Source organism: Pseudomonas capsici (genome assembly GCF_017165765.1).
GTDB classification, from domain to species: domain Bacteria; phylum Pseudomonadota; class Gammaproteobacteria; order Pseudomonadales; family Pseudomonadaceae; genus Aquipseudomonas; species Aquipseudomonas capsici.
This window is the reverse complement of sequence record NZ_JAFGZD010000004.1, coordinates 1-400,312: the sequence shown is the minus strand read 5'-3', so window position 1 is coordinate 400,312 and position 400,312 is coordinate 1. Positions and strand designations below refer to the sequence as shown.

Genomic DNA, 400,312 nt, shown 5'->3' with positions numbered 1-400,312 from the left:
TTTGAGAAAACCCTAAACTTGGCTCAGCAATCGTTGGTTACATCTTTGATTTCTCGCGGAGTAACTTGCGTTGCTGACAATCTGTTGACCTCAGTCTTACGCCACAAGCACCCACACGAATTGCTTGATTCAGTTGTTAAAGAGCGTTGGCTGAACCTTTCGTCTCAACCGAGGCGCGCATTCTACAGCGACCTCTGAATCTGTCAAGCGGTTATTTCAACAAGTTTCAAAGTTTCCTTTGCAACTTCAACCACTTGCGCTTCGATCAACTTCGCGCTGCTCGTCAGCGGGAGGCGAATTCTACAGCACCCGGAGGTGGTGTCAAACCCTTTCTCGTACCGCTGTCGATCCAACCGCGACCGAAGCCCTTCCAGACTGACTCAATGAACCGTTAAACACTTGCAAACTATTGATTTACAAGGCTTTTTCAGTTCCGTCTGCGCCGAAAGTGGGGCGAATTATAGAGAGATTAAATCGTCCGTCAACACTTAATTTCAAAACACTGTCATAAAACTCTGCTACCCCCAATAAACACTGGGGACCGTCCAATAAAGAAGACGATCCCCAGCGCTCATTATTTACAGACTCGGGAAAGCAAACTGCGATGCTTCATGACTGGCCCGCTGCGGCCAGCGCTGGGTGATGGCCTTGCGGCGGGTATAGAAGCGCACGCCATCCGGGCCATAGGCATGCAGATCACCAAACAGTGAGCGCTTCCAGCCACCGAAGCTGTGATAGGCGACCGGCACCGGCAGCGGCACATTGACCCCGACCATACCGACTTCAATTTCATCGCAGAACAAACGGGCCGCTTCACCATCGCGTGTGAAGATGCAAGTACCGTTGCCGTATTCATGCTCGTTGATCAGTTGCATCGCCTGCTCAAGACTATCGACGCGCACGATGCACAGTACAGGCCCGAAGATCTCCTCTTTATAGATACGCATCTGCGGCGTCACGCGATCAAACAGGCAACCGCCCATGAAGAAACCTTCTTCATGACCCGCAATGCGGATATCACGCCCATCGACAACCAGCGTTGCGCCGGACTGAATACCGTCTTCTATATAGCCACTGACTTTATCGCGATGCTGCCCGGTTACCAGAGGCCCCATATCCAGGCCGCAACTGGTGCCAGCACCGATTTTCAGGCTCTTGATCTGCGGGACCAGCTTGGCCACCAGGGCATCGGCAATCTGATCGCCCACACAGACCGCAACCGAAATTGCCATGCAGCGCTCGCCGCACGAACCGTAGGCTGCGCCCATCAGAGCACTGACCGCATTATCCAGATCGGCATCGGGCATCAATACCGCATGGTTCTTTGCACCACCCAACGCCTGGACACGCTTGCCTCGTGCAGCGCCTTCCTTATAGATGTACTCGGCAATCGGTGTGGAGCCCACGAAACTCAGCGCCTTGACCTCCGGAGCCTCGATCAGCGCATCGACGGCCACCTTGTCGCCATGCACCACGTTGAGAACACCCTTGGGCAAACCGGCTTCATGCAGTAACTGTGCAATCAGTAAGGTCGAACTCGGATCACGCTCCGAAGGTTTGAGAATGAAGCAGTTACCGCAGGCAATGGCCAGAGGGTACATCCACAGCGGAACCATGGCCGGGAAGTTGAACGGCGTGATACCGGCAACGATCCCCAGTGGCTGGAAGTCCGACCAGGCATCGATGTTCGGCCCGACATTACGGCTGTATTCGCCCTTGAGGATTTCCGGCGCGGCACTGGCGTATTCGACGTTTTCGATTCCGCGCTTCAACTCACCTGATGCATCTTCCAGCGTCTTGCCGTGTTCTTCGCTGATGAGCTGGGCAATACGCGCCTCGTTCTGCTCCAGCAATTGCTTGAAACGAAACATGATCTGGGCGCGCTTGGCTGCCGGCGTATTGCGCCAGGCCGGGAAAGCGGCCTTGGCCGAGTCGATGGCTTGCTGCACGGTTTCACGACTGGCCAGGGCGACTTTATGAATAGCCTGACCTGTAGACGGGTTGAAAACATCGGCGGTACGTCCGTTATCGGAAGTGAGCTCACCGTGAATCAAGTGTTGGATGCTGCTCATGCAAAATGGCTCCAGAAAACTCGTGTCTATCGGCGGTATGAAACCCGACGATCAGTCAATCAGGTTAAGCGCTTCACCTACGGCATCGAACAACCGATCCAGGTCTTGCGTCTTGCAATTGAAGGTTGGCCCGAACTGCAGGGTGTCGCCACCAAAGCGCACATAGAACCCGGCCTGCCACAACTTCATCGCGGCCTCGAACGGACGAACGATGGCATCGCCATCCCGAGGCGCGATCTGAATGGCACCCGCCAGACCGTAGTTACGGATATCGACGACGTTCTTCGTGCCTTTGATACCGTGCAGCAGGTTTTCAAAGTGCGGAGCGGTTTCAGCGACCTGCTGGACCAGATTCTCACGCTGCAACAACTCCAGCGCCGCCAGGCCAGCAGCACAGGCGACCGGGTGAGCGGAGTAGGTATAGCCATGGGGAAACTCCACGGCATACTCCGGCGTGGCCTGATTCATGAAGGTTTGATAGATTTCGCTGCTGGCAATCACGGCGCCCATGGGAATGGCCCCATTGGTAACCTGCTTGGCAATGCACATCAGGTCAGGCGTAACGCCGAAACTGTCGGCACCAAACATGGAGCCTGTGCGCCCGAAGCCGGTAATGACTTCGTCGAAGATCAGCAGGATATTGTGCTGGTCGCATATTTCACGCAGGCGCTTGAGATACCCCTGGGGAGGAACGATAACACCGGCCGAACCGGCCATCGGCTCAACGATGACAGCGGCAATATTAGAGGCATCGTGCAGTTCGATCAGCTTGAGCATTTCATCGGCCAGCGCAATACCTCCGGCCTCGGGCATTCCTCTGGAAAATGCGTTGCTGGCCAGCAGGGTGTGCGGCAGGTGATCGACATCCAGCAACTGACCAAACATCTTGCGGTTACCGTTAACGCCCCCAAGGCTGGTACCTGCGATATTCACGCCGTGATAGCCACGAGCACGACCGATCATTTTGGTCTTGGTCGACTGACCTTTGAGGCGCCAGTAGGCACGTACCATTTTCACGGCGGTATCGGCGCACTCGGAGCCGGAGTTGGTATAGAAAACGTGATTCAGATTGCCCGGCGTCAAATCGGTGATCTTTTCCGCAAGCTGGAACGACAGCGGATGGCCGAACTGAAAACCGGGTGAGTAATCCAGCACGCTCAGTTGCCTGGAAACAGCTTCCTGTATTTCCGTGCGGGTATGTCCGGCGCCACAGGTCCAAAGCCCGGAAAGCCCGTCGTATATCGTGCGTCCCTTGTCGTCAATCAGATGGCTGCCATGAGCTGCAACGATCATTCGCGGATCGCGTTGAAAATTGCGGTTGGCGGTATAAGGCATCCAATGAGCATCTAGCTTCAATTGGGTGGCCGAAGGCACATCAGACACTTCGAACGCGTTCATGCAACGAGCCTCGTAAGGTGTGTTATTGGAGCAATTACAGTCAAGGTGACACGGCAATAAGGTTTGAAAAATCCAACTTTTACAATCTTTAGTTAAGCGATTACTAAACAATGAGCATTCGCCGCCCCGATCCCTTGGCACAAGTCAGTGACTTCGATATCCGCCTGTTGCGTATCTTCAAAAGCGTAGTAGAAGCCGGAGGTTTCTCAGCTGCCGAAAGCGTACTCGGCATTGGCCGTTCGGCCATAAGTCAACAAATGAGCGACCTCGAACAGCGCCTTGGTTTGCGCCTGTGTCAGCGAGGCCGAGCCGGCTTTTCGGTAACGGATGAAGGCCGGGAGGTCTATCAGTCGTCCTTGCAGTTGCTCAGTGCGCTTGAGAGTTTTCGCACCGAGGTCAACGGCCTGCACCAGCACCTGCGCGGAGAGCTGAATATCGGCGTGACGGATAACCTGGTGACCCTGCCGCACATGCGTATCACCAATGCCCTGTCGCAATTGAAAGAGCGCGGCCCGGACGTGCATATCAACATCCGCATGCTCTCCCCCTCCGAAGTGGAGCAAGGTGTGCTCGATGGCAGCCTGCATGTCGGCGTCGTACCTCAGACCAATGCCCTGCCCGGTCTTGAATACCAGCCTTTATATAGCGAGCGCTCCCTGCTGTACTGCGCGGTCGGTCATCCCCTGTTTTATGCAAACGATACCGAACTCGAAGATGAACGCATTGCCGTTCAGGAAGCCATTGCCCCCACCTTCCGCTTGCCGGTCGATATACAGCCTCATTATCAGGCACTCAGGTTTACCGCCAGCGCATCGGATCGCGAAGGCATGGCCTTTCTGATCCTGACCGGCCGCTATATAGGCTATCTGCCGGATCACTACGCCAATGTCTGGGTTCAACAAGGCAGGCTGCGCACCTTGAAGCCCGAATCGAGGTTTTATGACCTGAGTCTGGTTTCCGTCACCCGCAAGGGGCGTCGCCCTCATTTGGTGCTGGAGAGCTTTCTGAAGAGCCTGGCTGCCACGCGATAACGCATCAGGAGAGACGAAAACGGTTGAGTCGGCTGGACTCAACCGCCCTTTAAACGGCCTATCTCCTTGAAATGAATACGAATGCATCACGGAAATAAAAAATAATCTGAGCAAGTGGACAGGTTTTTGCAATGTGCTTGGCTAAGACGTGACCACACCTCATTCCGAGCGCTCGACATGCAGCCTGATACCTCCGATAACAATGACCTGCTCTACGGCCTCGATGATCGCCCCAGACCCGTAACGGCCATACTCGCTGCTCTGCAACACGTGCTCGCCAGTTTCGTCGGCATCATTACCCCGCCCTTGATTATCGGTTCGGCACTGGGACTGGGCGCTTACATGCCGTACCTGATCAGCATGGCCCTGATGGTTTCCGGCGTCGGAACCTTTATTCAGGCCCGTCGCCCGTTCGGCATCGGCGCAGGCATGATCTGCCTGCAAGGTACCAGCTTCGCCTTTCTCGGCGCCGTGCTGTCCGCCGGCTTTATCGTCAAGCAACGCGGCGGCAGCCCGGAAGACATCATGGCGATGATCTTCGGCGTCTGCTTCTTCGGTGCCCTGGTGCAGGTAGTGCTCAGCCGCTTCATTGGCCAGTTGCGGCGCGTCATTACGCCCCTCGTTACCGGTATTGTCATTACCCTGATCGGCATCAGCCTGATCAAGGTCGGCGTCACGGATCTGGGAGGCGGCTTCAACGCACCGGACTTCGGGGCCCCCATCAATCTGGCTCTGGGCATCTTCGTGCTCGCCATCATCATTGCACTCAACCGATCCCGCACGCCCTGGGTTCGTCTGTCCGCGATCATCATTGGCCTGGCGGTGGGCAGCGTCGCTGCGTGGATGAGCGGCAAACTGGTTCCACACCCCATTCTCGACCTGCCACTGATCAGTGTGCCGGTCCCGTTCAAATTCGGCTTCAGCTTCGACTGGACAGCTTTCCTGCCCGTCGCGCTGATCTATCTGATCAGCAGCATCGAAACCGTGGGCGACCTGACCGCCAACTGCATGCTGGCCCGCCAGCCCATCAGCGGCCCGAGTTATGTATCGCGGCTAAAGGGCGGCGTGCTGGGCGATGGTGTCAGTTGCATGATTGCCGCCACGTTCAGCGCCTTCCCCAACACCACCTTTGCCCAGAACAACGGCGTGATCCAGTTGACCGGTGTCGCCAGTCGCTATGTCGGTCTCTATATAGGCGTGGTGCTGTTCATGCTTGGCCTGTTCCCGACCATCGGCGCAGTGGTGCAACAGATCCCCAAGCCCGTGCTTGGCGGCGCGACACTGGTGATGTTCGGCAGCGTCGCGGCAGCGGGCGTGCGCATTCTTGCCCAGGCACCACTGGACCGACGCAGCATGCTGATCATTGCCACTTCGTTCGGTGTCGGTCTGGGCATTGCTGCACAGCCCACGCTGCTGCATCACATGCCACAACTGGTACAGAACCTGTTCGACTCGGCAATCACCAGCGGCGGAATCACGGCCATCGTCATGTGCCTGTTGATACCGGAGGAAAAGACGATCGCCATCAAGGAAAACCTCGAGCGCCCAGCCAAGGCCCTTGAGCCCCAGGAATAATTTTCCTGCATGAGCGCTTGTCGGATTCACGCGGGTGCGTTATCTGTTCACCCGTTGCACCCCATGACCCTGTCCGGACCTGCACATGACCCTTGAAGTCCCAGCCCACAGCACTCACGGCACCAAGCCTGCAAGCCGTATTCGCCAGAAAAACGAAGAAGCCATCATCAAGGCCGCCGAAGACGAATTTGCCCGCCATGGTTTCAAGGGCACCAGCATGAACACCATTGCACTCAAGGCCGGGCTGCCGAAAGCCAACCTGCATTATTACTTCACCAACAAGCTTGGGCTGTACGCCGCCGTGCTGAGCAACATCATCGAGCAGTGGGACAGCACCTTCAACAATCTGACGGTCGAAGACGATCCGGCAGAAGCGCTGGCCCGCTACATTCGCGCCAAGATGGAGTTCTCGCGCCGCAACCCGCAGGCCTCGCGGATTTTCGCCATGGAAATCATCAGCGGCGGCGAGTGCATGAGCGAGTATTTCAGTCAGGACTATCGCACCTGGTTCCAGGGGCGCGCCGCCGTTTTCCAGGCCTGGATCGATGCCGGAAAAATGGACCCGGTGGATCCGGTCAACCTGATTTTCCTGCTCTGGGGCAGCACTCAGCATTACGCCGACTTTGCCACCCAGATCTGCCGGGTAACCGGTCGTACCCGGCAAACCCGGCAGGACATGGACGATGCCAGCGCCAACCTGATCCAGATCATTCTCAAAGGGTGTGGGCTTACGCCACCGGTCTTGTAATATTCGGGCCTTGTCGTCTGCTGGAAACCTCCATGCCTTTTACCATTACCGGCCCTTGCGAATATCGGGAAGAAATTCGCAAAAGCCGCTTCATCACCCTCGCAGCCCCGATTGCCAGCCCGGCCGAAGCACAGGCATTCATCGAGCAGCACAGCGACCTGAATGCGACGCACAATTGCTGGGCCTGGAAACTGGGCGCTCAATACCGCAGCAGCGACGACGGCGAACCCGGTGGTACGGCTGGCAGGCCGATACTGGCAGCCATCGAAGCCCAGGAGTTCGATCAGGTCGTGGTGCTGGTGATTCGCTGGTATGGTGGCATCCAGTTGGGTACCGGTGGACTGGCCCGGGCTTATGGCGGCGGTGCCAACAAATGCCTGCAACAGGCCGTACGTCTGCCACTGATCAACCGCGAGCACTTCAACCTGGAATGCAGCTTCAGCGAACTGGCTCTGGTGAAAGTGCGTCTGGGCGAATGCAACGGTCTGGTGGAGGCGGAAAACTTCACCGCCAATGGCGTGGAAATGTCGATTGCCATCGGTCCGGAACACTTCGCCTCGTTGCAACGGCAACTGGCGGATCTGAGCCGTGGCAGAATCATTCTGCACCCGGCACATGATCAGTAATCCGACGTTCCCCGATGTTAGGCAAACTTGCCCACATCTACTGTGCATCCGGCTGTGGATAAGCTGAGCACATCGGGCTGCACGCCTTGCCGGACGTACGGCACAGGCATGTGATCATTTTTTGCACAACAGCAATACAGCCGGATAAAAACAATGCCAAAACAGCGTCTTAACGTTGTTTAGCACCTTTGGAAGCTAGCGCAGATTCCTTTATTACCCGGCCTTCGGCTTTCACACAGTTACTGTGGAACAACCTGTGGATAACAGGTGCAAGGGTCGCGCAATCGCTTGGGGTATCGCCCTCAAGGCCTGCTGTACATTTTTTGTACAACCCGATGAGCCATAATTGCACCTTTGCTGTCGAGCGACGCCCCGAAGTGGTGCCAAAGCGCTTGCAGCCTGCTCACCTCTGCCCCGAAAACACCCTGCATACGCCCACCTGACAACATTCGCCGCAAACCTGACTCACTGGCCAGGATTTTGCTTTATCCCCGGCGACCCACTCCATGATCCGAGCCTGTCATGCCAAACCACGCGCCGCCCCCGCGCCTGCAACTGCGCCATATCACCAAGCAATATCCCGGCTGTCTGGCCAACGACGCTATCGACCTGAGCATCCAGCCCGGCGAAATCCACGCCTTGCTGGGTGAAAACGGTGCCGGCAAAAGCACGCTGATGAAGATTATCTACGGCGTAACCCAGCCTGATTCGGGCTCGATCATCTGGCAAGGCGAGACACTGCAGATGCGCAACCCGGCACAGGCCAGAGGCCTGGGGATCGGCATGGTGTTTCAGCACTTTTCTCTGTTCGAAACCCTGACCGTGGCGCAGAACATTGCCTTGGCCATGGGGCGCTCGGCGGGCACGCCCAAACAACTGGAACCGCGCATTCGCGAGGTGTCGCAACGCTACGGCATGGCGCTTGAGCCACAACGACTTGTCCACAGCCTGTCGATTGGCGAACGCCAGAAAGTCGAAATCATCCGCTGCCTGATGCAGGACATTCGCCTGCTGATTCTGGACGAGCCCACTTCAGTGCTCACACCTCAGGAGGTCGATGAGCTTTTTGTCACCTTGCGACGTCTGGCCGAGGAAGGCTGCAGCATTCTGTTCATCAGTCACAAGCTGGGCGAGGTCAGGGCCTTGTGCCACAGCGCGACAGTGCTGCGTGGCGGCAAGGTTTCCGGGCACTGCATTCCCGCGCAATGCACCGACCTGGAACTGGCGCGCCTGATGGTCGGCGATGCCCAGGGACTGACCGCGCAATACCAGAAGACAAATGGCTCAGCGCCCTTCCTGCGAGTCGAAAAACTTTCCTGGCACAACCCCGATCCCTTTGGCTGTTCACTGCAGGACCTGGAGCTTGAAGTGCGCAGCGGCGAAATCGTCGGGATTGCGGGTGTTGCGGGTAATGGCCAGGACGAACTGCTGGCCTTGCTCAGCGGTGAACGGACACTGAACAGCGCACAGGCCGCGACTATCCGCTTTGCCGATGAAAAGGTCGGCAACCTGCGCCCGGATGCCCGTCGCAAACTCGGCCTGGCCTTTGTTCCCGCCGAGCGCCTGGGCCATGGCGCGGTACCGGAACTGAGCCTGACCGACAACGCTCTGCTGACAGCGTTTCAACAAGGCCTGGTCAACAACGGGCTGATCCAGCGCAGCAAAGTCCGGGCGCTGGCCGACGAAATCATTCGCCGCTTTGCGGTCAAGACACCCGGCGCCCAGACCGCGGCACGCAGCCTGTCGGGCGGCAACTTGCAGAAATTCATTCTGGGCCGCGAGATTCTGCAAAACCCGAAACTGCTGGTGGCCGCTCACCCGACCTGGGGTGTGGATGTCGGCGCGGCAGCAGCGATCCATCGTGCCCTGATTGCCTTGCGTGATGCCGGAGCGGCGATTCTGGTGATTTCAGAAGATCTGGATGAACTGTTCCAGATCAGCGACCGGCTTGCGGCCCTGAGCAGCGGCAAGCTTTCGGAACTGGTCCCCACCGGGCAGACCAACGCCGTACAGATCGGCGGCTGGATGGCAGGACAGTTCGATCATTCTCACCCCCAAGCCGTCGCGCTAGGTTAACGGAGCCAAACATGCTGCTTTCCCTGGAACCACGCGGCCAGCAATCGCGCGCCATGTTGTGGTGCTCGCCCTTGCTGGCTGCCGCCTTGACGCTGATCTGCGGCTCACTGCTGTTCATCGGCCTGAAGCTCGACCCGTGGGTGACACTGCATACCCTGCTGATTGCGCCGATCAGTGACTGGTATGGCGTGTCGGAACTGATGGTCAAGACTCTGCCGATCCTGCTCTGCGCCCTTGGACTGGCGGTCGCCTATCAGGCCCGCATCTGGAACATTGGCGCAGAAGGCCAGTTGCTGCTGGGCGCATTGGCCGGCAGCGCCGTGGCGGTCAACGTGATCGATGTACAAAGCCGCTGGGCGCTGGTGATGATTCTGGTCGCCGGTACTCTGGCCGGAGCTGCATGGGCTGGCGTTACTGCGTGGCTGCGTACCCGCTTCAATGCCAATGAAATCCTCACCAGCATCATGCTCAACTACATCGCCCTGAACCTGCTGCTGTTCTTCGTCCACGGGCCACTCAAGGATCCGGCGGGCATGAACTTTCCGGAGTCGGCCACCTTCGGCGATGCCAGCCGCTTGCCGCTGCTGACGGAAGATGGCCGCGCCCACATCGGGGTGTACTTTGCTCTGCTGGCGCTGGTGGCGGTCTGGGTGCTGCTACAGCGCAGCTTTGTCGGCTTCCAGATAAAAGTCCTAGGGCTGGACAAGCGGGCAGCGGGGTTCGTGGGCTTTCGCGAAAAACATCTGGTCTGGCTGGCGCTGTTGATCAGTGGCGCACTGGCCGGTCTGGCAGGCGTCAGCGAAGTGACCGGCCCCATCGGCCAACTGGTTCCGCAAGTCTCACCCGGTTATGGCTATGCGGCAATCACCGTGGCCTTTCTCGGACGCCTGAACCCTGTCGGCATTCTGTTTTCCAGCCTGTTGATTGCCCTGCTGTACCTGGGCGGTGAACAAGCGCAGATGACCCTCAACCTGCCGCTGGCCATTACGCAATTGTTCCAGGGGATGATGCTGTTCTTCCTGCTGGCCTGTGATGTGCTGATCCTTTATCGCCCGCGCCTCAAACTGCGCTGGGCCAAACGCCAGATGGCGCCTGTCGCGGGAGCCGCATGATGGATATCGACCTGCTGAGCAATATTTTCTACGCCATGATCCGCTGCGGCACCCCCCTGTTGCTGGTGGCTCTGGGCGAACTGATCTGCGAAAAGAGCGGCGTCATCAACCTGGGTCAGGAAGGCATGATGCTGATCGGTGCGGTGATCGGTTTCATCATCGCCCTGAGCACAGGCAATCTGTGGCTCGGCGTACTGCTGGCCATGCTGGCTGGCATGCTGCTGTCGGCGTTGTTTGCCGTTGTTGCGCTGGTATTCAATGCCAATCAGGTTGCCACCGGACTGGCACTGACCATTTTTGGCGTGGGCCTTTCGAGCTTCGTGGGTGCAGCCTGGGTGGGCAAACCCCTGCTGGGCTTCGAGCCGGTAGCGATTCCCTTTCTGAGCGATATCCCGCTGATCGGCCGCATGCTGTTTGCCCAGGATCTGCTGGTGTATCTGTCCTTCGCACTGTTTGCGCTGGTGGCCTGGACACTGCTCAAAAGCCGCATCGGCCTGATTATCCAGGCCGTCGGCGAAAACCCCGATGCTGCCAGCGCCATGGGCCTGCCGGTATTGCGAGTGCGAACCCTGGCCGTGCTGTTCGGCGGCGCAATGGCCGGACTGGCCGGTGCCTATCTGTCGCTGGCCTACACACCGATGTGGGCCGAAAACATGAGCGCCGGCCGCGGCTGGATCGCGCTGGCCCTGGTGGTGTTCGCCAGCTGGAGAGTCTGGCGCCTGCTGCTGGGTGCCTACCTCTTCGGCCTCGCCAGCATCCTGCATCTGGTTGCACAGGGCGTCGGCCTGGCGATCCCCTCCAACCTGCTGGCGATGCTGCCCTATGTCGCGACCATCATCGTGCTGGTCCTGCTGTCACGGGATGCGCTGAGAACCAAATTGTATGCACCGGTTTCGTTGGGGCAGCCCTGGCAGGCGGGGCATTGATAAATGCTGTATTTTGCGACTGAAGTCGGCTCCTAAGTCGAGCCGGCAGGAGTGACTTCAGTCGCGAAGGCATCTACTGGCCACAACTGCAAGACCGCCCAGACCAGCTCCATCACCAGAATCCCGATCAGCAGGCTGCTTGCCCCCTGCATCAGCGCATAACCTTGCCAGGTTGCAAAAAGCACTCGCCCCATCGCGTCATAGCGCCCTAATACCGGTTGCGGATCACGGATTCGCAGTACGGACCAGACGCAGACAATCGAGCCCAGCAAATTCGCCATCAGCATGTGCAGAGGCCCGAATGCTGGCAGATCCCCCGACAGGTTCCAGTGCTGGCTCAACGTCGATAACGCGTCGTGCAGCGCCATGAACGTCCAGGGTGTAACGAAAGCGGCGGTGACTATGAGGTCATACCAGGCGCTGGCCCGGACCACTTGACGGTATTGTCTGATTTGCCACATGGAACATGTCCTGTCGATTGAGATTTCCACAGGCTAAAGGGTGGAGTACGCTCCAGGGTCAAGCCCTCAAGGATGGAATTGCATGCGCATTGGTGAACTGGCTCAAGCCACCGCCGTCAGTCGCGACACGCTGCGTTTTTATGAACAACGCGGACTGATCAGTGCCCGGCGCACCGGCAACGGCTATCGTCATTACCCTGTGGAGACGGTGCAACTGGTGCAATTCATCAAGGTTGCGCAACGTCTGGGCTTCAGCCTGAACGAAATAGGTAATAACGTGGCCGAATTGTGGAAGGCACCCGCACCGGATATCGCCATTGCCCGACTGCTGGGGGAGAAGCTGACGCTGATCGACAAGCGTATTGCCGAATTGGGCGAGCTGCGCAGCGAACTGCAGGAACGCCTGCGCCAGACCTGTCCACTGAGCCCCTGAGATGTTTTCCTTTCAACTGCCAAGGAGTTTTTCATGACCGCTACCAAAACCGCTCTGATCATCGGCGCATCCCGTGGCTTGGGGCTCGGACTGGTCCAGCGTCTGAGCGAACAGGGCTGGAATGTGATCGCGACTGTTCGCGATCCCCTAAAGGCCGACGCACTCAGGACCATCGCCAATACCCGCGTTGAAACCCTGGATATCGATGAAGTCGCTTCGCTGGAGGTGCTGGTCCAGAAGCTCAAGGGCGAAGTCTTCGATGTGCTGTTCGTCAACGCTGGCGTCATGGGCCCCAGACATCAGAGCGCTGCGCAGTCCACCGCCGCCGAACTGGGCCAGTTGTTCCTGACCAACGCGGTCGCGCCCATTCGTCTGGCCGAGCGTCTGGTCGGGCAGATTCGTCCCGGAACCGGCGTACTGGCGTTCATGAGTTCGTGGCTGGGCAGTGTCGCCTGCCCGGACGGAGCGGAAATAGGGCTCTACAAAGCCAGCAAGGCTGCGCTCAACTCCATGACCAATACCTTCGTCAGCCAACTGGGCGACAACCGCCCCACCGTTCTTTCCCTGCATCCGGGCTGGGTCAAGACCGACATGGGTGGCGAAGGTGCCGACATCGACGTCCTGACCAGCACCACCGGACTGGTCAAACAGCTCGAAGCCTATGCGGGCAAGGGCGGGCACTACTTCATCAACTACAAGGGCGAGACGATTGCCTGGTGAAGCAAAACGCTGATGGCTGAACGAGTCCTGCTCTGGCTTTCAGAGCAGAACTGTTCATTTATGGCGATGACTCACAATCCTCTCAGCTTTTTCCTGCACACAACAGAAACAGTACTGCTAGAATCAGTTATCGATTTCGATAACACTCGCTTCCTTTCCAGATTGGAAGCGAAGCATGAAACCACTCAAATTTCTTGGTGACTCTCTCGACCAATTACGTGGATTCCCGCAGGCAGCACAATCGATGGCAGGCTTCCAACTCGATTGCATACAGCGTGGTATTGAACCTGATGACTGGAAACCAATGAAAATCATTGGCCCGGGTGTTAGAGAGATTCGTGTGCGTGAAGCGTCAGGAGCCTTTCGGGTCATTTATCTGGCGACCTTGCCAAGTGCCGTGTACGTCCTGCATGCATTTCGCAAGAAGACGCAGAAGACCGAGAAGCAGGATATTGATCTTGCAGCCAAAAGGCTGCGTGACTTGATGAGAGGTTAACCATGACCGAAGAGCAAACATTTTCCAGTGTCTGGGATGCCCTGGCAGATACCGCCCAGGAAGCAGCCCACCTGAAGGTACGCTCAGTACTCATGATCGAGCTGAATGAATCCATCAAGAAGTGGCCGGGCACTGATACCGAGAAGGCTGCTCGTCTGGGGATTACCAAACCCCGTTTTTCCAACCTGAAGTCCGGGCGAGTGGATCTGTTCAGCCTTGATGCACTGGTCGATCTGGCGGCAACCGCTGGGCTTGTTGTCTCCATAAATCTGGACGCCGCCTGAGGCTCGGGTTTGATTGTGAGGTGAGCGAGTAATACACTCATTCGCCTTGCCTATGCATCGCTCACAATCACCGGCAACCCTGGATCAGCAGACAGGGCAAAACTGAGCTGGCTAACCTGAACCCACTTTCAGAGGAGCCGGCTCATGCCCGCGACCCGTATCTGGTTGAAAAATCCCCTTGCCGTTTTCACTGCTAATGACCTGGACGCCCGTGGCGGGCTGGTGGTCGAAGATGGCGTGATCGTTGAGCTACTGGCTGTCGGTCAGCGTCCTTCCCGCCCGTGCGATCAAGTGTTCGATGCCCGCGAACATGTGCTGTTGCCGGGGCTGATCAACACGCATCATCACTTCTATCAGACCCTGACCCGAGCCTGGGCACCGGTGGTCAATCAACCTTTGTTTCCATGGCTCAAGACGCTGTACCCGGTATGGGCGCGGCTGACACCGGAAAAACTCGCCCTGGCCAGTCAGGTGGCGCTAGTAGAGTTGCTGCTGTCGGGCTGTACCACTGCGGCAGATCATCACTATCTGTTTCCCGACGGGCTGGAGCAGGCCATCGATATTCAGGTGCAAAGCGTTCGCGAACTGGGCATGCGCGCCATGCTGACCCGCGGTTCCATGAGCCTGGGCGAAGCCGATGGTGGCTTGCCGCCGCAACAGACGGTGCAACAAGGCGAGGTGATCCTGGCAGACAGTCAGCGCCTGATCGAGACCTACCATGAGCGCGGCGACGGCGCGCAGATCCAGATTGCCCTGGCACCCTGCTCGCCGTTTTCGGTGACGCCGCAGATCATGGCCGAGAGCGCTGCGCTGGCGCAGAAATTCGATGTGCGCCTGCATACCCATCTGGCCGAAACCCTGGATGAAGAGGACTTCTGCCTGCAGCGCTTCGGGCTGCGCACGGTGGATTATCTGGACAGCGTCGGCTGGCTCGGGCCTCGCACCTGGCTGGCCCACGGTATTCATTTCAACCCGGATGAAATTGCCCGTCTTGGTGCAGCAGGCACCGGGATCTGTCATTGTCCCAGCTCCAACATGCGTCTGGCTTCCGGCATCTGCCCGACACTGGAGCTCACCGCCGCCGGTGCGCCATTGGGTCTTGGCGTCGATGGCTCGGCCTCCAACGATGCCTCCAACATGATCCTCGAAGCGCGGCAGGCGCTCTATCTTCAGCGGCTGCGCTACGGCGCGCAGGACATCACCCCGGAGCGGGTGCTGGGCTGGGCAACCAAGGGCTCGGCACAGTTGTTGGGGCGTACCGATATCGGCGAACTGGCCGTGGGCAAGCAGGCAGACCTGGCCTTGTTCAAGCTCGATGAACTGCGCTTCTCCGGCAGTCATGACCCGCTTTCGGCGCTGTTGCTGTGCGGCGCGGACCGGGCCGACCGGGTGATGATCGCGGGCCACTGGCGGGTAACGGATGGGCAGGTCGAAGGCCTGGACCTGAAGAAGCTGATCGCCGATCACCGCCAGGCCGCACACCAACTGTTGCACGCGATGTAGGAGCGCGCTTGCCCGCGACGAGGCCGGCGTGGGTATTGAAAAACCGCGCGCCTACAGCCCCAGACAAGAGAGCATGATGAAGGTCGCGAACAGCACGAAATGCGTCATGCCCTCGATGGCATTGGTTTCACCATCGTTGAGGTTGATCGCGCAGACCAGAAGCGTGATGAACACCATGACGGTCTGCACGGGGGTCATGGCCATCTGGAATGGTTGCCCGCTGTAGAGCGCCATCGCTTCCATCGCAGGAACCGTCAGGATCACGGTGGACAGCGAGGCCCCCAAGGCAATGTTGACCACTGACTGCATGCGGTTGGCCAGCGCAGCGCGCAAGGCGGTCAGAATCTCCGGTGCTGCGGAAATCGCCGCCACCAGAATCGCCGTCAGTACAGGCGGGGCTCCCGTGCCTTCCAGCCCCAGATCGATGGTCTTGGACATCACTTCCGCCAGGGCCCCGATCACCACCACGCCCAGTACCAGCGTCACGATGGAGCGCGTCAGGTTGATCGATTCGCTCTGCTCTTCAGGCTGATCCTTGCGCCTGTTTTTCTCGGGATAGCTGTAACTGAAGAAATAACTGTGCGGCCCGACCTGCATGCGCAGGAACAGGGTGTAGAGCACAATCATCGCGCCGATGGTAAAGGCCGAATACAGCTTCCAGTCAGCCTTGGGAATGAATTCGGGTACCACCATCGACACGCCCATGGCGGTCAGGATCATCACGCTGTAGGTGCGCGCCGAATTATCGTTGTAGGCCTGCTCGCCATGCTTGAGGCCACCCATCAGGGCGGCCAGCCCGAGGATACCGTTGATATCCAGCATCACCGCAGCGTAGATCGTGTCCCGCACCAGCGTCGCCGACGGCTCGTTGCTCATCATGATCGCCAGGATCACCACTTCGACCAGCACCGCCGAAAGCGTCAGGATCATCGTGCCGTAAGGGTCGCCGACCTTCTCGGCCAGCAACTCGGCATGATGAGCCACACGCATCGAAGCACAGATGATGAACCCGACCAGCGCCAGCCCGGCCAGCAATGCAACCGTCTGGCCATTCCCCAGCAACCAATGCTCCAGGGGATAGGCGATAAAGGTTGCAATGATCGCCAGCAACAGAAACTTTTCTTGCCTGAGTAATGAGTCCATTCCGCGTCTCATGCCCTTGCGTCACATTCGCACGGCTACCGGCCGGGTGCCGCGATGAAGTGCTTGAGAGTACGGTCTGTGACAAAAGGTTTCATGAATCGGCCGAGCCGGAACACTACTCTTGCAGGTCGCGCATCACGACAGTTGCAGTTGGGAAAGCCACTCGGCTACCGAATCGCCACTGCCCATGTTCGGCTGTATCAGTCCGTCGATCATGAACGTCGGGGAAACGTGAATGCCGTTCTGCCGCGAGTATTTGCTGTGCCACTTGATGACGTGCTCAAGTTCCGGGAGGGCAAAGGCTTGCGCCAGCGGAACACCGCTGTGACCTTCCAGACGGGCAATGATGTCATTCGGGGTTGCATCCAGATTCGGGCCGCCGGCATGCTGCTCGAACTCGAACTCTGCCCGATGCGCAGCCACCGCCGCCATGACTTTCCTGGCCGTGTCCTTGCCACCTTCCAGCGTGGAGGCCGCCAGGATGCAGCGCACGACCACGGGCGAAAACATGTGCCACGGCTGGGATTGCAGGCGGATTCTGATCGTGAGGCGATCTTCGCCTGCCAGCGCCAGCAACTCGTCGAGCTTGTTGAAAGCCCTCACCGAAAACGGACATGTCGGTTCGAGAAACACTTCGAAGATGCGCGGACCGTGTCCCCAGGACAAGGCATCGGCGTGGACATTGGACTTTTTCATAGTGCCTCCTGATAACGTGTCAGAGCATTGACCCTCACACGGACCACATTACTTCATGGTGAAGTGTCGATCGGTACGTTCTGCCAGATGCAAATGACTTTTGATCCTGCCGCCTCGATATGAAATAGTGCCCGCCGTTTTCTTCGTGCCCTCTGGCACGACTGTTTCCGCTACAAAGGTATTGCCCATGCGTACTTCCCGCCTTTCTCGCCTGCTGGCTTGCGGCCTGCTGGCTCTCTCGGCCAGCATCGCTCAGGCTGCGCCCATCGATATCGATGACGGCCAACACAAGGTCCATCTGCCAGACGCCCCCAAGCGCGTGGTGGTGCTGGAGTTTTCCTTTCTCGACGGACTGGCCTCGGTGGGCGTGACACCGGTCGGTGCTGCCGACGATGGCGATGCCAACCGCGTGCTGCCCAAGGTGCGCAAGGCCGTGGGTGAATGGCAGTCGGTAGGCCTGCGCTCACAGCCCAATATCGAAGTGATTGCCCGCCTCAAGCCGGACCTGATCATTGCCGACCTTGGCCGTCATCAGGCGCTTTACAACGATCTGGCCAGCCTCGCGCCGACGCTGATGCTGCCGTCGCGTGGCGAAGATTATGAAGGCAGTCTGAAATCCGCCGAGCTGATCGGCGTCGCTCTGGGCAAAGCTCCGCAGATGCAGGCGCGGATTGCCGAAAACCGCAAACACCTCAAAGAGGTCGCGGCGCAGGTCCCGGCCAATACCAAGGCGCTGTTCGGGGTTGCCCGTGAGGACAGCTTCTCGGTCCATGGCCCGCACTCCTATGCCGGTAGCGTGTTGCAGGCCATCGGTCTGCAAGTTCCGGAAGTACGCAAGAACGCCGCCCCGACCGAGTTCGTCAGCCTCGAACAGTTGCTGGCCCTGGACCCGGGCTGGCTGCTGGTGGGCCATTATCGTCGCCCCAGCATTGTCGACACCTGGAGCAAGCAGCCGCTCTGGCAGGTGCTGAGTGCCGTGCGTAACAAACAGGTCGCCGAAGTCGATGGCGACAGCTGGGCGCGCAATCGCGGCATCATGGCTTCCGAGCAGATTGCCGATGACACACTGGCCATTCTCAAGGGCGGCAAGGCCGTACTGAATCCATAAATGCGTCGCTGGCTGATGGCGGCAGTGATTGCCGTGACGTGCCTGGGCCTGTTCTGGGTGTCGCTGTTCGCGCTATCGCCTTTCAGCATCCGGCAGATCGATGCGTGGAACGGCCTGTTCACCCTGGGGCGCGAGGGCGGCAACATCGCTTATATCGTGGCCCAGTTGCGGGTGCCACGAGCAGTGTGTGCCGCGCTGGTCGGTGCCTGTCTTGGAGTTGCCGGAGCCTTGATGCAGGGCATCACCCGTAACCGGCTGGCCTCCCCTTCCCTGTTTGGTGTAACGGCAGGCGCGGCTCTGGGGCTGGCGCTGTTTTCCACCGGGCTTGTCACGCCGCCCTTCCCTGGCGGTGCCTTGCTGATGACAGCCATTGGCGGCGCGCTGGCGTGGATCACGGTATTCAGTCTTGGCGGCGCATGGTCGCCGGCCACCGCTCAGGGACGGCTGGTACTGGCCGGAGTGGCAGTGGCTGCGCTGTGTGCGGCGCTGACCCGGCTGACCGTGATTCTGGTGGAAGCCCAGGCGCAAAGCGTCCTCAACTGGCTGGCCGGCTCGCTGGCCAATGTGGGCGCAGAGCAATTGCAGTTGCTCTGGCCTTGCACCTTGATCGGCCTGGTGCTGGCCGTTGCCTGTGCGCCGCGCCTGAACCTCATCAACCTGGGCGAAGATGCCGCACGCTCGCTGGGCGTGCGAATCGGCGCGCTGCGCTTTCTGGTGTTCGTGGTCAGTCTGTTACTGGTAGGAGCCAGTGTCTGTGCCGTGGGACCGATTGCCTTTGTCGGCCTGATTGCGCCAAACATTGCCCGCCAATGGCTGGGTAACGATTACCGCTGGCTGATCCCCGTCAGCGCCGGTCTGGGTGCGGCGATTGTGCTGGCGTCCGACCTGATCAGCCGCGCAGTGGCCTTTCCGGTAGAAACGCCAGCCGGTGTGGTCACGGCGCTGATCGGTGCGCCATTCTTTCTGTTTCTGGCAAGGCGCACGCTATGAATCGGCCACGTTCGAGATTGCTGATTCTGCTCGCGCTGTTACTGCTGGCTCTGCTGCTCAGCCTGAGCGCAGGCACGGTCTGGCTGACGCCCGGCGCGGTGCTCGATCACTTGATCGCGCACGACAGCAAGGACTTCGAAGTCTGGAACCATCGTCTGCCACGCGGCCTGATCGCGATTCTGACCGGCAGCGCCTTCGGGCTGGCCGGTGCCATCGTCCAAGGCGTGATCCGCAACCCGCTGGCCTCGCCGGAAATTCTCGGCGTCACTCAGGGTGCCGGGCTGGCATTGACCATCGCCATCATCGGTTTCCCACAGATGCCGGTGGCCTGGTTGCCGCTGGTGGCGTGCCTGGGCGGCGCGACCGGTGCCTTGCTGCTGGCGCTGTACAACACCGGCGTGCAGTTTTCCGGCGTACGTTTCGCACTGTCCGGGGTGGCGATTGCGGTGACGCTGTCGAGCATCACCGAGTTTCTGATCCTGTCCAATCCGCTGGATATCAACACCGCTCTGCTGGCCCTGACCGGCAGCCTGTGGAGTCGCAACTGGCATCATGTCTGGCTGGCCTCACCGTTTCTGCTGTTGATCCCGGCCTGCCTGTTGCTGGCCAAGTCCCTGAATCTGATCGGTCTGGGTGACGAAGCAGCCCAGAGCCTTGGCACCGGCTTGAAGCGCATCCGCTGGCTGGCCATGGGCGGGGCGGTGCTGCTGACCAGCGCAGGCGTCGGGATCATCGGGCCGGTGGGTTTCGTGGGGCTGGTCGCTCCACACATGGCAAGGCGTCTGGTGGGCGGTCATCATCAATACCTGTTGCCGGCTTCGATGCTATTGGGCTCGCTGTTGCTGGTGCTGGCCGACACGCTGGGGCGCACCCTGATTGCGCCCAGCGAGATTCCTGCCGGTATCCTCACGGCGGTAATCGGTGCCCCGTATTTCCTCTGGCTGCTGGCACGATTCAAAGGTTGATTCCATGAGCATTCTCCAGGCACAGCAACTCGACATCGGCTACGGCGATACGCGTATCGTGCAGGCACTGTCGTTCAGCCCGCCGCCCGGCAAGGTCACGGCATTGATCGGCCCCAACGGCTGCGGAAAGTCCACCCTGCTCAAGGCCTTTGCGCGGATTCTCACTCCGCAGTCAGGCACCCTGAGCCTTGACGGTCAGGCCTATGCGCAGCTTTCGCCACGGGAGCTGGCGCGCAAGATTGCCTTTCTGCCACAGGTGCTGCCAATTCCTGAAGGCGTCAGCGTGCGGCAACTCGTGGCTTACGGGCGCAGCCCCCATAACAGCCTGTGGGGACGCCTGAGCGGCGCAGACCGCAGCAGTGTCGATCAGGCTCTGCAGCGCATGGAGCTGGAAGCACTGGCCGAACGTCCGCTGAGCGACCTGTCCGGCGGGCAGCGCCAACGGGCCTGGCTGGCGATGGTTCTGGCGCAGGATGCCGCCATCGTTCTGCTGGATGAGCCCACCACTTATCTGGACATCAGCCACCAGGTGGAACTGCTGGACCTGATGCGTCAGCTCAGCGCCGAGGGCAAGACCGTCATCACCGTGCTGCACGACATCAACCAGGCCTGCCGCTATGCCGACCATCTGGCGGTGATGCAGGCCGGACGTCTGGTGGCCAGCGGAACGCCCGAGGCAGTGCTGGATGCCGAACTGGTCGGCAGGGTTTTCGATGTGCAGGTGCAGATCATGCGTGAGCCGGTGGCGGGCACGCCGATGTGCATTGTCGAGCGCAGCACGCGCTGCACCAGTTAGAAGCGCGGCGAGCGCTTCTGCACCGTCGGGCTGCATGCCGCGACCGACCTTGAAGCAGGGAAACGGCGGCCCGTAACAAGCTGTCTTTGTGGTCAGTTTTTTGCATTGGCTGGAGGTATACCCGCTCAGTCGGCATACCAACAAGATTGCAAGGAATCAGACCCGATGCACCTGACCAACCCACGTCGTCCTCTGAAAAAACTGCTGTGTGCCATGGCTGCCGTTGTCGGCCTGGGTTCCAGTCTGCTCGCTTCGGCTGCCGATCCCCTGAAAGTCGGCTTCGTCTACATCGGCCCCATCGGTGATCACGGCTGGACCTATCAACACGAGCAGGGCCGCAAGGCGATGGTCGCGGCGCTTGGCGACAAGGTCAGCAGCAGCTACGTCGAGAACGTGCCGGAAGGTGCGGACGCCGAGCGCGTGATTCGCAATATGGCCAAAGGTGGCTTCGACCTGATTTTCAGCACCTCTTTCGGATACATGAACCCGACGCTGAAAGTCGCCAAGCAGTTTCCGAACGTGAAGTTCGAGCACGCCACCGGCTACAAGCAGGACAAGAACATGGGCACTTATCTGGCCCGCACCTATGAAGGTCGCTATGTAGGCGGCTTCCTGGCGGCGAAGATGACCAAGACCAAGAAGGTCGGTTATGTCGCCTCGTTCCCGATCCCGGAAGTGCTGCGCGATATCGACGCCATCCAGCTGGCGCTGAACAAGTACAACCCCGGCACTGAAATCAAGGTGGTGTGGGTCAACTCCTGGTTCGATCCGGGCAAGGAAGCCGATGCCGCCAATGCGCTGATCGACCAGGGCGTGGACGTGGTGTTCCAGCACACCGACAGCCCGGCCCCGATCCAGACCGCCGAGCGCCGTGGTGTCTACGCGGTCGGTTACGCCTCGGACATGGCTCATTTCGGACCCAAGGCGGTCCTGACCTCCATCGTCAACAACTGGGGCCCGCATTACATCCAGGCCACCGAAGGGGTGATTGCCGGAACCTGGAAACCTCAGGACTACTGGGGCGGCCTGAAGGAAGGCACGGTTGAACTGCCGATCAGCGATCTGGTTCCGGCCGATGTGAAAGCCGAAGCACAGAAGATCATCGCCAGCATCGAAAGCGGTGAATTCCATCCCTTCACCGGCCCGATCAAGGACCAGACCGGTGCCGTGAAGATCCCCGAAGGCAAGGTCGCCACCAATGCCGAACTGGCCTCGATGAACTACTACGTTGAAGGGATTACAGCAGAACTGCCGAAGTAACCTGTCCGCGAGCAGGCCGGAACAAACCCGCCTGCTCGCCCCCATTCAGGCAACACAACGAACACTCAGGAATGGTTCATGAACCAGCTTCCCATCATCGATATCGCCCCGCTCTACACCCCCGACGAACAAGCCTGGCAGGCGGTTGCCAGCCAGATCGATCAGGCCTGCCGCGAGTGGGGCTTTTTCTACATCAAGGGCCACCCGATCACGGCCCGGCGCATCGAACAGGTACTGGACGCCGGGAAGCGATTCTTTGCCAGGCCCCAGGCTGAAAAGCTCAGCATCGATATCACCCAAAGCTCGCACCACCGCGGCTATGGCGCGATTGCCACCGAGCAACTGGACCCGAACCTGCCCAGCGACCTCAAGGAAACCTTCGACATGGGCCTGCACATGGATGCCGGCCATCCCGATGTGCTGGCCGGCAAACCCTTGCGCGGACCAAACCGCCACCCGGACATACCGGGCTGGGAAAGCCTGATGGAACAGCATTATCTGGACATGCAGGCGCTGGCCCAGACCCTGCTGAGAGCCATGACCTTGGCACTGGGTATCGAATCCGACTTTTTCGATCGGCGCTTCAAGGACCCGGTCAGCGTCTTTCGCATGATCCATTACCCGCCACGCCATACCGCAACTTCCACGGAACAGCAGGGTGCCGGAGCCCATACCGATTACGGCTGCATCACGTTGCTGTATCAGGATGCCGCCGGTGGCCTGCAGGTACGCGACGTTCGCGGCGAGTGGATCGACGCACCGCCGCTTGAAGGCACGTTTGTGGTCAATATCGGCGACATGATGGCGCGCTGGAGCAACGACCGTTATGTGTCTACACCGCACCGGGTCATCAGCCCACTGGGTGTCGACCGCTACTCCATGCCATTCTTCGCGGAACCGCATCCCGATACCCGTATCGAATGCCTGCCAGGCTGCCAGAGCGAAACCGCTCCGGCACGCTACCCTGCAACCACCTGCGCGGAATTTCTGCTGTCACGCTTTGCCGACACCTATGCGTATCGCCGCGAACAGGAGGCCATTACCTGAACTGACGGTCAGGTTTTACCCTGCCGGTGCGCTGCATCTGTAGAATGCCGCCATCTGCACCTGATGAGAAAAGAACATGTACGACTGGTTGAATGCCCTGCCCAAGGCAGAATTGCACCTGCATCTGGAAGGCTCTCTGGAGCCTGAGTTGCTGTTCGCTCTGGCCGAGCGCAACAAAATCGCGCTGCCCTGGAACGATGTCGAAACCTTACGCGGAGCGTATGCCTTCAACAATCTGCAAGAGTTTCTGGATCTCTACTATCAGGGCGCGGATGTACTGCGCACCGAGCAGGATTTCTACGACCTGACCTGGGCTTACCTGCAGCGCTGCAAGGCGCAGAACGTGATTCATACCGAACCCTTCTTCGATCCGCAGACCCACACCGACCGCGGCATTGCCTTTGAAGTGGTTCTGGCCGGCATCACCGCAGCCCTGAAAGACGGCCAGTCGCAACTGGGCGTCAGCAACGGCCTGATCCTGAGTTTCCTGCGCCACCTGAGCGAAGAAGAAGCCGAAAAGACCCTCGATCAGGCGTTGCCGTTTCGCGATGCATTCGTGGCAGTCGGCCTGGACAGCTCGGAAATGGGCCATCCGCCGAGCAAGTTCCAGCGGATTTTCGACCGCGCCCGCAACGAAGGCTTCCTGACCGTGGCCCATGCCGGCGAAGAAGGTCCGCCCGAGTACATCTGGGAGGCACTGGACCTGCTGAAGATCCAGCGAATCGACCATGGTGTGCGCGCCATCGAAGACGAGCGCCTGATGCAGCGGATCATCGACGAACAGATTCCGTTGACCGTCTGCCCGCTGTCCAACACCAAGCTGTGCGTGTTCGACCATATGTCGCAACACAACATTCTCGACATGCTGGAGCGCGGTGTGAAAGTCACCGTGAACTCGGATGATCCGGCCTACTTCGGCGGTTATGTCACCGAGAACTTCCATGCTCTGCACACCCACCTGGGCATGACCCAGGATCAGGCAAGGCGTCTGGCGCAAAACAGTCTGGATGCGCGTCTGGTCAAGCCCTGATCAAACGCATCGCGGGCAGGGCCACAAGGCGCTGCCCGCCATTGCGCCGCATCAGGCCGCTGACGCTATCTTGCCGATTTCACGCTGCCCGTTGGACGAGACCTGCAATGTGCTGGACTCCTCGGTGGGGCGCAGCCATCCCATCTGAATGAACAACTGCAAGAGCCCGGCTCCCAACGCACCGCCAAGATGCGGGCTGCGCTCGCTCCAGTCCGGGCAGACACAGACCGTCTCCCGTTGCCGCTGCGCCAGCGCCGGCACATAAATGCCGCGCTCGGCAAACTTGGCCATGCCCTTGCTGGTCACCTCGACCCGCTGCTCCATCTGTTCGATCCAGCCAGCCCCCAGCAAACGCTGGTACAACTCGGCGGCCATTTCCCCTCCCAGGTGATCGGAACAGATGCGTGCGCGACGTATAGGCAACGGCGGCATGGGCTGCGCCACATTGCGGCTGATCTGGTCGGCACTCACCATCGAAGCATTGGCCAGCGCCTCCACGGCGGCCCCGATTTCAGGCGCTGCCAACCGGAAGAAACGTGTGCGCCCACGTGCCTCCTGTTTCAACAGCCCGCCATTGGCCAGTCGCGCCAGATGCGCACCTGCAGAAGACGTCGAGAGCCCCGCCATTAATGCCAACTCGTTGGCAGGACGAGCGGTACCATCCATCAATGCCCAAATCATTGCGCTACGCTTGGGGTCGGCCAGCAGTGTCGCAATCTGACTGATGCAAGGTGCATATTCCATGTATTCACTCCCTGTTGAAACATTCGTCTATAGCGATGGCATATTGATAACAATCCCGCTCCCGTAAAGTTGAACGTGGATTCAACCTGAAATGACACGTATAAACTCCATGAGCGGCTACCCGATCAGGTAAAAGTTACATCAGCCGGATCAATATCGGAGACATTTGCAACCTAATGCCCGAAGTTTGCAGGACCTCATTAAATATGAAAACCCTAATATTTCCGCGCGGACGTTGCCATTCAAGGCATCCCGTTCTCCGGTCTCCCGGACACATCGCATAAAACCGCCAGGAGCAGCGGCCAAGGCACCGGAAACGCTAGGTCAAAGCCGTTTCAACGCCTGTCCTTATGTTGGCACTTTGAAATTGAAAACTGTATTTATCTCTTATATTTTCCGAAGTATCCGTCAGTCTTTTCCGCGAATTCCTTAGTCCCCCAAACAACTAACAAGCACTGAGCGCAGATTGTCGGGCGCATCGAACTCGCAGCATTTCCAGCAATAGATTCACGGGTTTGTTCAGTTGTACTCGATGAGCACATAACAGGTTCAGCGGCACGGCCTCACCACGTAAATGCGGCATCAATACTTTCAGGCGTCCGGCATGGACATCGGCGGCGATATCCAGCCATGAGCGATACGCCACACCGGCCCCCGCCAGGGCCCAGCGACGCACCACATCGCCATCGGGGCTGAAACGGTTGCCGCCCACGGTCAGGCTTACCTCCCGCTTGCCATCGTGAAAGGTCCAGTGGTCGTGAATCCGGTCACCGAGCATGAGCAACAGGCAATTATGCTGAGCCAGTTCGCCCACCTGCTGCGGTTCGCCATGACGAGCCAGATAATCGGGGGATGCGCACAGCACCCGTCGGTTGTCTGGCGCTACAGGTCGGGCCACCAGACTCGAATCCCCCGGCTCTCCATAGCGCAGGGCAACATCCACGGGCTGACGGAACAGATCGTCGACCCGGTCGCCCACCAGCAGGCGCACGGACAATTGCGGGTGTTGCTGCTGAAACTCGTCGAGCCAGGGCAACAGCACATTGCGACCAAAATCCGAGGGTGCCGAAAGTTGCAGGACGCCATTGCAGCTTTCCTGATTGCTGGCCAGCAAGCGTCGACCATCTTCCAGACTGCCAAGAGCTGCACGGGCATATTCCAGAAAGCCTTCGCCATCGGCGGTCAGACGTAAACTGCGCGTGGAGCGCGCCAGCAGACGTACGCCAAGCTGCTGCTCGATGCGCTTGAGCGCCGCACTGGCCACTGCCGCCGACAGGTCCATGCCCCGTGCCGCCGCAGACAGACTGCCCAGATCAGCCGCCCGCACAAACAACTGCAAGTCATCGAAACGCAGCATTCCAGCCTCGGATTATCAAAATAAAATTGAAAGAGAGTGCCGTTTTAGCGGGTTTTATCTTTAATGGAAATGGCGAATGATCTGTTCATCAACTTTCCGCCCTCAAGGAGCCTTGCATGAAAGCCATCGCCTATTACCAGTCACTGCCCATTAGTCATGCCGACTCGCTGCAGAACGTCGATCTGCCGGAACCGGTCGCGGGTGCCCGCGATGTACTGGTGGAGGTCAAAGCGATTTCCGTGAACCCCGTGGACACCAAGGTTCGGCAGAACGTCCAGCCAGAAGCCGGCGCTGCCAAGGTTCTGGGTTGGGATGTGGCGGGCGTGGTGAAAGCGGTCGGCAGCGAAGTGACGCTGTTCCAGCCGGGCGACAAGGTGTTTTATGCGGGTTCCCTGACTCGTGCCGGTGCCAACAGCGAATTGCATGTAGTGGATGAGCGGATTGTCGGGCACATGCCCAAGTCCCTGAGCTTTGCCCACGCGGCAGCGCTGCCGCTGACGGCGATTACCGCCTGGGAATTGCTGTTCGAACGTTTGCAGATCGCAGAGGGCCTGGCTGAAAAAGAGCAAAGCCTGTTGATCGTCGGTGCAGCGGGCGGTGTCGGCTCGATCCTGACCCAACTGGCCCGCCAGCTGACTTCACTGAAAGTCATTGGCACGGCATCCCGCCCGGAAACCACAAGCTGGGTGCGCGACCTGGGCGCTCATGAAGTCATAGATCACAGCCAACCGCTGAGTGAAGAACTCAAGCGTATCGGCCAGAATCAGGTCACTCATGTCGCCAGCCTGACCCAGACCGATCTGCATCTGGACCAGTTGGTGGAAGCGCTCCAGCCTCAGGGCAAGCTGGCCTTGATCGACGACCCCAAGACGCTGGATGTTTCCAAGCTCAAGCGCAAGAGCCTGTCGCTGCACTGGGAGTTCATGTACACCCGCTCGATGTTCGAGACGCCGGACATGATCGAACAGCACAACCTGCTCAACCGGGTCGCCGAACTGATCGACGCCGGAACCCTGAAAACCACATTCGGGGAGCACTTCGGCACCATCAATGCCGAAAACCTGCGTCGTGCCCATGAGCTGCTGGAAAGCGGCAAGGCCAAGGGCAAGATCGTGCTTGAAGGTTTCTGATCGGCAACGACCAGCCATCGCGGATCAACCGCGATGGCTCATCCTCGATTATCTGGCCTGCGCATCCCGACGCGCCTGCAGGCGACGGGTATACAGCGCCACAACCGTTGCCAGCACACCACACAGACTGATCACGGCCGCCATCGGCGTTGCCGTGCCGTCATGCAGCACACCCACCAGACTCGCCGCACCTGCCGCGACACTGAACTGCAAACAGCCCATCAACGCCGAAGCACTGCCGGCCCGGGCCCACTGGCCGTTCATGGCACAAGCCGAAGCATTGGGAATGATGCAACCCAGGCTGGCGATGCAGATGAACAGCGGGACCAGCAGCGGCCAGAGCTGCTCGGTGCGCAGGCTGGCAATGCCCAGCAGAGTCAGGGCTGCTGCCAGATAGATCCAGATGGTACGCATCAACAGAAAAGCCGGGCTGCTCTTGCGCAACAGCCGTGCATTGACCTGTGCCACCAGAATGAACGCTGCCGCATTCATGCCGAACAGCCAGCCGTAATGCTCCGCAGGAACGCCATACAACTTGATGAACACGAAAGGCGAACCGGCGATGTAGGAGAACATCCCGGCCATGACAATCCCACCCGTCAGGGCATGGCCGATGAAAACCTGATCCTTGAGCAGATTGCCGTACTGCTTAAGCGCACCGCTCAGCGGCTGACGTGGAACGCTGGCCGGCATGCTTTCCGGCAAGCCGATGGCCACGGCGGCAAGGCACAGCGCACTGAAGATCGTCAGGCACAGGAAAATCGATTGCCACCCAGCGGTATTGACCAGTAAACCACCCAGCATCGGTGCCAGAATCGGCGCAAGGCCCATGACCAGCATCAGTTGCGAGAAGACCTTGGCCGACTCCACGGCATCGCATTTGTCACTGACAATGGCCCGCGCCAGCACCATGCCCGCACAACCACCGAGGGCCTGAACGAAACGAGCCGCGATCAGCCAGTCCAGGCTCGGCGCGAAGGTACAGGCCAGCGAAGCCAGCGTGAAGAGCGTGACACCGACCAGCAACGGCATGCGTCGACCAAAGCGGTCAGCCACAGGTCCATAGGCCAGTTGCCCGATGGACAGGCCCAGGAAATAGGCTGCCAGGGTCAGTTGCACATGCTTTTCGTCGGTCCCGAAATACGCCGCCATGGCGGGAAAACCGGGAAGATAGAAGTCGATGGCCAACGGGCCAAAGGCGCTCAGGGCACCCAGAATAAGGATGGTCTTGAAATTCATTGAAAGTCCGGACATGTGCAAGGCAGCTGACTAGTCTAACCGGCCTGCCCTGCCGATAACGCCGGACAAGGAAAAATTAATTCAGGACTTTTCAGAAACCGGCCTCGTACGAACAGTCGGAGTCGCGCCGACTGTTCGTAATCCGGGCCTGTCAGACCGGCTGAGCCTGATACCCCTCTTCACCGATCAGTTCGACGAGCCGCTCTGTGGATAACGAACTCTGCACACGCACTTGCGAACTGGCCAGGTCGACCTGCACCTCTGCCGCCGGGTCATCGTTCTTGATGACCTGGGTCACTGCACGGACACAATGCCCGCACGTCATGCCTTGTACCTTGAATAACTGCATGCCGATGCTCCTTGAGTGATGGATGCCAGGCATCTTCAACCTTGTCATCGTGGCAAGGTCAAGTTTCTGTTTTTCCTGCCGGGCTGGTATTAGTTGCAGGCCTGAGCCAAGCTTCGTCATCGACGTCTACAGCAGGAGTATCAGCCATGCGCTGGTCAGTATTGAGCCTCTTCGGCATTCTCGGTCTTCTGGCAGCTTCGCCCGGCGCACAGGCCGCTCAGGATTACGGCATTCTGATCATTTCCCGAGAGCGTCTGGAAGTCGCGACCTCCTGCGAAATCGGCATCTACATTCAGGATCAACTGGCCGGACGCCTGTTCCAGGAAGATTCCGTATCGTTCAACCTGCCGCCGGGCGACGTTTCGGTGCGCCTGCGCAGGCTGCCTGGCAACGTGGTTGGCTGCGCTCCCGGAATGGAGGCCCAGAGCAGCACAAAAATCAAACTGCGCGCCGGGGATATTCTCAAGTACCGCATCGCCGCCGACCTGAACGGCATGTACCTGAAGAAAGCCGACCTCAACTATTGATTCGCGCTTGACCTTGCCCATGTGGCAAGGTTGACCCTTGCAGGCATCAAGCCTTCAGGGAGTGAAAAGATGCAAGAACCCACCACCTTCGACCTGCCGATCACCGGCATGACCTGCGCAAGCTGCGCAGGTCGGGTCGAGCGTGCCCTGGCCAAAGTCCCCGGGGTCACCAGCGTCACGGTCAATCTGGCCAGTGAACGCGCCCATGTACAAACCGATAACGGAACCGACCCGCAGACGTTGATCGCCGCCGTCAGCCAGGCAGGCTATGGCGCGACCCTGCTGCAGAACGAGCAGGCCGATGCCGCAGGCAGGATCCGTCATCTGAACCGCGAACGCTGGGCCTTGATACTGGCGCTGGTCCTGGCACTGCCACTGGTTGCGCCCATGTTGCTGAGCCCTTTTGGCGTGCACTGGATGTTGCCCGCCTGGATTCAGGTCGCACTGGCTACCCCTGTGCAATTCATTCTCGGCGCACGCTTTTATATCGCCGCCTGGAAAGCCGTGCGGGCGGGCGCTGGCAATATGGACCTGCTGGTTGCCATCGGCACCAGTGCCGGATACGGCCTGAGCCTCTACCAATGGATCACCGCCACACCCGGCAAGATGCCGCATCTGTATTTCGAGGCCTCGGCCGTGGTCATCGCCCTGGTGCTGCTGGGCAAATATCTGGAAAGCCGCGCCAAGCGCCAGACTGCCAGCGCCATCCGCGCCCTGGAAGCCTTGCGCCCGGAGCGCGCCCTGCAAGTGATCGATGGCGAGGAACACGATGTCGCCATCAGCGCCTTGCGACTCGATGATCTGGTGCTGGTCAAACCCGGTGAACGCTTCCCGGTGGACGGTCAGGTCATGGAAGGTCGCAGTCATGCCGATGAAGCCCTGATCAGCGGCGAGAGCCTGCCGGTGGTCAAACAGCCCGGCGACAACGTCACCGGCGGTGCCATCAACGGCGAAGGCCGGTTACTGATCAGAACCACGGCCCTGGGCACCCAGACCGTGCTGGCGCGCATTATCAAGCTGGTCGAGGATGCTCAGGCGGGAAAGGCACCGATCCAGAGACTGGTGGATAAGGTCAGCCAGGTATTCGTGCCTGCGGTGCTGGTCATCGCGCTTTTTACCCTGACAGGCTGGATGCTGGCCGGGGCATCGCTGGAAGTCGCCCTGATCAATGCCGTCGCGGTGCTGGTCATCGCCTGCCCTTGCGCCCTTGGCCTGGCCACACCCGCCGCGATCATGGCCGGAACGGGTGTGGCTGCGCGCTACGGCATTCTGATCAAGGACGCCGAAGCACTGGAGCGCGCCCATGAAGTGAATGCCGTGGTGTTCGACAAGACCGGCACCCTGACCTGCGGCACACCACGGATCACCAACATGATTGCCGTGGAAGGCAACGAAGAACAATTGCTGGAACGGGCAGGAGCCCTGCAACGCGGCAGCGAACATCCGCTGGCCAAGGCGGTGCTGGATGTGTGTCGCGAGTGGCAACTGAAACTGGACAGCACCGAACACAGCCAGGCCCTCACCGGGCGCGGCATCGCCGGTGACGTCGAAGGGCATCAACTGGCACTGGGCAACCGGCGTCTGCTGGAAGAAAACAACTTGCAGATGGGCGAACTGGCCGAGTCCGCCAGAACCTGGGAAGCCGAAGGCAGAACCCTGTCCTGGCTGATCGAGCTGGGGCCTCAACCGGTGGTGCTGGGCATGTTCGCGTTTGGCGACACCCTCAAGCCCGGCGCGGAACAGGCCATGCAGCAACTGAGCGCACGGGGCATCGGTTGCCACTTGCTGACTGGCGACAATCCCGGCAGCGCCAGAGCGGTCGCCGAGGCGCTGGGTATCCGCAATGTGCACGCCGAAGTGCTGCCCGACGAAAAAGCCTCGATCGTGGAAGTTCTGAAAAGGGATCATGTGGTGGCGATGGTCGGTGACGGCATCAACGATGCCCCTGCCTTGGCGGCAGCCGATATTGGCATCGCCATGGGTGGCGGTACCGATGTGGCGATGCATGCCGCCGGCATCACCCTGATGCGCGGCGATCCGCGCCTGGTGCCCGCGGCACTGGAAATCAGCCGCAAGACCTACGCCAAGATCCGCCAGAATCTGTTCTGGGCCTTTGTCTATAACCTGATCGGTATTCCGCTGGCAGCCCTGGGCTATCTCAACCCGGTACTGGCAGGCGCCGCCATGGCCTTGTCCAGCGTCAGCGTGGTGAGCAACGCCCTGCTGTTGAAGACCTGGAAACCGGATGACGTGGGAGACGCACAATGAACATCGGCCAGGCGGCCAGCAAAAGCGGTCTGAGTGCCAAGATGATTCGCTATTACGAGTCCATCGGCCTGTTGCAGGCAGCCACCCGCAGCGACAGTGGCTACCGGCTGTACAGCGCAGAGGACCTGCACACTCTGGCCTTCATCAAGCGCTCGCGGGATCTGGGGTTTTCGCTGGAGGAAGTCGGCAGGCTGCTGACCCTCTGGCAGGATCGTCAGCGTGCCAGTGCCGATGTGAAGGCGCTGGCCCACAAGCATATCGTCGAGCTGAATCAGAAGATCGAGGAACTGGCGAGCCTGCGCGATACCCTGCAGGAACTGGTGGAACACTGCCACGGCGACGACCGCCCCGATTGCCCGATCCTCAAGGATCTGGCTTCGGGCGGCTGCTGTGGCTGAAAAACAATCCGTGGGAGGCAGCTTGCTGGCGACAGATAGTGAAGCCAGTATCTATTCAACATGCTGTCAGTGATCCGTCGCCAGCAAGCTGCTTCCCACTTGTGTATTACTGCATCCAGGGCGGTGGCGGTTCTTCGTTGGGTTTGCCCGGTGGCGCATCGTCGGCGGCACGGGCAGCCTGACGACGGGCTTCATCCAGACGCGCCGCTTCGATCTCGCGCAGCACACCCCTGACGTCAGCTGCCTGCTCCGAGTCCTTGAACTGGCCTGTCAGCACCGTGGACGGTGACAACGTGCCGGCCTCGTAATGCGACCACATTTCCTTGGCATATCGGGTGGCCTTGAGCTCCGGCGCAAAGCGTCCGAAGTAGGAAGCCATGTTGCCCACATCCCGCTCCAGCATGCTGAAGGCGTGGTTGTTGCCAGCCGCATCCACCGCCTGAGGCAAGTCGATGATCACCGGCCCGCTCGGCCCCAGCAGCACGTTGAACTCGGACAGGTCACCGTGCACCAGACCGGCACACAGCATCAGCACGATCTGCTCGATCAGGAAGGCGTGGTATTCACGTGCCTGATCCGGCTCCAGGACCACATCGTTCAGACGCGGTGCCGCATCGCCGTACTCGTCGGCCACCAGCTCCATGAGCAGCACGCCTTCCAGAAAATCGAAAGGCTTGGGGACCCTGACACCGGCACTGGCCAGGCGGAACAAGGCCGCCACCTCGGCGTTCTGCCATGCGTCTTCTGCTTCTTTACGACCGAACTTGGAACCCTTGGCCATGGCCCGGGCCTGCCGGCTGTTGCGTACCTTGCGGCCTTCCTGATACTCGGCCGCCTGACGGAAACTGCGTTTGTTCGCCTCCTTGTAAACCTTGGCACACCGCAGCTCCTTGCCACAGCGCACCACATAAACAGCTGCCTCTTTCCCGCTCATGAGCGGGCGCAGCACCTCGTCGACCAGACCGTCTTCGATCAGGGGTTCAATGCGTTTAGGAGTTTTCATCAGCTTTTATTGTGGGTCCTTTGTTGCCAGATACGCGATTGTTGCCGTTATACGGCAATCCTCCGCCAGCGAGTAGGGGTAATGGCTGTCGGGATTGAATAGTTTTCGTGGAAAACGGCCTCAACTCCTTGATTCAAGCACCTTTCGTGCCGCATAAGAGATGAAAGATATTACGAACTCAAAAACTCTTGCTGTAGGAAAAGGCAGCAATCAGGCGTTGTTTCATGCCGAAATCTACTTGAACAGTTCCCCAGGCGTGTAGCCGAACAGCCCTTTGAAAGCCGCAATAAAAGCTGAAGTGGAATCATAGCCACAGGCCAGGGCCGTGTTGGTCACGCTGTCGCCGTCTTCCAGTGCGCTGAGCGACGACAATAGCCTCGCCCGCTGACGCCAGCCTCGAAAGCTCAGGCCGGTTTCGCGCTGAAACAGGCGCATCAGGGTCTTCTCCGAAGTGCCGAGGCGTGCGGCCCAGTCATGCAGCGTGATCAATCGGGCAGGGTTTTCGATCAGCTCATTGCACAGGCCCAGTAGCCGCGGGTGCCGAGGCAACGGCAGGGAAAACCCCACTTCCGGCAGTTGCGCCAACTGGTCCAGCAGCACCTGGACCAGCCGCGCCTCAGGGCTGTCATCCTCCGGGTAAGTCACAGGCAGCAGGCAGAACGTCTTGATCAGTTCCCGGGCCAGAGGCGTCACTTCCAGCACCCGGCAACGCTGCGGTGCCCAACCGGAATCCTGGGTTCGTACATACAGGCTGCGCATCTCGGCCTGCATGGAAGTCACCACCTGATGCTCAAGCCCGGCAGGAATCCACACGCCCCACTGCGGCGGCGCGAAGAAGCTGCCCTCTGCGGTATGCACGCCCAACACGCCACTGATTGCATAGGAAAACTGCACCCAGTCATGACGATGGGGCGGCGTCCATGACCCGGCAATCAGGCTTTCGGCACGGGCATACAGCGGACGCGGCAAATCCTGCAGGACCGGTATCTGCCGCTCGCCGGTAGAAGGATGAGAAGTGATTTGTCCGTTAGTCGGCATCTAATGGCCTTATGTCGCAAGACGGCTACAAGGCAACAGAGTAGCCTGCGGACATTCACTTTGACAAAGAATGCGCGAGCCATCCCATGCAAGCACTCAAACACCTCAAGCGCGTCGTGACCGACTGGTTCCTCTGTGGAATGGTCCTGGCGACGGTTCTGGCCTACTTCTTCCCGCACTTCGGCGCCACGGGCGGTGGCATGCATGCCGAATACGTCATCAATGTCGGCGTATTCGTGGTGTTCTTCCTGCATGGCGTCAACCTGTCCAGCGAGCAGATCAGGAACGGCCTCAGGAACTGGCGCCTGCACATCATGATCCAGGCCTTCACCTTTGTGGTGTTCCCGGTTCTCTGGCTGATCGGCAACAAGCTGCTGAGCGCGTATGTGCCTGCCCTGTTGATGCTGGGCTTCCTCTACCTGTGCGCCCTGCCCTCCACCATTTCGTCGTCGGTCGCACTGACCGGCAGCGCCAAAGGCAACGTACCGGCGGCAATTCTCAACGCCAGCCTGTCCAGCGTGCTGGGGATTTTCATCACGCCCTGGCTGGTCAGCCTGGTAGTGGGCACCGGCTCTGGCGGTATCGATCTGGGTTCGACGCTGCTGGATCTGTGCGGCATGTTGCTGCTGCCTCTGATCATCGGCCAGTTACTGCGTCCGCTGGTGGGCAAGTTCTTTGCCCGGCACAAGAAGTACACCAACCTGATCGACAAGATCGTGATTCTGTTGCTGGTGTATGCCGCGTTCTGCAACTCGATGATTTCGGGCATGTGGCAGGCCCAGGGCAACAGCGTGATTCTGACCGCCTTTATCGGCACCGCCGTGCTGCTGGCCGTGATTCTGTTCATGACCACACGCACCGCGCGCGCCTTGAAGTTCGATCATGGCGACCGCGTCGCGGCCGTGTTCTGCGCCACCAAGAAATCCCTGGCCGCCGGTGCGCCCATGGCAGCCTTGATCTTCGGTGCCAATCCGGGTCTTGGCCTGATCCTGCTGCCGATCATGATCTACCACCCCATGCAGTTGATCGTCTGCTCGGTCATGGCCGAGAACTACGCCAACCGCCACAACCAGCAACTGTCCGCCGAAGCCCTGGAAGAAGCCCGGGCTGCATGAACAAAAACGCGGTGCCGCCTCAAGGCAGACACCGCGTTTCACTTCAAGCCTGTAGCTTACCGCCTGAAGCTCACCCCCCTGCCGTCTGCTCGGCCAGAGCAACGGCCCGGAACATCGCCCGGCGCTTGTTGATGGTTTCTTCCCACTCCAGCGCCGGCACCGAGTCGGCAACGATACCGCCGCCCGCCTGCACATGCAGTTCGCCGTTCTTGATGACCGCAGTACGAATGGCAATCGCAGTGTCCATATTGCCGTTCCAGGCCATGTAACCCACCGCACCGCCATAGACGCCACGCTTCACGGGCTCCAGCTCGTCGATGATTTCCATGGCGCGGATCTTGGGCGCACCGGACAAGGTGCCAGCCGGCAGGATGGCGCGCAGGGCGTCCATGGCCGTCAGCCCGCTCTTCAGCTGACCGGTGACGTTGGAAACGATGTGCATCACGTTGGAATAACGCTCGATGACCATCTTCTCGGTCAGCTTGACCGAGCCGATTTCCGAGACGCGGCCCGTGTCGTTACGACCAAGATCGATCAGCATCAGGTGCTCGGCGATTTCCTTGTCGTCGGACAGCAGATCCTCTTCCAGAGCGCGGTCGGCCTCTTCGGTCGCTCCACGCGGGCGTGTACCGGCAATCGGGCGGACGGTCACCAGATTGTCCTCGACCCGCACCAGCACTTCCGGCGAACTGCCGACCACATGGAAGTCACCGAAGTTGAAGAAGTACATGTAAGGCGTCGGGTTGAAGCAGCGCAGCGCCCGGTACAGGTCGATAGGCGCGGCCTTGAAGTCGATGGACATGCGTTGCGACGGCACGACCTGCATCACATCCCCGGCCAGGATATATTGCTTGATGGTGTCGACAGCCTTTTCGTAATCGTTCTGGGTGAAGCTGGAGCGGAACACCGGCTCGGCGGCTGGCGGCCTGTCCAGTGCCAGACCACGACGCGGCGTGATCGGCTGACGGAGTTTGTCCATCAGTTCATCGAGACGCGCCCGACCGCTTTCATAAGCATCCTCCTGGGCCGGGTCGATCAATACGATGGCGTGCATCTTGCCCGCCAGGTTATCGAATACCACGACCGCATCGGACACCATCAGCAGGATATCCGGCACACCCAGCGGGTCCGGATTCGGGCAGTTGGCCAGACGTTTTTCCACATAGCGCACACAGTCATAACCGAAGTAGCCCACCAGACCACCATTGAAGCGTGGCAGACCGGCAATGGTCGGAACGTTGTAGCGCGCCTTGAACTCTTCGACGAAGGCCAGCGGGTCTTCGACGTCATGACTTTCGACTTCCACGCCCTCATGGGTCACGCTGACATGATGGCCATGAACACGCATCACGGTACTGCAAGGCAGGCCGATGATCGAGTAGCGCCCCCATTTCTCGCCGCCCTGTACCGACTCCAGCAGGTAGGAGTTCGGCTGATCGGCCAGTTTCAGGTAGATCGACAGCGGCGTGTCGAAGTCGGCCAGGGTTTCGTGGGCAAGCGGGATGCGGTTATAGCCGGCAGCAGCCAAACGCAGGAATTCTTCACGGTTCATGAACAGCCTCGTGGTTTGAGGATAAAAACGGTCAGTCAGGCAAACGTGCCGCACAGGCGGCCGGGATCAAGTCAGGCGCGCCAACGCCAACGGGCCAGGGCCTTGATGACTTTCATCCAGAGTTTGCGAGTGACCACCACGATGGATTCTCTGAGGGAGGGGCGTTGAATATCGGGCAACAGTATCTCAGCGTCCTGATCCAGGCAACCGGGAATCAGCTTGCGCAGATCATCGATCACCAGCGCCGGGGATTCCTCAGCGATGGGCCTGCCATGGTTGTAGCCATAGGTCAGGCCGACACAGGCCACGCCAGCCGCCCTGGCCGCCAGCACGTCGGAACGTGAATCGCCGACGAACAGCGACTGGGACGCAGGAATACCGGTCATTTTCATCACAAAGAACAGGGCCGCAGGGTCCGGTTTCTTCTGTGGCATGGTGTCGCCACCAATGATCCAGCGGAAGAAACGCCCAAGCTTCATTTCATCCAGCAGCGGAGCGACGAAGCGCTCCGGCTTGTTGGTGATAAGGGCCATTTCGACCCCCATCTTCTGCAACCACTTCAGGGTTTCACGAACGCCGGGATAGACCACGGTGAATTCGTGTTTTTCGGCATAAGCCTGCATGAAGATTTCCAGCGCCTGCTCGGCCAGGGCGTCGTCGACGCCACTGTGGTCGATGTCATTGGCCAGCGCACGACGCACCAGTACCGGCGCACCATTGCCGATCCATTGCCGGACCGACTCGAGGCCAGCAGGCGGGCGACCGAGTTCGAGCAGCATCTTGTCAACGGCCACGGCCAGATCGGGCCCGGAATCTACCAGGGTCCCGTCGAGATCGAACATGATCAGCCTGGGCAGCTTGCCCGCAAACAGTTGCTCGAAGCCGCTCATGCGCGGGCTGACGCCAGTTCGTTGCGCATTTTCTCGATCACTTCCTTGTAGTCGGGGGCATTGAAGATGGCCGAGCCGGCAACAAAGGTATCCGCGCCTGCAGCCGCGATCTCACGGATGTTTGCGACGTTGACGCCACCATCGATTTCCAGACGGATGTCACGCCCTGAAGCATCGATCAAGGCCCGCGCTTCGCGCAGCTTGTTCAGCGTACCGGGAATGAACTTCTGACCGCCAAAGCCCGGGTTGACGCTCATGAGCAGGATCATGTCGACCTTGTCCATGACGTACTCCAGCAGGTTCAGGGGCGTGGCCGGGTTGAACACCAGACCCGACTTGCAGCCGCCCTCGCGGATCAGTTGCAACGAGCGGTCGATATGCTGGGTCGCTTCAGGATGGAAGGTGATGTAGGTGGCACCGGCTTCAATGAAATCGCCGATGATGCGGTCCACAGGGCTGACCATCAGATGCACGTCGATGGGTGCAGTGACGCCGTATTTGCGCAGCGCGCTGCACACCATCGGACCGATGGTCAGGTTCGGGACATAGTGATTGTCCATGACATCGAAGTGAACGAAGTCGGCGCCAGCGGCCAGTACAGAGTCGACGTCCTCGCCCAGACGGGCGAAGTCGGCGGAAAGGATCGATGGGGCAATAACGAAGGGCTGCATGGCGCACCTGTTTGAGCGGAATCACGGTGGCGCGCATTGTAAGCGAAGGGGGAACAAGAGGAGAAGCTGCAAGCTACAAGCTACAAGCTACAAGCTACAAGCTACAAGCTACAAGCTACAAGCTTTTGACTTGAGGCTTACAGCTTGAAGCTTGCCGCTCTCCCCTATTCCGCCTTAGTCCTCAATTTCTCGCTGCGCCCGCGCAACCATTCCAGCACCAGCAGCAAGGCTACCGAGAAGGCGATCAGCAAGGTCGCGGCGGCGGCGATGGTCGGGCTGAGGTTTTCGCGGATGCCGCTGAACATCTGGCGCGGCAGGGTCGCTTGTTCGGGGCCGGCGAGGAAGAGAGTGACCACCACTTCATCGAACGAGGTGGCGAAGGCGAACAGCGCACCGGAGATCACGCCCGGCGCGATCAGCGGCAGGGTCACCCGACGGAACGCCGTCAGCGGCGAAGCGCCGAGGTTGGCGGCGGCGCGCACCAGGTTGTAATTGAAGCCCTGCAAGGTGGCCGAAACAGTGATGATCACGAACGGCACGCCCAGCACCGCGTGAACCAGGATCAGCGAGGTGTAGCTGTTGCCCAGTCCCAGCGGTGCAAAGAACAGATAGCTGGCGACACCGACAATCACCATCGGTACGACCATCGGCGAGATCACCAGCGCCATGACCAGCGGCTTGCCGGGGAAGTCGCCACGGGTCAGGCCGATGGCGGCCAGGGTGCCGAAGATCATCGCCAGCAGCGTGGAAGCCGGAGCAACGATCATGCTGTTCTTCAGCGAGCGCATCCACTCGGCGGAGCCGAAGAAGTCCTGATACCACTGCAATGAAAAGCCTTGCAGCGGATAGACCAGAAAGCTGCCCGAGTTGAACGACAGCGGCACGATGACCAGCACCGGCAACACCAGGAACAACAGGATCAGTGCGCAAATAATGCGCAGTGCGTAATACCAGATGCGCTCGATAGGCGACGAATACGAATTCAGCATGATGGCTTCCTCAGCTCAAACGCAGGCGGCTGGCGCCGACCAGCCAGCTATAGATCAGGTACAGCACGACAGTCGCCAACAGCAGCAGGCCGCCCAGTGCCGTCGCCATGCCCCAGTTGATGCTGGTGTTGGTATAGAAAGCCACGAAATAGCTGACCATCTGGTCGTTCGGGCTGCCCAGCAAGGCCGGGGTGATGTAGTAGCCGATCGACAGAATGAAGACCAGCAGGCAACCGGCACCGATCCCGGCATAGGTCTGCGGGAAGTACACGCGCCAGAAACTGGTGAACGGATGGCAGCCCAGGGAAATGGCCGCACGCATGTAGGTCGGGGAAATGTTTTTCATCACGCTGTAGATCGGCAGGATCATGAACGGCAGCATGATATGCACCATCGCGATATAGACACCGATCCGGTTGAAGACCAGTTCGATGGGCTTGTCGATGATGCCCATGGCCATCAGTGCCCCGTTGATCAGGCCACTCGATTGCAACAGCACGATCCAGGCCGCGACCCGCACCAAAATCGAGGTCCAGAACGGCAACAGAACCAGAATCATCAGCAGGTTGCTCTGGCGCGCCGGGAGGCTGGCCAGCAGGTAGGCCAGCGGATAGGCCAGCACCAGGCAGATGGAGGTAATGACCAGCCCCATCCAGAACGTGCGGGTGAAGATATCCAGGTAAATGGCCTGGTCCGGGGTTGCTACAGCCACTTCGCCGACATCGTCGATACGGTGGTCAACGGCCGCCAGCAGGTAATAAGGGGTAAGGCTGCTGGTATTGCGACGAATCGCCTGCCAATAGGCGGGATCGCCCCAACGTTCGTCCAGCGCTTCCAGTGCATCTTTGTAAGAGGCAGGCTCGGTCTTGAAGGGCAGCGCGCGAGCGGTCTTGCTCAGCAGGCTGCGATAACCGGCCAGTTCCATGTTCAGACGCTTGGACAACTCGCCCAGGGTCGAATTCTTGCGGGTTTCAGCCAGGTCCAGGCTCAGTGCCTTGTAGGCCGACTCGGGCGGAAGCCCTTTGCCGTCCCATTTATCGACTTCAATCACGGTGCTCGGCAGTGCGGCAACGACTTCCGGGTTGCTGACGCTCTTGTAGAGCAGCGCAGCGATGGGCACCAGAAAGACCAGCAGCAGAAAGATGACCAACGGAGCGATCAGGGCCTGTGCTTTCCAGCGGTTGACCCGCTCGGCACGAGCCAGGCGTTGCTTCAGGTTGGGGCTGGCGCCTTCAGTCAGGGGCACGGCGGTGGCCATATCGAACTCCGAAATCTACGAACGAGGGGAGCGTTTCCTGAACCGGAAACGCTCCTGGATCTAACTCAGGTTGACGCGATTACTTGGCTGCCCAAGCGGTGAAACGCTGCTCCAGCGACTCGCCGTTGTCAGTCCAGAACGTCACGTCCATCTGCACCTGATCCTTGATGTTTTCAGGAGTGGTCGGCATGTTCTGCAGGGTTTCCTTGTCCAGCAGCGCAACCGCCTGGGTGTTGGCCGGGCCGTAGGCAATGTTCTGCGAATAGGTCTTCTGCTGCTCCGGGCTCAGCACGTAAGCGATGAACTTCTTCGCCGCTTCGACGTTTTTCGAGCCCTTTGGAATGGCCCATGCGTCGAAGTCATACACGCCGCCGGTCCAGACCACTTTCAGGTTGCTCTCTTTCTGCACGGCAGCGATACGACCGTTGTAGGCCGAGCTCATGACCACGTCGCCGGAAGCGAGGTACTGAGGCGGCTGAGCGCCTGCTTCCCACCATTGAATGTTTGGCTTGAGCTCATCGAGCTTCTTGAAGGCACGGTCCTGACCGTCCTTGCTGGCCAGTACCTTGTAGACGTCCTTCGGCGCGACACCGTCAGCCATCAGAGCGAATTCCAGGGTGTACTTGGCGCCCTTGCGCAGGCCACGCTTGCCCGGGAATTTCTTGGTGTCCCAGAAATCAACCCAACTGGTCGGAGCCGTGCTGACCTTGTCGGCGTTGTAAGCCAACACGGTGGACCACACGAAGAAGCCCGCGCCGCAAGTGGTCAGCGCGCCCGGTACGTAGTTCTCGGCCTTGCCGAACAGCGCAGGGTCCAGCTCTTCGAACATGTCTTCGTCACAACCGCGAGACAGTTCCGGCGACTCGACCTCTACCAGATCCCAGGAAACGCTCTTGGTGTCGACCATGGTCTTGATCTTGGCCATTTCACCGTTGTACTCGCCCGCGATGATCTTGCCGTTGCCTGCTTTCTCCCAAGGCGCATAGAAAGCCTTTTCCTGGGCGGCCTTGTTGGCGCCACCGAAGGAAATGACGGTCAGATCGGCGGCCATGGCTTGCGACGCGCACATCATGCCCAACGTGATAGCGGTGAACTTCAATGATTTCAGCATTTATTCTTATCTCCACGAGCAGTGTTGGTAAGCGATTGGGATGGGCGATCGTTCGCCTCTGTTGTTGCTTTTATCGATAGATCAATGCACTTGCTGCAAGGGATCGAGCGCGCGAGCGTGCTCGACTTGCCACCCAAGGGGCACGACATCGCCAACGCTCAAGGCCGCATCCAGTTCGGCGATAGGCTGCTTGACGAAAAAGTCGGTCTTGCCTGCCACTTCCAGGCGCACACGAACGTGGTCGCCCAGATAGATGAACTCGGCAACACGGCCCGAGAAACGGTTTACACAACTTTCGCTACGGCCATTGAGGCTGATGCGTTCCGGACGGATCGACAAGGTGACCGGCTCGCCGGTCTGGCCGACATTGATTGCCAGCGCCTCGACCTTCTCTCCCCGCTCCAGCTCGACGACACAACGGTCGCCGTTCTGGCTGAGCAGGCGCCCGTTGAGACGATTGTTCTCGCCAATGAAGTTGGCGACGAAGGTGTTGCTGGGTTCTTCATAAAGCGTGCGGGGCGGTGCGATCTGCTGGATTTCGCCCTGATGGAATACCGCAACCCGATCGGACATGGTCAGGGCTTCGCCCTGGTCGTGGGTCACATAGACCACCGTCACGCCCAGACGCTGATGCAGATGCTTGATTTCCATCTGCATGTGTTCGCGCAACTGCTTGTCGAGAGCGCCGAGAGGCTCGTCCATCAGCACCAGTTGCGGCTCGAAAACCAGCGCACGGGCCAGGGCCACACGCTGCTGCTGACCACCGGACAACTGCGCCGGATAACGATGCGCGAAGGTATCCAGCTGGACCATGCCCAGTGCGCGTTTGACCTTCTCGGCGATATCGGTCTTGCTCATGCCGCGCACCGACAGCGGGAACGCCAGGTTCTCGGCAACCGTCATGTGCGGAAACAATGCGTAGTTCTGGAACACCATGCCGATGTCGCGCTTGTGCGGCGGCACGTTGTTGATGGCACGGCCGCCCAGCAGGATTTCGCCCGCGGTCGGCGTCTCGAAACCGGCCAGCATCATCAGACTGGTGGTCTTGCCGGAACCCGACGGTCCGAGCAGGGTGAGGAATTCGCCTTTGCGAATATCCAGGTTCAGGTCTTTGACGATGAGTGCTTCGCCGTCGTAGCTCTTCTGCACACCACGAAAGCTGACCAGAACATCATTTGCCCCAGCGCTTGAATCGACGTCGCTCATTACCCACACCTTTGTTTTGTCTGCGTGTTTCAAGACTAGAACAGCCCATATGACACGCAAATCGGGGGCAAGGAGAGATTAGCCTAAGCAGGCTGGAAGCTCCTTTGTAGGGATTGCCCTACAAGGATGGCGGGATTGGATAAGTGAGGATTCGGCATTTTTTACAGGTTTGTAGCCGTGGGACCGAATTCATTCGGGAAAGCGCCCTGTCTGATACTACAGTGCAACCTCCTTTCACGAATGAATTCGCTTGTACGTTGTCGTTTTTGGATCAGAGCAGCTTGTGCTCCATAGCATATTTCACCAGGTCCGCCAGTGAGTGCAGGTTCATCTTCTGCATCAGGCGTGCCTTGTGAGTACTGATGGTCTTGCTGCTCAGGGCCAGTTGCTGAGCGATGTCATTGACGTTGGCGCCCTGAGCCAGGCGCTCGAAGACCGAAAACTCGCGCTCCGACAACAGCGAATGCAGCGGGCGACTGTCGGTCAGACCGACCTCGAAAACCATGCGATCCGCCAGGTCCGGATCGATATAACGCCCACCGGCCGCAACCCGACGAATGGCTGTCAGCAGCAAGGCCGGATCGCTGTCCTTGGTGGCATAACCTGCTGCCCCGATCTTCAGGGCGCGGGCAGCCATTTGCGCTTCGTCGTGCATCGACAGCACCAGAATCACCGGCGGGTTATTCAACGCCCGGATCCTGGGGATCGCTTCGAGCCCGTTGACGCCCGGCATGGAAATATCCAGCAGCACCACTTCGCAGGGCACGTTGCGCAGGGTTTCGAGCAACTGTTCGCCATTGCTGGCCTCGCCCACGACGAGCAGGTCCTTCGCCAGGCCGATAAGCTGCTTTATGCCCTCACGCACGATGGTGTGGTCTTCAGCGACCAGTACACGAATCAATGTTCTCGCTCCTGCCCAACGGGGTCCAACGGAATGTATGCGCGCAAGGTTGTGCCTTCTCCGACCTCGCTGTCCAGTTCCAGTCTGCCGCCGAGCATCAGGACACGCTCGCGCATGCCCACCAGACCGAACGAAACAGGCCCCTGAGACTGCATCACAAAACCCTGCCCGTCATCGGCAATGCTCATGCACATCACATCGTCTTCCAGCGTCAGACTGACTTCGACCGTATGCGCCTGAGCGTGGCGCATGACGTTGGTCAGCGCCTCCTGAAGAATGCGAAACATACCGGTGGCCCGGGCATCACTGAGCGTCGGCAGATTGTCCGGCACCTGCACCAGACAAGGGATCTGCGTGCGGGCTTCGAAACGCCGGGCCTGCCATTCGATAGCCGAAGCAATACCGGCATCGAGAATCGGCGGACGCAGGGCCGTGGCGACGTCACGGATCAACTGGAATAGCTGAGCGATCAGACGCTTCATACTGTTCAGTCGCTCGCTCAAGCCAGGGTCGAGATCGGCATAGGCCAGCTCGCACATGGACGTTTCCAGCTTCAGCACCGTCAGCATCTGCCCCAATTCATCGTGAACCTCGCGAGCGATACGGGCCTTTTCCTCTTCGCGGACGCTTTCCAGGTGCGCCGACAACTCGCGCAACTGGTCGTGGACCCGCCGACGCTCAGTGACGTCACTGAGGAATACCACCAGATATTCCGCCTCGCGAAAACGCAGAAAACTCAGGGATACATCGGCAGGCAACACGCTGCCATCGGCGCGGATGCAGTTGGTCTCGAACACCTGCGGGCTGTCTTCCATCGAACGGGCGTTCTTCCACAGGTTCAGCCAGCGATCCATGTGCAGACCGGGCTCGAAATCGATCAGCGGGCGGTCCACCACCCCGCCCGGCCCATAACCGAGCATCGATTCTGCCGCATGGTTGGCATAGCGCACCCGGCTGTCCCAGTTGACCCAGAGAATGCCCACCGTGCTCTGATCGATGGAAAACTGCGCCAGCCGCAGACCTTCCTCGCCTTCGACACGCCGGGCAATGTCTTCCCGCGCATCGAACAGTTCCTGCTCCAGGGCCTGCTGCTGGCGGCGTTGCCAGAGCACAATCGCAAGACAGGCCAGCAGCATCACCAGCAACAGCAGGCAGAGGTTCTGCCACAGCCCGGGCGACTCACTGAACCGCGAAGATTTGAGCGGCATCCAGCGCGTATGCAGTTGATCCAGCTCCTTGGCCGGAATCACATGCAAGCCTTCGCTGACGATAGCGGCCAGTTGCGGCAGGTCCCGACGTGTCGCCACCCGCAGCAGTTGCGGCAGGCCGATGTCGCCCACCACGGCCAGCCCGGCGAACTCCGGCTCGCGGAACAGGCGGCTGAGCTGCGCTTCGTCCACCACGGCATAGCGCGCCTGCTGACTCAGCAACAATTGCAGGGCCTGACGCTCCAGAGGTACGCCTTGCAGATTCAGGTGGGGGTAATTGCTGCGCAGGTAATCGGCAGTCGGGCTCGGCATGCGCACGACCACTCGCGAACGCTCGTCGACCTTTTCCATATCCACCCCGGAGCTGCCATCGCGCTCTCCGATCACCAGTTGCGAAACCCGCAGATAAGGATCGGAAAACATCCAGGTGCGCAGCCCGGACGGGGTTTGCATCAACCCGGGTGCCAGGTCCACCTGCCCCGCCGCAACGGCCTTTTCCAGCGCAGCCTGATCGGGAAAGTTGCGCCACAGCAACTCCACCTGCAACGCCGCTGCCAGCGCGTTCATCAAATCGACGTTGGCGCCGGAGAGTTGCTGCAGACGCTGATCGAACTGGGCATAAGGCGCGTGCATTACCAGACCGACACGCAACGGGCCATGCTGATCCAGCCAGGTGCGCTGCTCCTGACTCAACAATGCGTGCACGGCAGGTTCTGATTCATCAGCCCGTGCATTCGCCACCTGGGCCATCAAGAGCAAAGCCAGGCAGCCGATAAAACCGATGCGCAGAAGACCCGTCATGTCATTCTCGTGTGTTTTCGTTTGGTGGCCATGCACCGTCCCGGGACCTGACAAATACCGATCAACGCATTAGGCTGCCAGAATAGTTTCTGGCCTGGAATATTCGATGCCCCATACCTTTCGCGCAACGCTTCCTGCATTGCTCCTGTCGCTGATAGTACCTTGTGCGCTGCCGGTGGTGGCTGCCGATCCTGCACCGGCCAAGGATGCCGCCTCCGCCGAAGCCCCCGTGGAACGCGCGTCGCTGCTGACCCGGGCACAGGAAGATGCCATCGCCCTCGAACGTCAACTGCCGCCTCAGGATCTGCAGCAACTGCAGGCCGGTGACGAGAGCTTCCTGGCACTCTGGAAACCGGCCAACAGCGCCGAACCGAAAGGCGCGGTGATTCTGCTGCCGGGTGCAGGCGAGTCGGCGGACTGGCCGGATATCGTCGGCCCGCTGCGTCGCAAGTTTCCGGATACCGGCTGGGCCACGCTGAGCATCACCCTGCCCGACGTGCAGGACGAAGCCCTCATGCCACGCGAGCCGGATGCACCTGCCACGGAAGAAAAATCCAAGGATGCGCCCAAAGATGATGCCGCCAAGGCCGCCGATACCCAGGCGCAGGCCGGTGACGAGGTCGCAAAAGCCGCAGAGGCCGAGGAGCGCGCCAAGGCAGACGCCGAACACATCTTTGCCCGCATCGAAAGCGCGATCGCTTTCGCCCAGCAGAACAAGGCACGCAGTATCGTGCTGGTCGGCCATAGCAGCGGTGCCTATTGGGCAGCACGCTTCCTGAACGAACGGCAATCTCCGCTGGTGCAAAAATTCGCAATGGTTGCGGCCCGGGAGCCGGTCAATGCCAAGCCTTCACTGCTGGAACTGGTGCCGACACTGAAAATGAAGACCGCAGATTTCATCTACAGGAATCAGTCTCCTCAGGCAGCCAGCTCCCGCCTGCAAGCCAGCAAGCGAGCCAAGGGCGCAGGCTTTACTCAGGTTGCGCTGGTCAACATTGTGGGTAATGAAGACGCCGAACAGGAACAGATCTTTCGTCGCATCCGGGGCTGGGTAGAGGCTGAGTGAAGGCATCTGTCACTGGTGGGAGGGGCCTTGGCCGCGACAGCCAGCTTTTCAGGCGCTGGAAATGTGTTTCCTGTAAGCAAGTCGTCGCGGCCAAGGCCCCTCCTACTTAACGAAACCCGCGACGCGCCTTGATCACCCTGTAGGCGCTGTGCAGCTCGCTGGTCTTTTCGGTGGCAACACGCACTTGCAACGTATTGGCACCGCCACCTGCGATCTTGTCCGGATGATGTCGGCTGAGCAGACGACGGTAGGCACGCTTGATGCTCGCCGGGTCGGTATCGGCCTGCACACCCAGCAGTGACAACGCCCCGCTGTATTCGTCAGAGCTGCTGACCGGCGGCCTCTTCATCGGGTCATGCTCGGCAGCCAGTGCCTCGACTTTCAGCTCCGACCAGCCCAGCCACATTCCCCAGGCCCCGATCAGTTCACGCTCGATGCGGGTCACCTTGCCGTCGGCCCAGGCCATGCGCCAGCAAGCCCGCAGCAGGCCCTCGGCCATATCCGACTGACCGCGCAGACGGCGCAGATAACCGCGCAATCCATCAGCACCGTCCTTGCCACGATTGAAAGCGGCAATGGCAAGACGCTGTGCAGCCTCATCCATGTTCAAGCGACGCATTTCCGCCCGCGCCTGATGAATATGGCTGGCCATGACCCGCCCGCCACTTTTGGCCAGACGTCCCAGCAGCACGAACAGCAGATCCTCGTCACGTACCGCCGAACGTCCACCCAGGCGCTCACGCACATGCGCCCAGGTGTGCAGTTGCAACCGGCGATCAAGCGCCTGCCCCAGCAAGGCACCGAGCATCGCGCCCGGAATATCGGCAATGGCATATCCGGCTCCGGCGCCGAGCAGTGTGCCTGGCCACAGCATCTAGCGGTTCCCCGCCAGCAATCGCTCGACTTCGCCAAGACGCTCATGAGTACCGACGTCAATCCAGGTACCCCGGAAGTGCTCCCCCGTCACCAGCCCGCGAGCCATTGCCTGACGCAGCAACGGAGCCAGCTTGAACGCACCGGCTTCGCAGCCCTCGAACAGACGGGGATGCAAGACAGCAATGCCGCTGTAGGTCAGGCGCGGTGCGTCTTCGGAAGGATCCTGCAACAAACCGTCGACCAGGGCGAAATCGCCTGTCGGATGGTGCGCGGGGTTATCGATCATCAGCAGATGGGCAAGCCCGGCCAGGGGCTTGCGCAGTTCGGCAAAGCTGTAATCGGTCCAGATATCGCCATTGACCACAACAAAAGGCTTATCCCCCAGCAGTGGCAATGCACGAAAGATACCGCCACCGGTTTCCAGTGGCTCGCCTTCGGGGGAGTAGCGAATGTTCACGCCCCAGCGCTGACCATCCTCAAGATAGTCTTCGATCTGCTGCCCCAGCCAGGCATGGTTGATGACCAGGTCGTGAAACCCGGCCTCCTGCAATGCCTTGAGGTGGTATTCGATCAAGGGAACGCCACCGGCACGCACCAGAGGTTTTGGTGTGTGCAAGGTCAATGGTCGCATCCGCTCGCCTTTACCGGCGGCGAGAATCATCGCTTTCATGCAGGCCTCTTCAACACAATCGATCCTTCCTCAAAATAATCCTGCCTCACGTCGCCGGGCGCAGGCTGGTCAGCAGTTGCCCCAGTTCTGCCAGTTCGGGACGTCGCGACACCACAGCCTCTATATACGAGAAGAAGCGCGGTACATCGCCCAGATAGCGCGGTTTGCCATCACGGTGACAGATACGCGCGAAAATCCCGATGACCTTCAAGTGTCGCTGAACACCCATCAGATCACTGGCCCGCGAAAACGCGGCGAAGTCTTCATGAACGGCAATACCCAAGGCCCGCGCCTTGTTCCAGTACGTGTTCAGCCAACCGGCAACGCGCTCTTCAGGCCAGCTCAGGAACGCATCCTTGAACAGGCAGGTAATGTCATAAGTGACCGGCCCGTAGACCGCATCCTGGAAATCCAGCACGCCCGGATTGGGCTCACTGATCATCAGGTTGCGCGGCATATAGTCGCGATGCACCAGCACTTTGGGCTGCGCCAGGGCGCTCTCGATCAACAGGTCGCTGACATGCTGCCAACTGGCCAGTTGCGCGGAGTCCATTTCGATACCCAGGTGCCGCTTTACATACCACTCGGGGAAAAGCTCCAGCTCACGACGCAACAAGGCTACGTCATAGCTGGGCAATGGCGCATCCATCGGCAGTTGCTGATAGGTCAGCAACGCTTCGATGGCATCGGCAAACAACGCATCGGCGTTGTCCGCATCGATGACATCCAGATAAGTCTGACGCCCCAGATCACTGAGCAGCAAAAAACCCTGCGTCAGGTCTTCGGCATGAATTTTCGGAACATTAATACCCGAGCTGGCCAATAAATGAGCGATATCCACGAAGGGTTTGCAGTTTTCCTGCGGTGGAGGCGCATCCATGACAATAAAAGTTTTATCACCGCCTTCCCAGCGGAAGTAGCGACGAAAACTTGCGTCACTACTGGCCGCAGTCAACGTGGCCGGGGGTACGGCGCCCCATTGCTGTCTGGCAAAGAGCGCTGGCAACTGCTCATCGAGCCAAACTTTCAGGGATTGAAGGCGTATATCTTGGTCTGACATTACAAGGGTCTCCGACGGCGCTAGCCGTCAAGCGGGTCATGCTTTATTATCCGGGATCTTTTTCAGCCCATCGAGAGGCGTGCGGCCCCCCCGCGGGCAGATGGCGCGCAGGAAGCCCGGACTAATAAGATGGCATTGAAATCCCCCGCGTTTCGTAAAAAATTTCCGTTGCTCGTAACCGGCAGTCTGCTGGCGATGCAACCCCTGGCCACTCAGTTCGTGGTTGCCGCGGAACAGTATGACTGCTCAGTCTCTGCTTCGGGTGCCTGGAACTGTGCGCCGAAATCGAATACGGCTGCTGCAGCGCTGCCTCCACGTCCCGTGCACAACGCGACAGAGGTCAGCTCCAACGGCACCGTGACTTCCCAAGGCACCACGACTGGCAAGACGGTCGACACGACCAGGCTGGTCAGCGAAGCCAAGGGCAAAGGCCTGGCGTCGCGTAGTGCTGACTACAGCCACCTTGACTGGGTTCCCCGTGAAAAGCTCACTGCTGCGCAATTGGCCGAAACCGGTCCTTATTGCTCGGGTGCCTATGTCGAGCCGATCCGTCCAGGCATGGATGACAAGACGCCCAAGAGCGATGCTCCCCTGTTCGTCGGTGCCAAGGCATCGCGCTACGAGCAGGAACAGCAGATCGCGACCCTGGCTGGCGATGTCGTCCTGCGTCAGGGCAGCATGCAGGCCCAGGCTCAGGAAGCAGCTCTGTATCAGGCCGAGAACCGTGGCGAACTCAACGGCGATGTCCGTTTGCGCGACAACGGTGCCCTGATCGTCGGCGACCGTGCCGAACTGCAACTCGACACCGGCGAAGCCCAGGTCGACAACGCGGAATACGTCCTGCACAAGTCGAACATTCGCGGTAACGCACGCTACGCAAAACGTGCAGAGAACGCGATCATCCGCCTCAAGGACGGTACCTATACCTCCTGCGAACCGGGCAGCAATGCCTGGACGCTCAAGGGCAACAACATCACGCTGAACCCGGCTACCGGTTTCGGCACCGCGACCAACGTCACGCTGCGGGTCAAGGACATACCGGTACTCTACACGCCGTATATCTACTTCCCGATCGACGACCGTCGCCAGTCCGGCTTCCTGCCGCCGACCATTGCAGCCGGTGGCGACAACGGCTTCACCCTGGTCACGCCTTACTACTTCAACCTGGCGCCCAACTACGACGCCACGTTGTATCCACGCTACATGGCCGACCGTGGTCTGTTGATGGAAGGCGAGTTCCGTTATCTCACCAAGAGCAGCGAAGGCCAGTTCGGCGGCGCTTACCTCAATGACGAAGATGACGAGCGCAGACTGCAGTCCGAGTACGAGAAAAAGCGCTGGATGCTCAACTGGCAGCACACCGGTGGTCTTGACTCCCGCTGGCTGACCAAGGTCGACTACACCGACATCAGCGACCCGTACTACTTCCAGGATCTGGACACCGACCAGATCGGCGTGAAGACCCCCGAGTTCCTCAACCAGCAAGGGTCCCTGACCTATCGCGGTGACAGCTACCGGGCAATGCTCAACGTCCATGCCTACAAGCTGGCATCGATCGCCAACATCACCCCGTATGACCGAGTGCCACAGCTCACGCTCAACGGCACGCTGCCATACAACCCGGCCGGCCTGCGTTTCGATTATGAAACCGAAGCCGTGCGTTTCGAGCGCGACCTGCAGACCGGTACCTACTTCGACAAGGACGGCAACCCGGAGGCCCGTCTGGACACCAACGTCGGCGGCCTGGCCCGCGCCAACGGCGATCGTCTGAACCTGGCACCGTCGGTCAGCCTGCCGATGAACTGGACCTATGGTTTCCTGACGCCGAAGCTGAAGTATGTCTATACCCAGTACGACCTGGATCTGGACAGCCGCGGCAGAGCCGCCGTGCCTGACTTCGAAAGCAAGCAGACCCGCAGCCTGCCTATCGTGAGCGTAGACAGCGGCCTGTACTTCGACCGCAATACCCAGTGGTTCGGCAAGGATTATCGCCAGACGCTGGAACCACGCATGTTCTATCTCTACGTGCCGGAAGAGAACCAGGACGACATTCCGGTTTTCGATACCAGTGAAAGCACGTTCAACTACTCGTCCCTGTTCCGCGACAACCGCTTTACCGGTTACGACCGCATCGGTGACGAGAACAAGCTTTCCTTCGGTGTCACCAACCGCTGGATCGAAGAGAACGGCTTCGAGCGTCAGCGCTTCAGCATTGGTCAGGCGGTTTACTTCAAGGACCGCAAGGTTCAACTGCCAGGCATCACCTTTGCCGACCGCGACGATGCCAAGGCCAAGGTTTCGCCTTATGCGCTGGAGCACGAATATCGCTTCAACCGCGACTTCCGTATCAATTCCGACTTCAACTGGGATCCGGACAGCCGCAGCACGCGTTCGGGCAGCACCATGCTGCATTACCAGCCTGAAGATAATCCGGGCAAGATCATCAACGCCGGTTATCGCTATCGCAACGACCAGGTCCGCTACGACGAGAACACCGGTCGCTGGACAGTGGGCGGCGGTGACTATGGCACTCCTGGTCAACCCGGCTACGTGAAGGACTACTACAAGATCCAGCAACACGATTTCTCGGTCATCTGGCCGATCGTGCCGCAATGGAGCCTTATCAGCCGCTGGCAGTATGACTACAACCGCGACCGTACCCTTGAAGCCTTTGGTGGTTTCGAGTACGACAACTGCTGTTGGAAACTGCGTCTGATCAATCGCTACTGGGTCGACTACGACGAATACAGCCAGGCTGCTCCTCAGAACGAGAAAGGCGACCGCGGCGTATTCCTACAAATTGTGTTGAAGGGACTGGGCGGCGTTACCGGCGCCAAAGTAGAGAGCTTCCTCGACAAAGGCATTCAAGGTTATCGTGAACGTGAAGACCAAGCTTTCTGATTGTCTGCGCCCGCTGATGCTGGGCGCATTACTCCTGAGCGGCGCTGTTCATGCAGCGGTTCAACCTCTGGACAGCGTAGTGGCCATCGTCGACAACGACGTGATCATGAAAAGCCAGATGGACCAGCGTGTTCGCGAAGTCCAGCAGACCATAGCCAAGCGCGGAGCCGGCACACCACCGGCCGAAGCGCTGCAGTCGCAGGTACTCGAGCGCCTGATCCTGGAAAACCTTCAGTTGCAGATCGGCGAACGCTCCGGCATTCGCATCACCGATGAAGAGCTGAACCAGGCCATCGAAACCATCGCCCAGCGCAACAACATGAGCGTCCAGCAGTTCCGTGCTGCCTTGGCTCATGACGGCCTGTCCTACAACGATGCCCGCGAGCAGGTTCGTCGCGAGATGATCATCAGCCGTGTGCGCCAGCGTCGTGTGGCCGAGCGTATCCAGGTCTCCGAGCAGGAAGTGAAGAACTTCCTGGCTTCCGATCTGGGCAAGGCTCAGTTGTCCGAAGAGTTCCATCTGGCCAACATCCTGATCGCGACACCGGACAGCGCTTCTTCGGATGCGATCCAGGCGGCGGCCCGTCAGGCTCAGGATATCTACGGCCAACTGCAGAAAGGTGCCGACTTCGCTCAACTGGCCGTTGCACGGTCCGCAAGCGAAAGCGCCCTGGAAGGCGGCGACATGGGCTGGCGCAAGGCCGCTCAGTTGCCACCACCTTTCGGTGACATGCTCAGCTCCATGCGTCCGGGTGAAGTAACGCCTCCGGCACGTACACCGGGCGGCTTCATCATCCTCAAACTGCTGGAAAAACGCGGCGGCGAAGGCCAGACCCAGATGCGCGACGAAGTGCATGTGCGTCACATCCTGATCAAGCCAAGCGAAATCCGCAGCGAAGAAGAGACACGTCGTCTGGCGACCAAGCTTTACGATCGCATCGAAGCGGGCGAGAACTTCAGCGAACTGGCGAAGAGCTTCTCGGAAGATCCGGGCTCGGCGCTCAACGGCGGCGACCTGAACTGGGTTGATCCCAACTCTCTGGTTCCAGAGTTCCGCGCAGCCATGAACGACACGCCGCAAGGCACCCTGTCCAAGCCGTTCAAGACAGCCTACGGCTGGCACATCCTGGAAGTGCTTGGCCGCCGCGCCACGGACGCCACCAGCCAGGCCCGCGACCAGCAAGCCCTGCTCGTCCTGCGTAACCGCAAGTACGACGAAGAGCTGCAAACCTGGCTGCGTCAGATCCGTGACGAAGCCTACGTCGAGATCAAGCTTCCCGGCGCGGCCCAGGCTGCACAGTGAAGCCAAAGCGTTTCGCACTGACACCCGGCGAGCCGGCCGGCATTGGTCCTGACCTTTGCCTGCTGCTCGCCACGCAGCCTCAGCCACACCCCCTGATCGCCATTACCAACCGTGACCTGCTCCTGGAGCGGGCCACGCAACTGGGCGTGGCCGTCAACCTGATTGCCGTCACTCCCGATGCCTTTCCCGAGCAACCGGCCCCTGCTGGCAGCCTGTATGTCTGGGATACCCCGTTGCAGGCCAGGGTGGTCGCCGGGGTACTGGACAAGGCCAACGCGGCCTTCGTGCTGCAGACCCTGACCCGCGCCGCCCAGGGCTGTGTCGACGGTCTGTTCGCCGGGATGATCACCGCCCCGGTCCACAAGGGCGTGATCAACGAAGGCGGCATCGCCTTTTCCGGGCACACCGAATTCCTTGCCGAACTGACTCACACCGAACAGGTCGTGATGATGCTGGCGACGGGCGATCTGCGCGTGGCACTGGTGACCACTCACCTTCCGTTGCGTGACATTGCCGATGCCATCACACCGGAACGCCTGGAACGCGTGACACGCATCCTGCATGCCGATCTGGTCAACAAGTTCGGTATTGCCCGGCCACGCATCCTGGTCTGCGGCCTCAACCCCCATGCCGGCGAAGGCGGCCACCTGGGCCGCGAAGAGATCGACATCATCGAACCAACCCTGGAGCGTCTGCGCAGCGAAGGCATCGACCTGCGAGGCCCGCTGCCTGCCGACACTCTGTTTACCCCCAAATATCTGGAGCACTGCGACGCAGTGCTGGCGATGTATCACGACCAGGGCCTGCCCGTGCTGAAATACAAAGGTTTCGGCGCAGCAGTCAACATCACGCTCGGTCTGCCGATCATCCGCACCTCCGTCGATCATGGCACTGCGCTGGATCTGGCAGGCAGCGGCAAGATCGACACCGGCAGCCTGCAAGTAGCCCTGCAAACCGCCTACCAGATGGCCGAGACTCATTCATGACCGAGCAATACCAACACCGGGCGCGCAAGCGCTTCGGGCAGAACTTCCTGCACGATGCAGGCGTCATCGACAAGATCCTGCGCGCCATTCGCGCCAGGCCTGAAGACCGCCTGCTGGAAATCGGCCCGGGCCAGGGTGCCCTGACCGAAGGCCTGCTCAACAGCGGCGCACGCCTGGACGTGGTCGAACTGGACAAGGACCTGATCCCGATCCTCAACGGCCAGTTCGCAGGCAAGCCGAACTTCAATCTGCATCAGGGCGATGCGCTGAAGTTCGATTTCAACAGCCTGGGTGCTGCGCCCAACAGTCTGCGTGTAGTGGGCAACCTGCCCTATAACATCTCCACGCCGCTGATCTTTCATCTGCTGCAGAACGCCGCGCTGATCCGCGACATGCACTTCATGCTGCAGAAGGAAGTGGTCGAGCGCCTCGCAGCCGGACCGGGCGGCGGAGACTGGGGCCGTCTGTCGATCATGGTTCAGTATCATTGCCGCGTGGAACACCTGTTCAACGTAGGCCCGGGAGCCTTCAACCCGCCTCCGAAAGTGGACTCGGCCATCGTCCGCCTGGTGCCCCATGAAACACTGCCTCATCCAGCCAGGGATCACCGCCTGCTGGAGCGTTTGGTGCGCGAAGCCTTCAACCAGCGCCGCAAGACCCTGCGCAACACTCTCAAGCTGCTGCTGAGTGCCGATGAGATTGCAGCCGCCGGTGTCGATGGCAGCCTGCGTCCCGAACAGCTGGATCTTGCTGCATTCGTCCGTCTGGCGGACAAACTCAGCGAAAAGACAGGGGTGGAATAACCTGAAAGGACAAGTAAACGGCTATGTGCCATTAGTCATTTTCCGCTTACTTGTCCTAAACTGACCTGTCTACCGAACGCTCCAGTTTTTTCCGCTATAGCTTTCAAGGTCTACCGCATGCCCGATTCCCGTTATCAGGTCGACGTCAGCGTCGTCACGCGCTTCCTCGCAGAACAGTCTCAACCCGAGCAGAATCGCTTTGCCTTCGCTTACACCGTCACCGTCCAGAATAACGGCGAGTTGCCGGCCAGACTGCTGTCACGGCACTGGGTCATCACCGACGGTGACGGCCATGTCGAGGAAGTGCGTGGCGAAGGCGTCGTGGGTCAGCAGCCATTGATCAAGGCCGGGCAGAGTCATACCTACAGCAGCGGCACGGTGATGACGACGAAAGTCGGCAACATGCAAGGCTCGTATCAGATGCTCGCCGAGGACGGCAAACGCTTTGACGCGGTGATTGCCCCCTTCCGTCTCGCCGTACCCGGCTCTCTTCACTGATGGCTGTATATGCAGTTGGCGACCTGCAAGGCTGCCTCGAACCCCTGAAATGCCTGCTGGGCGATGTCCGGTTCGATCCGGCACAGGATCAGCTGTGGCTGGTAGGCGATCTGGTCAACCGCGGCCCACAGTCGCTGGAGACACTGCGTTTTCTCTACAGCATCCGCGAATCCGTGGTCTGCGTGCTGGGCAACCATGACCTGCACCTGCTGGCAGCCTCCCGGAACATAGAACGCCTGAAGAAAGCCGACACCCTGCGCGAGATCATCGAAGCGCCCGACGGCAACGACCTGCTGGACTGGGTGCGTCGACAAAAGCTGATGCACTACGATGAACAGCGCAATGTCGCCATGACCCATGCGGGCATTCCCCCGCAGTGGTCACTGAAAAAAGCCCTCAAGTACGCCAGTGAAGTCGAACAGGCCCTGCAGGACGACAATCTGTACGAACCCTTTCTCGATGGCATGTACGGCAATGAGCCCGTCAAGTGGGACAACGACCTGCAAGGCGTGACGCGGCTGCGCGTGATCACCAACTACTTTACCCGCATGCGTTTCTGCACCCGCGAAGGCAAGCTCGACCTCAAGAGCAAGGAAGGCATCGAAACCGCCCTTCCAGGCTACGAGCCCTGGTTCAAGCACCCGAACCGCAAGACCCGGGACCTGAAGATCATCTTCGGCCACTGGGCGGCCCTTGAAGGCAAATGCGATGAACCTGGCGTTTATGCGCTGGACAGCGGATGTGTATGGGGAGGTGCCATGACCCTGATGAACGTTGATACCCTTGAACGTCACATCTGCGATTGCGATGCTGTCGGCAATGCCGCCACGCGGTCGGAAACATCCCCCATTTCCCCGCCCGAGGCCAGCGAGGCCGGGCGTTAAAAGATCAGCTCAGGAGTCCAGCCATGACCGAATTCAAACGCATTCCCCCGGAACAGGCCCAAGCCCTTCGCGAACAGGGTGCCGTACTGGTAGACATTCGCGATCCGCAGGCTTTCGCCAGCAATCACATCACCGATTCGCAACACCTGGACAATCACTCGATCGCCGACTTCATCGCCAAGGCCGATCTGGACAAGCCGCTGGTAGTGGTCTGCTACCACGGCAACTCCAGCCAGAGTGCCGCCGCCTACCTCGTGGGCCAGGGCTTCTCCGACGTGTACAGCCTCGACGGCGGGTTCGAGTTGTGGCGCAACACCTTCCCAAACGAAACGGCGCAGGGTTAACGACGGAACGGATGCTGGTGCAGACACGCAGAAACACCCGGCACACTCTGAAAAATATTTTTATCCAGCCGATCCCGCGTCCTGCGCGGGTTCGCGCCCAAACTGACGAACGGTCAGCCCCACTTCTTGCTCATCCCTTCTTTATCTTTCCGAATCCGAACTATCCTTAGCCTCAGGCCATCCGTAATCAGGGGAGAGCCGGTACACCGGCGCGTGGGTCATCGGTAGTTACTTTTATGGTGTTCTGGGGGGTAAACGGCATCTGGATACTCAGCTGCTGCCAGCATCGACTGACGATCCGCCGCCGGCTCAACGTATCGAGCGAGGTGACGTCATGAGTATTTTTAGCCACTTCCAACAACGCTTTGAAACCACACGTCAGGAAGAGCTCTCCTTACAGGAGTATCTTGAGCTCTGCAAACAGGATCGCAGCGCCTACGCCTCTGCCGCAGAACGTCTTCTGATGGCAATTGGCGAGCCGGAGCTTGTGGACACCTCCACCAACTCCCGGTTGTCGCGGATCTTTTCCAACAAGGTGATCCGGCGTTATCCGGCCTTTGCCGACTTCCATGGCATGGAAGAATGCATCGACCAGATCGTGTCGTATTTCCGCCATGCAGCCCAAGGCCTGGAAGAGAAGAAACAGATTCTCTACCTCCTCGGCCCGGTGGGTGGCGGTAAATCGTCCCTGGCTGAAAAGCTCAAGCAACTGATCGAAAAGGTCCCCTTCTACGCCATCAAGGGGTCGCCGGTATTCGAGTCGCCACTGGGGTTGTTTAATGCAACCGAAGACGGCGCGATTCTCGAAGAAGACTTCGGTATCCCGCGGCGTTACCTCAACACCATCATGTCGCCATGGGCGACCAAACGTCTGGCTGAGTTCGGGGGCGACATCAGCCAGTTCAAGGTGGTGAAACTCTATCCATCGGTTCTCAACCAGATCGGCGTGGCGAAAACCGAGCCGGGTGACGAGAACAACCAGGACATCTCCGCTCTGGTGGGTAAGGTCGATATCCGCAAGCTGGAAGAATTCCCGCAGAACGACGCCGACGCCTACAGCTACTCGGGTGCTCTGTGCCGGGCCAACCAGGGCCTGATGGAATTCGTCGAGATGTTCAAGGCGCCGATCAAGGTTCTGCACCCGCTGCTGACTGCGACCCAGGAAGGCAACTACAACAGTACCGAAGGTCTGGGCGCGATTCCGTTCACCGGTATCCTGCTGGCCCACTCCAACGAATCGGAATGGCACAGCTTCCGCAACAACAAGAACAACGAAGCGTTCATCGACCGGATCTACATCGTGAAGGTGCCGTACTGCCTGCGCGTCAGCGACGAGATCAAGATCTACGACAAACTGCTGTTCAACAGCTCGCTGGCCAAGGCGCACTGCGCGCCGGACACCCTGAAGATGCTGGCGCAGTTCACCACCCTGTCGCGCCTCAAGGAGCCGGAAAACTCCAACATCTACTCCAAGATGCGCGTCTATGACGGCGAAAACCTGAAAGATACCGATCCCAAGGCCAAGTCGATCCAGGAATACCGTGACAGCGCGGGCGTCGACGAGGGCATGAACGGCCTTTCAACCCGTTTCGCGTTCAAGATCCTGTCCAAGGTCTTCAACTTCGACCCCCACGAGATCGCTGCCAACCCGGTGCACCTGCTCTACGTGCTCGAACAGCAGATCGAACAGGAACAGTTCCCGGCCGAAACCCGTGAGCGCTACCTGCGCTTCATCAAGGAATACCTGGCACCGCGCTACATCGAGTTCATCGGCAAGGAAATCCAGACCGCCTACCTGGAGTCCTACAGCGAATACGGCCAGAACATCTTCGACCGCTACGTGCTTTATGCAGATTTCTGGATTCAGGACCAGGAATACCGCGATCCGGAAACCGGCGAGATTCTCAACCGCGTGGCCCTGAACGAAGAACTGGAAAAGATCGAGAAACCTGCCGGCATCAGCAACCCGAAAGACTTCCGCAACGAAATCGTCAACTTCGTGTTGCGTGCCCGTGCCAACAATAACGGCAAGAACCCGACCTGGCTCAGCTACGAGAAATTGCGCGTGGTGATCGAGAAGAAAATGTTCTCCAACACCGAGGACCTGTTGCCAGTCATCAGTTTCAACGCCAAAGCCAGCAAAGAGGATCAACAGAAACACAACGACTTCGTTACCCGAATGGTCGAGCGGGGCTATACCGACAAACAGGTGCGTCTACTCTCCGAGTGGTATCTGCGCGTGCGCAAGTCGCAGTAAGGCAGCCACAAGCGGCAAGCTTCAAACGGCAAGTCAGCGTGCTGCCCGCATCGGTATTCCATGCAGGGCATGCACGCAGACCAGTTGCCGCGTGAAGCCGAGGTTCCGACAATCAAAACTTGCAGCTTGTAGCTTGGAGCTCGCAGCTCCCCGAAGGGGCCCGTATGAGTTATGTGATCGACCGACGCCTCAATGGCAAGAACAAGAGCACGGTAAATCGCCAGCGTTTTCTGCGGCGTTATCGTGATCACATCAAAAAAGCAGTGGAAGAAGCTGTCAGCCGCCGCTCCATCACCGATATGGAGCATGGCGAACAGATCAGCATTCCCGGTCGCGATATCGACGAGCCGGTGCTTCATCATGGTCGCGGTGGCAAACAGACTGTGGTGCATCCCGGCAACAAGGAATTCACCAGCGGCGAGCATATCGCCCGCCCTCAGGGAGGCGGCGGTGGCAAGGGGCCAGGCAAGGCCAGCAACTCCGGCGAGGGCATGGATGAGTTCGTCTTCCAGATCACTCAGGAAGAATTTCTCGAATTCATGTTCGAGGACCTGGAGCTGCCCAATCTGGTCAAACGCAATCTGACCGGTACTGACACCTTCAAGACCGTGCGCGCAGGTATCAGTAACGAAGGTAATCCCTCGCGCATCAATATCATCCGGACCCTGCGCTCGGCCCATGCACGCCGTATCGCCCTGTCCGGCAGCAGCCGCGCCAAGCTCAAGGAAGCGGTCAACGAGCTGGAGCGCCTGAAACGCGAAGAACCGGACAACTTCGGCGATATCCAGGAACTGGAAGTAGAAATCGACCGCCTCAAAGCACGCATCCGTCGCGTGCCCTATCTGGACACCTTCGACCTCAAGTACAACCTGCTGGTCAAGCAACCCAACCCGAGCTCCAAGGCCGTGATGTTCTGTCTGATGGACGTCTCCGGCTCCATGACCCAGGCCACCAAGGATGTCGCCAAGCGTTTCTTCATCCTGCTGTACCTGTTCCTCAAGCGAAACTACGACAAGATCGAAGTTGTATTCATTCGCCATCACACCAGCGCCCGGGAAGTGGACGAAGAAGAGTTCTTCTATTCACGGGAAACCGGCGGCACCATCGTTTCCAGCGCCCTGAAACTGATGCAGGAAATCATGGCCGAGCGCTATCCGAGCAACGAATGGAACATCTATGCCGCCCAGGCTTCCGATGGCGACAACTGGAACGACGACTCACCGATCTGCCGCGAAATCCTGACCAAGCAGATCATGCCGTTCGTGCAGTACTACACCTATGTGGAGATCACGCCCCGCGAGCATCAGGCCCTATGGTTCGAATACGAACGCATCGGTGAAGAATTTGCCGACACCTTTGCCCAGCAACAGCTGGTCTCTGCCGGCGATATCTACCCGGTATTCCGTGAACTCTTCCAGCGCAGGTTAGTGACATGACCGCTAGAGAGCAGAAGCGCCAACCCCTTTCCACAGGGTCCGAGTGGACATTTGAACTGATCCAGGCCTACGACCGCGAAATCAGCCGTATCGCCGAGCGTTATGCCCTGGATACCTATCCCAACCAGATCGAGGTGATCACGGCCGAGCAGATGATGGATGCCTATGCCTCGGTGGGCATGCCGCTGGGCTATCACCACTGGTCATACGGCAAGCATTTCCTGAGCACAGAAAAATCCTACTCTCGTGGACAGATGGGTCTGGCCTACGAGATCGTGATCAACTCGGACCCGTGCATTGCCTACCTGATGGAAGAAAACACCATCTGCATGCAGGCACTGGTGGTCGCCCACGCCTGCTATGGGCACAACAGCTTTTTCAAGGGCAACTACCTGTTCCGCACCTGGACCGACGCAAGCTCGATCATCGATTACCTGGTCTTCGCCAAGCAGTACATCATGCAATGCGAAGAGCGCCACGGCATCGACGCGGTGGAAGACCTGCTCGACTCCTGCCATGCCCTGATGAACTACGGCGTCGACCGTTACAAGCGGCCTTACCCGATTTCCGCCGAAGAAGAACGACGCCGACAGAAGGATCGCGAAGAGCACCTGCAACGGCAGATCAACGACCTGTGGCGCACCATTCCGAAAAGCGCCGACAAGAGCAGCAAGGAAGACAACGCCCGCTTCCCGGCCGAACCGCAGGAAAACATCCTGTACTTCATCGAGAAACATGCGCCACTGCTGGAGCCATGGCAGCGCGAAGTGGTGCGCATCGTGCGCAAGATTGCCCAGTATTTCTACCCGCAACGCCAGACCCAGGTGATGAACGAAGGCTGGGCGACGTTCTGGCACTACACGCTGATGAACGATCTGTACGACGAAGGCCTGGTCACCGACGGTTTCATGCTGGAGTTCCTGCAGTCGCACACCAGCGTGATCTATCAGCCCGGTTTCGACAGTCCCTATTACAGCGGCATCAACCCGTACACGCTGGGCTTTGCCATGTATCAGGACATTCGCCGGATGTGCGAACACCCGACCGAAGAGGATCGCCGCTGGTTCCCGGAACTGGCCGGCACAGACTGGCTGACGGCCGTCAAATTCGCCATGTCCAGCTTCAAGGACGAGAGCTTCATCCTCCAGTACCTGTCGCCCAAGGTCATTCGTGATCTCAAGCTGTTCAGCATCATGGATGATGATCAGAAGGACGATCTGCTGGTGCCCGCCATCCATGACGAAGCCGGCTATCGGACCATTCGGGAGACCCTGGCCGCGCAATACAACCTGGGCAACCGCGAACCCAACGTGCAGATCTACAGCATCGACCGCCGTGGCGACCGTTCGCTGACGCTGCGCCATCAACAACACAACCGCAAACCGCTGGGCGACTCCACGGACGAAGTACTCAAGCATCTGCACCGCTTGTGGGGCTTCGATATTCACCTCGAAACCCTGCAAGGCGATCAGGTGATGAAAACCCACCATGTACCGCCACGCGGAGAGCATGCCGAGGGCGATTACCCGAGACTCGACATGGCCGTTGTTCATCTCTGAAGAACGCAATCGGCAAGGATGTTTTTAACTTTTAACTTCCTTAAGCACGACTCAGGTTTATCCTGTCGTGCTTACGGAGGTTCTTATGCAGATTTATAAAGTTGGTGGCGCTGTACGCGACCGCCTGCTGGGTCAACCCGTTACCGACACCGACTGGGTCGTCGTAGGTGCCAGCGCCGATGAGATGCTGGTCAAAGGCTATCGTCCGGTGGGCACCGATTTTCCGGTCTTTCTCCATCCGCTGACGGGTGAGGAATACGCACTGGCTCGCACCGAGCGCAAAAGTGGCGTTGGCTACGGCGGCTTCGTCTTTCACGCCAGTCCTGATGTCACACTCGAACAGGACCTGATCCGTCGCGACCTGACCATCAACGCCATGGCCGAAGACAAGGACGGCAATCTGACCGATCCCTATGGCGGACAGCACGACATCGAAGCCAGAATCTTGCGCCACGTTTCACCCGCGTTCGCCGAAGATCCCCTCAGAGTATTACGTGTCGCCCGCTTTGCCGCCCGTTATGCCTCACTGGGTTTCAGCATCGCGCCAGAGACCATGGGATTGATGCGCCAGCTCAGCGAATCCGGCGAACTCAAGGCCCTGACACCCGAGCGTAGCTGGAAGGAAATCTCTCGGGCACTGATGGAAGATCAGCCTCAGGTGTTCATTCAGGTATTGCATAACTGTGGCGCTCTCAAGGAGCTGATCCCTGAAGTCGAGGCACTGTTCGGCGTACCGCAGCCTGCCGCCCACCACCCGGAAATCGATACAGGCAAGCATGTGCTCAGTGTGCTGGGGCAAGCGGCCCTTCATGAACAGCCGTTGAGCGTACGCTGGGCGTGCCTGCTGCATGACCTGGGCAAAGGGCTGACACCCGAATCCGAATGGCCCAGGCATATCGCCCATGAGCACAGAGGACTGCGCCTGATAAAAGCCGTCAACGAACGCTTCCGGGTGCCGAAGGAATGCCAGGAACTGGCGCTGCTGGTCGGCCAGTACCACACCCACGGACATCGTGCTCTGGAGCTGAAACCCTCGACCCTGCTGGAGTTACTGCACAGCTTCGACGTCTACCGCCGCCCGCAACGTTTTGAAGAGTTCATCGTCGCTTGCGAGATGGACGCTCGTGGGCGCGACGGCTTCGAGGAGCGCAGTTATCCACAGGCCGACTACCTGCGCGGCGCGGCTCAGGCAGCCCGGACCGTGGCGGTCCAGCCGCTGGTGGAAAAGGGTCTGAAGGGACAGGACCTGGGCAATGCCCTGAAAGACGAAAGGCTGGATGCGCTCAAGGTGTACAAGGCAGAGTGCGCCGCGCTTCGCGAATAGGTTCTGCAGAAGCTCATCCTGTGGGAGGCAGCTTGCTGGCGACTGGAACCAGTACGCTGCCAGACTTGCAATACTTGACGCATACCGGCCAATTTATTCGCGAGATTTAATTTGCCGATACATCTTCTGGCGTCAGCTGCTTGCCACGCCACTCGAATGCCACAGGCCAGAGCTGCTGATCGATCTGTGCTTCGGCCCAGAGCGTGGCGAAAGGCACGCCCACGCCCGGATGCAAACGATCCCCCGCGATCAGTGACAAGGGCCACAACACAAAGGCGTTCTTGAGTATTTCTGCACGCGGCAGGATCAGGCCATCAAAATTCCCGACCTGATCGCCATACAGAAGCACATCGATATCCAGCGGCAAACCTTTGCGATCCGGAGCATAACGACCGCTATCGGCTTCGATCATCTTCAAACGACGATCCAGCTCCATCAGTGGCAGATCGGTCAGGGCCGAGACGACCAGATTGAAGAACGGACCGCTCTTGATCCCTACTGGCTGGCTTTCGAAGACCGGTGAGCAGGTCATGTCGCTCAGGAATGAATCGAGCGCATCCAGCCCGGCATGCAAATGCCTTTCGCGCTCGATATTACTGCCGAGCCCCAGAAAAACCCGAGTCAGGGACATCCGCGCTCGATCTCCACACCCACGCCCTTGGCAGCGGCGACGGCCCCCGGCTTGGTCAGCCTCAGGCGCAGCCAGGGAATCTGAAACTCACTCATCAACACTTCGGCCAGACGCTCGGCAAAAGTCTCCACCAGTTGGAACTGCGCCTGCTCGGCAAACGCCTGGATACGAGCGGAAACACTCGCATAGTCCAACGCCTTGCTCAGGTCGTCACCCGCAGCGGCAGGCCGGTTATCCCAGGCAAAACTCAGGTCCAGCCGCAAGCACTGGCGAATGCCACGTTCCCAGTCATAAGCGCCGATCACCGTATCGACCTCAAGACCGTCAATGAAAACTCTGTCCAAGCACTACTCTCCACTGCACGACAAGGGCGCGATGCGCCGTTAGAATCAGGGCATCCTCGCCCGGAATGGTTAGCATGTTTTGGTTACTGGCTATTTTCGCCTACCTGCTCGGCTCACTGTCCTTCGCCATCCTGCTCAGCCGCCTCAATGGCAGCCCGGACCCGCGCGTCAGTGGCTCGGGCAATGCAGGCGCGACCAACATGCTGCGTCTGGCCGGTAAAAAAGCAGCCGTCCTGACGCTGATCGGCGACCTCTGCAAAGGCCTGCTCCCCGTACTGCTCGCCAGCCTTGGCGGTCTTGACCCGCGAGACCAGGCCTGGATAGGCGTTTGCGCCGTACTGGGCCATCTGTTTCCGCTGTACTTCCGCTTCAAGGGCGGCAAAGGCGTTGCAACCGCCGCCGGCATGCTGCTGGGGCTCTACCCTCCTGCCGCAGCACTGGCCATCACGACCTGGCTGCTGACGTTCTACCTGACCCGCACCAGCTCACTCGCCGCGCTGATCGCCACACCATTGACCCTGCCACTGCTGGCCTGGCAGGAACCCCGGGCCTTGTTGCCCATGAGCGTCCTGACCCTGCTGATCGTCTGGCGTCATCGCGGCAATCTACGCGACCTGCTCGCCGGGCGCGAACGGCATTTCTGAGGGAGCGCATGAAAACGGCTCACCTCCGCCATGCCGCCCCTCAGATACCCGACAACTGCTCCATCGGCCAGCGTGCCTGCACACTGATACTCAAATCTTCCTTCTGGCCCGCTTGCAGACGCTGACAACCGGCAAATGCGATCATCGCGCCGTTATCGGTGCAGAACTCGGGACGAGCGTAGTAAACATGACCGCGCAGGTCCGCCAGCATGCTCTCCAGCGACTCTCGCAACGCCTTGTTGGCGCTGACGCCACCGGCGATGACCAGGCTCTTGAGACCGGTCTGCTTGAGCGCACGCTTGCACTTGATGGTCAAAGTCTCCACTACCGCCTGCTGGAAGGCCAGAGCGATGTCGCAACGGGTTTGCTCGCTGTCGTCCCCAGCGCTCTGGCACTGCTGCCAGGCATTGAGGGCAGAGGTTTTCAGACCGCTGAAACTGAATTCCAGACCCGGACGATCGGTCATCGGACGCGGAAATGCAAAACGCCCTGCGACACCACGAGTCGCCAGACGGGAAATCTCGGGGCCGCCGGGGTATTGCAGTCCCATCATCTTGGCCGTCTTGTCGAAAGCCTCGCCTGCGGCGTCATCCAGGGTTTCACCCAACAGCTCATAGCGACCGATACCATCGACCCGGACCAGTTGCGTATGCCCGCCGGACACCAGCAAGGCGACGAACGGAAACTGTGGCGGCTGCTCTTCGAGCATCGGAGCCAGCAGATGGCCTTCCATATGATGAACGCCCAGGGCCGGAATATCCCAGGCAAATGCCAGGGCCTGAGCGCATGAGGCACCCACCAGCAAGGCACCGACCAGACCCGGCCCGGCCGTGTAGGCAATGGCATCGATGTCGGTCGCCACACAGTCCGCTTCGGCCAGAGTCTGGCGAATGAGCGGCAGCATGCGCTTGACGTGATCACGCGACGCCAGCTCCGGCACCACGCCACCATAGACGCGATGCAGGTCGATCTGACTGAACAATGCATCAGCCAGCAAACCGCGCTCGCTGTCGTAGAGAGCGACGCCGGTTTCGTCGCAGGAAGTTTCTAATCCCAGTACTAACATGGGTTTGCGCCTTGTAGGGGGCAGATTTGAAGGCGCGCATGATAGTCGTCACCAAAGACGCCGACCAGCGGTTTTCGATCAGAGGCTTTGCATTCCTCTCAATGAGGGGTTAACATCCGCAACCCTTAAAAACCGACGTACTTTTGTGCAGTGTTTGCACGAGGCGTTGACCCCGGTAATGAATGAAGGTAGCTCTGGATGCCAGCCGTCAAAGTTAAAGAGAACGAACCCTTCGACGTAGCTCTGCGTCGTTTCAAGCGCTCCTGCGAAAAAGCCGGTGTTCTGGCTGAAGTTCGTAGCCGCGAATTTTACGAGAAGCCGACTTCCGAGCGTAAGCGTAAGGCAGCTGCTGCTGTCAAACGTCACGCCAAGAAAGTCCAGCGCGAACAGCGCCGCGCCGTTCGTCTGTATTAATTTACAGCCTTACGTCGCAAGCTTCTGCCTTGCCCGGCCTTAGAACGCCGGGCTGTCGGCAGTTGGAGCACCAGCTTCACGCATCATTGACAGAAGCAGTCGAAGCCGCACATGCGACCAAGACAAATCCGTCAAAGCACGTCCAGCCTGCTTCAGGCAACGTTGATTGATCTGTCCTTCGGGCAGGCTTGATCAATGAGCATGACGAGCATGCCTTGATGACTTCGCAAGAAGCTCAGCCAAGGCAGCGTCTCTTGCGATCACTCAGTGAACACCAAGGCTACAGGCTGAAGTCGAATTCACATGAAATCGCTACGCACTTATTTCCTTTCAAGGCTGCAGGCCCGATTATCGGATGCCGATACCCGTCCGCATGTCGCTATTCTTGCTGACAGAGGCGGCTGAAATGTTCGCGTACGCTGACAGATTCGCCACGATAATTTCGTAATACGCCTGATGACGAGAACGCAATGGCAGGGCTGATTCCCCAAAGCTTCATTGACGACCTTCTGAACCGCACCGACATCGTCGATGTGGTCAGCTCGCGCGTGCAACTGAAGAAAACCGGGAAGAACTTCAGCGCCTGCTGCCCGTTCCACAAAGAGAAAACCCCCTCTTTCAGCGTCAGCCCGGACAAACAGTTCTATTACTGCTTCGGCTGTGGCGCCGGCGGTAACGCGCTGGGCTTTGTCATGGACCACGACAACCTGGACTTTCCCCAGGCGGTCGAGGAGCTTGCCAAAGCGGCAGGCATGGAAGTCCCCCGCGAACAGAACGTCAAAGGCCAGAAGCCACGTCAGCCGACCGACTCCCCGCTGTACCCGCTGCTGGCAGCCGCCGCCGAGTTCTATCGTCAGGCCCTGAAAAGCCACCCGATGCGCAAGGCCGCCGTGGACTACCTCAAGGGGCGCGGCCTGTCCGGCGAAATCGCCCGGGACTTCGGCATGGGGTTCGCCCCTCCTGGCTGGGACAACCTCTACAAGCACCTGAGCAGCGACGCACTTCAGCAGAAGGTCATGATCGATGCCGGCCTGCTGATCGAGAACGCGGAGACCGGCAAACGCTACGACCGCTTCCGCGACCGGGTCATGTTTCCGATCCGCGACTCACGAGGCCGCGTCATCGCCTTTGGCGGCCGGGTACTGGGCGACGACAAGCCCAAGTACCTGAACTCACCTGAAACTCCTGTCTTTCACAAGGGCCAGGAGCTGTACGGCCTGTTCGAGGCTCGCAAACACAATCGCAATCTCGACGAGATCATCGTCGTCGAAGGCTACATGGACGTCATTGCCCTGGCTCAGCAAGGCCTGCGCAATGCCGTCGCCACTCTGGGCACCGCAACCAGCGAAGAACACCTGAAACGACTGTTCAGGGTCGTGCCCAACGTGCTGTTCTGTTTCGACGGCGACCAGGCCGGCCGCAATGCCGCATGGCGGGCATTGGAAGCCACCCTGTCGAGCCTGCAGGACGGACGCCGCGCCCGCTTTCTGTTTCTGCCCGAAGGCGAAGACCCGGACAGTCTGGTGCGCTCCGAAGGCACCGATGCGTTCAAGGCGCGCATCAATCAGCATGCCCAGCCGCTGGCCGACTATTTTTTCGAGCAGCTGACCAAGGAATCCGACCCGCGCTCCCTCGAAGGCAAGGCCCATATGGCCACCCTCGCAGCACCGCTGATCGACAAGGTTCCCGGCACCAATCTGCGGGCACTGATGCGTCAGCGCCTGAGCGAAATCACCGGCCTCAACAACGAAGCCGTCAGCCAGTTGGTACAAAGTGCACCTGCAGATGTGCCTCCCAGCTACGATCCGTACGTCGATTACGACGCCATGCCGGATTTCGCGGATTACCAGCAGCACGGTGGCTACGAAGAGCAGCCACAATGGACGCCCAAGAAAGCCGGTGGTCAGAATCAGAAAAAATGGGACAAGAAGCCTTGGGACAAAAAGGGCAAGCGTCAGGAGTTCGAACCTCGTGCACCACGCGTACCAACGGCCGTCGAACCGCCGATGCAGGCAGCGCTGAGAACCCTGCTGCATCACCCGGAACTGGCCGAGAAAGTCGAAAATGCGAGCCATTTCGCCGCAGAAAACCAAATGCAGGCGCAACTGCTGGTCGCCCTGATAGAGGCCAGACAAAAGAATCCGAATCTTCGGTCGTTACAATTGATAGCGCGTTGGCATGGCACAGAGCAGGGCCGATTGCTGCGCGCATTGGCAGAAAAGGAATGGTTGATCGAGGCCGACAACCTTGAACAACAGTTTTTCGACACTATAACTAGGCTATCAGATAGACAACGTGTGCGACGCATTGATGAACTGGTCGACAAAAGTAGCAAAGTCGGCCTATCCGCAGAGGAAAAAACCCTGCTAGTCCAGCTGTATAATCGCAATGTTTCTGCACAAAACCCGACCTCAACTGGCGCGTGAGGTCACAGCTCGGGTATAATCCTCGGCTTGTTTTTTGCCCGCCAAGACCTTCAGTGGATAGGGTGTTATGTCCGGAAAAGCGCAACAGCAGTCTCGTATCAAAGAGTTGATCACTCTGGGTCGTGAGCAGAAGTATCTGACTTACGCAGAGGTCAACGACCACTTGCCTGAGGATATTTCAGATCCTGAGCAGGTGGAAGACATCATCCGCATGATCAACGACATGGGGATCCCGGTACACGAGAGTGCTCCGGACGCAGACGCCCTGATGCTGGCCGATGCCGATACCGATGAAGCCGCCGCAGAAGAAGCGGCCGCAGCATTGGCAGCGGTTGAAACCGACATCGGTCGTACTACCGACCCCGTGCGTATGTACATGCGCGAAATGGGTACCGTTGAACTCCTGACCCGTGAAGGCGAAATCGAAATCGCCAAACGTATCGAGGAAGGCATCCGTGAAGTGATGAGCGCCATCGCGCACTTCCCTGGCACGGTTGAGCATATTCTCTCCGAATACGATCGCGTCACGAGCGAAGGCGGCCGCCTGTCCGACGTTCTGAGCGGCTACATCGACCCGGATGACGGCATCGCGCCGCCGGCCGAAGTCCCGCCACCTCTCGACACCAAGACAGCCAAGGCTGACGAAAGCGACGATGACGAGGACGAATCGGGCGACGCTTCCGACGATGAAGAAGAAGCCGAAAGCGGTCCGGACCCGGTCATTGCCCAACAGCGCTTCGGTGCCGTTGCCGAGCAGATGGAAATCACCCGCAAGGCGCTGAAGAAATTCGGTCGTGAAGACAAGAATGCCATCGCCGAGCTGGTTGCCCTGGCCGAACTGTTCATGCCGATCAAACTGGTTCCAAAACAGTTTGAAGGCCTGGTAGAACGCGTTCGCAGCGCCCTTGATCGCCTCCGCGCCCAGGAGCGCGCGATCATGCAGCTCTGCGTTCGTGATGCGCGCATGCCGCGTGCCGACTTCCTGCGCCAGTTCCCGGGCAATGAAGTTGACGAAAGCTGGACCGACGCACTGGCCAAGGGCAAGAGCAAATACGCCGAAGCCATTGCCCGTCTGCAGCCGGACATCCAGCGTTGCCAGCAGAAGCTGACCGCGCTCGAAGAAGAAACCGGCCTGAAGATTGCCGAGATCAAGGACATCAACCGTCGCATGTCGATCGGTGAGGCCAAGGCCCGCCGCGCGAAGAAAGAGATGGTCGAAGCGAACCTGCGTCTGGTTATCTCCATCGCCAAGAAGTACACCAACCGCGGCCTGCAATTCCTCGACCTGATCCAGGAAGGCAACATCGGCCTGATGAAAGCGGTGGACAAGTTCGAATACCGTCGCGGCTACAAGTTCTCGACTTATGCAACCTGGTGGATCCGTCAGGCGATCACTCGCTCGATTGCCGACCAGGCACGCACCATCCGTATTCCGGTGCACATGATCGAGACGATCAACAAGCTCAACCGTATTTCCCGCCAGATGCTGCAGGAAATGGGTCGCGAACCGACTCCGGAAGAGCTGGGCGAACGCATGGAAATGCCTGAGGACAAGATCCGCAAGGTACTGAAGATCGCCAAAGAGCCGATCTCCATGGAAACCCCGATCGGTGACGACGAAGATTCGCATCTGGGTGACTTCATCGAAGACTCGACCATGCAGTCGCCAATCGATGTCGCCACGGTTGAAAGTCTGAAAGAAGCCACACGCGAAGTGCTGTCGGGTCTTACCGCCCGCGAAGCCAAGGTTCTGCGTATGCGTTTCGGCATCGACATGAACACCGACCACACGCTGGAAGAGGTTGGTAAGCAGTTCGACGTAACCCGCGAGCGGATTCGTCAGATCGAAGCCAAGGCACTGCGCAAACTGCGTCACCCGACAAGAAGCGAGCACCTGCGCTCGTTCCTTGACGAGTAACAGCACAAGCAAGTCAAAAACCCCCGGCCCGCCGGGGGTTTTGCTTTTCCGGGATAACACTTTCCGGTTAGTAGTTTTTTCACCCCTTTCCCAACGCCGTCTACACTCGTCTCATTACTATCCGCCGCTATGAGGCTGCCATGTTACGACTGTCGGCCATCACACTCTTTTGTCTGATCGGCTCCATAGCAAACGCCAACACCCCGGACTTACCGGCCCGGCCATATCACACACAGAACCCCGACTCCTGGCTCGCCCAGCAGGATTCGAAAGCCTTGCTACTCGCGTCGGACAGCACGCCGACCAGCCTGCAACAGCCCGAAACCCACAACTGGGAAAACAAAGAGCCGGTGCATTGGGAAAATTTTCTACTTTATGGCCTGCCAGGCTTATTACTACTTTCAGCAGCGCTTGCAGCGGTTATTCGTAATAACCGAAAGCTCAGCCTGGAGATTTCCCGCGGCATCGAACTGGAACAAAAACTTCGTGGCAGCGAACATCACTACCGGGGGCTGGTAGAAAGCCTTTCCGCCGTGGCCTGGGAAGCCAACCCGGAAAAGATGACCTACAACTACGTCTCGCCTCAGGCGGAAAGCCTGCTGGGTTATCCCCTGTCGAAATGGCTGCAACCTGGCTTCTGGCGCAGCATCGTGCACCCTGAAGACGTGGATGCAGCCGAAACCTTCTGCAAGCAACAGGCCCTGAGCGGCAACGATCACAGCCTCGACTACCGGGTCCGCAATGCCGAAGGACGGATACTCTGGATCAGAGACATCGTCAGCCTTATCAAGCGCGGCCCCGACCCCATCATTCGTGGCCTGATGATCGATATCAGCGACAGCAAACAGACCGAGGAGGCCCTGCGTCTGTCCGAGGGCAAATTCGCCTCGGTGTTTGCCCAGTGCCCGGACATCCTGATCATCGCTCGCCTGTCCGACGGCATCATCCTTGAAGTCAACAAGGCCTTCGAAACTCAGATCGGCATGAGCAGCGAAGACGTCATCGGTAAAACCGCCACGCAAATCAATCTGTGGGCCGTGCCGGGAGTCGGCCCGAGCTTGCTGGAGCGCCTGCAGCAAGGCCGGATCCGCAATCTGGAAATGCCTCTGCGTCGCAGGGATGGAAGTACCTTTTCCTGCCTGATGTCAGCCGAGCCCTTCGAGATGAGCACCACGCCTGCTGTATTGCTCACCGTCAGCGACATCACTCCTCTCAAGCAGGCTCAGCAGCAGTTGCAGCTCTCCGAAGAGAAATTCGCCAAGGCTTTCCACTCCTCTCCCGACGGCCTGCTTATCGCCCGCACCAGCGACGGCCTGCTGCTGGAGGTCAATGAAGGTTTCTGTCGACTGACCGGCTACAGCGAAAGCCAGTGCCTGGAACGCTCAGGCCTCGATCTGCAGATATGGGTCGACCCGAACGAACGCCAGCAACTGATCAAGCAATTGCAGCAGAATGGCGTGGTACGGGACTTTCGCGGCCAGATCCGCCGCTTGGACGGCCAGGTCCGGCTTTGCGAAATGTCATCCCACCCTCTGCTCATCGGCGGGGAAGAATGCATCATGACCCTGGCCCGGGACATTACCGAACGCCAGCAGATGCAGGAAAAACTGCACCTGGCCGCCACGGTCTTCGAGAGCACTGCCGAAGGGGTGCTGATCACCGATACGCGTCAGCGCATCAACGCCGTCAACCGGGCCTTCAGCGAAATCACCGGCTACGGTGAGGAAGAAGCCTTGGGCCAGACACCCCGCCTGCTCGCCTCGGGCCAGCATGACAGCGCATTCTATGCGGCCATGTGGCATCAACTGGGGGCCGAAGGACACTGGCAGGGAGAAATCTGCAACCGCCGCAAGAATGGCGAGCTTTACCCCTGCTGGCTGACGATCAGCGCCGTGCGCAACAAGGATCGATTCATCACCCACTTCGTCGCCGTCTTTGCCGACATCTCCAGCCTCAAGCACGCCCAGGCGCGCCTGGACTATCAGGCCCACCACGACCCCTTGACCGGCCTGCCCAACCGCACCCTGTTCGAAAGCCGCCTGCACTCCGCCCTGCTGCACAGCGAAGAGTCGGGCAGCCTCGGTGCCGTGCTGTTTATCGACCTGGATCGCTTCAAACACATCAACGACAGCCTCGGGCACCCTGTGGGCGATCTGCTCCTCAAAGGCATCGCACAGCGCCTCAAGGAGACGCTGCGCGACATCGACACCGTAGCGCGCCTGGGCGGCGATGAATTCATCGTCCTGCTGCCCGGCCTGCTGCAACCCGGCGATGCACAAACCATCGGCAGCAAGCTCCTGGCCTGCTTTACCGCACCCTTCCAGGCTGGCGAGCACGAGTTCTTCATGAGTGCCAGCATCGGCAGTTGCCTGTTCCCCACCGACGGCACCGACGTCGCCACACTGGTCAAGAACGCCGATGCGGCGATGTACCGCTCCAAAGCCAAGGGACGCAACCGGATCGAAAGCTACACCCGCGACCTGACCTCCCAGGCCAGCGAACGAATCGCCCTCGAGCAGGAACTGCGCAGAGCCCTGGAACGCAACGAACTGAGCCTCTCCTACCAACCCAAGACCAGCCTGCTGACCAACAGACTGGTGGGTGCCGAAGCCCTGATTCGCTGGAGCCACCCGACCTTCGGCGAAGTACCGCCCGAGCACTTCATCCCGCTGGCGGAAGAGAACGGCATGATCCTGCAGATCGGCGACTGGGTGCTGGAACATGCCTGCCGCCAGATGTGCGAATGGCGCAAGATCTACGCGCCCTTCGGCCCGCTCTCGGTCAATCTGGCCGGTGCACAACTGCGCCAGCCCAACCTGCTCAAACGCATCGAACAACTGCTTGCCGACAACGGCCTGGAGCCCGGCTGCCTGCAACTGGAAATCACCGAAAACTTCATCATGAGCCAGACGGAAGAAGCCCTGTCGGTGCTGCACAAACTGAAAAAACTCGGCGTCCAGCTGGCCATCGACGACTTTGGCACCGGCTACTCATCCCTGAGCTACCTCAAACGCCTGCCGCTGGACATCCTGAAAATCGACCAGTCCTTCGTCCGCGGCCTCCCGGAAGACACCCACGACGCAGCCATCGTCCGCGCCATCATCGCCCTTGGCCGCAGCATGCAACTGACCATCATCGCGGAAGGCGTGGAGACCCCCGAACAACAGAAATTCCTCACCGAACAAGGCTGCGAACAGATCCAGGGCTACATCGTCAGCCTGCCCTTGCCACCCGAGGAATTCTGCTCCAGATTTCTTCTTATGAATCTTTCGGATTTTTCGGATAGCACAGCCGCGAAACCGCCGTTATAATCCGCGGCCTACTGAGGGCCCATAGCTCAGTTGGTTAGAGCAGAGGACTCATAATCCTTTGGTCCACGGTTCGAGTCCGTGTGGGCCCACCATGTTTTAGGAAGCCGCGCTTTGCGCGGCTTTTGTCGTTTTGGGTTTGTGGCAGCCGGATCAGCCCTATGGTCCGAAGGTACAAATACAGTGCGGCTTCGCTTGCACGCCTTTGGAGTCCTTCAGATGGCCACAATCGTCAACCCCCCTGCCGGCAACTGGAAGGCCGTCATCCACAAGACCGGATGGCCGACCAACGCCAAAACCTTCCGCACCAAACGCGACGCCGAGGACTGGTCACGACGTACCGAAGACAATGGTGCGCGGCGTGTATATCCAATGCAGCGGGTCTGAGCGACTGGCACTCGAAAATGCGCTGCAGCGATATCTGCGCGAAGTCAGCCATACCAAAAAGCCCACCACGCAGAAGGCCGAGGCGACCAAGGCTCAGTAGTTGATCCAGCATCTGGGGAAATACTCGCTCGCAGCTCTGTCATCCGAGATTATTGCCAATTATCGCGATTCACCTCGGTGCAAATCGCTGGATTGCTTACTGCGCTAGCCGTGGCAAAACCCCAGAAACCGCCCTAAAGGAAGCCATTGAACATCAGCTAGTAGATTTAGCTGCCGATAAAGTACGTACAACCTATAAGCAAGTAGAGGGCGTTAAAGAAAAAAGCAACGCTTCGAAATCATGTTGACAGCTCCGAGCTAGCAGCTATCAGAGAGCGTGCCAATTCTGAGTGCTGTTCTTCGCGACGCTGGATTGTAGATCCCATTCGCATAGGCTTACCCACGAGCCCCAGCTAGGCATGTCCGAAATCGAAGCTTTAGGTGAATACAACTACCAACTGCTGGCACTAGGCCGGAACCTTAATCAAATTTCTCGGCGTTTGAATGAAGGTAACTACGAACCAATAGCAATCGAGCGATTTGAGGCGCTCAGTGGTCTTGTAGACAGGCATACAGATGTCATGAGCAGTATGATCAGAGGCCGCTTGGAACGGTGGAGCATTATTCAGATACGTTAGGGTGCGTTCTGAGCCCCTTTAGGGAGTCAGATATCACTCTGGCTATTTTAAAATTTAGCCTCCCTGATAGGCAGATTTCGGTTTAAATAAGGAGAACTCAAAGGATAATGCGCATACTGACAAAGATCATAGCTTCTGCTTCGTCTGGCTCCTTCAAAAACCCGGAGCGGTTGATATCTCTGGCCGCGCTTGCGGTTGCTATTGCCGCTCTATTCGTGTCGCTAAGCCAACTCAATATAGCTAGGAAACACAATGTCCTTTCCGTACGACCATTCCTTATGGTTACCCCTCACTTAGCAGGCGTGGGAGGCAAAAATGGCCTATACCTTACCAATGAAGGAATCGGCCTTGGAATACTGACTTCGATGAAAATTTCAGTAGCAGGAAAATCATACAATGGGCTCGGACTAAACCAATGGCCAAAAATTTTGCGCGATATCGGCTTAAATCCATATTGTTTCTCTATTGCATGGCCAACAACCCATGCAGCCGTTAAACCCGGTGCTGAAATCGAAATCTTGGGTCTTTCGAAAATAGTACAACCTGGATGCGAGTCCGCGATGTTTAATTTTCTAATACGAAAAGACATATCCATCGAAGTTCGCTACATTTCACTGTACAAAGAAGAGCATATATTTAGAGGAGATGCGTTCATGAACCTTTAAGCGCCGACGCTTTCACTGAAGCAAACTCACGCCGTCATACTTGTTACAATAATCCATAATTTGGTGGCCTGAGACTTCAGGGCTAGAAATCCTGCGACGCGCGGTGAGGGGCGTAGGGGGCGAGATACGACTTTCACGATGCAAATAACATCTATGCAAACGTAGACCGACCGCCCCCTCTATAGCAGGCTGCGCGCCTACCCCTCTGCCCTTTTCATCGTCCATCAAGACAAATACGGATACCTATCAAGTTTCGTTACTCGACAAATCACGACCTCCGCTGTAGGTTTCACCGCGCCGCCACTTCCTCCTAAACTAGAATAAAGGCAAGAAATCTCAGGATAGTTCATCGCGGCTAGGATAGATGCTAGCGCATGTGGTTTCGGCCCAAACGGCACCATTACGATACCCGCACTACCAAGATATGGATAGAACATTTCTCGCAGGATAGTATAGGATTGATCAACGCTATGAATTGGAGCATAAACTACTCTAGATGAAAAATTCTCCAGGAAGAATTTATTGCTCTGCAATGTTTTTTCTGTATAGTCCTCTAAAGCACCTGGACGCGCGACCAAAGAGAATGTCTGATCCGGCTCGATCTTATGATGCAGGCAAACCGGCCCCCCCTCATTAAAACCTAAACTAAAAATCCCGACAGTCTCTTTATTGTACGTAGACACTGCAGCACAACCAGGCAAAACTATAGGATCGCTAAGTTGCTTTGGAGCCGCCACCCCGTAGTGTTCACCTACTGAATACACAAAGTCACAAAAAACTGTAACTCCAAAATCATAATTCTTTACAAAATTCAATATCTCTGAGTACCAAAATCTAGGCATAGACGAATAATCAATCAGTATTTTGAACTCCTGCGCACCTTCTTTTTTTGCACCAGAGACAGCGCTAAACAAGTTTGTAAATATTTTGTCTGAATCCGTATACTCCAAGGTTAATGGCACAGTTTTGTATCTTGAGTTACGAGCATAGAAATTGGAGTTCTGCTGATAGTCCGAATCATCATTTCCAGAAAACCCGAACACCAGTACTTTATCGTATCCGCCTTCAAACATGCCTGGAAAAAATATAGCGCGCTCCTCATATCCGCACGCAAAAATCGCCAAATTATAATTAGAGAAACACACCTCATCCAAAGAAATATCTTTAACACCTAAATAAGTCATTACAACAACTCCATTTGCTGGGCAGCTATATGCCTGTCAATCCCTCGATCTGCACCGAAAGTCAGAATACCACTAAGCGATATATCACTACCACGACGGGGAAGCAAATTGAAGTGAGGCGAAAGTATATAGGAAAGCCTAAATATCCCACTCTTTACTGGTAAGTTGTCATAGCCTGAACGCTCAGCTATAGGCCGAACCAAGCCCAGCCCGACTGCATCTGATATAACGCTCCAAACAGCATCATTATCGACGTTAAACTTAAACGACAGTAAGAGGTCGGTTGACAGCTTCTGATTGTGGAGACAGTAATGGAAATACTTACCGATCAAAGATAGAATATCATGGACTTTTTGCCCCTGATTTGGTTCATATACCATTCGTCTGTACTCATCGTAAGAGTACGAGCGTAGAATTTTATCTTGGACGGCTGGAGAAATTGGTTTGAAACCTCCAATTTCTCCTCCTGTATTATAAAAAGCGTTAAGGAGGCTTATGAACCGCCTAGGATTCCCATCTGAACAGCGTATTACCATTTCATAGCCAGAGTAGGCTATCGAACTAGAATTTCCTCGATGAAAGCTACGAAGCTCGCGCAAAAGGAGCGCACCCTTCAGTTTGCGCCCAATTTCATCATTAAACTTTTGAGTTGAAACTAGCTCTGAAGCTCGACGTATGGTTTTCTCATTACAATGCTTTTTCACCAGCGACAGCAACTGAAGTTGATCAAGCTTTTCGTCGTTAGACAACAAATAGGAGCTACCAAGTAGAGACTTTAGCGTTACACCGCTATCCTCCCATACACTGTTCTTTAACCTTTTGCTAAAAAGATCCTCACAAAACTTCTCCAACGCTTCGAACTCATTAGCTTTAGACTTGCGCGAAGACACATCGAGATTATCTAAATAAATATAGGAAAAGTCATCTTTTCTATTCAGTGGTACTTTTGTATTAGTTTCCAGAGTATAGTGCTTATAGGGCATCGTTGTTATTTTAAATACAAGCCCATCAGCGTATGTTCGCAGATGTGAGTTCAATATTATCTGATGAAACTCACTGAGATATTCTGCCTCATCTAGACAAATCGCCCAAGCAGCATCAGCAGGGAAAGCAATATGTTGCTTGGTAATTTCAATCGCCCGCTTTAAAGGATCGAAAAGCCCTAACTCGAATGCCATACCTACTGATGCGGCACTCACAGAACTGTCCACACGGGCACGCTGCTCAGCCATAAGCTTTGCATACTCAAGTTCTGAAAGCTTATCTCTCAGTTCCCGTAGGCTCTTTAAATCTCCAATTTCGAACCAGGCCCTACCTATTTTTTCAGATAAAGAGCGCTCAAGTAGAATTCGATCAGGCACATCCTTTGAGTAGCTATCGATGCAGCTTCGTAAAGTATTCAAATAGGAGGCACAGCACGCAGCATTCAAACGCCACTTGAAATGTAACTCCTGCGCTGCGTGGGTCAGCCATGTTGAACTTTTCAATTCGCCAACCCAAGAAAGACGCATAGGAACGTAGACCCCGACAAACCGTCGCGAGCTTATAACTTCTTTCGCATTTGGATGATCTAATCGAGAAAGATACTCATGAGAAAGCATTTTAACTATTGCGGTTTTCCCCGAGCCCCGAGCCCCCAAAATTATGTGATTTTTTGGGGAAATCAATCTGCTGAAGATTTTAGTCCAGACGAACTGCCGTGGGAGGTCTTCGACAGTGCTGTTTCGAGCGTTGTCGTTCTCAAATGGATTGACAGCTTTTGCCACTGTTGAAATTGTCATATTTCACCCCTTGAGAATAACCAACTGATCAAGGCTGAGAGCGTCGATCTCATGCAGTATCAAGCCCATTGACTCAGACACCTGCTTGAGTGACGCCCGGAGATTTTCATTAGTAAAGTAACGAAACTCCGGATACTTATCCAAGAACCCTGACCATTGTATAAACTGAGCGCCTGAAAACTCAGCCTCAAAAGACCGAGTTAGCTTATTTACGAGCTGCGGCCGAGGTAGGAAAGCGCCAAAATTTTGCTTACGCTCAACCCCTGCCCGCCGCAAACTAGGTGTCCATCCTCGACCTGAAAAATGCGTCCAACTTCGTACAGACCCCCTTACATACTTACTATCAGGACACCGATCATGAAAATCAACAAGATGGAAATTATTACCTACCGCTTCAAAATATTTATGATCAAGACTAGCGCTAAAGCTTCCTGCACATAATATATTTAGTGGGTGACCATCATCCTTAATCTCCATCTTGAAGCGGGGAATATGCTTATGACCGTGAATAACAAAATCGAATTGATGCTTAGATATCACGTCAAGCAACCCAGCCGCGTTGGACATAATACTAAAGTCAGGGGCATTGAATGTTACATCTAAATACTGAATAGGATGATGGTGAAAAATGAAGATTTTGAGCTTTTCATTTCGGCCTATAACACCCAGCTTTCGATCAATCTCTGCAAGTTGCTCCGGGCGAACTTCTCCACAGTGAGGCTTTTTATCTGGACCATCAAAAACTGATGTATTCAGAGCACAAACCAAAACCTCATCAAATTCCCAAACAACTAGATAAGGCGCTTCGTCAAATCGTCCTTTGGCTGCTGCTAGATTTTTTCTGAAAATCCCTGCCTCCATAAAGTTTAGGTACTTAGACTTTATCAAATGGCTTTCAGGATGTTTTAGCCCTTCAAACGCTTTAATAATAGCCCAGTCAACATCATGGTTACCAGGACAGAACAATATTTTCCTTTCAGGCACTCTCAGGATATTCGCGACATCAGAAATCCGCTCGGAAGCCAAGTCGAATTCTGGCTGACAGGCTGAGTTAGTAATATCTCCCGGAACCAGTAAATAGTCTGCATTGATAGCTTCTTCAGCTACAAACTTTCTAAACTCGGCAAGGTAATCATCAATGACAGCATCAGTGCCGACCAGCGAAAAATCCTTCGCCTTAGCACCACTTCCAATGTGCAGATCGCTAATCACAGCCACACTGACATTCATTTATAGGCCCACCCAAAACTTGGTCATCAATGATAATTACTAACTATCAACTCATCTACCACTTTTCTGTGAGCACTAAATCCAGCAACGTGACGTCTCACGCTAACTTTTTCTGTGCGCCAAGTGTGGCGTAACTCCTGCCTTATGATATCGCAATCGCTGTATGACAAAATAAACGAGGCACCCGCCCCATCAATTCTGTCCAGAGCTTTTACAAGCCGATCTATATCTGAAAAGTGAAAAGAGCCCAATCCATACTCACCTCTTTCACGTGCCTCTGGCTTAGAATAAGGAGGATCTAAATATACTAGATCGCCAGCCTGAACATTCTCTATTATGCTCTCGAAATCACTATCAATTAGATGGACATTCCTTAATGCAAGTGAGTACCTCAAAAGGTCTACTTTTTCAGGCATCCTTCCTGTTTTTGTCCCCATAGGCACATTAAAAAGCCCAGACTTATTAGTTCTATAGACACCATTGAAACACAACTTATTCAAGTATATAAATCGAGCTGCCCTTAACGGAGCGGATAGATCGTTAGGAACGAGCGCTCTAATCGCATAATAATGCTCCTTAGATATCTCAAAAGACGCTAGCTCCTTATATACGTTCTCCGGACTCGATTGAATTTCTCTGTAAGCCAGCATCAGGTCCTCATTGAGGTCTGAAAGAACAGCTGACCTAGGCAGGAGGTCAAAAAATAGGCAAGCGGAGCCACAGAATGGTTCGTGATAGGTGCCGAATCCCTGAGGAAACCGAGCTCTAATGTGAGGCAGAAGCTTTTTTTTGCTACCAGCCCATCGAAATAGTGGATCCACCACTTACCTACTCATATTATTTGGATGCTATCGCCAGACGACATCAGGCTAGATGAGGCACAGCTAAGAGATGCCTCCACCCCTATGCTCCGCGCGTGCTTTCGTTCCGAATCGGTACGTTACAGCTACAGTACCAAGCTTGGTAGCGTTTCGCTAGAATACGCTACAGCGCCCAGTCCACAGGCTTAGCTCTCTGTACCTACGGTCGGCTACGTTAGCTTTGTCTAGGTTTTAGGATGTGGGCGAAATCATAATCCTTTGGTCCACGTTTCGAGTCCGTGTGGGCCCACCATGTTTTAGGAAGCCGCGCTTTGCGCGGCTTTTTTATTTTTGTGCCCCTGAGCAAACCGTGTGTCCACAAAGTGTCCACAACACCTTTCGGGCTATCGGGATACCAAATACGAAATCTATTTCAACGTCCGCAAAGACGCGAACAAGAAAAATACCCTGAAGCTGTTCGTCGAAAGTGCCTATGTCCGAGACGAAGACGCGGACAATGAGCCAGTCAATTTCAAAAAAGCTGACAAGATGCAGGCTTGGAAGCTGTTTCTGAAAAAAGTCAGAGGGGAGCCCGTGCGGGGACATCGTGGGAACAATCTACAACTCGGAAGATCCCGGTCATAGAAAAAGCCCCCCCGTAAGGGGGGTTCGCGGATGCCCTTAGGGCGAACCCATCAACCGGCACGGCCGGAACCAATGGCGGCATCTGAACACGCATAATTCACGATAGATCAAGAGATATCTCTCAAGCCTACTGAATACGCGCTCCGTATATATCCAGACCACGTAAGGCTACTCAAATTTGAGCAAGGGTTCAACGAACTCGGGCATTTCAAGATCATCGGTAACAGCCTCCAGCTATTTAGCGCACCCATGCAGTCCATCAGTGCCCACTCAAAAAATGGGCATTGCCCCCGTTACCTAGAAGCCAAAACAGGAAACATACTTCCTGTTAAAACCCCCCCCATCCAGCTAGCCTTGAACCTCTGGTATCTGCCCAGCGACATCAATCTATCGATGCTGCCCAAAGAGCTGCACGACAGAAACCGCTTACCAAGGAAGCATGCATGAACACCACAAGGAGCCAAACCATCCTCACCCACCTCTCCCCCCGCCCCGAAAACGCCGCCGATTACACCGGCAAGCGACGTGGAAAGATGACCGCAATTGCCTGGTATCGTCCAAGCCGCTCGGGCAAGGGCACCCTCTGGTGGTGTCGTTGTGATTGCGGGGTCTTTGAATACCGTCGCCCCGGCACCTGGGAAAGCCGACCGTTTCCGGATGACATGTGCAACTCTTGCCTCAAGGCCAAGGGGCCCAATGCAAGGTATACGGCTGCGGAGCGTCTGCAACGCTGGGTTGATGGCCTGCGCAGCCTGGGTTTGAACGATGCGGATATTGCCCGGATTCGGACATCGGGCACGATGGTGAGACCAAGGGCAAGACGGCCACTGAGATACGCCAACAGATGGTTAACGTGCCCATGTGATCTTAGCAAGGGCCAGTGCCGATAAGCCTCCGATCAGGACGCTCCGGTGTCACAACCTGCAGCATGGTCGCCATCACTCAAACATCTCCTCGATTTCATCAAGCACAGGCATGACTGCTGGTATAACCGAAAACTCACAGTCCAGCGCTCCCAGCACTCGTGCGTAGGCCGTCATGCCGACTGAAAGATCGCCTCATGGAAGCCTCTCGACCTCCAGGAAAGGGGGATTTCTCCATACAGATGATGAGCTTGCAATGATTTTGAATAAAAGCCGCACGCCCTTTTCCCCGCCGACGTGTAAGCTACCGGCTCCGGTCAAGTCAAGGATGGCTGGTTTGTTCAGGGATGGAGCACCGCAGGTCTGCTATACAGACGGTAGCGCTCAGTGCGGAAACATGCCGCTACAGGGCTTATACCGACATAGGTCAGACATATTGGGTAGATGCTTGAATTTTTTTGACGCAACACTACAGCCCACCGTTTTCAGGAACACCAACCCAAGACAGCCCGCAAGATACCCCTGATAAATCAGTGGTGTATCCCATACAATTACAGGGTTTATTTAGATGGGCACGAAAAATGTCAGTTGATGTGTCAGCAGAAAGTAGAAACCAACGTTTGGGCAATTTGATCGATAAGTACTTACTACCGCTAGGCTGGCTGATTACCCTGACAGGGATTTTCTGGATCTGGGATCGAGCGCTCTATCACAAGCTTTTTTATATTTTCCTGGCCTTCCCCACCTTTCTGACGCTGGTCCTGCAGCCACGCTTGCTGAAGGCCCTCATCTGCAATCCGCTATTCATCGCATTCAGTGTCTTCAGTATCTATATCCTCATCAGCATTGCCTGGGCCGTGACGGAGGATGATCTGCCAGGCCTGCTCAAACGTCCGATGTACGTCATGTTGCTGCTGTTTTCTACCGGCATCATTGCCTTGCAGTACCCCGCACGACTGGAGCAGTACACACGTCTTTCGGCCCTCTTTGCTGCATTGGTGGCCTGCGTGTCACTGGCCTACTTCATGATTTTCGAGCTGCCTGCCGGCGAAAGCCGTCTGAATGGTTACGGCGTGCTCGAAAACCCGTTGCTCACTGCCCATGTACTGGGCGCATTCGCTGCGTTCTGGCTGGCCACATGGTTTCAGGCGCGCAAGGCCTGGAATCCGGTACCGATCATCTGTCTGGCGTTTCTGGGTGCAGCCATCATGGCAACCGGATCAAGGACGCCGCTGATCGGGCTGACGGCAGCTCTGGGATGGCTGTTACTGGTGGGTGACCGACGCCGCAGCCTGTTGGCCGTAGGGGTCGCCATTGCTGTTCTGATCACTGTTCTGCTGATTCATCCCGACGCAATCACACAACGCGGTCTGTCCTACCGGCCCGCGATATGGATGGAGTCGCTGCGCCAGATCGGCGAACACCCGTGGCTGGGCCACGGTTTCGGCACATCGATGACAGTGGTCATTCCGGGCCTGGACTTCACTCTTGCCGACCCGCACAACATGGAGCTGGGCGTGCTCTATTCGGGCGGCATTCTGGGATTGGCGCTGTGGATGACGCTGTATGGCCTGGCGATCCGCTTCTGCTGGGTCTACCGCAGCCATACCGCCGTGACCATTGCGGCGGCCTGGCTTGTTTTCGGGTTCGCTTCCGGGCTGACTGAAGGCAATGCCTTCATGTCACGCCCGAAGGAGCACTGGTACCTGATCTGGATACCGATGGCACTGGTCTACGCGCAGTCGCTGATTATCTGGCGGCAGGAACGCGCACTCAGGAAGTGATCAGGCGCCACATACCGCGCAGGGTTTTGCGGTTCCAGTACCTGACCGGGATGTCCGCGAGGATTTCCCGGGTCAGCGCTTTATCGCGGTTGGCATACTTGAGCATCATGGAATTACGAAAGTTCATGCATACCTGTTCGTACGCCGGGTGATCACTGAACACCTCGTACGTTTTCAAGACGTTGTCCACCATGAAGCGGCCGTTCTTGAAGGTGTTGCTGGGGTGATCACGATACTGCGCCAGCACCTCACCCAGAATGTCGATGAAGTAACCGGCACGAGCAATTGCCAGCTCGATGTAGATATCTTCCAGACGAATCTCGGGGTTGAAACCACCGACCTTGTCCAGCGCTTCGCGCCGAAACATCAAGGTGGCTGATGCCGGTCCCGGTTTGCGATTGAGAAACAGATCGTCGAAATCCAGGCGGCGGAATGCCAGATTGCGGTTGCGCTGCTCCCGTTCCCCCATGACCTTGCCATCCTGGTCGATGGTCTCGATGTTGGCCGCGCAGATGCCCACTTCGGGCTTGTCCTTCATGTATTCCACCTGGGTGGCAATACGATGGGGGAACATGATGTCGTCCGAGCCGAACGGCACTATCAGCTCGCCCCGCGCACGCTCGATCGCGTCATTGAGGGTACGGGCCAGCCCCTTGTTGGCCTGAAAGCGCAAATCAAAACCATGCTGTTCCTGAAGCTTTTTCAGGAGCTCCGGACTCTCGTCCCTGGAGCCGTCATCGACGACCAGAAGTTCGATATTCGGGTAGGTCTGGTTGATGACGCTATTGATGCTGTCTTCTATGTAGCGAGCGTGATTGTAGGAAGCGATGATCACGGTCACCAGCGGTGTGTCACTGACCTCGTGACGTTGAGCAGACATAAAAAATCCCCTGGGTCGAATCTGTACGGCATTCGGTATTTCTGGGTGAATGCCGGGCTCAAGGCTTGAAAACCTTGGTTGGTATAGTTGCGGCAATACTACTTGAATCGCTCATCTTTTCGTAGCGAGCGCCCCTTCCAGGAACCTCCTGACACCCTGCCACGACTGCTCGTTTGCCCGCGCATTCGCGCTCGGATTGCCATCATCGCTGTAGGTCGCCGGTATGTAAGGCAGAAGAATGGCATGGCCTGCATCCTGAAAATCCAGATGCTCTACCGGCCATGGGTGTTGATGTTCTTTCAGCCGCTGCTCGACCATGCGCCCGAACAGGCTCGAAGGCCATGCAGCATCGTCGGTGCCGGACAGGAGAATGACCGGGCCGCGTATTCTTTCGACTTCGATGGCCACGCGAGCCACAGCATCAGGATCGTCGAGTGCGGTGAGGATGGATTCGGCATTGCGACGTCCGGCGTCGCGGGCTTCCCAACTGGCCGTTCGATTGTTGTTCCACAGGTGGTCCAGCGGTTGACCGCGATACAGCCAGGCGGGGCCGTCGCGTCCTATGGCCGGGTCGGCAGCAGCCTGTCCGCCATGCACCAGAGCGCTGGGAACGTAGCCGATCACGGCGGACACCAGGTCGGGAAACAGGCTGCCGAGCAGCAGCACCAGTTCGCCGCCACGGGACTGACCGCTCAGGGCGATGAAGTCCTGTGCTGGCTTGAGTTCCCGGCGCATCCAGAGCAGCGCCTGCTGAAAATACTCCAACGGGGTATTGGAAATGTATTTCGACAAGCCCGGCGCCTTGAAATAGGCCAGCGCCAGCGCGGCATAACCTCGCGAGGCATAGAGTGCCGCCCGCGCTTCGTTGATGCCGCCACCTGAACCATTGAGGACCATCACGGCAGGATGGGGACCGTCTCCTGCCGGCATGAACAGCGTGCCCACCAGTCCGTCCTCGCGAATATCACGACGGCTGACACCTGGCCCGGCCAGCCGCTGAACCAGGGTCACGGATTGATCGCTGCCCGACAGCGCGACGTCGGTCAGCAGCGGTTCGAGCACCGAATCCGGGAAAACGTCCTTGCTCGCTTCATATTGCGGACGCTGGCTCCAGAGCAGTCCCATGCCCGATACTTCAGCGTAATCGCCCGCTATCGGCGCATCCCGCTGCAGATCGACAATCCCCTGAGCGTCGGCCACAAAGGTCGCACGACTCTGCCAGGGCTGGCCTGCTCCACGGCGAGTCGTGGCCGTGAGGGTTATCTGTTGACCCGCCGTCAGCCCTTCGACACAAATGCGTCGTGGTTCGTCGAGCAGGGCATCGAGTGGAGTGATTGATAAATGTGGCATCCGCTTTTCCCATGAGTCATTGCAGCCCGACACAATGACTCAAAGCAGCAAAGCAATAAACAATTCCCCCTCCAGTTGTGGCTTACTGGGCATCGCTACCATCAAAGCATGGACACTTTCCCAACCCTCGCGGCCATTTAACGCATGACGAATTCGCGCTCTGTTTTCATTCCTTCCTGGCTCCGCCCTGTTCTGCGCCCTGTGCTAGATCCGTATCGCCGCTACCGGCATGCGCGGCTGATTCATGCGGCGCGTATCGTGGTCGGGCTGCTGGTGTCGATCCTGCTGACGTCCGGTCTGAACATGCCCCACGGTGAGTGGGCGTCGGTGACGATGCTGATCGTGATCGGCGGTTTGCAGCACCATGGCAATATCGGCAAGAAGTCCGTGGAGCGCGCATACGGAACGCTGATTGGCGCAGGCCTGGGGTTGTTCGTGGTGGTGCAGCAGGGTTATCTGGAAATTCCGTTGCTGACTTACGTGATCATGTCAGTAATGTGCGGATTCTTCGCCTATCACGCCATTGGCAAGGGCGGTTATACCGCGCTGCTGTCGGCAATCACCCTGTTTATCGTGGCCGGGCACGGGGTCAACCCGATCAGTGATGGCCTGTGGCGAACCCTGGATATCATGATCGGTATCGCGCTGGCCCTGGCCTTCTCCTTTGCCTTGCCGCTGTATGCCGTCTTTTCCTGGCGCTACAACCTGGCCAGCGGCCTGCGCGATTGCGCCAAGGTCTACGGACGCATTCATCAAGGCGAGCCGATCAGCGCCGATGAGCACTTGAAGCTGACCGCTAGGCTCAACGCCACGATGCTGCAACTGCGCTCGCTGCTGCCGTCGGTGTCCAAGGAAGTGAAGATTTCCATGGTCGAACTGGATGCGATCCAGGGCCATTTCCGGATGTGCCTGAGCACACTGGAGATCCTTTCCAACATTCGCCCTGCCGATCTCGATCAGGCCGCAGGCGCTGCCTTGAAAACGTCCATGGACGCCGACTACCGCCAGATCCGCAGGCAACTGATCGGCATGGCCCGCGCCCTGCAGACCGGTGCGACCGAACGTCTGGCCCGCACCTCCGAAAACACGGCCACCCAGGCTGAGATCCCTGCCGAGCTGACCGGTTACCACTTGATGACCCGGCAACTGGCCCACAACCTCGATGGCCTGCAGGAACGCCTGTCCAAGACCGCCAGACGCTGGAAATTCTGAAGGAGAGCACCGTGTCCGATAGCCGCCCTCTCGCTCTGGACGATATCGACCGCCAGTTGATTGCAGCCCTGCAACTCAATGCCCGGGAAAGCGTAGCCATGCTGGCGCGGCAACTGGGTATTGCCCGCACCACTGTCACTTCACGCCTCGCCCGCCTGGAAAGCACCAAAGTCATTACCGGTTATGGCGTGCGCCTGAGTCAGCGTGTCGTGGACGGCGGCCTGCAGGCCTATGTCGGCATTACCGTCCAGCCTCGTTCGGGCAAAGAGGTGCTGCGTCGGCTCAGTACCCTGGCGCAGGTTCAGCAGTTATGCGCCGTCAGTGGCGAGTTCGATTATGTCGCCTGGCTGCGCACCGATTCGCCGGAACAACTGGACCAGTTGCTGGACCTGATCGGCAGTATCGATGGTGTGGAAAAGACCACCACTTCGATCATTCTCAGCAGCAAGATTGATCGTGGTCACGCGGTTTGACCAGACTTATATAAATGGCTGACCGGCTTGAAAGTGGATAACTACTCCCACTTGAAATCCAGTTACGACTTCCACCTACCTTATTGCGACATTATTGAACAATAACTGAAACTAAATACAGGCAAGATGACATCGCCGAAGTTTTTCAGATAATTTGCACGCATCAGGGACGCCATCAATAAACAAATAATAAATCAGGGACAACATAGAGGGGCCAACAGGCCCTTTTTCAGTTTTACCCTCTCGAGTTTCGAGAACTCTGCCGCCACTCCCACATTTTTCAAGTAGAACGAAAATGATTGAGCCAGAGCGGATCGTCATCCTGTCCAAAGAAGTAGAGGCGTTAGCCAATCGGGGCGTCAGTGATATTCAAGTCATCACCCGACAGACACGCCTGCTGGCAATCAATGCCCTGATCGAGGCGGCGCATGCCGGCAGCGCAGGCAAAGGTTTCTCGGTGGTGGCCGAAGAGGTCAAGAATATCTCCGAGCGTGTCTCCAGGGTCGCCGCTGCCCTGACTCATGACTTGCAAGCTTCGGTCAACCAGTTGATCGAGCTGGGCCAGAGCATGTGTTTCGATATGCGCGGTCAGCGCCTGGCCGACCTGTCACTGAACATGATCGAAATCATCGACCGTAACCTGTACGAACGAACCTGTGACGTACGCTGGTGGGCCACGGATACCTCGCTGGTCGACATGCTTGCCGATCAGACTTTGCAGACCTGCGCCCATGCCAGCAAACGCCTGGGCATCATTCTGGACAGTTACACCGTCTACCTGGACATATGGGTTGCCGACACGACAGGCCGGGTTGTGGCCTGTGGCCGTGCCGAAACCTATGAGAAAGTCATGGGAGCCAATGTCGCCGAAGAGCCCTGGTTCAAGAATGCATTGCGTCACAGCTCCAGCGATCAGTACTACGCGGGGCAAGTGGCTGTAGAACCGTTATTGAACAACTCGCAGACATGCGCGTTCAGTGCAGCAGTGCGCAGCAAGGCAGGCGCTCAAAGCCCCGTCAGCGGCGTCATCGGTATTTTCTTCGACTGGCAGAGTCAGGCCAGTTCAGTGATTGAGGGCGTTCGCCTGAGCGACGAGGAACGTGCACGCAGCCGGGTCATGATGGTCGATGCCAATCACCGGATAATTGCCAGCTCGGACCCCGAAACCCAGCTCGGAGACCCCATCCAGTTGCAGACCAAGGGAGGACAGAAAAGCGGGTACAGCACCCAGCAGGCCCAAGCCATTCAGGGCTATGCACTGACGCCCGGCTTTGAAACCTGGCCGGGCATGGGATGGCTTGGCGTCATCGAGCAACAACTTCCCGCCATGGATGCCTGACGCAGCCACACCCGCGAGCCAGACCTCACTGGCTCGCTTGTGCAGCCACAATCGACAAAATGACCGCCAGTATCGTCATATTGAACAAAATTACATCATAACGACGACACTTTGCGTCTTATTAACGTGCTCACGCTTATCTAGACTGTGGTTTTCGCTGTAGCCGAATCAAGGTCTGTCATGAAAAACAATCGTCACCCCCAGGACGGCAAAAAGCCGATCACCATTTTTGGCCCTGACTTTCCTTTTGCCTTTGATGACTGGATCGAGCATCCGGCAGGCCTGGGCAGCATTCCGGCAGAAAACCACGGCAAGGAAGTTGCGATCATTGGTGCCGGTATCGCAGGGTTGGTGGCGGCTTATGAGTTGATGAAACTGGGCCTCAAGCCTGTCGTTTACGAAGCCTCGAAAATGGGTGGCCGCCTGCGCTCTCAGGCCTTTGAAGGTGCCGACGGCATCATCGCGGAGCTGGGCGGCATGCGCTTTCCCGTGTCGTCCACCGCGTTCTATCACTACGTCGACAAGCTGGGTCTTGAGTCCAGCCCCTTCCCCAACCCGCTGACAGCGGCGTCGGGTAGCACCGTCATCGATCTGGAAGGCACGACTTACTACGCACAAAAGCTGTCGGACCTGCCTGCACTCTTTCAGGAAGTGGCCGACGCATGGGCGGATGCCCTGGAATGTGGCTCGCAGTTCTCCGATATCCAGCAGGCCATCCGCGACCGCGATGTACCGCGGCTCAAGGAACTGTGGAACAAGCTGGTTCCGCTGTGGGACGACCGCACCTTCTACGACTTCGTCGCCACCTCCAAAGCCTTCGCCAAACTGTCGTTCTATCACCGGGAGGTGTTTGGTCAGGTGGGTTTCGGCACTGGCGGCTGGGACTCGGACTTCCCCAACTCGATGCTGGAAATCTTCCGCGTGGTCATGACCAACTGCGACGAAAACCAGCACCTGATCGTGGGCGGCGTGGAACAGGTTCCGCTGGGCATCTGGCGTCATGTGCCGGAGCGTTGTGCCCACTGGCCAGAAGGCACCAGCCTGTCGTCGCTGCATCGTGGCGCACCACGTACCGGGGTCAAACGCATTGCGCGGGCCGAGGACGGCAACCTGGCCGTCACCGACAACTGGGGCGATACGCGGCATTACTCGGCGGTGCTGACTACCTGCCAGAGCTGGTTGCTGACTACGCAGATCGAGTGTGAAGAGTCGCTGTTCTCGCAAAAGATGTGGATGGCCCTGGACCGCACCCGTTACATGCAGTCCTCGAAAACCTTCGTCATGGTGGATCGCCCGTTCTGGAAAGACAAAGACCCGGAAACCGGTCGCGACCTCATGAGCATGACCCTTACCGACCGGCTGACCCGAGGCACTTACCTGTTCGATAACGGCGATGACAAGCCTGGCGTGATCTGCCTGTCCTATTCGTGGATGAGCGACGCTTTGAAGATGCTGCCGCAGCCTATCGACAAGCGGGTGAAACTGGCGCTGGATGCCCTGAAGAAGATCTATCCGAAAGTGGATATCGCCGCGCGCATCATCGGTGACCCGATCACCATTTCATGGGAAGCCGACCCGCATTTCCTCGGTGCCTTCAAAGGTGCGCTGCCGGGCCATTACCGCTATAACCAGCGGATGTACTCGCACTTCATGCAACAGGACATGCCTGCCGAACATCGCGGCATGTTCCTGGCTGGCGACGACATATCCTGGACCCCCGCCTGGGTCGAGGGCGCGGTACAGACATCATTGAACGCCGTGTGGGGCATCATGACTCACTTTGGCGGCAAGACGTCCCCGGAAAACCCGGGGCCGGGCGATGTCTTTCACGATATCGGCCCCATCGCCCTGGCCGACTGATTCAGAAGGAAAACAGCCATGCGTATCGCGTTTTATCAATGCCCGCCCCTGCCGCTGGATATCGCTGCCAACCTGTTGCGGCTGGACCAGCAGGCGCGGGCGGCAGCGGAGCAACAGGCTGGCCTGCTGGTCTGCCCGGAGATGTTCCTGACCGGTTACAACATCGGAGCAGAAGCGGCCCGCAAACTGGCGCAACCGGTCGATGGACTGGCCGCATCTCGTGTCGCAGCCATTGCCCGCAACCACGGTATCGCGATTGTGTATGGCTATCCCGAACTGGGCAGTGATGGCTGCATTTACAACGCCGTGCAACTGCTCGACAGCCATGGGCAAAGCCTGGCCAACTATCGCAAGACGCACCTCTACGGCGAGCTGGACAAGTCGATGTTCACCGCGGGCAGCGATGACTTTCCGGTGGTGGAGCTTGATGGCTGGCGTCTCGGCCTGCTGATCTGCTACGACGTGGAATTCCCCGAAAACACCCGTCGCCTTGCCCTCGCCGGTGCCGAACTGATTGTCGTGCCCACGGCAAACATGGAGCCTTACGATTTCGTCTGTGACATTACCGTGCGGGCGCGGGCGTTCGAGAACCAGTGTTATGTGGTGTATGCCAATTACTGTGGCAGCGAGGGCGAAATTCATTACTGCGGACAAAGCAGCATTTGCGCCCCGGACGGCAGTCGCCCGGCCCTGGCGGCGCGGGATGAGACGCTGATGACCGGCGATCTGGACAGGCCATTGATGGAAGGCTCACGGGCGATCACGACCTATTTCCAGGATCGGCGGCCAGGGTTGTACGGCGATCTGACCAAGTGCTGAGTTTTCAGGGCGTCGTTCGCGAATAAATTCGCTCCTGCGGCGGCCTGAGCGCAAAATCCCGAGCGCCTCCTGCTAACATGTCGCGCATCTCGACACTGCCATGACGCCAGCCGATGCCCCATGCTTCCAGTTCTGCCTCGAGGTCTGACTTGACCTCCAGCCTCACCCGCCTTCAGGAACACTTCTACAAAGTCGTCGTGCCGCTCTGGCAGGGGCCTGGCTGGAATGCGCAACTGGCGTTGCCTTATGAGGCGCTCGACGCCCATCATCAGCCCTTGCCGCCCCAGCGTTACCGGGCCATGGCCTGCGCCCGGCAGTTGTTCCTGTTTTCCGGCCTGATCGGGCATCCGGACTTTCCTGACGCCGCAACCCGTGCTGGCGCGCTGTTTCGTTCCATGCAGCAACACTTTCATGATGCTGAACATGGCGGCTGGTTTTACAGCATCGATCCACAAGGCCAACCGCTGGATCGCCGTAAAGACCTCTATACCCATGCCTTCATCATCTTTGCCTTCGCCCATTACTGGGCCAGGGTCAAAGCACCGCTGGCCGAGTCCGCACTCAATGCCGCACTCAGCGTTGTTGCCGAGCGTTTCGATGATGGCGCAGGCCTTTACGAAGCGAGCCTGGACGAAGACTGGTCCCCGCTGGGCAGCGGACCTTTGCAGAACCCGTTGATGCATCTGGCGGAGGCGTTTCTGGCCACACTGTCGGTACGCGCCGATCCAGAGACCCAGACCGCTCTGGATGGCCTGGTCACGCACATGCAGCGCCGCTTCATCGACCCGGCCACCGGCGTGATGCTGGAGAAACCGCTGGGGGCTGTGGATAACTGGTATGAGCCGGGGCATCAGTTCGAGTGGTTCTTCCTGCTGCACACCTCTGCCGAACTGCACGGTACCGAGCTTTATGCCTCGTTGAACCGGGCATTCACGCTTGCAGAAGCTCAGGGTGTCGACCCGCAGACCGGTGCTGTGACCGCGATGCTGACCTGTGACGGTGTTATACGGGATGGCACCCAGAGAATCTGGGCGCAGGCTGAATACCTGCGGGCTTTGGCGCTGCGGCCGGACACTGGAAAGCGTCTGGCCGAGCAGATGATTGCATTGCAGCAACGCTTCCTGCACGCCGGTGGCTGGCATGAATGCCTGGACACCGAAGGCAAGGTCAGCCGCAGCGATATGCCCTCGACCACGCCCTATCACCTGGCAACCTGTTACATCGGCCTGGCCGAACACCTGTAGGGCAGTCAGGTCACAAATCACTTTGTGGGAGACAGCTTGCTGGCGACTTCAACAGACGCAGAACATCTGTAGGTTTTCAGGCCGTTTCGCCAGCAAGCTGCCTCCAACAAGTTTTGTTTGTGCCTGACTGACCGGCATTAACCGCGATTGCGGTCGATGGCGAATCCGGCCCAGGTCTGGCTGACGGGCATCAGTTCAAGGCTGTTGATGTTGACGTGCGCCGGGGTGTTCATGATCCAGAAGATCGTCTCGGCGATGTCCTGTGGCTGGATAGGCTCGGCACCGGCATAGGTCGCGTCGTACTTGGCCTGATCCCCACCGAAACGCACCAGCGAGAACTCGCTTTCGCACAGGCCCGGCTCCAGGTTGGTCACACGTACGCCAGTGCCGATCAGGTCGTTGCGCAGGTTCAGCGAGAACTGGCCCACGAATGCCTTGGTACCGCCATACACATTGCCACCCGGATACGGATAGTTACCGGCCACCGACCCCAGGTTGACGATACTGGCACCACGGCCATGGCCGATCAGGCGCGGCAGCAACAGGCGTGTGGTGTAGACCAGACCTTTGACGTTGGTGTCGATCATGGTGTCCCAGTCATCGAGACTGCACTTGGGTGCAGGGTCGATGCCCAGCGCCAGGCCTGCGTTGTTGATAAGTCCCCGAATGGTCGAGAACTCTTCCGGCAGATCGGCGATGGCGCTTTCCATGGCAGCACGGTCACGCACATCCAGCACCAGTGTATGAACCTTGGTTTTCGCCGACAGCTCGGCGCTCAAGGCATCCAGGCGCTCCTGGCGGCGGCCGGTCAGCACCAGCGACCAGCCCGCTTCGGCAAAGCGACGGGCGCAAGCTTCGCCAAACCCGGAAGTAGCGCCTGTGATGAATACGGTGGAAGTCATTTCGTTCTCCTGACATGGCGCCCTGAAAGCGCAGCCTGTTAATAAGTATTCGGCAAGACCGGCAGGATGCCCGCCCCGGGCTGTCTGGATCAAGCATGTGGATAAAGCAGGCCCGAGAAAACCACAGCTGTACAAAAAACGAACAGCACCGACAAAGCCACGTTTTACAAGGGCTGCACGGGGTTTTGCCCACCTTATCCACAGTCAGGCCCACAAACTCTGGGGGCAAGTGTAAAACCCTGTATGGCTTGCATTTAAAGGGCTGTAGCGCATCTGGAGAAGTTTTTTCCTTGACTTTGAAACCACCACCCTGACCCGGTAAAAGTGGACAAAACCCTGTACCGCTCTCCAGACCAATGAAGATGCCGCTTACCCGACTATTTCCAACGCTTGCCCACAGACTTATCCACAGGCTTGAAACCTGCACCAACTGTATGAACAACCAGGTATCGGGGCGTTGACAAAAGCCTCTGAAGAGCATCCAAAAATGGCTGATCAAAAAACAACCACACCGCTATAGCCCTTATATCTAAAGGCCTCCAGCCAAATACTCCCAAGTTATTAACAGCCGGTTCCACAATAAACCTGAACAAGTCAAAACCGTGACAAAACAACCGTTTGCAGCGGCTTTATGTCGCGTTTCGAGGGGTAGTCAAAATTGTTTTCCACAATTGGAAAAACAGCGCCCCGAGTGAAATACACTCGGGGCGCCAGGATAAAACGCTGCTTTTTTGACTGAATCAGTGGCCGCCCAGATAAGCGTTCCTGACTTCTTCATTTACCAGCAATTCCTGCCCGGTACCCGACAGGCGGATCTCGCCGTTGACCATCACATACGCACGGTCGGACAGCTTGAGGGCATGGTTGGCATTCTGCTCGACCAGGAAGATCGTCATGCCGGTGGCCGCCAGTTCGCGCAGGGTCGAGAAGATCTGTTTGACGATGATGGGTGCCAGGCCGAGGCTCGGTTCGTCGAGCAATAGCAGTTTCGGGCGACTCATCAAGGCGCGGGCAATGGCCAGCATCTGCTGTTCGCCCCCGGACATGGTCATGGCGCGCTGGTTACGGCGCTCCTTGAGCCGGGGAAACAGATCGAACATGCGCTGCATGTCTTCGGCCGAATACTTGTCGCCGATCGGGATAGTGCCCATCAACAGGTTTTCCTCGACCGACATGTCGGGGAATATCCGCCGCCCCTCCGGCGACTGCGCAATGCCGTTGGAAGCGATGTAGTGCGACGACTTCTGTGTGATGTCGATACCCTGATAGAGGATCTGCCCACTGGCAGCACGCGGCTGGCCGAAGATCGACATCAGCAGCGTGGACTTGCCCGCGCCGTTGGAGCCGATCAGGCTCACGGTTTCGCCTTCATCGATATGCAGCGAAACCTTCTTCAGAGCCTGGATCGGCCCGTAATACACATCGATCTCTTTCATTTCGAGGATCGGCCTGCTCATACCAATTCCTCTTCATCAGCGCCCAGATAGGCAGCGATCACTTTCGGGTCGTTGCGGATCTGCTCCGGCCCACCGGCGGCAATCACGTTGCCATGATCCAGCACCACAATATCGTCGGAAATGTTCATGACCATGCCCATGTCGTGCTCGATAAGCACGATGGTCATGTCGTGTTCGTCCCTCAGCAGGCGGATCATGCCACTCAGGGCTTCGGTTTCCTGAGGGTTGAGGCCGGCGGCGGGTTCATCGAGGCAGATCACCTGGGGCCGCGTGCACATGGCCCGGGCAATTTCCAGGCGGCGCTGCTGACCGTAGGACAGCTCACCCGCCAGGCGGTTGGCGCAATCCACCAGGTCCACCACTTCCAGCCAGTAGAACGCCGTGTTGAGAGCGTCTTCCTCAGCCTTGCGGTAGCCCCTGGTATTGAGAATGCCGCTGAGCAGACTGCGATTGACCCACATGTGCTGGGCCACCAGCAGGTTTTCTACCACCGACATTTCCTTGAACAGTCGAATGTTCTGGAACGTGCGCGCCAGCCCGGCCCGGTTGACCAGGTGGGTGCCGCCGAACATCTTGTAGTACACACGGCTGAAGAAGCTCTTGGGCGAGACGAAGTCTGTCGCGGCAAAGGATTCGCCCAGCAGTTTGATCACATCGGTGGTCTTGCCACGGGTATGCAGCTCGATACGTCCGCCGGTGGCCTTGTAGAAACCGGTCAGGCAGTTGAAGACCGTGGTCTTGCCCGCACCGTTGGGGCCGATCAGGGCAAAGATCGAGTTGCGACGAACTTGCAGGCTGACATCGCTCAACGCCTTGATGCCACCGAAATGCATCATCAGATGCTCGACCGAGAGAATGACTTCATTGCTCATGACGCCGCTCCTTCTTTGCTCAGCACGCCCTTGCGCGGCACCACACCGGTACGGCTGATGCGGATCAGACCGCGAGGCCGCCAGATCATCATCAACACCATCAAGATGCCGAACAGCAGCACCCGATACTCGGAGAAGCTGCGCAGCAGTTCAGGCGCCACAGTCAGCACGAAGGCCGCGATCACCACGCCCACCGTCGAGCCCATCCCGCCCAGCACCACGATGGCCAGGATCAGCGCCGACTCGAAGAAGGTGAACGAAGTCGGGTTGACGAAGCCCTGATAGCTGGCAAAGAACACCCCGGCCAGGCCGGCCGTCGAAGCGCCGATGGTGAACGCCGAGAGCTTGACCAGCACATGATTGAGGCCCATCGAGCGGCAGGCAATCTCGTCTTCACGCAGCGCTTCCCAGGCGCGACCGATCGGCATGCGGGTCAGGCGGTGCTTGATGAACAACACGGCCAGCACCACGATGAACAGCACGGTGTAGATGAACAGGAATTTCAGGTCCGGGTTGTAATCGAAGCCGAAATATTCGTGAATCGGGGTGCCTCCCTCTCTGGCGCGGCGTCCGAACTCCAGGCCAAAGAAGGTAGGCGAAGGCACGGGTACGCCATTCGGGCCGCCGGTAAAGGACAGCCAGTTGTTGAGCACCAGCCGGATGATCTCACCGAACCCCAGGGTCACGATGGCCAGATAGTCGCCATGCATGCGCAACACCGGAAAGCCCAGAATGCACCCGGCCAGTGCGGCGGCAATCGCCGCCAGCGGCAACGCCGACCAGAAGCCCAGGCCCAGATACTGATACCCCAGGGCCAGGCCATAGGCACCAATGGCATAGAACGCCACATAACCCAGGTCCAGCAGCCCGGCCAGGCCGACCACGATGTTCAGGCCCAGCCCGAGCAGCACGTAGATCAGCCCGAGAATGACCACGGTCAGCAGGTACTTGTTGGCAAAGATCGGGAACACGATGGCGATCACGATCAGCAGCGGGATGATCCAGTAGAGACTCGACTTGTGATCGGGCTTGAGCACATGCACGCCCGAACCTGAACTCTCGAAACTCTGGCCAATGCGAATACCCTTTGGCGTCTGCAGGAACAGGCTCATGAGGAAACGGCCCGCCATGACCACCGCCACCAGCAGGGCGACACGGGTCGGTTGCAGGTTGAAGCTGTAGCCGTCGAGCACGACGCCGACAATCGGACCGAAGACGATCAGCGCCAGCAGCCCGGCAATCACGGCGTCGATCAGGCTTTTCTTGATATCGATAGGAGCGACAGGAGCAGACATACTTATACCTTCGCCACGAGTGGGCGACCCAACAGGCCTTGAGGACGGAAAATCAGGATCAGTACCAACAGGCCGAAACTGAACACGTCTTTGTAATCGGAGTTGATCAGCCCGGAGAACTGCGACTCGGCAACCCCGAGAATCAGGCCACCCAGCATCGCGCCCGGTAGCGAACCGATGCCCCCCAGTACTGCGGCAGTGAACGCCTTGATACCGATGACGAAGCCGGCATAGAAATCGAATGTGCCGTAGTTCATGGTGATCAGCACACCCGCCAGCGCGGCCATGGCTGCACCGATGATGAATACGTAGGAAATCACGCGATCGGTGTTGATGCCCAGGATCGACGCCATCTTGCGGTCCTGTTGAGTCGCACGACACATGCGCCCCAGCCGGGTGTACTTGATGATGTAGGTCAGCAACGCCATGCCGGCGAAAGCGGCGATCAGAATGAAGATCTTGGTGTAGGTGATCTGCACGAAGCCGGTTCCGACCTCGAAGCGCCAGGCGCCTTCAAGCAGCGTGGGTACACCCTGCTGCCGGGCACCCTGACTGATCTGCGCGTAGTTCTGCAGGATCAGGGAAATCCCGATGGCGCTGATCAGCGGTGCCAGCCGGGTCGAGTTGCGCAGCGGCTTGTAGGCCACCCGCTCGATGACGAAACCGTAGACACCTGTCACCACGATGGTAAAGATCAGTGTGCCCAGAATCAGGAATGGAAAGGACTCCAGACCGAAGAAAGACAGGACCGCCAAGCCGATTGCGGCCAGGTAGGCGGAGATCATGTAAACGTCGCCGTGGGCGAAGTTGATCATGCCGATAATGCCGTAGACCATCGTGTAACCGATGGCAATGAGGCCGTAGACAGACCCGAGAGTCAGTCCGTTGACCATTTGCTGCAGGAAAATACCGTCCATCACGCACGCTCACACACTTGAAGGCCGCTCAAGGCACTGCTCGCCCCGCCCGGTCGGGCACAACGAGCAGGTCCTGCGGCAACAGAAGAGTCCAGGCCCGCCGAGGTGCGAGCCCGTTAGCATGCCTGTCCTGCCCGAAAGGCAGGACAGGCGCTGTATCTATCTCACTTCTGCTGTTCAAGCTGCTTGTATTTACCGGTCGCGTCCCACTGATACACCACATAGTCGGAGACTTTCAGGTCACCCTTGGCGTCCCAGGACTTCTCGCCCATGACCGTCTTGACCGGGTTGGCCTTGAGCCAGGTCGCAGCCGCCTCGCCCTTGTTGGACTTGGCACCATTGAAACCGGCTGCCAATGCCTGCACCGAGGCGTAGGCATACAGGGTGTAACCTTCAGGCTCGTAACCGGACTTGCGGAATTCATCGACCACAGCCTTGCTGTCAGGCAGCAGACGCGGGTCCGCACCGAAGGTCATGTACACGCCATCCACGTACTGAGGGCCACCAGCGGTGGTCACCAGCTCATCGGTCACGACGCCATCATCGGACATGAACTTGACGTCCTTGAGGCCCTGCTCGCGCAGTTGACGAACCAGAGGGCCAGCCTCCGGGTGCAGACCACCGAAGTAGACAACATCGGCACCCACCGAGCGGATCTTGGTGACCAGGGCGCTGAAGTCTTTTTCACCACGGGTCAGGCCCTCGTACAGGACCTCTTTCACGCCGCGCTTGGCCAGTTGCGCACGGGTTGCATCGGCAAGCCCCTGACCGTAGGTGTCCTTGTCGTGAATAACCGCGATTTTCTTGCCCTTGAGCACGTCGACGATGTAATCGCCGGCGACCACGCCTTGCTGGTCGTCACGTCCGCACATGCGGAACATTTCCTTAAGGCCACGCTCGGTAACAGCCGGGTTGGTGGAGCCCGGAGTGATGGCAATCACGCCTGCATCGCTGTAGACCTCAGAAGCCGGAATGGTGGATGAGGAACAGAAGTGCCCCACAACTCCCACAACCTTGTCCTGATCGACCAGACGGTTGGCGACAGCCACGGCCTGCTTCGGCTCACAGGCATCATCGCCACGGACCAGAACAATCTTCTCCCCGTTGACGCCACCTGCTGCGTTGATCGCATCCGCAGCCGCCTGAGCGCCCTTCATATACTGCTCGCCAAACGATGCGTTGGCACCGGTCATCGGGCCTGCAACGCCAATCTTCACGTCGGCCTGGGCAAACGAAGATACGCCCAATGCAGTTGCCACTGCGATTGCCAGAAAGCCTTTCCTGTAAAACGTATGCGACATGAGTGGTGCTCCTGAGGTTTTTTTAATTAGCACTGCAACTACAAGAGTTGCGTAGAGCAAGGGGCGTGCCATCACTTTTCATTCGGCGAATCGGAATGTCTGTGCAGCCGTCTCGGTACTGACCGGTCCTTGGAAAAGGGCCGTGCAACCGTCTGCAATGCAAAAGGTGCAACCATGGAAAAACATGGCGCAACCCGAACAGACAGAAACGGCGAACCACACACTCCCTGACGTGCAACCCGGCTGTAACCGGTCACGTCACCGAAGTGCACACCCCCAGTGCGCATGCGCTACGAGACGCACCATTTGAGGTTAGTGGAAGCACGGGAAAACGCTGGCAATGATGCACAAACCCGGCCTGCAGGAACCGGCATGGGGCACACCGGCGTGTTACCGGGAGATGTCCGATGCACATCGCTGTCCCGGATTTTCTGCACTCGATGCGGGAACCGTTGGATCATCCGGCAAGTAAAGGGTGACAATGGGAACCCAGCAGGCCGCGAGTGCTCAGAACAGGACATTCGCGAGCCCAACGTTATCGGCTGCTCTGGAGATCCGAATCAATGAGCGGGAGCGCCTTCTCGAATCGCATCGTGCAAAATCTGCTCGATACCGACTTCTACAAGCTCACCATGATGCAGGCGGTACTGCATAACTATCCCAACACCGATGTGGAGTGGGAATTCCGTTGCCGGAACGGCGAGGACCTGCGGCCCTATCTGGCCGAGATCAGGCATCAGATCGAGTTGCTTTGCGAGCTGTCGCTGAGCAGCGAACACCTGGCATTTCTGGAACGCATCACCTTTCTGAAGCCGGATTTCCTCAGGTTCCTGGGGTTGTTCCGCTTCAACACCCGCTATGTGAAGACCAGCATCGAAAACGACGAGTTGTGCATTCGCCTGCACGGTCCGTGGCTGCATGTGATCCTGTTCGAGGTGCCGTTGCTGGCCATCGTCAGCGAAGTCCGCAATCGCCATCGCTACCCGGACATCATGCTCAGCCAGGCGCGGGAACGTCTCTACGACAAGTTCGAGTGGCTGACCAGCAACGCCAGCACGGATGAGCTGGCAGAACTGAAAGTCGCCGACTTCGGCACCCGTCGCCGCTTCTCCTACGGCGTGCAGGAAGCCATCGTGCAGGTGCTCAAACGTGACTTCCCCGGTCAGTTCGTCGGCACCAGCAATGTGCATCTGGCCCGCGAACTGGACCTCAAACCGCTGGGCACCATGGCCCATGAATGGATCATGGCGCATCAGCAACTCGGCCCGCGCCTGATCGACAGCCAGATCGCAGCACTGGACTGCTGGGTTCGCGAGTATCGCGGGCTGCTGGGTATCGCCCTGACCGACTGCATCACCACCGATGCCTTCCTGAGCGACTTCGATCTGTATTTCGCCAAGCTGTTCGACGGCTTGCGCCACGACTCGGGCGATCCGGTGAAGTGGGCTGAAAAATGCATCGCCCACTATCAGAGGCTGGGCATCGATCCGACGAGCAAGACCCTGGTGTTCTCCGACGGCCTGAGCCTGCCCAAGGCACTGGAGATCTTCCGGGCGCTGCGCGGACGCATCAATGTCAGCTTCGGGATCGGCACCAACCTCACAGCCGACATCCCGGGCATTGCACCGATGAACATGGTGCTGAAAATGACTGCCTGCGCCGGGCAACCCGTGGCAAAGATTTCCGATGAGCCAGGCAAGGCGCAGTGCAAGGACCCGAACTTCGTCTCGTATCTGCGACACGTGTTCAAGGTGCCCGCTTTGACTGCCCCTGAAAAACCCGTTTGAATTGTCCCTACTTACGAGGAGTGACTCATGCACGCCGTACAACAGCAGATCGCTGAACAGCTCAATGTCCAGCCACCTTTCGCCGACCACAACGCTTTGCAGACCGAAGTGGCCCGTCGCGTGGACTTCATCAAGGAGTGCCTGCTCAATGCACGGCTCAAGACGCTGGTACTGGGGATCAGCGGTGGCGTCGACTCACTGACCGCAGGCCTGTTGTGCCAGCGCGCCGTCAAGGAGCTGCGCAGCAGCACGGGCGATGACAGCTACCGTTTCGTTGCCGTGCGTCTGCCTTATGTGGTTCAGCATGACGAGCACGAAGCCCAGGCTTCTGTGGACTTCATCGATCCGGACGAGCGTCATACCGTCAATATCGGCGAGAGCGTCAAGGCACTGGCCGCCGAAGTCAGAGCCTTCGATGGCAAACCGGCCAGTACGGTGGACTTCGTGCTCGGCAACACCAAGGCGCGTATCCGCATGGTGGCGCAGTACACCATAGCCGGGGCTTATCAAGGACTGGTGGTGGGGACCGACCACGCGGCAGAAGCAGTGATGGGCTTCTTTACCAAGTTCGGTGACGGCGCCTGCGACCTGGCGCCACTGAGCGGGCTGGTAAAAAACCAGGTACGTGCCATCGCCCGTCACTTCGGCGCACCGGAATCACTGGTCGAGAAAGTGCCGACGGCGGATCTGGAAGACATGGCACCGGGCAAGCCGGACGAAGCTTCCCATGGCGTGACCTACGCCGAGATCGATGCCTTCCTGCACGGCGAGCCCGTGCGTGAAGAAGCGTTCAGGATCATTTGCGACACCTACTCCAAAACCCAGCACAAGCGCGAACTGCCTTATGCGCCGTGAGTACAGATGATGAACCGTGGGAGCGAGCTTGCTCGCGAAGAGGCCGGTACAGTCAGAAGAGATGCATCGCCGCCTTCGCGACCAGGATCGCTCCTGCACATCTGCACCGGCTCGTGAAGCTTACTTCAGCGTAACGGTGCCTTTCATCATGCTGATGTGGCCCGGGAACGAGCAGAAGAACAGGTATTTCTCGGCCGGATCGAGCTTCGATACATCGAAAGTCACCGAGTCCTTTTCACCCGCGCCAATCACCTTGGTGTGAGCGATCACACGTGTGTCGCCTTCCTTCAGGTATTCCTTGTCGATGCCAGCACCCAGGCCGTCAGTGGCGATCGGCTGCGCGTCGGCTTCTTTGCTCAACACCCAGTTATGACCCATTACGTTCTTCGGCAGACTGCCGGAGTGAGTCAGGTTGACGGTGAATGTCTTGCAGCTCTTGTCGATCTCGATGGCTTTGGTGTTGAACATCATCTGATCGGTCGAATCGACGGTGGTAGAGCATTCGGCAGCCAACAACTGACCACTGGCCAACGTCAACAGAGAGATAGCTACAAGCTTGCGAATCATATGAATCTCCAAGGCAGGGTGCTTCATTAAGTTTGATTGAGAGACTGCCCCATTCAGGGCCAGGTTCCAATGACCTGCGTCAACGTGACTCTCAAGGAAGGCTTATCGATCAGCGGCGCAGAATGATACCGGCTATCGCTGTCATCGAAACAATCAAACAGCCAGCCAGCACGTGCCACTCTAAGATCGGCGCATTGCCCCCCATGGAGTGCCTGTCATGCAGCTCAATAGCCTGTTTCGCAGTTTGCTTGCCGCTTACGCCTGTGGCGCCAGCGCCAGTTGTCCACACGATGCCTGCGATCAGGCGCGGCGTGCCGCCCGATAATCGAGTACGCCGCTTAATGAACGATTCACAAGCTTGAGGAATTAATGGCGATGCCCGAATGCGCTTCGCCAAGGGGCATTACGGTCACCCGGACTTCGGGATCATGATTACCGCCACCCAGAATCACGCCGCGCAAGGGTGAGACATCGGAGAAGTCCCGTCCCCAGGCCAGGCTGATGTGTTCCAGCGCCGGTTGAATATTGTTGGTTGGGTCGAAATCGACCCAGCCCGACGCCGGGCAAAATACCGAAACCCAGGCATGGGAAGCGTCAGCCCCGATCAGCCTTGGCTGGCCGGGCGGTGGCTGGGTCAGCAGGTAACCACTGACATAACGCGCCGCCAGCCCCCGGGAGCGCAGGCACGCCAGCATCAGGTGGGCAAAGTCCTGACAGACGCCGCGACGCCGCTCCAGCACCTCCACCAGCGGTGTCGCCACCTGGGTGGCTTCGCCGTCGAAGGTGAATTCCTCGAAGATCTTTTCCATCAAGGCCTGCACACACAGCAGCAGAGGCCTGCCCGGCGGGAAGCAATCCTGCGAGAACTCGACGAACGAGCGCTTGAGATGCACATAAGGCGACTCGAAGCGATAGCGACAGGCATCGAGAATATCGGCCGTCATCCGTTGCGCACTGTAGGTGAGGGCGCTGCGCGTCACTTCCCACTCGGGCGAGAGATTGAAGTCCAGTTCCGGTCGCTTGAGCACTTCCACCCGCAACCGGGCATTGACCTGCAACTCGTCATGAGGACGCTCGAAAGCCAGGCGGGTCAGCGGATTGCCGAAAACATCCAGTTCGTCGCGGCGCGTGGTGGGCGTCGGAAGAATTTCCAGATGCTGCTCGCTGCAACGCTGCCACGGGCTGCTGCGCGGCCACAGATGAGCCAGTTGCTGCGCCAGGGAAACCGGGCTGTCGTACTTGTAATGGGTGTCGTGAAGAATCTGGTAATGGGCACTCATCAAACGGATACCGTACGTTGGCTGACATCATCGACATGGGCGAAGTGGCGCAGAGCAAGGCGGTCGGATACCTGCCCACTGGCATCGCCAATGGTTTGCAGCAGATCCGCCAGCCCTTCCAGCACCGCCTTGAGGCTGCTTTCACCGAACAACGGATTCTCCAGACTGCCAAGGTCGAAACTGGACAGGCGCTGGATCAGTACAGCAAGGCTTCTGTCGCACGGCGCGCCGAAATCGTCGTTCAAACGCCGCAGCGAACGCTCCACCTGCTTGAGCTGGAACAACACGGCATGGGGGTTCTGCTCGTCGAGCAGCAAAAGGTCCAGCACCGGAATCAGATGCGGCACAGCCATGTAGCGCGAACGGTAGGTAATGCTGCTGTTGCCCAGCTCCAGCAACCAGTCCAGCCCCGAGTGATCGGACACCGCCGCAGCCCGCAGAAAAGCAGCCAGGCTGGAGCTGAGAAACCGCAGGCGCTCGATGCGCCGCCCGATCATCAGGAAGCTCCAGCCTTCGTCACGGGTCATGTCGTCCAGGGCAAAACCGGACAAGGCAGCCAGAGACATCACCAGCCGGTTGAGAAAGTCCAGCAACTCACCGAAGTCCGGCTCTCTGGTTTCCAGGCTCGCGGCTTCGCGCTGCAACTCCACCAGGGCCTGCCAGTTCTCCCGGGAAAGCTTGCCCCGCACCTGGGACGCAGCCCACTGCATGCGCTGCAGATTGGAGCGCAGGCTGAACACCCAGTCATCCCCCAGCAAAGCCGTGATCAGCCGGTCGGGCAACTCTTCGCCCTCCTCGGCCTCGGGCAGCAGGTTCAGGCTTTCGGCCAGCCCCACAGAGGCCTGCAAGGCCTGTGGATCATCGCCATCGATATAGCGCGCCAGCATGATCCGCAATAACCGGGCGCTGTCATCGCATCGCTCGCAATAACGGCCGAACCAGTACAGGTTTTCCACAACCCGCGACGGCAGGTACGGGTCGCGACGAATCAGGTCATAGACCCCCAGCGGGCGCTGCCCTTTCCAGGGTTCGCCCAGATGCGAGTAGTGCTCACCCAACACCCAGGTGTCCTTGCTCGCACCGCCACGCTGCATGGAAATCACATCCGCATCGGCTTCGGCAGCCACACGGGTCAGACCGCCCGGCAGCACGCGATAGCCCTCCATACCCGCCACCGCATACACCCGCATGCCAATGGCGCGAGGTTGCAGCCCCTTGCCGTCAGGCTGCAGGACAGGCGCATGGGACAGTTGCGCCAGCTCTTGCGCGACATAAGCGTAAGGCCGTGCCTGCATGCGAGTCGCCAGGGCCTTGCGCTGCTCTTCGTTCAAGTCGCGTCCGAAGACCGGAGCGAATCGCTGTGACGGAAAAGCAGGCTTGATCAGCAACTCGGGAAGCTTCTCCAGCGCCTGGGCCAGAACGGGCGGCTCACCGCACCACCAGGTTGCAACCGAGGGCAGGATCAGGTCTTCGCCAAACAGGTACTGGCTGATTTTCGGCAGAAAACCCAGCAACCCCGGCGACTCCAGAACCCCGCTGCCCAGCGCGTTGGCCACCAGCACATTGCCCCGGCGTACCGCTTCCAGCAGGCCGGGCACACCCAGCGCAGAGTCGGTGCGCAACTCCAGCGGATCGCAGAAATCATCGTCCAGACGCCGCATGATCGCGTGAACCCGGCGCAGGCCGCTGAGGGTCTTGAGATAGACCGTGGCATCGCGCACGGTCAGGTCGCCGCCCTCCACCAGCGGATAACCCAACTGGCGAGCCAGATACAAATGCTCGAAGTAGCTTTCATTGAAACGGCCCGGCGTCAGCAGCACCACCAGCGGCGCTTCGTTGCTGGTGGGAGCCTGACGGGCCAGAGTCTGTTGCAGGGCACCAAAGAACCCCGACAAGTGCCTGACCTGCAGATCGCGGTATGCCTCAGGCAGCGCACGCGCGACGATCTGCCGGTTCTCCAGCGCATAACCGGCCCCCGAAGGTGCCTGCGTGCGGTCGGCAGTGACCCACCAGCGCCCGTCCGGCGTACGCGCCAGGTCCACGGCGTACATGTGCAGGAACGTCCCTTCAGGCGGCTTGACGCCCTGACAGGGCCACAGAAAATTGTTGTGGCCGAACACCAGTTCGGCAGGCAGCAAGCCATTGGCAATGAGGTCTTGCGGCCCATACAGATCGGCCAGCACGGCATTGAGCAGGCGGGCGCGCTGGGCGATGCCTGCCGCAAGATGCTGCCATTCCTCGGCCGGAATGACATGCGGCAGCAGATCCAGCTCCCATGGGCGGTCGGCACCCTTGGGGTCGGCATAGACGTTATAGGTCACGCCGTTTTCCTGGATCTGCCGGGTCAACAGCGCCTGACGCTGGGTCAACTGAGCAGACGTACTGCGCTGCATATACTCGTAAAGGCGCTGCCAGTGCGGCCGGACAGCGCCGCTGGCATCGAGCATCTCGTGGTAAGTCCCCTCGGAAAGCGGGTAACGGTCAAGCAGATCAGGCATGGAGAGCTCGGCAAACAGCATAAGGACTTCAGGTTTAGCGCAGTCAGATGTCACACAGATGTGGACACGTCCGTGTGCATCCAACTGACTGAGCCGTTTTTATCAATGCAGGCGCATATCCAGCGTCATCGGCAATTCATCGCTAATGTTGAGCGACGGAATCTCCAGCTTGCCTGCGGTATGCCCCACCCGGAAAAACCGCGAGAGGCGTCGGCTTTCCGCTTCGTTGGCGTTGACCGGCAAGGTTTCATAGTTGCGGCCGCCCGGATGGGCGACATGATACTCGCAGCCGCCCAGCGAGCGCTGCATCCAGGTGTCCAGCAGATCGAAGACCAGAGGCGCATGGACGCCAATGGTCGGTTGCAGGCAACTGGCAGGCTGCCAGGCCCGGTAGCGCACGCCCGCGACGAATTCGCCCACTCGTCCGGTAGGCTGCAAAGGCACTGCAATACCGTTGCAGGTCAACATGTAACGTTGCGGGGGCAAACCGTTGATCCGCACCTGCAAACGCTCAAGAGACGAGTCCACATAACGCACCGCGCCACCGCCTGAACCTTCTTCGCCCAGCACATGCCAGGGCTCCAGCGCCTGTCGCAGCTCCAGCTCGATACCGTTGACCGCGTAGTCGCCCACTTTCGGGAAGCGGAACTCCAGATGCGCGGCAAACCATTCGGTCTTCAGTGGATAACCGGCAGCGTTGAGTTCGGCAATCACATCGGCAAAATCCTGCTCGATGAAATACGGCAGCATGAAGCGGTCGTGCAGCTCCGTCCCCCATCGCGCCAGCTTCGCCGGTGCGTAGGGCTCGCGCCAGAAGCGTGCGACCAGTGCCCGCAGCAGCAATTGCTGGGCAAGGCTCATGCGCGCATGGGGCGGCATTTCAAAGGCACGCAGTTCCAGCAGCCCCAGACGACCCGTCGCCCCGTCCGGCGAATACAGCTTGTCGATACAGAACTCGGCGCGATGAGTGTTGCCGGTGACGTCGATCAGCAGATTGCGCAGCAGGCGATCGATCAGCCACGGCGCGACTTCCTCTCCCGGCCTGGGCATTTGCGCAAAGGCGATTTCCATCTCATAGAGCGAATCGTTGCGCGCCTCGTCAATCCGCGGCGCCTGAGACGTCGGGCCGATGAACAGACCGGAAAACAGATACGACAGGGACGGATGGTTGTGCCAATAGCTGATCAGGCTGCGCAGCAGATCGGGCCGACGCAGGAACGGTGAGTCCGTTGGCGTCGCACCGCCGAGCACGAAATGGTTGCCGCCGCCCGTACCGGTATGGCGACCATCGATCATGAACTTCTCGGTGGTCAGGCGCGTCAGGCGTGCCTGCTCGTATAGAAACTCGGTGCGCTCCACCAGTTGATCCCAGGTGGAGGAAGGTTGCACGTTGACCTCGATCACCCCTGGATCCGGCGTAATGCGGAAATTGCTCAGGCGCGGATCGCTCGGCGGCTCGTAGCCTTCCAGCAGAACCGGGCACTGCAGTTCTTCGGCAGTGGCTTCGATCACCGCTACCAGCTCAAGGTATTCCTCAAGCTTTTGCAGCGGCGGCATGAACAGGTACAAACGCCCGCCACGCGCTTCTGCACACAAGGCGGTGCGGGTCAGCCAATCCGCAGACTGATCGATGACCGGTTGTGGTTGATCGGTATCAAGCGGCGCTTCGGAATGTAATTCGTCACGCTCGGGCAGCTCGGGGAAGTCCTGGTTGTGGTCGGTGGGGTGAATGAACGGATATTCCGCAGCCTTGACCCACGGCTGCGAGGCCAGAGGCAACCGATAGCCGAGGGCCGAATCCCCCGGCACCAGACGACAGTGGGTATCGCGCAGATACCAGCGCCCGCTCTGCCAGCGATCACCCGCCGCAGTACGCGCCAGTGGCAGCACCTGGCCGATCACTTTATCCAGGCCCTGCTCGAACACCTTGCGCAAGCGTGCCCGCTCCAGTTCGTCGCTCAGCCGCGAATCCTCGGCGGTGACGTTCACCGGCAACGCGCCTTCGCGCCACAGGTAATAGAGATTGTCTTCGTAGGCCGGGAAGACAAAACGGGTCGGCAGTTTCAGACGTTCGGCAACACTGCTCAGAAAACGTCCGGCCAGCTCGCCGGTCGCGCCGTAATCACGGGTTTCATCGGCAATCAGCGCATCGTTGTTCCAGACCGGCTTGCCATCCTTGCGCCAGAAGCTGTTGAGCGACCAGCGCGGCAGTTGCTCACCCGGATACCACTTGCCCTGGCCAAAATGCACGATGCCCTTGGGGGAGTAATGCTTGCGCATGCGCTGAAACAGCTCGGCCGAGAGCGCCCGCTTGTTCGGCCCCAGAGCAGCGGTGTTCCACTCGCTGCCATCACGATCATCGATGGAAACGAAGGTAGGCTCACCGCCCATGGTCAGGCGCACGTCATCGCGGGCCAGATCGGCATCGATCTGATGCCCGAGGGCCTGAATCTCTTGCCACTGCTCTTCGCTGTACGGTTTGGTGACGCGAGGCGCTTCCCAGACCCGCTCCACAGACATGTCATGGCTGAACTCGGTTTCGCATGGCTCGACCAGCCCGCTGATCGGCGCTGCCGAAGAAGGCTCGGGGCTGCATGCCAGGGGAATATGCCCCTCTCCGGCAAACAACCCGGACGTTGCGTCCAGCCCGACCCAACCGGCCCCCGGCAGATAAACCTCGCACCAGGCATGCAGGTCGGTGAAATCCACATCCGTACCGGACGGTCCGTCCAGCGCCTCGACATCGGCCTTGAGCTGAATGAGGTATCCCGACACGAAACGCGCGGCCAGTCCCAGGTGACGCAGCAACTGCACCAGCAACCAGGCGGAGTCGCGGCAGGAGCCGGAAGCCTTTTCCAGGGTCAACTCCGGGGTCTGCACCCCCGGCTCCATGCGGATCAGGTAATCGATGTCCTGACTCAGACGCTGGTTGAGCCCCACCAGAAAGTCGATGGCGGGTACGGGCTCACGACTGATGCTCGCCAGATAATCGGCAAACCGTGGCGTCAGCGGCAGTTTTTCCAGATACGGGGCCAGCTCGCGCTGCTCCTCACTGGCATAAGAAAACGGAATCTTTTCCGCATAAGGCTCAAGAAAAAAATCGAAGGGGTTGAACACTGCCATCTCGGCAACCAGATCGACCTCGACCCGCAGCTCTCTGGTCTTTTCCGGGAAAACCAGACGCGCCAGATAATTGCCCTGGGGGTCCTGCTGCCAATTGATGAAGTGGTTTTCCGGCAGGACTTTCAGCGAGTACGACAACACACGGGTTCGGCTATGGGCGGCCGGGCGCAGGCGGACAATCTGAGGACCCAATTCAACCGCACGTTCGTAGCGGTAATGCGTGACATGGTGCAAGGCAATATGAATCGACACGGCGTGCCTCCTGCGGCCTGGACGGTCATTGAACCGCGCAAGACTTATGCCATGCGGAACAAAGCCTGCGCCAGCGATATTGAAGTGACTGGATCAGCTAAGCACAGCACCAGGATCGCGCCAATACGGATGAGTGGTGCAAGGGGACGCACAGAAATGAGGCAGCAGGAGCGAATTCATTCGCGAATGAGCGGAGCGCCGCCCGATCCGCTCCCGAGGGGTAATACCGATAACCTGAGGCACAGACAGAACTTGCGGGATGCAGCTTGCTGGCGAAAAGGCCTGTAAACCGGCCAATATTCTGCGTCTTTACGCTGAAGTCGCCAGCAAGCTGCCTCCCACAAAGTGATTCATTGACCTTGACTGCCGAGCAGTTAGCGCGGAACCACTGGCTTGCGGGCAGGCTTCTTGCCCTTCCCGCCCTTGGCCGCTTCCATCCGCTCCTTGGCAGCCTGCTTGTTGCGGGCCAGCGCGGCAGCCTTGGCTTCCTCGCGCTTGTCCCAGGGCTTGCTGCCGTCACTGCCACGTGGCGGCAGGCCGGTGTGCTGGGTCTGGATCAGGTTGGTCTTGCCACCCTTGCCAACCTTGTGGCTGCCAGCCGGCGTCGAGTTCTTGCGACGGGCGCTCTGGTAGCTGTCGGTCGACGGCTGATGCAGCGGAATCAACTGATGCTTGCCAAGGCCGATCAGATCGGCACGGCCCATGCGCTCCAGCGCTTCGCGCAGCATCGGCCAGCCCTTGGGGTCGTGGTAGCGCAGGAACGCCTTGTGCAGACGACGCTGGGCCTCGCTCTTGACGATGGTGACGCCATCGCTCTTGTAGGTGACCTTGCGCAGCGGGTTCTTGCCCGAGTGATACATGGCAGTCGCCGAAGCCATTGGCGACGGATAGAACGCCTGCACCTGATCGGCGCGGAAACCATTGCCCTTGAGCCACAGCGCCAGGTTCATCATGTCTTCATCGGTGGTGCCCGGGTGGGCAGCGATGAAGTAAGGAATCAGGTACTGTTCCTTGCCTGCCTCTTTCGAGTACTTCTCGAACATGCGCTTGAACCGGTCATAGCTGCCGATGCCCGGTTTCATCATCTGGTTGAGCGGACCTTCCTCGGTGTGTTCCGGGGCGATCTTCAGGTAGCCACCCACGTGATGGGTCACCAGTTCCTTGACGTACTCCGGCGACTCGACTGCAAGGTCGTAGCGCAGACCGGATGCGATCAGGATCTTCTTCACGCCCGGCAAGGCACGTGCGCTGCGATACAGCTGGATCAGCGCCGAGTGGTCGGTGTTCAGGTTCGGGCAGATACCGGGGAAAACACAGGACGGCTTGCGGCACGCCGACTCGATTTCCGGGCTTTTGCAGGCGATGCGGTACATGTTGGCAGTCGGGCCGCCCATGTCGGAAATAACACCGGTAAAACCCGGGACCTTGTCGCGAATCTCTTCGATTTCACGAATGATCGAATCTTCGGAACGGTTCTGGATGATCCGCCCTTCGTGCTCGGTGATCGAGCAGAAGGTGCAGCCACCGAAACAGCCGCGCATGATGTTGACCGAAAAACGGATCATGTCGTAGGCCGGGATCTTCTCCTTGCCGTACGCCGGGTGCGGAACACGCGCATAAGGCATGCCGAACACGTAGTCCATTTCTTCGGTAGTCATCGGAATGGGCGGCGGGTTGAACCAGACGTCCACATCGCCATGCTTCTGCACCAGCGCACGGGCGTTGCCCGGGTTGGTTTCCAGATGCAGCACGCGGTTGGCATGGGCATAGAGCACGGCGTCGTTACGGACTTTCTCGACCGAAGGCAGGCGGATGACCGTCTTGTCGCGGGTCATGCGCGGGCTGGCCAGAATCTGCACGACCTTGGCTTCGTTCGGATCTTCAACCGGGCCTTTTTCCTGCTCGATGGCGCAGGCCTGGGTGTCCTGAGTATTCACGTACGGGTTGATGATCTTGTCGATCTTGCCCGGGCGGTCGATACGCGTCGAATCGACTTCGTACCAGCCCTGCGGCGTGTCGCGACGAATGAACGCGGTACCGCGCACATCGGTGATGTCTTCGACTTTCTGGCCATAGGACAGGCGCTGAGCGACTTCGACAATTGCACGCTCGGCGTTGCCGTAGAGCAGGATATCCGCACAGGCGTCGATCAGGATCGAGTTGCGAACCTTGTCCTGCCAGTAATCGTAATGCGCGATGCGGCGCAGCGAAGCCTCGATACCGCCGAGTACGATCGGTACATGTTTGTAGGCTTCCTTGCAGCGCTGGCTGTAGACCAGACTCGCACGGTCAGGACGCTTGCCGGCCAGACCGCCCGGCGTATAGGCGTCGTCGGAGCGGATCTTCTTGTCCGCGGTATAGCGGTTGATCATCGAGTCCATGTTGCCGGCAGCGACACCGAAGAACAGGTTCGGCTCGCCGAGCTTCATGAAGTCGTCTTTCGACTGCCAGTCAGGCTGCGCAATGATCCCGACGCGAAAACCCTGCGCTTCGAGCAGACGGCCAATGATCGCCATACCGAAAGACGGGTGGTCCACATAGGCATCGCCGGTGACGATGATGACATCGCAGGAATCCCAGCCAAGCAGATCCATCTCTTCCCGGCTCATCGGCAGGAAAGGCGCCGGTCCGAAACATTCGGCCCAGTACTTGGGATAGTCAAATAACGGCTTGGCTGCTTGCATGTCAGGACCTACGTTTGCACGTTGGAAAAATCGCGGGCGCGGAATATAGCACAAAAAATGATCAAATCCGACGATGATGGTCGGATTAATCGTTTACCGAAAGACTCAATGCAGGAGCGAATCGTTCGCCCCCACCAGAACCGGCGATCACTCGTCCTCGAAGTTGTAACTGCCGGGTGCCAGATTCTCGAAGCGGGTGTATTTGCCGATGAAGGCAAGGCGCGACGTACCGATCGGGCCGTTACGCTGCTTGCCGATAATGATCTCGGCAATGCCCTTGTGCTCGGTTTCCGGGTGATACACCTCGTCGCGGTACACGAACATGATGACGTCGGCGTCCTGCTCGATCGCTCCGGATTCCCGCAAGTCGGAGTTGATCGGGCGCTTGTTCGGGCGCTGCTCCAGGGAGCGGTTGAGCTGCGAGAGTGCAATGACCGGACAGTTGAACTCCTTGGCCAGGGCTTTCAACGAGCGGGAAATCTCGGAAATCTCGTTGGTCCGGTTGTCACCGCCCGAACCCGGGATCTGCATCAACTGCAGGTAGTCGATCATGATCATGGCGATGTCACCGTGCTCGCGAGCTACACGACGGGTACGGGCACGCATCTCGGACGGGCTGATACCGGCCGTATCGTCGATGAACAGCTTGCGGTCATTGAGCAGGTTCACAGCCGAGGTCAGGCGTGGCCAGTCATCGTCGTCCAGTTGACCGGCACGGACCTTGGACTGGTCGATACGCCCCAGCGAGGAAAGCATACGCATGATCAGCGATTCGCCTGGCATCTCCAGCGAGTAGACCAGTACCACCTTGTCGCTGCGCAGTACCGCGTTTTCCACCAGGTTCATGGCGAAGGTGGTCTTACCCATGGACGGACGACCGGCAACGATGATCAGGTCGGCCGGTTGCAGGCCGCTGGTCTTGTCGTCCAGGTCGGTATAACCGGTGGACAGGCCGGTAATCGCGTTATCGCTGTTGAACAGCGTGTCGATGCGGTCGATGGCCTTGGTCAGCAGGTCATTGACACCCACCGGGCCGCCGGTCTTGGGACGCGCCTCGGCGATCTGGAAGATCTGCCGCTCGGCCTCGTCGAGAATTTCTTCGGCGGTACGGCCTTCCGGGTTGAACGCGCTGTCGGCAATCTCGTTGCTGATGCCGATCAACTGACGCAAGGTCGCCCGCTGGCGAACGATCTGGGCATAAGCCTTGATGTTGGCGACCGACGGCGTGTTTTTCGCCAGTTCACTGAGGTACGCCAGACCACCAACTTGGGAGGTCTGCCCCTCCTTGTCCAGTTGCTCGGACAGGGTCACGACGTCAATCGGGCTGTTCTGATCGGCCAGACGGGCAATGGCGCGGAAGATCAGGCGGTGATCATGCCGATAGAAATCGCCATCGGACACTTGATCGAGCACACGCTCCCAGGCGTTGTTGTCCAGCATCAAGCCACCGAGCACAGCCTGTTCGGCCTCGATGGAATGCGGCGGCACCTTGAGGGCAGCGGTTTGCAGATCGTATTGCTCGGGGGCGGAAATATCGTTCATGGCCACTTGAATTCGAGGTTTACAGAATAGGGCTGGCAGAAAGACAAAAGGCACGACCTGTAAACAGGATCGTGCCCGATGTTAATCCTCTAACGGCAAAGCCGCCAGACGATTGCGTACTGCTTAAGCTGCTACCACGACAACGCGAACGGTCGCTTCAACGTCGCTGTGCAGGTGCACGGCAACGTCGTATTCGCCGACGTTACGGATAGTGCCGTTCGGCAGACGAACTTCGCTTTTTGCAACTTCAACGCCAGAGGCGGTCAGTGCATCAGCGATGTCGTGGGTGCCGATCGAACCGAACAGCTTGCCTTCGTCGCCAGCGGTGGCAGTGATGGTCACTTCCAGCTCAGCCAGTTGGGCAGCGCGAGTTTCGGCAGAAGCCTTTTTCTCTGCAGCCAGTTTTTCCAGCTCGGCACGACGCTCTTCAAACGCAGCCAGGTTGGCAGCGGTTGCAGCGGTTGCTTTGCCGTATGGCAGCAGGTAGTTACGACCGTAGCCGGCCTTAACGTTTACTTTGTCGCCCAGGTTGCCCAGGTTCGCGACTTTTTCCAGAAGGATCAGTTGCATGTGGAAAATCCTCTTAACTTTTAACCTTCACCGTTCGCAGGGCCTTTCCCGGAGTCTTTCGGCTTCCGGCGACCGCGAAAATCAATCAGGCTGTCGACAATGGCTATCACCACGAGCAACGGATAAATCAGCTGCATGAATACCAGCAGCGTTATGTACATCCCCACCAGCCAGAATCTGGCCAGTTGCTTTTCAGCCACCATCCCATGGATCAGGGCCAGCCCGGCGAACAACAACGGTACGCTGCACAGCGGTGTAAGCATCGCCATCTGCGGACCGAAGTTCGGCCCCAGCAGCATGCACACCAACAGCACCGATGTTGGTATCAGCGGGAGTCTCAGGGCACGAAATTCGCGTCCGAAACCACCCGGGTTGTACAGCAACGCTTGCCAGTAACGCCCCAGGATCAGGGTCAGCACTGTAACGATTTGCAGCAACGACGCTATCAGGCCATTGAGTACCGGTGTAATCAGTGCTGCAAGACGCGCTCGCTCCTCTACGTTCAATTGCTCGTAGAGCCCCGTGAGCATTGTCGGAAGGAGTTTCTGCAACTCCTGCGACATCGCTTCGATGGGTTCGCGGAAAACCGTGCCCAGAATCACTGCATACAACATACCCAACGCCACGCTGACCAGCAGCACGCGGACCCAGGACTCGCTGGCACGCAAAACCATTGCCAAACTCAGCGAACCGAACAGCACCATGGCTGTACGCGGCTCACCGAAATACCACCAGGCCAAAGCCGGCAGCAGAGCCCAGGCCAGGACGCCAACGGCATCACTGAACCCGCGTCGCAGGAGCACAAGACTACCTGCAGCAGCACTTAACCAGAACAGCAGCGGCAATGCCGCAGATCCAGCCACCAACAAAGTGGCCTGCATACGGCCGCGCATGATGAATTCAGCCAGGGCGCGCATGCTATCTATCCCTTGTTACGTTTTGTCGACTACCTGGTCTCAGCGGCCGTGGCTGTCGGTGTAGGCCAGCAAGGCCAGGAAGCGGGCGCGCTTGATAGCGGTGGCCAGCTGACGCTGATAACGTGCTTTGGTACCGGTGATACGGCTTGGAACGATTTTGCCGGTCTCGGATACATAAGCTTTCAGAGTGTTGAGATCTTTGTAATCGATCTCTTTCACGTCTTCAGCGGTGAAGCGGCAGAATTTACGACGACGGAAGAAACGTGCCATGTAATAGGCTCCTCAAAAGGTCCGTGGATTACTCGTCAGCGTTATCGCTAACGTCGCTGTTGTCACCGTCATCGCCATCGGCGCTGTCGGAGTGCTCAGGACGGTCACGACGCTCACGGCGCTCACTGCGGTTCTCTTCAGCCTTGAGCATCTCGGACTGGCCAGTTACGGCTTCGTCGCGACGGATGACCAGGTTACGGATCACAGCATCGTTGTAACGGAAGTTGTCTTCCAGCTCGGCCAGGGCCTTGCCAGTGCACTCAACGTTCAGCATCACGTAGTGAGCCTTGTGAACATTGTTGATTGCGTAGGCCAGTTGACGACGGCCCCAGTCTTCCAGGCGGTGGATTTTGCCGCCGTCTTCTTCGATCAGCTTGGTGTAACGCTCAACCATGCCGCCGACTTGCTCGCTTTGATCCGGGTGGACCAAAAAGATAATTTCGTAATGACGCATGAATGCTCCTTACGGGTTGTAGCCTGCCGCCAAAGCGGTCAGACAAGGAGTGAATGACACTGTTAGTCTTGCTCAGGGACAGACACAAGAGCGCCTGCCGTGACAGCAAGGGGCGCAATTGTAGAGAAGGGGAAGGGAAGCTGCAAGGGAAAGAGGAAGCTTCAAGCGGCAAGCCATAAGCTGCAAGCCGCACTCCAACCACTTGCAGCTTGCGCTTGACCCCTACGCCTACTTCTTGGCCGCAGCAGCCTTGACGCTACGCTGACGCATCGCCTCGAACAGGCAGACGCCGGTTGCGACCGAGACGTTCAGGCTGCTGACGCTGCCAGCCATCGGCAGACGTACCAGGTAGTCGCAGTGTTCACGGGTCAGGCGGCGCATGCCTTTGCCTTCGGCACCCATGATCAGGATGGTCGGACCGGTGAGGTCCTGCTGATACAGCTCCTGCTCGGCCTCGCCAGCCGTACCGACAACCCACAGACCGCGCTGCTGGAGCTTTTCCAGACTGCGGGCCAGGTTGGTCACGGCCACCAGCGGAATGACTTCCGCCGCACCGCACGCCACTTTACGTACCGCCGGCGTCAGGGTCGCCGACTTGTCCTTGGGCACGATCACGGCCAGCGCACCGGCCGCATCGGCGGTACGCAGGCATGCGCCGAGGTTATGCGGATCGGTAACGCCATCGAGCACCAGAATCAGCGGCGCACCCTCGGTCCGGTCCAGCAGCTCATCGAGCATCGCTTCGCCCCAGACCTGGCTCGGACTGACATCGGCAACCACGCCCTGATGCACGCCCTCGACCCAGGCGTCCATTTCGCGACGCTCGGCCTGACCGATGGTGACGCGGTTCTGGCCAGCCAGCTCGACGAGCACCTGCACACGAGGGTCGTTCCGGCCTTCAGCCAGCCAGATGTGCTTGACCCGCTTTGGATGGTGACGCAGCAACGCTTCTACAGCATGCACGCCGTAGATTTTTTCCAACTGACTCATGACTTGGCCTTGGGTTTACGCGCTCCGCCACTTTTGGCTGGAGCAGAGCCCGACTTGGACGGACCCTTACGATGTTTACTGGGTTTCGACGCAGTGGAACCGGACTTGTCGGATTTCCCCGACGAAGCCTTGCCACTGGTTTTTGCCTGCTCCAGAAGAGCCTTTTTCATTTCCCGGCTTTTGCGCACTTCGGCATTTTTCGCCGCAGCATCACTGGGACGATAAGCTTCGGATACGGCTTCCTTGGTCGAAGAACCGCGACGCCCGGCAGCCTTGCTCTTCTCGGCAACAGGTGCAGGCGCAGTTTCCTGGCTGCGACGCTTGCGGCCGACCGGCGCACTGGCGGTTTTTTCGGACATTTCGAAGTCGATCTTGCGCTCATCCAGATCGACGCGCATGACCCGCACCTCGACCGTATCGCCCAGGCGGAAGCTGCGACCGCTGCGCTCACCCGCAAGACGGTGATGCACAGGATCGAAGTGGTAGTAGTCATCCGGCAAGGCGGTTACGTGCACCAGACCTTCGACATAGATGTCGGTCAGCTCGACGAACAGACCGAAGCCGGTCACAGCCGTGATCACGCCCGGGAACGACTCGCCTACGCGGTCTTTCATGAACTCGCATTTGAGCCAGTTGACCACATCGCGCGTGGCTTCGTCGGCACGGCGCTCGCTCATGGAGCACTGCTCGCCCAACTGCTCCAGCGTGGCTTCGTCGTAAGGGTAGATACGCGCCTTCGGAATCGTGGCGGCACCGGCACGACGGACATGCGGCGTATCCTGCTTCGAACGGATCACGCTGCGGATGGCACGATGCGTGAGCAGATCGGGATAGCGACGGATCGGCGAAGTGAAGTGCGTGTACGCCTCGTAATTCAGACCGAAGTGACCGTTGTTGTCCGAGCTGTAGACCGCCTGACTCAACGAGCGCAGCATCACGGTCTGGATCAGATGGTAATCCGGGCGATCGCGCACGGTTTCCAGCAACGCCTGATAATCCTTCGGCGTAGGCCCCTCCTTGCCCTTGTGCAACGACAGCCCCAGCTCACCCAGGAAAGCACGCAGCTTTTCCAGACGCTCGGGCGGCGGACCATCGTGAACACGATAGAGCGCAGGGATTTCGTGCTTTTTCAGGAACTCGGCAGTGGCCACGTTCGCAGCCAGCATGCACTCCTCGATCAGCTTGTGAGCATCGTTGCGGGTCGTCGGGCGGATTTCGGCAATCTTGCGCTCGGATCCGAAAACGATCCGGGTTTCCTGAGTCTCGAAATCGATGGCTCCACGCACATGACGCGCGCCCAGCAGCACCTTGTACATCGCATACAGCTGCTTGAGGTGCGGAACCACTTCGGCATATTCGCCACGCAGCGCCTTGGCTTCGGAAGTCTTCGGCTGCTCCAGAATCGTGCTGACCTTGTTGTAGGTCAGGCGCGCATGGGAGTGAATGACGGCTTCGTAGAATACGTAATCGGTCATCTCGCCGGTCTTGGAGATGGTCATCTCGCAAACCATGGCCAGACGGTCGACAAGCGGGTTCAACGAGCACAGGCCGTTGGAAAGCTGCTCCGGCAGCATCGGCACCACACGCTCGGGGAAATACACCGAGTTGCCGCGCACCTGGGATTCTGCATCCAGCGCCGAGCCGATCTTCACGTAGCTCGATACGTCGGCAATCGCCACGTAGAGCGTCCAGCCACCGGAGAACAGGCGCAGCTTGCCGGGCCTGGCTTCACAGTAGACCGCATCGTCGAAGTCGCGGGCGTCTTCACCGTCGATGGTCACGAAAGGCAAGTGGCGCAGATCGACGCGGTTTTCCTTGTCCTTCTCTTCGACTTCCGGCTTGAGCTTCGCCGCTTCCTTGAGTACGGCCTCGGGCCAGACATGGGGAATGTCATAAGTGCGCAACGCGACATCGATCTCCATGCCGGGCGCCATGTAATTGCCCACCACTTCGACCACATCGCCTTGCGGCTGGAAGCGCGGCGTCGGCCAGTGGGTGATTTTCACCTCGACGAACTGACCGATCTTCGCGTTGCTGTTGCGTCCGGGTGTCACCAGCACTTCCTGCTGGATCTTCGGGTTGTCCGGGATAACGAAACCGATGCCGCTTTCTTCGAAATAGCGACCGACAATGGTTTCATGGGCACGGGAGATGACTTCGACAATGACGCCTTCACGGCGACCACGGCGGTCAAGACCCGAAACACGTGCCAGGGCACGGTCGCCATCGAACACCAGACGCATCTGCGCCGGACTCATGAACAGGTCGTCGGAGCCGTCGTCGGGAACCAGGAAGCCGAAACCGTCACGGTGACCGGTAATGCGGCCCAGGATCAGGTCCAGCTTGTCCACCGGCGCGTAGGTTCCGCGGCGGGTGTAGATCAACTGAGCATCGCGCTCCATCGCCCGCAGACGACGACGCAAGGCTTCGAATTGATCCTCGGTGGACAGGCCGAACTCTTCGACCAGTTGCTCGCGACTTGCCGGCGAACCGCGCTCGGCAAGGTGCTGCAGAATCAGCTCACGGCTGGGAATAGGGTTTTCGTATTTTTCCGCTTCACGAGCGGCCTCGGGATCGAGGGACTGCCAATCGGCCATTAGAGAGTTTTCACCTTGTCTATATGTGGGTTAGTTTGGCATACACCTATTGAAACGGGAAATTTCAGACTCACCTGCCCCTCTAAAAAGCCGTCCGGAGGGTGCAAAAAACCATTCCGACCGCCACCTGCGAAATTTTCCAATTATTTTTCACAACAGGGGTTTACAGCTCAAAAGGCGCTCCGTATAGTGCGCGCCATCGACAGGCAAACACTTGTTGATACTGCCCAGATGGTGAAATTGGTAGACACGCCAGCTTCAGGTGCTGGTGGCCGCAAGGCCGTGGAAGTTCGAGTCTTCTTCTGGGCACCAATTCAGAGCTGCAGATTAACTTAATCTACAGGCTCCCACAAAAACCCGCGAAAGCGGGTTTTTGCATTTCAGGGTTTTGATTATTAAAACCAAAACAGGGGTTTACAGATCGAAACGCTCTCCGTATAGTGCGCCCCATCAACGGCGTACAGCGCTGAAGATACTGCCCAGATGGTGAAATTGGTAGACACGCCAGCTTCAGGTGCTGGTGGCCGCAAGGCCGTGGAAGTTCGAGTCTTCTTCTGGGCACCAATTCAAACAAAACCGAGCCTTGTGCTCGGTTTTGTGCTTTTCGGGGTTTGAAAACCCGAAGGAGCGAATTCATTCGCGAAAACAGCCTCGCGAATGAATCCCCCCACACTTACGCCCTGAACTGCCCCAGACTCGCCTTCAACTGTGCAGCCAGACCATTGAGCACCTTGCCGCTGGCCGTAGTCTCAACGACCGCCTTCGCAGCCTGCTCGGCCTGAGCGTGAATCACTTCGACCCGGCCACGTACCGCCTGGGCACCTTCTGCCTGATGCTCTGCCGCCCTGGTAGCCAGACCGATTGCCGCATGCACCTGTTCGACCGACTCCTGGACTGTCTGCTGCAGCTTCGCGCTGTCACGCAGAACCGCCAGCCCTTCCTTGGCCTGCCGCCCGGCAAGACCGATGGCAGCCACCGCTTCCTTGGCTCCGCGCTGCAAGGCACCGATATGCTCCTGGATATCCCCGGTGGAGCTCTGGGTCTTGCTGGCCAGCGCACGAACCTCATCGGCAACCACCGCAAACCCACGCCCGGTCTCGCCGGCGCGAGCCGCTTCGATAGCCGCGTTCAGGGCCAGCAGGTTGGTTTGCTCAGCTATGCCATGAATCACTTCGAGCACGACTTCGATCTGCTCGCTCTGCTGCGCCAGACGCTCGATGACTTTCGACCCGGTCTCCACCTGCCCGGCCAGCGCCTCGATCAACTCCCCCACCTGATTCGAGGTGCGAGTGTTCTCGTCGGTCGCCTGCTTGATGCCAACCACCTGCTGCAAGGCAGCCTGCATGGCATTGCTTTCCGACTGCGCCTCATCGGCCATCTGCTCAAGCGCCTTGAGGCTGGCCGCCACTTCGTCACGCTGCCGCTCGGCCGCCGCATCCGCGCCTGCGTTACGCTGGCTCATCACACCGATTTCAACACCGGTACGCTGAGCCACTTCGCCCGCCTCGCGCACGATCGGCTGCAGCTTGTCGATGAAGCGGTTGACTGCCGCCGACATATCGCCAATTTCGTCATTGCTGTCGAGCCTGACACGCTTGGTCAGATCACCCTCGCCTGCCGCCAGATCATTGAGGGCCGCAATCAGCAGATGCAGTTTGCTGACCACTCGACGCCCCAGCACCACAGCCAGCAACAGCAAAACGCCCAGCCCGACCAGCGCCAGACCGAGACCGATCCTCCAGCGCAGGTCTTCAGCCGCACCCTGAACGGCAAGACTGGTATTGCTGGTCATCGCCGTCGCAGCACTCTGGGCAGATTGCAGCCGGGTACGCAGCGCAGCCGAGCTGTCTTTCGATGCGCTCACCAGACTTTCCGAAACCAGTTGCTCGCCATTGGTGATCAGGGACGCAAAGCGCTTGTCCAGGGCCACCAGGTTTTCCTCGACCGTCGCCGTGGAAACCCCCATGCGCACCTTGCCGATATCCACCCCATTAGGACTGATGGGGGCTTCGATGTAGTAAACCGATGGATCGCTTTTCGCGGCATTCAGGACCTTGTCCATGGCCCGCTCGCCCTCCCCCTTGGCCAGCAACGACTTGATCAAGGGGTTGTCGCGATTCAGATAGCGGGTCAGGTGCTCGCCGGTAGCATCGTCATAGACGACAAACAGCACATTGGGATTGCGCTGCGCACGACGGGCGAATTCGGACAATGTCGGCGTGTCGTTATCCCACATGGCTCGCGGGGCGACCGCTGCCAGCAACTCGGCCATATCGGTAGCCGAGTCCTTGAGACTCTTCTCCAGTGTCGCGCGCAATTGCGCCTGCTCGTCCTTGAGGCGGGTAGACAAGCCGGCACTCAAGCGCTGCCGGGTACTGGCCGAGAGCGCATCGAGACTCGATGTCACCTCGCTACTCGCCCGCTCAAGCTCAGACGACAGATGTTGCGAATCTACCCCCAACCGGGCCGCAAGATCCGCCTCCAGCGCCGTGACGGTGCTCCGGGTAAGAGCGACTGCAACAAGCACCTGCACCAGAATGGCAATGCCAAGCGCGATGAAAACCGGACGCAGCAAGCGGCTGCGCAAAAGAGAGAGCACTGCTGACACGGGAGAATCCCTCCACCATGGGTGACATTAAAACAATGGCACCTTTTCTGACGCTTCTATGTAGCAAGCGCCGTGCCGTTCGGCAAGCACAATCCAGTGCCCGGATACCAAACAGCCAGAAACAAAAAAGGGCCGCAAGATGCGGCCCTTTTCAAACAGCTCAACGAGCCCGATCAGGCAAATGGATGACGCAGAACGATGGTTTCGTTGCGGTCAGGGCCGGTGGAGATGATATCGATAGGCGCGCCTACCAATTCTTCAACACGCTTGATGTAGGCACGAGCATTCTCAGGCAGCTCTGCCAGAGTTTTGGCGCCCAGAGTGGATTCACTCCAGCCTGGCATCTGCTCGTAGACCGGACGCAGACCGTTGTAGCTGTCGGCATCGGTAGGCGCTTCGATGACTGCACCGTCTTCGTTCTCGTAGCCGACACAGATGTTGATGGTTTCCAGACCATCGAGAACGTCCAGCTTGGTCAGGCACAGGCCCGAGATGCTGTTGATCTCGATAGCGCGACGCAGGATGACCGCATCGAACCAGCCGCAACGACGGGCACGACCGGTGGTAGCGCCGAACTCGTGACCACGCTTGGCCAGGAAAGCGCCCACGTCATCGAACAGTTCGGTAGGGAAAGGACCCGAACCTACACGAGTGGTGTAGGCCTTGGTGATGCCCAGGATGTAATCCAGGTACATCGGACCGAAACCCGAACCGGTGGCAATGCCGCCAGCGGTGGTGTTGGAGCTGGTGACGTACGGATAGGTACCGTGGTCGATATCCAGCAGCGAGCCTTGAGCGCCTTCGAACATGATGTCTTTGCCATCGCGACGCATTTCATGCAGCGCAGCGGTGACGTCGAGCATCATCGGCTTGAGCAGGTCAGCGTATTCCATGCACTCGTCGAGCGTCTTCTGGAAGTCGATGGCAGGCTCTTTGTAGTAATTGACCAGCACGAAGTTGTGGTAGTCCAGCAGCTCGCCCAGCTTGGCCGCGAAACGCTCACGATGGAACAGGTCGCCAATGCGCAGGCCGCGACGTGCAACCTTGTCTTCGTAGGCCGGGCCGATACCGCGACCGGTAGTACCGATCTTCAGTTCGCCACGAGCCTTTTCACGAGCCTGATCCAGGGCTACGTGATACGACAGGATCAGCGGGCAGGAAGGGCTGATGCGCAGACGCTCGCGCACTGGAATGCCTTTCTCTTCAAGCTTGACGATTTCGCGCAGCAGCGCGTCGGGTGCAACCACTACACCGTTACCGATCAGGCACTGCACGCCTTCGCGCAGCACACCGGACGGAATCAGGTGCAGGACGGTCTTCTCGCCATCGATCACCAGTGTGTGACCTGCGTTGTGGCCACCCTGATAGCGAACCACAGCGGTCGCATGTTCGGTCAGCAGATCAACGATCTTGCCTTTGCCCTCATCACCCCATTGGGTGCCCAGGACTACGACATTCTTACCCATAACACTTGTCCTCATTCACGCAAACTTGGTGCCGGCGGCGGCCGGCAGGAATACTCAAGAAGCCAGCGGCATTACCTGCCAACGCTCGCCATGCTGAATCAATTGCCGATCGCAATCGGCTTCACGCGCTGCACTCACCTGCTGCCCAGGCAAAGCCTGAACCACACGCTGCCCTTCGCTACGCAACTGGCAAACCTGCTGCCAGAGCGCTGCATCCGTACTGTCCGGCATCCATATACCACCCGATGGCAGTTCGATTTCCGCACGACCCAGTGTCACCAGGGTTTTCAGGTCCGTGGAGAAACCGGTTGCCGGACGGGCGCGACCGAAGTCGGCACCGATATCATCATAACGACCGCCCTGGGCAATCGATTGACCTACGCCCGGTACGAACACCGCAAAGACCACACCCGTATGGTAGTGGTAACCGCGTAGTTCACCGAGATCGAAATACAGAGGCAACTGCGGGAAGCGTGCAGACAGACGATCGGCGATGCTCAGCAGATCGTCCAGCGCAGCCAGCACGGGCGCAGGCGCATTCGCCAGACGCTCGCGCGCAGCAGCCAGAACCTCACGACCGCCACACAGATCGACCAGAGCGCGCAGCATCGCGGCCAGCTCTTGCGGCAGATCGGCCGTCAGGGCAATCACTTCATCGATAGCCTTGCGCTGCAGGGCATCGAACAGTTGCTGCTCGACCTCGCCCGACAGACCGGCAGCACGTGCCAGACCACGGTAGATCCCGACATGCCCCAGGTCCATGTGAACATCGGGCACATCGGCCAGCTGCAGCATCGCCAGCATCAGACTGATGACTTCGACATCGCTGCTCGGGCTTGCGTCGCCATACAACTCGGCGCCCAGTTGAATCGGGCTGCGCGAGGATGACAAGGCACGGGGCTGGGCATGCAGGACACTGCCCGCATAGCAAAGACGGCTTGGCCCTTCACGCTTGAGGGTATGCGCATCGATACGCGCCACCTGTGGCGTGATATCGGCCCGAAAGCCCATCTGCCGTCCCGACTGCGGATCGATCACCTTGAAGGTGCGCAGATCCAGATCGGAGCCGGCTCCGGTGAGCAGGGACTCCAGATATTCGATATGCGGGGTGACGACGAACTCATAGCCCCAGCTCTGGAACAGATCCAACACCTGACGACGCGCTACTTCGATACGCGCCGCTTCTGGTGGCAGTACTTCTTCGATGCCATCTGGTAGCAGCCAGCGGTCAACCGTTGCCATTACGCCATTCCCCTATGATCCGGGTGGCCAGCCATAAGGCAAGCCTTGAGTGAAGCAGAGAGTGATCACCCCGTATTACGGGCACGACAAACGCCCGAGACAGGCCTTGCAGACCACTCTCCTCGAAAAATCTTGCCGCCCGCCGGGTTGGCTGCGGCCAATCAATCGTGCAGACGCAAAAAAGCCGGGAATTTCCCGGCTGCCGCATCATACACACGTTTTACCGTACGATCACCCCACCGGGCGGTTTTGCCGCCCGGCGGGTTGATGAATTACGGCTTGGCTTTTTCCAGGAAGCGGAAGAACTCGCTGCCCGGATCAAGCACCATCACGTCACTCTTGTTCGTGAAGCTTTCGCGGTAGGCACGCAGGCTACGATAGAACGCGTAGAACTCCTGGTCCTGACCATAAGCCTTGGAGTAGATCGCAGCAGCCTGGGCATCGCCGTCACCGCGTGTCTCTTCCGACTCGCGATAGGCTTCAGCCAGCAGCACACGGCGCTGACGATCGGCGTCGGCACGAATACCTTCAGCCAGTTCGTTACCCTTGGCACGATGCTCACGCGCTTCACGCTCACGCTCGGTGCTCATGCGCTCGAAGACGCTGCGGTTGACTTCCTTGGGCAGGTCGATGGCCTTGACCCGGACATCGATCACTTCGATACCCAGCTCTTTCTCGGCCATGCGGTTCAGGGAGCCGGTGATGTCAGCCATCAGTGCGTCACGCTCACCCGACACGACTTCGTGCAGGGTGCGCTTGCCGAACTGGTCGCGCAGGCCGGACTCCAGACGACGCGACAGGCGCTCGTCGGCAATCTGCTTGAGGCCGGAAGTCGCGGTATAGAAACGCTCCGCATCCTTCACGCGCCACTTGGCGTAGGCATCGACCATGACCGCTTTCTTTTCCAGCGTCAGGAAACGCTGGGTAGGCGCATCGAGCGTCAGCAGACGGCCATCGAACTTGCGCACCTGGTTCATGTAGGGAACCTTCACATGAAGACCCGGCGGCACATCGGCCTTCACCACACGACCGAATTGCAGCAGAACCGCACGTTCGGTCTGGGACACGATATAGAGGCTGTTCCAGGCAACGATTGCCAGCACCACGCCAACAATAAGGGTGATCAGCGATTTATTGCTCATCAGCGACTCTCCCTGGTACGTACATCGCGCTGCGGGGTATCGGGCGCTCGCGTGCCGACATCCGTTCCAGTCGCGGATGGACTACCGGAACCCGAAGTATTTCCGGTGCTGCCGCCACGACTGCTTTCGATCATCTTGTCGAGCGGCAGGTAAAGCAGATTGTTCTGACCCTTGTCGCCGGTCACGAGAACCTTGCTGGTGTTGCTGAAGACTTCCTGCATGGTGTCCAGATACAGACGCTGGCGGGTAACTTCAGGAGCCTTGCGGTATTCGGCCACCAGTTTGGTAAAGCGATCAGCCTCACCCTTGGCGCGGGAAACCACTTCATCGCGATAGCCGTTGGCGTCTTCGATGATGCGCTGGGCCTGACCACGGGCTTCCGGAATCACACCATTGGCGTAACTCTCGGCCTGGTTGCGGGCACGCTGCTCGTCTTCACGGGCACGGATCACGTCATCGAAGGCTTCCTGCACTTCACGCGGCGCAGCAGCGCTCTGTACGTTCACCTGAGTAATGGTGATACCGGTGCGATAGGTATCGAGGAAGCGTTGCAGACGCTCCTTGATTTCGCTGGCCATCAACTCACGACCTTCGGTCAGCACCTGATCCATCGCCGTGGAACCCACGACATGGCGCAGCGCACTTTCGGTCGCGTGCTGCAGGCTGATTTCAGGCTGATCGACGTTCAGCACGAAATCCTGCAGGTTGCTGATCTTGTACTGCACGGTCAGCGGCACTTCGACGATGTTTTCGTCTTCGGTCAGCATCTGACCCTGCTTGCTGTAGGCACGTTCGCGAGTCACGTTTTCCATGTACTTGCGATCGAACGGCGGGAAATAGATATTCAGACCCGAACCTACGGTTTCGTAGTATTGGCCGAAACGCAGAACGACAGCCTGCTCCTGCTCATCAACGACGTAGACGGCGTTGTAAAGCCAGAAAGCGAAAAGCACGACAAGGCCGATGCCCAGCAGGCCGAAGCCACCGCCGCCACCCGAACCACTGCCATTACCGTCACCGCTGCGTTTCTTACCGCCGCCGAACAACCCATTCAGGCTTTCCTGCAGCTTACGGAAGGCCTCGTCGAGATCAGGTGGTCCCTTGCGGTCGCCGCCACGGCGTTTTCCACCCCAGGGATCTTGATTATTCGAGTTGCCACCCGGCTCATTCCAAGCCATAGCGCTCTCCATCTGATAAAGCAAAGACGCGCCCACGGCGCGCCAACCAATGCTACAGAATGCCCGTTAAAGCCGTACAATGGCTTTACCGCGCTTTTATTGCAAAGTGTGTTGCTCAATGAACTCCAGTGGCTGCAGTCCTTCGCGACTCACCAGGCGATTGAATTCGACTCGCGGCAGACGAACTGCCAACAGGCTGGCACCTTCTTCGTCATGGTTTTCGCTCTGCACCGCGCCCAACTCAAAAAACTGTGCGCGCAGTCGAGCAAAACGCTGAGGCAAACGCAAGGTGCCGACAAACAAATCGTCACCCAGCAACTCGGCCACAGCCTGCTTGAGCAGATCCAACCCTCGACCGTCACGCGCAGACAACCAGACACGCTGCGGCTTGCCATCGGCATCGCGCTGTATCTGAGGGTCCACGCCTTCCAGCAAATCGAGTTTGTTATACACCTCAAGTATCGGCAAGCCCTCGGCGCCGATCTCTCCCAGCACCGCCATGACCTGTTCGATCTGCGACATGCGGTCAGGCTCATGGGAATCGATGACATGCAGCAGCAGGTCCGAGTTGCTCGACTCTTCGAGCGTCGCCCGGAAAGCCTCGACCAGCTTGTGCGGCAGGTGACGGATGAAACCCACGGTATCGGCCAGAACGATCGGCCCGAGGTCGTCGAGTTCCAGACGACGCAGGGTCGGATCGAGGGTCGCGAACAACTGGTCGGCCGCGAACACTTCGGAATCCGTTACCGCATTGAACAGCGTCGATTTGCCGGCGTTGGTATAACCCACCAGTGAAACCGAAGGGATGTCGGCACGCTTGCGCCCTCTGCGGGCCTGATCGCGCTGACTGCGTACCTTTTCCAAGCGCGCCTTGATCTGCCGCAGGCGAACCCGAAGCAGGCGACGGTCCGTTTCCAGCTGGGTTTCACCCGGCCCACGCAGACCGATACCACCTTTCTGACGCTCAAGGTGAGTCCAGCCACGAACAAGACGGGTACTCATATGCTCAAGCTGGGCCAGTTCGACCTGCAGCTTGCCTTCGTGAGTGCGCGCACGTTGCGCGAAGATGTCCAGAATCAGACCGGTGCGGTCCAGCACGCGACACTCGAATGCACGCTCGAGGTTACGTTCCTGGCTGGGCGAAAGGGTGTGATTGAAAATGACCAGATCGACCTGCTCGGCCTTGACCTGGTCGCGAAGCTCTTCGACCTTGCCTGTACCGATCAGGTATTTGGCCGATGGCCGATGACGCGGCACGTTGATAAACGCGACGGTATCGGCACCAGCCGATACGGCCAGCTCCTGAAACTCCTGCGGATCTTCGCGCGCCTCAGGGTCCTGACCATCCAGGTGAACGAGAATTGCCCGCTCACCACCACTGTGGCGCTCAAAGAACAAGGCAGACTCCTATCAGGCGTTACCTGGCTCAGCGTCACCAGAATCGGAATCGGTAGCGCTAGGCAGGCGAATCGGACGGACAGGAACAACTGTGGAGATTGCGTGCTTGTAGACCATCTGGCTGACAGTGTTTTTCAGCAGGATGACGAACTGGTCAAAAGACTCGATGGTGCCTTGCAGCTTGATGCCGTTAACCAGATAGATCGAAACCCCGACCTTCTCTTTACGTAAGGTATTCAGGTAAGGGTCTTGTAGCGAATGCCCTTTTGACATGTGCCGCACTCCTTTAAGGATCAATAATAATAAAACGAATTCAATTGGCTTGACCGACCACCCCCCAAGGATAGACGGCAATTGCAAGGACTCAGCCCAATATGGAGGCCGATCCCAGGTATTTCAAGGTGCGTGGCAGATTGTCGCGTGCCAGGCTGTCCAACCAGTGCAAATTCTCCCAACTGCGTAACCAGGTGAACTGCCTTTTAGCCAGCTGGCGCGTGGCAATGATGCCCCGTTCCTGCATTTCTTCCCGTGTCAGCTTCCCATCCAGGTGATCCCAGACCTGGCGATAACCGACAGCTCTTATCGATGGCAACCCTGAATGCAGGTCTCCTCTTGAGCGCAAAGCCAGTACTTCGTCCAGAAACCCCTGATCCAGCATTTGCAAAAAGCGTAGCGCGATGCGGTCATGTAACACCTTGCGATCAGCCGGAGCTATCGCGAGACTGGCAACAGTATAGGGCAATTGCTGACGCCCGGACGCTGTGGCTTGAGCAGTTTGCTCAGATTGTTGCTCGCGATGCGCCGTCATGCTCATCCCGCTGACCCGATATACCTCCAGAGCCCTGATCAGACGCTGCGGATCGTTGGGGTGGATACGTGCCGCAGACACCGGGTCCACGGCGGCCAACTGATCATGCAGCGCCTGCCAGCCATGGGCCTTTGCCTGGGCTTCAAGCTCGGCTCGAACCCGGGCATCGGCGGCAGGCATATCGGCAAGCCCGTCCAATAGAGCCTTGAAATACAACATAGTGCCGCCCACCAGCAAAGGAATATTTCCCCGCGCGGTAATTTCGGCCATGGCGGCCAGTGCGTCAGTGCGAAAATCGGAGGCACTGTAGCTTTCGGACGGATCGAGAATATCGATCAGACGGTGGGGAAATTCGGCCAGTTGCTCCCGGGAAGGCTTGGCCGTACCGATATCCATGCCGCGATAGACCAGCGCCGAATCGACGCTGATCAGCTCGCAGGGCAGGACTTTGGTCAGCTCGATGGCAAGATCGGTCTTGCCGGCGGCAGTTGGCCCCATGAGAAAGATGGCCGGAGGCAAAGCATTCATTCAACGACCGCGCAGGAATAATTTGTCCAGGTCGTCCAGCCCCATCTGGGTCCAGGTGGGTCGACCATGGTTGCATTGGCCGCTGCGCTCGGTGTTTTCCATATCGCGCAGCAAGGCATTCATTTCCGGGATGGCCAGACGGCGATTGGCCCGAACCGCGCCATGACACGCCATGGTGCCCAGCAGTTCGTTGATATGCGCCTGTACCCGGTCGCTGGTGCCATATTCCATCAGATCGGCCAGCACATCGCTGACCAGACGGTTCGCCTCGGCCTGCTTGAGCAGGGCCGGAATCTGCCGGATGGCCAGGGTTTCCGGGCCAAGGCGTTGCAACTCGAAGCCCAGTCGCTGGAAGGTCGCGACATGCTCTTCGGCACAATCGGCCTCGCGCTGACTCACCGCCAGCGACTCGGGCACCAGCAACGGCTGCCCGCTCAGACCTTCACTGGCCATGGCGATTTTCAGGCGCTCATACATGATGCGCTCGTGAGCGGCATGCATATCCACCAGCACCAGCCCGTGGGCGTTTTCGGACAGGATATAAATACCCTTGAGCTGCGCCAGCGCGTAACCCAATGGCGGAATGTCGCTCCGGGACTCGGGCAGCGAAGCCGGTGCAGCTTCGGGCAACGGCGCAAAAAACTCGCGATAGGCACTTTGCGCTTCGGCCACGGGCAGTGCGGAAGCCGGACGTGGCGTGTACTGATACTGATAGCCACTGCCCGAACCACCCGAACCACCGGACGCAGGTCGTGCATAAGGCTCGCCCTGAGGCTGCTCCAGCACATTGTTCGCCAGACGCATTTCGCCCTGCGGCCCGAACTCTCCGGCCTGCGGACCGCTGGGACGCTCGACCACGGGTATCGGCGCGCTGGTCAACTGATCGTCGGGGCGCACATCCCCCAGAGCACGATGCAGGGTGCCGTACAGGAAATCATGCACCATGCGCCCGTCACGGAAGCGCACTTCATGCTTGGTCGGGTGAACGTTGACGTCCACGGCAGCCGGATCCAGCTCGAAAAACAGCACGAACGTCGGGTGCCGGCCATTGAACAGCACGTCGCGATACGCCTGACGGACCGCGTGGGCCACCAGCTTGTCGCGCACTGCACGGCCATTGACGAAGAAATACTGAAGATCCGCCTGGCTGCGCGAGAACGTCGGCAAGCCGACCCAACCCCACAGATGCAGGCCATTGCGCTCGATTTCTATCGGCAGCGCCTGCTCCAGGAAGCCCGACCCGCAGACCGCCCCGACACGACGCGCTCGCGCAGTATCGTCATGGGCTTCGTGCAGGCTGAGCACCGTCTTGCCATTGTGGCGAAGGTGGAAAGCGACATCGAAACGCGCCAGCGCCATGCGCTTGATGACTTCCTGCAAGTGATCGAATTCGGTCTTTTCGGCCTTGAGGAACTTGCGACGCGCCGGCGTATTGAAAAACAGATCCCGCACTTCGACCGAAGTACCGACCGGATGCGCAGCAGGCTGCACACGCGGCGCCATGTCGCGGCCTTCGGTTTCGACCTGCCAGGCCTTGTCGGCATCGCGGGTGCGGGAAGTCAGGGTCAGGCGCGCCACGGAACTGATCGACGCCAGTGCCTCTCCCCGGAACCCCAGGCTCATGACCCGCTCGAGGTCTTCCAGCTCGCGAATCTTGCTGGTGGCATGTCGCGCCAGTGCAAGAGGCAGGTCATCGGCAGAAATGCCACTGCCATCATCACGGACTTTCAACAGTTTGATACCGGCCTGCTCGACATCGACATCAATGCGCCGGGCACCGGAATCCAGGCTGTTTTCCAGCAGTTCCTTGATGACCGAAGCCGGGCGCTCGACCACTTCGCCTGCAGCGATCTGGTTGGCCAGTCGCGGGCTGAGCAGCTCGATCCGGGCCGCATTCAAGGCCCCGTTCGCGGTATCGGCCTGCTCGCCGTCGAGAAGAAGGTCACTCATTATTGCGCTGCGACCTCCGTGCTCGGGATGTTCAGGTCCTGGCCGATGCGCAAGGCATCGGTCTTCAGGTTGTTGGCATTGCGCAAGGTCGCCACGCTCATGTCATAACGGGCAGCCACCATCGCCAGGGTTTCCCCGGAGCGCACCACATGGGTACGCGGCCCCTGCGCCAGCTTGCCGTTATCCCTCAGCCAGGCGATGTAAGTACCTTGAGGCGGGTTCTGCTGGAAGAACTGTTTGACGCCCGAGTTGATCGAGCGCGCCAGCGCCTGCTGGTGAGCGGCCGTGGTGAGCTTGTTGGCTTCGTTGGCGTTGGAAATGAAGCCGGTTTCCACCAGGATCGACGGGATGTCTGGAGACTTCAACACCATGAACCCGGCCTGCTCGACACGGGACTTGTGCAGGGACGTCACCCGCCCGATATTGCTCAAGACCTTCTGCCCGACGTTCAGGCTCGACGACAGCGAAGCCGTCATGGACAGGTCCAGCAGCACACCCGCCAGCATCCGGTCCTTGTCATCCAGGCTGACCGCACCGGCACCACCGATCAGGTCGGAACGGTTTTCACTGTCCGCCAGCCAGCGTGCGGTTTCGGAAGTGGCGCCCTTGTCGGACAAGGCAAACACCGAGGCACCAAAGGCTGCCTTTGAAGGTGCGGCGTCGGCGTGAATCGAAACGAAGAGGTCTGCGCCCTTGGCACGAGCGATTTCCGTACGCTTGCGCAGCGGAATGAAATAGTCGCCGGTGCGCGTCAGCTCGGCACGATAGCCCTTTTCACCATTGATCTGACGCTGCAGCTCCTTGGCGATGGACAGCACCACATGTTTCTCCTGCTGCCCTCTGCCGCCGGAAGCACCGGGGTCTTCGCCGCCATGACCGGCATCGATCACGACCACGATATCGCGCTTGCCATTGGGGACGGGGGTCAGCTTGATTTCGGGCTTGGCCGGGCTCACAGGAACGGCGGGGGCCGTATTGGCCACGTTGTCCGGGATGGTCGGGGCCGGATTGGCGTCGGCGGGATTGTCGAACAGGTCCACCACCAGACGGTTGCCGTACTGCTGGTTGGGCGCCAGGGTGAAGCTCTTGGGCGTGACCACCTTCTTCAGGTCGATGACCACCCGCAGGTCCGTTGGAGTACGCTGGGCCGAACGCATGCTGGTGATCGGCGTATTGGCCGTTGCCACGTTCAGGGGCCCGGCGAGGGTCGCGCCATTGATATCGATGACCAGGCGATCAGGCGATGTAAGCGTGAAAACACTGTGCTGGACAGGCCCGGACAGATCGAAAACCAGCCGGGTGTTATCCGGTGCACGCCATAAGCGGACACTTCGTACTTGGGTAGCGGCCAGCGCTTCGACGGCCATGGCCATCACCAGCAGGCCCACTACAGTAACCAGCGCGCGCATGCGCATACCTAACCCCATATCTATTTGAATTCCAAAGCCAAAGCGGCACACCAGGTTTCGCCACGCGAGCCTTGAGGGCTCAATGTTACAGACCGCCCCTGCTCATGCGGCCTAATGGTAATGGTCAGGTCGGGCTTTGGCAAAAAGCCTGTGCCACGCTGGGGCCATTCGATCAGGCAGAGCACATCCCCATCGAAGTAATCCCGCACGCCCATGAACTCCAGTTCTTCCGGATCCACCAGACGATACAGATCGAAGTGAAAGGCGCGTATCGAGCCGATTTCATAGGGTTCGACCAGGGTGAATGTCGGACTCTTGACCGCGCCGGCATGCCCTAGCCCACGGATCAGGCCACGGGAAAGCGTGGTCTTGCCCGCGCCAAGGTCACCTTCGAGAAAAATGACGCCTACACCCTGGGTGACCTGGCCCAGACGCGAGCCGAAGCCCATCATGGCCTCTTCGCCAGTCAAATGCAGCGTTAACTCAGACACGGTTGTAGCTCCTCCAATAACTGACGAATGGCTGGAATTGTATCGCTGGCCGCCAGCCCGCGACCTGAAGCTCCCGCCTGCTCCCCGGCGCGGGCATGCAACCAGACACCAAGACAGGCCGCATCGAATGGCGTCATATGTTGCGCCAGCAGCGCACCGATCAGCCCGGCCAGCACATCGCCCAGACCGGCCGTGGCCATGGCCGGATGACCGCGATCACACAAGGCAAGACGCCCATCGGGATCGGCAATCAGGCTGCCGCTGCCCTTGAGCACACAGACGGTATTGAATTTACGGGCCAGCGCACGAACCGCCGCCGGGCGATCTGCCTGGACTTCACCAGTGCCGATGCCCAACAGCCGCGCAGCCTCACCGGGATGCGGCGTGATGACGCTGTCTGGCGGCAGGCTGACAAAGCCGCCGGCCAGTTGATTCAAGGCATCGGCATCCCAGACCTGAGGTCGCCGGGCAACCGCCGCTGCCGACAACAGACTGCGCCCCCAGCTCGCCTGCCCCAGCCCCGGACCGACCACCAGCACGGCAGCCGGCTCGATCAGGGCCAGCAACTGATTGGCCGAATGAATCGCCGCACTCATGATTTCCGGCACTCTCACCAGCGCCGCAGGCACATGCTCGCTCCGGGTCGCCAGAGTGACCATGCCCGCGCCGCTGCGCAATGCGCTTTCGGCACTCAACAGGGCCGCGCCACCCAAACCATGCTCGCCGCCAATCACCAGAACACGCCCGTACAGCCCCTTGTGAGCGGCCCTGGGACGTGGCGCCAGCGCTGGCAGATTAAATGTATCGAGGCGTTTCGCACTGACCGGCGTCTGCGCGACCAGACTCGAATCCGCCTGCAAATCATCAAAGACCAGCTCACCGACCAGATCCACTGCATCACCGGTAAACAGCCCCAGCTTCAGTCCGATAAAAGTCACGGTCAGTTCGGCACGCACGGCAACCCCGAGGATTCGCCCGGTATCGGCACTCAGACCTGACGGAATATCCACCGCAGCGACCGGCAAGCCACTGGCGTTGATTGCCTTGATCGCAGACAGACAGGGCTCGCGCACTTCGCCGCTCAGTCCCGTACCCAGCAAGGCGTCCAGCACCACGCCGGATAACGCCTGGGCAGACCAGGGCTGAATATCCACTCCCGCGGCAACGGCCTCGCCATGGGCCGTGGCCGCATCCCCCGCCAGTGCGGCAGAATCTCCCACTGCCAGCACCCTCACCCGCCACCCGGCCTTGTGAGCCAGTGACGCCACCAGATACCCGTCACCGGCGTTGTTGCCGCGCCCGGCCAGCACCGTCAGCTCACCCGCCTGCGGCCACTGCCGACGCACCGCTCGCCAGGTCGCATGGGCTGCGCGCTGCATCAATTCCAGACCCGGCGTACCTGCTGCGATCAGTCGGGAATCCAGATCCCGGACCTGATCGGCACTGTACAGCGCGTCGGGTAAATGAGGTTTAGTGTCGAACATGCGTATCCGGGCTCCGATGTCTGGCAGAATTATACGCACCTTGGACCCGGTTTCTCTCTGCGCATGCCTGCTATTACTGCTGAACTTCCAACTTCCGACGACCTCACCAGCCTTGCGCAATCGATCAAGGAGTGGGGCCGTGAGCTGGGCTTTCAACAGGTCGGCATATCGGGGCTCGATCTGGCAGAGCATGAACAGCACCTGGAACGCTGGCTCAAGGCGGGTTACCACGGCGAAATGGACTATATGGCAGCCCACGGCAGCAAACGTTCCCATCCGGATGAGCTGGTGCCGGGCACGTTGCGGGTCGTGTCGCTGCGCATGGATTATCTGCCGGGCGATACCGAAATGGCCCAGCGCCTGACAGAACCGGAAAAAGCCTACGTCTCGCGTTACGCTCTGGGCCGCGATTATCACAAGCTGGTTCGCAAGCGCGTCCAGCAACTGGCCGAACGAATCCAGCAGGCGATCGGGCCATTCGGCTTCAGGGCCTTCGTCGACAGTGCGCCGGTGCTGGAGAAAGCCATCGCCGAACAGGCCGGGCTGGGCTGGATCGGCAAGAACACCCTGGTGCTCAATCGCAAGGCGGGCAGTTTTTTTTTTCTTGGCGAGCTGTTCGTGGACTTGCCGCTACCGGTAGATGCTCCGCACGCGACCGAGCATTGCGGACGCTGCACCGCCTGCCTGGACATCTGCCCGACAGCCGCCTTCGTCGGTCCTTACGTGCTGGATGCCCGACGCTGCATTTCCTACCTGACCATCGAACTCAAGACAGCCATTCCCGAAGAGTTGCGCCCTCTGATCGGCAACCGGGTATTCGGCTGTGACGACTGCCAGATCGTCTGCCCGTGGAACCGCTTCGCCCGTCCGACCGAGCAGAACGACTTCCAGCCACGCCACAACCTGGACAACGCCGGGCTGGCCGAACTCTTTATGTGGGATGAAGAAAAATTCCTCAGCAGCACCGAAGGCTCGCCGCTGCGACGTGCCGGTTACGAACGCTGGCTGCGCAATCTGGCGGTCGGACTGGGCAACGCCCCGTCCACCATCCCCGTCCTCCAAGCCCTGGAAGCGCGCCGCGACTATCCGTCGGAGATGGTGCGCGAACACGTGGAATGGGCGATTGGAAGGCACCAGGCTGCAAGCGGCAAGCTATAAGCTTCAAGCTTCAAGCTTCAAGCTTCAAGCTTCAAGCTGGGACGCTTGCAGCTACTGATCCTTATAGACGAACTTCGGCATTTCCCATTTGAAGCGGATCGCCAGCAAGCGCAGCAGGAGGCCGCCGGAGAGGGTGATCAGGATGCTCTGCTCGGTGGGCAGTTCCAGGTATTGGCACAGCAGAAAGCACCACGCAGCGAGAAAGGACACGCTGGCATAAAGTTCGCGGCGGAAAATCAGGGGGATGTCGTTGCAGAAGATATCCCGCAGGATGCCGCCGAACACGCCGGTGATTACACCGCATACCGAAGCGATCAGCATGCCGTGCCCGGCTTCCAGTGCAGTCATGCAGCCGATCAGGGTGAACGCCACCAGCCCCAGGGCATCGAGGACCAGAAACAGCGAGCGCAGGTGGCGCATCAAGGGGGCGATAAAGATGGTCACCAGCGCCGCCACACTGGTCAGCACCAGGTATTCGGGGTGTTTGACCCAGGTCAGCGGGTAGTGCCCGATCAGCACATCGCGCACCGAACCGCCACCCAGCGCGGTGACACAGGCAATCAGGACAACGCCGAACCAGTCCATGCCACGACGCCCGGCAGACAGGGCACCGGTCATGGCTTCAGCAGTGATGGCTATCAGATAAAGCATCAGCAACATGGCGACTACACCTGCGACAAAGGCGCGCAGTCTAACCAGCGGATCAACGCACTGAAAGAGTGCAGCGAAGTTTATTCGCCGCACTCAAGAGCCCATCCGTTACTTGATGAAGTTCTCGCGATAGAAACGCAGCTCGGCAATCGACTCACGAATGTCGTCCAGTGCCAGGTGGGTGTTGCCTTTCTTGAAGCGCAACTCCGGCGACCAGCGGGCAGCCAGTTCCTTGAGGGTGGAAACGTCGAGGTTGCGGTAGTGGAAGTAGTTTTCCAGGGTCGGCATGTGCCGATACAGGAAACGGCGATCCTGGCAGATGCTGTTGCCGCAGATCGGCGAGCTGCGCTCCGGTACCCATTGCTTGATGAAGTCCAGAGTCTGCGCCTCGGCCTCGGCCATGCTGATGGTACTTTCGCGAACCCGCTGGGTCAGGCCCGAGCCGCCATGTTGACGGGTATTCCACTCGTCCATCCCGGCCAGCGTTTCGTCGCTCTGGTGGATGGCGATCACCGGCCCTTCGGCCAGCGTGTTGAGCTCACTGTCGGTAATGATCGTGGCCATTTCGATGATGACATCGGTGTCCGGGTCCAGGCCGGTCATTTCCAGATCGATCCAGATCAGGTTTTGCTTGTTCTGCATGTGACGACTCCTTGGCTAGGCTTCGCAGTTTAGCTCACCCCGGCGTGCTAGACTCCGCCCGATTCTATGTATGACCCAATCATTCGCTTTATCGACTCGGAACACCCATGGCCAAACGCCAACTCAATCGCCGCCAGAACTGGCGCATCGAAAAGATCCAGGGCGAACGCGCTGCCCGCGCTGCAAAACGCGAGACGCTGGCTCTGGAAACCCTGGAAGGCGGCGATCTCGGCCCCGAGCAGACCGGACTGGTGATCGCTCACTTCGGTGTGCAGGTTGAAGTCGAAGCTCAGGACGGCGAACAACGTGGCCAGGTTTTCCGCTGTCACCTGCGCGCCAACCTGCCAGCGCTGGTGACCGGCGACCAGGTGGTCTGGCGTGCCGGCAATCAGGGTATCGGGGTCATCGTGGCGCAACTGCCTCGCACCACCGAACTCTGCCGCCCGGACACTCGCGGCCAGCTCAAGCCGGTAGCAGCCAACGTCGACCTGATCGTGATCGTTTTCGCGCCGATGCCCGAGCCTCACGCCAACCTGATCGACCGCTATCTGGTAGCCGCCGAACATGCCGGGATTCATCCGCTGCTACTGCTCAACAAGGCCGACCTGATCGACGAGCAGAACGCTCCTGCACTCAATGCCCTGCTGGCGGTATACCGCACTCTGGGTTATCCGGTCATGGAGGTGTCGGCGCATCAGGGCGATGGTATGCAGCAGTTGCAAGCCCGTCTCGACGGCCATATCAGCGTGTTCGTGGGGCAGTCCGGCGTGGGCAAGTCTTCGCTGGTCAACAGCCTGCTGCCGGAAGTCGGCACACGGGTCGGCCCGCTGTCGGAACTGTCCGGCCAAGGCACTCACACCACGACCACCGCGCGCCTGTTCCACTTCCCCCGTGGCGGCGACCTGATCGACTCACCGGGCATTCGCGAGTTTGGCCTGGGCCATGTCAGCCGTGCCGATGTGGAAGCCGGCTTCATCGAGTTCAACGATCTGCTCGGCACCTGCCGCTTCCGCGACTGCAAGCATGACCGCGAACCGGGCTGTGCCCTGCTCAAGGCCCTGGAAGATGGCCGGGTTCAGCAGCAGCGCATGAACAGTTATCGCTCGATCATCGCCAGCCTGCCGCAAGACAGTTACTGAAGCGCACACAAAAACGCCGCGATCATCGCGGCGTTTTTGTATCGGTTGTCACCACTCAGTTTCTGGCTGGTTCAGCCCGTAACTGACCTTCCTCGAAGATATTCAGCTTTTGCCGAATCTCGTGAGGCTGGGCATACGCCTGCGGATCAGGTGGCGTAGTCGTGGATGCTCCCGGGGCGCCGGGGGCTGCTGGAGCCGCCGGTGCCGGAGCCGTCTGTGGCGCGCCGCCGGTGTTCTGGTCACCTTCGATACGCTGCTGGGCCTTCTTGGTCAGCACGACGATATCGATACGACGGTTCACCGGATTGAACGGATGCTCACGGTCATACAGCGCCGAAGAAGCATACCCGACCACTCGGGCGACCTGCGAATCAGGATAACCGCCTGCCACCAGCGCACGACGTGCAGCGTTGGCACGGTTTGCCGACAGCTCCCAGTTGCCGAACTCACCACTGCCCACGTAAGGCTTGGCGTCGGTGTGGCCGCTGATGCTGGTCTTGTTCGGCACCGTGCGAATGGTGTCGGCCATGGCCAGCAGGATGTCCTCGAAGTACGGCTTCAGGCGGGCGCTGCCGGAGTCGAACATGGGCCGGTTATCGGCATCCATGATCTGAATCCGCAAGCCATCCTGCGTGATCTCGAACAGAATCTGATCCTTGAACTTCTGCAGTTGCGGGTTCTCTTCGACCTTGTTCTGCAGCTCTTGCAACAGCATCTCCAGACGCTCCTGCTCGACCTGCTCGGCCTTGGACTCGGAGGTATCCGACTCGATCGGCACGGTATCCGGGGACGGAGTGGTCTTGACCTCGGGGTTGAGCGTCTGGTTGGGCGACATTTCGGGCGAACCGCCCAGATCGATCACATAGGGCGAGCCACTGTCAGTGAAGCCGACCGGGTCCTTGAAGTAACCGGCCACCGCGATCAACTGCTCGGGCGTGGCGGCAGACAGCAGCCACAGCACCAGGAAGAACGCCATCATCGCTGTCGCAAAGTCAGCGAAGGCGATCTTCCAGGCGCCACCGTGGTGACCTCCACCAAAGCGCTTTACGCGCTTGACGATTATCGGCTGATTATTTTCCATGACTTAACGACCGCGAACCGCTTGTTCCAGCTCGCTGAAGCTGGGCCGATGCGCTGGATACAGAACCTTGCGACCGAACTCCACGGCCAGCGAAGGCGGCATGCCGGAAGCCGAAGCCACCAGGGAAGCCTTGATGCACTCGTAGACGTTCATCTCTTCCTTGGCATCGTGCGCCAGGGAAGTGGCCAGCGGGCCGAAGAAGCCATAAGCCGCCAGAATACCGAAGAAAGTACCTACCAGAGCCGCACCTACGTGCATACCGATGGCAGCCTTGTCACCGGAACCCAGGGAAGCCATGGTGATCACGATACCCAGTACCGCTGCCACGATACCGAAACCGGGCATACCGTCGGCGATACCGGTAACGGCATGGGAAGGGTGCTCGAGCTCTTCCTTCATGCTCAACAGTTCCATGTCGAACAGGCCTTCGAGTTCGTGGGGCGCCATGTTGCCCGACGACATGATCCGCAGGTAATCGCAGATGTAGGCCGTCATGCGTGCGTCCTTGAGCACGCCAGGGTACTTGGCGAAGATCGGGCTGGAAGCCGGCTCCTCGATATCCCCTTCAATCGCCATCATGCCTTCGCGGCGGCTCTTGTTGAGAATCTCGTAAACCAGACCAAGCACTTCCAGGTAGTAGGCGTGGGTGAAACGCGTACCGAACATCTGCAAGGATTTCTTGAAGACGTGCATGGTCATATAGCCAGGGTTGGCCTGGAGGAATGCACCCAGGGCCGCACCACCGATGATCAGCACTTCATAGGGCTGAAACAGTGCTGCAATGTGGCCGTGGGATAGAACGTATCCGCCGAGCACGCTCGCGAAAACGACGATGATGCCGATAATTTTAGCCATAGGTAGAAAATACTTATCGAGTCGGGTTCAGGGACATGTGCGGAAACTCTTGTTCTACGTATCGGCCTCATTGGTCCAGACTATAGTCCGTTATTGTGAAAAACCAGTTCGCCATCAGAACAAAGGCTTGAAAAGAGCTGTCCAGCCCTGAAGAATCGCAGCCTGCGCTGCTTAAAAAAATCCAGCCGTAAAGGCCTTAGCAATGTCGACAGCAAGCTCCACGAAGCACTCGATCCCCAAGACCCTGGATGCCTGGATCCGGCATCTGGATGCTGTGGACTTGCCGATCCCGGTGGTGAACCACAATCATGTTCGCGATGCGCTGAAAGACAGCCGCAGCTCGCTGCGCGAAATCGCCGACATGATGCAGGAAAGCCCGGAACTGGTCTTGAGCGTGCTGCGCGAAGCCAACCATAAAAGCCATGGCATGGTGGAGCCGGCCGAAAGCCTGGAGATTGCAATCAACCGGCTGGGGCTGGCCCGTACCGAGGTCCTGCTCGGTCGTCTGCCTGCCAGGGACCCCAAGGACATACCGGCCGCTTTCCGACAGTTGATCCTTATCAGCCAGCATGCCACGCAACAGGCCAACGGCCTGTTCGCCAGTCGCCTCGCCCGCCTCTGGCAGGACATCCACCTGGGCAGCCTGCTATTCCTTTCGCCCTTGTGGCCCATGGCACTTGCGCACCCCAAACTTCTGGAAGACTGGGAAGTACGGGTCATTCACAAGGGCGAGTCCAGCAGCGTGGTCGAGAAAGAGCTGTTCGGCGTCAGCCTGCTGGAACTGTGCCTGGCACTGGCCGAATTCTGGCGCCTGCCGGTCTGGGTCACTCGCGGTTACAAAGTTCTGATCAACGAACGACGCGAGTTGGTCAAATCTCTGCACATCGCTCGGGAAGATCAAGACCCGTTGCGCCAGCAGCAACTCATGGATGCCGACCCGAACCTGCGTCGCTGGCTGAATCAACCGGCCAATACCGTGCTGCTGGGCAACGGCCTGGCGCTGTCCGCCCAACAGGCCTGGAACAGCCCGCATTGCCTGCGCTGGGAACGGCTCGCCAGCCTTTACCTGCAACTGCCGCTGGCGGAAATCCAGCAACAGGCCCATCAGAATGCCGCCAGCAGCGCTCGCATACATGCCGAAGCCGACTTGTGGCATCCGGCCGAATCACTGATCTGGCCCTGGGATGCCCGACGCATCAGACGCGACAACGATGTTGCCCCCCCGCCCTCGGCCGACGCCTTGCAACAGTGGCGCAAGCAGTGCGCCGAATTGCTGGTCGAACCCACGCCGTTCATCAACTCCATGCACCTGACCACAACCGCTCGCGATGCCCTGGTGGCCTGTGGCATGGAGCGGGTCATGCTGCTGATGGCGGACAAGACGGCCAGCGTGGTGCGCGTGCATCTGGCTGGCGGGCTGCCGCCTGAGGTTTCGGGCCTGCAGTTCTCCATAAAAGACAGCACGGTCCTGCAGCGTTTGCTGACCCAGCCGACCCAATTGCGTATCACCCCGACCAACCACGCACAGTTCACGGCGCTGCTGCCTGCCGCTCTGAAAGGCATTTTCAGGGGCGAACACTGGCTGATCCGCTCACTGGGCAACAACGGCAGGGTCCTGCTACTGGTGGTCGCGGACCAAGGTGGAGGTCCATTGTCGGAAATATCCGTTCAGGCATTCGGAAAAACCGCGCAATGCATTGAGCGATCACTGGCTATCTTTAGCCAACGCAAAGCCTGAGGCCTGGCGTACAATTCGCACTTCCCCTTTAAAGGAGGCTGCAAATGTCCGTCTTCACTGGTTTGCCGTTGGTCATCGAGCCACAAGATCTGCTTGAGCGCCTTGACGCCCCGCAACTGATCCTCGTCGATCTGACCAGCAGCGCCCGTTACGAGGCTGGTCATATCCGCGGTGCCCGCTTCGTCGACCCGAAACGTACGCAACTGGGCCAGCCTCCCGCGCCAGGCCTGCTGCCTGCTCATGGGGATCTGGAAAAACTGTTCAGCGAACTCGGTCACAACCCGGATGCCGTCTATGTCGTCTATGACGACGAAGGCGGTGGCTGGGCCGGACGCTTCATCTGGCTGCTGGATGTCATCGGCCAAACTGGCTACCACTATCTGGATGGCGGTGTACTGGCCTGGGAAGCTCAATCCCTGCCGCTGACCACCGATGTACCGGCAGTTGCGAACACGCCCGTGACCCTGACCCTGCATGGCGAGCCCACTGCAACCCGCGAATATCTCCAGTCCCGTCTCGGCGCTGCCGATCTGGCGATCTGGGATGCCCGCGGTCCGACCGAGTATTCGGGAGAAAAAGTCGTGGCAGCCCGAGGCGGCCATATCCCTGGCGCAGTCAACTTCGAGTGGACTGCCGGCATGGACAAGGCCCGCAACCTGCGCATTCGCCAGGACATGCCACAGATTCTGGAAAACCTGGGCATCACTCCCGACAAGGAAGTGATCACCCACTGCCAGACCCACCACCGCTCAGGCTTCACCTATCTGGTGGCCAAGGCTCTGGGCTATCCACGGGTCAAGGCTTACGCCGGATCATGGGGCGAATGGGGCAATCACCCGGACACCCCGATCGAGAAGTGACATCAGCGCCAAACGAGTCGGCTCCCCCTTCAAGCTTTAGGAATATAAATGAAAGAGCGTCTGTTCATCCTTAGTCAGTACCTGCTGCCACACCATCTTCTGTCTCGTCTGGCGGGCTGCGTTGCCGAGTGCCGCGTGCGCTGGTTCAAGAATGCCTTTACTGCGTGGTTCGCCCGTCGCTATCAGGTGGACATGTCTCAGGCCCAGGTCGAAGACCTCACTGCCTACGAGCACTTCAACGACTTCTTCACCCGTGCCCTGAAGCCGGACGCACGCCCGCTGGACACCACTCCGGGTGCCATCCTGTGCCCGGCCGACGGTGCCATCAGCCAGTTGGGCCCTATCGAGCATGGCCGTATCTTCCAGGCCAAGGGCCACAGCTTCAGCGCACTGGAACTGCTGGGTGGCGATCCGAAACTCTCGGCTCCGTTCATGGGTGGCCAGTTTGCGACGGTCTACCTGTCGCCCAAGGACTACCACCGCGTCCATATGCCTCTTGCCGGAACCTTGCGCGAAATGGTCTACGTGCCAGGTCGCCTGTTTTCGGTCAACCAGACCACCGCCGAAAACGTTCCGGAGCTGTTTGCCCGCAATGAGCGCGTCGTCTGCCTGTTCGATACCGAGCGCGGCCCGATGGCCGTGGTACTGGTCGGCGCAATGATCGTTGCCTCGGTGGAAACCGTCTGGGCCGGACTGGTCACACCGCCGAAGCGCGAACTGAAGACCGTGAGCTATGACGAAGCCGCACGCGCGCCCATCCATCTGGAAAAAGGTGCCGAAATGGGCCGTTTCAAGCTGGGTTCCACCGCTATCGTGCTGTTTGGCCCGGATCAGGTGAAATGGGCCGAGGAGCTGACCGCCGGCTCCAAGGTGCAAATGGGACAAGCAATGGCAGCGCCCGTACAGGCCTGAAACATCTCCTGACCTGAAAAGCACAGGCTCCTCGGAACCTGTGCTCGGGCCTGAGCTCCAACGGGAGCAGACAAGTACTGGCATGAGGCCATAAAAGCTGCGAGAACGCTTCGATGCTGTTAAAGTCGCCTTATCGGTGCTGTAGGAAACAGCGCACTTTAATTGACGCTTGCACGATAAATTCACTGCAAAGATGCATGAAATTCGTCAATCGAAGCCACCGTTCGGGCCTTTGAAGTAGCTGGAGTCTGCCTGTCACATGAGTAATTTGAGCTTACCTCTGTTGTTGCGTGCACCCACGCCAACACAGTCGAGCCTGTCATTCTGTGAACCCAATCCCCGCGACCTCAAACGCTGGATCTCCAGCCTGCCCAAAGCAAACATAGGCGAAATGGCCCGCCAGCTCTATCAAGGGCTGTCCGAGCTCAACCAGCTATTGACCCCCAGCGACAATCGCCTGCAAATGCTGGAGCTGCTGCGCCCGGAAGTCTATTTCGTCTGCAGCCATCTGGAACGGCATTTTCTCAATCAGGCCATCGTGCTCGATGAACGCCCGCGCAAGGTCGCCAACCTTTGCCAGGCCCTGCAAAACCATCTGGCCACCGGCTACAAACAGATCATCCAGAGAGTCACGGCGCGCTACAGCAAGGAACGCGCCGACCTGCTCGCCACCGCATTGCAGCGAGCCATGCATGCGCTCAACGGCCCCCTGATCCGCGCCAGCCAATTGTATTGCCCGGTACAGGACGGTCTCTGGCTTGAACTGCATCACATCTATCAGATTGCCCGTCAGTATCAGTTGCACAGCACGCCGGTTAACGAGCCGCTGGGCACTCACACTCGCACCCTGAGCGTCGAGCAGACCTACGCCATTGCCTTGCTGATGGGCTGTTCACGCAGCAACCAGATGCGTCAGTTGAATATCGGCAAGATGGCCGAAGCCCTGGAAGCCTGGAGTGCGCTGGTCACTCTGCAGTCACCCGCCAATGAAAACAGTCTGTTTGCTCTGGACCCCACATCCGACAAACCGCCGCTTTATCGCACCCTGTTTACTGACGAGCAGTTGCCCACGCTGCTGGGGATAAACTCCCTGGGACTAGCCGACGCCCTCAATAACTACCTGGAACTGCCAGCCGATCAGCGTTCGCAGTCCAGAATACTTGTCCCGCCTCGCGTGACCACCGACCTGCTGCAACATCTGGCAGCGGCCTGGGGCAATGTGGCCGAACGAACCTTTCAGCGCACCGCAGGCCAGGGCACGCTCAAGCTGTGCATCGGCATGAGCGCCCTGCACTACTATGTCGGCGGCCAGAAATCCTTCACCGAACAATTACTGCTGCCCGCCGCAAGCAGCGTGGCGGATTTCAGCCTGAAAGTGGTCAACGATAACAGCGACGACCCATGGTCCAACGCCTTCGATACCCATCGCGGCAACACCTCGTCGGTCTTGCTGCCTTTCGAGGAAATCGAATACCAGTCAGTCGATGGCGACAACGAGTCGGCTGCCAACGCACAGAATATCTTTGCCACCTTCGAGCTGAATATCGTCAACCACAGCCCCGGAGGCTATTGTCTGGCATGGCCCCGGGAAGTCCCGCCACAATTGCAGGCCGGTGAACTGGTGGGTATTCAGGATGACGCCGGACAGGGCTGGAGCATCGCCATCGTGCGCTGGGTCAGGCAGGTGCGCAGCGGCGGCACCCAGATGGGCATCGAACTGATCGCCCCGTTTGCGCAACCCTGCGGCATGCAGTTGATACGCGAAGGCCAGAACAGCCAGTATCTGCGCACCCTGATGCTTCCGGAAGTCCGGGCCATGGGCAAGCCGCCGACCGTACTCGCGCCGCGCCTGCCGTTTCAGGAAGGCAGTCAGGTCATGATCAACGTCAATGGCGAAGAACGCCGGGCAGCACTGAACAACCGGCACATCAGCAGCGCCAGCTATAACCAGTTCGAGTACAAGATCTACGATGCGCCCAAGGCCACGGAAAGTGAAAAACCGAAGCCGGGGCAGGAATTCGATTCGTTGTGGAGCTCGCTGTAGCCGCCGCACGCCTCAAGAGGATTGCGACAGCTACGCAGACCGGGCTTGTCAGCCGCGGCCCTCACGGTCACGGAAGCCCAGCAGGTACAGAACCCCGTCCAGACCCAGTGTCGAAATCGCCTGTTTGGCAGACTGCTTGACCAATGGCTTGGCGCGGAACGCGACCCCGAGACCGGCAATCGCCAGCATCGGCAAGTCATTGGCACCGTCACCCACCGCAATCGTCTGCTCCAGGCTCAGACCTTCCTTGTTCGCCAGCTCGCGCAGCAGATCCGCCTTGCGTTGAGCATCGACAACAGGCTCGACCGCCACACCGGTCACCTTGCCATCGACCACTTCCAGCTCGTTGGCGAACACGTAATCGATACCCAGCTTCGCCTGCAACTGCCTGGCAAAGTAAGTGAAACCGCCCGAAAGGATCGCGGTCTTGTAGCCCAGGCGCTTGAGTTCGGCAAACAGGTTTTCAGCGCCTTCGGTCAGGCGCAGGGAAGCACCGATCTCATCCAGCACCTTCACATCCAGCCCCTTGAGCAGCGACAGGCGCTCCTTGAAGCTGGCGCGGAAATCCAGCTCGCCACGCATGGCGCGCTCGGTGATTTCCGAAACCTGCTCACCGACGCCAGCCGCCTTGGCCAGCTCATCGATGACTTCGGCCTCGATCAGGGTCGAGTCCATGTCGAACACGGCCAGACGACGGTTGCGGCGGAACAGCGAGTCCTGCTGGAACGCGATATCGACGTTCAGCTCCTGAGCCACGCTGAGGAATTCTGCCTGCATGGCTTTCGGGTCCGCAGGCTCACCGCGCACGGAGAACTCGATGCAGCCCTTGCCCTTGTCGGCTGGCGTATCGAGAGGCATGCGCCCGGACAGACGATCGATATGGTCGATATTCAGGCCATATTTTGCCGTGATGGAGCTGACACGCTGCAATTGCTCGGCCGTCACCTTGCGGGTCAGCAGGGTCACGATATGCCGCGCCTTGCCCTGCCCGTCGACCCATTGCTGGTAATCCTCTTCGGACACCGCAGTGAAACGCACCTGCTGATCGAGCTTGTAGGCTGTGAACAGGATGTCCTTGAGGACCGAAGAACCCTGTCCGCTATCCGGAATTTCGACCAGGATGCCGAACGACAAGGTGTCGTGGATCACCGCCTGACCGATATCGAGGATGTTCACGCCACCCTGGGCAAGAACGCCGGTGATGGCCGCAGTGAGACCCGGACGGTCGACACCAGTGATGTTAATCAGGACGATTTCGCGCAAGGCGCACCCCAGCAGTGGAAAAAAACCGCATTCTAACCACTTTCTGTGACCGTCGGGCACAGCCAGCGCTTTGCCGCTACTGGGACGGTCGTTATACTGCGCGCAACTTCACCGAAAGAGCCGTGCTCTGTGAACCGGCCCACGCCCGTTAAAACCGATAATTTCTTCCTGCTGATCTTTCGTGCATTGCGCCACCGCCGTGTACCGATAGCTTTGCGTATTGCCAGCCATAACGTGATCCTGGTCGCCTTGGCGCTGGTGATTTACGCCGGCGTGATGGGCCTGCAATTCAAGCAGGCCATGCACGAACAGGCTGACGCACTGGGGCAGGCCCTGACCACGCAGACTGCAACCTCGGCCACCGAGCTGCTGGTGTCCAACGACATCCTCAGCCTCAACGTGCTGCTGGGCAATCTGGTCAAGAACCCGCTGGTGGCCCACGCTGCTATCTATAGCGTCGACAACCGCATTCTTGCGGAGGCCGGGCAACGTCCGAAAAACAGCCTGCTGGGTGAAGCCCAGGGTCTTTATGAAATAAAGATCACTTTCCAGGATGTCATGGCCGGACACCTGCGCATCAGCCTGGACATGACGCAATTCCAGCAGCCCATGACCATCAGCCTGCAAAGCATGGGCATTCTGGCCGGCATCCTGCTCGCACTGGCGCTGACCCTGAGCCTGCGTCTGGGCCGCCATATCTCCACGCCACTGCTGCAACTGCGGATCTGGCTGCGGGATATCGACCCTTACACCCCGGCCACCGACCGCCAGGATGAAATCGGCGATCTGGCACGTCAGCTGCGCTCCTCCTTCGCGCCACCGGTTCCCGAGCCTGAAACGCCACCGGAACCCGAGTACGGCGAAGACGACGATACTTATCTGGAGCCTGAAGACGAGAAACCTGCCCCGTCCTTTTCGGCGCGGGACACCGGTTTCGATGAAACGCCCAAGCCTCGCGTGATTGCGCCTCCCGCTCAGCGTCGCTTCGTGGCCGAAGAAGATGAAGAGGACGAGGAAGATCCGTTTGCCGATCTTCGCGACAACTCCAGCAACACCCCGGCCATTCGCCCGGCTGCCGCATTGTCCACTCCTGGCGAGCCACAGCACAGCGCGGTACTGGCTGTGCAACTGGGTGCTCAGGATCAACTGCGCCGCCTGCCGCGCGCGCGCCTGACCGATCTGCTGCAACGCTATCGCGACTGCCTCGATCAGGCGGCCTCGCTGTATGACAGCGAGCTGCACACCCTGAATGACGGCAGCACGCTGATGCTGTTCCACAGCCAGGAAAGCGGTGAGGATTACCTGACCAATGCGATCTGCTGTGGCGAACTGCTGCGCGCCTTGAGCCATGCCTTGCAGATCGAAGTCGCCGACAGCGGCATTACCCTGCAATTGCAGCTGGGCCTGACGCTGGGTGAAGGTCTGTCCGGCCTGAGCCAGATCGATCTGCTGCTGACCGAAACCGCCCAGGATGCACTGGCGCTGTCCCAGCACAGCCGCAACCTGCTGCTGGTGGAGCGCAAGATCAACGACGACACCCTGATCCGCCAACGCGCCCGCATCCGCCCGATCGCAAGCCCGGAAGGTGCCTGCTGCGTCGAACGCCTGATGGAGCCTTACCCGTCCATGCTGGAACGCCAGCTGGCGCGGATGCATGAGACGCACAAGGCCTGAACTCGGCCTCTGCAGGAGCGGATTTATCCGCGAGACGGCAATAGAAACGATATATCTCTATCGGATGTATCGGCCCCTCGCGAATGAATCCGCTCCCACCGGAAATCACACCCGCTCGCAGGACTTATCCGCGAGTGGCCCGCCCATCCGAAGAAAACCCGGATTGGAGCCAACAAAAAGCCCGCATCGCTGCGGGCTTTTTTGTGGCTCAGTACTTAGAAGCGGAACACTTCAAGGTCTGTGCGTATCGGTGAAGCCATCGGGATCTTCGGCTTATCGGGCTCCTTGGCTTTCACAACCGGAGCTTTCTTGGGCTCATCGACGACCTGCCAAGCTATCGGCTTGACCGCCATGCTCACCTGATCGGCCAGACGCTGCAGCAAGAGACCCTGCGCCCGGACCTGATCGGCAGAACCACCGGTGTGGACCTCTTCGAGGTGGACCAGACGGCTGTCACGAACATTGCCCTTGCGGTCCAGCAAACGCCATTGTGCATCGAGCACAGCGGGCTGTTTGGCTCCCGAATCCAGGCGGGTGATCGACAACACGATCTGGACATCAGGCTTGAAGTTCGCAACGGCAGGGGCCAGTACGACACGTTGACTGTCCAGCTTCCAGGCCAGTTGACGCAGCAGAAGCTGGTCAATGTCCGAGGAAAGGTTACCGGCCCAGCGGCCGTCGGATGAAGCCGTCAGCGTACCGTCAGGCTGACGTTGCAACAGGGTTTCACGCTGCAGATAGTCGGCAACTGAAACCGGACCCAGCAAAACGGCAAGCCCGGTGCTCTGCTTCGGCTGGCCCGGGTCACCACTATCGAGCTGATAGAGCGCCATTGGCTGGTGCATGCTGCAACCAGCCAGACCTAAAACGCCCGTTATCAACAAGATAAAGGGAAGGCGTAGAAAATTCATCGTCCCATCCAGGTGGCCACCACGGGCGGCCACAGTGTAGATACTTATAGGCTCGTACAGGCACTAAGCCATGCCGAGACCGCAAGACACCATATCATCCGTGAATATTCGCCATGACTCCAGCGATTATGCGTCGATCTTCATGGCAAAACGAAGACCGCTGGCTCTAAATGAATATTCCTAGCTGTTTTCCACCAACAAGGTATCCACACGCTGGAAGCCTCTTGGCAGTTTGTTCCCTCGTCGTCCACGTTCTCCTTTGTAATGTTCCAGGTCATCGGCCTTGAGCGACAGGGTGCGTTTGCCGGCCTGAAGCACCAGCGTAGCGCCTTGCGGGATTACCGCCAGATCTGTCACGTACTCTTCCCGGCTCGCCACACGCTCGCCCGGAATACCAATGATCTTGTTGCCCTTGCCTTTGCCCAGTTGCGGCAAATCGCTGATTCTGAACACCAGCAACCGACCTTCAGTGGTCACAGCGGCCAGCCAGTTCTGCTCCCGATCGGCCACAGGCCGCGGCAGGATGACTTTTGCGCCTGTCGGCAGGCTCAAAAGTGCCTTGCCAGCCTTGTTCTTGGCTTGCAGGTCTTCACCTTTTACCACAAAACCGTAACCGGCATCGGAAGCGATTACATACAGCGACTCGTCATCGGGCAGCAGTACGCACTCGAAGGTCGCGCCTGGCGGTGGTTGCAGCCTGCCAGTCAACGGCTCGCCCTGACCGCGAGCGTTGGGTAACCCCTGGGTCCCGCTAACAGGCACAGAATAACTGCGTCCGGTCGAGTCGATAAAAACCGCAAACTGGTTGGATCGTCCGATGGCCGATGCCTTAAAGCCATCACCTGCTTTATAGGAAAGCCCCGTGGCGTCGACATCATGGCCCTTGGCGCAACGCACCCAGCCTTTTTCGGACAATACGACCGTTACCGGCTCGGTCGGCATCAGCTCGTTTTCGGACAGTGCCTTGGCTTCAGCCCGCGCAACGATAGGCGAACGGCGGTCATCGCCATAGGTTTCGGCATCGGCAATCAGCTCGGCACGCACCAACTTGCGCAGCTTGGATTCACTGCCCAGCAGAGCCTGAAGCTTGGCCTGTTCCTTGAGCAATGCTTCCTGCTCGCTGCGCAGCTTCATCTCTTCCAGACGCGCCAACTGACGCAGACGGGTATCGAGGATGTAGTCGGCCTGGATTTCCGAGAGGCCGAAGCGGGCGATCAGTTCGGCACGCGGGTGTTCGGCAGTACGGATGATGTGGATTACTTCATCCAGATTCAGATACGCCGTGAGCAAACCGTCCAACAGGTGCAGGCGATGCTCGACCTTGTCGAGGCGGTACTGCAGGCGACGACGCACGGTAGCGATACGGAATGTCAGCCACTCGTTGAGCAGTGTTTTCAGGTTCTTGAGCTGCGGCTTGCCGTCCAGGCCGATGATGTTGATGTTCACCCGATAGCTGGATTCCAGATCGGTAGTGGCGAACAGATGCTGCATCAGTTCGTCGACTTCAACCCGGTTGGAGCGCGGGATAATGACGATACGGCAAGGGTTTTCGTGATCGGATTCGTCGCGCAGGTCGGCCACCATCGGCAGCTTCTTGGCCTGCATCTGGGCAGCGATCTGTTCCAGCACCTTGGCACCGGACACCTGATGCGGCAGCGCGGTGACCACGATGTCACCATCTTCGACGCGGTATACGGCACGCATGCGCACCGAGCCGCGGCCGGTTTCGTAGATCTTCAGCAAGTCGGCCTGTGGCGTGATGACTTCCGCTTCGGTCGGATAATCCGGGCCTTTGACGTGTCCGCACAGGTCTTCGATGCTGGCCTTGGGATCATCGAGCAGATGCACACAGGCGCTGGCCACTTCCCGCAGGTTGTGTGGCGGTACGTCGGTGGCCATGCCCACGGCGATGCCGGTGGTGCCATTGAGCAGGATATTCGGCAAACGCGCCGGCAAGACGGCAGGTTCATCCAGGGTTCCGTCGAAGTTCGGCACCCAGTCCACAGTGCCCTGGCCCAGTTCGCTGAGCAGCACTTCGGAATAACGCGACAGCCTGGCTTCGGTGTAGCGCATGGCCGCGAACGATTTGGGATCGTCCGGCGCACCCCAGTTGCCCTGCCCGTCCACTAGCGTATAGCGATAGCTGAACGGCTGAGCCATCAGGACCATGGCTTCGTAGCAGGCCGAGTCGCCGTGTGGGTGAAACTTGCCGAGCACGTCGCCCACGGTACGAGCGGACTTCTTGTGCTTGGAGTCGGCACCGAGGCCCAACTCGCTCATGGCGTAGACAATGCGTCGCTGTACAGGCTTGAGGCCATCACCGATATGCGGCAAGGCACGATCCATGATGACGTACATGGAGTAGTTGAGGTAGGCCTGTTCGGTGAAGTCAGCCAGTGATCGGCGTTCTACGCCATCCAGGCTGAGGTCAAGGGAGTCGCTCATGCGGGCCTCATCATTTTGTCGTCTGACGCAGCAGCAAGGTGCCGCCGCGCTGGGTAAATTCGAGTTGTTTCATTGCGCTCATGCCAAGCAATATCTGCTCGCCATCAAGGCCGGGGGCCACAATGGCGCGCACGTTGCGCAGGGTGATATCACCCACTTGCAGGCTGTCGAGCATGGCCCGATAGCCGCGGCTTTCGCCATTGGCAGTGCTCACCATGACCGGCACGCCTCGCGACAGGTTCAGTGCGTCGGCCACTTCAGCCGGTATCGCCACATCGGTTGCCCCGGTATCGACCATGAACTCGACCGTCTGGCCATTGATCCGACCGGTACTGACGAAGTGTCCGCGGCGGTCAGCCAGCAGTTGCACTTCTATATAACCCTCGCCGTGTTGCGAAACGACCTGAGTATTGGGATTCTGCTGCCGCTCTTCCCAGTCGCCGAAAAAGCGCGTGGCCAGAAAAAGCCCTGCGCCCCAGGCCAGGAACAGCAGCACCTTGCCCGCACGCCTGCCGGGAAGCGGCTGGCTCATTGCCCGGCGCTCCAGCCACCGGCAGGAGCCGCAAAGCGCCAGACAATCGGGCGTTTCTCGCCATCGGCCCGGGCACCGAAATTGTTGTCGATACCGATCCAGGCTCCGGTTGCATCGACTACCAGCGCTTCGGTCAGGCCGTAGGGCTGGTCGTAGAGACGCTCAGGCAGCAAAGCTTCTTTGGCGAACGACCAGCAATGCTCGACCTCACCGGTTTCCAGAGTGCGGCGACAGACCTGATAGACCGAGCGCTCCAGGGTGAACAGCTTGCCGTTGAACAGCGAAATATCCGAGAAATCCTTTGTGGATAACTTGTCGCCCTTCAACTGCGGTGGCGGTGCTGCCTGACCCGGATCGACAAGCAGCACACAGCTCTTCCCGCAGCTCCACTTGCCCTTTTCACGCTGGACCAGCAGCAGCCCGCGACTCTCGCGCTCGGCAGCCAGCCAGACCTTGTCGCCAGCCGCACTGACAGCGATACCTTCAAAGATGGCGTTGAAATGCTGCAGCATGCCCCGTGCGCGGGCCTGATTTACCAGAGCCGCAGGCAGATCGAGCCAGACAGGATCACCGGTGACCGGCACTTTCAGAACGGTGCCATGCGCTTCGCTGACCAGATACCGGTTCCCTTCGGCGTCACAGCTCACGCCCTCGAAATCCATGCTGCCACCCCGTATCACCGACGACAGGCTGGCCAGCGAACGCAGGTTCAGCGGCAGATAGCTGACCGGCTCAGGCACGACCATGGTGTGAGGTTCGGCAACCCAGGTCTTGTTCGTGATATCGAGGCTGTAAAGCAGGTTGTCGTCACGATCCGAGACCGTCCACAGCCGACCGTTGCACATCGCCAGACCCGAAAGATTGCCGCCGACCATACCGTCTACCGGATGCTCGGACACCAGTGTCAGCTCTTCGGGGGGCGCGGCAAAGGCCGGTGCAACGACCAGCATCAGGGCGGCCAGCCAGCTTCTTGTCAAACCAGAACCTCGGCAAGGTTGCCCTTGGATTCAAGCCAGGACTTGCGGTCACCGGCGCGCTTCTTGGCCAGCAGCATATCCATGATTTCCGAGGTCGCGGCGAAGTCATCCAGCGTGAGTTGCACCAGACGCCGGGTGTTCGGGTCCATGGTGGTTTCACGCAGTTGCGGCGGGTTCATCTCGCCCAGCCCCTTGAATCGGGTGACCTGTGGCTTGCCGCGCTTCTTCTCGGCGACCAGACGATCCAGAATGCCGTCGCGCTCGCTTTCATCCAGGGCGTAGAAGATTTCCTTGCCCAGATCGATGCGGTACAGCGGTGGCATGGCGACATACACGTGGCCGGCATCCACCAGCGGGCGGAAGTGCTGGACGAACAGCGCACACAGCAGGGTTGCGATGTGCAGACCGTCCGAGTCGGCATCGGCGAGGATGCAGATCTTGCCGTAACGCAACTGGCTGATATCGGCAGCCCCCGGATCGACACCGATGGCGACCGCGATATTGTGGACTTCCTGGCTGGCAAGCACTTCGCCGCCATCGACTTCCCAGGTATTGAGGATCTTGCCGCGCAACGGCAGGATCGCCTGAAACTCCTTGTCACGCGCCTGCTTGGCCGAACCACCGGCAGAATCACCTTCCACCAGGAACAGCTCGGAACGCGCCGGATCCTGTCCGGCACAGTCGGCCAGTTTGCCGGGCAGTGCAGGCCCCTGGGTGATGCGCTTGCGCTCGACTTTCTTGCTGGCCTTGAGACGACGACCGGCGTTGTTGATCGCCAGGTCCGCCAGTTGCAGGCCCAGCTCGGAGTGGGTGTTCAGCCACAGGCTGAAAGCATCTTTCACAACGCCCGACACGAATGCAGCCGCTTCACGGGATGACAGACGCTCTTTGGTCTGGCCGGAGAACTGCGGCTCCTGCATTTTCATCGAGAGCACGAAGGCAATCCGCTCCCAGACGTCTTCCGGTGCCAGCTTCACGCCACGCGGCAGCAAATTGCGGAATTCACAGAACTCGCGCATCGCGTCCAGCAGGCCCTGGCGCAGGCCATTGACATGGGTACCGCCCTGAGCAGTCGGGATCAGGTTGACGTAGCTTTCCTGAACACTGTCGCCACCCTCGGGCAGCCAGAGCAGAGCCCAGTCCACGGCTTCCTTGTTACCTGCAAAGCTGCCACAGAACGGTTCGTCCGGCAGGCGCAGGAACTCGCTGACCGAATCCTGGAGGTAGGAGCGCAGACCGTCTTCGTAATGCCACTCGACCTTTTCGCCGGTGGATTTGTCCTCGAAACTGACCAGCAACCCCGGACAGAGCACAGCCTTGGCCTTGAGCACATGCTTGAGGCGGCTGACGGAGAATTTGGGGCTGTCGAAATACTTGGGGTCCGGCGCGAAATACACGCTGGTGCCGGTATTGCGCTTGCCAACCGTACCGACAACCGTCAGTTCCGAAGCCTTGAAGCCGTCGGCAAAGGTCATTTCGTATTCATTGCCATCGCGCTTGACCCGGACCCGGACCTGGGTCGAGAGCGCGTTGACTACGGAAATCCCCACACCGTGCAGACCGCCGGAGAACTGATAGTTCTTGTTGGAGAACTTGCCACCGGCATGCAGCTTGGTGAGGATCAGTTCGACACCGGAGACCCCCTCTTCGGGGTGAATGTCCACCGGCATGCCGCGACCGTCGTCGGACACTTCCAGAGAGTTGTCGGCATGCAGGATCACCTGGACCGATCTGGCATGCCCGGCCAGCGCTTCGTCGACACTGTTGTCGATCACTTCCTGGGCAAGGTGATTCGGCCGTGCGGTATCGGTGTACATGCCCGGACGTTTACGAACCGGGTCGAGGCCCGAGAGGACTTCGATGGCGTCTGCGTTATAAGAGCTAGCGCTGGGATTGGCCATGGGTTCTCATCATCAATAATTCATGGGTACTTGGGAGCCGATCGGTCGGTGCTCCGCTCACAGGCGAATGTACTGCCCTTTGGAGCACCGCCCGATTCGCCCCTGCGGTTACAACCCGGATATATCAACTGCCCGCAAAAGATCAGGCGCAAATCCGGCAAAACTCAGCAAAGCCGGCATCTGCCCGGCAAAGCCTTGATAACTGTGGTCGCCACCGGCCTGGATACGCAGGGCGCAGGCCTGGTAGAACGACTCGGCGCGTCGGTAGTCCAGGGTTTCATCGCCGGTCTGCAGCCATACCTGGATACGCTCCGGGTCCTGTGGAGCAGGCACTTCAAGCTCCGCCAGGGCGGTTATGTGATCCTGTGTCAATTGCCAGCGCTCACCGGTATACATGTTCTGCTGGATACCGAGGTAGCCGTCGAACAACTGGTGCGGATTGACCGCCGGATTGATCAGAACCGCCTTGAGGCCGTGCCGATGCGCCAAATGAGTCGCATAGTAGCCGCCGAGCGAGCTGCCGACCAGCAAAGGCCGCCCAAGCGCCTGTATCGCGGCCTCAAGCTGAACCATGGCCTGACGCGGATGGTGATGCAGTTCGGGAACGCGCAACTGCTCGCCCAGCCCCAGGGAGTCCATCAGGGCAATCAACTGACAAGCCTTTTTCGACAGGGCCGAGCTGTTCAGGCCGTGAATGTACAGCAATGCTGGTGTGTCACTGGTCAAGCCGTCTCTCCCGAGCCCGGAACAAAGCCGCGTAGTTTACAGGGATAAATGGCTCAAGGCCTCATGGGAATTCATGGTCCGACAAGGATCAATAGCCGGTCCCGCCATAATCGACTTCGAACTGCATGCCGACTACACGGGAAACGCCGGTTTCGAGCTGTCCGTCATCGTGCAGACGCAGCCAGCGATAGCCCGGCGCAGCCGTATCAAGAGTGAAATCCACCTGGCCCGGTGCGAACTGGATACAGGTCGACGGCGAAGCCAATAGCCTCACGCCATTACGCTGCTGATCGAACTCCTGATGCACATGCCCCCAGAGAACGGCACGCACCTGGGGAAAACGGTCCAGCACCGCGAACAGCGCGTCGGCATTGCGCAAGCCGATGGGCGCCATCCATTCGCAGCCGATAGGCACAGGATGATGGTGCAGGCAAACCAGATGATGACGATCGGGAGCCTCGCTCAGGGATTGCTCCAGCAATTGCAGTTGCTGCTCCTGCAGGAAACCGGGCACCGAACCGGGGACTGCCGAATCCAGAAGCGTCACGCGCCACTGACCGGCATCGACCACGGGCTGCTGCAAATCACTGTCCTGTGAGGCATGGGCCATTTGCGGCAATTCGTCGTGATTGCCGGGAAACCAGCGCACAGGTGCCGCAATCTGCCCGCTGAGCCGACGAAAGGCCTGATAGGACTGCACGCTGCCATCCTGGGAAATATCGCCACTGGCAATCACAAGATCGATGCCCGCCTGTTCGGCAAGCACAAGATCGACGACCTTCTCCAGGCTGTCACGGGTGTTCATGCCCAGCAACGTGCCGTCCGCCTCGGCGAACAGGTGACTGTCGGATAGTTGCACCACTAAAACTGACGATGATCGGGATGCGCTCGGCAAGGCCGTCTCCTTGAGCGAATTCAGCGCGATTATGAGATGCGGGAGAAGACAGGTAAATCGGGAAAGTGTGCCTGGATCACATTTGAGCGAGCGGCGAGGTCAGCGTACCGCTTCAAACTCATGGCCGCACGCCAGACAATGGCTCAGCCATTCACCCAGAAAGAGATTGAGCTGGGCCTTTTCGTCAGGCTGGTGCATGTCGGCATTGGGATACGGATAGATCCCCCGGAAGCGTCGTGCATGCTCGGCACCGATCACCTCGGCCATCCGCGCATCGTGATAGACCTGAACCTCCAGGCGCGGCACCGGCAGCCAGGGCAGGCTGTGCTCCTGGCGAACCTGCAGGGTCGTGGTGTACGGGCAGTCGAGAAGCACTTCGACCGCCAGCACACCGAGCATCTGGTCGCCCTGGGTCACCGCCACCCGGCGCGAGCTTTTCTGGGTACGCATATCGGGAAGCAGACGCATCAAGCGCGCGTAGTTGGCCTCGCACGCCGCCTGTAGCCCGGCAAGATCGACACGGTAGCGCTCGCGCAAAAGATTCACGACCATAGCCCCCTTATTTCCGTACGGTTCAACGCCAGCCATTGCAAGGCTATGATCGTTGCCGCATTCATGATTCGGCCATCAGCCACAGCCTGGATCGCATCGTCGAACGACCAGACCGTCACGCGGATATCCTCATTCTCGGACTCAAGCCCGTGCAGGCCGCCCGCCCCCTGACTGTCGCACTGCCCCATGAACAGATGAACGAATTCGTCACTGCCACCGGGCGAAGGAAAGTACTTGGTTATCGGCCACAACGCGCTGAAAACAAGCCCAGCTTCCTCTTCTGCTTCGCGATGAGCAACCTCTTCCGGCTGTTCGTCCTTGTCGATCAGTCCGGCCACCAGTTCGATCAGCCAAGGGTTGCTGCTTTTCTCCAGCGCACCCACCCGAAACTGCTCGATCAGCACCACCTCATCGCGCTTGGCGTCATAAGGCAGTACACAGACGGCATCATGACGAACGAACAGTTCGCGACTCATTTCATTGCCCATGCCACCGGCAAACAGCTCGTGGCGCAGGTACAACTTGTCGAGCTTGTAAAACCCCTGGAAGCAGTTTTCGCGCCGGGTGATCTCAAAAGCCGTTGGCGTTGATCGGGTGTTCTGGGGCATAGGTTTCTCGCTTGCGGTGATCTGTGACTTCGGACCATCCTAACGCGCATCGACTCCCGGATGCAGCCCCCTTGAAGAGCAGGGTAGACGGCCATGGCATAAAACACTTCTAATCCGCCAAGTGGCGAACCGAAGACATTGTTTGCAGTCCAAGCAGCCTGCATACGAACAATGCAATCGCCTCCATTGATATCGCCAAGGACCAACATGTCGTTATTGAGGATCACTTCACTGGCTTGTCTGGGCCTGATGCTGAGCGCCTGCCAAAGCATTTTCACACCCAACATGCGCACACCGCTGCAAGTCCAGCGCGATGCCTCCGAGCTGATCAAGCCGGGCTGCACCACCACCGATTGCCCGCTGGTCAATATCGATACCGTGCATTTCCCCGACGAGCCAAGGCTGGACGCCATTGTCCAGAAAACCCTGCTGCAACTGACCCGCACGGATTCCGGCACGCCGGTGCCTGCTTCGATCAAGGACTATCAGGAACAATTCCTGAGCAGCGCTTCGGGACGTAACAGCAGCTATCTGCAAGCCAAGGTACGCGAGCAGCATGACGGTATCGTGGTAGTCGAGCTGTCGAGTTATCTGGATACCGGCGGTGCCCATGGCAACCCCGGCAGAGCGTTCATCAACTACTCGCGCCAGCAACAGAAAGTCCTGACCCTGGCCGACATGGTGATTCCGGGCAAGGAAAACGAGTTCTGGGCCAAAGCCGAGCTGGCCCACCAGGCCTGGCTGACTTCGACCAAGATGAATCAGGACAGCGAGTTCATCAAGACCTGGCCGTTCAAGCGAACGCCCAACATTGCCCTGACGTATGGTGCGGTGATTCTGAAGTATCCGGTCACCACCATTGCGCCCTACTCCATGGGACATATCGAGCTGAAGATTCCTTATCCACAGCTCAATGGTGTGATCCGGCCGGAGCTGTTCCCCGGTCGCGGCTAAAAAGGCTGTCGCGAGCAGGCTCCCTACCACAAACCTCGTGGGAGAGAGCTTGCTCGCGAAAGCTCAGACTTTCCTGTAGAGCTGGCTGCCTTCCTGCTTGAAGCGTTCGGCCTGCTCGCGCATCCCCTCTTCCACTGACAGGTCAACTGCCTCGATTTTCTGGTTGGCGGCGTATTCGCGCACTTCCTGAGTGATCTTCATCGAACAGAACTTCGGCCCGCACATGGAGCAGAAGTGCGCCACCTTGGCCGAGTCCTTGGGCAGGGTTTCGTCGTGGTACGAGCGGGCGGTGTCCGGGTCCAGGCCGAGGTTGAACTGGTCTTCCCAGCGGAACTCGAAACGCGCCTTGCTCAAGGCGTTGTCACGAATCTGCGCGCCCGGATGCCCCTTGGCCAGGTCCGCCGCATGGGCTGCGATCTTGTAGGTGATGATCCCGGTCTTCACGTCATCCTTGTTCGGCAACCCCAAGTGCTCCTTGGGCGTGACGTAGCACAGCATTGCGCAACCGAACCAGCCGATCATGGCCGCACCGATGCCGGAAGTGATGTGGTCATAACCGGGCGCGATATCCGTGGTCAGCGGGCCAAGGGTATAGAACGGTGCCTCGTCGCAGCATTCGAGCTGCTTGTCCATGTTCTCCTTGATCAACTGCATCGGCACATGGCCGGGGCCTTCGATCATGGTCTGGACATCGTGCTTCCAGGCAATTTTGGTCAGCTCGCCCAGGGTCTCCAGTTCACCGAACTGGGCTTCGTCGTTGGCGTCGGCAATCGAGCCGGGACGCAGGCCATCGCCCAGCGAGAAGCTGACGTCATAGACCTTCATGATTTCGCAGATTTCTTCGAAGTGCGTGTAGAGGAAGTTTTCCTTGTGATGCGCCAGACACCACTTGGCCATGATCGAACCGCCGCGGCTCACGATCCCGGTGACACGCTTGGCGGTCAAGGGCACGTAGCGCAGCAATACACCGGCATGAATGGTGAAGTAATCGACGCCCTGCTCGGCCTGCTCGATCAGGGTGTCGCGGAACAATTCCCAGGTCAGGTCTTCGGCCACGCCGTTGACCTTTTCCAGCGCCTGATAGATCGGCACGGTGCCGATCGGAACCGGCGAGTTGCGGATGATCCACTCACGGGTTTCATGGATGTGCTTGCCGGTGGACAGGTCCATGACCGTATCCGAGCCCCAGCGAATCCCCCAGGTCAGCTTGGCGACTTCTTCCTCGATGGAAGAGCCCAGCGCACTGTTGCCGATGTTGCCGTTGATCTTCACCAGGAAGTTACGGCCGATGATCATCGGCTCCAGCTCGACGTGGTTGATGTTGGCCGGAATGATTGCGCGGCCACGGGCGATTTCTTCCCGTACGAACTCGGCGGTGATTTCCTTCGGAATGCTGGCTCCGAAACTGTGACCGGCGTGCTGTTGTTTCAGCAGCCCCGCAGCCCGGGCCTCCTGAAGTTTCATGTTCTCGCGGATGGCGACGTATTCCATCTCGGCGGTGATGATGCCCTGACGCGCATAATGCATCTGGCTGACGTTGGCACCCGCCTTGGCCCGACGCGGGTTGCGCACATGGGCGAAACGCAGGGCTGTGAGCTCGGGATCTTCCAGACGCTGCTGGCCGAACTGCGAACTCAGCCCGGCCAGACGCTCGGTGTCGTTGCGCGAATCGATCCAGGCCGAACGTACATCGGCCAGGCCCTTGCGCACATCGATGACCACATTGGGGTCGGTGTAAGGGCCGGAAGTGTCGTAGACCGTTACCGGGGCGTTGATTTCGCCACCGAAGTCCGTCGGTGTCACATCAAGGGTGATCTCGCGCATCGGCACGCGGATATCGGGGCGAGAACCCTGGACATAGACTTTCTGCGAGCGGGTAAAAGGTTGTACCGATCCAGAATCGACCTGGGCGGACTCACTCAAGTGCGGGGCGTTTTTTGCTTTTGTACTCATCACGGCTCTCCAGACAGTTTGTTGTCGGAGTAACCTGATAATACGGACGGACGCACCCTGAGAGGTGCTGAGTATCGGCGGACGTGCTACTGTTCGTTTTTTGAACAATCGACCCCGGACGACACTCAAGAGGACTCGCCGGGAGACGAGAAATCTTGTTCCCTACGCAGGCGCTAACCTGATCAGGTTCAACGGGATCCGGTTTAACCGATCTCAGCCTCACAGCAAGGCACCCCGACAAGAACGTCGCAAGTCTATGATGGTCGGCCCTGCAAACACCAGCCTATTTATGCCGCCATCGATAAATGGCTAATAGCCGATTGTTGCGCTCAACAACTGGCTCTACACTCGCTAACCCGGTTTTGCATCAAACCGGCATCATTACCATGAACAGGGAATGCCTCATGTTGCGCAAACTTTCGTTGGTCATTGCCGTGTCGTGTGCCGGCAGCGTACAGGCCCTGGCTGCGGATGCGCCCCTTCCGACCAAGACAGGACTGGTCAACGTCTATCAACAGGCCGTGGACAACAATGCCGACCTTGCGGCTGCCCGCGCCGATTACGACGCCCGCAAGGAAGTCGTACCCCAGGCTCGCGCCGGCTTGCTGCCCAATCTTTCGGCAGGCGCACAGAGCAACAACACCCGTACCAGCATCGATCAGCCCAGAGCCATTGCGACCCGCAGCGGCACGGTCTATCAGGCGACCCTGAGTCAGCCGATCTTCCGCGCCGACCGCTGGTTCCAGTTGCAGGCTGCCGAAGCCGTCAACGAACAGGCAGCACTGGAACTCTCGGCCACCGAGCAGAACCTGATCCTGGAGTCGGCCCAGAGTTACTTCGCGGTATTGCGCGCCCAGGACAACCTGGCGTCGACCAAGGCCGAAGAAGCCGCTTTCAAGCGCCAGTTGGATCAGGCCAACGAACGTTTCGATGTCGGCCTTTCCGACAAGACCGATGTGCTGCAGGCCCAGGCCAGTTACGACACTGCACGGGCCAACCGGATCATTGCCAAGCGTCAGGTGGACGATGCCTTTCAGGCACTGGTGACACTGACCAATCGCGAATACAACTCCATCGAAGGCATCGTCCACACCTTGCCGGTGCTGGCGCCGATCCCCAACGATGCCAAGGCCTGGGTCGATACCGCAGCGCAACAGAACCTGAACCTGCTGGCCAGCAACTATGCCGTCAGCGCAGCCGAAGAAATCCTGCGCCAGCGCAAGGCCGGTCATGCGCCGACCCTTGATGCGGTCGCCACTTACCAGCGCGGCGACAACGACGCACTGGGTTTCAGTAACCCCAACTACACGGGTCGCAATTATGGCGGCGATGTGGAGCAACGCAGCATCGGCGTGCAGTTGAATATCCCGATCTACAGCGGCGGCCTGACCAGCTCGCAGGTTCGCGAAGCCTACTCACGCCTGACCCAGAGCGAGCAGCGCCGTGAAAGCCTGCGCCGCCAGGTGGTGGAGAACACCCGCAACCTGCACCGTGCCGTGAATACCGATGTGGAACAGGTGCAGGCTCGCAAGCAGTCGATCATCTCCAACCAGAGCGCCCTGGAAGCCACGGAAATCGGCTATCAGGTCGGCACCCGCAATATCGTCGACGTACTCGATGCCCAGCGCCAGCTCTATGCCTCGGTGCGTAACTACAACAACACCCGCTATGACTACATCATCGATAACCTGCGTCTGAAACAGGCTGCCGGCACCCTGAGCCCGGGAGACCTGCAGGACCTGTCGCGCTATCTGAAATCCGACTACAACCCGGACAAGGACTTCCTGCCACCGGATCTGGCCGCAGCGGCGCAGAAGAATTTCGAGAAGCCGGCACAGCGCTAAAACCTCTTTAGCTCCCGCCCCGTGGGAGCGAATTTATTCGCGAATGAATTCGCTCCTACACACGCTGGGCAATTCCATCCAGCAGACGCTGCAACGCCCCCTGATTGGCCTTCATCACCCCAAGACCGGCATCCGCCATGCTGCGCGCCAGTTGTGGCTGATCGAACAGCCGTTGCACGGCCACTGCCAGCGCAGCCGAATCGCCCACCTCTTCCAGCGCTCCGGCCTGACGCAGCAACGCGGCAATTTCCAGAAAGTTGAACAGGTGCGGGCCACTGATAACCGGCCTGGCCAGTGCAGCGGGTTCGAGCAGGTTGTGTCCACCATTGGGCACCAGACTGCCGCCGACGAAGGCGCTGTCTGCCAGGGCATACAGAAACAGCAGTTCACCCATGGTGTCGCCCAGCAGCACCGAAGTATCCGGGGTAACTGCCTGCCCGGACGAACGCCTTACCGTGGTGAAGCCTTGCTGCTGACACAACTCATGCACGCTGTCGAAACGCTCGGGATGACGCGGGACCAGAATCAACAAGGCATCGGGATGGCTCGACAGCAACTGACGATGGGCCGCCAGTACGCTTTCGTCTTCGCCAGCATGGGTGCTGGCCGCGATCCACACCGGGCGATGCGTGGCCTGCCATTGCTCGCGCAACTGCGCCGCCCGCTCCAACAACTGTGGGTCGATGCTCAAATCGAACTTGATCGAGCCAGTCACCGCCACGCATTCGGGACGCGCCCCAAGATCACGAAAGCGCCGGGCTTCCGCTTCGGTCTGCACGGCAAACCAGCTCATGGCTGCCAGCATCGGGCGGGTCAGCCCGGCAAAACGCGCATAGCCGCGAGCCGAACGCTCCGACAGCCGCGCATTGGCAAGCACCACAGGAATATTGCGTTTGGAGCACTGGTGAATGTGATTGGGCCACAACTCGGTTTCCATGATGATCCCGAGGCGAGGCTGGACATGATCCAGAAACCGGCCTGCGGCCCATGGCAGGTCATAGGGCAGATAGCAGTGCTGGATGCGTGGCTCGCTGGCGAACAGCGCCTTGATACGCTCCGAACCTGTGGGAGTCATGCAGGTCACAGTAATCGGCAACTCGGGGTATTGGGCCAGCAAGGCACGAATCATGGGGGCAGCAGCAATGCTCTCGCCCACCGACACCGCATGCACCCAGATACCGCCGCGTTGCATCACAGGCAGACCGACAGCGAAACGTTCACCGATTCTTTGGCGGTATGCCGGAGCCTTGCGCGCGCGCAACCAGAGCCGCAGAGCAACCAGCGGCAGGCCAAGATGAAACAGCAGGGTATAAAGAGTTCTATTCATGGGCGCGGAGTTTATCAGCACGCCTCATCAAAGCCACGACCTCATGCAGGCGTGAACACACTTGCCCACGGCGCATGGAGTGCCGTGGCCGCTTGAAGAAATCGCTAAGATACGCAGCCTTGAAAGGAGAGACACCATGCCTGCCTACTATCTGTTGGCCATCGCGATCTGCGCCGAAGTCGTCGCCACCACTTCCATGAAAGCCGTCAAAGGCCTGAGCACGCCATTGCCGTTGCTGCTGGTGATTGTCGGCTACGGCATTGCCTTCTGGATGCTGATCCTGGTGATGCGCACGATCCCGGTGGGCATTACCTATGCCATCTGGTCGGGCATGGGGATCGTCATGGTGAGCGTTGCGGCGTTCTTCATCTACGGACAGAAGCTGGATCTTCCAGCCCTGCTGGGCATGGGCATGATCGTGCTCGGGGTGGTGGTCATCCAGTTGTTCTCGAAAACCGCCGGGCATTGAAATCCCGTTCCTCTATAATGGCCCATTCTTCACGCCACTGAGGTGCCCATGCCATCTGTTATTTCCACTGACGTCCTGATTGTCGGGGGCGGTATTGCCGGCCTCTGGCTCAATGCCCGGTTGCGTCGTCAAGGATTCTCGACAGTGCTGGTAGAAAGCGCGAACCTGGGTGGCGGACAAAGCCTGAAGTCCCAGGGCATCATCCATGGCGGTGCCAAGTACGCACTGCATGGTGCGCTGTCGGGTGCCTCCGAAGCGATTGCCGACATGCCGCGCCGCTGGCGTGAAGCGCTTGATGGCACGGGCGAGCTGGATCTGTCCGGTGTACGCCTGCTGTCCGAGGCCCACTATTTATGGTCGCCCGGCACCCTCGCCGGCAACCTGACCAGCTTTTTCGCCAGCAAGGCAGTGCGCGGACGCGTGGATCAGGTCAAGGGCGATCAACTGCCGCCCGCGCTGCAAAACCCCAGATTCAAAGGCAAGGTATACCGACTGGCAGAACTGGTGGTCGATGTCCCCAGCCTGATCGCACGCCTGGCCGAACTGGCCGGCGACAGTCTGCTTGCCGGTCAGCAGATCGAACCCCTGAGGGAAAACGGCGAGCTGGCAGGTTTGCGGGTGGATGGCCGGGAAATCCGCGCCCGGCGCGTGGTGCTCAGCGCGGGTGCCGGCAATGCCGACCTGCTTGAAGCGCTGGGTGTTTCTCAGCCACAGATGCAGCGCCGCCCGCTGCATATGGTGCTGGTCAAAGGCCCGACCCTGAAACCGCTGTACGCCCATTGCCTCGGCGGCGGCCCCAAGCCGCGCATTACCGTCACCACTCATCCGGCAGCCGATGGCCAGTGGGTCTGGTATCTGGGTGGCGATCTTGCCGAAGCCGATGGCGTGGCACGCGAGCCCGCTGCCCAGATCGCAGCGGCCCGCAAGGAGCTTGAATCGCTGCTGCCGTGGATCGATCTGAGCCAGGCGCAATGGGCAACCTTGCGCGTCGACCGCGCAGAACCGGCTCAGTCGGGTCTGGTACGTCCGGACAACGCCTTTGTGGATGTCCAGCAGAACCTCATGATTGGCTGGCCGACCAAACTGGCACTGGCACCGGATTTTGCCGATCGCGTGCTGGCCGCACTGGCGAAGGATGGCATCCAGCCGACGCCACAACCCGCCATCGACGACCTCCCCTTGCCGCCTCTGGCGACACCTGTCTGGGATCAACTGCTGCCATGACTGTGAAAACCCTGCACGACCTGCATCGCCCGCTGGGCAGCACCGGCCTGAGCATTTCCCCGCTGGGCCTGGGCACCGTCAAACTGGGTCGGGATCAAGGCGTGAAGTACCCCAACGGCTTCACGATCCCTGACGATCAGCAAGCGCAGATGCTCTTGAAGATGGCCCGTGACATGGGCATCAATCTGATCGACACCGCTCCGGCCTACGGCACCAGCGAAGAACGTCTCGGTCCGCTGCTGCGCGGCCAGCGCCAGGACTGGGTGATTGTCAGCAAGGTGGGCGAGGAGTTCGAGAACGGCCAGTCGAGCCATGACTTCAGTGCCACACACACACGCTTGTCGGTGGAGCGCAGCCTGAAACGTCTTGAAACCGATTTCATCGATCTGGTTCTGGTGCATTCCGACGGCAACGATCTGGCGATTCTCAACGATACAGAGGTCTATCAGACCCTTGCCGAGCTCAAGCGCGAAGGCAAGATCCGTGGTTTCGGTTTTTCCGGCAAGACTGTCGAAGGAGGCCTGCTGGCATTGCGCGAAGGCGACTGTGCGATGGTCACCTACAATCTCAACGAACAGGGTGAAAAACCGGTTCTGGACTACGCTGCCGCTCATGGCAAAGGAATTCTGGTGAAAAAGGCCCTCGCCAGCGGTCACATATGTCTGAACCCAGGAGTCGACCCGGTCCAGGCCAGTTTTCAGTTGCTGTTTGAACATCCGGGTGTTGCCAGTGCTATTGTCGGGACCATCAATCCCCTGCATCTGGCTCACAACGTTGCATGTGCAGCCGCCGTGATTAGCCGTCCAGCCTAATGCAGGCGGCCGACCCCAACGCAAGAAGGAGCCGATATGCCGCGAACCCTGATCAGGAAAAACCCCAGCGACTTCAAGACCCTGCCGTTATTCGTCGAAGCCACTCCCGACAGCCTGAGTTATCAGAGCGTCGGGATGCCGTTGAATTTTTCCCAGACCCTGCAGCGTCGCCGCAAGATCGAAGTGCCGGACAACGAACGCTTCGCCACCGAACTGGCCAACCTGGGCGTATCGATACGGCTGACCCTGAACTGGCAGAACCGCGATTACTGGGTGTTGGTCAGGCAACGACGCCAGGACCGCGGCGATGTGGTTCTCAAGCTGATCTCCGGCTATGTCCCGGCTCACGAAATCACCCTGCCGCTGCACACCGCCATTCAGGAAGTCGCTGAAGAGTGCCTGATCGAAACGCCCCAGGGCTGGCTGAGCGGACGCTTCAACGACACCTGGCTACCGGCACCTTATGCGGCGGCGTTGCACTATCGCGAAGCCATGCCTTTTCGGCTGAGTTCACTGTCGGGCGCGGCACGTCCGGTGCGTTGCGGCAGCATGACCCTGATCGAGCGCCCGCGCGCCTACGTGCATTTACCGACCGCGTCACTGCAACTGATCTACGACATGCGCCTGGAGATTCCCAAGGAAGCACGCCCCCTGAGCCTGTTTCATGTGGATGAAACCCTGGAAAAGGAACAACTGGTCGCCCGCCTGAATCGCAGCAAGCCCGACCTGTACCTGATGCCCCTGGAAAACGGAGTGCCGCTGCCCGAGCTTTATACCCTCAAGCAGGACAAGCTCGCACCGGTCAGTACACGCGGTCTGTATCTGGCAGAAAGCTTCGCCGCCCAGGATGGCTGGGTGGTACACGAAGAGCGGATTCGCTGGAAAGACTGGCTGCGGCAACAGGGCCTGACGCCACCGCCCAGAAAGAGCGGCCTCAAGAACCTGACCGGCAAGGCCAGGGAGTTACTGCAAATGGCGCGCAAGAGCCTGAGTAAATAGCCTTTCGCTAAATAGCTTGTGGGAGCGAATTCATTCGCTCCCACATCGTTCGCCGCCGATCACTGGCCGCGGATTTTCTCGACAATCGCGGTGGTCGAGCTGTTTTCCACCAGTCCCAGCACCTTCACTTCGCCGCCATAGGCCTGGACGATTTCGGCACCGACCACCTGATCGATTCCGTAGTCGCCGCCCTTGACCAGCACGTCCGGCTTGACGTGGCGCAGCAGGTTTTCGGGCGTGCCTTCAGGGAAGCTGATCACCCAGTCCACCGCGCCCAGACCGGCCAGCACGGCCATACGGCGGTCAACGCTGTTGATCGGACGACCGGGGCCTTTCAGACGGCTGACGGAAGCATCGTCATTGATCGCGACGATCAGTCGATCACCCTGGGCGCGGGCCTGCTCCAGATAGGTCACATGGCCTGCATGCAGAATGTCGAAGCAGCCGTTGGTGAAGACGATCTTCTCCTGATGGGCACGAGCGTCGTCAATGGCCAGCAGCAGTTGCTCCAGCCCCAGAACACCTCGTTCGGAGCCTTCTTCACGCTGAATGGCGCGGCGCAGTTCAGGAGCGCTGATCGCCGCAGTTCCCAGCTTGCCGACGACGATACCCGCCGCCAGATTCGCCAGAGCCACGGCATGCGGCAAGTCTTCGCCAGCGGCAATGGCAGCCGCCAGGGTGGAAATGACCGTATCGCCAGCACCGGTCACATCGAATACTTCACGGGCGCGGGCAGGCAGATGCAAGGGCGCATGGTCGAGACGCAGCAGGGTCATGCCGTGCTCGCCGCGAGTGACCAGCAATGCACCCAGCTCCAGCTCGTTCATCAGTTTCGCGCCCTTGGCGACCAGATCGCTCTCGTCGACACAATGACCGACGATGGCTTCGAACTCGCTCAGGTTCGGGGTAATCAGGCTGGCACCACGGTAGATGGCAAAGTCCTTGCCCTTGGGATCGGCCAGCACCGGGATGCCCCGATCGCGCGCCGCCTTGATCAGCACCTGATGGTTTTTCAGGGCGCCCTTGCCGTAGTCGGACAGGACCAGCACCTTGATGCCATCGAGCAGGGTATCGACCTCCACGCTCAAGGCCAGGGCGTCGGTCATGAAGGGTTCTTCAAAGTCGATGCGCAGCAATTGCTGGTGACGGCTCATGACCCGCAGCTTGACGATGGTCGGCTGATGGGCGATGCGCTGGAAGTGCGCACGCACACCGGCAGCCTTCAGGCTGTTGGCCAGGCTTTCGGCGGCTTCGTCTTCACCGGTCACGCCGACCAAGGCAGCAGGCGCACCCAGAGCGGCGATGTTCAGAGCAACGTTGGCAGCACCGCCGGGACGGTCTTCGATCTGATCGACCTTGACGACCGGCACCGGTGCCTCAGGAGAGATCCGTGAGGTACCACCATGCCAGTAACGGTCGAGCATGACATCGCCGACCACAAGGACAGGCGCTTGATCGAAACGCGGCATGGACAACTTCATGGAAACTCCAGGGGCAAAAAACGACGCGGATCATAACATAGCCAATTTGGCTCAAGACGCTAGCAAACAGCTATACCTTTTCAGCGCTGGTGCGAGGTTTGACATCCTGCACCCAGAACAGCTCATGACGCCGCACAGCCTTGCGGAAAAACTCGTTACTGCCTGTAACAGGCCAGCGCCTGCCAGCCAGTAACTGCTGAATCCAGCGCCGAACCTGCTTCTTGAAAGGCAGCGGGTCCTGCAGGTCATGCTGCATGGCCAGGGCCATGGCCTTGTCAATGCGTTGCGCATCATCCAGCAGGATGCTGCAGACCGCCAATGGTGTCATCGGCGTGGTCGCCGGTGGCAAGGCCATTCCGTAATCTGCCGGCCCCATGGGCCAGCGATCATTGTCATGCAGGTGATTGGCATACAACAACAATGTTTCGGGTCGCCATTCGCTCGATTCGATAGCCTGCAGCAAGGCCCGGGTCGCGGCGACATGGTCACGGTGAGGATCCAGCTCCAGGTGCGGCGTGACAACTACTTGTGGTCTGAAATGTTCCAGAACACGCACAATATCAGCCACCAGATTGTTCCAGGTCGCAAGACCGTCGGCCTCGGAAGGCAGAGCAAAGGCCGAGGCCTTGCGCCAGAGGCGAATATCGCTCTCCCCCGACTCGCGGGAGCCGAACGGCACGCTCGGCTGCTCCTGCATTTCGGCCAGACGCAGGCAGTAATAACCCAACTGGACACAATGATCCTGCGCCACACCGCCCCACAAGGGCACGGCCAGGCTGTCCCAGGTCCGCAAACGTCCCTTGAGCACTGCGGACTGCTCGGCGTCCAGACCAAAGCGACGATAACTCTCGGCTTCTATCTCGCCCTGGGTCAGGGTCATGATCGCGGCGTCAGGTGCGCGACTGTAAAGGCCGAAGGCCGCAAGCTCTGCATCATCGGCATGGGGGGCCAGCACCAGAATCGATTGAGCGCTGTAATCGGGATGACTCATGGCATAAAGCGTGAGCGGACCAACGGCCTTGCAGCGACAGGGCACAAGCGAAAGCGTCCCGTCCATCAATGCCGCTTGCTGGCCTGTCAGATTCAGATAGCGCCTGCCTGCAACCCTGCGCTCGAAATCCTGCCGGTCGTTGCCCACCTGCACATAAGGATCAAGCCAGCGTCCCAGCCAGTTGGCTTTCAGTTCAACAGCCAGAATCAGGGTATCGCTGCCTGCCAGCGATGCTCCATTCGGCAGTTGCAGGACGCCATTGCGCAACCCGACTTCAATGACCCGGGCGCTGTCAGGAAAGTCGTGGCAATAGTCACTGTCAGGCGCGTAGAACAGGTGGTCGGCAAACCAGGCTTCGTGGGCCACCCAGGCCAGAAGCACAAGTACGAACGGCACCCACCATTTGACAAGAACCCCTACCAGCACCAGTGCAATCAGCACTGAAACGGCCAGGTAACGCTTGCGTCGCCTGTGGCGCTTAAGCAACTCGTCCTTACGCCCGTTCATGGCAGCCCTCTTCTTTAAATCTGATAAACCGGGTGCGTGTTACACCAGCGGCTTTTGTATTCCCGGTCTGCGCGACCGAACGAATAACGCAATGGCTTGCCCAGGGAATCTGCGTACTCCCACTGCGTCTGCGTGTTCACAAAGCTCAGGACACTGCCAGGACTCAGCTCGTTGAACTGCGGATCGACACCGCCATTGACGTATTCGAGACTGACCCATTCAGGAGCCTCGACACGATAGAGCACCTGTATGGCCGCGGGACGGTCGGCAACATACACAACCGAACCGGTCATGAATTCCCGCAACAGGGAAAACACCTCGGTCAGATGATCCTTGCCGGGCACGTCGAAACCCCAGCGCTTGTGGAACAGGTCTGCGTAGATCGATGCCTGTTCCGCGGAGGTCAGCTCATTCATCGGGCGGATCAGACCGCCAGCTTCCTCCAGCAGACGCTGCTCGCGCCGCTGGTTGTAACGAAACTTCTTGCTGTACTCCTCGGGGCGACGAGCCATCGCCAGACCTTCGGACTGAAGGCGCAGATTGCCGATCCGGCCACTGTTGAGCTCCGAGACATAGCGCATGCGGTGCCGTACCGGCACAGTGCAATCCGCCGCCACGGGCAGGATGATCTCGGAGTTGCCCAGATCGAACATGCCACGCAATCCCTTGCGCTTGGTGACATCACGCGAAAGCGCAATATGACGCCCCCAGGCAGGCAGGCCGGCAATCGTCTGGCCATCGCGCACTACGCCCAGGTAGCGCACAGGAATACCGACCAGCGATGACAATCGTTCGATGACCTGAGGATGGGTGGCAACACTGCCACCATAACGCTCCCAGACCCGGGCATACTCGCCTGCATCGATGGGGGTCCAGCCACGTTCACGCCAACTGCGAAGGTGCCCGAGAATCAAAGGGCGCCTCCTGTAACGCCCTCGCTTTCTTCCTTGAAATCCTTCTCGTGAAGACGTGCGTAGTAACCATTGAGTGCAAGCAATTGCTCATGGGTACCGCGCTCGACAATCTGCCCGCGGTCCATGACCAGGATCAGATCGGCCTTTTCGATGGTCGTCAGGCGGTGAGCGATGACCAGCGTCGTACGCCCCTTCACCACTTCATCCAGTGCTGCCTGGATATGGCGCTCGGACTCGGTATCGAGTGCAGAAGTCGCTTCGTCGAGGATCAGCAGCGGCGCATTCTTGAGCAGTGCCCGAGCAATCGCCAGACGCTGACGCTGTCCGCCGGACAGCAGAACACCGTTCTCGCCCACCAGGGTTTCATAGCCCTGAGGCATCTGCACGATGAACTCGGCGGCATAGGCAGCTTCGGCAGCCTTTTGCACATCTTCGATGGGCGCACCGGCCAGATCACCGTAGGCGATGTTGTTGGTGACGGTATCGTTGAACAGGGTGACCTGCTGGTTCACCAGAGCGATGTGCTGACGCAGATTGTGCAGTTTGTAATCTTCGACATCGATGCCATCGAGAAGGATCTGCCCCTCGCTGTGATGGTAGAAACGCGGAATCAGGTTGGCCAGTGTGGATTTCCCGCTACCCGAACGCCCTACCAGCGCGACCATCTTTCCAGGCTCGGCGGTGAAGGAAATATCCTTGAGCACAGGCGTTTCGACATTGGGGTAGGAGAACGTCAGGTTACGTACTTCCAGACGACCGGAGATATTCTCCTGCTCGCGTGTACCGCTATCCACCTCGGGCTCTTCGTCCAGTTGCTCGAAAATGTTTTCGGCAGCCGCCAGGCCTTTCTGGATGGTCGCACTCACTTCCGAAAGCTGACGAATCGGCTTTGGCAGCAGACCTGCCGCAGTGATGTAGGCGATCAGTTCGCCAGCAGAGGAGTCACCACGCATGTACAGCACCAGATACATCAGGATCGCCATCGCCACATAAATGACCAGTTGCAGCATGGGGGTGTAGATGGACTGCGTGCGGGTCATCCCCAGGCTGCGGTTCATGTTGCTGGCGCTGGCGTCATGAAAACGCTGCTTCTCGTAGGTTTCGCCGCCGAAGCTGCGCACGACCCGGTAACCCTGGATAGCTTCGGACGCCACATGGGTAACGTCACCCATGGCTTCCTGGATCTTCTTGCTCTGCTTGCGGAATTTCTTGCTGGCGCTGCTGACCATGATCGCGATGACTGGCAGGATGGCCAGCATGACCAGGGTCATTTTCCAGTTGCTGTACAGCAGGTAAGCAAGCAGGAAGACAACCGTCAGGCCTTCGCGAATCACCACTTTGATTGCATCGGTGGCGGCACCCGTGACCATGGTCACGTTGTAGGTGATACGCGAGATCAGGTGGCCCGAGTTGTGGTTGTCGAAATAGCGGTTCGGCAGCGTCAGCAGGTTATCGAACAGGGAGCAGCGCAGGTCATGAACCACGCCGCGAGCCACTTTGGCCAGGTAATAGTTGCCCAAAAATGAGCCTATGCCTTGGTAGACCGCAATGAGTACAATCAGCAGCGGTACCCCCAGAATCAGAGACACACCGAGAAATTTGCTGCCGTCCGGCTCCTGCAGGGCATTGAGAAAGTGTTTGAGCATGTCGGCCAGCATGGGCTGGCTGGAGGCGAACAACAGAAAGCCGATGATACTTACGGCAAACGCCCTCCAGTAGGGGACCACGTATTTCAACAATCTCAGATAGATTTTCATGCTTGACTGCTGGGTAGAACTGGCCATTAAAGCGCCCCGTACCATTCATAAGAGAGACAGATGCGCATTGTAACAGCGAACCAAATGCAAGATTGGCTAACCGAAGGGACCGTTCTGGAAAAAGACAGCCATGGCCCCAAGGTCATCAGCCTTGCCAGCGGTGAGCTATTGAAGATTTTTCGCAGCAGGCGCCATCCGTTTCTGGTTCGCTTGAACCCCGATGCCCAACGTTTCTATCAGCAAAGCTGCCGCCTGCGCGAACGCGGCATCAGTACGCCACAAGTCAATGATGTGTTCTGGGTCGAGCCCGCCAAAGGCGTCAGCGCATGCCTCTATCAACCCTTGCCGGGCACACCTCTGGACTCGCTCTACAAGCAGTCGTTCGATGCCTTCATGAACCTGCTGCCCGAACTTGCCGGCTACATCCACTCCCTGCATCAACGGGGTATCTATTTCCGCTCGTTGCATCTTGGCAATGTGCTGCGCACGCCCGACCAGGGTTTTGGCCTGATCGACTTCCTCGACACCCGCTTCAAGAGAAAGCCGCTCAGCAAGTCGATGGTAAGACGCAACTTCCAGCATCTGCAGAATTACCTGCGGCGCAGCAAGATTTCCGACTTCCCGTGGGAAGAACTCATGCGCGCTTACGAAGTGGCAGCGAATCAGGCAAAGTCCTGAGAAAAGCCGGAGCGATTATCGTCCGAGCCTGAACATCAGCCTGTCGAAGAGGCTCATGGCTTCAGGCTCCGGGAAGTCCTGCGAAAGGTGCCGAAAAACCACTTCGGACTGCTTGAAGTAATCAAGATACTGCTGTGCAAAAAGCAGCCCCTGCTCCCCGACACGGGCAACCAGCGCGGGATCATTGCGCAGCAGTGCCAGTTTTTCCGAGAACTCCTGCTCGTTGCCGTAGAGCATGGCATTGACGCCATCCTCCAGACCGATTGCCTGCTCTTCACCCTGCCCCTGACGGTAAGCCAGCAATACACAGCCACAAGCCATGGCCTCGAAGTTCTTCGCCATGTACTCGCCAAGCCCGATATCGGCACTGACAAAGACCCGGATGCGATTGAGCGCTTCACGATACTCATCGCCGGGCGCCGTTCGCATGAGTTCAAGCTGATGACGCTCAACGGCACGCTGCAGGAAATCACGCCGCTCACGGTACGTATCGCTGCCCAGGCGACCGATGAATCCCAGCTCGATATCACGCTCTGCACCACTGGCGTATAGCGAGGACGAGTTATAGCCCTTGGCCAGAAAAAGGGCATCGACGCCCATGTCACGAAAGCGCTCGGCGACCCGAAAGCCGGTCATGATGACTCTGGCGTTAGGTATCTTCCGATAGAAAGCGGAAAACTTTCCCTGCCACCGAGAGCCGGAAATGAACTCCTGGCAGGCATCTTCCTCGTAGATCAGCAAGCCTGAAATACACTTGAGCTGGCGAGCCTGTCTGCACAGATAGCGAAAGAGCAGATCAAGCACGACCCGGTCATAAAGCGAGAAATCGATCCCGCTCAGGACACGCCCCAACTGCTTGTGCTGATCACGGTCGATGTAGCGCACTTCCACATCGGCAAAGCGCTTGAGCCCCTGCCATAACTGGCGGTTATCGGGCTCTCTCGGCGTGCAGGTCAGAACCAGAATGCGCATCAGCGCTTCCCGAACTTGAGCGCCTTGCGCACGTAACTCCACTTCAGTGCCTGCAAGGGACTGAAACGAAGAGCACGCAGGTAATAGCGACGCGCTACGGAGTAATCGCCAGCCAGTTGAGCGGCGCGGAACAACGAGAGATAGACCTGAGCCGAATAGCGAGGCAGAAGAGACCTGCATTCGTCTGGAAGGTGAGCGAATACTTCTCTGATCAGCCCTGTGGCCACGCTTTCTTCGTCGGCCCGGCTATGGCGAAGGCTGTCGGCGTGCTTGTAGATACGCGCAATCGGCTGCTGAACCAGCGCAACGGGTGCGCTGACCAGGACGTAGGCAAACACCGGAATATCCTCGCCCGAGCGCAGGCTCTGCGGATAAGGACGCTGGAGCAGAAGATCCCGCCGCAACAGAGTGCAGCAATGGGAAATCGCGATTTTCTTCTGCAACAGATAGCGACGAATCAACTGCTGCGCACTGCCCTGAGCCGGCGTCGGCTGACGGACCCGCTCACGCCCGTCCGGATAGACAGAAACCTGCCCACCCAGCACCAGCCCGACTTCAGGGTTATCCGTGACTGCCTTGCGCAGCGAGGCCAGCGCATCCGGCAACAATTCGTCATCGGCATCCAGCATCAGGGCATAGCGGCCCCGAGCCAGACGTATCCCATGGTTACGCGCAGCCGCCGCACCGGCATTGGTCTGATGTACCACGGTCAGGCCACTTGCATGGCGAGCCTGATAGTCATCGAGCACCTGCCGGGTGTCGTCGGTGGAGCCGTCATTGACGACCACCAGTTCAACATCGTCTGCCAACTGAGACAGCACCGAATCAATCGCTCGCGGCAACAACAAGGCATAGTTGTAGGCCGGGATGACGACGCTGATCAGTGGCTCAGGCATTCTCGTACGTATCCACGCCGTCTTTGACCACCAGAATGTCTTCCATGATCAGGTACTGCAGGTCCGAGCCGAAGAACATGTTCAGCGCATCGGTCGGCGAACAGATCATCGGCTCGCCACGACGGTTGAGCGAGGTGTTGAGCGACACGCCGTTGCCGGTCAGGTTTTCCAGTGCCTTCATCATGTCGTAGTAGCGCGGGTTGTATTCGCGCTTGAGCACCTGGGCACGGGACGTGCCGTCTTCGTGAACGACTTCCGGCACGCGGGTCTTCCACTCTTCAGCCACTTCGAAGGTGAAGGTCATGAACGGCGCAGGGTGATCGATGGTGATCATCTGGGGAGCCACGGTGTCGAGCATCGACGGGCAGAAAGGCCTCCAGCGCTCGCGGAACTTGATCTGTTCGTTGATGCGGTTGGCCACACCCGGAACGCTCGGGCAACCGATGATCGAACGACCGCCCAGAGCACGCGGACCAAACTCCATGCGGCCCTGGAACCAGGCCACCGGATTGCCTTCGACCATGATTCTGGCGATGCGCTCAGGCGTGTTTTCGATCTTGCGCCAGACCGGTTTGTTCGGGTGACGGGCGCAGGCCGCGATCACGTCTTCGTTGCTGTAGGCCGGGCCGAGGTAGACGTGCTCCATCTTCTCGACCGGTACGCCACGGGCGTGAGACACGTACGCTGCCGCACCAACCGCCGTACCGGCGTCGCCGGAGGCAGGCTGGACGAACAGCTCTTTCACTTCCGGGCGGGCAATGATGCGCTGGTTCAGCTTCACGTTCAGCGCACAGCCACCGGCGAAGGCGATCTTGCCGGTTTCCCTGAGGATGTCGCCCAGGTAGTGATCCATCATCTGCAGCGCCAGTTTCTCGAACAGCGCCTGCATGCTGGCGGCGTAGTGGATGTATGGCTCATCGGCCACATCGCCCACACGTTTCGGCCCCAGCCACTCGATCAGCTTCGGCGAGAAGTAGAAGCCCTTGCCGTTCTCTTTATAGCGACGCAGGCCGATGACGTTGGCCAGCTCGGTATTGATGATCAGTTCGCCGTTTTCAAAGGTCGCCAGACGCGAGAAGTCGTACTTGCTGGCATCGCCATACGGCGCCATGCCCATGACCTTGAACTCGCCGTCGAGCATTTCGAAGCCGAGGAATTCGGTGATCGCGCCATACAGGCCGCCCAGGGAATCCGGATCGTAGAATTCCTTGATCTTGTGGATCTTGCCGTTTTCGCCATAGCCGAAGAAGGTCGTGGCGTACTCACCCTTGCCGTCGATACCCATGATCGCGGTCTTTTCCTTGAAACCGGAGCAGTGGTAGGCGCTGGAAGCGTGGGCCAGATGGTGCTCGACCGGCTCGATCTTGATCTTTTTCGGATCGAAGCCCAGTTGTTCGAGACACCAGACGATCTTGTTGCGATAGCGCTTGTAGCGGCGATTGCCCATCAACAAGGCGTCGAGGGCGCGATCGGGTGCGTACCAGTAGCGCTTGGCATAGTGCCAGCGAGCCTTGCCGAACAGGCTGATCGGCGCGAACGGAATCGCTACCACATCGACGTCCGAAGGCTTGATACCTGCCTGTTCCAGGCAGAACTTCGCCGACTCGTAGGGCATGCGGTTCTTTGCATGTTTATCGCGAACGAAACGCTCTTCTTCAGCCGCCGCAATCAGCTTGCCGTCGATATAAAGCGCTGCGGAAGGATCATGGCTAAGGGCGCCGGACAGGCCAAGAATCGTCAATGCCACTGGGTCTAGCCTCTTTAGTCTGCATGCAGGCGCAATGCGCCCGAGAAAAGGTGTGCCCCCCGCACTGCGGGCCAGGGACAGCTAAAGCGCGCGATTATAGCGTAATGACCGGGGATTTGGCTCGGGGACTGAAAGCCGATCGGAATATACAGCCAAGTGCCATCAACAGAAGGTCACCAGACCTGGCCTCCAATAATTATCTACACCTCCGCTGCGCAGCCTTTCTGATTGATTGAGGCGTATCACAGTGGCCCGACGGCCCTCAATCAAACCCCAGCGCTTGAAGTGCTCAACGGAAAACACACACGATGGAAACATTGCCCCCCTCAACCGGGTTCTTCGACGATACCTTGCCGGCGGCTTCGGCCGCCCTCAAAAGACTCTCGGAACTGAGCACCAGCCTGCTCACCGATTTCAAGGCACTGCCCGCAGTCGATGACGCCCTGCTGGATGCAGACACTTCACGACAAGAACAGGAAACCGTCCGTCTGCTGCAGCGCATCAACGATTACTGGGATGCACCCAGTGCCTCCGACGGAACCCGCTACGAGAAGTTTCTGACCGGCATGCAGCAGGCACTGCGGGACGAACTGAGCATCAAGATCCACGAGCGCGACCTCGGCACACAGTATCTTGCGTGCCTGCCAGCATCGCGCCGCCGGTCGGATAGCCCTTCGCCGGTTGCCGCCAGAAACTTTGCCTTGCATGTACATGTCCAGGAAAACGAACAGGCAGAAGTGGCGGGGGCTCTGGTGATGTCCCGGGATCCGCAGGGCCCTACCCTGCTGGTCCTGCCCGGCATCGGTGCCACGGGGTTCAGCAGTCTGGAAAACATGTGCAAAACCCTCTGCGACTGGCTCAATGACCCGACCTTGAAAGATGCGCTGCTCAATTGCATGGAGCAGCGCCATCAGGACGTTCTGACAGCGATAGTCGAAGATCCCGATCTGCACCTCGAGCCCTTCACTGCCGCCGACCTGATGCTCACCCCCATCGTGGGCGATCCTTACACCTACGCCATGGAAAGGTTGCTGCATAAACAGTACGAAGATGTCCGCTACGCCTGCACACAGGGAACAGGTCATGAGCGGAAAAAACGCCAGACACTGATCCGCAATGCCATTGCCATGCGCGGCCTGTTCGGGCCGGGTGCCATGCTGGAACTGCGCGAGCTGGAGTCTCTGGAAAGGCGCTATCGCCGCAACCTGCCGGACTGGATCAAGATGGCCAGTCAGGGGGATCGCAACGACTATGCCGAGCGCCTGCGACAGTACGATCAGGCCCGCACCGTCACGGTCAGCACCATGAATGCAGCCGCCTCCCCGGAACAGTTTGCCCGGGCACAACTGCGCACGAGGCTGGCCAACGATCTGGGCTACGACCTGGATCCGGGCGCTATCAAGGCAAGCACTCAGCGCACCCTTCCCGTGACAGGCGAACCCTACACCGTGACCCGCTCCCTGGCAGAACTGGCACTGTACGGCCTGCACCCTGGCGACCGCACGGCGGGTTCGGAGTTTCTCGAACACACGACCTTCAGCCTCGAAGGCGCACCACTGGCAGCAGACTACGCCGCCTTGACCCCGGCGTATCTGGCCAAGGTCATCGACGAACTGGACCTGCGCCTGAACTTCGCCGCCTTTCAGCAGGCCGAGACTCGCAAAGAATACAACCAGCAACTCATGGAGCTTCTGACCCGACGCCAAGTCAGTGCACTGGCGTACGCGGCGAAAATGCAGGGCCATATCCAGCCCGCCGATTTCACGGTCGTCGAAGCCGTGACGAACCCGCAACAGGTCACAACAGACTACCGGCTGCTCATTCAGCAGGTCAGGCTGAACCGCCTGATAGTGAGCAAGCTGCTGGTGATTCGCCAGGAAACGACAGGCGGCCAGCTGGAACGGCTGATCATGCTCGCGCTCGACACGCCGCAAAACCGCTGCTTCTGGGCCTTCGACAATGAAACCCAGTTGCGCAACGAACTGGTCGGCTGGGCCCGTTCGGCCCCCCTGAGCGACTACCTGCTCCAACAGATCGAAGTGGCGAGTCGCGCCACACTGGCAGCAACACTGGCCGCCCTGAAGCTCAAACCTCACCCTTCGCCGGACTTTCTTCAACTGGTCAGCCTGTCGGGCTTTGACAGGGGGCTGCGCATCCTCGCAGAGCAGCACGTCCGCGTGGCGATGTCCGAAGAGGAACGTCACACGCCATCCTGGTATCGAGGGGCCAGCCCTGCACAGCGTCAGGAACTGACGGCTCTGGAAGACGCAGCCAACGGCGCACGCAAGAATTACGACGCCAAACCGCATACCCACATGCAACCGTTCAAGGCCTATGTACACGAACGGGCCAGCCAGCAGATCGGCAAACTGCTCGGCGTGCCGGTCGGCAGCGTAGATCCCGACCTGATCGTGATCCGCAGTGAACGCGAAACCGTCACCTACACAGATATGCTGCGCAATGGCTATGACGACAGCATCAGCCTCATCCGCAGCACCGCCGACACCCATGCAACGTTCAGCGGGCCGGAAGGTGTGAACCTCAGCGTGCTGTCGCCGCAGAAAGTCGCAGAGTCGGTACGCAATCAATGGCTGGCCGACGACTATATCGCTCTCGTGAAACGCACTCTGCTCAATGCAGGCTCACAAGGCTACGAATACCGCCGCAAGACCAGCCTGCTGATAACCCAGTTGCAGATGAAAGCAGCAGCCTTGCGCAGCCTGCTCAAAGGGCATATCAACGCAACCCAGTATCAATGGCTCCGCGACTCCATCGACCACGCCCACCAGAACGAACCCCGGATACGTGCGCAATACCCGCTTTACCCCTTGCAGATACATGTCGACAAACCCTTTATCGGCTCGGGGCTGGACGGCTCGGACAAACTGGTCATTCCCGACACCAACCTGATCCACATCGAAACCGTGCAAGGCTGTATAGCCATTCTTCCCATGTCCATCAGGCAGGCGTCGCTTCTCTACACACCTCAGGCACCGGATGGCATCGAGTTCCGCCTGTTCAGCAGCTTTACCGACTCGCTGGAGACACCGGGCATGATCGATTACTACAAAGACCGTTGCCGCCTGAAATCGGGCAGGACGCTGTCGTTCTTTCTCAACGACATGCGTAAGGGCAATGCCAACAAGGCCCCCTTTCTGCCCAGGGAATCCATTTCCGACTTTGCCGACACCTGCTTCAATCGTCCCATCCTGCGCAAACTGAGGGATGTGGAAGAAACCACTACCGGGCGCAATGACATGCTGGCCAGACTGATCTGGGTCAGCGTCGAAGTGATAGCCACCATTATCACCCTGCCATTTCCGCCTGCCAGTTTTGCCGTAGGTGCCTTGCTGTCCCTGCATGACACCGTCCGGGCGCTCCAGTCGCTGCGTGACGGCGACACGGAAACCGCCAGCGCCTACATTCTGACCGCCATGATCAACAGCTTCGGTGCGGCAGGCGATCTGCATTCCGGCCTCAAGGGTTTCGGCAGCGTAGTACGTCAGATAGGTCCGCCACCGCCCCCCGATTCGGCACTGCGCCCCTTGCAGCGAGCGTCTTCGCTGTCACGCTACGAAGACCTGTACCCCATAAACCTGCACAATGAGTCCTTTCTGGTCGGCAAACCGGACGCCAACGGCTACTTCCCGGTTCTGCGCAATCTCGGCGACTCCCCGAGCGAAGTCGGCAACACCGGGCAATTCGTCAAACCGGGGAGCAACGGAACATGGCAGCCGTCAGGCTCGGTGTCCGGCACCTCAACACTGCCTCATGCAGGCATACATGAGGGCTTTGAAGTCCGCCTTTCCCTGAAAAACGTGCCGCGTATCGGCGAGGGTCACGCCAAGGGCGTCTGTACCGTCAATGGCAAACATTACATCGACCTGTCCGGCAAGACCTTCGAGGTGCAATACAACGCACAAATGCGTTGCTGGCAGATCATCGATCCCGACAACCCGTTCACCTTCTTCGGCAAACGCCCCGTACGCCTGGATGAACAGGGCAGATGGCAGCTCGTCGACCGCCAGCAATTACGTGGCGGCGGGCGTGACACCCCACAGAGCTACCGACCATTGCCCCGGGAGGAGATTGAAAACCCAGGCACGGCTCTCAGCGATTACGAGCTGCCGGCGCACATGCAACCTCATATGGATCTGATTATCAGCGGGGAAGGCTACGATCCGAGCGGTCTGGGCATGATGCAATACTTCGAAAGCTACTTCGGGGAAATGCGCCTGAAGCTCACCATCCTCAGGGAAAAGCTCTACCACGATGCCAATGCCTTTTTCGCTGCCCCGACCTTGCCGGCGCGCCCCTCATTGCCAACGCTGGAATACGGGGCAGACATCGACACGCTGTTCGAAAGCCTGTTCGCCCACAGCAAGGGCCTGGTCCTGAGCGAAACACCCCGGTCGGTGGCCAGCAAACGTCTGCTCATCCAGAACATGCCCCTGCTGGCCAAGGAACGGGTGGAAATTCTGTATATCGAGCATCTGTTCACCGACAAGCATCTGCCAAAACTGGCCCGCTATCGCCAACTGGGCAGAAAGACCCGTTCCGGCTCTCATGAACTCAAGGAGCATCTCGAATATATCAACGACAAGGCACTGAATAACCAGACGACAGAGTACGACTATTACCATCTGATCAAGGCTGCCCACAGGCATGGCATCGAAGTCAGGCCATTCAGTTCCTCGATCAGTTACCCACTCATCAGGCACCCCGTATCGGCTGCCGTCGACGATGCGGCTGCCAGCCAGAAAATGAGCAACTTCTTTGGCCACAAACTCATCAGCAGTGATGTGGCGGCCGACCCATCCAGGCGCTGGATAGCCCTGCTGGATGAAAAGCTGGCGACTACCCACGGTCAGGTTCCCGGTATTGCCGAGCTTGAAGGCGTGCCCAGCATTCATATCGAGGACGCTGCAATCACCAGCCCGACGCGGATCAAGGCCGCAGCCGGTCATGCATCGATCGATTCGGCAAACCGCAGCGACTTCACGATAGAGTTCGCCAACCCCTTGATTCTGGGGCCGGCAAAGAAGCGCCCCGAGAGCACATTACTGGATATGGCCCTGTTCAAGGACCTGGGCAACAGGCAAACCCGGGAGAACGTACAACTCTGGGCAGGCGAATACGGGTTCCGCTGGAGCGAGGCCGACGGCTGGGTGCGTATCGAACCCGAGCAATGGACGCCCAACAACCCGCCGAACGCAATTCAGCAGTCGCTGGCAAATTCCACCTACGAAATCCCTCTGGAGAACAGAAGTACTCTCTACCAGTTGGCGAACTTCGAACATAAAGGACTGGATCAGCACTATTTCTTCATGAGCCCCGATCTGAGCGAAGTGCGCAACAAGTTCTTCAAGATACGCAGCAAGCTGCAAGCCGATGCCCGCAACCTCGCCGGCATCGAAATGCCAAAACGACCGACAATGCCCAGCGTCGAGCCCCAGACCCCGCTGCCGGACTTTCTGCAGACGCTTTATCAACACACCGACGGCGTGGTGATTGGCGAATCCCACTCTTCGGTGGCCAGCAAAAAGCTGATTATCGACAACCTGCCACTGCTGTCGCAGCAGAAGGTCAAGACCCTGTATCTGGAGCATCTGCTGGCTGACCTGCATCAGGCGGATCTGGACCGGTTCTTCGAGACCGGACAAATGAACAAGACCCTGCTGCATGATCTCAAGAGGCTCGACAGAGGCCACCATACCGACCCGAGCGGGGTCTACAACTTCGAGCAGTTAGTGATCAAGGCGCGGCAGAACGGCGTGGAAATCCGTGCCATCGACTGCTCGGCGAGCTATCACCTCAAGGGCCTGTTCAGAGAAACCGCCACCTCTCGCCAGCAGATGATGAATTACTTTGCCCACCTCACCATCCGCAAACATCAGGAAATCATGGGCACGCACAAGTGGATCGCCCTGGTAGGCAACACCCACGCCAATACCTACCAGAAGATCATACCGGGCATCGCCGAGCTGGAAGCGGGGATAGGCCTTCGTGTTACCGATGCTCCACCCGGCCAATCCAGAGGCGTGATAGCCGATCCGGGCGACAGCATGAGACGCGGCCTGAGCACTGAAACCGTGCCGATCAAAAGCGACTATCTGGTGGAAATGGAAATCCCGGGAGCGATCCGGGCCATCCCTGCACGGTCCGAACTGGCTCTGCCCGTCGAGGAGCGGCTGGTCAGGCCTGGAATGTTCCTGATCGAGCAATCCCAGGACGGCCTGCAAATCATCGCCCACCGCTCACGGGACACACTGATTCACCGAACGCTGGTGCAGATCAATGCCGAAGGCAAGATCTACATCGATCGTCCGACCTGGAGCAACATCCACATGAAGCCTTACAACAACATGTTTGCACTGGTGACAGCACTCGAGGAACTTAACATGACGTATGTGGCCTGACCTCGGCCCTATCTTGGCAAGCGCTGCTCCAGCAACCGGTGCAGCGCACTGTCCACCGGCCAGTTGCGCATGAAACGCGCACGATCGCGGGCGAATGCAGCGGCAAAGGACGACTGGGAAGCGTGTTGCTGCATGGCGTCCAGATCGATCAAGGCCCAACGATCTTCATGCCAGAACAGGTTATGTCCCTTGAAGTCGCCATGGCTGATGCGCTCACGGATCAATTGCTCGAAAAGCTGCACCAGCGCCAGCAGCTCATTCTCCGGCACCTCACCCGATTCGACATGAGGTGCGAACCGCTTGATGATATCGGGTCCCTGCAGAAACTCGGTCACCAGATACGCCTTGCGACGCAGGCCCAGTACACGCTGCTCCAGCACCGCCAGCGGTCTGGGCGTGGCAATACCCAGAAACTCCAGCCGATTGGCCTCACGCCAGGAATGCCAGGCACGGCTCGGACGCCAGAAGCGTTTGAGCCAGTGGCTGAAATTCTTGATGTTGTAGCGTTTGATAACCAGCGTGCGACCATTGACCTCAACCCGGCCTACGCTGGCCGCACCACCGGTCTTGTACAGATGGCCCTTGTCGAGCAAGGCATCGGCCTGCTCCAGCACCGGCAGCAAAGCAGCCTCTTCTTCACGACGAATCGCGCGAAATTGTGAAGCGCTGTCTACAACGCTGAACAGGCTGCAATCACGGCCGGTCTTGTTCAGGTAATCCTTCAGACGCCAGCTGCGCACCTTGTCGATCTGCTTCTGCAGGGCTTCCATGGGCAAGGCGTGTTCGGCATTGCTCAACAGGTAGTGCACCAGCAACTCTTCAGTGAAAGGCTCCAGCGCCTTGGGCAACTGAGCGAAAAACACGCCGAGGTTTTCCAGCACGGCCTGTCGGGATAACGGCTTGCCTGCTTCTTCGGCACGAATACCGGCACCGTCGATCAGATACAACTGGCCGTTATGGCGCAGCAGGTTGTCCAGGTGCAGGTCTTCCTGCCACAAGCCCCTGGCATGCAACAGGGCAACGGCTGACAGCGCTTCCCCCAGCACCGACTGCTGCTCATCGGCCAGCGGCGGCAGATTCCGAACCTGCTCCCAGGCATCGCCCAGGCTTTCGGCACCATCCAGAAACTCGAACAGCAACCAGCCGCCTTCACCGTCCTGCAAGCCATCGGCCAGCAGCAGCGGCGTGGTCAGGCCTTGCTCGGCCAGCAGGCGGACGCCATCCAGCTCACGCTGAAAATGCCGGGCGGCCTTGTTGCCCACCAGCAGCTTCGCCAGCACCGTGCGGCCACGCCAGACACCCGCGCCGACATAGCGCTGACCCGGCAGCACGCGCAGCAGCGTCAGGAGTTGCAGGTCGGCCGGGCCAATGGCGTCGGCCAGGGTCACGTTCAGGGGCAGCTCAGGTGTGCGTCCGGCATTCTTGAGTTCAGACAAACGCATCAGCGTGCCTCTTTGTTGTCGCGCTGGTGAAGGTCGCGCTTGTGTTGACCACGCTGCCCCAGACGCAGGCACCAGGCATCGACCTGAGCGCTGTCGGGAGCGGCCTGCAGATAGGCGGCAAGCAACACACGCAACTCGTCGGCTCCCCATGCCGTCGCACGACGCAGCAAGGGCTCCAGATCCTTGATCAGATCACGCTTGCCGAAGAAGACCGGGCGGGTTTTCTCCAGATCGATCAGTTGCGCCACGTAAGTATCGCCACGGGCCTGCAGGAAAATATGCTTGGGATAGAAACAGCCATGAACCTGCCGGGCCTGGTGCAGGGTGCGGGCCAGTTGCCCACAGGCCTCGATGATTGCGGTTTGCTGACTGGCGTCCAGACTGGGCCATTGCTCAAGCAGGACATACAGATCCGTCCAGCCATCCAGCGCACGGGTCATCAGAATCGCCCGGCGCTCGCCATCGACCTTGCTGTCGCCATAGAACACCGCCTGCAAAGCCGGGATACCCAGCTTCTGGTAGCGTCTGATATTGCGAAACTCTCGGGAGAACGACGGCTCACCGAACGGGTGATGCAGCGTATGGGTCAGGTAATTGCTCTGGCGCTTCAGATAGAACCCCTGCCCCTCCAGCTCCAGACGAAACACACTGCTCCAGCCGCCACGCCCGGTATTGGGCTCATCGACGGCATCGAGCTTTACATTCCACAGCGCCTGAAAATCGGCCAGACCATGGCGTTCAAGCAGGGCACGGTCGGAATCGGCAATGAAAACGCTCATTCGCGCCCCTCGAAAAAACTGACGATATGACGAATACGCTTCTTGTCGGAAGCATTCAAACGCTCCCGCTGCCGATACTGCAGATAGAAGCGCAGTCGCTGGGTGGCGGATAAATGGTATTTGGCGACCTTGTCCAGACAGGCCAGATCCTTGGTGATCCGGTAGCGAAGCATGAAGCTCCACCAGAAGGCACCGTTGGGGCAATCGATGAAAAACAGCCTGTCCTGATCGTCGACCAGCAGATTGCGCCACTTCAGATCGTTATGCGTGAAATGCTGGTCGTGCATGATCCGGGTGCAGCGCGCCAGTTGCCGGCTGATGACATCGACCCAGGCACGATCCGCCAGCCGCGAGTCCTTGTGCCGGGCCAGCTCGGACAGGTCTTCGGTACGCGGCAGCTCGCGAGTGATCAGCGCGCCACGATCATAAGCCGCGCCCTTGCGCTCCAGGCCCCAGGCCACGACGTCGGCAGTCGGAATTCCCCATTTGGCGAAGCGCTTGAGATTCTGCCATTCGGATTTGACCCGTGGCCGCCCCAGATAGCGACGCAGGCCTTTACCGGCCCCGGTGTAGCGCTTGACGTAATAGGTCACGCCGCTGCGCTCCACACGAATCACTTCGGAGAGCAGATCGCTGGTCAGTTGTTCGCCCTGCAAGGCAAAAACCGCGTCCAGACTACCGAAGTCCTCAGCCAGGAAGGCGTATTCCGGCTCAAGATTCCAGCCCGCCATCAGAGCGCATCTCCGTAACGCAATTTACGCTGATACAACTTGTCCGCCTTTTTATCCAGCCAACGCAGCAATGGCGCTTCCCGAGCCAGCACTTCGCGCAATGGCCTCTGGAAGTAGCCCTTGAGAAAACGCAGTTTGTCGCGTCGGGTAAGACCGATGTCCAGCGCCGAGAAATACAGCGCGGCCAGATCCTTGTTACGCCAGCGCGGCGTGATCGCACGCCGGGTCTGGGCACGGTGCAGATCGATGACCGAGAGCCTGAAATCGTCGGCAGTCACCGGTTTGTCGGTATGCAGCAGGAAGTGGCAGATGTAGCAGTCCCGGTGATTGACTCCGGCACGGTGCATCATCCCGACCATGCGTGCGACTTCGGCAATCAATGCGCGCTTCAGGCGCGGCTCGGGCGGCTCGTTGCGCCAGTTGATGCTGAAATCCTCCAGGCTTTCGGTAGGGGCCAGTTCTTCGGTGACGATGAACGAATGCTGGGCAGCCGGATTGCTGCCACGTTCGCCATAGGCCACGGCGGTCATGGTCGGCACGCCGGCTTCCTTGAGACGCGCAATCGCCTCCCATTCCTGGCCTGCACCCAGCACCGGCAGCTTGGCGGTCACCAGATTCTTGGCGATTTCACTCCAGCCGATGCCACGATGAATCTTGACGAAGTAGCCGCGCCCATCGACCTCGGTCCGAAGCGTGCGACGCCCTTCCAGTTCGCGATACACCTGACCTTCAAGCGCCTCGACCTCGGTGAATGCATCGCGCCCGGCCCACAGGCTCTTGAAAGGCTCAGAGAGGTGCAGCTTCATTGATCGTGCTCCGCCAGTATCACATCGGCAGCGTGCTGCGGCATGCTGTAGAGGTCAGCGGTATCGGCGAACGCCAGGCCGTTCGCGCCCCAGCTGCGACGTGCGGCATCGTCTTCGAGCATCTTCGCCAGATAACCGTTGAGCTGCGCCTGCTCGAACGGATCGTCCAGCACCAGACCGCTGTCGGCTTCGGCAATGTAATGAGCGTAGCCACAGACCGCACTGACCAGTACCGGCAGGCCGGCCACCAGTGCCTCGAGCAGCACGGTGCCGGTGTTCTCGTTATACGCCGGATGAATCAGCAGATCGGCGCCGAGCAGGAAACGCGGAATATCGCTACGCCCTTTCATGAAGGTCACCTGTTCGCCCAGCCCCAGTGCTGCGCTTTGCAGCTGGAATACTTTGGGGTCGTCCTGGCCGATTACAAACAGGCGCGTACGTTTTTTAAGTTCGGCAGGCAAGGCGGCCAGCGCCTTGAGGCTGCGATCCACGCCTTTGGTCTTGAAACCCGAACCGATCTGCACCAGCAGCAGGTCATCGGCGGCCAGCCCGAACTCCTCCCGGAACCCGGCGCGAATCTGCGGCGCATCGGGCGGCGCACGGCGATCCTGAGAGATGCCCGGCGGCAGCAGATGAAAACGCGACAATGGCGTGTCGTAATGCTTGATGAACAGCGGCTGCTGCACTTCGGAAATCATCAGTACCTGAGTTTTCGCGTCCTTTGCGAATACTGCCCGCTCGTACTCGGCAAAATGGCGATAACGGCCCCATTTGCGGTAGAGGGAATTACGCAGGTTCTGCGCCTTGTCCTCGAAACAGCCATCGGCGGCGTAATACACGTCCAGACCGGGCATCTTGTTGAAGCCGATCAGGCGATCGACCGGGCGCCTGGCCAGATCCGCTTCCATCCAGGCGCTGAGCTTCTCGTTGCGTCGATGGTTGAAGAACGCCTTGACCGGCGCCACCAGCACTTCGAAGCCAGGCGGCACATCGCCTTCCCAGATCAGGGTGTAGACGCGAATCTGGTGGCCGCGCGCCTGGCACTCCAGGGCAATGCGCATGAAGTCGCGCTGCAGGCCGCCGAACGGGAAATATTTGTAGAGTACGAAAGCCAGTTGCATCAGTTGTGTTCCTTTGCCAGCAACAGCGCGCCCAACTGGCTCGCTACCCGCTCGGGATTCAAGCGAGTGAAGCACATGGGCCACTCGCGTTTGAGGTCAAACCGCTGCTGATCGTCAGCCGTCGGTTGATAGGTGCATTTCTTTTGCAGGCAAGGGGCGCACGCCGGGTAATCACCGGCCAGATGCACCTGAGATTTGCCGTAGGCACCGGTCAGGCCGGGATTGGTCGGCCCGAACAGGGAAATGGTCGGCACATCCAGTGCCGCGGCCAGATGACCGATACCGGTATCCACCGCGACACAGGCCTGCGCACTGGCCAGAACCCTGGCGACACCCGCCAGATTCAGCTTCGGCAAGACCTGCGCATGTTCCAGCCCTTCGGCAATCCGCTCGGCACGGGCCTTTTCTGCCGGGTTGCCCCACGGCAGACGCACTTGCAGCCCTCGGGCAGCCATCAGCTGCGCCAGTTGCCGCCAGTATTCCTCGGGCCAGTGCTTGGTGGCCCAGGTGGTGCCATGCAGAAACAGCACGAAGGGCGCTTGCAGCGTTTCATCCAGTGCCGACAGGCGTTTGAGGCCGTAATTGCCCAGGCCCGCCGGCAGCGGATAACCCAGTGCCTGAGCGAACAACTGGCGCAACCGCTCCACGGCATGCTGCCCACGCGCTACCGGGTAAGGCCGGTCATAGAAGCGACTGGCAATGGGCTCGCGTGCCGAGTGTCTGTCCAGGCCCGCGACGGGGGCATTGACGTAACGGGTCAGCCAGGCGCTCTTGAACAGGCCCTGGGCGTCGATGACTACGTCATAACGGGTTTCGCGCAAGCGCTGTTTGAAGCCGTTCCATTCGCCGGTCTTGAAGGTCTGCCACAGGTTCTTGCGCCAGCGGCGGATCGCCACCGGAATCACTTTATCCACAGCAGGATGCCAGGTGGGAATCTCGGCAAAGCCCTCTTCCACCACCCAGTCGAACTGAATGCCCGGCAGTGCCTGCGCCGCATCGGTCAACGCCGGCAAGGCATGAATCACATCGCCCAGCGAAGAAGTCTTGATCAGCAATACCCGCAAAGTCAGGCGACCTCCACCGGAGTGCCACCCAGGCGACCCAATGCCTGAACCACAGAATCCGGCTCAAGCAGGCGCATGCAGTTGTAGTGGCCGAAACGGCAGGTGCGCTCGAAACAGGGGCTGCATTCGATCCCCAGTTGCACGATCTCGACTTCATCGGCCAGAGGCGGCGTAAAGCCCGGCGATGTGGAACCGTAGACCGCCACCAGCGGACGGTTCAGCGCAGCCGCCACGTGCATCAGCCCGGAGTCGTTGGAGACGACCGCATCGGCGCAGGACAGCAAGTCGATGGCTTCGGCCAGGGACGTTTCACCGCTCAGGTTGACGGCCTCTTCGCGCAGACCGGGGATCAGATATTCGCGAATGCTCTCGCCAACCGGATGATCCTTTTTCGAGCCGAACAGCCAGACCTGCCAGCCTTCACGAATCCGGGACTCGGCTACCTGGGCATAGTGCTCGGACGGCCAGCGCTTGGACTCACCGAACTCGGCACCTGGGCATAGCGCCAGCACCGGACGATCCTGGGTCAGGCCGAACTTGGCCAGTGCAGCATCCCGCACCTGGGTGTCGATCTGCAGGCTCGGTTTGGGATAAGGACGCGGCAATTCGGCGCCCTTGTCGAACGCCATCGCCATGAAACGCTCGATCATCAAGGGATAGCGCTGTTTGTCCAGGATCCGCACATCGTTGAGCAGCCCGTAGCGGAACTCGCCTCGCCAGCCGGTACGCTTGGGAATGCCTGCGAAAAAAGGCACCAGCGCCGACTTCAGGGAGTTGGGCAGCAGAATGGCCTGATCGTATTGACCGGCCAGGGACTTGCCGATCCGGCGTCGGGTCGCCAGCTCAAGCGCACCGTGCCCCAGCGGAAAGCTCAAGGCAGCACGCACTTCAGGCATGCGCTCCAGCAGCGGACGGCTCCACTCCGGAGCCAGCACATCGATTTCGCAGGGATGACGCTGCTTCAGGCACTGGAACAGCGTTTGCGCCATCACCATGTCACCGACCCAGCTAGGCCCAACGATCAAAATTTTCATGCTCGATCCAAAAACAGCCAGGGAGGCTTTCAGATTGCGTGACCTTCCCACACAACCTGACGCCTCCCTGTCATAGCTATATATAGCGTTTGATAAACGCAGGAACGTCCCTTCGCGGATGAATCCGCTCCTGCAACTTGGTTCAGGTCAGTCCCAGACCTGCCCAGATCCGCATCACTTCGCGCCGCTCGACTTCAAACTGATCACCGGCCACTGTTCCGGCCTGGTTCTGCAAGGCCTGACGGTGCGCCGCTGCACGGTATGCCTTATAGGCTTCGCGCAACAGGCTGGCATCGACATCAGGCAGCAACCCGGCCTCTTCGAGGCCTTCGAGAATACGAATGTTATCGGTGTAGCGCAGCAGGGCGGGATGCTCTCTGGACCACGCCAAGGCCGCGTATTGCACCATAAATTCGATATCGACGATACCACCGGCATCCTGCTTGAGGTCGAACACCATGGCCGGATCGAAAGCATTGGCCGCCGTTCCTGCCCCGGTCAGTTTAGTCCCCAGGCTGTCACGCATCTTGGCGCGCATCTCGCTGACTTCTGCACGAAGCTTGTCCAGATCGCGCTCGCGCCCCAGAACCGTGGCCCGGACCTTACCGAACTCGTTACCCACATCGGGGCTGCCGACCAGCACCCGTGCACGCACCAGTGCCTGATGCTCCCAGGTCCAGGCTTCATTTTCCTGATAACGACTGAAAGCCCCGAGGGAACTGACCAACAGACCGGACGCCCCGGATGGCCGCAGCCGCATATCGACTTCATAGAGCTGGCCGGAGTTGGTCTGGGTTGTCAGCAAGTGAATGATGCGCTGGCCCAGACGGGTGAAGAACTGCGCACCATCGATGGGTTTGGCACCATCGGTTTCGGTCTGCGGGTCGCCATCATGAATGAAGACCAGATCCAGGTCCGAGCCATGCCCCAGCTCGATCCCCCCGACTTTTCCGTAACCGACGATGACAAAACTCGGATCGCACAGGCTACCGTCGGGACGCGAAGGCGTGCCGTGCCGGGCAACGGTATGCCGCCAGGCCAGGGCCAGGACCTGCTCCAGAATCGCCTCGGCCAGCCAGGTCAGGTAATCGCTGACTTTCATCAGCGGCAAGCTGCCGGAAATCTCGGAGGCCGCCACCCGCAGACGATGGGCCAGCTTGAAATGCCGCAGAGCCTCCATCTGTTGCTCCAGATCATCCTCGGGGATGCGGATCAGCCGCTCGTGCAACTCGGCCGCCAGTTCCGGTGCCAGTGGCGGATTGAACAGACGCCCTTCGTTGAGCAATTCGTCGAGCAGTAACGGGTAGCGTGCAATCTGCTCCGCAATCCATGGGCTGGCCGCACATAAAGTCAGCAAACGCCGCAAGGCATCGGGATTTTCAGTGAGCAGCACCAGATAAGCCGAACGCCGCGCTACCGCTTCGACCAGCGGCAATACCCGCTCGATGACCAGATCCGGGTTTTGATGTTCGACCGCCTGGGCCAGCAGACGCGGAATGAAGGCATCCAGACGCTCGCGCCCCAGACGCTGCATCGAACGTAACTGCGGACTGCCGCGCAGTGTAGCCAGTTGCCGGATAGTCTTGTCGGCATCGACAAAGCCGGCCTGGGACAACTGACGGCACGCGGCTTCTTCATCCTGGGACTCCTGCCACAGCGGCAGCCATTCACCGCCCACGATGACTTCGTCGTCATCCGGTTGCTCATCGTCGGCATCGGCGTCCGGGTCGGCAATCACCTGACGGAAATGCCATGACACACGACTGCGCCAGTGCATCAGTCGTTCATGGAAGGCCGACCAGTCGGCAAAGCCCAGCATGAAGGCAATACGTGCCTGATCCTGTTCGTTGTCCGGCAACATCTGGGTCTGACGGTCGGCAATGGCCTGGATGGCATGCTCGGTGTAACGCAGGAATTCGTAACCTTCGCGCAACTCGTCGGTCACGGCAGAAGGCAGATAGCCCTGCCCTTCAAGGGTCTTCAGCACCTTGAACAACGGACGCTGCTGCAGGCTCAGGTCACGACCACCGTGAATCAGCTGGAAGGCCTGGGCAATGAATTCCACTTCACGAATGCCGCCAGCGCCCAGCTTGATGTTCTCGGCCATGTCCTTGCGCCGCACCTCCTGCTGGATCAACTGCTTCATGGTGCGCAGCGCTTCGATGGCGGAGAAGTCCAGGTAACGGCGGTACACAAACGGACGCAGCATTTGCAGCAGTTGCTCGCCAGCCGCCTGATCGCCGCCCACGACGCGGGCCTTGATCATGGCGTAGCGCTCCCAGTCACGCCCCTGATCCTGGTAATACTGCTCAAGGGCATTGAAGCTCAGCACCAGCGCCCCCGATGAACCGTAAGGCCGCAGGCGCATGTCGACACGGAATACGAAGCCATCGACGGTCACAGGGTCCAGCGCCTTGATCAGCCGCTGGCCCAGACGGATGAAAAACTCCTGATTATCCAGTGCACGCTTGGCACCCACCGTTTCGCCGCCTTCGGGGTAAGCGAAGATAAGGTCGATATCCGAAGACAGGTTCAGTTCAACCGCCCCCAGCTTGCCCATGCCGAGGATGACCATATGCTGTGGCTGACCGCTGCGACGCCCGGTCGGGGTGCCGAGCAACTGGCAGTGACGCTCGTACAGCCACTGATACGCCAGATCGATGGAGCCATCTGCCATCTCGGATAAATCGCGACAGGTTTCGATCAGTGCTGCCTGACGGGTAAGATCGCGCCAGATAATCCGCACTTGCTGACGCATGCGCTGGCGACGTAGATTACGCCCCAGTTCATCATCGCTGCTGGCAGCCTGTACGGCGGCAGCTATTTGCCCGCGCAGTTCGCCCACGCTGAAACTGCGCTCCAGCTCGCCTGACTCTGCCAGTTCCAGCAGCATGCGCGGGTCGCGGCAAACCTGTTCGGTGACGAAGTCGCTGGATGCACAGACGCGATCGAATGCCTTGCGGCGCGACTCGGGCCAGGCTTCGAAAGCCGCCAGCGAATCGTCTGGCAGCGCAGCCAGCGCTGTACGAAATGTCTGTTGTGCACGGGTAACTAAAGGCAGCAGGATGGCCGGAAAATCGGCCAGCGAAGGTAGGCTCATGGTCTATCCTTGATCGGCGTGCAGTGGGCTACCTGCCATGTCAGCAAGTTTCATGCGCAACCGCCGAATGTAGAACAAAAGTTATAAATTGCTGAAAAATATGAACCGTTAGCAGAATGAACCAATTTTTCACCACGGATTATAAAATTCGCATCAACGGTAACGTTTTATCTCACAACAAGACAGGAGCGATTTGGTCGCTTCTCTGTAGTTTTACTACTGAGCATGTAACTCGAAGGGCTGAAATGGTCGTCGATTTGTAGTAAAACTACACGCCGCCGGAACAACCCTCCGGTAATCCAAGAATTTTATGTCGTCTGCCCAAAAGGCCAGTCGCAAACTCAGGCAACCGATTCTGGAAGCCTTTCCGCCCTGGAGCAAGCCATGCAAGACCTCGATCCCGTCGAAACCCAGGAATGGCTGGACGCCCTGGAATCGGTTCTCGACAAAGAAGGCGAAGACCGTGCTCATTACCTGATGACCCGTATGGGCGAGCTGGCCACTAGAAGTGGTTCGCAGCTGCCGTACGCCATCACCACGCCATACCGCAACACCATTCCGGTTACCCACGAAGCACGCATGCCTGGCGACCTGTTCATGGAACGCCGCATTCGCTCGCTGGTACGCTGGAACGCATTGGCAATGGTCGTCAAGACCAACCTGAACGACCCGGACCTGGGCGGTCACATTTCCAGCTTCGCTTCCAGCGCGACGCTGTATGACATCGGTTTCAACTACTTCTTCCAGGCCCCGACCGACGAGCACGGCGGCGACCTGATCTACTTCCAGGGCCACGCCTCTCCGGGCATCTATGCCCGTGCGTTCCTCGAAGGCCGCATCAGCGAAGACCAGATGAACAACTTCCGTCAGGAAGTCGATGGCAATGGCCTGTCCTCGTACCCGCACCCATGGCTGATGCCTGATTTCTGGCAGTTCCCGACCGTCTCCATGGGTCTGGGTCCGATCCAGGCGATCTACCAGGCGCGTTTCATGAAGTACCTGGAAAACCGCGGCTACATCCCGGCAGGCAAGCAGAAGGTATGGTGCTTCCTGGGCGACGGCGAGACCGACGAGCCGGAATCCCTGGGCGCAATCGCCCTGGCCGGTCGCGAGAAGCTGGACAACCTGATCTTCGTCATCAACTGCAACCTGCAGCGCCTCGACGGCCCGGTTCGCGGCAACGCCAAGATCATCCAGGAACTCGAAGGCGTGTTCCGTGGTGCCCAGTGGAACGTCAACAAGGTCATCTGGGGCCGTTTCTGGGACCCGCTGCTGGCCAAGGACACCAACGGTGCCCTGCAACGCCGCATGGACGAAGTCATCGACGGCGAGTACCAGAACTACAAGGCAAAAGACGGAGCGTTCGTTCGCGAGCACTTCTTCAACACGCCTGAGCTCAAGGCCATGGTCGAAGACCTGTCCGACGACGAGATCTGGAAACTCAACCGTGGCGGTCACGACCCGTACAAGGTCTACGCGGCCTACCATCAGGCGGTCAACCACAAGGACCAGCCGACTGTCATCCTGGCCAAGACCATCAAGGGTTACGGTACCGGTGCAGGCGAAGCCAAGAACACCGCGCACAACACCAAGAAAGTCGATGTCGACAGCCTGCGTCACTTCCGTGACCGCTTCGACGTGCCGATCAAGGACGCCGATCTGGAAAACCTGCCGTTCTTCCGTCCGGAAGAAGGCAGCGCCGAAGCCAAGTACCTGGCCGAGCGCCGCAGCGCCCTGGGCGGTTTCGTACCACAGCGCCGCGCCAAGAGCATCAGCATCCCGACGCCACCACTGGAAACGCTGAAAGCGATTCTGGACGGCTCGGGCGACCGCGAAATCTCCACCACCATGGCCTTCGTGCGCATCTTGGCGCAACTGGTCAAGGACAAGGAAATCGGCCAGCGCATCGTTCCGATCATCCCGGACGAAGCCCGTACCTTCGGTATGGAAGGCATGTTCCGTCAGTTGGGCATCTACTCGTCCGTCGGCCAGCTCTACGAGCCAGTCGATAAAGACCAGGTGATGTTCTACCGCGAAGACAAGAAGGGCCAGATCCTCGAAGAAGGCATCAACGAAGCCGGCGCCATGTCGTCGTTCATCGCTGCCGGTACTTCGTACAGCAACCACAACCAGCCGATGCTGCCGTTCTACATCTTCTACTCGATGTTCGGCTTCCAGCGTATCGGCGATCTGGCATGGGCCGCTGGCGACAGCCGTACCCGTGGTTTCCTGATCGGCGGCACCGCCGGCCGCACCACGCTCAACGGCGAAGGCCTGCAGCACGAAGACGGCCACAGCCACATCCTGGCTGCCACCGTTCCAAACTGCCGCACCTATGATCCGACCTACGGCTACGAGCTGGCGGTGATCATTCAGGACGGCATGAAGAAGATGACCGAAGAACAACAGGACATCTTCTACTACATCACCGTGATGAACGAAGCCTACACCCAGCCAGCCATTCCGGCAGGCGCCGAGGAAGGCATCATCAAGGGCATGTACCTGCTCGAAGAAGACACCAGGGCTGCTGCTCACCACGTTCAACTGCTGGGCTCGGGTACCATCCTGCGTGAAGTCCGCGAAGCGGCGAAGATCCTGCGCGACGAGTTCAACATCGGCGCCGATGTATGGAGCGTCACCAGCTTCAACGAACTGCGCCGTGACGGCCTGGCGGTAGAACGCTCGAACCGTCTGCACCCTGGCCAGAAACCGAAGCAGACCTACGTCGAGCAGTGCCTGAGCGGCCGTAAAGGTCCGGTCATCGCTTCCACCGACTACATGAAGCTGTTCGCTGACCAGATCCGTCAGTGGGTTCCATCCAAGGAATACAAAGTGCTGGGTACCGACGGTTTCGGCCGTAGCGACAGCCGCCGCAAGCTGCGTCACTTCTTCGAAGTCGACCGCAACTTCGTGGTGCTGGCAGCTCTGGAAGCCTTGGCTGACCGTGGCGACATCGAACCTAAAGTCGTGGCCGAGGCCATTGCCAAGTTCGGTATCGATCCTGAAAAACGCAACCCACTGGACTGTTAAGAGCCTGCTTCAAAATCGGTAACCTGCGCCGTTCAAAGGCGTGAAACAGCCGAGGATGCGGAATTTACACCCGTAAATGAGCATCCAACGCTGTTTCGTTGCAACTGGATACGGCGCAATCGAATGAGCAGGTTCTGCGAAGGAGAAACATTGTGAGTGAGTTAATTCGCGTACCCGACATCGGCAACGGTGAAGGTGAAGTCATTGAGTTGATGGTCAAGGTCGGTGATCGCATCGAAGCAGACCAGAGCATCCTGACCCTGGAGTCCGACAAGGCGAGCATGGAAATCCCTGCTCCCAAGGCCGGCGTCATCAAGGCCATGAAGGTCAAGCTGGGCGACCGCCTGAAAGAAGGCGACGAGCTGTTCGAGCTGGAAGTCGAAGGCGAAGCGGCTGCCCCGGCTGCTGCTGCCGAACCAGCACCGGCTCCAGCCGCTGCCGAGAAACCGGCCGAAGCGCCAGCCGCTGCACCGGCACCTGCTGCCAGCGCTACCGTTCAGGACATCCACGTTCCTGATATCGGTTCGTCGGGCAAGGCCAAGATCATTGAAGTCCTGGTCAAGCCAGGCGACAGCATCCAGGCCGATCAGTCGCTGATCACCCTGGAGTCCGACAAGGCCAGCATGGAGATCCCGTCTCCTGCCGCAGGCGTGGTCGAGAGCGTTGAAGTCAAGCTGGAACAGGAAGTCGGTACCGGCGACCTGATCCTGAAGCTGAAAGTCGCAGGCGCAGCGCCTGCCGCTGCACCGGCTCCGGCTGCCAGCGCTCCGGCAGCGGCTCCGGCCAAGGCTGAAGCAGCTCCGGCTCCAGCACCTGCCGCCAAGGCCGAAGCAGCACCAGCTCCGGCTCCGGCTCCGGCCCAAAGCGGTGCCAAGGTTCACGCAGGCCCGGCGGTTCGCCAACTGGCTCGCGAGTTCGGCGTCGAGCTGAGCGCCGTCAGCGCAACCGGCCCACACGGCCGCGTGCTGAAAGAAGACGTACAGGTTTACGTCAAGGCCATGATGCAGAAGGCCAAGGAAGCACCAGCCGGTGGCGCAAGCGGCGGCGCGGGCATCCAGCCGATTCCTGAAGTCGATTTCAGCCGTTTCGGCGAGATCGAAGAAGTGCCGATGACCCGCCTGATGCAACTGGGCGCGAGCGGCCTGCACCGCAGCTGGCTGAACATTCCGCACGTCACGCAATTCGACCAGGCCGACATCACCGACCTGGAAGCTTTCCGTGTCGCGCAGAAAGCCGTTGCCGAGAAGGCTGGCGTCAAGCTGACCATCCTGCCACTGCTGCTCAAGTCCATCGCGCACCTGCTCAAGGAACTGCCGGACTTCAACGCTTCGCTGGCACCAAGCGGTAAAGCGGTCATCCGCAAGAAATACGTGCACATCGGCTTCGCCGTGGACACCCCGGACGGCCTGCTGGTCCCTGTGATCCGCAACGTCGACCAGAAAAACCTGCTGCAACTGGCAGCCGAAGCAGCCGAACTGGCTGAAAAGGCCCGCAACAAGAAGCTGACCGCGAACGACATGCAAGGCGCATGCTTCACGATCTCCAGCCTCGGCCACATTGGCGGCACCGGCTTCACGCCGATCGTCAATGCACCGGAAGTCGCGATCCTGGGCGTGTCCAAGGCCACCATCCAGCCAGTCTGGGACGGCAAAGCCTTCCAGCCGAAACTGATGCTGCCTCTGTCGCTGTCCTACGATCACCGCGTGATCAATGGCGCAGCTGCTGCCCGCTTCACCAAGCGCTTGAGCGAATTGCTGGCGGATATCCGCACGATTCTGCTGTAAGCCTCAGCAGGCCCGCCCCATGGCGGGCTTTGCCATGTATTTGCGAGCTGCCACGCTCGAACCTCAACCCCGCCCTCAAGCGGGGCTTTTTTTATCCGCTGTCCGGGTTATGTAGCTCGGAAAGTTCCACGGTTTCTGCACTTGTCTACTCTATTGGCGAACCAGGTCAACCGGCTGACACTTTTATAGCACTAAGCCACCGCCCTCTCTTGTAAGCCCGAGCCGCATGATGCAACCTTGCCATACGCGAAAGTAATCCGGGCCAATGCCCTACCGCGATCAGAATTCCGGAAGCGAGTTTGTTCATGAAAAGCCAAACCGATGCTGCCGGCAGAACGGCAGCCGAGGTAGTAACGCAATTGCCTGTGCCCTCGCGCCTGGGCATGCTGCGTTTCGAGCGGCTTAATGAAGCCAATTGGGCGCTGCTGTTTCTCGATCCTAACTGTGAAAAACAGTTCGGCCTGCCTGCCGTGGAACTCTGCGCCCTGATTGGTTCGCCCTACGCCAGCCTGATGGAGCCGGAGGCCCGCTACAAGCTGCATGACGAGATCCAGTTGCAACTGGCATCCACTCCTTTCTATCTGGTCCGCTATACCCTGCACACCCCCAAAGGCCCGCTGGGTCTTCTGGAAATCGGTGAAGCCTACAAACAGCACAATCGTCATTTGCTGCGCGGCTACTTCCTCGTTGTCGAGGGGCTGTTCGCAGATGAAGCACAGACTTTCGGTCCGGATCTGGAAACCCAGAACTCGCGCCTGCAGATCGCGCTGGAGCTCAATCAGCGTGCGCAACGCGATCAGCTCGCCCATCTGGAGAGGGTTCGCGCCCAGCAGGAGCTGATCCTGCGTCTGACCCGTCACCGCTACAACACCGCCAACTCGGTGCTGGAAGCCGCCGAACTGATCACCAAGAGTGCCTGCGATATCTACGATGTCGACCGGGTCGGCATCTGGAGCCTGCACGAGCAGCGCCTGGAGTCGATTGCCGACTATCACCGGCAAAGCTGCGACTATCAGGTGCGCAAGCCGCTGGACATCAGCCAGTACCCCAATTATCTGGACGCGCTGCACAACAGCCGGGCGATCGACGTCAGCAACGTACAGAACGATCCGCGCACCCGCGAGATAGCCGATACCCTGCTGCCCCGCGGCGTCAATGCCATTCTGGACGCCAGTATCCGCATCGATGGCCAGGTGGTCGGCGTGCTGTGCCTGGAGCAGACCGGCTCGGAACGCGAGTGGCAGCCCGACGAAATAACCTTCGCCGGTGAGCTGGCCGACCAGTTCGCGCAGGTCATCAACAACCACAGCCGACGTGCCGCCACCAATGCGCTGTACCTGTTCCAGCGGGCCGTAGAGCAAAGCGCCAACGCCTTTCTGCTGGTCAACTGCGACGGCATGGTCGAGTACGTCAACCCGAGCTTCACCGCTATCACCCAGTACAGCTCCGAAGAGGTCCACGGCCACAAGCTGTCGGAACTGCCGGCTCTGGAAAACCTCAATGCCTTGCTGCTCGATGCCAATTCCAGCCTGAACAAGAGCAACAGCTGGCAAGGCGAGTTCAAGAGCCGACGCAAGAACCTGGAGCCCTACTGGGGCCAGTTGTCGATTTCCAAGGTGTATGGCGACAACCGCGAACTGACCCATTACATCGGCATTTACGAAGACATCACCCAGAGCAAGCTGGCGCAACAGCGTATCGAGCGTCTGGCTTACACCGACAACCTGACCAATCTGGGCAACCGGCCAGCCTTCATTCGCAATCTGGACGAACGCTTCGCCCGGGACAGCGACACGCCCATGAGCCTGTTGCTGGTGGATATCGACAACTTCAAGCGTATCAACGACAGCCTGGGCCATCAGACCGGTGACAAGCTGCTTATCAGCCTGGCCCGGCGTCTGCGCAATACCTTGAGCCCGTCCGACATTCTGGCGCGCTTTGCCAGTAACGAATTTGCCGTGCTGCTCGACCGCAGCGGGCTTGAGGCCGGACAGAACGTTGCCAGTCAGGTTCTGGCGACGCTGGACAAGCCGATGTTCGTCGACAACCAGTTGATCAGCGTCACCGGCTCCGTAGGCCTGGCCTGTGCGCCGCTGCATGGCCGCGACCCGCAGACTCTGATGAAAAACGCCGGGCTGGCGCTGCACAAGGCCAAGGCCAACGGCAAACATCAGGTCCAGGTATTTACCGAAGCCCTCAATGCCGAAGCCAGTTACAAGCTGTTCGTCGAGAACAACCTGCGTCGCGCCCTGACCCAGAATGAACTCGAAGTCTTCTACCAGCCCAAGTTGTGCCTGCGCAGCGGCCGCCTGCTGGGTATGGAAGCCCTGCTGCGCTGGAACCATCCGGAAAAAGGCATGATCCGACCGGATCAGTTCATCAGCGTGGCCGAAGAGACCGGCCTGATCATCCCCATCGGCAAGTGGGTCGCCCGTCAGTCGTGTCGCATGAGCAAGGCGCTGACCGAAGCCGGATTCGGCAACCTGCAGGTGGCGATCAACGTTTCGCCCAAGCAGTTCTCGGACCCGGACCTGGTGTCGTCCATCGCCTCGATTCTTGAAGAGGAAGCGCTGGATGCGTCCCTGCTGGAACTGGAACTGACCGAAGGCCTGCTGCTGGAAGCCACCGAAGATACTCGCCAGCAACTCGACTCGCTGAAAAAGCTCGGTCTGTCGCTGGCCATGGATGACTTCGGAACCGGCTATTCATCCTTCAGCTACCTGAAGAAATTCCCCATCGATGTGATCAAGATCGACCGCAGTTTCATCCGGGACATTCCGGATGACGAGGACGACATGGAAATCACCTCGGCGGTGATTGCCATGGCTCACAACCTCAAGCTCAAGGTCGTGGCCGAAGGCATAGAAACGGCGGCACAACTGAAATTCCTGCGCCGCCATCGCTGCGACGTGGGCCAGGGTTACCTGTTCGACAAGCCGATCCCCGGCGAAGAACTGATCGAAAAACTGAAACGCTACACGCGCCGACCGTCGGCCTGACCCCTCTTCCCTGTACACCGGACTCTCGGGCACACTGTCGGACTGTTTATCCCTCTAATCTGTTTTCACTTATCGAGAGGATATGGTTCATGACTCTTCGCTCGGAAATTCTAGTGAACAAAAATGTACTCCCCACTGCCCAGCAGGCACTGCCAGGCCGTGAAACACCTATCGCCGTTCCCGAACAGCACTTCGTCAACGGCAACCCGTTGCTGGGTCCATTCTCGGGCACGGTCGAATTCGCGATCTTCGGCATGGGCTGCTTCTGGGGTGCCGAACGACGCCTCTGGCAACAACCGGGTGTGGTCAGCACTGCCGTGGGCTATGCGGGCGGCATTACGCCAAACCCGACTTATGAAGAAGTCTGCTCGGGTCTGACCGGCCACAGCGAAGTGGTGCTGGTGGTGTATGAGCCGGAAGAAATCAGCTACGAATCGCTGCTCAAGATCTTCTGGGAAGCGCACAACCCGACCCAGGGCATGCGCCAGGGCAACGACATCGGCACCCAGTACCGCTCGGTGATCTACTGCACCACACCAGAACAGCTCGAAGCGGCCAAGGCCAGCGAAAAAGCCTTCCAGGCCGAGCTGAGCAAAGCAGGACTGGGCGAGATCACGACCGAAATCGATCAGGCACCAACCTTCTACTACGCCGAGGCGTACCACCAGCAATACCTGGCAAAAAACCCGCAGGGTTATTGCGGGCTGGGTGGGACAGGGGTTTGTTTGCCAGCGTAGCTGGCAGCTCAAGCTACAAGCTACAAGCTACAAGCTTTTGACTTGAAGCTTGCGGCTTGTAGCTTGCAGCTCTGCCCCCTATTCCGCAATCAGCCAGTCCATCGTCCAGCCACCCCGGGTCTGCCCCAGTTTCTCGGCCAGATAGGGCATCAGTTCGCGCAGTTCTTCTTCCAGCCCCCAGGGCGGGTTGGCGATGGCGAGGCCTGAGCCGTTGAGGCTTGCGGGGGTGTCCAGTGGATGAACATGAAGCTCGACGCGCAGCAGCTTCGGCGCGCCGGTTTCGGCCAGGTCCTGGTAGAAGCGCTTGAGCTGGCGCTGGTCCTTGACCGGATACCAGATCGCGGCGACGGTCTGGCGCATGCGGCCAATGGCTTCCTTGAGGGCGACTGCACAGCGTTTCATTTCATCGAGCTGCTCGAAAGGCGGGTCGATCAGCATCACCGCGCGTTTCTCGGCAACCGGCAGCAAGGCCCGTGGTACATGCCAGCCTTCCCCCAGGTGTACGGCCACGCGACGATCACCCTTCATGTTTTCCTTGAGCAACCGCCCGTCTTCGGGGTGTTTCTCGTTGAGCAGCACACGCTCGCGCTCACGGGTCAGGCGACGGGCCAGCTCCGGCGAGCCCGGGTAGTACCGCAGTTCGCCATCGGGGTTCATGTCATGCAGCACTTGCAGGTAATCGGCTGCCAGCGCGGGCAGGTCGGGGGCATTCCACAAACGTGCGATCCCTTCCAGCCATTCACCGGTGCGAGTGGCCTGATCGCCCTTGAGGTCGTAAAGCCCCAGCCCGGCGTGGGTATCGAGATAGGCGAAGGGTTGCTCCTTGCGCGCCATGAGGGCGATCAAGCGAGTCAGTGTCAGGTGTTTGAACACATCGGCATGGTTGCCGGCATGGAAGGCGTGACGGTAATTCATGGCAGCTCCTGGAAGGCTGCGCAGTTTAACAAAACTCGGGCGGGAACAAGACAGGGCTTTCGGTTGCGAAGGGTGAATGACTTTGATCACCCTTCGGACAAGTTGCACATTACAGGATCAGGCATTGCCTGCATTACAGGGCATAAACGGAAATCCACTGCCTGTCTGGATGAGTGGTATAGAGACGGTCACCTTCACGGTTCAAGACTGCGCCGCCTACAGAGTGAAAGAAATCGATACGCGTGGCTGTTCTTTCAACCGTATCGATTCTGTACAGATCGAAATTGCAGGAGTGAATGGCGTACACATATCTATTATCCGGCGTTCCCCCGATGATATTGACGGGGTAACCCCTTGAACCGAACTCCAGCGTATACAGGATCTTGTGCGTTGCGGTATCGGTCACGAACATTTCATCAAAACCGCCGACATACAGCAGGCTGCCATCCGCACTGATCGACATGGAACAGGGGTTTCTGAAACCCGGTATATCCACTTGCGAGTAATCCCGCGTATCGATCATTGAGACAATACCGTCCGGATCATCGGCAAGTTCCGATGCATAGATGTAATGCCCCTGCGGACTGATTGCCATGACCAGAACCGCATTCGACATTTTGCCCAGATCGAAATCGCTTTCGGCATTGTAGTCAAAGGCGTCAATCATGCGGACAAGACCACCGGGCGCATAGCGGAACGACAGGCATATGAAACTCCCGTCAGGGCTGGCCGCTATTTTATCGACACCCTCGGAGTCGAGGATCGCCACCAGTGCCTTGCGCTGGATATCAATAACAGAGCATTCATTCTGCCCGGTGACATAGAGTTTGCGTCCATCCGGGCTGACGGCAACATCGCCGACACAATCCCTCTGGATACGGGATACGACTTCACGGCTCTCTATATCGATAAAGCTGACCCCGGTCCCATCGTCATGGGAGACGAAAAGCATGCGTTCATCCGGGCTTACATCAATTTCCTTGGGTGTAAAACTCAAAGGAATACTGGCTAGAAGTCTTGCTTCATGGGGAGAAGATTCACGGAAGGGAAAATCTGTCTTTTGGCTCAGGAAAGACGTGCCTGTGAATATTTTTCTTTGCATTTAACCCACCAATCCCTTGGCCTGTTCAGACCATCAATCGAGAAAACAGGTGCTGCCTTCAAAACGTTAAGCACGACCAAATCTATGATGTGCTCCATGAAATGAGTCATTACCAAAGCGCGACCTCCTTATCGGGTCAGGAATAACAGGGGATTATTGAATACTCGGACCGATGGGTTGGGTACTGTCAGAAATAACAGGTAAAGCCCGGAAACCTGACCGTTGATCGGCTTTTCTGCCGGACAGGGCCGTTCAGAAAGCGACCTGCCCATAGGTAATCAAGCCATCCACGGCAGACGGGCTTGCCGAGGCAACGACGCCCAACCAGAATCAGGGCCTTACCCGAGCAAAGGAACACTCGTCATGATGCACGCGGATTTGATTGATCAAGAGGACTTGCTGAGCCAACTCAGAGCGCTGGGGTTCGAGATGCCCAGTGGCTCAACGGCAGAGCAGGCCTGCGCGCAAGCGGTATGTGGGTTGAACGAAGAGCGCGCCACGGCATTGCGGCGCCTGGTCGAACAATTGCTGACGGGCAGTGCAACCATATTGCCAGCGGTACGCCAGGCCATCGATCAGCAATTGCTGCCGGCACTGGCGACCTACAAACAGAATCACAAGTAAGACCTGTAAGAACCGGGCGCACACTCGATGCGCCCCTGTGGATCAGTATTCGATCCGCACATCCCCCTTCGGCACGCTGCAGCACGACAGGATGTAACCCTCTTCCACGTCCTCGTCGGTGATACCGCCGTTGTGCTCCATCTCGACTTCGCCGCTGAGCTTCATGACCTTGCAGGTGCCACAGATGCCCATGCCGCAGGCCTTGGGAATCATCAGGCCCAGCTTGGAAGCCGCCGCATGGACGGTTTCCCCCGGCGCGACGCGAATGCTCTTGCCGGTCTCGGTGAACTCCACCTGATGCAGGTCCGCCACGTCGACTTCCGGCGCATCCGCAGCGATTTCGGCATGCTCCACAGCCTCGGCGCGCACTTCCGGCGGCGTCGCTCCGAAGGATTCTTCATGGTACTGAGCCATGTTGAAGCCGCTTTCCTGCAACATGCGCTTGACCGCAGCCATGTACGGCGTCGGCCCGCAGCAGAAGACTTCGCGATCCTTGTAGTCCGGCGTCATCAGCTCCAGCATCCGCTGGTTCAGGTAACCGCGATAACCCGCCCAGGGCTCGCCGAGGCCGTGCTTCTCACAGATCAGATGCAGATTGAAGTTATCGATCCGCGACGCCATATGTTCCAGCTCGCGATGATAGATGATGTCCTTCGGTGAGCGGGCGCTGTGCACGAACACCATGTCGACGTTGGCATTGGTGTCGTAGAACCAGCGGGCCATGGACATGACCGGCGTGATACCGACGCCGCCACTGAGATAGAGAATCTTCGGATTGGGGAAGTCGATGGCATTGAACAGCCCGACAGGCCCGTGCACCGCCAGCTCCTGGCCTTCATGCAGCGTATCGTGCAGGTAATTGGAAACCTTGCCTCCCGGAACACGCTTGACGGTAATCGAGAAGCTGTAAGGCACCGACGGCGAACTGGAGATGGTGTAGGAGCGCATGATGGGCAGGCCATCGATCTCCAGCTCCAGTGTGACGAACTGACCAGGCTTGAAGAAGAACAGGAGCGGCTGGTCTGCCATGAAGCAGAAGGTCCTGACATCCCAGGTTTCCTGAATCACCTTGACGACTCGCACAAGATGGCGGCCATTGGCCCATGTCTGGGTGGTTACCGGGCTGAGAAAATTCTGGGACATGCTTGATCTCCACGACCGACTGCCGGCCTTTATGGTGAGGATTCTGCGTAACGCGCAGGAGGCGCATTTACCTATCAACGACATTCACGTACTTACGGCGACCAGCCCCCACAGACCGTGGGTTCCCTAGTCGGGAACGGATTCGGCCATGTCGCCCATGGATAAGGTTCAGTCTGCGCCCACCTCCACACTCGCCCTCAACAGCCACGAAGAAACTCACCTGCATGAGCGAACCCCGATCGCCTTGCGTGCAACGCTGCAAAGAACCGTATTAGCCACATTCGCAGGCCGCCAACGATGCGGTCATGAGGGAAATTGAAAAATGGACATCACCGCAACCCTGAGCCTTGGCGACCCGCTGGAACCTGCACGCAAGGCCACTGCCGAGATGCTACAGAACCGCGAGCGCACCTATTCGCTGCCACAGCCGTTCTACAGTGATGACCGGTTGTTTGAAATCGACATGCAGGAAATCTTTCACAAGGAATGGCTGATTGCAGGCATGACCTGTGAAATCCCGGCCAAGGGCAACTACCTGACGCTGCAGATCGGCAAGAACCCGATCCTCGTCGTGCGCGCCCCGGATGGCAGCGTGAATGCTTTCCACAACGTCTGCCGCCACCGTGGCTCGCGGCTGTGCACAGCCGAGAAAGGCAAGGTCGCCAAGCTGGTCTGTCCTTACCACCAGTGGACCTACGAGCTGGATGGACGCCTGTTGTACGCGGGCACCGAGATGGGCGACGACTTCGACATGAAGAACTTCAGCCTCAAGCCCATCAACGTCAAGACCGCAGGCGGCTATATCTTCATCAGTCTGGCGGAGAACCCGCCCGCCATCGATGAGTTCCTGGCCACGCTCAAGCACTACATGGAACCCTACGACATGGAGAACACCAAGGTGGCGGTGCAGACCACCTTGATGGAAAAGGCCAACTGGAAGCTGGTGATCGAGAACAACCGCGAGTGCTATCACTGCAACGGTTCGCACCCGGAGCTGTTGAAAACACTGCTCGAATGGGACGATGTGACCGACCCACGCGCCGATCAGGCCTTCAAGGACCACGTGGCCGCCTCTGCCGCCGCCTGGGATGCCGAGAAGATTCCTTACGCCCACGCCAGTTTTGGCCTGCGTAACCGCATCGTACGCATGCCGCTGCTCAAGGGCACCGTGTCCATGACCATGGACGGCCAGGTCGGCTGCAAGAAACTCATGGGCCGTATCCAGAACCCGGACCTGGGCTCAATGCGTATCCTGCACCTGCCTCACTCCTGGAACCACTGCATGGGCGATCACATCATCGTCTTCACGGTATGGCCGATCAGCGCCCAGGAAACCATGGTCACGACCAAGTGGATCGTGCACAAGGATGCCGTGGAAGGCGTCGATTACGACGTTGAGCGCATGCGTCAAGTCTGGGACGCCACCAACGATCAGGACCGTCGCCTGGCCGAGGAGAACCAGCGCGGTATCAACTCGAGCGCCTACCAGCCCGGCCCGTACTCCAAGACCTATGAGTTCGGCGTGGTCAACTTCATCGACTGGTACAGCTCGCGGGTTCTGGAAAACCTGGGTGCAGAACCTGCGCCCTACCTCAAAGGCGTAGCGGTCAACCACGAGTGACCTTATGGGAGTTGGATGTTGATCAAAAAACATCCAACTCCCTCACAACCCAGGCCGGCAGGCCCCTCCCGACGTCAACGAACAACTTATCCACAGAGCAACCCACAGCAATTGTGGGAAAGTCGATTTTCTCGCTCTCAAAAAACCTGAAAAAACCGTGACTTAGTCATTACTGCAACCAAGGGCCAGACTGTTCATTTTTTGACCAAACGTCTGAAGACCTCGTATTCATTGGTCTTCAAGGGATCACGAACACCTTATCCACAGAAGCGCCAACAGACTTTGGGGGCAACTTGGGATTTGCTGGCCACGGCCTGTGGAAAACTGTTTCAGACGTGATACAGCAAGGCTTTTGAGGGTGATTCATCTCAATTGACAGTCAATTGATCATTTTTCATACAGAACCTTGCAGGCCACGTCTTATATGGCCTGCAAGAGATCACGAACAACTTGTCCACAGAGAGGCCAACAGAGTTTGTGGGCAATCGATAGGAAAATGAGGAGCAGTGGATTGTTTATCCACATGAAAAAGTCAGTAAAAACCGCAAGTTAGGTTGATCATTTTTCAACCAGAGGCCTGTAAGGCACGGTTTACATAGGGCTCAGCAACCCGCGAACACGTTATCCACAGGTGGACGCACAGGGAATGTGTGTAACTCCTGTAGGAGGCAGCTTGCTGGCGACAACGGTGAAGGTCGCCAGCAAGCTGCCTCCTACAGCCCTCGGACGGACTTGCAACACTTAATGCAGACAGAGCCAATCAATTCGCTTGTACTGGAAACAGTTATCGAATGACGCCTTCTTCCACCAGCAACTTGAGGATCGCCGCAGCCCCCTCTTGCGGGCTGACGCCTTTGAGGACTTGCCCGGTGCCGCCACTGGCCTTGGCAGTTGCGGCCTTCATGCGGTCGGCGCCGCTCTTGGCCTTGATCACTTTCAGGCGTTTGGGACGGGGTTTGGCCGGTTGCAGACTATGGGCTGTGAGTAACTCATCCACCACCACTTCTACCTGCTCCACACCCAGGGCTCCACGCTGCGCAGGGCCGTAGGCGCTCTGGCGCGGCTTGGGCGCTGCGTTATCCACAGTGGCCAGAAACGGCAGGCGAACCTTGAGGCGACGCCGCTGGCCTCGCGGCAAGGCTTGCAGGACAAGGGCCACACCGCTATCCAGAGACTCCACCTGAGCCAGCCCCACCACCAGCGGCCAGCCCAGCCGTTCCGCCAGCAGGAACGGCAACATGCCCGAGCCTTCGCCGGTTTCCGCCTGGCTGCCGGTGAGCACGATCTGCACCCCCGCATCGCGGATGTAGTCGGTCAGCGCAGGCAATGCGTCCGCGCCTTCGGGCTGCTCCAGCACCTGCAGTTCGTCCAAGCCCATGCCCATATAGGCCCGTAATGCAGGCTCCTGGGGATTACCGGCATGCAGCACCTGCAAGTTATCCCCAGCCAGTTGCAGACCCAGCTCCACGGCGCGGGCATCCTGCTCGGCGCGACGGGCGCGTCCCGAGGTCGGGTGAGCGCCGATGGACACCAGGCTCATGACCTGCAACGAGGTCTTGTTCAATGACGCATTATCCACAGATGAACTCCCTCGCTCAGGCCGCATCACGTTTTGCCTCGTTGCGATAAGCCTCGACCGCCTCGATCAAGGCCTGGAGGATGGCAGCGCTTTCACCGATCACCGACAGGTCGGCGCGCTTGATCATGTCGCAGCTGGCATCCAGGTTGACCGCCACCACCTTGTCGCAGGCACCAATGCCTTGCAGGTGCTGGATCGCGCCAGAGATACCCACAGCCACATACACACGTGCAGTGACCCAGGTTCCGCTGGCCCCCACCTGACGGTCCCGGCTCATGAAACCATCGTCCACCGCTACCCGGGAGGCACCTTCGGTCGCTCCCAGAGCCGCAGCCGTGCGATGGAACAAGTCCCAGTCCTTGACGCCATTGCCGCCCGAGAAGATGAACTCCGCTTCGGCCATGGGGATAACTGCCGGATCCACGGCGACTGCGCCAAGGTCCTCGATACGTGCAAGACTGCGCGCCACACGTGTGGATAACTCCACCGACAACGCTTCATGGCGCGTTTCACTGACCGGCTCGGCGCATTCGGCAGCGGCCAGAATCAGGCGCGCCAGCGGACGGGCCAGGTCTTCACGGCCCGCTCCCGCACGCCCGATGCACTGTTCGTCCTTGACCTGCCAGACACGGGTCGCCGGACGCTCGCCCAGGCTGGCAGCAAAACGCCGTCCCAGCTCACCGCCGCCGCTGCGGCTGTCCGGCAACAGCCAGTGCCGTGGGTTGAACTGGTTATCCACAGCCAGCAGCCCTTGCACGCGCTGCTCCGGTGAATAACCGCTGAACTCATCACCTTCCAGAACCAGCAGGCGGTCGACACCCGCCGTCTCGAAAGTGTTTTCCTTATGCTCGCCAAATACCACGGCCAGAACCGCTCCAGCGCTGCCCGCCAGTTGATGGGCAAGCCCCAGCAGATCCCGGTCGTGACTGCTCAGGCGGCCACCGACCATGTCCGGCACCACGGTGATGTAAAACGCAGGCTCCGGCACTTGATGCAGCGGCAGGCTGATCTCGGCAGCCGCAGAACGTTTGACCGTCCCGCCCTGCTGCGCGCCGCTGCGGTCGATGCGCTTGATACCATTGGGGCCGATGAAGCCCAGCCCGTGCACATTCTTGCGCATAAGGCCATTAGGTCCCATCCAACTGGTCTGTACGGGCTGCATCGCTGCATGCAAAGGGTGCAGACGGTTACGTGCGATCCATTCGGCACGCGGGTCACGGCGGATAATGTCGCTCATCAATGCACCTCCGCAGGTTCACGTCTGGCAGGCTCCGACTTGCTGACAACCGGCTCTTCGATCAAGGCATCGGCCACCAGCTCGGCAATGTCCTTGATCAGCGGCCGCGGTTCGACCACACCTTCAAGCATAGCCGTGCATTGTGGACAACCGACTGCTACCAGTTCTGCACCGGTCTCGCGGATATCGTCCATACGCATGTCGGGAATCCGCTGCTTGCCGGGAATATCGGTGATGGGCGCACCGCCCCCGCCACCGCAGCAACGGGAACGGAAGCCCGAGCGCTGCATTTCCTTGATCTCGATACCCAGGGCACGCAATACCTCGCGCGGCGCTTCGTATTCACCGTTGTAACGTCCCAGGTAGCAGGGATCGTGATACGTCACGCTGGAGCCCTTGTGTTGCCCGAGCCTGAGCGCGCCGCCCTGAAGCAGTTCAGCCATGTAAGTGCTGTGATGCTGAACGAGGTAGTCGCCACCCAAGGCACCGTATTCGTTTTTCAGCACATGAAAGCTGTGGGGGTCGCAGGTGACGATGCGCTTGAAGCTGTATCTGGACAGCGTCTGGATATTGCGTCTGGCCAGCATCTGGAATGTCGCTTCATCACCCAGACGACGGGCCACATCGCCACTGTCGCGCTCTTCAAGGCCCAGTACGGCAAAGTCGACCTTCGCGGCTTTCAGGACTTTGACAAACGCTCGCAGCGTGCGCTGGTTGCGCATATCGAACGCGCCATCGCCCACCCAGAACAGCACATCGGTGGTTTTCTTTTCGCTGAGCAGGTTCAGGCTCAAATCCGCCGCCCAGTTCATCCGTCCGCCCGGCGCGAAACCGCCGGGGTTGTCGGTGGCGATCAGGTTATCCAGCACTTCGGCGCCCTTGTTAGGGGTCGCGCCTTTTTCCAGGGTCAGGTGGCGGCGCATGTCGACGATGGCGTCTACGTGCTCGATCATCATCGGGCACTCTTCCACACACGCCCGGCAGGTGGTGCAGGACCACAGGGTTTCCGCGTCCACCAGTCCATTGACGATCGGTTGATGCGGATTGCCGCCATGTTCGCCTAGAGGCTTGCCCTTGCCGTCGAGGGATGGATAGGGGCTGCCTGCAAATTTGGCATCGGTGCCACCGGCCAGACCGACCACCATGTCCTGAATCAGCTTCTTGGGGTTCAAGGGCTGTCCGGCAGCGAACGCCGGGCATACAGCCTCGCATTTGCCGCACTGTACACAGGCGTCAAAACCCAACAACTGGTTCCAGGTGAAATCCTCGGGCTTTTCCACGCCCAGCGGTGCGCTCGGATCAGTAAGGTCCAGCGGCTTCAACCCGGTGGAACGACCGCCACCGAAGCGCTCGGCACGCCGGTGCCAGGCCAGGTGCAGGGCTCCGGCGAAAGCGTGCTTCATCGGCCCGCCCCAGGTCATGCCGAAAAACAGCTCACTGACGCCCCACAACACGCCCACACCCAGAATCGCAGCCAGCAACCAGCCGCCGAAGTTCTCGGGAAGAATGCCCGCAACCGGCAAGGTCACCACAAAGAAGCTGGCGGAAAACGCCATCAGACTTTTCGGCAAGCGCATCCACGGCCCTTTGGAGAGGCGCGATGGCGGATTGAGACGACGACGAAAGACAAACACCGCCCCCACGAACATCACCGCCGACATCAGCAGCAAGGCATAGCCCAGGAAGCGGTTATGCAGGCCGAAACCATGCACCAGAATCGCCAGCACAATGGACGCCACCGCGCCACCGGCTGTGGCGACGTGGGTGTTGGCGATGTATTTGTCCCGGGCCACGACATGGTGCAGATCGACCATGTAACGCTTGGGCATGGCCAGCAGCCCGCCCAGCAGATCGACCTTGGAAGCCCGGCCGTTGCGCCACATTTTTACCCGCCGCAAGGCGCCCAGCACCGCAAGGGCCAGGGCTGCGAACAGCAGGAGAGGGAGAAGGGTGTTTAACATCAGAGTCACCTCTGGCGAGGTGCATGCCGCAAGCTTCAAGCCACAAGAAGAGCAACGATGGGAGCGATGCGTTCACTTGCAGCTTGAAGCCTGCGGCTTGCAATGGCCGTCAAAAATCCTTACAGAGCCGCAATCCGTCATAGATCGCTGCGTGGGTATTACGCTGGGCCACGCAGTCGCCGATACGGAAGAGCAGGTAACCATCACCCGGTTGGCTCAGCGAAGGTTGCGGCTGGATGGCGAACAAGGCGTCGATATCGATCTGGCCTTTGTTGCGCGAACCTTCCTTGAGACCGTAATAAAGAGCCTCGTCCGGACGCACGCCGTTTTCGACGACGATCTGGTCGACCACCCGCTCTTCCTTGGCACCGGTGTATTCGTTCTCCAGGACGGCAACCAGCTTGTCGCCTTCGCGGTAGACCTTCTCCAGCATCATGTCGCCGGTCATGATCACTTCCTTGGGATACATGCTGCGGTAGTAGGTCGGGAACGAGGTGCCGCCAATCGCGACGCCGGGTTTGATGTCATCGGTGACGATCTCGACCTGCGAGCCCTTGTCGGCCAGGAAGTCGGCCACGGACATGCCGGTGAATTCGCAGATGGTGTCGTAGACCAGCACGTTCTTGCCCGGCGCAACCTTGCCGTCCAGCACGTCCCAGCTACTGACCACCAGGCCTTCGGCCGCGCCCCAGTGCTCGTTCTGCTCCAGGAACGGATGACCGCCTACTGCCAGAACCACGATATCCGGGCGCAGGTCGAGAATGGTCGCCGCGTCGGCAGCGGTGCCCAGACGCAGATCGACCTTCAGGCGCGCCAGCTCCAGTTGGTACCAGCGAGTGATACCGGCAATCTGGTCACGCTGTGGCGCTTTCGACGCCGTAGTGATCTGCCCGCCGATGGCGTCCTTCTTCTCGAACAACGTCACGTCATGGCCACGCTCGGCAGATACCCGGGCGGCCTCCATACCCGCAGGGCCGGCCCCCACGATCACCACCTTGCGTTTCGGCCCGGTGGATTTCTCGATGATGTGCGGCACGCCCATGTATTCGCGAGACGTGGCAGCGTTCTGGATGCACAGCACATCCAGCCCTTGATACTGGCGGTCGATGCAGTAGTTGGCACCGACGCACTGCTTGATCTGGTCAACCTGCCCCATCTTGATCTTGGCAATCAGGTGCGGGTCGGCGATATGGGCACGGGTCATGCCGACCATGTCCACATAGCCACCTTCCAGGATCCGGGTCGCCTGATTCGGGTCCTTGATGTTCTGCGCGTGCAGTACCGGAACCTTGACCACTTCCTTGATCCCGGCGGCCAGATGCAGGAACGGCTCCGGTGGATAACTCATGTTGGGGATAACGTTGGCCAGGGTGTTATGGGTATCGCAACCCGAGCCCACAACACCGATGAAATCGATCATGCCGGTGGCGTCGTAATACCTGGCGATTTCCTTCATATCCTCATGGCTCAGGCCATCGGGATGGAATTCATCACCACAGATCCGCAGGCCTACACAGAAGTCGGGACCCACTTCCTTGCGCACGGCCTTGATCACTTCCAGGCCAAAACGCATGCGGTTTTCGAAACTGCCGCCCCACTCGTCGGTGCGCTTGTTGACCCGAGGGCTCCAGAACTGGTCGATCATGTGCTGGTGCACGGCGGACAGCTCGACCCCATCCAGGCCACCGGCCTTGGCACGGGCCGCAGCGCTGGCGTAATTGCCGATCACCCGCCAGATTTCTTCCGGCTCGATGGTCTTGCAGGTCGCACGGTGAACCGGCTCACGAATGCCGGACGGCGACATGAGGGTCGGCCAGTGCTCGCCATCCCAACGGGAACGACGGCCCATGTGGGTAATCTGGATCATGATCTTGGCGCCGTGCTTGTGCATGGCGTCGGCAAGGTTCTGGAAGTGCGGAATGATCTTGTCGGTGGCCAGGTTGACCGACTTCCACCAGCCTTGCGGGCTGTCGATGGCTACAGTGGAAGAGCCGCCGCAGATCGCCAGGCCGATACCGCCCTTGGCCTTCTCTTCGTAGTACTTCACATAGCGGTCGGTGGTCATCCCGCCATCGGTGGCATAAACCTCGGCGTGAGCGGTACTCAGGACACGGTTGCGGATCGTAAGTTTGCCGATCTGGATCGGCTGGAACATTGCTTCGAAAGCCATAACACGATCCTCGACTTACAACGGTTTCACGACAAACAGACCGTCGTCATGACCTTCTTCGGAGCCACCGTAGACCTGTTCGGCAACGGTGCGGACAGAACTGCCTCTGGCGGCCAGGATCTGATCCATTGCGCCGGCGAACCAGCCGGTGAACATGTAGTCGACCTTGCGTCCGACCTTGCCGTACACATACACGAACGCCGAGTGTTCGAGCTTGACGCTGGCAGTGCCCTTTTCCAGATCGATATCCTGAATCTTGAACAGTCCCCAGCCACGCTGGGACAGGCGCTTCATGTAGTGTTCGAACACCGCAACGCCTTCCAGACCATGGCATTCGGCTTCCTTTTCACACCAGTGCCAGGCGGACTTGTAGCCGGCCTTGTAAAGAATTTCGGCGTAGGCTTCGGCACCCAGCACCTCTTCGATTCCCATGTGGTTATTGACGAAGAAATGGCGCGGCACGTAGAGCATCGGCAATGCATCGGAGGTCCAGACGCCTGTTTCGCTGTCGACTTCGATAGGCAGTTGCGGGGCGATTTTAGCCATGGGGTCAAACTCCAGAAATTCGGGTTACTCCCACTGCACACAGGGCAGTGGGGTTATCAATTCAAAGGGGGTCGTCGCGTGGAAAATTATTCGCCCCAGACGTCTCGGAGCACGTTGACCCAGTTCTCGCCCATGATCTTGCGCACGACGCGCTCGGAGTGGCCGCGCTTGAGCAGGGTTTCGGTCAGGTTCGGGAATTCGCCCACGGTGCGGATGCCCAGCGGGTTGATGATCTTGCCGAAGTTGGTCAGCCGACGGGCGTAGCCCTTGTCATGGGTCAGGTACTCGAAGAAGTCCTGGCCATGGCCCTGGGTGAAGTCGGTGCCGATGCCGATGGCGTCTTCGCCGACGATATTCATCGTGTATTCGATGGCTTCGGCATAGTCGTCGATGGTCGAGTCGATGCCCTTGGCCAGGAAAGGCGCAAACATGGTCACGCCGACAAAGCCGCCGTGATCGGCGATGAACTTCAGTTCGGCATCGGATTTGTTGCGCGGATGTTCCTTGAGACCGGACGGCAGGCAGTGGGAGTAGCAGACCGGTTTCTTCGATTCGAGGATGACCTCTTCGGAAGTCTTGGAGCCCACATGGGACAAGTCGCACATGACGCCAACACGGTTCATCTCGGCCACGATCTCGCGCCCGAAGCCCGAGAGGCCGCCATCGCGCTCGTAGCAGCCGGTGCCCACCAGGTTCTGGGTGTTGTAGCACATCTGCACGATGCCGACGCCCAGCTTCTTGAAGATCTCGACGTAGCCGATCTGGTCTTCGTAGGCATGAGCATTCTGGAAGCCGAACAGGATGCCGGTCTTGCCCAGCTCCTTGGCCTTGCGGATGTCGGCAGTGGTATGGACCGGCATAACCAGGTCACTGTTTTCGCGCATTAGCTTCTGGCTGGTACAAATGCTGTTGATGGTGGCCTGGAAACCTTCCCACACCGATACCGTGCAGTTGGCCATGGTCAGGCCACCTTTGCGCATGTCTTCAAACAGCTCGCGATTCCATTTGGCGATAATCAGCCCGTCAATGACGATGCTATCGGCGTGCAGTTCGGCTGGGCTCATCAGGCTGTCCCCTTTTTAGGTACTTGCGCGCCGAATCGGCTGTCGGCGCTATTGGGGTCAGCATATGCCGGAGGGTCCGGCGAGCCGGGTGCAAAAACGACAGGGGGTTTGCCGAAAGCGTCAAGATGCGACAAAGGGCCATGAGACACTGTCAGCCTGTGTCGTAAACCTGTTCTTTGCCTCGCGCTTAGGCCAGAATTCAAGGCATCAATGGATCGGAGCCACTCGATGAAAACGATTTTCCTGACCCTGGCCCTCATGGCGACCGTCGTGACCGGCGCACAAGCGGCTCAAGATTCGGACAGCACGCCGTGCGACGGCGTCGATAGCGACAACCAGACCCTGGAGTGCTCGGTCTATAGCCGACACACCGCAGAAGAGCTGCTCAAGGAAAACTTTCAGAACCTGCTCAATCGCGTCCAGTCGCAATTTGTCGCCAACAAATCGCAATACAACGACTTCACCAGCAAGCTCAAGACTGCCCAGCAGGCCTGGGAAAAGCTGCGTGATGCCGATTGCGCAGTCGAAGTCTTCCCGTCTGCCGCGGGTAGCAAGGCCTACACCATCAACGAAAACGACTGCATTGCGCGCATGAGTGACGAGCGTTCGGAATATCTGGAATCAATTGCGCAGGAATAACGCCAGCGATGAGATAACCTGTTCCTTTATATGAATCGAAGGCACCAGGCATTCCCATGATTATTTGTGGTGTAGAAATCAAAGGCAGTGAAGCCATCTTCGCCCTGGCCACTCGTCAGAACGGCGGCACTGCGCATTTGCCGCTGGCAACCCGAAAGATCGCGCTGGCAGATGATGACGAGGCCGGCAACGTCAAAGCCTTCGCCGCGCAGATCGCAAGCTTTGTGCGGGAAAACGGCATCAGCCATGTCGCGATCAAGAAACGCAGCAAGAAAGGCGAATTCGCCGGTGGCCCCACCACCTTCAAGATCGAAACCGTCTTCCAACTCCTGGCCGATTGCGACGTGATCCTTGTGTCACCGCAAACCATCAATGCCCAGCACAGAAAACACGACTTCGCCCTGCCCGATACCTTGAACAAGTATCAGCATGAGGCTTACAAGACGGCGTGTGCGGAGTTGATGAAAAATGGGAAATGATCGATGGATCAAGAGGCCGTGTCTCAAGCCAAAAAAGATTTAACCGGCTCGATAACAGGATGGCCCCGCAAAGCGGGGCCATGAATACCTACCTGGTGTCGTCACCAGCATGAACCAAAAGGCTCTTCTGGGAGAGGGCGCTCCAAGGCTGCGAGATGGATGTTAATACGCAAAAACAGGATGTGCAAATTTGATTGACCAGACTGCAGACATAATGCTTCTGGAGAAAATGTTCTCTAAACCACGCATTGCTCGCTACGTGCGAGGCGTCAAGAGTGATGTGATTCCAGAGAACAACAAAAACATGCCCCATAAAAAACCCGCATCACTGCGGGTTTTTTATTACCGGATCAACACTCAGTTGATCTTGGCATCCAGCTCGCCCTTGGCGTAACGCTCGAACATGCGATCCAGGGAGATCGGCTTGATCTTCGAGGCGTTGCCGGCGGTACCGAAGGCTTCGTAACGGGCGATACATACGTCGCGCATGGCAACGACTGTCTTGGCCAGGTATTTGCGCGGGTCGAACTCGCTGCGGTTCTTGGCCATGAACTCACGGATGGCACCGGTAGAAGCCAGACGCAGGTCGGTGTCGATGTTGACCTTGCGCACGCCGTGCTTGATGCCTTCAACGATCTCTTCGACCGGAACACCGTAGGTTTCCTTGATGTCGCCGCCGTACTCGTTGATGATTTTCAGCCACTCCTGAGGAACGGACGAAGAGCCGTGCATCACCAGGTGAGTGTTCGGGATGCGCTTGTGGATTTCCTTGATGCGCTCGATCGCCAGGATGTCACCGGTAGGCGGCTTGGTGAACTTGTAGGCGCCGTGGCTGGTGCCGATGGCGATTGCCAGGGCATCGACCTGGGTCTTCTTGACGAAGTCGGCAGCCTCTTCCGGGTCGGTCAGCATCTGGCTGTGATCCAGGATACCTTCTGCGCCAACGCCGTCTTCTTCACCGGCCATACCGGTTTCCAGAGAACCCAGAACGCCCAGCTCACCTTCTACCGACACGCCACAGGCGTGGGCGAAAGCAACTACGCGACGGGTCACGTCGACGTTGTACTCGTAGCTGGCAGGCGTCTTGCCGTCTTCACCCAGCGAGCCGTCCATCATGACCGAGCTGAAGCCCAGCTGGATCGAACGCTGGCAGATATCAGGGCTGGTGCCGTGGTCCTGGTGCATGACCACCGGGATGTGCGGGAACTCTTCGACTGCCGCGAGGATAAGGTGACGCAGGAACGGGGCACCGGCGTATTTGCGGGCACCGGCCGAAGCCTGGACGATCACCGGGGAGTCGGTCTTGTCGGCCGCTTCCATAATGGCGCGCATTTGTTCCAGGTTGTTTACGTTGAAAGCTGGAACGCCGTAGCCGAATTCGGCTGCGTGGTCCAACATCTGGCGCATGCTGATAAGTGCCATTGTCTGTGTGTCTCCCGGTCGGGTCGTTAATCGTGCAAGCCTGCCGTAGTGGCGACTGCTATTCAAGTTATACGCAAGAGCCACAAGGGCCATGCGGGTGGTACATCGGCTACGACTTATCTGGCCTTGCAGCCGCGTCCGATCAAATCGTTGGTGGCGTCCCAGTAAATCAGGCCTTCGTCACCCTTGTTGGCAAAAGCCAACACATTGTTACTGTAGAGCGTCCCGCTGGCAGCACCAGGCTGGGCCTTGAGCCTGAAAACCTGATCGCTCTGGTTCAGGCGCACATCCACTTCCTTCCTGGCCGAATCGGCAAAGCGCCAATGGACCTCGGCCTTGCTGTCACATACCCAGTGGTTCCAGGAATCACTGGACTGCGGCGCCTTTGACGTCGCGCAACCGCCGAGCACTGCAAATGCCGCAAGGGCAATCAAGCCTTTCATCACGTCTCCTGGCCTGCCCCGGGAAGCCCGGCATATGCCGCTCGCTTCGCTACATCAGGGGCAGTTCTGCTGCTGATTACGATCACTGGCCGGTTCACCCGTGACATGCGCCTCGACCCGCTGGGTATTGTCGGTCGTCGGCACATTCACGGAGGCCGGGCTGAATACTTCACAGGTTCGGGCTTTGGAGCCCGGACTGCTGCAACCTGCCAAAACAATGCAACTCACAAGAGCCAGGGTGGCGATTTTCATGGCGAAACTCCTTCTCGGAAAAGATCCCACCCTTTAATGACCGCCAAAGCTCGCAGATGTTACCTGCGAGCCTTCACCTGACTCAGAGACAGCCCACATTGCCCACGCGAGGCATGAACTCGTAACGGTCCCATACTTCCTGACCGCCACGCTTGTAGATCACTGGCACGGTTTCAGCTTGCCAACCGGCCTGATAGCAACTCAGTTGAAGCAACTGCGCCTGGGGCTCAGGCCCCGTATCGTCAACCTCAGGCTTGCCTGCGCAACCGGCCAGCAGACCTGCGACCAGCAATAACGGTAACGTCCTGCCCATGAACTACTCCCTTTCCTGAACCGGAAAATCAGGCCTTTGCACGCTGCTCAAGCACCTCCACGGCTGGCAGGACCTTGCCCTCGACGAACTCGAGGAACGCGCCGCCACCGGTGGAAATGTAGGAAATCTGTTGTGCAACGCCATACTTGTCGATGGCTGCCAGAGTATCGCCACCACCAGCGATGGAGAACGCGGCGCTTTCGGCAATGGCCTTGGCCAATGCCTTGGTCCCTTCGCCGAACTGATCGAACTCGAACACGCCGACCGGACCGTTCCACAGGATAGTCCCGGAAGATTTCAGCAATTGGGCAAACTGGGCCGCGGTTTGCGGGCCGATGTCGAGAATCATGTCGTCGTCGGCCACATCGGCGATAAGTTTGACGGTCGCAGCAGCGCTTTCGGCGAACTCCTTGGCAACCACCACGTCCACCGGCAATGGCACGCTGACCTTGGCGGCAATGGCGCGAGCGGTGTCCAGCAGGTCCGGCTCGTACAGCGATTTGCCGACCTTGTGACCGGCTGCAGCCAGGAAGGTGTTGGCGATACCGCCGCCGACGATCAACTGGTCGCAGATGGCGCTCAGGCTGTTGAGCACATCCAGCTTGGTGGAAACCTTGGAACCGGCAACGATGGCGGCCATCGGCTTGGCCGGTGCGCCCAGAGCCTTGCCCAGCGCTTCCAGTTCGGCTGCCAGCAAAGGACCTGCCGCAGCGACCTTGGCAAATTTGGCAACACCGTGGGTCGAGCCTTCGGCGCGGTGAGCAGTGCCGAAAGCGTCCATCACGAAGACGTCGCACAGCGCGGCATATTTCTGCGCCAGCTCGTCGGCGTTCTTTTTCTCGCCCTTGTTGAAACGCACGTTCTCGAACAGCACGACATCGCCCGCCTTGACGTCGACGCCATCGAGGTAATCGGCAACCAGAGGGACTTCACGGCCCAGCGCCTTGCTCAGGTAGTCGGCAACCGGCTTGAGGCTGTTCTCGGCCGAGAACTCACCTTCGGTCGGACGGCCCAGGTGCGAGCAGACCAGTACGGCAGCCCCCTTCTCCAGCGCCAGTTTGATGGTCGGCAGCGAAGCAAGGATTCGGGCATCGCTACTGACAACGCCGTCCTTGATCGGGACGTTGAGGTCTTCGCGAATCAGCACACGCTTACCTTGCAGATCGAGGTCGGTCATCTTCAACACGGTCATGAGGCGTTCCTGTTTTTTACTGTTGTTGATCCGCGACGCGCAAGAAATGGTCCGCAACGTCGAGCATTCGATTGGCAAAACCCCATTCGTTATCGAACCAGGCCAGCAGGTTTACCAGCCGGGGGCCGGAAACTCGGGTCTGACTCGCATCGACAATGGCCGAATGAGGGTCATGGTTGAAATCACAACTGGCATGCGGCAATTCGGTGTATGCCAGCAGGCCTTTGAGCGGGCCGCTGGTGGCGGCCTCACGCAAGATTCGGTTGATTTCCACAGCATCGGTATCACGCGCCGTTTGCAGCGTGATATCCAGGCACGAGACGTTGACCGTCGGTACGCGAACTGCTTTGGCCTGAATTCGGCCCGCAAGTTCCGGCAGGAGCCGTTCGATTCCACGTGCCAGACCAGTGGAGACCGGAATAATGGACTGGAAAGCCGAACGCGTACGGCGCAAATCCTCGTGATGATAAGCATCGATCACCGGCTGATCGTTCATCGCCGAGTGGATCGTGGTGATCGAAATGTATTCAAGGCCCAGCGCATCATCCAGCAGGCGCAGCAATGGCACGCTGCAGTTGGTGGTGCAGGAAGCGTTGGAAACCAGTCGCTCGGTGCCGGTCAGCTTCTGCTGGTTGATACCGAACACGATGGTCGCATCCACATCGGATTCGCTGGCCATCGGTTGCGAGAACAGTACCCGAGACGCACCCGCATCGAGAAAGCGCTGGCCATCTTCGCGGGTGTTGTAGACACCTGAACATTCAAGCACCAGATCCGCACCCAGCGCCGCCCAGTCGATGCCCTCGGGCGTTGCGCTGCGCAGCACTCTGATCCGGTGATCGTTGATGTGCAGGTATTGCCCATCGACCCGCACATCGCCGGGGAAGCGACCATGAGTGGAATCGAAACGGGTGAGATATTCGAGACTGGCCATATCGGCCAGATCATTGATCGCGACCACCTCGAAACCAGCCCGTGCACCTCGCTCACAGAGCGCGCGCAAGACGCAACGACCGATTCGGCCGTAGCCGTTCAGTGCAACTTTGTAAGGGCGGTGTTGAGGCATGGTGGTGCTCGCAAGACAAATCGTACTGCACATAAACCTGTAGGAGCGGACTTGTCCGCGAAAAACCTGCCAGCCAATACAAAGGTATCGGCGGACGGGCATCTTCGCGGATGAATCCGCTCCTACATGGTTATTGCGACCTTTCTCAGTCTTCCAACAGCTCTTCAGCCGTGCTCAGGATGTTCTCCAGAGTAAAGCCGAACTCTTCGAACAGCGCAGGCGCAGGTGCCGATTCACCGAAAGTGGTCATGCCGATCACGCGACCTTCCAGACCGACGTACTTGTACCAGTAGTCGGCGTGGGCGGCTTCGATGGCGATACGGGCGCTGACCTGCAGCGGCAGAACGGCTTGCTTGTAGCCTGGGTCCTGGGCTTCGAAGACGCTGGTGCAAGGCATGGAAACCACGCGCACCTTGCGGCCCTGAGCGCTCAGAGCATCGAACGCCTGCACGGCCAGACCGATTTCCGAACCGGTAGCGATCAGGATCAGCTCAGGCTCGCCAGCGCAGTCGCGCAGGACGTAACCACCACGAGCGATATCCGCCAGCTGAGCTTCGTCACGGGCCTGATGAGGCAGGTTCTGACGAGAGAAGATCAGCGCCGAAGGACCGTCCTTGCGCTCGATGGCGTACTTCCAGGCCACGGCCGATTCCACGGCATCCGCCGGACGCCAGGTGTCCAGGTTCGGCGTGGTACGCAGGCTGGTCAGTTGCTCGACCGGCTGGTGAGTCGGGCCGTCTTCGCCCAGACCGATGGAGTCGTGGGTGAACACGTGGATGACGCGCTTCTTCATCAGAGCGGCCATGCGCACGGCGTTACGAGCGTATTCCATGAAGATCAGGAAGGTGGCGCCGTAAGGAACGAAACCGCCGTGCAGGGCGATACCGTTCATCATTGCGGCCTGACCGAACTCACGCACGCCGTAATGCAGGTAGTTGCCGTTGGCGTCTTCGCCGGTGATGCTCTTGCAGCCTTTCCAGATGGTCAGGTTGGAACCGGCCAGGTCAGCCGAACCACCCAGGAACTCAGGCAGCAGCGGGCCGAAAGCGCCCAGAGCGTTCTGGCTGGCTTTACGGCTGGCGATGGTTTCGCCCTTGGCGTTGACTTCAGCCACATAAGCAGCCGATTTTTCGGCGAAATCGGCAGGCAGTTCACCGCTCATGCGACGGATGAACTCGTTGGCCAGCTCAGGGAAAGCAGCGGAGTAGGCAGCAAAACGCTGATCCCAGTCGGCTTCGGCAGCCAGGCCTTTTTCTTTCGCATCCCACTGGGCGTAGATATCGGCCGGGATTTCGAAAGGACCGTGGCTCCACTTCAGCGCAGCACGGGTCAGGGCGATTTCATCGGCACCCAGCGGAGCACCGTGGGACTCTTCCTTGCCCTGCTTGTTGGGCGAGCCGAAACCGATGGTGGTCTTGCAGCAGATCAGGGTCGGCTGCTCGCTCTTGCGGGCGGTGTCGATGGCAGTCTTGATCTCGTCGGCATCGTGACCGTCGACATTGCGGATGACCTGCCAGCCGTAGGATTCGAAACGCTTCGGCGTGTCGTCGGTGAACCAGCCTTCGACTTCGCCGTCGATGGAGATGCCGTTGTCATCGTAGAAGGCAATCAGCTTGCCCAGTCCCAGAGTACCGGCCAGGGAGGCCACTTCGTGGGAAATGCCTTCCATCATGCAGCCATCACCCATGAAAACGTAGGTATGGTGATCGACGATGTTATGGCCCGGGCGGTTGAACTGAGCTGCCAGGGTCTTTTCGGCCACGGCAAAACCGACTGCGTTGGCAAAACCCTGACCCAGTGGGCCGGTAGTGGTTTCGACACCCGGGGTGTAGCCGTATTCCGGGTGGCCCGGGGTGCGGCTGTGCAGTTGACGGAAGTTCTTCAGGTCGTCGATGGACAGGTCGTAGCCGGTCAGGTGCAGCAACGAGTAAATCAACATCGAGCCGTGGCCATTGGACAGAATGAAGCGGTCACGGTCGGCGAACGCAGGATTTGCCGGGTTGTGCTTCAGATAGTCGCGCCACAGAACTTCGGCGATATCCGCCATGCCCATGGGGGCACCGGGATGGCCGCTGTTGGCTTTTTGCACGGCATCCATGCTGAGGGCACGAATGGCGTTGGCACGCTCACGACGGCTTGGCATCGCTGATCTCCTGGAGAATGAAGGAATGGGATCGGAAAAAAGGCGACCATTTTCTCTCAGGCACTGCCCGGGAGCAATGAAAGATAGTCGTTGACGATGTTTTTCCTGCCTTGCGGCGCTATTTGTCCCCGTCAATCAGTGCCTGCGCCGGCAATAACGTGACGGCCATCACGAACAAGGACCCTCGACATCCAATATCAAAACTTTTTGATATTGCTCTTGCAGCCGACACAGTCGCTAACTAGACTGCGACCCCATGAACCTATGTGTGCCTGCAATCAGCCATGATCACTGCGACGACCTCTCTGCACTGTGCAAGGCCGGCGGTGACCCTCTGCGACTGAATGTATTGCGCGCTTTGGCCAACGATTCGTTCGGTGTACTGGAGCTGGCGCAGATCTTTGCCATCGGCCAGTCGGGCATGAGTCATCACTTGAAAGTGCTGGCCCAGGCTTCTCTGGTGGCGACACGCCGGGAAGGCAACGCGATCTTTTACCGTCGCGCCCTGCCCCACACCGAACTGACCGGTGGCAAGCTGCATGCGGCCCTGCTCGACGAAGTGGATGTGCTGACCCTGCCTGAGGATGTCAGCCTGCGCATCGACCTTGTGCATCGCCAGCGAGCCCAGGCCAGTCAGGATTTCTTTGCACGCACCGCAGAAAAGTTTCGCGCCCAGCAGGATCTGATCGCCGGGCTTGCCCAATACCGCGATAGCCTGTTGAGCCTGCTGGACAAACTGAGCTTCAACGCTCAGGCAACAGCACTGGAAGTCGGCCCCGGCGACGGTGGCTTTCTACCGGAACTGGCCAGCCGCTTTGCCCGGGTCACCGCCATGGACAACAGTCAGGCGATGCTGGAACTGGCCCGCGATGTCTGCGAGCGCGAGAAGCTGGACAACGTCGAGCTGGTACTGGCCGACGCCCTTACGGGCACTAAAGTAAGCGCCGACTGTGTCGTTCTGAACATGGTGCTTCACCATTTGGCGGCACCGGCCGAAGCCTTGAAGCAACTGGCCGAGCGATTGCAACCCGGCGGTAGCCTGCTGGTAACAGAGTTGTGTAGTCATGACCAGAGCTGGGCCAGGGAGGCCTGTGGCGATCTCTGGTTAGGTTTCGAACAGGATGACCTGGCCCGTTGGGCCATCGCTGCGGGGCTAGTTCCCGGGGAAAGCCTGTATGTAGGCTTACGTAATGGTTTCCAGATCCAGGTTCGCCATTTTCAGCGACCGGCTGGCAACACTCACCATCGGTAAAATTCAGGAAACCCGTAGAGATGAGCGAATACTCACTTTTCACCTCCGAGTCCGTGTCCGAAGGACACCCAGACAAGATCGCCGACCAGATTTCCGACGCGGTTCTTGACGCCATCATCGCCCAGGACAAACACGCTCGCGTAGCCGTGGAAACCCTGGTCAAGACTGGTGTTGCAATCGTTGCTGGCGAAGTCACCACCAGTGCCTGGGTTGACCTCGAGCAGATCGTTCGCGACGTGATCAGCGACATTGGCTACACCAGCTCCGACGTCGGTTTCGACGGCGCTACCTGCGGCGTGATGAACATCATCGGCAAGCAGTCTCCTGACATCAACCAGGGTGTTGACCGTGCCAAGCCTGAAGATCAGGGCGCCGGCGACCAGGGCCTGATGTTCGGCTATGCCAGCAACGAAACGGCCGAACTGATGCCTGCGCCAATCGCGTTCTCGCACCAGCTGGTGAAGCGCCAGGCCGAAGCCCGCAAGTCCGGCCTGCTGCCGTGGCTGCGCCCGGATGCGAAATCCCAGGTCACTTGCCGCTATGAAGACGGCAAGGTTGTTGGCATCGACGCCATCGTTCTGTCGACCCAGCACAACCCTGAAGTTTCCTACAACGATCTGCGCGAAGGCGTGATGGAACTGATCGTCAAGCACGTGCTGCCAGCCGAGCTGCTGCACAAGGACACCCAGTTCCACATCAACCCGACCGGCCAGTTCATCATTGGCGGCCCGGTAGGTGACTGCGGCCTGACCGGTCGCAAGATCATCGTCGACAGCTACGGCGGCATGGCTCGTCATGGCGGCGGCGCATTCTCCGGCAAGGATCCATCGAAGGTTGACCGTTCCGCTGCCTACGCAGGCCGCTACGTTGCCAAGAACATCGTCGCTGCCGGTCTGGCCGAGCGCTGCGAGATTCAGGTTTCCTACGCCATCGGCGTCGCTCAACCGACTTCGATCTCCCTGAACACCTTCGGCACCGGCAAGATCAGCGATGACAAGATCATCAAGCTGGTTCGCGAGATCTTTGACCTGCGTCCATACGCAATCACCACGATGCTCGACCTGCTGCACCCGATGTACCAGGAAACCGCAGCCTACGGCCACTTCGGCCGCACGCCGCAAACCAAGACCGTGGGTGACGACACCTTCACCACGTTCACCTGGGAAAAAACCGACCGCGCCGACGCACTGCGCAAGGCTGCCGGTCTGTAATACGCTTTAACGCATCAACACAAGGCCCCGGACGTTCCGATCGTTCGGGGCTTTGTTGTTTCTGGCGCTTACAAAGTTTCAAGTGTGCCGATATTTTTTCTCGCACTCGAAACTTAGTCTGGAACATTCAGTCTGTATAGATAATAGCGCAATGCCATATCTGTATAAACTTAAAAGACTTGACCCAGGCTTTAATGAGGTGCCACTGACACTAAGCCATTGATACTTTCCCGCCCCAATACTCGATCACTCTCGCAGCGTCGAGTGAGGTTGATGACTTTTCCCGTTATTCCTGCGCTTATTTGTAAGGAACATCATGAAACTCAAGGCTATTGTGTTGGGCTCCATCCTGCTCGCTTCACCGCTGCATCAAGCCTTTGCCGATACTTGCAGCACCAACATCTTTGGTGGTTATGACTGCCGCTATGACAATGGAACAACCTCCACAAGCAGGGCAAATATCTTCGGTGGGCAAGATACGCAATACAGCGATGGCAGAAGCTCAAGTAGTCGTGCAAACATCTTTGGCGGACAAGACACACGAAACAATGATGGGAGCAGTTCAAATAGCCGTGCGAATATCTTTGGCGGGCAAGATACACAATATAGTGACGGTAGGCGTTCAAGCAGCCGCTCAAACATCTTTGGCGGACAAGACACACAATACAACGATGGCAGCCGATCAAACAGCCGCGCGAATATCTTTGGCGGACAGGATACAAACCATCAGAAATAACTGCCCCTCAAGCCCGCCGCGATACCAACAAGACCGAAGCGGCTCCCGCAAGCAACCCGGCGCAGGCGCGATTGAACAAGCGCTTGCCGCTGGGCCGGGCAAACAACCGGCGAGCATGCACGCCCATGTAGCCGTACAGACTGATAGCCACGCACTCCAAAGCTATGAATAGCCCACCCAGTATCGCGAACTGGCTGGTTACATGACCCGTATGGTCGATGAACTGCGGCAAGAAAGCCGTAAACAATAAAATCGCCTTGGGATTGCCGATGGCGACCAGAAACTCCTGACGCGCCAGACTCCAGGTATTCGCCGAAACAGCACTCATATCGCCCTGATCCTGAGGACTGGCCCGCCACAACTGCACTGCCAGGTAAAACAGATAGGCCGCGCCGACAATCTTGATCACGTGGAACAACCACTCGGACGTATGCAGTACCGCCACAAGCCCCACCGCAGCCAGCGAGATCATGATCACAAAAGCCAATAACCTTCCCACGCCACCAACACATGAGCGGACAAAGCCATAGCGCGTAGCGTTGCTGATGGAGAGCAGATTGTTCGGGCCAGGCGCCATGTTGAGGGCGAAACAGGCAGGAATGAAAACCGCGAGGGTCGATAGATCCATGGGACACCCGATCAATAACTGAACCGAGTGCTTATTCTGCATGCTCGCAACAAAGACTAAAGATACAGCTACCTGCGTAATTCACCCCCATCTGTACCCGCCGAAAAACCCGGTAATCACCTGATTCCTCTCGACAGAGAACAACGTCTAGCCTCAAAGCCACGCCCTCAAGCAAGGATGCTTCGATGTTGAACGCTGTACGTTTTTTAGCGGGCTGCGCAGCCCTGACCCTGCATATTTCATTCGTTTCTGCCAGCCCTTGCCCCGACTGGTCACCTGCCAGGGCTCATCAAGAGACTCAGGCCTTGCAGCAGCAGATCGACCAATGGGACGACAGCTATCACCGGGAAGGCGTCTCGCTGATAGAAGATGAAATTTACGATCAGGTCCGCCAACGCCTGGGAGTTCTGCGCTCCTGTTTCGCCTCAGAAGTGCCCGAAGACAATCCACTGAAAACTGCCAGAGGCCCGGTCCCTCACCCCGTTCCACATACTGGCGTGACCAAGCTGGCAGACGAGCGAGCGGTGCAGGACTGGCTCAAAGGCCGCAAGGACTTGTGGATACAGCCCAAGGTCGATGGGGTGGCGGTATCGCTGGTGTATGAAAACGGCAGACTCAGCAAAGCCATCAGTCGTGGCGACGGCCTCAAGGGCCAGGACTGGACGCATCAGGCACAGCTTATACCCGCCATTCCCAAACAATTGCCGCAAACCGGGCCACTGGTTCTGCAAGGTGAGCTGTACTGGCGTCAGCCCGCGCATGTGCAGGCCACGGCGGGCAGCATCAATGCCCGCAGCAAGGTCGCCGGGTGGATGGCTCGGCAAGACCTGAGCGCCACCGAGGCCCTGCAGATCGGGTTATTCGTCTGGGACTGGCCCACCGGGCCGACAACCCTGCAAGAGCGAATCGCAGGTCTGAAAGCCATGGGGTTCGACGACAGCGCCACTTATACCCAACCGCTGGAAAGCTTTACCCAGGCCAGAGACTGGCGAGACTACTGGTACCGCAATCCACTGCCATTTGCCACTGACGGCATCATCATGCGCCACGGTGAACGGCCACCGGCCCGGCGCTGGCAGGCCAAGGCGCCCTACTGGATCGCGGCCTGGAAATATCCCTACGGCCAGGTGCTGGCAGAAGTGCGCAAGGTCAACTTCACTATCGGACGCAGCGGCAGGATCACGCCAGTGCTGGAGCTGAGGCCTGTGCGCCTGGATGACCGGACCATCAGCCGACTCAGCATCGGCTCACTGCAACGCTGGCAAGCACTGGATATCCGCCCCGGCGATCAGGTTTCCTTGAGCCTTGCAGGCCTTACCATCCCGCGCCTGGACAAGGTGATTTCACGCAATAGCGAAAGAATTCCACTGGCGGTTCCACAACAAAGCGATTTTCATGGTCTGAGTTGCTGGCAGCCGACGCCGGGATGTGAAAGTCAGTTCCGGGCCAGGCTGGTCTGGCTCAGCGGCAAGAAGGGTCTGGCATTGCCAGGGGTTGGCCCGGGAACCTGGGACAGACTGATCGAAGCCGGCCAGATCAACGGCCTGCTCGACTGGATGACCCTGGATCGTGCGCAGCTTGCTAAAATTCCGGGTTTTGCAGAACGCAGCAGCACCAGACTGTTCGACAGTCTGCAGACTGCCCGGGAAAGACCGTTTCAGACCTGGCTTGTCGCCATAGGTCTGCCCCCGGCAGGCGGGCTGAAACCGGACATGGAATGGCGTGAACTGGCTGCAAGAAGTATCGAACAATGGCAAAGCGAACCGGGTATAGGTCCAGGAAGGGCCACACGACTCTGGGAGTTTTTTCAGGACCCGCAGGTGCAGGCATTGCGTGAGCAGCTACGGGATCAAGGTATCGCAGGTTTTTAATATCGTTTTTTCATCGCCCGCGTGCCCGGACGTTATGGTTTTTCAAGGAGTTCACATGAAGTTTCTTTCCACCCTGATTCTGCTCGGCAGCATCACGCTGTCAGCGCCCCCGCTACTCGCCGCCGAACAGGCCCCGCCGCCATCGGAATGCCTGGTCAAGAGCCAGGAGATCAGCAACAGAATTCAGGAAGCCAAGGCCGATGGCAATAAACGCGAGCAGGCAGGTCTGGAAAAAGCCTTGAGTGAGGTCAACGCCAACTGCAGCGAGACGTCACTGGTCAAGCAACGGGAACAGAAAGTGCTGGATGCCAAGCGCGAAGTGAGCCGCCGCCAGAACGACCTGAACAAGGCCATGGCCAAGGGCGATCCGGAGAAAATCGACAAGCGCAAGGACAAGCTGGCCGAGTCTCGCAAGCAATTGCAGGACGCCCAGACCGAACTGGAAAAAGTCCAGTAGCAGGAGATCACCAGCCACCTCGGCGTCGCGCTCCCACGGCTTCAGTGGTTCCTGAATTCCCGATGACAGGCTTGGCAGGCGGCCTCGACCTTGTCGACCGCCGGTGTCAGGTTGTCGGCTGAGAACGGCCTGACGCCGGAGACTGTTACCAGCTCGCCGGTTGCAGTTTCAAGCGCGCGGGCCATGTCCTGAAAACGGGCCTGTTTCTGCCAGACGGCATCCGTTGCGCTTGTATGGTCTGATTCCCTGACCTGCGGAAAATGCTTCCAGGGCTCATGGGCCAGACGGTCGAGGTGGATTGCTCCATCGCTGAAACGCTGACCGTCGAATGCAATGCGCCCGCGCAACATGCCGCCCAGATCCTCGCTGGTCCTGAGCATTTCCTTGAAGATCGCCTTGCGCTGCCCCAAGGGTGAATCGGGGTCGACACCGCCACAGGCGCTCAGAACCAGACAGGACAACAGAACAGCACAGAGTCTTTTCAATCAGGGCTCGATCCATCAGATGGGCAACGGTGGCCAGTATCCTCGACCACCGTTGAAAGAGACGTGCAGCAATGCCGCACTCAGGCAGCCGGAAAAGCCGAAGCTACAAACATTCCTACAATGGCAGCAAGACCGATCAGCCACACCACAGAACGCATGGTAGCCAGATCGGCAATGTAGAAGATGATGTAGAGCAACCGACTGGTAATGAATAGAACGGCCAGAACATCGATGGTGACCAACTGCGCATTGCCCGCTATATGAGCAATGATCACCGCGGCAGCGAACGCAGGCGTGATTTCGTAACTGTTCAATTGCGCCGCATGGGCGCGCCTGGGAAAACCCTCCAGTGAATCGAGAAAGCTTCGTGGATCGCGATTGTGTCTGTTCGAGTACCTGCCACTTCCGATCTTGGCTATGCCAGCACAAACGATCGGCAAAATGATCGCAATCAATACGCACCAGAATGCAACTGTCATACCTCAACTTCCTATAACTTGAACTTCATTAGAAACATGCCGAGCAATACCAGCCCGCAAGCCAACAACCGAGGCCGACCAAAAGGCTCTTTCAGATAACGCATACCGAACAGCACCACCAGCACTACGCTGACTTCCCGCAATGCCGCCGCTTCGGCAACCGACCCCAACTGCATGGCCCAAAGCACCAGCGCATAGCTGAACAGGACACACAGCCCGACGCACAGACCCAATTGCCACTGTTCGCGCCAGAACGACATGAAGGCCGAGCGCTTGTGACAGACCGCAAGGAACGGAAAAGGCCAGGCGCTGATCAGCGTCAGCCAGACCAGATAGTCCAGCGGATGTGCTCCCAAACGAATGGCTTGCCCGTCGATCCAAGTGTAGCTGCCGATACATACGCCAATCATGCCCACCACGGGCAACATCGACCATGGCAGACGAGCGCCACCTCCGCCCTGCCAAAGCAGACAGACCATCCCCAGAGGAATCAGCAAAATCCCGGAAATCTGCTGCCCACTCAATTGCTCGTCCGCAAACGCCAGAGTCAGCCCCAGCACCACCAACGGCGAAAGCCCCCGCATCAGCGGATAGACCAGCCCGAGATCACCGACCCGATAAGCCTTGATCAGCAGACAGCGATAAAGCAGTTCGAAAAGCGCCGACGCCACCAGCCATGGCCAGATATGCGGTTCGGGCGCGGTGACGAACCCCAGCGCCAGAAGCGCACAGAGCAGAGCCACGGCATCCATACTGGCAATCACAAGCAGCCGTTCGACACTGAATTTGACGAGGGTGTTCCATATTGCATGCAGTACCGCTGCCATCAACACCAGAGCAGTTGCCAGCACTCTTACTCTCCTTGAAACGACTCTGCGCACCTGCGCGAGCATAGTGGATTCGGCGGGGACTCACAGTCTTGCCATGGAGAGAGCTGCTGCGATTGTCGGTGCGATTGGCTAAGATGCCGGGACCGCCGTTCATGGATGCACAGGAGTAGGAATGTCCACCGAAGAGGATATCGCCATCGTTGGCGGTACACCGATGATCCCCGATCAGCGACGCGAGCTGATGCTTCGTCAACTGCGCAAGCATCAAGTATTGAGCGTGCATCAGTTGATGGAAATGTTCGATTGCTCGCACATGACCATCCGCCGCGATATCGCCGTGCTGGAACAGGAAGGACGCGCCTACTCGGTGACCGGCGGCGTACGTATCGCCAGCCAGCTCCATAGCGAGCCCAGCCATCAGTCCAAGGCCGTCGTGGAACTGCCGCAAAAGCAAGCCATGGCCAGGCTGGCAGCCGGGCTGCTGCATCCGGACATGACCATTTACCTGGACGCCGGCACCAGCACCCTGGAGATCGTGCCGCATATCGTGGCGCTGTCCGGCATGACGGTGGTGACCAACGACTTCGGCATCGTCAACGCCCTGGCCGATGCGGCTCATGTGGATGTGATTCATACCGGCGGCCTGCTCGACCATCCCAACCGCTCCAGCGTCGGCGGCCTGGCTGCGGCGACACTGCGTCAACTGGCCACCGACGTGGCGTTCCTGTCGACCAGTTCATGGGACATGCATCGTGGCAACACTACGCCGTCGGCGCTGAAAGTCGAGGTCAAACAGGCGGCCATGCAGTCGGCATCACAGACGGTGCTGATCGCCACCAGCTCCAAATACGGCACCTTCGGCATGTACAAGGTTTCGGCCCTTGAACAGTTCGACACCATCATTACCGATGCAGCACTCGCCGAAACGGCTGCCGACGCCATTCGCAAACAGCGGATCGAACTGCTGCTGGCACCGGTCGGGAATAAGCGCTGATCTTTTATGAACAGGCAATGACTGTGGGAGACGGCTTGCCGGCGACAGGGCCAGTGAAGTCAAAACTGTTTCATCCAATTTGAAGCAGTCGCGGGCAAGCTCCATTGCAACAGGGTGAAGACCGCATTCCGATAAGCGTCAATTGCCAGCATCCCCGCGCTCTGACAGAATCGCGAATCGTTCTCGTTATTTAATACATTTCCATTCGAGGCCATTCGTGTCGTCAGCCCCAAGCACTCATAACGAGATCGTTGGCGTGTTGTATCGCGACCATCGCAGTTGGCTGCTGGCCTGGCTTCGACGCAATGTGGCCTGCCCACAGCGGGCCGAAGACCTGAGCCAGGACACGTTCGTACGCCTGCTGGGACGCGACGAGCTCAAGACCCCGAATGAACCTCGCGCCTTTCTGGCAGCGGTCGCCAAAGGCCTGTTGTTCGACTATTTCCGTCGTGCAGCACTGGAGCAGGCTTATCTCAACGAGCTGATGCTGATACCGGAAGCCGAACATCCTTCCCCGCAGGATCAATTGCTGATTCTTGAAGACCTCAAGACCATCGACCGGATGCTGGACAAGCTGTCCAGCAAGGCCCGGGCGGCGTTTCTGTACAGCCGCCTGGACGGCCTGAGCCATGGCGAGATCGCCGAGCGCCTCGGGGTTTCGGTTTCCCGGGTCCGGCAATACCTGGCCCAGGCCATGCGCCAGTGCTACATCGCCCTTTATGGCGAGCCGACATGAAGCTCTCAGGCTCAAGACCCGTTTCCGCGCAAGTGCTGGATGCTGCCATTGCCTGGCAGTTGTGCCTGGACTCCGGCGACGGGATCGAGCAGGACGAATTCAGCAAATGGCTGGCCGCCAATGAAGAGCACGCCCGGGCCTGGAGCCAGCTGGGGATGCTCAACCAGCGCTTCGCCATTCCCGCAGGTCCCGCACGCAAGGCCTTGCAACAGGCGCCCGGCACCCTTCGTCGTCGCGTACGCAAGCTGGGCGGCGGGCTCGCCGGGGTGTTGCTGAGTTGCGGGCTGGCGCTGTTCATGAGCGAGCGCTACCTGCCGCTGGATTACTGGCTCGCCGATCAGCGCACCGCGACCGGCGAACAGCGGGACATTCGCCTGGCGGACAACACCCTGATTCGTCTCAATACCCACAGCGCAATCGATGTGCATTACGACGCGCAACAGCGTCGGGTCGTGCTGCAGGATGGGGAGATACTGGTTGAAACCGGCAACCATGACGACCCGCGCCCCTTCATCGTCGAAACCCGCGACGGCAGGATGCGCGCCCTGGGCACTCGCTTCCTCGTCAGGCGCGAAACCGATGGCACACGCCTGAGCGTGCTGCAATCGGCGGTCGCAGCCAATACTCGCGACCACGGGAACGAGCAGGTCTTGCGCGAAGGGCAACAAGTCCTGCTGACGGCCGATGGGCTCGGCCCGCTGCTCAGTCTGCCCTCGGGTGCCGATGCCTGGACTCGCGGCATGCTGGTCATGGACAACGCCCGCCTGGGCGACATGCTCGACGAACTGAGCCGTTATCGGGTCGGCTATCTGGGTGTTTCGCCACAGGTGGCGGATCTGCGGATTACCGGCAGCTTCCCGCTGGGCAATACCGATCTGGCCCTCAAGGCCTTGTTGCCGACCTTGCCGGTGCAGATCGAGCAGCACACGCCATGGTGGGTGAAAGTCCAGGCACGGCCCGAGAAAGGCGACGCTGCATCGCCCGAAAAACCCTGACCCGGAATATTTTCACCAGCAGCCCTGTCACTTTTTCAGACTCGTGCGGCAGAGAGGCAATAGATACCGTTTGCCCTGGAGCCTTGTATGTCTCGCCCGCTTGAAACCCTTATGCGTCCCAGCCTGCTGGCACTGGCAATCGCCCTCGGCGCGCCGCTGGTGAGCACTTCGCCGATTGCCGCCGAACAGGCTTCAAGCGTTCGTGCCTACAATCTGCCAGCCGCTGCGCTGTCCACTACGCTGAATCAGATTGCCAGTCAGGCAGGGCTGGCCCTGGCGATCAATCCATCGCTGGTAAGCGGTCGCACCTCGGCACCGGTGCAAGGCCAGTTCGAGGCCACTGCGGCCATGCGTCAGGCCTTGCGTGGCACGGGTCTGCAACTGGTACAGAGCAGTGCCGGTACCTACAGCCTGGAAGCCGCACCGGAAGGAACGCTGGCCTTGCCGGAAACCACCATTCAAGGCATGCAGGGTGACAGTGAAAGCGCATGGGGACCGGTCGAGGGTTATACCGCGACCCGCACGGCGGCCGGCAGCAAGACAGATACCCCCATCGTGGAAGCACCCCGTTCGATATCGGTCGTGACCCGCCAGCAGATGGATGATCGCTCCGTACTCAACCTCAATGATGCCCTGCGCTATACCGCAGGTGTCGTCAGCAGCGGTTATGGCTCCGACTCGCGCAACGACTGGCTGCGCATTCGCGGCTTCGTCCCGACCCAGTTCCTCGACGGCCTGCCCATGCCGGTCGGTTCCTATGCCAACCCCAAGCCCGAGCCATGGAACCTTGAGCGCATCGCGGTGCTGCGCGGCCCGTCGTCTTCGGTCTACGGCCAGACACCTCCGGGCGGCATGCTCGACATGGTCAGCCGCCGCCCGCAAGCCGAAAGCAGCAACGAAGTCGGCCTGCAGGTCGGCAACAACGAACACAAGCAGATCAATTTCGACAGCACCGGCAAGATCGACGAAGACGGTCAGTTCCTGTACCGGGTCAGCGGTGTCGTGCGTGACAGCGGCTCGGCCATCGACCACATCCCGGACAAGCGCTACAACATTGCGCCCAGCGTGACCTGGAATATCGATGACGACACACACCTGACGTTCATCTCGCAGTACACCCGCGACGATACCGGGATTACCGGTCAGTTCCTGCCCTTGCAGGGCACCAGACTGGACTCGGCTGCGGGCAGGATTTCCCATCACAAGAACCTGGGTGATCCGGACTGGGAGTTCTATGACCGCACCTATTACGCGCTGGGCTATGCCTTCGACCATCGCCTGAACGATGTCTGGCAGTTCCGCCAGAACCTGCGCTACACCAAGAGCGATCTCTCGTTCCAGGCCCTGAGCGTCAACAATGGCCCGACTGCCGTCGATGCGGACGGCAACATCGGGCGCACCACAGGCGTAGTCAACGAGGACATCAGCCAGTTTGCCGTGGACAACAATTTCCAGGCCGACTTCCAGACTGGAGCCCTGAGCCATACCGTATTGCTGGGCCTGGACCATCAGCGCTCCAATACCAACTACCAGTGGCTGTATGGCTGGGGCAACGTTCCGGGCACCAACGTCAACCGCCCAGTGTACGGCGCGGACTTCTCCAACGTGCTCTACTCGACGCTGTACGACTACAACCAGAAAACCCGGCAGACCGGCCTCTATGCACAGGACCAGATCTCTCTGGACAAGTGGCGCCTGACCCTGGGCGGGCGTGAAGACTGGATTCATACCGGTACGAAGTTCTATAACAACAACGATGTGACCAGCACCCAGCGCGACAGCAATTTCAGCGCCAACGCGGGCTTGAGCTATGTATTCGATAACGGCTTCACGCCTTACATTTCCTATACCGAGTCATTCCAGCCAGCCTCCGGTGCAGGCGTCAGTGCCACCGAATCGTTCAAGCCCACCGAAGGCCGTCAGTACGAAGCCGGCCTGAAGTACCAGCCGGTCGGTTCCAAGACCTTGCTGACTGCGGCCGTGTTCGATCTGCGGCAGAAGAACGTGTCCATCACCGAAAACAGCATCACCAGTCAGATCGGCGAGATCCAGGTTCGCGGCCTGGAGCTGGAGGCCACTTCGGATGTGACCGACAACCTGAAACTGATCAGTTCCTATACCTACACAGACAGCGAAATCCTCAAGGGCGACGACAAGGGCAACCGTGTCCCGCAAGTGCCGCGCAACCAGGCCACGGCCTGGGCAGACTACACCTGGCACAACGGCGCACTCGACGGCTTCGGTGTCGGTGCAGGCGTGCGTTATGTGGGTGACACTTATGGCAACCAGAGCAACACCACCCTTGGCCATGTGGGCTCCTACACCGTCTACGACGCTTCGGTGCATTACGACCTGGGCCGTCTGGCCAGTAGCCTGAAAGGTGCTTCGGTGGCGGTGGACGCCAAGAACATTTTCAACAAGGACTATCTGGCCACCTGCGATGGTTTCTGGTGCTACTACGGCGATCAGCGCAACGTTGTCGCCAGCGTCAATTACAAGTGGTGATTTGATCCCCGCACCAAAGGCCCTCTGACTGTCAGCGGGCCTTTTGCTTCTGGAACATGCAATGAAAAGCCAAACCGTGCGCCGCTGGTCCATCGTCCATACCTGGAGCAGCCTGATCTGCACGCTGTTTCTGTTGATGCTGGCGGTGACCGGTCTGCCACTGATCTTTCATCACGAGATCGACCATCTGCTGGGCGACGCACCGCACTATCGGGAAATGCCCGCCGACACACCGCGCCTGAACCTTGAACAACTGGTTCAGGCCGCCGAGGCCCACCGGCCCGGTGAAGTGCTGCAGTATTTCGGCTGGGACGAAGACGATCCCAATGGCGTCATGGCAATCACTGCAGCAACAGCTGGCACCGAACCCAACTCATCCCACACCTTCGCTCTGGATGCCCGTACCGGTGAGGCCCAGGAAATGCCATCGGCCAACGGCGGCTTCATGATGGTCATGCTGCGCCTGCATGTGGATATGTATGCAGAGCTGCCGGGCAAACTGCTGCTGGCATTCATGGGATTGCTGTTTGTGGTCGCGATCGTTTCAGGGACCGTGCTGTATGCGCCGTTCATGCGCAAGCTCGAATTCGGCACCGTGCGCGCAGGCAAATCCACGCGCACCCGCTGGCTGGACCTGCATAACCTGATCGGCGTCGTGACCCTGACCTGGGCGCTGGTGGTGGGCGTGACCGGGGTGATCAGCGCCTGCGCCGATCTGTTGATTGCCTCCTGGCGCAACAATGCTCTGGCGACCATGATCGAACCGTACCGCGACGCTCCGCCGCTGCTCCAGCGATCACCTGTAACACACCTGCTGGACATCGCCGAAGCCGCTGCGCCAGGCATGCAGCCGGATTTCATCGCCTTCCCCGGTACGCGTTTTTCCAGCGAGCACCATTACGCCGTGTTCCTCAAGGGCAACACACACCTGACCGCCCACCTGGCCACCCCCGTATTGATCGATGCCCAGACCCTGCAAGTCTCGGCACTGGTCGCACGCCCCTGGTACATGGACGCATTGGGCATGTCGCAACCGCTGCATTTCGGTGATTACGGCGGCATGCCGATGAAGATTCTGTGGGCAGTGCTGGATGTACTGACCATCATCGTGCTGGGCAGCGGTCTTTATCTGTGGTGGGTGCGGCGTCGGGCGCAGGTGAAAGCATGAAAAAGGGTTCGACCTTTGCCGTGCCAGGCGTGGTTGGCGTTCTGACAGGCGCGGGGTTGTTCATGGCCCTGCTGGGCGATGGCTGGTGGGATACCCTGGCCTGGGTCGGGATGGGAATTGCCGCGGGGTTGAGTATTCGGGGGTTGATGAAGCGGCGATGACCTTTTCCGGATTGCAGACCGGCAACCCGCTGACTAGTCTATGAATCTGTACCTGCCGAGGACCATTCATGTCAGCACCTACCATGACGTTGTATTCCAACCCCGCCTCTCCCTTCGCCCGCAAGGTGGTGGTTCTGCTTCATGAAACCGGGCAGCTCGACCGCGTGCAGTTGCAGACCACCCTGCTTACACCCGTCAATCCTTCTGCCGAACTCAATGACGACAACCCCGCTGGCAAGATCCCGGCCCTGCGTCTGGCCGACGGCAATGTCATTCATGACAGCCGCGTGATCCTCGACTATCTGGACCACCAGCATGTAGGCAACCCGCTGATCCCTCGCGAAGGCTCGGCGCGCTGGAGGCGTCTGACCCTGGCGTCCTTGGCCGATGCCGTGATGGACGCCGCGCTGCTGATCCGTTACGAAACCGCCCTGCGCCCTCAGGAAAAGCACTGGGACCAATGGCTCGATAACCAGCAGGAAAAGATCGAGCGCGCCCTGAGCTATTTCGAGCAGGATGCAATCACCGAACTCAGCTCATCCTTCGACATAGCCTCAATCAGCGTGGCCGCAGCGCTGGGCTATCTGGACTTCCGCCAACCGGATCTGCGCTGGCGCAGCAGCTATCCGCGACTGGCCAACTGGTACGCCGACGTCAGCCAGCGGCCCTCGATGCTGGCGACCCAGCCGTTCGTTTGATCCTGCCTGTAACGTCGATCAGCAATCGGGCTGGTCGGCGGTATAGCGGCGTGCAGGGTTTACTGCGGCATCGAACTCGCGCAGAGCCTTGGCACCGATCAGCAACGGGTAGTTGAAGTGGCTGCGATCCACCAGGTTCACTTCGACGGTGCGTTTCTTGTTGCCCAGGCACAGCTCAAGGTCAACCACAGGGCGCTTGGCGGAATCGATGGTTTCATCTTCGTCATCGCCTTCGGCGCGTCCCTTGATCGTGCTGATGCGTGAAACCTTGTGTTCGTAGACTTTTCTGTCGGCATCCTTGGTCGCCAGACGGAAACGCACCCAGTCCTCGCCATCACGCTGGAACAACTCGATGTCCTTGGCCGACAGCGATGCGGTCAGCGCGCCGGTGTCCATCTTGGCCTTGAAGGTCTGGCCGATCTCGGCGACCTTGATGTTTTCATAGCGACCATACAGCGTCGGTTCGGCGGCCATGACAGGCAACGCCAGCAGAGACAAGAGCGCCAGAATCGGTTTCACGTGGCAGTTTCCTCGCAAGGGGGCAGCGCCTTGATTGGCGCCCGGTTTTAGACAGCGAACTTGACGTTTGTTCGGACAGGATCAGCATAATCGTTGGCGCGTGAAACATTTGTAAGCACCTGTGTAATTGGCGTGGCAAATCAGTGTCTCTATGATTGCCAACCTTGAAGAGACTCAAGAGAACCTTATGCGTCGAGTGCTTTGTGGCTGTTTCGTCACCCTTCTGCTGCTGATCAACACCCTCGTGCTCATCGGCCCGCTATTGGTCTTTGCGCTTCTCAAGCTGTTATTCCAGGGACTCATGCGGGATCGCTGTTCGGCGGCAGTGATGTGGATTGCCGAAACCTGGGCGGAAATCAACAAGCTCATCTTCGGCGCCTTCACTCCGACACGCTGGGAGATCCGCGGCCACGAAGGCCTGCGCGGCGATACCTCCTACCTGCTGATCTGCAATCACCAGTCATGGGTCGATATCCCGGCCCTTGTGCAGGCCCTCAACCGCCGGACACCGTTCTTCAAGTTCTTCCTGAAAAAGGAACTGATCTGGGTGCCGTTCCTGGGGCTGGCCTGGTGGGGACTGGATTATCCGTTCATGAAGCGCTACAGCAAGGCGTTCCTGGCAAAACACCCGGAACTCAAGGGCAAGGATCTGGAAATCACCAAGGCCGCCTGCGAACTGTTCAAGCGCCAGCCGGTGACCATCGTCAACTATCTGGAAGGCACACGCTTCACAAAAGCCAAGCATGCGGCACAGGCTTCGCCCTACAAGAACCTGCTCAAACCCAAGGCTGGAGGCGTGGCGTTCGTGCTGGCTGCCATGGGGGAACAACTGGATGCGATTCTGGATGTGACGGTGGTGTATCCCGACTCACGGATTCCGGGATTCTGGGACATGCTGTGCGGGCGAGTGCCGAAAGTGATCGTCGACATCAAGACCCGTGAGCTGGACCCTGCACTCTGGCAGGGCGACTACGAGAACGATCCACTGTTTCGCGAGAAGATCCAGAACTGGGTCAACCAGCTCTGGATCGAAAAGGACGCTCACATCAGCGCCCTGCGTAACGAATCAGCTACCGGTACTCCATAGGCTGCCCAGGCTCTGCAATGCGGAGCCGCTGGCACCTTGCTGACCGAGGTATTGCAGGATCACCGGCACAAACTGACTGACCATGTTGCTGTCCATGCCCAGCGCCTTGAACGCGTTGTTCACGTCACCCATGCTCTGCACATTGCCCAACGCACTGCCGAGCGCCGAACCGCTTCCCGATTTTCCGCTGCCGCCCAGCAAGGCTCCCAGCCCACCGTCACCCAGCGTATTCAACGAGGAAAGCCCCGACAATTGATCAAGCCCCGGAACGGACTTGGTGAGTTGCGAATAGTCAGGGCCGGTGAGTTTGTTTTTCGCCAGCCCAAGCAAGGCTCCCGTACCGCCAACGGCCTGTTCGGGAGTGACATTCAGTTGTGTTCCGAGGGTATTGAGCAGACCAGCGACTTCAGGCGCTGCCGTGGCTTTCTGATTACCGCCTGTGGCGTTGGAAACCGCATTGGCTGCGTCATTCAGATTGAATGCCAAAGCCGGGCTTGCCGCCAGGGCCATCAATGTAGCAAGTGCCATACCGCGAACAGTGTTCATTACAGTCAACCTCTAGAACCGAAACCATCGGTGGATGGTAAAACAGACGGTTTGACTGGAGGATGAAGACCTTGTTCCCGGATGTAACGGCTGGAGAGTGGTTCTTTCCGAAACGGACGTGCCGTCCGGGAAGTGAAGTTGCGGCCAGGGCCCCTCCCAAAGAAGCCTTGGCCGCGACAGGCTTATGCAGCGCTGAACAGTTTGTGCGGATCGATCACGAATTTCTTCGGTACGCCCGCATCGAACTCGCCGTAGCCACGTGGCGCGTCATCCAGACTGATGACTTCGACACCCACCACGTCTGCAATCTTGATGCGATCCCACATGATGGCCTGCATCAATTGACGGTTGTACTTCATGACCGGGGTCTGACCGGTATGGAAGCTGTGGGATTTGGCCCAGCCCAGACCGAAGCGAATGCTCAGGCTGCCAATTTTCGCAGCGGCATCGACAGCACCCGGATCTTCGGTGACGTACAGGCCGGGAATACCGATCTTGCCGGCAACACGTACCACGCCCATCAAGGAGTTGAGCACGGTGGCCGGCGCTTCGGACTGAGCACCTGCGTGACCATGACCACGCGCCTCGAAACCTACGGCATCCACCGCGCAATCGACTTCAGGCTCGCCCAGCAACGCGGCGATCTGTTCGTGAAGTGGCGTATCCAGGGACAGGTCGGCGATCTCGAAACCCTGGGCCTTGGCATGAACCAGACGCGTCGGGTTCACATCGCCGACGATCACCACCGCCGCGCCCAGCAAGCGGGCCGAAGCAGCCGCCGCCAGACCGACAGGACCGGCACCGGCAACATACACCGTGCTGCCCGGGCCGACACCCGCCGTTACCGCACCGTGATAACCGGTGGGCAGAATGTCGGACAGGCACGTCAGGTCACGAATCTTTTCCATGGCCGCATCGCGGTCAGGCAGTTTCAGCAGGTTGAAATCGGCGTAAGGCACCAGCACGTACTCCGCCTGGCCGCCGACCCAGTCACCCATGTCGACATAACCATACGCCCCGCCGGCACGCGCCGGGTTGACGCTCAGGCAGACACCGGTGTGCTGTTCCTTGCAACTGCGGCAACGACCGCACGCCACGTTGAAAGGTACAGATACCAGATCGCCGACCTTGAGATTCTCGACATCACGTCCGACCTCGAGCACTTCACCGGTGATTTCATGGCCAAGCACCAGACCGACCTGGGCAGTGGTACGACCGCGCACCATGTGCTGGTCCGAGCCGCAGATGTTGGTTGAAACAACGCGCAGGATGACTCCGTGTTCGATGCGCTTGCCTCTTGGATCCTGCATTTTCGGGAAAGGAATTGTTTGCACCTCGACCTTGCCAGCGCCGAGATACACCACACCGCGATTACCAGACATGCGTTCACCTCTATGTTTTGTTGTTGGAAAGAGGGGGAGTTAGCTGCAAGTGGCAAGCTTCAAGCGGCAAGAGGATCTGGCCAACCTTCAGCTTGCTGCTTTTCGCTTCTCACTTGCAGCTTGAAACTTGTCGCTTGCAGCTTCTAGAGCACTACCGTCCTGTTGGCATTCAGAAAAACCCGCCGCTCGATGTGATACCCGACGGCCCGTGCCAGTGTCAGTCCTTCGATATCCCGGCCTTTGGCAATCAGGTCTTCGGGATAATGGCTGTGGTCTACCACTTCGACGCCCTGGGCAATGATCGGTCCTTCGTCCAGGTCGTTGTTGATGTAATGCGCCGTGGCGCCCACCAGCTTCACGCCCTTGTTGTAGGCCTGGTGGTAAGGCTTGGCACCCTTGAAGCCCGGCAGCAGCGAGTGATGAATGTTGATCGCCTTGCCGTCGAGCTTGCGGCACAGCTCTGGTGACAACACCTGCATGTAACGGGCAAGGATCACCAGTTCCGCACCTGAGTCTTCGATGACCTTCCAGACCTTCGCTTCCTGAGAAGGCTTATCGTTCGGGTCGAGTGGGAAATGGTAGTACGGAATTCCGTGCCAGCCAGCCAGAGGCTCGAGATCGGGGTGATTGGAGACCACCGCCACTACATCCATGGACAGCTGATTGATCCGTTGGCGATAGAGCAGATCGTTCAGGCAGTGGTCGGCCTTGGAAACCATGATGACCACTTTGGGCCGGTAGTTCGGTGCCGTCAGCTCGAAGATCATGCCAAAGGCTTCGCCACGCTCGGTCAGGCCGGAACGAAAGGCGGCCTCGTCGAAACCGTCCGGCTGACGGAATTCGACCCGAATGAAAAAACGCCCGGACAACCGATCATCGAACGAGTGATGCTCGGTGACATAGCAGCCCTGCTCGAACAGATAGCGGGTGACCGCGTCCACCGTGCCCAGGACGCTGGGGCAGTCGGCAGTCAAAATCCATGTATCGGGGGCGCGACTCATATAAGGGTGACTCCTGTTTACTGCCGCTGTTCGCGAATGAATTCGCTCTCATTAAACATAAATGCAACATCATGAATTAAAAGGCTTTTCTGTAGGAGCGCTTGCCCTGGGCGGCACTCCGACGATCGGCTGCGTAGCAGTCGTAGAGTTTGCGAGCGCTGCGCACTCGATCGCGGGCAAGCGCGCTCCTACGCCTTGATGCTCAATCCATATTCGGCGCTGGCATCCTGCAGCCACAGCCACCAGTAATCCGAGAAGCTGCGACGGATCAGCAGTTCCCAGGTTTCCTCGCCAGTGCGGCGAATCACCAGTTGCGACTTGGCGAACACCGTGCCGACCGCCTTGCCGACCGGGAATTTGTCCGGGTGTACGTCATAGCTGGTGGATTTCATCAGCACTTCACGAACCTTGGGACCGGTCAGTTCCAGAATGGATTGGCCACCGCTGACATTCACCACCGAGATATGCAAGCCTGCCAGTGCTTCGCGCAGACGTTGCTCAGTGGCGAATTCTTCGCCGGTAGGTACGATCAGCAGCCATTCATCCGGGCCAAGCCATTGCAGCGAGCTTTCACCACTGGAGACCAGGGTGAGCGCTGCGGGCAGTTCCATGCCCAGAGCCTTGTGGACTCCGGCAGCGAACGCCGGATCACGACCATCGCCACGGATGGTCAGGTGGCCGAGCAGTTTCTTCTCGCGCAGGACCACACCAGGGTTGGCGCGGCCTTTACCGACCAGGCTGCCGAGGTCGGCGTGGAACAGCGGCGATTCAGCCTTTACGCCCGCTTCGGGGCGCTGTTGGTATACGTTGACTGTGGTCATGGGACACCTTTGTGCCTGTAGGAGCGCGCTTGCCCGCGACCTCCATGGTTCAAACAATGAAAACTGTGTCTGCAAGCAGGTCGTCGCGGGCAAGCGCGCTCCTGCAGTGCGTTGTTTTACTCAACGTTCTGCTGATCGCCTTTCGGATCGAAGAACACCGAAGAAACGATTTCGGCCTCGATCACGCTGCCATCGGCCAACGGTGCAAAGACCCGTTCGCCCATGCGCTGCAAGCCACCCTTGACCACGCCCATCGCAAACGAATAACCCAGAGAGTTGTGGGCATAGCTGGAGGTGACGTGGCCAACCATGTTCATCGGAATCGTTTGCTGGGTGTCGAAGACCAGTTGCGCACCTTCCGGCAGCCATTTGGTCGGGTCGACCGGCTTGAGGCCCACCAGTTGCTTGCGTTGTTCGCGCACGCAATCTTCGCGGTTCATGCCGCGCCAGCCGATCCAGGAGAACGGCTTGGTACGGCCCACACACCAGCCCATGTTGAGGTCGTCCGGGGTCATCGAGCCATCGGTGTCCTGACCGACGATGATGAAACCCTTCTCGGCCCGCAGCACGTGCATGGTCTCGGTGCCGTAAGGCGTCAGGTTGTACTTCTTGCCTGCTTCGACGATCTTTTCCAGAACGCCCATGGCGTAGTCGGCCTGGATGTTGACCTCGTAGGACAGCTCGCCGGTAAAGGAGATACGGAACACCCGCGCTGGCACACCAGCCACCAGACCTTCCTTCCAGGTCATGAACGGGAAGGCTTCGCGGCCCAGATCGATATCGGTCACTTCGCTGAGCAGCTTGCGGCTATTGGGGCCGGACAGCGTCAGGGTCGCGTAATGGTCGGTCACCGAGGTGAAATACACCTTCAGCTCCGGCCACTCGGTCTGCTGATAGAGCTCCAGCCATTGCAGTACACGGGCCGCGCCGCCAGTCGTAGTGGTCATGATGAAGTGGTTGTCGGCGACGCAGGCGGTCACGCCGTCGTCGAAGACCATGCCGTCTTCCTTGCACATCAGGCCATAGCGCGCCTTGCCCACATCCAGCTTGGTCCAGGCGTTGGTGTAGACGCGGTTCAGGAATTCCCGGGCGTCCGGGCCCTGAATGTCGATCTTGCCCAGTGTCGAGGCGTCCAGCAGACCGACGCTTGCGCGCACGGCCTTGCATTCACGGGCGACCGCGGCGTGCATGTCTTCGCCGTTTTTCGGGAAGTACCATGGGCGTTTCCACTGACCGACATCTTCAAACTCGGCACCGTTCTTGAGGTGCCAGGCATGCAGTGCGGTAAAACGCACCGGCTCGAAGATATGCCCGCAATGACGACCGGCGATAGCGCCGAAGGTCACCGGGGTGTAGTTCGGGCGGAACATGGTGGTGCCCATCTCGGGGATGGAAACCTTCAGCGAACGGGCAGCAATGGCCAGACCGTTGACGTTGCCCAGCTTGCCCTGATCGGTCCCGAAGCCCAATGCGGTATAGCGCTTGACGTGCTCGACCGACTCGAAACCCTCACGGGTCGCCAGTTCGATGGCGGCAGCAGTGACATCGTTCTGCAGGTCGACGAACTGCTTGGGCGCACGGGCCGTACCTTTTTCATGAGGCACATGGAACAGCGCCAGCGTCGGCTCTTCTGCGCGGCTCAGGGCTTTGGGCATGACGCCCTCCACTGCCTTGAAACCGGCTTCGCTGGCAGCACGAGCACCACCTTCAAAACCGTCGGCCAGAGTATCGTTCAGGCTGTAGACACCATTCACACCACCGACGCAGACACGCTTCTGCGGTGCTTCGCCCGGCACGAAGCCGAGAATGTCTTCACGCCAGACCGGCTTGCCGCCCAGATGCGAAGCCAGGTGCACGATCGGGCTGTAACCGCCGGAGCTGGCAACCAGATCACACTCGAGCCACTCGCCAGGACTGGTGACGCTCAAGGCCTTAGCGTCGATGGCAGCCACACGGGCAGCCGTCACGCGCTTGCTGCCACGGATTTCGATCACAGCACTGGAAGTCAGGATGCGAATGCCCTTGGCCCGAGCTTCCTCGACCAGTGGACCACGCGGGTTATGGCGTGCATCGGCAATGGCCACCACTTGCAGACTGGCATCGATCCAGTCCAGAGCAACACGATAGGCATGGTCGTTGTTGGTCGACAACACCAGCTTGCGGCCCGGAGCCACACCATAACGGCGTACATAAGTGGAGACGGCACCGGCCAGCATGTTGCCCGGCACGTCGTTGTTGCCGTAGACCAGCGGGCGCTCGTGAGTACCGGTGGCCAGAACGACACGCTTGGCGCGTACGCGATGCATACGCTGCCGCACCATACCAATCGGGGCACGATCCCCCAGATGGTCGGTCAGGCGCTCATGGATGGTCAGGAAGTTGTGGTCGTGATAGCCGTTGACCGTGGCGCGAGGCAGCAGGGTCACATTCTTCAGGCCCTTGAGTTCGGCAATGACGACAGTGACCCATTCGGCGGCCGGTTTGCCATCGAGGCTTTCACGGCTGTCGAGCAGGCTGCCACCAAACTCTTCCTGCTCATCGGCCAGAATCACCCGTGCGCCACTGCGCGCAGCGGCCAGGGCAGCGGCCAGACCGGCAGGCCCGGCTCCGACGATCAGCACATCGCAGTGCTGGTTCATCGCGTCATAAGTGTCCGGGTCGTTCTCGGTGGGCGAACGGCCAAGACCGGCTGCCTTGCGGATGTACTTCTCGTAAGTCATCCAGAACGATTGCGGGTACATGAAGGTTTTGTAGTAGAAACCCGGCGGCATCAGCTTGCCGCCGACCTTGCCGAGAATCCCCATCACGTCATTGTTGACGCTCGGCCAGCCGTTGGTGCTGGTCGCAACCAGACCCGGATACAGCGCCTGTTGAGTGGCACGCACGTTGGGGATCTGGGTCGCTTCGGTTGCGCCGATCTGCAATACCGCGTTCGGCTCTTCGGAGCCCGCCGCGAAAATGCCGCGAGGCCGGGAATACTTGAAGCTGCGGCCAATGATATCCACGCCATTGGCCAGCAATGCAGCGGCCAGGGTGTCGCCTTCGAAACCCTGATAAGACTGGCCGTTGAAGGTGAAATTCAGCACCTTGCTCCGGTCGATACGGCCACCGTGGGGCAGTCGGTTGGTCTGGCTCATGCCTTGTCTCCCTTGGCCGTGAACTGTGGCTTGCTGCCAATCGGATAGGTTTCCAGAATCTCGTAGGTCACGGTGTCGCGGGTGGCATTGAAGTACTGGCGGCAACCGGCGGCGTGAATCCACAGTTCATGGTGCAGACCACGGGGATTGTCACGGAAGAACATGTAATCGCCCCACTCTTCGTCGGTGCAGGCGTTCGGATCCAGCGGACGCGGGATATGCGCCTGGCCGGAGCTGTGAAATTCCTCTTCGGAGCGCAGTTCGCCACAGTGAGGACAGAAGATATGCAACATGAGGGTGTTCTCCTGTTAGTGGGCGACTGCTGCAGCGCCATGTTCGTCAATAAGGGCGCCGTTGTGGAAACGGTCGATAGAGAAAGGCTTGGCCAGCGGGTGCATTTCGCCCTTGGCCAGGCTGGCGGCAAACACGTTGCCCGAGCCAGGCGTTGCCTTGAAGCCACCGGTGCCCCAACCGCAGTTGAAGAACATGTTCGGTACAGGTGTCTTGGAGATGATCGGGCAGGCGTCCGGCGTGGTATCGACGATGCCGCCCCACTGGCGGTTCATGCGCACACGCGACAGCACAGGGAACATCTCGACGATGGCCTGGATGGTGTGTTCGATCACAGGATACGAACCACGCTGGCCATAGCCGACCCAGCCATCGATACCGGCACCGATCACCAGGTCGCCCTTGTCGGACTGGCTGATATAACCGTGAACGGCGTTGGACATGATCACACTGTCGATGATCGGTTTGATCGGCTCGGACACCAGCGCCTGCAACGGATGGGATTCGATCGGCAGACGGAAGCCCGCCAGTTTCGCCATATGCCCTGAGTTACCGGCAGTTACCACACCGACACGCTTGGCGCCGATGAAGCCCTTGTTGGTTTCGACGCCGATGCAGACGCCGTTTTCCTTGCGGAATCCGATCACTTCGGTCTGCTGGATGAGGTCCACACCCAGGGCATCGGCCGCACGGGCAAAGCCCCAGGCCACGGCATCGTGACGGGCAACGCCGCCACGGCGCTGGACCGTTGCACCGATGATCGGGTAGCGAGTGTTTTTCGAGCAGTCCAGGTAAGGAATCTCTTCGGCAACCTGTTTGCCATTGAGCAGTTCGCCATCCACACCGTTGAGGCGGTTGGCGCTGACCCGACGCTCGGAGTCGCGCATGTCCTGCAGCGTGTGGCACAGGTTATAGACGCCGCGCTGGGAAAACATGACGTTGTAGTTAAGGTCCTGAGACAGGCCTTCCCACAGTTTCATGGCGTGTTCGTACAGATGAGCCGACTCATCCCACAGGTAGTTGGAGCGCACGATAGTGGTGTTTCGCGCCGTGTTACCGCCGCCGAGCCAGCCCTTCTCGACCACGGCCACGTTTTTCACGCCGTGTTCCTTGGCCAGATAGTAGGCCGTTGCCAGGCCATGCCCGCCACCGCCGACGATCACGACGTCGTAGACTTTCTTGGGCGTCGGCGTACGCCACATGCGCTGCCAGTTTTCATGATGGCTGAGGGAGTGTTTGAAAAGGCCGAAGCCTGAGTAATGCTGCATGAAAGGCTACTCCTGACTCAGCGATAAACCGGGAAATCGGCGCACAGTGCAGCGACCTGACTGGCGACGTTGGCCTCGACATCGGCATCGCCGAGGTTGTCGAGAATGTCGCAGATCCAGCCGGCCAGATCGGTACATTGGGTCACCTTGAAACCACGACTGGTGACAGCCGGGGTGCCGATCCGCAGGCCCGAGGTCACGAACGGCGATTGCGGGTCGTTCGGTACCGAGTTCTTGTTGACGGTGATGTGTGCACGACCCAGAGCGGCGTCTGCATCCTTGCCGGTCAGGCCCTGGCGAATCAGGCTGACCAGGAACAGGTGGTTGTCGGTGCCACCGGATACCACGTCGTAGCCTCGGTCCACGAATACCTGCGCCATGGCCTGGGCGTTATCGATCACTTGTTGCTGATAAATCTTGAAGCCTGGCTCCAGCGCCTCCTTGAAGCACACGGCCTTGGCGGCGATGACGTGCATCAACGGGCCGCCCTGCCCGCCCGGGAATACGGCGGCATTGAGCTTTTTCTCGAGATCTTCGTTGGCTTTGGCCAGAATCAGGCCACCACGCGGGCCGCGCAGGGTCTTGTGGGTGGTGGTGGTCACCACATCGGCGTAAGGCAGCGGGTTCGGATACAGACCGGCAGCCACCAGCCCCGCAACGTGGGCCATATCGACAAACAGGTAAGCTCCGACCTTGTCCGCGATTTCACGGAAACGCGGGAAATCCAGGGTTTTCGAGTAGGCCGAGAAACCGGCAATGATCATCTTCGGTTTGGTTTCCAGGGCAATGCGCTCGACTTCGTCGTAATCGATCAACCCGGTATTGGTGTCGATGCCGTATTGCACAGCGTTATAGAGACGACCGGAAAAACTCACCTTGGCACCGTGGGTCAGGTGACCGCCATGGGCCAGGCTCATGCCCAGAACAGTATCGCCTGCCTGCAGCAGAGCCAGATAGACAGCGGCGTTGGCCTGACTGCCCGAGTGCGGCTGGACGTTGGCGTAATCGGCGCCGAACAGTTGCTTGGCCCGCTCGATAGCCAGTTGCTCGACCTTGTCGACGTGCTCGCAGCCACCGTAATAACGCTTGCCGGGATAGCCTTCGGCATATTTGTTGGTCAGCCCGCTGCCCTGGGCCTGCATCACACGCTTGCTGGTGTAGTTCTCGGAGGCGATCAGCTCGATATGGTCTTCCTGACGCTGCTCCTCGGCATTGATAGCAGCCAACAGTGCATCGTCATATCCCTGGATCTGGTCTTGCTTGCTGAACATCGCGATTCTCCCAGCGGCGGCGTTGCGCCTGTCTTGTCGGCAGGGCTGTAAGTGCCCTTTGAATGCGATGGTAGGGCCGACGCAAACCGACCAAATGCCTACGGACGCCACACAAAGGTGCGTTTACGACATGACATGGCGGGGAGAGACAAATCGATTGGCGAATGACGTCGCGGCCAAGGCCCCTCCCACAATGAGTTGTGTAAACCTCGTGGAAGGGATCCTGGCCGCGACGGCGGTGTACCAGACACCCTTAGCTAGAAATCAGGCAGGCTTGTCGGCCCGGAACATGGCGCGAATGCCGCGCACAGCCTGACGGATGCGGTCCTGGTTTTCGATCAGGGCGAAACGGACGTGATCGTCACCGTACTCACCGAAACCGATGCCCGGCGACACACAGACCTTGGCTTCGGCCAGCAGCTTCTTGGCGAACTCCAGCGAGCCAAGATGCGCATAGGCCGGCGGAATTCTGGCCCAGACGTACATCGAGGCTTTCGGGTTTTCCACCATCCAGCCCAGTTCGTGCAGGCCCTTGACCAGCACATTGCGACGCTGGCGGTATTGCTCGGCAATGTCGAGCACGCATTGCTGGTCGCCTTCGAGTGCGGCAATCGCCGCCACCTGCAGGGGTGTGAAGGTGCCGTAGTCGTGATAGCTCTTGATCCGCGCCAGGGCACTGACCAGCTCCGGGTTACCCACCATGAAACCGATGCGCCAGCCCGCCATGTTGTAGCTCTTGGACAAGGTGAAGAACTCCACCGCAATGTCCTTGGCGCCGGGAACCTGCATGATCGACGGAGCCTTCCAGCCGTCATAGACGATATCGGCATAGGCCAGGTCGTGGATAACCAGCACGTCGTACTGCTTGGCCAGCGCAACCACACGCTCGAAGAAGTCCAGTTCGACGCATTGGGACGTCGGGTTGGACGGAAAGCCGAGGATCATCATCTTTGGCTTGGGGATCGAGCCGCGAATGGCCTTTTCCAGTTCGGCAAAGAAGTCTACGCCCGGCACCAGCGGCACCGAACGCACCTGGGCACCGGCAATCACGGCACCGTAGATGTGGATCGGGTAACTGGGGTTGGGCACCAGCACCGTGTCACCCTGATCCAGGGTGGCAAGCATCAGGTGCGCCAGACCTTCCTTGGAACCGATGGTGACAATGGCTTCGCTTTCCGGGTCGATATCGACCTCGTAGCGTTTCTTGTACCAGTTGGAAATGGCCCGGCGCAGACGGGGAATGCCACGCGAAGTCGAGTAGCCGTGGGTGTCTTCACGCTGGGCAACGGTAACCAGTTTTTCGACGATATGAGGTGGCGTCGCCCCATCGGGGTTACCCATGCTCAAGTCGATAATGTCTTCACCACGACGACGAGCCGCCATTTTCAGCTCGGCAGTGATGTTGAACACGTAAGGGGGGAGTCGATCTATGCGCGCAAAGCGGCGCGGCAAACCTTGGTCAGCCATGAGTATCTCGCAGACGTAAGCGCCCGGAACCGTCCGAGCGACGTTGGCCACATGAGGCGGCCTGCGGCGAAGATAAGGGCAGTAATGGCGCTTTGTCTACAGATATCTGTGGGACTCATGCCGATCAGCCAAGGCACAAACAAAACTTGTGGGAGGCAGCTTGCTGGCGAAAAAAGCCTGAGAACCGGCATATATTCTGCGTCTTTACGTGGAAGTCGCCAGCAAGCTGCCTCCCACAAAGTGATCCATGCGATTCGGAAAGGCGTCAGAGAGCCAGCAACTCCCGCAGCCCCAGCAAGACCAGGAAATGTCCGGGGTAGATCGCATAAGCCCAGCGCCGCATCGGTACGACTGCAACCCCTGGCTTCCGGCGCAGCAGTGCAATGCCCATGACCGGGGCGATCAGGCACGCGATGATCGAACCAATGGAGATCGGATCGCCCCATGCCGCACCGGCGAACATGTCGGACCAGGCATTGGCCGCCACACAGAGTACCGCCGGAAATACCGCGTACCAGAGCGGTTTCTGCAAGACCAGCAGCAACGCCAATGGCAGCAACACACCCGCAAAACCGAACATCAGATGCTGCTGAAAGATCGCGGCAAACAGCACGGCAGCGCTGGCCATGAGTCGTGTCGTGACATTGCGGTGTCGCCAGCCCTGGGCAATCAGCAAGCCGAGCAACAGGGTCGGCATCACATTCAGGGTCGTGGCATCGGTCATGAACAGTCGATAGGGAATCTCCGACAGCACCGCAAACCCAAGCACCCAGCCCAGATAACGCCATTGCACCCGGGGCGTCACCAACGCCGCGCTGCGGCGCGCCAGATTGACCGCAATCGCCAGGCAAAACCAGGGAAAAGCCAGACGTCCCGGCACGTAGAGAACGTTTACCGCCCAGCCCACATAGCGCAGGTGATCGAGCACCATGCTCAGCATCGCCAGCCATTTGAGCAGATCCAGCGCCTTGTCGCGTCCCGGCAGAAAGGGCGGGTTTGAAAGATCCATATCGCTCCCGAAAATAAAAGCATTCCAACCATTAACAATGGCGTTACTCGACACGGCATTGTTCGCTAAAGTGCGCACCATAAACGACCACAAGGAATCGGCCATGACAGACCAAAGCCAACAGTTCGCCAGCGACAACTATTCCGGCATCTGCCCAGAAGCCTGGGCAGCCATGGAACAGGCGAACAAGGGGCATCAACGTGCCTATGGCGATGACCAGTGGACTGCCCGCGCCTCCGACGATTTCCGTCGATTGTTCGAAACCGATTGCGAAGTGTTCTTTGCCTTCAACGGCACGGCGGCCAACTCGTTGGCGCTGTCGTCGCTGTGCCAGAGTTATCACAGTGTCATCTGTTCGGAAACTGCCCACGTCGAAACAGACGAATGCGGTGCGCCTGAATTCTTCTCCAACGGTTCCAAACTGCTGACCGCCCCAAGCTCGGGCGGCAAGCTGACGCCTGAATCGATCCGCGAAGTGGCGCTCAAGCGTCAGGACATCCACTACCCCAAACCCCGGGTCGTGACTCTGACCCAGGCGACGGAAGTCGGCGGTGTCTACCTGCCGGAAGAACTCCGGGCGATCAGCGCCACCTGCAAGGAGCTTGGCCTGCATCTGCATATGGACGGTGCCCGCTTTTCCAATGCATGCGCCTATCTGGACTGCTCACCCGCCGAACTGACCTGGAAGTCAGGCGTCGATGTGCTGTGCTTTGGCGGCACCAAGAACGGCATGGCGGTGGGCGAAGCCATCCTGTTCTTCAACCATGACCTGGCCGAAGACTTTGACTATCGCTGCAAACAGGCCGGGCAACTGGCCTCGAAAATGCGCTTCCTGTCCGCGCCATGGGTCGGGCTGCTGGAAAACGACGCCTGGCTCAAACATGCGCGCCACGCCAACCATTGCGCGCAATTGCTGGCCGAACTGGTCAAGGATATTCCCGGCGTTGAACTGATGTTCCCGGTGCAGGCCAACGGCGTATTCCTGCAACTTTCGGAACCGGCGATTGCGGCATTGACCGCCAGGGGCTGGCGTTTCTACACCTTCATCGGCAAGGGCGGCGCACGCTTCATGTGCTCCTGGGATACCGAAGAAGCACGAGTGCGGGAACTGGCAGCCGATATTCGCCTGGTGATGCAGGGTTAGGGTTATCGCGAATGAATTCGCTACCGTGCGGGAGCGAATTCATTCGCGAACAGGTAACAACTCAACCCTGCGAAATAGTCTTGGAAATCACATCCACCGTCGCGCTGACCTGTTCCTGATAACGTGCCAGTTCGACCTTGTGCTGCTGCTCAAGCTCGATCTGCTGCGAGCACAGATTCAGCGCCGCCAGCACCAGCAGGCGATCACCGATCAGGGTCGGATACTTGCGCTTGGTATCGGCAAGGGATGCCTGGAGCATCGCTGCGGCCTGCAAAAGCGTCTTGTCCTCGCCTGCCGGTGCCTTGATCGAATATTCGTTACCCAGGATGGAGAGAACGGTTACCCCGTTTCTGTCGTAGCTCATGCGCCGACAGCACTTGCGCTGGTTGCGCGTTCGACCAGTGCCTGAATACGTGCAGCGGTACTGCCTTGTTTCTCTTCCTGTTCCATCAGGCTCAACTGCAGGCTGTCGTTCTCATCCCTGGCTTTGGCAAGTTCGGCGCTCAGTTGCGCGTTTGTGTCCTGCAGTTGCTGGTTCTGTTGCACCAGGTCACCGACAAGCTGTTCCAACTGGCTGAGGGAGGTTTCCAACATTCTGATTTCTCAAGCAAATTTCAACGGGCGCACACGATAAAGAAAAGTCTTTACGCATGCCAGAACAAAGCAAGGCTTCAGAGGCCATGGGACTGCATTTTGCCCATCGGGTTCCTGCGGTTCGTCAGAACACCGCTGCTGCGACAAAAGCGCGCAGTAAAAATCCCGGTGCCATCACTCGCAAACGGCCCGCCCCAGTGGTTTCAAGCACTTGCGGGTGTTTTTTCGGTTTTCTGAAAAAGGCGCCAGAAATCCAGCCCCTCAAAGTACGTGTCCTGACCTCAAGACTTTCGTTGTAGAACCGATAGGCAGCCAACATCACGAAATCGCCTTCTCCTTTATACGACGCATGGAACGCGCCTGACTTCTGGAAGCTTCCATGTCACTACGTAATATGAACATCGCGCCACGTGCGTTCCTCGGCTTTGCCGTGATCGGCACTCTCATGCTGATCCTGGGCATTTTCGCCCTTTCACAGATGAGCAAGATCCGTGTGGCCACCGAAACCCTGGCCGAAAACAGCGTGCCCAGTATCAAGAGCCTGGATCGATTTGCCGAGGTGAGTATTCGCCTGCGGGTGCTTTCCTATCGCCTGCTGGTCAATCGGGAACCGGATATCCAGCAGAAAACCATCGACTTGCTGGCCATGCGTAACAAGCAGATCGGTGAAGCCCAGGCCATTTACGAAAAACTGATCGGTGACCCGAAAGAGCAGGCTCTCTACAACCAGTACGTGCAATTGCTCGGGCAATATCGCCAGCTCGAAGAGCGCATGAAAGTCCTGACCCGGGCCAACAGGATCGATGAGCTGCAAGACCTGCTCAATAACGAAATGCTCAGCAACTCCGACCAGATGAACGTCGTGCTCAGCAAACTGGTGGACATCAACACGGAGCAGTTGAACGACACCAAAAAGCAGGCAGCCCAGGAATATGCCTCGGCCTTCAATCTGGTCATCGGCCTGTTGATCACCGCTACGCTGCTGACCATCCTGTTCGCCTGGCTGTTGACCAAGAGCATTACCCGCCCGATTTCAGCAGCCCTGCATGCAGCCGAAACCATTGCCGAAGGCAATCTGACTCGTCCGATCGAAGTCGACGGCACCGACGAAGCAGGTCGCCTGCTGCTGGCCATGCAAACCATGCAAGGCAAGCTGCGCGACACCCTGCAACGCATTTCCGGCTCAGCCACTCAACTGGCCTCGGCAGCAGAAGAACTGAATGCGGTAACCGACGAAAGCGCTCGCGGCCTGGCGCAACAGAACAATGAAATCGAACAGGCTGCCACTGCGGTCAACGAAATGACCAGCGCCGTCGAAGAAGTTGCCCGCAACGCGACCAGCACCTCCGAAGCCTCGAAAAGCGCGACCTCGTCGGCTGGAGACGGTCGTGATCTGGTGGTGGAAACCGTCAATGCCATCGAGCGCATGAGCGGCGACGTGCAGAGCACCGCCGAACTCATCAGCAATCTGGCTGAAGAGTCCCGCGATATCGGCAAGGTACTGGATGTGATCCGCGGCCTTGCCGACCAGACCAACCTGCTGGCCCTCAACGCGGCCATCGAGGCTGCCCGCGCCGGTGAGGCCGGACGCGGTTTTGCCGTCGTGGCCGACGAAGTCCGCGCCCTGGCTCATCGCACCCAGCAGTCGACCAGCGAAATCGAACGCATGATCGGCAGCATCCAGGGTGGTACCGAACAGGCCGTGAATTCGATGCGTAACAGCACCGAGCGCGCCGAATCGACCCTGAGCATCGCCAAAGGTGCTGGTCTGGCGCTGGAAACCATTCACACGGCGGTGGAAGAAATCAACGAGCGCAACCTGGTCATCGCCAGCGCCGCCGAAGAACAGGCTCAAGTCGCCCGTGAGGTCGACCGCAATCTGGTGAACATTCGCGACCTGTCAGCCCAGTCCACCACAGGTGCCAACCAGACAACAGCCGCCAGCAACGAACTGTCGCGTCTGGCCGTCGACCTGAACAGCATGGTTTCGCGGTTCAGTCTGTAAGGGCTTCGCGACTGAAGTCGCTCCCATCCGGTGATTATGGGAGCGAATTCATTCGCGACAGTGCCTTACAACCTCACACTCGCAAATGTCGATTCGTTACGCGCCTGACTCAATGCCGACATGGGGCCGGACAGCGGAGCCAGTACCAGCGCCTGAGGGATTGGCATCATGGCGACCTGCTGGGCAGTGTTCGAGCCCACACGCTCATCGCGTGGCGGGATACCGAAGTATTCGCGGTAACACTTGGAGAAATGGGGCGTCGACACGAAGCCGCAGACCGATGCCACCTCAATGATCGACATGGGCGTCTGCTTGAGCAGTTGCCGGGCGCGGATCAGACGCAGCTTGAGGTAGTAACGCGACGGTGAACAATGCAGGTACTTCTGGAACAGTCGCTCCAGTTGCCTGCGGGAAACCGACACGTAAACCGCCAGTTCATCAAGGTCGATCGGCTCCTCGAGGTTGGCCTCCATCAAGGCCACGATTTCCTGCAGCTTGGGCTGGTTGGTGCCCAGCATGTGCTTGAGCGGAACGCGCTGGTGATCCTGCTCGTTACGGATACGCTCGTAGACGAACATCTCGGAAATCGCTGCCGACAATTCACGACCATGATCGCGACTGATCAGGTGCAGCATCATGTCCAGCGGCGCGGTGCCGCCGGAACTGGTGAAACGGTTGCGGTCCAGGGTGAACAGACGCGTGCTCATGGATACACGCGGAAAGGCTTCCTGCATCGCCGCCAGACATTCCCAGTGGACACTGCAATCGAAACCATCGAGCAGGCCTGCGCAGGCCAGTGCCCAACTGCCGGTACATACAGCGCCCAGACGACGGGACTGACGGGCCTGGCTTTGCAGCCAGCTCACGTGTTCACGGGTAACGGTGCGTTGAATGCCGACACCGCCGCAGACAATGACGGTATCCAGTGCCGGTGCCTTTTGCATGGCGGCATCCGGGGTGATCTGCAGACCATCGCTGGCCCAGACCTGGTTGCCGTCCACACTCAGGGTGGTCCAGCGATAAAGCTCACGGCCCGAAAGCTGGTTGGCCATGCGCAGGGGTTCGACCGCCGATGCGAGTGAGATCAGAGTGAAGTTGTCCAGCAACAAAAAGCCGATGGACTGTGGCGCGCGGTTCTGGGGTTGTGCCCCTGCATTGAACGAAGTCATCACGTATCTCCTCACTCTTGGCGTTTAGTTGGCCTCAGGCGAGGCTCTTCTTAGTAGCCTTGCTTCATGCATGGCCTTCCAAGCCCATCGCAAATCCCATGCCTAAAACTGAATAGCCATTCAATAACCCCTGAAAGCGACGTCGTGATGCGTCTATTCAGGTGCGACCGGCGTATCCAATTGCGACGCGAGAGCCACGCACGGCAAGGAGGCGTGAGCAGTTCGGTAGCACTTTCGGGAAACGGAAACGAATGATGCTGCACAACGGTGTCACTCATCGCACAGGGCAATGGCACAGTGTCATAAGCGATTTTTTTCGCGCTAAAAGGTGGCGGCTCCTGGCAGCCATGATCGAAAAGCGAGCAAGCCGTTCGCCGTCGACACGCGAGAAGGAGCCGTACAAGTGAACTTCAATACACCTTGTAGCCTCCATTATCTGGCCGTTTTCAGCGGCCCCCCAACCGGTAGAAGTGCGCTTGCAGGTGGGAAAAAATCTGTAAGCGACGTTGCTCACACTGGATACGACCCCGCCTGTACTGGATACGACGCCCCCTGTAGGCGTTTGATTTTCACTGTTACATGATCGGCTTCGACTCGATCGCCGGGCGCAGTGAAAGAGCTTCGCAAAACCTTTTGCCAACACAACAAGCCGTGTCAGCGCCCAATAGCTGATGAGATGAATAGACAGAATTCACAGGAGTCCACCCCCATGAAAGGTTCTAAATCCTTGCTGTTGGCCGCCACGCTCGGCTTGCCGTTGCTGGCCCAGGCCGCCGAGCCAGAGGCCTGCCATACAGTCAAATTCTCGGACGTAGGCTGGACTGACATCACCGTCACCACTGCTGTGACCAGCGTCGTGCTCGAATCCCTGGGTTACCAGACCAAGACCACCATGATTTCAGTTCCCGTGACCTACAAGTCCCTGGCTGATGGCAAGAACATGGACGTATTCCTGGGCAACTGGATGCCCACCATGGAAAACGACATCAAGGCCTACCGCGAAGCGGGAACCGTGGAAACCGTTCGCGCCAACCTCGAAAACGCCAAGTACACGCTGGCCGTCCCGCAGGCGCTTTACGACAAGGGTCTGAAAGACTTCTCCGATATTGCGAAATTCAAGAAGGAACTCGACGGCAAGATCTACGGGATCGAGCCGGGCAACGACGGCAATCGCCTGATCCAGAGCATGATCGACAAGAACGCCTTCGGCCTGAAGGACGCTGGCTTCAAGGTCGTCGAATCCAGTGAGGCAGGAATGCTGTCGCAGGTCGACCGTGCCACTCGACGCTCTACGGACGTGGTCTTTCTGGGCTGGGAACCCCACCCGATGAACACCCGCTTCAAGATGCAGTACCTGACCGGTGGCGACGAGTATTTCGGACCCAACTTCGGTCAGGCCACTATCTTCACCAATACACGCAAGGGCTATGTACAAGAGTGCAGCAACGTCGGCCAGTTGCTGAAGAATCTCTCGTTCACCCTGAACATGGAAAGCACCCTGATGGGCAATGTACTGGACGACAAGATGAAACCCGATGCCGCCGCCAGGGCGTGGATCAAGAACAACCCTCAAGTACTCGACACCTGGCTCGCCGGCGTCACCACAGTAGACGGCAAGCCAGGCCTGGAGGCTGCCAAGGCCAAACTGACACAGTAAGACGATGGCAGGCGGCCTGCCCGCCTGTTGTCCCATTTCTTCCCGCAAGCGGACAATCGATACCATGCTGACTGACCATAAAATCCCTCTGGGCGAGTACATCGCGATCTTTGTCGACTGGTTGACGCAAAACGGCGCCAACTACTTCGACGCCATAGCCTCGACCCTGGAAATGATGATCCACGGCCTGACCTTCGGCCTGACCTGGTTCAACCCGTTGGTATTGATTGGCCTGATTGCGGCACTGGCGCATTACATCCAGCGCAAATGGGGCCTGACGGTCTTCGTCATCCTGGCCTTCCTGCTGATCCTGAACCTGCATTACTGGCAGGAAACCATGGAAACCCTGGCTCAGGTGCTGTTCGCCACACTGGTCTGTGTGGTCATAGGGGTGCCGCTGGGCATCGTCGCGGCCCACAAGCCCATGTTCTATACCGTCATCCGTCCGCTGCTGGACCTGATGCAGACCGTACCGACCTTCGTGTATCTGATTCCAACCCTGACCCTGTTCGGTCTGGGCGTAGTGCCCGGTCTGATTTCCACAGTGGTCTTCGCCATCGCCGCGCCGATCCGTCTGACGTATCTGGGCATTCGCGATGTACCCCATGAACTGCTCGATGCAGGCAAGGCCTTTGGCTCTTCACGTCGCCAGCTGCTGACCCGCATTGAACTGCCATACGCCATGCCCAGCATCGCGGCCGGCATTACCCAGTGCATCATGCTGTCGCTGTCGATGGTGGTGATCGCCGCACTGGTGGGTGCCGACGGTCTGGGCAAACCCGTGGTCAACGCACTGAACACCGCCGATATCGCCCTGGGCTTCGAAGCCGGTCTGGCGATCGTACTGCTGGCAATCATGCTCGACCGTATCTGCAAACAACCCGAAGCCAAGGTAGGGTCCGACGCATGAGTATCATCAAATTCGATCAGGTAGACGTCATCTTCGCCAAGGATCCGCGTGAGGCCCTCAAGCTGCTGGACCAAGGCCTCACGCGTGACCAGATCCTGAAAAAAATCGGCCAGATCGTCGGCGTGGAAAAAGCCAGCCTGACCATCGAGAAAGGCGAAATCTGCGTCCTGATGGGCCTTTCAGGCTCGGGCAAGTCCAGCCTGTTGCGCTGCATCAACGGTCTCAATACCGTCAGCCGTGGCTCGTTGTATGTCGAGCATGAAGGCTCGCAGATCAACATCGCCAACTGCACGGCGGCAGAACTGAAAATGATGCGCACCCAGCGTATCGCGATGGTGTTCCAGAAGTTCGCCCTGATGCCCTGGCTGACCGTTCGCGAGAACATCAGCTTCGGCCTGGAAATGCAGGGACGACCGGAAAAGGAACGGCGCAAGCTGGTCGACGAAAAACTCGAACTGGTCGGCCTGACCCAATGGCGCAACAAGAAACCCGATGAACTGTCGGGCGGCATGCAGCAGCGTGTCGGCCTGGCCCGGGCCCTGGCGATGGACGCCGACATCCTGCTGATGGACGAACCTTTCTCTGCGCTCGACCCGCTGATCCGCCAAGGCCTGCAGGACGAACTGCTGGCCCTGCAAAGCAAGCTGAGCAAGACCATCGTTTTCGTCAGCCACGACCTGGATGAAGCCCTCAAGCTGGGCAGCCGCATCGCAATCATGAAAGACGGTCGGATCATCCAGTACAGCGTGCCCGAAGAGATCGTCCTCAACCCGGCCGATGACTACGTACGTACCTTCGTCGCCCATACCAATCCGCTCAACGTACTGTGCGGCCGCAGCCTGATGCGCAGCGTCGACAATTGCACCCGGATCAACGGTTCGGTATGCCTGGACCCTGGCGTGGACTCCTGGCTGGATCTGGCCGAAGGCAATGTCATCAAGAGCGCCCGCCAAGGGGCTGCACAGCTCGACTTGCAGAACTGGACGCCGGGTCAGGACGTGGCCAGCCTGGATCGCCGTCCGACGCTGGTTCATTCCAATATCGGCATGCGCGACGCCTTGCAGATCCGCTACCAGACCGGCAATAAACTGGTGCTGCAGGATGGCGACAAGGTGGTCGGCATTCTGGGTGACAGCGAGTTGTATCACGCTCTGCTGGGCAAGAATCTGGGGTAAATGTTTGGCTGCAGGAGCGCGCTTGCCCGCGAAGGAGCTTCATCGCAGGCAAGCGCGCGCCTGCATTCGCGAATAAATTCGCTCTCCTGCAACGCTTGTTTCAGAGCCTTTTGTCACGTCCACAGGTTTTTATTGATTGATCGTTCAATTAAAAACAACTAGGCTAAAAAGGGTCAGCAAGCCACGGAGACCCGAACCAATGCCCAAGGTTGGTATGCAACCCATCCGCCGTCAGCAACTGATCCAGGCCACGCTCAGCGCGGTGGACCAGGTCGGTATGAGCGACGCCAGCATTGCTCTGATTGCGCGTCTGGCCGGCGTCTCCAACGGCATCATCAGCCACTACTTTCAGGACAAGAACGGTCTGATCGCGGCAACCATGCGCCACCTGATGAATGCCCTGATCCAGAGCGTGAGCGAACGCCGTCAGGCGCTGACCGATGACAGCCCCAGGGCGCATCTGCAAGTCATCATCGAGGGCAACTTCGATGCCAGCCAGGTCAATGGCCCGGCGATGAAAACCTGGCTGGCCTTCTGGGCCACCAGCATGCATCACCCGTCACTGCACAGGTTGCAGCGGATCAACGATCACCGCCTGTACTCGAACCTGTGCTGCCAGTTCCGCCGCGTATTACCGCTGGAACAGGCACGCAGCGCAGCCCGTGGGCTGGCCGCGCTCATTGACGGTCTGTGGCTGCGCGGTGCCTTGTCCGGCGATGCTTTCGACACGGAGCAGGCACAACAGATCGCTTACGAATACATGGATTTCCAACTGGCGAAGGCGGTGGACTGAAGCGCTCAAGCGTTTTTTTCATCGAACGACTGACGCCGAATGTTGACCAAACATACCGGCAAGCTGAGATCAGTCATCGCCCCCCACATGAATTTGCGAGGACTTTATGGCCCGTTTTGAATTGCAGAAACTCTATATCGATGGCGGCTACGTCGACGCCAGCAACCCTGCTACTTTCGATGCCATCAACCCGGCGAATGGCGAAGTGCTTGCGCAAGTACAGCGTGCAGGCAAGGACGATGTCGAACGCGCTGTCGCCAGTGCGGAAAAAGGCCAGAAGATCTGGGCCGCCATGACCGCCATGGAACGTTCGCGCATCCTGCGCCGTGCCGTGGACATCCTGCGCGAGCGCAATGATGAACTGGCAGCGCTGGAAACCCTGGATACCGGCAAGGCTTATTCCGAAACCCGTTATGTCGACGTCGTGACCGGTGCCGATGTGCTGGAGTATTACGCAGGTCTGGTCCCCGCCATCGAGGGCGAACAGATCCCGCTGCGCACCTCCTCCTTCGTCTACACCCGCCGCGAGCCGCTGGGCGTGGTTGCCGGTATCGGCGCCTGGAACTATCCGATCCAGATCGCTCTGTGGAAGTCCGCTCCGGCACTGGCAGCGGGCAACGCGATGATCTTCAAGCCCAGCGAAGTGACCTCCCTGACCACCCTGAAGCTGGCAGAAATCTACACCGAAGCCGGTGTACCCGATGGCGTGTTCAACGTGCTGACCGGCAGTGGCCGTGAAGTCGGCACCTGGATCACCGAACACCCGCGCATCGAGAAGGTTTCCTTCACCGGCGGTACCGACACCGGCAAGAAAGTCATGGCCAGCGCGTCGAGTTCTTCGCTCAAGGAAGTGACCATGGAGCTGGGCGGCAAGTCGCCGCTGATCATCTTCGACGACGCCGACCTGGATCGCGCCGCCGACATTGCAATGATGGCCAACTTCTACAGCTCCGGCCAGGTCTGCACCAATGGCACACGGGTTTTCGTCCCCAACGCTCTGAAGGCGCAACTGGAAGCCAAAATCCTGGAGCGCGTAAAACGCATCCGCATCGGTAACCCGGAAGATGAAAACACCAACTTCGGCCCACTGGTCAGCTTCGAGCACATGGAAAGCGTGCTGGGCTACATCACCAAGGGCAAGCAAGAAGGTGCGCGCCTGCTGTGCGGCGGCGAGCGCCTGACCGAAGGCGAACTCGCCAAGGGTGCCTTCGTGGCCCCGACCGTGTTCACCGACTGCACCGACGAAATGACCATCGTACGCGAAGAAATCTTCGGTCCGGTGATGAGCATCCTCGGTTACGACAGCGAAGAAGAAGTGATCCGCCGCGCCAACGACACCGATTTCGGTCTGGCCGCCGGTATCGTCACCCGCGACCTGAACCGCGCACACCGCGTGATTCACCAGCTTGAAGCTGGCATCTGCTGGATCAACACCTGGGGCGAGTCGGCGGCAGAAATGCCGGTCGGCGGCTACAAGCAATCCGGGGTTGGCCGCGAGAACGGCATCAGCTCGCTGGCGCAATACACCCGCATCAAGTCCGTACAGGTGGAAATGGCCGATTACACGTCGGTGTTTTAAGACGGCCAGTTTCAAGCGGCAAGTTGCCAGCTTCAACTAGAAGCAGCTTGCCGCCCTCACTCTTACAGGCAGCACCCGAATGCCTTTGCTTGCAGCTCGAAACTTGAAGCTTGCAGCTCTACGAAGGACTTTCTATGACCACGCAATCCGAATTCGACTACATCATCATCGGTGCCGGCTCTGCCGGTAACACCCTGGCAGCCCGTCTCACCGAAGATCCGGGCGTCACCGTTCTGCTGCTGGAAGCCGGCGGCCCGGATTACCGGCTGGACTTCCGCACCCAGATGCCCGCAGCACTGGCCTTCCCCCTGCAGGGCCGTCGCTATAACTGGGCCTATGAAACCGAGCCCGAACCGCACATGAACAACCGCCGCATGGAATGCGGTCGCGGTAAAGGCCTGGGCGGTTCGTCGCTGATCAATGGCATGTGCTACATCCGCGGCAACGCCATGGACTATGACGGCTGGGCCAAGGAACCAGGGCTGGAAGACTGGAGCTACCTCGACTGCCTGCCGTATTTCCGCAAGGCTGAAACCCGCGATATCGGCCCCAACGATTATCACGGCGGCGAGGGTCCGGTCAGCGTGACCACGCCCAAGGCGGGGAACAATCCGCTGTTCAAGGCCATGGTCGAAGCCGGTGTACAGGCGGGTTATCCGCGCACCGACGACCTCAACGGTTATCAGCAGGAAGGCTTCGGCCCGATGGACAGAACCGTGACGCCCAAGGGACGTCGCGCCAGCACCGCCCGTGGCTATCTGGACGAGGCCAAGAAGCGCGAGACACTGACCATCATCACCCACGCGCTGACCGACCGGATCCTGTTCGAGGGCAAGCGTGCCGTGGGCGTGGCGTATCTGCGCGGCGACAGCGACACCCGCATCGAAGCCCGTGCACGCAAGGAAGTCCTGCTGTGCAGCGGTGCCATCGCTTCGCCGCAGATCCTGCAACGCTCCGGTGTCGGTCCGGCAGACCTGCTGAACAAGCTCGATATTCCCGTGGTTCATGACCTGCCGGGTGTCGGCCAGAACCTTCAGGATCACCTGGAGATGTACCTGCAATACAGCTGCACCCAGCCGGTTTCGCTCTACCCTTCCCTGCTGTGGTGGAATCAGCCGGCCATCGGCGCAGAATGGATGTTCCTCGGCACAGGCATCGGTGCCAGCAACCAGTTCGAAGCGGGCGGGTTCATTCGTTCGAGCGAAGAGTTCGAGTGGCCGAACATCCAGTACCACTTCCTGCCGGTCGCCATTAACTACAACGGCACCAAAGGTGTGAAAGAGCACGGCTTCCAGGCTCACGTCGGCTCCATGCGTTCACCAAGCCGTGGCCGGGTGCAGGTCAAGTCCAAGGACCCACGCGAGTACCCGAGCATCCTGTTCAACTACATGTCTACCGAGCAGGACTGGCAGGAGTTCCGCGACGGCATCCGCCTGACCCGGGAGATCATGCAGCAACCGGCACTGGACCCGTACCGTGGCCGCGAAATCAGCCCAGGCATCGAAGTGCAGACCGATGAAGAACTGGACGCTTTCGTCCGTGAACACGCCGAAACGGCTTACCACCCTTCCTGCACCTGCAAGATGGGCACCGATGACATGGCAGTCGTCGATGGTCAGGGTCGTGTCCATGGCCTGGAAAGCCTGCGCGTGGTGGATGCCTCGATCATGCCGATCATCACCACCGGCAACCTGAATGCCCCGACCATCATGATCGCCGAGAAAATCGCCGACAGGATTCGTGGCCGTCAGCCGTTGCCACGCAGCAATGCCGATTATTTCGTGGCCGGCGACCGTCCTGCACGCGGCAAGCCAGTGCGCGAAGTAGCACAGGCGTAATTCAGGCTCTATGATTCGCGGGCAAGTCCGTCTTGTTCGCGAATGAGTTCGCTCCCACACTGTGGGGCGAATTCATTCGCGGAACCCGCCCCACAAGGAGCTTCCCTGCATGTTCGATTTCTCCGCTCAGCTCAAGCAGCGGTTCGCCGCACTGCAGAGCGATGCGCAATTCTTTTCCATACGCTATGTGCGCAGGACCAGTCAGCACCTGAGCGTGCGCAAGAATGTGGCCGAGCCGCCGTCGCTGGGCAGCGATGAAGGGGCGATGCTGACAGTGCGCCTCAACGGTGTCGAAACCTACGCCGCCACCAACGACATTTCCCAACGCGGCCTGCAGGCTGCCTTGCAACAGGCCGAAGCACTGGCCAGGCGTCTGGCCCCGCATTCGCTGCTGGACCTGACCGAACAGGCTGTCTCGACGGCACGCGCCGATTACCTGTCGCCCAACCTGAACAATGCCTTCCCGAGCCTGAGCGATTGCATCGACCTGCTGATGGCCGAGTCGAACTCGGTGCCCAAGGACGAGCGTCTGGTGAACTGGCAGGCTGGTCTGGGTCTGGAAAACTTAGAGCAGATCTACCTCAACAGCGCAGGTGCCGAAATTCGTCAGGCACAGCGCTTCGTGTTTCCGGGCCTGACCGTGACCGCCTATGACGGGCATGACAGCCAGACCCGCAGCCTGGGCCGCGACAATTTCGGTCAGCAAGGTGGCGCGGAGATCATCAGCAATTGCGGACTGATCGGCGCAGCCGCACAGGTTGCCGATCAGGCGCTGCAACTGATCATGGCCCCCAACACGCCAACCGGCCCCCGTGACCTGCTGCTGATGCCGGACCAGATGATTCTGCAGATCCACGAGTCCATAGGCCACCCGCTGGAGCTGGACCGGATTCTGGGTGACGAACGCAATTACGCCGGCACCAGCTTCGTCAAGGCATCGGATTTCGGCACGCTGCAATACGGCTCCAGCCTGCTCAACGTGACGTTCGATCCCGAGATTCCCGAGCAACTGGCCAGCTACGGCCATGACGACGATGGCACGGCGGCAAGCAAGCAGTTCCTGATTCGCGATGGCCTGTTGCAACGCCCACTGGGCGGTGCGCTGTCGCAATACCGCTCAGGCTTGCCGGGCGTCGCCAACAGCCGCGCCTGCAACTGGAACCGCCCGCCCATCGACCGCATGGCCAACCTGAATATCGAGCCGGGCGACCAGTCGCTGGAGCAACTGATCGGCAATATCGAACACGGCATTCTGATGTCCACCAACCGTTCGTGGTCCATCGACGATGCCCGCAACAAATTCCAGTTCGGTTGCGAGTGGGGCCAGTTGATCGAAAACGGCGAACTCAAGGGCGTGGTCAAGAACCCCAACTATCGAGCGATTTCCGCGCAGTTCTGGCGCAACCTCAGCGCGGTCGGCGATGCCAGTACCTTCAAGGTCCTGGGCACGCCCAATTGCGGGAAGGGCGAACCCAATCAGGTGGTGCGTGTCGGTCACGCTTCGCCAGCCTGTGTGTTCGCCAATGTCGATGTCTTTGGAGGTGATGCCTGATGTCTCATCAACAGCAATTCGAGGCATTGGTCGCCGTCCTCAAGGCTGCTATCGGCCCGAACGAACACTTCACCCTGACCTACAACGCCGAAGCCTCGGACTTCATTCGCTTCAACCATGGCCAGGTCCGTCAGGCCGGGCATGTGCAGCAAGCCAGCATCACCTTCAAACTGATCGACGACGGTCGGCATGCCGATCTGGATCTGACACTTTCGGGCGATGCCCAGGTCGACAGCCAGCGTTTGAGCCAGGCTCTGGTTCAACTGCGCGAAACCTTGCTCTCTCTCGCCAGGGATCCGTATCTGCTGCCCAATACCGAGGCCTGGCACAGCAACAACCTGCAAGAGTCGCCGCTGCCGGACAGCGGGCAGGTCGTGGAGCAGATCGGCGAACTGTCTCGCGGTCTTGATCTGGTCGGTTTTTACGCTGCCGGGCCGGTGTATCGGGGCTTCGCCAGTTCCTGGGGTGCGTTGGGCTGGCATCAGGCCAATAGCTTCAATTTCGACTGGAGCCTGTTTCACGAGAACGGTCAGGCGGTAAAGGCCAACTATGCCGGGCATGACTGGAACAGCGAAGCCTTTGCCAGGCGCTTCAATCAGGCTCGTGAGCAACTGGAGTTTCTCGGTCGGCCGCTGCGCACTCTGGAGCCCGGTCAATATCGCGCTTACCTGGCACCTGCCGCTCTGGACGAAATCATCGGCATGCTGTGCTGGGGCGGTTTTTCCGCACAGGCACTGGCCAGCAAGCACAGTCCGTTGCAGCGGCTGTACAACGGCGATAGCCGTTTCAGCCCGCTGTTCAGCCTGGATGAACAGGTCAGCGGCTCGCTGTCGCCGGCCTTCTCGCGCGAAGGTTATCCACGCAAGGATCTGTGCCTGATTGCAGGCGGTGAGGCCCGCGAACAACTGGTGGATTCCAGCAGCGCCGCCGAATACGGCCTGCAAGCCAACGGTGCGGACAACGGCGAGTGGCCAAGCGCACTGAGCATGGCGGGTGGAACTCTGGAGCAGGAACAGATTCTCAAGCAGCTCGGCACAGGCCTGTACATCAGCAATCTCTGGTATCTGAACTTCTCCGATCAGTCGGCTGCACGCCTGACCGGCATGACCCGCTTTGCAACCTTCTGGGTCGAAGACGGCAGGATCGTGGCACCGGTCAGCACCATGCGCTTCGATGACAGCGCCTACAGCCTGCTGGGCAATGCTCTGGAAAATCTGACCCGCGAACGGGAACTGATTCTGTCGGCCAGCACTTACAGTCAGCGCCAGACAGCCTCCATTCAGTTGCCAGGGGCTTTGATAAGCAAACTGACTTTGACGCTTTAACCGTTCTTCACGAATGAATTCGCTTACTGCGGGAGCGAATTCATTCGCGAAAAGACACAGGAAACGACATGCCGCACCTGGACGAAAAAACCTTGCGCTGGATGCCATGGGTCATCGCCATCGCCTTCTTCATGCAAAGCCTGGACGGCACCATTCTCAACACCGCCCTGCCCTCCATGGCCCGCTCGCTGGAAGAAGATCCGTTACGCATGCAGTCGGTGGTCATTGCCTACATGCTGACCATCGCCCTGCTGATTCCTGCTTCGGGGTGGATTGCCGATCGCTTCGGCATCAAGCGCATCTTTTTCAGTGCCATCCTGTTGTTCAGTTTTGGCTCGTTGCTGTGCGCACTGTCCAACTCGCTGAACATGCTGGTGGCAGCACGGATCATTCAGGGACTTGGCGGCGCGTTGATGCTGCCTATCGGACGCCTGATCGTGCTACGCGCCTATCCCCGCTCGGAACTGGTGCGGATCATGGGGTTCATTACCGTGCCCGGTCTGCTGGGGCCATTACTCGGGCCGACCATGGGCGGCTGGATGGTCGAGTACATGAGCTGGCACTGGATCTTCCTGATCAATATTCCAGTGGGGTTGCTGGGCTGTTACGCGGTCAAGCACTTCATCCCCGATATTCCCGGCGGTGGGCGTACGCGGTTCGACGGCACAGGATTCATTCTGTTCGGAGCCTCGATGGTGCTGATCACCATTGCACTGGAAGGCCTGGGCGAACTGCATCTGCCGCACATGCGCGTGGTCTTGCTGCTGTTTGCCGGCCTGGGCTGTCTGGCGGCCTACTGGCTGCGGGCCGGGCATGTAGAGTTCCCGCTTTTTGCACCGTCGCTGTTCCGCACCCGGACCTTTGCGGTGGGCATCCTCGGCAATCTGTTTGCGCGGCTTGGCAGTGGTGCCCTGCCATTTCTGGTGCCCTTGCTGCTGCAGATCCCCCTGGGCTATTCACCGGCACAGGCCGGCATGAGCATGTTGCCGCTGGCCGCCGCCGGAATGTTCGCCAAAACCATTGCCCGCTGGCTGATCGAACTGCTGGGGTATCGCACCATCCTGACCGGCAATACGCTGCTGCTGGGCATACTGCTGGCGACCCTGGCGCTGGTGGACACTCAGACCCCGTACTGGGTGCTGCTTGTCCATCTGGCCCTGCTGGGCGCAGTGAACGCCTTGCAGTTCACCGCCATGAACACCGTGACCCTGATCGACCTGGACGACGCCAGCACCGCCAGTGGCAACAGCCTGCTATCGGTCGTTGCGCAACTGTCACTGAGCCTGGGTGTGGCATGCGCCGCGGCCTTGCTGGGCGGTTTCAGCGATGAAGTGGCTAGCGGCGAAGTCAGCAATGTATTGGGCGCCTTTCAGCTCACCTTCCTGAGCGTCGGCATCCTGGCGATGTTCGCGGCAGGAATATTCCTGCAATTGCCGGCGCAGGAAGGCAAGAAAATCGTTGTTCGCGAATGAATTCACCCCTACGGCATAATGCCGATCAGTTAAGGTCATGAATCACTTTGTGGGAGGCAGCTTGCTGGCGACTTGATCGTACAGACGCAGAATATCTGTCGGTTTTCAGGTCTTTTTCGCCAGCAAGCTGCCTCCTACAAGTTTGTGTATGCCTTAACTGATCAGCATTACCCCTACGGTAGGAGTGAATTCATCCGCGAAGGCCACAAAGCTGACCGTGCGACCTGATACACTACGCGACATTTTTGTTTTGCAGGTCCACCGTCGTGACTAACACCGCTTTCAACACTTTGCCCCTGTCCGCCGCCATGCTGGCTAACCTGGAGTCGCTTGGTTATGCCGAGATGACGCCGATTCAGGCGCAAAGCCTGCCGGTGATTCTCAAGGGCATGGACCTGATCGCTCAGGCCAAGACCGGCAGCGGCAAGACCGCCGCCTTCGGCATCGGCCTGCTGAACCCGATCAATCCGCGCTTTTTCGGCTGCCAGGCCCTGGTGATGTGCCCGACCCGCGAACTGGCCGATCAGGTGGCCAAGGAAATCCGGCGTCTGGCCCGCTCCGAAGACAACATCAAGGTGCTGACCCTGTGCGGCGGCGTGCCTTTCGGGCCGCAGATCGGCTCGCTGGAACATGGCGCGCACATCATCGTCGGCACACCGGGTCGCATCCAGCAGCACTTGCGCAAAGGCTCGCTGGTGCTGGACGGGCTGAACACGCTGATTCTCGATGAAGCCGACCGCATGCTGGACATGGGTTTCTACGACGCCATCGCCGACATCATCGAGCAGACCCCGCAACGTCGCCAGACCCTGCTGTTCTCGGCCACCTACCCGGCCGGTATCAAGCAACTGGCCTCGAAGTTCATGCGTGATCCGCAGACCGTCAAGGTCGAGGCACTGCATGCCGACAGCCAGATCGAGCAGATTTTCTACGAAATCGCTCCGGAGCAACGTCTGGAAGCCGTGGTCAAGGTGCTTGGCCATTTCCGCCCGACATCCTGCGTCGCGTTCTGCTTCACCAAGCAGCAGGTTCAGGAAGTGGTCGATCACCTGACTGCCAAAGGCATGTCCGCCGTGGGCCTGCATGGCGATCTGGAACAGCGTGATCGTGATCAGGTGCTGGCGATGTTCGCCAACCGCAGCACTTCGGTGCTGGTGGCCACTGACGTGGCGGCACGCGGTCTGGATATCGATGCGCTGGACATGGTCATCAACGTCGAGCTGGCCCGAGATTCGGAAATCCACATCCACCGCGTCGGTCGTACCGGTCGTGCGGGTGAAACAGGTATCGCGGTCAGCCTTGTAGCGCCTTCGGAAAGCCAGCGCGCCCGGGCGATCGAGGAATTACAGAAAGCGCCTCTGAACTGGCAGCAGTACGACATGCTGAAGCCAAAGGAAGGCGGCAAGCTGCTGCCGGCCATGACAACTCTGTGCATCGGCTCAGGCCGCAAGGACAAGCTGCGTCCGGGCGATATTCTGGGAGCATTGACCGGGGAAGCAGGTATTCCGGGTGCGCAGGTCGGCAAGATTGCCATCTTCGACTTCCAGGCCTATGTCGCCGTAGAACGCAGCATCGCCAAACAGGCGCTGGAGCGTTTGAACAACGGCAAGATCAAGGGCAAGTCGTTGCGGGTTCGTATCTTGTAAAAGGCGTCGCGCCCCCCTCCCACAAGACTTTGAACAATACCCCGGCTCCACATGAGGACCATGCTGTGCCCGTTACTGACGTTGTAATCATTGGCGCTGGCGCCGCAGGTTTGATGTGTGCGCTGACCGCCGCAGGTCGTGGGCGCAAGGTGATGCTGATCGATCACGCCAACAAGCCGGGCAAGAAGATCCTCATGTCCGGTGGCGGGCGCTGCAACTTCACCAACATGTACACCGAGCCGGGCAATTTCCTGTCGCAGAACCCGCACTTCTGTAAATCGGCACTGGCCCGTTATACCCAGTGGGACTTCATCGAGATGGTCGCCAGACATGGCGTGCCCTATCACGAAAAGAAACTCGGCCAGCTGTTCTGCGATAACAAGTCCAGCGACATCCTGGAAATGCTGCTTGAGGAATGCAGACAGGCCGGTGCCAGTCTGCATATGGATACTTCCGTGCAGCAGATCGAGAAGACCGAAACCGGCTACCGCCTGGAAACCACCCTTGGCACCCTGAACTGCGAGTCGCTGGTGATCGCCACGGGCGGCCTGTCGATCCCGACGCTGGGTGCCACAGGCTTCGGTTATCAGGTCGGCAAGCAATTTGGCCATACGCTGCTGCCGACTCGCGCCGGACTGGTGCCGTTCACCATCACCGACCAGCTCAAGGAGTTGTGCAGCGAGTTGTCGGGGACGTCGGTGGACTGTCTGGTCAGCTGCAATGACATGAGCTTTCGCGAGAACATCCTGTTTACCCACCGCGGCCTCAGTGGCCCGGCAATCCTGCAGATCTCGTCGTTCTGGCAGCCCGGCGACACCGTGGAAATCAATCTGCTGCCCGATCACGACGCCGCTAGCTGGCTGGCCGAACAACAGGCCGAGCGCCCCAACAGTGAACTGAAGACCCTGCTGGGGGAAATCTTTACCAAAAAGATGGCCAATCTGATTGCCGAACACTGGTTCGTTTCCAGACCCATGAAGCAGTACACCCACGCCGAACTGGCGGACATTGCCGAAAAACTGTCGAGCTGGCGGGTAGTGCCGGCTGGTACAGAAGGCTATCGCACAGCCGAAGTGACCCTGGGCGGGATCGATACCCGTGAAGTGTCTTCCAAGACCATGGAATCGCTGAAGTCACCCAGACTGTACTTCGTGGGCGAGGTGCTGGATGTGAGCGGTCATCTGGGCGGTTTCAATTTCCAGTGGGCCTGGGCATCGGCCTATGCGGCGGCACAGTACGTCTGACAGCGGGAAGCAACACACCCGGGCAATAATTTTTTTCCCAAGCGGATGTACAGGCCAGCCTCGGGCCTGTACATATCCTTCTGCGGGATCGATCAATTGCGAACAAGGCCGTCATCTCATTCATGGCATCAAAATCTCTGCGTCATACACTCCGTCGGTTATGGGCACTGGACAAGTTCAGCTATAGCGTCCGGGTCTTTATTGCGCTGACCGGCAGCATGGCGCTGTGCTGGTATCAAAATGAGATGGGCTTGCTGATTCCTCTGTTCCTGGGAATTATCGCCTGCGCCCTGGCCGAGACCGATGACAGCTGGCAAGGCCGTCTCAATGCCCTGGCCGTGACGCTGGTGTGCTTCAGCATCGCCGCGCTGGCCGTGGAACTCCTGTTTCCCTATCCCTGGCTGTTCGTGTGCGCGCTGGCGCTGGCCAGTTTCTGCCTGACCATGCTCGGGGCGCTGGGCGAACGCTATGGCGCGATTGCCTACGGCACCCTGATTCTCTCGGTCTACACCATGATTGGCGTGGACCAGCGCGGCGGCGAGGTTCTGGACTTCTGGCATGAGCCGATGCTGCTGGTGGCAGGTGCGGCCTGGTACGGCCTGCTGTCGGTGCTGTGGCAGATGCTGTTTTCCAACCAGCCGGTACAGCAGGCGCTGGCGCGGCTGTTTCGCGAGCTGGGGTTGTACCTCAAGCTCAAGTCGACCCTGTTCGAGCCGATCCGCACCCTGAATGTGGAAGAGCGGCGCCTGGAACTGGCCAAGCAGAACGGTCGGGTGGTCGCGGCGCTCAACACCACCAAGGAAATCATTTTGCACCGGGTCGGCAATGGTCGACCCGGCTCGAAAGTCAGCCGTTATCTGAAGCTGTATTTCATCGCTCAGGACATTCACGAACGCGCCAGCTCATCTCATTACCCTTACAACTCGCTGGCCGAGGCGTTTTTCCACAGTGACGTGCTGTTCCGCTGCCAGCGCCTGCTGCGCCAGCAGGGCGTGGCCTGTCAGGCGCTGTCCGAATCCATTCAACTGCGTCAGCCGTTTGTCTACGACCCGAGCTTTGCCGAGGCGATGGAAGATCTGCGCGCCTCTCTCGAACATCTGCGTATCCAGAGCAATCCGGCCTGGCGCAGCCTCTTGCGCTCATTGCGGGCACTGGCGGCCAATCTCGAAACCCTGGATCGCCTGATCAGCGACGCCAGCAACCCCGATGCCCTGGCCGATGCAACCGACAGCAGCCTGCTGGACCGCTCGCCGCGCAATCTCAAGGACGTCTGGACACGCCTGCGCCTGCAGATGACACCGACTTCGCTGCTGTTCCGCCACGCCCTGCGCCTGCCGCTGGCCCTGTCGGTGGGTTACGCCATGGTGCATCTGATCCACCCGTCGCAAGGCTACTGGATCATTCTGACCACGGTATTCGTCTGCCAGCCGAGCTACGGCGCAACACGCCGCAAGCTGGTGCAACGGATCATCGGCACCGCCCTCGGCCTGACCGCTGGCTGGGCACTGTTCGATCTGGTCACCAATCCCGTCCTGCAATCGATGTGTGCGGTGCTGGCCGGCGTGGTGTTCTTCGTCAACCGCACGACGCGCTACACCCTTTCGACCGCAGCGATCACGGTGATGGTGCTGTTCTGTTTCAATCAGGTGGGCGATGGCTACGGCCTGTTCCTGCCACGCCTGTTCGATACCCTGCTGGGCAGCCTTATCGCCGGGCTGGCGGTCTTCCTGTTCCTGCCGGACTGGCAAGGACGCAAGCTGAACAAGGTGCTGGCCAATACCCTGAGCTGCAACAGCATTTACCTGCGCCAGATCATGCAGCAATACGCCAAGGGCAAGAGCGACGACCTGGCTTATCGCCTGGCTCGGCGCAACGCACACAATGCCGATGCTGCGCTTTCCACGACGCTGGCGAACATGCTGATGGAGCCCGGGCACTTCCGCAAAGAAGCCGATGTAGGCTTTCGCTTTCTGGTGCTGTCCCACACGCTGCTGAGTTATCTGTCCGGGCTGGGCGCACATCGCGACACGCAATTGCCCAGCGATGTCCATGAACAGCTTATCGATGGTGCAGGCGCGGCGCTGGCAGCCAGCATCGATGAAATCGCCCAGAGCCTGGCGGAAAAGAAACCGGTTGCCGTACAGAACGATGCCGAAGAGGAACTGGCCACCCAACTGGAACAGATGCCCGACGAACTGGATGAGAGCCAGCGACTGGTGCAGACCCAACTGGCTTTGATCTATCGCCAGCTGGCACCGTTACGCACCCTGGCAGCGCATTTGATCAAGGGGCCACAGGCATCAGACCATGCAGCCTGAGCAGTTCGTCGTAGGTCCCGTCGGCCTTCATCGCGGCAATTTCCCGATCAAAACCGGCAACAATCTGGGCATGCTTCGGATTCTTCAGGCTGACCAGAATATGCAGGCTGTTCTCGCTGAGTGAGTCCGGCAGGAATTCCACGTGATTGCGCACTTCTTCGGGTTCGTTGGCCAGGCTGTAACGGGCCACGAATTCATCTTCCAGGGCCAAGTCGACACGCCCGGCGGCCAGCATGTTAGCCGCCATGGAAAAACTGTGGACCGGAACCTTGCGTAACGCTGGATCATTGTCGAACGCCGGGTAGTAAGCGTAACCACGCACCACCGCAATGATGTACTTGTGCAGTTGGGCGAGATTCGAGGTATCGATATTCGAGTCCTTGCGCTTGAGAAAGCGCACCCGATTGACCAGATACTCGCCAGAAAACTGGCCAACCCGGGTTCGCTCCTCATTGAACCAGGCATTGATCAGCACATCGTTGCGCCCTTCGGCGATACCATGCATGGCGCGCGCCCAGGGCACCTGTTCGTAAACGGTCTGATACCCGGCACGCTGCAGGGCGGTTCTGACGATATCGGTCGCCAGACCATCGTTGAGCAGCGAGCCATCGGTGAAGGGAGGCCAGGCATCGGCAACCAGACGCAGCTTCTCGCCTGCGCCAGCCTGAGCGATCAGCAGTAATCCCAGTAATCCAACAGCTTGAAGCAGTCGCGACATGCTTGAATTCCCCAGGTGGGCAGCATGCCCGGTCCAGACTGAGAGTCGTTGAGCAACAGCGTCACTTGAATCCTGACATGTATTGAAGACCCAATAACGTCAGGAAACAACCCACGCCAAGGTTGCATCCATGCGATTGATGTAAAAATATTTTCCAGCCCAAAGCCAAAACGCTCGACAGACATCACGGCCTTTTATTGGGAATGCGGCGGTATACGTTTAGAATTCCTTTCCGGTTTCTCTGCGAGTCGACAACATGCCTATCAAATGGATCTGCAAACACCATACCGACCTGAGTATCGAACAGCTTTATGCCGTTCTGAAACTGCGCTGCGAGGTTTTCGTGGTCGAGCAGCAGTGCGTATATCAGGATGTCGACGGACTGGACCTGACAGGCGACACCTGCCATCTGATGGCCTGGCAGGACGGCAAGCTGGTGGCTTACCTGCGCTTGCTGGACCCGATCCAGCAAGGCGGCGATGTCACCATTGGCCGCGTGGTGACCGCCCCATCGATTCGCAGCAAGGGCATGGGCCATGAACTGATGGTCCAGGCTCTGGAACACGCTGAAAGAAAATGGCCCGACCAGCCTATCTATCTGTCGGCCCAGGCTCATCTGCAGGGTTACTACAGCCGCTACGGCTTCAACGCCGTAGGCGAGGAATATCTGGAAGACGACATCCCGCACATCGGCATGCGCCGCGACCTCGAATAAGACCCGCTTCGATCAGGGATAACCCAGTACGGCCTTGATGCCGGCCAGGTTGCGGGTTATCCACGCTTTGTCGATCGCTCCCCAGTCCCGGATCCGGTAATGCCCGGCATGGTTGCGAGCACCTTCCTGTTGCTCGAATTCGCACTGGATATCCAGGTCGGCCAGTGCGGCGATGGTGTCCTGAGCCGTGCGACGCGGCATGCCGGTGACTTCCGTCAATTCGGGGACCGTGCCGGCAAGCTGGCTGTCGATCAGATACGCCACGTACAGACGACGATAAAAGCTGCTTTTGGTCTTGCTGACATCCATCTTCAAAATCCTTGTCGGAGCGGTATTCAGGTTGTCGACCGGGCCGCAGCCTGCAGGTCGCGATACGTCAGGTAGACCCGCAGGTCGAATTCCAGCTGGTGATAGCCAGGCTGCATGTGCTCACACAACTGGTAGAACGCCTTGTTGTGATCCGATTCCTTGAAATGCGCCAGTTCATGCACCACGATCATGCGCAGAAACTGCGGTGCCGCTTCCTTGAACAACGCAGCAACGCGAATCTCCTTCTTGGCCTTGAGCTTGCCGCCCTGCACCCGGGAAACCGTGGTGTGCAGGCCCAGAGCACGATGGGTCAGGTCGAGACGATTGTCGAACAGCACCTTGTCCACAGGCGGCGCATTGCGCAAGTGCTCCTGCTTCAAGGCCAGGGCATAGGCGTACAGCGCCTTGTCACTCTGGATCTGATGACGCTCCGGATAGCGCTGCTGCAGATAGTCGCCCAGTTTGTCCTGAGCAATCAGTTGCCGCACCTGATCCTGAAGGGAAGCAGGATAGGCTTGCAGGTATTTGAGCGGTATATGGGCTGAAGCAGTCATGGGGCCGTGGCAGATGATTCAAAGGTGCCAGTCTACCGCAATCATGCACGCAGCCTCGACCAGTCAAAACGCGCCGGGAAGGACCGGGCATCTTCGGCGTCCAGCGGATAAGCCACCAGAAACCCCTGGATGACCTGACAGCCATTGTTGGCCAGCCACTCATATTGCTGGAAAGTCTCGACGCCTTCGGCGATGACCAGTATGTCGAGGTTGCGGCACAGATCGATGATGCTGCGCGCAAAGACCGCATCGCGAGGCGAGTCGAGCAGACCGGCAATGAAGTGTCGATCGAGCTTCAGGGTATCGAGTTGCAGATTGCGCAGGTGCGAAAGCGAGCAATCACCCATACCGAAATCATCCAGCGCCACGCGCACGCCAATCTCGCGCAGTTGCTGCAACTGCTTGTGACTGTGGGTCAGGTTGTTCACCAGTGAGGCTTCGGTGATTTCGACCTCCAGCTGACCGGGCTGCAGCTCGAAACGATCCATCGCCCGCCGCAGCTCTGCAGCCAGATTGGGCATGCAGAATTGCGTCGGACTGACACTGACGCTCACCACCAGATCGGAGGCAAAGCTGCGCCCCAATGCCTGACGCTGCTCGGCTCCCTGATCGAAGATCCAGCTGCCAAGCCGATTGATCAGGCGTGTTTCCTCAAGCAGGGGGATGAACAAGGCTGGCGGCACCTCCCCGACACTGGCGTGCTGCCAGCGCAACAAGGCTTCAAAGCCCCGCAGGCGACCATCTGCGACGTGCACCTGAGGTTGATAGACCACCGAGAAATTCTTGCCTTCGATGGCATTGCGCACGCTGTCTTCGAGCATCAGGCGTGAACGCGCACGGCCATTCATGTTCTGGTCATAAAAGCGATATTGCTGGCGCCCTGCCCGCTTGGCTTCGTACATGGCAATGTCCGCCGCCCGCAGCAGACCATCGAGGTTGGAACCGCATTCAGGGTAAGTCGCAATCCCGATGCTGACGCCAAGGGAAATGTCCACGCCATCGATCTGGCGCTTCATCGATACCCGCTCGATGAGTTTTTCAGCCACCTTGGCAGCCTGTTCGGGGTAATCGAAGCCTTCGATCACCACCGTGAACTCATCACCCCCCATGCGCGCCAGCACATCATAGGGCCGCAGGCAATCCTTGAGCTGCGTGGCCACCCACAACAGAACCTGATCGCCAGCGTCATGGCCCAGGGAATCATTGATCTGCTTGAACCCGTCCAGGTCCAGATACAGCACGACCAGATACTGTTCCGCATGTTCGTTGCGCAACAGCATGCCCTCGACCGCCTGATAGAAGCCGCGACGATTGAGCAGCCCCGTCAAGGCATCGGTAACCGCCTGCTGTTCGAGCTGTTGATACAGGTTGCGTTCCATCGACATGTCGAGAACGGTCAGCACCATCGCCTTCTGCTCGCAAGGCAGTGACGCGCAGGACAGCGTCACCGGCAATTGTCCGCCCGTGGCGGTACGCAGAACGGCATCATGCACGCGATAGGTATCGGCATTGAGATAATGCTTGTAGAAATCCGACTCCAGCCAGCTCTGGACCGTGGGCTCCAGCACATAATCCAGCACGCTTGTGCCGCGCAACTGTTCGTCAGGGGTATCGAGCAGGCGACAGATGGCCGGGTTGACGAAGCTGATGATGCCGGCTTCATCCACCACCACAATGCCTTCGGCCACATTGGCCAGCACCGAAGCATTGAAGGCCCTGGCGCTCTCCAGTTCCTGAGTGAGCTTCTGCAGGGCACGACGATTGCGCTGCTGCTCCAGCAAGGCCTGGACCTTGGGTTTGAGCACGTTCGGGTCGAAAGGCTTGAACAGGTAATCGATGGCCCCGCTTGCATAGCCCTTGTGCACCGAGGCCGGGCTCTGCTCGTTGGCGGTCAGAAAGATGATCGGTGTCAGGCTCGTGCGCTGGCTGCCGCGCATCAGACGCGCAACTTCGAATCCATCCATGTCAGGCATCTGCACATCCAGCAGAACCAGATCCACTTCCTGCTCCAGAAGCACCGTCAACGCTTCGATTCCGGAACTGGCTGTGACGATGTGCCAGTCCGTACGCTGAAGGACCGCGCACATCGTCACCAGGTTTTCAGGGTAGTCATCGACAACCAGAAGAACCGAAGAGCCATCATTGGGCTTGGATTGCACGCATTCCATGCTGCTTCTCTACTTGTGTGGGAGGCGCTTATTACAGAAAACCCTGTCCAATTTGTATCAACTTTAGTCGCTCCTGAAAAAAGCAGCAGCAAGGCAGCCTATTGCCACCACGAAAGTTCAACATAACCGACTAACGGTATATTCCTGCAGACCATATAAATTCTGTCCTACAGGAAAAATGACAGCACTTTGACGTCATTAGTTCTCTCGCCAAGCATTAACAAATGCATTTTCAAAACGTATAAAAGCTGCCTGAACCCTCTGTGTAGAGACTTCACAGCAGTCGAATGAATATTTCTGGACGTTGAAAATGATAGACCTAGGATCTTGGAATCTCAGTATCCCGGTGGGCTCTCCCCCCAAAACCATCGAAACCTCACAATTGCGTCAAGGCTATGACGGCAAGTATTTCGAGTCCCATTCGGGGTACATTTTCTTCTGGTCGCCCGTCACCGGCTCACGTACCGAAAACGCCAAATATCCACGTAGCGAGCTGCGCGAGACGTGGTCCGACGGCACCCTGCACAACTGGTACTACCCGGACGCAGACAATTTTCTGAATGCGACGCTTGAGGTCAATCAGGTGCCATCATCGGGCAAGATCGTCATCGGCCAGATCCACGCCTACGACAGCACCGAGCCAATGCTCAAGGTCGAGTATCAGTACAAGAAGGAATCCCAGACCGGGAATATCGTGGTGAAAGTTCGCAAGCGCTTCGATGACAACGAAAGCAAAGTCATCAAGATTGCCGAAGGCGTGCCACTCAACGAAAAATTCAAATACATCATCCACCTGAGTCCCGGTGGTGAATTGAGTGTCAGTGCCAGAGATGTGAACTGGAGCACATCCATCAGTTCATCCTGGAAAACAAAACCGCTGTATTTCAAGGCGGGCGTATATACCCAGGACAACTCCGGCTATAGCAATGAAGGCGGAAAGGCCACGTTCTATAACCTGGATATCGATCACAACAAGATCTGATATATCCCCTCCCACAAAAGAAAGGCCCGCACTCCACAGAGGCGGGCCTTCGTCATTTCAGGACAGACCGATCAACGGGCAGCCTTGAACTCTTTATCGGCAGCGAGGAAACGCTCCTGCATCGCAACGGACGGACCTTTGCCAATCAGGCTGAAGACCACGATCGCGATACTGGCGAAGATAAAGCCCGGCACGATTTCGTACAGCCCCATGGTACTGAACTGCTTCCAGAGCACCACGGTGACCGCTCCTACTACAACGCCAGCCAGCGCGCCATTGCGAGTCATGCCTTTCCACAGCAGCGAAATCAGCACGACCGGCCCGAAAGCGGCACCGAAACCGGCCCACGCATAGCTCACCAGTCCCAGCACACGGTTTTCAGGGTTGGCAGCCAGCAGGATGGCAATCACCGAGATCAACAGCACCATCGCACGACCGACCCAGACCAGCTCAAGCTGGGAAGCGCCCTTGCGCAGATAAGCCTTGTAAAAGTCTTCAGTCAGGGCACTGGAGCACACCAGCAACTGACAGCTCAGGGTGCTCATGACTGCCGCGAGAATGGCGGACAGCAGAACGCCGGCAATCCATGGATTGAACAGCAGCTTCGCCAGTTCGATGAACACGCGCTCGTGGTTTTCAGTGACCGGCCCGGCCACCTCGGGATTGGCCGAGAAATAAGCGATGCCGAAAAAGCCCACGGCGACTGCACCGCCCAGACAAAGAATCATCCAGCTCATGGAAATGCGGCGGGCACTGGCAATCGACTTGACCGAATCGGCAGCCATGAAGCGCGCCAGAATATGCGGCTGGCCGAAATAACCCAGGCCCCAGGCCAGCAACGAGACGATGCCGATGAAGGTAGTGCCCTGGAACATGTCGAAACCGGCCGGGTTCTTGGCCTCGATGGCCAGAAAGGTCGTATCGACACCACCGGTTGCCAGCAGGACGATGATCGGCGTGAGGATCAGCGCGAAAATCATCAGCGTTGCCTGAACCGTATCGGTCCAGCTCACCGCCAGGAAACCACCGACAAAAGTGTAAGCGATGGTCGCCGCGGCACCCGCCCACAGCGCTGTCTCGTAGGACATGCCAAACGTGCTTTCAAAGAGGCGCGCCCCCGCGACGATGCCCGAGGCGCAATAAATGGTGAAGAACACCAGAATCACGATGGCCGAAATGATGCGCAGCAAGCCACTGGTGTCTTCAAAGCGGCTGCTGAAGTAATCCGGAAGGGTCAGCGCATCGCCATTGTGCTCGGTCTGTACACGCAAGCGGCCAGCCACGAACAGCCAGTTCAGGTAAGCACCTGCGATCAGGCCGATGGCGATCCAGCTTTCCGACAGACCCGACATGTAGATCGCGCCCGGCAGGCCCATCAACAGCCAGCCACTCATGTCCGAAGCCCCCGCCGAGAGAGCCGTCACGAAGCTGCCCAGGCTGCGCCCGCCAAGAATATAGTCGGAGAAGTTATTGGTGGAGCGATAGGCCAGAAGACCGATCAGGACCATTGCCGCGATATAGATCACGAAGGTGATCAGGGTTGGGTTGTTGAAGCTCATGAGTTCTGCCTTGGCATTGTTTTTATGAAACGCCGGATACTCGGGAAAAACGCCGGTTACCGAACCCGCCATCCATGCCCTTGTACCCGACGCAGCGCTGACTGGAATCCCGCAAGGAAGCAGCCACTGAACGTCTCGCCAACGGTTGCACCGTCATGACGAATCCTATTAGACATTTCGAAAAAGGTGCAACCTGTTTCAATCAGACAGTTGCACCTGTCACCAAATGATCATTGCGCTGTGATTTACGCCTCATTTTGAGGCGGCCAATGCTCATTACGCAAAACATAACGCCTCAAAATCATGCATTGACCCGACTTACCCTGTCATGACCCGGAATGAGCCTGAAATATTCGGCAAAAAACAGGTTGCACCCGGTTGCACCTTTTCTGGAGCAAAGCTAACCTGACCCAAAGCCGAGGCCACGCACAGAGTGGCAACAATGAGGACAAGACATGGCCACCACCACTCTGGGCGTCAAACTTGACGACCTGACCCGCGAGCGATTGAAAGCAGCCGCACAATCCATCGACCGTACGCCGCACTGGTTGATCAAGCAGGCCATCTTCAATTACCTGGAAAAACTGGAGAGTGGTGCAACCCTGCAGGAACTCGATGGCCTGGGCAGCAAGGACGGCGATGACAGCGGCGATCTGCCGACGGATACGAACTATCAGAGCTTTCTGGAGTTCGCCGAGAGCATCCTGCCGCAATCGGTCCTGCGTGCGGCCATTACCGCCGCCTATCGTCGCCCCGAGCAGGAAGTGGTGCCCATGCTGCTGGAGCAGGCCCGCCTGCCCGCCCCCATGGCCGAAGCCACCCACAAGCTGGCGGCCTCCATTGCCGAGAAGCTGCGCAACCAGAAGAGCGCCAGCGGGCGCGCCGGAATCGTTCAGGGATTACTGCAGGAATTCTCGCTGTCATCTCAGGAAGGCGTGGCGCTGATGTGTCTGGCCGAAGCACTGCTGCGCATCCCGGACAAAGGCACTCGCGATGCGCTGATCCGCGACAAGATCAGCAATGGCAACTGGCAGCCACATCTGGGCAACAGCCCGTCGCTGTTCGTCAACGCCGCCACCTGGGGCCTGCTGCTGACCGGCAAGCTGGTGTCCACCCATAACGAAACCGGCCTTTCCTCGTCCCTGAGCCGCATCATCGGCAAGAGCGGCGAACCGATGATCCGCAAGGGCGTGGACATGGCCATGCGCTTGATGGGCGAACAATTCGTGACCGGCGAAACCATCGGCGAAGCCCTGGCCAACGCCAGCCGCTTCGAAGCCAAAGGCTTTCGTTATTCCTATGACATGCTGGGTGAGGCAGCGCTTACCGAGCATGATGCGCAGAAGTATCTGGCGTCCTACGAGCAGGCCATCCACTCCATCGGCAAGGCCTCACATGGCCGCGGCATTTATGAAGGCCCGGGCATTTCCATCAAGTTGTCGGCACTGCACCCACGCTATAGCCGCGCCCAGTACGAGCGGGTGATGGAAGAACTGTATCCGCGCCTGCTGTCGCTGACCCTGCTGGCACGGCAATACGATATCGGCCTGAATATCGACGCCGAAGAAGCCGACCGCCTCGAGTTGTCGCTGGATCTGCTGGAACGCCTGTGCTTCGAGCCGCAACTGACTGGCTGGAACGGCATCGGCTTTGTCATCCAGGCCTATCAGAAACGCTGCCCGTATGTGATCGATTACGTGATCGATCTGGCGCGTCGCAGCCGTCACCGCCTGATGATCCGTCTGGTAAAAGGCGCGTACTGGGACAGCGAAATCAAGCGCGCCCAAGTCGAAGGCCTGGAGGGTTATCCGGTCTATACCCGCAAGGTCTATACCGACGTTTCCTATATCGCCTGTGCACGCAAACTGCTGGCAGCACCGGAAGTCATCTATCCGCAGTTCGCGACCCACAACGCCCATACACTGGCGGCCATTTATCACATTGCCGGTCAGAACTATTATCCCGGCCAGTACGAATTCCAGTGCCTACATGGTATGGGCGAACCGCTTTACGAACAGGTGGTGGGCAAGGTGGCCGATGGCAAGCTGAACCGTCCTTGCCGTGTGTACGCGCCGGTCGGCACCCACGAAACGCTGCTGGCCTATCTGGTGCGACGCCTGCTGGAAAACGGTGCCAACACCTCGTTCGTCAACCGCATCGCCGATCAGTCGGTTTCGATCCAGGAACTGGTGGCCGACCCGGTCAGCAGCATCGAACGCATGGCGACCCAGGAAGGCAACTGCGGCCTGCCACACCCGCGAATCCCGCTGCCTCGCGACCTTTACGGCCCGGAGCGTCCCAATTCCAGCGGCATCGACATGGCCAACGAACATCGTCTGGCCTCGCTGTCGTCGGCCTTGCTGGCGACCGCGCACAACGACTGGAAAGCTGCGCCGATTCTCGGCTGCCCGACCAGCGAAGGTCCGACGGTTGCAGCCCTGAACCCGTCCGACCAGCGAGACGTAGTAGGTCATGTACAGGAAGCCAGCCTGGAGGATGTGGATAACGCCCTCCAGAGCGCGATGATTTCAGGCCCGATCTGGCAAGCCACACCGCCAGCCGAGCGCGCTGCGATTCTCGAGCGTGCTGCCGACCTGATGGAAAACGAGATCCAGCCATTGATGGGCCTGCTGGTCCGCGAAGCAGGCAAGACCTTCGCAAACGCCATTGCCGAAGTTCGCGAAGCCGTGGACTTCCTGCGCTACTACGCTGTGCAGGCGCGCAACGACTTCAGCAACGATACTCACCGCCCGCTCGGACCGGTGGTCTGCATCAGCCCGTGGAACTTCCCGCTGGCGATTTTCAGTGGTCAGGTCGCAGCGGCATTGGCCGCTGGCAACCCGGTGCTGGCCAAACCCGCCGAGCAGACCCCGTTGATCGCAGCTCAGGCTGTGCGCCTGCTGCTGGAAGCCGGCATTCCGGAAGGCGTACTGCAACTGCTGCCGGGGCGCGGCGAAACCGTCGGTGCCAAACTGGTGGGCGACGAACGCGTCAAAGGCGTGATGTTCACCGGTTCCACCGAAGTGGCGCGCCTGCTGCAACGCAATATTGCCGGACGTCTCGATGCCCAGGGTCGACCGATCCCGCTGATTGCCGAAACCGGTGGCCAGAACGCCATGATCGTCGACTCCTCGGCCCTCACCGAACAGGTGGTGATCGATATTCTGTCTTCAGCCTTCGACAGCGCCGGCCAGCGTTGCTCGGCACTGCGCGTGCTGTGCCTGCAGGAAGACTCCGCCGACCGCGTGATCGAAATGCTCAAGGGTGCCATGGCCGAAAACCGCCTGGGCAACCCGGAGCATCTGTCCGTGGATATCGGTCCGGTGATCGATGCCGAAGCCAAGACCGGGATCGAGAAACACATTCAAGGCATGCGCGACAAGGGCCGTCAGGTCTATCAGATGGCAATCGCTAACAGCGCGGACCTCAAGCGCGGCACCTACGTGATGCCGACCCTGATCGAACTGGAAAGCTTCGACGAGCTGCAACGGGAAATCTTCGGACCGGTGCTGCACGTGGTTCGCTACAAGCGCAAGGAGCTGGACCAGCTCATCGGCCAGATCAACGCTTCCGGCTACGGCCTGACCCTGGGTGTCCACACCCGCATCGACGAAACGATTGCCAAGGTCATCGATAACGTCAATGCCGGCAACATCTACGTCAACCGCAATATTGTCGGTGCCGTGGTGGGCGTGCAGCCGTTCGGTGGCGAAGGCCTGTCGGGGACCGGACCGAAAGCGGGCGGGCCACTGTACCTGTATCGCCTGCTGTCCACTCGCCCACAGGATTCAATCGGGCAATCCTTCAACCGTGGCGATAAGTTGATAGCACCCGACACCCGCGTTCAGGAAAGCCTGGGCAAACCGCTACAGGCCTTGAAAGCCTGGGCCGCCAGCAATCAACAGCCCGAACTGGACGAGTTGTGCAATCAGTTTGCCGAACAATCGCAAAGCGGCACCACCCGCCTGCTGACCGGCCCGACCGGCGAACGCAACAGCTACAGCATCCTGCCGCGTGAACACGTGCTGTGTCTGGCCGACGACGAAGCCGACCTGCTGACCCAACTGGCGGCGGTCCTGGCCGTCGGCAGCACCGCTATCTGGCCGGAAACCGCAATCGGCAAACCGTTGCGTACCCGCCTGCCGAAAGAGGTTCAGGCGCGCATCAAACTGGTCGCAGACTGGAGCAAGGATGAAGTGCTGATCGACGCCGTTCTGCATCACGGCGATTCCGACCAGTTGCGCGCCATATGCGAGCAAGTGGCCCAGCGCGCCGGTGCAATCATCGGCGTCAACGGCCTGTCCCACGGCGAAACCAACGTGGCACTGGAACGTCTGGTGATCGAACGCGCCCTGAGCGTCAACACCGCCGCGGCGGGCGGCAATGCGAGCCTGATGACGATAGGTTGAGAAAGGAAGTTGTAAGCGGCAAGCAGCAAGCTTCAAGTTTTTGACTTGTGGCTTGCCGCTTGTAACTTGCCGCTTTCCCCTCACCATCACCCCCATCAATCATGCTGGGCAGCGTCCCGTCTCCGGCCTAGACTCTGCCCACCACAAGACAGAGGGTGAAGGTCATGTCCGAGACGCTGCTCAGTTCCCGCAATCTGGCTTTCGAGCTGTATGAAGTGCTGGACGCCGAGGCGCTGACCCGGCGCGAGCGTTTTGCCGAGCACAGCCGCGAGACGTTCGATGCGGCCATCGGTACTGCACGCACCATCGCCGAAAAGTACTTTGAGCCCCATAACCGCAAAGCCGATGAAAACGAACCGCGCTACGAGAATGGCGAGGCTGTACTGATCCCCGAGGTCAAACCGGCGGTGGATGCGTTTCTGGAGGCCGGTTTTCTCAATGCGGCTCGGGACTTCGAAGAAGGTGGCATGCAGTTGCCGACCCTGCTCTCACAAGCCTGTTTTGCTCACTTCCAGGCCGCGAACGCGGGCACCACGGCCTATCCGTTCCTGAGCATGGGCGTGGCGAACCTGATCGAAAGCTTCGGCAGCGACGAGCAGAAGCAGCGTTTCCTGCAACCGATCATCGAAGGCCGCTTTTTCGGCACCATGGCACTGACCGAACCCCATGCAGGCTCATCGCTCTCCGATATCCGCACCCGTGCCGAACCCGCAGCGGATGGCAGCTATAGATTGCGTGGCAACAAGATATTCATTTCCGGCGGCGATCATTCGCTGTCGGAAAATATCGTCCATATGGTGCTGGCCAAGCTGCCGGACGCACCGGCTGGCGTGAAAGGGATTTCACTGTTCATCGTGCCCAAGTTTCTGGTCAATGAAGACGGCAGCAACGGCCCCCGCAATGACGTGATTCTGGCCGGGCTGTTTCACAAGATGGGCTGGCGCGGCACCACCTCGACGGCGTTGAACTTCGGCGATAACGGGCAATGCGTGGGCTATCTGGTAGGCAAGCCCCACCAGGGCCTGAGCTACATGTTCCAGATGATGAACGAAGCACGCATTGGCGTAGGCATGGGCGCCATCATGCTCGGTTATGCGGGTTATCTGTATTCCCTGGACTACGCCCGGGAACGCCCGCAGGGAAGACTGCCCGACAACCGGGACCCACAGAGTGCGCCGGTGCCGATCATTCAGCACGCCGATGTCAGGCGCATGCTGCTCACGCAAAAAGCTTACGTGGAAGGCGCTTTCGACCTTGGCCTGTATAGCGCTCGTCTGTTTGACGATACCCGGACCGGCGAAACCGAAGAGCTGAAGCACCAGGCCCACGAACTGCTCGACCTGCTGACGCCCATCGTCAAGTCATGGCCGTCGGAGTTCTGCCTGAAAGCCAACGAGCTGGCGATCCAGATTCTCGGCGGCCATGGCTACACACGCGAATATCCGGTTGAGCAGTATTACCGCGATAACCGTCTGAACCCGATCCATGAAGGCACTCACGGTATTCAGTCGCTGGACTTGCTGGGCCGCAAGCTGGCACAGAACAATGGTGCCGGACTCAAGCAACTGATTCGCCTGATTGCCGACACCACCCGACGAGCCAGCGCCCACGAAAGCCTCGATGCCTTGCGTCAGCCGCTGGAACAACTGGTGACACGCCTGCAAACGGTGACGGTCGGCCTGCTGACCGATCTGGCACAGGGCAAAGTCAGTACCACCCTCGCGAATTCGGCGCTCTATCTGAAAGTGTTCGGCCATACCGTCATCGGCTGGCGCTGGCTGGAACAGGCCATTCGCGCCACGGAAGGACTGACTCGGAACACCCCGTCCGATGCCGGTTTCTATCAGGGCAAGTTACAGGCAGCCCGGTACTTCCTGACCTGGGAAATCCCAGGCTGCCATCATGAACTGACGCTACTGGAAAACCGGGACGATGCCTGCCTGGGGATGCAGGGCGACTGGTTCTAGAAACTCGACCCCGGCTGTTTTGCCGCCCCCGCTGTCTTTGCCACATGACCTTCATGACTCCAATACCCTCGCCGCACTGAAAAAGCGACGAGGGTATTGAGCCGATATCCATCGTCGCGCCTCTCAATCCAGGCAACTTGGGTTGCAGCCATGGCCTCGCTTTTCCTGCGCAAGACAAGCCATGCACACGAGCCGATAGAGAATAGTAAGTCACTGATTATTTATCGGATCAGTCTGTAACCTTTTTTGACAGCCAGCCAATTCAACAGGTTAGAATCCCTTGGCATGCAGACTGCATGGTCAGTTTGCGGCACGTCTGTTTATAACCGTTTATATATGGAGTACCGCCCTTGGATGCCACGACCATCAACAGCCTGTTCCTGATCGGCGCGTTGCTGGTGGGCGCAAGTATTCTGGTCAGTTCTCTGTCTTCGCGTCTCGGCATTCCGATTCTGGTCATTATCCTTGCCGTGGGCATGGTCGCCGGGGTCGATGGCGGCGGGATCATCTTCGACAACTACGCCACAGCCTATCTGGTAGGCAACCTCGCCCTGGCGGTGATTCTGCTCGATGGCGGTCTGCGCACCCGGGTCGCCAGTTTCCGGGTCGCGTTATGGCCCGCCTTGTCGCTGGCAACGGTCGGGGTTCTGATCACCACAGGACTGACCGGCATGGTCGCGGCCTGGCTGTTCGACCTGAACATGATCCAGGGCCTGTTGATTGGCGCAATCGTCGGTTCTACCGATGCCGCCGCGGTATTCTCCCTGCTGGGTGGCAAGGGCCTTAACGAGCGGGTGACCGCCAGCCTGGAAATCGAATCCGGCAGCAACGACCCCATGGCGGTGTTTCTGACCGTCACCCTGATCGGCATGCTCGCCAGCGGCCAGACCGGCCTGCACTGGGGATTGCTGGGCCATCTCATTCAAGAGTTCGGTATCGGCAGCTTCATCGGCCTGGGTGGCGGCTGGCTGATGCTGCAACTGGTCAACCGCATCAATCTGGCAGCCGGGCTGTATCCGATTCTGGTCATCGCGGGTGGTCTGGCGATCTTTGCCCTGACCAACGCCATTCACGGCAGCGGCTTCCTGGCCGTTTACCTCTGCGGACTGGTGCTGGGCAACCGGCCAATCCGTAGCCGTCACGGCATCCTGCACATGCTCGACGGCATGGCCTGGCTGGCGCAGATCGGCATGTTCCTGGTCCTGGGCCTGCTGGTCACGCCCCACGACCTGCTGCCTATCGCAATCCCGGCTCTGGGTCTGGCGTTGTGGATGATCCTGGTGGCGCGTCCGCTGTCGGTCATGGTCGGCCTGTTACCGTTCAAGGCGTTCCATGGTCGTGAAAAGGCATTCATTGCCTGGGTCGGCCTGCGCGGCGCGGTTCCGATCATTCTGGCGGTGTTCCCGCTGATGGCCGGCCTGCCCAACGCTCAGCTGTACTTCAACCTCGCGTTCTTCATCGTGCTGGTTTCGCTGTTGCTGCAAGGCACCAGCCTGCCGTGGATGGCAAAACTGCTCAAGGTCACGGTTCCGCCCGATCCGGCACCGATTACCCGTTCGGCGCTTGAAGTACATGTCACCAGTGAATGGGAGCTGTTCGTTTATCGCCTGGGCGCTGAAAAGTGGTGTATCGGTGCAGCCCTGCGCGAGTTGAAGATGCCCGAGAACACGCGGATCGCGGCGCTGTTCAGAAACCAGCAACTGCTCCACCCTTCCGGCAGTACCACACTGGAAGTGGGCGACATGCTGTGCGTAATCGGCCACGAACATGATCTTCCGGCACTGGGCAAACTGTTCAGCCAGGCTCCGCAGCGCGGTCTGGACTTGCGCTTCTTCGGCGACTTCGTGCTGGAAGGCGATGCGCAACTGGGTGCCGTCGCGGCACTGTATGGCCTCAAGCTCGACGGTCTGGATAGCAATATGCCGCTTAGCCAGTTCATCATTCAGAAGAATCGCGGCGAGCCCGTCGTGGGCGACCAGATCGAATGGAATGGAACTATTTGGACTGTTGCGGTGATGGAAGGGAACAAGATCCTCAAAGTCGGCGTCAGATTCCCCGAAGGAAGCCGCCCGGGTCCCGGATTGTTCCTTTAAACTGCCAATCCACTCCGTTTTATCAAGCGACCGGTGTCTATGTTTTCGCTGCGTGCATTTTTTGCTGTCACTCTGCTTGGGCTTTGCCTTTCCACTTTCCCGGCGCTGGCGGCCGATCCGCCAACCAGCGCAGCCGTGCAGCAAAGCCTGGACAAGATCGCCGACCGTAAACTGCCGGAGGTCGATCAGAAGGCCCTGCAGCAGGTGCTTGAGCAGACCCTCGCGTTTCTGGCCAGCCAGCAGGACAGCCAGGAAAAACTCGCCGCTCTCAAGCAGCAGTTGAATCAGGCTCCCAAGCAGACCATCGAAAACCAGCGTGAACTGAGCCGCCTGAAAGAGAGCCGAGTCATCCCTGTTGCCCAGCGCTATGGCAACCTTGACGTGCCACAGCTCGAACAGATGCTCAGTCAACGCAGCACCCAGCAAAGCGACCTGCAAAAAGCCCTGAACGAAGCCAACAGCCTGACCATCACCGCCCAGACGCGGCCGGAAAGAGCCCAAGCGGAAATCAGCGCCAACCAGACCCGCATCCAGCAAATCAACGCCACGCTCAAGCTGGGCAAGGATAACGGCAAGGCCCTCAACGCCGACCAGCGCAACATGCTCAATGCCGAACTGGCGTCGATCAATGCGCTGAACCTGCTGCGTCGCCAGGAACTGGCCGGCAACAGCCAACTCCAGGACCTGGGCAACAGTCAGCACGACCTGCTGACCGAGAAAGTGAGCCGTCAGGAGCAGGAGATCCAGGACCTGCAGACCCTGATCAACGACAAGCGTCGCGCCCAGTCCCAGAAAACCGTGGCCGAGCTGTCTCTGGAAGCCCAAAAGGCAGGCAGCAGCAGCCTGCTGGCCACCGAAAGCGCGGCCAACCTCAAGCTTTCCGACTATTTGCTGCGTGGCACCGATCGCCTCAATGAGCTGACCCAGCAGAACCTCAAGACCAAGCAGCAACTGGACAACCTGACCCAGACCGATCAGGCCCTGAGCGAGCAGATCAATGTTCTGAGTGGCAGCCTGTTGCTGTCCAAGATCCTCTACAAACAGAAACAGGCCCTGCCCCACCTGCAACTGGACAAAGGCCTGGCCGACGAAATCGCCAACATTCGCCTGTACCAGTTCGAGGTCAACCAGCAGCGCGAACAGATGAGCAGCCCTTCGGCCTACGTCGAAAAACTGCTGGCGACTCAGCCGCCCGAAGACATCACCCCGCAATTGCGCAAGACCCTGCTGGATCTGGCCATTACCCGCAGCGACCTGCTGGAGCGCCTGAATCGCGAACTCAGCGCCCTGCTCAACGAATCCATCACCCTGCAACTGAACCAGAAACAGCTGACCAGCACGGCCCTGAGCCTGCGCGCCACGCTGGACGAGCAGATGTTCTGGATCCCCAGCAACAAGCCGCTCGATGTGGAGTGGTTCCAGAACATCTGGCCGCGGCTGACCAAGCAGCTCGCCACCCTTCCCTGGACATCCAGCCTCAGCGAACTGTCCGACGGGCTGACACAGCGTCCGCTGCTGTTCCTGCCGTTACTGCTGCTGATCGGCGTCCTGACATGGCGACGCAAGGCGCTTTATCAGAAGCTTGGCCGGTTGCACTCCGATATCGGTCACTTCAAGCGTGACAGCCAGTGGAAAACGCCTCTGGCCTTGCTGATCAACGTGCTGCTGGCCTTGCCGGTGGCGCTGGGCCTTGCCTTGTGCGGCTACGCCCTGCAGATCGATGCCCGTGGGCAGAACGCCAATCTGGGCGAGGCATTGCTGCAGATTGCCCTGACCTGGCTGGTGTTCTACACGGCCTATCGCGTGCTGGCTCCTGCGGGTGTTGCGCAACTGCATTTCCGCTGGGAAACGGCGCAGGTCGAGTTCCTGCGTGGCTGGGTTCGTCGCCTGGGGCTGGTGGTGCTGGCGCTGGTAGCAGTGGTTGCCGTTGCCGAACACCAACCGGCGGCACTGGCCGACGATGTGTTGGGCATTGGCGTGGTCCTGACCTGTTATGCCTTGATGGCCTTGCTGCTCAGCCGCCTGCTGCTGTCCAGCCCGACTCATCACAACGCCTCGCTGTTCCGCAAAGCCGTCGGTCTTGCGTTCACGGCCCTGCCCATCGCGCTGTTTCTGGCAGTCTGCTTCGGTTACTACTACACCGCACTGAAACTCAGCGACCGCCTGATCGATACCTTGTACCTGATCATGCTCTGGCTGGTAACAGAGGCCACCTTCGTGCGCGGCCTAAGCGTTGCCGCACGCCGCCTGGCTTACCAGCGGGCGCTGGCCAAACGTCAGGCCGCGCGGGAAAGCGGTGACGGCGAAATCGCGATAGAAGAGCCGAAGCTGGACATCGAGCAGGTCAACCAGCAGTCATTGCGTCTGATTCGCCTGGCCTTGCTGGGTGGTTTCATCGGCGGACTCTATCTGGTCTGGGCCGACCTGATCACCGTATTCGCGTATCTGGACAACATCACCCTGTACGAATACACCAGCGGCACAGGTGCCAACATCAGCATGGTGCCCATCAGCCTCGGCGACATGATCGGCGCGCTGGTGATCATCGGCATCACCTTCGTGCTGGCCGGCAACCTGCCAGGCCTGCTGGAAGTCCTGGTGCTGTCACGCCTGAATCTGGCGCAAGGCAGTGCCTATGCCACAACCACGCTGCTGTCCTACGCCATTGCCGGTATCGGCTTCGTGTCCACCCTCTCGACCCTGGGCGTGAGCTGGGACAAGCTGCAATGGCTGGTGGCCGCACTGTCGGTCGGCCTGGGTTTCGGCATGCAGGAAATCTTCGCCAACTTCATCTCCGGCATCATGATCCTCTTCGAGCGCCCGGTTCGGATCGGTGACACCATCACCATCGGCAACCTGTCGGGTACGGTCAGCAAGATCCGCATCCGCGCCACGACCATCACCGACTTCGATCGCAAGGACATCATCGTCCCGAACAAGACCTTCATCACCGGCCAGCTCATCAACTGGTCGCTGACCGACACCATCACCCGCGTTACCCTGAAACTGGGCGTGGATTACGGCTCGGACCTGGATCTGGTTCGCACCCTGCTGCTCCAGGCCGCCCGCGACAACCCTCGCGTGCTGAAGGAACCGGAACCGATCGTCTATTTCCTGAACTTCGGCGAAAGCACCCTGGACCACGAGTTGCGCATGCATGTACGCGATCTGGGAGACCGCAACCCGGTACTGGACGAGATCAACCGTTTCATCAACCGTGAGTTCAAGAAGCAGAAGATCAACATCTCGTTCCGTCAGATGGAGGTCTATCTCAAGAATCTCCATGGTCAGGAGTACAAGATGGTGCCGATTGAAAACACCGACAAGACCCTTCTGCCTGCCGAGCCCGAGACGCCGCCGGTCACCACCAAAGTGAAGCCCGCGCCCAAGGATGCACCCGAGCCGCCTGAACTCAAGCTCGACTGATACGGCCAATCCCAGCAGAATGCCTGGACATTCTGCTGGAGATGGCCCGTGAAAGCCCTCGACGAACTCATCTTCGACAACCGCTTCGCCCGACTGGGCGATGTGTTTTCCACAGCGGTCCTGCCCGAGCCCATTGAAGAGCCCCGACTGGTGGTGGCCAGCAAGTCGGCCCTGGCCCTTCTGGATCTGGACCCGAGCCAGGCCGAGCTTCCCCTGTTCGCCGAGATATTCAGCGGTCACAAGCTCTGGAGCAATGCCGATCCACGGGCAATGGTTTATTCAGGTCACCAGTTCGGCTCCTACAACCCAAGGCTGGGCGACGGGCGCGGCCTGTTGCTGGGCGAGGTCTATAACGACGCAGGCGAACACTGGGACCTGCACCTCAAGGGGGCTGGCCGCACGCCTTATTCACGCATGGGCGACGGGCGCGCCGTACTGCGTTCCTCGATCCGCGAGTTTCTGGCCTCTGAGGCGCTTCACGCCCTGGGTATCCCCACCAGCCGGGCAGCCTGTGTGATCGGCTCAAGCACGCCGGTATGGCGTGAAACCCAGGAGCGGGCGGCGATGGTGCTGCGAATGGCTCCAAGCCATATCCGCTTCGGCAGCCTCGAATACTTCTACTACACCAAGCAGCCGGAACGCCTTAAAGAACTGGGCGAATACATACTGGCCATGCACTACCCCCAGTGCCTGGAACAGCCCGAGCCTTATCTGGCGATGTTCAGGGAAATCGTCGAGCGCAACGCCGAACTGATCGCAAAATGGCAGGCCTATGGCTTCTGTCATGGCGTGATGAACACCGACAACATGTCGATCATGGGCATCACTTTCGACTTCGGCCCGTTCGCCTTTCTGGACGATTTCGATGAGCACTTTATCTGTAACCATTCCGACCACGAAGGCCGCTACTCCTTCAGCAATCAGGTGCCTATCGCCCAGTGGAACCTCAGCGCCCTGGCCCAGGCCCTGACCCCTTTCATCAGCGTCGAAACCCTGCGCGAAACCATCGGCCTGTTCCTGCCGCTCTATCAGGCCCACTACCTGGACCTCATGCGCCGCCGCCTGGGCCTGACCAGCGCCGAAGACGAGGATGACAAACTGATCAGCCGCCTCCTGCAATTGATGCAGAACAGCGGTGTCGATTACACCCTGTTCTTCCGCCGTCTGGGCGACGAACCCGCTGGCGATGCGCTACGGACACTGCGTGACGACTTTGTCGACCTCAAGGGTTTCGACAACTGGGCCGAAAGCTATCAGGCTCGTCAGGCCAGAGAAGAAAACGGCACCGAGCAGGACCGACAAGCGCGCATGCATGCCGTCAATCCGCTCTACATCCTGCGCAACTATCTGGCGCAGACCGCCATCGAAGCGGCAGAAAAAGGCGATTACACAGAAGTTCGCCGCCTGCATGAAGTGCTCTGCACCCCCTTCACCGAGCAACCCGGCATGACTGACTACGCACAACGCCCGCCGGATTGGGGGAAGCATCTGGAGATCAGTTGTTCGTCTTGATTGCTGGCCCTGTAGCAGCAGGGGTTTCGGCCTCCTCGGGAGGCTTTTCCTCAGCCTTGTCATCCTTGCCTGGAATCGCACCTGCAAGGATTTCAAACAGTGTCAGTAGTCGTTCGTTTTTCCTGGGGCCGGCAGCGGCCGCCTCAATCATCAAAGCTTCTGTATCAGCCTCATAATCCTCGGGATATCGAGCTTGCTCGATCAGAGGAAGAGATCGGTAATGGGCTAAATTTTCGGCATAAAACACATGAAGCTCTTGAGTAAATGCACCTTGCAGGCTTCGGCTGCCCATATTCGCTCTCCACTCCTCCTCAAGCGCCCAAGCGCCTAGATAAGCAGCATGCCTTTCATGCAAGGTAAAGGTATCCCCTTCATCGTAGGCAATCACGGTCAGTTGCTCATATGACAAACCGGCAAACGGGTTTCTGGCGGTGGGGTCACTGTGCATATTGCGAATTACATACTCTACGGCCTGACGATCTCGCTCTTTCAAGACCGGGTCATCTATAGTGGCGTCCGGTAAAACCTGCATTGCATCAGAGCGAAAATAGGACACGGCATCGAACTGAGCCCGCAATCTGAGCCCCAGATGTCCCAGTTGACTGCGGGTCAGCGATTGATCACGAGCCTCGGCTCGTGCAGCACTTTCGCTTAGCTGGCGAGACAGTATCGATATATGGGTCGTATCGGATGCAGGTGCTGAAAATTTGGCAATCGCTCCACTCTCTGGAACAACATGCTCTTTCATCGCAGGTATCGATGTAACAGATAAAGGCGCAGTGCGAGCTTCAACATTATTTATCATATACAGACCTCTATTTGAGGAAGGAAACTCGTACCGAAAACAGTTACTCGCCTCCGGCACGAGAACAAAAATGCTTATCTCATTACAAACTCAACCACCCAATCATGCGTAGAGCTATTGACAGAAACTATTCTGGCATCACAACGCGCCCCACCACTTGCCACAGCACCCTTGATCCACTTAGGTACTCTCACACCACGGTTATGAACCATGATATAAGTCGACTTGAACTTGCACTCTTTATTACCGCCTCTGTAGCGAACAAAGGCATGACTGGCATCCGGAGAAAGGCGCCCCTGAACAACATATGTATTTGTCCCTCCTGCTGAAACACTCTCTAGCGGCATCGGTTTGGCAAAAGTCTTAGTCATCGCCTCATTGCTATCCACCGGGCTATATACCGCAGGAGCCGAACCACTATTTTTAAAAACAACCGTCACCTGCGGTCCTGCCTGCGCCGCGCCCGATGCAATAAATGCAATTACAACCACTGCCCTTTTAATACCTTTTAAAATTTTCACCCCTTGATTCCTTTTTTGTTAGCTCCTGCCAAAAAAGGTTAGAGACATCAAAACATTTACTCAACTACCCGATCGGATAACCCGAAAGGATAGGTTTCTTCAAAAAACAATTCGCAGGAGCGAATTTATTCGCGAACCTCACAGCACTTACTTATTTGTCTGTAGGACTTATCCTTATTGTTATTTATTGCCCCCTTGATCACTGTTTTTCGCCTAACCTCGCACTTTCCAAACACAGAGGAGGCAGGTCATGCCATTTGTAGTCAGGGAAGGCGATCCGACCACCACGGGTGGTTTCGTGCTGTCAGCATCGGCAACAGAATTGATAGATGAGCGCAGAGTGGCACGCATGGGGGATCCGGTGTGGTGTCCGGCGTGCAAGAGCGTGGGCTACATCGCCCAGGGAAACCCGACCTATATCAACGACTGTGTTGCCGTCGCTACGCACGGGCATGAGGTGAAATGCGGATGCCAGCCCGGCAACAATCGACTGACAGCCTCCCAGAAGCATTCCAGGGCAGATATGGAGGCGAGCATCAGCATTCCGGCAGAAATGGCCGAAAAGGCGCAGATGAATGTCGAGCAGATCATCGGCTCGATAAAAGCAGGCACCTTTGCTTCACCGCTGTTCAAACCTGATGCGCAGAGCTGACGCCTGCCGGAATGGGGTCTTGCCCCCCATTCCGGGTGACTTCAAGCCTGTGCCCTGGCTTCCAGCCAGTGGTGCAGATCAACGAACTGTTGCGTCAGCTTGTGGCGAGAGTCGAAATGAATCAAAGGAGTGCTTGCATGATGCGACTCACGCATTTTTACCGAGGCACTGAGATGAATCGGCAAGACCGGCAGCCCCTCGGCAACCAGTTCGTCGATCATTTGCTGAGGCAGGCTGGCACGAGGCTGGAACTGATTGACGATAATCCCTTCCACCTCAAGGCCGTCGTTATGATCTTCCTTGAGCTCCTCGACTTCATGCAGCAAGCCATAAAGGGCCTGACGCGAAAAACTGTCGCAGTCAAAGGGGATCAGCACACGATCAGCCGCAATCAGTGCCGAAACGGCATAGAAGTTCAGCGCTGGCGGGGTATCCAGATAAATGCGCTCGTAATCCTCGCTCAGTTCATCCAGCAGCTTTCGCAGCTTGTTGATCTTGTGCTTGGCCTCAAGCTTGGGCTGAAGGTCGGCCAGTTCTGCGGTCGCTGTCACTACATGCAGGTTGTCGTAAGGCGTTTCATAGATGTCGACATGATTCTTCCTGCCAAAGGGCGCGGAAGAAAGCGTCTGCTTGAAGAACTCGGCAATGCCCATCGGAATATCGTCGCCCGTCAGCCCGGTGAGGTATTGGGTCGAATTGGCCTGGGCATCCAGATCGATCAAGAGTGTTCGGTAACCTTCGCTGGCACTGACCGCTGCCAGATTGCAGGCGATGCTGGACTTGCCGACACCGCCCTTCTGATTGAACACCACGCGACGCATGCAGTAACTCCTCGTTCAGTGAAGAAACACCCTGCAATGCCGATAAAGCCCGCAGGAAGTCCGAGTCTAGGCAATACATATGACAAGGGCGAGTTTTCCTCGAGGCAGAAGCCCATGAAGGCCTCGCACACCCGCAATATGGCTCTGATAAAGCATCCAAAAAACGCTTATTGACGTAAAAACAGCATTTGCAAACAAATAATGTGTAACAAATTTGCTACTCATACTGGCCATCGGGATAATGCGCGCAGTCAGTCGACATTACATATCAAGACTGCTGTCGCTCGCCTGAAGCAGCAACAAGAAGTAGCCCGCAGGGGCGGGAAGAGAAGTCGTGATTAAATTCAACATCGCACAATGGCGTGCCTGGGCTCCAGGCCTGGCAAGCGTCGACGACTGGCAGCAGTGGAGCCGCAATCCGACGCTTTTACAAAGCAGCGATGCAGCACCAGATGTCTCTTTCCTTCCCGCCATGCAGCGCAGACGCCTGAGCAGAATGGCACGTATGGCATTCACGGTGGGCTGGCCACTGGCTGAAGGTCATGAGCGGCTGCCTCTGGTATTCGTGTCGCGCCATGGGGAAACACCACGAACCTTTGACATATTGCGCGATCTTGCGGCGAACGAGCCACTTTCTCCTACACAATTCAGCCTTTCCGTGCACAACGCCGTGATTGGACTGTGGTCGATCATGCGCGGAGAAACCTGCGAAATGACCGCACTGGCCGCAGCAGGCGACGGTCTGGAGCACGGAATTTTCGAAGCAGTCACGCTATTGGCCGAAGGCAGCAGCGCCGTGCTGGTGGTGGTGACCGAAGAGCAGCCACCACAGGCCTATGCCCAATGGATCGATGATGTGCCCTTCCCCTATGCCGTTGGCCTGCTGCTGACCCAGGGCGATGAGTGGCAGCTGTCTCTGGGTGGCGATGCCCGGACCACCGAGCGAAGCCAATGGCCTCATGCCCTGAATCTGTTGCGTGCCTTGAACACCAACCAATCCGTTTGCCAACATCCCTGGAATGACCGGTTATGGAACTGGCAACGCAACCTCTGAAGAAAGGCCGGGATGCTTATTATTGGCGTCTGCTGGCTACCGGAATCAGTTTTGTCCTCTTCGGCTTGAGCGGGCTGTGTCTGCGCCTGTTCGTTTTTCCGTTGCTGGGTTGCCTGCCAGGGGACAAGGCCAGTCATCAGCGTCGTGCACGACGCACCATCAGCCGTCTGTTCTGGCTGTTTATCCGCATCATGGCGCGCATGGGTGTCCTGACCTATGAGGTACAGGGCGCAGACCGCCTGGGCCGTGCAGGACAGATGATCATCGCCAACCACCCTTCGCTGATCGATGTAGTGTTCCTGATCGGACTGGTGCGCGATGCCAATTGCGTGGTCAAACGCAGCCTGTGGGACAACCCCTGCACACGTGGCCCCGTGCGCTCCACCGGCTACATCAGCAACGACGGCAGCATGGACATGCTCGACGCGGCCGTCGACCGATTGCAGACAGGCCAGACCCTGATCATTTTTCCGGAAGGTACGCGGACCCAGCCGGGCATGGCCCCCGCCTTTCACCGAGGTGCAGCCGCTATCGCGCTGCGAGGCGCCAGCATGATTACCCCGGTCATCATCCAGGTCAGCCCGACCACCCTGACCAAGGCCGAACCCTGGTACCGGATCCCCCAGCGCCGCGTGCATTTCACCCTGCGCGTCGGCGAAGACATCGACCCCAGCAGCTTTGCTGCACTTGGCCCGCCTCCGCTGGCGTCGCGCAAACTCAACGATTACCTGCATGCGTATTTCATCAAGGAGCTCGCCATAGATGAGCGATCTACACCGGGACATTAAGCAACTGATCATCGATGCCCTGGGCCTCGAAGACATCACCCCACACGACATAGGCAACGACCAGATTCTCTTTGGCGAAGGCCTGGGACTGGACTCGGTGGATGCGCTGGAACTGGGGCTGGCAATTCAGAAGCGCTACGGCATCAAGATCGATGCCGATGCAAAAGACACTCGCAATCACTTCACTTGCGTAGACAGCCTTGCGGCCTTCGTCAGCGCCAGACAATCGGCCTGAGGACTGAACATGCAAACCCGCGAAGATATTTTCGAGACCCTGCGTGCATCCATGGTCGAGCTGTTCGAGCTTGAGCCTGAGCGCGTCACCCTTGAAGCGAACCTGTATCAGGACCTGGAAATCGACAGCATCGATGCCGTAGACCTGATCGACCACATCAAACGCAAGACCGGCAAGAAAATCGCCGCAGAAGAGTTCAAGTCGGTAAGAACGGTCAACGATGTCGTCGAAGCCGTCTATCGCATGGCCAACCCGGCGGAATGAAACGGCTGATCGGCCCCGGTCTGCTACTGATCGGTGTGCTCTACCCGCTTGCCGTGTACTGGGGCACGGAGCATTTCGCGCCCTGGCAGTTCGCCCTGTTGCTGGGCAGCTTGTGGCTCATACGCGCACTGACGAGCGAAAGACGGGCAGGCACGCTGGCCATGGCGACAGCAGCGATTGCGTTCTGCCTGTTGCTGGGCTTGCTGGACAGCCCGCTTCTGCTGCGTTGGTATCCGGTGCTCATCAGCCTGTTCATGTTGTGCCTGTTCGGCTCGAGCCTGATGTATGGCATGCCCCTGGTGGAGCGAATGGCACGCCTGAAAGAGCCGGAGTTACCCGAGGTCGCCGTCCGCTATACGCGCCAGGTCACCGCAGCCTGGTGTGTCTTCTTCATGGGCAACGGCCTTGTTACAGCTGCCCTGACCCTGTGGGCCCCGCTGTCCTGGTGGGCACTGTATACCGGCCTGATTTCCTATGGACTCATGGGCCTGCTGTTCGCAGGTGAATTGATAATCCGCCGACGTGTCCGAGGCGGAGCATGAAATGGATCGCATGAACTGGTTAAACCTCGAAAACCTGCTGCTCGAACCTTCCAAGGATCGACTGCTGACACAAGACCCTGCCCTCGATCATGCTCAATTCTGTGAGCAGGCATTACGTCTGGCTGCCGGTTTGCAGGCCCGGAATATCAAGCGACTGGCCGTACACCTCGAGGACGCGGGCGATCTGTCCATTGCGTTGCTCGGTGCCTGGCGCGCTGGTGCAGAAGTCCTGCTGCCCGCCGATCTGCAGGGCCAGACCCGTCAGCGCTGGGCGAAGCATGTGGACATGTGGCTGACCGATCAGGTGGACGATACAAGGCCGCAACAGTTGCAGGACATCGCAGCACTTGCCCCCATGGCACTGGATCTGGACGAATGTCGTCTGAGTCTGTGTACTTCAGGCTCAAGTGGCGAACCCAAACTGATCGAAAAGCGCCTCAGGCAACTGGCCAATGAGGTACAGGCACTGGAACAGCTCTGGGGTAAGGAACTGGGCTCGGCCTGCATCATCGGCAGCGTGGCATCGCAACATATCTATGGTTTGCTGTTCCGAGTGCTGTGGCCTTTGTGCGCGGCTCGCCCGTTCGTCCGCAAACAACTGCCATTCCCGGAAGACCTTCAACGCGCCAGCCGCGAATACCCGGCTTTTGCCTGGGTCGCCAGTCCAGCCCTGCTCAAACGGATGGGCGACAACCTGGACTGGTCCAGCCTGAGCGCCGTACGCCGGGTGTTTTCATCCGGTGGCGCATTACCGGCCGCTGCCGCTCAGAGCCTGCAGCAACGCCTGGGGCAATGGCCCACTGAAATTCTCGGCAGCTCCGAAACAGGCGGGATCGCCTGGCGTCAGGGCGAAAACCTCTGGCAGACGTTCGACGGCGTACAGCTCAGTCAGAATGACGATGGCGCGCTGTGCATTCGCTCGCCTTACATGCCGAGCGATCATGTCGAACAGACTGCCGATGCTGCGCGCATCGATGAAGATGGCCGTTTCGAGCTGCTGGGTCGCCTGGACCGCATCGTCAAGCTTGAAGAGAAACGTATTTCCCTGCCGCTCCTGGAAGAAGCCCTTGCGGGCCATGAATGGATCAACGAAGCACGCCTGGGAGTCATTCAGGAAAGCCGGGCATCGCTGGGTGCCTTGATTGTTTTGAGCCAGAGCGGAATGCATGCGCTGCGCAACCAGGGTCGACGCGCCCTGACCCAGAGCCTTCGCCAGCACCTGAGCCCCCATTGCGAGGCCATTGCCCTGCCGCGGCGCTGGCGCATGTTGCGGCAACTGCCATTCAATGCCCAAGGCAAGCTGCCGCAGGCGCAAATCCAGACGTTGCTTCTGGCTCCGCGCCCCAGGACGCCGGAGTTGCTGAAACAGCAAACCGTCGACGCTGAATTGCATCTGGACCTGCTGGTTCCGCCGGACCTGGCTTACTTCAGCGGTCACTTCCCCAAAACCCCGGTATTGCCCGGCGTGGTGCAGGTCGAATGGGCGATGCATCTGGCACAGCAACTGCTGGATGTACCGCCGGTGTTCGCGGGCATGGAAGTGCTCAAGTTCCAGCAACTGGTTCGCCCGGGCGACCAGATCAAGCTGACCCTGCGCTTCGACAATGAACGCTCCAAGCTGTATTTCGCCTTCACCAACACCGACAACGCCCCCTGCTCCAGCGGCAGAATTCTCTTGAAGGCCAGCCAAGATGCATAACCCCTGCGCCGTTATCCCGGTGTTCGATCATGAGCTGGCTGTACCCGATGTCGTCAAGGCACTGCGGGCAGCCGGTTTGCCGTGCGTTCTGGTCGACGATGCCAGCAGCCCGGGTTGTGCTGCGGTGCTGCAAGCGCTGGCGGAAAACGATCAGGTCTTTCTGGTCAGCCTGCCGGTCAATCAGGGCAAAGGCGGCGCAGTCATGGCCGGGCTACGGGAAGCCTCGCGACTGGGCTTCAGCCACGCGCTGCAAGTCGATGCCGATGGCCAGCATGACCTGAGCGATGTCGCGCTCTTTCTGGAAAACTCGCGCCTCTACCCCGAGTCAATCATCTGCGGCTATCCCGAGTATGACGCCAGCGTTCCGAAAGGCCGGCTGTATGCCCGCTACCTGACCCATGTATGGGTCTGGATCAATAGCCTGTCATTGCAGATTCGCGACTCGATGTGCGGTTTCCGGGTTTATCCATTGCCGCCGGTCCTGAAATTGATCGACTCGGTACACGTCGGCAAACGCATGGACTTCGACCCCGAAATCCTGGTGCGTCTGTCATGGCGCAAACAGCCGATGCGCTGGCTGCCGACTCGCGTTCATTACCCGCAGGACGGGCTGTCGCACTTTCGTCTGTTCCATGACAACGCGCTGATTTCACAAATGCATACCCGGCTGTTCTTCGGCATGCTGGTGCGTCTGCCACTGATCCTGTGGCGGCGGTTGAAACCATGAGTGACAACCCGCAAAAGCAGCACTGGGCTCACCACGAAGAGCGCGGCAGCTTCCTGTTGATGAAGCTCACTGCCTGGGGCGTGCGTGTGCTGGGCCGCCGTGTGCTCAGTCCGGTGCTGTACGGCATCGTGCTGTATTTCTTCCTGTTTGGTCGCCGGGCTCGCCGCAGTATCCGGGAATATCAGCAACGACTGGCGCACTGGAGCGGCAAACCCGAACTGCGCCCCACGCATTGGCGAGTTTTTGGCCAGTTCATGGCCTTTGCCGATGCCTTGCTGGACAAACTCGATGTCTGGAACGGCAAGCTCGGAATCGAACAGATTGAAATCGTCGACCCCGCGCTTCTTCGCGATCAACTGCGGGGCGAGCGTGGGCAGCTACTGGTCGGGGCGCATCTGGGCAACCTTGAAGTCTGCCGGGCGCTGGCCGAGCTGGGCGAAAAGGTCACCATGAATGTGCTGGTGCATACCAAGCACGCCGAACGCTTCAACCGCCTGCTGGGTCAGGCCGGCGCCACCAATCTGCGCCTGATCCAGGTCAGTGAGCTGGACCCGGCAATCATGCTGCAACTGAGCCAGCGTCTGGACGAAGGCGAGTGGCTGGCCATTGCCGGAGATCGAGTCACCCTGCATGGCGGGCGCAACGTGCAGGCTGACTTTCTCGGCCAGCCGGCAAGTTTCCCCCAGGGTCCATGGTTGCTGGCCGGGCTGCTCAAATGTCCGGTCAATCTGTTTTTCTGTCTCAAGGGCCCCAAGGGTTACCGAGTGATTCTCGAGCCCTTCACCGATGCCATTCAATGGCGCCGCAGCGACCGCGCCGAAGTGATTGCCCATTGGGCCAGCCGCTATGCCGAACGTCTTGGGCACTATTGCCTGGAGGCTCCGCAGCAGTGGTTCAATTTCTACCCTTTCTGGAAGTCCGATGACGAATCAAACTCCTGACACGGTCATGTTTGGCGAACGCGCACTGCGTATCGAGGACGTTCTGGCCCTGGCCAATCGCCAGGCCCCAACGGCTCTGCAGAACGACAGTGCCTTTCGGGAACGCATCGCCAAAGGCGCGCAGTTCCTCGATTCCCTGCTGGACAAGGAAGGTGTGATCTATGGCGTCACCACCGGTTACGGTGACTCTTGCGTGGTCGCAGTGCCGTTGCAGCATGTCGAGGCTTTACCCCGTCATCTGTACACCTTCCATGGCTGTGGCCTGGGCAAGCTGCTGGATGAACAGGCCACCCGCGCGGTCCTGGCAGCTCGCCTGCAATCGTTGTGTCACGGGGTTTCCGGTGTGCGCGTCGAACTGCTGGAGCGCCTTCAGGCGTTTATCGAGCACGACGTCTTGCCGCTGATCCCGGAAGAAGGCTCGGTAGGTGCCAGCGGTGACCTGACGCCCCTTTCCTACGTGGCAGCCACTCTGTCCGGTGAGCGTGAAGTCATGTTCCGTGGCGAGCGACGCCAGGCCAGCGATGTGCATCGCGAGCAGGGCTGGGAACCGCTCCAGCTCAGGCCCAAGGAAGCGCTGGCATTGATGAATGGCACCGCCGTCATGACCGGTCTGGCCTGTCTGGCATTCACCCGTGCCGACTACCTGCTGCAACTGGCCACCCGTATCACGGCCCTGAATGTCGTGGCGCTGCAAGGCAACCCGGAGCATTTCGACGAGCGCCTGTTCGCCGCCAAACCTCATCCGGGCCAGACCCTGGTCGCAGCCTGGCTGCGTCAGGATCTGGCCATCGATGCGCCCACCGCGCCGCTGCATCGTCTGCAGGATCGCTACTCGCTGCGTTGCGCCCCCCATGTGCTGGGCGTGCTGGCAGACAGCCTGAACTGGTTGCGTTCGTTCATCGAAATCGAACTCAACAGCGCCAATGACAACCCGATCATCGATGCCGAAGCCGAGCGAGTCCTGCATGGCGGGCACTTCTACGGCGGACATATCGCCTTTGCCATGGACAGCCTGAAAACTCTGGTCGCCAACGTCGCCGACCTGCTGGACCGGCAACTGGCCTTGCTGGTGGACACGCGCTACAACCATGGCCTGCCAAGCAACCTGTCCGGCGCCGGCAGCGAACGCGCCATGCTCAATCACGGCTTCAAGGCCGTGCAGATCGGTGCCAGCGCCTGGACCGCCGAAGCCCTGAAAAACACCATGCCCGCCAGTGTGTTCTCGCGTTCGACCGAATGCCACAACCAGGACAAGGTCAGCATGGGCACGATTGCTGCCCGGGATGCCATCCGCGTACTGGAACTGACCGAGCAGGTCGCTGCCGCCACACTGATCGCCGCCAATCAGGGCGTCTGGCTGCGCAGCCAGGCAGATGACGCACGTCCACTGCCACCGGCACTCGCGGCCATGCACGAACAACTGGCACAGGACTTCCCGCCGGTCATGGAAGATCGTGCCCTGGAAGCCGAACTGCGCCTGTGCCTGAATCGCATCGCCAACCGCCACTGGAGGTTACATGCGCAGTAAGGGCTTCATTCACGTCGATACGGAAGTGTCGGTGCCGTTTTTCGATGTCGACATGATGAACATCGTCTGGCACGGCCATTACGTCAAATACCTGGAAATCGCTCGCTGTGCGTTGCTGGATCATATCGGCCACAACTACACCCACATGCTCGAGTCCGGCTATGGCTGGCCCGTGATAGACCTGCAACTGCGCTACGTGCGTGGCGCCGTGTTCGGCCAGAAACTGATCGTGCGCGCCAGTCTGGTCGAGTGGGAAAACCGCCTGAAGATCAACTACCTGATTACCGACGCCACCACAGGGGAACGCATGACCCGCGCCAGTACGGTTCAGGTCGCCGTGAGCCGGGAGAGCCGCGAGATGCAACTGGTCTCCCCTCAAGTCTTTATCGATGCCGTCCAGAAGGTCCTGCCATGAACCGTGCGCTCCGGGCTTTGTTCCTGCTTGGCCTGATATGCCTGCCGTCACTGGCTCAGGCATTCGATCTGCAGCAATTGAGCGATCAACTGGCCAGGCCAGTGGTGGTGCAGGGTAACTTCGTTCAGGAGAAACACCTGCGCTCCCTGCCCCAGCCTCTGCTCAGCAAAGGCCGGTTCGTCCTGTCCAGAGAGTTCGGTCTGCTCTGGTTGCTGGAAACACCGCTGAAACAGGATTACCGCATCACGCCAGCCGGTATTGCACGTCGCGAAACGCCGGGCAGCGGCCCATGGAAACTCCTGCCGGGCAAGAGCGCAGGGGCCGAACAGAACCGTCTTTTTCTCGCGGTATTGCAAGGCGACAGCAGCGGTCTGCAACGAGACTTCGAGCTGCAACTGAAAGGCGATTCCAAAGCCTGGCACCTCACCCTCATTCCCCGCTCGCTGCTTCTGCAACAGGTCTTCAAGCAGATCAATATTGACGGCGGTGAACTGGTCAACCGTATCGAATTGCTGGAAACCCAGGGCGACAGCACGGTTCTTAAAATGCTCGACAGCAACAGCTCCCAGGCCTTGAGCGACGTGCAGCGCAATGACTTCAGCAACTGAACGCCTGCTGCCGCGCCTGTTCCTGCTGATCCTGGCAGGCGTTCTGGCCCTGGCCGGGTGGCAGTGGCATGACCGCTCACCGCTGTCGGCCAACCTGATGGAGCTGGTCCCCGGCACCGACACCGATGCCTTGGTATTGCGTGCCGAACAACGCATGCAGGAACCGCTCAACCGGGAAATGCTGGTACTGGTCGGACATGCCGACCGACAACAGGCCATTGAGCTGGCGCGTCGGTTGAGCGATCAATGGCAAGCCAGCGGGCTGTTCGAGAAGGTGCAATGGTCACTGCAGGCAGACCTGCCGGCCTTGCGTAATCAGCTGTTGCAAGGTCGATTGGCAATGCTGCCGGATGCAGACCGCAACCTGCTGATCAACGACCCACAGGCCTTCATCGACCAGCGCGTACAAAGCCTGTTCGATCCATTTGCCGGATTCAGTCTGGTGGCGAGTCAGGACGACTGGCTGGGCCTGACCGGACGAATTCAGAACGGGCTGCCGAAACAGGGCTCGGTCCAGCCGGATCTGGCCAGCGGCGCATTGATTGCCGTGGCCGATGACAAAAGCTGGGTATTGCTGCGCTCGCGCACTCGCAGCGATGCATTCGACATGCATCTGCCCACTCAGGTCGCAAACCTGCTGGACGCTGCTCGCGAACAGGCCAGACAGGTCGACGGCCAGTTACTGGCAGCCAGCGGCCTGTTGTATGCCGCCAATGGTCAGAAACAGGCCAGTCGGGAAATTACCTGGGTCGGTGGCGGTGCGACGCTGGGTATTCTGTTGCTGCTGTTGCTGGCTTTTCGTCGCTGGAAAGTACTCCTGGCCTTCGTGCCGGTACTGGTGGGCATGCTGTTCGGTGCCGTGGCCTGCGTCGCCCTTTTTGGCAGCATGCATGTCATGACACTGGTGCTCGGTTCCAGCCTGATCGGCGTAGCCGTGGACTACCCGCTGCACTATCTGTCCAAAAGCTGGAGCCTGAAGCCCTGGCGAAGCTGGCCTGCCTTGCGCCTCACATTACCCGGTCTGAGCCTGAGCCTGATCACCAGCTGTATTGGCTATCTGGCCCTGGCCTGGACGCCATTTCCGGCCTTGACGCAAATCGCCGTGTTCTCGGCAGCCGGTCTGATCGGGGCCTATCTGACTGCGGTTTGCCTGCTGCCTGCGCTGCTCGCCAAGGTCGAAATCCATCCCGCGCAATGGCCTCTGGCTCTGGCCCAGCATCTGCTCGATTGCCGTGAGGCCTTGCTGCAACGCATCAGTACCCCCGCCCTGCTGGCAGTGCTGTTGGCGTTCTGCGCAACAGGCTTGTGGCAACTGACCACTCGAAACGATATCCGCCAGTGGGTTTCCGCGCCCCAGGCACTGACAGACGAAGCCCAGGCCATCGCACGCATCACCGGCTATCAGCCCACCAGCCAGTTCTTCCTGGTTCGTGGCAAGGACGAGCAGCAATTGCTGGAGCGCCAGTCGACACTCACTCAGCGACTGGAACAACTGGTCAATGTCGGCAAGCTGCAGGGCTACATGGCCCTCAATCAACTGGTCGCATCGCCCGCCGACCAGCAAGCCACACGCACTGCGCTGTCCCGACTGGAGCCACTTTGGCAGCCGCTGGTCCAACTGGGTGTGCCGGCCAGCGCATTGCAGACTGAAGTGGCCCGACTGCAAGCGCTGCCCACGCAAGATATCGACCTCGCCCTCGGCGGACCACTCAGCGAACCCTGGCGCACGCTATGGCTCGGCCATGACGATAACGGCGTGGCCGGCATCGTAAGTTTGCGGGGCCTGAACGATCCCGCTCTGCTGAAGACTCAGGCGCAAGGGCTGGAAGGTGTGCAACTGGTGGATCGCCTGGGCGAACTCAACAGCGTATTCGCCGCCACCCAGATCAGCGCCGCCGAACTGAAACTGCTTTCCTGTGTGCTGATCGTCCTGTTGTTGGTCCTGCCGTTCGGCCTCGGCGGAGCCTTGCGGATTGTCGCCCTGCCCTTGCTGGCAGCCTTGTGCAGCCTGGCAAGCCTGGGCTGGCTCGGACAGCCGCTGACCCTGTTCAGCCTGTTCGGCCTGCTGCTGGTGACGGCAATCAGTGTCGATTACGCCATTCTCATGCGCGAACAGATCGGCGGCGCTGCCGTCAGCCTGCTGGGCACCTTGCTGGCCGCCATTACCACCTGGCTTTCATTTGGTCTGCTGGCGATCTCAAGCACCCCGGCCATCAGCAATTTCGGGCTGTCCGTCAGCCTTGGGCTGGCTTTCAGCTTTATCCTTGCGCCCTGGGCCAGTCCGAAAAAGGAGCAGCGCTCGTGATGATCCTGCTGTTCTGGCTGATGGCGTTATTGGCGTTTGCCCTGGCAACACGGGCAGGCCAGCGGCTGGGGCTGATTCCCATCGTCAGCCAGTTGCTGCTGGCAACCTTTGGCCTGCCGCTGCTGATGCTGTTCTGGATAGAGCCGCACTGGCAACTGAGCGGTGCACAACTGGTATCGCCGGTCTGGCTCAAGACCTTGTACGGCCTGGCCTTCGCGATAGTCCTGGGGCATATCCTCAGCGATGTCATCGACGCCCGACTGGACCGCCAGAGCCTGAAAGTCGCAATCCCCAGCTTTCTGGTGCCCTTTGTCGCAGGTTTGGCCTGTGCGTTATGGCTGTTGCCGGATCAATCCTGGCTCGGTTCGCTGGCCATTGGACTGGTGTTCGCCATCACCGCGATCCCGGTGCTCTATCTCTATCTGCAACACATTGGCTACCCGCCCCAGGCGACACGCCGACTGGTGCAAACCGCGATCCTTATCGATCTGGCCTGCTGGAGCCTGTTCGCTCTGGGCCAGGGCAGCCTGAAACCCGCCAGTCTGTTACTGCCGTTGCTGGGAGCCTGCATTCCCTTGCTGTTTCGCCTGCTGGGCCTGCGCCAGCCGTTGCTCTACAGCGTGACGTTCTTTGCAATGCTGGTGGTAGCCGAGCACTACAGACTCAACGCACTGATCTTCGGCATTGGCTATCTGCTGTGCATGTCGCGCCTCGGGCAAACCTGGAGACTGCCGCTGCCTGACGCCCTGTTCAAACGCTTGCAGAACCAGCTGGCGATCCCGCTGCTGCTGACCTTCGGCATCGTGCAAATCGATATCCACAGTGCCATGAGCACCCTGAACGGGTTGCAACTGGCCGCGCTGATCGTCATGCCCATCGCCAGCAAGATGCTGGGAAACTGGATCGGCCTGCGCTGGGCTTCCCCCTCTTTTGCAGGCGCAAGCCGCTGGCGCGAAAGCGTATTGCTGAATATTCGCGGGTTGAGCGAAATCGTCTTTCTCAATCTGCTGCTGCAACAGCAACTCATCGGTCCGGCGCTGTATTTCGCGCTGATGCTGATGAGCCTGCTGGCGACACTCATGCCTGCCCTGACCGGCATGGGTCGCAAACCGTTGCCGTCCTCCCTGAACATCGACCAACCGATAAGGAACTCTTGTGCCCCTCACTGACATGGAAAATCGGCAGGTTGTCGTCATTGGTGCCGGCCCTGCCGGGGCGATTGCTGCAGCGCTGCTCAAACGCAAGGGCCACGATGTTCTGATCATCGAACGCCAGCTGTTTCCACGCTTCTCGATTGGCGAAAGCCTGCTCTCCCATTGCCTGGACTTCGTCGAAGAAGCCGGCATGCTCGAAGCGGTTGAAGCGGCCGGATTCCAGAAGAAGAACGGCGCGGCCTTTGCTGTCGGTGATCAGTACAGCGATTTCGATTTCGGTGACACGTTCAGCAACGGCAAACCCACGACCTTTCAGGTCCAGCGTGGCGAGTTCGACAAGCTGCTGGCCGATCAGGCAGCGCTGCAGGGCGTTGAAATCCGCTATCAGCAGGAAATCATCAACGCCGACTTCAGCGGTCCGCAACCGATCCTGAGCGTTCGTCGCGAAGATGGCAGTCAATACAGCGTACAGGCCCTGTTCGTGCTCGATGCCAGCGGTTATGGCCGGGTCCTGCCGCGTTTGCTGGATCTTGAAGCGCCGTCCGGTTTCCCGGTGCGTCAGGCCGTGTTCACCCACATCGAAGACCATATCGAAAGCCCGCCTTTCGATCGCGAGAAGATCCTGATCAGCATTCATCCCGAACATCGGGACGTCTGGTTCTGGACCATCCCGTTCAGCAATGGCCGCTGCTCCCTGGGTGTGGTGGCGTCGGCTGAGCGTTTCAAGGACAAATCGCAGGATCTGGACGCCTGCCTGCAAGCATTCGTCGATGAAACGCCACAGCTCAAGAAGGTGCTGAAAAATGCCGTCTGGGATACCCCTGCACGCACCATTGGCGGCTATTCGGCCAACGTCAAAACCCTGCATGGCCCGGGCTTCGCACTGCTGGGCAACGCGGCGGAGTTTCTTGACCCGGTGTTCTCGTCCGGCGTGACCATTGCCATGCGCTCGGCAAGCATGGCCGCCAATCTGCTGAGCCGACAATTGCAGGGGGAAAGCGTCAGTTGGGAGACCGAATTCGCCATCCCGCTCAAACGCGGTGTCGATACCTTCCGCGCCTATGTCGAAGGCTGGTATGACAACAGCTTCCAGGACGTCATTTTCTATCCCGACAGCACCCCGGACATACGTCGCATGATCAGCGCAATCCTGGCCGGTTATGCCTGGGATGAGCGCAATCCCTTTGTCAGCGAACCCAAACGCCGGTTACGCATGCTGGCCGAGTTCTGCGCGAGTAACGCCTCATGAACCAGCCATTCCTGAGCGACAGCTATGTCGAAGAAACCCGCTTCGGTTTGTGGTTCCTGCGCAGCCACACCTGGCAGCATCACGTGCTGCGGGTTGCGATCAATGATCTGCGCACTCTGTTCAACGGTCAGCCGCCTGAAGCACCGGTGCTGCTGGATGCCGGCTGCGGGCAAGGCAAATCATTCCAGTACCTGCGCCAGGTCTTTGCGCCCTCACGTCTGCTGGGCGTGGATGCCGACCCGCACAGCCTCGACATGAGCCGCGAGGAGGCCCGCCGCCAGGGTATCGATGTCGAGCTGATCGGCAGTGATTGCGCCGCACTGCAACTGCCGGATGCCAGCGTCGACATGCTGTTCTGTCACCAGACCTTTCACCATCTGGTCGAGCAGGAAAAAGCCATTGCCGAGTTTTATCGCGTGCTGAAACCGGGTGGCTATCTGCTGTTCGCCGAATCCACCGAGGCCTATATCGATACCTGGGTGATTCGCTGGCTGTTTCGCCATCCCATGCATGTCCAGAAAAGCGCAGCGCAGTATCTGGAGATGATTCGTGGCCAGGGCTTCGAGTTTGAAGCAGAGAATGTCTCTTACCCGTATCTGTGGTGGAGCCGTGCAAAGGATTTCGGCTTGCTGGAGCGCCTGAAGCTGCTCAAGCCCAAGCCGTTCGGGCAGCGTGAGGAAACCCTGGTCAATGTCGTGGCCCGCAAGCCCCTGAACGGCGAGACGCCATGATCCGCGCATGGTTTTTCGTACTTCTGCTGCTGGGCGGCTGTGCCAGTCAGGCACCGCTGCCTGCGGCCATGCCGTCGTTGCAGTTACCGATGCAACTGCATATCCAGCGTGAGCAGGCCGATCAGCGCCAGGACTGGCTGCTGATCGTCCAGCATGAAAACGCCGGGTTGCGCTGGTCCTTGATGGACCCGCTGGGCATTCCCCAGGCACGCCAGTTGCTGATTCAGGGCAAGTGGCAGGCCGATGGTCTGCTGCCACCGAACCCGGAGGCTCGCGAACTGTTTGCAGCCCTGCTCTTTGCTCTGACACCGAATGAAAAACTGTCCATCAGTTATCCTGCTGCACAGAGTCAGGATGCGCAGCGCCGTCTCGATGACCGCTGGCGGGTTGACTACCGTTCTGCCAATGTCTTTACGCTGAAGCTCAAGGAAGGGCTGAGTTATGAAATCACCCCCTTGAATCTCGAGACTTCACAATGACTGCCTACCTCAATGCCATGGGGCTGATCTGTGCCCTGGGCAATGGTTCTGAAGAGGTGTCGCGCAAGCTGTTCGCTGCCGACAGTTCGGGGATGATTGCAGAGAACGGCTGGGTGCCCGACCGGGTCTTGCCAGTCGGCGCAATCAAAGATGCCCTGGCTCCCATCCCGGCGTCATTGAGCGCACAGGGCAGTCGCAATAATCGATTGTTGCTGACCGCCGCCCTGCAGATCGAAAGTGATATCCGCCAGGCTATCGAGCGTTATGGCTCCGAGCGTATCGGGGTCATTCTGGGTACCAGCACCTCGGGTATCGACGAAGCCAGCAACAGCATGGCGACCTGGCTGCGCGACCAGAGCTTCCCCGAGCATTACGACTATCAGCAACAAGAGTTGAGCGCACCAGCGACCTTTCTGGCGTCCTGGCTGGAACTGCGCGGCCCGGCCTACGTGATATCCACAGCCTGCACCTCCAGCGCACGCGCCCTGCTCAGCGCACGACGGGCGCTGGACATGGGGCTGTGCGATGCCGTTCTGTGTGGCGGCGTGGACAGCCTCTGCAAACTGACACTCAACGGCTTTTCGGCGCTGGAAGCCATGTCGCAACAGCGCTGCAACCCCTTTTCAGTCAATCGTGACGGTATCAATATCGGCGAGGCGGCAGTCCTGTTCCTCATGACCCGTGAAGCCAGCGGCACACACTCGATTGCCCTGCTGGGCGCTGGTGCCAGTTGTGATGCTCATCATATTTCAGCGCCAGAACCCGGCGGTCGTGGTGCCCGGCAAGCCATGCAGCAGGCACTGGACAATGCACGCCTGGTTGCCGGACAAATCGGTTACCTGAACCTGCACGGCACCGCGACCCAGCACAATGACGCCATGGAAAGCCTGGCCGTACAGGCGATATTTCCCGACGGTGTTTCGTGCTCCTCGACCAAGCCTCTCAGCGGCCATACCCTCGGTGCCGCCGGAGCCCTGGAAGTCGCGTTCTGCTGGCTCACTCTTGCGCCGCAGAACAGTGAACGGGCCTTGCCTCCTCATCTGTGGGACGGCCAGGCCGATCCATTGCTGCCAACCCTGAACTGGGCACTGCCCGGGGCGCAGTTGCCCCCCACTGAATCCCGCTACCTGATGAGCAATTCCTTTGCTTTCGGCGGCAACAACATCAGCCTGATTATCGGAGATGCACCATGATCGACTGGCCGCTCGCCGAGTTGATTCCCCATGCTGCCGACATGATCCTTATCGATCAGGTCCTGAGCTTTGACGAAGAACAGATCCGGACCCGGGTCACCGTACGCCCCGATTGCTTGTTCAGCCAGGCGGACGGCAGCCTGCCTGCCTGGATCGGCGTAGAACTGATGGCCCAGAGCGTGGCGGCCTATGCCGGTTGCCAGGCTCGTCTCAAGGGCGAGCCCATACAGTTGGGCTTCCTGCTCGGCAGCCGAAAATTCGAATGCAACGTCGGGCATTTTCCGGCAGGCAGCGAACTGACGATCCAGGCCACACGTTCATTGCAGGACGACAGCGGCATGGGTGTCTTTGAATGCAACCTGACCGGCACGGACATCCAGGCCTTTGCACGCCTCAGTGTCTATTGCCCACCCAACGCCGATCAATACCTGACCGAAGGAGCTCTGGCATGACTGAATCGATACTGGTCACCGGCTCCAGCCGTGGCATTGGCCGCGCCATTGCGTTGCGTCTGGCCCAGGCCGGATACGATCTGGTCCTGCATTGCCGCAGTGGCCGCAGTGAAGCAGAAGCCGTTCAGGCAGAAATCGTCGCGCTGGGACGTCAGGCCCGCGTGCTGCAATTCGATGTGAGCGATCGTGCCACCTGCAAGAAGATTCTCGAAGAAGATGTTGAAACCCATGGCCCCTATTACGGCGTCGTGCTCAACGCCGGTCTGACGCGCGATGGTGCTTTTCCGGCTCTCAGCGAAGACGACTGGGATCAAGTGCTGCGCACCAACCTCGATGGTTTCTACAACGTGCTGCATCCGGTCATGATGCCGATGATTCGCCGACGTGCGGCAGGCCGGATCGTGTGCATCACGTCGGTGTCCGGCCTGATCGGTAATCGCGGGCAGGTCAATTACAGCGCTTCCAAGGCGGGGCTCATCGGTGCAGCCAAAGCCCTGGCTATCGAACTGGGCAAACGCAAGATCACCGTCAACTGCGTTGCACCGGGTCTGATCGATACGGCAATGCTGGACGAAAACGTGCCGGTGGACGAGTTGATGAAAATGATCCCGGCGCAGCGTATGGGCACACCGCAAGAGGTGGCCGGCGCGGTGAACTTCCTGATGTCTGCAGAGGCTGCGTATATCACTCGTCAGGTCCTGGCCGTCAACGGAGGCCTGTGCTGATGAAGCGTGTAGTCGTTACCGGCATGGCCGGCATTACTTCACTGGGCAGCGACTGGGCCAGCATCGAAGCCAACTTCACCGCCAACCGCAGCGGCATCCGGCGCATGGACGAGTGGGACCGTTTCCCCGAACTCAACACACGACTGGCCGGGCCTGTCGATGATTTCGCAGTACCCGAACACTGGACCCGCAAGCAGTTGCGCAGCATGGGCCGGGTATCGCGCATGGCGGTGGGTGCATCGGAAAAAGCCCTGATCGATGCAGGACTGCTCAATGACCCGATGATTCGCGACGGGCGCATGGGCACTGCATGCGGCTCCTCCACCGGCAGCACCGACGACATAAAAGCGTTCGGGAACATGCTGCTCAACTCCGTTGCAGAAGGCCTGAACGCCAACTCCTATGTGCGGATGATGCCTCACACCACGGCAGCCAACATCAGCATCTTCTTCGGTCTGACCGGACGCCTGATCCCGACCTCCAGCGCCTGCACCAGTGGCAGCCAGGGCATCGGCTACGCCTATGAAGCGATCAAGTTCGGGCGCCTCCCACTGATGCTGGCAGGCGGTGCGGAAGAGCTGTGCCCTACCGAAGCCATGGTTTTCGATGCGCTGTACGCCACCAGCCTGAAAAACGACGCGCCACACACCAGCCCAAGGCCTTACGACAGCGGTCGCGATGGCCTGGTGATTGGTGAAGGTGCCGGCATGCTGGTGCTCGAAGAGCTTGAGCATGCGCTGGCCCGGGGTGCGCATATCTATGCGGAGATCGTCGGTTTCGGCAGTAACGCCGATGGCGCCCACAGCACCCGCCCGGAGCAGATCACCATGCGCCGTGCCATGGAGCTGGCTCTGGAAGATGCGGGCCTGCCGCCAGAGGCTGTCGGTTACGTCAACGGACATGGCACGGCCACCGAACAGGGCGATATCGCCGAAACCCTGGCGACCAGCAGTCTCTTTGGCCCGCGCATGCCGATCAGCTCGCAGAAGAGCTTTTTCGGTCACACGCTCGGTGCCTGTGGCGCTCTGGAGTCATGGTTCAGTATCGAAATGCTCAATCGCGACCGTTACATCCACACCCTCAACCTCGACAACATCGACCCGCAATGCGGCGAACTGGATTACCTGATCGGCGAACCCCGGCAGATGAGCCATGAGTATGTGATGAACAACAACTTTGCGTTTGGCGGGGTCAACACTTCGCTGATTTTCCGCCGCTGGCGCTGAATAGATCGACCTACGGAGTAAAGGGAATGAATCTGATCCACCGCATCGTCGCCTTGATGGCTTTGGCCTTGTTGATTACAGGCTGTACCAGCAAGCCGGTGTACAACGCCAAGGAAAACTTCTCCAGCGAGATGGGTTTCAGCAACGAGCAGATGAGTCGCGCCATCGTCACTGCGCTCAATGACCGCCAATGGACCGTGCAATCGATCAAACCGGGCATGATCAAGGCCGCCATCACCGTCCGTGGCCGTCATCACGCCGAGATCGATATTCCGTACACCCCGACCTCGTTTGAAATCGACTACCGCAGCAGTACCGGCCTGGACTACAAGGACGGCCAGATCCACCGTAACTACAACCGCTGGATCAACCTGCTGCGTGAAAGAATCCTCAAGGAGCTGTCGATCAATCCAGGTATCCAGGACTTCAATGCGGGGCATCGTCAGTGACGACGTGATGATCTGGCGCAGGATGAACGCCAATCCTTGCGAGAGGGGGCTTGCCCGCGACGGGGCAAGACGCTATCTACCGGCCAGTCACCAGTTCAAAGAACGCCTTGGCCATCGGTGACTGTTCATCCTTTCTCTGTACCAGCCATACCGCGCTGGTGGCCGCAGGGTCCAGCAAGGTTCTATAGACCACGCCCTCGATGCGCATTCGCCGGTAGGACGCAGGCAGAACCGTTACACCCAGACCGGCTGCCACCAGCCCGATGATGGTCATGACCTCAACGGCCTCCTGAGTAATCAGCGGACTGAAACCGGCATCTCGCGCTAGCCCCAGTATCTGAGCGTACAAACCGCTGCCATAAGTGCGTGGGAAAAACACGAAGGGCTCGGCGGCCAGCGCAGACATATAGAGTCCCTGCTCACTGCCCGCCGCCAAAGGATGGTCGGAGCGCAGAATCACCACCAGCGGTTCGCGCAGTAGCTCGAAAGACACCAGGGAATCCGGCAAAGCCAGCGGGCGCATGATGCCGACCTGTATTGATTTGTCTTCCAGTTGCTCGGAGACATCCTTGCTGGTCATTTCCTTCAGTGCCAGGTGCACGTCCGGGTAAGTCTGGCGAAAGGCAAAAATGGCTTTCGGGATACCGGAGGTGAAGGGAGCCGAGGCCGTGAAACCGACCTTCAACTCGCCAAGTTCGCCCAGTTGTGCACGCCGTGCCACATCGGCAGCCTTGTCGACTTGCGCCAATACACCCCGGGCCTCTTCGAGAAACAGTCGCCCGGCTTCGCTCAATTGCACCCTGCGATTGGTGCGGTCGAACAGACGAACGCCAAGCTCCTGCTCCAGCATCTGGATCTGCTGGCTCAGTGGCGGCTGGGAAATACCCAGCATTTGAGCGGCACGACCAAAATGCAGCTCTTCGGCAACCGCGATGAAGTAACGCAGATGGCGCAATTCCATGCGGCCTCCAATCAAGTCGTTTTACATATCAAACAGGTCGAACAATATATTGGATTGAATCATTTGCGCGCTATATGCTTTTTTCATCACTTGCCTGCCGCGCTCCGAGGTCCATCGTGAACCCTGCCGTTGCCCCGCTTTCCACAGAACCACAGCCCGTAGTTGCCGCAGGCGAAAGCTATATCGAAAAGAACACACCCGCGTTCACGAAAACGGTGCTGGCACTGTTCGCCGGAGGATTCGCGACCTTCGCCCTGCTGTATTGCGTACAGCCGATGATGCCGCTGCTGTCTCAAGAGTTCTCGATCAATGCGGCACAAAGCAGCCTGATCCTGTCGGTTGCAACGGCAATGCTCGCCATTGGCCTGTTGGTTACCGGGCCGATTTCCGACCGGCTGGGTCGCAAGCCGGTGATGGTGCTGGCCTTGTTCTGCGCGGCGATATCCACCATTGCCAGTGCCCTGATGCCCACCTGGGAAGGCGTTCTGGTAACACGCGCACTGGTCGGCCTGTCCCTCAGCGGGCTGGCGGCAGTGGCGATGACCTACCTCAGCGAAGAAATTCATCCGCTGCACCTGGGTCTGGCCATGGGGCTGTATATCGGCGGCAGCGCCGTCGGCGGCATGAGCGGACGGCTGATCACCGGCGTGATGATCGACTATGTAAGCTGGCATACCGCAATGCTTTGCGTCGGAGGCCTCGCACTGGTGGCTGCGGCAGTTTTCTGGAGAATCCTTCCCGAATCCCGCAACTTCCAGCCCCGTTCACTGCATCCACGCAGCCTGCTGGACGGCTTCGTCCTGCAGTTTCGCGATGCAGGCCTGCCTCTGCTGTTTCTGCTCGCCTTTCTGCTGATGGGCGCATTCGTCACCCTGTTCAACTACATCGGCTATCGCCTGCTGACCGCGCCTTACAACCTGAGCCAGGCGGTGGTGGGCGTGTTCTCGATCGTTTACCTGTCGGGCATCTACAGCTCCGCACAGATCGGCGCACTGGGCGACAGGCTGGGACGACGCAAAGTGCTGTGGGCGGTGATCGTCATGATGCTGATCGGCCTGGCCATGACCCTGTTCACTCCGCTGCTGGTCGTCATTGTCGGCGTCTTGATCTTCACCTTCGGCTTCTTCGGCGCCCACTCCCTCGCCAGTAGCTGGGTCGGACGCCGCGCCGTCAAAGCCAGAGGCCAGGCCACTTCGCTGTATCTGTTCTGCTACTACGCAGGCTCAAGCGTGGCCGGAACCGGCGGTGGAGTATTCTGGCATTACGCAGGCTGGAACGGCATCGGCCTGTTTGTCGGCGCACTGCTGCTGATCGCCCTGGCCGTGGCCTTGCGGTTGTCGAAGCTGCAGCCATTGGGGGCAAAGGTTTAGTCACAACCCGGAAGCTGGCAGACAGGGCAAGCCAAGGTACACTGACGCATCCGCCAGACTTGGTAAAGGAAACCGGCATGCGCCTCGACCATCTCCACCTACAGAATTTTCGTTGCTACGAAGATGCCCATTTTGACTTCCAGCCGGGGTTTAACCTTGTGGTCGGAGTCAATGGGAGTGGGAAGACGTCGTTGTTGCAGGGGGTGGCTGTGTCGCTCGTACCGTTTGGCAACGCGATGGGATGCGAAGAAACTAATTTACCTGCCGAAGATGTGCGCTTCGCTATTGATAAGCACGAAGGGCGAAGCCGGTTTGAACGTAAACTTCCTGTTTTCATAAAAGCCGAAGGGGACATCTTTGGCCTTGCGGACTGGGGAACGATAAAGCTGGCTGATATCTGGGAAGCAGGTATCGATCCATCATTCCTGACGCATATGGAAGAAGTGCATTCCAGGTGGAATGCGGGTGAAGATCTCAATCTACCGGTACTGGTTTTTTATCGCGCCAATCGCCGGTGGAAAAGCGCTAACGTATCGGCAGAGTTTTCGGCACAACAGAAAATATCCCGTTTCGATGGTTACCTGAACTGGTTTGATGCCGTAGCTGACTTGCGCGACTTTGAAAGCTGGTTGATCGCCAGGACACTTGAACGTCTTCAGGACCGGCTGGACTCGAAATCCGACAGCGAGCCTGATGATGAACTCAAGTGGGTGAACCAGGCCATACAGCTCGCAATCCCTGATGCGCTTGACCTCAGGTATGACTTGAGACTCCAAAGTCTGGTGGTAGATATGGGACTTGGAAAGACCGTCCCGTTCAACGATCTGAGTGATGGGCAACGCAGTCTGATTGCCCTGATAGCCGATATTGCGCGCCGCATGTGCATCCTCAACCCCCACATGGGTAAAGATGTTCTGAGCAATACAAATGGCATCGTGATTATCGACGAACTGGATATTCATCTTCATCCGGCCTGGCAACGAAATATTGCTCCGACGCTCAAGAAAGCCTTCCCGAAAGTGCAATTCATCGCCACTAGCCACTCACCTCAAGTTATTGGCAGTCTGCAACCAGAAGAAGTGATCCTGCTACATAACGGCGACAGTTCTCATCCAAGAGCAACCTACGGGCTGGACTCCAGCAGCATCCTGGCAGAGGTCATGGGCGTAGAGCAGCGCCTGCCTGAGATCGAGGAACTGCTCAACGAGATGTTTACCTCTCTGGAAAACAATGAGCTCGAAAAGGCCAGGCAACAACTCAAGGCGTTGAAGAAAAAGGCACCCGATCTACCCGAGTATGCCGGTGCTGAAGCGTTGCTCAGGCGCAAGGAGATCATTGGTCGATGAAGCGCGTAGTCAAAGGAACTGAACCTGCTTCGTTTACTCAATGGAAAGCCAGCGCAAACGAGGATTGGACACCGACTTACCCTACCCTGCAAAACCCGCAAAAACGGGACTTGCATAATAGTTTGCTGAAAGAACAAAACTTCTTTTGCTGTTACTGCGGCAGAGAGATAAACCTAGATAGCAGCCACATCGAACACTTCAGGCCACAAGAGGATTACGACACTCTGGCCCTGGAGTATGAAAATCTCCATGCATCCTGCCTGCGAGAAACCAAGCCGGGAAATCCGCTGCACTGCGGCCATCACAAGAGCAACTGGTTCGATGAAAAGCTGCACATCTCACCAACCGATCACAACTGTGAGCAACGTTTTCGTTATCTGCTGACAGGCGTCATCCAGAAAGCGCAAGACACAGATGCAGCCGCAGCAATGATGATCGAGAAACTGGCCCTTGATATCGCCTACCTGAATCAAAGACGTCAATTAGCCATACGAAAAGTCTTCGATGATCAGTTCATAGCCGACGTCAGCGACAAGGAACTGCAAGACATCGTGAACGGGCTACGCTCGGCAACTCATGATAAACAGATAGCTTTTGATCATGTGGTTGCACGTTATGCCGAACAATTGCTGCTGTAATAACGAACCGCATGCCTGCAAATAAAAACGCCCGGCAAAAGCCGGGCGTTTTCATGACCGCAATAACGAATTACCGGTGATACTGCGCCGACAACTCATGCACCGCTTCGATAAAGGCACCCGCATTGGCCGGGTCGACTTCAGGGGTGATGCCGTGGCCGAGGTTGAAGACGTGGCCGGTGCCGCTGCCGTAGCTGGCGAGGATGCGTGCAACTTCCTGACGGATGGCTTCCGGGCGAGCATAGAGAACGGTCGGGTCCATGTTGCCTTGCAGCGCAACCTTGTTGCCGACACGCTGACGGGCTTGGCCCAGATCGCAGGTCCAGTCCAGGCCCAGTGCATCGGCACCGGCATCGGCAATGCTTTCCAGCCACAGGCCGCCGCCTTTGGTGAACAGGATGACCGGCACTTTGCGGCCATCATGCTCGCGAATCAGGCCACTGACGATCTTGCGCATGTAGGCCAGCGAGAATTCCTGATAAGCCGCAGCAGACAGGCTGCCGCCCCAGCTATCGAAAATCTGCACAGCCTGAGCACCGGCCAGGATCTGGCCATTGAGGTACGAGGTGACCGACTGCGCCAGTTTGTCGAGCAGCAGGTGCATGGCTTGCGGGTTTTCGTAGAGCATGGCCTTGGACTTGCGGAAGTCTTTCGACGAACCGCCTTCGACCATATAAGTGGCCAGCGTCCATGGACTGCCGGAGAAGCCGATCAGCGGAACACGGCCATTGAGCTCGCGGCGGATGGTGCTGACCGCATTCATCACATAGCCCAGGTCTTGCTGCGCATCGGGAATCGGCAGGGCTTCGATGTCGGCCAGGGTGCTGACGGTTTTCTTGAAGCGCGGACCTTCGCCCGTCTCGAAATACAGGCCAAGGCCCATCGCATCGGGAACGGTCAGAATATCGGAGAACAGGATCGCGGCATCCAGCGGATAACGATCCAGAGGCTGCAGCGTGACTTCGCAAGCGAACTCGGCGTTCTTGCACAGACTCATGAAATCGCCCGCCTTGGCGCGGCTGGCGCGGTATTCAGGCAAGTAGCGACCGGCCTGACGCATCATCCAGACAGGCGTGACGTCTACGGGTTGCTTGAGCAGGGCACGAAGGAAACGGTCGTTCTTCAGGGCAGTCATGTCGGCATCCGCAAAAAAAGTGCGGGCATTTTCTCAGAGCTCGACACAAAAGGCACGGCAAGAGCGGTTTCTTTTCTCTATCGGGGCGATTGGTCGCACCGGGCAGTTGTAAGCGACAAGCCTCAAGCGGCAAGCTAGAAGCAGAAAAGCCTGCCTTGCTCACCGCTTGTAGCTTGTAGCTTACAACTTGAAGCTGGCGTCCTTAGACGCCCAGATAATCCAGAATCCCTTCTGCCGCGTTGCGGCCTTCGAAGATTGCAGTGACTACCAGGTCGGAGCCGCGCACCATGTCGCCGCCCGCGAAGATTTTCGGGTTGCTGGTCTGGTGCTTGAATTGCGCCTGCTCCGGAGCGATGACACGGCCCTGACTGTCGGTGTTGATGCCGAACTGCTCGAACCATGGTGCCGGGCTTGGACGGAAACCGAACGCGATGACCACGGCGTCAGCCGGGATGATTTCCTCGGAACCCGGAATCGGCTCTGGGCTGCGGCGACCGCGGGCGTCAGGCTCGCCAAGGCGAGTCTCGACCACTTTCACACCTTCAACCTTGCCTTCACCGACAATGGCGATTGGCTGGCGGTTGTAGAGGAACTTCACGCCTTCTTCCTTGGCGTTCTTCACTTCCTTGCGCGAGCCCGGCATGTTTTCTTCGTCGCGGCGATAGGCGCAGGTCACCGATTTGGCACCCTGGCGGATCGAGGTACGGTTGCAGTCCATCGCGGTGTCACCACCGCCCAGCACTACGACCTTCTTGCCTTTCATGTCGACAAAATCTTCCGGCGACTTCTCGAAGCCCAGATTGCGGTTGACGTTGGCGATCAGGAAGTCGAGCGCATCGTGTACGCCCGGCAGCTCTTCACCGGCAAAACCGCCTTTCATGTAGGTGTAGGTGCCCATGCCCATGAACACGGCATCGAACTCTTCCAGCAGTTGATCGACGGTGACGTCCTTGCCGACTTCGGTATTGAGGCGGAACTCGATACCCATGCCGGTGAATACTTCACGGCGATTGCTCAACACGCTTTTCTCAAGCTTGAACTCGGGAATGCCGAAGGTCAGCAGACCACCGATTTCCGGGTTCTTGTCGAAGACCACCGGCGTCACGCCACCGCGCACCAGCACGTCGGCACAGCCCAGGCCCGCCGGACCTGCACCAATGATCGCGACACGTTTGCCGGTCGGCACAACGCGAGACATGTCCGGACGCCAGCCCATGGCGAATGCGGTGTCGGTGATGTACTTCTCGACCGAGCCGATGGTGACGGCACCAAAACCGTCATTGAGGGTGCAGGCACCTTCACACAGACGATCCTGAGGGCATACGCGACCGCAGACTTCCGGCAGGGTATTGGTCTGATGCGACAGCTCGGCGGCCGCCAGGATATTGCCTTCGGAGACCAGCTTCAGCCAGTTGGGGATGAAGTTGTGGACCGGGCATTTCCATTCGCAATACGGGTTGCCGCAACCCAGGCAACGGTGGGCCTGATCGGCCGACTGCTGGGGTTTGAAGGGCTCGTAGATTTCCACGAACTCTTTCTTGCGCTGGCGCAGCAGCTTCTTCTTCGGATCTTTACGTCCGACCTCGATGAACTGGAAGTCGTTACTGAGACGTTCAGCCATTTGTAGCCTCTTCGCGGCAGCTTCAAGCGACAAGCTTCAAGCTGCAAGAAATCAAATTCTGTTCAATTCACAGGGCTGCAAGCTTGTAGCTTCAAGCTTGCAGCTTGTGGCTGTCTTATTGCGGATTCGCCCGGGTGCTGGAGAGCAGCGACTTCAGGTTGGCAGCTTTGGGCTTGACCAGCCAGAAACGGCGCAGGTAGTCGTCCAGGTTTTCGGCCAGGTTACGACCCCACTCACTGCCGGTTTCCTCGACATACTCGTTCAGCACGCTTTGCAGGTGAGTACGATAGGCTTCCATCGACTCGCCGCTGATGCGCTGAATCTCGACCAGCTCATGGTTGACCTGGTCAACGAAGGTGTTGTCCTGGTCGAGCACGTAAGCGAAACCGCCCGTCATCCCGGAACCGAAGTTGTAGCCGGTCTTGCCCAGTACGCAGACGAAACCGCCAGTCATGTATTCGCAGCAGTGGTCGCCAGTACCTTCCACGACAGCATGAGCCCCCGAGTTACGCACTGCGAAGCGCTCGCCCGCCGTACCGGAAGCGAACAGCTTGCCGCCCGTCGCACCGTACAGGCAGGTGTTGCCGACGATGGCGCTTTCGTTGGTCTTGAACGGGCTGCCTTTGGGCGGAACGATGACCAGCTTGCCAGCAGTCATGCCTTTGCCGACGTAGTCGTTGGCATCGCCTTCCAGATACATGTTCAGGCCACCGGCGTTCCACACACCAAAGCTCTGACCGGCAGTGCCTTTGAAGCGGAAAGTGATCGGCGCCTTGTTCATGCCCTGGTTACCGTGCAGCCTGGCGATTTCACCGGAGATCCGCGCGCCGATGGAACGGTCGCAGTTGCAGATATCCAGCTCGAACTCGCCGCCACTCAAGGATTCGATGGCAGGTTTGGCCATCTCCACCATTTTCTCGGCCAGCAGGCCCTTGTCGAACGGCGGGTTACGGTCCACCAGACTGAACTGCGGCTTGTCGGCAGGCACGTGGTCGCTGCCCAGCAGAGGCGTGAGGTCCAGGTGCTGCTGCTTGTCGGTTTCGCCCGGCAGGATATCCAGCAGGTCGGTACGGCCGATCAGCTCTTCCAGTGAGCGAACGCCCAGCTTGGCCAGCCACTCGCGGGTTTCTTCAGCCACGTAGGTGAAGAAGTTGATCACCATATCGACGGTGCCGATGTAGTGATCCTTGCGCAGTTTGTCGTTCTGGGTCGCTACGCCGGTGGCGCAGTTGTTCAGATGGCAGATACGCAGGTATTTGCAGCCCAGCGCAATCATCGGCGCCGTACCGAAGCCGAAGCTTTCGGCACCGAGAATGGCCGCCTTGATCACGTCCAGACCGGTTTTCAGACCACCGTCGGTCTGTACCCGGACCTTGCCGCGCAGGTCGTTGCCGCGCAGGGTCTGGTGAGTCTCGGCCAGACCAAGCTCCCACGGCGCACCGGCGTACTTGATCGACGTCAGAGGCGAAGCGCCTGTGCCGCCGTCGTAACCGGAAATGGTAATCAGGTCGGCATAAGCCTTGGCGACACCCGCAGCGATGGTGCCAACGCCTGCTTCTGCTACCAGCTTGACCGATACCAGTGCCGACGGGTTGACCTGTTTCAGGTCGAAAATCAGCTGCGACAAGTCCTCGATGGAGTAGATGTCGTGGTGCGGCGGAGGCGAAATCAGGGTCACGCCCGGTACGGCATAGCGCAGCTTGGCGATCAGACCGTTGACCTTGCCGCCTGGCAGTTGCCCGCCTTCACCCGGCTTGGCGCCTTGTGCGACCTTGATCTGCAACACATCGGCATTGACCAGATACTCAGGCGTCACGCCAAAACGGCCAGTGGCGATCTGTTTGATCTTGGAGCTGCGGATGGTGCCGTAGCGCGATGGATCTTCGCCGCCCTCACCGGAGTTGGAACGGGCCCCCAAACGGTTCATCGCTTCGGCCAGTGCTTCGTGAGCCTCCGGCGACAGCGCACCGAGGGAAATCCCGGCGGAGTCGAAACGCTTGAGGATATCGCTCAGCGGCTCGACTTCGTCGATGCTCAGCGGCTGGTCGAGGGTCTTGACCTGGAACAGGTCGCGAATCATCGACACCGGACGCTTGTCCACCAGCGAGGTGTATTCCTTGAACTTGCTGTAGTCGCCCTGCTGCACGGCGGCTTGCAGGGTGTTGACCACGTCCGGGTTGTAGGCGTGGTATTCGCCACCGAACACGAACTTGAGCAGACCCCCTTGCTGAATCGGCTTGCGCGGACTCCAGGCTTCGGCTGCCAGAGCCTTCTGCTCGGCTTCGATATCGACGAAACGGGCACCTTTCAGGCGGCTCGGTACACCACGGAAGCTGAGGTCGCAGACTTCCTCGGACAGGCCGATGGCCTCGAACAGTTGCGCACCACGATAGGACGCAACGGTGGAGATCCCCATCTTCGACAGAATCTTGAGCAGGCCCTTGGTGATGCCTTTGCGGTAGTTCTTGAAAACTTCGTAAAGATCGCCCAGCACTTCACCGGTACGGATCAGATCGCCCAGCACTTCGTAGGCCAGGAACGGATAGACCGCCGAAGCACCGAAGCCGATCAGCACGGCAAAATGATGCGGGTCACGGGCCGTCGCGGTTTCAACCAGGATGTTGCTGTCGCAACGCAGCCCTTTTTCGGTCAGACGGTGGTGAACCGCGCCAACCGCCAGGGAGGCGTGAGCAGGCAGTTTGCCCGGAGCGATATGACGGTCGCTCAGCACCAGCAGGGTGCGGCCGGCACGGACGGCTTCTTCGGCCTGATCGGCAATGTTGCGAATCGCCGCTTCCAGACCGACGCTTTCGTCGTAGTTCAGGTCGATGATATGACGCTCGAAACCCGGACGCTCCAGGTTCATCAGCGAACGCCACTTGGCCGGGGAAATGACCGGCGAGCTGAGAATCACACGCGAGGCATGCTCGGGCGACTCCTGGAAAATGTTGCGCTCGGCACCGAGGCAGATTTCCAGCGACATGACGATGGCTTCACGCAGCGGGTCGATCGGCGGGTTGGTCACCTGCGCGAACTGCTGACGGAAGTAGTCGAACGGCGAGCGCACGCGACGCGACAGCACAGCCATCGGCGTGTCGTCGCCCATGGAACCGACCGCTTCCTGGCCCTGCTCTCCCAGCGGACGCAACACCTGATCACGCTCTTCGAACGTGACCTGATACATCTTCATGTATTGCTTGAGCTGGTCACTGTTATAGAAAGCCGAACCGTGGTCGTTGTCTTCCATGGTCGCCTGAATGCGCAGAGCATTCTTGCGCAGCCATTGCTTGTAAGGGTGGCGCGACTTCAAGCGGTTGTCGATGGCATCGGTGTCGAGGATCTGACCGGTTTCGGTATCCACCGCAAAGATCTGGCCAGGTCCGACACGGCCCTTGGCAATGACATCGTCGGGCTTGTAGTCCCAGACGCCGATTTCCGACGCCAGGGTGATGTAGCCGTTCTTGGTGGTGACCCAGCGAGCCGGGCGCAGACCGTTACGGTCGAGCAGACAGACCGCATGGCGACCTTCGGTCATCACGATACCGGCCGGACCATCCCACGGCTCCATGTGCATGGAGTTGTACTCATAGAACGCCCGCAGATCGGGGTCCATGGTTTCGACGTTCTGCCACGCTGGCGGAATGATCATCCGCACACCACGGAACAGGTCGATGCCGCCGGTGACCATCAGCTCGAGCATGTTGTCCATGCTCGACGAGTCGGACCCCACACGGTTGACCAGCGGGCCGAGCTTTTCCAGATCCATCAGGTCGTTGGTGAACTTGGTACGACGTGCCTGTGCCCAGTTACGGTTACCGGTGATGGTGTTGATCTCGCCGTTGTGGGCGAGGAAGCGGAACGGCTGGGCCAGCGGCCATTTCGGCAGGGTGTTGGTCGAGAAACGCTGGTGGAACACGCAGATCGCGGTTTGCAGGCGCTCGTCGCTCAGGTCGGGGAAGAATGCCGTCAGGTCGCGCGGCATCATCAGACCTTTGTAGATGATGGTCTTGTGCGAAAAGCTGCAGACGTAGTGGTCGGCATCGGCGGCGTTGGATACCGACGAACGGCGACGGGCACTGAACAGCTTGATGGCGAATTCCTGATCGCTCAGGCCTTCGGCACCGATGAATACCTGCTCGATCTTCGGCAGACGCTCAAGAGCCAGACGGCCCAGAACGCTGGTATCGACCGGCACCTGACGCCAGCCGACCAGAGTCAGGCCTTCGGCGAGGATTTCGCGATTCATGTTCTCGCGAGCGATATCGGCCTTGGCGTCATCCTGGTTGAGGAAAACCATGCCCACGGCATATTGGCGGGGCAGATCGACACCAAAGTGATCCTTGGCGACCGCACGCAGGAAGGCATCGGGCTTCTGAATCAACAGACCACAACCGTCACCGGTCTTGCCGTCGGCGTTGATACCGCCACGGTGGGTCATGCAGGTCAGGGCTTGAATAGCCGTCTGCAACAGGTGATGACTGGGCTCGCCCTGCATATGAGCGATCAGGCCGAAGCCGCAGTTATCCTTGAATTCATCTGGTTGGTATAGACCGGCTTTCATAGACACTTTCTCACCAGGCTGCCTCTATGCGAGGCAAATCTCTTTTCAATTCAATCAATTACCTGTCACGCCGAACGTACGCCGGCTTCGGAGAGGCAAAACGGAGGTCATTGTACACAGCGACACAAAGGCCCACAAATTTAACGGCGAAAAGCCGAAAACCAATGTCGCATTTATGAAGGTTTTATAGTTGAGCACTGTGCTAGTCAAAGTATTTTTCAATATTCTGACCGAAGCGACTGAAACGACAGGGCGTTTGTAACGCAGACACCGCAAGGCGTGCCGCCAGAAGCGGCACGTCAGGGCAGGTGAAATCAGGTTTGCCGGGTGAGCGGCCTGGATAAGGCCGCTGCGACTTCAGCGAGTGGCGCCGAGCTCTTGTTGGATGCTGGCGACAGTACGGGGCCAAGGTTTACCAGCCTGAACCTTTGCTGGCAAGACTTTGATGGCTGCAAGGGCAGCAGCGCGGTCCGAAAAATTACCGTATGTCACGACATACAGGGGCTTGCCCTGCAATGTTTTCTTGAAATAACGGTACTCGCCGCCCTGCTCGGCCACATAGGCCTGGGCCGTCGCTTCCGAGCTGGTGCCCAGGATCTGCACCACATAATGCCCAGGCGCCTGACCGCTGTACCAGTTGCCACCGGCAGCCGGTTTGGCAGCGGCAGCGGCCGGTTTTTCAGCAGGTTTGGCGGCTGGAGCTGCAGCAGGGGCCGGCTTGGCCGTGGCGACCTGGGTCGGAGCTGGCGCAGGCTTGGCGGCCGGAGCTGGCGGAACCACCGGCGTTGCCGCCGCAGGAGCCGGAATGGAAGAGCGAGGCACGGCACCGGCCTGCGCACCCGCAGGTGGCGCGGTGGTGGTTACCGTGGCCGGCTGGGCTGGCGAGCCCATTGGCACTGCATCCTCGTCGCTGTCGCCAGCACCTGCCGCTTCGGCCAGAGGGCCGCGCATCACAGGTTGCGAGTTACCCACCAGCGGCAGAGGCATCGGCTGCGAGTTACCCGCAAACTCGATGGCCGGACCACCATTATTGGATTGCTGGTTCGCAGGCGTGCCCTGACCCAACGGCAACTGGGCCTGGGCCGGAGCATTGGCTGGCGCGGCGCTCTTGTCGCCACGGCCAGGGATCAGCACTGCGGCTGCCACTGCGACCACGACAACTGCGCCAAGGGCCAGTACGTGTTTTTTCGGCATGTTGAACCCCACACTTGGGCGCTTGACCGCGGAACGACTCGCGATCATCGCCTCGATCATTGAATCGCGGGCAACCTGGTTGATATTCCCAGGCCAGCCATCGGACTGTTCATGGATATCGGTAATCTGCTCGGCAGTGAACAACGCGATTCCTTGCCCTGCACCTTCCAGACGTTGAGCCAGATATTCCCGGGTTTCTTCTTCGGTATAAGGTTGCAACTCGATGACATGAAAGCGCTCGCCTTCGACATCGCCCTGCAGGTCGGCACACAGTTGATCGAGACGGTCGATCAGCGACGGCTCGCCAAACAGGAACACATGCGGACGCCCCTCGGGCGTGCCTGCGGCCAGACCCAGCAACGCTTCGAGCGCCGAATCGCCAAGTTGTTCCGCATCGTCCACCAGCAGATAGACTTCCTGACCGGTCAGCGCGAGCTGTACGATCTGCGCCAGAATCGCCTGCATTTCAGCCTGGGCAACAATCAGCGCCTGGGCGACCTGTTGCAGTACACCTGCCGCGTCGCTGGCACCACGCGCCGAAATGACCACGCTCTGCACCGACTGCTTGTTGGTGCTGGCTACCAGCGCCTGGCGCAGCAGGGTCTTGCCGCTGCCCTGAGGGCCGGTCACGGCAAGCAGCAACTGGCTGTAACGAGCCAGGTGATGGAGCTGCCCCAGCACCGACTTGCGCTGGGCAGGGAAAAACTTGAAGCCAGGTACCCGCGCCGCAAAGGGGTCATGACTCAACTGATAATGGCCGAGGAAAGCCTCGTCGGCATGCAAACTAGTCATGGGTTTTCCGTTAACCTCTAAGCTGATCCACCAGAGCGCGGTAATCCGCCCTCAGAGTAGCCTGTAGTACTTCTTTTGGATAATCGTCCGTGATAACCGCTTCACCCATCTGACGCAGGAGCACCAGACGCAGGCGACCATCGATCACTTTCTTGTCGATCGCCATGTGTTCAAGAAAATCGTTTTCCGTCATTTCCTGTGGCGGCACGACCGGCAGACCGGCACGCTGCAACAGGCGGATACCGCGATCACGCTCCTGGGTGGTGATCCAGCCAAGACGCGAAGACATCTCCAGAGCCATGACGGTACCGGCGGCAACCGCCTCGCCATGCAGCCAGACACCATAGCCCATATGGGTTTCGATGGCGTGGCCGAAAGTGTGGCCCAGGTTCAGGGTTGCCCTGACACCGGACTCGCGCTCATCGGCACCCACTACCAGCGCCTTGGCGGCACACGAACGCTCGATGGCGATGGTCAGGGCTTCCTGGTCCAGGCCGCGCAACCGGTCGATATGCTCTTCGAGCCAGGTCAGGAACGGTTCGTCGCAGATCAGGCCGTACTTGATGACTTCGGCCAGCCCGGCGGACAGTTCACGCTCGGGCAGAGTGTCGAGTGTGGTGGTATCGATCAGCACGACACTGGGCTGATAGAAAGCCCCCACCATGTTCTTGCCCAACGGGTGGTTGATGCCGGTCTTGCCGCCTACCGACGAATCCACCTGGGACAGCAGCGTGGTCGGGATCTGGATGAAGTTCACGCCACGCTGGTAACAGGCGGCAGCAAATCCGGCCATGTCGCCGATCACACCGCCACCGAGGGCGATCACGGTCGTGCGGCGGTCGTGACGTGCCGTGAGCAGGCCGTCGAAGATCAGTTGCAGGGTTTCCCAGTTCTTGAACGCTTCGCCGTCGGGCAGCACTACGGACTGGACGTTGTAGCCCACCAGAGTTCGTGTCAATCGTTCGAGATAGAGAGGAGCCACCGTGGTATTGGAAACGATAGCCACCTGCCGTCCGACGATATGCGGAATCAGGAGCTCAGGCTTGTCCAGAAGACCTTCGCCAATATGAATCGGGTAGCTACGCTCACCAAGCTCGACCTTAAGTGTCTGCATGTGTCCCCACATTGATTACCGATTGGGCGCTGCGCATGTTTTTTTCGTGCGCCAGGACAGCCAGTGGCTGTCGCTGTTTTGATGGTCGCCGAGGATAGCGCATTTTCGTCTGCGCTTTAACGGGGAGGAAGCTCTGCCAAGCGGGCAAGTATGTCAAGAACGACCATACGGGGTGGCCGTTCATCGGTTTCAACCACCAGATCGGCGATTTCCCGATACAGCGGGTCACGAATGGCCAGCAACTCGCTCAGAACCCGGGCCGGATCGGCAGTGCGCAACAATGGGCGATTGCGGTCACGGGCCGTGCGCCCGACCTGCTGTTCGACCGATGCGTGCAGATACACCACACGCCCACCGGCATGCAGTGCCTGACGGTTTTCGCTGCGCATGACCGCTCCGCCGCCCGTCGCCAGAACGAGGCCATCGGCCTCACACAGCTCAGCAATCATCGCCTGCTCACGGTCGCGAAAGCCCGGCTCGCCTTCCTTGTCGAAAATCCACGGAATATTTGCGCCCGAGCGCAACTCGATTTCCTTGTCGGAATCCTTGAAAGGTAGGCGCAGCTCTTTGGCAAGCAAACGGCCGATGGTGCTTTTACCAGCCCCCATCGGCCCTACAAGTATTAAATTTCGCACAGAATCAACGACTCACAGCAATCGCCTGGTTGTTCATGATACGCGGAGTCAGAAATACCAACAGCTCGGATTTCGCTTCTGAAACCGTATCTCGACGGAAAAGGCGGCCAAGATACGGTACATCGCCAAGAAATGGCACTTTCTCTACAACTTTACTTTGCGTATTGGAGAACACGCCACCGATCACGATAGTCTCGCCATCGGAAACCAGCACCTTGGCATTGACCTCGTTTTTCTTGATCGGAGGCACACCGAGCACGGCATTGAGGTAGTCCGGCTCATCCTTGGTGACCTTGACCTCCATGATGATGCGGTTGTCCGGCGTGATCTGCGGCGTCACTTCCAGCGACAGGGACGCTTCCTTGAAACTCACGGTTGTCGCGCCGCTGGAGCTGGATTCCTGATAAGGGATTTCCGTACCTTTGAGGATCTTGGCGGTTTCCTTGTCGGAAGTGACCACTTTGGGCTGGGAGACGATTTCACCGTTGCCGGTCTTCTCCATCGCGCTCAGCTCAAGATCGAGCAGGGTATTGTTGGTAACGAAGGCGATGCCGATCCCGGAAGTGGCACTACCGGCACCCAGGTCGACGAACGGAGTGTTGGCACCCAGGTCACTGCCGGTATTGCCCGCTTCGTCGCCGTTATCGTCCAGACCATAGGTATTCCAGTTGCCGCTGCCGACCTTGGTCCCGCCCCAGCGCACACCCAGCGCCTTGTCGTAATCGACGTTGGCTTCGACGATGCGCGCCTCGATCATCACCTGACGCACCGGAATATCCAGCTGGGACACGATGCGGCGCAACTCGTCGAGCCGATCCTGGGTCTGGTAGGCAATGATGTTGTTGGTGCGCTCATCCACGGTGATCGAGCCGCGCTCGTCGGCTTTCGACTCGACACTGGTCACCGACTGGAACAGCTTGGCGATATCGGCGGCCTTTGCGTAGTTGACCTGCAGCAGCTCACGACGCAACGGCGCCAGTTCGGAAATCTGCTTGAGGGATTCCAGCTCCTGGCGTTCACGGGCAGCGATTTCGTCAGCCGGCGCGACCAGCAGGACACTGCCGACCTTGCGCTTGTCCAGCCCCTTGGTCTTGAGCACCAGATCCAGCGCCTGATCCCACGGCACGTTCTGCAGGCGCAAGGTAATACCGCCCTGAACCGTGTCACTGGCCACCAGGTTCAGGTTGGTGAAGTCAGCGATCAGTTGCAGCACCGAACGCACATCGATGTCCTGGAAGTTCAGCGACAGCTTTTCACCGGTGTAGACCGGCTTGTCGGCAGCGCGACGGTCCAGGTCTTCGTTGGTCAGGGGACGCACACTGATGGTCAGCTTGTTTTCGGTCTGGTAGGCCGAGTAATCGAAAGCGCCCGAAGGCTCGATGCTGATGCTCGCCTTGTCGCCGGAAGTCGCGGCTGTCACGAACTGCACAGGCGTGGCGAAATCCTTGACGTCCAGCCTGACACGCAGCGGCTCGGGCAACTGGGTCTTGGCGAAGTCGACACGAATCTTGCCGCCCTGCTCCTGAATGTCCGGAGAAATGCCCGGGCTGCTCAGATCGATGACCACATTGCCTTCGCCCAGCTCACCGCGCTGGAAGTCGATATTCCGGATGGCTTTCGCGCCAGCCGGCACATATGGACGGGCCGCTGCGGGAGCGGGCGTCGGGACTGCGACTCGTGGCGCTCCCATGGCCGTGCTCGGCTGGGAAGACTGCGCAGCGGCAGCGCCCTGGCCGACCACCACGAACAGGTTATTGCCTTCGACACGCGAGCTGTAAGGAGACAGCGTCGTCATGTTGATGATGACCCGCGTGCGGTCCTGGGCCTGAACCACCACGACACTGCGCGCATTGCCCGAACCCAGATCACGACTCTTGGTTGCCAGCTGGCTGGTCACACCCGGCAGGTCCAGGGCGATACGCGCCGGCTGCTCGGTGGTATAGCCGCGCGGCGCAGGAACCGGAGAATCGAAGGAAAGCTTCAATTCGATCCGGTCGCCTGGCAAGGCTGCGACATCCAGCGTTTTGAGATTGGCTGCCTGGAGAACCGGCGAAAGCATCGCTATCCCTAGCGAAACGCCGATAATCGAGAGAATCCTGATCATGATGAATTTCCGTTGTGCGGTGTTAAGCATGCTTGGCCTTGCCCACTTCATGAGCGTTCTTTGAGGGAAATACTGCGCGGCCTTTCAAGCCAGGCCCCCTCTCCATCAGGAACTATTTCAATGACATCGACCTGCGCATCGCTGACCGACACAATCCGGCCGTTATTGCGGCCCAGATAATCACCCACCTTTACGCGATGTACCCCTCCGGCACCGCGCAACAAGGCGAATGTACCCGATTCGTTGCCGATGGTTCCGACCATCTCGAAGGATTCGATGTTGAACCCTTCGAGAAACTGTTTGACCCGCGTCTCGTCCGGCTTGACCAGCCGTGAGCCTTTCTGGCGATTGAGCAGATCGATCTTCACCGGAGGCTGGAACGGACTGCGCAGGTTGGCCGCGTTATAGGTAAAGGTTTCATAGGGGCGGAACTTGGGCAATGGATCGATATTGCCCGAAGGACGCGCCTTGACGTCATTGACGAAGGCAGTGAGGTCGGCGAACTCCTGATCGTTATCGCACCCGGCCAGCCCCATCAGAACCATACTGACGCACAACAGTCGCGCCGCCCTCATTTCTTCAGCCCTTCATCGTTGTAGCGGTAGGTCTTGGCCAGAATGTTCATGCGCAGCTTGGTCTGGGATTTCGGGTCGACCGGTTTGATCTCGAAGTCATGCAGCGTCACGATGCGCGGCAGACTGGCAACGCCACTGACGAACGTCGCCAGGTCGTGATAACCGCCCACGACCGTGATCTGGATAGGCAACTCGATATAGAACTGCTGAACCACCTCGGGCAGCAGCTTGATTTCCTCGAACTCCAGACCGCTTCCCAGGCCTGTACGGGTGATGTCTTCGAGCAGGCCCGGCACTTCGGTATCGCTGGGCAATTGCCGCAACAGTGCGCCGAAGGTGTTTTCCATCTCTTCCATCTGCTTCTTGTAAGGCTCCAGGTTCGCGGCCTGGAAAGCCTTGGTCGACACCTGCTCGCGCAGCATCAGCTCATTGGCCTGAGCACCTTCGAGCCGGGTTTCCAGCTCCTGGATGAAAAAGAAATAACCCAGTGCAAACACCAGCACCATCACCAGCACACCGGCGATGGCCTTGACCGCTGCAGGCCAGGAGCCCAGGTTGTTGAGATCCAGGTCATTGAGGTCGACCTTGCGAAGCCCTTCCAGCCATTCGGCAAAATTCATGGCTTGGCTCCTTCAACCACAGCAGCAGGCTGGGTCTGGCGGACAGTCAGTTGAAAGACATTCGCCTGATCCACGGCACCCGCCGTGGTCGCCTTGACCTCGGTCAGGCTCGGCGAGGCCAGCCAGTCGGAGGCCTCCATATTACGCATCAGGTCCGAAACCCGGTTGTTGGACTCGGCAGCCCCGCTGATGGAAATCAATTTGTCGGTCATTTTGACATCTGAAAAATAAACGCCATCGGGCAAGGTCCGCGCCAGCTGATCGAACACCCGGCCAATGATCGGGCGGTTGCCCTGCAGGTCCTGGATGATCTTCATCCGCTCCAGCAGCTGTTTGCGCCGGGCTTTCAAGTCGCTGATTTCCTTGATACGGATATCGAGCTGGGCGATTTCCTTCTGGATGAATGCGTTGCGCGCTTCCTGATAAGTGATCGCGTTGTTGATATAGCGATCGAGCAGAAACAGCGCGCCCACCGAGAACACCAGCACACCGGCCAGCACGGTCAGAAAGCGTTTCCTGCGCTCTTCGCGAAGCTCTTCACGCCACGGTAAAAGGTTGATCCGTGCCATTAGTCGAAGCTCCTCAAGGCGAGACCGCAAGCGATCATCAAGGCCGGAGCATCACTGGCCAGCGCACCGGCGTTGACCTTGGAGCTCAAGGCCATGTCGGCAAAGGGGTTGGCAACCAGGGTTGGCGTACCAAGACGTTTCTGGATCAAATGCTCAAGCCCTGGAATGGAAGCCGTACCGCCTGCCAGCATGATGTAGTCCACGGTGTTGTACTGCCCGGCAGCAAAGAAAAACTGCAGCGAGCGAGACACTTGCTGCACCAGTGCATCCTTGAAAGGGTTCAACACTTCACTGACGTAATCGTCGGACAGCCCGCCCTGCTTCTTCGCAAGCCCCGCTTCTTCCATGGACAGGCCATAGCGACGCTGGATTTCCTCGGTCAGCTGGCGACCGCCGAACAATTGTTCGCGGGTATAGATGATGCGCCCGTGATGCAGCACGCTCAGGGTGGTCATGGTCGCACCGATGTCCACCACGGCTACGGTCAGTTGATCGTGATCATTGCCCAGCTGGGCAGACAGCAGCCCGAAGGAACGCTCCAGCGCATAGGCCTCCACATCGACGACACGGGCCGTCAGCCCGGCCAGCGCCAATGCGGCCTCACGCACCTCCACGTTTTCCTTGCGGCAGGCAGCCAGCAGCACTTCGACACGCTCCGGATTACGCGCCGAATAGCCCTGGACTTCAAAATCGATGGCGACTTCTTCGAGGGGATAGGGAATGTACTGGTCAGCTTCAAGCTTGAGCTGGTTTTCCATGTCGTCGTCGGACAGACCGGCATCCATCTCGATGGTCTTGGTGATGACCGCCGATCCCGCCACGGCGACCGCCACTATTCTGGCGCTTGTCTTGGCCTTGACCAGCACGCGCGACAACGCCTGCCCGACCCCTTCGAGTTCGGCAATGTTCTTTTCGACAACGGCATTGGCCGGCAGCGGTTCGACCGCATAGGACTCGACCTTGTAACGAGTGCCGGAACGACTCAACTCAAGGAGTTTTACCGAGGTAGAGCTAATATCGATCCCTAGAAGGGTGTTGGCCTTCTTACCGAAGAGTTCGAACACAACCAGTATTCCTATGAGTTTTCCGCCACTTACGGAGTAATTTTTGGTCAGAGCCACTGTCAACAGCCTTGACAGTAGCGCAAATCACGCCTGGAGACGAAAAATGCTTATAATGCCCAGCGGTTTTTTCGTTTAACAAAGCTTCAAGGCGTGTTCGTTTGTAAATGCCTGCGCTCAACCCATTCTTTTTCGTGGAAATCCAAAAGCCTTGATACGCCTGCTGAAGTTTATCTGGTGGTCTCTCGTAGCAGTATTCTGCGGCCTGCTGCTCGCGTTGAGCGGTGCATTCCTTTATCTGAGCCCGAACCTGCCCTCCGTCGAAGCGCTGAAGAGCATTCAGTTGCAGATCCCCCTGCGCGTCTACAGCAGCGACGGCAAGCTGATCGCCGAGTTTGGCGAGATGCGCCGCACGCCCATTCGCTTTGCCGAAATCCCGCCCAACTTCATCAACGCCCTGCTGTCGGCCGAAGACGACAACTTCGCCAATCACTACGGCGTCGACCCGAGCAGCCTGATGCGTGCAGCCACCCAACTGGTGAAAAGCGGCCATATTCAATCAGGCGGCAGTACCATCACAATGCAGGTCGCGAAAAACTTTTTCCTGACCAGCGAAAGAAGCTTTTCACGTAAAACCACCGAGATCCTTCTTGCCCTGCAAATCGAGCGCCAACTGACCAAGGACGAGATCCTCGAGCTGTACGTCAACAAGATCTACCTGGGCAACCGTGCCTATGGCATCGAGGCTGCGGCGCAAGTCTACTATGGCAAATCGATTCGCGATGTAAGCCTTGCGCAAATGGCCATGATTGCCGGCCTGCCCAAAGCACCGTCGCGCTTCAATCCGCTGGCCAACCCGGCCCGGGCCAAGGAGCGCCGCGACTGGATCCTGGGCCGCATGTACCGCCTGGGCAAGATTGACCAGAGCGCCTATCAGGCGGCACTCAACGAACCGCTCAACGCCAGCTATCACGTCCCGACGCCGGAAGTCTACGCGCCCTACATCGCCGAGATGGCCCGCGCCGAAATGGTCGGTCGCTACGGCAGCGAAGCCTATACCGAAGGCTTCCGCGTCACCACCACTGTTCCGAGCGACCTGCAGGAACACGCCAACAAGGCCGTACAGCAAGGCCTGATCGAATACGACCAGCGCCATGGCTATCGCGGCCCGGAAAGCCGCTTCCCGGGCATGACCCATGCAGGCTGGACTCAGGAACTGATCAAGCAGCGCACGATCAACGGCCTGGAGCCCGCCATCGTCACGCAGGTGGATAAAAACGGCATCCGCGTCCTGACCCGCAACGGCGAAAAGGAAGAAAACGTCGAGTGGAGCAGCATGAAATGGGCTCGTCCTTACCTGAACACCAACAGCCTGGGAGCCAATCCGCGTCAACCGGCTGACGTGGCGCATGTGGGCGATCTGGTTCGTCTGCTGCGTCAGGAAGACGGCTCGCTGAAATTCAGTCAAATTCCCGCCGCTCAAAGCGCACTGGTTTCCCTTGATCCGCAAAATGGGGCCATTCGCGCCCTGGTCGGTGGCTTTGCCTTCGAGCAGAGCAATTACAACCGCGCCATGCAGGCCAAGCGTCAGCCGGGTTCGAGCTTCAAGCCTTTCATCTACAGTGCGGCTCTGGACAACGGTTATACCGCTTCGAGCCTGGTGAACGATGCGCCTATCGTGTTCGTCGACGAATACCTGGACAAGGTCTGGCGTCCGAAGAACGACACCAACACCTTCCTCGGCCCGATCAGGCTGCGCGAAGCTCTCTACAAGTCGCGCAACCTGGTTTCGATCCGCCTGTTGCAGGCTCTGGGTATCGATTCCACCATCGACTACATCACTCGCTTCGGATTCGCCAAGCAGGACCTGCCACGCAACCTGTCGCTGGCACTGGGTACCGCGACCCTGACACCCATGGAAATCGCCACCGGCTGGAGCGCATTTGCCAACGGCGGCTACAAGGTCAGCCCGTACCTGATCCAGAAGATCGAGAACCGTGACGGTCAGACACTGTTCCTGGCCAATCCGGCCAGCGTTCCGGCGACAGAAGCCAAAACCGCAGCCAATACCTCGACCTTCGCGATCCATGACAGTCCGGGCCTGACCACCACGTCCCCGACCTCCGCCACCGAGCCACAGGCCCCCGTGGTTGCAGAGCGAATCGTCGACGGCCGCACGACCTACATCCTCAACAGCATGCTGCAGGATGTGATCAAGCGCGGCACAGGGCGTCGTGCCCTGTCCATGAACCGGCCGGATATCGCGGGCAAGACCGGTACGACCAACGAATCCAAGGATGCGTGGTTCTCCGGCTATAACGCGGATTACGTGACCACGGTCTGGACGGGCTTCGATCAGCCGGAAAGCCTCGGACGCCATGAGTTTGGCGGTACGGTCGCCCTGCCGATCTGGATGGACTACATGAGCGCAGCCCTCAAGGACAAGCCACCGCATCAACAGGCCGAACCGGATGGCATCCTCAGCCTGCGGGTCGACCCTGTCAGTGGCCGCGCCGCGACGCCGAGCACGCCCAATGCGTTCTTCGAGCTGTTCAAGAGCGAAGACACGCCGCCAAGCGTGAACGAACTGGGCGGCAGCGTACCGGGCAGCCCTCTGCCAGCCGACGAGTCGGCCCCCATCGATCTGTTCTGACGGCTTTCGCGCAGATGAATGCGCTCCTGCTGCAGGAGCGCATTCACAATCAAACCACTCGGCCAAAAACCCCTTACATCTCGCACCACTTAGTGGCAACGTACGTTTCTGCATTCATTGATGAGCAAGACCGTGTCAGCCAGCCCTCTGCACCCATCCCCGGCAAACCGTTTCGTCCCGGCTTCAGGCCTGGGTAATCCGCACCTGCAAACCTTGTGGGGACCGCTGTGGCGAAAGAGAACATTGCTTGCCCGCACACGGGAGCGCATGTGGCTGGAGGACGGGGACTTTCTCGATATGGACTGGCATGGCCCCCACGAAGCCGATACGCCGCTGGTGCTGGTCCTGCACGGGCTGACCGGGTCGTCGAATTCGCCTTATGTGGCAGGCCTGCAAAAAGCGCTGGCCTCCCGAGGCTGGGCCAGCGTGGCGTTGAACTGGCGCGGCTGCTCCGGCGAGCCGAATCTGCTGTCGCGCAGTTACCATTCCGGTGCCAGCGAAGATCTGGCTGAAGCCATCGCCCATCTGCGAGCCTTGCGCCCTCTGGCACCGCTTTACGCCGTGGGTTATTCCCTGGGTGGCAACGTTCTGCTCAAGTATCTGGGGGAATCCGGCACAGAGAGCGGCCTGCTGGGCGCGGTGGCCGTATCGGTGCCCTTCCGGCTGGACGAATGCGCCAACCGTATCGGCCAGGGTTTTTCCAAGGTCTACCAGCGGCATTTCATGCGCGAAATGCTGGCCTATATCCGGGACAAGCAACGCCACTTCCAGCATGAGGGAATGAGCGAAGGACTGGCCGAGCTGGCGGCTCTGGGCTCGCTGGAGAATATGCGCACATTCTGGGATTTCGATGGCCGGGTGACAGCGCCGCTGCATGGTTTCGCCAATGCCGAGGACTATTATCGCCGGGCATCGAGCCGGTATTTTCTGGGCCGGATTCGCACACCGACACTGATCATCCAGGCAGCGGACGATCCTTTCGTCTTTATCCATAGCCTGCCCGAACCCGACGAGCTTTCAGCCTGTACGGAGTTCGAGCTGCAGGCCAAGGGCGGGCATGTGGGGTTTGTCGATGGCTCGCTGAAAAACCCCGGTTACTATCTGGAGCGGCGTATTCCGCACTGGCTGAGCATGGCGTATGAGCGAGACAAGGCTGTTCGCGGATAGCATGCGGGAGGCAGCTTGCTGACGACAGCCGGCAAGCCGCCTCGCACTTATGCGCCGGTCGCAACCTCGCGGGCCGGATCGGTAATCCATTCGCTCCAGGACCCTGCATACAGCGTCCCCAGTGGATAACCCGCCAGACACAGGGCAAACAGGTTATGACAGGCCGTCACACCAGAACCGCAGTAGGCAACCAGGTCCTTGGGCGAGCGATCCTTCAACGTCTCGGCAAAGCGCTGCCTGAGCCGATCGGCGGGTAGAAAGCGCCCGTCAGGCCCCAGGTTTTCATTGAAAGCGACGCACTGCGCACCCGGAATATGCCCGGCAACCGGGTCGATGGGCTCCACTTCTCCGCGAAAACGGGCTTCGGCGCGTGCATCGATCAGGGTCAGCTCCGGACGTCCGAGACGGCCTTGCAAGCGACTGGCATTGAGCACCAGCGACATGTCGGGCTCGCCCGTGAAAGTGCCGGGGCTGTTGCCCGGCGCATCCAGGCTCAGCGGCAGACCCGCCGCATGCCAGGCTTTCAGACCACCATCGAGCAGGTAGACACCCTCACGCTTGCCCAGCCACGCCAACAGCCACCAGGCACGGGCCGCAAAGGCGCCGGGACCATCGTCATAGAGCACGATTTCGCTGTCCGGGTTGATGCCCCACGCCTGAAAACGCCGCAACAGAGCTTCAGGGTCCGGCAAGGGATGACGTCCGGTCTTGCCCTTGGTGACCGGGCCACTGAGATCACGCTCTAGGTCCGCAAAAGACGCACGATCGATATGGCCCTGAGCGTAACTGCGCTGCCCGTAATCGGGATCTTCCAGCGCAAAGCGGCAATCGAGAATCACCAGCCCGGGCTCTCGCTGGCGGGCAGCCAGTTGCTGAGGGCTGATCAGTTGCGCGATGGACATGACTCACTCCTGTAAGCAGAAAACCGAATATTGATTGCTGACGACTGCTCAGCCGACGTCTCCCAGCACCTTGGGCAGGGCCGTATAGAAAGCGGCGCACAAGGCGCTGAATTCCTCACGGGCTTCGGCGCTGATATAGCCATACTCCAGCATAAGCACCTGATAGACACCACGTCGAATGGCATCTTCATTCAAGTGCGTGGATTGTTCCCGCGTGGTGCACAGGAAACGCACCCAGGAGGTGAGGATTATCCAGGTATTGAGGGTCAGCGATTCGAGCTGCGCCTTGTCCATGTTCAGGACGCCGGCCTCGACGAAAGCATTGTAAATCGCCATTGCCTGGGTCAGAGAGCGTTGGGAGAAACGCCGATAGCGGGTCGCCATTTCCGGGTCGCAAGCCAGCAGATGCTCAAGATCGCGATGCAGAAACCGGTAACGCCACATGCTGTCGAGTATCGCCAGCAAATAGTCACGCTTGTCTTCGACCGTCGGCTGCCGCCCTTTGGGCGGAAACAGAAAACCATCCACCAGCGCTTCATACTCGCTGAACAGCGAGGCAATGATCGCCTGCTTGTTGGGGAAGTGGTAATAGAGATTGCCCGGCGAAATTTCCATGTGCGCGGCAATGTGATTGGTGCTTACGCTACGCTCACCCTGCTGATTGAACAGCTCCAGACTGACCTGCACGATACGTTCACGGGTTTTGATACGTGGAGCCATGCTCAGCTCGATCCCTCGGGTATGTTGATGGGGAATGTTAGCGCAAGCGCTCGGCATAGATGCAGTGATGTGTGTGAAACCTTGGGACAAGGGGGACACAGGCCATTTGACTTTATAGAGCATTAGCTCTAAAACACTCGAAAAATCCAGCAAGGAACGCCTCGAATGTCCGACGCCCCGCCTTTTTCCAGCGAACTGGAACACACGTTCGCTCTCCAGCGCCAGGCATTCGCAGCCAACCCGATGCCCCCGGCGGCCCAACGCTCCCAATGGCTCAAAAGCCTGGGTGAACTGCTCAGCGAGCATCGGCAGGCATTGATCGACGCCATCAGCAGCGATTTCAGCCATCGCAGCCCCGACGAAACCCTGCTGGCCGAGTTGCTGCCAAGCCTGCTGGGTATACGGGATGCGCGCAAAAGGCTCAAGCGCTGGATGAAACCCTCACGCCGCCATGTCGGCCTGGCCTTTCAACCGGCCTCGGCCAAGGTGGTGTATCAGCCTCTGGGCGTGGTCGGGGTTATCGTGCCCTGGAATTACCCACTGTTCCTGGCCATCGGCCCGCTGATTGGTGCTCTGGCCGCGGGCAACCGGGTAATGCTCAAGCTCAGCGAATCCACGCCTGCCACGGGCGAATTGCTCAAGCGCCTGTTCGCCCGGATCTTTCCCGAGGACCTGGTCGCAGTGGTGCTGGGCGAGGCCGATGTGGGCATGGCCTTCTCCAGACTGCCGTTCGATCATCTTCTGTTTACCGGCGCGACCAGCATCGGCAAACATGTCATGCGTGCTGCCGCCGAGAACCTGACGCCGGTCACGCTGGAACTGGGCGGCAAGTCTCCGGTGATTGTGTCCGCAGATGTCCCGCTCAAGGACGCCGCCGAGCGCATTGCATTCGGCAAGACCCTCAATGCCGGGCAGACCTGCATTGCGCCGGACTACGTGCTGGTGCCACAGGATCGGGTGCAGGGGTTCGTCGAAGCCTACAGGCAAGCGGTCCAGAGCTTTTATCCGACACTGGCCGACAACCCGGACTACACGGCCATCATCAACCAGCGACAACTGGCACGGCTGAATCACTATCTGGACGACGCCACCAGCAAAGGTGCCGAGGTAATCGCCTTGTACGATCAGGGACAGGCACAGCGCATGCCGTTCAGTCTCCTGCTCAACGTCAGCGATGACATGCTGGCCATGCAGGATGAGATTTTCGGGCCGCTGCTGCCCATCGTGCCCTACCGTCATCTCGATGATGCCTTTGCCTATATCAATGAACGCCCTCGCCCACTGGCGCTCTACTACTTCGGCTACAACAAGGCCGAGCAGCAAAAAGTGCTGGAACAGACTCACTCCGGCGGCGTCTGCCTGAACGATACGCTGATGCATGCGGCTCAGGACGACTTGCCCTTCGGGGGAATCGGCCCTTCAGGCATGGGGCATTATCATGGGCGGGAAGGTTTTCTGACCTTCAGCCAGGCCAAAAGCGTGCTCATCAAGCAACGCTTCAACGCAGCGCGTTTAATTTACCCGCCGTACGGTAAGGCTATTCAGCGGCTGGTCTACAAGCTGTTCCTGCGCTGAATAGAGCCATGCCAATGGCCATTGAGATGCCATCAGCCTGATAAAAAATCGCCGATAATCGGCACAATAAAGCCTCGCCGATGACACCTCGACTTGGCCCACCGAGGCGGCTGCGATAACATCCGAGTCCCCAACCGGACTCCGACCAGGACGACGCGATGAACCGAGTGTTGTACCCAGGAACCTTCGACCCGATAACAAAGGGCCACGGCGATCTGGTCGAACGCGCCTCGCGCCTGTTCGACCAGGTGGTCATTGCCGTGGCTGCCAGCCCGAAGAAAAACCCGCTGTTCCCTCTGGAACAACGTGTAGAGCTGGCACGCGAGGTCACCAAACACCTGCCCAACGTCGAAGTCGTAGGCTTTTCGACCTTGCTTGCCCAGTTCGCCAAGGAGCAGAACGCCAACGTCTTTCTGCGCGGCCTGCGGGCGGTTTCGGATTTCGAATATGAATTCCAGCTGGCCAACATGAACCGACAACTGGCACCGGACGTCGAGAGTCTGTTTCTCACTCCGTCGGAACGTTATTCGTTCATTTCGTCGACGCTGGTCCGTGAAATCGCAGCCTTGGGCGGTGATATCAACAAGTTCGTGCACCCGGCCGTCGCTCAGGCACTGACCGATCGCTTCAAACGCTCGTAACCTCGAGGTGCACAGAAGGCGCTAATGCGGCACAATTCGCCGCATTGGTTTTCATACGCCCCGGTACACCCCGCGGCTGGAGTGTTTCATGTCCCTTATCATCACTGACGATTGCATCAACTGCGACGTCTGCGAACCCGAGTGCCCGAACGAGGCCATTTCACAGGGCGAAGAGATCTACGTGATCAACCCGAACCTGTGCACCGAGTGCGTCGGTCATTACGACGAACCTCAATGCCAGCAGGTCTGCCCTGTGGACTGCATCCCGCTGGACGAGAATCGCGTCGAAAGCAAAGACGAGCTGATGGCCAAATATCGCCTCATCACCGGCAAGGCATAGCCTTCATTCGCCGGTGACCGGAGCGTTCTGCATCATTCCTGCTTGCCATATCCATCGCCGGTGCAGCCCAGGCACCTGACGAATGCAGCCTTGCCAGGATCGACCACCAGCGCCTTGCCGGTTGCCCCCAGGTTACCGCCCGCGGCTGCGAAAGGTGCCGCAATCACGAACAGCCCCGTGCCGACAATGGTCGCGGCAATCAGCAATGGCCGGGCGATGATCAGATCGCCGATCATGGCGAAAGCGGGCGGAGTCTGGATGCTGTAGACCGGATCACCACTGCCTGGAGGCAGCTCGGTAGCCATGGCAGGTAAAGCCTGTAACCCGACGAGCAGGGTCAGGGTGGCGGCGAGAATACGAAACGGGCGCATGGCTTGGTCCTTCAGGTGTCGCGGGTTGGGGTGCTGATAACTATAAACAGCACTGGGGCTTAAGCAAGCGACGCAGTATTTCAAGTATTGAGGATCAGGTCTGGCATTTGGGGCAATAAACGCTCGCCCGCTGCCCCAGCTTGACCTCACGCAAGGTCGTGCCACACACCTTGCACGGCTGCTCGCCACGACCGTAGACAAAAAGCTCCTGCTGGAAATAGCCCGGCTTGCCGTCGCCACCGATGAAATCGCGCAGAGTCGTACCGCCCCGTTCGATGGCATAGGCCAGAATGCGCTTGATCTCGATGGCCAGCTTCAGATAGCGCGCCCGGGAAATGCCCTTGGCCTCGCGACGCGGGTCGATACCGGCAGCAAACAGCGCTTCGGTCGCATAGATATTGCCCACGCCGACCACCACCGCGTTGTCCATGATGAAAGGCTTCACCGCAATCGACTTACCTCGGGAGCGCTCATAAAGACGCTCGCCATCGAACAGGTCCGTCAACGGTTCCGGCCCCAGTCGAACCAGCAGTTCATGGGTATGGGGCTCCAGACTCCAGAGCATGGCACCGAAGCGACGCGGGTCGGTGTAGCGCAGCGCCAGACCGGACTCCAGTTCGATATCCACATGCTCATGCTTGAGCGCAGGAACGCCGGCTTCGACCAGACGCAGGTTACCCGACATGCCCAGATGACTGATAAGCGTCCCGACTTCAGCCTGGATCAGCAGGTATTTGGCCCGCCGACCGACTTCCACGATCCGCTGCCCGGAAAGGCGCACATCGAGGTCTTCGGGAATAGGCCAGCGCAAACGCCGGTCTCGCACGATCACGCGACTGACACGCTGCCCTTCAAGGTGGGGCGCAATGCCACGGCGCGTGGTTTCGACTTCAGGTAATTCAGGCATGGATAACTCGGTGAGGCAAAAAAGGAAGACCGGGAGCGGGCAGAATCAGTGGGCGCCCAGCTCGCGGATGCTTTCCTTCAGGTATTCAAAGTCATACTCGGAAAGACCGACATAATCCAGCACCATATGGCCGATGCTGTTCCACTCGTGATCTTCGTCCTGGTTGCCCAGCACCCGGCAGGATTCACAGATATGCTCGGCCATTTTCAAAGGAGCCAGGAGATTCTTGAGCGCGGTATTGCGGCTCGACTCGTCCTCGAAAATCGCCAGGGCATTGTGGTGATTGGCAATGGCATTGCAGACATGTTCCGGCAAACGCCAGGACTTTGCAGTGAAATAGCCGACAACGGCGTGGTTAGTGTCGAACCTGCTGTTTTCGGTGTCCACGATCCGGCAATCTGGGCCGGCCTTGGCGTAGGACTCTTCCAGCACCGGCATGTAATCCGCAAAACGCTTGAGCATCAGCGGAATACCGCAGTCATGGAACAGGCCCAGCGCGTAGGATTCGTCAACCGTCTGCGAGCCGATTCGCTTGGCCAGGGTCAGGCTGGTGATTGCCACGTCCTGGGCACTGTCCCAGAAACGGTTGAGCGTCACGATGGTTTCGTCGCTCATCTCGCCCTTGATCGACTGCGCGTTGATCAGGTTGATGACAGTGCGACTGCCCAGAAGATTCACAGCCTTCTGGATCGAGGCGATCTTGTTGGACAAGCCGTAATGCGGAGAATTGACGATCTTGAGCAATGCGCCGGAAAGCCCCGGGTCCTGAGAGATCAACCGCGCAATGACCGCCAGATCGGGATCAGGCATGTACTGCTCCATCTGCAGGTCAACCATGATCTGCGGCTGCGGAGGTACGCTGATACCCTGAAGGGCTTGCTGGATCTGCTCGGGGGTCAACTCTTCGGACATAGAAATTTACTCGGGGCCATAGCAGGATTCTGCCCGCTTAATGAGAATCGGTCCATAAGCTCTTGGGCACAAGGCTATGACTTTAGCCAAGTTTCATGATTCCAAATGTTTGCTCCGATTAATTGACGTGATGTCCCTCAGACAGCCCGATCACAGGCTATAATCCCGCTCTTTTTTCCGGAGCGACGTCATGTCCCTGCCTAGCCTGCGCCTCAAAGCCAACGCCGACCGTCGCCTGCGCGCCGGTCATCTGTGGGTCTACAGCAATGAAATCGATGTAGCCGCCACCCCACTGCACGGTTTTGCGGCAGGCGATCAGGCGTTGCTCGAAGCCGCTGGCGGCAAGCCACTGGGCATCGTCGCCATGAGCCCCAACAACCTGATCTGCGCCCGCCTGCTATCACGGGATATCAAGCTGGCGCTGGACAAGTCGCTGCTGGTGCATCGTCTGAACGTGGCACTGTCCCTGCGTGATCGTCTGTTCGACAAGCCGTTCTATCGCCTGGTCTACGGCGATTCGGACCTGCTGCCGGGTCTGGTGGTCGATCGTTTCGACCATATCCTCGTGGTGCAACTGGCTTCAGCAACCATGGAGCAGCATAAGGAAGACGTGATCGCCGCTCTGGTTCAGGTGCTCAAGCCCAGCGGCATTCTGTTCAAGAACGACTCGGCTGCCCGCGATGCCGAAGGTCTGAACCGCTATGTCGAAACCGTCTATGGCGCAGTACCGGAATGGGTTGCGCTGGAAGAGAACGGCGTGAAGTTCGAAGCCCCTGTATTGCAGGGTCAGAAAACCGGCTGGTTCTACGACCATCGCATGAACCGCGCCCGTCTGGCACCTTACGTCAAAGGCAAGCGCGTGCTGGACCTGTACAGCTATATCGGCGGCTGGGGCATTCAGGCAGGTGCCTTTGGGGCCAGTGAAGTCACCTGCGTAGATGCCTCGGGCTTTGCCCTGGACGGCGTGGAGCGCAACGCAGCCCTGAACGGCTTTGCCGAAAAGGTCACCTGCATTGAAGGCGACGTGTTTGAAGCCCTGAAAGAGCTGAAAGCCGCCGAAGAGCGCTTCGACGTGATCGTGGCCGACCCGCCCGCCTTCATCAAACGCAAGAAAGACCTGAAAAACGGCGAAGGCGCCTACCGCCGCCTGAACGAACAGGCCATGCGCCTGCTCAGCAAGGACGGCATCCTGGTCAGCGCCTCGTGCTCGATGCACCTGCCAGAAGACGACCTGCAAAACATCCTCCTGACCAGCGCCCGCCACCTGGACCGCAACATCCAGTTCCTGGAGCGCGGCAGCCAGGGCCCGGATCATCCGGTACACCCGGCCATCCAGGAAACCCGCTATATCAAGAGCATTACCTGCCGGTTGTTGCCGAATAGCTGATTCCAGCCCGTCGCGGGCAAGCGCGCTCCTACAGCGTTTGTAGGAGCGCGCTTGCCCCTCTTGTTGCGCTTTTCGGAACTCATCCACCAGCAGGCGTCCCATTCGCCAATCATTGAATAGCGGTCGTCGCTCATGAACTACGGATGTCAGCAAGTAAATGCGCCCTATTTCGGAATACCGCCCTTTACGCAAATCGGCTCCATGACTGGATATGGACAAATCACACCTCTTCCCTGATGGCTCCCAGTCAGATTAGTGGACACATGAAAACCCTCACCCCGATTAGCCTTTCAGGAGGTGTCCGCAAGCCTGCCGACCCGTGTAGAATCGACCCTATTCATCGCCAGTCATCCCCCGGCGGGTTTATGAGCTCAGGCCGAGTGCACGGCGATCCCGTGGCGTTCGGTTTCTTCGCTGCGTCCGGTCACTGCCGTTGCGTGTAGCGTCACTAGAAGCTCACTCCCCTTACTGATTAGCCTGTTTTGCCGGAGTGCTCCAATGCCTGATTACCGCTCGAAAACGTCCACCCACGGTCGCAACATGGCCGGCGCACGTGCCTTGTGGCGCGCCACGGGCATGAAGGACGAAGACTTCAAGAAACCGATCATCGCCATCGCCAACTCCTTCACCCAGTTCGTACCGGGACACGTCCACCTCAAGGACATGGGTCAACTGGTCGCTCGGGAAGTGGAGCACGCAGGCGGCGTGGCCAAGGAATTCAATACCATCGCCGTGGATGACGGTATCGCCATGGGCCACGACGGCATGCTGTATTCGCTGCCGAGCCGCGAGATCATCGCCGATTCCGTGGAGTACATGGTCAACGCCCACTGCGCCGACGCCATCGTCTGTATCTCCAACTGCGACAAGATCACCCCCGGCATGTTGATGGCGTCGCTGCGCCTCAATATCCCGGTGATCTTCGTCTCCGGCGGGCCGATGGAAGCCGGCAAGACCAAACTGGCCAGCCATGGCCTGGATCTGGTCGATGCCATGGTGATCGCAGCCGACTCCACCGCCAGCGACGAAAAGGTCGCCGAATACGAGCGCAGCGCCTGTCCGACATGCGGTTCATGCTCGGGCATGTTCACCGCCAACTCGATGAACTGCCTGACCGAAGCACTGGGCCTGGCACTGCCGGGTAACGGCTCGACACTCGCGACCCACAGCGACCGCGAGCAACTGTTCCTGACTGCCGGCCGTACCATCGTCGAGCTGTGCAAGCAGTATTACCGCGACAACGATGAGTCGGTTCTGCCGCGCAACATCGCCAGTTTCAAGGCGTTCGAGAATGCCATGACTCTGGACATCGCCATGGGCGGTTCCACCAACACCATCCTGCACTTGCTGGCCGCTGCCCAGGAAGCCGAAGTTGCCTTCGACCTGCGCGATATCGACCGTCTGTCGCGCAAGGTGCCGCAACTATGCAAGGTTGCGCCGAACATCCAGAAGTACCACATGGAAGATGTACACCGCGCAGGCGGCATCTTCAGTATCCTGGGTTCGCTGGCCCGTGGCGGCCTGCTGCATACCGATCTGCCGACCGTACACAGCAAGACCATGGCCGAAGCCATCGCCAAATGGGACATCACCCAGACTGACGACGAAGCCGTCCACACCTTCTTCAAGGCAGGTCCGGCAGGCATTCCGACGCAGACGGCTTTCAGTCAGTCGACCCGCTGGCCGAGCCTGGACGACGACCGTGAAAACGGCTGCATCCGCAGTGTCGAGCATGCCTACTCCCAGGAAGGCGGTCTGGCCGTGCTGTACGGCAACATCGCACTGGACGGCTGCGTGGTAAAAACCGCAGGCGTGGACGAATCGATCCATGTCTTCGAAGGCAACGCCAAGATCTTCGAGAGCCAGGACAGCGCTGTGCGCGGCATCCTCGCCGACGAAGTGAAGGCTGGCGACATCGTGATCATCCGTTACGAAGGCCCGAAAGGCGGCCCGGGCATGCAGGAAATGCTGTATCCGACTTCCTACCTGAAATCCAAGGGCCTGGGCAAAGCCTGTGCCCTGCTGACCGACGGTCGTTTCTCGGGCGGTACTTCGGGACTCTCCATCGGCCACGCTTCGCCGGAAGCGGCGGCAGGCGGCGCAATCGGTCTGGTGCGCGATGGCGACAAAGTGCTGATCGACATCCCGAACCGCTCGATCAACCTGCTGGTCAGCGACGAAGAACTGGCTGCACGCCGTGCGGAACAGGACAAGAAAGGCTGGAAACCGGTGGAAGTGCGTCCACGCAAAGTGACCACCGCCCTCAAGGCCTACGCCCTGCTGGCGACCAGCGCCGACAAGGGTGCGGTACGTGACAAGGCACTGCTGGACAAGCTGGTGCCATAAAAGCTGCAAGCCACAAGTCAGAAGCTGCAAGTCAAAAGCTTGCAGCTTCTAGCTACGCTTCCCCTTACTGAATCTCGTCCGGCTTGACGATCACCCAGTTCTTGTCAGCCGTCACCGGCAATCCTTCCTTGGCCTGCGCCTCAGCATTGGCCTTGATCATGCCATCAAGCTGCTTCATGTACTTGTCCTTGCGGTTGATCCACAGGTGTACGCCGCCTTTGTTGACATCCACACCGTGGAACAACATGTAGCCGTCGCTGGTTGGCGTATCGCCAGCCACCAGAACCGGTTTCTTCCATTGATCGATGTAAGTCAGGATTGCCGCCTGCTTGCCCGCCATCCAGGTAGCCGGTGTCCACAGATAAGGTGTCAGTTCGAGACCGAGGTTGCTCTTCTCGTCGTATTTGCCAGCCGTAATCTGTTTGCGGGCAGTGGTCAGCTCGCCGGTTTTACGTTCCTTGAGCAGCATGGTCACGCCAATGACGTTCTGCGGTTTGACGTTGTAACCGTACTTGGGATCGGAAGCGACCATCCGCACCAGTTCTTCGGAAGCGGCGGTCATGACATAGACCTCGATGCCGTTTTCCATCAGCTTGTTGAAAAGCTCTTTCTGCCCGGTAAAGACTCGTGGCGGCTCGACGTCGAGCTTCTTGACCACATCCCCGTCGTAGTAAGTCGCCGGGATCGGCTTGCCCGATGCCATCAGCTCGTCGACATACCCTTTCAACTCCTTGAGGGTGAAACCCGAGAACACTTGCGCCACCCATGGATAGCAGACCATGTCATCCAGTTCGCAAAGGCGGTAGTAGTAACTGAACAGGCTTTCCTTGTGTTCGGCAGTGTCCTTGAAGGGAATCAGCTTGAGAGACGGGTCCAGCTTTTCGCGAGTGATAAGCCCTTTGTTCTCCATGTACGGCAACAGCGACTCTTCGAGGTCGAAGCGATAGCTGGTGTTGTCCATGTCAAAGACTGCGTAATTACCCTTGTTCGCGTTCGCCGCAATCATGGTGTCCAGCGCCTTGGCGGCAGGCTCCGGCCAGTGCTTCAGCTCGGTGGCGAAAGCCTGGCTGGCAAGACCCAGACACAGAGCGGCGGCGAGTAATTTTGGTGCGAACTTCATCTATGGTTATCCCCCGATAAATGTATAGGGCCGACCGTAGCAAAGTGATGTGACGATTTTCGTGTGTGAACGACCCCGCGTGTTCTGACGGCGTCATGTCCGCAATGGTTCGCGACAGGAATAGTTGATTGCGACATTTTTGTGACATTTGCATGTTCATCACGAACGATTCATTCCCGTCGCACAGGAACGAATCACTCGCGATAACTGTTCAGCACCGCTCCCAGATCTCGAAGCTGTAGGCAGGCTTGTCATCCAGCGCCGGATTCGGGCTCTCGGACACCAGCGTCCATTCGGCAGCATCGAACTCCGGAAACCAGGCATCGCCCTCAGGGCTCAGCGCCACGCGGGTGAGGTAAAGGCGGTCGGCATCAGGCAGACCCTGCGCATAGAGCTGCGCACCGCCGATCAGCATCACTTCATCGACACCCTGCTCCTGCGCCCATTGCTCGGCGCGCACCACGGCGGCTTCCAGGGAAGTAAAGACTTCAGCACCTTCAAGCTGCAGATCGGCCTGGCGACTGACCACCAGATTCAGGCGACCGGGTAATGGTCGACCCAGCGAATCCCAGGTCTTGCGCCCCATGATGATCGGCTTGCCAAGGGTCGTGGCCTTGAAATATTTGAAATCCCCCGGCAAATGCCAGGGCATGGAATTGTCGACGCCGATGACCCGGTTTTCACCGAGCGCGGCAATCAGGCTGAGAGGGAGATGTTTTTTCATGGGCGCGAGAATAGCAGAGCAATGGAACTCATAGACACCGTCCAAACCCTAAGCTTCACCGCAACGGTTATGCTTGGTGCCTAACTCATCGAAGAGACGCTGTGTGACTGCTCTGACCCCACTCGATACCCTCTGGCTGACCGAAGCTGTACGCCTGCGAGAAGAACAGGCAGGCCTTCTTGAAGATCAGGAAGCCAACCGCCGCGCCCGTGCCGCAGAAGGCGACCTGAGCAGCAGGATCAAACTGCGCGCCCTGTGGCTGGCCGAACGTGACGGCATGATCGGCGCCCTGCACCACTGGAAGCAAGGCGCTCGCCTGGCACTGATCGCACTGACCGTGATCGCGGTTTTCAGTGGCGCGGGTCTGGCCTTTGCGGCCATGGGCAACGGACAGGCGCCGGTCAATGTGTTCTGGGCACTGGGCAGTCTGCTCGGGTTGAACCTGATGCTGCTGATCGGTTGGGCGCTGGGGCTGATATTCACCGGACGCAGCAGCTCAGGCCTGGGCCGACTCTGGCTGTGGGCCAGCGAAAAACTCGCTCGCGATGCTCAGGCCGCGCAACTGGCTCCGGCACTGATTGTGCTGTTGCAACGCCAGCGCCTCAATCGCTGGGCGCTGGGCCTACTGGTCAACAGTCTCTGGCTGGTGGCCTTGCTCAGCGCCATGCTCATGCTGTTGATGCTGATGGCGACGCGACGCTATGGCTTTGTCTGGGAAACCACCATTCTGGGCAGCGAAACCTTCGTCAGCCTGACGCAGACACTGGGCATCATTCCGGCTCTTCTGGGTTTCAGCACACCCGATGAGTTGATGATCCGCGCCAGCGGCAATGGCGTATTGAGTCTGGAAAATGCCCGTCAGGCCTGGGCTTCCTGGCTGGTAGGCATCCTGCTGGTCTTCGGCATCGTGCCGCGCCTGATTCTGGCGCTGTTCTGCCTGTGGCGCTGGAAACGTGGGCGCGCGATCCTGAGGCTGGATCTGGAATTACCCGGCTACCAGCAGTTGCGCGAGCGCCTGATGCCCAGCAGTGAACGCCTGGGCGTCAACGATGCCGCGCCTGCGCAGTTGCATCGAGTACAACCCAACGCAGGTATTGCCAACAGTGAAGGGGCCTTGCTGGTCGCCATCGAACTGGACGATCAATATCCGTGGCCTCCACAACTGCCAACGGACATAGCCGATGCAGGCGTGCTCGACAGCCGCGAATCCCGGCAGAAGCTGCTGGAGCAGTTGGCTCACTATCCGCCTGCACGGCTGCTCATTGCATGCGACCCGCGCCGCTCGCCGGATCGCGGCAGCCTGGCGTTGATTGCCGAGCTGGCCAGATACGCCGGCAAGACCCGCATCTGGCTATTGCCAGCCCCGGCCGGTCAGACGCTTGACCCGCAGCGCCTCAATGACTGGCACGTCGCCCTGCAGCAACTGGAGCTGACATGGAGTGAAGGTTCGCTGATGAACTGGCTGGAGACAGGCAATGACTGAGCAAAACAAACCTCGCGCACTCAAGCTGGCAGTCGTGGGCCATACCAATGTCGGCAAGACCTCATTGTTGCGCACCCTGACCCGCGATAGCGGTTTCGGTGAAGTCTCCCACCGCCCCAGCACCACACGCCATGTAGAAGGTGCGCGCTTGTCGGTCGAAGGCCAGGCCCTGCTTGAGCTCTACGACACACCCGGCCTGGAAGATGCCATTGCCCTGCTCGACTACCTTGAGCGCCTGGATCGCCCCGGCGAACGACTGGACGGGCCTGCACGACTGGCGCGTTTTCTGGAAAGCAGCGAGGCCCGCCAGCGCTTCGAGCAGGAAGCCAAGGTCTTGCGCCAGTTGCTCGATTCGGACGCCGGTCTGTACGTGATCGACGCCCGCGAACCGATTCTGTCCAAATACCGTGATGAGCTGGCGGTATTGGCAAGCTGTGGCAAGCCGCTGCTGCCGGTATTGAATTTCGTCAGCAGCCCGCAACAGCGCGAGCCGGACTGGCGTGAAGCCCTTTCTCGCCTTGGCCTGCATGCGCTGGTGCGCTTCGACAGTGTGGCACCGCCGGAAGATGGCGAGCGTCGACTCTACGAAAGCCTGGCGCTGATGATGGAAAGCGCTCGTCCGCAACTGGAGCGCCTGATCGAGGATCAGCAGGCCCAGCGCAAGGCCCGACGACACAGTGCAGCGCGGCTGATTGCAGAACTGCTGATTGACTGCGCAGCCTGTCGGCGCAGCGTGGAAACCGATGCGCAGCAGGAACAGAAGGCTATCGAAGAACTGCGCAAGATCATTCGCCAGCGCGAACAACGTTGCGTCGAAGCGCTGCTCAAGCTGTATGCCTTTCGCGCACAGGACGCCTCGGCAGCAGACTTGCCGTTACTGGATGGTCGCTGGGGCGATGACTTGTTCAACCCTGAAACCCTCAGGCAACTGGGCGTGCGGGTCGGCGGCGGCGTGGCGGCAGGCGCTGCGGCCGGAGCCGGTGTCGATCTGCTGGTCGGCGGTATCACGCTGGGGGCCGCGGCACTGGCCGGAGCCATTGCAGGCGGTGCATTGCAGACAGTGCGCAGTTATGGCGGACGGCTGCTGGGGAAACTCAAAGGACAGCGTGAGCTGACCGTAGACGACGCCGTGCTGCGTCTGCTGGCACTCAGGCAACATCACCTGCTGCAGGCGCTGGAGGCCAGAGGCCACGCGGCCATGGGCAGTATCGAAGTGAGCGCCCCTCAGGAAAAGGCCTGGCGCGAAGGCAAACTTCCCGATGCCCTGCACAAGGCGCGGGCACATCCTCAGTGGTCATCGCTCAACCCCGGCGCGAAACTGAGCCAGACCGAACGACAGGAACAGATCGAGAACCTGGCGAACTCCAGACTGTAAGCGGAGTTACCCGCGAAGCAGCCGCTAAATCCACAAGAAATGTATCGCCAGAAATGTCTTCCGTTCCTGCGCAGCAGTGTGGCTGTGTGTACACCGACAGTCGCCTGACACATTTTTGCCTACGCTAAACCCGCAAGCCCCGGTATGATCGCGCGCCCGATACACCCGGAAGCCTGAACCGAAATGAAATCCACCTTGATCGCAGCCGCAGAGATCGACCGTCTCGAGACCTGGGCCAAGTATTCCAGTCATATGTGCGGTGGCTGCATTTCCAGCTGCTGCACCTTGCCGGTAGAAGTGAAGATCAAGGATCTGATCCGCATCGGCATCGTTGACGAGTTCGAGAAAGACGAGCCCGCCAAGAACATCGCCAAGCGTCTGCAGAAGGAAGGGATCGTCGAGCGCTTCAATCAGAAGTCCGGCATCTTCACCCTGCAGCGCATGAGCAACAACGACTGCCTGTATCTGGATCGCAAGAGCCGGCTGTGCACCATCTATGACAAGCGCCCGGACACCTGCCGCAACCACCCGAAGATCGGTCCGCGCCCAGGTTATTGTGCCTACAAGCCCAAGGCCGTCGAGCGCCAGAACAGCGGCGCGCTGAACTCGAACTCGGGCCGCGTCCCCCTGAAGTTCTGATCCTACGCCACCAAAACCAGGGCATAAAAAAACGCCCCCGGCCTTTCGACCGGGGGCGTTTCTTTTTCAGCCTGTCAACCGATCACTCAGTTCTTGGCTTTCTTGGCAGCGCGGGTACGCTCGCCTTCGTCGAGGATCTTCTTGCGCAGACGGATCGACTTCGGCGTCACTTCGCACAGCTCGTCGTCCTGGATGAATTCCAGAGCCTGTTCCAGAGTGAAGCGAACCGGCGGAACCAAGGCGATGGTTTCGTCCTTGCCCGAAGCACGCATGTTATCGAGCTTCTTGCCCTTGGTCGGGTTGACGCCCAGGTCGTTGTCACGGCTGTTCAGACCGATGATCTGACCGTTGTAGATGTCCTGACCGTGCTCGATGAACAGCTTGCCGCGAGCCTGCAGGGTTTCCAGGGAGTAGGTCAGAGCCTTGCCGGTTTCGACCGAAACCAGTACGCCGTTCTGACGACCGGACATGTGGCCGGACTTCATGGTGTCGTAGCGATCGAAGATCGAGGTCAGGATGCCTGCACCGTTGGTCAGAGTCAGGAACTGGTTACGGAAACCGATCAGACCACGCGCTGGAATGTTGTATTCCAGACGTACACGGCCCTTGCCATCCGGCGCCATGTTGGTCAGGTCGCCCTTACGCAGACCCATTTCTTCCATGACCTTGCCCTGGGATTCTTCAGGGATGTCGATGGTGACGTTTTCGAACGGTTCCTGCTTGGCACCGTTGACTTCGCGGATGATCACTTCAGGACGGCCTACAGCCATTTCGAAGCCTTCGCGACGCATGGTTTCGATCAGAACCGAGAGGTGCAGCTCACCACGGCCGGAAACCTTGAACTTGTCGGCGGAGTCGCCTTCTTCAACACGCAGAGCAACGTTGTACAGCAGTTCCTTGTCCAGACGTTCCTTGATGTTACGGCTGGTGACGAACTTGCCTTCCTTACCGCAGAAAGGCGAGTCGTTGACCTGGAAGGTCATGGAAACGGTTGGCTCGTCGACGGTCAGAGGCTTCATCGCTTCGACGTTCTGTGGGTCGCACAGAGTGTCGGAGATGAACAGCTCTTCGAAGCCGCTGATGCAGACGATATCGCCAGCAGTGGCTTCTTCGACGTCGATGCGGTGCAGACCGTGGTGACCCATCAGTTTCAGGATACGGCCGTTGCGCTTCTTGCCGTCGGTGTCGATGGCGACAACCGGAGTGTTCGGCTTGACGCGACCGCGAGCGATACGGCCAACACCGATGATGCCCAGGAAGCTGTTGTAGTCCAGGGCGGAGATCTGCATCTGGAACGGACCGTCGACGTCAACGGCAGGAGCCGGTACGTGGTCAACGATGGCCTGGTACAGCGGGCTCATGTCTTCGGCCATTTCGGTGTGATCCAGACCGGCGATGCCGTTCAGGGCCGAAGCGTAGACGACCTTGAAGTCCAGCTGTTCGTCGGTGGCACCCAGGTTGTCGAACAGGTCGAAGATCTGGTCCAGAACCCAGTCAGGACGCGCGCCCGGACGGTCGACCTTGTTGATGACAACGATTGGCTTCAGACCGGCTTCGAAAGCCTTCTTGGTCACGAAGCGGGTTTGCGGCATAGGGCCGTCCTGAGCGTCGACCAGCAGCAGTACGGAGTCAACCATCGACATCACGCGCTCTACTTCGCCACCGAAGTCGGCGTGGCCAGGGGTGTCGACGATGTTGATGCGGTACTCGCCCCAACGGATCGCGGTGTTCTTGGCCAGAATGGTAATGCCGCGCTCTTTTTCCTGGTCGTTGGAGTCCATGACGCGCTCGTCGTTGAGCTCGTTACGCTCCAGAGTGCCGGACTGACGCAGAAGTTTGTCTACCAGGGTGGTCTTGCCATGGTCAACGTGAGCAATGATGGCGATGTTACGTAGATTTTCGATCACTTGTGTATCTCGATCAGAGGATTCGGTGAGCTGACTGTGGTCAGGCAGCAATTAACATGGAGTCGGCAAAAGCCGTTACGGCTTGACGACTGGTGTCGGGGGGCCGGTGACGCAAGCCACAGGCAAACAGCCCCGGGCACTTAGCTCGGTCGATAAACGCGCACATTGGCATGCCCCTCACTGAGCAGATGGTGAGCATGCAGGCGACTCATGACGCCTTTGTCGCAATACAACAGGTACTGGCGCGTGTTATCCAGTTCCTTGAAGCGGCTGTTCAATGCATAGAACGGCAGCGTCTGTATCTCTACGCCCGGCACTTCCAGCGGCTGGTCTTCCTGGGCATCCGGGTGACGGATATCGATGACCACCTGACCGGCCAGCGCCTGGCTGACTTCTTCTATTTCGACATTCTGGCTCAGATCGTCGATCACCCGATCGATGGTCACCAGCCTGGCCCGCTCGAGCGCACGCTCAAGAACGGCCATGTCGAACTGCTTCTCTTCATACTCAACGCGATTACGCTTGGCGTTGGTCTTGGGGTTGACCGAAATCACCCCGCAATATTCAGGCATGTGCCGGGCGAAGTCGGCCGTGCCGATTTCAGTCGCCAGATCGACGATGTCCTGCTTGTGGCTGGCAATCAGCGGTCGCAGCACCAGTTTGTCGGTGGCCGAGTCGATGACCGAAAGATTGGGCAGCGTCTGGCTGGACACCTGCGAAATCGCTTCGCCCGTCACCAGCACATCGATTTCGAGGCGGTCGGCAACAGATGAGGCAGCGCGCAACATCATACGCTTCAAAACTACACCCATATGACTGTTATCGACTTTCTGCAGAATTTCTCCCAGAACTTCCTCGAAAGGCACACTGACAAACAGCACTCGTTGTGAACTGCCGTACTTCTTCCAGATGAAGTGAGCGACTTCCATCACGCCCAGCTCATGGGCACGCCCACCCAGATTGAAGAAGCAGAAGTGCGCCATCAGGCCACGACGCATGATCTGGTAGGCCGCCACGGTCGAATCGAAACCGCCGGACATCAGCACCAGCGTCTGTTCCAGGGCACCCAGCGGATAACCGCCCATGCCAGTATGCTGGTCATGGATGACAAACAGACGCTGGTCGCGAATTTCCATGCGCACCACGAGTTCGGGCTTGCGCAGCTCGATACCGGCGGCACCACATTGCTGGCGCAGCTTGCTGCCGACGTACTTCTCGACGTCCATGGAGCTGAAGTCGTGTCGCCCCGCACGCTTGCAGCGCACCGAAAACATCTTGCCGGGCAGCAGGTCGCCGTAATGCACCTTGCACCTGGCAACGATGTCATCCAGATCGCCCAGCGGGTATTCGGCAACCTGCAGGAAATTGGCGATACCCGGCATGCAGCTCAGGCGCTCGGTGATGCCCTGCAGGACCTTTGGATCGGTCAGCCTCGTTTCGACCTCGAGATTGTCCCATACGCCACCCACGACAATGTCCGCGTCCAGTTCACGGAGCACGGTACGAATGTTCTTGGCCAGCTGGCGGATGAACTTCTTGCGCACCGGCGGGCTTTTGATGGTGATTTCGGGAAAAACTTTGACGATTAGTTTCATGGAAACGGTACGTGAGGTGCCGGCCGAAAAAGGGGGGCGCGGATTATAGCGGAAATTGCTCAAGGTTTAACCAGTTATCGTACTACCAATCATCAGCGCACTAAAAAGGCACGCTTCGACATTTTAAAGCACCATAAAGGTGCGTCATTTTGCCGATAAATCCGTTTTCACCTCCAAAAAGGCCTTGTTTGGGGCAAAAAACCCAACTCGGGGCACTGGCATGCAATTTGCTCCCTTGTGAGGCAGGTTGCCTTGGCAGAGTATCTGCGCCGGCATCACCCAAATTTAAGGGGCCACAACCATAACCAGGCCCTAGCCACCCGGAGGACACCATGTCGAAGTCGGTTCAACTCATCAAAGATCATGACGTTAAATGGATTGATCTGCGCTTCACTGACACCAAAGGCAAGCAGCAACACGTCACCATGCCAGCTCGCGATGCGCTGGACGACGACTTCTTTGAAGTCGGCAAGATGTTCGACGGTTCCTCCATTGAAGGCTGGAAAGGTATCGAAGCCTCCGACATGATCCTGCTGCCGGACGACAGCTCCGCAGTGCTGGACCCGTTCACCGAAGAGCCGACCCTGATCCTGGTCTGCGACATCATCGAACCTTCGACCATGCAAGGCTATGACCGCGACCCGCGCGCCATCGCCCACCGCGCCGAGGAATACCTGAAGTCCACCGGTATCGGTGACACCGTATTCGTTGGCCCGGAGCCAGAATTCTTCATCTTCGATTCGGTCAAGTACAAGTCCGACATCTCCGGCTCCATGTTCAAGATCTTCTCCGAGCAAGGCTCGTGGATGACCGATCAGGACGTGGAAGGCGGCAACAAAGGCCACCGTCCAGGTATCAAAGGCGGCTACTTCCCGGTTCCACCGGTCGACCACGACCACGAAATCCGTACTGCCATGTGCAACGCACTGGAAGAAATGGGTCAGGTCGTCGAAGTTCACCACCACGAAGTGGCAACTGCCGGCCAGAACGAAATCGGCGTGAAGTTCAACACTCTGGTTGCCAAGGCTGACGAAGTTCAGACCCTCAAGTATGTCGTGCACAACGTTGCCGACGCTTACGGTCGCACCGCTACCTTCATGCCAAAGCCTCTGTACGGCGATAACGGTTCGGGCATGCACGTTCACATGTCCATCGCCAAAGATGGCAAGAACACCTTCGCAGGCGAAGGCTATGCCGGCCTGTCCGACACCGCTCTGTACTTCATCGGCGGTATCATCAAGCACGGTAAGGCCCTGAACGGCTTCACCAACCCTTCGACCAACTCCTACAAGCGTCTGGTCCCAGGCTTCGAAGCTCCGGTAATGCTGGCCTACTCGGCTCGTAACCGTTCCGCCTCGATCCGTATTCCTTACGTCTCCAGCCCACGTGGCCGTCGTATCGAAGCACGCTTCCCGGATCCGGCAGCCAACCCGTACCTGGCGTTCGCTGCACTGTTGATGGCTGGCCTGGACGGCATCCAGAACAAGATCCACCCTGGCGATGCAGCTGACAAGAACCTGTATGACCTGCCGCCAGAAGAGGCCAAAGGCATTCCACAAGTTTGCGGCAGCCTGAAAGAAGCCCTGGAAGAGCTGGACAAAGGTCGTGCGTTCCTGACCAAAGGCGGCGTTTTCAGCGACGACTTCATCGACGCTTACATCGAGCTGAAAAGCGAAGAAGAAATCCGCGTGCGTACTTTCGTACACCCACTGGAATACGAGCTGTACTACAGCTGCTGATCCAGTCGCGTCATCTCTGACGACGCCACAAAAGGACCTCCTTCGGGAGGTCTTTTTTTGCCCTCGATAATCTCAAACGCAGCGAACCTTGAGATCGAACCCCAGCGCATTAACTTTTGCTCACGTCATGGCACTGGCTCTGGTCGATGACCTGGAGTTAAATCTGCGCTCCACCCACAGATTCGAGATGGAACCGCCATGCGCCTGCTTCTGGCCACTTCGCTGCTGACTCTGACGTGCATGTCTCCCTGCATCACCCTCGCCGCCGAACAGAAACCATCGCCTGTTGATCCTTTGTTGCAAGCCATCAGCGAGCGCCTGACCATTGCCGATCAGGTTGCCTTGAGCAAATGGGACAGTGGCAAGGCTGTCGAAGATCCGCCTCGCGAGCAGCAGGTCATCAGTGCCGCTCAGGCCCGCGCAGCCGAATTCAAACTCGATCCCGACGACGTTCAACGACTGTTTCGCGCCCAGATAGAAGCCAACAAACGCGTGCAGAACGCTCTGCTCGAACAGTGGCACACAGCAGGCAAGGCACCCGATACCACGCGCCAGAGCCTGGTCGACGACATCCGCCCCCGACTGGACCGATTGCAGACCGAATTGCTGCGCGCCTATGCCGACTTCCAGCCGGTCCGCACCTCGGACAACTGCCAGACAGTGCTGGATGCGGCACTCAAGCATCACCGTACCGACCCGATTCACGATCAGGCACTGGTCCTTGCCACCACGGATCTGTGCGCCGCGAAACTGTAAGCCTGACCGCCCGATACAGGACCAAGTGTTCTATGCTGGTGACCTTTGCCCTTTGCTGCCGAGAATCTCATGCGCCAAAGCCTCATCTGCCTGTTCCTATTGATCAGCCTGCCTGCTGCGGCGCAGATCTATAAGTACACCGATGCGAATGGCAATACCGCATACAGCAATCAGCCGCCCAATGGCATCAAGACCGAGGTCGTCGAGTTGCCGCCACTCAACAGCGTGGAATCCCGGGTTCCCGCCCCACCGGCCATGAACACCACACCACAACCGACGAGCACACAGACACAGTCTCGGGACGCATACAGCACGCTGGAACTGACTGACCTGCCGATAGACGAAGCACTGCGCGCCAATGACGGCACCTTCACGGTCGGTGTGAAGATTCAGCCACGCCTGCGGCCCGGTCATCAGCTTCAATTGCTGGTGGACGGCAATCCTTACGGAACGCCCACCAATATCCCCCGCCTGCAGGTAGTGAATATCGACCGGGGTGAGCACAGTTTTGCGGTCCAGGTGCTGGACTCCCAACGCATCGTCCAGCAAAGCCAGACAATCACCCTCACCGTGCAGCGCGTCCATGTCAACCGCCCCTGAACAACGCCTGCTCCATGGCCTGCTGATGTGTCTGTTGCTGCTGACAGTCTTGCCGGCAGCTGCTGACGTCTATACCTACATCGATGCCAACGGCAACCGGGTATTCACCGATCAGCCGCACAAGAATGCCAAGCGCGTGGAGATCCCGCCCAGCAACAACATGACGGGAACACCACCTGCCCGCACCTATCAGGCAGCGCCCGCAAAACCCAGGACCAAGGCGATATTTCGCTATCAACTGCTGCGGGTGCTGGTTCCCGAGCCGGACGGGACTGTGCGCAGCACCAGCGGCGACGTCATCGTGACCGTCACCAGCGAACCGGCTTTGCAGCCCGGGCATAGCTATCGACTGTTTCTGGATGGCCAACCCGCGGGCCAGCCCGGACGCAGCCCGGTAATCCCGCTGAGCAATATCGACCGGGGCACGCATCAGTTATCGGTCGAGATAGTCGATGAAGCCGGCCGCGTGCTGGAAAAGACTCCCAATCAGCCCTTCCACATGCTGCGCACTTCGCTGGCACAAAAGCGCAAGGCAAATCCGTGTCAGCTTCCCGAGTATGGCGTGCGTCCCGAATGCCCGATCAAGGACAAGCCCGAAGAAGAAAACAGCATCCTGCCTTTTTTCTAGGCAGAAAAGACCATCCCGCCAACAAAGCACCTTAATGGTGCATCATGTGATCCAGCACGCCTCAAGACAGCCCAATATGGTTCAGAAATGGCTGTGAGATGGCGCTTTATGTGAGCACCGATCCAAAAAAAGCCCGATTTTGCGAATTAAACGCTTCTTTTCGGAGCCTTGGTTTGGTTCTTGCAACTTCGCTTGCACAGCACCCCGTTAAGCACCGTATCAGTGGCTTTGCTGATGCTGGCCAGGACGGCTCAGCCCTGCACCTCCGCGATTGCAATGTGCCAAAAGAGGTCAACAAGATTCATGACTATCAGCGACGCGCTGCACCGTCTGTTACTGGACAACCTGACCACTGCCACCATCCTGCTCAATGCCGATCTGCGCCTTGAGTACATGAACCCGGCAGCGGAAATGCTGCTGGCCATCAGTGGTCAGCGCAGCCATGGACAATTCATCAGCGAGCTGTTCACCGAGTCCGCCGAAGCACTGAGTTCGCTTCGTCAGGCCGTGGAGCAGGCCCACCCTTTCACCAAGCGCGAAGCCATGCTGACCGCACTGACCGGCCAGACCCTGACAGTCGACTACGCGGTAACGCCTATTCTCAACAAGGGCGAAACCCTGTTGCTGCTCGAGGTTCATCCTCGTGATCGCCTGCTGCGCATCACCAAGGAAGAAGCCCAATTGTCCAAGCAGGAAACCACCAAGATGCTGGTGCGTGGCCTGGCTCACGAAATCAAGAATCCCCTGGGCGGTATTCGCGGCGCGGCGCAGCTGCTGTCCCGTGAACTGCCCGAGGAAAGCCTCAAGGACTACACCAACGTCATCATCGAAGAAGCGGATCGCCTGCGTAATCTGGTGGACCGGATGCTGGGCTCCAACAAGCTGCCTTCGCTGGCCATGACCAATGTGCACGAAGTACTCGAGCGGGTCAGCAGTCTGGTCGAGGCAGAAACCCAGGGATGCATCACTCTGGTGCGCGACTATGATCCAAGTATCCCGGACGTACTGATAGACCGTGAACAAATGATTCAGGCCGTGCTCAATATCGTACGCAACGCAATGCAGGCCATCGGCAGTCAGAACGAGCTGCGTCTGGGACGAATCACCCTGCGCACCCGCGCCATGCGCCAGTTCACCATCGGGCACATTCGCCATCGACTGGTGAGCAAGATCGAAATCATCGACAACGGCCCCGGTATTCCGGCCGAACTCCAGGAAACCATTTTCTACCCCATGGTCAGTGGCCGCCCGGATGGTACGGGACTCGGACTTGCCATTACCCAGAACATCATTAGCCAGCACCAGGGGCTGATCGAATGTGAGAGCCATACCGGCCACACCACTTTCTCGATCTTCCTGCCGCTGGAACAAGGAGCCGCTTCGACATGAGCCGTAGTGAAACTGTCTGGATCGTAGATGACGATCGTTCCATCCGCTGGGTACTGGAAAAGGCTCTGCAACAGGAAGGCATGACCACACAAAGCTTCGATAGCGCGGATGGGGTGATGAGTCGCCTGGCCCGTCAGCAACCGGACGTGATCATTTCCGACATCCGCATGCCCGGTGCCAGTGGCCTGGACCTGCTGGCCCGGATTCGCGAACAGCATCCGCGTCTGCCGGTGATCATCATGACCGCCCACTCGGACCTCGACAGCGCCGTGGCGTCGTATCAGGGCGGTGCCTTCGAGTACCTGCCCAAACCGTTCGACGTCGACGAAGCCGTCTCGCTGGTCAAACGTGCCAACCAGCATGCTCAGGAACAGCAAGGCCTGGATGCAGCCCCGACTCTGGCTCGCACCCCGGAAATCATTGGTGAAGCACCTGCGATGCAGGAAGTGTTTCGCGCCATCGGGCGTCTGAGCCATTCCAACATCACCGTGCTGATCAACGGCGAATCGGGTACCGGTAAAGAACTGGTCGCCCATGCTCTGCACCGCCACAGCCCGCGCTCGGCTTCACCGTTCATTGCGCTGAACATGGCGGCGATTCCAAAGGATCTGATGGAGTCTGAGCTGTTTGGCCACGAAAAAGGTGCCTTCACCGGCGCGGCCAACCTGCGGCGCGGCCGCTTCGAGCAGGCCGATGGCGGCACGCTGTTTCTCGACGAAATCGGTGACATGCCCGCCGACACCCAGACTCGCCTGCTGCGGGTGCTGGCTGACGGTGAGTTCTACCGGGTCGGCGGTCATACGCCGGTCAAGGTCGATGTACGCATCATTGCCGCGACTCACCAGAACCTCGAAACCCTGGTGCAGGCCGGCAAGTTCCGTGAAGACCTGTTCCACCGCCTGAACGTGATCCGCATCCATATTCCACGCATGTCGGACCGTCGCGAAGACATCCCGACCCTGGCCAAGCACTTCCTGAGCCGCGCCGCGCAGGAACTGGCGGTAGAACCCAAGCTGCTCAAGGCCGAGACCGAGGAATACCTCAAGCACCTGCCATGGCCGGGTAACGTTCGCCAACTGGAAAACACCTGCCGCTGGATCACGGTCATGGCTTCAGGCCGTGAAGTGCATATCAGCGACCTGCCACCCGAACTGCTCAGTCTGCCGCAGGATGCAGCGCCGGTGACCAACTGGGAACAGGCACTGCGTCAGTGGGCCGATCAGGCCCTGTCCCGTGGCCAGTCCAGCCTGCTGGACAGCGCCGTGCCGACCTTCGAACGCATCATGATCGAAACCGCCCTCAAGCACACCGCAGGCCGCCGTCGCGACGCCGCCGTGCTGCTGGGCTGGGGCCGCAATACCTTGACTCGCAAGATCAAGGAACTGGGCATGAAAGTCGATGGCGGGGATGACGACGAAGGCGACGAAGGCTAAACACCCCCTCGCCTTTTCATGATGATCTGTGCGAGGCAGCTTGCTGGCGACTTTTCAATTTGTCGTCAGCAAGCTGCCTCACACATCCTCAAGAGATTATTGAGCCAGCGATGGCTTTTCCCAGAGGTTGATCCCGCCTTCCACCGCGAAACGATCGATCTCGGCCAGTTCTTCCTTGCTGAACTCAAGGTTCTTCAGCGCGCCGACGTTTTCGATGATCTGCTCAGGGCGACTGGCGCCGATCAGGGCTGACGTCACGCGCGGATCGCGCAGCGTCCAGGCCAGTGCCATCTGTGCCAGGCTCTGGCCGCGACGCTGGGCGATCTCGTTGAGTGCCCGCACATGGGCAATGTTCTCTTCCGACAAGTGCGAAGCCTGCAACGAACCACCACCCGGACGATTGACTCGGGCGTCCTTTGGCACGCCATTGAGATATTTGTCGGACAGCAGCCCTTGAGCCAGAGCCGTAAAGGCAATCACGCCAGCCCCCAGCTCTTCGGTGGCATCGAGCAGATCCTTCTCGACCCAGCGATTGAGCAGGTTGTAAGCCGGCTGATGAATCAACAGCGGCACTTTCCATTCTTTCAGCAGCGCGGCGATTTCCCGGGTTTTCGAGCCCGAGTAGGAAGAAATGCCGATGTATAGCGCCTTGCCCTGCTGCACGGCAGTGGCCAGTGCGCCAGCGGTTTCTTCCAGCGGTGTGTCCGGGTCGAAGCGGTGGGAATAGAAGATATCCACATAATCGAGGCCAAGGCGCTGCAGGCTCTGGTCGAGACTGGCCAGCACGTACTTGCGTGAACCGCCGCCCTGACCATAAGGCCCTGGCCACATGTCCCAGCCAGCCTTGGTGGAGATGATCAGTTCGTCACGGTACTGTTTGAAATCCTCACGCAGCAGGCGACCAAAGTTCACCTCGGCGCTGCCATAGGGCGGACCATAGTTGTTGGCCAGGTCGAAATGGTTGATGCCCAGATCGAAAGCCGTGCGCAGCATGGCGCGCTGGGTATCGATGGGCGTGCTGTCACCGAAGTTGTGCCAAAGACCAAGCGAGAGCGCCGGCAACACCAGCCCACTGCGGCCGGTACGGCGATAAGGCATGTCGTTATAGCGGTTTTCGGCAGCGATATAGGTCATTGAGTCCTCTCTTTGTAGTCACCATGGCCGTGCGAGCAGGCTCCTGCCCGTTGCCAGCCTGATTCACTCTGCGTTTTTCTTCAATACGGCCTGCTGTACATCGACCCGCTTGGGCACCAGTCGGTTCTCGTAGAACAGATCGGCGGTGGCCTGTTGGGCGCGGATGATTTCAGGCGTGATCGGCAGGCTGGGTGATTCTGGACGATGGTCGATGTACTGGGCGATCACCGCTTCAGGCAGGCCCATGCTGCGCACCAGGATCTGAATGCTTCCAGCCCGGTCGCTACGGGTCAGCGCATCGGCGGCACTCAGCTCGTCCAGGACCTGCTGAACGAACACCCCGTTGCTTTCGGCATAGGCACGGCGGGCTGTATAGATCGGCCCCGACAGACCAAGCCCTTCGCCATTGGCCAGCACGCGGCTGTGCCCTTCGTTGATGGCGATGGAGTAATAAGGGTCCCAGATGGCCCAGGCATCGACACTGCCGTTCTCGAACGCGGCACGGGCATCGGCCGGGGTCAGGTAGACCGGCTGGATATCCTTGAAGCTCAGACCGGCCTTGTTCAAGGCTCGCAGCACCAGGTTGTGTGCGCTTGAGCCCTTCTGCAGGGCGACCTTGCGCCCCTTGAGATCTGTCACGCCCTTGAGCGGGCTGTCGTTGCGCACCAGGATGGTTTCGGCTTGCGGCTTGGCCGGCTCGGCACCGATGTACACCAGATCGGCACCCGCCACCTGGGCAAAGATCGGCGGAATATCACCGGTCGAAGCGATATCCAGGCTGCCGATATTCAAGGCCTCGAGCATCTGCGGCCCGGCCGGGAACTCGATCCACTTGATCTGCGTGTTGGCGAAACGCTTTTCCAGCAAGCCGTGTTCCTTGGCCAGTACCAGTGTGATGGAGCCTTTCTGATAACCGATGCGCAGCGCGTCCGGCTCCTTGGCGATGGCGGTATTGAATACCCCGCACAAGGTCAGAGCGGCGGCGATGAATGCCAGTGGTTTCATGTAGGTTTTCCTTGTGAATAGAGCCATCGTCGCAGGAGTGAATTCATGGGCGAGAGGCCGGTACACCCGAAGAAAATGTGTCGCCGGCAATACCCTCTCGCGGATGAATCCGCTCCTACAATCGTCCGTTACTCGAAGCGGTTCGAGGGCCTTTGCAGTCCGAGGTTTTCACGCAGGGTCGAGCCCTCGTATTGGGTGCGGAACAAGCCGCGGCGTTGCAGCTCAGGCACCAGCAGGCGCGCGACATCTTCCAGACCTCCCGGCAGATGCGGCACCAGTACATTGAAGCCATCGGCGGCGCCTTGTTCGAACCAGGTCTGCAGCTCATCGGCAATCTGCGTCGGCGTACCGATCAGGCTGTAATGGCCTCGGCCACCGGCAATCCGCCGTCCCAGTTGTGCAAGGTTCAGGTTTTCTTTCTCGGCCAGATCGGTCAGCAGCTTTTGCCGACTGCGCTGGCCACTGTCGGTCAACGGCAATTCCGGCAAAGGCCCGTCCAGTGGATAGCCCGACAGATCGAAATTGCCCAGCATGCGGCCCAGCAACGCCACGCCCACATGGGGGTCGACCAGATCCTGGAACGACTCGAATTTCGCCTTGGCCTCAGCCTCGGTTTCAGCCACGACGATAAACACACCGGGCATGATTTTCAGCGATTCGGCACTGCGCCCGTAAGTCTTCAGCCGCCCCTTGATATCGGCATAGAACGCCTGGGCATCGGCCAGAGATGTCTGGGCCGTGAAGACCACTTCAGCCGTCTGCGCCGCCAGATCCCGACCGACTTCCGAAGAACCCGCCTGCACCACGACAGGCTGGCCTTGCGGAGAACGCGCCACATTCAGCGGACCTTTGACGCTGAAGTGTTCGCCCTGATGGTCGAGCACATGCAGCTTGGCGGGGTCGTAATACTCTCCGCTGGCCTTGTCGCGGATAAAGGCATCGTCCGCCCAGCTGTCCCAGAGCCCGGTCACGACCTGATGAAACTCGCGGGCACGGCTGTAGCGTTCGGCGTGTCCCACGTGTTCTTCACGACCGAAGTTCTGCGCTTCGGCTGCGGCATCGGAAGTCACCAGATTCCAGCCGGCTCGCCCACCGGACAGGTGGTCCAGCGAGGCGAACTTGCGAGCGACGTGGTAAGGCTCGTTATAAGTCGTGGTCGCCGTTGCAATCAGACCGATGTTCTCGGTTACCGCGCTCAGGGCCGAGAGCAGTGTCAGCGGTTCGAAATGATCGGAACGCGCCATGTGACTGGCGATATCTCCGGTCGCAGCCGCCACACTGTCGGCCACGAACAAAGCGTCGAACCGGGCCTCCTCCGCCACTCTGGCCAGATGCTTGTAGTGCTTGATATCAAGCCCTGCATTGGCCGGAACATCCGGGTGACGCCAGGCCGCCACATGATGCCCGGTGGCCATTAGAAATGCGCCTAACTTCAACTGACGAGCGGACTCGCTCATAACCAACTCCTTACCGATTCATTGAGGGTTGTTGCACGCAACGGCTCAAAAATCCTTACGCAACTGCACACCGAAATAACGCTCGTCATCACGCGGTACTGCACGGTAGATGTAGTTTCCACCAGTGGCCAGCATTGGCGAATAAGACTTGTCAGCCAGGTTTTTGCCCAGCAACGCAACACGCCAGCCTGCGTTGTAGTCCGCAAGGGCAACACTCGCGTTCCAGATACCGTAGGCACCTTGTTTGGTGTCGGCGTTCTGGCTGATGTCGTACTGCACTTCGCTCTGCCAGCTGTAATCGGTACCCAGTTCGATATCCAGGCCGTTATCCAGCGGGATGGTGTAGTCGGCACGAACGTAGCTTTTCCAGTCCGGGCTGTAGGGCAGAGTCTTGCCATCGACGTTGCAGGACGCCGCCGCACCGGCCGGGCACGCGAAGCTGTCGATGCGTGCCTTGGTGTAAGCCAGGGCACCGGAAATTTTCAGGTTGGTGGTGGCCTGCAAGGCGTAGTCGAGTTCGACGCCCTCAGTGCTGACACTGCCCGCATTGATCAGGCGGGTTACCACTTGCCCGGCCACGCTGTCGAAGAAGTTCGCCTGATAGTTGTCGTACTCGCTGCGGAATACGGCCAGGTTGGTGGTCAGGCGATTGTTCCAGCTGGTGGCCTTGATGCCGACTTCCCAGGTGTTGGAGGTTTCCGGCTTGAGCGCCTCGGTATCGCGCGGCTGCATGTTGAAGAACACGTTATAGGCCGGGCCTTTGTAACCACGCGAGTAGGTGACATAGGTGGTTACCGCATCGCTGAGGTCGTATTGCAGACCCAGGCGGCCGGACTTGCCATCTTCATCCACGGAACCCGAGCTGCTGGTCGCTGGCTGGATACCGCTGACCGTAGTGGCCGAGGTGGAGACACGGCGGTGGTCGTATTCCAGCTTGTCGTGGGTCCAGCGCAGACCGGCGATGGCCCGGAAATCAGGCGTGAAGTTGAAGGTGGTTTCACCAAACACCGAGTAGCTTTCGTTGGTGGTGCTGTAGTCGGCAACGCCGCGATCCTGGGTGGTGGGCGTGATCAAGGTGCGCTGATAGGTTTCATCGCTCTTGCCATGCATGTAGAACAGACCGCCGACATACTCCAGGAACTCACCTTTGGGCGAAGCCAGACGCAATTCCTGAGAGTACTGGTTGTACTCCAGCTGGCCTTTGTCTTCGGTGCCGGGGAACGCGGCGGTGATGGTGCCCAGGCGGTCGCCATCCTGATATTGGGTATTGTCCCAGCCGCGCCAGGCCGTGATCGACGTCAAGGTGTAGTCGCCCAGTTTCCAGTCCAGTTGGCCGGACAGGCCCTTGTTGACGTCATCCACATGGCTGCGGTAATCGCTGACCACATCGCGGTTGTCGCTGTCGGCCCGCACAGGTGACAAGGCGCTGCTGAACGCTGGCGTCAGCGACTTGCTGACCACACCGTTTGGCGCGTCGTCATGAGCCTGCATGTAGTCGGCGATGAGGGTGAATGTGACATCGTCATTGGGAGTGAACTCCAGTTTGCCCCGTGCACCCTTGCGGTTATAGCCGTTGACCTCCTGACCGTTGAGCTTGTTGTCGACGTTACCGTCGTAGCTGCCGAACAGGGTCGTGATCGAGCCCTTGAGGGTCTGCGGGATCAGACTGCCACCGATACCGAAGCGCGTGCGGCTTTCATTGCCGCTGAAATAGGATTGATCGATGTAGCCATGAGTCTCTTCGGTCGGCGCCTTGGTGACCACGTTGAGCACACCGGCCGATGCGTTCTTGCCGAACAGCGTGCCCTGAGGGCCGCGCAGGACTTCGATACGCTCCAGATCCAGCAAATCCAGGGTTGCCTGGCCTGGACGACCGAGCACGACACCGTCGATGACCGTCGCAACAGTCGGCTCGACACCCGGCGATGTAGAAATAGTGCCCACGCCGCGAATGAACAGCGAAGTGTCCTTGTTGGAAGCGCCGGTACGGAAATTCAGGGTCGGGATCTGCTGCACGATGCTGGACACACCATTGCGGTTGTCACGCTCCAGTTGCTCGCCCTCGACCACGGAAACCGCGACAGGCACTTTCTGCAACGACTCTTCGCGGCGCGTGGCGGTAACGGTGACAGCCTTGAGCGTGGGCGCCTCGGCGTTCTGCGTGGCTTCGGTTTCAGCCATCGCCGGAGCCAGCGGCAAGGCCGCCAGACTCATCAGCAGCATGCCGCAACGACGTCCCCGCGCGGTGTTGGCCTGGTCGATGGCTTGCGCCAGAAGATTGTGTTTGACGCTATCCCCAAGTGTTGTGTGCATCTGCGTGCCTGCCTGATATGTGCCCTGGTCGGTCAGTGTTCACGCACTGACTTCTGAAATTGCCGGCTAACCGGGTTCGGGCATTCGCGGTGGCGAGTAGCAGACAAACCAGTTTGTTAGCGCTAACATCACCAGTATCAGTAACCGACACATAGATCGTCAAATACTTAAAAATTAGATTTATATTCCTTTTTCTTTTATACGAAGTGACTGCCCATGGCTGACGACATTCCTGCGACACGCAAACGCCGAGGCGCAGGCCGTGTGACCATCACAGGCGTGGCAAAGCAGGCAGGTGTTTCGGCCATTACCGTGTCGCGCTACTTCAACCAGCCGGATCAGGTTTCTCCCGAATTGCGCGAGCGTATCGCTGCCGCAGTCAATCAGTTGGGTTACGTGCCCAACCTGGTGGCAGGCGGCCTGGCCTCGGCGCGCAGCCGGGTCGTGGCCATGGTGATACCCAACATCTCGGGGCCGATCTTCGCCAATACCATTCAGGGTTTCAGCGACACCTTGAGCAAGCACGGTTTCCAGCTGCTGCTGGCCTCCAGCTACTTCTCTACAGAACAGGAAGAAAGCGCGGTGCGGGCGTTTCTGGGCTGGTCACCGGCCGCGCTGGTCCTGACCAGCCGCTTTCACAGCGAAGCGACTGAAAAGATGATCGAGCAGGCCGATATCCCGGTGATCGAAACCTGGGACCACCAGCCAGGCCGTAGCCCGATCCAGATCGGGTTCTCGCATTACGACGTGGGCGTCAGTGCTACACGCTATCTGCATGACAAAGGCTACCGACGCATCGCCTTCGTGCAGAACAGCATGGCGGGCGATTTCAGCGCCCTTGAACGCCGCGACGGCTACATCGCCACCCTGGAAACCTTCGGCCTCAAGCCCAGAGTGTTCGTTCCGGCAGAAGGGCTGGCACCCTTCGAGGCTGGCAAGCAGGCGATGGATACACTCATGAACGGCACCGACAGACCCGATGCCATCTTCTTTGCCAACGACAACCTGGCCGCTGGCGGATTGCTCGCCAGCCAGCGGGCAGGCCTGCAAATACCGCAGGATTGCGCCGTCATGGGGTTTGGCGACTACGCCTTCGCCCAAATGATGATGCCCAGCCTCAGCACCATCAAACCACCCGCCCTGGAAATCGGCGTCCTCGCCGCACAACGCGTACTGGAAAGCCTGGGAGTGCTGCCGCTGGAAGGGGAAATACAACGACTGAACCTGCTCGATTGCAGTCTGGTTGAGCGGGAGAGTACGTGACGCGGAAAGCTGCAAGCTGCAAGCTGCAAGCTGCAAGCTGCAAGCTGCAAGCTTTTGACTTGAAGCTTAAAGCTTGCAGCTTACGGCTTGCCTCTATCGCACCAAATGCAAGAACTGCATATGCCGCTCGTACTGGTCCAGTATGTCGTTGATGACCTGTTCCTTGGTGTAACCCACCAGATCGTAATCCTGGCTGCCTTCGCTCAGGTGGACTTCGGCTCGGTAGTAGCGCCGGTTGTTCAGTTGCTTGGAGCCCATGCCGCCGCGGGCGAAGGATGGGGTGAAGAAGCCTTTCATCTGTACCTGGTAAATGAACGGACGTTCTTCACCATGGCCGATTTCAAGGCTGACGGAGTCGTTGGACGGGTCCGGTTGAGTATCGACACTCAGACCCTTTTCCACGAACACTGCGGTCACGTCTTCAATCGCCGGGCGTACGGTCTGATCGAGGAAGCGATAGACCTCGTCCCGCGACGGATAGTGCACGGCCTGGCTCAAACGCTGCCTCCAGCCGCCACGTCGCGCACCGGAGGCCGGGGCCAGCGAATAGGTCTGGGCGATCTGACGCTGAGCCTCCATGAAGAACGCTTTGTGCAGCCCCCACATCATCAACAGCAGAATCAGCGAGAACGGTAGCGAGGTCAGCACAACGGCCGACTTCAGCGCATCGATGCTGCCGGAGAACAGCAACCCGCTGGTAATCACCGCCGTCGCCACACCCCAGAACACACGCAGCCATTTCGGACCGTCTTCGTCCGGGCCGCCACCCTTGGCCGACAGCGTGGACAGCACCACAGTCCCGGAGTCCGCCGAAGTGACGAAGAACACAAAGCTGATGAACACCGTCACCGCAATGACGGTCTTGCTCCATGGATAGGTTTCCAGCAGCAGATACAAGGTCATGGACGGGTCGTCGATAGCCGATTGCCCCAGAGCGGTCATGCCGTGGTTGAGCACTTGCTCGATGGCGCTGTTACCGAAAATCGACATCCAGGCAAGCGTGAAACCCAGCGGAATCAGCAGCACGCCAAAGACGAATTCGCGAATGGTCCGGCCACGGGAAATACGCGCAATGAACAGGCCCACAAAAGGCGCCCATGCAATCCACCAGGCCCAATAGAACACTGTCCAGCCGCCCAGCCAGCCATTGGCGTCGCGATTGTAGGCATAGACATCGAAACTCTTGACCGGCAGCGCGCCCAGGTAGTCACCGATGTTCTGCACCAGCGTATTGAGCAGATGCTGAGTGGGTCCGGCGAACAGTACGAACAGCAGCAATGCGCAGGCGAGCAGCATGTTGATGTCGGACATGACCCGCACGCCCTTGTCGACGCCCGAGACCGCCACCAGGATCGCAGCGCCCATCATCAGCGTGATCAGCCCGACCTGAATCCATTGGGTATGGGACACGCCGAACAGGTAATCCAGACCGGAGTTCAGGTGCAGCACACCGAACCCCATGTCGGCACCCAGACCGAAGATGGTCGCGATGATGCCAAAACCATCGACGGCGTAACCGATAGGACCATTGATACGTTTGCCGATCAGCGGATACAGCGCCGAACGCAAGGCCAGCGGCAGGTTGTGACGGTAAGCGAAATACGCCAGCGCCATGCCGACGAAGGCAAACACGCCCCAGCCATGCAGGCCCCAGTGCAGAAACAGCAACTGCATGGCCTGACGTGCCGACTCAGTGGTACTGCCCTCGCCCTGCGGCGGTTGCAGCATATGGGTCAGTGGCTCGGAAACGCAGAAGAAGAACAGCGTGATACTGATCCCGGCGGCAAACAGCATGCCTGCCCATGACAGGTAACTGAATTCGGGCTCGTCGTGGTCGGCACCGAGCTTGATCTTGCCGTAGCTCGACAAGGCGGTGACCACCACGAAGACCAGATACAGCGTCATGACAAGCATGTAATACCAGCCGACCGTATTGGCCGCCCAGTTCTGTGCAGCCAGTAGCCATTCGCCGCTGGCTTGCGGAAAGGCAATCACGGTAACGCCGAAAATCAGGATGACACTCGCGGCGAAGTAGAACACCGGAGCATTCATGCGGACCTGGCCGCTGGATGGGGAAACGGACGTACTCATGGGCGGTACGCCTCTGGATCAAGACGAGAAGCTCCAGAAATAGAGGGAAACACGAGAAGGACTCCTGGTATGAGCGGGCAGAAAACTACCTGCAAAAAACAAATCGCATACAGGGGAATGCGGGCTCAGACCGGGATATGACGCATGATGGCGCAGGATCGTTCCCTACGCCGCGGGAGCGAATCGGGCGGCAAGCTTCAAACTTGCAGCTTGAAGCTTGCCGCTTACAACTAACTACTGCTACTTCTGAGTCCCGTCATCCTGTTGCAGCAGGTTGGCCTGGGTCAGATTGCAGCCGGCCGGGACGCTGCGGGTCAGCCAGACGTTGCCGCCGATGGTCGAGCCCTTGCCGATGGTGATACGCCCCAGAATGGTTGCGCCGGCATAGATCACCACGTCGTCTTCGACGATCGGGTGGCGGGCATGACCTTTCTGCAACTGGCCATCTTCGTCCGCCGGAAAGCGCTTGGCGCCCAGCGTCACAGCCTGATAGATCCTGACCCGCTCACCGATAATGGCCGTCTCGCCAATCACGACGCCGGTGCCATGATCGATAAAGAAGCTCGGGCCGATCTGCGCGCCGGGATGGATATCGATACCGGTGGAGGAATGGGCGATTTCCGAGCTGATGCGCGCCAGCAGAGGCAGGCCGGCCCGATACAGGTGATGCGCCAGCCGGTGATGGATCACCGCCAGGATACCCGGATAGCACAGCAGAACCTCATCGACACTGCGCGCCGCCGGGTCGCCGTGATAGGCCGCCAGCACATCGGTATCGAGCAACAGACGAATGCCTGGCAAGGCAGTGGCGAAATCCTGGATCAGCTCCAGTGCCCGCTCGTCGATTCCCTGAGTCTCGCCGCCCTGCTGATGCGCCACATAGCGCAACTCCAGTCGGGCCTGGGCCAGGAGCGCATTGAGTGCCACGTCCAGGGTATGGCCGACGTAGAAATCCTCGCTTTCTTCGCGCAGATCCACCGGCCCCAGACGCATCGGGAACAAGGCCCCGCTCAAGGCTTCGAGAATCTCGCCCATGGCCGCCCGGGAAGGCAGCTCCCGACCACCATGCTCACCGCTCACCCGCCTGTTGCGAGTGCGCCAGTCTTCACGCGCACTGCGCAACTGGCTGACGATCCGCTGCAACTGCCAATGGCTGGAGCGGCCTGGGGCAGATGCTTCTGGAATATCGCTCACGCTGAACTCTCCTTGAGTCAAAGTAGGCAACCCGATGATGGCGGCCCCTGCGGCCTCCACTCTACGGCAAACATTTGCACGGAAAAAATAACAATTTGCGTAGGGCTTTGGCTGACATCACATAAAACACCGTGGGTTGCCGTGCAGGAACCGTCTGCATATAGTCCGATAACTCCCTTCTCGGCTTACCTATCAAGATGATCAAAAAACAGTTGGCTCGTTTCAACCGCCTCGACCTGATCGAAGCTCCCACCCCACTGGAAAAGCTCGAACGCCTGTCGACCTGGGCAGGCCGCGATATCTATATCAAGCGCGATGACACTACGACTCTGGCGCTGGGCGGCAACAAGGTGCGCAAGCTGGAGTACCTGGCTGCCGATGCGCTGGCCCAGGGTGCAGACACGCTGATTACCGCCGGAGCAATCCAGTCCAACCATGTGCGTCAGACCGCAGCACTGGCCGCTCGTCTGGGACTGGGTTGCGTCGCATTGCTGGAAAACCCTATCGGCACCGAAGACGCCAACTATCTGCACAACGGCAATCGCCTGCTGCTGGAACTGTTCGACGCCAAGGTCGAACTGGTGGAAAACCTCGATAACGCCGACGAGCAACTGCAAGCCCTCGCCGCTCGCCTGCGCACCAGTGGCAAGAAGCCTTATCTGGTACCGATTGGCGGCTCCAGTGCCGTAGGCGCGCTGGGTTATGTGCGTGCCGGGCTGGAACTCGCGGAGCAGATCAAGCAGACAGGCCTGGATTTTTCCGCCGTGGTGCTGGCCTCAGGCAGCGCTGGCACTCACAGCGGCCTGGCCCTGGCTCTGGCCGAGCAGTTGCCGGAACTGCCGGTGATTGGCGTAACCGTCTCCCGCAGCGAAGAAGCTCAGCTTCCCAAGGTTCAGGGCCTGGCCGAGCGCACGGCGGAACTGCTCGATATCGCCCTGCCATCAGCCTTCAAGGTGCAACTGTGGGACGAATACTTCGCTCCACGCTATGGTGAACCGAACGCTGGCACGCTGTCGGCAATCAAACTGATCGCCAGCCACGAAGGTCTGCTGCTGGACCCGGTCTATACCGGCAAAGCCATGGCCGGTCTGCTCGACGGCATCGGACGTCAGCGTTTCAATGATGGGCCGCTGATTTTCCTGCACACCGGCGGTGCACCTGCGTTGTTCGCTTATCCGGAGGTGTTCAGCGGCTGATAACCCAGCGGCTGACACATATACCGAAAGAAAACCCGAAGATGCTTTTTAGTTCTTTTTGTTTATAAGAAACACGATTTATATTCGCGACCGCTACACGCTGTCGCCAGGTCTGACTTGCCTGACATCTCATACAAACAAGGGGCTCGCATGAACATTTCCGCTATTCGTCGCACGTTTCTCTTCTCGGCTCTGACGCTGGTGCTGGGCACCGGTATTGCGGGGCAAGCCATGGCCGGCGAACAACTGCAAAAGATCAAGGACAGCGGCACCCTCAATGTGGGTCTGGAAGGCACTTATCCACCCTTCAGCTTCGTGGACGAGAACGGCAAGCTCACCGGCTTCGAAGTCGAGTTGTCCGAAGCTCTGGCCAAGGAACTGGGCGTCAAGGCCAAGGTACAGCCGAGCAAGTGGGACGGTATCCTTGCGGCCCTGGAATCCAAGCGTCTGGATGTGGTGATCAACCAGGTGACCATTTCCGAAGAGCGCAAGAAAAAGTACGACTTCTCCGAGCCCTACACCATCTCCGGCCTGCAGACGCTGACCCAGAAGAAGAACGCGGACACCATCAAGACGCCTCAGGATCTGGCGGGCAAGAAAGTCGGCGTAGGCCTGGGCACCAACTATGAGCAGTGGATCAAGGCCAATGTCCCGACAGCCATCGTCAAGACCTATGACGATGATCCGACCAAGTTTCAGGACCTGCGTGTAGGCCGTATCGACGCCATTCTGGTCGACCGCCTGGCTGCCCTGGAAATCGCAGCCAAGACCAAGGATGCCTTTGGTGTCGCGGGTGCTCCGTTTTCCCGTCAGGAATCCGGTATTGCCCTGCGCAAGGGCGAGCCTGAATTGCTGGACGCCATCAACAAGGCACTCGACAAGCTGCGTGCCGACGGCACCCTGGCCAAACTGTCGCAAAAGTACTTCAACGCTGATGTGACCAAATGATCGAAGAGAGCCTTAAGCTCGTAGCGGACTCTGCGCCCTTTCTGCTCAAGGGCGCGTACTACACGGTCATTCTCAGCCTGGGCGGGATGTTTTTCGGATTGCTGCTGGGCTTCGGCCTGGCACTGATGCGCCTGTCACGCTTCGCACTGGTGAGCTGGCCAGCCCGTGTCTACGTGTCGTTCTTCCGCGGCACGCCGCTGCTCGTGCAACTGTTCGTGATCTATTACGGCCTGCCACAACTGGGGGTCGAACTGGATCCGCTGCCTGCAGCGCTGATCGGTTTCTCGTTGAACATGGCGGCCTACGCCTGTGAAATCCTGCGCGCGGCCATCGGTGCAGTGGATCGCGGGCAATGGGAAGCGGCTGCCAGTATCGGCATGACCCGCTGGCAGACCATGCGCCGGGCGATCCTGCCGCAAGCGGCACGCACCGCCTTGCCGCCACTGGGCAACAGTTTCATCTCCCTGGTCAAGGACACGGCGCTGGCCGCCACCATTCAGGTGCCGGAGCTGTTCCGTCAGGCGCAACTGATCACTGCACGAACCTTTGAAATTTTCACCATGTACCTTGCCGCCGCGCTGATCTACTGGGTCCTCGCCTCGTTGCTTTCGCATCTGCAAAACCGTCTTGAAGCGAGGGTCAATCGGCATGATCTGGAGACCTGAAGCATGATCGTGGTTGAAAACCTCACCAAGGAATTCAAGGGTCAGCAAGTGCTCAAGGGCATCGACCTGCGCATTGAGGCCGGAGAAGTCGTGGCAATCATCGGCCCCAGTGGCTCGGGGAAAACCACGCTGCTGCGTTGCCTGAATCTGCTGGAAACCCCCACCAGCGGCACAATCAGGGTCGGCGATATCCAGATCGATGGCAGCCGCGCCTTGAGCCAGCAACAGAACCTTATCCGCCAGTTGCGTCAGCAGGTCGGATTTGTGTTTCAGAACTTCAATCTCTTTCCCCATCGCACAGCGCTGGAGAACGTTATCGAAGGCCCGGTGGTGGTCAAGAAGGTGGACCGGGAAAAGGCCGTAACCCTGGCTCGGCAACTTCTGGCCAAGGTCGGACTGTCAGGCAAGGAGGATTCCTACCCTCGCCGTCTGTCCGGCGGGCAGCAGCAACGGGTCGCGATTGCCCGTGCATTGGCCATGGAGCCTGAGGTCATTCTCTTCGACGAACCCACTTCTGCTCTGGACCCGGAACTGGTCGGTGAAGTGCTGAGCGCCATTCGGGCACTGGCCGAAGAGAACCGCACCATGGTCATCGTCACGCACGAGATGAGCTTTGCACGGGATGTGGCCAATCGGGTGATTTTCATCGACAAGGGCGTGATCGTTGAACAGGGAGAAGCCAAGGCCTTGTTCGCCAATCCCAGGGAAGAACGCACCAGGCAATTTCTGGAACGAACCAGAGCCTGATCCTACAAACTCCGTTCACACAAGCAGCGTCCGCAAGGGCGCTGTTCTTACCTGCCTTGCGCCGCTGCCCCGCATGGTTGCACACCACAACCACCTCTCTTTCCCCCACCAATACTGGATCGCGCCGCTTTTACAGCGAGCATGGCCGAAGGCTGTTACAGAGTAGGAAGCCAGATTGTTTAAAAGTAAACAGCATCGCTATATTCATGTAGGAATTATCTAATTTTTCAAAAGCACTTCATAACACTTCATTCGCATATTGACACTCCCACGCAAAACCCATTAGCTCACTCCGAACACAGAACTGGCACACTGGAAAGTTACAAGCCTCCATTAACACCCACTTGTAATATTTGCCACAACTCCAAACTCCCGGGCACTTATCGCCTTGTATTCTTTCAGATTGAGCCACTACAGAAAAACCACAAATTCTCTAATAAATAGTTACTGGCATTTCTGTTAACCAAGAGTATTCGAACATGAGCCAAACCTATTGCACCCACGGTTCCTCAAAGCTTTTACCCCCCTTCATTCCCCAGGCCAGTCGCCATGGCATCGGAGTCAGGATCGCGTCCCATCTGATGGTCCACATTCATCCCTACAGCGATATGGATGAAGGTGACCTGATCGAGCTGTTCTGGGATGGCTGTTACGTCGCGTCAAAGATCCTGACGGCAGCCGACATCGGCCATACCATCGCGCTGCGTGTGCCGGAAAGCTTTCTGCAAAACGGCAAGGCCCGCACTTACTACAGGATGATGAAAGTAGGCGGAACGCCCATCACTTCGCCCATCTGCAAGATCTGGGTCAAGCTGGACGCACCCGGCGGCCAGTTGCTGGGGCCGGTAGACGAGGAAAATCAGGGACTGGCACCGCTGTCACTACCACCTTCGGTGGTACGTCGCGGCTTGAGCACCCGACATATGAACAGCGGGTTGCCGATGACGATCGAACCCTATCTGAACATGGCTCCCCATGACGAAATCACCTTGCGTTGGGGTGACCTGCGCATGGATCTGCCCCCCCTGACTCTCGAAGACGTTGGAGAACCCATTGATGTTGTAGTGCCGGCAACCCTGATACGCGAGGCAGGCGGCGAACAGCTTGAGGCGACTTACTGTGTGATTGACCGTGTAGGAAACAACTCGCATTGGGCACCGCCACGGGAAATAAAGATCAGGAACTCAGGTGAACTCCTCCGGTGATCCTGAATAAACCGACTTTCATATACGCCAGCCCTGCAGGGACAATTTCACTCATGAAGCGCTGGCGTATTTCACATCATCATTTTTATAAAGCCCCACGAAAAATACGCCCATCCAACTCCCATTAACAATTTGTGCATATATAACTAACATCCAGCAAAAGTTCACGTTACCCCTCTGGCAGGGCAGCCATTCAAGGGCCGTCCGTGCAGCCAGCATTTGCCATCTATGCTTATTCCAAAATTCACGTTTTAAAATAATTGATACACGATTAGGGTATATACACCGGACCACCGGACTTCGCGATGTTCTCCTGCCGCCCACAGGCGGCGCCCGCTATGAGGTTCCGATGGTCTCTTTCACAATTACCCCTGTGGATAACACCAGGGCATTACCTGAAAAAACTGCCCGGCACACCCTGACTCCACAAGAGCCGGATGTTGCGCCCTTATTGATCCCGGCCAAGGTGTTGCACAACGACGCCCAGGCCATTGCCGCCGCCCATGAACTGGCCGGTATTGCCCGCCAGAATGCCGCCAGACGCGATCAGGAGCGCCGTTTGCCCTGGTCGGAAATCGAACAGTTCACCCGTAACGGACTCGGCAGTATTTCCGTTCCCAAAGCCTATGGGGGACCACAGGTTTCCTTTACGACCATTACCGAAGTGTTCCGGATCATCTCTGCCGCCGACCCGGCGCTTGGACAGATTCCGCAGAATCAGTTCGGCATTCTTCACCTGTTGCAGGACGCTGCTACCGAACAGCAGAAGAGAGCCCTGTTTCAAAGCGTTCTCGATGGCTGGCGCATCGGCAATGCAGGCCCCGAGCGGGGCACGAAAAACACCCTGGAACTCAAGGCGCGCATCACCGCCGACGGCGACCGTCTTGTCATCAACGGCCAGAAGTTCTATTCCACCGGTGCCTTGTTCGCTCACTGGGTAGCGGTCAAGGCACTGGATGACGAAGGCCGACAAGTCATGGCCTTCGTGAAACGCGGCACACCGGGCTTGAGCATCGTGGACGACTGGTCGGGTTTCGGTCAGCGCACCACAGCAAGCGGCACGGTGCTGCTGGATAACGTGCAAGTGGATGCCGAACACGTAATCGACAACTGGCGCCTGGCGTTGACGCCGAATATTCAGGGTGCGGTATCGCAACTGATTCAGGCTGCCATCGATGCCGGCATCGCTCGCGAAGCCATCGACGACACCATCACCTTTGTACGTGAACGCTCGCGTCCGTGGATCGACGCCAACGTCGAGCGGGCCAGCGACGATCCTTATGTCATCGCCGATATCGGCAAGCTGAAACTCGACCTGCACGCTGCCGAAGCCCTGCTTCGCAAGGCCGCGCAAACCCTCGACGAAGTGAGCGCTGCGCCCATCGATGAAGCAGCGGCTGCCCGCGCCTCCATCGCCGTGGCTCGCGCCAAGGTGCTGACCACGGAAATCTCCCTGCTGGCCAGCGAAAAGCTGTTCGAGCTGGCGGGCAGCAGCGCCACGCTGGCGCAGTACAACCTCGACCGTCACTGGCGAAACGCCCGCGTACACACCCTCCATGACCCGGTGCGCTGGAAATACTACGCCGTCGGCGCCTGGCACCTGAACGGCACCCTGCCTGCACGCCACTCCTGGATTTGAACCAGACAACTGGAGAACATCGCTATGAGCTTCACTCCATCCCCTGCCGTCATCACCAGTGACGCGCAGGCCCTGCAAGTGGCCAGCGAACTGGCGCAGACCTTTATCACTGACAGCGCATTGCGTGACCGCGAACGCCGTCTGCCCAATCCCGAACTCGACCTGTTCAGCCAGTCCGGCCTGTGGGGTATCAGCGTCCCCAAAGCCTTTGGCGGTGCAGGCGTTTCCAATGTCACCCTGGCCCAGGTGGTGCAGATCATCGCCCAGGCCGATGGCTCGCTTGGGCAGATCCCGCAAAACCATTTCTACGCCCTTGAAGTGCTGCGCGTGAACGGCAGCGAGCAGCAACAGGCCCGTCTGTATGCCGAAGTCCTGGCCGGCAAGCGCTTCGGCAATGCCCTGGCAGAACTGGGCACCAAAACCGCCAGCGAACGCACTACACGCCTGGAACGTGAAGGTGACGGTTATCGCATCAACGGTCGCAAGTTCTACGCCACGGGCGCACTGTACGCACAGCGGATTCCGACCTCGGTCATTGACGACGAAGGTGTGCAGCACCTGGCTTTTGTTCCTCACGACAGCGCCGGCCTGAATGTGATCGACGACTGGAGCGGCTTCGGCCAGCGCACCACCGGCAGCGGCTCGGTGGTGTTCGAGAATGTGTATGTCCGTGCCGAGGATGTCATCCCGTTCCAGAGCGCTTTCGAGCGCCCGACCACGGTCGGCCCGCTGGCACAGATTCTTCATGCGGCCATCGACACCGGCATTGCCCGTGCTGCCTTTGAAGACGCTCTGACATTCGTTCGAACCCGCACCCGGCCATGGATCGATTCCGGTATTGAAAAAGCCGTGGACGACCCGCTGACCCTGCATGCCTTCGGCAAGCTGGGCATCCGCCTGCATGCTGCCGAAGCCCTGCTCGAACGGGCTGGCGAGTACCTGGACATCGCCCAGGCCGACAGCAACGACCAGACACTGGCCGCTGCCTCCATCGCCGTGGCCGAGGCCCGGGCCATCAGCACGGAAATTTCTCTGGAAACCGGCAGCAGGCTGTTCGAGCTGGCTGGCAGCCAGGCAACCCTGGCCGAACACGGACTGGACCGCCACTGGCGCAATGCTCGCGTGCATACGCTGCATGATCCGGTGCGCTGGAAGTATCACGCCATCGGTAACTACTACCTCAACGACACCAACCCTCCGCGCCGGGGGACTATCTGATGGCCAGGAAAAAGATCCTGCTCAATGCGTTCAACATGAACTGCATCGGCCACATCAACCATGGCCTGTGGACCCATCCACGGGACAACTCCACCCAGTACAAGACCCTCGAATACTGGACCGAACTGGCCCGACTGCTGGAGCGCGGTCTGTTCGACGGGCTGTTCATCGCCGATATCGTCGGCGTGTACGACGTGTATCAGAACTCGGTGGATGTCACGCTCAAGGAGTCGATCCAGTTACCGGTCAACGATCCGCTGCTGCTGGTGTCGGCCATGGCCGCGGTCACCCGTAACCTGGGCTTCGGCCTCACCGCCAACCTGACCTATGAAACGCCTTATCTGTTCGCCCGGCGCATGTCCACGCTGGACCATCTGAGCCGTGGCCGGGTCGGCTGGAACATCGTCACCGGCTACCTCGACAGCGCGGCCAGGGCCATGGGCCTGACCGAACAGGTCGAGCATGACCGCCGCTACGATCAGGCCGACGAATACCTGGAGGTGCTGTACAAACTCTGGGAAGGCAGTTGGGAGAACGACGCGGTCATCAATGATCGCGAGCAGCGCATCTATGCCCAACCGGACAAGGTCCACAAGGTACGGCATAAAGGCGAGTTCTATCAGGTCGAGGGTTATCACCTCTGCGAACCGTCACCACAGCGCACACCCGTGTTGTTTCAGGCGGGCAGTTCGGAGCGCGGCCTGCAATTTGCCGGGCAGAATTCCGAATGCGTGTTTATCAGCGGCCAGAACAAGGCCGCGACCCGTGAGCAGGTGGACAAGGTGCGTGCCAGCGCCGTAGCGGCCGGACGCAACCCTGACAACATCAAGGTGTTCATGGGCATCAACGTGATAGTCGGAGCCACCGAAGCGATTGCACGTGAGAAACACGCCGAATACCGCAGCTACGCCAGTGCCGAAGCGGGCGTGGCGCATTTTGCGGCCTCGACCGGTATCGACTTTGCCCAATACGAACTGGATGAGCCGATCCAGTACGTGAAAAGCAACGCGATCCAGTCCGCGACGAAAAACCTCAAGAACAACGACTGGACCCGCCAGCGACTGCTCGACCAGCACGCCTTGGGTGGCCGCTATATCACGCTGGTTGGCTCACCCGAACAGGTGGCGGACGAGCTGGAATCCTGGATCGAAGAAACCGGCCTGGACGGCTTCAACCTGACCCGCATCGTCACTCCGGAAAGCTATGAGGACTTCATCGATCTGGTGATTCCCGAGTTGCAGCGTCGGGGCTCGTACAAGACCGCTTATGAAGAAGGCAGCCTGCGCCAGAAACTGTTTCCTGCAGGCAATGCACACCTGCCAGACAACCATGCTGGCTCAAGACACCGACACCGATAAATCACCTTGTGGGAGGCAGCTTGCTGGCGACTTCAGCGCACAGACGCAGAATATCTGCGGGTTTCAGGCCTTTTCGCCAACGGCCTCCCACAAGCTTTGTATGTGCCTTCACTGAGCGGCATTACCCCGTAAAAAGGCCAACCGCCGCGCTACCACCGAATTTTTCAAAACAACGGACAGCATCATGAAAAAACCCTTTATCGCCCTGGCCCTGAGCCTGTTGACCCTCACCGCCCACGCCGCCGATGCCCCCTTGAAAGTCGGCACCACTGCAGCCTTTGCCATCCCACTGGAGGCCGCTGTGGAAGAAGCCGCCAAACAGGGTCTGAAGGTCGAGCTGGTGGAGTTCACCGACTGGATCGCTCCCAACGTCACCCTCGCGGCGGGCGATATCGATGTGAACTACTTTCAGCACATCCCGTTCCTGACCAACGCCAACGAAGCCGCCGGTTACAACCTGGTGTCCTATGCACCGGGCATCATCAACAACGTCGGGCTGTACTCGAAGAAATACAAAAGCTTCGATGAGTTGCCCACGGGCGCCACCGTGGCCATTGCCAACGACCCGATCAACAGCGGTCGCGGCCTGCAACTGCTGGCCAAGGCAGGGCTGATCACGCTCAAGCAAGGCGTGGGTTACAAGGCCACCGAAGAAGACATCACCGCCAACCCGAAAAAGCTCAAGATCATTCAGGTCGAAGCCGTGCAACTGGTGCGTGCCTACGATGATGCGGATCTGGTCCAGGGCTACCCGGCCTATATCCGTCTGGCCAAGACCTTCCCGGCCGACTCGGCCATTCTGTTCGACGGCCTGGACCACCCGGAATACGTGATTCAGTTCGTGATCAAGCCTGAACGCAAGGACGACCCGCGCCTGGCCAAGTTTGTCGATATCTACCAGCACTCCCCGGTGGTGCGCGCATCGCTGGACAAGGTCAACGGCAAGCTCTATCAGCCGGGCTGGAAGGAATGACATGAACGCACTCGCGCAACGGCAAGAGCCGACCGCTCCCGCACATTCGGCCAGCCAGACCGAACTGCACCCGGACCTGAATCACGCCCATGTGCGCTTCAGCAACCTGGGCAAGATCTACCACGGCCAGCAAGGTCCGGTGCAAGCCCTGAGCAACATCGAACTGGCCATCCAGAAAGGTGAGATCTTCGGCATCATCGGGCGCAGCGGTGCCGGCAAATCCTCGCTGATCCGCACCATCAACCGTCTGGAACAACCCAGCAGCGGTCGGGTGCTGATCGATCAGGTGGACATTGGCGAATTCGACGAAGACAAGCTGGTAGAGCTGCGCCGACGCATCGGCATGATCTTCCAGCACTTCAACCTGATGTCGGCCAAGACCGTGTGGCAGAACGTCGAGCTGCCGCTCAAGGTCGCAGGGGTTCCCAAGGAGCAGCGCCAGCGTAAGGTCACCGAGCTGCTGGAGCTGGTCGGTCTGCAGGACAAGCACAAGGCTTACCCGGCGCAGCTTTCCGGTGGGCAGAAACAGCGCGTCGGCATTGCCCGGGCACTGGTGCATGATCCGGCCATCCTGCTGTGCGACGAAGCGACGTCGGCGCTGGACCCGGAAACCACCCAGTCGATCCTCGGCCTGCTGCGCGAGATCAACCGGCGGCTGGGCCTGACCATCGTACTGATCACCCATGAGATGTCCGTGATCCGCGATATCTGCAACCGCGTGGTGGTGCTCGAAAGGGGCCAGGTGGTGGAACAAGGCCCTGTGTGGCAAGTGTTTGGCAATCCACAGCATGAAGTGAGCAAAACCCTGCTTGCGCCGCTGCAACTGGGCTTGCCGAAAGCCTTGCTGGAGCGTCTGACACCGCAACCGCCCCATCCTGAAGCTTCACTGCTGCTGGACCTGATATTTACCGGCGTCAGCACAGAAGAGCCGGACCTTGCAGCCCTGTTCGCAGCTCTGGGTGGCCAGGTGAAGTTGTTGCAGGGCGGCGTGGAGCGTATTCAGGAACGTGCCGTCGGGCATCTGATCCTGTCGATCAATCGCTCGCCCCACAGTCGGGAAGAGTTGCTGACCCGCGCACGTCAGCATGCGCCACAAGCGGAGGTATTGGGTTATGTGGGTTGATCGTTTGCTGCAAGGCGTGCTCGATACCTTTCTGATGGTCGGCGTGTCCTCGTTCATTGCCCTGCTGCTGGGCATTCCGATGGCGGTGATTCTGGTCACCAGTTCCAGGGGCGGGATCTACGAAGCGCCGGTATTGAATCAGGTACTGGGGGCTTTCGTTAACCTGTTTCGCTCGATTCCGTTCCTGATCCTGATGGTCGCACTGATCCCGTTCACTCGTCTGATCGTCGGCACCAGTTATGGCGTCTGGGCGGCTGTAGTGCCGTTGACCATTGCCGCAACGCCCTTCTTCGCGCGTATCGCCGAAGTCAGCCTGCGCGAAGTCGATCATGGCCTGATCGAGGCGGCACAAGCCATGGGCTGCCGTCGCTGGCACATCGTCTGGCATGTGCTGCTGCCTGAAGCCTTGCCGGGCATTGTCGGTGGTTTCACCATCACCCTCGTCACGATGATCAACTCGTCGGCCATGGCCGGTGCCATCGGTGCCGGTGGGCTGGGGGATATCGCCTACCGCTACGGCTATCAACGCTTCGACACACAGATCATGCTCACCGTGATCGTGTTGCTGGTGGTGCTGGTGGCCGCCATTCAACTGGGCGGCGACCGTCTGGCTCGGGTTCTGAACAAGCGCTGAGCCATTGCTTCGGTCCGGGCTGGGGGTATATTGACGTCCTCCATTGCCCGGACAACCGTTTGCCATGAAGCTCGACGCCCAAGATCTCGCCCATATCACCGCCGTCACCGTCGGCCATTACAACCAGGTGGCCGAAGACTTCCGCGAAGGCACCCGCGACCACGACGTCAGCCAGAACATTGCCGCCCTGTTGCGGCATATCCAGGGGCCGACACCCTGGCAGATTCTGGATTTCGGCTGCGGACCGGGCCGTGATCTGAAGACACTCAGCGCCCTGGGACATGTCGCGGTGGGTCTGGACGGCAGTGAACAGTTCGCCCGGATGGCTCGGGAGGACAGCGGCTGTGAAGTGCTGCACCAGAATTTTCTGGAACTGGACCTGCCCGTCGCCCGCTTCGATGGCATCTTCGCCAATGCCGTGCTGTTCCACATCCCGAAACAGGAACTGCCCAGAGTCCTGCGCCAGCTGCATGCCACGCTCAAACCGGACGGCGTGCTGTTCAGTTCAAATCCGAGAGGCCAGAACCAGGAAGGCTGGAAAGGCGAACGCTACGGCTCGTATCACGACCTGGAAGCATGGCGTGAACTGCTGACCGAAGCAGGCTTTGTGGAGCTTGAGCATTACTACCGGCCTGCCGGACTGCCACGGGAACAGCAACCTTGGCTGGCAAGCGTCTGGCGACGGCTCTGAACATCACCGAGAAACGATCCAGCGACTTGACGAAAAACAGCGATTCCTATTGCGTGCCCTGCGTGACTGGCATTTTTGTCAGTATCGGCGCAGCGGCAAAGCGCCAGGATGGGCCCGAAAAGGTATTCGCGGCCCGAACGTTAATCGATCAAGGACATGATCATGGCAACGCAATATATTCAGAACGGCAACTTCAGTAACGATTTCGAGCACTGGAAAGCCGCAACGGGTTTTGAACCCGACTTCAAACCCCACGGCGATGGACAAAGCATTCTGCTACCGGTTGCAACGGTTATCAGCCAGTCCTTGCCGGACCTGCCGGGCAAAACCCTGCTGATCGAATTCGATGCCTTCAGTGACAATCCCCATGTAGACGAGGCCATATTTGTAGTCAGCGTCGGTGGCTTCAACGCTGACGGCGTGGCCCAGGTTTCGCCAGTCAGCGGGATCGCGACACCGGACTGGCAACGCTTTACGGTGAACATGTACTTTCAGGAAAACCTGAGCTATTGCTTCCTGAACGTCTCGACACCGCGCCCCGCCCTCTCTGACAGTATTTCAACCAGAACACCTTCCATGAGCCCTGTCAGGTTCGGCGACTTCAGCCTGCTCGATGCCGGATAACCTGTAGATACCGTCTTTACATTCGTCGCCAGCAAGCTGCCTCCCACGGTCCTCTGACTGACTTGCAACACTTAACGAGGACAGAGCCAATGAATTCGTGCCTACGCCGACTTCGGCTCCTTGATCTTGTACCAGGCCACATACAGGGCTGGCAGGAACAACAGGGTCAGCAAGGTGGCGATGATGATGCCGCCAATCATGGCGTAAGCCATCGGTCCCCAGAACACTTCGCGGGCGATGGGGATCATGCCCAGGCTGGCCGCTGCCGCCGTCAGCAGGATCGGGCGGCGGCGGTGCTCGGTGGCTTCGACCACAGCATCCCACGGCGAGTAGCCGCTCTCTTCATAGGCATGGATCTGGGTCACCAGAATCACCGAGTTGCGGATGATGATGCCAATCAGCGCCAGCACCCCGAGAATCGCCACGAAGCCCAGTGGCGTGCCGGTCGGGATCAGCGCCAGCACCACACCGATCAGGCCCAGCGGCGCGACACTGGCCACCAGGAACATCTTCTGCACGCTGTGCAACTGGATCATCAGGAAGGTCGCCATCAGGAACAGCATCAACGGCACGACACTGGCAATCGGCCCTTGCGCCTTGCTGCTTTCCTCTACCGTACCGCCGGTCGCCACCTTGTAGCCGACCGGCAAGCCAGCAGCGAATTTCTCGATTTCCGGCTTCAGTTGATTGACCAGATCGGTCGGCTGGATCTCGTCGCGAACTGCGCCTTTCACCGTGATGGTCGGTTTGCGGTCGCGGCGCCAGACCAGCGGCTGCTCCAGTTCGTAACCCACCGTGGCAAAGGCCAGCAACGGAATCGAGGTTCCGGCCGGGGTCACGATCTGCAGGTTCTGCAGGGTTTCCGGTGTACCGCGCTCGGCATCCTCGGCACGCCCCACCACGTTGATCAGGTAGATATCGTCACGCACCTGAGTCACCGCCGAACCGCTGACCACGCTGTTCATCAGTTGCGCAACATCTTCGGAAGACAGCCCCAACTGCCGCGCCTTGTCCTGATTGATATCGATGCGCAGCACCTTGCCCGGCTCGTTCCAGTCGTAGATCACCTCGCCGACGTGTGAGTTCTTGCCCAGCAACGTGGCCAGTTCGATGGCGTGCTGGCGAACCTTGTCGATGTTTTCGCCGCTGACCCGATACTGCAAAGGACGTCCGACTGGCGGCCCCATTTCCAGCGGCTGCACATAGGAACCGATACCGACATATTCATCGCGCAGGCGCTTCTGCAGCCGTGCGGTCAGCGCACCTCGCTCCTCAAGCCCTTTGCTGACGATGACCAGTTGGGCGTAGAACGGGTTTTCCAGTTGCTGATCCAGCGGCAGGTAGAAACGCACCGCGCCCTGGCCGATGTAAGTGCTCCAGCGCTCGATATCGGGATCGTCCTTGAGGCTGGCTTCGAAACGGTCCACCACCTGACGCGTCTCGTTGATCGAGGCGTTCTGTGGCAGGTTCAGATCAACCAGGATTTCAGGACGGTCCGAAGAAGGGAAGAACTGGTTCTGCACGAACTGCATCGAGAACAGCGACGCGGCAAACAGCAGGATCGTCATGCCGATTGCCAGCCAGCGATGACGCATGGCCCACAACATGCTGCTGTTGAATGCCCGACCTACACGGCCCGGCTCTTCGGACTTGGGCTTGATGTTGCTGCTCAGAATGTGAACGCCGATCACCGGCGCAAACAGCACGGCCACGATCCATGACACCAGCATCGCCACGGCAATCACCGCAAACAGCGTAAAGGTATATTCCCCCGCCGAACTGTCGTTCAGACCAATAGGCACGAAGCCGGCGACCGTTACCAGCGTGCCGGTCAGCATCGGGAAGGCGGTCGAGGTGTAGGCATAAGTCGCGGCCTGCTCACGGGTTTCGCCCATCTCCAGGCGTGTGACCATCATTTCCACGGTAATCATGGCGTCGTCCACCAGCAGCCCGAGGGCGATGATCAACGCCCCGAGGGAAATCCGCTGCATGGTGATGCCGCTGTACTCCATGAACACGAAGACCATCGCCAGCACCAGCGGAATGGAGCAAGCCACCACCAGACCGGCACGCACACCCAGGCTGACAAAGCTGACCACCATCACAATGATCACCGCCTCGAACAGCGCGCTGGTGAAACCGCCTACCGCCTTGTCCACCACTTCGGCCTGATCGGAAACCTTGTGCACACCCACGCCCACCGGCAATTCGGCGGTGGAGATGTCCATGCGCTCATGCAATGCCTTGCCGAACTCCTGAATGTTGCCGCCTTTCTGCATGGCGATGGACAGACCGATGGCCGGTTTGCCGTTGTAGCGGAACAGCGGCTTGGGCGGATCGGTATAGCCTCGGGTGATGTCGGCAATATCGCTCAGACGATAGAAACGGTCATTGAGCCTGAGGTTGACGGCAGCCAGATCCTTTTCCGACGCGAACTGCCCGGAGGTACGCACGGAAATCCGCTCCGGCCCGGCCTCGATCACGCCCGCCGGCGTGACAGCGTTCTGGGATTGCAGGCTTTGCACCACCTGACGCTGATCCAGGCCCAGAGCCGCCAGCTTGCGGGTGGAGAAGTTCAGGTAGATCACCTCATCCTGCTGGCCGATCATTTCCACCTTGCCAAGGCCCGGGACTTCACGGATATCGGCGCGGACCTTCTCGACGTAATCGCGCAACTGGCGCATCGAGAAACCATCGGCGGTAAAGGCGTAGATCGAGCCGAACACATCACCGAACTCGTCGTTGAACGCCGGCCCTTGCAAGCCTTGGGGGAACTGCCCGCGAATGTCGTCGATCTTCTTGCGCACCTGATACCAGATCTGCGGTATTTCCTTGGCATTGGTGGTGTCGCGCAGGTAAACGAAAACCGTGGACTCGCCGGGCCGGGTATAACTTTTCACGTAGTCCAGCGAGTCCAGCTCTTCGAGCTTTTTCTCGATGCGATCGGTCACCTGCTGCAGGGTTTCGTCCACGGTCGCGCCGGGCCAGCGGGTCTGGATGACCATGGTCTTGATGGTGAAGGACGGGTCTTCTTCACGCCCAAGCTTCATGTAGGAAAACACGCCCATCAGCAGGGCAACGAACATCAGGTACCAGACAAACGACTGATGCTTGATGGCCCACTCGGACAGATTGAAACTCCCTTTCATCGCGGGCTTTCCTCATCGACTTTGACTTTCTGCCCCGGTTTGAGGCTGTTGACGCCCGCGCTGACCACCTTCTCACCGGCCGTGATTCCGCCCGCCAGCAGAAAGCTGTCGCCTTCGCGGCTGACGACCTTCACCTCTCTGGGGTTTACCGTCTGGCTTTGCGGGTCGATGATCCAGACCCGGGCTTTGCCGTCGATGTCCTGCAAGGCCGTGATCGGCAGGCTCATGCGCGGGGTAGTGGCGGAACTCAGGGTCACACTGATCGCTGTACCGAGCCGCAATGCCTGCGGCGTGTCAGTCAGGGTCAGACGTGCCCGCCGCGTACGGGTCGAACGGTCGGGCTGCGGCTCGATCTCCCGGGGTATTGCGGTGGTTTTCACTTGCGGATCAAGCTGGCTGGCTACGTTGAACACCACATCGGCGGGCAACTGATCGACCAGCGAAACCGGCAAGTCGATCACCGCTTCCTTGATATCGGGTCTGGCCAGGGTCACGACCTCCTGCCCCGCCGTGACGACCTGTCCGGCTTCAGCCCTCCACTCGGTAACCACCGCATCGTGGTCAGTGCGCAATTCGCTGTAGCTCAACTGGTCATTGGCCTGCCGGGCAGCAGCTCTGGCCTGATCCAGCGAAGAGCGTGTGGTTTTCAGTTCGGTCAGGGCATTGTCCAGTTGCGCCTGTGCGCCGACGCCACGATCAAACAACTCCTGCTGGCGACGGGCATTGGCCTGGGCATTGATCCACTGCGCCTCGATTCGGGCCAGATCGCCCTGGCGAGCGCGCACATTATTCTGCTGATCGGTAGGGTCGAGGGTCGCAAGCAGGTCGCCCTTCTTCACTTCACTGCCCACATCGACATGGCGGGACGCGATACGTCCCGGCACCCGAAAACCCAGCACGCTCTGGTAGCGCGCCTCGATATTGCCCGCGAAACGTCCGAACTCCAGCTGCGAATCGGGCCGGGCCTCGACAAAGACCACTGGCCGAACCGGCTCGGGTGGCGTTTCATCCTTGCCACAACCGCTCAACAGCAGACCGCTCAACAACAGGCAGGTCAGACGCTTCATGGCTGCACCCGAGCATGTTGCTGCTGTGATTGATCGGCAATTTCGACTTGCATGTCCGGGTGCAATAACTGTCCGCCTGCAACCACGACTTTCTCTCCACTCTTGAGCCCGTCACCGATGATGACTCTGGACGTCAGGTAACGGGCGACCTGAACCTTGCGCAGATTGACCTTGCCCTGCTCGTCCACCACCCAGACGGCGGGCTTGCCCAGGTGCTCGCCAAGGTCCTTGGTCAGGGCCGACCACGGCAGTTCGACGCTGGTATTGGCAGGAGCACTCAGGGCCACGCTGACCACCGAGCCCAGATCCATGCCTTCGGGCAACGGATCGAGCGCGACCTTGACCTGCAGGGTTCCGGTTTGCGCCGAAACCGCCGGGGTCACTTCACGCACCTTGCCGCTGACCTTGATGGCCGGGTTGTCGAGCAGGGTCACTTGCACCGGCTGATCAGTCGGCGGCTGAACGAATAATGATTCGTAGACATTGAACACCGCGTCACGCTCGCCATCGCGGGCCAGATCGAAGATCGGCACGGTGGCCTGCACCACTTGCCCGACCTCGGCCTGACGCGCCGTGATGACGCCCGGCGTATCCGCAACAAGCGCGGTGTAACTCAACTGCTCACGAGCATTGGCCAGTTGCGCCTGGGCGGCTTTCAGCGCGCTCTCGCTGCCACGCAAGGCTGCCTGGGCCGAATCGTATTCGCTGCGACTGGTGTAGCCCTTGGGCAGCAGCTTTTCCTGACGCCCGAACGCGGCGCGCGCCTGAGTGACCCGCGCCTGTTCGGCGGCCACCGACGCAAGCGCCGAATCGACATTGATCTGCAAGTCCTTGGGATCGAGCCGGGCGAGCACCTGATTGGCGGTCACACGATCACCGACGTCCACATTACGCTGGATGATCTTGCCATTGACCCGGAATGAAAGCCGGGTCTGCACCCGGGCCTGAATATCGCCGGTCAAGGCAACGCTGGCGGCAAAGTCGGCAGTCTTCACCGTCTGGACATAGACCCGCGGCAGATCGGGAGCGGCCGGTTTTTCCTGGCCACAGCCAGTCAGCAACACCATGGCCGCGGCAAGGCCAAGCATAACCAGTCCAGAAGAACGAGCAGGCATGCAGACTCCTTTTGCGGCTGCCAGATGCGAGAGTGATATCACGAGAAAGGAACGTGAACATGCGACTGTGCGCAGGCGAGAGGGTTCCTTGCGGTGCTCAAGTCTTCAGACGGTGGATTCGCGTATGCGACTGGCAAGTGTGGGCAAACGCTGCAAGTCTTCTGCTGACCCGGTAGCTGTTTCACGAATCAGCACTGGCTTCCCGTGCTGAGCTACCGCCCTCTGCAAGCTCACCAGGTTCTTCGGATTCCGGGCGGCGATCACCGTGCCGACCCGTGTGCTGGAAGCCATCACGCCAAGCGTCAGCGCGCCCCATCCCAGAGGCTCCAGCACCGGGGAATCAGGAGCGACCTCAGCCACGATCTGCCGCGTGATACCAAGCGTCGCGCCTGCCACTGCACTCCCGCCCGTCACCATGGTGGAAATGCTACCGGCACTGAAAAACCCGGCCTGCGCAGCTTTCACAGACAACATGAAAGGCAGGGAAGGAAACAGGGTGACGGTGGCGCTCACCAATGCAGCCACACTAAGGGTTATGCCGACGATGAACTGCCAGGACACCTGTCCCGTCGGATCATGACGATTGATCGGATCACCCAGGCAATAGGCATAAGGGTTCAAGCCGCCCTCGCCAAACGGGCTCAGGCTGTCCGGACTGTTGAAGCGCATCAGGGTCGGGTTATAGGCGCGATACCCCTTGCCCAGCAGATAGTGGCCCGTGAGGGGATCGGGACGCTCCCCATTGAAACCGGGCAGATGTCCGGGCGGAGCATGATGACCGTAGGGCGCATAGGCGATGGTGGTGTACTGACCCGAATCTGCCGCATGGAGCACACTGCCAGCCTGATCGGTGGCGGCCAGGGTCGTAGCGAGTTTTTTGCCGATCATCCTCTGCAATGCCAGCAACTGATGCTCTCGGTGGGAAAAACTGCGCTGCTCGGCACCCTGGATTTCACTGGCCAGTCTGTCGGCGCGATAGAACGTCCGAGTGAGTGCATCGGCAGTCGACGTGCGGGAAGCGAGACGATCCAGAGGATCATATTCATAGCGGCACAGGACGATTTCATGGGGCATGGCAAGGCACCATTCCGGGCAGTGTGAACGAGCAAGGCCAGCCTCACCCGCACCTTCACAATGAACCCTCATGCAAGTAGTTGGCTACCCGTAGAAATGACAGTACCGCCGCAAAAGCGCACACAGCAGAAAAGACGAAGGATGTAATTTCGACAACAGAGATAACACATCGCCATTATGCGCAAGAAGTTGCACACTTTTCTGTGGATAACATGTGAGCAGTTCTCTATACCCCATGCCAATCAAGGCCCACAGAGAAGTGGGGGGGGGGGGGGGGGGGGGGGGGGGGGGGGGGGGGGGGGGGGGGGGGGGTGGGGGGGGGGTGGGGTGGGCAAGGCCGCAAGAAAAAAACAACAACAAAAAAAGCGAGAAAGAAAGTTT

General features: G+C 59.1%; 329 protein-coding genes, 3 tRNA genes, 4 pseudogenes and 1 riboswitch. Of the genes and pseudogenes, 168 read left to right on the top strand and 168 right to left on the bottom strand.

The window, feature by feature from the left end; all coding sequences use genetic code 11:
* Nucleotides 1-578: 578 nt before the first annotated feature.
* Together JSY17_RS08200 and JSY17_RS08195 are read right to left on the bottom strand one after the other, a co-directional pair.
* Nucleotides 579-2,072: a CoA-acylating methylmalonate-semialdehyde dehydrogenase gene (locus JSY17_RS08200; protein WP_117186626.1), complete on the bottom strand. Its 1,494-nt coding sequence runs from the start codon at nt 2,070-2,072 to the stop codon at nt 579-581.
* Between the two features lie 51 nt (nt 2,073-2,123).
* The gene (locus tag JSY17_RS08195; RefSeq protein WP_117186627.1) at nt 2,124-3,470 is read right to left on the bottom strand and encodes an aspartate aminotransferase family protein; all 1,347 of its coding nucleotides are present in this window, start codon (nt 3,468-3,470) and stop codon (nt 2,124-2,126) included.
* Nucleotides 3,471-3,580: 110 nt separating this feature from the next.
* On the opposite strand from JSY17_RS08195, the gene JSY17_RS08190 reads away from it, so the two are divergent.
* From JSY17_RS08190 to JSY17_RS08160, 7 genes are all read left to right on the top strand, one after another.
* Nucleotides 3,581-4,501 carry a LysR family transcriptional regulator gene (locus JSY17_RS08190; RefSeq protein ID WP_206401420.1) on the top strand — a complete coding sequence of 307 codons (921 nt, stop codon included), beginning with the start codon at nt 3,581-3,583 and terminating at the stop codon, nt 4,499-4,501.
* A 177-nt stretch (nt 4,502-4,678) separates the two neighbouring features.
* A complete protein-coding gene (locus JSY17_RS08185; RefSeq protein WP_206401423.1) occupies nt 4,679-6,076 on the top strand; it encodes a uracil-xanthine permease family protein in 1,398 nt (465 codons plus the stop codon).
* 85 nt (nt 6,077-6,161) lie between these two features.
* Nucleotides 6,162-6,824, top strand: coding sequence for a TetR/AcrR family transcriptional regulator (locus tag JSY17_RS08180; RefSeq protein ID WP_117181496.1), 663 nt, complete (start codon nt 6,162-6,164; stop codon nt 6,822-6,824).
* 32 nt (nt 6,825-6,856) lie between these two features.
* A complete protein-coding gene (locus JSY17_RS08175; protein WP_206401432.1) occupies nt 6,857-7,450 on the top strand; it encodes an IMPACT family protein in 594 nt (197 codons plus the stop codon).
* A gap of 522 nt (nt 7,451-7,972) precedes the next feature.
* Nucleotides 7,973-9,526 (top strand): ABC transporter ATP-binding protein, encoded by a 1,554-nt coding sequence (locus JSY17_RS08170; RefSeq protein WP_206401434.1) that lies wholly within the window; start codon nt 7,973-7,975, stop codon nt 9,524-9,526.
* A gap of 11 nt (nt 9,527-9,537) precedes the next feature.
* Nucleotides 9,538-10,638, top strand: coding sequence for an ABC transporter permease (locus tag JSY17_RS08165; RefSeq protein ID WP_117181501.1), 1,101 nt, complete (start codon nt 9,538-9,540; stop codon nt 10,636-10,638).
* Complete coding sequence (locus JSY17_RS08160) at nt 10,638-11,564, top strand: ABC transporter permease (protein WP_206401436.1); 927 nt, start codon at nt 10,638-10,640, stop codon at nt 11,562-11,564. Before JSY17_RS08165 ends, JSY17_RS08160 begins: the two co-directional genes overlap by 1 nt.
* 32 nt (nt 11,565-11,596) lie before the next feature.
* On the opposite strand, the gene JSY17_RS08155 is transcribed toward JSY17_RS08160, so the two are convergent.
* A complete protein-coding gene (locus JSY17_RS08155; RefSeq protein ID WP_206401438.1) occupies nt 11,597-12,025 on the bottom strand; it encodes a hypothetical protein in 429 nt (142 codons plus the stop codon).
* A gap of 82 nt (nt 12,026-12,107) precedes the next feature.
* Here JSY17_RS08155 and JSY17_RS08150 point away from each other — a divergent pair, with 82 nt between their 5' ends.
* The 5 genes from JSY17_RS08150 to JSY17_RS08130 all read left to right on the top strand — a co-directional run bounded on the left by JSY17_RS08150 (nt 12,108) and on the right by JSY17_RS08130 (nt 15,461).
* On the top strand, nt 12,108-12,458 hold the full coding sequence (locus tag JSY17_RS08150) for a MerR family transcriptional regulator (RefSeq protein WP_206401440.1): 351 nt from the start codon (nt 12,108-12,110) through the stop codon (nt 12,456-12,458).
* A 33-nt stretch (nt 12,459-12,491) separates the two neighbouring features.
* The gene (locus tag JSY17_RS08145) at nt 12,492-13,178 is read left to right on the top strand and encodes an SDR family oxidoreductase (protein WP_122371775.1); all 687 of its coding nucleotides are present in this window, start codon (nt 12,492-12,494) and stop codon (nt 13,176-13,178) included.
* Between the two features lie 175 nt (nt 13,179-13,353).
* Nucleotides 13,354-13,674, top strand: coding sequence for a type II toxin-antitoxin system RelE/ParE family toxin (locus JSY17_RS08140; protein WP_200998281.1), 321 nt, complete (start codon nt 13,354-13,356; stop codon nt 13,672-13,674).
* Nucleotides 13,675-13,676: 2 nt separating this feature from the next.
* Nucleotides 13,677-13,958 (top strand): helix-turn-helix domain-containing protein, encoded by a 282-nt coding sequence (locus JSY17_RS08135; protein WP_206401442.1) that lies wholly within the window; start codon nt 13,677-13,679, stop codon nt 13,956-13,958.
* A gap of 144 nt (nt 13,959-14,102) precedes the next feature.
* On the top strand, nt 14,103-15,461 hold the full coding sequence (locus tag JSY17_RS08130) for an 8-oxoguanine deaminase (RefSeq protein ID WP_206401444.1): 1,359 nt from the start codon (nt 14,103-14,105) through the stop codon (nt 15,459-15,461).
* A gap of 51 nt (nt 15,462-15,512) precedes the next feature.
* Here JSY17_RS08130 and JSY17_RS08125 read toward each other — a convergent pair whose 3' ends face one another.
* Together JSY17_RS08125 and JSY17_RS08120 are read right to left on the bottom strand one after the other, a co-directional pair.
* Complete coding sequence (locus JSY17_RS08125; protein ID WP_122371777.1) at nt 15,513-16,604, bottom strand: calcium:proton antiporter; 1,092 nt, start codon at nt 16,602-16,604, stop codon at nt 15,513-15,515.
* A 135-nt stretch (nt 16,605-16,739) separates the two neighbouring features.
* Nucleotides 16,740-17,300, bottom strand: a complete 561-nt coding sequence (locus JSY17_RS08120) for a DsbA family protein (protein WP_117181515.1) — start codon at nt 17,298-17,300, stop codon at nt 16,740-16,742.
* Nucleotides 17,301-17,487: 187 nt separating this feature from the next.
* Between JSY17_RS08120 and JSY17_RS08115 the strand changes: the two genes are divergently transcribed.
* The 7 genes from JSY17_RS08115 to JSY17_RS08085 all read left to right on the top strand — a co-directional run bounded on the left by JSY17_RS08115 (nt 17,488) and on the right by JSY17_RS08085 (nt 24,496).
* The gene (locus JSY17_RS08115) at nt 17,488-18,408 is read left to right on the top strand and encodes a Fe(3+) dicitrate ABC transporter substrate-binding protein FecB (RefSeq protein WP_117186631.1); all 921 of its coding nucleotides are present in this window, start codon (nt 17,488-17,490) and stop codon (nt 18,406-18,408) included.
* Nucleotides 18,409-19,398: an iron-dicitrate ABC transporter permease FecC gene (fecC, locus tag JSY17_RS08110; RefSeq protein ID WP_206401446.1), complete on the top strand. Its 990-nt coding sequence runs from the start codon at nt 18,409-18,411 to the stop codon at nt 19,396-19,398.
* Nucleotides 19,395-20,363: a FecCD family ABC transporter permease gene (locus JSY17_RS08105; protein ID WP_206401449.1), complete on the top strand. Its 969-nt coding sequence runs from the start codon at nt 19,395-19,397 to the stop codon at nt 20,361-20,363. Before fecC ends, JSY17_RS08105 begins: the two co-directional genes overlap by 4 nt.
* 4 nt (nt 20,364-20,367) lie before the next feature.
* Nucleotides 20,368-21,159 (top strand): Fe(3+) dicitrate ABC transporter ATP-binding protein FecE, encoded by a 792-nt coding sequence (gene fecE / locus JSY17_RS08100; protein WP_206401450.1) that lies wholly within the window; start codon nt 20,368-20,370, stop codon nt 21,157-21,159.
* Between the two features lie 165 nt (nt 21,160-21,324).
* Nucleotides 21,325-22,419, top strand: coding sequence for a BMP family ABC transporter substrate-binding protein (locus JSY17_RS08095; RefSeq protein WP_117181522.1), 1,095 nt, complete (start codon nt 21,325-21,327; stop codon nt 22,417-22,419).
* A gap of 78 nt (nt 22,420-22,497) precedes the next feature.
* Entirely contained in the window at nt 22,498-23,466 is a 969-nt protein-coding gene (locus JSY17_RS08090) for an isopenicillin N synthase family dioxygenase (RefSeq protein WP_117186633.1), read from the top strand.
* A 76-nt stretch (nt 23,467-23,542) separates the two neighbouring features.
* A complete protein-coding gene (locus JSY17_RS08085) occupies nt 23,543-24,496 on the top strand; it encodes an adenosine deaminase (protein WP_206401452.1) in 954 nt (317 codons plus the stop codon).
* A gap of 51 nt (nt 24,497-24,547) precedes the next feature.
* On the opposite strand, the gene JSY17_RS08080 is transcribed toward JSY17_RS08085, so the two are convergent.
* Both JSY17_RS08080 and JSY17_RS08075 read right to left on the bottom strand, forming a co-directional pair.
* The gene (locus JSY17_RS08080; protein WP_117181526.1) at nt 24,548-25,240 is read right to left on the bottom strand and encodes an ArsR/SmtB family transcription factor; all 693 of its coding nucleotides are present in this window, start codon (nt 25,238-25,240) and stop codon (nt 24,548-24,550) included.
* Between the two features lie 445 nt (nt 25,241-25,685).
* Entirely contained in the window at nt 25,686-26,597 is a 912-nt protein-coding gene (locus tag JSY17_RS08075) for a LysR family transcriptional regulator (RefSeq protein ID WP_122369998.1), read from the bottom strand.
* A 116-nt stretch (nt 26,598-26,713) separates the two neighbouring features.
* Here JSY17_RS08075 and JSY17_RS08070 point away from each other — a divergent pair, with 116 nt between their 5' ends.
* Nucleotides 26,714-27,727: a zinc-binding alcohol dehydrogenase family protein gene (locus tag JSY17_RS08070; RefSeq protein ID WP_201012824.1), complete on the top strand. Its 1,014-nt coding sequence runs from the start codon at nt 26,714-26,716 to the stop codon at nt 27,725-27,727.
* 48 nt (nt 27,728-27,775) lie between these two features.
* Here JSY17_RS08070 and JSY17_RS08065 read toward each other — a convergent pair whose 3' ends face one another.
* Together JSY17_RS08065 and JSY17_RS08060 are read right to left on the bottom strand one after the other, a co-directional pair.
* Nucleotides 27,776-28,966: a multidrug effflux MFS transporter gene (locus tag JSY17_RS08065; RefSeq protein ID WP_117181531.1), complete on the bottom strand. Its 1,191-nt coding sequence runs from the start codon at nt 28,964-28,966 to the stop codon at nt 27,776-27,778.
* A 151-nt stretch (nt 28,967-29,117) separates the two neighbouring features.
* A complete protein-coding gene (locus JSY17_RS08060) occupies nt 29,118-29,315 on the bottom strand; it encodes a heavy-metal-associated domain-containing protein (RefSeq protein WP_206401457.1) in 198 nt (65 codons plus the stop codon).
* Nucleotides 29,316-29,461: 146 nt separating this feature from the next.
* Here JSY17_RS08060 and JSY17_RS08055 point away from each other — a divergent pair, with 146 nt between their 5' ends.
* The 3 genes from JSY17_RS08055 (at nt 29,462) to cueR (ending at nt 32,508) form a co-directional block, all read left to right on the top strand.
* The gene (locus JSY17_RS08055; RefSeq protein WP_117166881.1) at nt 29,462-29,842 is read left to right on the top strand and encodes a hypothetical protein; all 381 of its coding nucleotides are present in this window, start codon (nt 29,462-29,464) and stop codon (nt 29,840-29,842) included.
* A gap of 69 nt (nt 29,843-29,911) precedes the next feature.
* Complete coding sequence (locus tag JSY17_RS08050) at nt 29,912-32,110, top strand: heavy metal translocating P-type ATPase (RefSeq protein ID WP_206401458.1); 2,199 nt, start codon at nt 29,912-29,914, stop codon at nt 32,108-32,110.
* Nucleotides 32,107-32,508, top strand: coding sequence for a Cu(I)-responsive transcriptional regulator (cueR, locus tag JSY17_RS08045; RefSeq protein ID WP_117181536.1), 402 nt, complete (start codon nt 32,107-32,109; stop codon nt 32,506-32,508). The genes JSY17_RS08050 and cueR overlap by 4 nt, the downstream gene beginning before the upstream one ends.
* 106 nt (nt 32,509-32,614) lie before the next feature.
* On the opposite strand, the gene JSY17_RS08040 is transcribed toward cueR, so the two are convergent.
* Both JSY17_RS08040 and JSY17_RS08035 read right to left on the bottom strand, forming a co-directional pair.
* Nucleotides 32,615-33,511 carry a PA4780 family RIO1-like protein kinase gene (locus JSY17_RS08040; RefSeq protein ID WP_117181538.1) on the bottom strand — a complete coding sequence of 299 codons (897 nt, stop codon included), beginning with the start codon at nt 33,509-33,511 and terminating at the stop codon, nt 32,615-32,617.
* A 234-nt stretch (nt 33,512-33,745) separates the two neighbouring features.
* Nucleotides 33,746-34,549, bottom strand: coding sequence for an AraC family transcriptional regulator (locus JSY17_RS08035; RefSeq protein WP_117186639.1), 804 nt, complete (start codon nt 34,547-34,549; stop codon nt 33,746-33,748).
* An 86-nt stretch (nt 34,550-34,635) separates the two neighbouring features.
* On the opposite strand from JSY17_RS08035, the gene JSY17_RS08030 reads away from it, so the two are divergent.
* Nucleotides 34,636-35,664: a bile acid:sodium symporter family protein gene (locus tag JSY17_RS08030; protein ID WP_201015180.1), complete on the top strand. Its 1,029-nt coding sequence runs from the start codon at nt 34,636-34,638 to the stop codon at nt 35,662-35,664.
* Between the two features lie 70 nt (nt 35,665-35,734).
* Here the strand turns inward: JSY17_RS08030 and trpE are convergent, their stop codons facing one another.
* From trpE to JSY17_RS07985, 9 genes are all read right to left on the bottom strand, one after another.
* Nucleotides 35,735-37,216, bottom strand: a complete 1,482-nt coding sequence (gene trpE / locus JSY17_RS08025; RefSeq protein ID WP_206401463.1) for an anthranilate synthase component I — start codon at nt 37,214-37,216, stop codon at nt 35,735-35,737.
* 71 nt (nt 37,217-37,287) lie between these two features.
* Nucleotides 37,288-38,106: a phosphoglycolate phosphatase gene (locus tag JSY17_RS08020; protein WP_117181546.1), complete on the bottom strand. Its 819-nt coding sequence runs from the start codon at nt 38,104-38,106 to the stop codon at nt 37,288-37,290.
* The gene (gene rpe / locus JSY17_RS08015) at nt 38,103-38,777 is read right to left on the bottom strand and encodes a ribulose-phosphate 3-epimerase (RefSeq protein ID WP_117166873.1); all 675 of its coding nucleotides are present in this window, start codon (nt 38,775-38,777) and stop codon (nt 38,103-38,105) included. Before rpe ends, JSY17_RS08020 begins: the two co-directional genes overlap by 4 nt.
* Before the next feature lie 164 nt (nt 38,778-38,941).
* Nucleotides 38,942-39,766 (bottom strand): ABC transporter permease, encoded by an 825-nt coding sequence (locus JSY17_RS08010; protein ID WP_117166872.1) that lies wholly within the window; start codon nt 39,764-39,766, stop codon nt 38,942-38,944.
* 10 nt (nt 39,767-39,776) lie between these two features.
* Nucleotides 39,777-41,024 carry an ABC transporter permease gene (locus tag JSY17_RS08005; protein ID WP_117166871.1) on the bottom strand — a complete coding sequence of 416 codons (1,248 nt, stop codon included), beginning with the start codon at nt 41,022-41,024 and terminating at the stop codon, nt 39,777-39,779.
* Nucleotides 41,025-41,103: 79 nt separating this feature from the next.
* Nucleotides 41,104-42,135, bottom strand: coding sequence for a polyamine ABC transporter substrate-binding protein (locus JSY17_RS08000; RefSeq protein WP_117166870.1), 1,032 nt, complete (start codon nt 42,133-42,135; stop codon nt 41,104-41,106).
* 81 nt (nt 42,136-42,216) lie between these two features.
* Nucleotides 42,217-43,341 (bottom strand): ABC transporter ATP-binding protein, encoded by a 1,125-nt coding sequence (locus JSY17_RS07995; protein WP_117186643.1) that lies wholly within the window; start codon nt 43,339-43,341, stop codon nt 42,217-42,219.
* Nucleotides 43,342-43,612: 271 nt separating this feature from the next.
* Nucleotides 43,613-44,242 carry a response regulator gene (locus tag JSY17_RS07990; RefSeq protein WP_117166868.1) on the bottom strand — a complete coding sequence of 210 codons (630 nt, stop codon included), beginning with the start codon at nt 44,240-44,242 and terminating at the stop codon, nt 43,613-43,615.
* The gene (locus JSY17_RS07985; RefSeq protein ID WP_206401466.1) at nt 44,239-46,251 is read right to left on the bottom strand and encodes a sensor histidine kinase; all 2,013 of its coding nucleotides are present in this window, start codon (nt 46,249-46,251) and stop codon (nt 44,239-44,241) included. Before JSY17_RS07985 ends, JSY17_RS07990 begins: the two co-directional genes overlap by 4 nt.
* Nucleotides 46,252-46,357: 106 nt before the next feature.
* Between JSY17_RS07985 and JSY17_RS07980 the strand changes: the two genes are divergently transcribed.
* Nucleotides 46,358-47,317, top strand: a complete 960-nt coding sequence (locus JSY17_RS07980; RefSeq protein ID WP_206401467.1) for an alpha/beta hydrolase family protein — start codon at nt 46,358-46,360, stop codon at nt 47,315-47,317.
* Nucleotides 47,318-47,423: 106 nt separating this feature from the next.
* Here the strand turns inward: JSY17_RS07980 and JSY17_RS07975 are convergent, their stop codons facing one another.
* Genes JSY17_RS07975 through JSY17_RS07965 form a run of 3 tightly spaced genes read right to left on the bottom strand, consistent with a single transcriptional unit; the run spans nt 47,424 to nt 49,923 of the window.
* A complete protein-coding gene (locus JSY17_RS07975) occupies nt 47,424-48,191 on the bottom strand; it encodes a TerB family tellurite resistance protein (protein WP_117166865.1) in 768 nt (255 codons plus the stop codon).
* Nucleotides 48,192-48,863, bottom strand: coding sequence for an N-acetylmuramate alpha-1-phosphate uridylyltransferase MurU (gene murU / locus JSY17_RS07970; protein ID WP_206401468.1), 672 nt, complete (start codon nt 48,861-48,863; stop codon nt 48,192-48,194).
* A 46-nt stretch (nt 48,864-48,909) separates the two neighbouring features.
* Nucleotides 48,910-49,923: an aminoglycoside phosphotransferase family protein gene (locus JSY17_RS07965; protein ID WP_122371496.1), complete on the bottom strand. Its 1,014-nt coding sequence runs from the start codon at nt 49,921-49,923 to the stop codon at nt 48,910-48,912.
* Between the two features lie 129 nt (nt 49,924-50,052).
* Between JSY17_RS07965 and JSY17_RS07960 the strand changes: the two genes are divergently transcribed.
* From JSY17_RS07960 to JSY17_RS07910, 11 genes are all read left to right on the top strand, one after another.
* Nucleotides 50,053-52,824 (top strand): LPS-assembly protein LptD, encoded by a 2,772-nt coding sequence (locus tag JSY17_RS07960; RefSeq protein ID WP_117166862.1) that lies wholly within the window; start codon nt 50,053-50,055, stop codon nt 52,822-52,824.
* Nucleotides 52,805-54,127 (top strand): peptidylprolyl isomerase, encoded by a 1,323-nt coding sequence (locus tag JSY17_RS07955; RefSeq protein ID WP_162881795.1) that lies wholly within the window; start codon nt 52,805-52,807, stop codon nt 54,125-54,127. Before JSY17_RS07960 ends, JSY17_RS07955 begins: the two co-directional genes overlap by 20 nt.
* Nucleotides 54,124-55,113, top strand: coding sequence for a 4-hydroxythreonine-4-phosphate dehydrogenase PdxA (gene pdxA, locus JSY17_RS07950; protein ID WP_201015195.1), 990 nt, complete (start codon nt 54,124-54,126; stop codon nt 55,111-55,113). Before JSY17_RS07955 ends, pdxA begins: the two co-directional genes overlap by 4 nt.
* On the top strand, nt 55,110-55,916 hold the full coding sequence (rsmA, locus tag JSY17_RS07945; RefSeq protein ID WP_117186649.1) for a 16S rRNA (adenine(1518)-N(6)/adenine(1519)-N(6))-dimethyltransferase RsmA: 807 nt from the start codon (nt 55,110-55,112) through the stop codon (nt 55,914-55,916). Before pdxA ends, rsmA begins: the two co-directional genes overlap by 4 nt.
* Nucleotides 55,917-56,033: 117 nt before the next feature.
* Nucleotides 56,034-56,414 (top strand): Co2+/Mg2+ efflux protein ApaG, encoded by a 381-nt coding sequence (gene apaG, locus JSY17_RS07940; RefSeq protein ID WP_117166859.1) that lies wholly within the window; start codon nt 56,034-56,036, stop codon nt 56,412-56,414.
* The gene (locus JSY17_RS07935; protein WP_206401469.1) at nt 56,414-57,298 is read left to right on the top strand and encodes a symmetrical bis(5'-nucleosyl)-tetraphosphatase; all 885 of its coding nucleotides are present in this window, start codon (nt 56,414-56,416) and stop codon (nt 57,296-57,298) included. The genes apaG and JSY17_RS07935 overlap by 1 nt, the downstream gene beginning before the upstream one ends.
* 23 nt (nt 57,299-57,321) lie before the next feature.
* The gene (gene glpE, locus JSY17_RS07930; RefSeq protein WP_117166857.1) at nt 57,322-57,642 is read left to right on the top strand and encodes a thiosulfate sulfurtransferase GlpE; all 321 of its coding nucleotides are present in this window, start codon (nt 57,322-57,324) and stop codon (nt 57,640-57,642) included.
* A 334-nt stretch (nt 57,643-57,976) separates the two neighbouring features.
* On the top strand, nt 57,977-59,899 hold the full coding sequence (locus JSY17_RS07925) for a PrkA family serine protein kinase (protein WP_117166856.1): 1,923 nt from the start codon (nt 57,977-57,979) through the stop codon (nt 59,897-59,899).
* Between the two features lie 164 nt (nt 59,900-60,063).
* Entirely contained in the window at nt 60,064-61,335 is a 1,272-nt protein-coding gene (locus JSY17_RS07920; protein ID WP_117166855.1) for a YeaH/YhbH family protein, read from the top strand.
* Entirely contained in the window at nt 61,332-62,894 is a 1,563-nt protein-coding gene (locus JSY17_RS07915) for a SpoVR family protein (RefSeq protein ID WP_117166854.1), read from the top strand. The genes JSY17_RS07920 and JSY17_RS07915 overlap by 4 nt, the downstream gene beginning before the upstream one ends.
* A gap of 85 nt (nt 62,895-62,979) precedes the next feature.
* Nucleotides 62,980-64,218, top strand: coding sequence for a multifunctional CCA addition/repair protein (locus tag JSY17_RS07910; RefSeq protein WP_206401471.1), 1,239 nt, complete (start codon nt 62,980-62,982; stop codon nt 64,216-64,218).
* 106 nt (nt 64,219-64,324) lie between these two features.
* Here JSY17_RS07910 and folK read toward each other — a convergent pair whose 3' ends face one another.
* Together folK and folB are read right to left on the bottom strand one after the other, a co-directional pair.
* A complete protein-coding gene (folK, locus tag JSY17_RS07905; RefSeq protein WP_206401473.1) occupies nt 64,325-64,849 on the bottom strand; it encodes a 2-amino-4-hydroxy-6-hydroxymethyldihydropteridine diphosphokinase in 525 nt (174 codons plus the stop codon).
* Entirely contained in the window at nt 64,840-65,193 is a 354-nt protein-coding gene (gene folB / locus JSY17_RS07900) for a dihydroneopterin aldolase (RefSeq protein ID WP_117166851.1), read from the bottom strand. The genes folK and folB overlap by 10 nt, the downstream gene beginning before the upstream one ends.
* 74 nt (nt 65,194-65,267) lie before the next feature.
* On the opposite strand from folB, the gene plsY reads away from it, so the two are divergent.
* Nucleotides 65,268-65,837, top strand: a complete 570-nt coding sequence (plsY, locus tag JSY17_RS07895) for a glycerol-3-phosphate 1-O-acyltransferase PlsY (protein ID WP_162880576.1) — start codon at nt 65,268-65,270, stop codon at nt 65,835-65,837.
* Between the two features lie 40 nt (nt 65,838-65,877).
* Here the strand turns inward: plsY and tsaD are convergent, their stop codons facing one another.
* Nucleotides 65,878-66,903 carry a tRNA (adenosine(37)-N6)-threonylcarbamoyltransferase complex transferase subunit TsaD gene (gene tsaD, locus JSY17_RS07890; RefSeq protein WP_117186654.1) on the bottom strand — a complete coding sequence of 342 codons (1,026 nt, stop codon included), beginning with the start codon at nt 66,901-66,903 and terminating at the stop codon, nt 65,878-65,880.
* 198 nt (nt 66,904-67,101) lie between these two features.
* Here tsaD and rpsU point away from each other — a divergent pair, with 198 nt between their 5' ends.
* The 7 genes and pseudogenes from rpsU (at nt 67,102) to JSY17_RS07850 (ending at nt 76,698) form a co-directional block, all read left to right on the top strand.
* Nucleotides 67,102-67,317, top strand: coding sequence for a 30S ribosomal protein S21 (rpsU, locus tag JSY17_RS07885; RefSeq protein WP_002551877.1), 216 nt, complete (start codon nt 67,102-67,104; stop codon nt 67,315-67,317).
* 470 nt (nt 67,318-67,787) lie between these two features.
* Nucleotides 67,788-69,743, top strand: a complete 1,956-nt coding sequence (gene dnaG, locus JSY17_RS07880) for a DNA primase (RefSeq protein ID WP_206401475.1) — start codon at nt 67,788-67,790, stop codon at nt 69,741-69,743.
* A gap of 67 nt (nt 69,744-69,810) precedes the next feature.
* Nucleotides 69,811-71,661: an RNA polymerase sigma factor RpoD gene (gene rpoD, locus JSY17_RS07875; RefSeq protein WP_117166847.1), complete on the top strand. Its 1,851-nt coding sequence runs from the start codon at nt 69,811-69,813 to the stop codon at nt 71,659-71,661.
* Between the two features lie 365 nt (nt 71,662-72,026).
* A pseudogene (locus JSY17_RS07870) lies at nt 72,027-74,972 on the top strand (EAL domain-containing protein); the annotation flags it as partial.
* Between the two features lie 15 nt (nt 74,973-74,987).
* Nucleotides 74,988-75,064 (top strand) — tRNA-Ile (locus JSY17_RS07865).
* A gap of 124 nt (nt 75,065-75,188) precedes the next feature.
* Nucleotides 75,189-75,528 (top strand): annotated as a pseudogene (locus JSY17_RS07860) (site-specific integrase); the annotation flags it as partial.
* Nucleotides 75,529-76,140: 612 nt separating this feature from the next.
* Entirely contained in the window at nt 76,141-76,698 is a 558-nt protein-coding gene (locus JSY17_RS07850; protein ID WP_206401482.1) for a hypothetical protein, read from the top strand.
* A 224-nt stretch (nt 76,699-76,922) separates the two neighbouring features.
* Here the strand turns inward: JSY17_RS07850 and JSY17_RS07845 are convergent, their stop codons facing one another.
* The 5 genes and pseudogenes from JSY17_RS07845 to JSY17_RS25975 form a co-directional block, all read right to left on the bottom strand.
* Nucleotides 76,923-77,882, bottom strand: a complete 960-nt coding sequence (locus JSY17_RS07845) for a hypothetical protein (RefSeq protein ID WP_206401483.1) — start codon at nt 77,880-77,882, stop codon at nt 76,923-76,925.
* Nucleotides 77,882-79,663 carry an ORC-CDC6 family AAA ATPase gene (locus JSY17_RS07840; RefSeq protein ID WP_206401485.1) on the bottom strand — a complete coding sequence of 594 codons (1,782 nt, stop codon included), beginning with the start codon at nt 79,661-79,663 and terminating at the stop codon, nt 77,882-77,884. The genes JSY17_RS07845 and JSY17_RS07840 overlap by 1 nt, the downstream gene beginning before the upstream one ends.
* Nucleotides 79,664-79,666: 3 nt before the next feature.
* A complete protein-coding gene (locus JSY17_RS07835; protein ID WP_206401486.1) occupies nt 79,667-80,893 on the bottom strand; it encodes a metallophosphoesterase family protein in 1,227 nt (408 codons plus the stop codon).
* Nucleotides 80,894-80,919: 26 nt separating this feature from the next.
* Complete coding sequence (locus JSY17_RS07830) at nt 80,920-81,714, bottom strand: DNA adenine methylase (RefSeq protein WP_332875301.1); 795 nt, start codon at nt 81,712-81,714, stop codon at nt 80,920-80,922.
* A gap of 1,562 nt (nt 81,715-83,276) precedes the next feature.
* Nucleotides 83,277-83,396 (bottom strand): annotated as a pseudogene (locus JSY17_RS25975) (transcriptional regulator); the annotation flags it as partial.
* Between the two features lie 398 nt (nt 83,397-83,794).
* Here JSY17_RS25975 and JSY17_RS07825 point away from each other — a divergent pair.
* Nucleotides 83,795-84,985, top strand: a complete 1,191-nt coding sequence (locus tag JSY17_RS07825; RefSeq protein ID WP_404823334.1) for an O-antigen ligase family protein — start codon at nt 83,795-83,797, stop codon at nt 84,983-84,985.
* Here JSY17_RS07825 and JSY17_RS07820 read toward each other — a convergent pair.
* Together JSY17_RS07820 and JSY17_RS07815 are read right to left on the bottom strand one after the other, a co-directional pair.
* A complete protein-coding gene (locus JSY17_RS07820; RefSeq protein ID WP_122371016.1) occupies nt 84,975-85,865 on the bottom strand; it encodes a glycosyltransferase family 2 protein in 891 nt (296 codons plus the stop codon). The two genes, JSY17_RS07825 and JSY17_RS07820, sit on opposite strands and share 11 nt — an antisense overlap.
* Nucleotides 85,866-85,976: 111 nt before the next feature.
* A complete protein-coding gene (locus JSY17_RS07815) occupies nt 85,977-87,215 on the bottom strand; it encodes an acyl-CoA thioesterase/bile acid-CoA:amino acid N-acyltransferase family protein (protein ID WP_206401491.1) in 1,239 nt (412 codons plus the stop codon).
* A gap of 144 nt (nt 87,216-87,359) precedes the next feature.
* Here JSY17_RS07815 and JSY17_RS07810 point away from each other — a divergent pair, with 144 nt between their 5' ends.
* The 6 genes from JSY17_RS07810 to JSY17_RS07785 all read left to right on the top strand — a co-directional run bounded on the left by JSY17_RS07810 (nt 87,360) and on the right by JSY17_RS07785 (nt 94,162).
* Nucleotides 87,360-88,427: an FUSC family protein gene (locus JSY17_RS07810; protein WP_117166841.1), complete on the top strand. Its 1,068-nt coding sequence runs from the start codon at nt 87,360-87,362 to the stop codon at nt 88,425-88,427.
* 11 nt (nt 88,428-88,438) lie between these two features.
* Nucleotides 88,439-88,900 (top strand): Lrp/AsnC family transcriptional regulator, encoded by a 462-nt coding sequence (locus JSY17_RS07805; protein ID WP_095068322.1) that lies wholly within the window; start codon nt 88,439-88,441, stop codon nt 88,898-88,900.
* A gap of 295 nt (nt 88,901-89,195) precedes the next feature.
* Nucleotides 89,196-90,239 carry a methyl-accepting chemotaxis protein gene (locus JSY17_RS25840; protein ID WP_206401493.1) on the top strand — a complete coding sequence of 348 codons (1,044 nt, stop codon included), beginning with the start codon at nt 89,196-89,198 and terminating at the stop codon, nt 90,237-90,239.
* A gap of 180 nt (nt 90,240-90,419) precedes the next feature.
* On the top strand, nt 90,420-92,099 hold the full coding sequence (locus tag JSY17_RS07795) for a flavin monoamine oxidase family protein (RefSeq protein WP_206401495.1): 1,680 nt from the start codon (nt 90,420-90,422) through the stop codon (nt 92,097-92,099).
* A gap of 18 nt (nt 92,100-92,117) precedes the next feature.
* Nucleotides 92,118-92,918, top strand: coding sequence for a carbon-nitrogen hydrolase family protein (locus tag JSY17_RS07790; RefSeq protein ID WP_206401508.1), 801 nt, complete (start codon nt 92,118-92,120; stop codon nt 92,916-92,918).
* Nucleotides 92,919-93,031: 113 nt separating this feature from the next.
* Nucleotides 93,032-94,162: an AGE family epimerase/isomerase gene (locus JSY17_RS07785; protein WP_206401509.1), complete on the top strand. Its 1,131-nt coding sequence runs from the start codon at nt 93,032-93,034 to the stop codon at nt 94,160-94,162.
* A 137-nt stretch (nt 94,163-94,299) separates the two neighbouring features.
* On the opposite strand, the gene JSY17_RS07780 is transcribed toward JSY17_RS07785, so the two are convergent.
* The 6 genes from JSY17_RS07780 to JSY17_RS07755 form a co-directional block, all read right to left on the bottom strand.
* On the bottom strand, nt 94,300-95,064 hold the full coding sequence (locus JSY17_RS07780; protein WP_117166836.1) for an SDR family oxidoreductase: 765 nt from the start codon (nt 95,062-95,064) through the stop codon (nt 94,300-94,302).
* 740 nt (nt 95,065-95,804) lie between these two features.
* Nucleotides 95,805-96,521 carry an ABC transporter ATP-binding protein gene (locus tag JSY17_RS07775; protein WP_117181594.1) on the bottom strand — a complete coding sequence of 239 codons (717 nt, stop codon included), beginning with the start codon at nt 96,519-96,521 and terminating at the stop codon, nt 95,805-95,807.
* Nucleotides 96,518-97,393, bottom strand: a complete 876-nt coding sequence (locus JSY17_RS07770; RefSeq protein ID WP_117166834.1) for an ABC transporter ATP-binding protein — start codon at nt 97,391-97,393, stop codon at nt 96,518-96,520. The genes JSY17_RS07775 and JSY17_RS07770 overlap by 4 nt, the downstream gene beginning before the upstream one ends.
* Nucleotides 97,390-98,688, bottom strand: coding sequence for a high-affinity branched-chain amino acid ABC transporter permease LivM (livM, locus tag JSY17_RS07765; RefSeq protein ID WP_117181598.1), 1,299 nt, complete (start codon nt 98,686-98,688; stop codon nt 97,390-97,392). The genes JSY17_RS07770 and livM overlap by 4 nt, the downstream gene beginning before the upstream one ends.
* A 2-nt stretch (nt 98,689-98,690) precedes the next feature.
* Nucleotides 98,691-99,605, bottom strand: a complete 915-nt coding sequence (locus JSY17_RS07760) for an ABC transporter permease subunit (protein ID WP_117166832.1) — start codon at nt 99,603-99,605, stop codon at nt 98,691-98,693.
* A 164-nt stretch (nt 99,606-99,769) separates the two neighbouring features.
* The gene (locus tag JSY17_RS07755) at nt 99,770-100,906 is read right to left on the bottom strand and encodes an ABC transporter substrate-binding protein (protein ID WP_117181602.1); all 1,137 of its coding nucleotides are present in this window, start codon (nt 100,904-100,906) and stop codon (nt 99,770-99,772) included.
* Nucleotides 100,907-101,469: 563 nt separating this feature from the next.
* On the opposite strand from JSY17_RS07755, the gene pncB reads away from it, so the two are divergent.
* Together pncB and nadE are read left to right on the top strand one after the other, a co-directional pair.
* Nucleotides 101,470-102,693 carry a nicotinate phosphoribosyltransferase gene (gene pncB, locus JSY17_RS07750; RefSeq protein ID WP_117166830.1) on the top strand — a complete coding sequence of 408 codons (1,224 nt, stop codon included), beginning with the start codon at nt 101,470-101,472 and terminating at the stop codon, nt 102,691-102,693.
* A gap of 27 nt (nt 102,694-102,720) precedes the next feature.
* A complete protein-coding gene (nadE, locus tag JSY17_RS07745) occupies nt 102,721-103,548 on the top strand; it encodes an ammonia-dependent NAD(+) synthetase (RefSeq protein WP_117166829.1) in 828 nt (275 codons plus the stop codon).
* Nucleotides 103,549-103,668: 120 nt separating this feature from the next.
* Here the strand turns inward: nadE and azu are convergent, their stop codons facing one another.
* The 12 genes from azu to rnr all read right to left on the bottom strand — a co-directional run bounded on the left by azu (nt 103,669) and on the right by rnr (nt 121,292).
* Nucleotides 103,669-104,115 (bottom strand): azurin, encoded by a 447-nt coding sequence (gene azu, locus JSY17_RS07740; RefSeq protein ID WP_117186718.1) that lies wholly within the window; start codon nt 104,113-104,115, stop codon nt 103,669-103,671.
* A gap of 350 nt (nt 104,116-104,465) precedes the next feature.
* Entirely contained in the window at nt 104,466-105,395 is a 930-nt protein-coding gene (locus tag JSY17_RS07735) for a transglutaminase family protein (protein WP_206401510.1), read from the bottom strand.
* Nucleotides 105,395-107,893, bottom strand: a complete 2,499-nt coding sequence (locus JSY17_RS07730; protein ID WP_117186719.1) for a circularly permuted type 2 ATP-grasp protein — start codon at nt 107,891-107,893, stop codon at nt 105,395-105,397. The genes JSY17_RS07735 and JSY17_RS07730 overlap by 1 nt, the downstream gene beginning before the upstream one ends.
* 102 nt (nt 107,894-107,995) lie before the next feature.
* A complete protein-coding gene (locus JSY17_RS07725; protein ID WP_206401511.1) occupies nt 107,996-111,268 on the bottom strand; it encodes a transglutaminase family protein in 3,273 nt (1,090 codons plus the stop codon).
* Between the two features lie 374 nt (nt 111,269-111,642).
* Nucleotides 111,643-113,952 carry a YgiQ family radical SAM protein gene (locus JSY17_RS07720; RefSeq protein ID WP_206401512.1) on the bottom strand — a complete coding sequence of 770 codons (2,310 nt, stop codon included), beginning with the start codon at nt 113,950-113,952 and terminating at the stop codon, nt 111,643-111,645.
* Between the two features lie 147 nt (nt 113,953-114,099).
* The gene (gene dnaB / locus JSY17_RS07715) at nt 114,100-115,494 is read right to left on the bottom strand and encodes a replicative DNA helicase (protein ID WP_117181607.1); all 1,395 of its coding nucleotides are present in this window, start codon (nt 115,492-115,494) and stop codon (nt 114,100-114,102) included.
* A gap of 123 nt (nt 115,495-115,617) precedes the next feature.
* Nucleotides 115,618-116,064, bottom strand: coding sequence for a 50S ribosomal protein L9 (gene rplI, locus JSY17_RS07710; protein WP_025258306.1), 447 nt, complete (start codon nt 116,062-116,064; stop codon nt 115,618-115,620).
* Between the two features lie 20 nt (nt 116,065-116,084).
* Nucleotides 116,085-116,981 carry a YybS family protein gene (locus JSY17_RS07705; RefSeq protein WP_122371006.1) on the bottom strand — a complete coding sequence of 299 codons (897 nt, stop codon included), beginning with the start codon at nt 116,979-116,981 and terminating at the stop codon, nt 116,085-116,087.
* A 39-nt stretch (nt 116,982-117,020) separates the two neighbouring features.
* Nucleotides 117,021-117,251, bottom strand: a complete 231-nt coding sequence (rpsR, locus tag JSY17_RS07700; protein ID WP_002551829.1) for a 30S ribosomal protein S18 — start codon at nt 117,249-117,251, stop codon at nt 117,021-117,023.
* A gap of 28 nt (nt 117,252-117,279) precedes the next feature.
* Complete coding sequence (rpsF, locus tag JSY17_RS07695; protein WP_002551828.1) at nt 117,280-117,705, bottom strand: 30S ribosomal protein S6; 426 nt, start codon at nt 117,703-117,705, stop codon at nt 117,280-117,282.
* 228 nt (nt 117,706-117,933) lie between these two features.
* Nucleotides 117,934-118,695 (bottom strand): 23S rRNA (guanosine(2251)-2'-O)-methyltransferase RlmB, encoded by a 762-nt coding sequence (rlmB, locus tag JSY17_RS07690; protein WP_117166822.1) that lies wholly within the window; start codon nt 118,693-118,695, stop codon nt 117,934-117,936.
* Complete coding sequence (gene rnr, locus JSY17_RS07685) at nt 118,692-121,292, bottom strand: ribonuclease R (RefSeq protein WP_117186667.1); 2,601 nt, start codon at nt 121,290-121,292, stop codon at nt 118,692-118,694. Before rnr ends, rlmB begins: the two co-directional genes overlap by 4 nt.
* Before the next feature lie 225 nt (nt 121,293-121,517).
* On the opposite strand from rnr, the gene JSY17_RS07680 reads away from it, so the two are divergent.
* A tRNA-Leu gene (locus JSY17_RS07680) sits at nt 121,518-121,604 on the top strand.
* 165 nt (nt 121,605-121,769) lie between these two features.
* Nucleotides 121,770-121,856 (top strand) — tRNA-Leu (locus JSY17_RS07675).
* 109 nt (nt 121,857-121,965) lie between these two features.
* On the opposite strand, the gene JSY17_RS07670 is transcribed toward JSY17_RS07675, so the two are convergent.
* The 12 genes from JSY17_RS07670 to JSY17_RS07615 all read right to left on the bottom strand — a co-directional run bounded on the left by JSY17_RS07670 (nt 121,966) and on the right by JSY17_RS07615 (nt 136,996).
* Entirely contained in the window at nt 121,966-123,900 is a 1,935-nt protein-coding gene (locus tag JSY17_RS07670; protein ID WP_206401513.1) for a methyl-accepting chemotaxis protein, read from the bottom strand.
* A gap of 173 nt (nt 123,901-124,073) precedes the next feature.
* Nucleotides 124,074-125,366, bottom strand: a complete 1,293-nt coding sequence (locus tag JSY17_RS07665; RefSeq protein WP_117167321.1) for an adenylosuccinate synthase — start codon at nt 125,364-125,366, stop codon at nt 124,074-124,076.
* Between the two features lie 54 nt (nt 125,367-125,420).
* On the bottom strand, nt 125,421-126,608 hold the full coding sequence (locus JSY17_RS07660; protein ID WP_117167320.1) for an ATP phosphoribosyltransferase regulatory subunit: 1,188 nt from the start codon (nt 126,606-126,608) through the stop codon (nt 125,421-125,423).
* Nucleotides 126,609-126,880: 272 nt separating this feature from the next.
* Nucleotides 126,881-127,750, bottom strand: a complete 870-nt coding sequence (hflC, locus tag JSY17_RS07655) for a protease modulator HflC (RefSeq protein ID WP_117186669.1) — start codon at nt 127,748-127,750, stop codon at nt 126,881-126,883.
* On the bottom strand, nt 127,750-128,928 hold the full coding sequence (gene hflK / locus JSY17_RS07650; RefSeq protein WP_117167318.1) for an FtsH protease activity modulator HflK: 1,179 nt from the start codon (nt 128,926-128,928) through the stop codon (nt 127,750-127,752). Before hflK ends, hflC begins: the two co-directional genes overlap by 1 nt.
* A 96-nt stretch (nt 128,929-129,024) precedes the next feature.
* The gene (gene hflX, locus JSY17_RS07645) at nt 129,025-130,326 is read right to left on the bottom strand and encodes a ribosome rescue GTPase HflX (protein ID WP_117167317.1); all 1,302 of its coding nucleotides are present in this window, start codon (nt 130,324-130,326) and stop codon (nt 129,025-129,027) included.
* A 12-nt stretch (nt 130,327-130,338) separates the two neighbouring features.
* A complete protein-coding gene (gene hfq, locus JSY17_RS07640; RefSeq protein WP_025258296.1) occupies nt 130,339-130,599 on the bottom strand; it encodes an RNA chaperone Hfq in 261 nt (86 codons plus the stop codon).
* A 91-nt stretch (nt 130,600-130,690) separates the two neighbouring features.
* Nucleotides 130,691-131,662 carry a tRNA (adenosine(37)-N6)-dimethylallyltransferase MiaA gene (gene miaA / locus JSY17_RS07635; RefSeq protein WP_117167316.1) on the bottom strand — a complete coding sequence of 324 codons (972 nt, stop codon included), beginning with the start codon at nt 131,660-131,662 and terminating at the stop codon, nt 130,691-130,693.
* A complete protein-coding gene (mutL, locus tag JSY17_RS07630) occupies nt 131,663-133,612 on the bottom strand; it encodes a DNA mismatch repair endonuclease MutL (RefSeq protein ID WP_232849328.1) in 1,950 nt (649 codons plus the stop codon). It abuts the gene before it with no gap.
* Complete coding sequence (locus JSY17_RS07625) at nt 133,612-135,027, bottom strand: N-acetylmuramoyl-L-alanine amidase (RefSeq protein ID WP_117181619.1); 1,416 nt, start codon at nt 135,025-135,027, stop codon at nt 133,612-133,614. The genes mutL and JSY17_RS07625 overlap by 1 nt, the downstream gene beginning before the upstream one ends.
* Before the next feature lie 14 nt (nt 135,028-135,041).
* Nucleotides 135,042-135,512 (bottom strand): tRNA (adenosine(37)-N6)-threonylcarbamoyltransferase complex ATPase subunit type 1 TsaE, encoded by a 471-nt coding sequence (tsaE, locus tag JSY17_RS07620; RefSeq protein WP_162880573.1) that lies wholly within the window; start codon nt 135,510-135,512, stop codon nt 135,042-135,044.
* Nucleotides 135,500-136,996, bottom strand: a complete 1,497-nt coding sequence (locus JSY17_RS07615; protein WP_206401514.1) for an NAD(P)H-hydrate dehydratase — start codon at nt 136,994-136,996, stop codon at nt 135,500-135,502. Before JSY17_RS07615 ends, tsaE begins: the two co-directional genes overlap by 13 nt.
* 63 nt (nt 136,997-137,059) lie before the next feature.
* On the opposite strand from JSY17_RS07615, the gene queG reads away from it, so the two are divergent.
* Complete coding sequence (queG, locus tag JSY17_RS07610; protein WP_122371001.1) at nt 137,060-138,154, top strand: tRNA epoxyqueuosine(34) reductase QueG; 1,095 nt, start codon at nt 137,060-137,062, stop codon at nt 138,152-138,154.
* A gap of 51 nt (nt 138,155-138,205) precedes the next feature.
* Here queG and JSY17_RS07605 read toward each other — a convergent pair whose 3' ends face one another.
* Both JSY17_RS07605 and orn read right to left on the bottom strand, forming a co-directional pair.
* Nucleotides 138,206-138,814, bottom strand: coding sequence for a trimeric intracellular cation channel family protein (locus JSY17_RS07605; RefSeq protein WP_117167310.1), 609 nt, complete (start codon nt 138,812-138,814; stop codon nt 138,206-138,208).
* Nucleotides 138,815-138,913: 99 nt separating this feature from the next.
* On the bottom strand, nt 138,914-139,447 hold the full coding sequence (gene orn, locus JSY17_RS07600) for an oligoribonuclease (RefSeq protein ID WP_117167309.1): 534 nt from the start codon (nt 139,445-139,447) through the stop codon (nt 138,914-138,916).
* Nucleotides 139,448-139,554: 107 nt separating this feature from the next.
* Between orn and rsgA the strand changes: the two genes are divergently transcribed.
* Nucleotides 139,555-140,586 (top strand): small ribosomal subunit biogenesis GTPase RsgA, encoded by a 1,032-nt coding sequence (gene rsgA, locus JSY17_RS07595; RefSeq protein ID WP_206401516.1) that lies wholly within the window; start codon nt 139,555-139,557, stop codon nt 140,584-140,586.
* Between the two features lie 55 nt (nt 140,587-140,641).
* Here rsgA and motB read toward each other — a convergent pair whose 3' ends face one another.
* Both motB and motA read right to left on the bottom strand, forming a co-directional pair.
* Nucleotides 140,642-141,667 carry a flagellar motor protein MotB gene (gene motB / locus JSY17_RS07590; RefSeq protein WP_117186674.1) on the bottom strand — a complete coding sequence of 342 codons (1,026 nt, stop codon included), beginning with the start codon at nt 141,665-141,667 and terminating at the stop codon, nt 140,642-140,644.
* 3 nt (nt 141,668-141,670) lie between these two features.
* Entirely contained in the window at nt 141,671-142,522 is an 852-nt protein-coding gene (gene motA / locus JSY17_RS07585; RefSeq protein WP_117181631.1) for a flagellar motor stator protein MotA, read from the bottom strand.
* A 202-nt stretch (nt 142,523-142,724) separates the two neighbouring features.
* Between motA and JSY17_RS07580 the strand changes: the two genes are divergently transcribed.
* The 4 genes from JSY17_RS07580 (at nt 142,725) to JSY17_RS07570 (ending at nt 148,076) form a co-directional block, all read left to right on the top strand.
* Complete coding sequence (locus JSY17_RS07580) at nt 142,725-144,260, top strand: HDOD domain-containing protein (RefSeq protein WP_206401517.1); 1,536 nt, start codon at nt 142,725-142,727, stop codon at nt 144,258-144,260.
* Between the two features lie 44 nt (nt 144,261-144,304).
* Nucleotides 144,305-145,120: a rhodanese-like domain-containing protein gene (locus JSY17_RS25620; protein WP_206401518.1), complete on the top strand. Its 816-nt coding sequence runs from the start codon at nt 144,305-144,307 to the stop codon at nt 145,118-145,120.
* Between the two features lie 48 nt (nt 145,121-145,168).
* Nucleotides 145,169-146,032 carry an archaetidylserine decarboxylase gene (gene asd, locus JSY17_RS25615; RefSeq protein WP_200998333.1) on the top strand — a complete coding sequence of 288 codons (864 nt, stop codon included), beginning with the start codon at nt 145,169-145,171 and terminating at the stop codon, nt 146,030-146,032.
* Nucleotides 146,033-146,291: 259 nt separating this feature from the next.
* Nucleotides 146,292-148,076: a molecular chaperone gene (locus JSY17_RS07570; RefSeq protein ID WP_117181639.1), complete on the top strand. Its 1,785-nt coding sequence runs from the start codon at nt 146,292-146,294 to the stop codon at nt 148,074-148,076.
* Nucleotides 148,077-148,124: 48 nt separating this feature from the next.
* On the opposite strand, the gene serB is transcribed toward JSY17_RS07570, so the two are convergent.
* The gene (gene serB, locus JSY17_RS07565; protein WP_162880572.1) at nt 148,125-149,339 is read right to left on the bottom strand and encodes a phosphoserine phosphatase SerB; all 1,215 of its coding nucleotides are present in this window, start codon (nt 149,337-149,339) and stop codon (nt 148,125-148,127) included.
* A gap of 129 nt (nt 149,340-149,468) precedes the next feature.
* Between serB and JSY17_RS07560 the strand changes: the two genes are divergently transcribed.
* Nucleotides 149,469-151,013 carry a HAMP domain-containing protein gene (locus JSY17_RS07560; protein ID WP_117186678.1) on the top strand — a complete coding sequence of 515 codons (1,545 nt, stop codon included), beginning with the start codon at nt 149,469-149,471 and terminating at the stop codon, nt 151,011-151,013.
* A gap of 215 nt (nt 151,014-151,228) precedes the next feature.
* On the opposite strand, the gene JSY17_RS07555 is transcribed toward JSY17_RS07560, so the two are convergent.
* The 9 genes from JSY17_RS07555 to JSY17_RS07515 all read right to left on the bottom strand — a co-directional run bounded on the left by JSY17_RS07555 (nt 151,229) and on the right by JSY17_RS07515 (nt 160,560).
* A complete protein-coding gene (locus JSY17_RS07555; protein ID WP_200998334.1) occupies nt 151,229-151,924 on the bottom strand; it encodes a PqiC family protein in 696 nt (231 codons plus the stop codon).
* Nucleotides 151,925-152,104: 180 nt separating this feature from the next.
* A complete protein-coding gene (gene parC, locus JSY17_RS07550) occupies nt 152,105-154,369 on the bottom strand; it encodes a DNA topoisomerase IV subunit A (RefSeq protein WP_117186680.1) in 2,265 nt (754 codons plus the stop codon).
* A gap of 10 nt (nt 154,370-154,379) precedes the next feature.
* Nucleotides 154,380-154,901 (bottom strand): retropepsin-like aspartic protease family protein, encoded by a 522-nt coding sequence (locus JSY17_RS07545; RefSeq protein WP_206401519.1) that lies wholly within the window; start codon nt 154,899-154,901, stop codon nt 154,380-154,382.
* Entirely contained in the window at nt 154,898-155,878 is a 981-nt protein-coding gene (locus tag JSY17_RS07540; protein WP_206401520.1) for an esterase-like activity of phytase family protein, read from the bottom strand. Before JSY17_RS07540 ends, JSY17_RS07545 begins: the two co-directional genes overlap by 4 nt.
* On the bottom strand, nt 155,875-157,779 hold the full coding sequence (parE, locus tag JSY17_RS07535; protein WP_117181651.1) for a DNA topoisomerase IV subunit B: 1,905 nt from the start codon (nt 157,777-157,779) through the stop codon (nt 155,875-155,877). The genes JSY17_RS07540 and parE overlap by 4 nt, the downstream gene beginning before the upstream one ends.
* A gap of 108 nt (nt 157,780-157,887) precedes the next feature.
* On the bottom strand, nt 157,888-158,505 hold the full coding sequence (locus JSY17_RS07530) for a YqiA/YcfP family alpha/beta fold hydrolase (protein ID WP_200998337.1): 618 nt from the start codon (nt 158,503-158,505) through the stop codon (nt 157,888-157,890).
* A gap of 88 nt (nt 158,506-158,593) precedes the next feature.
* A complete protein-coding gene (gene cpdA, locus JSY17_RS07525; protein WP_201012865.1) occupies nt 158,594-159,400 on the bottom strand; it encodes a 3',5'-cyclic-AMP phosphodiesterase in 807 nt (268 codons plus the stop codon).
* A 99-nt stretch (nt 159,401-159,499) separates the two neighbouring features.
* The gene (locus JSY17_RS07520) at nt 159,500-159,952 is read right to left on the bottom strand and encodes a DUF1249 domain-containing protein (protein ID WP_117167294.1); all 453 of its coding nucleotides are present in this window, start codon (nt 159,950-159,952) and stop codon (nt 159,500-159,502) included.
* Nucleotides 159,943-160,560 (bottom strand): NUDIX domain-containing protein, encoded by a 618-nt coding sequence (locus tag JSY17_RS07515; protein ID WP_117181656.1) that lies wholly within the window; start codon nt 160,558-160,560, stop codon nt 159,943-159,945. Before JSY17_RS07515 ends, JSY17_RS07520 begins: the two co-directional genes overlap by 10 nt.
* Before the next feature lie 207 nt (nt 160,561-160,767).
* On the opposite strand from JSY17_RS07515, the gene JSY17_RS07510 reads away from it, so the two are divergent.
* Entirely contained in the window at nt 160,768-161,514 is a 747-nt protein-coding gene (locus tag JSY17_RS07510) for an RsiV family protein (RefSeq protein ID WP_117181658.1), read from the top strand.
* A gap of 63 nt (nt 161,515-161,577) precedes the next feature.
* Here JSY17_RS07510 and thiC read toward each other — a convergent pair whose 3' ends face one another.
* Nucleotides 161,578-163,467, bottom strand: a complete 1,890-nt coding sequence (gene thiC / locus JSY17_RS07505; protein WP_201012866.1) for a phosphomethylpyrimidine synthase ThiC — start codon at nt 163,465-163,467, stop codon at nt 161,578-161,580.
* 142 nt (nt 163,468-163,609) lie between these two features.
* Nucleotides 163,610-163,714: riboswitch (TPP riboswitch) on the bottom strand.
* A 157-nt stretch (nt 163,715-163,871) separates the two neighbouring features.
* On the opposite strand from thiC, the gene JSY17_RS07500 reads away from it, so the two are divergent.
* Nucleotides 163,872-165,311 carry a TolC family outer membrane protein gene (locus JSY17_RS07500; protein ID WP_206401521.1) on the top strand — a complete coding sequence of 480 codons (1,440 nt, stop codon included), beginning with the start codon at nt 163,872-163,874 and terminating at the stop codon, nt 165,309-165,311.
* A 55-nt stretch (nt 165,312-165,366) separates the two neighbouring features.
* On the opposite strand, the gene waaA is transcribed toward JSY17_RS07500, so the two are convergent.
* On the bottom strand, nt 165,367-166,638 hold the full coding sequence (gene waaA, locus JSY17_RS07495) for a lipid IV(A) 3-deoxy-D-manno-octulosonic acid transferase (RefSeq protein ID WP_206401522.1): 1,272 nt from the start codon (nt 166,636-166,638) through the stop codon (nt 165,367-165,369).
* 136 nt (nt 166,639-166,774) lie between these two features.
* On the opposite strand from waaA, the gene JSY17_RS07490 reads away from it, so the two are divergent.
* From JSY17_RS07490 to JSY17_RS07475, 4 genes are read left to right on the top strand one after another with little or no spacing between them, the layout of a single operon-like run.
* Nucleotides 166,775-167,107 carry a DMT family transporter gene (locus JSY17_RS07490; RefSeq protein WP_117167288.1) on the top strand — a complete coding sequence of 111 codons (333 nt, stop codon included), beginning with the start codon at nt 166,775-166,777 and terminating at the stop codon, nt 167,105-167,107.
* Nucleotides 167,108-167,155: 48 nt separating this feature from the next.
* A complete protein-coding gene (locus JSY17_RS07485; RefSeq protein ID WP_117181663.1) occupies nt 167,156-168,331 on the top strand; it encodes an NAD(P)/FAD-dependent oxidoreductase in 1,176 nt (391 codons plus the stop codon).
* Complete coding sequence (locus JSY17_RS07480; RefSeq protein WP_206401523.1) at nt 168,328-169,143, top strand: aldo/keto reductase; 816 nt, start codon at nt 168,328-168,330, stop codon at nt 169,141-169,143. Before JSY17_RS07485 ends, JSY17_RS07480 begins: the two co-directional genes overlap by 4 nt.
* Nucleotides 169,144-169,179: 36 nt before the next feature.
* On the top strand, nt 169,180-170,142 hold the full coding sequence (locus tag JSY17_RS07475) for a metal ABC transporter ATPase (RefSeq protein WP_117167285.1): 963 nt from the start codon (nt 169,180-169,182) through the stop codon (nt 170,140-170,142).
* 59 nt (nt 170,143-170,201) lie between these two features.
* On the opposite strand, the gene hldE is transcribed toward JSY17_RS07475, so the two are convergent.
* The 4 genes from hldE to msbA all read right to left on the bottom strand — a co-directional run bounded on the left by hldE (nt 170,202) and on the right by msbA (nt 175,819).
* A complete protein-coding gene (hldE, locus tag JSY17_RS07470) occupies nt 170,202-171,623 on the bottom strand; it encodes a bifunctional D-glycero-beta-D-manno-heptose-7-phosphate kinase/D-glycero-beta-D-manno-heptose 1-phosphate adenylyltransferase HldE (RefSeq protein WP_117181665.1) in 1,422 nt (473 codons plus the stop codon).
* A gap of 70 nt (nt 171,624-171,693) precedes the next feature.
* Complete coding sequence (locus JSY17_RS07465) at nt 171,694-173,121, bottom strand: PIG-L deacetylase family protein (protein ID WP_201012869.1); 1,428 nt, start codon at nt 173,119-173,121, stop codon at nt 171,694-171,696.
* A gap of 14 nt (nt 173,122-173,135) precedes the next feature.
* Nucleotides 173,136-174,032 (bottom strand): GNAT family N-acetyltransferase, encoded by an 897-nt coding sequence (locus JSY17_RS07460; RefSeq protein ID WP_122371018.1) that lies wholly within the window; start codon nt 174,030-174,032, stop codon nt 173,136-173,138.
* The gene (gene msbA / locus JSY17_RS07455) at nt 174,032-175,819 is read right to left on the bottom strand and encodes a lipid A export permease/ATP-binding protein MsbA (protein WP_117181668.1); all 1,788 of its coding nucleotides are present in this window, start codon (nt 175,817-175,819) and stop codon (nt 174,032-174,034) included. Before msbA ends, JSY17_RS07460 begins: the two co-directional genes overlap by 1 nt.
* Nucleotides 175,820-175,876: 57 nt before the next feature.
* On the opposite strand from msbA, the gene JSY17_RS07450 reads away from it, so the two are divergent.
* Entirely contained in the window at nt 175,877-176,470 is a 594-nt protein-coding gene (locus JSY17_RS07450) for a lipopolysaccharide kinase InaA family protein (RefSeq protein ID WP_232849326.1), read from the top strand.
* Nucleotides 176,471-176,485: 15 nt separating this feature from the next.
* Here JSY17_RS07450 and JSY17_RS07445 read toward each other — a convergent pair whose 3' ends face one another.
* From JSY17_RS07445 to JSY17_RS07435, 3 genes are read right to left on the bottom strand one after another with little or no spacing between them, the layout of a single operon-like run.
* Complete coding sequence (locus tag JSY17_RS07445) at nt 176,486-177,442, bottom strand: glycosyltransferase family protein (protein WP_206401524.1); 957 nt, start codon at nt 177,440-177,442, stop codon at nt 176,486-176,488.
* Nucleotides 177,442-178,338, bottom strand: coding sequence for a glycosyltransferase family A protein (locus JSY17_RS07440; protein WP_117181673.1), 897 nt, complete (start codon nt 178,336-178,338; stop codon nt 177,442-177,444). The genes JSY17_RS07445 and JSY17_RS07440 overlap by 1 nt, the downstream gene beginning before the upstream one ends.
* The gene (locus JSY17_RS07435; protein WP_117167278.1) at nt 178,331-180,085 is read right to left on the bottom strand and encodes a carbamoyltransferase family protein; all 1,755 of its coding nucleotides are present in this window, start codon (nt 180,083-180,085) and stop codon (nt 178,331-178,333) included. Before JSY17_RS07435 ends, JSY17_RS07440 begins: the two co-directional genes overlap by 8 nt.
* A gap of 308 nt (nt 180,086-180,393) precedes the next feature.
* Here JSY17_RS07435 and JSY17_RS07430 point away from each other — a divergent pair, with 308 nt between their 5' ends.
* Nucleotides 180,394-186,504 (top strand): membrane-targeted effector domain-containing toxin, encoded by a 6,111-nt coding sequence (locus JSY17_RS07430; RefSeq protein ID WP_206401525.1) that lies wholly within the window; start codon nt 180,394-180,396, stop codon nt 186,502-186,504.
* A gap of 8 nt (nt 186,505-186,512) precedes the next feature.
* Here JSY17_RS07430 and JSY17_RS07425 read toward each other — a convergent pair whose 3' ends face one another.
* The 8 genes from JSY17_RS07425 to glnE form a co-directional block, all read right to left on the bottom strand.
* Entirely contained in the window at nt 186,513-187,946 is a 1,434-nt protein-coding gene (locus JSY17_RS07425) for a lipopolysaccharide kinase InaA family protein (protein WP_200977570.1), read from the bottom strand.
* Entirely contained in the window at nt 187,946-188,725 is a 780-nt protein-coding gene (locus tag JSY17_RS07420) for a lipopolysaccharide kinase InaA family protein (RefSeq protein ID WP_206401526.1), read from the bottom strand. Before JSY17_RS07420 ends, JSY17_RS07425 begins: the two co-directional genes overlap by 1 nt.
* A complete protein-coding gene (locus JSY17_RS07415; RefSeq protein WP_117186692.1) occupies nt 188,722-189,456 on the bottom strand; it encodes a lipopolysaccharide kinase InaA family protein in 735 nt (244 codons plus the stop codon). Before JSY17_RS07415 ends, JSY17_RS07420 begins: the two co-directional genes overlap by 4 nt.
* Nucleotides 189,456-190,262, bottom strand: a complete 807-nt coding sequence (gene rfaP / locus JSY17_RS07410) for a lipopolysaccharide core heptose(I) kinase RfaP (protein WP_206401527.1) — start codon at nt 190,260-190,262, stop codon at nt 189,456-189,458. Before rfaP ends, JSY17_RS07415 begins: the two co-directional genes overlap by 1 nt.
* Nucleotides 190,259-191,383: a glycosyltransferase family 4 protein gene (locus JSY17_RS07405; protein WP_206401528.1), complete on the bottom strand. Its 1,125-nt coding sequence runs from the start codon at nt 191,381-191,383 to the stop codon at nt 190,259-190,261. The genes rfaP and JSY17_RS07405 overlap by 4 nt, the downstream gene beginning before the upstream one ends.
* Nucleotides 191,383-192,447 (bottom strand): lipopolysaccharide heptosyltransferase I, encoded by a 1,065-nt coding sequence (waaC, locus tag JSY17_RS07400; protein WP_206401529.1) that lies wholly within the window; start codon nt 192,445-192,447, stop codon nt 191,383-191,385. The genes JSY17_RS07405 and waaC overlap by 1 nt, the downstream gene beginning before the upstream one ends.
* Nucleotides 192,448-192,449: 2 nt before the next feature.
* Entirely contained in the window at nt 192,450-193,481 is a 1,032-nt protein-coding gene (gene waaF / locus JSY17_RS07395; RefSeq protein ID WP_206401531.1) for a lipopolysaccharide heptosyltransferase II, read from the bottom strand.
* Between the two features lie 142 nt (nt 193,482-193,623).
* Nucleotides 193,624-196,581, bottom strand: a complete 2,958-nt coding sequence (gene glnE / locus JSY17_RS07390) for a bifunctional [glutamate--ammonia ligase]-adenylyl-L-tyrosine phosphorylase/[glutamate--ammonia-ligase] adenylyltransferase (protein WP_206401532.1) — start codon at nt 196,579-196,581, stop codon at nt 193,624-193,626.
* A gap of 384 nt (nt 196,582-196,965) precedes the next feature.
* Between glnE and aceE the strand changes: the two genes are divergently transcribed.
* From aceE to msrA, 4 genes are all read left to right on the top strand, one after another.
* On the top strand, nt 196,966-199,611 hold the full coding sequence (aceE, locus tag JSY17_RS07385; protein WP_117186697.1) for a pyruvate dehydrogenase (acetyl-transferring), homodimeric type: 2,646 nt from the start codon (nt 196,966-196,968) through the stop codon (nt 199,609-199,611).
* A 152-nt stretch (nt 199,612-199,763) separates the two neighbouring features.
* Complete coding sequence (gene aceF, locus JSY17_RS07380) at nt 199,764-201,395, top strand: dihydrolipoyllysine-residue acetyltransferase (RefSeq protein ID WP_206401533.1); 1,632 nt, start codon at nt 199,764-199,766, stop codon at nt 201,393-201,395.
* A 305-nt stretch (nt 201,396-201,700) separates the two neighbouring features.
* Nucleotides 201,701-204,394, top strand: coding sequence for a sensor domain-containing phosphodiesterase (locus tag JSY17_RS07375; RefSeq protein ID WP_117181693.1), 2,694 nt, complete (start codon nt 201,701-201,703; stop codon nt 204,392-204,394).
* Nucleotides 204,395-204,483: 89 nt separating this feature from the next.
* Nucleotides 204,484-205,131 carry a peptide-methionine (S)-S-oxide reductase MsrA gene (gene msrA / locus JSY17_RS07370; RefSeq protein ID WP_117167265.1) on the top strand — a complete coding sequence of 216 codons (648 nt, stop codon included), beginning with the start codon at nt 204,484-204,486 and terminating at the stop codon, nt 205,129-205,131.
* 78 nt (nt 205,132-205,209) lie between these two features.
* On the opposite strand, the gene JSY17_RS07365 is transcribed toward msrA, so the two are convergent.
* Both JSY17_RS07365 and JSY17_RS07360 read right to left on the bottom strand, forming a co-directional pair.
* A complete protein-coding gene (locus tag JSY17_RS07365) occupies nt 205,210-206,046 on the bottom strand; it encodes a 23S rRNA (adenine(2030)-N(6))-methyltransferase RlmJ (RefSeq protein ID WP_117181694.1) in 837 nt (278 codons plus the stop codon).
* A gap of 133 nt (nt 206,047-206,179) precedes the next feature.
* Nucleotides 206,180-207,148: a WD40 repeat domain-containing protein gene (locus JSY17_RS07360; protein ID WP_232849325.1), complete on the bottom strand. Its 969-nt coding sequence runs from the start codon at nt 207,146-207,148 to the stop codon at nt 206,180-206,182.
* A 363-nt stretch (nt 207,149-207,511) separates the two neighbouring features.
* Here JSY17_RS07360 and JSY17_RS07355 point away from each other — a divergent pair, with 363 nt between their 5' ends.
* Nucleotides 207,512-207,772: a hypothetical protein gene (locus JSY17_RS07355; protein WP_117181696.1), complete on the top strand. Its 261-nt coding sequence runs from the start codon at nt 207,512-207,514 to the stop codon at nt 207,770-207,772.
* A 42-nt stretch (nt 207,773-207,814) separates the two neighbouring features.
* Here the strand turns inward: JSY17_RS07355 and gbcB are convergent, their stop codons facing one another.
* A complete protein-coding gene (gene gbcB / locus JSY17_RS07350) occupies nt 207,815-208,915 on the bottom strand; it encodes a glycine-betaine demethylase subunit GbcB (RefSeq protein WP_117167262.1) in 1,101 nt (366 codons plus the stop codon).
* A 322-nt stretch (nt 208,916-209,237) separates the two neighbouring features.
* On the opposite strand from gbcB, the gene gbcA reads away from it, so the two are divergent.
* Nucleotides 209,238-210,536 carry a glycine-betaine demethylase subunit GbcA gene (gene gbcA / locus JSY17_RS07345; protein WP_117181698.1) on the top strand — a complete coding sequence of 433 codons (1,299 nt, stop codon included), beginning with the start codon at nt 209,238-209,240 and terminating at the stop codon, nt 210,534-210,536.
* Nucleotides 210,537-211,320: 784 nt separating this feature from the next.
* On the opposite strand, the gene etfB is transcribed toward gbcA, so the two are convergent.
* From etfB to JSY17_RS07315, 6 genes are all read right to left on the bottom strand, one after another.
* Nucleotides 211,321-212,076, bottom strand: a complete 756-nt coding sequence (etfB, locus tag JSY17_RS07340) for an electron transfer flavoprotein subunit beta (protein WP_404823336.1) — start codon at nt 212,074-212,076, stop codon at nt 211,321-211,323.
* 55 nt (nt 212,077-212,131) lie between these two features.
* Nucleotides 212,132-213,352, bottom strand: coding sequence for an electron transfer flavoprotein subunit alpha (gene etfA, locus JSY17_RS07335; protein ID WP_206401534.1), 1,221 nt, complete (start codon nt 213,350-213,352; stop codon nt 212,132-212,134).
* A complete protein-coding gene (gene dgcB / locus JSY17_RS07330) occupies nt 213,352-215,313 on the bottom strand; it encodes a (Fe-S)-binding protein (RefSeq protein WP_206401535.1) in 1,962 nt (653 codons plus the stop codon). Before dgcB ends, etfA begins: the two co-directional genes overlap by 1 nt.
* 109 nt (nt 215,314-215,422) lie before the next feature.
* Entirely contained in the window at nt 215,423-217,483 is a 2,061-nt protein-coding gene (dgcA, locus tag JSY17_RS07325; RefSeq protein ID WP_117181706.1) for a dimethylglycine demethylation protein DgcA, read from the bottom strand.
* 15 nt (nt 217,484-217,498) lie between these two features.
* Entirely contained in the window at nt 217,499-218,029 is a 531-nt protein-coding gene (locus JSY17_RS07320) for a DUF5943 domain-containing protein (RefSeq protein ID WP_117181708.1), read from the bottom strand.
* Between the two features lie 86 nt (nt 218,030-218,115).
* Nucleotides 218,116-219,093 carry a dipeptidase gene (locus tag JSY17_RS07315; protein ID WP_117167255.1) on the bottom strand — a complete coding sequence of 326 codons (978 nt, stop codon included), beginning with the start codon at nt 219,091-219,093 and terminating at the stop codon, nt 218,116-218,118.
* Between the two features lie 228 nt (nt 219,094-219,321).
* On the opposite strand from JSY17_RS07315, the gene JSY17_RS07310 reads away from it, so the two are divergent.
* Entirely contained in the window at nt 219,322-219,732 is a 411-nt protein-coding gene (locus JSY17_RS07310; RefSeq protein ID WP_117167254.1) for a lysozyme inhibitor LprI family protein, read from the top strand.
* A 56-nt stretch (nt 219,733-219,788) separates the two neighbouring features.
* Entirely contained in the window at nt 219,789-220,211 is a 423-nt protein-coding gene (locus JSY17_RS07305; RefSeq protein WP_117167253.1) for a DUF3010 family protein, read from the top strand.
* A gap of 357 nt (nt 220,212-220,568) precedes the next feature.
* On the opposite strand, the gene fba is transcribed toward JSY17_RS07305, so the two are convergent.
* From fba to tkt, 7 genes are all read right to left on the bottom strand, one after another.
* Nucleotides 220,569-221,633 carry a class II fructose-bisphosphate aldolase gene (fba, locus tag JSY17_RS07300; protein WP_117167252.1) on the bottom strand — a complete coding sequence of 355 codons (1,065 nt, stop codon included), beginning with the start codon at nt 221,631-221,633 and terminating at the stop codon, nt 220,569-220,571.
* 116 nt (nt 221,634-221,749) lie between these two features.
* Nucleotides 221,750-222,076 (bottom strand): MliC family protein, encoded by a 327-nt coding sequence (locus JSY17_RS07295; RefSeq protein WP_117167251.1) that lies wholly within the window; start codon nt 222,074-222,076, stop codon nt 221,750-221,752.
* Nucleotides 222,077-222,130: 54 nt separating this feature from the next.
* The gene (locus JSY17_RS07290; protein ID WP_117167250.1) at nt 222,131-222,328 is read right to left on the bottom strand and encodes a hypothetical protein; all 198 of its coding nucleotides are present in this window, start codon (nt 222,326-222,328) and stop codon (nt 222,131-222,133) included.
* An 82-nt stretch (nt 222,329-222,410) separates the two neighbouring features.
* Complete coding sequence (locus tag JSY17_RS07285; RefSeq protein WP_117181712.1) at nt 222,411-222,641, bottom strand: hypothetical protein; 231 nt, start codon at nt 222,639-222,641, stop codon at nt 222,411-222,413.
* A 28-nt stretch (nt 222,642-222,669) separates the two neighbouring features.
* Complete coding sequence (locus JSY17_RS07280; protein WP_117167248.1) at nt 222,670-223,833, bottom strand: phosphoglycerate kinase; 1,164 nt, start codon at nt 223,831-223,833, stop codon at nt 222,670-222,672.
* Between the two features lie 16 nt (nt 223,834-223,849).
* Entirely contained in the window at nt 223,850-224,899 is a 1,050-nt protein-coding gene (epd, locus tag JSY17_RS07275; RefSeq protein WP_117167247.1) for an erythrose-4-phosphate dehydrogenase, read from the bottom strand.
* A gap of 145 nt (nt 224,900-225,044) precedes the next feature.
* Nucleotides 225,045-227,042, bottom strand: a complete 1,998-nt coding sequence (tkt, locus tag JSY17_RS07270) for a transketolase (protein WP_122372300.1) — start codon at nt 227,040-227,042, stop codon at nt 225,045-225,047.
* A gap of 256 nt (nt 227,043-227,298) precedes the next feature.
* Between tkt and JSY17_RS07265 the strand changes: the two genes are divergently transcribed.
* The 3 genes from JSY17_RS07265 (at nt 227,299) to JSY17_RS07255 (ending at nt 230,241) form a co-directional block, all read left to right on the top strand.
* Nucleotides 227,299-228,294 carry an ArsR/SmtB family transcription factor gene (locus tag JSY17_RS07265; protein WP_206401536.1) on the top strand — a complete coding sequence of 332 codons (996 nt, stop codon included), beginning with the start codon at nt 227,299-227,301 and terminating at the stop codon, nt 228,292-228,294.
* Nucleotides 228,295-228,314: 20 nt separating this feature from the next.
* Complete coding sequence (gene metK / locus JSY17_RS07260) at nt 228,315-229,505, top strand: methionine adenosyltransferase (protein ID WP_117167244.1); 1,191 nt, start codon at nt 228,315-228,317, stop codon at nt 229,503-229,505.
* Nucleotides 229,506-229,821: 316 nt separating this feature from the next.
* On the top strand, nt 229,822-230,241 hold the full coding sequence (locus JSY17_RS07255; protein WP_206401537.1) for a hypothetical protein: 420 nt from the start codon (nt 229,822-229,824) through the stop codon (nt 230,239-230,241).
* 7 nt (nt 230,242-230,248) lie between these two features.
* On the opposite strand, the gene JSY17_RS07250 is transcribed toward JSY17_RS07255, so the two are convergent.
* Nucleotides 230,249-230,869, bottom strand: coding sequence for a LysE family translocator (locus JSY17_RS07250; protein ID WP_206401539.1), 621 nt, complete (start codon nt 230,867-230,869; stop codon nt 230,249-230,251).
* A 185-nt stretch (nt 230,870-231,054) separates the two neighbouring features.
* On the opposite strand from JSY17_RS07250, the gene ligB reads away from it, so the two are divergent.
* Together ligB and JSY17_RS07240 are read left to right on the top strand one after the other, a co-directional pair.
* Nucleotides 231,055-232,740, top strand: coding sequence for an NAD-dependent DNA ligase LigB (gene ligB / locus JSY17_RS07245; RefSeq protein ID WP_206401540.1), 1,686 nt, complete (start codon nt 231,055-231,057; stop codon nt 232,738-232,740).
* Between the two features lie 55 nt (nt 232,741-232,795).
* Nucleotides 232,796-233,197 carry a DUF1090 domain-containing protein gene (locus tag JSY17_RS07240; protein WP_117186707.1) on the top strand — a complete coding sequence of 134 codons (402 nt, stop codon included), beginning with the start codon at nt 232,796-232,798 and terminating at the stop codon, nt 233,195-233,197.
* 41 nt (nt 233,198-233,238) lie between these two features.
* On the opposite strand, the gene JSY17_RS07235 is transcribed toward JSY17_RS07240, so the two are convergent.
* From JSY17_RS07235 to JSY17_RS07225, 3 genes are all read right to left on the bottom strand, one after another.
* Nucleotides 233,239-233,682 carry a c-type cytochrome gene (locus JSY17_RS07235; protein WP_232849324.1) on the bottom strand — a complete coding sequence of 148 codons (444 nt, stop codon included), beginning with the start codon at nt 233,680-233,682 and terminating at the stop codon, nt 233,239-233,241.
* Nucleotides 233,683-233,762: 80 nt separating this feature from the next.
* The gene (locus tag JSY17_RS07230; protein WP_117167239.1) at nt 233,763-234,161 is read right to left on the bottom strand and encodes an MAPEG family protein; all 399 of its coding nucleotides are present in this window, start codon (nt 234,159-234,161) and stop codon (nt 233,763-233,765) included.
* Nucleotides 234,162-234,172: 11 nt separating this feature from the next.
* Nucleotides 234,173-235,012, bottom strand: a complete 840-nt coding sequence (locus tag JSY17_RS07225; RefSeq protein ID WP_122372308.1) for a DMT family transporter — start codon at nt 235,010-235,012, stop codon at nt 234,173-234,175.
* 151 nt (nt 235,013-235,163) lie between these two features.
* Between JSY17_RS07225 and JSY17_RS07220 the strand changes: the two genes are divergently transcribed.
* The 7 genes from JSY17_RS07220 (at nt 235,164) to JSY17_RS07190 (ending at nt 242,248) form a co-directional block, all read left to right on the top strand.
* On the top strand, nt 235,164-235,985 hold the full coding sequence (locus JSY17_RS07220) for a DeoR/GlpR family DNA-binding transcription regulator (RefSeq protein ID WP_117181720.1): 822 nt from the start codon (nt 235,164-235,166) through the stop codon (nt 235,983-235,985).
* Nucleotides 235,986-236,202: 217 nt separating this feature from the next.
* Nucleotides 236,203-236,721, top strand: coding sequence for an RNA polymerase sigma factor (locus JSY17_RS07215; RefSeq protein WP_117167236.1), 519 nt, complete (start codon nt 236,203-236,205; stop codon nt 236,719-236,721).
* Nucleotides 236,718-237,716 (top strand): FecR domain-containing protein, encoded by a 999-nt coding sequence (locus tag JSY17_RS07210; RefSeq protein ID WP_206401541.1) that lies wholly within the window; start codon nt 236,718-236,720, stop codon nt 237,714-237,716. The genes JSY17_RS07215 and JSY17_RS07210 overlap by 4 nt, the downstream gene beginning before the upstream one ends.
* 87 nt (nt 237,717-237,803) lie before the next feature.
* Nucleotides 237,804-240,221: a TonB-dependent siderophore receptor gene (locus JSY17_RS07205; RefSeq protein WP_201012880.1), complete on the top strand. Its 2,418-nt coding sequence runs from the start codon at nt 237,804-237,806 to the stop codon at nt 240,219-240,221.
* 61 nt (nt 240,222-240,282) lie between these two features.
* A complete protein-coding gene (locus tag JSY17_RS07200) occupies nt 240,283-241,389 on the top strand; it encodes a PepSY-associated TM helix domain-containing protein (protein ID WP_206401542.1) in 1,107 nt (368 codons plus the stop codon).
* Nucleotides 241,386-241,550: a hypothetical protein gene (locus JSY17_RS07195; RefSeq protein ID WP_162883205.1), complete on the top strand. Its 165-nt coding sequence runs from the start codon at nt 241,386-241,388 to the stop codon at nt 241,548-241,550. The genes JSY17_RS07200 and JSY17_RS07195 overlap by 4 nt, the downstream gene beginning before the upstream one ends.
* Before the next feature lie 68 nt (nt 241,551-241,618).
* Complete coding sequence (locus JSY17_RS07190) at nt 241,619-242,248, top strand: glutathione S-transferase (protein WP_162880569.1); 630 nt, start codon at nt 241,619-241,621, stop codon at nt 242,246-242,248.
* Between the two features lie 18 nt (nt 242,249-242,266).
* Here JSY17_RS07190 and rloA2 read toward each other — a convergent pair whose 3' ends face one another.
* Nucleotides 242,267-242,767, bottom strand: coding sequence for a retropepsin-like aspartic peptidase RloA2 (gene rloA2, locus JSY17_RS07185; RefSeq protein WP_117181725.1), 501 nt, complete (start codon nt 242,765-242,767; stop codon nt 242,267-242,269).
* 187 nt (nt 242,768-242,954) lie between these two features.
* Between rloA2 and JSY17_RS07180 the strand changes: the two genes are divergently transcribed.
* On the top strand, nt 242,955-243,854 hold the full coding sequence (locus JSY17_RS07180; RefSeq protein ID WP_117186712.1) for an acyltransferase: 900 nt from the start codon (nt 242,955-242,957) through the stop codon (nt 243,852-243,854).
* On the opposite strand, the gene JSY17_RS07175 is transcribed toward JSY17_RS07180, so the two are convergent.
* From JSY17_RS07175 to JSY17_RS07130, 10 genes are all read right to left on the bottom strand, one after another.
* Complete coding sequence (locus JSY17_RS07175; RefSeq protein WP_206401543.1) at nt 243,834-244,400, bottom strand: DUF2780 domain-containing protein; 567 nt, start codon at nt 244,398-244,400, stop codon at nt 243,834-243,836. The genes JSY17_RS07180 and JSY17_RS07175 overlap by 21 nt on opposite strands.
* Nucleotides 244,401-244,582: 182 nt before the next feature.
* Complete coding sequence (gene fdhA / locus JSY17_RS07170; RefSeq protein ID WP_117167228.1) at nt 244,583-245,782, bottom strand: formaldehyde dehydrogenase, glutathione-independent; 1,200 nt, start codon at nt 245,780-245,782, stop codon at nt 244,583-244,585.
* Nucleotides 245,783-245,925: 143 nt separating this feature from the next.
* A complete protein-coding gene (purU, locus tag JSY17_RS07165) occupies nt 245,926-246,783 on the bottom strand; it encodes a formyltetrahydrofolate deformylase (RefSeq protein ID WP_117167227.1) in 858 nt (285 codons plus the stop codon).
* A 188-nt stretch (nt 246,784-246,971) separates the two neighbouring features.
* Nucleotides 246,972-247,604 carry a sarcosine oxidase subunit gamma gene (locus JSY17_RS07160; RefSeq protein WP_206401544.1) on the bottom strand — a complete coding sequence of 211 codons (633 nt, stop codon included), beginning with the start codon at nt 247,602-247,604 and terminating at the stop codon, nt 246,972-246,974.
* Between the two features lie 116 nt (nt 247,605-247,720).
* The gene (locus tag JSY17_RS07155) at nt 247,721-250,741 is read right to left on the bottom strand and encodes a sarcosine oxidase subunit alpha (RefSeq protein ID WP_206401545.1); all 3,021 of its coding nucleotides are present in this window, start codon (nt 250,739-250,741) and stop codon (nt 247,721-247,723) included.
* Nucleotides 250,738-251,034 (bottom strand): sarcosine oxidase subunit delta, encoded by a 297-nt coding sequence (locus JSY17_RS07150; protein ID WP_117167224.1) that lies wholly within the window; start codon nt 251,032-251,034, stop codon nt 250,738-250,740. Before JSY17_RS07150 ends, JSY17_RS07155 begins: the two co-directional genes overlap by 4 nt.
* A 15-nt stretch (nt 251,035-251,049) precedes the next feature.
* The gene (locus JSY17_RS07145; protein WP_025258201.1) at nt 251,050-252,300 is read right to left on the bottom strand and encodes a sarcosine oxidase subunit beta family protein; all 1,251 of its coding nucleotides are present in this window, start codon (nt 252,298-252,300) and stop codon (nt 251,050-251,052) included.
* A gap of 17 nt (nt 252,301-252,317) precedes the next feature.
* Nucleotides 252,318-253,571 carry a serine hydroxymethyltransferase gene (gene glyA / locus JSY17_RS07140; RefSeq protein WP_117181729.1) on the bottom strand — a complete coding sequence of 418 codons (1,254 nt, stop codon included), beginning with the start codon at nt 253,569-253,571 and terminating at the stop codon, nt 252,318-252,320.
* 264 nt (nt 253,572-253,835) lie between these two features.
* A complete protein-coding gene (gene alaC, locus JSY17_RS07135) occupies nt 253,836-255,038 on the bottom strand; it encodes an alanine transaminase (protein ID WP_117167221.1) in 1,203 nt (400 codons plus the stop codon).
* A 265-nt stretch (nt 255,039-255,303) separates the two neighbouring features.
* Nucleotides 255,304-256,047: a TraX family protein gene (locus JSY17_RS07130; protein ID WP_122372324.1), complete on the bottom strand. Its 744-nt coding sequence runs from the start codon at nt 256,045-256,047 to the stop codon at nt 255,304-255,306.
* A 103-nt stretch (nt 256,048-256,150) separates the two neighbouring features.
* Between JSY17_RS07130 and JSY17_RS07125 the strand changes: the two genes are divergently transcribed.
* A complete protein-coding gene (locus JSY17_RS07125; RefSeq protein ID WP_117181732.1) occupies nt 256,151-257,191 on the top strand; it encodes a threonine aldolase family protein in 1,041 nt (346 codons plus the stop codon).
* Between the two features lie 61 nt (nt 257,192-257,252).
* Here JSY17_RS07125 and JSY17_RS07120 read toward each other — a convergent pair whose 3' ends face one another.
* From JSY17_RS07120 to JSY17_RS07110, 3 genes are all read right to left on the bottom strand, one after another.
* On the bottom strand, nt 257,253-257,555 hold the full coding sequence (locus tag JSY17_RS07120) for a cell division protein ZapA (protein WP_117167218.1): 303 nt from the start codon (nt 257,553-257,555) through the stop codon (nt 257,253-257,255).
* Nucleotides 257,552-257,785, bottom strand: a complete 234-nt coding sequence (locus JSY17_RS07115; protein WP_117167217.1) for a hypothetical protein — start codon at nt 257,783-257,785, stop codon at nt 257,552-257,554. Before JSY17_RS07115 ends, JSY17_RS07120 begins: the two co-directional genes overlap by 4 nt.
* A 124-nt stretch (nt 257,786-257,909) precedes the next feature.
* On the bottom strand, nt 257,910-258,104 hold the full coding sequence (locus JSY17_RS07110) for a hypothetical protein (RefSeq protein WP_206401546.1): 195 nt from the start codon (nt 258,102-258,104) through the stop codon (nt 257,910-257,912).
* Nucleotides 258,105-258,164: 60 nt separating this feature from the next.
* Between JSY17_RS07110 and JSY17_RS25970 the strand changes: the two are divergent.
* Nucleotides 258,165-258,935, top strand: a pseudogene (locus JSY17_RS25970) (MCP four helix bundle domain-containing protein); the annotation flags it as partial.
* Nucleotides 258,918-259,790: a methyl-accepting chemotaxis protein gene (locus JSY17_RS25965; RefSeq protein ID WP_408636087.1), complete on the top strand. Its 873-nt coding sequence runs from the start codon at nt 258,918-258,920 to the stop codon at nt 259,788-259,790. The pseudogene JSY17_RS25970 and the gene JSY17_RS25965, both read left to right, overlap by 18 nt.
* A gap of 65 nt (nt 259,791-259,855) precedes the next feature.
* Here JSY17_RS25965 and gbdR read toward each other — a convergent pair whose 3' ends face one another.
* Nucleotides 259,856-260,959, bottom strand: a complete 1,104-nt coding sequence (gene gbdR, locus JSY17_RS07100) for a choline metabolism transcriptional regulator GbdR (protein WP_117181735.1) — start codon at nt 260,957-260,959, stop codon at nt 259,856-259,858.
* 709 nt (nt 260,960-261,668) lie between these two features.
* Between gbdR and JSY17_RS07095 the strand changes: the two genes are divergently transcribed.
* The 12 genes from JSY17_RS07095 (at nt 261,669) to yccS (ending at nt 278,468) form a co-directional block, all read left to right on the top strand.
* Nucleotides 261,669-262,616, top strand: coding sequence for a choline ABC transporter substrate-binding protein (locus JSY17_RS07095; RefSeq protein ID WP_117181736.1), 948 nt, complete (start codon nt 261,669-261,671; stop codon nt 262,614-262,616).
* Nucleotides 262,617-262,680: 64 nt separating this feature from the next.
* Nucleotides 262,681-263,526: a choline ABC transporter permease subunit gene (gene choW / locus JSY17_RS07090; protein ID WP_117167327.1), complete on the top strand. Its 846-nt coding sequence runs from the start codon at nt 262,681-262,683 to the stop codon at nt 263,524-263,526.
* A complete protein-coding gene (gene choV, locus JSY17_RS07085) occupies nt 263,523-264,701 on the top strand; it encodes a choline ABC transporter ATP-binding protein (RefSeq protein ID WP_117181737.1) in 1,179 nt (392 codons plus the stop codon). The genes choW and choV overlap by 4 nt, the downstream gene beginning before the upstream one ends.
* A 199-nt stretch (nt 264,702-264,900) precedes the next feature.
* Entirely contained in the window at nt 264,901-265,494 is a 594-nt protein-coding gene (gene betI / locus JSY17_RS07080; protein WP_025258189.1) for a transcriptional regulator BetI, read from the top strand.
* Nucleotides 265,495-265,600: 106 nt separating this feature from the next.
* Complete coding sequence (gene betB, locus JSY17_RS07075; RefSeq protein WP_206401548.1) at nt 265,601-267,073, top strand: betaine-aldehyde dehydrogenase; 1,473 nt, start codon at nt 265,601-265,603, stop codon at nt 267,071-267,073.
* Nucleotides 267,074-267,207: 134 nt separating this feature from the next.
* Nucleotides 267,208-268,911, top strand: coding sequence for a choline dehydrogenase (betA, locus tag JSY17_RS07070; RefSeq protein WP_117181739.1), 1,704 nt, complete (start codon nt 267,208-267,210; stop codon nt 268,909-268,911).
* A 109-nt stretch (nt 268,912-269,020) separates the two neighbouring features.
* Nucleotides 269,021-270,463 (top strand): TldD/PmbA family protein, encoded by a 1,443-nt coding sequence (locus tag JSY17_RS07065; protein WP_206401550.1) that lies wholly within the window; start codon nt 269,021-269,023, stop codon nt 270,461-270,463.
* Nucleotides 270,463-271,788: a TldD/PmbA family protein gene (locus tag JSY17_RS07060; protein ID WP_206401551.1), complete on the top strand. Its 1,326-nt coding sequence runs from the start codon at nt 270,463-270,465 to the stop codon at nt 271,786-271,788. Before JSY17_RS07065 ends, JSY17_RS07060 begins: the two co-directional genes overlap by 1 nt.
* A 68-nt stretch (nt 271,789-271,856) precedes the next feature.
* Entirely contained in the window at nt 271,857-273,260 is a 1,404-nt protein-coding gene (gene mdtD, locus JSY17_RS07055; RefSeq protein WP_117181742.1) for a multidrug transporter subunit MdtD, read from the top strand.
* A gap of 266 nt (nt 273,261-273,526) precedes the next feature.
* Complete coding sequence (gene dbpA, locus JSY17_RS07050; protein WP_117181743.1) at nt 273,527-274,906, top strand: ATP-dependent RNA helicase DbpA; 1,380 nt, start codon at nt 273,527-273,529, stop codon at nt 274,904-274,906.
* Nucleotides 274,907-274,971: 65 nt separating this feature from the next.
* The gene (locus JSY17_RS07045) at nt 274,972-276,150 is read left to right on the top strand and encodes a BaiN/RdsA family NAD(P)/FAD-dependent oxidoreductase (protein ID WP_206401553.1); all 1,179 of its coding nucleotides are present in this window, start codon (nt 274,972-274,974) and stop codon (nt 276,148-276,150) included.
* A 122-nt stretch (nt 276,151-276,272) separates the two neighbouring features.
* The gene (gene yccS / locus JSY17_RS07040) at nt 276,273-278,468 is read left to right on the top strand and encodes a YccS family putative transporter (RefSeq protein ID WP_117181745.1); all 2,196 of its coding nucleotides are present in this window, start codon (nt 276,273-276,275) and stop codon (nt 278,466-278,468) included.
* On the opposite strand, the gene JSY17_RS07035 is transcribed toward yccS, so the two are convergent.
* Complete coding sequence (locus JSY17_RS07035; RefSeq protein WP_122372342.1) at nt 278,434-279,186, bottom strand: substrate-binding periplasmic protein; 753 nt, start codon at nt 279,184-279,186, stop codon at nt 278,434-278,436. The genes yccS and JSY17_RS07035 overlap by 35 nt on opposite strands.
* A gap of 256 nt (nt 279,187-279,442) precedes the next feature.
* Here JSY17_RS07035 and JSY17_RS07030 point away from each other — a divergent pair, with 256 nt between their 5' ends.
* Nucleotides 279,443-279,901, top strand: a complete 459-nt coding sequence (locus tag JSY17_RS07030) for a GNAT family N-acetyltransferase (RefSeq protein WP_117167201.1) — start codon at nt 279,443-279,445, stop codon at nt 279,899-279,901.
* 12 nt (nt 279,902-279,913) lie between these two features.
* Here JSY17_RS07030 and JSY17_RS07025 read toward each other — a convergent pair whose 3' ends face one another.
* Genes JSY17_RS07025 through JSY17_RS07015 form a run of 3 tightly spaced genes read right to left on the bottom strand, consistent with a single transcriptional unit; the run spans nt 279,914 to nt 282,932 of the window.
* The gene (locus tag JSY17_RS07025; RefSeq protein WP_117167200.1) at nt 279,914-280,210 is read right to left on the bottom strand and encodes a winged helix-turn-helix domain-containing protein; all 297 of its coding nucleotides are present in this window, start codon (nt 280,208-280,210) and stop codon (nt 279,914-279,916) included.
* 26 nt (nt 280,211-280,236) lie between these two features.
* Complete coding sequence (locus tag JSY17_RS07020) at nt 280,237-280,764, bottom strand: M48 metallopeptidase family protein (protein WP_117181747.1); 528 nt, start codon at nt 280,762-280,764, stop codon at nt 280,237-280,239.
* A gap of 41 nt (nt 280,765-280,805) precedes the next feature.
* Entirely contained in the window at nt 280,806-282,932 is a 2,127-nt protein-coding gene (locus tag JSY17_RS07015) for a two-component system response regulator (RefSeq protein WP_122372345.1), read from the bottom strand.
* Nucleotides 282,933-283,242: 310 nt separating this feature from the next.
* On the opposite strand from JSY17_RS07015, the gene JSY17_RS07010 reads away from it, so the two are divergent.
* On the top strand, nt 283,243-283,914 hold the full coding sequence (locus JSY17_RS07010) for a polysaccharide lyase family 7 protein (protein WP_117167197.1): 672 nt from the start codon (nt 283,243-283,245) through the stop codon (nt 283,912-283,914).
* A 71-nt stretch (nt 283,915-283,985) separates the two neighbouring features.
* Here the strand turns inward: JSY17_RS07010 and putP are convergent, their stop codons facing one another.
* Nucleotides 283,986-285,473 carry a sodium/proline symporter PutP gene (gene putP, locus JSY17_RS07005; protein WP_117186147.1) on the bottom strand — a complete coding sequence of 496 codons (1,488 nt, stop codon included), beginning with the start codon at nt 285,471-285,473 and terminating at the stop codon, nt 283,986-283,988.
* A 455-nt stretch (nt 285,474-285,928) separates the two neighbouring features.
* On the opposite strand from putP, the gene putA reads away from it, so the two are divergent.
* The 5 genes from putA to selO all read left to right on the top strand — a co-directional run bounded on the left by putA (nt 285,929) and on the right by selO (nt 298,880).
* The gene (gene putA / locus JSY17_RS07000; protein ID WP_206401554.1) at nt 285,929-289,882 is read left to right on the top strand and encodes a trifunctional transcriptional regulator/proline dehydrogenase/L-glutamate gamma-semialdehyde dehydrogenase; all 3,954 of its coding nucleotides are present in this window, start codon (nt 285,929-285,931) and stop codon (nt 289,880-289,882) included.
* Between the two features lie 164 nt (nt 289,883-290,046).
* On the top strand, nt 290,047-291,849 hold the full coding sequence (locus JSY17_RS06995) for an acyl-CoA dehydrogenase (protein ID WP_206401555.1): 1,803 nt from the start codon (nt 290,047-290,049) through the stop codon (nt 291,847-291,849).
* A 350-nt stretch (nt 291,850-292,199) separates the two neighbouring features.
* Nucleotides 292,200-293,942 carry a potassium/proton antiporter gene (locus tag JSY17_RS06990; protein ID WP_117167194.1) on the top strand — a complete coding sequence of 581 codons (1,743 nt, stop codon included), beginning with the start codon at nt 292,200-292,202 and terminating at the stop codon, nt 293,940-293,942.
* 39 nt (nt 293,943-293,981) lie between these two features.
* A complete protein-coding gene (gene mscK / locus JSY17_RS06985; RefSeq protein WP_206401556.1) occupies nt 293,982-297,368 on the top strand; it encodes a mechanosensitive channel MscK in 3,387 nt (1,128 codons plus the stop codon).
* Between the two features lie 48 nt (nt 297,369-297,416).
* Nucleotides 297,417-298,880 (top strand): protein adenylyltransferase SelO, encoded by a 1,464-nt coding sequence (gene selO, locus JSY17_RS06980; protein WP_206401557.1) that lies wholly within the window; start codon nt 297,417-297,419, stop codon nt 298,878-298,880.
* Here selO and JSY17_RS06975 read toward each other — a convergent pair.
* Complete coding sequence (locus tag JSY17_RS06975) at nt 298,864-299,685, bottom strand: hypothetical protein (protein ID WP_206401558.1); 822 nt, start codon at nt 299,683-299,685, stop codon at nt 298,864-298,866. The two genes, selO and JSY17_RS06975, sit on opposite strands and share 17 nt — an antisense overlap.
* Nucleotides 299,686-299,759: 74 nt before the next feature.
* Nucleotides 299,760-300,206, bottom strand: coding sequence for a hypothetical protein (locus JSY17_RS06970; RefSeq protein WP_206401559.1), 447 nt, complete (start codon nt 300,204-300,206; stop codon nt 299,760-299,762).
* A 250-nt stretch (nt 300,207-300,456) separates the two neighbouring features.
* Here JSY17_RS06970 and JSY17_RS06965 point away from each other — a divergent pair, with 250 nt between their 5' ends.
* A complete protein-coding gene (locus JSY17_RS06965) occupies nt 300,457-300,858 on the top strand; it encodes a PAAR domain-containing protein (protein WP_117181754.1) in 402 nt (133 codons plus the stop codon).
* Between the two features lie 41 nt (nt 300,859-300,899).
* Here the strand turns inward: JSY17_RS06965 and JSY17_RS06960 are convergent, their stop codons facing one another.
* Entirely contained in the window at nt 300,900-301,679 is a 780-nt protein-coding gene (locus tag JSY17_RS06960) for a ParA family protein (protein WP_117181755.1), read from the bottom strand.
* A 334-nt stretch (nt 301,680-302,013) separates the two neighbouring features.
* On the opposite strand from JSY17_RS06960, the gene JSY17_RS06955 reads away from it, so the two are divergent.
* Genes JSY17_RS06955 through JSY17_RS06855 form a run of 21 tightly spaced genes read left to right on the top strand, consistent with a single transcriptional unit; the run spans nt 302,014 to nt 320,443 of the window.
* Nucleotides 302,014-302,733: a beta-ketoacyl synthase chain length factor gene (locus JSY17_RS06955; RefSeq protein ID WP_200998377.1), complete on the top strand. Its 720-nt coding sequence runs from the start codon at nt 302,014-302,016 to the stop codon at nt 302,731-302,733.
* Nucleotides 302,709-303,521 (top strand): lysophospholipid acyltransferase family protein, encoded by an 813-nt coding sequence (locus JSY17_RS06950; RefSeq protein WP_117186125.1) that lies wholly within the window; start codon nt 302,709-302,711, stop codon nt 303,519-303,521. Before JSY17_RS06955 ends, JSY17_RS06950 begins: the two co-directional genes overlap by 25 nt.
* Nucleotides 303,496-303,756, top strand: a complete 261-nt coding sequence (locus JSY17_RS06945) for a phosphopantetheine-binding protein (protein ID WP_025258164.1) — start codon at nt 303,496-303,498, stop codon at nt 303,754-303,756. The genes JSY17_RS06950 and JSY17_RS06945 overlap by 26 nt, the downstream gene beginning before the upstream one ends.
* Nucleotides 303,757-303,765: 9 nt before the next feature.
* Nucleotides 303,766-304,020: an acyl carrier protein gene (locus tag JSY17_RS06940; protein WP_117181757.1), complete on the top strand. Its 255-nt coding sequence runs from the start codon at nt 303,766-303,768 to the stop codon at nt 304,018-304,020.
* Nucleotides 304,017-304,562, top strand: coding sequence for a COG4648 family protein (locus tag JSY17_RS06935; RefSeq protein WP_117181758.1), 546 nt, complete (start codon nt 304,017-304,019; stop codon nt 304,560-304,562). Before JSY17_RS06940 ends, JSY17_RS06935 begins: the two co-directional genes overlap by 4 nt.
* Nucleotides 304,563-304,572: 10 nt before the next feature.
* Nucleotides 304,573-306,261 carry an acyl-CoA synthetase family protein gene (locus JSY17_RS06930; protein ID WP_206401560.1) on the top strand — a complete coding sequence of 563 codons (1,689 nt, stop codon included), beginning with the start codon at nt 304,573-304,575 and terminating at the stop codon, nt 306,259-306,261.
* Nucleotides 306,254-306,988, top strand: coding sequence for a glycosyltransferase family 2 protein (locus JSY17_RS06925; RefSeq protein ID WP_117181760.1), 735 nt, complete (start codon nt 306,254-306,256; stop codon nt 306,986-306,988). Before JSY17_RS06930 ends, JSY17_RS06925 begins: the two co-directional genes overlap by 8 nt.
* Nucleotides 306,985-307,929 (top strand): LpxL/LpxP family acyltransferase, encoded by a 945-nt coding sequence (locus JSY17_RS06920; RefSeq protein ID WP_117181761.1) that lies wholly within the window; start codon nt 306,985-306,987, stop codon nt 307,927-307,929. Before JSY17_RS06925 ends, JSY17_RS06920 begins: the two co-directional genes overlap by 4 nt.
* Entirely contained in the window at nt 307,910-309,457 is a 1,548-nt protein-coding gene (locus JSY17_RS06915) for an HAL/PAL/TAL family ammonia-lyase (protein ID WP_206401561.1), read from the top strand. Before JSY17_RS06920 ends, JSY17_RS06915 begins: the two co-directional genes overlap by 20 nt.
* The gene (locus tag JSY17_RS06910) at nt 309,447-309,872 is read left to right on the top strand and encodes an acyl-CoA thioesterase (protein WP_117186120.1); all 426 of its coding nucleotides are present in this window, start codon (nt 309,447-309,449) and stop codon (nt 309,870-309,872) included. The genes JSY17_RS06915 and JSY17_RS06910 overlap by 11 nt, the downstream gene beginning before the upstream one ends.
* Nucleotides 309,869-310,480, top strand: a complete 612-nt coding sequence (locus JSY17_RS06905; RefSeq protein WP_122372359.1) for an outer membrane lipoprotein carrier protein LolA — start codon at nt 309,869-309,871, stop codon at nt 310,478-310,480. Before JSY17_RS06910 ends, JSY17_RS06905 begins: the two co-directional genes overlap by 4 nt.
* Nucleotides 310,464-312,785, top strand: a complete 2,322-nt coding sequence (locus JSY17_RS06900; RefSeq protein ID WP_122372361.1) for an MMPL family transporter — start codon at nt 310,464-310,466, stop codon at nt 312,783-312,785. The genes JSY17_RS06905 and JSY17_RS06900 overlap by 17 nt, the downstream gene beginning before the upstream one ends.
* On the top strand, nt 312,782-313,954 hold the full coding sequence (locus tag JSY17_RS06895) for a cation:proton antiporter (RefSeq protein WP_206401562.1): 1,173 nt from the start codon (nt 312,782-312,784) through the stop codon (nt 313,952-313,954). Before JSY17_RS06900 ends, JSY17_RS06895 begins: the two co-directional genes overlap by 4 nt.
* Nucleotides 313,941-315,188: an NAD(P)/FAD-dependent oxidoreductase gene (locus JSY17_RS06890; protein ID WP_200998383.1), complete on the top strand. Its 1,248-nt coding sequence runs from the start codon at nt 313,941-313,943 to the stop codon at nt 315,186-315,188. Before JSY17_RS06895 ends, JSY17_RS06890 begins: the two co-directional genes overlap by 14 nt.
* Entirely contained in the window at nt 315,185-315,919 is a 735-nt protein-coding gene (locus tag JSY17_RS06885) for a class I SAM-dependent methyltransferase (RefSeq protein WP_206401563.1), read from the top strand. Before JSY17_RS06890 ends, JSY17_RS06885 begins: the two co-directional genes overlap by 4 nt.
* The gene (locus tag JSY17_RS06880; protein WP_117181768.1) at nt 315,916-316,398 is read left to right on the top strand and encodes a hypothetical protein; all 483 of its coding nucleotides are present in this window, start codon (nt 315,916-315,918) and stop codon (nt 316,396-316,398) included. Before JSY17_RS06885 ends, JSY17_RS06880 begins: the two co-directional genes overlap by 4 nt.
* Nucleotides 316,395-317,591, top strand: coding sequence for a beta-ketoacyl-[acyl-carrier-protein] synthase family protein (locus tag JSY17_RS06875; RefSeq protein ID WP_206401564.1), 1,197 nt, complete (start codon nt 316,395-316,397; stop codon nt 317,589-317,591). The genes JSY17_RS06880 and JSY17_RS06875 overlap by 4 nt, the downstream gene beginning before the upstream one ends.
* Entirely contained in the window at nt 317,588-318,043 is a 456-nt protein-coding gene (locus JSY17_RS06870; protein ID WP_206401566.1) for an ApeP family dehydratase, read from the top strand. The genes JSY17_RS06875 and JSY17_RS06870 overlap by 4 nt, the downstream gene beginning before the upstream one ends.
* Nucleotides 318,040-318,768, top strand: a complete 729-nt coding sequence (gene fabG, locus JSY17_RS06865; RefSeq protein ID WP_117181770.1) for a 3-oxoacyl-ACP reductase FabG — start codon at nt 318,040-318,042, stop codon at nt 318,766-318,768. Before JSY17_RS06870 ends, fabG begins: the two co-directional genes overlap by 4 nt.
* Entirely contained in the window at nt 318,768-319,994 is a 1,227-nt protein-coding gene (locus tag JSY17_RS06860) for a beta-ketoacyl-ACP synthase (RefSeq protein ID WP_206401568.1), read from the top strand. The genes fabG and JSY17_RS06860 overlap by 1 nt, the downstream gene beginning before the upstream one ends.
* Nucleotides 319,995-320,020: 26 nt before the next feature.
* Nucleotides 320,021-320,443: a hypothetical protein gene (locus tag JSY17_RS06855; protein ID WP_183134045.1), complete on the top strand. Its 423-nt coding sequence runs from the start codon at nt 320,021-320,023 to the stop codon at nt 320,441-320,443.
* 76 nt (nt 320,444-320,519) lie between these two features.
* Here the strand turns inward: JSY17_RS06855 and JSY17_RS06850 are convergent, their stop codons facing one another.
* A complete protein-coding gene (locus JSY17_RS06850) occupies nt 320,520-321,404 on the bottom strand; it encodes a LysR family transcriptional regulator (RefSeq protein ID WP_117167168.1) in 885 nt (294 codons plus the stop codon).
* A 116-nt stretch (nt 321,405-321,520) separates the two neighbouring features.
* Between JSY17_RS06850 and JSY17_RS06845 the strand changes: the two genes are divergently transcribed.
* The 3 genes from JSY17_RS06845 (at nt 321,521) to JSY17_RS06835 (ending at nt 324,758) form a co-directional block, all read left to right on the top strand.
* Nucleotides 321,521-322,774, top strand: coding sequence for an MFS transporter (locus JSY17_RS06845; RefSeq protein ID WP_206401570.1), 1,254 nt, complete (start codon nt 321,521-321,523; stop codon nt 322,772-322,774).
* Between the two features lie 77 nt (nt 322,775-322,851).
* Nucleotides 322,852-324,120, top strand: a complete 1,269-nt coding sequence (locus tag JSY17_RS06840) for an AAA family ATPase (protein ID WP_117181772.1) — start codon at nt 322,852-322,854, stop codon at nt 324,118-324,120.
* Nucleotides 324,117-324,758 carry a retron system putative HNH endonuclease gene (locus JSY17_RS06835; protein ID WP_206401572.1) on the top strand — a complete coding sequence of 214 codons (642 nt, stop codon included), beginning with the start codon at nt 324,117-324,119 and terminating at the stop codon, nt 324,756-324,758. The genes JSY17_RS06840 and JSY17_RS06835 overlap by 4 nt, the downstream gene beginning before the upstream one ends.
* Before the next feature lie 70 nt (nt 324,759-324,828).
* On the opposite strand, the gene hemE is transcribed toward JSY17_RS06835, so the two are convergent.
* From hemE to JSY17_RS06780, 11 genes are all read right to left on the bottom strand, one after another.
* Nucleotides 324,829-325,893: a uroporphyrinogen decarboxylase gene (gene hemE / locus JSY17_RS06830; RefSeq protein ID WP_117186109.1), complete on the bottom strand. Its 1,065-nt coding sequence runs from the start codon at nt 325,891-325,893 to the stop codon at nt 324,829-324,831.
* A 202-nt stretch (nt 325,894-326,095) separates the two neighbouring features.
* On the bottom strand, nt 326,096-327,514 hold the full coding sequence (locus JSY17_RS06825) for an FAD-dependent oxidoreductase (protein WP_117167164.1): 1,419 nt from the start codon (nt 327,512-327,514) through the stop codon (nt 326,096-326,098).
* 115 nt (nt 327,515-327,629) lie between these two features.
* Nucleotides 327,630-332,075 carry a glutamate synthase large subunit gene (gltB, locus tag JSY17_RS06820; protein ID WP_206401573.1) on the bottom strand — a complete coding sequence of 1,482 codons (4,446 nt, stop codon included), beginning with the start codon at nt 332,073-332,075 and terminating at the stop codon, nt 327,630-327,632.
* 357 nt (nt 332,076-332,432) lie between these two features.
* A complete protein-coding gene (locus JSY17_RS06815; RefSeq protein ID WP_201012913.1) occupies nt 332,433-334,061 on the bottom strand; it encodes an AAA family ATPase in 1,629 nt (542 codons plus the stop codon).
* Between the two features lie 10 nt (nt 334,062-334,071).
* A complete protein-coding gene (aroB, locus tag JSY17_RS06810) occupies nt 334,072-335,175 on the bottom strand; it encodes a 3-dehydroquinate synthase (RefSeq protein ID WP_117181777.1) in 1,104 nt (367 codons plus the stop codon).
* A 116-nt stretch (nt 335,176-335,291) separates the two neighbouring features.
* Complete coding sequence (gene aroK, locus JSY17_RS06805) at nt 335,292-335,810, bottom strand: shikimate kinase AroK (RefSeq protein ID WP_117181778.1); 519 nt, start codon at nt 335,808-335,810, stop codon at nt 335,292-335,294.
* Between the two features lie 4 nt (nt 335,811-335,814).
* Complete coding sequence (pilQ, locus tag JSY17_RS06800) at nt 335,815-337,914, bottom strand: type IV pilus secretin PilQ (RefSeq protein WP_162883208.1); 2,100 nt, start codon at nt 337,912-337,914, stop codon at nt 335,815-335,817.
* A gap of 47 nt (nt 337,915-337,961) precedes the next feature.
* Nucleotides 337,962-338,489: a pilus assembly protein PilP gene (locus JSY17_RS06795; RefSeq protein ID WP_117167158.1), complete on the bottom strand. Its 528-nt coding sequence runs from the start codon at nt 338,487-338,489 to the stop codon at nt 337,962-337,964.
* A complete protein-coding gene (gene pilO / locus JSY17_RS06790; RefSeq protein ID WP_117167157.1) occupies nt 338,486-339,109 on the bottom strand; it encodes a type 4a pilus biogenesis protein PilO in 624 nt (207 codons plus the stop codon). The genes JSY17_RS06795 and pilO overlap by 4 nt, the downstream gene beginning before the upstream one ends.
* Nucleotides 339,106-339,678: a PilN domain-containing protein gene (locus tag JSY17_RS06785; protein ID WP_117181780.1), complete on the bottom strand. Its 573-nt coding sequence runs from the start codon at nt 339,676-339,678 to the stop codon at nt 339,106-339,108. The genes pilO and JSY17_RS06785 overlap by 4 nt, the downstream gene beginning before the upstream one ends.
* Nucleotides 339,678-340,742, bottom strand: coding sequence for a pilus assembly protein PilM (locus tag JSY17_RS06780; RefSeq protein WP_117181781.1), 1,065 nt, complete (start codon nt 340,740-340,742; stop codon nt 339,678-339,680). Before JSY17_RS06780 ends, JSY17_RS06785 begins: the two co-directional genes overlap by 1 nt.
* 211 nt (nt 340,743-340,953) lie before the next feature.
* On the opposite strand from JSY17_RS06780, the gene JSY17_RS06775 reads away from it, so the two are divergent.
* Nucleotides 340,954-343,392, top strand: a complete 2,439-nt coding sequence (locus tag JSY17_RS06775; protein WP_404823080.1) for a penicillin-binding protein 1A — start codon at nt 340,954-340,956, stop codon at nt 343,390-343,392.
* Nucleotides 343,393-343,512: 120 nt separating this feature from the next.
* Nucleotides 343,513-344,559 carry a hydrolase gene (locus JSY17_RS06770; RefSeq protein ID WP_117186104.1) on the top strand — a complete coding sequence of 349 codons (1,047 nt, stop codon included), beginning with the start codon at nt 343,513-343,515 and terminating at the stop codon, nt 344,557-344,559.
* Nucleotides 344,560-344,606: 47 nt separating this feature from the next.
* Here JSY17_RS06770 and JSY17_RS06765 read toward each other — a convergent pair whose 3' ends face one another.
* Entirely contained in the window at nt 344,607-345,461 is an 855-nt protein-coding gene (locus JSY17_RS06765) for a sulfurtransferase (protein ID WP_206401574.1), read from the bottom strand.
* Nucleotides 345,462-345,509: 48 nt separating this feature from the next.
* Nucleotides 345,510-346,181, bottom strand: a complete 672-nt coding sequence (locus JSY17_RS06760; protein WP_117181785.1) for a TetR/AcrR family transcriptional regulator — start codon at nt 346,179-346,181, stop codon at nt 345,510-345,512.
* Between the two features lie 165 nt (nt 346,182-346,346).
* Between JSY17_RS06760 and JSY17_RS06755 the strand changes: the two genes are divergently transcribed.
* The 3 genes from JSY17_RS06755 to JSY17_RS06745 all read left to right on the top strand — a co-directional run bounded on the left by JSY17_RS06755 (nt 346,347) and on the right by JSY17_RS06745 (nt 348,737).
* Nucleotides 346,347-347,756 (top strand): coniferyl aldehyde dehydrogenase, encoded by a 1,410-nt coding sequence (locus JSY17_RS06755; protein WP_206401575.1) that lies wholly within the window; start codon nt 346,347-346,349, stop codon nt 347,754-347,756.
* A gap of 158 nt (nt 347,757-347,914) precedes the next feature.
* Nucleotides 347,915-348,397, top strand: coding sequence for a pantetheine-phosphate adenylyltransferase (coaD, locus tag JSY17_RS06750; RefSeq protein ID WP_025258126.1), 483 nt, complete (start codon nt 347,915-347,917; stop codon nt 348,395-348,397).
* 88 nt (nt 348,398-348,485) lie between these two features.
* On the top strand, nt 348,486-348,737 hold the full coding sequence (locus JSY17_RS06745; protein ID WP_117181787.1) for a YfhL family 4Fe-4S dicluster ferredoxin: 252 nt from the start codon (nt 348,486-348,488) through the stop codon (nt 348,735-348,737).
* A gap of 32 nt (nt 348,738-348,769) precedes the next feature.
* Here the strand turns inward: JSY17_RS06745 and JSY17_RS06740 are convergent, their stop codons facing one another.
* From JSY17_RS06740 to JSY17_RS06730, 3 genes are all read right to left on the bottom strand, one after another.
* Nucleotides 348,770-349,108, bottom strand: coding sequence for a multidrug transporter (locus JSY17_RS06740; RefSeq protein WP_117181788.1), 339 nt, complete (start codon nt 349,106-349,108; stop codon nt 348,770-348,772).
* Nucleotides 349,109-349,202: 94 nt separating this feature from the next.
* Complete coding sequence (gene mutM / locus JSY17_RS06735; protein WP_117167147.1) at nt 349,203-350,015, bottom strand: bifunctional DNA-formamidopyrimidine glycosylase/DNA-(apurinic or apyrimidinic site) lyase; 813 nt, start codon at nt 350,013-350,015, stop codon at nt 349,203-349,205.
* 45 nt (nt 350,016-350,060) lie between these two features.
* Complete coding sequence (locus JSY17_RS06730; RefSeq protein WP_117167146.1) at nt 350,061-350,927, bottom strand: HDOD domain-containing protein; 867 nt, start codon at nt 350,925-350,927, stop codon at nt 350,061-350,063.
* Nucleotides 350,928-351,117: 190 nt separating this feature from the next.
* On the opposite strand from JSY17_RS06730, the gene JSY17_RS06725 reads away from it, so the two are divergent.
* On the top strand, nt 351,118-352,314 hold the full coding sequence (locus tag JSY17_RS06725) for a class I SAM-dependent rRNA methyltransferase (protein WP_117167145.1): 1,197 nt from the start codon (nt 351,118-351,120) through the stop codon (nt 352,312-352,314).
* 498 nt (nt 352,315-352,812) lie between these two features.
* Entirely contained in the window at nt 352,813-354,660 is a 1,848-nt protein-coding gene (ilvD, locus tag JSY17_RS06720; protein ID WP_206401576.1) for a dihydroxy-acid dehydratase, read from the top strand.
* A 64-nt stretch (nt 354,661-354,724) separates the two neighbouring features.
* Here ilvD and JSY17_RS06715 read toward each other — a convergent pair whose 3' ends face one another.
* Nucleotides 354,725-355,780 carry an HAD family hydrolase gene (locus tag JSY17_RS06715; protein WP_206401577.1) on the bottom strand — a complete coding sequence of 352 codons (1,056 nt, stop codon included), beginning with the start codon at nt 355,778-355,780 and terminating at the stop codon, nt 354,725-354,727.
* A gap of 211 nt (nt 355,781-355,991) precedes the next feature.
* Entirely contained in the window at nt 355,992-356,504 is a 513-nt protein-coding gene (locus tag JSY17_RS06710; protein WP_206401578.1) for a dihydrofolate reductase, read from the bottom strand.
* A 103-nt stretch (nt 356,505-356,607) separates the two neighbouring features.
* Between JSY17_RS06710 and JSY17_RS06705 the strand changes: the two genes are divergently transcribed.
* The 3 genes from JSY17_RS06705 to JSY17_RS06695 all read left to right on the top strand — a co-directional run bounded on the left by JSY17_RS06705 (nt 356,608) and on the right by JSY17_RS06695 (nt 360,001).
* Nucleotides 356,608-357,987 carry a DUF2868 domain-containing protein gene (locus tag JSY17_RS06705; RefSeq protein WP_206401579.1) on the top strand — a complete coding sequence of 460 codons (1,380 nt, stop codon included), beginning with the start codon at nt 356,608-356,610 and terminating at the stop codon, nt 357,985-357,987.
* Nucleotides 357,980-359,362 (top strand): GTPase/DUF3482 domain-containing protein, encoded by a 1,383-nt coding sequence (locus tag JSY17_RS06700; protein WP_206401580.1) that lies wholly within the window; start codon nt 357,980-357,982, stop codon nt 359,360-359,362. Before JSY17_RS06705 ends, JSY17_RS06700 begins: the two co-directional genes overlap by 8 nt.
* A 183-nt stretch (nt 359,363-359,545) precedes the next feature.
* Nucleotides 359,546-360,001, top strand: coding sequence for a YkgJ family cysteine cluster protein (locus JSY17_RS06695; protein ID WP_117181794.1), 456 nt, complete (start codon nt 359,546-359,548; stop codon nt 359,999-360,001).
* A gap of 86 nt (nt 360,002-360,087) precedes the next feature.
* Here JSY17_RS06695 and typA read toward each other — a convergent pair whose 3' ends face one another.
* Both typA and thiI read right to left on the bottom strand, forming a co-directional pair.
* The gene (gene typA / locus JSY17_RS06690; protein WP_117167137.1) at nt 360,088-361,908 is read right to left on the bottom strand and encodes a translational GTPase TypA; all 1,821 of its coding nucleotides are present in this window, start codon (nt 361,906-361,908) and stop codon (nt 360,088-360,090) included.
* 140 nt (nt 361,909-362,048) lie between these two features.
* Nucleotides 362,049-363,503, bottom strand: coding sequence for a tRNA uracil 4-sulfurtransferase ThiI (thiI, locus tag JSY17_RS06685; RefSeq protein ID WP_117167136.1), 1,455 nt, complete (start codon nt 363,501-363,503; stop codon nt 362,049-362,051).
* 332 nt (nt 363,504-363,835) lie between these two features.
* Here thiI and glnA point away from each other — a divergent pair, with 332 nt between their 5' ends.
* The 6 genes from glnA (at nt 363,836) to ntrC (ending at nt 370,048) form a co-directional block, all read left to right on the top strand.
* Nucleotides 363,836-365,242 carry a glutamate--ammonia ligase gene (glnA, locus tag JSY17_RS06680; RefSeq protein WP_117167134.1) on the top strand — a complete coding sequence of 469 codons (1,407 nt, stop codon included), beginning with the start codon at nt 363,836-363,838 and terminating at the stop codon, nt 365,240-365,242.
* A gap of 198 nt (nt 365,243-365,440) precedes the next feature.
* Complete coding sequence (locus tag JSY17_RS06675) at nt 365,441-365,998, top strand: chorismate mutase (protein WP_206401582.1); 558 nt, start codon at nt 365,441-365,443, stop codon at nt 365,996-365,998.
* A 69-nt stretch (nt 365,999-366,067) separates the two neighbouring features.
* Nucleotides 366,068-366,598, top strand: coding sequence for a DUF4124 domain-containing protein (locus tag JSY17_RS06670; protein WP_206401584.1), 531 nt, complete (start codon nt 366,068-366,070; stop codon nt 366,596-366,598).
* Complete coding sequence (locus JSY17_RS06665) at nt 366,582-367,226, top strand: DUF4124 domain-containing protein (protein WP_117186096.1); 645 nt, start codon at nt 366,582-366,584, stop codon at nt 367,224-367,226. The genes JSY17_RS06670 and JSY17_RS06665 overlap by 17 nt, the downstream gene beginning before the upstream one ends.
* Nucleotides 367,227-367,529: 303 nt before the next feature.
* Nucleotides 367,530-368,615, top strand: coding sequence for a nitrogen regulation protein NR(II) (gene glnL, locus JSY17_RS06660; protein ID WP_117167130.1), 1,086 nt, complete (start codon nt 367,530-367,532; stop codon nt 368,613-368,615).
* Nucleotides 368,612-370,048 carry a nitrogen regulation protein NR(I) gene (ntrC, locus tag JSY17_RS06655; protein ID WP_117181797.1) on the top strand — a complete coding sequence of 479 codons (1,437 nt, stop codon included), beginning with the start codon at nt 368,612-368,614 and terminating at the stop codon, nt 370,046-370,048. Before glnL ends, ntrC begins: the two co-directional genes overlap by 4 nt.
* A gap of 96 nt (nt 370,049-370,144) precedes the next feature.
* Here ntrC and mgrA read toward each other — a convergent pair whose 3' ends face one another.
* The 4 genes from mgrA to JSY17_RS06635 all read right to left on the bottom strand — a co-directional run bounded on the left by mgrA (nt 370,145) and on the right by JSY17_RS06635 (nt 375,957).
* Nucleotides 370,145-371,182: an L-glyceraldehyde 3-phosphate reductase gene (mgrA, locus tag JSY17_RS06650; RefSeq protein WP_122372400.1), complete on the bottom strand. Its 1,038-nt coding sequence runs from the start codon at nt 371,180-371,182 to the stop codon at nt 370,145-370,147.
* 63 nt (nt 371,183-371,245) lie between these two features.
* Nucleotides 371,246-372,187: a sulfonate ABC transporter substrate-binding protein gene (locus JSY17_RS06645; protein WP_117167127.1), complete on the bottom strand. Its 942-nt coding sequence runs from the start codon at nt 372,185-372,187 to the stop codon at nt 371,246-371,248.
* 128 nt (nt 372,188-372,315) lie between these two features.
* Nucleotides 372,316-373,644: an LLM class flavin-dependent oxidoreductase gene (locus tag JSY17_RS06640; protein WP_201013465.1), complete on the bottom strand. Its 1,329-nt coding sequence runs from the start codon at nt 373,642-373,644 to the stop codon at nt 372,316-372,318.
* Between the two features lie 45 nt (nt 373,645-373,689).
* The gene (locus tag JSY17_RS06635) at nt 373,690-375,957 is read right to left on the bottom strand and encodes a TonB-dependent receptor (RefSeq protein ID WP_206401586.1); all 2,268 of its coding nucleotides are present in this window, start codon (nt 375,955-375,957) and stop codon (nt 373,690-373,692) included.
* A 216-nt stretch (nt 375,958-376,173) separates the two neighbouring features.
* Between JSY17_RS06635 and JSY17_RS06630 the strand changes: the two genes are divergently transcribed.
* Nucleotides 376,174-377,220 (top strand): LacI family DNA-binding transcriptional regulator, encoded by a 1,047-nt coding sequence (locus JSY17_RS06630; RefSeq protein WP_117186091.1) that lies wholly within the window; start codon nt 376,174-376,176, stop codon nt 377,218-377,220.
* Between the two features lie 93 nt (nt 377,221-377,313).
* Here JSY17_RS06630 and betT read toward each other — a convergent pair whose 3' ends face one another.
* Nucleotides 377,314-379,272 (bottom strand): choline BCCT transporter BetT, encoded by a 1,959-nt coding sequence (gene betT, locus JSY17_RS06625; RefSeq protein WP_206401604.1) that lies wholly within the window; start codon nt 379,270-379,272, stop codon nt 377,314-377,316.
* Between the two features lie 279 nt (nt 379,273-379,551).
* On the bottom strand, nt 379,552-380,505 hold the full coding sequence (epsC, locus tag JSY17_RS06620; RefSeq protein WP_117181804.1) for a serine O-acetyltransferase EpsC: 954 nt from the start codon (nt 380,503-380,505) through the stop codon (nt 379,552-379,554).
* 197 nt (nt 380,506-380,702) lie between these two features.
* Between epsC and JSY17_RS06615 the strand changes: the two genes are divergently transcribed.
* From JSY17_RS06615 to JSY17_RS06555, 13 genes are all read left to right on the top strand, one after another.
* Entirely contained in the window at nt 380,703-381,701 is a 999-nt protein-coding gene (locus tag JSY17_RS06615) for a D-cysteine desulfhydrase (protein ID WP_201015297.1), read from the top strand.
* A gap of 150 nt (nt 381,702-381,851) precedes the next feature.
* Nucleotides 381,852-382,649, top strand: a complete 798-nt coding sequence (tcyJ, locus tag JSY17_RS06610) for a cystine ABC transporter substrate-binding protein (RefSeq protein WP_117181806.1) — start codon at nt 381,852-381,854, stop codon at nt 382,647-382,649.
* Nucleotides 382,646-383,314: a cystine ABC transporter permease gene (gene tcyL, locus JSY17_RS06605; RefSeq protein WP_117167118.1), complete on the top strand. Its 669-nt coding sequence runs from the start codon at nt 382,646-382,648 to the stop codon at nt 383,312-383,314. The genes tcyJ and tcyL overlap by 4 nt, the downstream gene beginning before the upstream one ends.
* Before the next feature lie 3 nt (nt 383,315-383,317).
* On the top strand, nt 383,318-384,061 hold the full coding sequence (gene tcyN, locus JSY17_RS06600; RefSeq protein WP_117186088.1) for an L-cystine ABC transporter ATP-binding protein TcyN: 744 nt from the start codon (nt 383,318-383,320) through the stop codon (nt 384,059-384,061).
* 479 nt (nt 384,062-384,540) lie between these two features.
* Nucleotides 384,541-385,266: a hypothetical protein gene (locus JSY17_RS06595; RefSeq protein WP_122372412.1), complete on the top strand. Its 726-nt coding sequence runs from the start codon at nt 384,541-384,543 to the stop codon at nt 385,264-385,266.
* 466 nt (nt 385,267-385,732) lie between these two features.
* Complete coding sequence (locus tag JSY17_RS06590) at nt 385,733-386,905, top strand: SfnB family sulfur acquisition oxidoreductase (RefSeq protein ID WP_263943127.1); 1,173 nt, start codon at nt 385,733-385,735, stop codon at nt 386,903-386,905.
* A 24-nt stretch (nt 386,906-386,929) separates the two neighbouring features.
* Nucleotides 386,930-388,123, top strand: coding sequence for an SfnB family sulfur acquisition oxidoreductase (locus JSY17_RS06585; protein WP_206401590.1), 1,194 nt, complete (start codon nt 386,930-386,932; stop codon nt 388,121-388,123).
* A complete protein-coding gene (locus JSY17_RS06580) occupies nt 388,123-389,481 on the top strand; it encodes an LLM class flavin-dependent oxidoreductase (protein WP_206401591.1) in 1,359 nt (452 codons plus the stop codon). Before JSY17_RS06585 ends, JSY17_RS06580 begins: the two co-directional genes overlap by 1 nt.
* A 184-nt stretch (nt 389,482-389,665) precedes the next feature.
* Complete coding sequence (locus JSY17_RS06575) at nt 389,666-390,454, top strand: MetQ/NlpA family ABC transporter substrate-binding protein (RefSeq protein ID WP_117167112.1); 789 nt, start codon at nt 389,666-389,668, stop codon at nt 390,452-390,454.
* 1 nt (nt 390,455) lies between these two features.
* Nucleotides 390,456-391,577, top strand: a complete 1,122-nt coding sequence (locus JSY17_RS06570) for a methionine ABC transporter ATP-binding protein (RefSeq protein ID WP_206401592.1) — start codon at nt 390,456-390,458, stop codon at nt 391,575-391,577.
* A complete protein-coding gene (locus JSY17_RS06565) occupies nt 391,567-392,211 on the top strand; it encodes a methionine ABC transporter permease (protein ID WP_117167110.1) in 645 nt (214 codons plus the stop codon). The genes JSY17_RS06570 and JSY17_RS06565 overlap by 11 nt, the downstream gene beginning before the upstream one ends.
* 64 nt (nt 392,212-392,275) lie before the next feature.
* The gene (locus JSY17_RS06560) at nt 392,276-392,902 is read left to right on the top strand and encodes a class I SAM-dependent methyltransferase (protein ID WP_206401593.1); all 627 of its coding nucleotides are present in this window, start codon (nt 392,276-392,278) and stop codon (nt 392,900-392,902) included.
* Nucleotides 392,903-393,064: 162 nt separating this feature from the next.
* Nucleotides 393,065-393,526, top strand: coding sequence for a hypothetical protein (locus JSY17_RS06555; RefSeq protein WP_201013473.1), 462 nt, complete (start codon nt 393,065-393,067; stop codon nt 393,524-393,526).
* A 101-nt stretch (nt 393,527-393,627) separates the two neighbouring features.
* On the opposite strand, the gene JSY17_RS06550 is transcribed toward JSY17_RS06555, so the two are convergent.
* The 4 genes from JSY17_RS06550 to JSY17_RS06535 form a co-directional block, all read right to left on the bottom strand.
* Nucleotides 393,628-396,675: an efflux RND transporter permease subunit gene (locus JSY17_RS06550; protein WP_206401594.1), complete on the bottom strand. Its 3,048-nt coding sequence runs from the start codon at nt 396,673-396,675 to the stop codon at nt 393,628-393,630.
* A complete protein-coding gene (locus JSY17_RS06545; RefSeq protein WP_206401595.1) occupies nt 396,672-397,742 on the bottom strand; it encodes an efflux RND transporter periplasmic adaptor subunit in 1,071 nt (356 codons plus the stop codon). The genes JSY17_RS06550 and JSY17_RS06545 overlap by 4 nt, the downstream gene beginning before the upstream one ends.
* Entirely contained in the window at nt 397,739-398,857 is a 1,119-nt protein-coding gene (locus tag JSY17_RS06540) for an efflux RND transporter periplasmic adaptor subunit (protein WP_206401596.1), read from the bottom strand. The genes JSY17_RS06545 and JSY17_RS06540 overlap by 4 nt, the downstream gene beginning before the upstream one ends.
* A gap of 105 nt (nt 398,858-398,962) precedes the next feature.
* Nucleotides 398,963-399,931 (bottom strand): RHS repeat-associated core domain-containing protein, encoded by a 969-nt coding sequence (locus JSY17_RS06535; RefSeq protein WP_206401597.1) that lies wholly within the window; start codon nt 399,929-399,931, stop codon nt 398,963-398,965.
* Nucleotides 399,932-400,312 lie beyond the last annotated feature (381 nt).

Bases quoted from the DNA above. Each gene is read 5' to 3' on its own strand.
- JSY17_RS07425 (WP_200977570.1), bottom strand. From the start codon at position 187,946: ATGCGTTTGTCTGAACTCAAGAATGCCGGACGCACACCTGAGCTGCCC.
- JSY17_RS07065 (WP_206401550.1), top strand. From the start codon at position 269,021: ATGTTCGATTTCTCCGCTCAGCTCAAGCAGCGGTTCGCCGCACTGCAG.
- JSY17_RS08175 (WP_206401432.1), top strand. From the start codon at position 6,857: ATGCCTTTTACCATTACCGGCCCTTGCGAATATCGGGAAGAAATTCGC.
- JSY17_RS06700 (WP_206401580.1), top strand. From the start codon at position 357,980: ATGACTGAGCAAAACAAACCTCGCGCACTCAAGCTGGCAGTCGTGGGC.
- JSY17_RS07190 (WP_162880569.1), top strand. From the start codon at position 241,619: ATGTCAGCACCTACCATGACGTTGTATTCCAACCCCGCCTCTCCCTTC.
- JSY17_RS06965 (WP_117181754.1), top strand. From the start codon at position 300,457: ATGCCATTTGTAGTCAGGGAAGGCGATCCGACCACCACGGGTGGTTTC.
- JSY17_RS07310 (WP_117167254.1), top strand. From the start codon at position 219,322: ATGAAAACGATTTTCCTGACCCTGGCCCTCATGGCGACCGTCGTGACC.
- JSY17_RS07515 (WP_117181656.1), bottom strand. From the start codon at position 160,560: ATGCCCCAGAACACCCGATCAACGCCAACGGCTTTTGAGATCACCCGG.
- dnaG (WP_206401475.1), top strand. From the start codon at position 67,788: ATGGCAGGGCTGATTCCCCAAAGCTTCATTGACGACCTTCTGAACCGC.
- gbcB (WP_117167262.1), bottom strand. From the start codon at position 208,915: ATGTCCCAGAATTTTCTCAGCCCGGTAACCACCCAGACATGGGCCAAT.
- rpoD (WP_117166847.1), top strand. From the start codon at position 69,811: ATGTCCGGAAAAGCGCAACAGCAGTCTCGTATCAAAGAGTTGATCACT.
- JSY17_RS07730 (WP_117186719.1), bottom strand. From the start codon at position 107,893: ATGCCTGATCTGCTTGACCGTTACCCGCTTTCCGAGGGGACTTACCAC.
- JSY17_RS06760 (WP_117181785.1), bottom strand. From the start codon at position 346,181: ATGGCTCCACGTATCAAAACCCGTGAACGTATCGTGCAGGTCAGTCTG.
- alaC (WP_117167221.1), bottom strand. From the start codon at position 255,038: ATGGCTGACCAAGGTTTGCCGCGCCGCTTTGCGCGCATAGATCGACTC.
- JSY17_RS06935 (WP_117181758.1), top strand. From the start codon at position 304,017: ATGAAACGGCTGATCGGCCCCGGTCTGCTACTGATCGGTGTGCTCTAC.
- glnA (WP_117167134.1), top strand. From the start codon at position 363,836: ATGTCGAAGTCGGTTCAACTCATCAAAGATCATGACGTTAAATGGATT.
- JSY17_RS08085 (WP_206401452.1), top strand. From the start codon at position 23,543: ATGTACGACTGGTTGAATGCCCTGCCCAAGGCAGAATTGCACCTGCAT.
- JSY17_RS07265 (WP_206401536.1), top strand. From the start codon at position 227,299: ATGAACCTATGTGTGCCTGCAATCAGCCATGATCACTGCGACGACCTC.
- JSY17_RS06630 (WP_117186091.1), top strand. From the start codon at position 376,174: ATGGCTGACGACATTCCTGCGACACGCAAACGCCGAGGCGCAGGCCGT.
- JSY17_RS08005 (WP_117166871.1), bottom strand. From the start codon at position 41,024: ATGGCCACCGCCGTGCCCCTGACTGAAGGCGCCAGCCCCAACCTGAAG.
- JSY17_RS07850 (WP_206401482.1), top strand. From the start codon at position 76,141: ATGCGCATACTGACAAAGATCATAGCTTCTGCTTCGTCTGGCTCCTTC.
- rpsF (WP_002551828.1), bottom strand. From the start codon at position 117,705: ATGCGTCATTACGAAATTATCTTTTTGGTCCACCCGGATCAAAGCGAG.
- JSY17_RS07280 (WP_117167248.1), bottom strand. From the start codon at position 223,833: ATGACCGTGTTGAAGATGACCGACCTCGATCTGCAAGGTAAGCGTGTG.
- JSY17_RS07360 (WP_232849325.1), bottom strand. From the start codon at position 207,148: ATGCAAAGAAAAATATTCACAGGCACGTCTTTCCTGAGCCAAAAGACA.
- JSY17_RS08180 (WP_117181496.1), top strand. From the start codon at position 6,162: ATGACCCTTGAAGTCCCAGCCCACAGCACTCACGGCACCAAGCCTGCA.
- JSY17_RS07810 (WP_117166841.1), top strand. From the start codon at position 87,360: ATGACGAATTCGCGCTCTGTTTTCATTCCTTCCTGGCTCCGCCCTGTT.
- JSY17_RS07755 (WP_117181602.1), bottom strand. From the start codon at position 100,906: ATGTCGCATACGTTTTACAGGAAAGGCTTTCTGGCAATCGCAGTGGCA.
- putP (WP_117186147.1), bottom strand. From the start codon at position 285,473: ATGAGCTTCAACAACCCAACCCTGATCACCTTCGTGATCTATATCGCG.
- JSY17_RS08065 (WP_117181531.1), bottom strand. From the start codon at position 28,966: ATGAATTTCAAGACCATCCTTATTCTGGGTGCCCTGAGCGCCTTTGGC.
- thiC (WP_201012866.1), bottom strand. From the start codon at position 163,467: ATGAGTACAAAAGCAAAAAACGCCCCGCACTTGAGTGAGTCCGCCCAG.
- putA (WP_206401554.1), top strand. From the start codon at position 285,929: ATGGCCACCACCACTCTGGGCGTCAAACTTGACGACCTGACCCGCGAG.
- JSY17_RS07095 (WP_117181736.1), top strand. From the start codon at position 261,669: ATGAAAGGTTCTAAATCCTTGCTGTTGGCCGCCACGCTCGGCTTGCCG.
- rsgA (WP_206401516.1), top strand. From the start codon at position 139,555: ATGGCCAAACGCCAACTCAATCGCCGCCAGAACTGGCGCATCGAAAAG.
- trpE (WP_206401463.1), bottom strand. From the start codon at position 37,216: ATGAACCGTGAAGAATTCCTGCGTTTGGCTGCTGCCGGCTATAACCGC.
- JSY17_RS07925 (WP_117166856.1), top strand. From the start codon at position 57,977: ATGAGTATTTTTAGCCACTTCCAACAACGCTTTGAAACCACACGTCAG.
- JSY17_RS06585 (WP_206401590.1), top strand. From the start codon at position 386,930: ATGAGCTTCACTCCATCCCCTGCCGTCATCACCAGTGACGCGCAGGCC.
- JSY17_RS08070 (WP_201012824.1), top strand. From the start codon at position 26,714: ATGAAAGCCATCGCCTATTACCAGTCACTGCCCATTAGTCATGCCGAC.
- mdtD (WP_117181742.1), top strand. From the start codon at position 271,857: ATGCCGCACCTGGACGAAAAAACCTTGCGCTGGATGCCATGGGTCATC.
- parC (WP_117186680.1), bottom strand. From the start codon at position 154,369: ATGAGCGACTCCCTTGACCTCAGCCTGGATGGCGTAGAACGCCGATCA.
- JSY17_RS08030 (WP_201015180.1), top strand. From the start codon at position 34,636: ATGCAAGCACTCAAACACCTCAAGCGCGTCGTGACCGACTGGTTCCTC.
- JSY17_RS08055 (WP_117166881.1), top strand. From the start codon at position 29,462: ATGCGCTGGTCAGTATTGAGCCTCTTCGGCATTCTCGGTCTTCTGGCA.
- JSY17_RS06555 (WP_201013473.1), top strand. From the start codon at position 393,065: ATGGCAACGCAATATATTCAGAACGGCAACTTCAGTAACGATTTCGAG.
- JSY17_RS07980 (WP_206401467.1), top strand. From the start codon at position 46,358: ATGCCCCATACCTTTCGCGCAACGCTTCCTGCATTGCTCCTGTCGCTG.
- JSY17_RS07295 (WP_117167251.1), bottom strand. From the start codon at position 222,076: ATGAAAGGCTTGATTGCCCTTGCGGCATTTGCAGTGCTCGGCGGTTGC.
- JSY17_RS07035 (WP_122372342.1), bottom strand. From the start codon at position 279,186: ATGTCGCGACTGCTTCAAGCTGTTGGATTACTGGGATTACTGCTGATC.
- JSY17_RS07545 (WP_206401519.1), bottom strand. From the start codon at position 154,901: ATGAGCCAGCCGCTTCCCGGCAGGCGTGCGGGCAAGGTGCTGCTGTTC.
- JSY17_RS07010 (WP_117167197.1), top strand. From the start codon at position 283,243: ATGATAGACCTAGGATCTTGGAATCTCAGTATCCCGGTGGGCTCTCCC.
- JSY17_RS07155 (WP_206401545.1), bottom strand. From the start codon at position 250,741: ATGAGCCAGACCAACCGACTGCCCCACGGTGGCCGTATCGACCGGAGC.
- betT (WP_206401604.1), bottom strand. From the start codon at position 379,272: ATGAATGCTCCGGTGTTCTACTTCGCCGCGAGTGTCATCCTGATTTTC.
- JSY17_RS07030 (WP_117167201.1), top strand. From the start codon at position 279,443: ATGCCTATCAAATGGATCTGCAAACACCATACCGACCTGAGTATCGAA.
- JSY17_RS08090 (WP_117186633.1), top strand. From the start codon at position 22,498: ATGAACCAGCTTCCCATCATCGATATCGCCCCGCTCTACACCCCCGAC.
- JSY17_RS07555 (WP_200998334.1), bottom strand. From the start codon at position 151,924: ATGAATTTTCTACGCCTTCCCTTTATCTTGTTGATAACGGGCGTTTTA.
- JSY17_RS06550 (WP_206401594.1), bottom strand. From the start codon at position 396,675: ATGAAAGGGAGTTTCAATCTGTCCGAGTGGGCCATCAAGCATCAGTCG.
- rlmB (WP_117166822.1), bottom strand. From the start codon at position 118,695: ATGAGTCAGTTGGAAAAAATCTACGGCGTGCATGCTGTAGAAGCGTTG.
- JSY17_RS07020 (WP_117181747.1), bottom strand. From the start codon at position 280,764: ATGACTGCTTCAGCCCATATACCGCTCAAATACCTGCAAGCCTATCCT.
- fecC (WP_206401446.1), top strand. From the start codon at position 18,409: ATGCGTCGCTGGCTGATGGCGGCAGTGATTGCCGTGACGTGCCTGGGC.
- JSY17_RS07845 (WP_206401483.1), bottom strand. From the start codon at position 77,882: ATGACTTATTTAGGTGTTAAAGATATTTCTTTGGATGAGGTGTGTTTC.
- JSY17_RS07485 (WP_117181663.1), top strand. From the start codon at position 167,156: ATGCCATCTGTTATTTCCACTGACGTCCTGATTGTCGGGGGCGGTATT.
- JSY17_RS07430 (WP_206401525.1), top strand. From the start codon at position 180,394: ATGGAAACATTGCCCCCCTCAACCGGGTTCTTCGACGATACCTTGCCG.
- JSY17_RS07150 (WP_117167224.1), bottom strand. From the start codon at position 251,034: ATGTTGCATATCTTCTGTCCTCACTGTGGCGAACTGCGCTCCGAAGAG.
- JSY17_RS07160 (WP_206401544.1), bottom strand. From the start codon at position 247,604: ATGACCACAGTCAACGTATACCAACAGCGCCCCGAAGCGGGCGTAAAG.
- JSY17_RS06645 (WP_117167127.1), bottom strand. From the start codon at position 372,187: ATGAAACCACTGGCATTCATCGCCGCCGCTCTGACCTTGTGCGGGGTA.
- JSY17_RS07250 (WP_206401539.1), bottom strand. From the start codon at position 230,869: ATGGATCTATCGACCCTCGCGGTTTTCATTCCTGCCTGTTTCGCCCTC.
- gltB (WP_206401573.1), bottom strand. From the start codon at position 332,075: ATGAAAGCCGGTCTATACCAACCAGATGAATTCAAGGATAACTGCGGC.
- JSY17_RS08040 (WP_117181538.1), bottom strand. From the start codon at position 33,511: ATGAAAACTCCTAAACGCATTGAACCCCTGATCGAAGACGGTCTGGTC.
- JSY17_RS08145 (WP_122371775.1), top strand. From the start codon at position 12,492: ATGACCGCTACCAAAACCGCTCTGATCATCGGCGCATCCCGTGGCTTG.
- JSY17_RS06945 (WP_025258164.1), top strand. From the start codon at position 303,496: ATGAGCGATCTACACCGGGACATTAAGCAACTGATCATCGATGCCCTG.
- JSY17_RS07995 (WP_117186643.1), bottom strand. From the start codon at position 43,341: ATGAGCGACGTCGATTCAAGCGCTGGGGCAAATGATGTTCTGGTCAGC.
- JSY17_RS06950 (WP_117186125.1), top strand. From the start codon at position 302,709: ATGGAACTGGCAACGCAACCTCTGAAGAAAGGCCGGGATGCTTATTAT.
- orn (WP_117167309.1), bottom strand. From the start codon at position 139,447: ATGCAGAACAAGCAAAACCTGATCTGGATCGATCTGGAAATGACCGGC.
- waaF (WP_206401531.1), bottom strand. From the start codon at position 193,481: ATGAAAATTTTGATCGTTGGGCCTAGCTGGGTCGGTGACATGGTGATG.
- betI (WP_025258189.1), top strand. From the start codon at position 264,901: ATGCCCAAGGTTGGTATGCAACCCATCCGCCGTCAGCAACTGATCCAG.
- JSY17_RS06785 (WP_117181780.1), bottom strand. From the start codon at position 339,678: ATGGCACGGATCAACCTTTTACCGTGGCGTGAAGAGCTTCGCGAAGAG.
- JSY17_RS06580 (WP_206401591.1), top strand. From the start codon at position 388,123: ATGGCCAGGAAAAAGATCCTGCTCAATGCGTTCAACATGAACTGCATC.
- JSY17_RS06725 (WP_117167145.1), top strand. From the start codon at position 351,118: ATGTCCCTGCCTAGCCTGCGCCTCAAAGCCAACGCCGACCGTCGCCTG.
- JSY17_RS06755 (WP_206401575.1), top strand. From the start codon at position 346,347: ATGTCCGACGCCCCGCCTTTTTCCAGCGAACTGGAACACACGTTCGCT.
- JSY17_RS06815 (WP_201012913.1), bottom strand. From the start codon at position 334,061: ATGACTAGTTTGCATGCCGACGAGGCTTTCCTCGGCCATTATCAGTTG.
- JSY17_RS07200 (WP_206401542.1), top strand. From the start codon at position 240,283: ATGAAAAGCCAAACCGTGCGCCGCTGGTCCATCGTCCATACCTGGAGC.
- JSY17_RS07490 (WP_117167288.1), top strand. From the start codon at position 166,775: ATGCCTGCCTACTATCTGTTGGCCATCGCGATCTGCGCCGAAGTCGTC.
- fecE (WP_206401450.1), top strand. From the start codon at position 20,368: ATGAGCATTCTCCAGGCACAGCAACTCGACATCGGCTACGGCGATACG.
- betA (WP_117181739.1), top strand. From the start codon at position 267,208: ATGACCACGCAATCCGAATTCGACTACATCATCATCGGTGCCGGCTCT.
- dnaB (WP_117181607.1), bottom strand. From the start codon at position 115,494: ATGAACGATATTTCCGCCCCCGAGCAATACGATCTGCAAACCGCTGCC.
- JSY17_RS07315 (WP_117167255.1), bottom strand. From the start codon at position 219,093: ATGAGCCCAGCCGAACTGCACGCCGATAGCATCGTCATTGACGGGCTG.
- epd (WP_117167247.1), bottom strand. From the start codon at position 224,899: ATGCCTCAACACCGCCCTTACAAAGTTGCACTGAACGGCTACGGCCGA.
- cueR (WP_117181536.1), top strand. From the start codon at position 32,107: ATGAACATCGGCCAGGCGGCCAGCAAAAGCGGTCTGAGTGCCAAGATG.
- JSY17_RS08035 (WP_117186639.1), bottom strand. From the start codon at position 34,549: ATGCCGACTAACGGACAAATCACTTCTCATCCTTCTACCGGCGAGCGG.
- glyA (WP_117181729.1), bottom strand. From the start codon at position 253,571: ATGTTCAGCAAGCAAGACCAGATCCAGGGATATGACGATGCACTGTTG.
- msbA (WP_117181668.1), bottom strand. From the start codon at position 175,819: ATGGCCAGTTCTACCCAGCAGTCAAGCATGAAAATCTATCTGAGATTG.
- JSY17_RS06960 (WP_117181755.1), bottom strand. From the start codon at position 301,679: ATGCGTCGCGTGGTGTTCAATCAGAAGGGCGGTGTCGGCAAGTCCAGC.
- aceE (WP_117186697.1), top strand. From the start codon at position 196,966: ATGCAAGACCTCGATCCCGTCGAAACCCAGGAATGGCTGGACGCCCTG.
- ligB (WP_206401540.1), top strand. From the start codon at position 231,055: ATGTTGAACGCTGTACGTTTTTTAGCGGGCTGCGCAGCCCTGACCCTG.
- JSY17_RS08135 (WP_206401442.1), top strand. From the start codon at position 13,677: ATGACCGAAGAGCAAACATTTTCCAGTGTCTGGGATGCCCTGGCAGAT.
- choV (WP_117181737.1), top strand. From the start codon at position 263,523: ATGAGTATCATCAAATTCGATCAGGTAGACGTCATCTTCGCCAAGGAT.
- JSY17_RS08165 (WP_117181501.1), top strand. From the start codon at position 9,538: ATGCTGCTTTCCCTGGAACCACGCGGCCAGCAATCGCGCGCCATGTTG.
- JSY17_RS07180 (WP_117186712.1), top strand. From the start codon at position 242,955: ATGCGTCGAGTGCTTTGTGGCTGTTTCGTCACCCTTCTGCTGCTGATC.
- JSY17_RS07175 (WP_206401543.1), bottom strand. From the start codon at position 244,400: ATGAACACTGTTCGCGGTATGGCACTTGCTACATTGATGGCCCTGGCG.
- JSY17_RS06570 (WP_206401592.1), top strand. From the start codon at position 390,456: ATGAACGCACTCGCGCAACGGCAAGAGCCGACCGCTCCCGCACATTCG.
- JSY17_RS08155 (WP_206401438.1), bottom strand. From the start codon at position 12,025: ATGTGGCAAATCAGACAATACCGTCAAGTGGTCCGGGCCAGCGCCTGG.
- JSY17_RS06875 (WP_206401564.1), top strand. From the start codon at position 316,395: ATGACTGCCTACCTCAATGCCATGGGGCTGATCTGTGCCCTGGGCAAT.
- JSY17_RS07580 (WP_206401517.1), top strand. From the start codon at position 142,725: ATGTCGACAGCAAGCTCCACGAAGCACTCGATCCCCAAGACCCTGGAT.
- livM (WP_117181598.1), bottom strand. From the start codon at position 98,688: ATGTCTGCTCCTGTCGCTCCTATCGATATCAAGAAAAGCCTGATCGAC.
- plsY (WP_162880576.1), top strand. From the start codon at position 65,268: ATGTTTTGGTTACTGGCTATTTTCGCCTACCTGCTCGGCTCACTGTCC.
- JSY17_RS07290 (WP_117167250.1), bottom strand. From the start codon at position 222,328: ATGAAAATCGCCACCCTGGCTCTTGTGAGTTGCATTGTTTTGGCAGGT.
- JSY17_RS08130 (WP_206401444.1), top strand. From the start codon at position 14,103: ATGCCCGCGACCCGTATCTGGTTGAAAAATCCCCTTGCCGTTTTCACT.
- JSY17_RS08080 (WP_117181526.1), bottom strand. From the start codon at position 25,240: ATGGAATATGCACCTTGCATCAGTCAGATTGCGACACTGCTGGCCGAC.
- JSY17_RS07440 (WP_117181673.1), bottom strand. From the start codon at position 178,338: ATGCCTGAGCCACTGATCAGCGTCGTCATCCCGGCCTACAACTATGCC.
- JSY17_RS06595 (WP_122372412.1), top strand. From the start codon at position 384,541: ATGAGCCAAACCTATTGCACCCACGGTTCCTCAAAGCTTTTACCCCCC.
- JSY17_RS07605 (WP_117167310.1), bottom strand. From the start codon at position 138,814: ATGTTGCTGATGCTTTATCTGATAGCCATCACTGCTGAAGCCATGACC.
- JSY17_RS07625 (WP_117181619.1), bottom strand. From the start codon at position 135,027: ATGCGCATGCGCGCGCTGGTTACTGTAGTGGGCCTGCTGGTGATGGCC.
- JSY17_RS07195 (WP_162883205.1), top strand. From the start codon at position 241,386: ATGAAAAAGGGTTCGACCTTTGCCGTGCCAGGCGTGGTTGGCGTTCTG.
- motA (WP_117181631.1), bottom strand. From the start codon at position 142,522: ATGGCTAAAATTATCGGCATCATCGTCGTTTTCGCGAGCGTGCTCGGC.
- JSY17_RS07025 (WP_117167200.1), bottom strand. From the start codon at position 280,210: ATGGATGTCAGCAAGACCAAAAGCAGCTTTTATCGTCGTCTGTACGTG.
- JSY17_RS07965 (WP_122371496.1), bottom strand. From the start codon at position 49,923: ATGTCAGACCAAGATATACGCCTTCAATCCCTGAAAGTTTGGCTCGAT.
- JSY17_RS06920 (WP_117181761.1), top strand. From the start codon at position 306,985: ATGAGTGACAACCCGCAAAAGCAGCACTGGGCTCACCACGAAGAGCGC.
- JSY17_RS07935 (WP_206401469.1), top strand. From the start codon at position 56,414: ATGGCTGTATATGCAGTTGGCGACCTGCAAGGCTGCCTCGAACCCCTG.
- JSY17_RS06615 (WP_201015297.1), top strand. From the start codon at position 380,703: ATGATCAAAAAACAGTTGGCTCGTTTCAACCGCCTCGACCTGATCGAA.
- JSY17_RS06770 (WP_117186104.1), top strand. From the start codon at position 343,513: ATGAGCAAGACCGTGTCAGCCAGCCCTCTGCACCCATCCCCGGCAAAC.
- JSY17_RS25620 (WP_206401518.1), top strand. From the start codon at position 144,305: ATGTCCGTCTTCACTGGTTTGCCGTTGGTCATCGAGCCACAAGATCTG.
- JSY17_RS06715 (WP_206401577.1), bottom strand. From the start codon at position 355,780: ATGAAGTTCGCACCAAAATTACTCGCCGCCGCTCTGTGTCTGGGTCTT.
- aroB (WP_117181777.1), bottom strand. From the start codon at position 335,175: ATGCAGACACTTAAGGTCGAGCTTGGTGAGCGTAGCTACCCGATTCAT.
- JSY17_RS07445 (WP_206401524.1), bottom strand. From the start codon at position 177,442: ATGCGCATTCTGGTTCTGACCTGCACGCCGAGAGAGCCCGATAACCGC.
- JSY17_RS07985 (WP_206401466.1), bottom strand. From the start codon at position 46,251: ATGACGGGTCTTCTGCGCATCGGTTTTATCGGCTGCCTGGCTTTGCTC.
- JSY17_RS08105 (WP_206401449.1), top strand. From the start codon at position 19,395: ATGAATCGGCCACGTTCGAGATTGCTGATTCTGCTCGCGCTGTTACTG.
- JSY17_RS08115 (WP_117186631.1), top strand. From the start codon at position 17,488: ATGCGTACTTCCCGCCTTTCTCGCCTGCTGGCTTGCGGCCTGCTGGCT.
- JSY17_RS07420 (WP_206401526.1), bottom strand. From the start codon at position 188,725: ATGAGCGTTTTCATTGCCGATTCCGACCGTGCCCTGCTTGAACGCCAT.
- JSY17_RS06850 (WP_117167168.1), bottom strand. From the start codon at position 321,404: ATGGAATTGCGCCATCTGCGTTACTTCATCGCGGTTGCCGAAGAGCTG.
- JSY17_RS07820 (WP_122371016.1), bottom strand. From the start codon at position 85,865: ATGTCTGCTCAACGTCACGAGGTCAGTGACACACCGCTGGTGACCGTG.
- JSY17_RS08140 (WP_200998281.1), top strand. From the start codon at position 13,354: ATGAAACCACTCAAATTTCTTGGTGACTCTCTCGACCAATTACGTGGA.
- JSY17_RS07920 (WP_117166855.1), top strand. From the start codon at position 60,064: ATGAGTTATGTGATCGACCGACGCCTCAATGGCAAGAACAAGAGCACG.
- JSY17_RS07570 (WP_117181639.1), top strand. From the start codon at position 146,292: ATGAGTAATTTGAGCTTACCTCTGTTGTTGCGTGCACCCACGCCAACA.
- JSY17_RS08075 (WP_122369998.1), bottom strand. From the start codon at position 26,597: ATGCTGCGTTTCGATGACTTGCAGTTGTTTGTGCGGGCGGCTGATCTG.
- tcyJ (WP_117181806.1), top strand. From the start codon at position 381,852: ATGAACATTTCCGCTATTCGTCGCACGTTTCTCTTCTCGGCTCTGACG.
- JSY17_RS07145 (WP_025258201.1), bottom strand. From the start codon at position 252,300: ATGCAGCATTACTCAGGCTTCGGCCTTTTCAAACACTCCCTCAGCCAT.
- JSY17_RS07815 (WP_206401491.1), bottom strand. From the start codon at position 87,215: ATGCCACATTTATCAATCACTCCACTCGATGCCCTGCTCGACGAACCA.
- JSY17_RS06930 (WP_206401560.1), top strand. From the start codon at position 304,573: ATGAACTGGTTAAACCTCGAAAACCTGCTGCTCGAACCTTCCAAGGAT.
- glnE (WP_206401532.1), bottom strand. From the start codon at position 196,581: ATGAGCCTACCTTCGCTGGCCGATTTTCCGGCCATCCTGCTGCCTTTA.
- JSY17_RS06825 (WP_117167164.1), bottom strand. From the start codon at position 327,514: ATGGCTGAACGTCTCAGTAACGACTTCCAGTTCATCGAGGTCGGACGT.
- hflK (WP_117167318.1), bottom strand. From the start codon at position 128,928: ATGGCTTGGAATGAGCCGGGTGGCAACTCGAATAATCAAGATCCCTGG.
- mscK (WP_206401556.1), top strand. From the start codon at position 293,982: ATGTTTTCGCTGCGTGCATTTTTTGCTGTCACTCTGCTTGGGCTTTGC.
- dgcB (WP_206401535.1), bottom strand. From the start codon at position 215,313: ATGTTAAACACCCTTCTCCCTCTCCTGCTGTTCGCAGCCCTGGCCCTT.
- murU (WP_206401468.1), bottom strand. From the start codon at position 48,863: ATGAAAGCGATGATTCTCGCCGCCGGTAAAGGCGAGCGGATGCGACCA.
- JSY17_RS06835 (WP_206401572.1), top strand. From the start codon at position 324,117: ATGAAGCGCGTAGTCAAAGGAACTGAACCTGCTTCGTTTACTCAATGG.
- JSY17_RS08200 (WP_117186626.1), bottom strand. From the start codon at position 2,072: ATGAGCAGCATCCAACACTTGATTCACGGTGAGCTCACTTCCGATAAC.
- JSY17_RS06675 (WP_206401582.1), top strand. From the start codon at position 365,441: ATGCGCCTGCTTCTGGCCACTTCGCTGCTGACTCTGACGTGCATGTCT.
- dgcA (WP_117181706.1), bottom strand. From the start codon at position 217,483: ATGGCTTTCGAAGCAATGTTCCAGCCGATCCAGATCGGCAAACTTACG.
- gbcA (WP_117181698.1), top strand. From the start codon at position 209,238: ATGGACATCACCGCAACCCTGAGCCTTGGCGACCCGCTGGAACCTGCA.
- JSY17_RS08125 (WP_122371777.1), bottom strand. From the start codon at position 16,604: ATGGACTCATTACTCAGGCAAGAAAAGTTTCTGTTGCTGGCGATCATT.
- JSY17_RS07720 (WP_206401512.1), bottom strand. From the start codon at position 113,952: ATGCAAGCAGCCAAGCCGTTATTTGACTATCCCAAGTACTGGGCCGAA.
- JSY17_RS06885 (WP_206401563.1), top strand. From the start codon at position 315,185: ATGAACCAGCCATTCCTGAGCGACAGCTATGTCGAAGAAACCCGCTTC.
- JSY17_RS07120 (WP_117167218.1), bottom strand. From the start codon at position 257,555: ATGAGCTACGACAGAAACGGGGTAACCGTTCTCTCCATCCTGGGTAAC.
- gbdR (WP_117181735.1), bottom strand. From the start codon at position 260,959: ATGACTTCGTTCAATGCAGGGGCACAACCCCAGAACCGCGCGCCACAG.
- JSY17_RS07735 (WP_206401510.1), bottom strand. From the start codon at position 105,395: ATGAGTGCCCATTACCAGATTCTTCACGACACCCATTACAAGTACGAC.
- pncB (WP_117166830.1), top strand. From the start codon at position 101,470: ATGAGCGGGAGCGCCTTCTCGAATCGCATCGTGCAAAATCTGCTCGAT.
- JSY17_RS06855 (WP_183134045.1), top strand. From the start codon at position 320,021: ATGAATCTGATCCACCGCATCGTCGCCTTGATGGCTTTGGCCTTGTTG.
- JSY17_RS07115 (WP_117167217.1), bottom strand. From the start codon at position 257,785: ATGTTGGAAACCTCCCTCAGCCAGTTGGAACAGCTTGTCGGTGACCTG.
- purU (WP_117167227.1), bottom strand. From the start codon at position 246,783: ATGAGTCGCGCCCCCGATACATGGATTTTGACTGCCGACTGCCCCAGC.
- JSY17_RS07785 (WP_206401509.1), top strand. From the start codon at position 93,032: ATGCCCCATGCTTCCAGTTCTGCCTCGAGGTCTGACTTGACCTCCAGC.
- ilvD (WP_206401576.1), top strand. From the start codon at position 352,813: ATGCCTGATTACCGCTCGAAAACGTCCACCCACGGTCGCAACATGGCC.
- JSY17_RS06910 (WP_117186120.1), top strand. From the start codon at position 309,447: ATGCGCAGTAAGGGCTTCATTCACGTCGATACGGAAGTGTCGGTGCCG.
- JSY17_RS07240 (WP_117186707.1), top strand. From the start codon at position 232,796: ATGAAGTTTCTTTCCACCCTGATTCTGCTCGGCAGCATCACGCTGTCA.
- JSY17_RS07910 (WP_206401471.1), top strand. From the start codon at position 62,980: ATGCAGATTTATAAAGTTGGTGGCGCTGTACGCGACCGCCTGCTGGGT.
- JSY17_RS06640 (WP_201013465.1), bottom strand. From the start codon at position 373,644: ATGAGCGAGTCCGCTCGTCAGTTGAAGTTAGGCGCATTTCTAATGGCC.
- JSY17_RS07285 (WP_117181712.1), bottom strand. From the start codon at position 222,641: ATGGGCAGGACGTTACCGTTATTGCTGGTCGCAGGTCTGCTGGCCGGT.
- JSY17_RS07520 (WP_117167294.1), bottom strand. From the start codon at position 159,952: ATGGTCGTGAATCTTTTGCGCGAGCGCTACCGTGTCGATCTTGCCGGG.
- JSY17_RS07840 (WP_206401485.1), bottom strand. From the start codon at position 79,663: ATGACAATTTCAACAGTGGCAAAAGCTGTCAATCCATTTGAGAACGAC.
- motB (WP_117186674.1), bottom strand. From the start codon at position 141,667: ATGGAAAATAATCAGCCGATAATCGTCAAGCGCGTAAAGCGCTTTGGT.
- JSY17_RS25965 (WP_408636087.1), top strand. From the start codon at position 258,918: ATGCAAACCATGCAAGGCAAGCTGCGCGACACCCTGCAACGCATTTCC.
- JSY17_RS06870 (WP_206401566.1), top strand. From the start codon at position 317,588: ATGATCGACTGGCCGCTCGCCGAGTTGATTCCCCATGCTGCCGACATG.
- tsaD (WP_117186654.1), bottom strand. From the start codon at position 66,903: ATGTTAGTACTGGGATTAGAAACTTCCTGCGACGAAACCGGCGTCGCT.
- JSY17_RS08120 (WP_117181515.1), bottom strand. From the start codon at position 17,300: ATGAAAAAGTCCAATGTCCACGCCGATGCCTTGTCCTGGGGACACGGT.
- hemE (WP_117186109.1), bottom strand. From the start codon at position 325,893: ATGACTGCCCTGAAGAACGACCGTTTCCTTCGTGCCCTGCTCAAGCAA.
- rpsR (WP_002551829.1), bottom strand. From the start codon at position 117,251: ATGGCACGTTTCTTCCGTCGTCGTAAATTCTGCCGCTTCACCGCTGAA.
- JSY17_RS06560 (WP_206401593.1), top strand. From the start codon at position 392,276: ATGAAGCTCGACGCCCAAGATCTCGCCCATATCACCGCCGTCACCGTC.
- JSY17_RS07665 (WP_117167321.1), bottom strand. From the start codon at position 125,366: ATGGGTAAGAATGTCGTAGTCCTGGGCACCCAATGGGGTGATGAGGGC.
- coaD (WP_025258126.1), top strand. From the start codon at position 347,915: ATGAACCGAGTGTTGTACCCAGGAACCTTCGACCCGATAACAAAGGGC.
- JSY17_RS06575 (WP_117167112.1), top strand. From the start codon at position 389,666: ATGAAAAAACCCTTTATCGCCCTGGCCCTGAGCCTGTTGACCCTCACC.
- JSY17_RS08150 (WP_206401440.1), top strand. From the start codon at position 12,108: ATGCGCATTGGTGAACTGGCTCAAGCCACCGCCGTCAGTCGCGACACG.
- JSY17_RS07760 (WP_117166832.1), bottom strand. From the start codon at position 99,605: ATGGACGGTATTTTCCTGCAGCAAATGGTCAACGGACTGACTCTCGGG.
- pilQ (WP_162883208.1), bottom strand. From the start codon at position 337,914: ATGATCAGGATTCTCTCGATTATCGGCGTTTCGCTAGGGATAGCGATG.
- JSY17_RS06915 (WP_206401561.1), top strand. From the start codon at position 307,910: ATGACGAATCAAACTCCTGACACGGTCATGTTTGGCGAACGCGCACTG.
- JSY17_RS08010 (WP_117166872.1), bottom strand. From the start codon at position 39,766: ATGCTGAATTCGTATTCGTCGCCTATCGAGCGCATCTGGTATTACGCA.
- JSY17_RS08195 (WP_117186627.1), bottom strand. From the start codon at position 3,470: ATGAACGCGTTCGAAGTGTCTGATGTGCCTTCGGCCACCCAATTGAAG.
- JSY17_RS06740 (WP_117181788.1), bottom strand. From the start codon at position 349,108: ATGCGCCCGTTTCGTATTCTCGCCGCCACCCTGACCCTGCTCGTCGGG.
- JSY17_RS06730 (WP_117167146.1), bottom strand. From the start codon at position 350,927: ATGTCCGAAGAGTTGACCCCCGAGCAGATCCAGCAAGCCCTTCAGGGT.
- JSY17_RS06995 (WP_206401555.1), top strand. From the start codon at position 290,047: ATGTCCGAGACGCTGCTCAGTTCCCGCAATCTGGCTTTCGAGCTGTAT.
- queG (WP_122371001.1), top strand. From the start codon at position 137,060: ATGCCTGCTATTACTGCTGAACTTCCAACTTCCGACGACCTCACCAGC.
- JSY17_RS06860 (WP_206401568.1), top strand. From the start codon at position 318,768: ATGAAGCGTGTAGTCGTTACCGGCATGGCCGGCATTACTTCACTGGGC.
- JSY17_RS06535 (WP_206401597.1), bottom strand. From the start codon at position 399,931: ATGCCCCATGAAATCGTCCTGTGCCGCTATGAATATGATCCTCTGGAT.
- miaA (WP_117167316.1), bottom strand. From the start codon at position 131,662: ATGAATGCTTTGCCTCCGGCCATCTTTCTCATGGGGCCAACTGCCGCC.
- betB (WP_206401548.1), top strand. From the start codon at position 265,601: ATGGCCCGTTTTGAATTGCAGAAACTCTATATCGATGGCGGCTACGTC.
- JSY17_RS06565 (WP_117167110.1), top strand. From the start codon at position 391,567: ATGTGGGTTGATCGTTTGCTGCAAGGCGTGCTCGATACCTTTCTGATG.
- JSY17_RS06840 (WP_117181772.1), top strand. From the start codon at position 322,852: ATGCGCCTCGACCATCTCCACCTACAGAATTTTCGTTGCTACGAAGAT.
- mutM (WP_117167147.1), bottom strand. From the start codon at position 350,015: ATGCCTGAATTACCTGAAGTCGAAACCACGCGCCGTGGCATTGCGCCC.
- JSY17_RS07480 (WP_206401523.1), top strand. From the start codon at position 168,328: ATGACTGTGAAAACCCTGCACGACCTGCATCGCCCGCTGGGCAGCACC.
- JSY17_RS07060 (WP_206401551.1), top strand. From the start codon at position 270,463: ATGTCTCATCAACAGCAATTCGAGGCATTGGTCGCCGTCCTCAAGGCT.
- JSY17_RS08050 (WP_206401458.1), top strand. From the start codon at position 29,912: ATGCAAGAACCCACCACCTTCGACCTGCCGATCACCGGCATGACCTGC.
- JSY17_RS07465 (WP_201012869.1), bottom strand. From the start codon at position 173,121: ATGAACGGGCGTAAGGACGAGTTGCTTAAGCGCCACAGGCGACGCAAG.
- apaG (WP_117166859.1), top strand. From the start codon at position 56,034: ATGCCCGATTCCCGTTATCAGGTCGACGTCAGCGTCGTCACGCGCTTC.
- JSY17_RS07835 (WP_206401486.1), bottom strand. From the start codon at position 80,893: ATGAATGTCAGTGTGGCTGTGATTAGCGATCTGCACATTGGAAGTGGT.
- JSY17_RS07230 (WP_117167239.1), bottom strand. From the start codon at position 234,161: ATGACAGTTGCATTCTGGTGCGTATTGATTGCGATCATTTTGCCGATC.
- JSY17_RS06695 (WP_117181794.1), top strand. From the start codon at position 359,546: ATGAAATCCACCTTGATCGCAGCCGCAGAGATCGACCGTCTCGAGACC.
- JSY17_RS07775 (WP_117181594.1), bottom strand. From the start codon at position 96,521: ATGAGCAGGCCGATCCTCGAAATGAAAGAGATCGATGTGTATTACGGG.
- JSY17_RS07795 (WP_206401495.1), top strand. From the start codon at position 90,420: ATGAAAAACAATCGTCACCCCCAGGACGGCAAAAAGCCGATCACCATT.
- thiI (WP_117167136.1), bottom strand. From the start codon at position 363,503: ATGAAACTAATCGTCAAAGTTTTTCCCGAAATCACCATCAAAAGCCCG.
- JSY17_RS07500 (WP_206401521.1), top strand. From the start codon at position 163,872: ATGTTGCGCAAACTTTCGTTGGTCATTGCCGTGTCGTGTGCCGGCAGC.
- JSY17_RS07365 (WP_117181694.1), bottom strand. From the start codon at position 206,046: ATGAATTACCGTCACGCCTTCCATGCCGGCAACCATGCCGATGTGTTC.
- JSY17_RS07320 (WP_117181708.1), bottom strand. From the start codon at position 218,029: ATGGCTAAAATCGCCCCGCAACTGCCTATCGAAGTCGACAGCGAAACA.
- fba (WP_117167252.1), bottom strand. From the start codon at position 221,633: ATGGCACTTATCAGCATGCGCCAGATGTTGGACCACGCAGCCGAATTC.
- JSY17_RS07960 (WP_117166862.1), top strand. From the start codon at position 50,053: ATGGCATTGAAATCCCCCGCGTTTCGTAAAAAATTTCCGTTGCTCGTA.
- rfaP (WP_206401527.1), bottom strand. From the start codon at position 190,262: ATGAAGCTGCACCTCTCTGAGCCTTTCAAGAGCCTGTGGGCCGGGCGC.
- etfB (WP_404823336.1), bottom strand. From the start codon at position 212,076: ATGAGCCTGGTGTCCATCGGCGCTCACCCGACCTCGGGACGCGCCCGT.
- JSY17_RS07255 (WP_206401537.1), top strand. From the start codon at position 229,822: ATGAAACTCAAGGCTATTGTGTTGGGCTCCATCCTGCTCGCTTCACCG.
- rsmA (WP_117186649.1), top strand. From the start codon at position 55,110: ATGACCGAGCAATACCAACACCGGGCGCGCAAGCGCTTCGGGCAGAAC.
- asd (WP_200998333.1), top strand. From the start codon at position 145,169: ATGAAAGAGCGTCTGTTCATCCTTAGTCAGTACCTGCTGCCACACCAT.
- JSY17_RS06665 (WP_117186096.1), top strand. From the start codon at position 366,582: ATGTCAACCGCCCCTGAACAACGCCTGCTCCATGGCCTGCTGATGTGT.
- JSY17_RS07210 (WP_206401541.1), top strand. From the start codon at position 236,718: ATGAAGCTCTCAGGCTCAAGACCCGTTTCCGCGCAAGTGCTGGATGCT.
- JSY17_RS06710 (WP_206401578.1), bottom strand. From the start codon at position 356,504: ATGAAAAAACATCTCCCTCTCAGCCTGATTGCCGCGCTCGGTGAAAAC.
- JSY17_RS08170 (WP_206401434.1), top strand. From the start codon at position 7,973: ATGCCAAACCACGCGCCGCCCCCGCGCCTGCAACTGCGCCATATCACC.
- JSY17_RS08060 (WP_206401457.1), bottom strand. From the start codon at position 29,315: ATGCAGTTATTCAAGGTACAAGGCATGACGTGCGGGCATTGTGTCCGT.
- JSY17_RS06545 (WP_206401595.1), bottom strand. From the start codon at position 397,742: ATGAAGCGTCTGACCTGCCTGTTGTTGAGCGGTCTGCTGTTGAGCGGT.
- JSY17_RS07510 (WP_117181658.1), top strand. From the start codon at position 160,768: ATGTCGTTATTGAGGATCACTTCACTGGCTTGTCTGGGCCTGATGCTG.
- JSY17_RS06670 (WP_206401584.1), top strand. From the start codon at position 366,068: ATGCGCCAAAGCCTCATCTGCCTGTTCCTATTGATCAGCCTGCCTGCT.
- JSY17_RS07130 (WP_122372324.1), bottom strand. From the start codon at position 256,047: ATGGATCTTTCAAACCCGCCCTTTCTGCCGGGACGCGACAAGGCGCTG.
- JSY17_RS08000 (WP_117166870.1), bottom strand. From the start codon at position 42,135: ATGCTGAAATCATTGAAGTTCACCGCTATCACGTTGGGCATGATGTGC.
- JSY17_RS07790 (WP_206401508.1), top strand. From the start codon at position 92,118: ATGCGTATCGCGTTTTATCAATGCCCGCCCCTGCCGCTGGATATCGCT.
- JSY17_RS07915 (WP_117166854.1), top strand. From the start codon at position 61,332: ATGACCGCTAGAGAGCAGAAGCGCCAACCCCTTTCCACAGGGTCCGAG.
- JSY17_RS07125 (WP_117181732.1), top strand. From the start codon at position 256,151: ATGACAGACCAAAGCCAACAGTTCGCCAGCGACAACTATTCCGGCATC.
- metK (WP_117167244.1), top strand. From the start codon at position 228,315: ATGAGCGAATACTCACTTTTCACCTCCGAGTCCGTGTCCGAAGGACAC.
- JSY17_RS07375 (WP_117181693.1), top strand. From the start codon at position 201,701: ATGAAAAGCCAAACCGATGCTGCCGGCAGAACGGCAGCCGAGGTAGTA.
- fabG (WP_117181770.1), top strand. From the start codon at position 318,040: ATGACTGAATCGATACTGGTCACCGGCTCCAGCCGTGGCATTGGCCGC.
- JSY17_RS07660 (WP_117167320.1), bottom strand. From the start codon at position 126,608: ATGGCAACGGTTGACCGCTGGCTGCTACCAGATGGCATCGAAGAAGTA.
- JSY17_RS08020 (WP_117181546.1), bottom strand. From the start codon at position 38,106: ATGAGCGGCTTCGAGCAACTGTTTGCGGGCAAGCTGCCCAGGCTGATC.
- pilO (WP_117167157.1), bottom strand. From the start codon at position 339,109: ATGAATTTTGCCGAATGGCTGGAAGGGCTTCGCAAGGTCGACCTCAAT.
- JSY17_RS06880 (WP_117181768.1), top strand. From the start codon at position 315,916: ATGATCCGCGCATGGTTTTTCGTACTTCTGCTGCTGGGCGGCTGTGCC.
- tkt (WP_122372300.1), bottom strand. From the start codon at position 227,042: ATGCCAAGCCGTCGTGAGCGTGCCAACGCCATTCGTGCCCTCAGCATG.
- JSY17_RS06765 (WP_206401574.1), bottom strand. From the start codon at position 345,461: ATGTCCATCGCGCAACTGATCAGCCCTCAGCAACTGGCTGCCCGCCAG.
- JSY17_RS08185 (WP_206401423.1), top strand. From the start codon at position 4,679: ATGCAGCCTGATACCTCCGATAACAATGACCTGCTCTACGGCCTCGAT.
- nadE (WP_117166829.1), top strand. From the start codon at position 102,721: ATGCACGCCGTACAACAGCAGATCGCTGAACAGCTCAATGTCCAGCCA.
- JSY17_RS07475 (WP_117167285.1), top strand. From the start codon at position 169,180: ATGCCGCGAACCCTGATCAGGAAAAACCCCAGCGACTTCAAGACCCTG.
- JSY17_RS06925 (WP_117181760.1), top strand. From the start codon at position 306,254: ATGCATAACCCCTGCGCCGTTATCCCGGTGTTCGATCATGAGCTGGCT.
- folK (WP_206401473.1), bottom strand. From the start codon at position 64,849: ATGTCCCTGACTCGGGTTTTTCTGGGGCTCGGCAGTAATATCGAGCGC.
- JSY17_RS06745 (WP_117181787.1), top strand. From the start codon at position 348,486: ATGTCCCTTATCATCACTGACGATTGCATCAACTGCGACGTCTGCGAA.
- JSY17_RS06635 (WP_206401586.1), bottom strand. From the start codon at position 375,957: ATGCACACAACACTTGGGGATAGCGTCAAACACAATCTTCTGGCGCAA.
- hldE (WP_117181665.1), bottom strand. From the start codon at position 171,623: ATGAAGTTGTCCATGCCGCGTTTCGATCAAGCGCCTGTCCTTGTGGTC.
- JSY17_RS07770 (WP_117166834.1), bottom strand. From the start codon at position 97,393: ATGAGCAATGAAGTCATTCTCTCGGTCGAGCATCTGATGATGCATTTC.
- tcyL (WP_117167118.1), top strand. From the start codon at position 382,646: ATGATCGAAGAGAGCCTTAAGCTCGTAGCGGACTCTGCGCCCTTTCTG.
- rpsU (WP_002551877.1), top strand. From the start codon at position 67,102: ATGCCAGCCGTCAAAGTTAAAGAGAACGAACCCTTCGACGTAGCTCTG.
- JSY17_RS07415 (WP_117186692.1), bottom strand. From the start codon at position 189,456: ATGGCGGGCTGGAATCTTGAGCCGGAATACGCCTTCCTGGCTGAGGAC.
- JSY17_RS08190 (WP_206401420.1), top strand. From the start codon at position 3,581: ATGAGCATTCGCCGCCCCGATCCCTTGGCACAAGTCAGTGACTTCGAT.
- JSY17_RS08160 (WP_206401436.1), top strand. From the start codon at position 10,638: ATGGATATCGACCTGCTGAGCAATATTTTCTACGCCATGATCCGCTGC.
- azu (WP_117186718.1), bottom strand. From the start codon at position 104,115: ATGATTCGCAAGCTTGTAGCTATCTCTCTGTTGACGTTGGCCAGTGGT.
- rnr (WP_117186667.1), bottom strand. From the start codon at position 121,292: ATGGCCGATTGGCAGTCCCTCGATCCCGAGGCCGCTCGTGAAGCGGAA.
- tcyN (WP_117186088.1), top strand. From the start codon at position 383,318: ATGATCGTGGTTGAAAACCTCACCAAGGAATTCAAGGGTCAGCAAGTG.
- rpe (WP_117166873.1), bottom strand. From the start codon at position 38,777: ATGCAGCCCTTCGTTATTGCCCCATCGATCCTTTCCGCCGACTTCGCC.
- yccS (WP_117181745.1), top strand. From the start codon at position 276,273: ATGGCATCAAAATCTCTGCGTCATACACTCCGTCGGTTATGGGCACTG.
- JSY17_RS07705 (WP_122371006.1), bottom strand. From the start codon at position 116,981: ATGCGCGCCCTGGCTGAATTCATCATGCGCGGCCGTATGCAGGCCACT.
- JSY17_RS07405 (WP_206401528.1), bottom strand. From the start codon at position 191,383: ATGCAACTGGCTTTCGTACTCTACAAATATTTCCCGTTCGGCGGCCTG.
- mgrA (WP_122372400.1), bottom strand. From the start codon at position 371,182: ATGACCTATATCGCTGCCGAAAACCGCTATAACGACATGCCTTATCGC.
- JSY17_RS08095 (WP_117181522.1), top strand. From the start codon at position 21,325: ATGCACCTGACCAACCCACGTCGTCCTCTGAAAAAACTGCTGTGTGCC.
- JSY17_RS06540 (WP_206401596.1), bottom strand. From the start codon at position 398,857: ATGCCTGCTCGTTCTTCTGGACTGGTTATGCTTGGCCTTGCCGCGGCC.
- etfA (WP_206401534.1), bottom strand. From the start codon at position 213,352: ATGAGCGACATTATCCGCCGTGACCCGCGTGCCGAATGGATCGCACGT.
- JSY17_RS07305 (WP_117167253.1), top strand. From the start codon at position 219,789: ATGATTATTTGTGGTGTAGAAATCAAAGGCAGTGAAGCCATCTTCGCC.
- waaA (WP_206401522.1), bottom strand. From the start codon at position 166,638: ATGAATAGAACTCTTTATACCCTGCTGTTTCATCTTGGCCTGCCGCTG.
- JSY17_RS07975 (WP_117166865.1), bottom strand. From the start codon at position 48,191: ATGCTGTGGCCAGGCACACTGCTCGGCGCCGGAGCCGGATATGCCATT.
- JSY17_RS07110 (WP_206401546.1), bottom strand. From the start codon at position 258,104: ATGTTGGCTGCCTATCGGTTCTACAACGAAAGTCTTGAGGTCAGGACA.
- hflC (WP_117186669.1), bottom strand. From the start codon at position 127,750: ATGAGCAATAAATCGCTGATCACCCTTATTGTTGGCGTGGTGCTGGCA.
- JSY17_RS06795 (WP_117167158.1), bottom strand. From the start codon at position 338,489: ATGAGGGCGGCGCGACTGTTGTGCGTCAGTATGGTTCTGATGGGGCTG.
- JSY17_RS07220 (WP_117181720.1), top strand. From the start codon at position 235,164: ATGTCCACCGAAGAGGATATCGCCATCGTTGGCGGTACACCGATGATC.
- JSY17_RS06940 (WP_117181757.1), top strand. From the start codon at position 303,766: ATGCAAACCCGCGAAGATATTTTCGAGACCCTGCGTGCATCCATGGTC.
- glpE (WP_117166857.1), top strand. From the start codon at position 57,322: ATGACCGAATTCAAACGCATTCCCCCGGAACAGGCCCAAGCCCTTCGC.
- JSY17_RS07015 (WP_122372345.1), bottom strand. From the start codon at position 282,932: ATGGAATGCGTGCAATCCAAGCCCAATGATGGCTCTTCGGTTCTTCTG.
- mutL (WP_232849328.1), bottom strand. From the start codon at position 133,612: ATGAGTGACCTTCTTCTCGACGGCGAGCAGGCCGATACCGCGAACGGG.
- JSY17_RS06900 (WP_122372361.1), top strand. From the start codon at position 310,464: ATGACTTCAGCAACTGAACGCCTGCTGCCGCGCCTGTTCCTGCTGATC.
- JSY17_RS07780 (WP_117166836.1), bottom strand. From the start codon at position 95,064: ATGACTTCCACCGTATTCATCACAGGCGCTACTTCCGGGTTTGGCGAA.
- JSY17_RS25840 (WP_206401493.1), top strand. From the start codon at position 89,196: ATGATTGAGCCAGAGCGGATCGTCATCCTGTCCAAAGAAGTAGAGGCG.
- JSY17_RS06975 (WP_206401558.1), bottom strand. From the start codon at position 299,685: ATGATAAATAATGTTGAAGCTCGCACTGCGCCTTTATCTGTTACATCG.
- glnL (WP_117167130.1), top strand. From the start codon at position 367,530: ATGACTATCAGCGACGCGCTGCACCGTCTGTTACTGGACAACCTGACC.
- msrA (WP_117167265.1), top strand. From the start codon at position 204,484: ATGACTCTTCGCTCGGAAATTCTAGTGAACAAAAATGTACTCCCCACT.
- JSY17_RS06905 (WP_122372359.1), top strand. From the start codon at position 309,869: ATGAACCGTGCGCTCCGGGCTTTGTTCCTGCTTGGCCTGATATGCCTG.
- ntrC (WP_117181797.1), top strand. From the start codon at position 368,612: ATGAGCCGTAGTGAAACTGTCTGGATCGTAGATGACGATCGTTCCATC.
- JSY17_RS07355 (WP_117181696.1), top strand. From the start codon at position 207,512: ATGATGCACGCGGATTTGATTGATCAAGAGGACTTGCTGAGCCAACTC.
- fdhA (WP_117167228.1), bottom strand. From the start codon at position 245,782: ATGTCTGGTAATCGCGGTGTGGTGTATCTCGGCGCTGGCAAGGTCGAG.
- parE (WP_117181651.1), bottom strand. From the start codon at position 157,779: ATGGCCAATCCCAGCGCTAGCTCTTATAACGCAGACGCCATCGAAGTC.
- choW (WP_117167327.1), top strand. From the start codon at position 262,681: ATGCTGACTGACCATAAAATCCCTCTGGGCGAGTACATCGCGATCTTT.
- JSY17_RS07615 (WP_206401514.1), bottom strand. From the start codon at position 136,996: ATGTTCGACACTAAACCTCATTTACCCGACGCGCTGTACAGTGCCGAT.
- JSY17_RS07205 (WP_201012880.1), top strand. From the start codon at position 237,804: ATGTCTCGCCCGCTTGAAACCCTTATGCGTCCCAGCCTGCTGGCACTG.
- hfq (WP_025258296.1), bottom strand. From the start codon at position 130,599: ATGTCAAAAGGGCATTCGCTACAAGACCCTTACCTGAATACCTTACGT.
- JSY17_RS07450 (WP_232849326.1), top strand. From the start codon at position 175,877: ATGCAAGATTGGCTAACCGAAGGGACCGTTCTGGAAAAAGACAGCCAT.
- rplI (WP_025258306.1), bottom strand. From the start codon at position 116,064: ATGCAACTGATCCTTCTGGAAAAAGTCGCGAACCTGGGCAACCTGGGC.